Here is a 385,686-nt window from a genome sequence, read left to right as displayed (position 1 = left end):
TCCGAGTCGGGATCGACGTCGACGACCGCCAGGAAGTCCGGCGCGTCCGCGTCCGTTCCTACGTACAGCCCCATCACGTAGGCGACCTTCTCGGGTTCGGACTCCTCTATCGCCGCCTGCGGCGTCGCGTAGCCGGGCCCCTCGTGGTGGTGATCGTGGTCGTGGTGATCGTGCGCGTCGGCGTCGGGCGTCTCGGCATCGCTCATGGGTTCCCTTGGTCGGCAAAATTTGACAATACCTCACATAGCGGCCGGAATTTCCGGAAGTGTCGGCGACACTCGCGGCGAGAGCACAGCCGTCGGATCGATCAGGTCTCCCGTCCGACCACCGCGTTCGTCTCCGTCGTGTCCGGGACGCGGACCCAGTAGTCCTCGTCCGCCGCCCGAACCTCGATCGGGCCGAACTCGTAGACGCCGGTTTCCGTCGGCTCGTCCGGCGCGTCGGCGAAGTACGTCACCGCGCGGTCGGTCGCGGCGTCCCCGTCGAAGTAGACGTACCGCACGCCGCGCGCCTCGTCCGCCTCGACGCGCGCGACGTCGCCGTGCGCCTCGGAGACCCCCCACTCGATCGGAACGGTGTCCCGGAGCGCGACCGGCTCGCTCGCCGAGACTCGCAGGTCGACGCGGTCGGTCTGCCCGCCGGTGAAGGCCGAGCCGTCGTCCGTCCTGCTCCCCGCCGCGCGGAGCGCGTCGGCGTTCGAGGTCGTCGCTACGAGCGTCGTGTAGTAGTGGGCGTCGACCCCGAACCCGAGCTGGGCGTCCTGCTCGCCGCCGTCGATCCGGCGCCAGTCGAGGGTGGCGTTTTCGACGTACAGGTCCGAAGAGGCCGCGAGCGACTGGATCGCGCTGCCGTCGATCGGAACGTCGAGGCCGTTTTCGACGTACAGCTTCGTCCGCGTCTCCGTCTCCTCGACCCGCTCGGCGCGGACGAAGTACGAGGGGTAGGAGAACAGCCCGAGGTCGGCGTGGTCGGGGTTGAGACTGTCCGGGTCGAGCGCGTGCTCCCTCAGGAACTCCTCGGTCGCCGGGTACCCCATGATCGCCGGGTCGACGCCGCCGCGTTCGGTCTCGAACTCCATCAGCCGCCACCCCCAGTAGCCGCCGCGGGTGGTCGACCCGCAGGTCGTCGTCTCGACGAACAGCGTCCCGTGGCTCGGTTCGCGGATGATCTCGGCGAGTTCGTCCTGCGACCGCGACTCGTCCAGGGTGTCGTCCCGCCGGACGTAGTGGAGTTCGGCCGGCGGGAAGTCGCCGCGTCCGGGCGTTTCGGCGACGTTGCCCTCGTGGTAGCGGGCGACCCGATCGCCGTGGAAGTGGCCGGCGAAGTGAACCGCGACGCCCGCGTCCGCCAGGAGATCCCGGAGTTCGAGGCGGTTCTCCCCGGCCCAGGCCTGGTTTTGCGGCTCCTCCCCGTCCGCGAGGGCGTCCGTCACCTGCGGGGTGAAGATCCACGAGGGATCGTGGTGACCGAGGGTGACGAGCGTCGCGTCGGGGTTCCGTTCGGCCGCCCTCCGAAGGTCCGCTTCGAGCCAGCGCAGCTGGTCGTCGCGGACCTGTCCGCCCCACGTGTTCCCGGCGACGGAGGCGTACAGGCGGTCGGCGGCCGGCCAGTCGAAGGTGTCGAGGCTCGCGAGGTGCAGATCGGGGGTGACGTCCACGGCGTAGTACCGCGGGGCGAAGTAGTCCTCGTAGAGCTCCTTGCCGTCGATCCCGCTCTGGACGTAGCCGTCGTGGTTGCCGAGGGTCGCGTACGTCGGCGCGCGGACGAGGTTCAGGATCTCGTACGCCGCCTCGTACTCCGCGAGGTACTTGCCAGGCAGATCCTGCCCGTAGACGAAGTCGCCGGCGAAGAGGACGACGTCGGGGTCGACGGCGTTGATCTCCGACGCGGCCCGCCGGAACGCCGCCCAGCGCTTCTTCTCCGCGCCGACGCCGAACGTCTCGGTCGCCCGGTAGCGGAACGGCTCGGCGGAGCCGTCCTCCAGGGACTCCTCCAACCCGTCCTTCAGCGGTCGGGGGTCGCCGACCTGCGGGTCGGCGAGCACGGCGATCTTCGGGGTTTCCGGGTACGACTCGACCACGCTGACCGCGCGAGGCTGGGCGTCGCTCCCGCCGTCCCAGGCGACGTGGAGGTCGTGCACGTCGGGGACCAGATCGCCGCCGACGCCGGGGATCCGGAACTCCGCGACCACGTGCGTTTCACCGTCCCAGATCGCGCTGTCGTCGACTCCGGTTCCGACGAGTTCGAGCGCGGTCGCCGGCCTCGCCTCGCCGAACGTCGGTTCGAGCCAGGCGCGCAGTCCGGCGGGCGGCGCGTCGAGGTCGAGTTCGATCCGGACCGTCTCGCCGCCGGGAACGACGCTCGGCACGCCCGTCAGCGGGTACTTCAGCGCCGTGATCTTCGGGCTGTACGCCGGCTCCGGGTCGTTCTCATCGGCCGTCACCCGGCCGACGAGTCCGGGTCCGACGCCGGCGGCCGCGACGCCTGCGACGCCCGCACCCTTCAGGAACGTCCGCCTGCTCGACCGGCGCGTCGCCCCGCCGGTCGATTCGGTTTCCGTCTCGGTCGGCTCGACCTCCGTCTCGGCCGGTTCGGTTCCCGTCCCGGCTGTCTCGTCGCCCGTTTCGGCTTCCGTTTCGATCGTTTCGACGTCCGCTTCCGTCTTCTCGTCGGCCGGTTCGGTCTCCGTCTCGGTTGGCTCGTCGATCATGGTTCGTTTGAAGCGTCGTCTCGCGCGGCGTTCATAGCGGATCGTCCGTCTCGTCGTGGATCTCGTACTCCCCCGAAGGGACGCGAAGGACTCTCAGGAGCTCCCTCGGCGCGTCCGCCGCGTCGACCGACTTGTCCACGCTGTACGCGCGGTAGGTGCAGTCGTCGGGGGTGAACTCGACCACCGAGTAGCCCCAGCGGTGGCTGTTGAAGAACTCGACGTGGGGGTTCTGCGATCTGACGGTCGCCTCGATCGCCTCCTCCTCGGCGCGGCCGCCGGGGAGGCCGAGCACCTCCTTGAGATTGGCGCTCGTGACGGCGGGCGTCATGAACTCGACGCCCAGGCGCTCCTGGAGGGGCGCGAGCGTCTCGTAGTCGTGCTGGAGGTAGCCGGCGACGTAGCTGTGCATGTCGCCCGTGAGGACGACGAAGTTCTCGACGCCGTTGCGGTCGAGCTCGCCCATGATGTGCCGACGCTCGTGTTCGAAGCCGTCCCAGGCGTCGTGATTCAGGTAGAACGTCGCCTCCGAGGTACCGGCCTTCAGCGCCGCGTTGAGCACCTCGTTGGCCCACACGGTCCAGGTCGCCTCCGAGCCGACGCTCTCGTTCACGAACCACTGGCGCTGCTCGCTCCCGAGCATCGTCCGGTCCGCGTCGTCGCGCTCGCCGGGATCGGCGCGGCCGGTCTCTCCGAGCACGTCGCCGCCGGGGTCCGACCGGAAGAGCCGCTCGTCGGTGAGAACCAAGTCCGCGAGGTCGCCGAAGCGGAGCGTCCGCCGGAGTTCGAACGCGTCGAGCAGGTGGTCGGCGTCGGGGTCGTAGCCGACGCGGGCGGGAACGTACTCCCACCACGCCTTGATGCCCTCGGCGTGCAGCCGGCGCATGAACTCCGGTTCGTCGTTGCGCGGGTGGTCGCCCGGACCGGCGTACGGCCGGTCCTCCTCGTAGTCCCAGTAGCGGTTGTTGACGATCTCGTGGTCGTCCCAGATCGCCACGAGCGTGTGCCGTTCGAGCGCCCGTCGGAGGTGTCGGTCGCTCCGGTACCGGCGGTGGAGGTACCGGAAGTCCTCCAGCCCGTGGGCCACCGACTTCCCGCTCGGCAGCGCTACGTCGCGGCCGACGTACTCGGATTCGCCGGCGTACTCGTAGATGAGGTCGCCGAGGTGGACGAGGAAGTCGACCTCCTCGTCCGCGACGCGGGCGAACGCGCCGTAGTACCCGTTCCGGAAGTCCTGGCACGTGACGACCGCGAGCGAGAGCTTCTCGGGGCTGTCGGTCGGCTCCGGCAGGGTCCGGCAGCGGCCGACCCGGCTCCGGACGCCGTCGTAGACGAACCGGTAGTACAGCCGGGAGTCGGCCGGGAGCTCGCCGTCGAGTTCCGCCTTCACGGCGTAGTCGTCGGCCGGGTCGATCGCGCTCGGCTCGACCACGCCGCGGTACGCGACCTCGGTGAACTCCTCGTCGGCCGCGACCTCGACGCCGAGCGGGACGTCCGGATCGTACGCCTCGGGGTGGACGCGCGTCCAGAGGACGACTCCGCTCGGCGTCGGATCCCCGCTCGCCACCGAGTGCGAGAAGGTCGTCCCGTCGTCGTCGGTCCCGTCCGCCGCGAACGGTTTCGATCGGCTCGTCGGTTCGGGGGCGACCTCCTCGGCCATCGCCCCGTCGGCGAGGAGCGTCGCGACCGCCCCACAGAGCGACGCGGCCCCCGCCGCCCTGAGAACGTCGCGCCGCGTGCCGCCCGGTTCCGCGTCAGTCGATCCCTCGTGGGCCATGTGACGTTCGGCCGTTGCGAGGTGACCGGGAAATATTTTTCACCTAATAAAATAGGAAATTATGAGTGTTTGCCGCACACGACTGATCGGTTTGCCTCTACGTGTCAATGGAATCCCCGGCGGCCGGGACGACGACCGCCGCGCCGGACGGCCGCTCCAACCGACGACCGCGGATCGGCGACCGGCGTTCGCCGGCCGCGGATTCGCCGATCGGAGTTCGCCGATCGCGGCGATCGAACGGGCCTCAGCGGCGGTTCTCGAGGAGCCACCGCACGTTTCTCCGGAACAGCTCCCCGGCGTCCGAGCCTCGCGGTCGGCCGTCGTCCAGGACGACCCGCCACTCGCCGGTCGCCGTTTTCCGCACCGGCAACTCGGTGCCGACGAGTTCGGTGAGGTCGTCGTACGGGACGCGGTGCCGGTTCAGGAAGCGCTCCAGCGCCGACTGGCCGGTGAGCCGCTCGGGGATGGGAAACCAGACGTCCGTCACGGTCCGTTCGGCGGTCGGCACCGCCACGTCGACCCTGACCCCGTCGACGGCGGGACCGCGACGGGCGAACAGCTCGCCGGCGGATCTGCGCCGTTCCGGGACGACGTCGCAGACGACGCCCGCGTCGATGTACCGCTCCAGTTCGAGCGTCCGCAGCCGCGCTTCCACCTCGTCGAGGCTCCGGTGGCCGGCGGGCGGGTCGCCCGGGAAGAACCCCACGACGCCGGTCGCCCGAACGAGCGCGACCGTGACGGTCGCCACGGCGGCGACGGACGCGAACAGCGCGAGGACGACCAGGCCGACGAACAGCGCCGCGATCAGGACGAGTTCGCTCACGTCCGTACTCGCCCCCCGATCGCGCCCCCGTCTCGCCCGCGTTCGAACGAACCCGCTCCGGCTTCGGTCTTCCTGTGTGCCACTCGTATCGGTAGCCTCCGCCCTGACGGGCATAGCTGTTTTCCGCGCCGGCGTTGACTGTCGTCGAGGCGGACCGGTCGGTCGGCGGACCGATCCGCCTCGCGCCGGCCGACGGGATCGGGCGGACGGCTACCGGAGCGGAATCGCAGAAAGCGGCCGGTCGGCGACGAAAAGCCGCGCCTAGTGCTCCGACTCCTCGTAGAGCCAGACCTCGTCGACGCGCTCGTAGTCGAGGAGTTCGTCCTCGTCGAAGAACAGGTCGATTTCGCGCTCGTTCGCGCCCTCGTCCTCGTGGTCGGAGCCGTGGATGACGTTGCGACCGAGGTCGAGGCCGAAGTCGCCGCGGATGGTGCCGGGGGCGGACTCGGCCGGGTCGGTCTCGCCCATCATCTTTCGGATCTGACGGGTCGCGTCCTGCCCCTCCCAGACCATCGCGAACACCGGCCCGGACGTGATGAAGTCCACGAGACCCTCGAAGAAGGGCTTGCCCTCGTGTTCGCCGTAGTGTTCGTGGGCCAGTCCCTCGTCGATCTGCACGAACTTCGCGCCGACCAGCTTCAGGCCGCGCGCTTCGAACCTCGAGACGATCTCCCCGATGAGGCCGCGCTGGACGCCGTCCGGCTTGACCATCACGAAGGTTCGCTCGTCGTGGTGACTCATCGTTCGCTCTCCCGGCCCGCGCCGCCGCCCGCTTCGGTCCACTCCAGGTCGCGGGACTCGCGGCCGAGCGCCGCGTTCTTCTCGCACTTCGACGAGCAGTAGTGGATGACGGTGCCGTCGGTTCGGACGAACATCGTGCCCGTGCCGGGCTCGATGTCCGCGCCGCAGTAGTCACATTCTCGCGTCTGTGGCATTATTGGCCTCCGATGGAGTCGGCGTCGCGCTGGGTCTCCCGGAGCTGGAGGACGTCGCCCTCGCGCACGGGACCCAGCACGTTCCGCGTGATGATTCGGCCCTTGTTCGAGCCCTCGCGGATTCGGCACTTGACCTGCATGGCCTCGCCATGCATCCCTGTCTTGCCAACGATCTCGATGACCTCGGCGGGCGTCGAGTCGCTGGCGTTCTCCTCTGCGCTCATGGTCGCTTACTGCAGGTCCTCGAGCTTCTGCCCGATGTCCTCGACGTCGTCGGACGCCTCGCCGGCGTCGACGATGGCCGCGGCGGCGCTGCCGACCTCGAGGCCGGCGGCGTGGCCGATGTCGTCCTGCGTCTCGACGTAGATGAAGGGGATCCCCTTCTCGTCGGCCAGCTCGGGGAGGTGCATCACGATCTCCTCGGGCTGGACGTCCTCGGCGATGAAGACGAGCTCGGCGTTGCCGCGCTCGACGGCCTTCGTCGTCTCGTTGGTTCCTTTCTTTACGCTACCTGTGTCTCGGGCGACCTCGAGCGCCTCGATGGCGCGTTCCTGGAGGTCGGCTGGGACTTCGAAGTTGACGTAGACTGGCATGGTTGTTCACCTCTCCTGCTCGCGGGCTCGACTGCCCCGCCGATGGTCGTTCCCTGACGGCGAGGAGTATCATCAACCCCGGGCAGGGTGTACGATGGTGTAGTTGTGCCCTCCATAAAAGCGCTTTCAAAGCCGTCATGCCGTGTGAGGCCGACGCACGGCGGTTTCGTCCGAGCGGGCTCCCTCGAAATGAAGTGAGTCCCGCGGGGCTCTCCCGGCGACCGCACAAGCGTTTTGGTCGGCGATCCCGGAGGTAGGGGTATGAACCTCTATCGCAGCGTCCGCGCGGTAACCGAGGCGTCGGGAACCGGCGTGGTCGACTGGGACGCGGTCGCGGAGGCGGCCAAGGCGGCCACCGACCCGGGGAGCCTCGACCTCTCCCCGGAGGAGCGGGCGGGCTACGCCACCGACGTCCGCGACGCGCGAACCCGGCTCCGCGCGGTCGCCGCGGTCGAGTTCGATCTCCCGGACGCCATCGAGGTGCAGAACCGCCACCACTGGATAGACGCGAACATCCGCACCTTCGAGCGGGTGATGCGCCCCATCGAGCGCCGCGGCGCCGGGGTCCTTCCCGGCGTCGCTCGCGTCGTCAACACCGGGACGATGGCGTTCATGCTCTCGTTTCTCGGCAACAACGTGCTCGGACAGTACGACCCGCTGCTCCTCGCCGAGGGGGACGAAGACCACGGGCTCTACTTCGTCCGGCCGAACATCCGCAAGGTCGCCGACTCGCTCGACGTGGACTACCCGCGCTTCCGCCGCTGGATCGCCTTCCACGAGGTGTCGCACGCCGCGGAGTTCGGCGCGGCGCCCTGGCTCTCCGGGTACCTCGAAGCCCGCATGGAGGAGGGCGTCGACGCCCTCGCCGAGGGGAGCCTCGACCGCGAGGCGTTCCGCGAGCTGGACACGGCGATGACCGCCGTCGAGGGCTACGCGGAGCTGCTCATGGACCGCGCGTTCGACGACGACTACGCCGACCTGCGGCGGAAGCTCGACGAGCGCCGCCGCGGCGGCGGCCCGCTCGCCCAGCTCGTCCGGCGCGTGCTCGGCCTCGGGCTGAAGCGCCGCCAGTACGAGCGCGGCGCGGCGTTCTTCGAGGCGGTTGCCGACGCCCGCGGCGTCGCCGCCGCGAGCAAGGTGTGGGAGCGCCCCGAGAACCTGCCGACGAACGTCGAACTCGACCACCCCGAGCGGTGGCTCGCGCGGGTCGCCTGAGCGGCCCGGTCAGCGTTCGGCGCGCCGGAAGCTCCGCGAGAGGTACCAGACGAGCAGCCAGCCGACGAGCAGTCCACCGACGACGGCCGCGGCGAGCTGCGGGAGCGACGGTTCGACCTGGAGGGCGACCAGTCCGCTCGAAAGGCCGACGAGCGCGACGAAACCGGCTTTGAGGCGGCTGTTGGCCAGCCGGCGTTCCTCGTCGGTCAGGCTCGGTCCGACCATCAGTCGCCGTCGCCTCCGCGCGCTCCGTCGGTCGACCGGGCGACGCTCACGTGCATTCCGGCGAACGCCCACCCGTCGCCGCGCCGTTCGAGCGTTCCGCTCCACCGCGTCTCGAAGTCGCGCTCGCGGTCGGCGGCGGCGTCCGTCCACGCCATCCGAACGTCGTCGCTGAACCAGGCGTGGTCGCCGCGCTCCCCGACGCGGAGCCGCCGGCTCTCGACGACCCACCCGTCGGTGGTGCGCGTCTGTTCCCGGAGCCCCGCCCGGATCTCGTCGTAGCCGGCCAGCCGTTCGCCGATTCCGAACTTCACCACGTCCGGGCGATCGAGGAAGAACGGGTGCAGCGGCTCCCCTCGTCGGAGCGCCTCGTAGTATTTCCGAACGGTCGCCTCCGCGCTCATATCGTCACGCACGTGTCCCGCCCATTTGAACGCTCCCCGCCGGGGGACGGCCCGTCACTGGAAGCCGCGGTCGACCCCGTCGTCCGCGATGAGGTCGTCGAGTTCCGCGTTCAGCAGGCGCTCGGCCTCCTCGAACGCGTCCGACAGCTCGTCCAGCCGGTCGGGCCGATCGGTCCCGTCGTACTCCATCGGGCCGAAGGCGGGGCTCTCGACGGCCTCCATGAGGTCCGTGAAGAAGTCGTCGGGCGTCGTGGGCGCCTCCGCGTGGACCCTGACGGTCTCTTCGAGCCGCTTCGCCATCCGCTCGGCGTCGTCCTCGTCCTCGGGCGGGGTCCGAACGGCGAAGCGGCCGCCGTCGTCGTCGCGACCCGGCAGCAGGGGATCGAGGTCCTCGTCGACTCTCCGGGCGACGCGCGTGCCGACCCCCCGCACGTCGTAGGGGTTTTTCGCGTACGTCTTGAGGAGGTAGACCCCGTCTCGGGGGTGACCGAGAACGAGGTCCTCGCCGACGCCCTCCCGCCGGCGACCGGCGACCGCCCGCCAGTCCTCGGGAGCCGACGTCCCCTCGGCGACCTCGTCGAGGATGTCCCGCCAGTCTCTGACGCGCATACCCCGCCGTTGGGCGACCGCGGGAATGAGCGTATCGGTCGGGCGCGTCGATCGGGCCTATCGATCGATTACCCCCCGAAGGTGAGTTCGCGCGCCAGGAGCAGCGCGCCGACGGCGAAAAGCGCGTAGGTCACGACGTCCGTCGCCCCGCCGGCGAGGTTGACCGCCGCCCACGCGACGACGCCGGCGTACAGCGCGATCCGAAAGCGCGACGTGTCCATCGCGTCGCGGAGGACGCCGTAGGCCACGACGGCGGCCACGTAGACGCTCGCGGCGACTTCGGGGAGGGCCGCGACGCCCTCGGCCCGGAGCTGGAACGCCGATCCGATCAGCACGAACCCGAGCAGAACCGACAGGACGACCTTCGAGAGTCGCGCGACGCCGCCGCGCGTACCGGACTCGCTCATACCTCCGTTCGGCAGCGGAAGCACTTGCAGGCTGTGGTGCGGCTCCGGGCCGATGCTGGCGATTGTCACGTCGTCGTGAACGTCCGCCGAATTTGACGTTCACGTTCGCTTATTAAAATTATTAGAATATTGATATGATATATGTGCCGCGAAGGTGAGTATGCGAACGAGGTGACGGTCCGCGCGCGGCGACCGCCCGGCGGTCGAAACGGGCGTCGCCGACGGACGACACTCGATGACGGAGACGGGCGAGAATCAGACGGAGACGGACGAGAGCCGGACGGAGACGGGCGAAACCCGAACGGGGACGGTCGCCGCGGCGTCTCGACGGGCGGCGCTCCGGCTCGTCGGCGGCGGCTTCGCGGCCGCGCTGAGCGTCGGGGCGACCGGGAGCGCCTCGGGTCCGAGAGCGGCCTGGAGCGGCCCGATCGCGGACCCGGAGTACGAACTCCGCGTCGTGACGTTCCGAACGCCGAGAACCAGATTCGGGACGGGCGAAGAGGAGCGCGCGCTCCGCGCGTACGTCGACCAGTACAACCGCAGGTACGGCGGTCTGGCGCTCTCTTTCGAAGAGAGCGGCGAGACGTACCCGCGCTACGATCGATCCCGTTCGAGCGGGGAAAACCGCCGGCGGTTCCGGCGCTGGCTGTCCGAATCCTCGGCGGCGGCCGAGGAGGGGTGCGTCCACCTGCTCATGGTCTCCGACGTCACCTGCGTCCTGAACGGCCGCGTGGTTTCGAGCGCGGACGCGGGCGGGTACGCCCCCGACGGGCGGACGACGGTCGTCTGCAACGTCGCGAACAAGCTTCGCGGCGGCGTCACCGCCTGGGAGGCGACGGTGATGCACGAGGTCGGACACGCCCTCGGCTGCCGGCACGCCGACGGCGCGCAGTACGTCGACCGCCGCGGTCGCGCGAACTCGCCGATGCTCCTGTACTACGGCTCCGTCACGCAGGACCCGCCGTCCGACCGCTGTTCGCACGCGCGGAACGCCGCCGCGGTCGTCGAGAACACGGAGCGGCTCAGCCTGCGACTCACGCCCTGTACGCTCTCCGCGACGCGCGATCACCTGCGGCGGCACTTCTGACAGTCCCGGCGTCACCGACAGCGTTTTTCACCCGGCCGCACTGACACCCGACAGTGAACGTTCGGGGCACCATCGCGAACGTCGACGGCCCTCGCACGGTGAGCACGCGGTACGGCGAGCGCGACATCGCCGACGTCGCGGTCCGGCCGACGGGCGAGAACGCCGAGGAGCTGCTCGACGGGGGCGACGCGGTGACGGTGACGCTGTGGGGCAAGTGGACCCACACCGCCGAGCACGCGGAACCGGGGATGGAACTGCTCGTCACCGACGCCGAACCCGACGAGTACCGGGGGGAGATCAGCTACGCCACCTCGAAGGACTCCTACGTCGTGCTCGAACCCGGCTTCCTCGTCGACGTGACGGATATCCGCTCGTGGGTGCAGTGCCCGCGGATGTACTACCTGAACAAGCTCTCGGGCGTCCCGCTCAACTACCCCGTCGTCAAGGGGACGATCGTCCACGAGGTGTTCGGCGACCTCCTGCGCGGCCGGGACCTCGACTCGTCAATCGAGGAGCGGGTCGCCGAGGCGGGGCTGGAACTCGGGCTGCTCGGCCGCGACGCGACCGAGGTCGAGGACGAGGTTCGGCGGAACGCCGCCGCCATCGAGGGGTGGCTGTCGCAGGGGACCCTCACCGAGGAGGACGACTGGCGCTCGGAGTACACCCTCATCAGCCCCACCTTCGGCGTCAAGGGGCGCGCCGACGCGCTCCGCCGGGGGATGCCGGTCGAGCTCAAGACCGGGAAGAACACGAACCGCGAGCCGCGCTTTCAGGACAAGATCCAGGCCGCGTGCTACGCGCTGATGCTCTCGGAGCGCGGCGTCCCGGCCGACACGGGGACGCTCCTGTACACCAAGAACACCGCCCTCGATCGGAGCGAGGAGGCGGGCGACCTCTCGCCGGCGAAGGAGTTCTCGGTCGGGAAGGGCCTCCTGGAGTTCGTCGTCCGCGCGCGCAACGAGATCGCGGCGACGGAGTTCGATTCGTCCGTCCCGACGGGCTTCGAGGCCGACGCCCGCTGCGAGTACTGCTTCGAGAAGGACACCTGCATGGTCGTCTCCGGCCGCCTCGACCAGGAGTCGAAGGCGGGGCAGATCGGCCGGCCCATCCCGGAGGACGAGCGCGAGTACTTCGACCGCACGTACCGCGCGATCGAGGAGGAGCGCCGCGAAACCCACCGCGAGTACCGCAAGCTGTGGGAGCAGACGGCCGAGGAACGCGCCGACGACGACCGGGCGCTCGTCGGCCTCGAACCGGCCGGCCGGCGGGAGATCGGCGACGGCCGCTGGGAGCTGCGCGCACACAAACCGGGGGACGCCGTGTCGAAGCTCCGCGAGGGCGACGTCGCCCTCGCCAGCGACGGCGACCCGGTCAGCGGCCACGCCGAACTCGTCAGGATCGAACGGCTGGGCGCCGAAGTCGTCGTCACCGCGGACGAACCGGTCGAGCTCCGCCGGCTCGACGTGTACCCCTCCGAGATCTCGGTCGACCGGATGCTCACCGCGCTGCACGACGCCCTCCTGAAGGGCGATCCCGAGCGGAAGGACGTGCTCTTCGGGCGGCGGGAACCGGAGTTCGGCGGGGAGCGCCGCACCTACGTCGACAACAACGAGGCGCAGAACGACGCCGTCAACCTCGCGGTGAACGCCGAGGACTGCGCGCTGATCCACGGCCCGCCGGGGGCGGGAAAGACGTACACCATCGCCCGGATCGTCCGGGCGCTCGTCGACCGGGGCGACCGGGTTCTGCTGTCCGCCTTCACGAACCGCGCGGTCGACAACGCCCTCGAAGCGCTCCGCGAGCAGGGGTTCGAGGGGGCCGTCCGCGTCGGCACCGAGTCCGGCGTCCGCGAGGACATGCTCGACCTCCGACTGGAGCGGCGGGGCGACCCGGACGAGCGCGCGGCGGCGCTGTCGAACGCGCCCGTCGTGGCCGCGACCACCGCCGCCTGCGGGTCTCGCGTCCTCCGCGAGCAGTCGTTCGACGTGGCGCTCGTCGACGAGGCGTCCCAGCTGACCGAACCGGGGACGCTCGCGGCGATCAACCTCGCGGACCGGTTCGTCCTCGTCGGCGACCACCAGCAGCTTCCGCCGGTCGTCAGAGCCGAGAACGACCTCCGGCGGTCGCTGTTCGAGCGGCTCGTCGAGACGTACCCGGACGCCTCGGTCCTCTTGGACCGCCAGTACCGGATGGCCCAGCGCATCCAGGCGTTCTCGTCGGCGGAGTTCTACGACGGCGCGCTCCGACCGGCGACCGGCGAGGTCGCGGCGCAGCGGCTGGACAACCTGGCCGGCGTCGACGTCGACGCCCTGCCGGCCGAACTCCGCGATCCGGTGTGCTTCGTCGACCCCGACGGCCGACGCGAGGGCAACACCAACCCCGCCGAGGCCGAGCGGGTCGCCGAGATCGTCGCGTCGTTCCTCGACGCGGGCGTCGGTCCGGACGACGTCGGCGTCATCGCGCCGTTCCGCGCGCAGGTGGCGGAGATCGGCCGCCGGGTCGACGTGACGGTCGACACCGTCGACCGCTTCCAGGGGTCCAGCAGGGAGGTGATCGTCGTCTCGTTCGTGGCGACCGGCGACCTCGACGGGCCGATCTTCGAGGACACCCGTCGGGTGAACGTCGCGCTGACGCGCGCGAAGAAGGCGCTCGTCCTCGTCGGCGACGCCGCGGCGCTCGGCTCCGATCCCTTCTACGCGCGACTGCTCGACTGGGCGCGGCGGTAGGGGAACGACCGGCGGGGGTTCCCGAACCGTACCACTCGCCCGGTGCCAATATCCAGAAGCCGGACGATTTCGGCCGATTCGGGGGCCGTATCCGCTGATCGGCGCGAATACTTTTCCGCGTCCGGCCCCCACGTGCGCGTATGGGCAGTGACTCCATCGACGCGGTCGCGACCGAGACGGAGGACTCCGGCATCGGCGCGAGGGAGATCGTCGCGGCGATGGGCGCCGGTCTCGCCGGAACCATCGCCATGACGCCGGTTCTGGCCGTCGCCTGGGCGCTCGGCGTGCTCAGCACGGACGCGTTCGCCGGGTTCGCGTCGATCTTCGGCCTGGGGCCGAACTTCCCGATCGGCGCGCTCGTCTTCGTGCTGGGCGGGATGACGGCGCTCCCGCTGCTCTTCATCTCGCTCGCGGCGTTTCTCCCCGGCGGGTCGCTCGCGTGGCGCGGCGTCTCGTACGCCACCATCGTCTGGGTCGGGTTCGTCTTCGGCTTCTACCGCGGGGACCTCACCGACCTCTACGCGGGGCAGATCGACCCCGAACTCGCGGTCTTCGCCGCCGTGACCCTGCTCGCGCACTGGGTGTACGGGTACGTCCTCGGGGGCATCTACGGCCGCTACGCCGACGTCGTCGTGTACGAGATCTGAGCGCGACACCTCGATCGGCACGCCGCGGCCCCCACGCGCCCTGCCGGCCGACGTCTCCGTCGTCGGCGCGACCGCCGCGCGCGCTGCGAACCGAACCCGGATTTATTCCCCCGGCCGCCGTGAGAACGACATGGCCACGCGCTCGCGTCAGTACCGGCCGGGCAAGCGAACCACGGTGTGGCTGGTCATCGCGACCGGACTCGCGTCGATCGCCACCGGCATCGCCGCCATCGCCACCGGCGCGGGGGTCGGCCCCCTCGGCGCTGTCGTCCCGGAGTGGATCCGGAACACCGCGGCCTTCAGCGGCACCGTGCTCGGATTCTTCCTCCTCTTGGCCGCGTACGGCCTCCGACGCGGTTTCAGGGTCGCCGCCGTCGCGGCGGCCGCGCTCGCGCTCTTCTCGGCCGCCCACGGCCTCGCGCAGTCGAGCCCCTACTCGGCGCCGCTCGTCCTCCTCTCCGTCGCCGCGTTCGTCGCCCTCCTCTCGAACCGGGGACGGTTCGACCGCCGGCTGTCGCTCTCGCAGAGCCAGGCGGCGGTGCTGACCGCCGTCGTCGGGGTGTTGGCGTACGGAACGGTCGGCTCGTACGCGATCCGGCGGGAGTTCTCCGGCCTCGAAACCCTCTTCGACGCCTTCTACTTCACGCTCGTGACGGCGAGCACCGTCGGCTACGGCGACGTCACGCCCCAGAGCGAACCGGCGCGGCTCTTCGCGCTGTCGCTCGTCGTCCTCGGACCGGCCAGCCTCGGCGTCGCCGTCGGGACGCTGTTCGCGCCCGCCATCGAGGGGCGGCTCTCCGACACGCTCGGCAGGATGACGGACGCGCGGCTCGCGCGGCTCGAAGACCACGTCGTCGTGCTCGGGTACGACGATCCGACGAAGCCGGTCCTGGAGGAGCTGGCGGACCGGACGACGTTCGTCGTGATCACGCCCGACGAGGACCGCGCGGCGCGGCTCTCGGATCGGAACGTCGACGTGCTCACCGCCGACCCCACGGACGAGGAGACGCTCGAACGGGTGCAGATCGGCGAGGCGGCCGCCGTCGTCGCGGCGACGTGGAACGAGGCCGAGGACGCGCTCGCGGTGCTGACCGCCCGCCAGGTGAGCCCCGAGGTCCGCATCGTCGCCGTCTCCGTCGCCGGCTCCGCCGACAAGCTCAGGCGGGCCGGCGCGGACGTGGTGATCGACCCCCGAGCGATCTTCGGCCGCATGACCGTCGACGCGGCGCTCGACGGGGGTGACGGCGTGGGCGGTGCGGGGGCGGACGAAAGGGGCACGGTCGGCGGGGCGGACGGGAGCGAAGAGACGGGCGAATCGAACGAGGCCGGCGAGGGAGGCGAGGAGGACGAGGGCGCGACGGGCGAAACGGATGAGACGGCCGACGGGGTCGACGAAACGGACGGGAGACCGTAGTCCGCGGGTTCGACACCGGTTCGGTCCGCCGTCCGCCGCGCCGGCTCCGTCGGGTTCGCCGCTAGTCCGTCGTGTCGACCACCGGACGGGACTTCTCCTCGCCGATCCGGGCGACCACGCGCTCGTGGAACTCCTTGAGGACGGCGCTTTCGTCCTCCGCGAGCACCACGTCGCTCGCCGCGAGCGTCGCCAGCCCGAAGGCGCGCGGCGACGGTGACGCCACCTCGCGGTGCGTCACGGCGATCTCCCCGTCCCGGATCCCCGAGAGGACCTCCCGGATGCCGGCGAGGTTCAGCTTGTCCTCCAAGATTTCCCGGTAGGTCTCCTCCGTGACCGCGAACGAGTCGAGCCGCTGGGCGAACGACAGGAGCATCTCGCTCGAAACCTGCTGTTCCGCCGCCGTCTTCTCGTATCCCTTGTAGCGCTTCAGGATCATGAGAGAGCGCGTGGCGTTGATCCGGAAGTACCGCTTCAGCAGGTCGGTCCCGTCGAGCGCCGCGCGGAGGTCCGCCGCCGCGTCCTCGGGGTCGACGCTCCGGAGGATGCCCGCCACGTCCGCCTTGCGGTTCAGCGGCATCGAGACGGTGAAGCCGTTGTCCGCCACCGCGACCTGCACGTTCGCGTTCACCCGGCGGGCGATCCGGTAGGCGACGAGCCGCGAGAGCCCGTCGTTGAACTTCCGACCGTAGTTCGAGTGGACGTAGTAGTGTCTGCGGTACGCCTCGCGGTCCAGTTCCTCCTCGACGGCGATGCGGCCCGCGGTGCTCACGCTCTCGGCCCCGGCATAGCGGACCTGCTCGTCGAACGTCCGGGCGATCGCCCGGACGCTGTTCTCGTCCATCGGGAAGCCCCGGAGCCAGTCGCGGACGGCGGGTCGCCCGCCCCGTTCGAGGCGATCGAGGAGGTCGCGCTGGAACGCCAGGATCTCCCGGCCCAGGTCGTACGAGAGGGGCAGGCGCTCGGAGAACCACGACGGCACCGTCGGCCGCGCGCTCGTCCGGTCGACGTACACCTTCGTCCCCCGGCGGTAGCGGAACTCGAAGCGGTCGCCGCCGAGGACGAACACGTCGCCCGTCTCCAGCGTGTCGAGGTAGCTCTCGTCGAGATTTCCGACCCACTCGTCCCCCCCGCGGGTGTACACGTCGCAGGTGAACGAATCCGGGATGGTGCCGACGTTCGTCATGTAGATGACCCGCGCCATCCGGCCGCGCTTGCCGACGAGCGGTTCGCCCACGTCGTACTCCTCGTAGTGGTACTCGCCGTCCGGCGGGTCGTTCTCGTCCCGCCACACCTTCGCGTAGACGTTCTTCTCCTCCAACCCCTCGTAGTCCGCGGTGAGGTAGCGGAACAGCCGCTCGAACCGCTCGTCGGAGAAGTCGCGGTACGGGTAGGCCCGCCGGAGCGTCGCGCGTATCTCCGACTCCGGCCGAACCCCGTTGATGGCCATGCCGTAGACGTGCTGGGCGGCCACGTCGTAGGCGTTCTCCGGCACGAACACCCGGTCGACGAACCCCTCCTCCGCCTTCTTCAGCATCACCGCGCACTCGACGAGCTCGTCGCGGTCGAGCGCGAGTACCCGCCCCTCGACGGTCTCGCCGAGGCGGTGGCCGGCCCGGCCGATCCGCTGGAGCAGCGCAGCGACGGACTTCGGCGAGCCGACCTGCACGACCAGGTCGAGGTGCGGCATGTCGATGCCGAGTTCGAGGCTGGTCGAGGACGTCACCACGTCGAGGTCGCCCGCCTTCAGCCGCCGTTCGATCCCCTGGCGGCGCTCCTTCGAGAGGCTCCCGTGGTGGCACCCGGAGTTCGACTCGTCGTAGGCGTCGGGGAACCGCTCGCGGAGGTTGTGCAGGACGCGCTCGGCCCCCGACCGGGTGTTGGTGAACACGAGCGTGTTGGTGTGCGACCGGATCAGCTCGTGCAGCCGGTCGTAGAAGCGACCCTGAACGACCTCCACGGGCGTGTGGATGAGGTCGTCCGTGGGGCACTCCAGCCGGACGTCGAAGTCGCGGACGAACCGGGTGTCGACGATCTCGTACGGCCGGGGGTCGCCGCGGGCGTCACGCCCGACGAGGAACTCCGCCATCGTCGAGAGCGGTTCGACGGTCGCCGAACAGCCGATTCGGGTCGGCGGCTCCTCGGTCAGGTTCTCCAGGCGTTCGAGGCTGACCGCGAGGTGCGTCCCCCGCTTGTTCTCCGCGAGGCTGTGGATCTCGTCGACGACGACGTACTCGACGGTGCGGAGCTTCTCGCGGAATTTCGGCGAGTTGAGCAGGATGGCGAGCGTCTCCGGCGTCGTGTTGAGGATGTGTGGCGTCTCGCCGAGCATCCGCTGGCGCGCCGCGCTGTCCGTGTCGCCGTGGCGGATGGCGTGTCTGAGTTCGACCTCCTCGCCGCGCTCGCCGAGCTTCTCCGCGATCCCGTCGAGCGGCACCTCCAGGTTGCGGTGGATGTCGTTGGCGAGCGACTTCAGGGGGGAGACGTAGAGGCAGTAGACGGAGTTTTCGAGCCCCTCGGGCCGCTCGCGGTCCCGGCGGAACAGCTCGTTGATGATCGCACAGAAGCTGGCGAGCGTCTTCCCCGACCCCGTCGGCGCGCAGATGAGCGCGTTCGTCCGCTCGTGGATGAGCGGGATCGCCTCCCGCTGCGGCGGGGTGAAGAAGCCGCCGTTGCCGGGAACGTACTCGTCGAACTGCTCCACCCACCACTCCGCCACGGACGGTTCGAGGAGGTCGAGCACCCCCTCGTCCTCGATGGTCGCCGACTCGGGGTCGAAATCGACGCCTGCGGCGGCCAGCAGTTCCCGTCTCCTCATTAGTGTGGTGTCGGTCCGAGCGCGTAAGTGGGTTATGTTCGCGGACCGTCCGCGCCGGACGAACGTCTGACGCGCGGTCGTGTCGACCCGAACGCCCTTGCGCCTGCGGGCCACAGTCGCCACCATGCACGTCACCTTTCTCGGCACCGGCAGCGCGATGCCGACCCCCGACCGCGTGCAGACCGGCATCCTCCTGGAGAGCGGGACGGTCGACGGCGGCGAAGGCGTGGGACCGCTGCTCGTCGACTGCGGGAGCGGCGCACTCCACCGACTCGCCCGCACCGACGTCGGCTACGAGGGCGTCTCGACGGTGCTCCTCACCCACCACCACCTCGATCACGTCTCGGACCTCCTCCCGCTGCTCAAGGCGCGCTGGCTCGCCGGCGAGGAGCACCTCGAAGTCGTCGGCCCCGCGGGGACGAAGGCGCTCCTCGACGGCCTCCTCGACGTCCACGACTACCTCCGGGACCGGATCGACCTCCGGATCCGGGAGATCGGCGAGACGGGGCGAGACGAGGCGATAGACGTCGCCGGCTTCGACGTGGCCGCGCGGGAGACGCGCCACTCGATGCGGTGTCTCGCGTACCGGTTCGGCGATCGGTTCGCGTTCAGCGGCGACACCGAGGCGTTCGAGGGGCTCGCGAACTTCGCCGACGGATCTCGCGTACTCGCCCACGACTGCTCGTTCCCCGACGAGGTGGACGTGTCCAACCACCCGACGCCGACCCAGCTGGGCGAGGCCCTCGCCGGCCGCGACATCGATCAGGTGTACCTCACGCACCTCTACCCCCACACGGAGGGCAAGCACCGGGAGATGCTGGACGCGATCGAGCGCGCCGGTTTCGACGGCGACGTCCGGTTCGCCCGCGACGGGCTGCGCTTCGAAATACCTGAGTAGCGGGAGTCTGTACCCTCCGGGGTGAACCGTCGGAACGGACTGCTGTTCGTCGGACTCGCCGCCGTCTGGGGAACCGCGTTCGTCGCCACGAAGGCGGCGCTCGCGTCGTTCCCCCCGGTCGTCCTGGCTGCCTTCCGGTTCGACGTCGCCGCCGCGGCCCTCTTCGCCGTCGTCGCCGCGACCGGGAGGCGGTGGCGTCCGCGGGGCCGCGGCGACTGGGCGCCCGTCATCGCGGGCGGCGCGTTCAACATCGGCGCGCACCACGCGCTGCTCTTCGCCGGCCAGCAGTACGTCGCGAGCGCCGTCGCGGCGACGCTGCTCGGCCTCGTCCCGGTGTTGACCCCCGCGGTCGCGCGCGTCCTCCGACCGGACGAGCGGCTCTCGCCGACGGCCGCGGCGGGCATCGTCGCGGGCTTCGTCGGCGTGGCGCTCATCGCGAACCCGGATCCCGCCGACCTGTCGGCGAACGTCGGCGTCGGCCTCGTGCTCGCCTCGGCGGTCGCGTGGGTGCTCGGCGCGGTGCTCACCCGCGAGGACGGGGCCGCCCTCCCGCCGATCTCGCTCCAGGCGTGGACGCTTCTCGTCGGCGCGGCGCTGTTGCACCTCGCCGCGCTCGCCCTCTCGGGCGAGTCGATCGCCGCCGTCGAGGCGACGCCGGCGGCGCTGGCCTGGCTCGCGTACCTCGCGCTCGTGCCCGGCGCGGTGGGCTTTTTCGCGTACTTCCGGCTGCTCGACCGGGTCGGCCCGATCCAGGCGGGGCTGATCGAGTACGCCATCCCGCCCTTCGCGGCGCTGTTCGGCTGGCTCGTCCTCGGCGAGACGCTCACGCCCGGGGCGGTCTTCGGATTCCTCGCCATCCTCGCCGCGTTCCTGCTCGTCAAGGCGGACGCCGTTCGGAGCGTCGTGCGGGCGCGCAGCGGGGTCGACGAGCGGGGGTGACGGACCGGATCGAGCCGAGATCACGAACCGGACCGTCGAAAGGCGGAAGACCGCCGCCGACCGCCGTGGATTCATGGAGAAGGTGAATCTCGACGAGGCGTTCGCGTCGTTCGACGAGCGCTGGTCGCCGCGTCTCGCGGGCGAACTCAACGGTCAGGCGGTCAAACTCGCCAAGGTCGAAGGCGAGTTCGTCTGGCACCGCCACGACGACGCCGACGAGCTGTTTCTGGTCCGGTCGGGCGAACTGCGGATCGAGCTCCGCGACGAACCGGACGTGGTGCTGACGGCGGGCGAATTCGTCGTCGTGCCGCGCGGCGTCGAACACCGGCCGGTGGCTGAGAAGGAGGCGGAGATACTGCTCTTCGAACCCGTCGGGACGCGGAACACCGGAAACGTCGAGGACGAGCGAACGCGGACGGACGTAGAACGGATCGGGTAGCCGCCTCAGCCGCGGATCCGCGTCCCCGGCGACTCGCCCGCCAGGAACGCCTCCAGCCCCTCGGGTCCGAACACGTGCGCCGGCGCGCCCAGTTCGAGGAGCGACCGCACCTTCCCGGCCATGCCGCCGGTCACGTCGGTCGCGTCGCTCCCGCCGAGGGCGTCCGCCGCGTCCGCGAACGCGCGGATCTCGGGGATCACCTCCCCGTCGGCGTCGTAGACGCCCGGCACGGTCGAACAGAGGCCGACGCGGTCGGCGTCCAGCCCCGCCGCCAGCCGCACGACCAGCTCGTCGCCGCTCAGGACGGTCACGCCCTTCCCGGCGTGGACGACGCCGTCGCCGTGGAGCACGGGGACGAACCCCTCCGCGAGCATCGCCTCCACGCCGTCGAGGGGGAGCGTCAGGTCGCCCGCCCCGTCGCGGGCGCAGAGCGAGAACGGGTGGACGGGAAGCGCGGGGACGCCGGCGTCATGGAGCCGGGAGACGACGGCGTCGTTGAGCCGCTTCATCGCGGCGTGGACGGCCGTCGCGGCCGCGGCGTCACGCGTCCCCGCGTCGGTGCTCACGCCGTACTTCTCGGCGTGGTAGTGGCCGAAGCTCCCGCCGCCGTGGACGACCACGAGGTCGTCGACGCCCGACCCGGCTATCGCGTCGACCGCCGCCCCCAGCGCCCCCTCGTCGACCGTCTCGCGGCGGTCCTTCTCGGTGATCAGGCTGCCGCCGAGCTTGAGGACGACGACCATCCTCAGCGCTCCTCGCCCTCATCCTCGCGGCGACGGGCCGCTCGGTCGTCCTCCGCCCGCACGCCCTCGTCGGCCAGCTCGGCGCGGAAGGCGTCCTCGCAGCCAGGCGTGAAGCGCAGGGCCGTCTCCGTCTCCGCCGTCGGGTCGAGCGCGACGATGCAGCCGCCGCCGCCCGCGCCGGTCAGCTTCGCGCCGTAGGCGTCCGCCATCCGCGCGGCCCACACCATGTTGTCGAGCGAGCGCGAGGAGACGCCGAGCGCCTCCAGCAGGCCGTGGTTGAAGTTCATGAGGCGGCCGAGTTCCGACAGCAGGTCATCGCTCGCGTCCTCGTCCGGGTCGGCGTCGGTCAGGAGGCGCTCGCCCTCGCGGACGACGTCGCCGACGGTCTCGACGGTGCGCGCGGCGAAGCCGTACCGCTCCCGGAGTGCGCGGACGCCGGCGACGAGTTCGCCGGTCTCCCCCGCGCCGCCGTCGAAGCCGACGACGAACGGGAGGTTCGGCGCGTCGATGGTCCGGCAGTCGTCCCCCTCGACGCGGACCGCCCCGCCCATCGCCGAGCAGAACGTGTCCGCCCGCGAGGCCTGCCCGTCCTGCACCTCGTACTCCGCCCGGAAGGCGCGGTCCGCGATCTCCCGCGGGTCGAGCGGGTCGCCGTGCGCCCGGGTGGCGGCGTCGATGCCGGCGACGACGACCGCGGCGGAGGAGCCGAGCCCGGCTCCGAGCGGGATGTCGCTCTCCACCGTGATGTCGAACCCGGCGTCCGGCATCCCCAGCGCGTCGCGCGCCTGGTCGACCGCGGCGTCGATGTAGCCCATCGCGGCATCGACGAGCGGCGTCGGCACGTCGACGTCGGGGCGGCCGCCGGCGTCGCCGCTGTACTCGACGGTGAAGCCGTCGATGGAGAGATCCTCCGCCTCGACGCGGACGTGGTCGTCCTCGCGCGGTTCGACGGTGACGGTCGCCCGCCGCTCGATGGCGCAGGGGACGGCCGGCTCCCCGTAGACGACGGCGTGCTCCCCGAAGAGGTAGACCTTGCCGGGGGCGCTCGAAACGGTCATGTCCGAAAGGAACGGGAGCGGTCGCTTAAGGGTATGCGAAACGACCCGAGCGGCCGCGGTCGAGCCGGGACCGGTCGAACCGGACCTCCCGGCAGTCGACCGCCGGAAGCCCCGACTCGAACGCCGGGAGGTCCGTCCCGGCGGAAGGTCCGCTCGACGGCGAAAGAGCCGCCTCGACGCCCGAAGAACCGCCTCAGCGCGCCCGGTAGAACGTCGTCTCGTCCCCGTCGTCGACGCGGACGCGCTTTTCGAGCTTCCCCTCGTAGACCAGCAGTTCGAGCGCGAGGTCGAACTGCCCCGCCACGTCCTCGGCGTCGGAGCCGAAGCGGGACGTGTCCATCTCGTCGAACAGCTCCTCGGCCGAGTACGCCTCCGGCGCGCGGCTCTCGAACACCTCGTACACGAGCGTGACGAAGCTCTCGCGCGGTTCGGCCCGGTTCCAGTCGGCCTCTGTCAGGGGCATAGTGCGATTGGCGTTCCGGAGCCGGTTAGTCGTACTGGGCGATCCGCGGGAGCGGTCCGCCGGCGGGAGCGAGAGCGCGACCGCTCGCCGGGGCGGGAGCGAGAAAACGGAACGCGAACGTCGAACCGTCGAATCGGCCTCTCAGATGCCTTCCTCGAAGTCGTCGAGGGCGTACACCGTGTCCGCGCCGCGGCGGTCGAGCGTCTCGTTGGCGAGCAGCCAGTAGACGACCGACAGCGCGCGCCGACCCTTGTTGTTCGTCGGGATGACGAGGTCGACGTTGCTGGTCTGGTTGTTCGAGTCGCACATCGCGATGACCGGGATGCCGACCGTGATGGCCTCCTTGACGGCCTGCGAGTCGCCGATGGGGTCGGTGACGACCACCACGTCGGGCTCGATGTACCCCTTGTACTTCGGGTTGGTGAGCGTCCCCGGGATGAACCGGCCGGTCCGGGCGCGCGCCCCGATGGCGTCGGCGAACTTCTTCGCCGGGAAGCGCCCGTACTGCCGCGAGGACGTGACCAGGACCTGCTCGGGATCGTAGTTGGACAGGAAGTCCGCCGCGGTGCGGATGCGCGTGTCCGTCTGGCTCACGTCGAGGACGTACAGCCCGTCGTCGCGGACGCGGTGGATGAACCGCTCCATGTCCTTCGTCTTCTGCTGGGTCCCGATGTGGACCCCAGCGCCGAGGTAGTCCTCGACGGGGATGAGGAGGTCGGCCTCCTCGTCGGGCATGACGTCCTCGTCGAGCATCGGCTGGTCGTCGCCCTCGGCCGGGTCTTCGGTCTGTGTCTCTTCGTCGCCCGCGTCGGCCTCCTCGGCCCCCTCCGCGGGCAGGTCGTCTTCCGCGTCGATGTCGGGGTCGACATCCGGATCCGCGCCGGCCTCGCCGGTCGGCTCCGTGTCGAGCTCCTCCTCCGCGGTTTCGAGTGCTTCGTTGTCGTTTTCGCTCATACTGCGTCCTCCGCGATGCGGATGAGTTCGTTGAGTTTGGCGGTTCGCTCGCCGCCGACCGTGCCCGTCTTGATGAAGGGCGCGCCGGTCGCCACGGCGAGGTGTGCGATCGTCGTGTCTTCGGTCTCCCCCGATCGGTGGGAGATGACCGCGTCGTAGCCGTTCCGGGTCGCGAGCTCGACCGCGTCGAAGGCGTCCGAGAGCGTGCCGATCTGGTTCGGCTTGATCAGGATGCTGTTCGCCGCGCCCGTCTCGATGCCCTCCACCAGGCGCTCGACGTTCGTGACGAACAGGTCGTCGCCGCAGACGAGCGTCTTTTCGCCCACCCTGTCGGTCAGCTCCGCGAAGCCGTCGTAGTCGTCCTCGTCGAGGGGGTCCTCGACGTACGCGAGGTCGTACTCGTCGACCAGGCCGGCGACGTAGTCGATCTGCTCGTCGGGCGACTTCGTCTCGTCGCCGTAGCGGTAGACGCCGGCGTCGGCGTCGTACAGTTCGGCGCCGGCCATGTCGAGGCCGAACCGGATCTCGAAGCCGCGGTCGTCGCTCGCGGCCTCGACCGCCTCGTCCACGATCTCGAACGCCTCGGCGTCGTCGATCGACGGCGCCCAGGCGCCCTCGTCGCCCTTCGCCGCGGGGACGCCCCGCTCGTCGAGGATGTCGGCGACTTTCGCGTGCACGTCGGCGTTGGCGAACACCGCCTCGGCGACGCTCGGCGCGCCGACGGGGGCCGCGAGGAACTCCTGGATGTGGGTCGCCTCCTTCGCGTGCTCGCCGCCGCCGATGACGTTGCCGAGCGGGACCAGGAAGTTGCCGCCGCGGAACGCGCCGCCGAGGTGCTGGTACAGCGGCGCACCGAGCACGTCGGCGCCGGCCTTCGCGGCGGCCATCGAGATCGCGACCGCGCTGTTGGCGCCGATCTCGGAGAAGTTGGCCGTCCCGTCCGCCGCGCGGAGCGCGTTGTCGACCTCGCGCTGGTCGCCGGCGTACGCCTCGTCGACGAGGCGCGGGATGGCGTGCTTGCGGGCCGCCGCGATCGCCTCGCTCGGCGGAAGTTCGATCGCCTCGTACTCGCCGGTGCTGGCGCCGCTCGGCGCCGCCGCGCGGCCGAAACCGCCCGACTCCGTGAGCACGTCCGCCTCGACCGTGGGGTTCCCCCGCGAGTCGAGGATCCGTCGCAACGAAACTGAACTGATGAGCGTCATCTCTGTCGTTTGCTCTCCCGTTTGACCGTGAACGGCAGGACGCCGGCGTCGTACTCCTCCGCGGCGATGAGTATCGGCTCCGTCTGATCCGTCTCGATCAGCACCGGCGCGCCGTAGGACACCTGCAGGGCCCGCGCCCCGAGGATCCGTGCCTTCTCGTAGCGGTTGTAGCGTTGCCCGATCATCTCACTGGTAGGGGGACACCACGTCGACGAGGTCCTTGTGCGACACCATCATCCGGCGGCAGCAGTAGCGGTTGACGCCGAGGTCGTCGAGCACCGCCTCCGGGTCCTCGTCGCCGTCTCGGGCGCGCGCTTTGAACTCCTCCCAGTGCTCCGCGACCACGTTGCCGCAGGTGAAACACCGGACGGGAATCATCATGACTGGATCACCTCAGCGGTAGGACTTCTGGTACCGCGCGCGGGCGCCGGGGCCGCCCCACTTCTTCGGCTCGGACTGCCGCACGTCGTTGACGAGCAGCGACCGGTCGAACTCCATGTACGCGTCGCGGAGCTCCGCGTCGTTGAGGTGCTGCACCAGCCCGCGGGCGATGGCCGTCCGGGCCGCGTCGGCCTGACCGCTGAAGCCGCCGCCGTCGACGCGCACGTCGACGTCGACCTTGTCGCGCAGGTCGTCGCCGGCGATGCGGAACGGCTCCAGCATCTTCAGCCGCGACAGCTCCGGTTCGACCAGCTCGACCGGCTGGGAGTTGATTCGGATGCGGCCGGCCCCGTCGCGAACGGTGGCGCGGGCGACGGCCGTCTTTTTCTTGCCGCTCGTGTTGGTTACCATGTGACGTTAGCACCCAGTTTCTCGCTGATCTCCCCGAGGGAGAGGAACCTGATGCTCGACAGCCGATCCAGCGACGTCCCCTCGAGCACTTCGCCGTCCTCGTCGAACGGGTTGCCGACGTAGACGCGGACGTTCTCGAACGCCTCGCGCCCGCGGGGCGTCTTGTACGGGAGCATCCCGCGGACGGCGCGCTTGAAGATGCCGTCCGGACGCTTCGGGTAGTACGGCCCCCGGTCCGACCCGAGCTCCGCGCGCTTGCGGTAGACGCCCATCACGTCGTCATCGCTCCCCGTGATGACCGCCCGCTCGGCGTTGATGACCGCCACGCGCTCGCCGTCGAGCGCGCGCTGGGCGACCTCGCTCGCGACGCGACCCATGATGCAGTCGCGGGCGTCGACGACGACGTCCGCGTCGAATTCGGCCAGGCTCATCGAATCACCCGCACGTTCGATCCGTCGGGATTCTGTTCGGCTAGCTGTTCCAGCGCCACCACCTCGCCGACCTGCTCGATCTTCTTCCGAGCGGTCTCGGAGAAGTCGACGGCGGCGACGGTGACGTTCTTCTGCAGCACACCGCTCCCCAGCACCTTGCCGGGGACGATCACGGTTTCGTCCTCCCTGGCGTACCGTTCGATACGGCCGAGGTTGACTTCCGCGTGGGTGCGCCGGGGCTTTTCGAGGCGGTTCGCTACGTCCTGCCAGACGCCGGCACCGGACTCGCGCGAGGCCGCCTTCAGCTCGGCGATGAGACTGTTGAGTCTCGGATTCGTCTTACTCATGATGTGACCTCCTGAAAAAGGGAGTGCAGGGAGCAGGATTTGAACCTGCGGACTCCTATGAGACAGCGCCCTGAACGCTGCGCCGTTGGCCAAACTTGGCTATCCCTGCACGCACGTTGCTGTACCGCCCGCCCCTTCAAACCACTTTCGGTCCGACCGCGATCGACGGCCGCCGCGCCAGCTCTCGCCGGCGTTCGCGGGGCGGCCGCCCGGCCGAAGCCGGGCACCGCCGCTCGCGGCGCGGGCGAACGTCGGAGGGTCGGTGAAGGGGTCATGGGTGCGGTTCAGACGCGTACTTTCTCTTCCAGTTCCGCCGCGCGCAGATCGAGCGACTCGATCGCGCGCAGGACCAGTTCGTCGACGCTGAACGACCCGTCCGTCTCCACGTGGAAGACGAACGCGCCGGGCACGTCGTGCACTTCGACCTCCTTGCCGGGGTATCGCTGCGTGAGGTCGTTGCCGAACTCGTCCGCGTTGACGAGTTCGCCGTCCTCGGTCTCGATGACCCCGCGGAGGATGTTCGGTTCCTGCTCTTCGAACTCGCCGGCGTCGCCGACGACTTCGACCCGCTGGAGGTGGCGGTAGCCGACCGCGACCCCGCCCTGGTGTTTGGCGTGGGTCTTTCCGGAGTCGAGCACCGCGTCGGCCTCGAACTCGAGGCGCTGTCCCTGTTTTAGCTCGATGATGGGGACGTTCTCGTCGGCGGGCTGGACCTCCGGGACCGACGACTGGATGTCGCCGGAGTACGCCGTGGCCGGCCCTTCGACATCGAGCGCGAGCGTGACCGTCTCGCCCACCTCGAAGTCGTCGAGGGGCGTCGTCAGGGGGATGAGCCCCAGCCGCAGCGCGATCATCTCGTCGAACATCACCGACGTGTTCTCGATGAACCGGACGGTGTCGATCGACAGCGTCGGCACGTCGGCGATCATCGCCCGCCGGATGCCGTTGGCGAACGCCGGGGTCAGCCCCCGGACGAGAAAGCGGGCGCTCCGGTCGCCGCGTTCGATGAACTCGACGTCGAATTCTTCCGCCATGGTCTACAGTCGCTTGTTCTTGGGGGCGCGGGTCCCGTCGTGCGGGATCGGCGTCACGTCCTCGATGCGGCCGATCTCGATGCCGGCGCGGGCCAGCGCGCGGATCGTCGCCTGCGCGCCCGGCCCCGGACTCTTGTTGCCGTTGCCGCCCGGCCCGCGGACGCGGACGTGCAGCCCCGTGATGCCGGCGGCCTTCACTTCCTCCGCGATCGAGTCCGCCATCTGCATCGCCGCGTACGGCGACGCCTCGTCACGGTTCTGCTTGACGACCGACCCGCCGGAGGACTTCGCGATCGTCTCGGCGCCGGTCTGGTCCGTGACCGTGATGAGCGTGTTGTTGAACGATGCGTGGACGTGGGCGATTCCCCACTTTCCGTCTTCGGATTCGCTCATTGGTGGTTACTCCTGCGCCTCCGCGCGTTCGGGGTGCAGTTCGTCCGCGAGCGGGCTGTTCTCGTCGAAGCTCACGGTGTTCTCCTCGTCTACCTCGACCTTCTTCGACGGGACTGTCACCCGGGCGCCGTCGACGGTGACGTGCCCGTGGGTGATGAACTGGCGCGCCTGTTTGGGCGTGTTCGCCAGCCCCTTCCGGTAGGCGACGGTCTGGAGGCGGCGCTCCAGCAGGTCCGTCACGTCGAGCGACAGGATCTCGCTGATGTCGTCGTCCTCGTCGAGGATGCCGATGCGCCGCAGCTTGGCGAGGAAGTCCGCGCCGGCGGCCGCCGCGGCCTCGGTGTCCCCCTGGGCGTTCCCGAGCAGGCGTCGGGCCTCGCGGCGGAAGTTGCGCAGCTGCGACTGCGCGCGCCACAGCTCCTCCTTGTTCTTGAGGCCGTAGCGGTCGAGGAGATCCGCCTCCTGGGCGATGCGCTCGCCCTGGAAGGGGTGGTTCGGGGTCTCGTAGAACTTGGTGTTGTGCCCCGTCGTCATTCGTCCTCACCGCCCTCGGCGGCCTCCTCCTTGATCGCCTCGACGTTGACGCCGATGGTCCCCTCGCTGCGCCCGGTGGACTTCGTGCGCTGCCCGCGGACCTTCTGGCCGCGCTTGTGTCGGACGCCCTTGTAGGAGTTGATCATCTGCATCCGGTTTATGTCCTGCCGGCGCGTCTGTTCGAGGTCGCTGCCGATCTCGTGGCTCGTGTCGCCGGTGTAGAAGTCGTTCCGGCGGTTGATGAGCCACTCCGGGGCGTGGTCGTCGAGGTTCTCGACGACGTCGACGACGGCGTCGATCTCCTCGTCGGAGAGGCGACCGAACGTCGCGGTTCGGTCCACGCCCGCGGTGTCGGCAACGATGCGCGCCGTGCGCTTGCCGATACCCTTCATGTCTGTGAGACTGCGCTCGACCGACTTCGTCCCATCGAGGTCCGTCGTCCCGATGCGGACGAAGTAGCGGAGGTCCTCGTCCTCCTCCGGCGAGCCGTCCTGTGGTTCTTCTGAACTCATGGCTGAATGGTGTGAAAGCGTTGCGGCGGGGATTCGAACCCCGGAGGCTTGACGCCACTGAGTTAGCAACCCAGCGCCTTGGGCCAGGCTTGGCTACCGCAACACTGCTTGCACATCGTCGCCCTTCCGGACTCGGGACCCGTCGCCCCTACAGTGTACGCATTCGATCTAACACAGGTTGCCTACTTAAGCGTCACGAAAACGCCGCCCGCGCGGGTTTCCGACTGCGGATCCGGCTTACGAAACGGGCGGGTCGGGCCGGCTCGCCGGAATCCGTGTCAGATTTTGATGATCTCTCGCGCCTCCGCCGGCGACGCGACCGGCCGTCCGAGCGTCTCGGCGATCCGAACCGCGCGCTCGACCAGCTGCGCGTTGCTCTCGGCCAGTTCGCCCCGTCGGTAGTAGAGGTTGTCCTCCAGGCCCACGCGGACGTGCCCCCCGAGGAGCACGGACAGCGTCGTCAGCGGGAGCTGGTGCCGGCCGAACCCGAGGACGTTGAACTCCGCGCCGGCCGGGAGCGACTCGACGAGGGTCAGGAGGGATCGAGGGTGCGGAAGCGACAGCGTTCCCGGCCCGAAGATGAGGTTGAGGTACGGCGGCTCCGCCAGGTCGTCGACGATCCGGAGCGCCTCGTTCAGGTGGCCGTCGTTGAACACCTCCAGCTCGGGTTTGATACCCCGCTCGCGCATCTCGCCGCGCAGGGTCCGGACCGTCGCCCGCGTGTTCTCGCTCGTCAGCCGGTCGTACCGGTTCAGCGGCCCCATGTCGAGCGACGCCGTCTCGGGGGCCGGATCGGTCCGGAGGGGCTGGGCCCGGAGGTCGGTCGGGACGCCGGTCCCGCCGGTCGAGTGCTGGACGATCACGTCGTCCGCCCGCTCGCGGACCGCGTCGGTCACCGCCTGGAACCGTTCGGCGTCGAACGCCCGCTCGCCGTTGTCCCGACGGGCGTGGAGGTGGACGATGCTCGCCCCCGCGGCCTCGCAGGCGGCCGCGGCGTCGCCGATCTCCGCCGGCGTCTCGGGGAGGTTCGGGTGCGCCTCCTTGCCGTGAACGCCGCCGGTGAGCGCGGCGGTGACGATCACCGGCTTCCCGTCGAGGTAGTCGTCGTAGGCCATCGGGTCAGTCCCGTCCCGCGTCGGTCCCCGCTTCGGCTTCGAGGAAGATCTCGCAGTCGGTCGCGTGGCCCAGGCCGTACCGATCGTTGCAGACGTCCGCCCGCATCGGCTGGACGAACGCCTCGGCGGCGGTGCAGTACGCCCGCTCCGTCTCGAATCGCTTTCCCCCGCTCTCGCGGCGATACTCCAGGTAGGGACACCGGTCGGCCATGGTACTGCTGCGCACGCGATCCGCATGAAGCCCCGGTAACCCCCGCGTCACCGGTCGTCGCACCGATCGCGGCTCCGCCCGTCCCGCCCGGAGATCCACGTCTCGCGGTAGTCGGCGGCGAAGGCGCGCAACGAGGTCGGCGGCCGGCCGAGCGCGCGCTCCGCGTCCGCGGTCACCCGGTCGCGCCGATCACGAGTACGCGTCTCCCGGTCATCTCAGCGCGCGACCATCGGCATCTCGCCGACCCACTCGTCGCTTCGGATCTGTCCGAGCATGAAGTCGGCCGCGTCGGCGCGGGACACCGTCGCGCGCGGCCCGAGCTTCAGGTAGCCGACGCGGTAGTCGCCCGTGTGTTCGCCGTCGGTGAGCCGCGGGGCGCGGACGACGACCCACTCCAGGTCGCTGTCGGCGACCCGCCGGACGTACCGCTTCGAATCCGCCAGCAGGTCGCCGGGGACGAGCTTCATCAGCCCCGTCATCGCCCGACCGCCGAGCGACGAGGGGCCCTTGTTCGTGCGCACCGCCGCGCCCGAGAGGACGATCAGCCGCGGAACGCCGCGTTCCTCCATCGCTTCGACGACGTTGTCCGCCGCGACCGCGAGCACGTCGTTCGGCGACCCCTTCGCGTGCCCGAGCGCGCTGAGCACCGCGTCAGCCCCGTCGACCGCCCGATCGACCGCGTCGGGGTCGAGCACGTCGCCCCGGACGACGGCGAGTCGCTCGCGTTCGGCGTCGAACGCCGCGGGATCCCGGACGAACGCCGTCACGTGGTGGCCGGCGGCGAGCGCCTGTTCGACGAGCGCGCGGCCCGTCCGGCCGCTCGCGCCGAAGATCGTGAGTCTCATCGGTACCTCTACGACCCGCCGGGGGATAAGCCGTCCACCGAGAGGGTTCGAGAGGAACGGTCGATTCCGGGTGGGGCCTCGGGTCCCGGAGCGACTTCCGCCTCGCCTGGTAACTTCGAACTCGCGCAGCGAGCCGTTATTGCGTCCCAGCCCCTGGATACGGCGTGAACGCGATAGACGCGACGGGGCTCGAACTCACCTACGCGGACGGCACGGAGGCGGTCCGCGGCGTCGATCTCACGGTCCCCGAGGGGGCGTTCTTCGGCTTTCTCGGCCCCAACGGCGCGGGCAAGACAACGACGATCAAGGCCCTCGCGACGCTGCTTCGCCCGACCGGCGGCCGGGTCGCGGTGAACGGATTCGACGCCGTCGCGAACCCCCGGGCGGTCAGACGGTCGATCGGCTACATGGCCCAGGAGACGAGCGTCGACCCCGAACTCACCGCGCGGGAGAACGTGAAGTTCGCGTGCGAGGCCTACGGGGTGCCGCGGGCGGAGCGGCGCTCGCGGATCGACGACCTGCTCGACCTGGTCGACCTCGCCGACGCGGGCGGCAAGCCCGCGAAGGCGTTCTCCGGCGGGATGAAAAAGCGCCTGGACGTGGCGACCGCCCTCGTCCACCGCCCGCCGATCGTCTTCCTCGACGAGCCGACCACCGGCCTCGACCCGAAGGCGCGGAACCGCCTCTGGGAGTACTTCCGCGAGATAAACGCGCGGGGGACGACCGTCTTCCTCACGACGCAGTACCTGGCGGAGGCGGACGCGCTGTGCTCGGAGATCTCGGTCATCCTGAACGGCGAGATCGTCGCGTCGGGGTCGCCTGAGGAGCTGAAGCGGCGGGTCGGCGGCGACGTCCTGGAGATCGAACTGGATCCGGCCGCGTCCGCGGACGCCGACCGCGCGGCGGAGATCGCCCGACGGTCCGGGCTGTTCGACGGGAACGCCGCCGTCGTCGCCACCGAGTCGGGCCTGAGCGTCACCTCGGCGGAGGCGAAGCGGTTCGGCACGGACCTCCTCGTCGCGCTCCGGGACGCGGGCGTCGTCGTCACCGGATTCAACGTCCGCTCCCCGACGCTCGACGACGTGTTCCTCGCCGTCACGGGGGAGGCGGAGCCCGAGACCGCGGAGCCGGAGGCCGAGGGTGACTCGCGGGGGAGGGGCCGATGAGCCGCGGAGGCGACGGAGAGGGCGGAGAGAACGGAAAGCGCGGCGAGGGCAGAGAGAACAGACGGGACGGAGAGGCCGGAATCGGCGACGCCGGTCGTCTCCGGAGCGCCGTCGCGTCGCCGCGAGGGTCCGCACCCGGAAACGGGTTCCTCGGCGACGTGTGGACCAACTTCAAGCGGTGGAACCTGAAGGCGGTCAGGAACCCGTTCGTGCTCGTCGTCTCGCTGCTCAACCCGGTGATCTTCCTCGTGCTCTTCACCGAGGTGTTCGGCCAGGTCGCGACCGGCGCGATCGGCGGCGGGGGCGTCGACTACGTGAGCTTCCTGATGCCGGCGATCGTGATCCAGGTGGCGCTCGTCGCCGCCGCGACCTCCGGCATCGGGCTCGTCCAGGACATCGAGGACGGGATGTTCGAGAAGGTGCTCGTCTCGCCGATGAGCCGGGTCGGCGTCTTCGCCGGCAAGACGCTGTCGGAGGTGCTTCGGATCTCGGTGCAGGCGACGCTCATCCTCGGCCTCGGGACGCTGCTCGGCGCGCGCATCGCCACCGGCCTTCCCGGCGCGATCGCCATCGTCGGCATCGCCATCGTCTTCTCCGTGTGGTTCACGGCCTTCTCGAACGTCGTCGCCATCAAGACGCGGAACAGCGAGGCGACGATCATCGCCGCGAACGTCCTCCAGCTCCCGCTTTTGTTCGTCAGCTCGGCGTTCCTCCCGGTCGAGATCCTGCCGGGGTGGATCCGGGCGATAAGCGGCGTCAACCCGATCACGTACGGCGTCGACGCCGCGCGGGCGCTGGTTCTCGACGGCTGGGCCTGGGAGACGATCCTGCCCTCGCTCGCCGTCCTCCTCGCGCTCGACCTCGCGTTCGCCTCAATCGCGGTGTACTACCTCGACCGCGCGTCGAGCGCGACGGTGGACTGAGGAATCTCAGGCCTCGAGCGCCCGCGCCCGGTCGAGCAGGTCAGGGTCGTACGCCTCCGTCGCCTGCTCGGGCGCGGCGCGCTCGATGGCGAGCGCCGTCTCGACCGTGTTTCTGAAGTTCTTGTAGGTCGCCTCGTCGACCATCTGGCCGTCGACGGTCACCGCGCCCGTCCCGGCCGACCTCGCGGCCTCGAACTCCTCGATCCGCCGGACGTCGCGGGCGAGCTCGTCCGGGCTCGGCATGTGGATCCGGTTCGCCTGCGCCGTCTGCTGGGGGTGCAGCGACCAGCTTCCGTCGAGGCCGACCCGCGCCTCCCGCTCCACCTGATCGGCGTAGGCGTCGCCGTTGTAGAAGCGAACGCCCGCGCGCTCGCGGAACAGCCGGTCGAACGGCCCGCCGACGGCGACGAGGCCGTTCGCGCTCGCCTCGTTCGAGAGGGCGGCGAGGAGGGCGTCCCACCCCGGCCCGACGCCGCCCATCTCCCGGCCGCCCAGCTCGGCCGTGTAGTCGACCGGGCCGAAGATCAGCCCCTCCAGCCGAGAACCCGATTTTGCGCCGGAGGCGGCGATCTCCCGGAGGTCGGAGACCGCCCGCGCGGTCTCGACGATGACGCTCAATCCGATCGACCCCTCCGGGTGGCCGTACTCCCGCTCGGCGTCCGCGACGACGCGCTCTGTGCGCTCCACGTCCGCCAGGCGGCCGACCTTCGGGACGACCACGCCGTCTATGTGCTCGCCGACCTCGCGGACGAGCGTCTCGATCTGCTCGCGGCCGCGCTCGCGGAAGGAGTCGTCGTCGTAGCTCCACTCGACGCGGGGCCAGATCTCGCCGGCGAACTCGGCCTCCGGCAGGCGGTCGACCACGTTTTCGAGCGCCCGCGCCTTCATGTCGGGGGCGGTGCCGTCCTCGATGTCCGGCACGAGCCAGTCGGGCTTCGCGAACCCCTCGCTTCCGAGGCCCGAGTCGAGGTACTTCGCCGTGTTCTCCTTCGGAACGGCGGCCGGTGCGGTCTGGAACGTGCGGCAGAGCCGCGGCGTCTGCGTCGTCATGGTTTCTGCGTTTGGTGTCCGCGTTTCTGCGTTTCGCGGCGGTTCGCGGTCACCGCCGTCGGACGAGCGCGGTCCTCGTCCCCGAGTAGACCGGTTCGTCGCGCTGGTTGATAGCGTAGTGCTCGAAGGTGACCCGCCCGACCTCGTCGCCCACCGCGGCCGGGAGCGCCGCCGCGGGGCCGTCTTCGACGTTTCGGATTGGGTCGGCCGAGCGGACGCGGGTGAACCCGTAGATCGTGTCCCCGCTCGTCACGAAGCCGTGGAAGCGCTCGTCGTCGCACCCGACCTCGCGGTACGTCGCCTCGTCGGACCGCGCGTGGCCGAGCGCGACGGAGCGCGTCACGTCGCCGTAGGCGACGATCCCGCCGGACGGCGAGTCGGCCATCGCGTCGGCGTTGTGGTGCTGCTTCGCGGTGTTGAGCGTCCGCAGCGGCAACACCGCCGTGAGGAAGTCGTCGATCGTGCGCCCCCGCTCGTGCCGGTAGGCGACGGCGGCGTCCCGGCCCTCGGCGCGGTCGAGCGCGTCGCGGAAGTCCTCGAAGTGCGGCCCCTCGGGCGAGAGCAGTTCCGCCGGGAGGTCCGGATCGGCGCTCGCCCCCGGATCGCTCCGTGAGGACCCTTCGCTCCGTGACGATCCCTCACCTCGCGGTTCCCCGCCTCGCGACGACTCTCCGCCGTCCGTCTCGACGGGCTTCCGGCGCGGCACCATGTTCGTCCGGGTGTACGAGCACAGCGGCTCGCCGTCGGCGGCGTCGAACCCCGTCGTCTCCCACGTGACGATGCCGTAGGCGGGGCGAGACGAGGAGGGCCGCTTTTCGAGCACCGTCGACTCGACGCGGAGGTCCGTGCCGGGGTACACCGCGTCGCGGTGGAACCTGACGCCCGTCCGACCGAGGAAGTAGCCGCCCTTCTCGCTCAGGTCCTCGACGCTCGGCCCCATCGTGCAGGCGAGCAGGTAGTCGGGGTGGATCGGCGGCCGCTCGAAGCCGCGGTCCGCGGCCGCGTCGGGCCGCCAGTACGCCGGGTCGTGGTTGAGCGTCCCGCTCGTCCACAGGTCGTTCCCGTCGCGGGTGAGCCGGAGGCCGGGCGCGTGCTCGATCGTCTCCCCCTCGGCGAACTCCTCGAAGTAGGTCCCCTTTTCGAGGGTGTCGGCGCGGCCGAGCGCGCCGGCCATCCCGTCGAGCCACGGATCGTCAGTCATCGGCGGGCACCTCCCGCCGGCCGGCGGCCTCGCGGCGGGCGAGCGTCCGCCGCATCTCGTTCGTCACGATCATGAACCCCTCGTCGAACCCCATCCCGGGCTTGGCCAGCACCTGCGCCGCGTCGGTGGCGAGCGCGACGTGCGCGCAGGCCCGCGCGGAGATGTCCGTCTCGTTGCACGTGCCGCCGAGGTACGCCCGCGTGTCGGTCCCCCGGCACGCGAGCACCGCCACCGCGCTCCGGTGGATCCCGCCGAGGTCGGGCGTCTTCACCTGCACGAGGTCCGCCGCGCCGGCGTCGACGAACGCCCGCACGTCGCCGAGGGTGTTGCACCACTCGTCGGCGACGACGTCGACCGCGACGCCCGCGTCGCGCAGCCCCTCCCGGAGTTCGGCCATCGCGCGGATCTGCTTCCCGCGGCCGCCCGCGTCCATCGGCCCCTCGACCTGGAGGGGGTACGGCGCGGCCGCGTCGCGGAGGTCGGCGAAGTAGTCCGTCACCGCGGGCCGGTCGTACGGCGGGCCGAACAGCTCGCCGAGGAGGCCGTACACGTCGACGTGGAAGCGCGGTTCGTACCCGTCTCTCCGGTCGGCCCGCTCCGCGAGCCACGACAGGTAGGCGACAAGCTTTCCGCCGTCCTCGCCGACCTTCTCGACGCTGTTGAACAGCCCGTGCGGGAGCACCGGGACGCGCTTTATGAGCATCTTCTCGGCGTTCGCCCGCCGCTCGTCTCCGGACTGGCCGAACACCGGAACCGGCTCGGTCGCCGGCGTCGCGTCGCACGCTTCGGCGAGCACGTCCGTCATCGTCGTCCCCCCGGCGCGCGCCGCCGCGTCGAGGAGCGCCTGCGAGACGCCGTAGCGGATCGCGGTGTGGAGGCTGTCGCCGGCGGGTTCGAGCCCCTCGACGACGGCGGCGTTGTCGGCGAACGCGCGCGGGTCGCGGCCGACCAGCGCCTCCGCGACCGGCCCATCGATCACCGACCGGTACTCGCCGGCCCGGAACAGCGGATCCCGCCCGCCGGCCCCCGAGTACTGGACGGCCGCGCAGTCGCCGACCGCGACCGCTCCCGACGAGAGTTCCAGCTCGACGGACAGGGCCTCGCCGGCCTCGCGAACCCGTCGGAAGCCGGGCGTCCGTGGGGGGCCGCGGTAGTCGAAGCCGTCCCGCTCCGCGCCCGACTTGATGGCGCGCTGGTCGTCGAAGTAAAAGCCCGCGACGGTCGGCACCGCGCGGACCGCCTCGATCCTCACGATTCGCCCTCCCGGGGGCGGCCGATGAGCCGCCCCTCGCTGATGGCGTCCACGTCGTCCGCGACCATGCGGAACGAGCACGGGCGCTGTTCGGTGGTGGCCCGCTCGTCCAGCCGGGCCGCGTGCGTCTCCCTGATGTCGTCGGAGAGCGCGAGATCGCCGAATTCGAGGATCCGCACCCGGCCGTCGTCGTCGCGGGCGGGCAGCACCGCGCCCTTCGCGCTCTCGCTCGGGGCGAACGGCACGTCCAGCGCGCCCGCCTCGAACGCGCGGACCGTCCCGGCGGCGACATCGCCGTCGCCGCGTTCGAGCACCGCGTCCACGAGGCAGCGGGTCGATCGTTCGATGAACGCCTGTTCGTCGTCAACTCCGTCGAGGGTGATCTCCTGTTCTGCGAGCATGTCGATGAGCTGTCGCGTGGTGCGGAGGCCGGCGGCGTTGGCCTCCATCGTGGGAACGCCGCGGAACTCCTGCGGCGACTTCGTGATGACCTTGTCGGGCTCTGCGACCGCCGCCGTCGCGCCGCCGAGGCCGATGACGCCGTTCGCGCGGGCCTCGTCCGGCGGGAAGCCGCCCATCCACTCGTGAAAGACCGTCGTGACCGCCACCTCGTCGGGCAGGTACTCCTCGCCGAGCGCCCGGAGCGCGCGCAGCGCCGCCACGTCCTGGACGAGATTGCCGACCTGGCCGTAGCCGAGAGTGACGCTTCGAACGCCCTGGGTGGCGGCGAGCAGCCCCTCGATCAGCATGACCGCGATGGCGATGCAGGGCGGCACGAGCGTCCCGGTGAGCGGGCCGAACGGCTCGCGGTTGATCCGGACGCCGAACTCGGTGTACAGCCCCGCGAGGCGGTCGACGAACTGCCAGTGCTCGATCGTCTCCGCGAGGTCGCGCCGCTTCGTGTACGGGATGTTGTACGACACCGGCCCGCCCTCGAACGACTGGAACCCGCCGGCGAACGTCACCATCGCGAGCAGGCGGGCGTCGGGCGTGCCGTGGCGGACCTCGACGGGACCGTCGATCCGCTCTATCAGCTCCCGGCAGCCGTCGACGCCGTGGTTGACCGCCGGAAAGCCGTTGAGCGTGTCCTCGCCCGTCTCGCGGGCCTCCTCCAGCCCCTCCTGGGCCTTCGCGTACTCGTTGTCGCGGGTGTAGGAGTCGATTGTCGTCGGCAGCAGGTCGGCGCGGCCGTCCTCCAGGAGGTGCGTCAGGAGGCGGACCTGGTCGTCGAGCCGCGGAACGCCCGCGCGGGGCTGCAGCAGCGGTCGATCGGCGGATTCGAGCACCTCGGCGAACCGCTTCGACGGCGGAAGCGCCTCGTGGTACTCGACGGACTCCCGGAAGTCGACCGCCTCGGCGGTCGGCCAGTCGCCCCTGAGATCGTCGGCGACGCGCCGCAGCTCCGACTCGGAGAGCTTCTCGTCTCGGACCATCACGTCCTGGCCCTGACCGGGTCGCGCTCCGACTCCGTCGGCGGGATTTCGAGGTCGACCCGGAGCGCCTCGATGGCCTCCTCCGGCTCGGTCTCCGAGTCGAACACCCGCGTGAAGCCCATCGCCTCGAAGCGCTCGCGGGTCTCCTCGGGGTCGTCCTGTCCGACGGCGAGGTTGCCCCCGATGTACGTCGTCAGGTCGCCGAGACCCGCCTCGGCGAGCCGCTCGTGGAACCCGCGGCAGTCCTGCGCGGCGTGTCCGTAGAGCGAGGAGACCAGGACCGCCTCCGCGTCGCGTGCGAGCGCCGCCTCTACGAACTCCTCCTGGGAGGTCTGCACGCCGAGGTTCACCACGTCGAACCCGGCCGCGTCGAACGCCTGTTCCAGAATCGTGATCCCGACCACGTGCGCGTCGGAACCGATGACGCCGAGGATGACTGTTCGCGGCATTCATCATGAACAACCGTGATGTTAGAAATAAACCTAACGATTTTTCATGATAATATTCCTAAAACACCTTCGAGAGGCGGTGTGACACATCGACGCATTCTACATGATCAATAGGGAAGGTTTTTGGTACTCATGGCCGACGCCGATCGCATGGGCGCACTCTCAGACCTCCGCGTGCTCGATCTGACGCAGGTGCTCGCGGGACCGTACTGCACAATGCTCCTCGCCGATCTCGGCGCGGACGTGGTGAAGGTCGAGCGCCCCGGCGGCGACCTCATCCGGCCGAACCCGCCGTTCGTCGCCTCCGCGGACGAGCCGTACGGCGGCTACTTCCAGAGCGTCAACCGCGGCAAGCGGAGCGTCGAACTCGACCTCGGGAGCGAGCGCGGCCGCGAGGACTTCCTCTCGCTCGTCGAGACGGCGGACGTGGTCGTCGAGAACTACCGCGCCGGCACGATGGAGCGGTTCGGGCTGGGGTACGAAACGCTCCGCGAGCGCAACCCGGAGCTGATCTACTCGGCCATCCGCGGCTTCGGCGACCCCCTGACCGGCGCGACCGAGCGCCAGGGCCAGCCCTCGTTCGACCTCATCGCGCAGGCGCTGGGCGGGGTGATGGAGATCACCGGTCCGGAGGACGGCCCCCCGACGAAGGTCGGCCCCGGGATCGGCGACCTGTTCACCGCCGCGCTCAACGCGGTCGGCGTCCTCGCAGCGGTCCACCACCGCGAGCGGACCGGCGAGGGGCAGTTCGTCGACACCGCGATGTACGACAGCATCGTCAGCCTCTGCGAGCGGGCCGTCTACCAGTACTCGTACACCGGCGAACCCCCCACGCGGCAGGGGAACTCCCACCCGACGCTGTTTCCCTACGACGCCTTCGAGGCCGACGACGGGCACGTCGTGATCGCCGCCTTCGGCGACAACCACTGGCGGGCCCTCTGCGAGGCGATGGATCGACCGGGCCTCGCCGCCGACTACCCCGACGCGTCGGCCCGCCTCCGGAACCGCGAGGCGCTCCGCGAGGAGATCGCCGCCTGGACGCGCGACCGGACCTGCGAGGAGGTGACGGACGCGCTCGTCGGCTCCATCCCCTGCGAGCGCGTCCAGGACACGGCCGACGTGTTCGAGGATCCCCACGTCCGCGCCCGCGACATGCTCGTCGAGGTCGAACAGCCGGGGGCGGACCGGTGCGTCACGATCGCGGGCCAGCCGATCAAGATGACCGCGACTCCGCCGGAACCGGGCGGACGGGCGCCGCTGCTCGACGAACACCGCGCGGAACTGCTCGGCGAGCGGGCCGAGGAGCGGGCGGCGGACGACTGATAGGGAGTATCGGAGCCAGCCGGCGGTTCCGAAGCCGTCCCTGGGTGGTGTCTCTCGGTTCTTCGCCGGGAATCGCTGCACTCCTCCGATGCTCCCGATGAGCTACCCACTCCTCCGGTACTCCCGATGAGCTACCCGAGGATCACGCCGTCGAACGCCCCCGTCAGCACTTCCTCCCCGGCCCCGTTCCGGCAGACGACGGACGCGTCGAGGTCGGCGCGCCCCGCCGACTCCTCGACGCGCTCTATCGTCACCTCGCAGGCGATCGTCTCCCCGGCGTAGACGGGGCGGTGAAACTCGAAGGTCATCGAACGGGCGAGCACGTCGAGGTCGCCGCCGATCTTCGTCGGCAGGGTCGCGGTCAACAGGCCGTGGACCACGAGGCGGCCGTTCTCGTCCGGCTCGACGTGGTGCTCGCCGCAGTCGTTCGAGAGGTCGGCGAACTCGCGGACCTCCGCCTCGGTGAACGTCCGGGCGTAGGTCAACACGTCGCCCTCGGTCGGAATGTCGGTCGGAGCCACGGTGTGGGGTTCCTCGCGCGCCCGGGAGAAGAGTCTTTGCCGGTGACGTTCGGGATCTCCCTACGCGCCGATGTACTTCTCGTTGATCGTCCACTCGCCCCGCTCGTCGCGGACGAGGTACTCGCCGTAGTAGGGGACGCGGTTCGACACGACCTCGCGGAACGCCTCGCGGATCTCCTCTCTCGTCATCTCGCCCATGGGCCGGAGGTCGTCGTTCCGGTTGAGACAGCCCTTGAGGTAGCCCTCGTGGGTCACGCGGACGCGGTGGCAGTTCGCGCAGAAGTTCTCGTTGCCGACGGGGTCGACGATCTCGACCATCCCGCTTTCCGACGAGCTTCCGCCCGCGTCGCCGTTCACCCAGTAGCGCTTCCTGCCGTGCATGTCGCGCGTCTCGACCCGGTCGGCGATGTCCGCGAGCCAGTCGTGCACGCGCTGGATGTCGATGCTCCACTCGGGCTTGCCCGTGAGCTCGGGCATGTACTCGATCAGCTGGAGCTGGAGGCCGTCGTTCTCGGCGACGTGCTCGACCATCCCCTCGACGTAGCCCGCCGTGTGCTCGAACACGACCATGTTGAGCTTCACCGGGTCGAGCCCGGCGTCGAGCGCGGCCTCGACGCCCTCTATCACGCGATCGTACGCGCCGGACTTCGTGATCTCGGCGAACGCTTTGGGATCGAGGGCGTCCTGCGAGACGTTCACCCGTTCGAGGCCCGCCCGCTTCAGCGCCGTCGCGCGCCCCGGCAGGAACGTGCCGTTCGTCGTCAGCGAGGTCTCCATCGAGTCGGGCGTCCGCCGAACGATCTCCTCCAAGTCCTCCCGGAGCATCGGCTCCCCGCCGGTGAACTTCACCTTCCGCACCCCGAACTCCTCGACGACCTCCAGGAAGCGAACGACGTCGTCGGCGCTCATCTCGCTGTCCTGCGGCTCCATCGGTCCCCGCGTGTCCCCCAGCCCCTCGTTGTGACAGTAGACGCAGTCGAAGTTGCACCGGTCGGTGAGAGAGACCCGGACCCCGGTCACCTCGCGGCCGAAGTCGTCCGTCAGCATTATATCGGAACGTTCGCGCGGATCTTCTTAAATCAGCGGGACGAAACGGGGGGGACGTAACTGATATGAGTTACGTCGCGGGGATCGAGTCGGCTCTCCCGGTTCCGCCCGCGCGGTCGGCGGTTCGGCGACCGGCGAGGGGCCGACCGAACCCGTTCGGGGTTCGGCTCCCGCTCCAAATCACTCGCTGGAGGATCCGCCCGCGCGCCGCCGGGCGATCGAACCGCCGGATCCGCGGCCCCCCTCCCGGAAACTCTTTGCCTCGATAGACGGACTGCTCTCATATGATCGACGAGACCATCGAGGAGATCAGGGAGATGCAGACCCACAGCTCCTCGGTCGTCGCCGTGAAGGCCACGCGCTCGCTCGAGGATCTGCTCGGCCGCGAGTACGCCACCGTCGAGGAGTTCGAACGCGACCTCGAACACAACGCCGGGGCGCTGCGGCGGGCGAACCCCTCTCACGCCTCCCTGCACAACGCGATGCGGGAGGTCACGCGCAGCGTCGTCGGGCGGGCGGACACGGTCGAGTCGGCGAAGAAGGTGACCCGCTCGACCATCGAACGGGTCGTCGAGGACATCAACACCGCGAAGCGGCGGGCCGCCGAGAACGCCGCCGAGACGTTCGTCGACGGCGAGACGTTCCTCACCCACGACTACTCCTCGACGGTGCTCGAAGCGATCGAGACGGCCGCGGGCAAGGGCGCGGACCTCACCGCCTACGTGACCGAGGCCAGGCCGCGGTACCTCGGCCGGAAGACCGCCCGCACGCTCGCCGGCATCGACCGCGTCGACCCGCACCTCCTCGTCGACGGATCGTGCGGGCTGTTCCTCGAAGCGTGCGATCGGGTGATCCTCGGGATGGACTGCATCGTCGACGACACCCTCTACAACCGCGTCGGCACGTTCCCGATCGTGGCAACCGCCACGCGGGTGGGCGTCCCGGTCACCGTCGTCGGCTCCGGCGCGAAGGTCATCGAGGACGGCTTCGCCTTCGAGAACGAGTACCGTCCGGGCAGCGAGGTCCTCCTCGAACCGACCGAGGGAATCGCGATCGAGAACCCCGCTTACGACGCCACGCCCGTGGATCTCGTCGACGAGGTGATCACGGACCAGGGCGTCCACGAGTTCTGAACCGGATCGCCATCCGGTTCGTTCACCGGCGCGCTCGCGCCGTCACGCGAGCGTGACCCATTCGCCGGTTTCATCACTCCGTTCGATGGCGTCGAGCACCCGCTGGACCCGGTAACCGTCCTCGAACGACGGGGAGAAGTCCGTGCCGTCCGCGATGCTCGTCAGGAACTCGTAGTTCTCGTGGACGAACGTGTGCTCCCAGCCGATGACGTGCCCTGGCGGCCACCAGTGGGCGACGTACGGGTCCGACTCGTCGGTGACGAGGACCGTCTCGTACCCCCGCTGGTCCGGTCCCTTGTATTCGAGTTCGTTCAGCCGTTCGAGCGAGAACCGCAGGCTCCCGTCGCTGCCGTGGATCTCGATAGTGTGGTCGTTCTTGTGCCCGGTGGCGAATCTGGAGGCCTCGAACGTCGCCATCGCGCCGCTTTCGAACGCTGCCTGCGCGCTGTACGCGTCGTCGACCGTCACCGGCCGCGTCTCGTCTTCGCCCTCGACCGGCCGCTCGTCGACGAACGTCCGGAGGTGCCCGCTGATCCGCGCGATGTCGCCCACCTGATCGCCGACGAGGAACCGCGCGAGGTCGATCGTGTGCGACCCGAGGTCGCCCAGCGCGCCGCTGCCTGCCAGCTCCTCGTCGTTCCGCCAGCTCCACGGCGCGTCGGGGTCGACCAGCCAGTCCTGCAGGTACCGCCCGCGGACGTGATGGATCTCCCCGAGCGCGCCGTCGGCGATCAGTCCTTTCGCGTACCGGATGGCGGGGACGAACCGGTAGTTGAACGCGCAGCCCGCGAGCGCGTCGCTCCCGGCCGCGGCGTCGCGCATCGCCTCCGCCTCCTCCAGCGTGGGCGCGAGCGGCTTCTCGCAGAAGACGTGCGTCCCGGCGTCGAGCGCCGCGATCGACGGCTCGGCGTGGACGAAGTTCGGCCCGAGGTTGTAGAACACGTCGACCTCGTCGATCACGTCCTCCCAGTCGGTGGCGACGTGCTCGAAGCCGAAGCGCTCGGCCGCCTCGCGCAGCGGCTCCTCCTGCCGGCCGATCAGGGTGTGTCGCTCGACGGCGGGCGCGTCCGGGAAGAACATCGGCAGGCGGGCCAGCGCGTTCGAGTGGGCCTTGCCCATGAACCGGTAGCCGAGGACGCCGACGGTGAGGGGTTCTGAGGCGCTCATTCCGCCCAGTACGCCTCCCCGGGGGTGGTTTCGAAGACCGAGCGTTGCAGCACCTCGATCGCCTTTTCGAGGCCCTCGCGCGAGGAGGTGAGCGAGTCCTCGTGTTCGATCGAGAGCGCGCCGTCGTACCCGATCATCCTGAGGGCGCTCACCACGTCCTTCCAGTGCTCCTCGCCGTGGCCGTACCCCACCGACCGGAACAGCCACGAGCGGTCGAGCTCCTCGGTGTAGGCGGTCGTGTCGAGGACGCCCTTGAGCCGGGCGTTCGCGCCGTAGACCTTGGTGTCCTTGGCGTGGAAGTGGTGGACGGCGTCGTGTTCGCCGAGGAAGCGGATCGCTTCCGTCACGTCGATCCCCTGCCAGTACAGGTGCGACGGATCGAAGTTCGCGCCGACCCGCTCGTTGGTCGCCTCGCGCAACCGCAGCATCCCGGTCGGCTCGTACACGAGCATGTTCGGGTGCATCTCGATCGCCACGTCCACCTCGTGCGCCTCGGCGTGCTCGGCCAGGTCGCGCCAGTAGCCGGTGGCGACGTCCCACTGGTACTCGTGGGCGTCGGCGTGCTCGGTCGGCCACGGTGCCGTAATCCAGTTGGGCACCTCGTCGGTCGGGCCACCGCCGGGCAACCCCGAAAAACACGTCACCGCGTCGACGTCGAGCCGAGAGGCGAGCTCGATCGCCTCGCGCAGCTCGCGGTCGGCCTCCGCCGCCCGCTCGTCGTCCGGGTGCAGCGGGTTGTTGTGCGTCGCCAGCGCGCTCACGTACAGGTCGTACTCGTCGAGTAAGTCGGACAGCTCCGCGCGCGCCTCCTCGTCGTCGAGGTACCGCTCTCTGTCGATGTGGTCCTCGCCGGGGTAGCCGCCGCAGCCGATCTCGACCGCGCCGACGCCGAGTCCGGAGAGGTATTCGAACGCCGCTTCGAGTGACTGGTCCCCGAGGGGGACGGTAAGCACTCCCACGTCCATGCGCGGAGTTACAACAACTGTTTGAATAAAACTTCAGGATACCTGTCTGACTGCCGACTCGGCGAGGGGCGGTCCGACGGGATGCTCCTCGCCCCCGCGGTTACTGTTCGAGGGTCGCCTCGGGCTCGACGTCGAGCTGGATCGCCCGCCCCTCCGCGGAGGAGCGGTAGATGGCGTCGATGACGCGCTGGACCGCCAGCGCCTGATCGACCGTGTTTCGTCCGGGGCGTTCGCCCGCGGCGACGGCGGCGAGGAACAGCTGCTGTTCGGACTTGTGGGTGTCGTTGGGCTGCGTTTCGATGTCCGTGTCGCTCAGGTGATCCGTGCCGCCCTTGCTCGACTCGTAGATGGTGAGCTCGTGCGCGTCGCGGTCGAACCGCGCGCCGGCCTGGGTGCCCCGGACGATGAACTCGTCGTTCGTCGGGCGGTTCGTCGCCCAGGCGACCTCCAGGCTCACCGTCTTGCCGTCGTCGCAGCGGATGAACGCGCTCGCGGAGTCGTCGACGTTGAAGCCCTCCGCCCCGGTGTCCTCGCCCCACATCTCGACGAAGGCGTAGTCGTCGCGGTCGCCGAACTGCGAGCGGGTGACGCCCGTCACCTCGACCACCTCGGGGAAGTCGAGGAAGTACAGTGCGAGGTCGACCGCGTGGACGCCGATGTCGATGAGGGCACCGCCGCCGGCGACCTCCTTGCTCGTGAACCACGAGCCGCGGCCCGGAATGCCGCGGCGGCGGACGTAGTTCGCCTCGATGTGTTGGACGTCGCCGAACCGGCCGGAGCGCTGGTAATGTTTGATTACGTTGATCGGGTTGGCGAAGCGGTAGTTGAATCCGACCATGCAAAACCCGTCGGCTGCCCGCGCGGCGGCGGCGATGCGCTCGGCGCTTTCGAGCGTGTGGGCGAGCGGCTTCTCCAGCAGCACGTCCAGCCCGGCTTCGAGCGCGGCCACGGTGTACTCCTCGTGGAAACGGTTGGGGGTGGTGATGATGACCGCGTCCGCCTCGGCGAACATCTCGGCGGTGTCCTCGTACGTCTCGACGCCGTACTTCTCGGCGAACCGCCGACGCGCCTCCGGTTTGATGTCCATCCCCCCCACGAGATCAGCCTGCAGTTCGAGGAGCCGATCTGCGTGGTAGTGCCCGATGTTTCCCAGGCCGACAATACCGACCCGGACTGGTTCGCCCGAATTCATCGTTGTTCTCGCTTCACTACAGCGGTTGTTAAGTGTCTCGTTACGCGATTCGTCAGTACAACTGGCGCTCTCGCTCCTCGCGCTCCTCTTCTTCTTTCCGCTGCTCTTTGATGCGGCGGCGGCCTCGGATGAACTGTCTGCCCTTCGGGACGTACACGTTCTTTACATCTAACGCGAACGAGACGATGCCGTACGCCCAGAAGAAAAACAGGAGCGTCATCCCGCCGAGGTAGATCCATCCGAGTTCCGTGACCATTCTCAGTCGTCGCTTTCGGCCTCCGTCTCCGTAACACCTTCGGCCTGCGCCGGCGCGACGAGCCCGTGCAGGAGCGCCTCGCCGGACGACGTGTCGAAGAGGTGGACCCGGCTGCGGTCGAGCACGACGTCGACGTTCTCGTCCTCCTCGATGGCGCTGTCGGGGTCGACGCTCATGAGGAGTTGATCCGGCGAGTCCTGCGCGTCCATGCCGGTCTCAGCGTCCTCCGACAACAGGAGGTAGACGAAGATCTCGTCGCCCATCGGTTCGAGCACGTCGGTCACCGCGTCGATCACCATCGTCGGGTCGCCCACCGACTCGCGCTCGTCGGCCAGGTAGACGTCCTCGGGGCGGATCCCCAGCGTCACGTCGGTGCCCGCGTCGAGGCCAAGGTCGGCCGGATCGAACTCGACGCTGAAGTTCTTCGACTCGAAGCCAGCGTCGGTGAGTCGCCCGTCGACGAAGTTCATCGCGGGCGAGCCGATGAAGCCCGCGACGAACAGGTTCGCCGGCTCGTTGTAGCACGTCAGCGGCGGGTCGATCTGCTGGAGCTGGCCGCTGTCGATCACGGCGATGCGATCCGACATGGTCATCGCCTCGGCCTGGTCGTGCGTCACGTAGATGATCGTCGTGTCCAGTTCCTTGTGGAGGCGCTGGAGTTCGGTGCGCATGTGGACGCGGAGTTTCGCGTCGAGGTTCGCCAGCGGCTCGTCCATCAGGAACACCTCGGGGTTGCGGACGATCGCGCGGGCGATGGCGACGCGCTGGCGCTGGCCGCCGGACATCTCGTCGGGCATGCGCTCGAGCATGCCTTCGAGCTGGACGATCTCGGCGGCGCGTTCGACGCGGCGGTCGATCTCCTCGTCGTCGTAGTCGCGCAGGCGCAGCCCGAAGCTGATGTTCTTGTAGACGTTCATGTGCGGGAACAGCGCGATGTTCTGGAACACCATCGCGACGCCCCGGTCCTTCGGCGGGAGGTTGGTCACGTTGGTCCCGCTGATGTAGATGTCGCCCTCGGTGGGCATGGTGAGCCCTGCGACCATCTCCATGGTGGTGGACTTGCCGCAGCCCGAGGGACCGACGAGGCAGACGAATTCCCCGTCTCGGACGTGCATGTTCATGTCGTCGACAGCCGTTACGTCGTCGTACCGCTTCGTTACGTGTTCGAGTTTAACGTCACCCATTGTGGATCACTCCTTGAGCGCCCCCGCAGTGAGGCCGCTTACGATCTTTTCCTGTGCGATGATCACCAGGATGGCGACGGGGAGCACTCCAATTACGCTCGCCGCGGCCATAAGATGATAGGGCGTGTCGAACTGCCCCTGCAGTCCCAGGATACCGCCCACGATCGGCGCCCAGTTCTCCGCCTCGCCGTTGTTCATCAGGAACGAGAAGAAGAACTCGTTGTACACCGAGATGAACGTGAGGACGCCGGCGGTCGCGACGCCCGGCGCCGACAGCGGGACGATCACGCGGAACAGCGCGCCGAGCCGCGTCGTCCCCTCGACGCGGGCGGCGTCCTCCAGGCCGTCTGGGATCTGCCCGTAGAACGTCGTGAGGATGAAGATCGACAGCGGCATGAACAGCGCGCTGAACGGTAGCACCATCGGCCACGGCGTGTTGAACAGGTCCGGGCTGTGGATGTACACGCCCCCGATGACCGCGCCGACGTTCCCCGTGAACAGCTCGAAGAGCGGCAGCAGGAACGCCGCCGGCGGGAAGTAGGAGATGGCGAGAATCGCGAGCATGAGCGGGGTCTTGCCGGGGAACCGCAGCCGGCCGAAGACGTAGCCCGCGAGGCTGGCCAGCACCAGGACGATGACCGTCGTCATGATCCCGAGCACGAAGCTGTTGAACATGAACCAGTGGAACGGCACGCGCTCAAAGACGATGAGGAACGACTCGGGGTTGAATCCCGGGGGGTACAGTCCCACGCCGGACAGGAGCCGCGGCGGCGTGACCGCGAGCACCACCAGCCAGTAGAACGGGAACAGCGTCGTGAGCAGGAAGAACACCGTCACGACGTAGAACATCGACCGGTAGACGCGCTGCGGGTTCTTGATCGAGTTCTCGACCCAGCGGCTGAACGGGCCGCGCTTGAGCGGGCGGTCCTCTATCGTGGTGGTCTGTCCGCCGTCGGTCCGAGATTCGCTCGACATCAGAACGCACCTCCTTCGGCGTCCGCGAACTTGACGATGTAGATCGACACGACCACGCCGATGATGGCCGCCGTTACGAAGGCGACGGTCGCCGACGTGCCGTACAGCCGCTGGTTGAAGCTCGTTACCACGAGACACGACAGGGAGGGAACCGTCTGACAGCTGGACGTCGTCTCGATGATCCCGTAGACGCGCATCGCCGCGATGGTGCGGAACAGCATCGCCACGAGCACCGTCGGCAGGATGAGCGGCAGGGTGATCATCTTGAACTGCTGCCACGGGGAGGCGCCGGAGACCCGCGCGACGTCGTACAGCGAGCGGTCGATGCTCTGGAGCCCCGCGAGGATGAGAAGCGCCATGAACGCCGACGTCTTCCAGATGTCGGCGACCGTGATGATGAGAAGCGAGTCCGCCGTGTTCGCCAGCGGCGTGAACCCGATGACTCCGAGCTGGTTGAGCAGCGCCGGGTTCTCCGGCGTGCCCACCAGGAATCCGATCCCCGGCTGGAACAGCAGGTAGAAGATCATCCCCTGGATGACGATGGGCACCGCCCACGGGATGATGATGGCGACCCGGACCCAGCGACGGCCGCGGAAGTCCTGGTCCAGCACGAGCGCCTGCCCGAACCCGATGATCGTCTCGAAGAACACGCTGAAGAGCGTGAAGATCAGCGTGACGGTCAGGGCGCTGCTGAGGAGCGCTCCCGTCGAGAGCCCCGTGGGGACGAACGCCGACGGCAGCGCGTACGTCTTCTCGTTCGTGAGCAGTTCGACGTAGTTCTGGAGACCGACGAACTCACCGAGGTTCGCGCTCCCGGCGATCGCGTCCGCGAACAACGACATGCCGAACGTCGTCACGAGGGGATAGACGGCGATCACCAGGAGCAACAGGAGCGCCGGCGTGAGCAGGAGGTACGCGAACTGCGTCTCGCTCAGGGACTCCATCCATCGCACGGCGGCGACGTACGGTCCCGAGCGGCCGCTGTCGCGTATGGCCTGCTGGGATTCTTGTTCTGTGGCCATTGGTAACAATAGTGAAAGACTGTGTCGAGAACCTTAGGCGTTGTTCTCGATGTCCTGCAGCTGGCTCTTCAGCTCCGTCATCGCCTGCTTCGGGGCCTTCTTCTGCGCGTACGCCGCGTTGACCTGCTGGGCGATCTTGCCGGACTGCTGCGTCCAGACGGCGGTCACGGGCCGCGGGATCGCGTTCTCGCCGGCGACCCGAAGCGGTTCGAGATAGCGGCCGATGACCGGCACTTTCTTCGCCCGCTGGGAGTTGAGCAGCTTCGGCTCCGGCGGAATCCAGCCCATGATCTCGAAGATCTTGAGCTTGAAGTCCTCGGTCATCATCGCCTTGATGACGTTCGCCGCGGCGGACTTCGCGTCGTCGCTGGCGTTCGGGTTGATGGTCATGTGCCACCCGCCGAGCGCCGCGACCGGCCCGCCGGTTCCCTCGTACTTAGCCTGATCCGGTTTGACGCCCCACGGGATCGGCATCACGCCGAGATCCTCGCCGTAGTTCTCCTCCGCGCCGTTCTCGACGATGGAGTACGGCCAGTTGCGCAGCGCGACGGCGTTCCCGTTGTCGAACGGGGCCTTCGAGGAGTCCTCGACCCACTGGAGGACCGCTTCGGGCGAGATGTTGCCCGCGTAGCCGTCGAGGGCGTGCTGGTCGTCGCTGCCGTGGATGAACGTCCGGACCATCCGGATCGACTGGACGACGGGGTCCTCGTCGACCGTGATCGGGCGGTCGCCGACCGGCCCGAAGAGGTTGTCGAGGCCGCCGAAGTACGCGCCGCCGAACGAGGACATGAACTCGTTGAAGTCACAGCAGGAGAGGCCCTCGTAGACGCTGGCCTGGAAGTTGAAGCCCTGCTGGGTGTTCGTCTGCTCCATCGTGTCCTTGATCATGGCCGAGAAGTCCTTCCAGGACATGGACTCCGTCGCCCAGTTCTGACCCTCGGGGTCGTAGCCGGCCTGCGTCACGAGGTCTTTCCGGTACTGGATCGTCGGGAAGTCCGGGAACAGCGGGATGCCGAACAGGTCGCCGCTGTCCGGGTGCTTCGCCGTGTCGACGCTGGCCTGGAAGTAGTTGTTCTCGACCTGCTTGATCCAGTCGTTCGGGAGGGACTGGCTGAGGTTCTGGATCTGGTCGCGGACGATGAACGGGATCGTCCACCCGCTGTCCATCATCAGGAGCGCGGGTTCCTCGCGGCCGGAGTTGAGCCAGGTCTGATACTGCGACTGGCGGTTGTCCGTGACCTGCGAGCCGGCGAGGATCTCCAGGTTGATGTTGTCCGGGAGGCCGGCGTTCCGCAGCGCCTCCATGATGCGGTCGCTGTTCTCGGCGACCCGCGAGTCGGCCGCCCACTGGATCTTTACGTCACCGCTCGGGGCCTCGGTGTTGATCGGGGAAGTGTTCCCGCCGGAGCCGCCGTCGTTCGGGTTCCCGCCGATGCACCCTGCCAGACCGAGGGCGACACCGGACGCTCCCGCGGCCTGTACGAACCGCCGGCGCGACACTCCGTTCCGACGCGCGTCGTCATGTAAGTCACTGTCAACCATTACAGTCGTCTGCTTGGTAGAGCGATTATTTATATTTTCGGTAAACGTTACTACCACTGTTGTAGTGAATTGGTTGTCATAACCGCCGGCGTGGAAGTTGCCGTTATCTGCCTGTTTCCCCCTTTTCGACGTAACGTAATATATATTCGATTATTATTTCTTGTTATATCTATACATAAAAGAATATCATATAATAGCGGAATTAAGTTCCAGAGACGAGTTAGTCCTTCTCGGGCGCGGGCCACCGCGGCGTCTTCGGCGCTTCGATCCGTTCGAGCTCCTCGGGAGACAGCGACACGTCGAGCGCGGCGACGTTCTCTTCGAGGTGTTCGACGCTGCGCGGGCCGATGATCGGCGAGTCGACGACGGGTTTGTGCAGCAGCCACGCGAGTGACACCTGCGCCGGCGAGGCGTCCTTCTCGTCGGCGATCGACCGAATCTCGTCCAGCACTTGCCAGTTCTCTTCCCTGAACCGGCCGCGGGTGTACTCGTCGGAGTCGGCGCGGAGCCCCTCCTCGACGTCGCCGTCGCGGTCGTACTTGCCGGTGAGAAAGCCGCCGGCAAGCGGCGACCACGGGATCACGCCGATCCCCTCGCCCTCGCAGACGGGCAGGAGGTTCGCCTCCTCGTGGCGGTCGACCGCGTTGTACTCCGGCTGCATGCACGCGAACCGCTCGTACCCCTCCACGTCGCTCGTGTAGAGGGCCTTCGTGAACTGGTAGGCCGTCATCGTGCTCGCGCCCACGTACCGCATCTTCCCCGTGTCGACGAGGTAGCTCAGCGCGTCGAGCGTCTCCTCGATCGGCGTGTTCTCGTCCCACCGGTGGATCTGGTACAGGTCGATGTACTCCGTCCCGAGCCGTTCCAGGCTCCCCTCGACCTGATCCAGGATGTGCTTCCGGGACAGCCCCTGTCCGTTCGGGTAGTCGCCCATCTCGCCGTACACCTTCGTGGCGATGACGAGTTCGTCGCGGTTGCGCCCCTCGATCGCCTCGCCGACGATCTCCTCGCTCTCGCCGCGGGAGTAGACGTTCGCGGTGTCGAGGAAGTTGATTCCGAGATCGAGCGCGCGGTGGATCAGGTCGATGCTGGCCTCCCGGTCGTTCATCATCCACTCCTGGTCGGAGCCGAAGTTCATGCAGCCGAGACAGAAGCGGGAAACCTCCAGCCCGGTGTCTCCGAGTCGGGTGTATTCCATGTCGGTCATGGTACTGCCGTCTCCCGGCCGAGGCAAAAGTCTGCGGGCGGCGGTAGTACCGTCTCGTACTCGCGGCGTAGCGCGCCCGGCGATCCCGTGGCCCCCGCGCGCCGGTCGACGGAAACGCTGATGCCCCCGCGCCGGCGACGGTCACGCATGTCAGCTCTAGCCGCAGCCCGTCGGCTCCTGGATCGGATCCGCCGGCCGGAGTACACGGGGGAGAACCGCTGCTGGCCGTGCACGGCGATCAACGCCGCGATCGTCGCCGGGGCGGCGGCCCTGGCCGCGCGCCGGGACCGGAAGGCGGCGCTCGCCGCGCTCGTCGGCGGCGGGGCGGCAATCGCCCTGCGAGGCTACGTCGTCCCGTACACGCCGCGGTTCGCCCCGCGGATCGTCGCCCGCCTCCCGTTCGACTCCGGACGCGAGAGGCGGCGCTCCGACGCGCTCGTCGACGGCGAACTCGACCCGGAACGGCTGGTCGCCGAACTGTTCGACCGCGGCGTCCTCGCCGGGGACGAGGAGCTCTACCTCGCGGACGGCTTCCGGACCGACTGGGAGGCGGAGGCGGCCACGCTCCGCGGTCTCGACGCCGACGCGCTCGCGACCGCGGCGGCCGACGCCTCCCCGAGCGAGGCGACCGGCGAGGCTGACGGCGAGTGGACCGTCGTCACCGACGCCGACGGGCGGACCGTCTGGCTCTCGCGGCCGGTAGCGATCGCCGAGACCGCGGCCGTCCGGGCGCTGACCGCGCGGGGAGTTCCGCGCGACACCGCGGCGCACGCGGCGACGCCGCTCCGGATGTTCGCGGAGACCTGTCCGCTCTGCGGCGGAGACGTGGTCGAGACGACGGTGACGGACTGCTGCGGCGGGACGATGGGCGTCTACGACGCGCCCGGAACCGACGTGCTCGCGTGCGACGCGTGCGACGCGATCGTCTACGAGTTCCCCGCCGCGGTCGAAGCGGACGCGTAGCGGGGCGGCGGCTCAGATCCGCCCCGGCGGGGAGTTCCGCCCGACGCGGATCTCCTGCGCTTCGACGTCTTCGAGCGCGGCGACCAGGCCGCCGACGTCGACGTACCCCTCGTCGGTCTCGATGGTCATGCCGGCGACCTCCTCGGTGTCCTCGAAGGCGACGTCGACGACGCGCCCTTCGACCACGATGGGGTTGCCGGTCTCCACGTCGCGGCCCTCGACGGTCGCGTAGAACTCGCCGCCGAGTTCGCGGATGTCCTTCACGGCGCGGCGGATGGAGGCGTACCGGCGCGGGAAGGGCCGCCGCTTTCCGTCGGCGGCCAGCGTCTCGGCGGTCGTCCAGAGCACCGTGCCGAAGAAGCCGGAGACGAGGAAGCCGAGCGCCGAGCGGTTGAAGATGACGCCGTACCGGTCCTGGTCGTCCCGGAGGGCGTCCTGCGTGGCGTAGACGGAGTACTCGCCGTCCGCGACGGCGAGCACCGGCGTCGTGATCCCGCGGCGGGCGCGCGCGATCGTACAGACGTCGAGGTAGTCGAACTCGTCGGGGTCGGGCGCGCGGCTCGCCGGCGTGACGAGCAGGTCGATGCTGACGCCGCCGTCGATGGCCTCCGCGAGGTCGTCGTAGAACCGGCGGAGGAGGTCCGGGGTGAGAGAGAGCACGAGTTCGTACTCCGCGCTGTCGACCACCTCCTCGATGTACCGGAGGATGGTCGAGCGCGACTTCACGAGCGAGACGGCCTCGGTGTCCCGCGCCGGGGCGGTGTAGCGCGCGGCCAGCTCGTCCACGAGTTCGGTCAGCGACGACTGGATGTTGCCGAACGCGTCCTCCGGATCGACCGCGACGATCTTCATCGGGCGCGACTCGCGCAGTTCGACGAGGCCGCGGTCCGACAGGCTCCGGACGGTGTCGTACACGCGGGGCTGCGGGATGTCGGTGTTGTCGGCGATCTCGCTCGCCGTCAGTTCGCCGTGTTCGAGCACGGCGAGGTACGCGTCGATCTCGTACTCGCCGAGGTTGAAGCGCTCGCCGACGCGCTCCAGCGTGAACCGCAGGTCGTCTGCCATGTTTCATCCACGAGTCCCCCACCGTATTGAATTTACTGAAAAGCGAGTAGCACCGGGTTACGGAAGAGAGTTGTCAGGGTCGCGTGCACAATCGCGCACACATGTACATTCGATCCTCCGCGACATTACATGTACATTCGATCCTCCGCGACGTCCGTCTCGCGCGCCTCCATGCGCTCGGCCAGTTCGCCGTAGTACTGCTGCACCTCGGCGGCGAACTCCTCCAGCGGACCGGCGTCGACACCGAGCCCGTACACCGATTCGACGGTCTCGACGAGCCTGATGGCCGCCTCCACGTCGGGTACCTGCGCGTGGACGGGGGTGACGTAGACGCAGACGCCGAGCGGCGAGTCGAGCCCCCGCTCGACGAGCGCCGCGTTCGTCCCGTCGAGAAAGCCCCTGCCCATCGGCGCGATGTCGGCGTCCGCGAGGCGGCTCTCGCGGTAGTCGTCCGTGGCGATGTAGTAGGTTCGGTGCTCCTCGGGTCCGTGGGGGATCGGCACGCCGGAGAGGATGGCGACCTCCCGGACGCCGTTCGCCTCGGTCCAGTCGAGCACCGCGTCGCTGAACCGCTTTCCCACGGACGCGGGGACGAACATCTCGCCGACGAGCGCCGTCACGTCGAGGTCGGGCCGGGAGAACAGGCGGGTGTGATGCCGCGGTCGCCCCCCCTCGAAGGGCGTGATCGACGGGAGCTCCTCGACGGAGATGTGCCCCGTCTCCCGGAGGTCGAGGCGGGAGACGAGGTAGTCGACCGCGGTCAGCCCGGCCAGCCCGAACGACGAGAAGCCGGCGAGCAGCGTCCCGCTGGGAGTCGATTCGTGCGAGATGTGAAATTCGGGGGTGCGTCGACCTGTCCAGAACATACGTGAGCTACTCCCGTCGCCTCCTTAGCCGTTTACCCCGACGGCCGAATTCGGCGCCGTCGCCGCCCGGATCTGAGGAATCGTGTTGGATCGCGGACCGAAAAACAATGCTTTTTCCGGGGGCGCGTGAGCAGTAGTCTGATGGACCCGGGCGGACTTCGCGGTGCGCTTCGATCAGCGATCCTGCAAGTCACATCGCCCGGCACCCGAACGACGACCGCCCAGGCGGGCAATCAGACGAAGACACCGGATCCGAGTAGCGCCGAGAAGGCCGGCAACGCCTTCGCCGAGATCCTCCCGCAGTTCCCCGGATCGAGGCTCATCGCGGCGCTGCTCGTCGTCGCGTTCGGCGTCTACCTCTCGAAGGTCGTCGTCCGCCTGCTCGGCCGTCCGGTCGCCAGGCGGTTCGAGCGACAGAGCGTCGCGCAGATGGTGCTCCGGGGGATCAGGCTCGCGACGTTCCTCGCCGTACTCCCCTTCGCCGCGGGGGTGTACGGAGTCACGATAACCAACATCGCGCTGTCCCTGACGGTGTTCTCCGCCGTGGTGGGTATCATCCTCGCGCCGATCGTCGGAAGCATCGTCAGCGGCCTGTTCGTCCTCGCCGACCAGCCGTACGAGATCGGGGACATGATCGAACTCGACGACGGTCGGCGCGGGTTCGTCGAGGACATCACGCTGCGGTACACGAAGATCGTCACCCTCGACAACACCTTCCTCATCATCCCGAACTCGTCGATCCGCGAGCGGGACGTGATCAACCACTCCGCCGAGGACGAACGGACCCGCCTGTCGCTGCGCCTGCTCGTGACCTACGAGTGCGACATCGACGAGGCCCGCCGGATCATGGAGCGGGCCGCCAAGAACTGCCCGGAGGTGATCGAAGGCGGTCCGGCCATCCGCATCGGGAGCGCCAGGTACCCCGCGATGCCCACCTGTTACATCGAGGAGTACGCGGACCACGGCGTCCTGCTCAACCTCCGGTACTGGGCGCGCGTGCCGTACAAGATCGGAACGGTGCAGTCGAAGGTGCAGGAGGAGATCTGGAAGCTGGTCGCCGACGCCGACGTGGAGATGGCCTACCCCCACCAGCACCTCGTGTTCGACGAGACGAGCGGGCGGATGCAGGTGTCGGTCGAGCGCGCCGAAGCGACGGAGCCGCTCGCGTTCGACGGCGACGGCGGGCGCGGCGGCGGACCCGCGGAGGAGAGACGCGGCGACAGCGGACGGGACGACGGAAGACGGGGCGGCGGATCCGACGACGGGGCGGCGGACGAGGGCGACCGATCGGAGTGACGCGCCGGCCGGGGATCGGGCGGCCCGCACGGGCGGACCGTCCCGGCGCGCGGGTCAGTCCGCCCGCACCGTGATCACGGTGCAGTCGAGTTTCCCCCGGAGGAACGACTCCACGTCCGGGTCGTCGAGGAACTTCCGGAGCATCCGCCGCCACCGGCCGGCCTGCTTCGAACCGATGACGACGATGTCGGCCCCCTCGGCCGCGACCTCCTCCAGGATCGCCTCCTCGACGAGGAAGCCGCGGCGGACGACGTACCGCGTCCGCGGCAGGCGTCCGAACTCCCGCTCGACCGCCCGCTTGAGCGCCGTCCGCGTCACGCCGTGACTGTCCTGGTACAGGTCGACGTGAAACACCGTCAACTCCGCGTCCCGCTCCTCGGCGACGCGGATCGCCTCCTCGAGCGTCGCTTTCGAGTGGCTCGACAGGGGGTAGCGGACAGGAACCACGACGAGTGTCATTGTCGGGTGATCAAGGCTCTCCGGTGTCAACTTTACCATGCGTCGATGTTCGCCGGGGCGAGAAAGTGCCGAAGATCGACCGGTTCGGTCAGTTCGAGACGCGTCGGATCCGCCCCTCGATCGCCGGATCGATCCCGAACTCGCGCGCGTAGGCCGCGAGCACGTCGTGCTGGATGCCGCACTCGCCCGCGCGGTGACGCTCTTCGACGACCGGAAACTCGTGATCCGAGTGCAGGAGGTACTCGGGCGTCGCCACGGTGTAGATCCGGTCGGGATCGACGGAATCGCCGCCGACCGTCGCCTCGATCAGCTCCGCGCGCTCGTCGTTCCAGACGATCCGCGCGCCGCTCACGTGGCCGTGCCACCAGTGCGGCTCCCCGAAGCCGACGACGGCGGCGCTCGCCTGGCGGAAGGCGTCGAGCAGCTCAGCGCCGGTCACCTCCGCCACGACGACCTGCTCTTCGAACGGCGCGACGCTGATCAGGTCCGCGAGCGTCACCGTCCCGGACAGCGGCGGTCCGATCCGGATGCCGCCGCTGTTCTGCAAGCCGACGTCGGCCTCGGCCGCCCAGCGGTAGGCGTCGGCGACGAAGTTGCCGATGCGGCTCTCGCCGCCGTGGACCGTCGCCTCGGTCCGCTCGATCGGCGTTTCGACCGTCGCCACCGGTTCGTCGAGCCCGGCGGCCGCCATCCGGCTCCGCAGCGCCGCCGCGAGCCCCTCGTCCGTCGGTGCCCCGTCGAGGTCGCGGCGGACGGCCCGCGCGCCGTCCCCGTCGAGGGCGACCTCGATCACCGTCTCCCCGTTGACGCCCGGCCGCGTCAGCAGCGTCCCGTTCACCCGTTCGATTCGCTCGGTGTGGACGTGCCCGCCGAGCACGGCGTCCACGTCGACGCGCTCCGCGAGTTCGTCGTCGCCGGCTCCCAGGTGCGAGAGCGCGACGACGTAGTCGACGCCGCGCTCCCGGAGCGCGCCCACCGCCTCCTCGGCGGCCGCGTGCGGATCAGTGAACGTCAGGTCCGCCGCGTACGGGTTGAGCGAGTCGGTGGCGGGATCGGTCAGCCCGAAGACCCCGACCGTCGCGCCGTCGACCTCGCGGACGGTCCACGGGACGACCCCCTCCGCCGCGCCGAACCGCCCGCCCCGTTCGTCGCGGACGTTCGCGCTCACCCACGTCTGCGGGGACTCGTCGACGATCTCCCGCGTCGCGTCGGGTCCGTAGTCGAAGTCGTGATTGCCGAACGTCTCGAGGTCCGCGCCCACCGCGTCGAAGAGGTCGATCGCCTGCCGCCCGCGGGCGACGAGGGCGAGCACGCCCGGCGAGGTGTTGTCGCCGGTGCCGACCACGAGCGCGTCGTCGCCGTCCAGCGACGAGACGAGCCCCGCGAAGCGGCCCGCCCGATCCGGGTCGTCGTAGAGGTTCTCGACGTCGGAGTAGTGGAGAAACCGCGGCATGTACCCGGAGTGTCGTCGCGGTCGACAAGAAGCCGTCGGGTCGCGCGGCGGGTTGCCGGCGGGGCGACGGGGTCGCCCGGCGAGCCGGGCGCAGCGAACGCGCCCGCCGAACGCCGGCGCGCCGCGTCGGATTCGGTCCGGTCTGATCCGGCGCGGTCCGATCCGATCTAGGCCGATGCGACCAGATCGGATCGGTTACCGGGATTCTCGGTCACTGCGGCTCTTCGAGTTCGAAGGCGACGGTGACCTCCGCCTGGTACTCGCGGTTCTCGACGCTCTTGAGTTCGACCCCCAGCTCGTCGACCTCAACCCAGTAGACGTTGTCGAGCGTCTCCTGCGCGCGGTCGATGGCGTCGTCGACGGCGTCGTCGAAGCTCTCTTCGCTCCGCCCGATGAGGCTGATCTTCTTGTATACCATCGCGTCCTGTTCGTACGCCGCACGCTCGTAAAAAGCCAATCGCCGACCGAGCCGGTCTCCGAGGGCGCCGACGGCGGACCTACTGTCTGGCCCCGTCGAACTGCGCGGCGACGGCCCCGACGACGTCGGAGAGGTGGGCGGTCCCCCACACCGCCACGACGACGCCGCCGGCGGTGTCGAAGACGAGGTCGAGCATCGTGTCCTCCAGGCCGTACTGGGTCAGCACCGCTTGCATCCCCAGGACGGTCGCGGCGACGCCGATCAGGAACTCGATGACCTCCCAGAGGACGCCGAAGGCGAGCACGAACAGCAGGATGAACACGAACATGAACCGCGACGGCAGGTGGACCGCCTCGGTGTGGAGATCGATCGCGCGCGCCGTGGTGTAGCCGACGGCGGCGACGATGCTCGCCGACAGCAGGTGCGTCACGTGGTCCCACCACCAGACCGAGGCGTAGAAGCTGTCCCCCCCGCCCGGGACGCCGACGGTTCCGAGCGCGTGGAGGAACACCGCGGTCGTGATCCACAGGGTCAGGCCGGCGTCCATCGGAATGTGGTAGTCGCGTTCGAGCACCGCGGGCAGGTAGGTGATTCCCAGCGCGATGGCCGCGTTGACGACGATGCCGAGTTCCCCCCGGTCGACGCCGATGAAGAACAGCCCGACCAGCGACAGCTGCATCGCCCTCGTCACCTGGCGCTGCCGGTCGGCGTCGAATCCGAGCCGCTCTCTGATCCTCACAGCCGCTCACCCACCTCGTCGGGCAACCGCCGCCTGCTGTCCGTCCGGCGGCGGAAGTAGTACTCGAAGAGCACCCCCGCGCCGATCCCGGAGGCCGTCGCGGCGACGAAGTCGAGCATGAGCGCCGTCTCGATCTCCTCTTCGGGCCGGCCGTCGAGCAGGAACGACGTGCCGAGGTACAGGTCGGAGACCCACTGGACGATGGCCCAGACGCCCGCGGCGGCCATCGTCGCGACGACGACGAACAGCACGGCGAACGAGTAGTTCATCCGGACGGGCGTGAACACGTCGAGCTCGACCGCGACGATGAGCGCGACCGCGGCGACCGCGAGGTACGTCGAGACGCGCCCGGTGAGAACGACCCCGTCGACCGTCACCCCCGCGATGAGCGCCCGGCCGATGACCGGCAGCGACGCGAGCAGAAGCACCTCCCAGGGGAGCATCGCGGCGGGGGTCCGGTAGGCGAGGGCCGGGACCGCGGCGAGGACGGCGACGGCGACGGTGAACCCGGCCCAGACGAGGTCGCCGGTCACGACCTCGCCGGCGGCGGTGAGACAGAGAAACCCGATGAGCAGCCAGCCCAGGCCGGCGTTGGTCCGCCGGCTCTCCACGATATCCCGCAGCCCGGTGTTCGGCATGACCCGTCGTACGGAGCGGACAGTTCAAAACGTTTCGCCGTCCCGCTGGTCCGCCGCCACGACGGTCGTCGGCGACGCGAGCCGTCCGTCAGGGGCGGGGAAGCGGACGCCGATGGGCGGCTCCCCCGCAGGCGGCGGGCTTTCGTCGACGAGGCGGATCTCCCCTCGAACGCGCCGCCGGCTCAGGCGACGAGGTAGGCCGCGGCGTACGCGAGAGCCGCGAGCGTCACCGCCGTCAGACCGGTGAGGGCGGCCGTGACGCCGTCGGGCAGTTCGACCGTCCGCCGGAGCGGGCGCACGCGCGGCGCGGCCCCGACCGTCGCGACCGCGAGGACGGAGAACACGAACGGGTACGAGAGGTCGAGCGTCGGGGTGGGGATGAGCGGGATCGACGCCGCGTAGCCGAAGCCGAGCGCCGCGCGCGGATTCACCGTCGGGCGGATCGGTCGCCCCGTGAGCCGGAAGTAGGCGTAGACCGCGGCCCAGACGGTCGACAGTTCGACGAGGAACGCGCCGAGCAGGTGGAGCGTCGGGTCGGGGTGGAGCGCCACGCGCTCCGCGACGAGGGTCGCAGAGAGGGGGTAGAGCATGGCCGGCGGCTCGCCCGTCAGGAGGTCGCCGAAGGGGTGCGAGACGAGGCCGAAGAGCGCCGCGGCGGCGATCGCGGCCGGCGGGAGGTCTGTGTACCGGCCGACGGCGACCCCGGCGGCGACGGCTCCGAGGGCGAAAATCGTCATCACGGCCGCGCCGAGAGCGCCGCTCGCGGCGGCGGCGACGGCGCTCAGGGCGACGACGGCGGACGCGGCGCCGACCCGGGCGGCCGTCGATCCGGTGCGCTCCCCGACGGCGGCGGCGTAGACGGCGACGGCGACGCCGGGTGCGACGAGCAGCGAGTGCGTGACCGCGCGGTGGACGACGTTTCCGGTCCGCCAGAAGGCCGACGCGACCGCGAGCGCGTCCCCCGCGCCGGGGGCGGCGCCGACGACGCCGACGAGCGCGTAGCCCATATCGACGTCGGGGAGGGCGGCGAACGCCGCGGCGACCGCAGCGAGCGCCAGCGCGCGCTCACGGGACCACCCGCAGCGGTCCGCCGCGAGCGCGACCACCGCGAACGCCAACAGGGCGTGGCCGGCGAACATGCGCGGCCGTTCGGGGCGAGACGAGATAAGTCGCGCGCCCGATTCGGTAGTGGGGGGCACGGCCGGAGCCGAAGGCGCGGGCAGAGGAGGAGGCCCGGCGGGAAGCCCGACTGGAGGGGAAAGCACAGCCGGAGCGGAAGACGAGACCGGCGCGAAAGGCGCAGACCCCCGGACGCGCGCGTCACTCGCCGGTCCCCGTCGCCGCGAGGTCGCCCTCCGCCGCTGCCTCACGCCTGGTCCAGCCGCTCTCGATGGCGGCGTTCCCGAGGACGACGGTGTCGCCGTCCACGTCGAACCGCGTTTTCCGGAGCTCGATGCTCTCGACGACGCCGGTGATATCCCCGGTCGCCACGGTGTCGCCGGGCTCGAAGTCCGGATCGCGGAGGAGGTAGACGCCGGCGACGGCGTCCGCGATCATGTCGGAGGACGCGTAGGAGACGCCGAGGGCCACGAACCCGGTCGCGGTGCCGAGCGACGCGGCGATCTCGGTGAGCCCGACGACGGAGAGGAAGGACAGGGCGATCCCGAACCAGAGGAAGATCGAAACGATCGTCGCCACGAACCGGCGGTACACCGGCGACTCGCCGGGGAGCGCCCGGCGGAGCGCGACCCTGACGCCCGCCACGATCGCCTTCACGAGGATCCCGCCGAGGAGCAGGAAGACGAGGCCCGAGAGGACGGCCGGAATCGCCTCTCCCAGGCCGTTCACGAAGTCGGCGAGCGCTCGCTCGACGATACCCGTCTGCATGACGGCTGATCGCATACCGGCCCGACGCCTCGGCCGGTGTTAAAAGTTACAACGGAAGTCGCCCTCGGAGGTGCCGACTCAGGCGACGACGCCGTCCTCCTGCCGGACGACCTCGTACTCGCCGCCGTCGTCGACGCCGATGATGGCCCACTCGTACGACGGGCTCGTCCCCCGAAGTCGATCGTGAAGGTCCCCCGCGTACTCCTTCCACGTGACGAAACAGCGGAGCGACGGCTCGTCGCTCCGACCGCCGTCGGCGAGGACGCGCGTCGCGGACGCGCCGTCGCCCTCCATCGCCGTCACGTGGACGGTTCGCCACTTGCGCTCGGCTCGTAACTCCGTCCCTTCGCCGGAGACGGCGTACCCGAGCCGTCTGAAGATATCCCTGGCCTCCTCGACTGGTGGCACGGTAACAGGGGCCATGTGGCTAGAGCTACAGCGACGATTGTGATAAACCTTGTCACGGAAGAGGAAAACCCGGCCGTTCGGTCACTCGTGGGCGGCGTCCCACTCCTCCGGCTTGCGGATGTTGCCGCACTCGTTGCACTCGATGCGTCCCATCGTGTCCATCGCGTTGTCGAACGTCTCGCAGTTGCCGCAGAAGTAGCCGTAGCGCCGATCGCCGTCCTCGCCGGCGTAGACGACGAAGAACGGCCCCTTCGAGCCGCGCTCGCCGGCGGTCCGATCGACGTAGACGCTCGCGCCGTCGGCGGTCGTTCGTTCGAGTTCCATGGGCCGACTACGCGGCCGCCGAATATATGTCTGGTTCCGGGCCGGTCGCCGTCACGTCCGGAAGCTCTCGCCGCAGCCGCACTCGGAGACGACGTTCGGGTTCTCGACGTGGAATCCCGCCGCCTGCAGGCCGCTCTCGTAGTCGAGAACGCTCCCGCCGACGTAGTTCAGGCTCGCGGGGTCGACGAACACGCGGAGCCCGTGGTGTTCGCTGACGGCGTCGTCCTCCTCCGGTTCCGTGTCGAATCGCATCCCGTACGAGAGTCCGGCGCAGCCGCCCTGCTGGACGAACAGCCGGAGGCCGGCGATCGACGGGTCCATCCCTTCGCCCTCCATCAGCGAGAGGGCCTGCTCGGCCGCCGCCGGCGTCACCTCGACCTGCATCTCCGACTCGGTCCCAGCCGTTTCCGTGCTCATGAGCGTTCATCTCTCCCGAAGCGTGTTAACTGTGACGCCGGTTCGCGGGGGTAGTGTTCGAGTACGTAGATGGGCCTGGAGGGAGTGACGTGACTGCGAGAGATCCCTCGCCCTCTCACTCCGCCGGACTGCCGGCTGCCTCGCCGGCTGAAACCGGCGGTCGTCGCCTCGGTATCCGAACACTGCTCGGCCCGTATTTTCCGATTATCGTGAAGAAGTCCGAATAATTACTAGTTTGTCTCTAAAATACGTATTTTATGTATGGTTTAGTAGTTCTAAGTTGTATAAATCCTGAATTTCATAAGAAACGAATGGAAAGGAGAGACCGTCATGCAGCGACGTGACTTCATGAGCGTTCTGGCGGCGCTGGGCATCACGAGTGCCGCGAGCACGGCGGGAACCGCGGAACGGGCGAACGAGTCTGTCGAGACGGACGGAGACGCGGCAGGGAAGACCGCGTTCGAACGGACGGGCGTCGAAAACGTGATGGTGCTCATCGGCGACGGCATGGGCTACGATCACATCGAAGTTACCGAGGAAGTCCACGGCCGGTTGGCCATGCAGGAGTTCGACCACACAGGGTACGAGCAAACCGACTCCCGGAGCGGCGAGGTCACAGACTCGGCGGCGGCGGGGACCGCGTTCGCCACCGGCTTCATGGCGTACAACGGGCAGGTCTCCGTCTACGGCGACGCGGAGAGCCAGGACGTCACCGAGATCGCGACGCAGCTCGAAGTAGCGGAGAAGCTGGGCATGAACACCGGCCTCGTCTCGACGTCGCGGATCACGCACGCCACGCCGGCGGTGTACGCCTCCCACAACTGGGACCGCGGGAACGAGGGCGAGATCGCGAGCGACATGATCGCGAGCGGCGCGGAGGTCCTACTCGGCGGCGGCGCTGAGAAAATTTCCGACGACCAGCTTCGAACGGCCGAGGACGAGGGATACGAACTGCTGTACGACGCGTCCGACCTCGAAGGTGCGAGCGGCGACAAGCTCTTCGGGGTTTTCTCCGAGAGCCACGTCCCCTACGTGCTCGACCGCGACGACTCGACGCCGGGCCTGCTCGACATGACGGAGGCCGCCGTCTCGCGCCTCGAAGAGGGCGACGACGGGTTCTTCCTGATGGTCGAGGCCGCCCGCATCGATCACGCCGCTCACGGCAACGACGTGGCCGCGACGGTCGCCGAGACCAAGGAGTTCGACGACGTCGTCGCGTTCGCGCGCCAGTACGCCGCGGAGAACGAGGACACGCTCGTCGTCGTGACGTCGGACCACGAGACCGGCGGCCTGGCGACCGGCAACGACTACGGCTCGCCCATAGAGACCGAAAAGATCGCGGACGCGAAGGCCAGCATCGGGACGATGGTCGAGGCGATCGAGGACGGCGGCGACGTCGCCGAGGTCGTGAGCGAGCACGCCCACGTCGATCTCACGGACGAGGACCTCGCGTACGTCGACGAACAGCGCGACTCGGACGACCCGTACGCCTTCGCCAACGCGCTCGGCGAGGTCATCTCGGAGCACCTCGGCGTCGCGTGGGCCTCGCACAAACACACCGGCCCGGCGCAGGTCGTGATGGCGACCGGCCCCGGCGAGGACTGGTTCCTCGGCTGGAACCACCACGTCGACACCTCGAAGAAGACGCTCGCGCTCATGCTGTTCGGGGAGAACGAAGAGCGGCTTCGGACGGTCGACGGGAGCACGCTCCGGAGCCGCGCGACCGGGAGCGCGGCCGTGCGTCCCCGGGACGCCTACACCGCGCTCGTGGAGCACGTCGGACCCGTCGAGGACGACGTCGCCGAGGCGCTCGACGTCGACGGCGACGGTCTCGTCGACTACATGGACGTGCTCGCGCTGCTAACCGGCGAGAGCGTCGACTCCGGTGACGGGGCGGACGGCTCCGAAATCGACTGCGAAACCGTCAGCTCCGACGACGACACCGAGCGCCTGCACGCCCCGATCTCGGCGTAATCGAAACGCCGGGCGCCGACTCCGATCGCCGATCGGTCGTCGAGACCTCGTAACCTCGTTTTGTTCCGGTGCCCCCTTTCGTTCCGGCGCTTGTCCCCGAGCCGCCGGCCGACCACCCGTCGCTCACTCGGCGTCGAACCGCCGGCGGACGCTCTCCGCGTGCGCTTCCAGCCCCTCGGCCGCTGCGAGCGTCGTGATCGTCTCGGCCAGGTCTCCGAGGGCGTCGCGGTCGAGGCGCTGGACGGTGGACGAGCGGACGAAGTCGTCGACCGAGAGGCCGCCGTGGACCTTCGCGCCGCCGTTCGTCGGCAGGACGTGGTTCGTCCCGGAGGCGTAGTCCCCGGCGGCGACCGGCGTGTACGGCCCCAGGAACACGCTCCCCGCGCTGGCGATTCGATCGAGGAGCGCCTCGTCGTCCGCGGCCTGGATCGACAGGTGCTCGGCGGCGTACTCCTCGGCGAACAGCACCGCCTCGGACATCGACCGCGCGAGGAACACGCCGCTCGCGCCGCTCCCGAGTGCCTCGCGGACGACGCCCTCGCGCACCCTGCCGGTCGTCTGCGACTCGACCTCGGCGACGATCGCCTCCGCGGTCCCGGGGTCGTCCGTGACGGCGACGACGGAGGCGTTCGGGTCGTGCTCGGCCTGCGCGACGAGGTCGGCGGCGACGAACGCCGGTTCGGCCGTCTCGTCGGCCAGCACCAGGATCTCGCTCGGCCCCGCGAGGAAGTCGATCTCGACGTCGCCCCTGATCTCGGCCTTCGCGGCGGTGACCCACCTGTTCCCCGGCCCGACGACCTTCTGGACCGCCTTGACCGTCTCGGTCCCGTGGGCGAGCGCGGCGACGGCCTGCGCGCCGCCGACGCTGTAGACCGCGTCCGCCCCCGCCTCGTGAGCGGCGGCGAGCGTCACCGGGTTGATCTTCTCCGCCGGCGGGGTCGTCACCGCGACGTGTTCGACGCCCGCGACCTTCGCCGGGATGACCCCCATCAGGACGCTGGACGGGTAGGCGGCGGTCCCGCCCGGCGCGTACACCCCGACGCGTTCGAGCGGCCGGAACCGGCGGCCGAGCTCCCGCCCGCCGATCGTCTCGCGCCAGTCCTCGGGCACCTGCCGCTCGTGGAACTCCCTGACGTTCGCCGCCGCGTCGCGGATCGCCCCGCGGATCTCGTCGTCGACGGCCTCGGCGGCGCGCTCGGCGTCGCCCGTGACGTCCAGGTTGCCGACCTCGACGCCGTCGAACTCCCGGCAGAACTCCCTGATCGCGACGTCGCCCTCGTCGCGGACGCGTTCCACGATCGTCCGGACGTCGCCGCGGACGGCCTCGATGCCGGCGTCGCGCTCGAACAGCGCGGCGCGCTCGTCCGGCCCGAGGTCCGCGATCTTCCGCACGTTCATGGGCGGGCTTCGCCCGGCGGGCGAAAAACGGTTTCCATCCCACGACAGCGGTCGATGGGTCGGTTCGGAGGCGGACCGGTCACTCCTCGATCGGGAGCACGCCCGTCGCCGCGAGCACGGCGCGGACGAACAGGAAGACCACGAGGAGGAACGCCGCCGCGACGACCGGCGCGGCCAGGAGCTGTGCGACGCGGAACGGGAGGACGATCCGCGTCGTGCCGAGGACGAGAAAACTCAGGAGGACGAGCCCGAACGCGAGAAGCGAGAGGCGGACGAACTGCGAGCGGTCCATACGCTCCGCAAACGGCGCTGGGAAATGTGGGTTGCGCTCCGGCGCGGCCGGAGATCCGCGTCTCGCCGCCGACCGAATCAGCGGCTTCCGCGGCCGGCAGACTCGTCCGACCGGACGTCGACGTGGTGGACGGCCCCCTCGTGGAGAACCGTCTCCCCGTCGGCGTCCGCGTACACGACGGCTCGGCGGTACTCCCTCCCGAAGAGGTTCGAGAACGTGTTTCGTACGGACTGAACGGAGTGAACGGGAACATCGGTGACAGATAATCAAGCGCATGCCCCACCTTCAGGCGAGGGTCGAGCGACCACAGTACTACGCAATCCACCGACGACGCTCAGTCCGGGGTCTGTTCCAGAACCCGTCTCTCACCTTCGAGGAGCAACCCTTTCCACGTCAGTCCACGGTGCTTCTTCAGTTCCTTCAACCGCTCGTACTGTTCATCGTCGTCAAACTCGATTCGGATAGCGACCATACAGTATCACACGAACTGAACAGTTATGTGCGTCCCGGTACAACCAGTTGTTGATGAGGCGAACCAACACCTTCGTCGTCCGACCCCGCTCCGAACAGGACGCGGAGTTGCTCCACGAACTGTTGGACGCCTCAGCCAGCCTCTGGAACGAACTCACCTACGAACACCGCCAGAACTACTTCGACGGCAAATCCGTCTGGGACACCGCAGACTACCGCAAACAGTACGTTGGTGTTCTCGGAAGTGCCGCCGCTCAACAACTCATCCGCAAGAGCAAGCGCGCGTGGAAATCGTTCTTCTCGCTCAAAGAGAAGGGCGAACACTGTTCCCCACCCGGATACTGGGGCAACGAGGACGACGGTCGAACACTCCGCACGTACATCCGCAACGACCAGTACACGCTGGAGATGGGCGATCGCTCCCGCCTCGAAATCCCCGTCGGGAAAGAACTCAAAGAGAAGTACGACCTCGGCTACACCGAGCGTCTTCGCCTCGAAGTGGCGGGCGTTCCAAAGTAGGACGGCAAACAGGGTCGGTTGGAACTGTACTACGACCAGTCTTCGAACCAATTCAGGGCCTTTCAGCCAGTCACCGTGGACGATTCTCGACTGGATATACCACTGGCTTCGGAAGAAGCCGCTCTGGATATTGGTGCGAACAACCTCGTCGCCTGTACGACCACGACTGGCCAACAGTACCTGTACCACGGACGCGACCTGTTCGACCAGTTCCACGACACCACGCGAGAGATTGCCCGGCTCCAATCGAAGTTGCCCGAGAGACGAAATCTCTCGGAATCACGGAAGACTTCGTCTTCCGGACGACTCCGCGAGGGACGCTACTCCTCGAAGCGGATTCGGCAACTGTACCATGGCCGGACGCGACGGCGCGACCACGCACAGAACGCGCTGGTGCGCGACCTCCTCGAACGCCTGTACGAGGAGGGCGTTTCAACGGTGTACGTCGGCGACCTCACCGACGTACTGGAGACGCACTGGTCGGTTCGAGCCAACGAGAAAACGCACAACTTCTGGGCGTTCCGGGCGTTTCTCGACCGACTCGCGTGTACCGCCGAGGAATACGGCATCACGGTCGAAGTCCGGTCGGAGGCGTGGACGAGTCAGACGTGTCCGAACTGTGGTTCGACCACGGACACGATTCGGCATCAGGACACGCTCACGTGTTCGTGCGGGTTCGAAGGACACGCCGACCTCGTAGCCTCGGAGTCGTTCCTGAGACGTCATCAGAACTCTTCGAGGTCTGATTGGCGAACGAGACACGGAGTGTCTCGTCAACGGCACACCGACGTACCAAGGCCGATGGCACGGCCCGTGCGATTCGAGTGGGACAGCCACGAGTGGCTGGAGTCACCACGCTCTCACCGTCCCAAAGAAGTACGCACAAACCGGAGTATCCGCGGATAGGAGAAAGTCGCTCGCGTCGGGGGTGGCGCTGATACCTGACCCCGAGCGCGAGGATTCCCGCGTTGACGAGACGCGGAGCGTCTCGTCCGCACACCAGAACGCGAAGCGTTCTGGGGACGCCTTTAGGCGCGTGGAGGATGTCAATCGTATCTCCGGTTACATAGTAAAAGGACCTGTGAAATGTACACCCGGAACACTACCGTGCGAGAATCCGCCAGTAGATCGACAAGGCCTCGTGAATCCGATTCACAGAGATGCGAGGAGGAAGCCCACGGCTTTAGCCGTGGGAGGAATCCGACGAATCGAGAAATTCCTCGCATCGCTCGATCATCCGGTCGGTGAACGCGGTCGTAATCCTCCCCTGTGGGTTCGCCACTGCTCGATGTTTGATGGTCCCAACGACCCAGGGTGAACAGTAGGACGTTTTATCCGGATTTCGTCCGGTTACCCACGCATCTCCGACTTCGAAATTCGCCGGCAGGTCGCTCGTCGTGAGCGCGGCACAGACGTATTCCTCGCCCGGATACGGAAGCATCTCCGAGGCGAGAACTAACCAGAGTCGAGGATTGGAGCCCTGTCTGAACGGGTCGGGTGCCCAAAAGACATCTCCCTTCCGATACGCGTCACTCACGTTCCTCACGCGGATCGACCGCGTGTTCCTGCCACTCGTCGTACGCTAACGGTTCGTCCTCGTAGCTCGCAGCGACGGCGTTCGCGTGAGCCACCGCCGCGTCTACACTGCGAACGTGGTCGCTAATCCTCCAGTACGTCCCCCTGTGATCTACCCGACCGTCTTCCCGAAGTCGGACCAACGTCGGTCCGACGGAACCCCGGTTGACGCCGGTGGCTTCTGCGATTTCGGTCTGCGTGAACGCTTGATCGGCGTGTTCTGCGAGAAACGAGAGTATCTCGTTTGCGTTCGTTCCGGGTTTCGGACCGTCGTCCCCGTCGTCGATACGCTCGAATCGATCCGCGCTGATAGGCATGTGTACTACTTTGTATCGGATGTACTAAGCACTTCTGCCGGTGTTCGATCTTCAACTGCTACGGACGCTCGCTTGGCTCTGCGAACCGGACGGCCCGAGGAGACACAGAGAATCCCCTCCACATCGAGAGGTCGAGATCTCCTAGTAGGTTACCGAGCGCAGGCTCCGCCTGCGCGCAGCGTAAAAGGTCGATGTGCGCCCGGAACACTACCGAGCGAGAATCCGCTAGTAGCTCGTTACGCAAAGTACGGCAGTACACTCATTACCTCAGAACGTCAATTACGCAGTATGCCGGTGAGTATCGACGAGTTCGAATCGGGTAACCTCCCGGAGGGGCCGAGCGTGCCGGAGCAAGTGGCCACGTATCTCTACACGCACCGCGACCAGGCATTCACACGTTCGGAGATCGCTACCGCTATCGACGAAGACCCGAACGTGGTTGGAACCGCCCTCACACGACTAAAAGAGCGTGAACTCGTCCGACATAGGGGCCAATACTGGGCGATTACGAACGATCAGGAGCGCGTCGCCGCCGCGTACGACCTCCATCGGACGAGCGAACGGCTCGACGAGTCGGACGGCGGCATCGATACCGGCGACTGGGACGCAGCTGCGCCCGATAGCCCGCATCCAAGTGAGGACGGCTGACCGATGCAACCGGAGCGCGGTGACGTCGTTCGGAGTAGCGACCCGTTCAAACTCGGTGACGACCGCCAGCGGCCGTGGGTCATCGTGAACAACGATTCGCATCCGTTCGGCCACGAACAGTTCGTCGCGGTTGCGGTGTCTACGAAAGCGTACGACGTATCCCTACCACTCGACGATGAGGTCTGGGAAATCGGTGGCGTTCCCCGGGAGTCGTTCGTTTCTCCGTGGGCAGTCCACTCGCCGCGTATCGAGGATCTGATTGCGTGGCAGGGCCGAGTCACGGAGGAGTTCGTCGATGAAGTCGTGGACGCGATAGCGACGTATCTACGATGATCGAAAGTGTACGCCCGGAACACTAACGGCCGGCGTCACTCCTGGCGGCGCGCCGAGTCGGCCGGGAAACCCTCGTGCCGGGCGGTCCGCGGGCGGTGGCGGACGGCACCCGCGGTCCGAAGACCGCGATGTCGCGTGCCCGGGTTCGCCGCGCGGTCATCGCTCCCGTGACGGGACGACTCGGGCGGGGACTAGAGGCACGCTCGTCGAACTAGGTCGCCGGGACGTAAACTGGTTTCGAAGGGCGCGTGCGGGGGAACGAGAGCGGAACTCGGGGTGGCCGGGCGAGGGACGCCGGGCCGGTACCGCGTCGGGCGCGGCGTTCTTCCCCGCTCTTTGCTCCGGCGGACCGCCGCTCAGCCGTCGCCGCCGTTCGCGCTCGAAACCTCGCGGAAGTAGACGGAAAGTCCCGTCTCCGACGGGTAAAGGTGGCAGGCGAACCCGGTTTCGAGCGGCTCGTAGTACCCCTCGACCGTGAGCTGGTCGCCGGTCTCCACCGCCCGCCGCATCGCCGCGCCGATCCGGCTGTCGCGCAGTTCCGGGAAGGCGTCCCAGACGCGCCGCCCGAGGAGGTCGTCGCCGGTGCGGCCGAGCAGCTCCTCCGCCCGACGGTTCAGGTACGTGTACCGCCAGTCCGCGTCGAGACCGAGAAACGCGTCCGTCACGCGGTTCAGCAGGGCGTCGAGTTCCCGTTCCAGGGTGGTTCGGCGGGAGATGTCGCGGCCGACGCCGCAGACGCCGATCTCCGCCCCGTCCCCGTCCGTGAGGCGCGCACCGGTGAACTCGTAGGGGATCCGCCGCCCGCCCTTCGTCGAGAGCTCCGTCTCGATCGTCACCCGCCCCCGGTCGAAGGCGGTCTCGATCGCCTCCGCGACGCGGTCCTTCGCCTCGCCGTCGAAGAAGTCCGTCGGCGACATCGACTCGATCTCGGCGTCGCCGTAGCCGGTCGCGTCGCTCAGCGCGTCGTTCCAGAGGACGAACGAGCCGTCCCGGTCGAACAGGTAGAAGACGTCGTCGAGCGCGTCGACAGCGCCGCGCAGCAGCGCCTCGTTCCGGCGCGCGGCGCGCTCGGCCCGCCGCGCCGCGACCGCCCGTTCGACGCGGTTCGCCAGCACCCGGTACTGTTCCGTGCCCGCCTCCTTCCGGAGGTAATCCGTGACCCCCGCGCGCAGGGCGTCGCTCGCGATCTCCTCGCTTCCCTTCCCCGTGAAGAGCACGAACGGGACCTCGACGCCCGCCGAACGGACGCCGTCGAGGAGGTCGAGTCCGGTCCGCTCGCCGAGGTCGTAGTCGCTCACGACGCAGTCGATCGCGTCCGCCGATCGAACGGCGGAGAGCGCGGCGTCGACGGTGGTCGCCGTGCGCGTCTCGATCCCGTGGAGGTGGCGTTCGAGGAAGGACGCCGCGAGATCCGCCAACCCCGGCTCGTCGTCCACGAGCAGGACGGTCATCCGACAAGCCATGCCTCGGTCCACCGGGGCGAACCAGATAAAGTGTCTCATCCGCCCCCGCAAAATTTTTTCCGGAACGGCCGACCGGATGGGGGCGAACCGCGGAGCGGCGACGCGAGCGAGACGGTCGACGGGCGCCGACGAACGAGCGGCGGAGGGATCGCAGATACGTCGGGCTGCGACCGCTTCGGGCGGCCGATCGACGGCGGATCGATCCGTTTCGCGTCGATCTCTCGGCCGCGCCGCCCCGCCGTCGTCGACCCGCGAAACGCGGGGAGGGGACGGCGAAGATCGGCGCGAATCCAAACCCCCTTATGCTCGTGCCACCCAACCACACGGCAATGTCAGTACGAGTCGGCATCCTCGGCGCCACCGGTGCAGTCGGACAGCGGTTCATCCAGCTCCTCGACGATCACCCGACGTTCGAACTCGCGACCGTGACCGCGAGCGACGACAGCGCGGGCAAGCCGTACCGCGAGGCGGCGAAGTGGCGCGTCGACACGCCCATCCCGGAGGACGTGGCGGATCTCACCGTCCGGCGGACCGCCGCGGAGGACGTCCCCGACGACGTCGATCTCCTCTTTTCGTCGCTGCCGTCGAGCGTCGCGGAGGCCGTCGAACCGGAGCTGGCGGAGGCCGGCTTCGTGATCTCCTCGAACTCCTCGAACGAGCGAACGGCCGACGACGTGCCCCTCACCATCCCCGAAGTCAACGCGGACCACCTCGACCTCATCGAGGTCCAGCGCGACGAGCGGGGCTGGGACGGCGCGCTTATCAAGAACCCGAACTGCTCGACCATCACGATGGTCCCGACGCTCGCCGCGCTCGACGACTTCGGGCTAAAGCGCGCGCACGTTTCGACGCTCCAGGCCGTCTCCGGCGCGGGCTACTCCGGGGTCACCTCGATGGAGATCATCGACAACGTCCTCCCCCACATCGGCGGCGAGGAGGAGAAGATGGAGACCGAGAGCCGGAAGCTCCTCGGAACGTTCGACGGCGCAGCGGTGACGTGGCACGACGTGGAGGTTTCCGCGTCCTGCAACCGCGTCCCGTCGCTCGACGGGCACCTGGAGAACGTCTTCGCGGACCTCGCGGAGCGCCCGAGCGCCGACGAGGTGGCGGACGCGATGCGCTCGACGGAGGGGCTCGACCTCCCGAGTTCGCCCGATCGACTCATCCACGTCTTCGGCCCGGACGAACCCGACCGCCCGCAGCCGCGGCTCGACCGCATGCGCGGCCGGGGGATGCAGGTCTCCGCCGGCGGGATCCAGGAGACGGCCCGGGGCGTGAAGTACAACTGCCTGTCGCACAACACGATCCGCGGCGCGGCCGGCGCGAGCGTCCTCAACGGCGAACTGCTCGTCGAGAACGGCTGGGTGTAGATGGCGTCCGCCGCGCGGCCGATCGATCAGTAGCGGATCGGTTGCGCGCGGCCGACTGATCGGTAGCGGATCGGACCCGCGCGGTCCCGACACGCATTTAACGGACACTTCCGACCGTTCGGTATGCGAATCGCTCGCGCGTCGACCCCGGACGGAGTCGTCACAGGCGAGTACCGGGACGGAGTCGTCGTCACCGACGGGAACGAGTACGCCGTGGGGACCGACGCGGCGTTGCTCGCGCCGTGCGAGCCGTCGGCACTGTACTGCGTCGGGCGGAACTACGCGGAGACGCTGGAGCAGATGGCGTACGAGCGCCCCGAGGAACCGGACTTCTTCATCAAGCCGCCGGCGTCGGTCATCGCGCACGAAGAGCCCGTCCCGTACCCCTCGTTCACCGGGGAACTCACCTACGCCGGCGAACTGGCGGCCGTGATCGGCGAGCGCTGCCGGGACCTCGCGCCGGCGGAGGTTCCGGAGGTCGTCCGCGGGTACACGATCGTGAACGACGTCGACGCGCTCGACCAGCCCGGACGGACGGCCCGCAAGGCGTTCGACGGTTCCGGGCCGCTCGGCCCGTGGATCGAGACCGACGTCGACCCGACCGGCCTCGACATGCACACCGAGATCAACGGCGAGCGGCGACAGGAGGCGAACACGGAGCTGATGCTGTTCGACCCGTTCGAGGTCGTCGCCTTCCTCTCCGAGCGGTTCACCTTCCGCCCGGGCGACGTCGTGGCCTTCGGCAGCCCGGCGAACCCCGGACTGATACAGCCGGGCGACGTCGTCGAGATCACCTACGAGGGCGTCGGGACGCTCCGGAACCGCGTCGTCGACCCGGCGGAGCGGTGAGCCGAGCGGTCGCCCGCGCTCCGTCGGGTCGACCGCGGTTCGGAACGCTCAGACGACCCGGTTTTCGAGGTCTTCCTCGCCAGCGTCGAGGCGGCGGACGTTCTCGGCGAGGACGTCGGCCAGCCGGTTCCAGTACTCCGGGGTGTGGCCGGCGTTGTGCGGCGTGATGAACACGTTGTCGAGGTTCCAGAGCGCGTGGTCCTCCGGGAGCGGTTCGGGGTCGGTCACGTCGAGCGCCGCGCCGCGGATCGCGTTGGTCCGGAGCGCGTCGAGGAGCGCGTCGGTGTCGACGATGGGGCCCCGGCCGACGTTGACGACCACGGCGTCGGGCTTCATCGTCCGGAACGCCTCGTCGTCGAACAGCCCCTCCGTCGTCTCGGTGAGCGGCGCGGCGATCACGACGTAGTCGCTCCGGGCGAGCGCGTCGTGCAGGTCGCCGTAGCCGAGTACCTCGTCGGTCGGGCCGCCCTTCTCCGGCGAGTACCGGACCCCGATCGTCTCGACGCCGAACGGTTCCAGTCGGTCGACGATCGTCTCGCCGATCGCGCCCAGTCCGACGACGGCGACGGTGCCGCCGGCGAGTTCGCGCGCCTGGAACGACCGCCACTCGCGGCGCTCCTTCTGCCGCCACGCCCGATCGAACCCCCGGACGAAGAGCAGGATGTTCCCGACGACGTGTTCTGCGATGTTGGGGCCGTGGACGCCGGAGGCGTTCGTGACCGCGACGCCCCGCGCCTCGAACTCGTCGAGTGGGAGGTGCCCTGTGCCGGCGAAGACGCACGCGAACAGGTCGAGATCCGACGCGTCGAGCAGGTCCGGCTCGACGGCGTACCCGGTCGCGACGGGGGTTCGGGTCAGCAGATCGCGCTCCTCCTCGGGCGTTCGCGCGAGGGCGACCTCCTTGCCGGGGAGGCGCTCGCGGATCGCGTCGGCGTAGTCGGCGGCGGGCATGCCGTGGATCTTCTGCCGCAGGACGACGATGTCCGGGTCGGTCATGGGGGACGATTTCGCGAGGCGGGTTAAGAGTGCACCTGCTTCGGCATTTGCGGCCCCTTCCGCCGCCGCGGATCCGGTCCGTCTCCGGTCCGTCCCCGGTCCATCTCCAGTCCCTCTCCAGTCCGTCCCTGGCCCGTCCCTGATCCGTCCCCAGTCGCGTCGACGCCGTCGATCGCCTCCGCCCGAATTCGTCCTTCAGCGGACGACAGTCGTTCGTTTTGAGCGGCTTTCGGATCTTTAATACCGGCCCCGAACCGGGTAGAGTGTATGAAGCAGGTAGACGTGGCCATCGTGGGCGGCGGTCCCGCCGGCTCATCCGCGGCGTACGCCGCCGCGTCGGCCGGCGCGGAGGCCGTCGTCCTCGAGAAGGGGGTCCCGCGGGCGGACCGCGAGGGGCTCGGCCCGGACTCGACGGACGCGGCCGGCATCCTCGATTACTGGGTCGACATCATGGGCGTCCACCCGGACGACCTGCCCGACGGGGTCGTCCTGCACGAGCTGGACCGCGCGGAGTTCGTCGGCCCGAGCGAGTCGCTGACGCTCCGGAAGACCGGCATGGAGGCGTCCTACGACGGGTTCGGCTACACGTTCCACCGCGCCCGCTTCGACGACTGGCTCCGCGAGCGCGCCGAGGACGCCGGGGCGGAGTACCGGGTCAGAGCGTCGGTCGCGGGCGTCGACGTCGACCTCGACGCGACCGGCTCCGAGCCGCGGCACGTCGTCCGCCTCAGGGACGGCACGGCGGTCGGCGCGGACGCGCTGATCCTCGCCGACGGGCCGCAGCGGACGGTGACGAACCGGGTTCTCGACGGCTTCCTCCCGGACGGCCAGAAGGCCTCCGAGCGACTGGCGTCCACGCGCGCGAACCACATCGCGTATCAGGAGCACCGGCGGCTGCCGCCGGACGTCTACGAGGAGGTGAGCGGCGCGATCCGATTCTGGTGGGGGTACATGCCGGGTCACACCGCCTACCCGTGGATCTTCCCGAACGACGACGGCGTGGCGCGGATCGGGCTGACGATGCCGATCGGGCTCGACCTCGACGAGGTGGCGGATCGGGACGAGTACAAACTGCTCCGCCCCGACGACGAGCGGATCCCGCCGGGCCGCGAGTACGTCCGCCGCCTGCTCGAACGGGAGTACGGCGACGAGTACGACGTCGAGGCCGACTTCCCGCTCGTCGAGGACCGCGGCAAGTCGAAGGGGACGGAGACGTACCCCATCTCCTCGACCCGCCCAATCGACTCGCCGACGGCGGCCGGCGTCGCCGTCGTCGGCGGCGCGATGGGCGCCACCTCGGCGTTCCACGAGGGCGGCGATCACGTCGCGGTCCGGACGGGCACCATCGCGGGGGAACTCGCCGCCCGCGGCGACCTCTCCGGGTACAACGACGCGTGGAAGGAGGCCATCGGCGACGAGGTGCTCCGGAACGTCGCGATGGCCGACGTGGTGCGTGACTACGGCCCGTCCGACTGGGACTGGGCGTTCAGAACCGCCCGCGACCTGATGGTCGAGGGAGAGGGGATCAAGCTGTTCGAGACGAGCAAGGTCAAAGCCGGCATGAGCGCGATGCGGCTGGTCGGCGCGTACAAGCGCCGGCGGTACAAGTTCCGGAAGGGGCGGTACGTGCAGCTGCGGGAATCCGAGTACGTCTACTAGCGACCGGCCGAAGTCTACCGAGCGGCCCGCCGGAGCGGAGCCGCCGCGCGAGGAACCGTGTGACGGCGACGGTGACGCCGAGCGACTGGCGGCGACGGCGACGGTGGTAAACGGACGGTCGGCGCGACGGCGTCGGCACAAAGGCAGGATACAAATCGTCGCCCGTCCAACGCCGGTGCATGGTCACGTTTCTCGCCGGGGGGACCGGCACCCCGAAGCTCCTCGACGGGGCGACCGAGGTGTTCGACCCCGCCTCCGTCGCCGTCGTCGGCAACACCGGCGACGACGTCGAGCTCGGCGGGCTGCTGGTCTGTCCGGACCTCGACACGGTGCTCTTTCACGGCGGCGGCGTCCTCGACCGCGAGACGTGGTGGGGGATCGACGGCGACACCCGCGAGACGAATGCGGAGCTGCTCCGCCTCGCCGACGCGGCGGGACTCGAACGCGGACCCAGGTACCTCCCCGCGGAGGCACAGACGAGCGGCCGCGACATCGCCCGCTGGCGGCGGTTCTCCGGCGTCGCGGAGTTCATGACGATCGGCGACCGCGACCGCGCGGTCCACGTCACCCGGACGAGCCTCCTCGACGAGGGGCGTACGCTCACCGAGGTCACCCGGACGCTCGCCGACGCATTCGGGCTCGAAATCGACCTGCTGCCGATGAGCGACGACCCCGTGGCGACGATCGTCCGCACGGACGAGGGCGAGATGCACTTCCAGGAGTACTGGGTCGCGCGGCGGGCCGGTCCGGCAGTGGAGGGCGTGGAGTTCAGCGGGGCCGACTCGGCCGACCCGACGCCGGAGACGCTCGCCGCCCTCGACGATCCGGTCGTCGTCGGCCCGTCGAACCCCGTCACCAGCATCGGACCGATGCTCGCCGTTCCGGGCATCCGGGAGGCGCTCGACGCGACGCCCGTGATCGCCGTCTCGCCGTTCGTCGAGGACCGCGTCTTCTCCGGCCCCGCCGCGGAGCTCATGCGCGGCGTCGGCTACGAGGCGAGCACCGCGGGCGTCGCGGAGGCGTACCCCTTCGCCGACGCGTTCGTGCTCGACGAGGCGGACGGCACCGATCTCGACCGGCCCGTCGTCCGGACGGACACCCGGATGAACGACCCCGACGACGCGCGCCGCGTCGCCCGCGCGGTCGACGAGGCGCTCCGGGAGGTCGCCTAGCCGTGTTCGAGCCGCGCGTCGCGCTCGCGAGCCTGAGCGGGGAGGCCGACGCCGCCTGGGCGCTGAACGCGGCGAACTACGCGGGGATCGCCTTCCTCGGCGGGATCGCGCTTGACGGGGAGTCCCGCGCGGCCGCCGCCGCGATGGTCGCGGACCGCGACCGGACGGAGTTCCTCCCCGACGACCCGTTCGCGTTTCTGGACCGGGAGCTGTCGAAGCTGGACGGCGCGCCCCTGCGGGCCGGCTTCAACGTCCGCAGCGCGACGGTCGACCCGATCCGACGGGCGGCCCGGATCTGCGCCGACCGCGACGCCGTCCTGGAGATCAACGCCCACTGCCGCCAGGCGGAGCTGTGCGCCGCCGGCTGCGGCGAGGCGCTCCTGCGCGACGCGGATCGCCTGTGCCAGTACGTCTCGGCGGCCGCCGACGCGGGCGCGACGGTGAGCGTGAAGGTCCGCGCGGAGGTCCCCGGGGTCTCCCTCCCGGCGACGGCTCGGGCCGTCGCCGGGGCCGGCGCGGCGGCGATTCACGTCGACGCGATGGACTCGGAGGCGGTCGTCGCAGACGTGGTCGACGCCGCCTCGGAGACGGATCTGTTCGTGATCGCCAACAACGGCGTCCGCGACCGCGCGACCGTCCGCGAGTACCTCGACCACGGCGCGGACGCGGTGAGCGTCGGGCGGCCGAGCGACGACCGGGCGGTGCTCCGCCGCGTCCGGGCGGCCGCCGACGAGTGGTTCGACGGGAGACCCGAGGCCGAGACGAGGGCGGGATCGGAGGCGACGAGATGACGGACGACGACGCGATGACGGACGACGGCGCCGATCGGAACGAGGCGCCGTTTTCGCCCGCCGAACACGCCGAGCTCGCCCTCCTGCTCGAAGTCGCGGGCACGCCCAAGCCGGGGAACGTCGACCGTCGCCGCGACTTCGCCGACCTCCGGTTCGAACACTTCCTCGCGGGCGCGGTGGGCGCGCGGCGGGGACTCGACCTCGCCGCCGACGGCGCGCCCGTCGGCGAGGCGTTCGAGCGCGCCGTCGCGGGCATGGCCGAACGCCAGCGCGGCGGCAACACCCAGTTCGGTTGCCTCCTGCTCCTCGTACCGCTCGTCCGGGCGGCGGACGAGGGGAATCTCACGCCCGAGGGGGCCGCCGACGTCGCCGAGTCGACGACCGTCGAGGACGCCGTCGGCTTCTACCGGGCGTTCGAGCACGCGAACGTGACCGTCGGCGACCCGCCGGAGGGCGCGGACGACCTGGACGTGCGCCGGGGCGGGGAGGCGATCCCGGCGCTCCGGAAGCGCGAACTGACGCTGTACGGCGTGATGGAACTGAGCGCCGACCGCGACGGGAACGCCCGCGAGTGGATCGGCGGGTTCCGACGAACGTTCGGCGCCGCGGAGGCGATCCTCGCGGACGACGGGCCGGTTCTCGACCGGGCGGCCCGCGCGTTCCTCACCCTCCTCGCCGAGGAGCCGGACACGCTCGTCGCGACCCAGCACGGCGACGCCGTCGCCGAGGCGGTCAGCCGGCGGGCCGCGGAGGCGCGGGGCGACCCCGACGCGGTCGCGGCGCTCGCGGACGACCTCGTCGCCGACGGTCACAACCCCGGAACGACCGCGGACGTCACCGCCGCCGCGCTCTTCGTCGCGCTCGAACGGGGGGTCCCGGTGTGAGCGGGGACGACGGTGACGATCCCGGAGCGTCCGGCCGGGAGTGGCCGGTCGACCTCCGCGGCGTCACCGAGTCGATCGCCGCGACGCTCGGACCGAACGGGCTGTGGAACGCGGCCGCGCTCGGACTTCGCGCCCCCGATTCCGAGGGGGAACCGGTCACCGCGACGACGTGGGGCGACACGCGGACCCGGCGGAACTTCCGACGCCGGGGCGGGGGCGTCGTCCAGTTCACGTCGGACCCCCGGGAGTTCGTCGACGCGGCGCTGACGATCCGCGAGGAGGACGACCCCGTGCTGCCGGGGGCGGACGCGTGGGTCGAAGTGCGGGCGGAGCGCGTCGACTCGGGCGAGTCGGACGGCACGCGCTGGGAGCGGTGGGCGCTCGCGCCCGTCGACAGCGCGGTACTGCGCGAGCGGGTGCCGACGATCAACCGCGGCTTTTGCGCCGTCGTCGACGCCACCGTGGCCGCCTCGCGGCTCGACGTCGCGGCGTACGACACCGCGGCGCTGCTCGATCGGCTGACGTACTTCGAGGAGACGGTTCGAACGTGCGGCGGCCCCGCCGAGGTCGAGGCGTTCGAACGGCTGAGCGAGGTCACCGACTGGCGGAGCCTGCGCGGGCGGTGATCGGCGGCCGGTGAGGTGCGCGGCGAACGACGACCGCCGGATCGCGGCTCGGCCGACGGGCGGCGGGGCGGGCGTTGCGTGAACGCCGAACACCGCGGCGCGACCCGCGAAACCGCGGCGCTCGGCGCGGGACGCGGAACGAATCGTTTTAGTGGCTCTCCGGGAAACCCTTGGACATGGCGATCAAACCGAAGTACGTGAAGCAGCTGGGGAACCTGCTGCTGGAGCGGTACCCGCAGGCGTTCAACTCCGACTTCGAGACGAACAAGGAGAACGTCGCGAAGCTGACCAATGTCGAGTCGAAGGAAGTCCGCAACCGCATCGCCGGCTACGTCACGCGCAAGAAGGCCGGCGCGCAGGCCGAAGCGTAGTTCTGCGACGCGTCTCCGAGAGCAGTTCTCCCCGCCCGTGAGCCGAAGCGCCGCCGGGCCGGAAAATCGGCTCGTTCGCGCCCGACCCGTTCTCGCCGGCTGAGAACCCGCGCCCGTCCGCGGGTTCCAGTTTGCCGACTTGCGGAACCCTTTTCCGCCCGCGTCCTGCATCTGTCCCCCAATGATCGAAGGTGATCCGGCGTGACGATGGATGATCGGATCGACGAGCTCCGAGACCGGCGCGAGGAGGCTCGGAAGGGCGGCGGCGAAGAGCGGATCGAGTCGCAGCACGACAAGGGGAAGATGACCGCCCGCGAGCGGATCGACTACTTCCTCGACGACGGCACCTTCCGCGAGTTCGATCAGTTCCGCACGCACCGAACCCACAAGTTCGGCATGGAGGAGAAACAGCTGTACGGCGACGGCGTCGTCACCGGATACGGCGAGGTGAACGGCCGGACCGTGTTCGTCTTCGCCCACGACTTCACCGTCTTCGGCGGGTCGCTCGGCGAGGTGTTCGCCGAGAAGGTCTGCAAGGTGATGGACAAGGCGATGGAGGTCGGCGCGCCGGTCGTCGGGCTCAACGACTCGGCCGGGGCCCGCATCCAGGAGGGCGTCTCGTCGCTCGGCGGGTTCGGCGAGATCTTCCGCCGAAACACGGAGGCGAGCGGCGTCGTGCCGCAGATCTCGGCCATCATGGGGCCGTGCGCCGGCGGGGCGGTCTACTCGCCCGGCATCACCGACTTCGTCTTCATGGTGAAGGACACGAGCCACATGTTCATCACCGGCCCCGACGTGATCAAGACGGTCACGGGCGAGGAGGTCTCCTTCGAGGAGCTGGGCGGCGCGGTGGCCCACAGTTCGACGAGCGGCGTCGCGCACTTCGCAGTCGACTCCGAGGAGGAGGCGCTCGACAAGATCGCCCTCCTGCTGTCGTACCTGCCCCAGAACAACGTCGAGGATCCGCCGCGGGTGGACCCGTGGGACGACCCCGAGCGCGCCGACGAGGAGCTCAACACGGTCGTCCCGGACCAGCCGCGGAAACCGTACGACATGACGACCGTCGTCGGGCACATCGTCGACGAGGGCTCGTTCTTCGAGGTCCACGGCGACTTCGCGCAGAACATCGTCGTGGGCTTCGCCCGGCTCGACGGGCACTCGGTCGGCGTCGTCGCCAACCAGCCCCGGGTCAACGCCGGCACGCTCGACATCGAGGCGAGCGAGAAGGGCGCGCGGTTCGTCCGCTTCTGCGACGCGTTCAACGTTCCGATCCTGACGCTCGTCGACGTCCCCGGCTTCCTCCCCGGAACCGACCAGGAGCACGGCGGGATCATCCGCCACGGCGCGAAGCTCCTGTACGCCTACTCGGAGGCGACCGTGCCCCTGCTGACGGTCATCACGCGGAAGGCCTACGGCGGCGCGTACGACGTGATGGCTTCGAAGCATCTCGGCGCGGACGTGAACTACGCGTGGCCGACCGCCGAGATCGCCGTGATGGGCCCGCAGGGCGCGGTGAACATCCTCTACCGGAAGGAGCTGAAGGAGGCGGACGACCCCGACGCGCGCCGCCAGGAGCTCATCGACGAGTACCGCGAGGAGTTCGCCAACCCGTACACCGCGGCCGACCGCGGCTTCCTCGACGACGTGATCGAACCGCCGGAGACCCGCGCCCGGCTCATCGACGATCTCCACGTGTTCAAGAGCAAGCGCAAGTCGTACCCGGACAAGAAACATGGCAACCTTCCGATCTGAGGTGCCGGACGTCGACGCGCTGCTCGACGGGCTCGACCTCCCGACGGACGCCGACTCGGAGGAGGCCGCGGCCATCGTCGCCGCGATCGGCGCGCACCTGCGGGACCAAGAACTCGCCGCGGCCGCGGCCGCCGGCGGAGAGGACTCCTGGGACGGCGAGAAGTGGACCTTCGCCGGACGGATCCGGCAGTTACAGGCGCGGACGGTCCGCGTTCCCGACGGCGCGCCGACGGACGCGTGGGCGGCCGCGGGCCGGACGGACAGGTTCTGAGCCGTGCGCCCGCTCGTTCCCGCCTCGATCCAGCGCCGCGGCCGGAACCGCCGCCGCCCGCGGCGGGCCGGAACGGACCGACAGAGTGAGGTAGCTCGTCCGAAAATGAGACGCCACGCAACGTTCAGTAAAAACCGTACTAAATACCAGAAAGGTCTGATGACATCTCTAATTCGGAGGGAAAACGATGTTCAGTAAGGTTCTCGTCGCGAACAGAGGGGAAATCGCCGTTCGAGTGATGCGCGCCTGCGAGGAGCTCGGCGTGCGAACCGTCGCCGTCTACAGCGAGGCGGACAAGCACGCCGGGCACGTCCGCTACGCGGACGAGGCGTACAACATCGGCCCGGCGCGGGCGGCCGACTCGTACCTCGACCACGAGGCCGTCCTCGACGCCGCCCGGAAGGCCGACGCGGACGCCATCCACCCCGGCTACGGCTTCCTCGCGGAGAACGCCGAGTTCGCCCGCAAGGTCGAAGAGAGCAGCGTGAAGTGGATCGGCCCGTCGGCGGACGCGATGGAGCGCCTCGGCGAGAAGACGAAGGCGCGCGCGCTGATGCAGCGCGCGGACGTGCCGGTCGTCCCCGGCACCACGGAGCCGGTCGAGAGCGCCGAGGAGGTCAAAGAGATCGCCGACGAGTACGGCTACCCCGTCGCGATCAAAGCGGAGGGCGGCGGCGGCGGCCGCGGGCTGAAGGTCGTCCGGAGCGAGGACGAGGTCGAAGAGCAGCTCGAAACCGCCCAGCGCGAGGGCGAGGCGTACTTCGGAAACGCCTCCGTCTACGTCGAGAAGTACCTCGAAGCGCCGCGGCACATCGAGGTGCAGATCCTCGCCGACGAGCACGGCAACGTGCGCCACCTCGGCGAGCGCGACTGCTCGCTGCAGCGCCGCCACCAGAAGGTGATCGAGGAGGCGCCGAGCCCGGCGCTCGACGCGGATCTCAGAGAGGAGATCGGGGAGGCGGCCCGCCGGGGCGTCAAGGAGGCCGGCTACACGAACGCCGGCACCGTGGAGTTCCTCGTCGAAGACGGGAACTTCTACTTCATGGAGGTGAACACCCGGATCCAGGTCGAACACACCGTCACGGAGGAGGTGACGGGCCTCGACATCGTGAAGTGGCAGCTCCGGGTCGCCGCGGGCGAGGAACTCGACTTCGAGCAGGACGACGTCGAGATCGAGGGCCACGCGATGGAGTTCCGGATCAACGCCGAGAACGCCGCGAACGACTTCGCGCCCGCGACCGGAACGCTCGAAACGTACGACCCCGCGGGCGGCATCGGCGTCAGGATCGACGACGCGGTCCGCCAGGGCGACGAGATCGGCGGCGACTACGACTCGATGATCGCGAAGCTCATCGTCGCCGCGTCGGACCGCGAGGAGTGTCTCGCCCGCTCGGAGCGCGCGCTCGCCGAGTTCGAGATCGAGGGCTTCCACACGATCGTCCCGTTCCACCGGCTGATGCTCACGGACGAGACGTTCCGCGCCGGCGAGCACACGACGAAGTACCTGGACGAGGAACTCGACCCCGAGCGGATCGAGCGGGCGGTCGAAAAGTGGGGCACCGTCGGCACGGCGGCGTCCGAGGAGGACGGCGAGGTCACGGAGCGCGAGTTCACCGTCGAGGTCAACGGCAAGCGCTTCGAGGTGAGCCTCGAAGAGCGGGGCGCGCCCGCGATCCCGGCCGCTGGCGGTAGCGGAAACTCCCAGCGGGCGAGTAGGCCCCCGCAGGCGACGGCGGACGACGGCGGCGAGGAGGTCGTCGTCGAGGGCGACGGCGAGACCGTCACCGCCGAGATGCAGGGGACGATCCTCTCGGTGGAGGTCGACGAGGGCGACGAGATCGCCGCGGGCGACGTGCTCTGCGTGCTGGAGGCGATGAAGATGGAGAACGACGTCGTCTCCGAGCGCGGCGGGACGGTGACGCAGGTGCTCGTCTCCGAGGGCGAGAGCGTCGACATGGGCGACCCTCTCGTCGTGCTGGAGTAGCCGCTCGGGCGCGCGCGAACCTCGCTGTCCCAGCGGGCGAGCAGGCCCTAGACGGCGGCGGTTCGACCGACGGAGGGCCCCGCACCGACGGCTTCGAACCGCCGATCGGGGTCGGATCGTTCTTATCCCACCTTCACCTACGGACCCGCATGACCGACACGCGACGCGCGCTCCTCGACGCGCTCGCCTCCGGCCCGGTCTCGGGTCCCGAGCTCGCCGACCGCCTCGGCGTCTCGCGGGCGGCCGTCTGGAAGCAGGTCGAGGCGCTCCGCGGGGAGGGGTTCGAGATCGAGAGCGCGGACTCGGGGTACGAGGTCGTCGCCGTCCCCGAGTACGGCGGCGGCGCGATCGAGTTCGGCCTCGAAGCGCCCTTCGCCGTCGAGTACCACGACCGGATCGGAAGCACGAACGACCGCGCGCGGGAGCTGGCGGCCGACGGGGCGGAGAACGTCGCCGTCGTCGCCGACGAGCAGACGGGGAGCCGCGGGCGGCTCAACCGACCCTGGACCTCGCCGCCCGGCGGCGTCTGGCTGTCCCTCGCGCTGCGGCCGACGCGACCCCCCGCGCACGTCCCCGCGTTCACCCTCGCGGCGGCCGCGGCAACGACCCGCGCGGCGCGCGAGGCCGGCGTCGACGCGCGGATCAAGTGGCCGAACGACGTCCTCGTGAGCGAAGCGAACGAGGGCACGTCGGAGAGAAAATCCGGCGACGCGTCGACCGTCGGCGAGCGCGACCGCGGCGGGAAGAAGCTCGCGGGGATCCTCACCGAGATGGAGGGCGAGTCGGATCGCGTCTCGTGGCTCGTCGTCGGCATCGGCGTGAACGCGAACGTGGAGGCGGCCGACCTCCCGGCGGGGGCGACGAGCCTCCTCGCCGAGCGGGGCGAGCCGGTGGACCGCCGGGCGTTCGTCCAGCGGCTGCTGGAGGAGTTCCACCGCCTCCGCGGGCGGCCGGAGGAGGTGCTCCCGGCGTGGCGCGAGTACGCCGCGACGCTCGGTCGGCGGGTGCGCGTCGAGACGCCCGACGGCCCGGTCGAGGGCGAGGCCGTCGACGTGGAGTTCCCCGGCGCGCTCGTCGTGCGGACCGACGCCGGCGACGTGACGATCTACGCGGGCGACTGCGAACACCTCCGTCCGGTCTGAACCGTCGTCGGCGCGGCTCGGCGACCCGTCACTCGGACCGCGCCGCCGTCTCCGCGCCGACGTGGACGGTCATCACGGGGATCTTCGAGCCGCGGACGACCTTCTCCGCGACGCTCCCGAGGAGGAGCCGGTCGATGCCGCCCCGGCCGTGCGTCCCCATCACGACGAGGTCGCACTCCCGGCGCTCCGCGTACCGGACGATCTCCCTGCTCGGCGATCCCTCGGCGATGGCCGTCTCGACCGGCACGTTCCGCTCGGACGCGAGCGCCTCCATCCGGTCGATCGCCTTCTCGGCGTCGCGCCGCAGCATCTCGTCGATCCCCTCCCACGACGACTCCATCGGCAGCCCCGCGAAGCTCCCGGTGTTTATCACGTACAGCGCGTGGACGGTCGCTCCGTGGACGGCCGCGAGGTCGATCGCGTGCGAGACGGCGCGCTCTCCCTCCTCCGAGCCGTCGGTCGGGACGAGGATCCGATCGTACAACCCCATGCGTATCTATGGCACGGTAGCCGGCGGCGGCTAATAACTCTTCGCGCGAAATCGACCGACCCGCGATCCGGCGCGGGGCGCGGCGAGCGGCGCGGCCGTCGCTGACCCCTCAGAGGACGACCCGCTTCACGTCCGCGTGTCCGGCCCGCCGGACGACGGCGCGGACGGGGTCCCGCGCGCCGCAGAGGTTGTCCGAGTCCCCGTCGAGCACGAGCAGCTTCGCGTCGCGGCCGGGAGCCACGAGCCCGCAGTTCAGGCCGGCGATCTCCGCCCCGTTGACGGTCGCCATCCGGAGCACCTCCGCGGCGGAAACGTCCGCGAGCTTCGCCGCGAACTCCATCTCCCGGAACATCGACGGGCTGTTGAGCATGACGTTGTCCGTCCCGAGCGCGACGGTGGTCCGGTCGACCAGTTCGCGGATCGGCGGGAAGCCGACGCCGGTGACGAGGTTCGAACGCGGACAGACGACGACCGGGAGGGCGCTGTCTTCGAGGCGTTCGAGGTGCAGCTCCTCCGGGTGGACCATGTGGACGAGGAAGTCCGGGTCGAGATCGAGCGCCGGGTTGATGTCGGTCGCGTCGCGCTCGCCGGCGTGGATGCCGAACAGCTTACCGGCCCCGCGGGTGGCGTTTCGGACCTGATCGAAGTCCCCGTCGCGCGCGCCGCTCGCGCCGAAGCCGTCGGCCTCGCGCATCGCCGCCGCCGACTCCCGCCCGAGCACGACGCCCTCGACGTCGAGACCGCCCATCGCCTGCTGGATCGCGTCGACGCCCTCGACGCCGCCCTCGCGGAACTCGACGAACGCGGCGGTGCCGCCCGACTCCATGAACCGGAGCGACCGGCGCATCGCCGCCACTTTCTCGCCCGCGTCCGCCGCCCGGAGGAGGCGGTGTTTCAGCCCGTCCGGCGGCGCGACGAGTTCGTCGAGGCTCAGTCCCGCGCCGGCCTCCTTGGCGATGGAGTCGCCGATGTGCGTGTGCGCGTTCACGAACGCCGGGAGGACGACGTCGGTCGAGTCCGTCGCCGTCTCCTCGATCTCCCGGATCGTCCCGTCCCGTACGACCACCCGACCCTCCACCGGCTCGAACTCCTCGCCGACGAGGATCGTCCCCTCGATCTTCATCGTCTGGGTTCTGACGGGCCGGGTGCTTGAAGCTCTCGGACGACGGCGGAGCGGGTCGGCCGGACCGGTCCGTTCACGCCGTCGGCCCGATCGACCCGGTCGGCGTGGCCGGTCCGATCAGTCCGGTCGACCGGTCGATCGATCTGGTCGGCGTGGTCGGTCGCGCCGCGACGGTCAGTCGAACTCGTCGAGGGTGGTCCGCAGCCCCCGCCGGACGTCGCTGACGAGCGCGCCCTCGATGTCGAGCCCCATGGACTCGACCGCCTCGCGGCCGACGCGTTCTGCGACGTCTCGTGGAGCGTAGACGCCGAGCCGCCACTGGTTGCGCTGGGCGGTCCGGAGCGCGCTCACGAGCGGCGACTGGCGGTCGAGCTGACGGATGTCGCCGTTGACGACGACCCGCGAGGACGACTCCGTGATCGACGGTTTCGGGGGCACGTCGACGATCACCTCGCTCGGCTCGACCCCGACGCGCGCCGCCACCTCTTCTTCGAACTCCACGATCTCCCGGTGCGGGGCCTCCAGCACGCTCTCCGGAACGTCGGACAGCTCCGCCCACACTCCCCGCTTGTACAGGTTCCGGTTGCCGAGGCGCTCTGCGAACTCGCGCGTCGCGGGCGTCGTCCGGAGGGCGACCAGGAGGTCGTGGTCGTCCATCCGCCGGAGCTCCTCGGCGGTGACGTCCGACCCGTCGAGCAGCCCCTCGGAGGCGCGGCGGAGCATCGCCTTGCTGATCCGGGCCACGTGGTGCTGGTAGACGGTCGGGTTCATCAACGCGCGCGCGAGGAGCAGACTCTCGGCCGTCTGGACGTTCCCCTCCGCGAGAACAAGCTCGCCGTCGACGAACGTCAGCTCGCGCACGAGCCGCTCGTGGTCGATGGTTCCGTACGGAACGCCGGTGTGGTGGGCGTCGCGCACGAGGTAGTCCATCCGGTCCACGTCGAGTTCGCCCGAGACGAGCTGGCCGTACTTGCCCTCGCCAGCGACGAGGCCGGCGACGTACTTCGGGTCGAGGTCGTGTTCGCGCAGCACGGCGCCGACGGCCCCGGCCGCCAGAAGCTCCTCGACGTCGTCGTGGTACTTGCCCGTGTGGCGGTGGGTGAGCGACTCGATGTTGTGGCTGAAGGGGCCGTGACCCACGTCGTGGAGGAGGGCCGCGGCGCAGATTCGCTCCGCCTGTCTCCCCTCGACGCCGAGGTGGGAGAGCGCGCGATCCGCGAGGTGGTAGACGCCGAGGCTGTGTTCGAACCGCGTGTGGTTGGCGGAGGGGTAAACGAGCTGAACCGTGCCCAGCTGTTTGATGTGCCGGAGGCGCTGCATCTCGGGCGTGTCCAAGAGCGCCTCGGCGACGCCCTTGACCTCGATGTGGTCGTGGACGCTGTCTTTGATCGTGATCACTGGTCGGAAGTTCGACCCGATCGGATAAAAACCGTCGCCCGCGGGGGCGAGCCGCCGGGTCGGCGGCTACTGGCGGCAGACTGGCGGCAGGCTGACGGCTCCCGGCGACGGGTCGGCGGCGACCGGAAGTCGCGTCCTCGCCGCGCCGTCAGACCACCGATTTCTGCCCGCGGAGCCCGGCGAACGTCGCGACGCCGACGACGACCGCGAGGGCGACCGTCGGCCAGAAGCCGACGGCGGCTCTGAGGCCGAAGCCGGTCAGGAGCGTGAACACGAGAAACAGCGGGATGGCGACGCCGGCGGCGAACAGCCACGGGGTGGCGAACCGCCGGGCCAGCGGGCCGGCCCCCGTTTCGAACTCCGCGAGCGCGTCGCGGCCGAGCACCCAGCCGACGAACAGGAGGAACGCCGCGAGCCCCGCGGTGAGCAGCAGATCGACGAGCGTCCCAGCGACGAACCCGAACACGGCGGGCGCGAGCCCGTTGACGGCCCCGGTGACGGCGATGAGTCCGAACAGGGCCGCGGTCGCGCGGCGGCGCGTGAGGTCGTACTCGTCGACGAGCACGGCGACGGGGATCTCGAGCATGCTGATCGAGCTCGACAGCGCGGCGAGCGTGACGACGCCGAAGAAGGCGGCCGCGATGAGCGACCCGGCCGGGAGCTGTGCGAACGCGCCGGCGAGGCCGACGAAGAGCGCCCCCTCGCCCGTGCCGGTGCTGGCGGGGTCGATCCCCTGTGCGAAGAGCAGCGGGAAGACGACCAGCCCCGCGAGGACGCCGACGAACGTGTTGAGCACGGCGATGGTCGTCGCGTCCATCGGGAGCGACTGGTCCTCGCCGAGGTAGGACGCGTAGGTGATCATCGTCCCGGCGCCGACGGAGAGGGTGAAGAGCGCCTGACCGGCGGCGGGGCCGAGGATCGAAAAGAAGTTCTCGCGGACCGTGGCGAGGTCGAACCGGAGGTAGAAGGCGTAGCCCGCGGCGGCGTTCGGCCGCGTGGCCGCCCAGACGGCGAGCGCGACGAGCAGGACGACGATCGCGGGCATCATCGCCTTGGTTCCCAGTTCGATGCCGCGCCGGACCCCGGCGACGACGATGCCGGCCGTCAGCGCGAGAAACAGGAGGTGGTACGCGACCGCCTGCGCGCCGAAGGCCGCCCCGTCGAAGTACGGCCCGGGATCGGCGAAGAAGGGCGCGCCCCCGGCGGTTCCGACGGCAGCGACGCTTTCTACGAAGTACCGGAGGATCCACCCGCCGACGACGCTGTAAAACGACAGCAGCGCGACCGCGGTCACGACGCTCAGTCCGCCGACGTACCCCCACGCCCTGGAACCGGAGAGCGATTCGAGCGCCCCGACGGGATTCCGCTTCGCCCGGCGGCCGATGACGAACTCCCCGAGCAGACCGGGAACGCCGATCGCGAGGACGATGAACAGGTACACGACGAGGAACGCGCTGCCGCCGTTTTCGGCCGTTACCCACGGGAACCGCCAGATGTTCCCGAGGCCGACCGCGCTCCCCACGGCGGCGAGGATGAATCCGATCCGGGTCGCCCAGGTTTCTCGTGTCATTGCTATGCGTTGGCTCGGTCCCGCTAAAGTTACTTTCGGGTCGAAAACCTTCAACCGGCAATGATAACGGTTTTCCGACGCTGAGTCGCCGTAATTCGGAGCGGATCCATCGGCGAAAAACCCGATCCGGTTACGATTCGTAACGTATCAGCACGTCGGGGTCGAAGTCGATCGGCGGGACGATACCGCCCTCGAGAAAGAGCGTCTGCAGCCCGAGCGCCAGCGTCCCGAACACGGCGAGGAGGACGACGACGCGGACGGTCCACAGCCACGCGACGGCCGGCGTCTCGGCCCCGCCGGTCCCCTTCCGCACCTCGTCGACCGCGTCCGCGCCGAGCACCCAGCCGACGAACACCAGCACGAGGAGGACGGACAGCGGCAGGTAGAGGTTGTACGTGAGCGCGTCGAACCAGCCGAGCCAGGCGACGTCGAGGGCCGACGGGACGCCGAGCAGGAATATCGCGGCACCGAGGCCGGCCGCGGTCGGCGCGCGCCCGACGTCGTAGTTGTCGATGACGTACGAGACGACGACTTCGAGCAGGCTGATGGCGCTCGACAGCGCCGCGATCAGGACGACGAGGAAGAACGCGACCCCGAGGACCCGACCGGCCGGGAGCTCCGAAAACGCGGTGGCGAGGCTGACGAACACCGCGCCCGGACCGCTCTCGTCGGGCGCGATCCCCTGCGCGAAGAGCAGCGGGAAGACGACGAAGCCGGCCAGGACGCCGACGAACGTGTTGAAGAGGACGATCGTCGCCCCGTCGGCAGCGAGGCTGTCGTCCCCGTCGAGGTACGAGGAGTAGGTGATCATCGCGCCCATCCCGAGCGAGAGCGAGAAGAACGCCTGCCCGACCGCGAAGGGGACGATCTCGTCGATGTCGGACGCGAGTTCGCCGAAGTTCGGCGAGAGGTAGTACGTGTACCCCGCGCCCGCGCCGGGGATCGTGACCGCCCAGAGCGCGAGCGCGAGCAGGATGACGACGATGCTCGGGACCATCAGCCTGGTCGCCTTCTCGATGCCGTCTTCGACGCCGAGCGCGACGATCCCGGCGACGAGCACCATGAAAACGGCGTGGAGCGCGAGCGCGTCGAGTCCGGCCGAGATTGCGCCGAAGTAGGCGGCGGGGTCGGCGAAGTACGCCCCGGTCGCGCTGCCGGCCACGTACCGGAGGACCCATCCCCCGACGACGCTGTAGTACGACAGGATCCAGAAGCCGGTGAACAGTCCGACGACGCCGACGAAGCGCCACCGGGGGTGACCGAGTCCGCGGAACGCGCCGACGACGTTGAGGTTCGCCCGCCGGCCGACGACGAACTCCGCGAGGATGGCGGGCAACCCGATACACAGGGCGGCGAGGAGGTAGACGACGAGAAACGTCGCCCCGCCGAACTCGGCCGTCTTGAAGGGGAACTGCCAGATGTTCCCGAGCCCGACGGCGCTCCCCACGGCGGCGAGGATGAAGCCGACTCTCGTGGTCCACGTCTCTCTCGTCATCGTCGTTCACTCCCGGCGTCCGGTTAAAATCGGTTTCGAGTCCGCGCGCTCGGTCGCGAACGCTCGTCTCCGGGGGATGAGATGTCGGCTCCCGCTCGTTCCGGCGGGGGGTCGTCGCCCGTGGACGCCGCCGCTTTCTCGGGGCGATCCGCCGTCGAATTATTATATCAGACGCGTTATGGCGTGCACCAAACACGTTTCTAAATCTGAGAGTTTATAACACATGCCACAGAGAGTTGGTATCATGCCTGCACGAGAAACGTGGGCGACGCGAATCGGCTTCATCCTGGCGGCGGTAGGTAGCGCCGTCGGGCTCGGAAACATCTGGCGGTTCCCCTTCCTGACGAGCGACTCGGGCGGGGCGGCGTTCCTCGTCGTCTACCTGCTCTTCGTCGCGTTCATCGGGTTTCCGGTCCTCCTGGTCGAGTTCGTCATCGGCCGGCGGTCCGAGCGGAACCCGGTGAACGCGTTCGAGCGCCTCGGGAAGCCGGCCTGGACGTTCGCGGGGGTGATCGGCGCGCTCGCGGGGTTCGTCATCCTGTCGTACTACAGCGTCGTCGGCGGCTGGGTGCTGCGATACATCATCGCGAGCGCGACCGGGGCGTACTTCGCCGACCCCGCCGCCTACTTCGAGACGGTCGCGACCGGGACGGACGCCGTGGCGTACCACGCCGTCTTCATGGCGCTCGTCGCCGGGGTCGTCGCGGTCGGCATCCGCGACGGGCTCGAACGCGCGGCCAAGGTGATGGTTCCGAGCGTGATCGTCCTGCTCGTGATCCTGGCCGCCTACGGCGCGACGCTCTCCGGCGCGAGCGAGGCATACTCGTACTACCTCGCGCCCGATCTCGGAGAACTGAGCGGTAACCTCCTGTCCATCCTCCCCGCGGCGGCGGGACAGGCGTTCTTCACGCTATCGCTCGGGATGGGCGTGATGATCACTTACTCCTCGTACCTCGGCGAAGACCGGAACCTCGTCTCCGACGGGCTGACGGTCGTCGCCATCGACACGATGGTCGCCTTCCTCGCGGGCCTCGTCGTGTTCCCGTTCCTGTTCACGCAGGGCGTCGATCCGGGCGAAGGCGGCGTCGGCGCGGTGTTCATCAGCCTCGCCACCGCGTTCGCACAGCTTCCCGCGGGACGGATCCTCGGCGTCGTCTTCTTCTTCATGCTCGGGATCGCGGCGCTCACGAGCGCGTTCAGCATCCTCGAAGTGATCGTCTCGTTCCTCATCGACAACTTCGGCGTCGACCGCAAGGTCGGGACGATCGCGATCGCCGCGATCCTGTTCGTCATCGGCATCCCGACGGCGCTCGACCTGAACGTGCTCACCGCCTACGACGCGGTCGCGAACAACATCCTGCTCATCCTGGGCGGGCTGTTGCTCTCGATCTTCGTCGGCTGGGTGTACGCGGAGGGATCCCTCGACGAGTTCGTGCGCGGAGCGGGCAGTTCGGCGTCCCTCTCGACGCCCTGGATCTGGGTCGTTCGGACCCTCGTGATCGCCGTCCTCGCCGTGACGCTGTACCTCGGCACCCAGGACGTGATCACGACCCTGCAGGAGACGGTCCTATAGCCGGCTTACGACCGAGCCGCTTTCCGATTTTTCCGCGGAGCCCGAACGAGCAGCCGTCGATCCGCCCGTCCGCTACCGCGTCGGTCCCGAGTGCGGCCGCCCCCGCACGCCTCCGGACGCCGGACGCGTCCGGCGTCAGGCCTCGCCGTACACCGGCACGGCGGCCCCGCTCGTCACCTCGGCGGCGTCGCTACACAGAAAGAGCATCACGCGACCGATCTCCGCGGGGTCGACCCACGCGTTGTGGTCGGCGTCGGGCATCATCTCGCGGTTGGCCGGCGTGTCGATGACGCTCGGCATCACCGCGTTCGCGCGGACGGTCCCGAGGTTCTCCTCCGCGATGGTCTCGGTCAGGAGGCGCACGCCCGCCTTCGAGGCGCGGTAGGGGCCGTCGCCCTCGCCGCCCTCCAGCGAGGCGCGGGCGGAGACGCTGACGATCGCGCCCCCCGCCTCGCGGAGGTGCGGAAGCGCGTGCTTCGACGCGAGGAACATCGTCTTCAGGTTCACGTCGAAGAGGAGGTCGAAGGTGTCGGCGTCCGTCTCGTCGATCGGGGTCCCGCCGCGCCAGGTGCCCGCGATGTTCAACAGGAAGTCGAGCCGGCCGTGGTCGTCGACGACCTCCGAGACGATCCGCGCCACGTCGTCCTCGTCCGTGAAGTCCCCCCGGTAGAAGTGGATCCCGGAGTCGGGGTCGAGCAGCGCGTCCTCGTCGTCGGGGTCGACGACGTCCGACGCCGCGACGGTCGCGCCCGCGTCGCGGAAGACGGCCGCCGCGGCGCTGCCGAGCGCGCCGCTCGCGCCGGTTACGAGTGCGACCCTGTCGCCGAAGTCGAAGGTGGCAGACATGGGTGACGTATCGTCCGGCAGGCGCATAAAGCCGCCCGCGCCCCGCGGACCGATCCGCCGGCGGCGGACCGCGCGGCGGTTCCGATACGGCCGCTCGATTCGGCTCCCGATCCCGTCCGGTTCGGCTCTCGATACCGGCGTCCGATTCGACTCCCGTCTCGGCGTCCGCTCAGGGTTCGACGACGAGCTTCCCGAGGAAGCTGTCCTCCATCACCGCGCGCTGGGCTTCGCCGGCCTCGTCGAGGCCGTACGTGCGCGCGATCTCGATCTCCAACTCCCCTTCGCCCAGCAGGTAGGCGAGCCTCCGGAGCGGAGCGCTCAGGTCGGGCGTGTTGAACATGCTCATCATCGTGACCCGGAGGTCCTTCGAGCGGGCCGCGGGGGACCGCTCGAAGCCGACTTCGGGGTCGTTCTCGCCGATTCCGACGACCCGCGCGCCGACGTTGGCCACGTCGGCGTCGAACTGGAGGTAGTCGTCGAGGCGGTGGTCGAGGATCACGTCCGCGCCGCCGTCGCCCGCCTCCCGCACCGCGTCAGCGAGGTCGTCGCGGCCGTAGTCGAGCACCGCGTCCGCGCCGAGTTCGCGCAGGCGGTCGTGGTACTCGGGCGCGGCGGTCGCGACGACCCGCGCGCCCGCGGCGGCGGCGATCTGGACCGCGACGTGGCCGACGCCGCCGCTGCCGCCGTGGATAAGGGCCGTCTCGGCGGGTTCGAGGCCGGCGTGGTCGATCAGCGCGCGCCAGGCCGTCACGGCGACGACGCCCGCGCCCCCGGCGGCGACCGGGTCGACGCCCTCGGGGAGCTTCGCGAGCCGGTCCGTCGGGACCGCGGCGTACTCGGCGTACGCGCCGTAGTGCTCCTTGCTCAGGCCGGTGCCGTACACGAGGTCGCCCTCTTCGAACTCCTCGACGTACTCGCTCACCTCGACGACCTCGCCGGCCGCGTCGACGCCCGGGATCATCGGCATCGCGAAGGGTTCGTACGATCCTTCGCGGAAGTACGTGTCCACGGGGTTGACCCCCGCGCCGTCGACTTCGACGACCACGTCGTGGCCCGTCGCCCCCGGCCGGTCGACCTCGTCCACCCGCAGTACCTCCGGACCGCCGTGCTCGTGGAACCGAACTGCACGCATGGTACCGACCGTCACGGGCGCTCTGCGGATAAAACCGACAGATGCGGAAAGCGGAGGAATCGTTCCGATCGTCCGGATCGGCGAACAGCCGACCGGCGCGGACGGCGACTCCCCGACCGCCGCCGTCCGATCGCGCGGGGGCTTATCCCCGCGCGGCGCGTCGTATCGGACATGCCGACCGAAACGCAGCGGCGCTGCCCCGACTGCGGCGTCGCGATGGAGCGCGTCACGCCCGTCACCTCCGTCGACGGGGAGGTGCTCAGGCTCCGGACCGACGAGCCGAAGAAGGGGATCCTCGGGTCGCTCGGGCTGAAGGAGACGGTGCAGCCATACGGGTACGTCTGTCCCGAGTGCGGGCTGGTGCGGTTCTACGTGGACGCGGACGGGGAGTCGTAGCCCCGCGGCGCATCCCGAACGTCTTTCTTCCCGCCCGGCGAGTCCGACGACATGGGCGTAAAGCGGATCGGAATGGCGCTGTTCGGCGTCGGGTTGTTCGTCGGGAGCATCGCGGCCGTGCTGTCCGTCGCGGGGTTCAACGCGGCGAGTACCGCCGCGGCCTGTCCGGGGCCCGAACCGGAGTACTCGATCCTCGGCTTCAGCGCCGAGTTCCTCGGCGTCGTCTACAGCGACGGCTGCAACACGATGGTGACGAACGCCGGCGTCGGCGTCGGCCTCCTCCTCCTCGTCGCCGGCGTGCTGGTCGGCGGTATCGGAATCGCCAGGGACGCGCTGGCCGAGCCCTGAAAATCGGTTACTCCGGTCCGAGTTCCGATTTTCGAGAAGCGGCAAATGTGACAGTCCGTGACCCGGATGAACGGGATTTAAGCGCCCGTCCGACGCTTCCCCAAACGCATGAAGCTCCACGAGTATCAGGCGAAGGAAATCTTCGCCGACGCCGGGATCCCCGTACCCGAATCCCGGCTCGCGACGAGCGTCGACGAGGCCGTTGACGCGGCCGAGGAGGTCGGGTATCCGGTCGCCATCAAGGCACAGGTCCACGTCGGCGGCCGCGGCAAGGCCGGCGGCATCAAGATCGCCTCGGACGGGGACGAGGCCCGCCAGTACGCCGACGAGATCCTCGGGATGGACCTCAAGGGGTACACCGTCGAACAGGTGCTCGTCGAGGCCGGCGTCGACTTCACGAACGAACTCTACGTCGGCGTCACGATGGACCGCGGCGAGGGCAAGCCGGTCGCGATGGTCTCGACGCAGGGCGGCGTCGACATCGAGGCGGTCGCCGAAGAGACGCCCGAGGCGATCGCCCGCGAGCACGTCGACCCCGCGTTCGGCCTGCACCCCTACCAGGCGCGCAAGGTCGTCTTCGAGGCGGGCATCCCCCGCGAGGTGGCGATGGACGTTGCCTCGATCCTCACGACGCTGTACGACCTCTACGAGGAGCGCGACGCCAGCGACATCGAGATCAACCCCGTCATGATCACGTCCGACGACGAGGTCGTCGCCGCCGACGCGGTCATGAACATCGACGACGACGCGCTGTTCCGCCAGCCCGAACTCGCCGAGCTCGAAGACGAGACCTACGAGGACGACCTGGAGCGGAAGGCCGGCGAGTACGGCTTCGACTACGTCCGCCTCGACGGCAACGTCGGCATCATCGGCAACGGCGCGGGGCTCGTCATGACGACGCTCGACCTCGTGGACTACTACGGCGGCGCGCCCGCGAACTTCCTCGACATCGGCGGCGGCGCGAAGGCCGAGCGGGTGACGAACGCGCTCGACATGGTCTTCTCCGACTCGAACGTCGACGCGGTCGTGTTCAACATCTTCGGCGGCATCACCCGCGGCGACGAGGTGGCGAAGGGGATCAACGAGGCGCTCGAAGCGTTCGAGGAGATCCCGAAGCCGGTCGTCGTTCGCCTCGCCGGCACGAACGCCGAGGAGGGCCGCGAGATCCTGAACGACGAACTCGTCACGGTCGAAGAGACGCTCGAAGACGCGGTCCAGCGCGCGGTCGAATACGCGGACGAGGTGAGTAACGAATGAGCATTCTCGTCGACGAAAACACGCGGGTGGTCGTACAGGGCATCACCGGTGGGGAGGGCAAGTTCCACACCGAACAGATGATGGAGTACGGGACGAACGTCGTCGCCGGCGCCGTTCCGGGCAGGGGCGGCCAGGAGGTCGAGGGCGTCCCCGTCTACGACACCGTGGACGAGGCGGTCGAGGAGGAGGACGCGAACGCCTCCGTCGTCTTCGTGCCGCCGGCGTTCGCCGCCGACGCGCTGTTCGAGGCGCTCGACACGGACCTCGACCTCGTCGTCGCCATCACCGAGGGCATCCCCACGCAGGACATGGCGAAGGTGAAAAAGCGCCTCTCGGAGGTCGACACCCGGCTCATCGGCCCGAACTGCCCCGGCATCATCACGCCCGGCGAGGCGAAACTCGGCATCCTGCCCGGCAACATCTTCGCGGACGGCAACGTCGGTCTCGTCTCCCGCTCGGGGACGCTCACCTACCAGGTCGTCGACAACCTCACGGGGCGAGGCGTCGGTCAGACGACCGCCATCGGCATCGGCGGCGACCCGATCATCGGGACGAGCTTCATCGACGCGCTCGAACTGTTCGAGGGGGACGAGGAGACGGAAGCGGTCGTCATGTGCGGCGAGATCGGCGGCGAGGACGAGGAGGAGGCCGCGGCGTACATCGCCGAGTACATGGACACGCCGGTCGCGGGCTTCATCGCCGGCCGCACGGCCCCGCCGGGCAAGCGAATGGGCCACGCGGGCGCCATCGTCTCCGGATCCGGCACCGGGACGGCGGAGTCGAAGATCGACGCCCTGAACGACGCCGGCGTCCCCGTCGGGGACACGCCGGAGGAAGTCGCGGACCACATCGAAGACTTCCTCTGAGGACGGCGCGGTCGCTCGTCGACGGAGCTGCCGGAAAAAGGCGGTTCGATTTTTTCGTCCTCTCCTTCGCGTCAGCGACGGGACCGGGCGGAACCTACGGGGGAGGGGACGGGCGGTTCGGGGACCGCGCGACGGGCGTCGGAGCTTACGCGATGACCGTCGCGGCGGCGACGAACGACCAGCTGGTGCCGCTACCGGCTTCCTCTTTCTTGCGGTCGGCTTTCCTGCGGTTGCGCTTGTGCGTCCAGTTCATACTCACCCTAGGATTTACTCGCTTAAGAGTTTTATGCTCTACTGACACTTATGTCACGGATGTACACGACAGTTGCTTCCGGCGTGTGACCGAGGCTCACTGTCTCTCGACCCCGTTTCTGTCCGAATAGATGACAGTCACGGTACGAAGAACGCGGTTAGGGACACGGCGCTGACACGGTCTCGACCCGTCGGCCGATCGGAGCGGGCGGCCGAGAGGGACGGGGCGCTCGGGCCGGAACCGGAACCCGCGAGGCGGGGTCCTCGGGCGACCGCGGCTACCGGACCCGGGAGAGGCAGTCGTGACAGAACGTCACGTCGGCCGGGTTGGGCGCGCCGCAGGCCGCGCAGATCGCGAGATCGGTTCCGTTGGGCCCCCGCTCGCCGTCGGGGAGCAGGCGGGCGGGGTTCGGAACGAGGTCGGCGGGTCGGGTGCCCGTCTCGGCCGCCATCCGTTCGATCAGTCTGTCGTCCCGCAGGGCGTGAAGCCCGCGCCAGAGGCCGAGGAACAGCGCCGAGGGCGCGACGATGACGAACGCCGCCACCGCGAGGCGGAAGACGAGTTCCATGGGGTGTATCACGGCCGGAGTCGTTTAGTGTGTGACGGAGACCCGCGGTTCGGATCCGCGAGGACCCGCCGCCCGTCAGTCGTCGTCGGACTTCATCGCCGGCTTTCTGGCGACCACTTCGTCGACGCTCCCGCGGCCGATGAGCGTCGTCTCCTCCTGCAGGAGAACGCTGCCGTACTGATCGCTGAACGTCTTCACCAGTCCGAGAACCGTGACGGTGCAGACGACGGCGAACGGGCCGCCGGTGATGATCGCCGCCGACTGGAGCGCCTCCGCGCCGCCGATGACCATCAGGATGGACGCGACCGCGCCCTGGAGGACCGCCCAGAAGATGCGGTTGATCGACGAGGGGTGTTCCTCCCCGCCGGTCGTCATCATCGAGACGGCGAGCGTCGAGGAGTCGGCCGACGTGACGAAGAACGTCGTCACGAGGACGAGAAAGCCGAACAGCAGCAGCTGACCGAACGGCAGCGCCCCGAAGAGGACGTACCCGGAGACCGCCTCCCCGAGCTGCGGGTTCGTGATGGGGCCGAGGACGTTGGCGACGCCGGTGTGTTGCACCCAGATCCCGGTTCCGCCGAGGACGACGAACCAGGGGATGGTCGCCATCGCCGTCGCGCCGATGCCGGTGAAGGCGACCTCGCGGACGGATCGCCCCCGCGAGATGCGCGCGATGAACAGCCCGGCGAACGGCGACCACGCGAGGGGCCACGCCCAGTAGAACACCGTCCACGCGTTCGACCACTCGCCGCCCTGGGAGGCGTGCGTGAACAGGCTCATCTGGAAGAAGTCGTCGATGAAGCCGCCCATCGCCTGCGTCCCGAGTTCGAGGATGAACCACGTCGGGCCGAGGACGAGCGTCCCCACCATCAGGACCGCGAACATCGCCATGTTGAAGTTCGACAACCGGCGGATGCCGCGGTCGACGCCGAGCAGCAGCGAGGCGGTGAAGATGACCGTCATCCCGGTGATGACGGCGATCGTCCCGGCGTCGCCGAGCTGGATTCCCCACTGGTACTGGAGGCCGGTGAGGAACTGACTCCCGATGAAGCCGAGCGAGGTCGCGACGCCGCCGAGGGTCGCGAACACCGCGAGGGTGTCGATGAGCTTCCCCCAGAAGCCGTCGACGTTGTCGGCGCCGAGGAACGGCGTCAGGACGGCGGAGACGCGCAGCGGCGCGCCGCGGTTGTAGACGAAGTACCCGATGCCGAGACCCATCACCGTGAAACACGACCACTGGGTGACGCTCCAGTGGAACAGCGAGTACTGGATGGCGATGGGCATCGCCGCCGCCGACTCGTTGGGAACGTCGTACAGCGGGGGGACGCTCGAGTAGTGGAGCAGCGCCTCCGCGGGCCCCCAGAAGACGATCCCGGCTGCGAGCCCCGCGGAGTACATCATCGCGAAGTACGAGAGGTAGCTGAACTCCGGCGGGTCGTCGCCCAGCCGCAGGTTGCCCCACGGGCCGACGATGAGGTATCCCAGAAAGAGGACGAAGCCGAGCATGACGATGAGGAACGCCCAGTTGAAGTGCGCGAGCACGAACTCGTTCGCCCCGGCGACGATGTTCGCCGCAGCCGTCGGGTTGAGCGCGAAGACCGCCACGAAAAGCAGCGTGATGCCCGCGCCGAACGCGAAGACGGTCGGCTCGATCTCCTCCAGGAAGGTCCCGACGAGGCCGCGTTCGTCCGCTCCGCTCATCGTTCCGAAGGTCGGTCGGACGGATCCCCGTCCGCGCGATGCGTCTCTCCGAACTGTCCGAAGCGGGTGCGTTCCGAAGTGACCGCTCGCCGTCGCCGACGAGAGTCCGCCCCGCGAGCAGGTGGCCGTCCGTCGCCGCGTCCCTGTGTGCCTTTCATTGGTGGTATCCTCACATTTGTCGTGTCACTTGTTGCCGTACATCACCTCTGTCGGGAATCACCCGGTTAAACGTTACGGTTATTGTCACCCTTATCTACGAATTGCGTTGATCAGACTCGTTTTAAGACAGAATCCGTGTACGCGATAAACGAATAGTCGGGCAGTACGTCGTTCGACGGGGACAATCCGTCGTAGACCGGGTAAACGTATTCTGTGAACCTGCGGCGGAGAACGAGCGGGAGTGGACGCGCCATCCCCACCGATACCGAGTCGAACGTGAACAATACGGTTTTCACCCGACAGTAATCGAACACACCCGTAAGTCTTAACCCAAAACATACACACAATCTGTATATGACGTCAGGAGACGGAGAGGGAGAGCCCGGCGAGAACCTCGCGTACTCGCCGGACCGCGGGCGGGGGATTCTCACGCCGAGCGACCGCGAGTTCCTCCTCGGGCGGAAGACCGACTACACGGAGCACTCGAAGAAGCAGAAGCGCAATCGGATCCGCCGCCGGCTCAGGAACGCCATCCTCGATTTCACCATCCTCTTCGACCACCTCGAAGACCGGGACCGAGAGACCGTCTTCAACCCCGAGGACGAGGCGCGCGAGGCGTACACGCAGGGGATCACCGACATGCTGGGCTTCCTCCACCTCGGAACCATGGGGTACTACGTCCCGTTCAAGGACATGCTCGCGCAGGGCGTGAACAGGGCCGAGCAGGAACTCGCCGGGTCGGACTACCGCATGGTGACGGTCGACTTCAACGTCGACCCGGTCGGACAGATCGACGTCGACGAGGTCATCGACAAGCTGGAGTTCGGCGACTTCGACGAGATCACCGACGAGGAGCTCCGCGCGTTCGTCAGGCTGCTCGCCGAGTCGGAGGACTTCTCGGCGACGTCGATGCGGTCGGAGATGAAAGAGCAGATGACGGAGTTCATGGAACGAGTCACCGAGGCCGCGGAACGCCGCGATCGCCGCGTCGAAGAACTGAACGACTGAAGGGCTGAACGGCTGATCGGCCGAACGGATGGTCGATTGAACGATCGAACGGGTGGTCGACTGAACGATCGAGCCGACGACGTGGCCAGGAAGATCGCGGATCGCCGCCGACGGACGGCCGGGCCGAGTCGAATTCGGCGGAGGTGCCGGGGCGCGCCAGCGGGGTCCCCTCGCGGGTCAGCCGAGGTGGGCGACGGCATCCATCTCGACGGCGACGTCGTCCGGCAGCCGGGACACCTCGATGCAGACGCGCGCGGGCGGGTCGCCGGAGAACTTCGCCCCGTAGGCCTCGTTCACCCGCTCGTAGTCGTCGAGGTCGGTGAGGTAGACGGTCACCTTGACGACGGCGTCGAGGCCGTCGCCGCCCGCCTCCTCGACGACCGCGGCGACGTTGTCGAGCACCCGCTCGGTCTGCGTCCGGATGTCGCCGTCGACCGCCTCGCCGGTGTCGGGATCGACCGGGCCGTAGCCCGACACGTACAGGGTGTCGCCGGCCACGATGCCCTGCGAGTAGGGGTTGTCGTTGCGCGGTGCTTCGTCCGTGGTGATCGGTTTTCGGCTCATGGATTTTGGTCGATAGGTTTCGGTCGGTGGATCTCGGTCGGTGGGTTTCGGTTTGCGGATCCGATCGACGGATCTCGGTCAGTGGTTCGGTCGACCGCCCTCAGGCGGCCCGCCGCGTCTCCGCGGTCACGCGCTCGATGCCCTCGACGACGACGTCGAGCGCCGTCTCGGCGAGGTCGCGGGTGAGCACGAGCGGCGGGAGGAGGCGGAGGACGCTCCCGTGGCGACCGGCGGTCCACACGAGAACGCCGCGCTCGTAACAGTACCGCTGGAGCGCGTCGACCGCGTCGCCGTCCGGATTCCCCTCCTCGTCGACGAACTCCGCGCCGACGAAGAGCCCCTTCCCGCGAACCTCCGCGAGGCCCGGATTGTCCGCCGCCGCCTCGGAGAGCCGCGCTCGGACGTACTCGCCGAGCTCCCGGGCGTGCGCGAGCAGGTCGTGCTCCTGCACGTACTCGATCGCCCGGGTTCCGGCGCGCATGGCGACGACGTGTCCGCGGTACGTCCCCGCGTGGTCGCCCGACCCCCACGTGTCGAGCTCCTCGCGGTACACCGTCGCCGACAGCGGGAAGCCGACGCCGCCGAGGGCCTTCGCCGTGGTCATCGCGTCGGGCGTGACGCCGTACCACTCCGAGGCGAACCAGCGCCCGGAGCGACCGAAGCCGCTCTGGATCTCGTCGAATACGAGCGGGATCCCGTTGTCGTCGGCGACGTCCCGGAGCCCCTTCAGGAAGCCCTCCGGCGGGACGACGACGCCGCCCTCGCCCTGGATCGGCTCGACGAAGATGCCCGCGGGGTTGGCGAGGCCGCCGTAGGGGTCCTCGACGATGGCCTGCACCTCCTCCAGCGCGTGATCGACCGCCTCCTGCGGATCCTTGTCCTGGTCGAAGGGGTACGGGTACGGCGCGTGGACGACGTCCGAGAGGAGCGGCGTGTAGTGGCCCTTGAAGCCCCTGTTCGACGTGAGGCTCATCGCGCCGCTGGTCGCGCCGTGGTAGGCCCCGCGGAACGCGACGAGCCCGTCGCCGTCGGTGTTGTACTTCGCGAGCTTGATGGAGGCCTCGATCGCGTCGCTGCCGGTCGGGCCGCCGAAGACGACGCGGTTGTTCCCCCGGAGGTCGCCCGGCGCGATCTCGTCGAGCTTCTCGATCAGTTCGAGCCGCGCCTCGCTCGGGAAGTCGACCGTGTGGACGAGCTTGTCGGCCTGCTCGTGGACGGCCTCCAGCACGTACGGGTTGGCGTGGCCGACGTTCAACACGCCGATGCCAGCGAACATGTCGATGAAGGTGTTCCCGTCGACGTCGCGGACCGTCGCGCCCCGCCCCTCCTCGAAGGCGATCGGGATGTCCTCCGGATACGCCACGGCGCTGCTGTCGATCCGCCGCTGCTTTTCGAGCAGTTCCCGCGATCGGGGTCCAGGTACCGTCTCGACGTTCGGTGCGTCCTCGAAGTGCAGTTCTTCGATCGGTGGGCCGGCGGTCATACGCCAACCCATGCGGAACGATCATAAATAATTTGTCCACGATTACCATTGATAGCGTACACAATTTCTGATACGGCCCTGCCGGAGACCCGTAATCGACGGAGGTGCACGGGCGGTGGGCGGACCGGACGACGGAGAGGGGTCGGCGGCGAAGGCGGACGCTATCGCGCCGCGGAAGCCGCGAAGGCGACGGAAGCGCCGTCGGAAGGCGGTTCGAATCGGCGACGCGGCGGGGGCGCGACTCGCCGAAACGACATACACAGTTTTCGTTCCCACGGTACACAAAAAAGTTATACGCGACTCGCGCGAACGTCGATCTGAGTAGCGTTACCATGTCTCGGGCAGCGTTCGATCGAAGCGAGTACGAACGGCGGATAGCGCGGACGAAAGAGCGGATGCGCGAGCGGGAGTTGGACGCGCTCGTGGTGGCGGATCCGGCGAACATGAACTACCTCTCCGGGTACGACGGGTGGTCGTTCTACGTACACCAGGCGGTCGTCGTCACGCTCGACCGGGACCAGCCGGTCTGGGTCGGCCGCGGTCAGGACGCGAACGGCGCGCGGGCGACGACGTGGCTCGACGAGGAGAACGTCCGCGCGTACAGCGACGACCACGTCCACTCGCCGTACGACCTCCACCCGACGGACTTCTTCGCCGAGGTGCTCTCGGATCTGGACGTCGCCGAGGCGCGGATCGGGCTGGAGATGGACGCCTACTACTTCACGGCCAAGTCGTACACGCGCCTGCGGAAGAACCTCCCCGACGCGGAGTTCGAGGACGCGACGCTTCTCGTCAACTGGGTCCGCGTCACGAAGTCGGAGCGCGAACTGGAGTACATGCGGCAGGCCGCGCGCATCTCCGAGCGGGCGATGCGGGCCGGTCTCGACGCCGTCGAGGAGGGCGTCCCGGAGTACGAGGCGGCGGCGGAGATCTACTACGCGCTCGTCGACGGAACCGACGAGTACGGCGGCGACTACCCCTCCATCGTCCCGCTGATGCCGTCGGGGGACCACACGGGCACGCCGCACCTCACCTGGACGGACCGGCCGTTCGAGCGGGGCGACCCCGTCATCGTCGAGCTCTCCGGCTGCCGGCACCGCTACCACTCGCCGCTCGCCCGGACGACGTTCGTCGGCGACCCGCCGGCGGAGATGGAGCGCCGGGCCGAGATCGTCGTCGAGGGGCTGAACGCGGCGCTCGACGCCGCGGAACCCGGCGTCACCTGCGAGGCGGTCGAGCGGGCCTGGCGCGAGACGATCTCGAAGTACGACATCGAAAAGGAGGAGCGGATCGGCTACTCGATGGGGCTCGGTTACCCGCCGGACTGGGGCGAACACACCGCCAGTCTCCGGCCCGGCGACGAGACCGTCCTCGAACCGAACATGACGTTTCACGCGATCCCGGGCCTCTGGTTCGACGACTTCGGCGTCGAACTCAGCGAGACGTTCCGCGTGACGGAGACCGGCGCGGAGGTCCTCGCCGACTTCCCCCGGGAGCTCTTCACCGCCTGAGGCGGTGGCGGTCGGGTTCTTCACCGCTCGAGACGACGGCGGGGTCCGTCGCCGTTCGAGGCGACGGCTTAGTTCCCCGGCGCGAGCACGAGGTTCTCCAGCTCCTCGCCCGAATCGAGGCGGTCGACGTTCCGCGCCACGATGTCGGCGAGCCGCTCCCAGTGCTTCGGCGTGTGGCCGCCCGTGTGCGGCGTGACGAGGCAGTTTTCGAGGTTCCACAGCGGGTGATCGCCGGGGAGCGGCTCCGGATCGGTCACGTCGAGCGCCGCGCCCCTGATCTTCTCGAAGCGGAGGGCGTCCACGAGCGCGTCGGTGTCGACGATGGGACCGCGCGCCGTGTTGATCACGACGGCCGACGGCGGCAGCGTCGCGAACTCCGCCTCGCCGATCAGCCCGCGGGTCGTCTCGGTGAGCGGGCAGGCGACGATCAGGTAGTCGGTCCGCGCGAGCGCCTCGTGGAGGTCGTCCGGGTCGAAGCCGAGGACCTCGTCGGTCGGACCGCCCTTCTCGGGCGAGTACCGGACTCCGATCGTCTCGACGCCGAACCCCCGAAGGCGCTCGGCGACGGCCGTCCCGATCGAACCGAGGCCGACGATCGTGACGGTGCTCCCCTGCAGTTCGTACGACTGAAAGTGCCGCCACTCGGCATTTTGCTTCCGACGCCACCCCTCGTGGAGTCGCCGGGCGAACACGAGGACGTTGCCGATGGCCTGCTCGGCGATCCCCGGCGCGTGGATGCCGCCCGCGTTCGTCACGGCGACGTCCCGCGCGGAGAGCGCGTCCGTCGGAAGGTGGTCCGTTCCGGCGAACGCGCAGGCGAACAGTTCGATCGCTCCGGCCCGATCGAGCAGGCTCTCGTCGATCGAAACGCCGGTGACGACGCGCGCCCCCTCGACCAGTTCGCGCTCCTCTCGCGGCGTCCGCGCGAGGCGAACGTCCCTTCCGGGCAGGCGCTCGCGCAGCGCGTCCGCGTACGGTTCCATCGGCAGCCCTTCCGTCCCCTCGCGGAGAACGACGACGTCGGGGTGGGTTTCGTCCATGGATTTCACCTCGTGCGACCGCCCTCCGGCGTCGCGTCCGTCTCGGATCGCCCGTCCCGGTCTTCGGCTTTTCGTCTCCGTCTCGGGCGTTCGTCCCGGACCGTCCGTCGGCGCGGTATCCCCGTGATTGTCACTGGCAGACTTAGCCTTTTTGTGTACACGCTGTCAACGGTAGCTGTGTACTATTAAGTGGCAGGGGGCCGTACCGCGGCCCATGACAGCACCGATCGCCGAGCGGTTCTCCGAGATCCGGCGGGCGTTCCACCGGTGCCCGGAGCCGGCCTGGCGCGAGTTTCGCACGACGGGCCTGCTCGTCGAGGAGATCCGGTCGATCGGCGTCGACGAACTCGCCGTCGGCGCGGAGGCGTACGATCCGGACGACAGAATGGCCGTCCCCGACGACGACGAACTCGACCGGTGGCTCGACTGGGCGCGGGCCGACGGCGTCGACGGGGAACTCCTCGACGCGATGGCGGGCGGAACGACCGGCGCGGTCGCCGTGATCGAACGGGGAGACGGGCCGTCGGTGGGGCTCCGCGTCGACATAGACGGCCTGTTCGTCGAGGAGTCGACGGCCGACGACCACGCTCCCGCCGCGGAGGGGTTCCGGTCGGAGCACGACGGGACGATGCACGCCTGCGGACACGACGCCCACATGACCGTCGGCCTGGGCGTCCTCGAAGCGATCGAAAAGAGCGACTTCCCCGGCACGTTCACCGCCTTCTTCCAGCCGGCGGAGGAGGAGTCGGGCGGCGGCAAGCCCATGGCCGAGAGCCGGTTCGCCGCGGACCTCGATTACCTCCTCGCGGTCCACGTCGGCCTCGACCACCCGACGGGCGAGGTGGTGGCCGGCATCAGAAAGCCGCTGGCGATGAGCCACCTCACCGTCGAGTTCACCGGCACGTCCGCCCACGCCGGGAAGGAGCCGAACGCCGGGGACAACGCCGTGCAGGCGTTGGCAGCGGCGATACAGAACGCGTACGCCGTCCCCCGGCACGAGGCCGGGATGACGCGCGTCAACGTCGGGCGGGTCGAAGCGGGCGCGGCGAGCAACGTCATCGCGGAGCGGGCCGCGCTGGCCGGCGAGGTCCGCGGCGAGACGACCGCGCTCCGCGAGTACGCGAAGGCCGAACTCGAACGGACCGTGCGCGCGGCAGCCGAGATGCACGGCTGCGACGCCGACTTCCGGATCGTCAGCGAGTCGCCGCGGGCCGACAGCGACGAGGCGCTGGTCGCTCTCGTCTCCGACGTCGCCGCCGGGGTCGACGGCGTCGACTCGGTGGTCCCGTGGGCCGACTTCGGCGCGAGCGAGGACGCGACGTTTCTGATGCGGCGGGTCCAGGAGAACGGCGGCGAGGCGGCGTACCTCGTCGTCGGGACCGACCACCCCGGGAGTCACCACACGCCGCGGTTCGACGTGGACGAGCGGAGCATCCCCGTCGGCGTCGACGTGCTGACCGAGACCGTCCTCCGGATCGCCGATGAGCGACCCTGAGCGAGCGCCGGACGGGGGGCGGAGCGCCGACTCCGTGGTGACGCCCGCGGACGTCGAGGCCGCGGGGGACCGCATCGCGGACGTCGTCCACCGGACGCCGCTGGACCGCTCGACGACGTTCGCGGAGCTGAGCGGGGCCGCCTCGGTCGGTCTCAAGCTGGAGAACGCGCAGCGGACGGGATCGTTCAAGATCCGGGGCGCGTACAACCTCATGTCGCAGCTGCCGCCGGAGACGCTGGAGCGGGGCGTCGTCGCGTCGAGCGCGGGGAACCACGCGCAGGGGGTCGCCCTCGCCGGCCGGCTCCTCGGCGCGGACGCGACGATCGTCGTCCCGGAGGTGACACCCGCCGCCAAGATCGAGGCGACGCGCGGCTACGGCGCCGAGGTCGTCGTGGAGGGCGACATCTACGAGCGCTCCTACGAGCGCGCGCTCGAACTGGCCGAGCGGGAGGGGCGGGAGTTCGTCCACCCGTTCGACGACGAGCGCATCATCGCCGGGCAGGGCACCGTCGCCCTCGAACTGCTTGAGCAGTATCCGGAGGTCGACACGGCCCTCGTCGCCGTCGGCGGCGGCGGCCTGATATCGGGGATCGCCACCGTGCTGAAGGATCGCGACCCGGACGTGCGGGTGATCGGCGTCCAGCCGGAGGGGGCGTTCCACGCCAAGCCGTCGCTGGAAGGGGACGAGATCCACGAGCTCTCCGAGGTCGACACCGCGGCGGAGGGGATCGCGGACACCCGCCTGCTCGAAAGGACGTTCGCCGTCGTCCGCGAGCGCGTCGACGACGTCGTCGCCGTCAGCGACCGCGAGATGAGCGTCGCGGTGACGCTCCTCGCCGAGCGGGCGAAGACGGTCGCGGAGGCGGCGGGCGCGGCCCCGCTCGCGGCCCTGCTCTCGGGCGCGGTCGACGTCGAGGGCGAGCACGTCGCCGTCGTCGTCTCCGGGGGGAACGCGAACCTCACGGGACACGCCGAACTCGTCCGGACGGGCCTGCTGGAGCTCGGCCGCTACGCGGAGGTTCGCCTGTCGGTCGCCGACTGGCCGACGGCCGTCGGCCGGGTCGCGGACGCGGTGGAGAGCCGCGGGGCCGAACTCGACGCGCTGGAGCGCGCCCGGCGGACGCGCGCGGACGATCCGAACCGCACGCCGGTCCGCCTCGGGATCGAGGGGAGCGGCCCCGACCACCTCGGCGACGTCCTCGACGCGCTGGCCGACGTCGCGGGCGTCGAGGTGGTCGACCGCGCCCTCGCCGACGAACCGGCGGACGCGACGGCTCGGTCCCCCGACTGAGCGATGTCGGCCCTCCTCGCGCTCGTCGCGTCCGCCTGTTTCGGCGTCCAGACCCTCCTGGTCGAGCGCGGCTTGGATCGGGGCGATACCACCGCGCTCGGCGCGGCCGCGGTGACGCTCGTCGGCAGCGTCTCGTTCCTGTGGGCGGTGGTCTTCGTCCGGCGCGGGGTCCCGGCGGCGCCGCTCGCCCTCGTCGCTCCGTTTCTCCTCGCCGGCGTCGCGGACCCGGCGCTCACCCGCCTGTTCTACTACGAGGGGATCGACCGCGTCGGACCGACCGTCGCCTCGGCCATCACGGCGGGGAGTCCGGCCGTCGCCGCCGTCATCGCGGTTCCCGTGCTCGGGGAGGCGTTCGGGGTCGGCGAAGCCGTCGGGCTCGCGCTGGTCGTCGGGGGCATCGCCGTGCTCCAGGTCGTTCGACCGTCGAACGACGGGGTCGAGGCCGACGCGATCCGCCGGGAACTCGCGGACGCCTCGCCGCGGGACTCGCTCTACCCGGTCGTCGCGACGGCGCTGCTCGCGGCGGCGTTCGTCGTCGTGAAGATCGGCCTCGGGGAGTACCCCGACGCGCTGTCCGCGACGGCGCTTACCCAGACCGCGGCGCTTGCGACGCTCGCACCGATCGCGGCGGGGTCGACGCGGACCCGCCGGGGGCTCCGCGCCGTCCATCCGCGAACGGTCGGGCTGTTCCTGCCCGCGGGCGTCGTCGTGGCCGTCGGCTGGTACGCGATGTTCGCCGCCCTCCGGGTCGGCTCCGTCGTGACGGTGCTGCCGCTCGTCAGCACGTACCCGCTCGTGGTCGCCGCGGCCGCGTACGCGGCGGCTCGCCAACTCCCCCGGTCGCCGGTGCTTCTCGGCGCGGTCGTCGCCATCGTCGCCGGAACCGCGAGCGTGCAGGCGGCGTGAGTGCGAGTCGGCAACCCGGATCGGGGGGTACGAATCGACTCCCCCGAACCTCTCAGACCGCGTCGACGGCCTCGCGCAGGATCCCGACCCCGAGTTCGATCTCCCGCTCTGTCGCGTCCAGCGGGGGGAGCAGACGGAGCGTCTTGACCCCGCAGCCGAGGGTGAGGAGCCCCCGCTTCAGCGCCTCCTCCACGACGGCGTCGCGGCGCTCTCCGGTGTCGAACTCGACGGCGAGCATCAGCCCCTTGCCCCGCACGTCGACGACGTGGTCGGGCGCTCCCTCTCGCAGCAGCTCCTTCGCCTGCCGACCGCGGCGGGTGGCGTTGTCGAGGAGATCGTGCTCCTCGATGGCCTCCAGCGTGAAGACTCCCTGCATCGAAGAGAGGATGTCGCCGCCGCCGAACGTGGATCCCAGGCGGTTTTTCTCCTCCGGGAACACGTCGGACCGCGAGATGGTCGCCCCCACGCGGAGCGCCTTCGCGCTCGCGATCACGTCGGGCTCGATGGGGTAGTGATCGGAGGCCCACATCTCACCGGTTCGGCCCACGCCCGACTGGATCTCGTCGACGACGAGCGTGATCCCGCACTCGTCGCAGACGCGCTGGACCTCCTCCATGAACGCGGTGCTGGGGAAGCGGTAGCCGCCGACGCCCTGGATCGGCTCCAGGATGAGAAACGCCACCTCCTCGGGGTTCACGTGCCCGCGCTCGGGGTGGAGGACGTCGCGGAGTCGGGACCCCTCCCGCGTGAAGAAGCCGCAGTCGCAGGCGTCGCCCCCGCAGCGCCTGCTGTCGCAGAAGGGCAGCATCCTGACGCCGGCGATCTCCGGATACCGTCGCGTGTACACCTCGTTCGACCGGGTCACGGACAGCGTCCCGAGGGTCCGGCCGTGGAAGCTCCCCTCGAACGCGAACCCGTACTTCGCCCCCGGCGCGTCGTCGTAGGCGATCTTGAGGCCGTTCTCGACGGCCTCCGCGCCCGAGTTCGACAGGAACACCGTGTCCATGCCGTACCGCCCGGATATCTCGGTCAGTTTTTCCATCAAGTGGCCGGACCCGGGGAGCTCGGCGGAGTCGGGGACCGCTCCCGTCCCGAAGTACATGTCCTGCCCCGCGATCTTCAGCGGGTCGACCAGGACGAACTCGCGCAGTTTGTCGAGGATCTTGTCGTTGTTGTACCCGAGCGGGGCCGCCCCGATGTGACAGGTGAAATCCAGGAGGACGTTGCCGTCCACGTCCGTGACGAAGGGACCGTCCGCCTCCCGGGTGACGTCCCAGACGAACTCGTGCGAGTACTCGCTCGGGGCGGCGTGGCGCCCGTGATACTCGACCCACTTTTCGGCCCGCGGTCCGGGAATCGCGCCCGCGTCCGGTTGCGCTCTGTCCCTGTCCATACACACTCTCTGTGTATGACGTACATTAAAAGTTGTTACAGATCGCCGGTGGGCGTTCGAGAGAAATCGCCGACGCACCGAGCCGACCGCCGCGTGCGAACGAGGATCCGTCTCAGCTCTCTGCCTCCCCCTCGAACGAAAGGCGGGTTCGGACGCCGAACCGGACGATCGAGCGCCGAAGGCGGGTCCCGAAAGCCCGTTCGAGAGAACGGACGATCAGGGTGCGACCGGAGCGGACCCCGCGGACCCCGCGGATCTCGCGCCAGAGATGACGATATCGCTCGATCGCGCCGAGGACGCCCGCGGCGGCGATTCGACGACCACGGCCGCATCGACGACCGAGGCTGGCCGGTTCGCCGACTATCGCCTGGCGCTTCGCTCCCCGTCGGGTCGAAAAAAAAACAGTCCGATCCGCTAGGAGTGGCCGTTCGGCGGGTCGCCCGAGGCGGACCGCCGCGTCACTCGCCGAGTACGCTCTTCAGCACGGCGTAGCTCTGCTTGCCCGTGAGTTCCGTCTTGAACTCGCCGTCCTCGAAGAGGAACAGGGTGGGGAGGTCGCTCACCTCGGCGTTCTCGGCGGCGTCGACGTCGCTCGCCAGCGCGTCCTCGTAGGCGCCCCCTTCGACGTCCGAGACGACCGCGCCGGCGTCGACGCTCGTCTCGTCGTCGAGGAACGCCTCCGTCTCGTCGAGGACGTTCTCCTCGTTCAGGTCGCCCTGGTTCTCGTAGTAGTGTGCCTTGAGGTCCCAGTACGCCCCCTCGTCCCGGTCGTACGTCGCCTTGAGCGCCAGCACCGCCGTCTCCGCCCACTCCTCCGTGTTCGGGTACGCCCTCGCCACGAACGTGACGTACCCCGAGTCGATCAGGCGCGACTTGAGCTTCGGGAAGACGGCCTCGTGGAACTTCGCACACGAAGGGGACGAGGGGTCCTCGAAGGCGATCATCACGCCCTCGGCCTCGTCCATCGACGGGCCGACTTTCGCGTTCTTCTCCGCGCCCTCGGCGGACGGGTGGTCGAGGGACGACGAGTCGCCGTCCTCCGAACCGTCCGTCTCCGTGGACTCCCCGTCGGAAGTCGACTCGTCGGTGGTTTCGGTCCCCTCCGCCGGCGTCTCGGTCCCGGACGACGTCGTCGACTCGTCCGCCTCGGATTCGGTCGGTTCACCGGACGTCGAGGTCTCGTCGCCGGAAGAGTCCGCCGAGAGTCCCGCACAGCCGCTGAATCCGATCGTGAGAACGCCCAACGAGCCCTTCAACACTGCCCTCCGTGAGTTACGTCGACTCATTCAGGTGTACGTGACATTCGGCTACACACTAAAATCTTTTTAACGATGTAGATGTAAAACAAAGTAGTAATTTACTAATATTCGGTAAAGCAAGAATTGTGTTAAGAATCGAAGCGTCGGGATCACGTTCGGTTCGAACGGGGCGCGACCGCCGATATTCGCTCCACCTGTCGATCGACCATTTTTGTTAGATATCCGACTGGCCCGCCGAAACGTTCGCAAAAGCAACCGTCGACGCGGTTCGCCGGGAAACGCAGCGGACGCGGACCGCCGCGTCCGGAGCTCACCGCTCGGCCGGCAGTTCCCCCTCGCCGTCGCCGACCGGTGATCGCTCTACTCTCCTCCGCGTAACAGTCGTCGGATCTCCTCCTCGTCGAGGAGGTCGACTAAGCTGGCGCCGGACTCGTACTCCCGCCGCTGGGCGGGCGTCAGGACCGACTCGGCCCCCCGCTTTTCCACTCGCTCCGCGAGCACCGCGTCGAGGTCGTCGGGGTCGTATCCCGGGATCGGCATGGGCGGTAGTACGCGCCCGCGCATCAAGTATCGTGTGGTGCGTTAGCGTATCACCCCTCAGGAGTGTAACGGAGCGACCGAAACGGGTTATCTCTCCCCTTCAATACCGATCTCACTGTCGAACCGTGCGAAGAAACCCTCCATGAACCCCCACCGGGACTCCCCAAGACGGCGTCCGGGCGGAGTGTACAACCTATCCAGGCGCTCCTTTGCCCACTCTCGAAGGAGAGTGATGTCCGGAACGTCCGAGGTATCCGCTCCAAGGGCCGACGCATCGTCGATCGCGGCGTATCTTTCGCCCGTTCGGCCCGGCCTCTCGCCGACAAGGCAGGCCAGGCGAACGATACCGCGCGCTCCAGCCGCTTCCGATTTATCCGCGTCGAAGAGTAGTTTCGCTTCGAGAGTCTCTGGCTCCGGCGAACTCGACCGAATACTGTGGGTTCGGATGCAGTGTTTGATAGCGTCGATCCGGTCGGCTTCCACCCCCTCGGCCCCGAGAAGATCGTCCGCTTCTACCGCGGCCCATTCGCCGTGATTTTCGATTTCCCCCGTTCTCTCTAGCGGCCGACCGATGTCGTGTAACCAGGCCGCTGCAGAGAGGAGATCCCTATCGACGGTTTCGGCACACTCGTTCGCTAACCGAGCCGACAAATCGTAGACCCGGTTGGCGTGGAAAACGTCGTGTGCGGGGAGGGCCTCTTCGTAGTACGGTAGCGATAACTCTCGAGCGAGAGGACCTACTTCCTGCGTCATGGGGCGTGTGAGAGGGCAACTTTCCGACGATATAGTGGTTGTGAAATTATCACATGGAAGTGCGAAACGAGCGCGCCATCTCATCAAGCGCCTCTTCGGCGGGGTCGTTCCGCTCGCTTACGCTCACTTCGCCCCCTGGTTCAGATCCGGTACACCGCGCACCGCGGCACGGACTCGCCGCTTCGCTCCTCGTCGGTTGCCGCGTAGAAGTGGGTTGGGGCGGATTTGAACCGCCGACTTCCTCCGTGTGAAGGAGGTATCATAACCGGACTAGATCACCAACCCGGTACGAACTCGTACCCGCGGTCGAAACTTAAGAGTTGCTTTGTCGGGCTACGCCGCCTTTCGCTTCCGTCCGCCGCGGTAGGTGCGGATGCGCTCCTTGGCGGTCGCGACGGCCTCCTTCGCCTCGCCCTCCGCCTGCTTTTCGAAGCCCTTCAGTTCGGTCTTGACCTTCTCCAGCCGCCCCCGCTCGGGCGCGCGCTCCCGTCCGGCGAGCTTCCGGACCCGCCGCTCGACGGGGCGGAGCTCCTCCGTCAGACCCATCTTCACGTGCTCTCCGGCGCGTCGCAGGTAGTACCACGCGTCTTTGAAGTGAGTGTTCATATTTGACCTTATGCCGACGACACTTATTAACCCTTGTGGGTGAGTGGCACTCGACCGACGTTTTAGGTCGACCGAAACCGGAACGTTTTTGCGGTTGTTAGGCGAGCCTAAAACACGGTGCGCCGACGGCGGGGCGCGGCGGCGCGTCCGCCGGAGAAAAGCGCATCGCGTCTGTCCCGAAGCACGAGGACCGTGGGCATCACCGAGTGGTCCGACTGCCGGGTTTCCATCCCCAATCCTTCTCGCGTCGCACGAACCGGGAGCGACCGGCTCGCGCGGCGCGGACCTCAGTACGTCGGCGCCTCCTCTCTGACGCCGTCCCGTTTGTTCACCAGCCTGGCGAGCGTGAACAGCGCGTCGGAGAGGCGGTTGAGGTACGCCACCGCGTGTTCGTTCACCGGTTCGTCGGCCGCGAGCGCGACCGCTCGGCGCTCGGCGCGCCGACAGACCGCACGCGCGTGGTGGAGCTTCGCCCCCGACTCGCTCCCGCCGGGGAGGATGAACGACCGCAGGGGGTCGAGCTCCTCGTCGGCCTCGTCGATCCACGACTCCAGCCGCTCGACGTGCTCCTCGCGCACTTGCGGGTCGTCCTCGTCCGGCGAGGGGTTCGCCAGGTCCGCCTGTACCACGTGGAGGTGGTTCTGTATCTCGGCGAGCGTCTCGTCGACGTCGTCGTGCCCCGTCGGTCGGATCGTCCCGACGAGGGCGTTCGCCTCGTCGACGGTGCCGTACGCCTCGATCCGCGGGCTCGTCTTCGACACGCGGGACATGTCCCGGAGGTCGGTCATCCCCTCGTCGCCGCGGCGGGTATAGATCGTCATCGCGCCAGCGTCGCGTCGACGTACTCGACGATCCTCTCGCTCTCGGCCATCGTGACGCCGCGCTCGTCGTCGACGAGCACCGGCACGCCGCGCTGGCCGCTGACCCGCTTCACCTCGTCGCGTTCGGAGTGGAGCGCTTCGACCCACTCGGTCTCGTAGTCGACGTCGCGGTCCCGCAGGGCATCGTGTACCTTCTCGCAGTACGGGCACCCGTCGAGCGCGTACAGGGTGACGGACATATCCCGCGGTTGGTGCGGGCGAGGCAAGTACCTTCTCCCCCGACCGCCGGCGGTCGTTGCGAACCGGCGCACCCTCGCGTCTCCCGACGCCGCTTTCTCGCGGCCGTCGACGCCTTCTCGCGTCTTCCGACGCTGCTCACTCACCGCTCCCTGCCTCTCTCGTCGGCGAACAGCCGAACGGCGGCGGCGATCGCGTCCCCTTCCCCGCGCCGGGCCGCCGCCAGAACGCGACGCCGAGGCGGGTCGAGCAGACCGGCGACGATACCGGTCGCGAGGGCCTCGACCGCCTCCCGCTGTCCGGACGTCACGCCGCCGGCCGCCTCCAGCTTCGCGAGCGCGGCGTCGACCTCGGCGTCCGCGATTCGCCGCGCGCGCCCGTCCATCGCGGCGATTGCGGCGGCGGCGTCCGGGGCGGCTGCGCGATAGTCGGGTTCCGGGTCGTCCACCCCCGGAGCGCTCTTCCCCGGATCTCCGTTCTCTCCGGGGCGTCCCGGGCCGACTTCGGCGAATTCGGCGATCGCCTCTCGGGCGTTTCGAGCGCGGGCCTGTCGACTGTCCGGCATCCGTCGGTCCGTTCTGCGCTCTCCGCCCCGAAGCTTCCGCCGAACACGTTCGGCGACCGTCGCGGAGCCGAACCGGCGGATGCGAACCGGCGGACGCGAACCGACGGGTGTCAACGAACGGCCGAATCAGTTCGGGCGCGCTCTCACCGACTGGGAATCGCGACCGCCGTACAAGTCGAACCCGGAGGGACATCCAATCGGCATGAAAGTGAGACGGAAAACCCTCGCGAAGCTCCTCGTCGCGGTCTTCGTGTTCAACCTCGTCGTGATGGGGTTCGGCGCCTGGTACTCCTACCAGCAGTCGCCGCCGATCCCGCAGACGATCGTCGGCCCCGACGGCGAAACAGTCGTGACGGCGGAGCAGGTCCGCGACGGCAAGGAGACGTTCCAGGCGAACGGACTGATGAACCACGGTTCGATTCTCGGCAACGGCGCGTACTTCGGCGTGGACTACACGGCGGACGCCCTGGATCTCAAAGTGCAGCACATGCGCGAGTACTACGCGCAGGAGCGCTACGACCGGGCGTACGCGGACCTCGGCGACGATCGGCGGGCCGTGATCGACGCCGCGGTCAGGGCCGAACTCGAAGACAGTCGGTCGGGAGAGCGGATCGAGTACTCCGCCGCGGAGCTGTACGCCCACGAACGGGTGCGCGAGGAGTACGTCGACCGGTACCACGAGGGCGACCTCGAACGCGGCGTCCCCGCCGGGACGATCGACTCCGGGGCCGACGCCCGCCGGTTCGCCGACTTCGCGCTCTGGACCGCGTGGATCTCCCACACCGAGCGTCCCGGAACCGACCACACCTACACGAACGACTGGCCGTACCAGCCCGCCGCCGGCAACGTCCCGCCCGCCTCGTCCATGACGTGGAGCGTCATCTCGATGGTGCTGCTCGTCGCGGGCGCGGGGATCGGCGTCTGGCTCTACAAGTCGGTGGAGCTCCCCGAACCCGACACGGCGGGGATCACCGTGCCGCACCCCGACGACATCGACCTGTTCCCCGGACAGACGGCCGCGGTGCGGTTCGTCCCCGTCGCCGCCCTGCTGTTCGTCGCGCAGGTGTTCCTCGGCGCGCTGCTCGCGCACTACTACGTCGAGCGCGACGGTTTCTTCGGGCTCGGCGAGCTGTTCGGGATCGACTTCGTCGGACTGTTCCCGTTCTCCATCGCGAAGACCTGGCACCTCGACCTCGGGATCCTCTGGATCGCGACACTCTGGCTCGGGGCCGGCCTGTTCCTCCCGGCGCTTCTCACCGGCAGGGAGCCGAAGCGCCAGCGGACGTTCGTGAACCTCCTGCTCGGCGCGGTCGTCGTCGTCGCCGTCGGCGGCCTCGGCGGCATCTGGCTCGGCGCGAACGGGTACCTCGGCGGCGAACTGTGGTGGCTGCTCGGCAACGAGGGGCTCGAATACCTCGAAGTGGGCCGGGTCTGGCAGGTCGGCCTCCTCGCCGGGTTCGTCTTCTGGGCCGCGCTCGTCGCGCGGGGGTTCAAGCCGCTCCTCGACAGGGAGTCGCCGTACGGCCTCGCGCACATGATCCTCTACGCCGGCGGCTCCATCGCGCTGCTTTTCACCGCGGGGATGTTCTACACCCCGAAGACGAACATCGTGATCACCGAGTTCTGGCGCTGGTGGGTCGTCCACATGTGGGTCGAGGGCGCCTTCGAGTTCTTCATCGTCGCCATCGTCGGCCTCACGCTCGTCAGCATGAACCTCCTGTCGAAGCGCTCGGCCGAGAAGGCGGTGATGTTCCAGGCGCTCTTCGTGATGGGCTCCGGCGTCATCGGCGTCTCCCACCACTACTGGTGGATCGGCCAGCCCGACGTGTGGGTGCCGCTCGGCTCCGTGTTCTCGACGCTGGAGCTCATCCCGCTCGTGCTCATCCTCTTCGAGGCGATAAACGAGTACCGGGCGCTCGCCACCAGCGGCGAGTCGTTCCCGTACGCGCTGCCCTTCGCGTTCATCATCGCCAGCGGGTTCTGGAACTTCGTCGGCGCGGGCGTGCTCGGATTCTTCATCAACCTCCCGCTCGTCAACTACTACGAGCACGGGACGTACCTCACGGTCGGCCACGCCCACGCCGCCATGTTCGGCGCGTTCGGCTTCCTCGCGCTCGGCATGGCCACGTACATGCTCCGGATCACGACCGAGCGGGGAACGTGGAGCGAGCGCCGCCTCCGCTGGGCGTTCTGGTGCTGGAACGTCGGGCTGGCGCTCATGGTGTTCGTCTCCGTCCTCCCGGTGGGCTTCCTGCAGCTCGAAACCGCGTTCACGGAGAGCTACGCCGCCGCGCGCAGCCTCGCCTTCTACAACGGCGAACTCGTCCAGCTCCTGTTCTGGGCGCGGCTGCCCGGCGACACTCTGATCATCGTCGGAACGCTGCTCTTCGGCTACGACGTGGTTCACAAACTCCTCGGCCAGCGTGAGGTCACCGCGCCCGGACGCGCGCCCGAGGAGCAGCCGATCGCCGATCGCGTGCTCGCGGAGAGCGACGACTGATCGGTTTCTCCGGCCCCGTCCAGTTCCGCCGGTCCTGTTTCTCTGCGACGGCTCGTCGACCGTTCGATCGCTCCCGCGGTCCGGGACGAACACGTTCGGCGCACCGCTCTCGGATCGCGGCGGCGAAACGGGGGTATGGCCCGATCGACGGCGGACGGAGCGGCGCGGACTGACGACCGAGAGACGACGGTCGAGGTGGTCTGTACCGGACACGTGCGGTCGGCGGTCGGAACCCCCCGGCTCACCGTCACCTTTCGAGGGACCACGCTCCGGGAGTTTCTCGACGCGTTCTTCGAGGAGCACGACGTCGAAGACCTCCTCATGGCGGAGACGGAGGCCGACGCCACGGCGCGGGGGTGGGCGCCGGCGCCGGACGAACTCCCCGGAACGTGGCGGAAGAACCCCGAGGGCGATCAGACGCGCGCCTACGCCCGCGTCTGCGTGAACGGCCGGTTCAACGAGAACCTCGATGGCCTCGACACGGCGCTCGCCGACGGGGACCGCGTCGCGCTGATGTACCCGTTCATGTTCTGCTGTTGACGGCCGCGGTCCGCCGACCGGGCGTGTTACGCGCTGCCGACACGGCTATAACGCCCCGCCCGAACCGGTTCGCGCCCCTTCTCGTCAACTGGGAACGAGTTTCCAGTTTGAAGCCGGTTCGGCTCGAATCTACGCCTGTGAGGTGACTACGAATGCTCGAAACAACGCGGCGGCGCGTCCTTCAGGGCGTCGGCGCGGGCGGAATGGTCGCGGTCGCGGGGTGCAGCGCGTCGAACGCGGGGCCGGACTCGACCCCGACTACCGATGCGGAACCGTCGAGGAAGGCGACGAAACCCGTCGTCGACAGGGTGGCGGCGGACCCGACCGACATCCCCGGTCCGATCGACCGGAGCGAACCGGCGGCGGTCGACGTCACCCTCGAAGCGGAGGAGGTGACCGCCGAACTCGAAGACGGAACGACGTTCGACTACATGACGTACGGCGGGCAGATACCGGGGCCGTTCGTCCGCGTTCGCGTGGGCGACACGGTGAATCTCACGTTCCGGAACCCGGAGGGGAACGCGATGCCGCACAACGTCGACTTCCACGCGGTCGCCGGACCCGGCGGCGGCGCTGAGGCGACGATGGCGATGCCCGGCGAGACGAAGCGCCTTCGGTTCAAAGCGACCTACCCCGGCGCGTACATCTACCACTGCGCGGTTCCGAACCTCGACATGCACATCAGCGCGGGGATGTTCGGGATCATCCTCGTCGAGCCGGAGGAGGGGCTTCCCGAGGTCGACCACGAGTTCTACCTCGGACAGCACGAACTGTACGCGAAGGAGGGCGACGGCGGCTTCCAGTTCGACGCTGACGCGATGGCCCGCGAGGAGCCGTCGCACGTGCTGATGAACGGCGAACCGTACGCCATCACGCCCGACCGCCACGGACCGATGAAGGTGAAGACGGGCGAGACGGCGCGCGTCTACTTCGTGACCGGCGGGCCGAACCTGACGAGCAGCTTCCACCCGATCGGGAGCGTCTGGGAGGAGCTGTGGCCGCAGGGGTCGCTGACGACGGAGCCGCAGACGCACATCCAGACGACGCCCGTCCCCCCGGGGAGTACGACCATCGCGACGATGAGCTTCCCGGTGCCGGGCGACTTCAAGCTGGTCGATCACGCGCTGAGCCGCGTCGCGAGCAAAGGGTGCATGGCGGTCGTGCGGGCCGAGGGACCCGAGAACCCCGACGTCTTCGATCCGAACCCGAAGCGGTAATCGGCCGCGCTTCTTTCGCCCGGCTTTCGGATCCTCCACCTCCTGCCGGTGTGCGAGTGGTCCCCTCCTTCGGCCGGCGTTTCGACCCGCGCGTCACCGGACGGATTCGAGGTCGACGAACGACCCTTCGTCCGCCGTGATCTACGTCGTCATGAGCTCCATGCCGGTAGCGTCCGCGGGGTACAACGTACACTCCGCGGAGCCGTCGTCGGATTCGACGGTCGCCACGGCGATTCCCGTTTCGGACCCGTTCTCCCCGTCGATCGCGGGATCGCCGTTCGGTTCGCGGTCGGTGTTGTCGTCTAACATGGCTCCGGAATTCGCCTCTTCGATCCGCTGACTGTTCCGCGGCGAGCGCGCGCGTCTCCCCTGGATCGCTGTATGATTCAGGTTCGACCGCCATGGATAAAGTCTCCGTCCCGCTTCTCACGGCGTGAGAACGCGTACAGGGGGTGAGAGACGGTCCGGCGGTGTGCGGTGACGGCCGCCGCCCGCCCACGGTCGCCCCTCGTTCCACCCGTTCCGATTCGTCCGTCCCGCCTCGCCGGTTTCGATCTCTCTTCGCGGACGGGAGTTCGATCGATCTCCGCGGACTGGAGGTCGATCGAGGGGCCGAAACGACCTCCGGCGATTCCCACCGCCCGGGAATTGGCGTCCGGCTACATGTCCGGTCGACGGCTACGTTAACCCGTAGAGGAGACGAACCATGACAGGCGAACTCCCACGCAGCAGGCGGAACTTCGTACGGACGACCGCGGCGGTCGCCATCGGCGGGACGCTCCTCGCGGGCTGTTCCGGATCGGACGGCGGGCAGTCGCCGACCGACGACGCCGGGACCGACGGGGCGACCGGCGAGCCCGCGACGGACTCGACCGCCGGCGAATCGAGCGGCGGATCCGATCTCGACGCCTGGTTCGAGGGCGTCGACAACTACTCGGGCGTCGTCGACGAGACGGGGTCGGACAGCGTGACCGTGACGGTCGGCGCGCAGGGAAACGGCGGGGGGTACGCGTTCGACCCGCCCGCGGTCGAGATTTCGACGGGAACGACGGTCGTCTGGGAGTGGACCGGCGAGGGCGGCGCTCACAACGTCGCCGCCGAGGACGGGAGCTTCGAGAGCGAGATGACCGACGAGAAGGGGTACACCTTCGAACATACGTTCGACGCCGCCGGAACGTACACGTACGTCTGCGTTCCGCACGAGACGATGGGGATGAAGGGCGCGGTCGTCGTCGAGTAGCCGGACGCTTCGAGTACGCGGTCGTCGCGTAGCCGACCCTGCGCATGCGCGACGTCCGGCACCGCGGCCGCGGTCACCGGCCCGTCCGAACCTCGGACCAGAGGCGGGCGAGCCGTTCGTCCGCCGAGTCGGACGGCCGCGCGATCGTCGCCTCCAGCCCGCGGTCGTCTCCGAGCGCGAAGCGCACTCGCCCGAAGGCGAGCCGGTACCGCCTCGTGTGGTGACCGTCGGCGCGGAGGTCGAGCCGCTCGTCGACGAGCGACGCCTCGGTCAGCCGATCGAGCTTCCGGTAGACCGTCGACAGCGGGATGTCGCACGCCTCCGAGAGTTCCCGCGCCGTCATCGCCCCGTCGAGGCGACGGACGATCGCCCGGCAGTCCGCGTCGTCGAGGGCGTCGAGCACCGCCTGCACCGCGGGCGTCTCATCGTCCGAAGCGACGTCCAGCGCCGTCACGACTGGAACGAGCCGCTGATCGTCAGTCGCGGCCGCTCGCCCGCGAGCGGAACGGTCGACGAGGTCACCACGCGCCGGGGGTCCGAACGCCGGCTCTCCCTGGATCGCATCTCTCCGGAACGAGGGGGTCCGCGCGGATAACCGCGATCACGAACGGGTTCGGGATCGGCACCCGGAACGCCCGCGGCCGGCCGGCGGTGGCGAGCGGACGGCGGTCGACGCGATCGCGTCAGTCGTCGCCGGCCCGTTCCCCGACGGGCCCCGAGGCGGAAGTCGGCGAGAGCTCCTTGCGACGGGCGTCCCACTCGGAGAGGGCGTACACCGTCGCGACGAGGAGCCCGAGACCGACCGGCAGCAGCACCAGCTGCGGGAGCCCGGTCACGCCGTAGAGCAGGTAGACGACCGCAGCCACCAGGATGACCGTGACCGCGTAGTAGATCTGCGTCCGCACGTGGTCGATGTGGTCGGAGCCGGCGAACGTCGACGAGAGGATCGTGGTGTCCGAGATGGGCGAGCAGTGGTCGCCGAAGATCGCGCCGCTGAACACGGCGCCCGAGGCGACGGCGAGCATCTCGGCCGATCCCCCGGAGATCTCCCAGGCCATCTGAATCGCGACGGGCGTCACGAGCGCCATCGTCCCCCAGGAGGTGCCGATCGAAAAGGAGACCATCGCGGCGGCGAAGAGGATGACGATCGGCAGCAGCGTCGGCGTGACGATCCCCTCCGCGAGCGAGGTGACGTACGCCCCGGTTCCGAGCGCCTCCGCGACCGCGCCGATGGACCACGCGAGCACGAGGATGCTGACGGCGTTCAACATCATGCCGAAGCCGTCGACGACCGTGTCCATCGCCTCGTCCAGCGTCAGGATGTCGTACGCGCGGGCGAGCACGATCCCCGTCGCGACCATCGCGAACGAGCCCCAGACGAGCGCGCCGATGAAGTCGGCGTTCTCGGCCATCGCCAGCGCGTCCCGCCCGGGGGCGTAGCCGGTCCAGACGCCGCCGGCGACGACGACGGCCACCAGCGCCGCGACCGGGAGGACGAACAGCCGGAGCATCGGCCGGTCGACCTCGACGGTGCCGAGCTCCTCCTTCATGCTCTGAAGCGGCTTCGCGTCGTCGCGGGTGACCTTCCCCGTCCGCTGCGCCCGCGTCTCGGCGTCGAGCATCTCGCCGAAGTCCCGGCGCGTGATGACGATGATCCCGACCATGAGCACCGCGAGCAGGCAGTACACGTTGTAGGGGATGCTCCGGAGGAACGTGACGAACGCGGAGGGTGCGGTGTCGGCGATCCCCGCCGCCTTGTAGCCGGTGTTGATCATGCTGATCTGGTACGCCACCCAGCTGGAGATGCCGAACGTGGCGACCGGCGCGGCCGTCGAATCGAGGATGTACGCGAACTTCTCGCGCGACATCCGCATCTCGTCGGCGATGTTCTTCATCGAGCTTCCGACGATCGCCGTGTTGGCGTAGTCGTCGAAGAACCAGACCATGCCGAGCAACCAGGCGGCGACGCCGACCTTGCGGTGCGAATCGAGCCGCTCGGTCGCCCACTTCGCCACCGCGAGCGATCCCCCCATCCGCCAGATCAGCGCGATTCCCGCGCCGAGCAGGAAGATGAACACCATGACCTGCGCGTTGAAGCTGGAGGTGATCGACGAGATGATCCAGTCGAACGTCTGTACGATCCCGAGCCCCTGCACGGCGATGATGCCGCCGATCCAGACGCCGAGAAACAGCGACAGGAGCGCCCGTCTCGTCACGATCGCGAGGGCGATCGCGAGCAGCGGCGGTACGAGCGACAGCGCACCGAACTCTGTTGCCATGGCGCACGATTCGAGGATCACTAAGTAATGCTTTTCTCTTGATCTTCGAACCGGCCGACCGCCCCGCTTCTATTTTGGCGGCTCCAGCTCGTCTCAACGGGCGATTGAGTATATCGAAATGGGATTCATCCGCCCGAACGCGCGTCATCGAGCACCCTTTCTCGAAAACCGGGACGCGGTCGCCCCGCGTCTCTCCCGCCCGCCTCGGAGACGCGCTGAAGCGCCGCAGCGAATCCGGCGATCGCGGGGCGGTCGAGCCGCGAAGTGGCGAGCACCCGGCTCCGTCGCCCCCGCACTGTTCGAACGTGAGAGACGACTTCGACGCCGTGGCCGCACTGCTCGGGCGTCTCGCCGATGAGCGTGGAGTCTGCACCGACCCCCGGGCGATTCAAATCGCACGCGGCGCGAACCAACATCTTCAACACGCCTCCTTCCCGAGCCAAGGGTATGAGCCTCGAAATGGAACACGACTGCCCGGAGTGCGGGGGTCCGCGGGAGTTCTACCGCGCCGCGAGCACGAACCTTCACCTCGGCGAGAAGACGAAGTGGCGCTGCACCGAGTGCGATTACGGGTTCATCCTGATCGACGGCATCGACAGCTCCGCCTGATTGCCCCCTTTCTCGTCGGCGTTCGATTCCGAGGAGCGACGCCGCTCACGCGACTGAACGCGGCCTTCGCGAAGGAGAGCGACTTCCGCCGAGCCGGGCGAGACACCGCCTCGGATAAACGACATGTCGGGATAGCGAATCCGCGCGCCGGCCGAAGATCCGTCAGCGGACGCGATCCGAGGGAGAGACCACCGCCGTGAGAGTTTTCTCCCGGTGGAACCCCCGAGTAGTCGATGAGCGTCATCGCCGAGTTCACGGTCCCCGCCGAGGAGTTCGCGCTCGGCAGAGCCCTCAAGCGGGACTCCGAGATGGAGATCGAGCTCGAACGGACCGTGCCGACGCGGAAGGAGCGCATGCCGTTTTTCTTCGTCTGGAACTGCGGGGACTACGAGTCCTTCGAGCGGGAAGCCCGCGAAGAGCCCGAAATCGAGGATCTGACCGCCGTGGAACGGTTCGAAGACGGCGTCCTCTACCGCGTGAAGTGGGACAGACGCGTCGACGAGTTCGTCCGGGCGATCGCGCGGGCCGGCGCGACGATCGTGGAGGCGGTCGGAAACGACGAGGCGTGGCGATTCGAACTGCGCTTCCCCGAGTACGGAAACGTCTCGCGGTTCCAGTCGGAGCTGAGAGAGCAGGAGATCGACGTCCGCGTGGACAGGATCACGACCGAACTCGACGCGGATCCGGCGGAGAGCTACGGGCTGACCGAACCGCAGCGCGAAGCGCTCCTCGCGGCGTTCCGGCGCGGCTACTTCGACGAACCGCGGGCCGTCTCGCTGAGCGACCTCGCGGCCGAACTCGGGATATCGAGCGCCGCAGCGACCGGTCGCATGCGGAGAGCGACCCGGAGCCTCGTCGCCAACACGCTCGCGAAAGATTCCGCCGAGTGAGCTTCGAGGGTCGCTATTTAAACCGCCTAATCGACTAACCTTCCCGGTAATACGCGTCGAGCGGGTAGAAGCGAGCGGAGACGACCTCCGCAGAGAGCGGCCTCCACTTTGCGCGTGGTTCCCGCAGTAGCTTCGACGAGACACCTCAGAACGATGAACCAACGATCGGTCCCCGAACTGGACATCGAGTACAGCCCGACGACGAACTCGTACACGCTCCGTCCGAAAACGACCGACAACGTCGCGCTCAGCTCGGCCATCACCCTGGCGGTCGCCGACATCGCGGGCGAAGACGTGCGGACGGTGTGCGAGGACGACCCGCTCTCGGACTACCTGGACCTCGAATCGCTCGACGCGCTGTTCGAACCGCGCGACGGACGCGACGAGTTCGATTGCGTCCTCGCGTTCCGATACCTCGGATGCGTCGTCAGCGTGCGTCCCGACGAGACCGTCGTGATCTCACCCTCGCACGGCGACAACTTCTGAGGCGTCCGAGCCGGTTTCGCGCCGGAGCGGTACCGAGCGGTTCGGCCCGTTCCCGGGGAGAGCGAGCGAGTTGTCCGAAAGGGGGCGAATCGGCGAACGGACGGCCGCCCGAAAACTCACCGTCGGATGATACGACGATCGCCTCCGCGCGTGTCAGCGACCGGTACGGTCTCGCGTATCCGTATGACTCGAAAGCGGTACGATGCTGATAGCTATGTGTCTGGCCGCCGGACCAGTCTACGATGAATCTCTTCAACCTCAGCGGCTTCCAGCGCGACCTGCTGATCGTCATCGCCGGTCACGAACGCCCCTCGGGACAGGACGTTAAGACGGATCTCGAAGAGAACCTGAACGAAGAGATCAACCACGGCCGCCTGTACCCGAATCTCGACGTGTTAGTCAAGGAAGGGTACGTGGACAAGGGCCAGATCGACCGCCGCACGAACTACTACACGATCTCCGAGAAGGGGCGTGAGGCGTTGCGCGAGCGCCGCGAGTGGGAAGAGCAGTATCTGCAGAACGAAGTCCCCGCCTGAGCCGGGTCGGGACGCGCGGCATCGCGGACGCCGTCGCGGAGAGTCTCGACCGCCGCGTTCACGGAAGCTATCTACGCGATTCGAATCCGACAGGCGGTCCCGCGGACGCACCCCCTCCTGCGGAGTCGTCTGGGTCGACGCCGCTGACCCCTCGACGAACCCTTCCCGCGTGAACCGCCCGCGTCGTCCGAAGCGCGCCGACGGACGGCGTAACGCGACGTTTCGGGGCGAAGGTATTTGCCCTACGAACCCCCTCATTCCCTGAGGAGTGGTACCAATGGGAATGGCAGACACGTACTCTCGCGGCAAGCGGGTCTTCGTCGAACGGCCGCTCGAACTCGTCCTCCTGACGGTCGGCGTCGCGCTGGTCGCCGATCTCCTCTCGAAGCTCGCGAACGGGACGGTGACCGTCCTGACGCTCTCGATCTTCCTCAAGGACGGGATCGTCATCGGACTGGTGATCGGTCTCGCCGGCGTCGGGCTCTCGATGACGTACAGCATTTTGAACTTCGCCAACTTCGCTCACGGGGAGTATCTCACTGCGGGCGCGTTCGCCGGGTGGGTGGCGACGTACCTCGTCGCCGGAGCCGGAACGGTGAGCGCGGGCGACCTGTTTCTCCTGGGGGTCAGCGGCGGTGCCGACGCCGGAACCGTCGGCGCGAGCGTCTTTTCGACGCCGCTGGCGGTTCTCGTCGGATTCGCCGTCGCGGTCGCGTTCGGCGTCGCGCTCGCGCTCGCGCTCGACCGGCTCGTCTACCGTCCCATGCGCGGCCAGGGAGCCATCTCGCTTCTGATTGCCAGCATCGGCGTCGCGCTCGCGCTCCGATACCTGCTGGCGTTCGTCTTCGGAACGAGCCGGACGGGGATCACCGGCGGCACGCTGCCGACGTACACGGTGCCGGTGATCGACCTCATCTTCAACGCCCACGAACTGGCGCTGGTCGCCGCCGCGCTCGCGATGATGGGCGGGGTACACCTGCTGCTCCGGCGGACGAAACTCGGCAAGGCGATGCGCGCCATGGCCGACAACCCCGACCTCGCCCGCGTGACCGGCATTCCGACCGAGCGGGTCGTCCGGGCGACGTGGATCATCGGCGGGGGACTGACGGGCGCGGCCGGGTACCTCGTCGTGCTCGAGACCGGAACGATCTCGTTCGACTACGGGTGGACGCTGCTCCTTTTGATCTTCGCGGCGGTCATCCTCGGCGGGATCGGCTCGATCTACGGCGCGATGCTCGGCGGGCTCACCATCGGGATCGCCAGCACGCTGTCGCTGATCTGGATCCCCTCCGACTTCACGCACGCGGCGGCCTTCGCCGTGATGATACTCATCCTCCTCACGAGACCGTCGGGGCTGTTCAGCGGGGTGACGACGGCGTGATCCCGATCCACGCCCGGAACGCCCGCGCGAGGGGAGGTGACGGCGGATGGGCGTGAGCGCCGACCGACTCTCGGCCCGCCTGCCCGGCGGCGACGGCGCGCTGATCCTCGCCGTGTTCCTCGCGCTGTACGCCGGATTCGGGCTGCTCGGAGTGCTCCTCGGACTGGACGCCAACGGGCTGGCGAGCACCCTCCAGCGGATCACCTTCTTCGCGGCCGTCTACGCGCTCCTCGCGCTCGCGCTCAACCTCCAGTGGGGGTACGCGGGGCTCTTCAACATCGGCGTCGCCGGCTTCATGGCGGTCGGCGTCTACACGATGGCGATGCTCACCGCGCCGACGGACCCCGGAACCGGCGGGCTCCCCGGCCTCGGCCTGCCACTCCCCGTGGGAATCGTCGGCGGGATGCTCGCCGCCGCGCTCGTCGGCGCGCTCGCCGCGCTGCCCGCGCTCCGGTTGAAGGCGGACTACCTCGCGATCGTCACCCTGGCGCTGTCGGAGATCATTCGGATCGTGTACAACTCCACGAGCCTCCGGACGTTCTCGATCGCCGGCGTCGACCTCGGCACCGGCGGATCACAGGGGCTGGCGCTGCCGACGAATCCGATCAACGCGCTGTTCTACAGCGACGCCCGCAGCCCGGCGTCGCCGCCGACCGCCCTCGGCGAGGCCGCGTTCGGTCTCTTCGGCGCGGCGGGCGTCCAGCACACCACCGTCGTCGACTGGACGTACACGCTGGTGCTCGTCGTCTTCGTCTGGCTGTTCTACCGGCTCCTGTCCCGCGTCGGCAACTCGCCGTTCGGCCGGGTGTTGAAGGCGATCCGCGAGGACGAACTCGTCGCGCGCTCGCTCGGAAAGGACACCGGTCGGTTCAAGATCAAGACGTTCATGCTCGGCTGTGCGCTCATGGGCCTCGGCGGCATCCTCTGGCAGGGCAGCCAGTCGTACGTCAGCCCGAACAACTTCCTCCCGATCTTGACGTTCTACATCTTCATCGCGCTCATCATCGGCGGCTCGGGGTCCAACACTGGCAGCGTGATCGGCGGCGCGCTCTTCGTCGGACTCCTGTTCGAAGGGCCGACGTTCGTCCGGCGGCTCGTCGCACAGCAGATCCCGCTGGGCGACGCACCGGACACCTTCGTCGCCGCCGTCGAACCGCTCGCCTCGCTCGACGTCACACCGCTTCTCGCGTACGCGCTCGGGAACCTCGCGTCCCTCCGCTTCGTTCTCGCGGGGGTCGTGCTCGTCTACTTCGTACAAACCCGGCCGAAAGGGCTTCTCGGGCACCGAAAGGAGATCGCGGCGAGCGTCGACCTCTCCGAGCGGCCAAATCGACCGGCGCGCGCGGACGGGGGTGAGAGACGATGAGCCGGGCGGGAGGGACCGCGGCCGTCGAACGCGCCGCCGAGGAGACGGAGACGGGGACCGAGGCGGGACCGCCGGCGGCGCGCCCGCTCCGCGTTCGGAACCTGACGAAGCGGTTCGGCGGGCTGACGGCCGTCGACGGCGCGAGCTTCGACGTCGAGGAGGGTTCGCTGACGGGACTGATCGGGCCGAACGGCGCGGGGAAATCGACGACGTTCGACTGCATCACCGGCGTGCGCCGCCCCGACGGCGGCTCGGTTCACCTCTACGGCGAGGAGATCACGGGCCTGCCGCCGTACGCGGTCGCGGAACGCGGGCTGGTCCGGACGTTCCAGATCGCCCGCGAGCTCAAGGAGATGACGGTCATCGAGAACGTGATGCTCGCGCCGAAGGACCAGCGGGGCGAACGGCTCTGGCGGTCGGTGCTGCCCGGACCCCGCCGGGCGGTGATCGAGCAGGAGCGCGAGCTCCGCGAACGGGCGTGGGAGACCCTGGAGTTCTTCGAGATCGATCACCTCGCGGAGGAGTACGCGGGGAACCTCTCGGGCGGGCAGCGCAAGCTCCTCGAACTGGCGCGGGCGCTCTTGACCGACCCGCACGTGCTGCTGTTGGACGAGCCGCTCGCGGGCGTCAACCCCGTCCTGGAGGAGAAGCTGCTCGGTCGGATACACGACCTCCGCGCGGAGGGGTACACCTTCCTGCTCGTCGAACACGACATGGACGTGATCATGAACAACTGCGAGCGCGTGATCGTGATGCACCAGGGCCGCGTGATCGCGGACGACGCGCCCGCGGCGATCATGGAGGACGAGCGCGTGATCGACGCGTACCTGGGGGCGAACGTATGAGCGCGGACGGGACTCGCAGCGTCGGTCGCGGCCGATCCGAGCCGCGCTCCGAACGGGACGGCCTGCTCGTCATCGAGGGACTCGACGCGGGCTACGGGGACCTCCAGATCCTCGACGGCGTCGACCTCGACGTGGGCGACGGCGAGTACGTCGCCGTCATCGGTCCGAACGGGGCCGGAAAGTCGACGGTTCTGAAGTCGATCTTCGGGCTGACCACGTACATGGGGGGACGGATCACCTTCGGCGGCGAGGACATAGGCGGCCTCCCCCCCGAAGCCGTGATCCGCCGCGGGATCAGTTACGTCCCGCAGACGGAGAACGTCTTCCCGTCGCTTTCGGTCAGAGAGAACCTCGAAATGGGGACGTACATCCTCGATTCGGTCCCCGAGGACGCGCTCCGGGCGGTCTTCGACCGCTTCCCGATCCTCCAAGAGCGCCAGTCCCAGCGCGCGGGTACCCTCTCCGGCGGCCAGCAGCAGATGCTGGCGATGGGGCGGGCGCTCATGCTCGATCCCAAGCTCCTGCTGCTCGACGAGCCGAGCGCGGGACTGGCGCCGGACCTCGTCGACGAGATGTTCGACCGCGTCGACGAGATCAACCGCGCGGGGACGGCGGTGCTGATCGTCGAACAGAACGCCAAGGAGGCGCTCCGACGGTGCGACCGCGGGTACGTTCTCGTCCAGGGGCAGAACCGCTTCGCCGACGCCGGCGAGGCGCTGCTCGCCGACGACGAAGTCCGACGCGAGTTCCTCGGCGGGTGAAAAATCTCCCTCTTCGACGCCGACTCACCCCTGGTTGGCCTGGAACTCCACCACGTCTAGCTGTTCGAGCTGTCCACCCTGCGTGTACGTGAAGATCTCGTACGCGGCCGTGGTGACGTCGCCGTTGTCGTCGAACGTGACGCTGCTCGACGCGCCCTGGTAGTTGACCTGCTCGCCGGTCGCGACGCGCGACAGCGCGTCGGGGAGATTCCCGGGGGTGACCGCCTGCCCGGGCGGGTTCGCGACCGCCTGCATGTTGTCGCGGACGGCCGGACCGTCGTTCCGGGCGCCGCCGGCGACGTTCGCGAGGATCAGGAGCGCGGTCGCGTCGTACGCCTGCGCGGTGAACACGCCCGGGTCGCTGCCGTACTCTCTCCTGTACAGCCGCGTGAAGAACTGCTGGGCCGGCCCGGCGGCGGACGGGGCCGTCCCGATGACGTTCGTCAGGGGCTGGCCGACGTTGCCGGGCAGTGCGGGGTCCCGAAGCCCGTCCGTCACGAGGATCTGCGTGTCGCGGCTGTAGCTGGAGTAAAAGTCTCGGAACAGCTGGTTGCCGCTCTCGGGGTAGGAGATGATGAGCAGCGCGTCGGGCTGACTCGCCATGGCCTCCTGAAGCTGCGCGGCGTAGGACGACTGGACCTGTTCGAAGGCGACCCGGGCCGGGATCTCGCCGCCGAACGACTCCGCGAAGCTGTTCGCGAGCGCCTGTCCGTAGGAGTTGTTGACGAACATGATCGACACCGACGAGGCGTTCGCCCGGTCGGTGGCGACCTGCGCCAGCACCTGTCCCTGGACGACGTCGCTCGGGCACGTCCGCCAGACGAATCCGTCGTCCCGGAGCCCGGTGATGTCCGGCGACGTGCTCGATGGGGAGCAGCCGACGACCTGGTTCGGAATCAGGACGTTCTGGGCGACCTGGATCGTCACCTCCGACCCCGCGGCGCCGGTGATCGCCGGGAAGCCGGCGTCGACGAGCGCCTGTGCCGCGCTGATCCCGGCCTGGGGATCGGTCTGCGTGTCCTCGGCCTGGGTGACGATCTGAAAGTCGGTTCCGGCGTTGTTCAGCTGGGTCGCGGGCAGCAGCGCGGCGTCGCGGATCGGTACGCCGACCGACGCGAGGTCGCCCGTCACGGGCTGGAGCACGCCGACCCTGATCTGGCCGCCTCGCTGCTGTCCGCCGACGCTGCCGGTGAACCCGGCGAGCCCGACGACCCCCGCCGTTCCGGCACCGATCAGGAAATCACGACGCTTGGTTACACGTGTCATAGCAAAGTGCTAGTAAAGTGCTTCGCGCGCATAAACGTATCTCAGCTGACAGACAGTAATTCTCGAAGCTGAGAGAATCTCCGGTCCAAATGAGCGGTACACCCCCGATTTCGGACCTTCCGGACGAATCAAAGAAAAAGTAACTCCGGCAGCGAAACGGCGGCCGTCCGCCGGTACGTCGGTCGGCAAGTCGGTCGGCGATCGACACGAGATGCGGGGCCGCTGGCTCGATCGTTCAGTCGTCTTTCAGCACGTTCCCGTGCTCGTCGATCTCGCCCTTCACGATCCGCGTCGAGGAGATCCGCTCCCCGTCCGCCGCGAGCACGTACGGGACGACGACGGCCGAGAGCGGTTCCATCCCGCGCTCGGTTCTGCGGTCGTTGATCTCCTCGACCTCGTCGTCGGTCTCCGGTGACACGACGATCGCGTCGAGCGAGGGGTCGTCGTCCGCGAACCCGTACTCGTCGTCGATCTGGCGGATCTCGACCTCGCGGCCCCACTCGTCGAGCGCGTCGAGCGCCTCCTCGACGCGCCGGCGCCGCTCCTCGAACCGGGGGATCGGGCGCGGTTCGTGCCGCGTCTCCACCGCCAGCTCGTCGCTCGTGAGTCCGACGACGACGCCCTCGTCTCCGCGCTCCAGCGCCCGCTCGAACAGCGCGCGGTGCCCGTCGTGGAGCGGACCGAAGGTTCCGGCGACGACGACTCGCATGGCCGGGTGTTCGTTTCGGGCGCCCTTTACTCTACCCGACGGCGGTCGCTCCGGAGCGCGGCGGCTTCAGGCGAGGTGCGCTTCGAACCAGTCGGCGGCGGTGCCGGCGACTTCTTCCAGCGCGCCCGTCCCCGTTACGTGCCAGTTCCGTCCGTCTCGCCGATCGTGGGCGCGTCCGACGGGTCGGCAGCCTCGCCCTCCCGGAAGTCGTCGGCTCCGTGCCCCCGAAGTCGTCGGACACGCGCGCTCACCGGCGGTCTCCGCCGGCCGGTTGTCGGCGCTACTCGCCGTCCGACTCCAGCGCGTGCCAGGAGAGCCGCGGGTCGCGCGCGGCGCTCGCCTGGTCGATGCGGCGGGCGGTCGTCCGGTTCGGCGCGGTCGCCAGCGTCTCGTCGTCCTCCGACGCGGCCGCGTTGAACGCGGCGGCGAGATCGTCGAGCGTCTCGCGGTTTTCGATCTCCGTCGGCTCGGTGAGCATCGCCTCCGGGACGAACTCCGGCCACTTCGTCGTCGGCGGGTGGACGCCGTAGTCGAGCATCCGCTTCGCCACGTCCGCGGCGTCCTGCTCGCCCGCCGTCGCCGCGAACTCGTGGTGGAACGGGGCGTACGGGATCTCGTAGTCGATCCGCGAACCGAGGTAGTTCGCGTTCAGCACGGCCTTGGCGCTCGCGTCCGCCAGCCCCTCGTCGCCGAGGCGGGCGATGTACGCGTACGCCTTGATCAGCACGAGCCAGTTGCCCTGGAACCCGTGGACCTTGCCGATCGACCGCTCGGGCTCGAACAGCTCGTACCCGGGCTCGGTCAGCGAGTCGGTCTCCGTCTCGCGCACGCGCGGGCTCGGGAGGAACTCCGCGAGCTCTTCGACCACGCCCACCGGCCCGGCGCCCGGACCGCCCCCGCCGTGCGGCGTGGCGAACGTCTTGTGGACGTTGTAGTGCATGATGTCGAACCCCATGTCGCCCGGCCGGGCCCGCCCGAGCAGCGCGTTGAGGTTCGCCCCGTCGTAGTAGAGGAGGCCGCCGGCGTCGTGGACGATCTCCGCGATCTCGACGATGTCGCGCTCGAACAGCCCGACCGTGTTCGGGTTGGTGAGCATCAGCGCGGCGGTGTCGTCGCTCACGGCGGCGCGGAGCGCTTCGAGGTCGACCCGGCCGTCCTCGTCGGAGGGGAGTTCGACCACGTCGTAGCCCGCCATCGCCGCGCTGGCGAAGTTCGTCCCGTGCGCGCTCGACGGGATGATGACCTCGGTGCGGTCGTCGCCGCGGGTTTCGTGGTACGCTTTCGCCACGAGGATCCCCGCGAACTCCCCGGCCGCGCCCGCCGGCGGCTGGAGCGACACCGCGTCCATCCCGCCGACGCGCCCGAGGTACTCCTGCAGCCCGTGGAGCACTTCGAGCGTCCCCTGCACGCTCTGTTCCGACCGGTCCGGGTGGACCGCGGCGTTCGGATCCCCCGCCGCGTCCTCGGTGAACTTGGGGTTGTACTTCATCGTGCAGGAGCCGAGCGGGTACGGGCCGCTCTCGACGCCCCAGTTCATCTGCGAGAGGCGCGTGTAGTGGCGCGCGAGCTCCGGCTCCGACAGCTCCGGGAGCGTGAGCGAATCGCGCGTGAGGTGGTCGGGGAGCGGCGATCCGTCGCCGTCGGCGGCGTTTTCGTCTCCGCCCGCCGAGGACGCCGCGCCGCCCACTTCGACGGTCGTGCTGTCCTTCTCGGAGAGGAGCGGTTCGTACTCGCCGTTCTGTCCGTACCGGGCTTGATCGTAGTACATCTCAGGCCACCTCCTCGAACGCCGCGACGAGCGCGTCGGCGTGGGCCGCGTTCGCGTCCGTGACGCACACCTGCAGCAGGTGCTCGTCGACGACGTGGACCGCGAAGCCCTTTCCTTCGAGGTCCTCGGCGATAGCCGCCGCCGGCTGGTCGCAGCGGACGGCGAACTCCCTGAAGTGGTGGCGGTCGTGGACCGGCGCCTGGTAGCCGACGATGTCGTCGATGCGTCCGGCGAGATCGGCGGCCCGCCGGACGCAGTCCTCGGCGAGCTCGACCAGCCCGGACGGTCCGAGGTACATCGCGTGCATCGCGGTCCGGAGCGCGACCCACGCCTGGTTCGTGCAGATGTTGCTCGTCGCCCGCTCCTTACGGATGTGCTGCTCGCGGGTCTGAAGCGTCAGCGTGTACACCCGCCGGCCGCTCGCCTCCGCGGCGCTCCCGTCTCCGTTTCGCTCCGCCCCCGGCGCGACGCGCTCCTCGCTCGCGCCGACGAGCCTGCCGGGCACCTGCCGCAGGAACTCCTCGCGCGTGGCGAAGATGCCGAGACCCATGCCGTAGCTCGTCGGCAGTCCGAGCACCCCGGCCTCGCCGACGACGACGTCCGTGCCGACGCTCGCCGGCTCCCGCAGGAGCGAGAGCGCCACCACGTCAGAGCCGAGGCAGAACAGCGCGTCGTGCTCGTGGGCGAGCTCGGCCACCTCGTCGATCCGCTCCTCGATCGTCCCGCGGACGGTCGGGTTCTCGGCGTACACCATGACCGCGTCATCGTCGACCAGCTCCGACAGCGCCTCGACGTCGACGTTGCCGTCGTCCATCGGGTACGTCTCGACCGAGAGATCGGTCCCGTCGACGTAGTTGTCGAGGACGCCGCGCTTGCCCGCCCGCAGGAACGCCGGTTCGGGGACGAGCACGCGCGCGCCGGTCGTCGCCCTGACGCGCCCGGCCAGCCGGGCGGCCTCGGCGAGCGCCGTCGCGGCGTCGTACATCGAGCAGTTGGCGACCGGGAGCCCGGTGAGTTCGACCAGGAGCGACTGGTACTCGAACAGCGCCTGGAGGAACCCCTGGGTGATCTCCGGCTGGTACTGCGTGTAGCTCGTCAGGAACTCCGACCGCAGCGACAGGTGATCCACGAGCGACGGGACGTAGTGGGCGTAGTGTCCCCGCCCGAGGAACTCGGTGAGGTCGTCGTTCTTCGCAAAGGTCCGCGCGAGCTCCGCCCTGATCTCGGCCTCCCCCCGCGGCTCGATGCCGAATTCGCCGTCGAAGGCGACCTCGTCGGGGATGTCGAACAGCGCCTCCTCGTCGTCGACGCCGACCGCGTCGAGCATCGCCGCGGTCTCCGCCGCCGTGTGCGGGGCGAACGGGCTGCCCCTGCCTCTCTCCCGCGTCATTCGATCTGTTCTTCGTACTCCTCGGGCGTCAGGAGGTCGTCGAACTCGTCCGCGTCGCTCGGATCGACTTCGATCATCCAGCCGTCGCCGTACGGATCGTCGTTCACCAGCTCCGGCTGGTCGAACAGGTCCTCGTTCACGTCCGTGACCGTCCCCGAGACGGGCGCGTAGAGGTCCGAGACGGCCTTGATGCTCTCGACGACGCCGAACTCCTCGCCCTTCGCGAGTTCGTCGCCCTCGTCGGGGAGTTCGACGAACACCACGTCGCCGAGTTCGTCCTGGGCGAAGTCCGTGATGCCGATCCGGACGGGGCCGTCGCCCGTCGTCGTCCATTCGTGCGATTCCATGTACCGTCGGTCGTCGGGTGTGTCGAACATTACTTGTCCTCCAGGAAGGGTGTGGTCGTGACCTTTGCGCGCTTGTTCCGACCGCGGACGACGACGCGAACCCGGGTGCCGGGGTCGGCGTACTCGACCGGGAGGTACCCTAGCGCCACCGGCTCGCCGAGCGTCGGGCTCATCGTCCCGCTCGTGACGCGTCCGATCACGCGGTCGTCCTCGTCAGTGACGTCGTAGCCGTGGCGGGGAACCCCGCGGTCCAGCAGCTTCAGGCCGACGAACTTCTCCTCGACCCCCTCGGCCTGAACGCGTTCGAGCGCGTCGCGGCCGACGAACTCCGTGTCGAGTTTGACCGTGAAGCCGACGCCGGCCTCGTAGGGGTTCCGCGGCTCCGCCTCGGGGTCGAAGTCCTGCCCCGAGAGGAGAAAGCCCATCTCGATGCGCAGGGTGTCGCGGGCGCCGAGCCCGCACGGCTGGCAGTCGAAGGCGGACCAGACGGCCTCGGCCCCGTCCCACGGACAGAGCACCTCGAACCCGTCCTCGCCGGTGTAGCCGGTTCGGGCGACCCAGCAGCGCTCGCCTTCGATCTCCGCGTACGACGCCTCGAACTTCGAGAGGCCGCGGACGCCGCTTCCCGCCGCGTCGGCGACGAGATCCGCCGCGTCCGGACCCTGCACCGCGAACATCGCGCGCTCGTCGGTGACGTTGCGGACCTCGGCGTCGAGCCCCCACTCGTCGCGGCGGTCGACCCACCGCTCGAACATCTCCTCGTCGTGGCCGGCGTTCGGGATGAAGAGGTAGCTCTCGCCCGCCTCGTCGTCCGGCAGTCGGTAGACGACCGTGTCGTCGAGGATGGTCCCCTCGTCGTCCGTGATCATCGAGTACTGCGAGTCGCCGGGGTCGAGCACGGTCACGTCGTTGGTGGTCAGCCGCTGCATCAGCGCGGTCGCGTCGGGGCCGACGACTTCGATCTCGCCCATGTGGGAGACGTCGAAGATGCCGACCGCCTCGCGGACCGCGGCGTGCTCCTGTCGGATGGAGTCGAACTCCACCGGCATGTCCCACCCGCCGAACTCCGTGAACTTCGCCCCGCGACCGGCGTGTACCTCTCGCAACGGCGGCTTCCGAAGGGCCATACAGATTGCTTGGTTTGGGGTAAGTAATGTTTTGGTATGTCGGTCGAGGGTACCGAGATCGAGGGTCGTCTCGCGTGACACCTGACGGACGAGAACCGCCGCGCGGGCGCGGTGATCGTTCCGCGGATCGTCGCGGAGCGGACGAGAGAGGCGAACGGGAGCGGATCGGCGCGCACCGGCGATCAACGGTCGACGCGCCAACAGTTCCGGGCCGCGCTACTTGGCGAGCGATAACGGAGGTCGGGCGCGCGTCTCCGCGCTCACCGGGTTAATAAACTGGATATTGAGATATCAAATCGCGTCGCGCGGTCATCCACGAGTCCGGAGATCGGGTGATACCCCGAAAAGATAGCCGGCCTCTCTCTCTCTCGATCCGTTGTCCGCACCGGCCCGCATTCCCCTCGAAGAAGCCATCGTCTCCGCGTTTTTCGGATTTCTCATCGGATTGGGTCTTCGAGTCGTAGTTCCGGAGTACGCGGAATGACGTTCGAGTGTCACCTGCCCAAATTTCGAAGATGCGAGATACACACCCGCTCGCCGGCGAATTCGACCGGCCCACCGACCAACCCTTTCGCACACAAGCACCACCCCTATCTGGAGAGCGCGTCACGACGTACCTAGAAGACGGTCACCAAGGAGGGAAGGACAGGGGTGCAACCATTCGCGAGACGACCCGGCGCGGGGCCGCGGCTCCGCACGCGCCCTGAGCGCGGCAGCGCACCGGACAGATAATCCACAATGAAGACCTCACAGACCGGCGTAAACGACGAGATCGGAACCGACGACACCGAAGTCGTTTTCGCGATAGACGAGGGAGACGGCGAAACGGAATCGCAGGCGATCATCGCGGACCTCACGCGGGACGACGCGTGGATCGCGGTCGCCGCGAACGAAGCCCCTGATCTGTCGGCCTGGCGTTGAGCGGGAGGGCCGTCGGACGCGCGAGCGGCCACGTCCGTGAGCCGGTTCTCCGGAACGCGCGGGACGAAACTGCGCGCCTGCGGGGCTCCGCGTCGAACTCGGCCGGAGCGAACGCCTCATCGCTCGGACGATAGCGCTCGGAGCCGGAACTACCGGAAAGAGATCCTCGGTGCGTCGGCCATCAGCCGCGGAAGCGAGGCGACAGGACCTCGACGCGGCCCTCTTCGTCGGCGCGGGGTTCCCGACCGCGGCGACGCTCCACGCGATCGTGTTCGGGCTCGTCGAGATGATCACGGGCGCCGGGCTCGCAACGTGGTTCAGTCGGCCGACGTGAGCGCGTCTCGATACCGCGCGGGGTTGGCCGTCGCCGGCGCATAGCCGACGAACGATTATGTCGACGAGGCCGGAACCTCGCGGACGATGAAACGACGGACGTTTCTGTCGGCCGCGACGGCGAGCGCGCTGCCGCTCGCCGGCTGCGCCGGGAGCGCCAACCCGCTCGGCGGGGGCGAGTCGCACTCGACCGAGCCGCTCGCTTCGAACCCCGCCGCGGCGAACATCGACGACAACCCGACGCTCGGACCCGATCCGGCGGAGGCGGAGGCGGTCATCGTCGCCTTCGAGGACCCGTCGTGTCCGTCCTGTCGGCGGTTCGCGTCGAACGCGTTCCCGAAGATCGAATCGAATCTCGTCGAAGAGGGCCGGGCCGCCTTCGTCCACCGGTCGTTCCCGCACGTGCGGGAGTGGGCGACCGCGGCGGCTCACGCGCTCGCCTCGACGGCCGCGCGATCGGAAGCGGCGTTCTGGGGGCTGAACTCGCGATTTTACGAGCGGCAGGACGCGATCACGACGGACAACGTGTTCGACGAGGTCCGCTCGTTCCTGGAGTCGGAGTCGTCGATCGACGCGGAGGGAGTCGTCTCCGACGCCCGAGAGCGGGTCCACGAACGCGCGGTCCGCGAGGACCTCGACGCCGTCGAGGGGGCGAGCGTCGGCGGGACGCCCACGTTCTTCCTCTTCGAAGGCGGCGAGTTCGTGACGACGATCACGGGGAGCGAGAACTACCGAGTCTTCGAGAACGCACTCGAATGAGCCGCCGATCCCCGCCTCTCGCCGACCGCCTCAACCTGCCGACCGGGTTCCGCGACCTGCGGCTGGTCCTCCGGACCACCCGTCTGGTGCTCTCGATTCCCGCCTACGCCCTGTCGGCGCTCGGATTCGGCGTTCTCGGGCTGTCGCTGTTCGTGCTGGCGCAGAACGCGGGACTGCTCTTCAACGTCGTGCTGAACGGGAGCGTCCCCCTCGGGGCACGACTCGAACTGCTCGTCAACCTCTACCCGATAGTCGGGACGGCGTTCGGCCCGCTCGCGGAGGCGCTGCTCCTCGCGACGGCCGCGCTCCTCGGGGTCAACGTCGCGATGCTCGCCTCCCACCTCCGCCGGGAGCGGGTCGCCGTCAGGGACGGGTCCGGCAGCGCCGCGGGCGTGCTCCTGGGGACGCTCGGCGCGGGCTGTGCCGCCTGCGGATCGGCGATTCTGTCCGGCGTGCTCTCGCTCTTCGGGGCCGCGGGGATCCTCACAGCGCTCCCGCTCGAAGGTGCCGAGTTCGCCGTCGCGGCGCTCGTCGCCCTCCTCCTTTCGACCTACTGGCTCGCCGACGGGATGCGCGGCGGGGAGGTCGCCGGCTGTCCGATCGAGTTCGACGGCGGCTCCGACGGGGCGCGAGGGCGACACCGATAATAATCGCGACTGAACAATACCCACACCAGAAACGTAACCTACACCACAAACGGATGAACGAAAACGCTGATTCACCGCGCACGGTAGACGGAAGATCCGACCGACGGCGGTTCCTCGCCGCCTCGGGCGCGCTGTTCGTCGGCGGCGGCCTCGCCGGCTGCCTCGACGAGTCGGCCGGCTCGGACGGTTCGAACGGGAACGCCGGAACCGACGGCGAGCGGACGACTTCGGAGGCGACGGCCGACGGAACGACCGAGGGAGCCGACGACGCCTCGGAGCCCCGGACGGTGTCGTTCGAGGCGCCGCACGGCGCGACGATCGAGGGAACGCTGTACGGCTCCGGGGACTGCGGAGTCGTCCTAGTGCCGCAGATCAACATGGACCGCGAGAGCTGGAGGCCGCAGGCGGAGGCGCTCGCCGGGGAAGGGAACCTCGTCCTCGCGATCGACGAGGACCCCGACGACCGACCCGCGTCGGTCCGGGGGGCGATCGCGCACCTCCGGCGGGAACGCGGCGTCTCCGGACTCGTGCTGATCGGCGCGAGCTCCGGCGGCGAAGCGGTCGTCGTCGCCAACGCCGAGGCCGAGGACGGCGCGGTCGACGGGACGGTCGCGCTGTCGGCGGGAGGTGGGGCCGACCGCGCCGCCGACTTGCACGGGCGGCTGCTTTTCGTCGTCAGCGAGGGCGACAGCGACCGGTTCGTCCGCGTCGCGCGCGAGCTGCACGAGAACGCCCCCGAGCCGAAGGAACTCGTGACCTACGAGGGGAGCGCGCACGGCCAGGGGCTGTTCGACTCCGACCGCGCCGAGGATCTCCGGGGGCGGATCAGCTCGCTCGTTGCCGAGGCGTGCGGCGGGGCGTAGATCCGACGGGAGCGCTCGTCGACTCCGAGGAACGGGTCGTCTACCACGCCGGGGCGAGCTCTTCGTCGTCGCCGTCGGCGAGCGCGTAGACCGACTTCCGCGCGTCCGGCAGGTACACGGTTTCGCGGACGGCGTCGACTCCCTTGAGCCGATCGAGGGCGTAGCGCACGGTGCGGGCCGAGAGCATCGACTCGGCCGCGATCTGGCCCTGGGTGAGCCGTCCGTTCCGCTCTATCACCTTGAAAACGAGTTTGGAGCTCGGGGGGAGGTCCCGAACCCTGCTTTCGATCGACTCGGGCATCTACGCTCGTGTAGGGGTCCCCCGGATCAAAACAGTCTCCCGGGTGCGCGCCGACCGCGCACACCCGCCGCGATCGTTCGCTGCGGACCGCCGCGAGCCGAGCGCACAACACCACCGAATCACGTACCCCGACCCGCGTCGAAGGGACGGGCATGAACGAGAACGCGTTCAGAACGGCCGACGGTGTGCCGGTCGCGGCCGTGACGGCCGACGAGATGCGCGAGGTGGACCGCGCGGTCGTCGAGGACGTCGGCCTCGACATCCTCCAGATGATGGAGAACGCGGGGCGGACGCTCGCCCACCACGTCCGAGCGGTCGGCGGAGGCGGCGTCGCGGTCCTCGCCGGCAACGGCGGAAACGGGGGCGGCGGCCTCGCGTGCGCCCGCCACCTCTCGAACCGCGGCGTCTCCGTCCGGGTCGTCCTCGATCGGGAAGCGGGCGAGCTGGGCGGCGTCGCCGAGCGGCAGTACCGCGTGCTCGACGCGATGGGCGTTCCCGCGACGGCGGGCGACCCGTCGGACGCGCTCGCCGCGGCTGACGCGATCGTGGACGCGCTCGTCGGATATGGGCTCCGCGGCGCGGCGCGGGGGCGGGCGGCCGACCTGATCGACGCCTGCAACGCGTCCGACGCGCCCGTGGTGTCGCTGGACGTACCGTCCGGGAGGGACGCGACGACGGGCGCGACAGACGGTCCGGCGGTCGTTCCCGATCGGACCGTCACGCTCGCACTGCCGAAAACCGGGCTCGTCGACGCGCCCGGTTCGCTGTACCTGGCTGACATCAGCGTCCCGGCCGCCGTGTACCGCGCGCTCGGCATCGACTACGCGGATCCCTTCGGCGACGCGTACTGGGCGATGCTGAGGCGGGCGTAAACGGTCCGAGACGCTCTCGGCCGTCAGATCTCTGTCGACGCGGACGCTACGTTCGGTCGAGGCGACTCCGCACGTGCCGCCGCACCCGTTCGACGAGGAACTGGTCCGCGCCGTCGCCGACGTCAGCGACGACGCCGATCTGCTCCCCGGAAGCCGGATCGACGACCGGCAGTCCGATGTCGTCGGAAGTGATTCGCGGCGCGTCTTCGGGCACGGTTCGGGCTACGGGCTCGGCACGGAAAGCGAGTCGGGCCGATTGGCCGACGGAGGGACAATCCGCCACAATCCGCCGTCGTTCGCGGTCGCGGGTCCGGAGCGCGTCACTCCGCCTGGTCGTTCGGCGCGGCTTCGCCCTCGGCCGCCCGCGCCTCCAGCACCCGACGCGTCTGCTCCGACACCCGGACGAAGTGACAGAGCGGATTGCCGGGGTAGACGACCGGGTTCTCCAGCACTCCGAGCACGAGGCCCGTGAAGGGGGCCTCGACGCCCGTCAGCTCCTTGTTGAACGGGTTGGTGATCGTGCAGATCCGGTCGCCCTCGTGGACGAGCGCGCCGCCGGAGACGCGCATGTCGACGATGCCGCCGGCGTCCGACCGGAGCCACGTCTTCTCGCGCTCGCCGGAGACGATCGTCCGCCAGCCGGGCCAGTGAACCTTCCGTTGCGGGTGCATGCCGAACTCCGCGAGGACGCTTTTGACTCCCTCGACGGCGGCGTCGATCTGTTCGCGCTGGAAGCGGTTCGCCTCGCCCATCTCGACGGTGATCGTCGGGATACCGCCCTCCGTCGCGGCGCGCCGGAGCGACCCCTCGGGTCCCGGCCCGTCGATGACGACGTTCGACGCGAACGCGCGGGCCAGGCGGTCGACGCGCCCGACGGAGAGATCCCCGCGGACGTGGACCAGGTTGGTCCGTCCGCGGGTCGACGTGTGGAAGTCGATCCCGAAGTCGCAGGGCTCGACGAACGTCCGGTACACCCGGTCGGCGATCCGCTGTGCGCGCGTCCCCGCCGGGTGACCCGGAAACGACCGGTTGAGGTCGCTGTCGTCCACAGGCAGGTACCGCTTCTGCGAGTTGAACCCCGGCACGTTCACCACGTGGAGGCAGACGATCGTCCCCCGGAGAAGCGCGTGGTCCAGGTCGTCGGCGATCCGTCGGACCGCCTCGACGCCGTTGAGTTCGTCGCCGTGGATGGCGGCGCTGAGGAACATCCGCGGACCGGGTCGGTCGCCGTTTACGATCGTCACGGGAAGCGAGACGGGATCGCTCAGGTACGTCTCGGTGATCTCGTGCTTCAGATACTCCCGGGAGCCGGGCGGAACCGTGCGGCCGTCGCACTCGAACGCGTTCGCCATAGTGTCTCAAGGGCGGCGACGAACAAAAGCCAGATCGGCGCTCGCGGCGGCGAGCGCTCCCGTCGCCGATCGTCGCAACCGGCGTCGGTGGCCTCGGGTGGGGGTTCGGTCTCAGTCCATCTCGCTCAGGTGTATCACCTTCCGACTGAGGTCTTCCTTACAGAGGCAGTGCGTTCGGCTCTCGGTCTCGATGACGGCGTGCTTGCGTCCGTCGTCGCGCGTTTCGATGCGGACGCCCGTTCCGGTTCGATCGCCGTAAGACGCGCCGAGAATCTGCACGTCCGCGTCGAGGAGGTCCGTGATCGGCCCCCGGTTCGGCCCCTTGAACAGGTAGGCTGCCCCCGCGTTCGTACCGGCGATGTCGCTGTCGGGAACCCCGATCAGCACGTCGCGCGTGCCGTCGCCGGTCACGTCCCCGTACGCGACGTTCCAGCCGGGGCGATCCCTCAGCGGCATCTTCCCGGCCTTCTCCGGGAGCGGCTGGACGGGCTCCGGGAACTCGTCCGGCCGCTCGTGGACCCGGAAGATGCCCCAGAAGCCGGCCTCCAGCCGCCGGCGCTGTTTCAGCTCCTGGTAGATGTGGTCGCCGGTGCTGTCCGCCAGTCCGCCCGCGCCGCCGCGCGGGATGATCTGATCGCCCCGTCCGACGGTGAACTGATCGTCGACGCCGACTTCCTCCGACTGCGGCACGAGTCGCGTCCGGGGCCACTGGTGCGCCGCGAGGTGGAACGACAACCCCCTGGCCTTGTCCGCCAGCTTGTGGACGTGGAACGTCACCGGATCGTCGAGGAGCGCGTTCAAGACCGGCGTGGCGGGATCGCCGTGTATCTCCGAGGAGTACACCTGCCACTGGTCCGGGTCGTTCTCGAACCGGCGGATGAACGGCTCGGCCCGGTAGTTGATACCGACGTACCCCTGATCCTCCGGATCGTCCGGGATCTGGTTGCACGGCGCGTCGGGGTCGACCTCGTCTTCGTCGAACCCGGGCGGCACGACGCAGTCGTCCGGATCGTCGGCGTTGAGGATGAACTGCGCATCCGCGAACGCGAGCGCGAACTCCCGCCGGTCGGCGCCGTCGGGGTTCTTGATCATGCACGCCTCTTCTAACCCCTGGACGATCGGTTCGCCGGTGCTGCCGTCGACGAACTCGACGCCGTCCTCCTGGACGAGGAGTCGACCGTACGCACCGTGGTGACGGTTGTTGCGGATGTCGGCTTCGTCCCACATGGTGACCGTACCGATCGGTTCGTCGGCGAGGTACCGGTAGGTGATCGTCTCACCGGGCGGGATCGTCTGATCCCAGTTGAACCCGACCGTCGTCCCGTCCGAACCGAGGACGTTATAGCCGATGCGTGTCGCGTGCAACGAAATGCGGTTCGACCGTTCCGGCTCGATCCCCAGGTTCTCCTCTTTCGTCCGCATCTGGGGGTGGGCGTGGTCGTCGTCGAGCTCGTCCGGATCGAGGCCGTTCGTGAGATTGATCTCGATGCAGTCGCCCTCGTTCACCCAGAGCGTGAGCGGCGTGAGCTCGCGCCGTCCCGCTTTGATGTCTTCGACGTGGTCGTCCATCGCGAAGACGATCCCGAACTGATCCTGATCGCCGTACTCGTTGTACTCGATGGTCGTCTGGAACGCGGTGACGTCGAACACGCGGTCCGGCGCTTCCTGGGGACACGGTTGGCCGGGCGACGGGGCGCGCGGCGGCGGACTCCCCGGAATGTTCTCGTTCTGGCGGGCGTCCTTGTCCGGCGGGAACGCCCGGTTGTCGTCCTCGTCGTACAGCAACTTCGCCTTGTGGCCCTTCTTTTCGAGGTCGAGGAAGGCGGTCGAGACGCCCGCCTCGCGGAGCTTCTTCTTCGGGATCCTCCCGTCGGGCGCGCCGCGGTCCGGCAGGGGTTTCAGGTGGTCCACCCGCGCGCCGTAGACGCGGTATATCCCCCACATACCGTCCCAGAGGTCGTCGATGATCGTCGAGCCGTACATGTAGTCGCGGATCGGAAGCCCCGCCGGATTCTCGTTCAGCGGTTGCTCGCCTGGCGGCTGTTCGAAGGCCGCGTGCTCGGGTTGGATGTCGAAAGTGAACGCCTCGGAAGTACCGATGACCTGCGTGACCGCTTCCTCTGGGTCTAACCCCTCGGGATCGAACCGTCGACCGTGGAGGTGGAAGTTGTGCTGCTCCTCGTAGGCGCCCTGCCACACCCGGAATCGGACGGGATCGTTCTCGTACGCTTCGAGGATGGGCGTCGACGGGTCGCCGTGGACGAACGACGAGTGGACGTACGCCGGATCGGCCCCCTCGCGGATGTACATGGGTGTGTTGCGGTAGTTGATCGCCATCACCCCCGCGTTCTCGTTGTGCTCCTCGTCGGGGTTGACGAACTCGCCGTCGCGGTCGACCAACTGCGCGAAGTCGTGGTAGGCGAGCGCGAACTCGCGGAAGTCCTCGCCCTCCGGCTGGCTGATGATCGCCTGCGTCCCGCTGCGGATCGGCTCGCCCGTGTGGGGGTCGAGCCACTCGGAGTTCGGCGGTTCGACGATGAGCGAACAGAACGTCCCGTTCATCACGTTTTCCACGCCGGTGATGTGGTCGTGGAAGAAGATCGTCCCTTCCTCGTCCGGGAACCACCTGAACGTTATCGGCTGGTCGGGCAGCGACTGCTGGTTGTAGTTGAAGCCGGTCGCGAGCGAGTCCGACCCGAGCACGTCGTAGGAGACGAAGTGGATGTGGTTCGACTTCCCGCCCGACTGGTCCGGTCCGCCGACGGTCGGGACGGGAATCACGTCCTCTTCGATCTCGTTTTTGAGCGTGATCTCGACGCAGTCGCCGACGTTCGCCCGGATCACCAGCGGCTCGGGGTTCATGTCGCCGCACCTGACGGCCTCGGCGTCCTCTTCGAGGACAAACACTCGGCCCTCCGGGTCGTGGTGGCCTGCGTCGTTGTAGACGACGTCGGCGCGCAGCGCGACGATCGTGTACTCGCGCTTTTCGCCCTCGATCTCGACATCCGGCGTGTCGAACCCCGGAACGTCGATGTCGGGGTCGCACGGGTCGGTGTACGGCGCGCCGGGGAGGATCGGTCCCTTGCGGGTCAGCGCCGCTTCCTCCTCCGGGGTGGGATCGCGGAAGCCTTCGAGCCCGGCGGCCCCGTAGGGCGGGAACGGCGGGCCGAGCTCGAACTCGCCGGGGATGAACTCCGGGAAGCCCGGAATGTCCGAATCCGCGGGGATCGGCGGCTCGTTGGTCCGCAGCTTCTTCAGCCCCTTCCGCTCCTTGTCGAAGACGCGCATCATTCCCCACATCCCCTCGCCGTAGTGCGGGAAGAGGTGGCAGTGGAAGAGGTAGTCCCCCGCGCTGCCGTGTGCGCCGCCGGCACCGACCTGGAACGCCTCCTCGAACGTCATGTTCGGCCGGACCGTCTGGAAGTCCTGGATCCCGCCGCGCGGCGAGCCGAACGCGGCGACGAATGGCGCCTCGTACACGGCGCCCAGTCCGACGGTCTGCGAGTCGACCGTGTCCGAATTGCGGTTCGTCGGTTCCTTCTTCCAGCGGTGGCCGTGGAGGTGGTGGACGTGATTCTCCTCGAAGGATGCGCCGATGGCGGTGACCTTGATTGGGTCGCCGAGGTACGCCGGGTAGACGTTGTCGCCGCCGCCGGGGTCGCCGTGGATCCACGAGCTGTAGAACTCCGAGGAGTCGCAGGCCGGACACCGGTCCGGATCGATTCGGTTGCCGGTCGGATCCGCGCGGTAGTTGATCGCGTGGACCGTCTGCGGCACGTCGCTCTCCGGGAAGGTGAGCTGATCGCCTTCGGCGGTCACGATGCCCTCCGGAGTGTGGTAGTGGATGAGAACCTCCCGGTAGTCGACGCCGGGGACGAAGCCCTCCAGGGTGGCTTGCTCCGTGAGATCCTCCGGCACGTGAACGTCAGCCTGGACGCCGGAGGGATCCGGCTCACCCGTGAACGGATCCGTGGTCGTGGTTCCCTGGGGGTACACGCACGCGGAACCGAACAGGCCGCGCGAGAGGAGGTTCGCCACCTGGGGCGGCTCGTCGGCGCTGTCGACCGCCTGGTTGGCGCCGTCGAGGAAGAAGTGGGTGCCTAACTCGTCGGCGAACCACCGGTAGGTGACGGTTTCGCCCGGCGCGGCGGTGGTGTCCGGGTTGAACCCGACGTCCATCCCGTCGCTCTCTTCGACCTCGTAGGGGAGCGACGTCTGGTGGATGGAGGCGTGGCGGTCGAGGTGGTTGACGAACTCGATCTCGAAGACGTCGCCCTGGTTGGCGCGGAGAACCAGCGGCTGGAGGACGCGGGTGTCCACGTCGTCGTCGCGCTTGAGGCCGTTGTCGAGGCGACACACCTCGTCCACGGACGGGTGATCGTGGTCGTGTTTGTGATCGTGCTCGTGGTCGTCGCCGCCGTGGTCGTGACGGCCGTCGTGGTGGTGGGCCTCGTCGTTGGCGTGCTCGTGGTCGTCGCGGCGTTTCGGACGGTCGTCGCAAAACGGCCCGTCGTCGACGAGCCTGTTCCCGCACGGGACCACGCCCGACGCCGCGCGCGCCTCGTCGAGATTCTCCTCGAGGACGTACACCGCGGCGTTCGGTTGGTGGAGCCCGTAGCGGTTGAAGACGAGGTCGACTTCGATCGCGTGGACGGTGAAGTGACGGACCCGTCCGCCCTCGTCGGGTTCGTCCGGCACCTCCCCGTGCTCGGTGAACGGTTCGTTCGGGTTGATCCCGGCGTTCGCGAGAAGCGCGCCCGCGCCGAGAGCGCCGCCCCCTTTCAGGACGTCGCGCCGGCTTGGCTCTCCCGTCGGCTGGGGTTTGTCTTCGCTACTCATGTGCGTACGAACGGTGTGATGAGAAAGCGGCTCTACAACCGATCCGCGGTCGGCTTTTGCTGGTCCTTCTGTTACGCATCGACGGACTTCCGTTACCCGAGATGGTAAATTGTTATTGACAGTATGCGTCGCGGGTACAGTCGAATTAGTGCTTAATGAAATGACGGGGAAAAAACACCGGTACCGTACGATCCGAATTACTATCAGTCGAACCCGTCCTTATTCCTTACTGCCGTGTTGAGTTATTGAATTCCTTCTCGGTAGTAGCGTAACTATAATCGATCGTGACGGGCGAGCGTCAGTATCGGGAGAAAGTCACGTTTTTGTGACGAAACGCTCCCCCGCCTTCGTCCGCGGCTCGGCGTTGGCGTCGGCTATCGCGCCGCGAGAAGACGCGAAACGACTATATACGTTCGGCACGTTTTTTGACTATGATTGTAGTAACTAATTCTGGATCGGACGGGTCGACGGCGAGGGGGATCGCCGTCCAGCGGCGGACCGCGACGTTCGCGGAGATGGCGCGGGCGATGCGGGACGCCCGCTGAACGGGCGCGCGTTCCGACGGTCGGGGGCTCGACCGCTGTCCCGATCGTCGGGAATCGGGACGGCCGGACGTGTGAGTCGTCCCGACAGTTTTCCGCGCTGTCGCGAGGAACCGTTTTGTTTTCGCGGCGCCTATCACCCCCGTCAGGCGGTTCACCGCCGTGATTCACAATGGCTGATAAACCACACCAGAACCTGGCCATCATCGGCCACGTCGACCACGGCAAGAGTACGCTCGTGGGCCGACTCCTCTTCGAGACGGGGAGCGTCCCCGAGCACGTAATCGAGCAGTACCGCGAGGAAGCCGAAGAGAAGGGTAAGGGCGGCTTCGAGTTCGCCTACGTGATGGACAACCTCGCCGAGGAGCGCGAGCGCGGCGTCACCATCGACATCGCCCACCAGCGGTTCGACACGGACAAGTACTACTTCACGATCGTGGACACGCCCGGCCACCGCGACTTCGTGAAGAACATGATCACGGGCGCGAGCCAGGCGGACCACGCCGTGCTCGTCGTCGCGGCCGACGACGGCGTCGCCCCGCAGACCCGCGAGCACGTGTTCCTCGCCCGCACCCTCGGCATCGAGACGCTCATCGTCGCGGTCAACAAGATGGACGTCGTCGACTACGACCAGAGCCGGTACGAGGAGGTCCGCGACGACGTGAAGAAGCTCCTGAAGCAGGTGCGCTTCGACACGGACGACGCGCGGTTCATCCCCATCTCCGCCTTCGAGGGGGACAACGTCTCCGGTCACTCGGACAACATGTCCTGGTTCGACGGCCCGACGGTCCTCGAAGCGCTGAACAACCTGCCGGAGCCGCAGCCGCCGACGGACGCGCCGCTGCGCCTGCCGATCCAGGACGTCTACACCATCTCCGGCATCGGCACCGTCCCCGTCGGCCGCGTCGAGACGGGCGTGCTGGAGCGGGGGATGTCCGTCTCCTTCCAGCCGTCGAACGTCTCCGGCGAGGTGAAGACGATCGAGATGCACCACGAGGAGGTCGACCGCGCGGAGCCGGGCGACAACGTCGGGTTCAACGTCCGCGGCGTCGGCAAGAACGACATCCGCCGCGGCGACGTGGCGGGGCCGGCCGACGACCCGCCGAAGGTGGCGGAGACGTTCAAGGCCCAGATCGTCGTCATGCAGCACCCCTCGGTCATCACCGCCGGCTACACGCCGGTGATCCACGCCCACACCGCGCAGGTCGCCTGCACGTTCGAGTCCCTCGACCAGAAGCTCGACCCCAAGACGGGCGAGGTCGCAGAGGAGGGCCCGGACTTCATCAAGGCCGGCGACGCCGCCGTCGTCACGCTGCGCCCGCAGAAGCCGCTGAGCATCGAGCCGTCGGGCGAGATCCCCGAGCTGGGCAGCTTCGCCATCCGCGACATGGGCCAGACCATCGCGGCCGGCAAGGTGCTCGAAGTAAACGAGAAGTAGCGGCCGACGATCGATTTTCGATTGTTCCGCACCGCGGTCGCCTCCGTGCCGTTTCATCCGGCCGGTTCGTCACCGTTTCATCACCGTCCCGTCCGGCCGCCTCGTCGCCGTCTCACCACCGTTTCATCGCCGTCTCGTCAGCCGGCTTCGTCCACCTACGGCGGAGGAGGCGCGCTACCCGTCGAAGAGCCCCGAGAGAAGCGCGTCCGCCGCGGCGACGCCGACGCCGATGGCAGCCCACAGCGCCGCGACCGTGACGATCAGGAGGGCCCAGTGAGGGACGGAGAGCGCGGACGTTCCGGCGTGCGCTACGACGAAACCAGCCGCCCCGAGCGGTGCGATCGCCAGCTGCGCGGCACGGTCCGGTCGGAGCATCGACGTTCGTCACGCCTCCCCGGCGGAGTCCCCTCGCGCTCGGGCGATCCCCGTTCTGTACACGTACGCGCCGGCCGCGATGATGAGCAGACTGACGGCGGCCCAGTGCGGGTCGTAGTACCCCGGCCCGTCGGTCGCGCTGTGGAGCCCGAGGAGCGTGTGGTTGACGATCACGTCGAACAGATCGAACGCCCCCAGCCCAACGACGGCCGCCCCGGCGAGCGGTCGCACCGGCAGCGGCGCGGCCGCCCGCCGCTCCGCCCGCCACAGGAGACCGGCGCCGACCCCCGCGACGAGCACCATCCCGACGGAGAACAGCCCGTCCGCGACGAGGTTGGCGCGGAGGCCGGACAGCGTCGTCGGGTCGTACACGTCGGACAGGAGGTGGTGCAGCTGCAGCACGTGGTGGAGGACGAGCACGTCTATCAGCCCGCTGAATCCGAAGCCGAACACGCCCGAAGCGAGCAGGGCCTTCCGAAGCTCCCCCGAGGTCGAGTCGGCCGAGCGAGGAGGCGATCGATCCGTCATGGCGATACGTACGAGCGATTCGGGTCGAACGGGTTTGTATCCACAGGCCGACCGGGACGAACCGCCGGAGGCGGAGGACCGAACCGGGACGCGAGCCGGTCGCTGCCTCGCAGCGGCGCGTTCCCGCCGATCGTCCCGCGCGTCACGTGGCCTTTCGGACCTCGACCTCGGTCTGATCCAGCGTGCCGTAGCTGACCGCGTACCCCAGCGCCGAGAGCGCGTCCTGGCCGACGCCGTACGCCGCGAGGATCGGGTTTACCTCGGCGAGCGTCGGCTCCGACAGGTCGTCGATGTCGCGTCGAATGCGCTCTGCGACCGGCTCCGGAAGGAACGTCCCGTTCGAGACGACGCCCGAGCGCGTCTCCCGGAGGTGCTCCTCGACGGCGGTCGGCTCGATCCAGTACTCGGCGGCGAGCGCGTCGATGTCCGTCGGGGCCTCGCCGTCGACGCCGAGCCCCTGCCGGGCGAGCATGGCGGCGTCGCTGGCGATCGCCCGCTTTTCGACGCCGTGGAGCCACTCGACCGCGGCGTCGACGGGCGGCGTGCCCGAGTAGCGCATCACCCCTTCGCCTGCCCCTTCGGCGGGGATCGACCCCTCGGCACAGCGGCCCGCGTCGTCGACGAGCAGGAGCGCCGCCGCGTCGGCCGCGGCGGCGCGGAGACGGGCGAGCCGCTCCGCGAGGTACTCGGGCGTCCAGAACCCGGCGAAGTCGACGAAACAGCGGCGGCCGCTCGTCCGTCGCTCGACGAGCACCGCGGGCGCGGCGAGCGCGCCGTCGGGGCCGCGAAGGGGGGTCGGTCCGACCGCGACCCGCCAGCCGTCGGCCGCCGCGGCCAACCGCTCGGCGAACGCGACGTGGTCGGGCTCCGCGGCGACCGCCGGCGGTTCCCGCGGGACGAGGTCGGCGCGGTCGGAGTCGAGCGCGAACTCGTAGGGGATCGTCTCGCCTGCGACCTCGACGTCGACGTCGGCCTCGATTCGCCACTCGCCCGCGCCGACGACGGCGGCGAGCAGATCGGCGACGCGCCGCCGGTAGGCCCGCGAGCGCTTCGAAACCCCGGCGGGGCCGACGATCCGCGCGCGGACCGTCCGGCTCGACCGGTCCGCGTCGTCGAGGCGGTACATCACGCCGGTACCGGCCAGTCGCCGAAGGAGGTCGTCGCCGTCGGCCCCGATCCGGATCCGGATCTCCCGCGCGTCGTAGAGGAGCGTCTGGATCAGCGCGAGGTTGTACCGCCTGAGGAGCGCCTCGGGCGTCGGTCGCTCCGCGGCGATCAACACTTCCTCCTCCGGCCGGTCCGCCCGCATTCCCGCCTCGACGGCGGCCGGCGGGACGCCGAACGCGTCGCCGACCGCCGCCAGCGCGCGCCGCCTCTCGGCCTCGGACGTGACGTACCCCCGCTCGAAGACGGCGGCCCGCAGCGCCGCCGGGTCGGCGGGCGCGCGCCGCTCGAACTCGGCGTCGCGGTCGAGGAGCTTCGCCAGCGACCGGACGAGCTTGTAGGTCCCGTGGGTCTCAAGCGCGCGCAGGTCGGCGTCCACGTCGCCGCGGCGCCGGCCGGGCTCGTAGGCGTCGAGCACCCGCTCGGCCAGCCGGCGGTACTCGGCCGGTTCCCTGTAGATCGGTTCGATGGTCGGTTTGCGTCTCCTGGTTTCGAGGAGTTTCTTCGTGAGCATGGGACGGAAGGCGGGGAGTTCAGCTCCGGCGGCGCGCCGCCGTCTGGACCTCGCTGGTGTCGTTCGAGACGAGTTCGTAGAGCCGCGCCGGTCGCTCGGAGGGCCGGAGGATGCGCCCGAGCCGCTGGCGGTACTCGCGGCTGCTGCCGGTGCCGCTGAGGACGATCCCGACGTTCGCGTCCGGCACGTCGACGCCCTCGTCGAGCACCTGGGAGCTCACGACCGCCGAGTAGGTGCCGTCCCGGAAGCGGTCGAGGATCTCCCGCCGCTCGGCGCGGTCCGTCCTGTGGGTGATCGCCGGGATCAGGAACCGATCTGAGACCCGGTGGACCAGGTCGTTGTACCGGGTGAAGATGATCACCCGATCGGTCGCGCTCGACGCCGGCGTGCGACCGGCGAGTTCGTCCCGATCACTTTGCCCGTCCCGCTCGTTTCCGTCACCCCGCCCGTCTCGCTCGTTCCGATCGCCCCGCGCGCTCCGCTCGTCCGGTCCACCCCGTTCGCCCCGACAATCGGCGAGCAGGACGGCGAGCTCGTCGAGCTTCGATTCGGCGTTGTACGCGATCTTCCGGGCCTCGTTGCGACCGCGGACGGCCCGCCAGGCCCGCGGGTCGTTCCCGCTCCGCAGGACGATCTTCTTGAAGTCGTTCGGCCCCCGGAGCGTCACGTTGCTGAACCGGAGGTAGTTCCGGAACGCCTCGGCGTGTTCCTCGTACGCCTCCCGCTCGTCGGGGGTCAGGTCGACGGTGATCCGCTCGACCGTGTACTCGGAGAGGTACGTGCCGACGAGGTCGTCCGTGTCGATCTCGTACACGCGACCGCCGAGCAGCGGCCCGAGCCGCACGTGCCCGTCGTCCTCCCGCTCGTACGTCGCGGTCAGCCCGAGTCTGTACGGGGAGGCGAACCGCTCGGCGATGCGCCCGTACCGCTCGGCCGCGAGGTGGTGGACCTCGTCGAAGACGACGAGCTCGAACCGGTTCCCGAGCGTTCCGGCCCGCGCGTAGGCGGAGTCGTACGTGGTGACGGTCAGCGCCCGGAGGTCCTTTCGCCGGCCGGTGTACTCGCCGACAGGAACGCCGAAGACGCGCAGCTCGCGGCGCCACTGGTCGACCAGGTCGAGCGTCGGCACGACGACGAGCGTCGGCGCGTCCGTCGCGTCGATCGCGGCCATCCCGACGTACGTCTTTCCCGCTCCCGTCGGGAGTACGACGGCCCCCCGCTTCGTCGCGGTCCACCGGTCCAGGGCCTCGCGCTGGTACGGGCGGAGGTCGAGATCGCAGGACAGCCCGGGCGACGGAATCGGGTCGAGGACCGCGTCCCGGTACTCGACGCCCGCGGCCCGGAGGGCGTCCCGAACGTCCCGGTAGTACAGCCCCGGGACGGTCCCGTCCGGGGTGGAGCAGCGCTCTCCGTTCACGGGGGGTTCGGTCGGTTTCTCAGCCTCGATGGAACCCCATTCGAACCGAAGCCGCATGGCGATTTTAGGGATCCAGCGGGCATGAACGTGTCCTCGTCCGGATCGCCGGACTGTCGCGCCGGCTTACGCGCGTTCGAGGACGATGTCGTCGCCGCGTCGCTTGAACACGATCCGGTCGCCGATCTCGACGTCGTCGTCGGCCTCGGCGAGTTCTTCCCGCACCGCCTTGATGAGGCTGATCCGCCAGCGGTCCGTCACTTTCGTCGTCCCCAGGATCTCCTCGTCTCGGTTGTCGGCCATCAGCGGGGACGACGACACCGACACTGTTATGCACTTTTAGCTATTCCGACGAAATAGTCAATAGTGGTACGATGATTCGGGAAGGAACGTCGACGACCGTGCTCGTCCGCGGGGCGGCCCCGACCCGGCGGCCGGCGGACCACCTGATCCTGAGTCCCGACCTGGTCTCGTCGTTCGACGGCGACCGCTGGCGGCACTCGGTGACGCTGGCGGGCCCCGACCTGTGGTACCGGTTCGACCGAACCGGCGTCGACCGCGCGGGCCGCGTCCTGGAGCGGGAGGTGCGCCGGACCGTCCCTGCGGGCATCTGGCTCCGCGAGCGACAGTGGCTCCGCTCGTCGTGGCCCGACTCAGCCGTCCGACGGCTGGAGCGGGCGTGTCAGTCGGCCGCGACCGAGACCGGGACGGTCTTCGTCGCGTGGACCGGCGCGGGCGGCGACGACGGCCCGACCGAGGGGTACGACCGCGTCGTCGATCGGTGAGAGCGTCTTCGACGGGCGACCGAGCCGACGCCGGTGATCGGATCGTCGGCCGGTGACGGGGTCCTCGCCCGCCGATCGGACCCGCGACCGGCAGTCGCGCCCTCGACGGCGACTGCGCTCCCCCGTCGGACGCTTTCCCCGTCGTCGGCGTCGCCGCTCACGGACCGCGGCCGAGTGCCCGCCCGAGGAGGTCGCCCGCGTCGCCCGTCACGTCGGTGCTGGCGCAGGCGGGGCACTCGACCGAGAGCGACCACTCGGCGTCGGCGGGGCCGGAGGCGTCCTCGGCGACGAGCGCCGCGAGCTCGACGAGCAGTACGAACCGATCGGCGTGACCGCAGTTTCGACAGCGCATGGGGTATCGGACCGACTGGTGTGTGTCCGCGGTCGGTCGGGGCGAACTGGTCCCGGCTTCGGATATAAACGTACGGCGGCGGCCGCGGCGGCCGAACGCGCCGTGGGCTCCCGGCACCGTCGATCGGATCCGATCGGATCCGGCGCGCGGACGGGAAACCAGCAGCGCTTTGGCCGCCGGTCGGATAGCCGCGGTATGGACCTGCTGGGACGGCTCACGGACTCGCGCGGCCCCGGCGAGGGGGTGGCGCTGTTCGTCGACGGGCCGAACGTTCTCAGAGAGGAGTTCGACGTCGACCTCGACGACGTGCGCGAGGCGGCGAAGACGCGGGGGCGGCTCGTCGCGTCGCGGCTCTACCTCGACGAGCACGCGACGCCCGGACTGATCCAGGCGGCGGAGGCGCGCGGGTTCGAGGTCGTCGTCACCAGCGGCGACGTGGACGTGAAGCTCGCGGTGGACGTCGCCCGGTTCGCGGTCGAGCGGCGGGCCGGGACGGTGGCCATCGCCTCCCGCGACACGGACTTCAAGCCGGCGCTGGAACTCGCAAACGAGTACGGGCTCCGGACGTTCGCCATCGCGCCGGGGGCGCACGGGCGATCCGACGCGCTGCGGAACGCGGCGACGGAGAGCGTCACGCTGGGCGAGTGACGTCCGCTTCGCCGCAAACGGCGAGGTAGCGCCCGGGCCCGTCCCGACGCGACCGCACCCGTCCGACTTTTGACCGAGACGCACCGACACGCGTGCATGGACGAACTCGACACCCCGGTGCTGGACAACCACCTCCACCTCGACCCGCGGCACGGACGGGGGATGGAGGCGGTGAAGGACTTCGCGCGCGTCGGCGGGACGCACCTGCTCGTCGTCAACAAACCGTCGTGGCACCTCGGCGTCGAGGCGGAGGCGGGCGGGGACTTCCGCGCGGTCTTCGAGGAGACGATCGCCGCCGTCGAGGAGGCGAGCGATCTCCTGCCGGGGCGCGCCTGGGCCGTCCTCGGCGTCCACCCCGGCCTGATCTCGCGGCTGACCGGCGAGCGCGGGATGGACCCGACCGAGGCTCGCGACCTGATGCGGGCGGGGCTCGACACGGCGGCCGAGTACGTGCGCGAGGGGCGCGCGCTCGCGCTCAAGTCCGGGCGGCCGCACTACGAGGTGGACGACGCGGTGTGGGCCGCCTCGAACGACGCGCTCAAACACGCGCTCGCGCTCGGCGCCGACCTCGACTGCCCGGTCCAGCTCCACACGGAGGCGAGCGAGGACCTCACGGAGATCGCCGAGTGGGCCGAAGAGCGGGGGCTCCCCCGGGAAAAAGTCGTAAAGCACTACGCGGGCGGCCGCCTGCGCGGTCCGACGCCGAGCGTGATAAGCCGGCGGGAGGAGCTCGAACGGGCCGCGGAGCGGGGCGAGCCGTTCCTCATGGAGACGGACTTCATCGACGACCCCGACCGGCCGGGAGCCGTCCTCGGCCCGAAGACGGTTCCCCGTCGCGTCGGCTGGTTGCTGGAGGAAGGGCGCGAGGACGCCGTCCGGAACGGCCACGTGGAGACGCCGAAGCGGGTGTACGGGATCGACACCGTCGGCACGCTGACCGGTCAGCGCGCGTGAGTCGCTGAGCGATAGGAAAGGCATTTGAGTGCACGAGATGACGAACCAGATATGACCGAGCCCGATGAAACGTTCTACACGCAAGAACGCTGGCAAAACTGGCTCACGCGAGTCGAAGAGGAGGAGCTGGACCCCGAGAACGAGGATTCGGCGCGCCTGCTCTTGAACCTCCAGGACGACGCGGCCATCGCCGTCGCGAAGATCGTCTCCGCGTACGACGAGGACCGCCTCGACGAGGAGGAGGCCATCGACGAACTCGCGCGCGTGCGGGAGATCGTCCTCAGCGAGACGCAGTTCGAAGACGAGGAAAAGCGAATGCTCATCGACGGCGTCCAGACGAGCCTCGTCTGCGTGTTCTACGCCGCCGAGGAGTACATCGTCGCCGGGACCGCCGAGGACGGGACCGTCGAGGACTTCGTCCGCGCGGCCGCCAGCGCCGAGGCGGAGGACGACCTCGACGCCGCGCTCGGGTACCTCGTCCAGGCGGGGACGCGCGTCATCGACGGCGAGGAACTCGACATGTCGCTCGTCGAGGACCTCGAATACGGGCTGGTCTCGGAGTGGGTCAACGGGCTCGACAGCCTCCAGAGCGCCATGAGCGACCCCGAGGTCGTCGAGGAGGACGAGTAACGGGCGGTTCGTCGGCTGCGTTGTTCTCTCGCGGGAGACAGATCGGGACGCCAACCTTTTAACGGTCCGTCGCGCTCTCGACGGTATGCCCTTCCGGGACGACGAGCGCGCGGTCACGGTGCAGATCGGCGCCGTGCTCCTGTTCGGGATTCTCATCGTGTCGATGTCGCTCTACCAGGCGACCGCGGTCCCGGCGGAGAACAGGGAGGTCGAATTCGACCACAGCCAGCGGGTGCAAGAGGACATGCTGGAGGTTCGAAACGCCGTGCTCCGGAGCGCCTCGTCGGGGACGACGCAGCCGGCGTCGGTGTCCCTCGGGACGCGGTATCCGAACCGGTTGCTCTTCGTCAACCCCCCGCCCGCGACCGGAAGGATCTCGACGACCGGCGCCGCGACCGACGGCGTCGTCGTCGAAAACGCCCGCGCGCTCGACCCGGAGACGCGCGACTACTGGACGGGCGCGCCGCGGAGCTACGAAACGACGGGCCTCGGGTACCGACCCGGCTACAACGAGTACGACGGCGCGCCGGTCACCGCGTACGAACACTCCGTGTTGTACGACCGCTTCGGCGAGGGGACGACGATCGCGCGGACCGATCAGCGGCTCGTCGAGGGGCGGCGGATCTCCCTCGTGACGCTCGACGGCGCGCTGTCCGACGCCCGCGCGGGCGCGACGGAGATCGACTTCCGCCCGGCGAGCCCGGCCGCGAGAACCGTCGCCGTGACGGACGACGGCGACCCGGTCACGATCACCGTGGCGACTCGACTGCCCGAGGACGCCTGGCGGGAACTGCTCGACCCCGAACTCGAAACCGAGGGGGGGTACGTCCGCGGGATCGACTACGCCGCCGGCTCCCCGTACAACCGCCTGACGCTGACCCTGGTTCCGAACGAGACCTACCGGCTCCGGCTGGCGAGGGTCGGCGTCGGGCGCGGAGTCGCGCCCGCGGAGCCCCGGTACCTCGCGCTCGTCGACCGTCAAGACGGCCCCGTCGCTCCCGGGAGCACCCACCGCGTGACCGTGGAAGCGAGAGACCGGTTCAACAACCCGGTCAGCGGGGTTCGGGTCACGGCGGACGCGACGGCCGGCGACTACGCAAACGCGTCCGCCGTGACGGGCGCCGACGGGCGGGCGACGTTCGAGTACACCGCCCCGCGGGCGGGGGCTCGGCGTCGGTGAACGTGAGCGTCCTCGGCGGTTCGACCCCCGAGCGGCGGGTCGCGTTCGACCTCGCCGTCGAAGGCGGACCGGCGGAGGGCGGCTCGGTGAACCCGTCGGGTCCCGGAACGGTAACCCTGCACTCGCAGAGCGCCGTCGGCCCCGGATCCGATCTCGCGTCCGTCACGCTCAGGAACGGCACGAACGCCGAAAAGCGACTGCGAATCACGCACGCGCGCATCGGCTTTTACTTCCGCGGCTTCGACTTCTTCGGCGTCCGCGGCGAACCGCCGACGCGCGCGACGCTGTACGCCGCCGGCCAGGGCGTGTCGCCCGAGGACGGAACCCGGTTGGATGTCGGCGACGGGTTCGTCGAGCTTTCCACCGAGATCCCGCTCGATCCCGGGCCCGACGATCCGTCCGAGCTCACGCGCCTCGATCTCGCGTTCGAGCAGCGGGTGTACGCGGAGGACTTCTACGTCGTCTCGATACGGCTGAACAACGGGGACGCGCACACCTACTTCGTGTCGCACTCGTCCTGAAGCGCCGGAATCGAACGGAGGCGCCCCGATCGCGCGTGGATTCGACGTTCGTCGAATCACTCATCGACAAACCCATATATCCGCTTCGGGAACCCACAGTCATGACAGCCGTCGGCATCGACGCGATCGAAATCTGGACGGGAAAACTCAAACTCGACCTCCCGGAGACGTTCGCCCCCGCGAAGGGAGAAGAGCCCGAGAAGTACACGAAGGGGCTCGGGCTGGAGGCCTCCTCGTTCCCCGACGTGTACGAGGACATCGTCACGATGGGCGCGAACGCCGCGAAGCGGCTGATGGACCGCCGCGGCCTGACGCCCGACGACGTCGGCCGGATCGACGTCGCCACCGAGAGCGCGTTCGACAACTCCAAGCCCGTCTCGACGTACATCGCGGGCTGCCTGGAGAAGGTGTTCGACGGCGACTTCCACCACGCGAACAAGGGCGAGCGGAAGTTCGCCTGCGTCGCCGGCACCCAGAGCATCGACGACGCGTACAACTGGATCAAGGCGGGTCGAAACCGCGGCCGGTCGGCGCTCGTCGTCGCGACCGACACGGCGCTGTACGCCCGCGGCGACCCCGGCGAGGCGACCCAGGGCGCGGGCGCGGTCGCGATGCTCATCTCTGAGGACCCCGACGTCGTCGAGCTGTCGACGGAGCAGGGGTACGGCAGCGCGGACGAGACGGACTTCCTGAAGCCGAACCAGCAGTTCCCGAGCGTCGACGGCAAGCGGTCGGTGCAGGTGTACCTCGCGCGCATGCGGGAGGCGCTCGAGGACTACGAGAGCGTCGCCGGCGACACCCACCCCGACGACTTCGCGTACATCCCGTTCCACACGCCGTTCCCGGGCATGGTCCGGAAGGCGGGCCTCCTCGGCTTCCGCCACATGATCCGCGACACCGGGATCGAGGACGACCTCGCGGCGGAGATCGGTCGCCAGCCCCGCGAGGGCGAGTTCGACTCCCGGGAGGCGTACGAGGAGGCGATCCGCGAGTACATGGACGCGCTGAAGCGCACCGAGACGTACCGGGACTGGTACGCGAGCGCGATCGACCCCACCCTCACGATCTCCCGGCAGGTCGGTAACTGGTACACCGGCTCCGTTCACCTCGCCCGGACCAGCGCCCTGAAGAACGCCGCTGAGACCGGGCAGAAACTCACCGGCGAACGGCTGCTGGTCGGGTCGTACGGGTCCGGCGCGCAGGCCGAGATCCACGCCGAAACCGTCCGGGAGGGCTGGAGGGACGAGATCGGGGCGCTCAACCTCGACGAGCAGCTCGCGCGCCGCTACGACCTCGACTTCGGCGAGTACGAGAAGATCCACGACGCGCACAACCACGACAAGGAGACCGAGGTCGAGGAGTTCACGCAGCCGTCCGGGGAGTTCGTATTCACCGGCTGGGGCCGGATGAACGAGCGCAAGTACGAGTACGTCGAATAGCCGACGCGGCCGATTTTCGGATTCGAATCCCGGGGAACTCACCGAGGCTCACGGGCGTCTCACGGGAGCTCTCTGAGGTCGTCGAGCATCGCTTCGAGATCCCGGTTCGACACGGCGAGCGAGAATCCGTCGATGGTGGCGAGCGTCGTCGCGTGCTCCCAGAGGTCCGCCTCGTCGAGACCGTGGAGGACGACGGCGTTCGGCGTCGGGTCGACGACGCGCATCGCCACGAGCGGCGACTCCCCGCGCGTCACCCCGGTGAACACGAGCGCGCGGTTGGTGCTCTGGCCGTACAGGCGGTAGAACTCGTCGCTGGAGAGCCGGGTGATCGCCTGGATGCTGTTGATGACGGTGTGGCCGCTGACGCTGCCCTGGTCGCCGCGGACCAGCTCGGTCGCGTCCATCGCCTCGTAGAGCCGGTCGATCGGCAGATTCGTCGGATACTCCCGGAGGTCGTAGACGATGTCGCTTTCGAACCCCGCCGACAGCACCCGGGCGTACTGACGGATGCGGCCGCCGCCGCGGGCCTCGTCGATGTCGAGCAGCGCGGTGACCATCCGCCTGACGACGCCGATGCCCGGGCTCTCGCGCCGGCCGCTCTCGTAGTCGGAGACCACCGACGAGGAGACGCCGAGCTGATCTGCGAGCGCCGTCTGGGACACGTCGAAGTCGGTGCGCCACTTCCTGAGCGTCGCACCCGGATCGTCGCTCAGCGTGATCTCGCCCGCGATGCGCTGTGCGAGGTCGTCCCGCGGCGTCGGGCTCACCTCGGCTCACCTCGGCGGCGCGGCTCCGGCGTTCGATCCATGGGCGCACGTCCGTCGCTCCCGCGCAAAAGCGTATCGAAAACCGGGTTCGACAGGTGACGAACGAATCGCCCGGCGCGAACGAAACGACTCATGGCGCGGAGGGACGAACGGCGGCGCATGGAGATCCGACCGTACGAGCCGGCGGACGCAGACGGGCTCTGGGAGCTCAAGCGGGCGTTCGAACTCGGGCTCGGCTCCGAGACCGGCGGGGACGACAAGCTGACGGCGTACGAGGCGAAGCTCACCGACGAGTACCGGGAGCGGTACCTCGCGTGGGTCGGACGCTGCGTCGAGTCCGACGAGCGCTGCGTGACCGTCGCCGACGCGGGCGACGGGCTCGTCGGGTACGCGTTCGTCCTGCCCGAGTCGATGGCGTTCGTCTGGGACGCCGCCGTGCTGAACGAGATCTACGTCGCGCCCGAGCGCCGGGGGACGGGCGTCGCCGACGACCTCATGGCCGCCGCGCTGGATCTCGCGCGCGAGCAGGACCTCCCGCTCGACCGGATGGTCCTCGACGTGGACGCGGCGAACGAGCGCGCGAAGGCGTTCTACCGCCGCCACGGGTTCGGCCACTGGGGAGAGATGGTCGCCCGGGAACTGTAGGAGATTTCACACTCTCCGCCCGAATCGGACAGGTTCAAGCCGCCGGAGCCGGTAGTTCCGGCGAATGATTCTGCGGGACGTGACGCTCATCGACGGCGACGAGAAGTGGCGGGGGGCGATCCAGTACGACCCCGAGACGGGGTCGATCACCGACGTGGGCGACCCCTCGCGGGACGCGGAGGACGAACCGGTCGTCTCTCTGCCGGGTCGGACGGTCATGCCGGGTCTCGTCGACGCCCACGTGCACTTTTCGCTCTCCGGCGAGGCGAGCGTCGAGGACGTCGTCGGCATGAGCGACGCCGAACTCGCGCTCGTCGAGGCGCGGAACGCGCGGCGGACGCTCGAAGCCGGCGTGACCGGCGTCCGGGCCATGGGCGCGCGCGACGTCGATCCGGAGCTCAAGCGCGCGGTCGAGCGCGGGGACGTCCCCGGCCCGCGGATGGTCGCGAACTGCCGGTCCGTCACCGTCACGGGCGGGCACGGTCACCACCTCGGCCGCGAGATCGACGGCCCGTGGGACGCCCGCCGCGCGGTCCGAGAACAGCTCAAGCGGGGGGCTGACTTCGTCAAATTCATGACGACCGGCGGGGTGACGACGCCGGGAACCGAGCCGGACGCGGTGGCCGTGACCGACGAGGAACTGGAGGCGATCGTCGACGAGGCCCACCGCCGGGGCGTCCACGCGGCGACGCACGCCCACGGGGCCGAGGGGGCGAAGGCGGCCGCGCGGGCCGGCGTCGACACCGTCGAGCACGGGACGTTCCTCGACGACGAGGCCATCGACCTGCTGCTCGAACGCGACGTGACGCTCGTGCCGACGCTGTCGGCGCCGTACCACATCGTCCGCAACCTCGACGCCGCGACCGAGGAGAGCGCGCGGAAGACCCGAAGCGTGTACGAGCGCCACATTGAGTCGTTCCGCGCCGCGGTCGAGGCGGGCGTCCGCGTCGCGGGCGGGACGGACGCGGGGACGCCGTTCAACGCCCACGGGGCGAACGCCGCGGAGGTGGCGTTCATGGCGGAGTACGGCATGACCCCGCTTTCGGCGATCCGGGCGATGACCGAAACCGCCGCGGCCGCCGTCGGTCTGGAGGGGTCGGGCACGCTCGAACCGGGGACCCACGCCGACCTGCTCGTGATCGACGGCGACCCGGCCGAGGACCTCACGCGGCTCAACGATCCCGCGGCCGTGATCAAGGGCGGAGAGGTCGTCGCGGGGGCGCTTCCTGACCGCGAGTAGTCCCCGGTCGCCTTTCTGCGTCTCCTCTCTCGCCCCGTTCACCGCGTCTTCTCGCGCCACTGCTCCCGCGTGACTGTGTAGCGGTCGACGTCGGCGACCTCGCCGTCGGCGAAGGCGAGGAAGTTCCGAAACGTGCCGTCGAGCCGCCCGCCGTGCGCCTCGACGTATCGTTCGATCGCCCGCCGCGACTTCCGATTCTCGACGTGGTGAGAGACGGCGACCAGTTCGAGGTCGAGCCGGTCGAAGGCGACTTCCATCAGCGCGCCGGCGCGCTCGCCGGAGTACCCGCGACCCCAGAACTCCTTCCGGAGCCACACGCCGAGTTCGGCGCTCCGTCGGTCCCAGTCGAGGGTGAGGCCGCCGGTCCCGACGAACTCGCCCGCCGCGTCGTCCTCCTTCGACCGGATGACGTAGGCGGCGGCCTCGCCGTCGTCCCACGCCTCCTCCATCCGGACGAGGAAGTCCCGCGACTCCTTCGGCGTCCGGTGGGGGTCCCACGTGACGTACCGCGTGACCTCGTCGATCGACGGCGCGTCGGCGTTCGCGTGCTCGTACAGCTCCAGCGGCGGCAGGTTCTCGCGGCAGAGCCGTTCGAGCCGCAGGCGCTCCGTCTCGATCCGCTCGGGGAAGAGGCCGTCGTCACTCATCGACGAACCTCGCCTCGCGCTCGTCGCCGATCGCCTCGCGCCACTCCGCTCGCGAGGCGGTGTAGCGGTGGCAGTCGCGCGGGACGATCGCGTACACCGCGTCCTCGGCGTCGTCCCACCGCTCCTCGAACCGCCGGAGCGCGTCCCGCGTCTCCTTCGGCGTCCCGTGGGGACTCCACGACAGGTACCGCGTCTCCTCCTCGATCGTATCGCTCTTTCCGTCGTGTGCGTACGCGTCGAGGGGATCGACCGTCTCCCGACTCAACCGCCGCAACCGGAGGCGGTCGGTTTCGATCGTCTCGGGGAACATAGCCGTAGCTCTCGGGGCGAGTGAAAAAGGCTATCCCGGGCGTGCGACCGCGTCACGGGGACGGCGGTGCGGGTCGAATTCGATCGCGGACGCCGCCGGCCGCGAACCGGTCGAAGATTGATACTGTCCGGAAGCCAATCGGGACCATGGAAGACGCGACGCGGCTCGCCGCGGTCAAGGACGTCCCCGAAAACGGTTCGCTGCTCTTCACGGTTCGCGAGCCGGACGGCTCGAAGGAGGAGGTGATCGTCGTCAGGGCTTCCGACGGCGTCGCCGGGTGGAAGAACTTCTGCCAGCACGAGACCGACCAGCGGCTCGACAGGGGGCGCGGCGCGGCGGTGCGGAGCGGGGAGATCGTCTGTCCGAAGCACGGGTCGATGTTCGACGCCCGCACGGGGTACTGCGACAACGGGAAGGCCGCCGGATCGACGCTCGTCGCCGTCGACGTGACCGTCGAGGACGGCGTCGTCTACCTGACCGATCCGAACTGCGAGTTGCTGCACGAGGGCGGGATCGACGACGACCGAACGCCGGGATCGTCCTCGCACCTGACGTTCTGATCCCCGTGAGTCCGATCCTACGAAGCCGAAGACGCTAGCGACGGAGAGAGATTCCGAACGTCCACGAACTGTCTTTATCGTAATGTAAAACGAATTACTTTTCCGGATGGGACTCCACTCGGGAGGGCAAACGCAGCAATGAACTACAGTGTGACGGATTCGCCGGAAGCCGGCGTCTCCCGGAGAGGGTGCTTGAAGATCGCCGGGGCGGCGGCCGCGAGCGTCGCCGGATTACGCGTTGGGACGTCACCGAGCGTCGCGCAGAGTGGGGAGGCCGTCTACCGCGGGGTGGCGAACACGGTTATCTTCGCGGGAGACGGCATTTCGGTTACGGAACACGCGTACCAGCGGAACGTCGTCGTCGTGTTCGGACCGCCGAAACGGGGTGGGCTGACCGAGACGAACCCGTTCGGTCTCTTCATCGGCCCCGCCGACCCGAACGAAACCGGGCAACCGGGCCACCTCGAAGTTCACTCGGCGGTTGTGGTAGGGGGAAGCGTCTTCCAGTTCTGGGAGATACAGCCGCGGGAAAACGGCGCGTTCGCCGGAACGCTCACCGACCCGCACAATCAGGAGGCCATCGCCGCCAACCTCATCAACGTCGAAACGCCGTTGATTCCCGGGCGACCGCAGCTCGGCGTGAACACGCTCCCGAAGGCGATGGGCGAGGGGACGCAACTGGTCGGGGCGGCCACCGAGAGCGAGACCGCGATACGGCTCCAGGGGGCAACCATCGACCAGTTCACGCAGTTCGATTCGCAGATGGTGGCGACGCGCGTCGCGTGAGAGCGAGGAGCGACGCTCCGCAACCACTAAACGCGCTACGCGCCTTGCTCCGGTAATGACCGACTGGACGGAGAAGTACCGCCCTCGAACCCTCTCCGCGATCCGCGGCAACGACAAGGCCCGCGACCGGCTCAGGGAGTGGGCCGAGTCGTGGGACGACCACCGGGAGGCCGTGATCGTCCACGGGAGCCCCGGGATCGGCAAGACCTCCGCGGCCCACGCGCTCGCGAACGACATGGGCTGGGAGACCGTCGAGCTCAACGCCTCGGACCAGCGGACGGCGAGCGTCATCGAGCGGTTCGCCGGGCGGGCGGCGAAGAACGCCACGCTCGGCGGGAGCGTCGGCTCCGACGGCGCACCGGGCGAGGCCGGCGGCGGCCGACAGCTCATCATCCTCGACGAGGCGGACAACATCCACGGCAACTACGACCGCGGCGGGACGAGCGCGATCACGCGACTGGTGAAGGAGGCGGGCCAGCCGATGGTGCTCATCGCCAACGAGTTCTACGAGATGAGCCGCGGGCTGCGGAACGCCTGCGAGGACATCGAGTTCCGGGACGTCTCCGCCCGCTCCATCGTCCCCGTGCTGCGCGACATCTGCCGGCGGGAGGGGATGGAGTACGACGCCGACGCGCTCCAGCGCATCGCCGACGAGAACAGCGGCGACCTCCGCGGCGCGGTCAACGACCTCCAGGCCGCAGCGGAGGGGAAGGACCGCCTGACCGTCGAGGACGTCGTCACGGGCAGCCGGGACCGGACCATGGGGATCTTCCAGTTTCTCGACGCGGTTCTCAAAGAACAGCACCCCCGGGAGGCGCTGCGCTCCTCGTACGCCGTGGACGAGACGCCCGACGACCTGACGAAGTGGGTCGAGGAGAACGCGCCGAAGGTGTACGAGGGGGAGGAACTCGCACGCGCCTACGAGTTCCTCTCGAACGCCGACCGCTGGCTCGGCCGCGTGCGGGCGACGCAGAACTACCGCTACTGGCGTTACGCGGGCGACAACCTCGCCGCCGGCGTCGCGGCCGCCCGCGACGGCACGAAGGGCGGGTGGACGCGCTTCGGCCGTCCGCAGTTCTGGCCGAAGTCCGACAAGACCGGCGACGAGATCGCCCGAAAGGTCGGCGAGTCCGCGGGAGTGAGCGTCGCCATCGCCCGCCGGGAGGTGCTGCCGTACCTCGCGGCCATGACGCACCACTGCAAGAACCGCGAACTGACCGTGGCGATGGCCGCCGCCTACGAGATGGACGCCGCCGAGGTGTCCTACGTCACGGGCAGCGGCGAGTCGACGAAGAAGGTGCAGTCGATCGTCGAGGAGGCGACCGAACTCCGCGAGCGGGCGATGGAGGAGCACTCGGGCGGCGCGTTCGCGGGCGCGGCGAGCGCCGGCGACGAGGGAGAGCCGGACGAGTCTGCGGAAACGGGCGACCCCGGTACCGCCGACGGAACCGCGGTCGACGACGGGCGGAGCGAGACCGGCGAGACGGGCGAGGGCGACGAGCCCGCCGAGGCGAACGGCGGCGACGACGGAGACGACGGCCAGTCCGGCCTCAACGACTTCTTCTGACCGCCGCGATAGCGGCGGTACCTCAGGGCCTGTCTCGCGCTCCGCCCGTCCCGCGCTCCATCCCTCCCGTCCCGGCCCCGATCTCCTCGCCCCGCAGCGGGATGTCGAAGTACGCGGACTCGTCGATCCCGCGTACCTTCGGATCGGCGGCGATCGCCCGGAGCGACTCCAGAAACCCGATCCGGGACGCCTCGACCTTCAGCCCGTACGCCTGCGATCCGACCTCGTCGGACTGCCCGGCGACCTCGTACAGCATCCCGGCGGCGTCCGTCTTCGGACAGAGCGTGTCCAGGTACGACCCCCACAGCGACACGTAGCCGTACCGGGTCACGGTGTCGAACACGTCCCACGGGCCGACCGCCGACAGCCGCCGCGCGACGAGCGCGCTGAACCGGAGCGACCGGTCGCTCGTCGCCCGGTTCAGGAAGGGATTGACGTACTCGGCGACCGGCGCTTCCGGATCGTACTCGACCGCCCGCTCGGCGTAGGCCGGGCCGAACGGGGCCATGACGCTCATGATCGAAGGCCTGTCTCTCCCCGCGGTCGGATCCGCGGCGGTGGCCTGGTGGTGGTGCGTGATGGCGAAGTCCGGATCGGCCCGCAGGAACGACCGCGTGATCGCCTCGGTCTCCGGCGTCAGCCGCAGTCCGCTCGCGGGAAGGGTGTGCCCGCCGTGCGGCACGTCGAGTTGCCAGACCGTCTCGCCGTCGTCTTCCGTCTGCGACCACCAGTCGGGATCGTCGGCCGCGCCGGGCGTCGCGTCGAACTCGGTTCGGACGTTGAAGTCGCGGTTCAGATCGTAGCCGCCCGGCGCGCCCGCCGGATCGTCGTAGTAATCCGGCCTGTGGCGCGAGTCGCCCGGTCGCCACGGCTGGGTGTTCTCCCGGCGCGTGAGCCGCTCGGGATCCCGGTCGCCGTCCGCGTCCCGGGCGAACATCGCCCCGTCGGGGTTCGCCCGCGGCACGACGGTCAGCGTGACGTTGTCGAGCACGTCCGCGAACTCGTCCGGGTCGGCGGTGAGCTGTCGGAGCACAATCAGTGCGGCCTCGGTCCCCGCCGGCTCGTCGCCGTGGATCTGCGTGACGAGGTGGACGCTCGTCGCGCCCTCGCCGACCGTCACCTCCCAGATGGGGTCGCCCCGCCCGGCGGAGCGGCCGCTCCGCCGGCGGGAGACGAGGTCGCTCTCGCGGTCGAGCAGTTCGAGTCGCCGCGTCAGCTGGTCGTTCGTGAGGTACGCGCTCGTGTCGGGGACGCCCTCCGACTCGGCCGCCCGAATCGGGGTCGAAAAGCTCGGAACGGCCGCCGCGGTCGCCGCCGCGCCGCCGACCGTCCGAAGGAACTGTCTTCGGTCCATGTGTCGATGTGCTGTTAAAACTCCGATCGCGTGTTCTTCGGCGCACCTGCCCTCAGGCCGCCGTCGGTACTAACACTTTTCACTAGACCGAAACAAATCGCCGCTCCGGAACGTCGCCTCGGGCGACGCGTTCGAGCGGCATTCGCACGAGCGCGCTCGGCCGAAAACGGGGAGGTCGGATCGAATCGAATCGCATCCGTCGGACGGGAACCGCTTCCCCGCCGATCGCTCTACGCCTCCTGCATCATCGTGCGGCAGCTCTCCGCGCAGTCGCGGAGCACGTCCGCACAGACCTGACAGTGCTCGTCGTCGTGCTGTTCGCACTCGTCGGCGCACTCCTCGCAGGCCCCCGCGCAGGCCTCCGCGAGAACGGGGCTGTAGTTCGAGTTCCGCGCCATGAACCGGGCGTGCTTCGTCGTGAGATCCGCCACGTCGCGGCAGAGGCGCGCGCACCGGGCCATCTCTTCGCCCTGGCCGATGCACTCGTCGGCGCACCACTCGCACGCCTGGGCGGCCTCGAAGCAGTTGTCGATGCAGTTCGCCATCTCGTCGGTCAGGTGGGATATCTGTTGGAGCGCCATCGCATGCAAAACGTCGACGGGCAGCTTTTCGTCGGTTCCGGCTAAGATTCCAAGGGTCGAGCGCGCGGTTCGGACGCGGCGAAGGCGACCGAACCGCGCCGGCTCCGCGGTCGATCGTCGGATTTCGAACCGCCGCGCGTCCGATCCGTCCGTCGCGGCGGCCGACGGCCCGACGTCCGGCGCGCGAGCGGCCGCCCGCTTTTCGAAAGCCAGGCCCGGGGACGGTTTCGCTTCGGACTTTTAGCCCGGCCCGCCGGAACGAACGCTCGTCCCGTCTGTCCGGCTCTGCGGAACGATTCCGCGACCGAACCGTTTCCGCTCGATCGGCAAGTAACCTTATCGAGGATATGGCCGAACAGTGAACCGCGGTCGCACAGCGACCACCGCTGCCTACCGACAACCATGACCAACCTGGGCTACACACTATCGAGCGAGGAGCACGGTCCGAACGACCTCGTCCAGTACGCCGCCCGCGCCGAGGAGGTCGGGTTCGACTTCCTCTCCGTCTCCGACCACTACCACCCGTGGATCAGCCGGCAGGGCCATTCGCCGTTCGTCTGGGGGACGCTCGGCGGCGTCGCGCAGGCGGTCGACGACGTCGACGTCGGCGTCGGCGTCTCGGCCCCGATCGTGCGCATGCACCCGGCGATCTACGCGCAGGCGGCCGCGACGGCGGCGACGATGATGCCCCGGCGGTTCTACTTCGGCGTCGGGACGGGCGAGAACCTGAACGAGCACGTCGTCGGCGAGCACTGGCCCGAACACGCCGTCCGCCTGGAGATGCTCGAGGAGGCGGTCGAGGTGATCCGGAAGCTCTGGGAGGGCGACAACGTGAGTCACCACGGGAAGCACTACGACGTGGAGAACGCGCGCCTCTACACGCTCCCCGAGGAGACCCCGCCGATCATCGCCTCCGCCTTCGGTCCGAAGACGGCGAAGGCGGTCGGCTCGTGGGCGGACGGGCTCTGGACGCTCGGACCGCAGGACAGCCTCGTCGAGAAGTTCGAGGAGGGCGGCGGCGGGGGCGGGACGAACATCACGCAGCTGTCAGTCTGCTACGCCGAATCCGAGGAGGAGGCCGTGCAGACGGCGCTCGAACACTGGCCGAACTCGGCGCTGCCGGGCGAACTCGCGCAGCTCCTGCCGACGCCGAAGCACTTCGAGCAGGCGACGCAGATGGTGACGGAAGAGGATATCCGCGAGGGCACGATCATCACCGACCCCGATCCGCAGACGCACGTCGACACGATCCGGCAGTGCTTCGACGCGGGGTTCGACTACGCGTACGTCCACCAGATCGGCCCGAACCAGGAGGACTTCTTCGACTTTTACGAGGAGCAGGTGCTCCCCGAGTTGGAGTGAGCCCGGCGTCGCCGCGCGTCCGGTTCGCCCGCCGCCGTCGAACGATAGAATCGCACGACCGGATCGGGTTACACGATCGGATCGGACCGCCGCGACCGAGGCGAGTCGAACGTCTATCGGGCCGACCCGGGGTCGAACTCGATCGGATCGCGCCGAGCGGTCGGTTAGGGGCGAACGGAGTCCGGAAGCGCCGCCGGGGGAAGCGCCTCGCGAACGTCGGCCGCCAGCGCCGCCGGATCGCCGCCGGCCGAGGGCGGGACGGTGAACGCCGGCCGCCCCGTCATGCGTTCGAGTTCGGCGACGTTCGTCCGCTCCGCGACCGTCGCGGCCCGGTACCGGTTCAGCACGACGGCGTGGACCCGAACCCCCCGACGGGCGAGCGCGTCGACCGTCAGCGCGGTGTGGTTCAGCGTTCCAAGCCCCGAGCGGGCGACGACCACCGCCGGCAGGTCGAGGTCGGCGACGAGGTCGATAACCTCCGCGTCGCCGGCGAGGGGGACCCGCACGCCGCCGATCCCCTCGACGATTCCGACCTCCGCGCGGTCCAGAGCCCGGCGGCAGCCCGCGAGGAGGGCGTCGTAGTCGAGCGGGTCGTCGGCGCGCTCCGCGGCCACCCGCGGCGCGAGCGGCGGTTCCAGCCGTCGGAGCGCCGTCGCCGCCTCGGGCGTTCCGCAGGCGTCGGCGACGAACGCCGCGTCGTCGTCGGGCGGGTACCCCGTCTGCGCCGGCTTGATCGCCCGCGCCGCCAGGCCGGCGTCCCGCAGCCGCGCGGTCAGCCCCGCCGTCACGACGGTCTTTCCGACGCCCGTGTCGGTCCCGACGACGAAAACCCCGGTCACCGGACGCCGACCTCCCGCCCCGCCTCGCGGAACGCCTCCAGACAGCGGTCGACGTCGGCCTCGGCGTGGGCCGCCGTCGGCGCGACGCGCAGCCGGCTCGTTCCCTCGGGAACGGTTGGCGGGCGGATCGCGGGCGCGACGACGCCCCGCTCGCGGAGCGATTCGGCCAGCGCGATCGCCCGCCGACGGTCCGCGACGACGACGGGGAGGATCTGCGTCTCGCCCCACACGTCGTAGCTCGCGTCGGTCAACCCGTCCCGGAGCCGCGCGACGTTTTCCCAGAGGCGCTCCCGGCGGTCCCCTTCGCGCGCGATCCGGAGCGCCTCGCGGGCCGCCGCCGCGGCCGGCGGCGCGAGGCCGGTCGAGAAGACGAACGGGCGGGCGGCGTTGAGCAGGTGCTCGATCAGCGTCTCGCTCCCGGCGACGAACCCGCCCTGGCCGGCGAGCGCCTTCGAGAGCGTCCCGACCTGCACCTGCACTCTGTCTTCGAGTCCCTCTCGCTGGACGACGCCGCCGGCGTCCCGGTACAGGCCGGTCGCGTGCGCCTCGTCGACCATCACCCACGCGTCGTGCGCCTCGGCGACGTCGCAGAGCGCGCCGAGGGGGGCGACGTCGCCGTCCATGCTGAAGACCGAGTCCGTCACGACGAGCCGCGGGCCGTCCGTCGGATCGGCGTCGAGCCGCCGCGCGAGGTCGTCGGGATCCGCGTGGTCGTAGACGACCGTCTCCGCGTTCGAGAGACGACAGCCGTCGACGATGCTCGCGTGGTTCAGCTCGTCCGAGAAGACGGCTGCCGGGTCGAGCGCGGCGATCGTGCCGACGTTCGCCGCGTAGCCCGACGGGAACACGAGCGCGCGCTCGGTCCCCTTCGCGTCCGCGAGGTCGCGCTCCAGCGCGCGGTGGACGGCGGTGTCGCCGGTGACGAGCCGACTCGCGCCCGCACCGGTGCCGACCTCCCTGACCGCGGCGACCGCCGCCCGGCGGACCCGCTCGTCGTCCGCGAGACCGAGGTAGTTGTTCGACGCGAAGACGAGTTCCTCGTCGCCGAACGACGGCGGGTCGCCGCGCGGATCCGGCGCGAGCCGGGCCCGCTCCGCGACGCGGTCTGCCGGCGCGAGGTCGCGCCTGAGGCCCTGCGACTCGCGCGCCGCGAGCCGGCCGGCGAGGCCGAAGCCGCGCCCCGTCGCGTCGGTCGGGCGTCGCCCACCCATCTCAGAATCCGGGCATGAGCTCCGCCGGGCCGAACACGCCGTACTCGCCGGCGCGGTTGCGGCGGACCGCGGCCTTCAGGTAGCCGAGCGCCGGCCCGTTGACGTTCGCGGCCATGCTCGTGGCGTCGTCCAGTTCGAAGGTGTTCGTCCCCGTCTCGCCGTCGAACGTCCGCCCCGTCACCCTGACCGTCGTCGTCGTCGGCTTCTCGTCGCTTCGAACGTCGAGGACCCCGCCGACGGTGACGTCCGCCGCGTCGCAGATGCCCGCCCGTTCGAGCAGCACGTCGTCGGCGTGCTCCATGTCGCGGAACTCCAGGACGCCGCCGCGGGCGTCGATTATCTCCTCGATCTCCTCGTCGGTGAGATCGCGGACGGCGTCGAGGTCGTACCCATCGAGGTGGGCGACGTCCTCGCGGACGGTGCCGCGGTTGTCCTCGTACCCGGACTTCAGGCCCACCCCCCACCAGATCTCCACCGACTCGACCTCGATGAACGACTGGGCGGCGAGCGCCGCCGCGCCGGTCAGGAACCCGGGCGTCGCGCCCGCGCCGCAGACGAACGTGATCCCCGACCCCTCGAAGGCGTCCGCGCGCTCGTCGAGCATGCCGATCACGCGCGAACGCTTCAGCACGTCCACGACGACCCCCTCGTAGCCCGCGTCGACGAAGCGGTCAGCCACGCGCGGGATGAAGTCGTGTTCGAGGTTCGGCAGGGCGAGAAGCACGGCGTCGATCTCGTCCGACGCGGCGATCACGTCGTCGATCGGCGCGTCCGTCGATTCCGCCTGCGCCGACGCGGCGAGGCCGCGCCGCTCGACCGCCGTTCCCCCGTCCGCCGTCGCCGGGGCGTCGTCGCCCGCCGCGTCGCCTCCCGTCGCCGCGAGGAGCTCGTCGACGTCGAGCCCCTCGGGGTCGATCGCGACGCCGCGACGGTCGCACGCGGCGACGGGAGTGAGTCCCTCCTTGTGACGCGAGATGTCGAGCGTTCGTCGTCCGATGCCGCCGGTGCCGAGAACCGCGAAGCTGATGTCGTCCATGGATCAGTCGTCGTCCGTGATCGTCTCGTCGTTCGTCCCCGTCTCGTCCGCCGAGGTCGCCGTGCCGGCCGCCGTCTCGACCGGCGGATCCGCCGCGTCGCGGGCTTTGACCGCCGCGGGATCGAACTCGTTGACGGTCGCGTTCGGGCGCAGGCCCGCCCGCTCGATCGCCCGGATGTCGTCGCCGGGGGACTGCCCCTCGGTCGTGAGATAATCCCCGGTGAGGATGCCGTCCGCGCCCGCCTCGAAGGGGAGGTGCTGTTCGTCGGGCGCGAGGTTGACCTCGCGGCCGCCGGTCAGCCGGATCCGGGCGCGCGGGTGGAGCAGCCGGTACACCGCGACGGTTTTGACGATCTCCTCGGTCGTGATGGCGGCCGACTCCCGATCACCCATCGGGGTCCCCGCTATGGGGTTGAGGACGTTGACCGGGAGCGACGAGACGCCGATCCCCTGCAGCGCGATCGCCGCGTCCACGCGGTCCGCCGGCGTCTCGCCCATTCCGAGGATGACGCCCGCGCAGAGATCCATCCCGGCCTCCTTCGCCACCTCCAGCGTCTCCACCCGATCCTCGAAGCTGTGGGTGCCGACGACCTCCGGGAAGTAGCGGGGCGACGTTTCGATGTTGTGGTTGTAGTGGTTCACGCCCTCGTCGGCGAGGATCCGCGCCTCCTCCTCCGTCAGGATGCCGAGGCTGGCGTCCACCTCGACGGCGGTCTCGTCGCGGACGAGGCGGATCGCCTCGATGACGTCGGCCCACTCGTCGGGCCGACGCCGCTTGCTGACGCCCTTCTCGGCCACGACGACGCCGAACCGCTGTGCCCCGTCCCGCTCGGCGCGCTTCGCGGCGGCGAGGATCTCCTCCGGGTCGAGAAAGTCGTAGGTGTCGATGCCGGCGTCGAAGTGGGCCGACTGCGCGCAGAAGCCGCAGTCCTCGGCGCAGTTCCCCGCCTTCGCGTTGACGATGCTGCACGCGTCGACGGTGCCGTCGCCGAACGCCGCGCGGACGGCGTCCGCCGCGGCCGAGAGTGCCTCGACCGGCTGAGCCAGAAGCGCGAGTCCGTCGGTCCGGTCGAGCCGTCCGCCGCCGAGCACCCGCTCGACGGCGCCGTCGACGGTCCGGTTTCCGGTAGGCTCGTAAACCACACGTGGTTGCTCGGTTGACGAGAATATAATCGTTGGGGGACGTTCGTCCGAGCTGACTGTTTCGGTCGGAAGCGACGCCTTACTGCGGCGCGGAGGAGGACGGGAGCGGGACGGAGGTCCGAGCGAGCGGTAGTGGGATAACTACAGCGGTCGTTTGACCCTCCCGGAGTGATTTGACCCCGCGGGCGCACTCACGGGTATGAAACGACGCGCGGTTCTCCGCTGCGCCGCCGGAGGCGGCGCGACGCTCGCCGGGTGTGTGCGACGAGGAGCGAATCGAACGGGAGAGAGTCGAAGCGGCGAGACGAACCGGCGCACGGTTTCGCTCGCGGCGGTCGACGACTCGCCACCGAACCTGGACGTCTGCATCGAGGTAACCCTCCTCGAACCGACCGTGACGGCGGATCGCACCGCCAGAATCCGCGTCGAAACGACCAACGAGGGGCCGCGGCGCGCTCTCTCCGCCGGCGAAGGGGGGTGTAGCCTCTTCAATCGGGATCGCGGGGTCAGCGTCGGCGGCGGCCTCGTGCTCAAGGATCCGAAAGCGGCGGAGAGCATCGATCGAAAGGGCGACACGTGGACGCCGGACGTTCCCGCCGACCGACCGCGAGCGTACGCCGCCTACGGGTGTTCGCCCCGCACGTACGACGAGGGCGAGTCGGTCGCCGTCGAGTACGACGTGTGGGACGATTACCGATCGAAGGGGTACATGACGCCCGGGAGGTACCGCTTCGAAACGCGCGTGTCCGTCGCCGAGGCGGGGAGCGATTTCGGAGGTGACGCGCTCGCCCAGTTCGCGTGGGGCTTCGAACTCGCGGTCGGATTCGCAGAAGAGAGCTAACGGGCGCCGCGGATCACCGGCCCCGAGCGCCGAGCCCCGGGATCGCCACCCGGTCTTCGACGGCGTTCATGAGCCTCGACGCGGAGATGACCAGCGCGAGGTAGAGCAGCGCCGCGAGCGAGAACATCGCCGTGTAGCGGAAGTTGTCCGAGGCGATGGCGTTCGTCCGCTGGAACAGCTCGGGGACGGTGATGAACGCCGCGAGCGAGGAGTACTTGATGAGGTAGATGAGCTCGTTGGTCCAGCCGGGGATCGCAAAGCGGAGCCCCTGCGGGAGCACGACGTACCGGATGGCCTGGAGCTTCGTCAGCCCGATCGCGCGGCCGGCGGTGAGCTGTCCCGATTCGACGCTCAGGAGCGCCGACCGGATGTACTCGGCCTGGTACGCGGCGCTGTTGAGCGTGAAGCCGACGATGGCCGCCCAGACGGCGTTGTTCGCGAACACGCCGTCCAGCAACGGCGGGACGTACTGGACGAAGTTCAGCCCGTAGTAGATGACGAAAAGCTGCGCGAGAAGCGGCGTCCCGCGCAGGAGTTCGGTGTACGCGAGGGACAGGTAGCTCGTCCACCGGCCGTAGACGCGCGCGACGGAGAGCGGCACCGCGAGCACGAACCCGAGCGCGATGCTCGTCGCCGTCAGCACGATCGTGAGCCACACGCCCGCCGACAGCGCGGGGAGGTACGTGACGGCGAAGGCGGTCGAGTCGAAGAGGCCGCGGAGCGCCGGCACCGCCGCCCCGAGCGCCTCGACGGCCTCCGGCGACACGAACGGCTCCCCGCGCGGGACGAACAGCCCGCCGAGCCAGTCGTTGAGCCAGCGCAGGAGCAGCCACCCCCAGAAGAGCCCCCCGGCGAGGACGACGAGCGGACGCCCCGCGGGGATCGTTCGCGTCGCCGTTTCGCCCTCCCGGACGGCGTCCGCGACCGGCTCGCTCATGAGTGGAGCTGGGTGATGCGACGGAGGAACGTCGCGGTGCGGTCGTGCTCCGGCCGCTCGAACAGCTGCTCGGGCGGCCCGCGCTCGACGATCCGGCCGCCGTCGAGGAACATGATCTCCGAGGCGACGGAGCGCGCGAAGCTCATCTCGTGAGTGACGACGAGCATCGTCATCCCGCGCTCGACGAGGTCGCGCATCACTTCGAGCACCTCCCCGATGAGTTCGGGGTCGAGCGCGCTCGTCGGCTCGTCGAAGAGCATGAGCTTCGGTTCCATCGCCAGCGCGCGGGCGATGCCGACGCGCTGCTTTTGGCCGCCGGAGAGCTCCGCAGGGTACGAGTCCGCCTGATCGGCGAGGCCGACGAGCGCCAGCTGCTCGTCGGCGCGTCGGCGGGCCTCCTCCTTACTCAGGCCGAGCACCTGCCGCGGCCCGAGCATCACGTTCCCCCGGGCCGTGAGGTGCGCGAAGAGGTTGAAGTCCTGGAACACCATCCCGACCTGCCGGCGGAGCTCGTTCACGTCGACGTCCGGGCCGGTCACGCGCTCGCCGTCGAGGTAGATCTCGCCGCTGTCGACCTCGGTGAGCCGGTTGACGCACCTGAGCATCGTCGACTTGCCGCTGCCGCTGGGGCCGATGAGCACGGTGACGTCGCCGCGGTCCATCTCGAAGCTGATCTCGCGAAGCACCTGCTCGTCGCCGTAGCTCTTCGAGACGCGCTCGACGCGGAGCAGCGGATCGCTCACGCCGACTCACCCCCGGGGATAGCGTAGCGCGCGCTCACGAGGTCGAGCGCCCGGTTCGTCGTGAACGTCAGCACGAAGTAGATGGCGCTGGCGAAGAGCAGGATCTCCAGCACGGCGGTCGTCCGGACGACGAACAGGTCGTAGCTGCGCGTGAGCAGCTCCGCGAGCCCGATGGCGAAGACGACGCTCGTGTCCTTCAGCACGATGGTGACCTCGTTCTGGAAGCCGGGGACGCTTCGGCGCAGCGCCTGCGGGACGACGACGTGCCTGATCGACGCGAGCTTGTCCATCCCGATCGACCGGGCGGCCTCCATCTGGCCCTCGTCGACGCTCTGGAGCGCCCCGCGGAAGATCTGCGACTGGTACGCCGCGCTCCGGAGGCCGAGGCCGAGCACGCCGGCGAGGAACGCCCCCGAGAGCGACGCCGTGACGCCGAGGACCCCGATCGTGAGGTCGGGCGTCGGAAACACGAAGTACATGAAGATGAGGATCACGACGATCGGCGTCCCGCGCAGGACGACGCCGACCGTCTCGACGAGCCCCCTGCTCGCGCGGCCGCCGTACACCTCGACGACGCCCGCCGGGAAGCCGACGAAAAAGCCGAGGAGGACGCTGGCGACCGTGAGCGCGATCGTCAGCGCCGTGCCGGCGAAGAGGTACCCGCTGTTCTCCCAGACGAACGCCCAGTCGCTCGCCTGCTGGAGGGCGATCGGGGGGAGTTCGACGCCGGTCATGTCACGACTGGGTCGTGGTTTCGTTCCCCGACGCCGTCTCGTTGCCGGCGGTCTCGTTCCCCGCCGTTTCGGTGCCCGCCTCCGACTCCGATCCGAACCACTTGTTCCGGATCTCCTCGTACTTCCCGCTGTCGCGGACGGCCTGGAGGCCGCTGTTCAGCGCCGACCGGAGGTCGTCGTCGTTCTGCCGGACGCCGAACCCGTAGCGCTCGCCCGTCTCGACGACGGTCGCCACCTCGACGTTCCGCTCCTCGGCGAACGTCTGGGCCACCGGCACGTCGAGCACGACGGCGTCGATGTTGCCGTTCTCCAGGTCCTCGACCGCGAGGACGTAGTTCCCGTAGGCGTTGTAGTTGGCCTGTTCGAGCTTCCCTTCCTCGATGAGGCGGCTCTCGACGAGCCCCGCGCCCGTCGTCCCCTCCTGGGCGCCGACCTTGCGCCCGGACAGGTCGTCCAGCGACTGCGGCTGGAAGTCGCCGCCCTCGCGCACGAGGATCGCCTGGTCCGCATTGTAGTACGGGTTCGAAAAGGAGATCGTCCGCTTGCGCTCCTCGTTGATCGTCATCGCGGCCGCGATGACGTCGATCCGGTCGTTCTGCAGGGCGGGGATGAGCGAGTTGAACTCGAACGTCCGCCACTCCGAGAGCGTGTAGTCCGTCTCGGAGACCACGGCCTCCAGCAGGTCGATGTCGAAGCCGACCAGCTCGTTGTTCTGTTTCATCTCGAACGGCGGGAACCCCGGCGCGGTCCCGGCGACGATCGTCTTCTCGCCGCCGCCGTCTCCGCCGCCGTCTCCGCCGCCGCCATCGCCGCCACCGTCTCCGCCGGTGTCGACGGTGCAGCCGGCCAGGCCGGCGATTCCGACGGCGCCGCCCGCGCCGGCCATCTTCACGTACGTCCGACGGCTTACGCCGCGTTGGCGAGCCTCGTGCCTGTCGTCCATATAAATTGGACAGGTCGAGAAGACGTTTCAACCTTTCTTCTTCACGGGACTCCGCCGCCTGACGCCGTTTCGGGCGAGGGCGACGGCGGCCGGCGGTCGGTCGGGTACGACCGAGCCGCGAACCCGCTTCCGGCTCAGTCGCCGCTGGCGTACGACGCCCGACCGGGGCCGACGTCGCTCCGGCGGTAGGCCAGCCACGCAGCCCCGACGAGCAGCGCGCCCGTCGCGACGAGCAGGCCGACGTTCAGGAGACGCATCGTCGGCGTGTAGAACACGAGGTCCCGGCCGAGGAGCAGGTGGACGAACACCAGCCCGAGCGCCGGGAGCGTCGCGGCCCGGAGCGTCGCCAGGTTCGATCCCCCGACCCAGTGGGTCACCGCGACCAGCGCGGCGAACAGCACGAGCGACGACCCGATGAACGCCGCCTGCGCGGCCGGCGAGTACGGCAGGACCGCCGACGTGACGCGGCTGAAAAGCGCCGACAGCGGCAGGAGGGCGAGCGACACGAGCAGCCCGCCGCGGACGCGGCTGAGCGCGTCGGCGCGGTACCGCCCCTCGTAGGCGAACAGCACGGCGAACACGAGCAGCGTGAAGATCGCGAGCGCGACGAGCAGGTGCGCGGCCTGGGTCGGCGGCGAGTATCCCGAGGGCAGCATCCCGTTGAGCGTCACCGTCACCGCGCCGATGCTGATCTGCAGCGGGAGCAGCACGACCGCGAGGGTCGCCGCCGTCCTCGTCCGCGGGTCGGGGGTGCGCCAGGCCCACAGGGCCGTCCCGAGGATGAAAAAGCCCGCGATCATCGCGACGAGCCGGTGGAACCACTCGACGAAGCTGGGAACCGTCTGCGGGAGCAGTCCGTTGTCACAGAGGGGCCACTGGGCCGAGCAGGCGAGCCCCGATCCCGTGGCGGCGGTGTAGACGCCGAGCATGATGAGAAAGACCGTCAACCCCGCGGTGAAGGCGGCGAAGCGCCGGAAGGTGAGCCACGCGGGGCGGAAGCGTGCGGTGGCCATGCTACCTCTCTACTCGGGAGCGTGTGCACTTAGGCTTGTCCGAACGCGCGTCCGACGTACCGGTTCTCGAACGGGCTCGGTCCGTCGGTGGGTCGATCCGCGGACGCAAGTGTTCGATCAGCGTCCGCGGGTCGGTCCGCGTCGTCGATCCGGCCCGCGCCGACGACCGCCGACCCCGATTCGTAGCGCGGCCCCCTTCACCCGCATTCAAGTGCCCCGGCGTGAAGCCTCCGGTAGAACATGACGGAGGCAGCGGACGCGGCACTCGATCGGACCGACCGGCTCGACGACTACCTCGACGCGAACGGCCTGGAGGCGGTGTGGTTCGCCCGCCCGAACTCCTTCGCGTGGCTGACCGGCGGCGACAACGTCGTCGACCGCGCGGGCGACGTCGGCGTCGCGGCCGCGGGGTACGTCCGCGCCGAAGACGGGACGGCGGGGCTCCGGGTCGTGACGAACAACATCGAGGCGGGGCGGCTCGCGGACGAGGAACTGCCGGCCGACGTCGCGGTCGAGTCCGCGCCGTGGTACGAGTCGTCGCTCGCGGAGGCGGTCGCCGCGACCTCCCCGACGCCCGCGGCCGCCGACTTCGACGTCCCGGGGTTCGACCGCGTCGACGCCTCGCCGCTCCGACAGCCCCTCTCGGAGCACGACATCGACGCGTACCGAACCCTCGGCGCGGAGGTGGCCGAAGCGGTCGAGGCGGTCGCGCGCGAACTCGAACCCGACGACGCGGAGCGCGAGGTCGCGGCGGGGCTCCGCATCGCGCTCGCCGCCCGGGGGATCAACGCGCCCGTCGTGCTCGTCGGCGGGGCGGAGCGGGCACAGAAGTACCGCCACTACACGCCGACAGACGCCGAACTCGGCGGGTACGCGCTCCTGTCGGTGACGGCCGAGCGCGGCGGGCTCCACGCCAGCATGACGCGGACGGTCGCCTTCGACCCGCCGGAGTGGCTCGGCGAGCGACACACGAAAGCGATGCAGGTCGAGGCGACGGCCCTGGGTGCGACCCGGGAGGTCGCCCGCCTCGACGGCCCCGCCGCGAGCGTCTTCCACGGTATTCAGGCCGCGTACGAGCACGTCGGCTACCGGGGCGAGTGGCGCAAGCACCACCAGGGCGGCGCGGCGGGGTTCGCCGGCCGCGAGTGGATCGCCACGCCCGACCTCGACGCGCCGGTCGAGACCCCGATGGCCTACGCGTGGAACCCCACGGTGCAGGGCGCGAAGAGCGAGGACACGGTGCTCGTCACGGAGGACGGCTTCGAGGTGCTCACGAGCACCGGCGAGTGGCCGACGCGGCGCGTGGCGGCGATCGATTACCCGGCCGCGGTCGAGCGACCGACCGTGCTGCGGATCGACTGACGCCGAGGGGGCGACGGAGAAGCGGACTCGCGTTCGCCGGTCCGTCCCCAGGGCAACCTTATATGTCGTCCGAGAGAAACGACCGGTATGCCCTGGTACGCGCTCGACGCGGTCGACGACGCCCTGGAGTCGACCCGGCAGTTCCTGTTCCCGTTCCGCTTCGGCCGCTGGCTGCGGCTCGCCGTCATCGTGTTCTTCCTCGGCGGCGGGGGCAGCGGCGGCGGTCTGAACGGCGTCGTCAACGTACCGCCGTCGACGCCGGGACCGGGACCGTCGCCGGGACCCGGCGAACCGATCCCGCCGCTGTCGCCCGGGGAACCGTTGCCGCCGGGCGTTCCGCCGATCGACCTCGGCCTGGTTCTGGCCGTCGTCGGGATCGTCGTCGCCGTCGGGCTCCTCTTCGCGGTGCTCTCGTCGGTCATGCGGTTCGTCCTCCTCGACGCCCTTCGGACCGGGGAGGTCCGCGTCCGCGACCCGTTCCGCCGCCGGTTCGGGAAGGGCATCCGGCTGTTCGCCTTCCAAGCGTTCGTCGCGTTCCTGGCCGCGCTACCGTTCATCCTCGTCGGGGTGCTCGTCCTCGCGGGAGTCGTCGATCCGGCGTCGCTGGCGGCGGGGATCGGCGCGGCGGGGGCCGTCCTCTTGGCCCCGGTCGCCCTCGTCGTCGGGCTGCTCGTCGCCCTGTTCCTTCAGTTCACGGTGCAGTTCGTCGCGCCGGTGATGATCGCGACCGACGGCGGCGTCCTGGCCTCGTGGCGGCGGTTCTGGCCGACGCTCCGAGCGGAGCCGGCGCAGTTTCTCGCGTTCGTCGTCGTGCGGTTCCTGCTGGGGATCGGCGTCGGCATCGCAGTCGGCCTGCTCGTCGCCCTCCTCGGCGCGATCATCGCCGTCGCCGGGTTCGTCGCCGCCCTCGTCGTCACGGCGGCCCTCGGCGGCTTCTCGGCGGCGGTCGCCACCCCGATCGGGATCGGGCTCTACGCGCTGATCGCGGCCGTCGCGCTCCTCGCGCTGCTGGCCGTCTCCCTGCCGATTCAGATCCTGGTCCGGACGTACTTCACGACCTACGAGCTGCGGGTGCTCGGATCGGCGAACGCTCGGTTCGCGCTGCTCCCGCCGCTCGGCTCGGCGGCGACCGGCGGCGCAAAAACCGCCTGAGTCACGGCAGCTGTCGAACGGCAAACTCGACGGACAGGAATACCTTTTTGGCGTCGCCCGAAGAGGGCGCACTCATGGGACTGGACGACGACGCCAGGGAATACCACCGGCGGAATCCGCCGGGGAAGCTGGAGATCTCGACGACCAAGCCGACGAACACGCAGCGCGACCTGAGCCTCGCGTACTCGCCGGGCGTGGCCGCCCCCTGCCTCGACATCGCCGACGACCCCGATCAGGCGTACAACTACACCGCCAAGGCGAACCTCGTCGGCGTCGTCTCGAACGGCTCCGCGGTGCTCGGGCTCGGCGACATCGGCGCGCAGGCGTCCAAGCCCGTCATGGAGGGCAAGGGCGTCCTGTTCAAGCGCTTCGCGGACATCGACGTGTTCGACGTCGAACTCGACCTCGACGACCCCGCCGACATCGTCAGGTCGGTCCGCGCGATGGAGCCGACCTTCGGCGGGATCAACTTAGAGGACATCAAGGCCCCGGAGTGCTTCGAGATCGAAGAGAGCCTCCGCCGGGAGATGTCCATCCCGGTGTTCCACGACGACCAGCACGGGACCGCCATCATCAGCGGCGCGGCGCTGCTCAACGCGGTCGAACTCGTCGAGAAGGACATCGGGGACCTGAACATCGTCTTCTCCGGCGCGGGGGCGAGCGCCATCGCCACCGCGCGCTTCTACGTCTCGCTCGGCGCGGAGCGCGAGAACATCACGATGTGCGACTCCTCCGGCGTCATCACCGAGGCGCGCGCCGGCGACCTCAACGAGTACAAGCGCGAGTTCGCCCGCGACGTCCCCGATGGCGACCTCGCCGACGCGATGGAGGGCGCTGACGTGTTCGTCGGCCTGTCGGTCGGCGGCATCGTCTCGCCGGAGATGGTGCGCTCGATGGCGGAGAACCCGATCATCTTCGCGATGGCGAACCCGGACCCCGAGATCACCTACGAGGACGCGAAGGAGGCCCGCGACGACACCGTCATCATGGCGACCGGGCGGTCCGACTACCCCAACCAGGTGAACAACGTCCTCGGGTTCCCGTTCATCTTCCGCGGCGCGCTCGACGTGCGCGCGACCGAGATCAACGAGGAGATGAAGGTCGCCGCCGCGGAGGCCCTCGCGGACCTCGCCCGGCAGGACGTGCCGGACGCCGTCGTCAAGGCGTACGGCGACCAGCCGCTGCAGTTCGGCCCGGAGTACATCATCCCCAAGCCGCTGGACCCGCGGGTGCTGTTCGAGGTCGCCCCCGCCGTCGCGCAGGCGGCGATGCGAAGCGGCGCGGCGCGCAAGGAGATCGACGTGACCGACTACACGGAGCAGCTCGAAGCGCGCCTGGGCAAGTCCCGCGAGATGATGCGCGTCGTCCTCAACAAGGCGAAGTCGGACCCGAAGCGCGTCGCGCTCGCCGAGGGGACGGACGAGAAGATGATCCGGGCGGCCTACCAGATGGAAGAACAGGGGATCGCGGAGCCGATCCTCATCGGGAGCGAAGAGACCATCCGCCGCACCGCGGGGAACCTCGGCCTGGAGTTCGAGCCGACGGTGGTCGACCCGCGCGACGACGGGTACGAGGCGTACGCCGACCGGCTGTACGAACTGCGCAAGCGCAAGGGGCTCACGCGGAGCGAGGCCGGCGAGCTCATCCGCCGCGACACCAACTACTTCGGGAGCGTGATGGTCGAGCGAGGCGACGCGGACGCCCTCCTCACGGGGCTGACCCACCACTACCCCTCCGCGCTGCGCCCGCCGCTGCAGGTGATCGGGACCGCGGAGGACGCCGACTACGCCGCCGGGGTGTACCTCCTCACGTTCAAGAACCGGGTCATCTTCGCCGCCGACACGACGGTGAACCTCGCGCCCGACGAGGAGGTGCTCGCCGAGGTGACGAAACACACCGCGAAGCTCGCCCGGCGGTTCAACGTCGAGCCGCGCGCGGCGATGCTGTCGTACTCGAACTTCGGCAGCGTCACGAACGAGGGGACCCGCAAGCCGCGCGACGCGGTCCGCCTCCTCCACGACGACCCCGAAGTCGACTTCCCCGTCGACGGCGAGATGCAGGCCGACACGGCCGTCGTCGAGGAGATCCTGAACGGCACCTACGAGTTCTCCGAACTCGACGAGCCCGCGAACGTCCTCATCTTCCCGAACCTGGAGGCCGGCAACATCGGCTACAAGCTCCTGCAGCGGCTCGGCGGCGCGGAGGCCATCGGGCCGATGCTCGTCGGCATGGACAAGCCGGTCCACGTCCTCCAGCGCGGCGACGAGGTGAAGGACATCGTCAACCTCGCGGGCGTGGCGGTCGTGGACGCGCAGGAGGAGTGAGACCCACCACCTTTTGCGCTGCGGGCCATCTGCGGTGGCCCTCGGCAAAAGCTGGACCAAAAGCCTCCTCCTTCACTTCGGTGCACTTCGTGCACCTCCGTTCAGTCGGCGGCCCGCAAGCGCCAATGGCGCTTGCGGTACAACCGCTCGGCGGCGATCTGGGATTGTCACGATCGGGCAGCGGTTGTACCGGGAGCGAACGAGCGTAGCGAGTGAGCGAGCGGACCGAGGAACGAACGGAAGCACAGCGAAGCTGTGCTGAAGTGAGTGACGAGGGTTTTGGTCCAGCTTTTGCCGAGCGAACCCGCGGGGCGGGTTCGCGCAGCGCAAAAGGTGGTGGTCAATCCCCGGCCCGTCTTTCGAACCGCGACGGCGGGGGGAACCGCGGGTCGGCGGCGTTCGCGTCCGCCGAGTCGAGCGGCTCCGGGAGCACGCAGCGGGGCGATCGCCGGTTAACGTGCGCGTACTCCTCCGGCCGGTTCGCGAGCGGGTGAGCGGGGTTGATGCGGCCGTCGATCCTGGCGGCCCGAAGCTCCTCGAACCCGGCGATGCGGGCGAGGATCCCCCGCCAGTGGTGTTCGCTGTCCGCGGGTACCTTGATCGGCCGCGGCGGCTCCCGGTCGGGGTGGTCGGCGGCGAGAACCGCGGCGTTGACGTTCGTGGCGAGGGCGTCGTGGTCGACGAGAACGCCGACGCGCGCGCTCCGCGGGGCGCGCGCGGCGAGCACGTCGAGCCCGAGGTGGAGCGCCCGGTACTCGGCGACGTTGTTGTCCGGCGCGGCGTCCGGCATCGCGATCCGGGCGACGCGCTCGCCGTCGCGGGTCTCGATCACGGCCCCGAGGCCGCCGCCGTCGGGTCGGTAGGAGCCGTCGGTGGCGACGTAGAAGTGGCGGTGATGGGTGCGCGGCGGGTGCGCGATGTGGGGCGTGGGCGACTCGTCGAACAGGTCCCGAAGCGTTGACCGGCCGTGAACGGCCATACGTTCGCTTGGTCGGGCGTTCACTTAAGTATGTGCCGGCTGAGGCAAGCCGTCAATGTCCCGACGGCGCGTCGGACTTATTCGAAAGTGACTCCCAGCCGTGGTTTTCCATAGCATATATAACAGGGTCGAACAATTACGGGGCATGGCTGACGATAGGCAGTCACGGATTAGTAGGCGGAGGTATCTGTCGCTGGTGGGGAGCGCGGCTGCGGCGGCGTCCGTCGCGGGGTGCGCCGGCGGCGACGAGATTCAGACCCCCAGCGGTGACGGGAACGGAGGCGGAAACGGTTCCGGAAACGGCGGCGAGTTCGCCGTCACCATCACGCAGGGGCAGTTGGACTCCGGGCTCGACCCGCACGACCACCGCGAGACGACCACCGACATCGTCCTCATGCAGGCGTACGAGGGGACGCTCGACCGCGACGCGGAGGGGAAGGTCGTCCCGAGCCTCGCCGAAGAGTACGAGCAGGTCGACGACACCACGCTCCGGCTGTTCGTCCGCGACGGAGTCAAATTCCACAGCGGCGACGAGCTCACCCCGGAGGACGTGGCGTTCAGCATCAACCGCATCGTGAACAACGACGTCGGCGGGCTCGCGAGCCCGCAGAAGGACCAGCTCGCGGGCGTGACGGAGGCGACGGTCGTCGACGGCGAGCGCGCGGTCGACGTCGTCTCCGACGGCGTCAATCCGGTGCTGGTGAGCCTCCTCGCGAGCTACGGCGACGTCATGCAGAAGTCCTGGGTCGAAGGCAGACAGAAGAACCAGATCAACTCGGAGGTCAACGGGACCGGCCCGTTCAAGCTGGAGCGGTACACCGAGGACGAGGAGGTCGTCTACACCAAGTTCGAAGAGTACTGGCGCGACCCGGCCGCGGTCGACCGCGTCACCCTCAACGCGGCGGCGGAGTCGAGCACGCGCGTCAACCAGCTCGTGAGCGGCGAGACGGACATCGTGGTGAACGTCCCGCCGCAGGAGGTGGGCCGCATCAACAACCAGGGCAACGCCCGCGTCGAAGCGGTTCCGAGCACGCGCATCATCTACAACGCGATGCGGTACGACGTGGAGCCGTTCTCCAGCCGGGAGTTCCGGCGGGCGATGAACTACGCCATCGACCTGGAGACGATCGTCAAGGAGGTGCTGTCGGACTTCGCCGACGCGACGAGCCAGCCGACCCTCGAAGGGTTCGTGGGGTACAACCCCGACACCGACATCTACCCGTACGACCCCGACGAGGCGGAGCGGCTCGTCGAGGAGAGCGGCCACGCCGGGGCCTCGATCGAGCTGCACACGCCGGTCGGGCGCTACCTGAAGGACCTGGAGATCGCTCAGGCGGTCGTCGGCTACATCAACGAACTTCCGAACGTCGACGCGACCGTCAACCAGCGCGACTTCGGGACGCTCGCGGGCGAGCTGACGACCGGCAGCATCGAGGACAAGCCGCACTTCTACCTCATCGGGTGGGGCAACGAGACGTTCGACGCGAGCCAGACGCTCATCCCGCTGCTCACGTCCGAGGGGGTGCTGACGAGCTGGAGCAACGAGGAGTTCGACGACCTCGTCGCGCAGTCGAACGCGGAGACCGACGAGAACGCGCGCGAGCAACTGCTTCGGCAGGCCAACCAGGTCGCCCACGACGAGGCGCCGTGGATCTTCCTGAACCGCCAGTACAGCGTCTACGGCGCGAGCGGGCGCATCGAGTGGACCCCGCGGCGGGACGAGTCCATCAAGGCGTACTCGATCTCGCCGAAGTGATCCGACGCGACCGGGCCGCGTACCGCGGAACGCACCGATGACCGAACGACCTTCATCGATACACCGACACTCGAACCACGCATGTCACTAGGCCGATTTATCCTCAAGCGGGCCCTGCAGGGCGTCTTCGTCATCTGGGGCGTAGTGACGGTCGTCTTTCTCCTGAGATTCGTGACTCCGGGCGACCCGATCACCTTCATCGCGCCCCTCGACGCCAGTCCGGCGCTCCGGCAACGGATCGCGGCGGAGTTGGGGCTCAACAAACCGCTTTACGTACAGTACTTCGACTACCTCGCGGAGCTCGTTCGGGGGGACATGGGCTACTCCTACATCTCGGGAACCGAGGCCAGCGCGCGCATCTTCGCGCGGCTCCCGGCGACGGTCGAGCTGGCGGTCGTCGCCACGCTCGTCGCCGTCGCGCTCTCGATCCCGCTCGGCGTCGTCAGCGCGACCCGGCGGCACGAGCCGGCCGACTACGCCGCCACGACCTTCTCCCTGGCCGGTATCAGCACGCCGAACTTCTGGCTCGGCATCATGCTGGTGCTCGTGCTGTCGGTGCAGTTCGACCTGTTCCCGACGAGCAGGCGGGCGCTCGGATTCGTCGACGCGCTCGGCTACCTCGCGCAGGGGAACCCGAACGGGCTGATCGTCTGGGCGAAGTACATCACGCTGCCGGCGATCACCCTCGGGACGTACTTCACCGCGCTCATCACGCGGCTCACCCGGAGCGGGATGCTCGACGAACTCGGCAAGAGCTACGTCAGAGCGACCAGGGCGAAGGGGCTCCCCGAGTCGCTCGTGCGGTACAAGCACGCGCTGCGCAACACGCTCATCCCGGTCATCACGGTGCTCGGGCTCCAGCTCGGGTCGCTGATCGGCGGCGCGGTGATCACCGAGGCCGTCTTCGCGTGGCCCGGACTCGGGACGCTCGTCATCAACAGCATCAATGCGCGCGACTGGCCGCTCATCCAGGGCTGTCTGATCGTCATCGGGACGAGCTTCGTCGTGGTGAACATCGCCGTCGACGCGCTGTACGCGTACGTCAACCCGCGGGTGGTGTACGACTGATGGTCTCGCCGCGAACCGTTCGGAACCTGAAGCGCGAACTCGGCCGGAGCGCGCTCGCCAAGGTCGGCATCGCGCTCGTCGTCGCCGTCCTGCTCGTGGCGGTGCTCGCGCCGGTGCTCGCGCCGCACCACCCGCTGAAACAGAACCTCGGCGAGTCGCAGCTTCCGCCGCTGGGGTTCAGCGCGGTGACGAACGAGACGACATCCGAGATGGTCAACGGGAGCATCGAGGTCGTCCAGCGCGAGCGGCAGGTCGACGCCTCGCTGTCGCACCCGCTCGGAACCGACTCGCTCGGCCGCGACATGCTCTCGCGGATCATCTACGGCGCGCGCACCTCGCTGCTCGTCGGCCTCCTGGGAACGACGCTCGCGGTCCTCATCGGCGTCACCGTCGGGCTGACGGCCGGCTACTACGGCGGAAAGGTCGACGACGGGCTGATGCGCGTCTCGGACGTCATGCTCGCGTTCCCGTCGCTGGTGCTCGCCATCGCGCTCATCGGGCTGCTCGGCGGCGCGTCGTTGCGCATCCCCGATCCGATCGTCGCCGCCGGCGTCGAACCGGGGATGCCGCCGAACATCGTCCTTCCGGGGACGGTGATCGTCGTCGTCGCGCTCGTGAACTGGGTCTGGTTCGCCCGCGTCGCCAGGGGCGAGGCGCTGTCCGTCCGGAGCGAGGAGTACGTCAAGGCGGCCCGCGCGCTGGGCGCGAGCGACGCGTCCATCATCCTCCGGCACGTCCTGCCGAACAGCCTCACGCCGATCCTCGTGCTGGCGACGATCCAGATCGCCGCGATAATCCTGCTCGAAAGCTCCCTCGCGTACCTCGGCTTCTCGGGCGCGAACCTCTCGTGGGGCTTCGACATCGCGCAGGGGCGGCAGTACCTCTCGACCTCCTGGTGGATCGCGTCGCTGCCCGGGCTCGCCATCGTCCTCGCGGTCGTCGGCATCAACCTCGTCGGTGACTGGCTCAGGGACGCGCTCGACCCCGGCATCGAGGGGGAGGGGGGCGTATGACCGACGAGATCCTGCGGGTCCGGGGCCTTTCGACCCGCTTTTTCACGGAGGAGGGGCAGGTCAACGCCGTCGAGGACGTCAGCTTCGACGTCCGCAACGGCGAGATCTACGGCATCGTCGGCGAGAGCGGATCCGGAAAGAGCGTCACCGCCCTCTCGCTCATCGACCTCGTCGACTCGCCGGGGCGGATCACGGCCGGCGAGGTGTGGTACCGGAACGCCGACCTCGCCGGGGAGTTCCGCGAAACGCGCCCCGAGGCGGTCGACGGCGAGTTCGTCGACGTGCGTCGGCTCCCCGAGGGCGTCCGCCGATCGCTCCGCGGGCCGGCGTTCAGCACGGTGTTCCAGGATCCGATGAGCAGCCTGAACCCCTCGCTGACCGTCGGCGAACAGATCGCCGAGGCCGTCGAGGTGCAGCGGCGCGCCCGGGCGAACCCCCGGCGGACGCGGTCGCGGACGCAGGGGTACGGTCTGAGCAACCTCATCGTCGACAGCGTGCTCCCCTCGCGGTCCTACGTCTCCGAGGAGAGCAGCGAGCGGGCGGTCGAACTGCTCGAACAGGTAGGCATTCCGGACCCGGCCGAGCGGGCGGAGGAGTACCCCCACCAGTTCTCCGGTGGGATGCTCCAGCGGGCGATGATCGCCCAGGCGCTCGCGGGCGAGCCGGACGTGCTCGTCGCGGACGAGCCGACGACCGCGCTCGACGTGACGATCCAGGCGCAGATCCTGACCCTCCTGCGCGACCTCCAGGAGCGCGAGGGGATGAGCGTCGTCATGATCACCCACGACCTCGGCGTCATCGCCCGGATGTGCGACCGCGTCGGGGTGATGTACGCGGGCGAGATCGTCGAGAGCGGAACGCTCGCGGACGTGTTCGAGAACCCCGTGCACCCGTACACGCGGGGGCTCCTCGGGTCGATCCCGGACCTCGAAGACCCCGCCCCGCGCCTGCAACCCATCGAGGGGAACGTCCCGAGCCTGCTCGACTCGGAGATGGGCGACCGGTGTTACTTCGCCGACCGGTGCCCGATGGCGATGGAGGACTGCCTGACCCGGATCCCGGAGTTCGCGGTGTCGGCCGGCGAACCGCAGGGCGGCGTCGGGAGCGACCTCGACGGCGTCGACGACGCCGCGGGGGGCGGGAACGGCGGCGCTGAACGCGGGGACGACGGGACGGAGCACAGGGCGCGCTGCGTGCTCGCGGAGCGGGAGTACGATCCCGAGAGGGCGCTCCCCGACGGCTACTTCGACCCCGAGTCGGCGGGTCCGCCGCGGTCCGCGGATCCGGAGCGACGGCGGGAACCGGAGGTGAACGCGGATGACTGACGCGGGCGACCCGCTGGTCCGCGTCCGCGACCTCCGGAAGTACTACGTCGAGGGCGACTCGCTGCTCGACAGGCTCCTCGGTCGGGGGTCCCGGAGCGTCAAGGCGGTCGACGGCGTGAGCTTCGACGTCCGCCGCGGCGAGACGCTCGGCGTCGTCGGCGAGTCCGGCTGCGGGAAGTCGACGACCGGCGAGACGCTGCTCCGCCTGCGCGAGGCGACGAGCGGGCGCGTCGAGTTCGACGGCGAGAGCGTCCTCGACATGGACGGCGACGAGCTCACGCGCTTCCGCCGGCGCGCCCAGATCGTCTTCCAGGATCCCTTCTCCAGCCTCGACCCCCGGATGACGATCGGCGAGATCCTCGCCGAGCCGCTGCGGATCCACGGGCTCCCCGAGGACACCGGCGACGGCCGTTCGAAGTCCGAGTACCGCCGCGACCGCGCGAAGGAGCTGCTCGAACGGGTCGGCCTCTCGGCGAACCAGGTGGATCGGTACCCCCACGAGTTCTCCGGGGGACAGCGCCAGCGGATCGGGATCGCCCGCGCGCTCGCGCTCGAACCCGAGTTCATCGTCCTCGACGAGCCCGTCTCCGCCCTCGACGTCTCCGTCCAGGCGCAGGTGCTCAACCTGCTCGACGACCTCCAGGAGGAGTACGGCCTGACGTACCTGTTCATCGCCCACGACCTCTCTGTCGTCCGGCACATCTGCGACCGCGTCGCCGTCATGTACCTCGGCGAGATCGTCGAACTCGGCCCGACGGACGACCTGTTCGACGACCCGCGACACCCCTACACGCGGGCGCTTCTGGAGAGCGTCCCGCGGGCGAAGCTCTCCGAGCAGGGCCGGCGCGTCGAGGCGCTCTCTGGCGACGTGCCGTCGCCGCGGGACCCGCCGTCGGGCTGCCGGTTCCGGACGCGCTGCCCGCTCGTCATTCCGCCCGACGACGTCGACATCGACCAGCGGACGTACCGCGAGGTGATGGACCTCCGCGACCGCGTCGAGTCCGGCGATCTGAACCCGGACGCGGTCTGGGACGCCGTCGGGGATCCCGGCAGGGCGGACAAGCCGGCGTTCAAGCGGCACCTCCGGGAGGAGCTGTTCGACACCGACCTGGACGGCGAGAACGAGGACGTCGTCGAGAAGGCGCTCGACGCCCTCGCCGAGGGCGACGGCGACCGCGCGGCCGAAACGCTCCGCGAGCGCTTCGAGAGCGTCTGCGAGACGACGCGACCGGTTCTCCAGGAGCGCGATCACCCGGCGGCCTGCCACCTGTACGATCAGCCGGTCGAACCCGACGCCGGGAGGGACGAGGCCGAGGCGCGGGCGGACTGAGCGTCGCACGCCCCGGCCGCCCCGGGCGTCCGTCGGTGGATCCGATCGCCGGAAGCGAAACCTTGAGGCGTCGTCCGGGGCGACCGTCACTGTGACACGGTACCGAAACGCCGCGCTGTTCGTCGTTCTCGCCGCCGTCTGGGGGTCGGCGTTCATGGCGATCAAGGCCGGTCTGGAGTTCTTCCCGCCCGTGCTGTTCGCGGCCGTCCGCTACGACATCGCGGGCCTGCTCATGCTCGCGTACGCCTGGCACGTCCTCGACGACCCGCTCCCCCGCGGGCGGGGGCAGTGGGCGCTGGTCGGGATCGGCTCGGTGCTCCTCATCGCGGCGTACCACGCGATGCTGTTCGTCGGCGAGGCGGACCCCGCCGTGACCAGCGCCGCGGCGGCCGTCATCGTGAGCCTCAGCCCCGTGCTGACGACCGGCTTCGCGCGAATGTTCCTCCCCGCGGAGCGGCTGACGGCGGCGGGGATCGCGGGGCTTCTTTTGGGTCTCGTCGGCGTCGCCGTGCTCTCGCAACCCGATCCGAACAACCTCCTTTCCGGCGGGGTGATCGCGAAGCTCCTGGTGTTCGGCGCGGCGGCGGCGTTCGCGCTCGGGAGCGTGCTGACGCGGCGGATCGACGCGGAGATGCCGATCGAGTCGATGGAGGCGTGGTCGATGCTCGGCGGCGCGCTCCTGATGCACCTCGTCTCGCTCGGCCTCGGGGAGCCGATCGTCGGCGACGGCGTTCGGTGGACCGAGCCCGCGGCGCTCGCGGCCCTGCTGTACCTCGCGATCGGCGCGAGCGCGGTCGGCTTTCTCATCTACTTCACGCTGCTCGATCGGCTCGGACCGATCCAGATCAACCTCGTCTCCTACGTCGCGCCGCTGTTCGCCGCGCTCTCGGGGTGGGTCTTCCTCGCGGAGGAGCCGCGAGCCGCGACCGCGGCGGGCTTCCTCCTGATCTTCGTCGGCTTCCTCCTCATCAAGCGCGAGGCGATCCGCGCGGAGGTTCCGCGCCTCGGGGGGGAGCTCCGGGCGCTCTTCTCGCGGAACTGATCGTCCCGTCGGCGAGCGCGCCCGCCCCGTGACCGCCGACCGTCACTCGGCGCGCTCGGCCTCGACGACGGTGCCGACCATCGACCAGCCGCCCTCGTCCGGGCCCTTCCGCCCGACGATGACGCGCTCGTTGTCCTCCGTCGTCGCGAATCGGTACTCGGCGTCGTCGCCCTCGCGCGTTCCCTCGCCCTGGAACTCCCGCTGGAAGAACTCCGCGCTCTCGAGGTGGTACACGCCCGTCGAGCCGTCGTCGAGCGTGAGCCGAACCGGCTCGGGGGTGACGTTGTAGATGCGCTTCGCGAGGGGGTTGAGATCGGCCATGTGTCCGCCAACGCGGCGCGGGACATAAATCCGTCACGACCCGAGCGCGCGGCCGCCGGTCGAGGGAGTCAGGCGTCGAACAGTACGCGGAGGGCGTCACGCCTCGAACAGCGACGCGACCTCCCCGCGGGACAACCCCGCCGACAGCGCGAGGACGAGCTCGATCCGGCCCTTCGAGGCGGGCAAGTCTCCCGCGAACAGCGCGCCGCGCTCCCGGAGCGTCACGCCGCCGCCCCGCGTCCCGTACACCGGCTCCGTCGGGCCGGCGCGACACCGCGAGGCGACGACGATCGGCACCCGATCGGCGGCCGGTCGGTGCGACGGTCGGTCGGCTCAACGGTCGGACGGAGGGCCGACCGGCTGACATATTCGTGGTGTCACACGCGGAGAATAAAAGAATCAGTCGTCTCGATAAATTGTTAGGAGGCCCGAGATCGGTTCGTGAAACGTCGCCGTTCGCGGCGTTCTCGGGGTGAAACGCGCCGAAAGGGATCGAAGGCTCACGCGGCTATATGTCACCGTCCGGCGAAGACCAGTTCGTGAGGTCCCACGTCATGTCGAGCCCCTCAACCACCGTCGAAGAACAGCCGACTCGACCGGGCAGCGCCGACGACGCGCTCGCGTCCGGGATCGACCGCCAGGTTTTCGGCGCGATGGCGCACGCCGTCGTCGTTCCGCTCCGCGCCCTCTGTTTCTGGGCGGCGATCGCGCTCCCGTTCCTCTACGTTCCGCTGCTCCTGGACGGGCTGAAGGGCTCCGCGCCGCTCGTCTTCGTCGGCCTCCTCTCCGCGAACCTCGTCGCGCTGTACGTCGGACGCGCGCACAAGCGGTGACCGTCCCGGACGAGCGAATCAGGATCCTTTAGACGACACGGGGCGGAGCGACCGACATGTCTCTCGAAACGGTTCCGCTCGGACCGACCGGGACGAAGGTGAGCGAGGTCGCGTTCGGCACCTGGCGGTTCGGCCGCGAGAACGACGCCGGCGAGATCGAGGTCGACCGCGACCGGGCCCACGAGCTGCTCGACGCCTACGCCGAGCGCGGCGGGAACTTCATCGACACCGCCGACATGTACGGCGAGGGGCGCAGCGAGGAGTACATCGGCGACTGGCTCGCGGAGCGCGACCGCGAGGACTTCGTGATCGCCTCGAAGATCTACTGGCCCACCCGCGAGGACCCGAACGGCCGCGGGCTCAATCGGAAGCACCTCCGCAGGCAGATCGACCGCATCCTCGATCGCCTCGGCACCGACTACGTCGACCTGCTGTACACCCACCGCTGGGACGACGACACGCCGGCCGAGGAGTTCATGCGCACCCTCGACGGGTTCGTCCGCGACGGGAAGGTCAACTACCTCGGCACCTCGACGCTCGAACCGAACGCCTGGAAGGTGGCGAAGGCGAACGAGATCGCCGACCGGCGGGGGTACGAACCGTTCAGGCTCGCACAGCCGCGCTACAACGTCGTCAACCGGGAGATCGAGGGGAACTACCTGGAGATGTGCGCCGATTACGGCGTCGGGGTGATCCCGTGGTCGCCGCTCGCGGGCGGGTTTCTCACCGGGAAGTACAGTCGGGACGAGGAGCCGCCGGCGGACTCCCGCGCCGCGACGGACCAGCGGTTCGTCGATTCGTACCTCACCGCCGAAAACTTCGACGCGCTGGAGGCGGTCGAGGAGGTCGCGGCGGCGGTCGACGCCAGCCCGGCGCAGGTGAGCCTCGCCTGGCTCACGCGCCACAAGCAGGTCACCGCGCCGATCGTCGGGGCGCGGACGGTCGACCAGCTCCGGGAGAACCTCGCCGCGTGCGAGGTTTCGATCTCCGACGAACAGTTCGAGCGTCTCGCCGACGCGAAGCGGGCGTGAACCGGCGTAAGTCGGCGGATCGTCGGATCGTCGGCGCGCAGCGGGGGAGAGATCCCGCCGCGCTTCGTCAGACCGTTATGTCGTCGGCCGGTAGGGGCGGACGTGAGCGAAACCGATTTCGACGCCGACGCCTGGGCGGCAGAGCTACGCCGGATGCGGGACGAGAAGGACGCCTTTTTCGCCGAGCACCCCCAGTCGCCGATTCCGCCCGCCGAGCGGGACGGCTTCGAGGGGCTGTCGTACTTCGACCCCGATCCGACGTACCGGATCGGGGCGACCGCGCGGGTTCACGACCGACCCGACCCGGTCGAGATGGAGACGACGAGCGGTCCGAACGTGCGCTACCTCCGCGTCGTCACCTTCGAGTTCGAACTCCGGGGGGACGACCGGACGCTCGCGGCCTACCGCCAGGAAGAAGCGGAGGGTCGGACCCTGTTCGTCCCGTTCCGCGACAAGACGACCGGCCAGGAGACCTACCGCGGCGGCCGGTACATGGAGTTCGAACCGGAGCGCGACCTCGGGGACGGCGACGAAACCGTCCTCGATTTCAACCTCGCGTACCAGCCGTTCTGCGCCTACAGCGACACCTTCTCGTGTCCGCTCCCCCCGGAGGAGAACTGGCTCGAAGCGGCGATCCGGGCCGGCGAGCGAACGGGGTGAACCGGTCCGTCCACCCTCGACTGCCGGAGCGAGCGGGACGGCCGGAGAATATGATGATAGATTATGTCCGTTACGACGGATAAACCAAACGCCTTATGCGATGCGCGGCGTAGCTTTCGGTAGAGGCATGGACGTCACACGCAAAGGTATGATCGGGCTCGTCCTGATGATCGTCGGTACGCTCGCCTTCCTCCCGGGAGTCACGCCGGGCGCAGGCATGGGCGTGCTGGTCCTCCCCGCCGCGATCCTTCTCACGGCGGGCACGTATCTGCTCGGAACCGACGGCGACGGCCGGCCGGTTTAAGCCCCGAACTGCGGTTTTTCGCGCGAGACCGACCCGAGGAGGCGTGCGTCCGCCCGGGCGATCGGACGAAACTGCCTTCCGGCGGGCGGGCGGATGGAACCCGATGTCGGCTCTCAGAACCTGCGAGGCGCACGGTCCGTTCGACGCCGGCGTCTGCCCGGACTGCGGCGCGCGGGGACGGCTCGTTCTCGACGCCGACCGGCGCGAACGGCTGTCGCGGTTCCTGAGCGGCGCGCTCCGGCACTTTCCGTCGGATCTCGGCCTCTCGATGGACGACGCGGGCCGGGTGCGGTACGCCGCTCTCGTCCGCGCCGCGACGGACCGGTACGAGTGGGCGACCCCGGAGGCCGTCGAGGCCGTCGTCGCGACGGATCCGAAAGGTCGCTTCGAGCGCGCCGACGGACGGATCAGGGCGGCCTACGGTCACTCCGTCGACGTCGATCTCGGTTCCGGAACGGACGGCGGGGCGGTCCCCGACCGGCTCTACCACGGAACCGCTCCGAGGAACGTCGGTTCGATCCGCGAAGAGGGGCTCAAGCCGATGGGGCGGCAGGAGGTCCACCTGTCCCCGACGCGGGAGGGCGCGCGGTCGGTCGGCCGGCGTCACGCCGCCGAGCCGATCGTGTTCGTCGTCGACTCGGAGGCGATGCTCTCGGACGGGCTTCCGATTCGCCGCCGGGGCCCCGAGACGTACACGGCCGACCGGGTCCCGCCCCGGTACCTCGGCCTGTGACTCCCGCGGACGGGCGCGATCGACCGTCGGATTCGTCCCGCTCGCCGGGACCGCTACTAGGCTCTTCCGCGTCCTTTCGCGCGCGGCTCGCTCGCCGTGCGGATCGCGACATTCCGGCGGAGCGGTCGCGGATTCGCGACTACTGGACGCCCGACCGTTCCGTCCGGACGCTCTCGCTGGATCGTGCTGCTCCGGTCCGCCGCGGAGATGCCTCGAATCCGGATCCGGAACGCCGACCGACGAGACGTGACGCTGATAAGTCGCTTGCGTACGCATGGTTTCCGTTTATCCTGCTAGCCGGGGTGAAACGTACTAGGGGAGGCGGCGCACCGATCGCTTTCGTAGCGCCGAACGTTTCGGTTTCCGACCGGACGCGTGTGTACCGGATCGAGTAGGGAACGGAGGGTGCATTTGACACATGTCGGAACGACACACGATCGACAGGAGAACAGCACGAGCGCGCGAACCGACGAGCGGGGTGCGACGGCCGGCGGACGCCGATAGGCCCGGCGGGGCGGGCACTCGGCGCTCGACGAAGCGCGGTTTCGCCCGCGGCTCCCGCCGCTCTCGTCCCGTCGCGGCGGATCGTCGGAGAGCGAAGCCTCCGACGGTGCGCGACTGACATGTCCGTCTACGAGGGATCGAACGGGAGATACTACACGGAAAACGACCTCTGGGAGCGGTTCGAATCGGGCGCGTGGACCCCGCGCATGTGGGAGACGGACACCGGGCGGGAGATCGTCGAGACCGAGGCGGAGGAGGTGCTGATGCTCGCTCCGACGGACCCCGTGGATCTCCCCGAAGGAGTCGAGATCAGGCGCGACGGCGGGTTCCCGACGATCGTGGACTCGCGCGAGCTTCGGACGCGCTCGCGCGGCTTGCTCTCGCGGTGAGACCCGACCGGACTCGGCGGGCGGACGCCGAAGCCGGTCGAGAGCGTCGCGCCGACGCCGGCGAGCGGTCGCCGCTTTCGAACGAATCGACGAGGAGAAAGCTTATGCCGACGGTGTCGGGAGAAGGGTCCGCAGCACTAAGGCAGTCATGTGGTGCTGCACTTTCCTGTCAGGAGCGGCATCTCCGCGGGTGGGCCGGCAGGGGGCGTGTCCCCCGGTGGCCCGTCCGACGGTAACGAGAAGGCCGAGAGCTGTAGGAACCTCTCGTCCGACCACTCGCCCCCGCTCCTCGGAGAGCGGTAGTGCGACTCCCCCCGACATAGTGTGATCAGAATGCTATTAATGGGGAATAGTAACTTCAAGAACGTCGATCAATGGACCGAACGCCGGCGCACGCGCCGCCATCGGCACCGCTCGATCCACCCTGGCCCCGAATGTATAGAAATTTGAAAATTCTCCGCGAAAGGAGAAAACTTATGCCGGGGTGCCTGAATCTATGTTTCGCAGCACTTGGGTCAGTCACGTTGTGCTGCGTACATCCGTCAGGTCCAACAGCCATCCGTGATGGCTGGTGAGGGGAAAAGTCTGAGACCCCCTCGAACGTTTTTTGGCGTCTGAACTCGGAGGGCGGAAACTGCTGCGAGACGGTCCGACGACCGACGGAGGGCCACGAGGACAGCCCGCGCTCTGCGGGCGGTCGGATCACGGCGAGAAGTCGTCGAGTGCCCGGGGTGGGCTCCGAACCCACGATCTCCGCATGTCCCAGGTACGAGGCTCGGCGGGCCTCCGGGAGCGGAGCTTCCAAGGCGGTTACCGCACCGAAGCTCGGTGGTCGGACCGCGGAGGACCGACGCGATACCCTATGAGTGCGGCGCTATGTCCAGCTAAGCCACCCGGGCTCACTTCCACGTATTGCGATGAGACTCTTTAACCTTCTCATATCGGTTCGCCCGATCGCTCGCCGCCGCCTCGCGGCACACCCCTCGGATTTATGTCATAGTAGCGGGACACCCCGCCATGGGTCTCCCGGAACTCGTCCGGTCCGAACTCGACGGCGAGTCCGTCACCGCCCGCGTGGCGCTCGGCGGCGAGGACGAACTGCTCGTCACCCCGACGCGAACGCTCGTCTACCGGGCCGACGGGCTGCTGTCCGACGAGGCGGTCGAAACGTACCCGCACGACGCCGAGCGGATCGAGGTGTCCGAAGGCAAGCGGAAGTCGAAGGTCTCCCTCGGCTACGGTCTCGACGGCGAACGTTCGTTCGCGGTCCCGACGAAGCGACTGCGGGAGGCGCTGCACCCGGTTCTCGCGGGCGCGCTCGCCGCCGTCGGAATCGTCGAGGACGGCGAAACCGTGACGCACGTCTTCCGGTTCAGCGAACTGACGCTCGTCATCACCGACTCGCGGGTGGTGAAGCACATCGGCGCGGCCGTCTGGGACGACGACTACGAGGTGTTCCGCTACGACGACGTGACGGACCTCGCGTTCGAGGACGGCAGCGTCGCGACCTCGGTCGTCCTCACGCTCGGCGACCGACAGGAGCGGTTCAAAGCGCCGAACGAGGAGGCGCGGGCGGTGCGCGAGGGACTCGAATCCGCGCTGCTGGCGTACCACGGCGTCGGGAGCCTCTCGGAGTTCCGCGCTGCCGTCTCGGCCGACGAGCGCGGAGACGAAGACGCGAGTGCGGACGAGAGGGGCTCGGGCGGGTCCGCGCGGAGCGCGGTCGACTTCGGCGACGGTCCGGATCCGCTGAGCGCGACCCCGTCGCAACTCGCGCGGTCGTCCGAGAGCGCGCCCCGCGCGGCCGACGGGCGAGCCGATCCCCCGAACGCCGAACCCCGGCACGCCGATACGGCGGCCGACGGCGCGGGAGCTGACGGCGCGGCGGCCGACGAGTTCCGGGGTACCGGGTTCGAGCCGGCCGACGCCGGCTCGGACGAGGAGCTCGCGAGCCGCCTCGCGGCGCTCGAAGGCGCGGTCGAGCGGCAGAACGAGGCGCTCCGCGAACAGCGGGAGCTCGTCGAGCAGCTCATCGAGGAACTGCGGCGGGGTCGATAGGAGAGCTCCGCATTCTACTCTCGACCCGTGACTTTCCTGATGCACGACGACCCGAACGGCCCGAGTTCGCCGGAGTCGAAGCGGATGAAGTGACCCGTCGAGAGGCCCGCCCCGCAGCGGCGACAGGAGAAGTCGCCCTCCCTCGTGACGACCTGGCTCTCGAATCGCACGAACGTCCCGCCGCGGCGCGTCCGGATCCGCCCGTCCTCGCGCTCGATGATGCCGCGCTTTTCGGCCTCGTCGAGGATCTCGCGCGTCGCCGTCGGGTCGGTCGTCACGGTCTCGATCCGGTCGACCACCTCGGCGAGACTGAGCTCGTCGCGTTCGAGGTGCGCCAGCAGGTCGAGCGCGAGGGCGACCCGCTCGTCCCGGCTCCCGGCGTCGGTCACGGGAGCCCGTTCCGCCGCCGGACGCTTAACCGTTCCGCGGAGCCCGAGCGCGCTCCGCGAAGCGCAAAGCGTTTCCACCGCGGGTTGGCAGGGGTGGTATGAACCGCCGGGCCCGGTTCCTCCTCGGAGCCGCCGCGATCGCCGCCGTCGCGCTCGGAGCGTGGCTCTCCTCCCCGGACGGAACGCTGCGGTGGCTCGCGGGGCTCTCCTCCGACCCCGTCCGGTTCGGCGCGGTCCTGCTCGCGCTGTCGCTGGTCCGGCCGTTCCTCGCGTGGCCGACGACGCTCCTCGCCGTCGGGGCGGGGTACGGCTACGGCGCGGCGGGGATCGGCGTCGCGCTCGCGCTGATGGTTGTTACGAGCCTCGTCCCGTACTCCCTCGCCCGGCGCACCGGGGGCGGCGGCCGGCTCTCTGACGCCGGGGAGCGGTTCGTCGACGACGCCGGCACCGTCAGGAGCGTCGCCGCGAGCCGCCTCCTCCCCGCGCCGTCCGACGTGGTGTCGGTCGGGGCGGGGGCCGCAAACGTCCCCCTCCGGCCGTTCCTCGTCGGAACCGCGCTCGGGGAGCTGCCGTGGGCGGCCGGCGGCGCGCTGGCCGGCGCGTCGCTCGACGCGCTGACGGCCGACTCGCTGTCGAGCGCGATCGACGTCCGACTCGTCGCCGCCGCGGCGCTCCTCGCCGCGCTCCTCCTCGCGGGGCCGGCGTACCGGTTCCTGCGGGGCGACGACTCGCGGCTCGGCCGCGTCTTCGGGCGCGGGTGGCGGTGAGCTGGCGGCCGGGAGCGAACGGGCGGGTGGCGATGGACGGACGGTATCGAACCGCGGGAGGGCGAGGGGACCGTCGGACGACCCGAGCGCGATCTTAGGACCACGCTAAGAGGGACACGCCCGCCGTTCTACGGCGGACTCGCGGGTCGGCCCGTCACTCGGTTCACTCCAGGAGGGACTCGCCCGTCATCGCCCCGGGCTGCTCGACCCCGACGAGCCGCAGGATCGTCGGCGCGAGGTCGCAGAGCGACCCGCCCGGCCTGACGGTCCGACCGCCGTCCGAGCCGTCGGGCGCGAGATAGACGATCGGGACGGGGTTGTAGGTGTGCGCGGTGTGCGGCTCCTCGGGCGTCCCCATGTCGTCCGCGTTCCCGTGATCGGCCGTGATCAGGGCGTGCCCGCCCGCGGCCTGGACGGCGGCGACGAGCCGTCCGAGCTGTTCGTCGACGGCTTCGACGGCCCTGACGGCGGCGTCGAAATCGCCGGTGTGGCCGACCATGTCCGGGTTGGCGTAGTTCAGCACGAGCACGTCGGGGTCGTCGGACTCGATGATCGCGATCGCCGTGTCCGTCACCTCCTCGGCGCTCATCTCGGGCTTCTGGTCGTAGGTCGGCACGTCGGGGCTCTGGATGATGCGCCTGATCTCCCCGTCGAACTCGACCTCGCGCCCGCCGTTGAGGAAGTACGTGACGTGCGCGTACTTCTCCGACTCGGCGAGGCGCAGCTGCGTCATCCCCGCCTCGGAGACGACCTCTCCCAGGGTGTCCTCCGGCTGCGTCGGCGGGAACGCAACCGACAGGTCGAACGTCTTGTCGTACTGCGTCATCGTCACGACCTCCGCGTCCGGCGGCGAGGTGTCGAAGGGCCAGTCCGGACGGATGTCCGCGAGCATGCGGACGAGCTGCCGGGCGCGGTCCGACCGGAAGTTGAAGAAGATCACCGCGTCGCCGTCTTCGAGCGCCGGTCCGCCCTCGATCAGGGTCGGCTCGACGAACTCGTCCGTCTCCCCGCGCTCGTAGGATCCGCGGACGGCCGCGACGGCGCTTTCGGCCTCGAACGTCGCCTCGCGGCGCACGATGGCGTCGTACGCCCGCTTCGTCCGCTCCCAGTTCAGGTCGCGGTCCATGGCGTAGTACCGGCCGGAGACGGTGGCCACGTCGCCCGTCCCGCGGTCGGCGACGACCGACTCCAGTTCGGCGAGGTAGTCGGCCCCCGCCTTCGGGTCGGTGTCCCGACCGTCGGTGAACGCGTGGGTGACCGCCTCGACGCCCCGGTCTGCGGCCATCCGGACGAGCGCGTACAGGTGCTCCTGGTCGGAGTGGACCCCGCCGTCGCTGACGAGCCCCATGAGGTGGACGCGACCGCCTCGCTCCTCCGCGTACCGGAACGCCGAATCGAGCGCGTCGTTCTCGAAGAACGACCCGTCCCCGATCGAGTCGTTGATCCGGGTGTACGCCTGGTAGACGACCCGCCCGGCGCCGATATTGACGTGTCCGACCTCGCTGTTGCCCATCTGGCCCTCCGGCAGGCCAACGCGGCGCCCGGACACGTCGAGCGTGCCGTACGCGCCCGACTCGGCGAATCGGTCGAAGTTCGGCGTGTCGGCGGCCTTGACGGCGTCTCTGCGGTCGTGGTCGCCGAGTCCCCATCCGTCGAGAATGACGAGCGCAACCTTCATGGGCGATACCACCGCCGCCGCGGGTAACTACCCTTCGCTTCGGGCGAGGATGGCGGCCGGGCACGCCGGTCCGACGCGCGGGGGAGTCGTCGCGCGACCGCGAGACCTATTGCCCGGCCGCGCGCTCATCCCGCATGGTCGCAGAGCGCGTCGTCCCGGATCGACTCGTCGAGTACTACCTCGGCAACGGCCCGAGCCTCGTCTGGCTGCTCGTGGTCAACGCGACGGCGTTCCTCGTCGGCGTGCGGTACTACGTCGAGACGATGCCGGCGGTGGGGACGTTCCTGTGGCCGCTGTACGGCGATTCGCCGACGGCCCTCGCGCTGGCGACGCTCTCCCTCGCGACGCTTCTGCCGGCGCTCGGGCGCGTTTCGCCGCTCGACGCGCCGACGAACCGCCCGCTCGCGTACCTCCACACGCTCTCTTTCGTCTGGCTCGTCAAGTACGGCCTCTGGACCGTCGTCGCGCTGAACCTCCGCCCCGACCTGTACGTCGGGTTCACGCTCGATTCGCTGTGGAGCTACTGGGGGATCATCCTCACCCACGTCCTGTTCGTCGTCGAGGCCCTCCTCATCGCGCGGGTGGGGCGGACGACGCGGGGCGCGCTCGCGCTCGCGCTGGGGCTGATGCTCGCGAGCGACGCCTTCGACTACGCGTTCGGTTATCACCCGCCTATCCGGTACGAACCGGGCGCGACGCTCGCGGCCGCGACGGTCGCGCTGTCGGTGCTTTCCGTCGCGTTCGCGGCGCGGGAGTTCGCCCCGCTGGCCGAAAACGACTGAGGTGAACGGTGCAAACTTACGCACCGAGACAGTTCACACCCAATGAACGAAACGAACGAAGGCTCTCGTTTATACTAGGGGACGACGCTACCGGTTACCTATGCGAACGGTTTACGTTCTCGTCGCCTGCCTCTCTCTCGTCGCCGCCGCGTGCGGTCCGGCGGCCGCAGCGTCGGCGTCGTCCGGGGTCGCGGAGTCGCTGCACGCCCCGTCGGAGCCGATCGGCGAGCCGCCGGTGGCGAGCGAGGCGCAGATCCGGAACGCGACGAGCGGAAAGCGGGCCGGCGCGAGTATGGGATTCGGAACGGAGCTCTCGTCGTTCGTGCAGTCGATGAGCGCCCAGACGAGGGGGACCGTCGACCGCGAGCTGTGGGAGCGCCGACTCGAACGGACGGAGACGGCCGCGACGATGGAGCAGCGGATCGACGACCTCGGGTCGAAGTTCATCGCGCTCGAATCGGAGCGCGAGCAGCTCGAAAGCGAGTACGAGAACGGGAACGTCTCGGATCTCGAGTACCGGGCGCGGCTGAGTCGGATCGAAACGCAGCTTCTGATCCTCGACGCCGTCGTGGACTCGGCGCGCGAACCCGCGGCCGAGCTCGGCGCCAACACGACGCGGCTCGACCAGATCGACGCCGGCGTCGACCGCGTCCGGGGCCCGCCGACCGACGGCCCGGTGTGGGCCGCGAGCCGACCGGCGGGAGAGCCGGCCCGCGGCGCGAGCGCGTCGGTCGGGGGAGGAGCGCCGACGGCCGACGCGAACGGAACCGCCGCCGAACGGGCGGTCAACCGATCCGACGCCGCGGGCGAATCGGTCGACGCCGCGACGAACCGGTCCCGCTCGGCTCCGGCGAGCCGACCGAACGCGGACCGCGGCGCAACGGGCGCGCCGGGCGACGCGGCCGACGCGAAGGCAACCGCGGACGCGCCGACTGCGGATCGACCGGTCGGCGGAGAGACGACCGACCCGGGCGATCGCAACGAGAACGCGGACCCGAACGCCGCAGATCGGAGCCGAAGCGACGAGAACGCCTCCGACGGCTCGACGGCCGCCGCCGACGGTTCGACGAACCGCTCCGACGACTTGACGGCCGCCGCCGACGGGCCGGCGGACGCCTCCGGCGACCGTCCGGCGCTCGCTTCGCTCGTCGGGTCGCTGACGCCGCCCGTTTTTATCGCCGGGTTGGTTGACGCGGTGAGTCAGCCTTTTGAGTTTTCGTAGCGTACGACCACAGCATGGACTCTGCGGTGCTCCTCGATCTCCTCGGCAACGAGAACCGTCGGCGCATTCTCCGGCTGCTCTCGCACAAGCCGTGTTACGTCACCGAGATCAGCGAGTACCTCGGCGTGAGTCCGAAGGCGGTCATCGACCACCTGCGGAAGTTAGAGGAGGCCGGGCTCATAGAGAGCCGCACCGACGACCAGCGGCGGAAGTACTTCCACATCTCGCGCAACCTCCGTCTCGAAGTGAGCGTCTCGCCGTACGGCTTCGGCGCGAAGAGCGCGTACCCGGCGAACCCGAGCTTCGACATGACCGGACGCTGTCCGCACGTCTCCCTGGAGACGCGCGCGCTCGACGACGACGAGGAGGACCTCTCCGATCTCGCGGCCGAGTTCTCCCGGCTGGAGGAGCTCGAAAACGAACTGTCGCTCGCCCAGCGGTGGGTTCACGGGCGGATGACCGACGTGCTCGACCGGCTGAACGAGGCGCTCGGGGTCGACGCGGACAGCCGATTTTACGCCGAAATCCTCGGCGCGCTCGCGGACGGAAAGCGGACCGCCGGCGAGATAGCCGCGGAGGTGGACGCGCCGGCCGGCGCAGTCGAGGACGCCCTCCGCCGGCTCGCCGAGCGCGGGCTGGTGCAGAACCGGGGCGGCCGGTGGCGGATCAGCTGACCTCCCTCGTCAGCCCGGCGCGCAGATCCCGGCCGAAGTAGTGTCCGACGAGCGCGACGAGCAGGCCGGTGCCCGCGCCGACGCCCGCGATCGCGGTACCGTACTGGGAGAACGCCCGGACCGCGAAGGGGAATGCGACGGTGCCGAACGTTCCGAGCGTGGTCAGGACCAGCACGAGCCCGGACGCGAGCGCCGCGGCCAGCCCGACTTCGACGTACCGGCGGCGGCGACTCGCGAGCCCGACCACGAAGGCGACGACGAACAGCCCGGCGATCCGGCCGAGGAACCCGACGATCGGGATCGACCCGCCGAGGAGCAGCCCGACGAGCGAGGCCGCGAGCGCGGCGAGGAACACCTTGATCGAGAACAGTGAGCCGGTCCGCCGCGCCAGCCCCGAGAGCTGTCCGCCGCGCTCGTCGTCGCCCGCCCCGGCGGCCTCGTCGTCGAACGCGACGGACTCGCGTTCGCGTTGATCGCTGCGCTGCATGCGGGACGATGGGCGGGCGTCGGTCAAGGCTCTTGTGCCGGACGGCCGAACGGATGCTTTCAAGTCCGGTCCGGCGGTACCACGCTGTATGAACCCAGGGGACCGCGTCCGCGTCGAGCGCGGGGGCGTCGCGAACGAAGGGGTGCTGATGCCGTCGACGACGGCCGAACACCTGGTCGTCAAGCTCGACGGCGGGTACAACGTCGGGGTCGCGCGCGAGGGCGCCGACGTCGAGGTGCTCGAATCCGGCTCGTACGAGGTCGGCGGGGAGGGCGACGGAGAGGACGAGAGCTCGGTCGTCGAGTTCGACCCGGACCTGCCGACGGTGGCGCTCATCTCGACCGGGGGGACCATCGCCTCGACCGTCGACTACCGGACGGGCGCGGTGACGGCGCAGTTCGACGCCGAGGACGTGCTCCGAGCGGTTCCCGACCTCGCGGGGCGGGCGAACTACCGCGGCCGGGTCGTGGCGAACATCCTCTCGGAGAACATGACGCCGGCGGTCTGGCAGCGCCTCGCGCGGGCGGTCCACGAGGAGATCGAAAACGGCGCCGACGGCGTCGTCGTCATGCACGGCACCGACACGATGCAGTTTTCGGCGTCGGCGCTCGCGTTCATGCTCGACGCGCCGGTGCCGATCGTCTTCACCGGGAGCCAGCGCTCGGCCGATCGACCCTCCAGCGACAACGTGATGAACGCCGTCTGCGCCGTCGAAGCCGCCAAGAGCGACTGCGCGGAGGTGCTCGTCTGCATGCACGCCACGGAGAGCGACGACGTCTGCGCGCTCCACCGGGCCACCCGCGTCCGGAAGAACCACACCTCCCGTCGGAGCGCCTTCGAGACGGTCGGCGCGAGGCCGCTCGGCGAGGTGAACTACGAGACCGAGGAGGTCGCCTTCCGCCGGGAGTACAGGGAGCGCGGCGCGGCGACGCTCGACATCGCGCCCGACCTCGACACCGAGGTCGAGCTCGTGAAGTTCACCCCCGGGATGGATCCGGCGGCGTGGGACTACCTCGACGGCAAGTCCGGCGTCGTGATCGAGGGGACGGGCCTCGGCCACGTCCACACGGACCTCGTCCCCCGAATCGAGGAGCTCGTGGACGAGGGCGCGGTCGTCGCCATGACGAGCCAGTGCCTCGGCGGGCGCGTCTGCGACCGCGTCTACGACACCGGGCGCGACCTGCTCGACGCGGGCGTCGTCGAGGCGGGCGACACGCTCCCCGGGACGGCGAAGGTGAAGCTCATGTGGGCGCTCGCCAACCTCGGCGATCCGGCGGGCGCGATGGGCGAGTCGCTGGCGGGCGAACTGCGGGAGCGGTCACGACCGTGGACCTGACGGTCAGGCGCGCCCGCCCGGAGGACTACGACGCGGTGGCCGCGTTCACGACCGACACGTGGCCGGACCGGGGCGGAGACTACATCCCGCGAATCTACCACGAGTGGATCGAGGGCGACGACGACGGCCAGATGACGTTCGTCCTCGACGCGGGCGACGGCGCGGGCGGCACGCCCTCGACGAACGTCGCCGGTATCTGCCAGGGCGTCCTGCTCTCCGAGTACGAGGCGTGGGGGCAGGGGATGCGCGTCCACCCCGAGTACCGCGGTCGCGGCGTCGCGCTCGCGCTCACCGACGCGCTGTTCGAGTGGGCCGCGGGAGCGGGGGCGACGGTCGTCCGGAACATGGTCTTCTCGTGGAACGTCGCCGGACTCGGCCAGTCGCGCGCCGCGGGGTTCGACCCCTGTACGGAGTTCCGGTGGGCGACGCCGACGCCCGACGCGGACGCGGAGCCCGACCTCCGCGTGACCGGAGACCCCGACGGCGGGTGGGCGTTCTGGACCGCGAGCGACGCCCGCGCGCACCTGAAGGGGCTGGCGCTTGACGGCGCGGAGTCGTGGGCGCTCTCCGAGCTGACGCGCGATCGGCTGCGCGAGGCGGCCGACGAGGGGCGGCTCTTCACCGTGCAGGACGGGGGAACGCGCGCGCTCTCGCTCAGAAACCGGAGCTACGAGCGCGAGAACGAAGCGGGCGCCTCCGAGACGTGGGCCGAGTACGCGGTCGGCGCGTGGGCGGACGCGGAGGCGGCCCGGGCGCTCTACCGGGCGATCGAGCGCGACGCCGCGGACGCGGGCGCCGATCGGACGCGCGTGCTCGTCCCCGAGAGCGTCCGGTGGGTGAGCGACACGGCGGCCGCCCGCGCGGCGGTGTCGGACGAGCCGGACTTCGTCATGGCGGCCGACCTGACCGACGAGCCGGACGACTCGGCCGACGAAACCGCCCGCGGTCGGTAGGACCGTCGGCGACCGCGGGCCCGGTTCGCCGCGCGGTCGCCGGCGGGAGGCGTGCGGGGGAGCCGCCTCAGACGGCGTACCAGAGCGTCTCCGACTCGCCCTCTTCGTCCGGCTTCTCGACCTCGTGCCGTTCGAGGACGCCCTGCCGTTCCAGCGCGACGAGCGCGTCCTCGACCAGGGCGGGTTCGACGTCGACCTGCTCGACGACGTCCGCGGTCGACCGCGGCTGGTCGTCGTTGAACGCCTCGAAAACCCGCTTTTCGATGCCCGGCGCCCGGTCGGATCCGTTGGAGGGGGTCATTTTCTTCGCGTGAAACGTTACGCCCGCCGGGGGATATGGGCTCGGCCTTGGAATACAGGGATTGAAAAGCGGCGATCGCGGCGATCAGCCGAACAGCCGCTCGCGGAGCGTCCGCTCGCGAGCCGTCTCGGCGAGGAGGACGGAGCAGTCCACGTCCTCGACGACGTCGAGGACGAGCGTCCCCCGGACGAGTCGCGAGAGCAGCCCGCGCTCGGTCGCGCCGATGACGAGCAGCGACGCGGCGGCGGCGTGCCGTTCGATGGCCGCCTCCACGTCGCCCGACTCGACGACGAGGCGGGCGTCGCCGAGGTCGTGCGCCTCGGCCCACGACCGGAGGAACTCCTCTCCATCCGTCTCGTGGTCGGTCACGTGTAAAAGCGTCACCTCGGAGCCGTACTCGGCGCGGAGCGTCGCCGCGATGGCGGCGGAGAGATCCGAGTCCGGGCCGCCCGCGGTCGGCACCAGAATCCGGGACGGATCGAGCCCGCGGTCCTTCAGGACGAGGAAGTCGCAGGGGAGCGAGTGGGCGAACTCGTCGACGGCCCCTTCGGCGCGGCCCGGCGCGCCGTGGGAGTCCGGCCCCCATCCCATCACCGTCAGGTCCGCGCCGTAGGTCCGGGCGGCGTCGAACACCTCCTCGAACGAGCGGTGCGAGAGGACCGCGTGCGTCTCCACCGACACGCCGAAGGTCTCCGCGTCGTCGCGGGCGGCGGCGAGGATGGCGTGGGCGTCGTCCAGATCCCCCTGCTCGCGCGCCGCCTCCAGCGGCGTCTGGTCCGGCACCTGCACGACGTTGATGGCGACGACCGTTCCGCCGCGGTGCTTCGCGATCGCGCTGGCCAGGGTGATGAGATCCGTCTCGTGGGCCGGGTTGGCGAGCGGCACCATGACGCGGTACGTTCCGCCGTCCGGCTGCACCGACGTCGCCACCGACACCGCGGAGCGCGGCATCTCCTCGGATCGGTGGAGGATGTAGTGGCCGAGCACGCCCTGTTTGTCCGCCTTGCCGCGGGCGTAGCCGAGGTACCAGAGCCCGGCGAAGGCGACGAACGCGAGGCTCAGGAGGACGACGAAGGGTTCGATGAACGCGATCAGGGCGAACGAGACCACCGCGCCGAGCGCCGGAACGAGAGGGTACAGCGGGACGCGATAGTCCGGACGGTAGTCCTCGGGGTCGGCCTCGCGCATCACGATCAGCGCGACGTTCAACAGCCCGTAGATGAGCAGGTGGAGCACGCTGCCGGCGGTGGCGAGCGTCTCGACGTCGGCGACGAGGACGAAGAGGAGGATGAACGCGCCCGTGACGCCGATCGATCGGTACGGCGTCCCGAACCGGGGGTGGATCTCGTTCAGTTCGGCGCTGACGATCCGGTCCCGGCCCATCGCGAAGTTGATCCGCGAGGAGGCCAGGATGGACGCGTTCGCGCTCGAGGCCGTGGCGAGCAGCCCGCCGAAGAGGAGCGCCGCCGCCCCGAGCGGACCGGCGAGCGCCCGGGCGACGTCGACCACCGCCGTGTCGTTTCCGGCGACGAGGCTGTTGTCGACGGCCGCGAGCACCGTGACGAGCACGAGGGCGTAGATCGTCGTCACGATGAGGACGCTGCCGATCACCGCCCGCGGGAGGTTCCGGCCGGGGTCTTTGATCTCCTCGGCGACGGACGTGATCTGGACGAACCCGAGGTAGGAGACGAACACGAGCCCCGTCACCGGCAGCAGCGGCGCGAAGCCCCTGTCCGGGGGGACGATCGGCCGGAGGGTGGCGAGGTCGGCGTTCAGCGCGCCCACCGCGGTGAACGCGGCGAGGATGCCGACGAGCGTGACGACGATGACGTTCTGGAGCCGCCCGGTCTCCTTCGCGCCGACGTAGTTGACGAAGACGAAGAGCGCCGCGCCCGCGAGCGCGACGAGTTTGGTCGCCGCGAGCGTGACGCCGCCGACGGTGAGGTCGGGGACCGGGAGGAACAGCACCACGTACTGTCCGAAGCCGGTCATGTAGAACGCGCTGGCGAACGCGAGCCCCATCCAGTTACTCCAGCCGGCGACGCTGCCGAACAGCGGCCCGAGCGCGTGGTTGACGTAGTAGTACGCGCCGCCCGACTTCGGCATCGCCGTCCCCAGTTCGCTGGCCGAGAGCGCCGTCAGGAGCGCGATCGCGCCGCCGAGGACGAACGCGACGGCGGCGAGCGGTCCGGCCCGCTCGACGGCCGCCCCGGGGAGGACGAAGATGCCCGCGCCGATCATCGTGCCGACGCCGATTGTCAGCGCGGCGAGCGGACCGAGGTCCTTCGCGAGCTCCTCGTCGCTTATGCGCGGAATCGTCGCGGGGGTGACGGAATCGTCGTGACTCTCTCCGGACGTGTCTTCATACCAAATGGTATTCGAATCGCCCGGTTTAACTGATTCGTAATCGAGGACGCTCGACGGCTTCGATCCGCGATTCGCCGGACGTGCGACGGAGCGGTCACGTCGGCCGCGCGGTGAACGTCATCCGGATCGCCGCGCCGGACGGCCCGCGGAGCGCGGTGCCGATCGGCCGCGGATGCGGGGGAGATCGACGGGTCGACGGATCGCCGGTTACTCGTCGCCCCCGCGATCCCGCGGCAGCACGACGACCGGCCTGTCGCTCTCAGTGACGAGCGACCTCCTGACGTTCTCGGCGAAGAGCTCCCACCAGCGCTTCCCGCCGCGGGGGGAGAAGACGACGGCGCTCGCGTCTGCCTCGGCGGCCGCTTCGAGGATCGCCGTCGCCACGTCGGTCCCGTACAGCACCCGCGTCTCCGCCTCGACGCCGGCTTCCGCGGCGCGCTCGCGGACGAGGGCGAACATCTCCGAGGCGAGCTCCTCTCGCTGTTCGACGGAGGCCTTGTCCGGTGCGCCGCCGGCCTTTTCGACGACGTGGACGACGAGCATCCGCCCGCCGGCGTCGGCGACGTACGGGAGAACGGCGTCGCACGTCGCGCGCGCGTCGTCCTCGTTCGCGATCGGCACGATCGGATACGCGAGGAGCGGATCAGACACGGCGGACACCCCCGGCGGTCGAGAGGGGGGAGTCGCAGGAGGCGGTCCCGGCGCGGCGCGTCCGCGGTGACGGTCGGTCGGCGCTCATGCGCCGGGGTACGGGGGCCGACGCCTTAGGTGATTCCGCCGGAGCGACCAGTTTCGATCGAACTCGCGCCGGCGCGCGGCCGCCCGGCGTCAGATCGCGGTCACCCACGCCCGGTATCCCTCGTCGCGACCGTACACCTCCTGAAACGCGCGGTCGACGAAACCGGCCAGCCGATTCGCGTCTGAACGGGCCGTGATCCGGACGTTCGTCCCCTCGGCGTTCTCCGGGCTCTCCAGTTGGTCGATCCGGAACTCGGGGAACTCCGAGACGAGGGCCTTCAGGCGGTCGAGCTCCTCGTCGGTGGCGTCCAGGTTGAACGTCCGCTCCGTGAACTGGATCCACGGCCCCGGAAGCGGGTCGCCCTCCTCGTCGACCCCGTCGAGGTCGGGGTCGGCGGGGACCTCGATCGTCAGGTAGGGACTGGCGCGCTCGCGGTGGGCGGCGACGGCGTCGGCGAACAGCTTGCGCCGCTCCGTCGGCGTGTCGGCGTCGAATCGCGTCATGGCGGCGGGTACGTCGTCAGCGTCAAAAAGGATCGGCTTCGAGCGGCGCACGCTCGCCGGAAACAACACCTCCTTAACGAAGGCTGGTGAACCTGGGGACATGGCGGATTATCACGTGCTTCTGCTCGGAGCACCCGGTGCGGGGAAAGGAACGCAGAGCAAGCGTCTCGCCGGGGAGTTCGACCTCGAACACGTCACGACCGGCGACGCCCTCCGCGCGAACAAGGACATGGAGACCGAGTACGGGACGCCGCGCGAGTACATGGACGAGGGCGAGCTCGTGCCGGACGAGGTCGTCAACGAGATCGTCAGGGAGGCGCTGTCGCAGGCTGACGGCTACGTCCTCGACGGCTACCCGCGCAACCTCTCGCAGGCGGAGTACCTCTCGGAGATCACCGACCTCGACGCCGTCGTCTACCTCGACGTGAGCGAGGAGGAACTGGTCCGGCGGCTCACCGGCCGTCGGCTCGACCCCGAGACGGGCGACATCTACCACGTCGAGTTCGACATGCCCGAGGACGAGGCGGTCCGCGAGCGGCTCGTCCAGCGCGACGACGACACGGAGGAGACGGTGCGCGAACGGCTGCGCGTCTACCGCGAGAACACGGAGCCGGTCATCGAACACTACCGCGAGCGGGGCAAACTCGTCGAGGTCGACGGCGAGGGGACGCCCGACGAGGTGTTCGAACGGATCGCCGACGTGGTCCGCGAGCAGGCCGGGTAACCGCGAGCGGGCGGAAGATCAGAGATCGCCCGACTCGTCGGATCGGAGCCGGGAATGGCCGCGCTTTCGACCGACGGAAGACCGGACCGTCGGACCAGCGCGTCCCCGCCAGCGCAGCCGCCCGCGGCGGGGCACGGGTCCCGCGGCGGGAATCGGAGAGTAAAAGCTTCATAACCAGTCGATTACTACCGACGGGTAATGGCACGTATCGAAGCAAAGGTGAGGTCGCTCGTGGCCGAGGATCCGGAGATGCGGTCGGCCGTCGAGACCGTGCTCGATCGGGCTGACCGCGGGGAGGTCCGGTGGGTCGACGTCCGCGACGACCTGACCAGCGGACAGTGGGGGCGGCTCATCGAGAAGGGCGTCCTCGTCGACGGCGAGGGGGGCGAGGGGTTCTCGCTCGCCGACCCCGAGGCGACCCGCCGGGCGCTCTCGGAGGACGACGACTCCGGCGCGACGGCCGCCGCCGGCGGCGACGACGAAATCGAGGGGACGACGTGGTCGAAGTGGGACAAGGGCGCGGCGCTCGTGACCGTCGGGCTGTTCCTCGGTTACTCGTGGGCGCCCGTTCGGAATCTCGTCGGCAGCGCCTTCCACGTCGTGCTCGGCCCGATCGCGGAGATGCTCCCCTTTTACGCGGTCGTGATGGTGCTCGCGCTGGCGACCGGCCTGTACTCGACGCTGCTGCAGGCGAACCTGATGAACATGGAGAAGATGGGGATGTACCAGGAGCGGATGAAGGACATCCAGCGCCGCCGCAAAGAAGCCCAGGAGTCGGGCGACGATGCCGCCCTGGAGAAGATCCAGGAGGAGCAGATGGAGGCGATGGGCGACCAGATGGGCATGTTCAAAGAGCAGTTCCGCCCCATGGTGTGGATCATGTTCCTCACCATCCCCGTGTTCCTCTGGATGTACTGGGCGGTCGGGATCGGGGCGAACGCGTCGGCGCACATCGATCTAACCCCGATGACGATCCCGCTTGCGGGCGAAGTCGGGTGGCAGGATTCGCTCCTCGGCCCCATCCAGCTGTGGATCGTCTGGTACTTCCTCTGCTCGATGGCGTTCACCCAGATCATCCGCAAGGGGCTGAACATCAGCACGACGCCGTCGACGTCGTAGGATCCCGTACCGCCCCGAACCGACCTCCCGTGCGGCGGTACAACCACTGTCGCGCCCGCTCGGGAAGGTAACGCATTTTAATCCGTCCGTTCGAGAGTGAGTATGTTGATCACCGTTTCCGGCCCGCCGGGTAGCGGCAAGAGCACCAACGCGGCCGAGTTGGCCGCGCGGTTCGGACTCGACCACGTGAGCGGCGGCGACATCTTCCGCGCGCTGGCCGCCGAGCGGGGGTACTCGCCCGTCGAGTTCAACGAACTGGCGGAGGAGGACGAGGCGATCGACCGCGACCTCGACCGGCGGCTGTACGAAATCGCGAAGGAGCGCGACGACGTCGTGCTCGAATCCCGGCTCGCCGGCTGGCTCGCGGGCGACTTCGCCGACCTCCGCCTCTGGTTGGACGCCCCGCTCGAAGTCCGCGCGGCCCGGATCGCCGACCGCGAGGACAAGGCCGTCGCCGCCGCGCGCGAGGAGACCGAGCGGCGCGAGGCGAGCGAGAAGAAGCGCTACAGGGAGTACTACGACATCCCGATCGACGATCTCTCGATCTACGACCTCGCGTTCAACACCGCGCGCTGGGGCCCGGAGGCCGTGATCGACGTGCTCGCGAACGCGGTCGAGGCGTACGACCCCGACGCCGACGAAGGCAAACATCCCGTCGAGGGCGTCCGGTACGACTTCTGACGATGCGCGGCCCGCCCGACGAGCGCGACGCGGACGCCCTCCTCGAATTCGGAGTCGTGAACCTCGACAAGCCGCCCGGTCCGTCGGCCCACCAGATGACCGGGTGGGTCCGCGACCTGGCGGGCGCGGAGCGGGCGGCGCACGCCGGAACGCTCGATCCCAAGGTGACGGGCTGTCTGCCGGTGCTGCTCGGCGACGCGACCCGACTGGCGCAGGTGTTCCTCGAGGGCGCGAAGGAGTACGTCGCCGTGCTCGAACTGCACGGGCGGCCGCCGAGCGATCTGGAGGCCGTCGTCGCGGAGTTCGAAGGCGAACTGTACCAGAAACCGCCGCGCAAGAGCGCCGTCTCGCGCCGCCTGCGGACGCGCGAGGTGTACGACCTGGACCTGCTGGAGCTTCGGGACCGACAGGCGCTCCTCCGGATTCGGTGCGAGAGCGGAACGTACGTCCGGAAGCTCTGTCACGACCTCGGCCTCGCGCTCGGAACCGGCGCGCACATGGGCCACCTCCGCCGGACGGCGACGGACCCGTTCGACGACTCGGACCTCGCGACGCTGCACGACCTCGCGGACGCGCTGGCGTTCGCCGCGGAGGGGGACGAGGAGCTCCTGCGGCAGACCGTCCGACCCGCCGAACGGGCGCTCGAACACCTCCCGCGGGTCGTCATCGCCGAGAGCGCGGCCGAGCAGGTGGCGCAGGGAGCGCCGGTGTACGCCCCCGGCGTCGTCGCCGCCGACGGCGGGGTCGAACGCGGACGGCTGCTCGCGTGTTACACGCCCGACGGCGCCGCAGTGTGCCTCGGACGGTTAGTCGGCGATCCCGACGCGGAGCGCGGCGAGGTAGTGCGGTTAGAGCGCGTCCTCGTCTAACCTCCCGGCGGGATTCGCGCGCTCTCGTTTCCGAGCCGGGAGCGACGCTCCCGGCGGGTACGGGGAGGGCGGGGACGGACCGCCCGATCCCGACGGATCGAGGTCGCGCCGCGGAAATCGCGAGGCGGAGGCGCGGACGCCGACGGCGAAACGAAGCCCTTAATTAAGGGACGCCCGTTCCCCGATATGCGGGACCGTAGGGTAGCGGTATCCTCGGCGCATGGGGTGCGTCGGACCTGAGTTCGAATCTCGGCGGTCCCACTTTTCGCTCCGCGAAAATGGGAGCACGAGGGCGAGCGGAGCGAGCCGTCGGCGGTCCCACTGTTCCTGCTCGCCGAGCGACAGCGAGACGTGCGAACGTGTCGAGCGACGAGATTCGAGAGGCGAGTCGCAGCGTCCTCACTCCGTTCGGACGATCGTCTCGACGAGTTCGAATCTCTCCTGTCTGCCTGCCGTTAGTCCCGTGTCAGGTTCCACAAGTATCTTTCGCCGGCAACATTTTCCCCACAGGCGGTCAGCATTCCCCTACAACGATCCCTATGAAAGGAGAAATATCACAGAGAATCGTCCGCGGCTGCACAGGGCCACCAAGAATTAACAGCCTGTGATCACCGCCAAATTCACGCTGCAGTTCCCGTTCCTCCAAGAGTCACTTACAGCAGTCCCAGACATGGAACTTCGGATCGAGCCGGGACAGTTCCCGTTCGTTGGCGAAAAGACAATTCAACTCCTTGTTTGGGCGACGGGGGACGACTTCGACCGGTTCGAAGCACAGGCACGCGAGAACCCACTAATAAAGGATATTACTACGCTGACAACGGAGGGTTCGTCTCGACTTTACAGACTTGAGTCAGAAAACGAGGAGCTGCGATCGCTCTTTCGCATCCTCTTCTATGATCACGATACCGTTCTTAAACAAGGAGTGATCACTACCGACGGCTGGCACTTCTGGCTGCGCGCGCTCGACAAAAATGCCGTCTCAACCGTTGGGGAAAAATTGCAAGAACACGGTATCCCGGCTGATTTTAGAGCGATATACACCGAGCATGGCGCTGAAGAACTTACAGCCGACATCACTGAGGGCCAGTACGATGCACTGGTCGAAGCTTATATTCGCGGCTACTTCGATATCCCACGCGAAGTGAGTCAACAAGAGCTTGCAGCCGAGCTTGGGATCTCTGGGCAGGCGGTCTCCGAGCGGATTCGGCGAGCGGTCAAAGCCATTCTCGATGATATATTCACCACCATCCACCGTCAAGGAAAAGAGTAAAACGCAGACAACCCCCGCGTAAACTGAGTATTTTTATTTTCGTTATGATTCATTTAGAGATTGTCTATAATTATTTGATTCCTTATGAGAATTCATGCAACTGAAATTCCGATGCCGTTCGACGATCTCGAGGAAACCGAATTCGAGAAGACTACGACGGCGTAGAGCAGATCGAATGCGCAGTCAATCCCTCCGGGGGTAGCCGCCGCTTCCGCCAAGTCGAGCAACTACTCCGGCGTGAGACTATAAGTGTCGATCGTGTAGGTACCGCATGGGAGCGTGCAAACGGTGTGGTGAAAAAATCGCTGGAGATCGAGCGTGTTCTTACTGCGGTAACGCCTACTGTCCGGAACATCAACTTCCCGAGAATCACGACTGCCCGGGTGTCGAACAGTGGAACAGGGAGAGTAGCCCGTTTCACAGTGATTTCGACGATCGTGAGTGATGCGACCCCGGATGCCGCCGAAGGACGCGGCCTCGTTTCTCCGTCGACCTGCGTTCCGTTTCTCGCTTTCCTCTCCGGATCAACTGGTCGCCGAACGCGCGTATCGGCCCCCGCTATCATTCGTCTGCAACTGAGCAATCGACGGCGATGTTCGACCGGCGCGTTCAGCGGTTTACGGGCCGCCGAGACCGACGGCCTGCTGACAGCGATCGTCGGAACGTAGGACTGTACCACCTCGGACCGCCGGCCGGGATGAGCGGTGCCGTGTTCGTCGTTCTTCTCGTCGTCTCGCTGATCCCGTCGAGACCGCTCTTTGAGGGGGTAGAACCCCGGTTCGAACAGACGGACCGCAGGTGATCGGTGACGAATTCCCCCGTCGGCGCACAGAAGCGCGAGGGGAGGATCGAACGCGGTGCCGCGCCCGGCGCGGATCGGTCTGCGCCCGAAACGCTTCGCGGACCCCGCCGTTCCGTGAATCGCCTACGCTCCCGCATTACCGCGGGGCGGCTGCGTCTCCGACCCCGGCCACCGGCGTGCGTTGGGAGGGATCGGCGTAAGCTGTCGGGTCTCGATGCGTTTCGCGTCCGGAGTTAAGGAGGCTGAAATGCGAGAGTGTGGTTTGTGTCCGAGCGAAGTCTCCAGTCAAACTAGGGTGTTCCGAATTGAGTGGGGTGGTAACGGAAGCCGACTATCAAACCGGACACTCAAAGGATCGATCTATCGAACCATGACAGAAAGAGAAACCCGACCGGCGGAAGAGGAGAGTCTCCTCGGACAACTGAACAGCGACGAATCCCGCCGCTCGTTCATGAAGAAGGGAGCGGTGGCGACCGGGGCGCTGGCGCTCGGTCTCGGTGCGACTGGAAGCGTCGCGGCCCAGGAGTCGGGGTCGGTGCTCGTGCAAGCCAACGACTTCATCCCGGGTGCGCGGTTCAGAGTCACGGGAAGTCTTCCGAACTCCTTGACGATCGACCTTCTGCAGGGTGGGAGGGGCCGAAACATCAACGTAGTGCAGAACCCCGGCGACTACCAGGGATGGGTCATCCGCTACACCGAGACGCCCACCGCGCTCTACGCGCTCATGTTCAACGATCCCGGCGACGTGAACGTCTCGCAGGGAGACTCCATGAGATTCGCGACCGAGGGTGCGAACTACTTCGCCGACCAGCTCAACCTGGTCGAGGCGACGGTCAATCCGACGAGCGAGTAAGCAGGTCGCGCTCGAGCTCGACCGAGACGAACATGACCCGTTTTTTCTTCACGGCTCGACTCCGACAAACCGGGCCCCTACTCGACCGAGGTGTCCGGATCGGACAGCGACGATCGGAAGGGGGGCGACGCGACGCCTCTTCCGGTGAATCGGAGCGGTCGGTTTCCGGGGAGGGGTGTTTGCCCCCGTACCCGATCCGCGTGGGTACCGAAACGGGGGGCCTCTGAGGTGGGTTCGACGAGGAGCTACACCGTCACTGTTCGCGGGGACACCGTAGTCGTGGTCATAACGTACGACGGGAAACGACAGGTCATGCGGCTGAGCCCGGACCGGGCGGAGGACCTGGGCGAATCCCTGAACCGAGCGGCGGTGACCGCCAGAAACAACCGCCGAGATCCCGGCAACGGCTCGTAGGACCCCGTCGACCGGCCGAGCCGAGCGTCCGGACGTTCGCGGATCGTCGGTCCCCCGACGGTCCGCGGAATACCCGCCGGTCAGGGTTGGGACTGGACCTCCTTCCGCCCCGTCAGCGTGTCGGGGGCGAGGCGGAACAGGCGGAACGTCAGCTCCTCCGGGGGGCGATCGAAGATGTCGACCATCGGGATCTGGACCGCCCACAGCCCCTGAACGGCGGCCGATTCGTACGGCGCGTCCGTCAGCTCGTCGAGGCGGCCGGTCGCGACGGCGCTGCGCCATCCGGCGTCCGTCCGGGCGTGCGTGACGAAGGCGACGGGGTTGTCGACGACGTCCGCTTTCCCGCTGTTCGGGGGAAACGCCAGACGGTAGTAGAGGTTCGCCGTGTCCGCGTCGTACCCGTACGACACCGGCAGCGAGAACGGCGGGGCGTCGGCGTCCGTCGAAAACGAGAGCACGCCCGTGCCGCCCTTTCCGAGGAATTCGCTCAGTTCGTTCTCGGTCATCCGTACCCACCGGAGAGCTTGCATAGTGGAGGCACGATTTGAGGGCAGAAAAGGTCTCAGTAACGAATACGGGAGTTTCGCGCAGAGCCGAACAGTTTCGGCCTGTGCGGCAGCGGCTTTCGCTTTGCGCGCAGCGCGCGCTCGACGAGCGTGTGGCGTCCGCGCGCGTACCCGCGGCCGACTCTGCCCGCCTCGCGTCTTCGGGGGGCCGGTATCCGAGAGGTGATCTATCGGCGGCGTCGAGGATTTCGCTCGAAACACCCGCCTCCGCGTACGGACCGACTCCCACGTTCGGTAAATACGACCCCGAACGTCTCCGCGAACGGCACACGGTGTCGTCTCCGCACCGCCGGGGCGAGACGCCCGACCAGCGATCAGGAGCTGTCACTGCAATGGATTCGTTCGATCTACAGCCCGACGAAGCGGTGTCGTACTGTCAGCACTGCGGCCGCGAAACGGTCCACCGGATCGAAATCGCGCTTCGAGAGACGACGACGAGGGACGAAGTCGCCCCCGAAAACGCAAAGCACGCTCGCAAACCCGTCCGGACGGCGCTCTGCGAGGCGTGCGGGGCGAAGTCGCACCAGTCGCGGTTCCATGGCGATTGAACGCCGGATCGCCGAAACGCGCTCGAACGGGCGAGCTACTCCGTCGACTCGGCTCTCGCCAGCGTCTCCGCGATGAGCGTGTCCAGCCCGCGACGCAGCCGTTCGGAGAGCGCCTGACTCGATATCTGAAACTCGTCCGTGAGCTCGTCCAGCGTGGTCCGCCGAGGGATCTCGAAGTACCCCGCTTCGTGCGCCCGCAGGAGAAGTTCGCGCTGCTTGGACGAGAGATCGTATGTCGAATTTCGGGTACCCGCGACCTCGACGTGCAGTCGCTGGAGTTCGAAGTCGACGTTCCGCTCCTCGCAGAACGAGTAGAAGCGCGAAAACGTCCGGCGATCCGGAAACGTCGCCCGGAAGTGCCACCCGTCGGACGTCGCGGTCAGCTCCCGGATGATTCCGCCTTCTTCGACGAGAAGCGGGTAGATGCTGGTTCGAAGCCCCTCGCCGATCAGGTCCATCTGGTACAGCCGGCGATCCCCGATTTCGACGGTCCGTCGCGGCGGCGTGACGGTCGGGTCGTCCGCGAGCGCCGCCTCGAACGCCTCGAAGTCGCCGCCCTCGGCCCACACGAGAATCCGAACGCGACGCTGATCGACCACGTCTGATCGCTCCCACGCGATCTCCATGTCGGGAACGCGAGCGAGCGCTTCCCGGAGGATTGGATGTTCGAGGCGGAATTCGGTGATTATCATGGTGCGGTCCCGCGACGGTCATCCGCTCTATCCGGGAGAACCGAACGTTCTTCGGCGCGGTCATCTGATTACTCCGGATCGGGCGGTATCTATCCTCTGCTTTCTCTCGCCTGCAGCGTCAGTCGACCATCGCCGTTCGCGATCAGGATCGGGCGGTCGAATAAACGTGGAGGGCGACGAGGAGTCCGAAGAAGACGCTCGCCCAGGCTTCGATGGAGAGAACGACGAAATGGCCGATTTCGAAGTGCGAGCCGAGGACGGTCGTTATCCCCCCCAGGCTCACGAGGCTAAACGCCCACGGGGGGATCGATCTCCAACCGACCGACAGATCGTCCCCGCCGCCGTCGAAGCCGTTCCGTTCCCGTTCTATGACCTCGTCCACGAGCTCGGAGATGTGAAGCTCCCCCTCGTTCTCGACGAGGGCTTGAACGATCGCCCGCGACCGTTCGTCCGTCAAAATCTCCGAGATGTCTTCCGCCCGTCCGTCGATACCCGCTTCGCTCTCCAGTTCGGATTGCGGCGAGCTCGGCATCTCAACACCCCCACCTGCCGATTCGCCCGGCGTCCGGGGTTGGAATCGATTTCGGTTGGCGTTCGACGGATTTCGAGAGATGGCTCTCTTCAGTGTACATGGCTGGCCTGCCCGGTTGTAAGCGGTCCAGCGAAACGCTGCGCTCCGATTGCCCCCAACCAGACAATCGCAGACACCTGGGTCGGCTGTCGATACCGTGCTCTCGGTGGCTGTCCCGCTCCAAGCCATTGGACCACGAGTCCGTTGTTAAACGTGTCGATTTGTGCTGTTCGTCCCTGATCTATATTTTCACCGATTCGAAAATAATCACATTTGTACGTATGAATATTATTACCTTCGGACAGTTCCCGCGGCGTCGCCGCGAAACCGGGCGACATCGACGCGATCCCGCCGCAGGGGAAGTCGCCGAGCGGCAAACGCCCGCCGGACGCGCGTGACGGCCTTCGAAGGCGCGATCGAACGTTCGACGGAAACCCCCTCGCGTCCCGCCGGCGGCCGCGGCTACTCTCCGCGGGACGTTTCCACCGTGTTCGCCAGCGTCTGCGCGATGAGCGTCCGGACGCCGCGACGGAGGCGCTCGGAGAGCGCCTGGTTCGAGACCCCGAACTCGTCCGCGAGTTCGGACAGCGTGATTTTCCGGGGAACCTCGAAATAGCCGGCTTCGAAGGCCTGCAGGAGAAGGTCGCGTTGCTTCGGGGAGAGACCGTACGCGGAGACGCCCGTCTCGTCGGCCCGGACGTAGAGCCGCCGGAGGTCGAAGTCGATGCCGCTTTCTCGACAGAACCGGTGGAGGTGGGTGAGCGCCCGGCGGTCCGGAAGCGCTACGCGCAGGCGCCACCCGTCCGACGTCGCGGTCATCTCCCGAACGAGTCCACCCTCGTCGACCATGAGGGGGTAGATGCAGGTTTGACGCCCTTCCTCGGTCAACTCCAGCACGTAGAGGCGTCGACTCACGAAGTTCATCGTCTGTCGCGGCGGCGTGACGGTCGGGTCGTCCGCGAGCGCCGCCTCGAACGCCTCGAAGTCGCCGCCCTCGGCCCACACGAGAAACTGCGTTCGATCGCCGCCGATCCGATCGGATCGCTCCCACGTCACGGTCATCCCGGGAACGTGGTCGAGCGTCCGGCGGAGAATCGGCTGATCAACGCGAAATTCGGCGAGTATCACGGTACCACCACGTCGCGGTCACGTCTCGTAGCGCCCCGACGCTCGATCACGCACCGACAGTTCTCTCCATTCCGTGCGGAGAGACGGTCGCCAACCGCATAGAGGTTCCATTATGAATTCGGACGGACACGATCCGGTGACCGACCCCCGCGTGCGGGGACGAGAGCGCGCCGAAACGAGGGTGTCTCGGCCTTCCGAGCGGCGTCGCTCCTACGGAGAATCGAGGAGAAAGCCCGCCCTGCAGGGCGGGGAGGACGTCAATCGCCGAACTCCCTTCCGAGTTCGATCGAGCCGTCCTCGCCGCACTCGCCGACCAGTTTCGCGGGGTTGCCGACGACCGTGCAGTTCGGCGGCACCGAATCGAGGACGACCGACCCCGCTCCGACGCTCGAGTTCTCGCCGACGAGGATCGGCCCCAAAAGCGTGGCGTTCGCGCCGATCGTCACGCCGTCTTTGAGGGTCGGATGCCGCTTTTCGTCCTCCAGCGTGTCCCCGCCCAGCGTGCAGCCGTGGTACAGCATCACGTCGTCGCCGATCTCCGCCGTCTCGCCGATCACGACCCCCATCCCGTGATCGATGAAAAAGCGCCTGCCGATCTCGGCGCCGGGGTGGATCTCGACGCCGGTGAGGCCGCGCGCGGCGTGGGACACGACCCTCCCCGCGAGACGGATGTCCCGCTCCCACAGGGCGTGTGCGATCCGGTGCATCCAGATCGCGTGCAGACCCGGGTAACACAGCAACACCTCGACCGCGCTCTTGGCCGCCGGATCCTTCGAGAGCGCGGTTCTGACGTCCTCTCTCCCCCGTGCGAGCAGTGATCTAATTCGGTCGAGCATCGTTCGGTCTCCTGGCGAAGGTACTCTGCGATCGCTTACCCGTACGCCCCCTCCCCTCGTAACGCTGGCGCTCTTCGGCGCGCGGGGGCGGCGTTCGATCCGCCGAAGAGAAACAGAAAACGGAGAACCGAACGACGATCAGAGCCGGTCGCGCCCCTTCTTCTTGCCGAACACCCACCACTTGAGGCGCTTCAAGAGGTGCGCCTGCATCCGGTCGCGGTCGTCCTGCCACGCCCGTCGCTCGGGGTGGCGCTTCGATCGGGCGTCCAGCCCCGCCCCCAGATCGGGCGGCACGATGTCGTCGATAGAGAGCGCCCCCGGCGACGCGTCGCTCACCGTCCGCAGCGACTTGCCGGTGGTGGCGGGGTCGGTCTCCCCGTCGAGGTACGCGGTGTGGTTCCGCTCGACCGCCTTGTACAGCTCGGTGAGGTGCGCCAGCTCGCGCCCGATCTGATCGATCTGCCGCTGGTGTTCGGCGTACTCCCGTTCGAGTCGGTCGCACTGATCTTCGAGCCGGGCGCGCTCGCTCTTGAGCTGCGCCATCCGCTCGTCCAGCTCGCCCTGGATGCCGGCGATGACGGAGTCGGTCCCGGGCCGACCGCCGCTAGCCGTGTCCGCCGCGTCCTGGTCGTCGAGGCTCTCAGGCATGGCTTGGATGGAATTACGGCGTTCGAGGCTATTCAATCCGCGTCAGACGCGCGTCAGACGCTCGCCGCGTCCGCGCGCCGTTCGGTCCGGGGGTTTCGGCAAAGGACACGGATAAGTGCGTCCGCTCCAAGCAACGGGCATGCCCGAAGAGACCGACCTAGAGGACTTAAAGCGGGGCACTGAACTGGTCAAGCGCGGGTTCGCGCAGATGCAGAAGGGCGGCGTCATCATGGACGTCGTCACCCGCGAGCAGGCGCGGATCGCCGAGGACGCCGGCGCCGTCGCGGTCATGGCGCTCGAAGCGGTCCCGGCCGACATCCGCAAGCGCGGCGGCGTCGCGCGGATGGCGGACCCGGCGCGGGTCGCCGAGATCATCGACGAGGTGTCGATTCCGGTCATGGGGAAGGCCCGGATCGGCCACCGCACCGAAGCGCAGATCCTGGAAGCGATCGGCGTCGACATGATCGACGAGTCCGAGGTGCTCACCCCGGCGGACAACGACTACCACATCGACAAGCGCGAGTTCACCGCGCCGTTCGTCTGCGGGGCCCGGAACCTCGGCGAGGCGCTGCGCCGGATCGACGAGGGCGCGGCGATGATCCGCACGAAGGGCGAGGCCGGCACCGGCGACGTGAACCAGGCGGTCACCCACCAGCGAGCGATCAAGGGCACCATCCGCGAGCTGTGGGGGAAAACGCATGAGGAGCGCGAGCGGTGGGCCCGCGAGAACGAAGCGCCCGCCGACCTGGTCCACGAGACCGCGGAGCTCGGTCGCCTGCCGGTCGTGAACTTCGCGGCGGGCGGCATCGCCACCCCCGCCGACGCCGCGCTCATGATGCACCACGGCTGCGACGGCATCTTCGTCGGCTCGGGCATCTTCGGCGCCGAGGACCCGGTCGAGATGGGGAACGCCATCGTCGAGGCGGTGAACAACTGGGACGACCCGGAGCGCCTCGCCGACATCGCCTCCGACATCGGCAAGGGGATGAAAGGGCAGTCCAACGTCGGCATGCCCGAAGAGGAGCGGCTCCAGGGACGGGGCGTCTGAGAGCGGCCCCCGCCGCCGTTCGATTTCCGGTGCGTCCGCCCCCTTCCGCACCTCCGGTCGCTCCGGCCGACGGGGTCGCCGCGGTCGCCCCTCGCTTCCCGCGACCGTCCGCGCTCGGGTGAGTCGGCGAGTCCGTCGGCGCCTCAGGACGCCGACTGGGGCGAGGTGCCGAGTTTCCTCGCGTACCGATACGCGGTGAACAGCGCGCCCCCGACGCGGCCGCGCACGCCCGTCGGACTCGCGTACACGAGGACGGGCACGCCGACGTCGCCGGCGAGATCGACCGCACGGTCGGGCGTGCTCCCGAACACCCACCGGCGGAGGAACCGGGTCCGGGAGGCTCCGACGAGCAGTATCCCGCCGAGTTCTGCCGCCGTCGAGACGAGTCCGTCGGCGACGGTGTCCGCGTTCACCCGGTGGGTCTGCACCGCGCCCGACTCGGCGAACGACCGCAGCGTCTCCTCTACGTCCTCCGGCGTGCCGCCGCGTCCGGCCGGTTCGACGGCGACGACGTGGACGTCGGTTCCCCCGGCGGCCATCTCACGCACCCACGGTAGTAGCGCTTCGTGGTGCGGCCCGCCCCCGGCGCCGATGGTGACCGGCGAGAGGTCGGTCGACTCGGCGAAGCCGTCGGCGAAGAACACGTCGCACGGCGCGTCGTACTCGACCTTCTCCGTGACGTGGGGGTGTTCCTCCGGGTAGCCCATGACGATCGCGTCCGCGCCGTCGTTGCGCGCCGTCTGGAGGACGTCGAACGCGATGTCGCGGCAGATGTGCCCTTCGACCGTGTAGTGGACGTCCAGTTCGACGTCCGCGAGGGCGTCGGTCAACGCCTCGGCGCGCTTGTTCGCGTGGTCGACGACCGACTCGCTCGGCGTCTGGTCCGGAATCCACGTGACGTTGACGACCTGTACCACCGGATCCTCGCCCCGCGCCGTCGCGAGTTCCGACGCCAGTCGGACGTACTTGGGGGCGTTGACCGGACGGGCGACAGGGACGAGCACCCGGAACCGGTCTTCGGTCGGCGCGGCGCCGCGTCTCGATTCGACGTCGCCGCCCGCGTTCAGCGGCGATCGGGGCGAGACGGCCACTTCCGACAGCGTCTCGACGTCCGGCGCGCCGCCCCACGCCACGTACGCGAGTATCAGCGCCGCTTCGAGCGCGAAACCGGTGACGATACCTTCGAGCGGCAGGTTGTAGATGAGCGCGAGGTTGGCGACGATGCCGAGCGCCGGGACGACGGGCGAGAGCGGAACCTTCACCGGGCGCTCGACGTCGGGGAACTTCCGCCGCGAGTAGACGAGCGCCAGGTTGACGACCGACAGCGGCACGAGGAGGTTCAGCGTCGCGAACCCGGTGAGCGCTGTCAGCCCCAGATTCAGCCCGAACAACCCGCCCTCCGCCGGGAAGACGGCGATGAAGGCGACGATGAGGGCAGTGATCGCGAGCGTGCAGGCGACGACGCTCCAGAACGGCGTCCCGTACTCGGGGTGGATGCGCGAGAACCGGCGCGGGGCCTGCCCCTGCCGGCCCATGAGGTTCCCGATGCCCGTGGCCGCGAGGATGCTGGCGTTCGAGGCGCTCACCATGCTGAAGATCGCGCCGGCGACGATGAGGCTCCGCCCGATCCCGCCGAGGAAGTCGGCGGCGACCCGACCCATCGCGGTTTCCCCCTGCCGGGCGATGACGCTCGCGGGCGTCGGCGCGTTTATCATCGAGACGATGACGAAGACGTACAGCACCGTCACCGTGAGGATGCTCGCGGCGATCGCCTTCGGGACCGTCTTTCGGGGTTCGATGATCTCGCCGGCGCTCGCGGCGATGGCGGAGAAGCCGAAGAACGTGATGAACGCGAGCGACGCGATCTGGAGGATGCCGACCGGATCGAGCACGAACCGACTCGTGAACGTCCCCGCCGTCGCCGACACGGGTTTGAACGCGAAGGCGCCGCCGACGAACGCGAGCAGGACGGCGACCTTCGCGCCGGTGACGACGACCTGGAACGTCCCGCTCTCTTCGGTCCCCCTCGCGTTGAGAACGCCGAGCAGGATCGCCGTCCCCACCGCGGACGTCCCGTGGGGGAGGTGGACGGCGGAGGGGAGAACGAACTCCTGCACCCACTCGGACATCGTCGCGAGGTAGAACGCGGTGGTGCCGGTGTACCCAAGAAAGAGCGAGACGCCGATACCGAAGAGGAGGTACTCGTTTTCGAACGTCCGTGACGAAAAGAGGTAGCCGCCCCCGTTCTCCGAGTAGATGGAGGCGAACTCCGAGTACGACGCCGCCGTGATGCCCGCGACCGCCGCGGCGATGACGAACGCGATGACGGCGCTACTTCCGATTTCGGCGATAGCGGTGCCGGACAGGGAGAAGATGCCGGCGGCGATCATCGTTCCGAGGCCGAGCGCGAACGCGACTCGGAACCCCAGGGATCGGGTGTGCTCTACCATCGTGTTTCACGGACTCCCCTGAGTACAATGAACGACGTGGCCGCCTCTCCCGTCGCTTTAAACGTCGTCGCGATCCTGACGCAGTGCCGGCGTTCAGAGCACCGTCGCGCCGCCGCCGATCGCCGTCTGGTAGGCCCGCGCGTCGACCCCGGCGTCCGCGAAGGCGTCGACCATGGCGCTCGCGACCGCCCGCCGATCGGCCCCGTAGCAGGCGGCGAGGACGGCCGGGCCGGCCCCGCTCACGGTGACGCCCGTCGCGCCCGCCGCCAGCGCCGCCTCCCGGACCGCCTCGTACCCCGTGATGAGCTCCGCCCGCGCGGGCGTGACGACCGTGTCGTACATCCCCTCGCCGACGAGCCGCGGGTCGTTGCGGCACATCCCGGCCGTCAGCGTGGCCGCGCAGCCGACCGTGCGGACGAGATCGCCGATGTCGGTCTCGGTGGGAACGACGCGGCGGGCGTCGCGGGTCGAGACGGCGATCTCGGGGAGGCAGGCGACGAGCGGGATGGACGCGTCGACGGCCGTCACCCCGGCCTCGGACGCGATGGTGAACCCGCCGAGCAGCGCCGGCGCGACGTTGTCGACGTGCGCCTCGCCGGAGACGACCGCCTCGCCCTCGCCCGCGACGGGAACCAGCTCCTGCCGTGAGAGGCCGCGGTCGTACAGTTCGTTCAGCGCGAGCGCCGCGGCGGCGGCGCTGGCCGCCGACGATCCGAGTCCCGAGGCGGGTCTGACGCCCTTGTCGATCCTGATGTGCGCGGGGGCGTCGAGCGCGTCGGCGACCGCGCCGACCGTGTTCTTGTCGGGGTCCTCGGGGATGTAGTGGCTGCCGACGCCGGTCACTTCGATCGTGGTCCTGTCGGCCTCCTCGACGCGGACCACGTCGGCGGGACGGTCGAGGGCCACGCCGAACACGTCGAAACCGCTCCCGAGGTTCGCGCTCGTCGCGGGGGCCCTCACAGCGATCATGTCCTGCCTTTCCGGAGTCGGGGCAAAAAGGTAGCGGAGGCGGGTCGGTTCGCGCCGGTTCGCGCCGGTTCGCGTCGGTTTGGGCCGGTCAGGCGCGCGCCGTCACGTACAGCATCGGGCCGATGACGACGAGGACGATGCCGAGAAAGAGGTAGTGCAGCGGCGCGAGGCTCTGCGGCGTCAGGGTGAAGATGATCCCGAAGAGGATGGTGTTGAGCGCGAGTACCTTCTGCGACTTCAGCGGGAGCGTCGCGAGAGTCGTCAGTACGAACGCCAGCAGCAGCGCCTGCCCGACGTTGTACTCGAGCAGGAAACTGTCGATGACCTGTAGCGGGAGCATTCTTACGCCTATCTCGCCCGGAAACCTGCTTTAAAGTTCCGTTCTACCGTTCGGACGACGGCCCGGTGATGTCGAGGGGTCGGATCCAGCCGAACCAGACGGTCAGGATCATCGCGGTGTATCCCATGACGAACACGACGCTGCCGAGGGTGTCGTAGCCCGCCGCGTCCAGGGCCCACTTCGCCAGCCCCGATCCGACGACGCCGACGACCAGAACCGCCGCGAGGAGCAGGCTTCCCCGGCCCAGTCGGCGTCCGCTGTGGTTTTCGCCCATGTCGCGGAAATCGCGTTCCAGGGCCGTCAATGGCTCGATTCGACGGCCGATCCGCCGCGGTCCGTGGTGACGACGATCACACCTCCACGAACCATATATGCTCTCTCGCCCTGGGCCGACCATGGACACCCGTCCACTCCCCGACGAACACCGGACGGCTTTCAGGCGGACGGTCCGATACGCGTTCAGTCCGGAGCGCGGTCCCGACCCGGACGAGGACGAGGAGATCGAGCGTCCCGAGATCTACAGCCGCCGCGGTCTGTACGACGTCGCGCCGGAGACGCCGGACGCGGCGCTCGACGCGGACGACCTGCTCGCGGTCTGCGGCTACTACGCGTTCACCGCCCGCGTCCGCGGGGGCTGGCACCCGATGGGCGGAGTCTCGGCGGTCGCTTCGCCGCCCGAGACGCGCCGGCGGGGCCACGTCGCGCGGCTGCTCGACGATCTACTGCGCGAGTTCCGCGAGGAGGGGACGTACTTCTCCGCGCTCTGGCCATTCGAGTACGAGTTCTACCGCCGGTTCGGCTACGCGATGTCGAACGATCGCTGTGCGACGACCGTCCCGCCGGGGGAGCTGAGCGACGTCGTCGGCGAACCGCGGGGGCGCTTCCGACCGCTCGATCCGGACGACAGTTCGGCCCTCGACGCCGTCCACCGCGAGTGGGTGACCGAGGCGCTCGCGATCCGGCGAACCGAGGGATGGTGGCGACACCGCGTCTTTTCGGGGTGGCGGAAGGATCCCTACGTGTACGGCTGGGAGGACGACGGCGGCGACCTCCGCGGGTACGTCTCCTACACGGTCGACGAGGAGGACGACGAGAAGGTGATGGAGGTCCGAGAGCTCGCAGCGACGGACTACGCGGCGCGGCGGCAGCTCCTCCGGTTCTGCCGCGACCACGACTCGCAGGTCGATCGCGTCCGCATCCGCGGCCCGACGGAGACGACGCTCCTGGAGACGCTTTCGGACCCCCGCGCCGCCTCCGTCGAGGTCGAACCGGGACCGATGGTTCGGATCGTCGACGTCGAGGCCGCGCTCTCGGCGCTGTCGTATCCCGCCGGGACCGCCGGCAGGGTGACGATCGCCGTCGACGATGCCCGCTGTCCCTGGAACGACGGGGTCTTCGAGCTCGACGTCGAGGGCGGAGCGGGCGCGTGCCTGCCGAGCGACGCGGAGCCGGACGTTCGGACCGGCGTCGGCGCGCTCTCGCAGCTCGCCGTCGGCTCGCAGTCGGTCGACTCGCTGAAGCGGTACGACGAGCTGACCGTCGACGACGCGGCGGCGGCCGAATCGCTCGACGAACTGTTCCCCCGCGAATCGGCGTACCTCCGCGAGGGCTTCTGACGCGGTCCGCGTTCTCCGATCCGTGGTCGCAAGCGCGTCGCGGACGCGTTCGATCGGACGACGCCCGATCGAGCGGCGAAGGCGAGTCCCCTCTCCGGACCGTACCGCGAGTAGAAATTCGGTAGCACTATATATCGGACACTATATTTCCGGTGAAAACGCCCCGTCTCCGGGCGAGAGACCGCCCGCCGCGCTCAGAGGCGATCCATGCCGCCCCGGGAGGATCGCCCGCCCCGCGCCGCGAGCTCTCTGAGTTCGGCCACCAGCGCGTCCATGCGCCCCGCCTCGGCGGCGCCTCCCGCGAGTCGGCTCACGAGGATCGCCGGAGCTGCGACGAGCAGCACGTTGAACAGCGCGACGAACAGAAAATCCGCGGAGGCGAGCGAGATGAAAAGCCCGTTCCCGAGCAGCCAGCAGCCGGTGACGAAGAGGAACGGATTCAACACGTCGATCGCGCCCGGCTCTTTGCGCCGCTGCGACCGCCCCGACCCGTTCGAGGAGTGTCGCTGCGTCCGGTCGGTCGAACGACGCCGCGACCGATTCGATCCCCGACGCTGCTGCGATCGCTTCCGCGACCGGTTAGCGGACCGGCCGGATCGACCGCCTGATCGAAGCGCTGACCTGAGCCGGCCCGCGAGCGAGTCGAGCGTCCCTCTGTTCCGCCGCGACAGCGAGGTCCTTCTCCGTGGACGGCCTCTCGAAGGCATATCCCGTCCTTCTGGCCGAAACATTAAGAATACCCGTCAGACAATCGGCTGACGGCGACGCTGCCCGACGGAGGACCGACGGCCTGCGCCGCACGACCGGCACTCGCGGTCGCCGAGAGGGGGGAGCCGCCCCCGCGTACCCGGGCCGGAATGCCTCCCCGTTTCGATCACTGCGCCGCGACGGCCGGATCGGCCGCCACGTCGGCGTCGCCCTCGATCTGACGGCTGCCGCACTCGGCGCAGGCGGGCGGCCGCCCCTCGAAGACAGACCCGCAGACGCGACAGAACCACCCGAGGTCGCTCGACGCGTCGTCGGAGGAGGCGCTCCTCGAACCTCCCCCGAGGCGGAACCGTGGCGCCCGGAGGTAGCCGCGGATCCGGGCCGCCGCGCGCCCGACCCGCGCCCGCCCGGACGTCATATCGCCCCCCGCTCGACGGTAACCGCCCGGCTCGCGACGGCGAGCACGTCCGCGACCCGCGTCCGCTGGTGGGAGACGCGCCGCCGCCGCGAGTCGTAGACGATCACGCCGATGTCGGCCAGCTTCGGCAGGTGAATGTGGTGGAGGGACGTCGCGATCTGTCTCCGGTCGGGGTCCGTCCGTCCCTCGCCCGTCTCCAGCCGCGACACCCGGTCGACGAGGGTGTCGAAGTCGACCGGGTCGGCCGACAGGTCGGAAAGCGCCTCGAGGACGTTCCGCCGCCGCGGGTGCGCGAGCGCGTCGACCACGCTGTCGACCCGACTCCCGTTTCGCGGTCGTTGTTTCTGCGTTACCATCGCTCCTATGTCACGACTACAGTAATAAGAGCCATCACGACCGTTGTCCACCGTTCGCCTCCGTTTCACGCCGTTTTCGACGCCCGTCGGGAGGTGGCCGCCCGTCGCTCGCGTTTTCGGGCTTCGAACGCCGTCGGTTTCGGCGTCGGCGAACCGTCTGAACGGAGAAAACGGTCCTGAAGGCGTCGTTATCGATGCGGATATGATCCCCCTACGTAGCGTTCCGCGAACGGTAGTGACAGGGAAAATAGACTGTATCCGGATCCGACACGGAGCCGGCAGTCGCGCCGTAGACGGCGCCGGCGACCCCCTCCGCGATCGCGGTCGCCGGCGAGCGCTTCCGCCGGGCGCTCGTCGCGGCCGCGCGTGACCCGCCAATTTATCTCGCCTCCGGCCGAGGGCTGCCGCATGACCGAAAGCCCGTTCGACGTGACGATCCGGGTCGGCGAAGTTCGTCGGGCCGAGTGCTTCGAGGAGGCGAACAAGCCCGAGATGACGAAGCTCTGGATCGATCTCGGCGACGCCGAGGTCCGATCGGCCGCGCAGCTCGGCTACCACTACGAACCGGAGGAGCTCGTCGGCAGGCGGGTGCTCTGCGCGACGAACCTCGGATCCGTGCGGATCGCCGGGTTCGAGTCGGAGGCGCTGACCGTCGGCGTGCCGGGCGACGACGGGAACCCCGTGCTCGTCGTCCCGGACGAGGACGTCCCCCTCGGCGGAACGCTGTACTGAACGCCCGACCGCGGACGTATCAGTCGTCCAGACATACACAGGACTTTTGGTAACCAGGCGCATACGCGAACCCGCCGCCGGGGTGAAAACGAGATGGAACACGACACCGACGAGGCCGACGTCGCCTGGCAACTCTACCTCGACCGCGGGGTGATCCTGCCGGGCTACGCGGGCGAGATAATCGAACGGCGAACCGCACTGCACGCCTGAAACGGACGACCGATCGCGTCGATCCCACCGACCGCGCCGACCGTCGCCGGGACGGGGCTGTGGGCCGCACTTCCGGGGTGCGGGTGAGGACCTACGGCCCGCTTGACCGTCCCGCGCGATCGAACCGACTCCTCTACGCCTTCTGCCGCCGATGTCGGGAGTCGCCGCGCCCGGTGACAGTCGTTCGGTCGGCACCGTCGGGCGTTGCACGATTCACGAACAGTGATTCCCGTAGGGGGCGTACTTCCCGCAAAGGGTGTGGGAATCCGTGTCTACCGAGGACAAGTATCCGGAACCGACGAGCAGGCGGCGCTTCGTGAAGGGCGTCGTCGGCGGAGCCGCCCTCTCGGCGTTCGCCGCGGCGGGGGCGGCCGGCATCAACCTGACGACGAGTCCGACCGGAGAGGGCGGCGGGCTCATCGAGTACTACGGGGTCAACGTGGTCGGCGGCCCCGCCCCGCGGCCGATGCCGCAGATCCCGATCGAGATCGACGACGAGGGGAACGTTCTGGGCGTCTGGCCCCCTGTCCGGGAGGTGACCCGGCAGGGGGAGACGGTCGCGGTCGCTCAGATGCGGTTGGGCGACATCACCTACAGCAGCGAGTGGTTCCAGTACTGCGGCGTCGAAACCTTTCCCGGGTTGGAGCCGACGGCGGACCGGGACAACCACTTCCGGTACGCCGAGTCGTCGCAGTACGACTGGCAGAACCAGGAGGTGTCGCCGGGCGACCCCGTGAACGTCGACGACTTCGCCGACTACCGGACGTGGGGGAACGAGATCGGCCAGCCGGGCGTCGGAAAGCCCGCGTCGGTCACGTGGCGCTCCGAGGGCGCCGACGCGGCGAGCACGATCCCCGTCCTACTCATCCGGAGTGATCGGATCGGACAGGCCGCGCGGGACGACGCGTGGCTCCGAGCCAGCACGCGGGAAGGGTTCGTCGCGATCCTCAACAAGTGCACGCACTTCTGCTGCGTTCCGGGGTACAAGATCGACCCCGCGAGCGCGCGGTTCGACGCCGAAAACGAGATCTACTGCCCGTGCCACCAGTCCGTTTACAACCCGTTCACGATCATCAGGCAGTCGTTCGTCGCGTTCCCGCGGCCGGAGGAGGACGGCGAATGAGCCGGGGCGACCCCGCCGGACGGCGGTGGCCCGGCTCGTTGATCGGCGGCGTCGTCGCCGCGCTCGCCGTGATCGCCCTGGTCGCCGCGCCGTTCTCCCTGCCCGGAACGGGCGTGTGGGTGTACTACGCGCGTCCAGCGGTCGGCCCCGTCGCCGTCGGCGTGCTCGCCGCGTTCTTCGCGCTCGTCGGCGCGCTCGGACCGCTGTTCCGGATCTGGCCGGCGATCGTCGGCGGAGCCCTCCTCGCGCTCTCGCTCGCGATGGTGGGGATCACGGTGTTCTGGCTGACGCGGGTCTCGGAGGCGATCGTGTTCTCGCTGTCGACCGTCGACGCCCTCCGATACCACCGGTGGGCGCTACTGGGGTTCGCACTCGCCGCGCTGGTCTGTGCGGCGTGGTACGCGGGCGCTTCGGTCGCGCGACGGTCGACCGCGGGCCGGACGGGTCAGGCGGCGGACGGCGACTCCCGGTCGTAGCGGCGCGCGGCGACGGCTCCGCGAACCGCCCGCCTTTCGCCGAAGCGACCGTCCGGAGAAGAGCGAAATCGACCGCTCGCGGTCACGTGTACCAGGCGAGTCGAACGGAGACGTTCGACGTTATCCAGGCGTTGTCGTTCCCGCGTTCGTAGATCTTCGTCTCGCCGCCGCCCGTCCGCTTCGAGAGATAGACGCCGCGCCGGCTGTCCGTTTCAGTCATTGATACGTCCGTGTCCCGGCGGACGAACCGCGCGTATTTAAGAATTCCCGATCCCGAACTATAAAAAGTGAAGGATGTGCTTCGATCCAGAATGAAATCGCGCGTGCGCTCCCCGATCCGTCACTCGCCCCCGCCTTCGGGCTTCCGAACGGGCGCCGGGGGGTGGAGTTCGACGCCGACGTCCTCCGGCGCGATGACGTCGGGGAGTTCCCCCTCGCGTTCCCCGGTGATGTCGTCGAGTATCTCCCCCAGGTACGCGTTGAACAGCTCGGGGTTCTCGCTCATCGGGAAGTGGCCGATCTTCGCCATCTCGACGGCGACCGCCCCGTCGCCGATCCCCTTCGCCGTCTCGCGGCCGTCGTCCGGCGTCGTCAGGTAGTCGTACTCGCCGTTGACGACGTAGACGGGGCACCGCTCGGCGTCGATCTGGTCGAGTTTGTCCCGGTAGTCGTGGTCGACCGAGTAGTAGTACAGGTCGCCCTTGAAGACGCCCGTCGCGCCCTGCTCGTACAGGTACATCGTCTCCCGGCGCGCCTCCTCGGGGCTCTGCGGGGCCATGAGACCCCAGCACGAGTAGGCGTTGACCTCGGTCGTGTTCACGTGCGGGTGGTCGAGCCAGTCGATGTAGAAGCCGGGGCTGTGGGCGGCGCACTCCAGGCCGATGAGGGCGCGGAATCGGTCCGGGTACCAGTCCGCGAGTTCGAGCACGACGTTGCCGCCCATGCTCGACCCCATGTAGATCGGGTCGTCGAGTTCCAGCGCGTCGGCGATGCCGACGATCGTCTCGGCGAATCGGTCCGCCGTGAGCGTGTAGTCCTCCGTCCACCACCGCTGGGTGGTCGGCGGGACGGACTTGCCGTGGAACGGCAGGTCGTAGGCGATGACGCGGAACCGATCCGTGATCTCCTCGTCGGTCAGGAGGTTTCGCCACTCCTGGCAGTTGTTGCCCGCCGTGTGCTGACAGAGAAGCGGGATGCCGTCCTCGGGGCCGTTCTCCTCGAAGTACACGCGGTGATCGACGCCGCCGATCTCCACGTGTACGTACCTCCCCGTGATCTCCTCGATCGCGCCGCTCATCTCAGCTGCCACCTCCGTTGTGCGCGACGCGCATCAGATCCAGCGCACGCTGGAACGGCCGCAGGTTCTGGAAGATCCGCTTGTTGTCCCCGGTCAGCACGAGGTGCCCGTCCTCGCCGCGAACCGCGCTGCGGTAGTGCGACGCGATGATCTCGTGGTTGAACGGCGGCGGCGTCTCCCGGACGAACTCCTCCCAGGCCTCGCGCGACCCCTCGACGCCGAACTCCCACCGGTGGTTCAGGCCCGGATTCGGGACGACGTCCCGAACTCGCCCCCGGTCCATCTGGATCAGGAATCGCTCGTCGCCGATCTCCACGTAGAAGTTGGCGTCGAACTCGTCGTGTCCGCGGACCCGCATCTCGGGGTCGTCGTTCACCGTCTCCTTGTACCGCTCCCACCATTCGTGACTCGCCAGTTCCATGTCTGTCATCCGAGTGACCTCCGGTTAGTGGATCGACGCCCACGGTAATGAATGACGATTCACGCGAGAATGAATACCAAACCGACGGACAGCTCCGCCGGACGGTCGACCCGCTACCGTCGAACTCTCACCGGCTTTCCGGCCGAGATGAACGGCTCGTCGGACCCGCGCGCGAAAAGCGAGAGTCCCCCCTCGTCGTCGCATCGCTCCGTCCAGACCGGCAGCGCCGGAATCTCGTAGTCCTCGGGCTCCCGGTACAGAGACGCCAGCGCCCACTCGCGCGCCCGCATCACCGCCTCCACGCCGTGCCGGCCGCGAGCGCGTCACCGGGGGCGACGCCGCTCTTCGAACTCCGGACCGTGGCCGCGAATCCGTCCGCACTCGTCGGCGACGACGTTTCGATCACTGCCTGCATACACGATGGTTTAGGCTGGCCTAAAATAGAAAAGCGTGTCGATTTTAGGCCGGCCGAAATGCGGCGGTCTGCGCGCGGACGCGCTGACGGGTGGTCCCGCCCGGGTCAATCCGATCGCGCGGGAGAGAACGAGAACCGCCGGACGGGGGGTTCGTCGAAGTTGCCTCGGCGTCGGTTACGCGATGCTTTCACCCGGATCAGCCGCAGCGGAACTGACAGCTCCGTGTCTTCGAACGAGAGGACGGTCGCCGGCCGTCGCCGATCGGCACGGAGGGCGAGAGAGCGGTTCTACCGATCGTGCAGAAAGTATTTATAAGAATAGGAGACAGGAAACTCAAATGGCGAGGGTATCAAATATATGGGAGAACGGCGACGACGGCGCGCGATCGACCGTCGACGGGGGCGGAGACCGGGACGAAGACGAGCGGACGTCGAAGTTGCGGCGTCTGCTACTTCGAGAGGACTTCCGTGGCCCCTGACGGGGACGTGACGGCGATTCGGCGGCGGTTCTCGCTCCTCTGCGATCGAGTCGCGACTGCCGTTCCCCAGCCGCGGTCGGCAGGCGGCGCGGGGGCCGACCGAGCCGGAGCGGAGCAGAACGAGCGGGAGCGACCGCGCCACGTCGAACTGCTCGCGGATGACGGGATGCGGGCGAGCGCCCGGCGGCTCTACGAGCGGTCGGCCGCCGACGACCTCCGCTTTTCGGTGGCGACGGACACCGAGGGACACGGCTACGCCCGGATCGAGCTGGTCTACGACGCGGAAATCGACGACTGAGGGCGCTCCTGAGGTCGACAGGCGGTCGCGCCGACGACCCGCCACGGTTCACTCTCGGGATCCGCGCCGTCGCATTCGTCACGCGTCTGTTCCCGTTCGGGCGCCGTCAGAGCCCTTACGAGGGCGTCAGCGACGGCGCTCTCCGGTCGTCGCGGAAGGAAAGTGAGGAGTGGAGGACGGCGGGTGCCTCTGACGGGAATTCGCTCCTCCCTCGTCCTCACGTCAACGGGGCACCTTGTCCAACGAGTTCTCGGTAAAAGGAACTTCTGACCGATCCGTCAAAAGGCGGCTCTGCGCCGGTTGTACCTCGATCTTCGAAGGAGAAAGCGGGTGAAGCGCCATCGGAGCTCATTCACGGTTGTCAGAGGCACCCGCTCGACCCACTCGGGTGGGCTGGTAGCATAACTGCGTTGTACCACCATGTAGTTTTCGGTCGGACTCGTTTCGATGATCGAAAGTCTCGGTTTTAAACACGAAATCACCTCCTCGGTTGAAAATTATCCTCGCTGGGTGCAACTCGCCGATGCGCTATTCCGATGGAAAGGTGGGGTAACGGTTGACAGGCTCGGTGGTTGACGGCGGGCACGGTTCCCCACACTTTCGGTGCCCCCGACGGGCGTTTAGCGAAACGAACCGGTTATTCATATGACTTATGGCCTATGAATTGAACGGTGTCGAGTGAAGAATACTACTCCCACCGGGCCGTTGTGATAGAGAGACAGATCGATTCGGTACCCGCGTTTCGGCCGAGATCGGGGGTGACCGTCGGCTCCGCGGATCGACTGAGGCCGCGATCCGGACGGACGCCGCTGGAGAATGCGCTTTCAGTTTTCGAGGATATCGCGAAATTAGGTGGCTGGGGAGTTGTAGCCCCCGATGACGCCCGACCAGAAGTCGGGCGTTTGGAAGGTGGGCCAACGCGGATTTGAACCGCGGACCTCCCGGTTATCAGCCGAGCGCTCAACCTGACTGAGCTATTGGCCCAGGCGAGCGCACTCTGTTGTTGCGCACAATGCCGTTTAAGAGTTTCCTTTTAGCGCCCCGTTTGCGTCTTACGGTTTGGCCGCGTTGCGCCGTCGGTTCGCACGTCGTCCGAGTCGACGCGGACGCGACGGCGCTAGCCGTCGCTCCGCTCTTCGTCGTCGAACCGGTACGACTCGGGGTCGACGTTGTACGTGTCGTCCCGGGGGAAGCCGGCGGTCCAGACCCGGCCGGTGACGAACCCCTCCATCCGCTCGTCGAGGTACGGGCGGACGACGAAGCGCTTCAGCGCCTCGCGGACGGGGTACCGCGTCACCGGGACGGCGAGCAGAAACCCGATCGCGTCCGTCACGAGCCCCGGCGTGAGCAGGAACGCCCCGGCGGCGATGAGCAGCCCGCCGTCGAGGAGTTCGTTCGTCGGCGGCTCCCCGACGGAGAGCTTGCGCTGGAGCCGCCGCAGCGCGCTGCGACCCTCGGCCCGGACGAGCAGCATCCCGACGAGGCCGGTGAGCACCACCAGCGCGACGGTGGCCTGCCAGCCGAGGATCCCGGAGACCGGGATGAGCAACAGCGCGTCGGAGAGGGGGATGAGCAACAGGAGTGCGATGAGCCACCGCGTTCGCATACTACGCACTTTCCGGCCCGGCTGTATAGCCCTTTTGCCGTCGGCGCGTCGGCGATTCGTCGAACCGGACGCGGCGGACCCGTGAGGACGGTCGGACGCCCCGCGCCGTCCCCGTCGCCTCGAAGCGCTTACGCCCCTCGCTCCCCGACCACCGGGTATGAACGACGAGACGCGCGTCGAGTGGCGTGACTGGGGCCCCGACGCGTTCGACGAGGCGCGGCGGACGGGCAAGCCGGTGCTCCTCTCGCTGTCGGCGACGTGGTGTGCGGGCTGTCACGAGATGGACGCGGAGACGTACGCCGAACCGCGGATCGCCGCGAACGTCAACGACGGGTTCGTCCCCGTCCGCGTCGACGTCGACAGGCACCCCCGCGTCCGCGAGCGGTACAACATGGGCGGGTTTCCCTCGACGGTGTTCGCCACGCCCGACGGCGAGATCCTGACCGGCGCGATGTACCTCGGTCCCGAGGGGATGCGGCAGGTCCTCGAAAGCGTCCGGGGCGTGTGGAACGAGAAGGGGGCGGACGCCGGTCGCGTCCCGCGCAGCCTCTCCGGCGACCCGACGCCGGCGGGCGAGGTCACGCCGGTCATAGAAGAGCACATCGCGGGGCAGCTGGGCGAGAAGTACGACTCCGACTACGCCGGGTGGGGGACCGACGCGAAGTTCCCGCTGCCGCGGACGGTCGAGTTCGCCCTCAAGCGCGAGCGCGGCCAGGCCCTCCGGACGCTCGACGCCGTCCGGGACAACCTCCTCGACCCCGTCGCCGGGGGCTTCTTCCGGTACGCGGGGAACCGAAACTGGTCCGACGTGCACCACGAAAAGCGGCTCGACGACAACGCGGCGCTCGTCCGCGCGTTCGCGAACGCCTACCTCTACACCGGCGAGGGGGCCTACCGCCGCCCCGCCGAGCGGACGGTCGCGTACCTCGCGGACGACCTCTGGACGGGCGTCGCCTTCGGCGGCAGTCAGGGACCGGCGGCCGGCCGGGAGTACTACGCCCTCGACGAGGCGGGGCGCGAGGGGACGACCCGCCCCCGGACCGACCTGACGGCGTACGCCGGCGCGAACGCCGTCGCGGCGGAGGCGCTCTTGACTTACCACGCCTACACCGACGACGAGCGCGCCCGTCGCTACGCCCGTCGGACGCTGGAGTACCTCGACTCCGAACTCGTCGACGGGGGCGTCGTGACCCGCTACGCCGACGGCGGCGACCGCGGCGAGTCGCGGCTGCTCGTCGATCACGCCCGGGTCGCCGCCGCGTTCGTCCGGGCGGAGCAGGTGCTCGGGGAGGGGTTGGCGACCGCCCGCGCCGTCGCCGACGAGGCGATCGAGTCGCTCCACGACGACGGCTCGTTCCTCGACGGCCCCGCCGAGGGCCCCGGACTGCTCGACCGACCGCTCCGGCCCCTCGACGGAAACGTCGAGATGGCGGACGCGCTCGTCGACCTCGCGGCGGTCACGGGCGACAAGTCCTACCGCCGCGTCGCGCGCGAGTCGATCGCGGCGTTCGCCGGCGCGTGGGATCGCATCGGCGTCCACGTCGCGGAGTACGGCTCCGTCGCGGCGCGGCTCTGTCGGGAACCGCTCGTCGTCGCCGTCGCGACGGAGCCGGGTTCGGACCTCCACCGCGCCGCGCTCCGCGTCGCCGACCACGAGAAGGTCGTCGTCCCGAACGCCGACGAGCGGTTCGACCTCGACCCCGGCGCGGCGTACGTTCTCGGCGACGGCGAGGCGGTTCCGGCGCGAACGCCGGACGAACTCGTGGCGCGGGTCGCCGAGCGAGCGTAGGTTCGCGTCGCGGGGGTCGAACGCGCGGACCCGCGTCGCGTCGACGAGATCGGACGGTTCGCGTCGCCTCGACGGCCGTGGGATCCGGTCGACGCGACGTAAACACCCGGTGCGTTTATCTCATTCGAGCCGCACGTTCACCCATGGCGAGTCTGCGCGACCTCGGGCTGTCGGAATACGAGGCCCGGTCGTACCGCGCGCTCCTTCGAACGGGTCCGACAACGGCGAAGGAGTTGTCCCGCGCGAGCGACGTGCCGATGGGCCGGATCTACGACGTGCTCAACGCCCTCGAACAGTACAACCTCGTCCGGAGCCAGGCGGCGAGCCGTCCCAAGAAGTACGTCGCGGTCGAGCCGGAGGCGGCTCTGGATCGCCTCCTCGAAGACAAGCGGCGGGAGTTGGACGAGAAAGCCGCGCAGTACGAGGCCATCGTCGACGAGCTCGTCGGCGAACTCGACGCCGCGAAACCCGTCGAGGAGAAGTTCTGGACCGCCGCCGTCGGCCCGGAGGAGACCGTCGATCTCCTGCTCGAACGGCTGGCGGCCGCCGACGATCACGTCGTCGTGGTCGCGGGGTCGTCGTCGGCCGCGCAGTTCGACCTCGGTCGGGTCGGCGACCTCGTCGCCCAGGCGCTGGAGGAGGCGCTCGACCGCGGGGTGTCGGTGTCGGTGCTCCTGTCGCCGGAGCTCGTCGGGACGCTCCCGCCGAGCGTCGGCGAGCGGTACGAGGAGCGGCTGTCGGATCACCCGTCGTTCGCGGTTCGGACGGCGGAGGCCGTGACCGGGACGTTCAACCTGATCGACGACACGGAGGTCTGCATCGAGGTGCCGAATCCGCTGAACCCCGAGGAGGTGTTCGCGATGATCGACCTCAAGGACGCCGAGTTCGCCTCGAACGTGCGGGACGTGTTCGACCCCCGGTGGGAGGACGCGGAGCCGCTGTCGTTCTGAAAACTCTCGTCCGGACGGGTGTTCCGTTCGGAACACGCGCCCGTGACGAGCCGCGGCCTCCCGCCGCCTTTATCTGCCCGAGAGCGCCTGAGAGACCACATGGGGGATAGATTTTCGAGGGGGGAGGGAGCATCCGGCCGCGACCTTTTCGGCGCCGTCGCGAGCCACCGACGGAGACGCGTCCTCGCGCTCCTGACGGACCGGACGTCGCCGGTTCCGCTCGCCGACCTCGCCACGCAGCTGGTCGCCCGAGAGGAGGACAAGGAGCTGCTGGCGGTCACGAGGGAGGAGCAGCGACGGGCGCTCGTCGACCTGGCTCAGACGCAGCTTCCGAAGCTGGAAGACGCTGGTCTCGTCGCGCGCGACGCGGAGCGGAGAACGGTCGCCGCGACCGACCACCCCGCCTTCCGGGACCCCGCGTTCGCGGCGGCCGTCGACACCCACGACCCTTCGTGGGACCCCGCCCTCTCGGCCCTGGCGAACCCCCGCCGCCGAGCGGTCCTGAGCGTTCTGCGCCGACGGCGAGAGCCGGTCGACCGGAGGGAACTCGCCGCCCTCGTCGCCGCGCGGACGGGCGACCGATCCGAGGTGAGCGAGGGATCGAAAAGTGAGGAGGCGGAACGCGAGGGAGCGGGAAGCGAGGAGACGCGGTGCCCGACCGAGGACGAGCGGCACAGGATTCTCGTCTCGCTTCACCACGTCCACCTCCCCAAGTTACGTCGGGCCGGGATCGTCGAGTACGACGCCGAGCGGGAGACGGTGGCGTACCGGGGGCACCCGGCGTTGACCGAGCGGTGGCTCGACGCCGAGCCGGGCGAGTCACCCCGGACCGCCCCGTCCGCCGAGGGGCGCTCGGACGAGATCCGGACGATCGAGGGGCGGGAGGACGTCGTCGCCCACGGGCAGTCGCTCTTCGACCGCGCCGACGAGGAGCTGTTCCTCATGATAACGACGGACGGCCTGCTCGAAGAGGAGTGCATCGCGCGGCTGGAGGACGCCGTCGACCGGGGCGTCGACGTGTACCTCGGCTCGCAGACCCCCGAAGTCCGCGACCTCGTCCGCGAGCGTACCCCCGACGTGACGATCTGGGAGCCGCAGACGGACTGGCTCAACCTCCCTCCGACGCGGGAGCGGGTCGGACGGCTCGTGTTCGTCGACCGCGAGGCGCTCATGCTCGGCACGCTCGGCGAGGAGGGCGCCGCGGGCGTTCCGAGGGAGACGGCCATCGCGGGCGAGGGGGCGGACAACGCGTTCGTCGTACTCATGCGCGAGATGCTCGGCCCGCGCCTCGACCACCTGGACGCCCAGAGCGAGGACTTCCTGTCGCAGATTCCGCTGTGAACGAGATCCATGACGACCGAAGAAACTCCGCGCGAGTCCGATCCGAGTCGATACCGCCTGCGGCCGTTCGAACTGCCCAGCGAAGGCGTGTACTTCGCGGTGGCCGCGGCGAAGAACTGTTCGCCGCTGGAGCTACAACCGCTCGACGTCGCGATCGACCCCGACGCGCTGGACGCGCTCTTTCGGTCGGACCGGGGCGCGGAAGCGCTCCGACTGACGTTTCGGTACTGCGGTCGCGAAGTGGTCGTCTCCCCCGACGAGATCCGGGTGTGCGACCGGCGGGCGGCCGAGCCGGAACCGGTCGACGACTGACGCCGGGACGCGGCGACCGAGTACTCGATCGTCTCGTCCTCCCGGGGGCGGCGAAGTCGACGAAGTCGGTTCGAAAGCGTGGCTACCGCCCTCGAAAACAGCGGGTTCGAAGGGACCGAAACGGGATTTCGAGGGAAACGGGGCTGGAGCCGGAGCGGGGAGGAAGGTCGGGGGACCGCCTACCGCGACAGCACGATCTCGGAGCGCAACTGTTCCATCGCAACCTCGCGCTCGGCGTGAGCGTTGTGCTGGTGGATCGACTCGTCGTTCGACTGCTTCATGTGGATCACCGCGTCGTCCGGGAGGTGGTCGAACCGGTCGACGACCGACTCGGCCATGGAGCGCACGCAGTCCTCGACGAACTTCGCGTTCGCGTGCGCGTGGTAGGTCATGTGGTCCTCGTCCGGGCGCTTTGCGAGGTTGTAGATGCGCGCGCTCATCGCGTCGCGGGCGATGTCGATCACGTCCAGCAGGTCGACGTCCGGCGACCCGTCGCTCGTGACGGTCAGCGTGGCGTGCCCCCGCTGAGAGTGGCCGGGCTGCGGGACCGCGTCGAGGAACTCCGCGATGACCTCGTCATCGACGCCGAGGTCCTGAAGTTTGTCCTTCGCGCGGGCCGTGGACATCCCCTGCGAGCACGGGCAGACGGTCATGCCCGTCACGCGCGCGCCGATCTCCTCTCTCGTCCCCTCCTCGGTGGCGACCGCGCTGGCGATGATCGTCGCGGTGCCCTGCGTCCCGAGGTCGCTCGCGGGCGTTCGCTCGCGAGTCATGAGTTCCGCCGTCATGCGGACCTCCGCCGTGCTCGTGTACTCGTGCTTTTCGAGCAGCCGCTCGGCGGCGTCGCCGCAGACGTCCTCGACCCGGTACGTCGGCTCGCTCACGGCGGATTCGAGCGTCTCGTCGATGACCTGCATGTTCCGGCTCATGTCCGCGCCCTTGCGGTTCGCGGGCAGGTCGACGAACACCGAAAAGTCGGCCATGAGGACGATCGGCCGCTTGCCGTCGCGGGCGACCTTGACCAGCTTTTCGACGCCCGTCACGCCGACTTGGCTCAGCCCGACGGTCACGTCGGGGCGGTTTGCCTGTACGTCAGGCAACTGGTGGCTCATCGTTCGAACCGAGGGATGCTCGCCGATTAGGGCTTTCGATACCGGGAACGAACGCCGCGCGGCCCGCCTGAACCGCCGCGACGTTCGGCGGGTCAGGGCCAGTCGTCCCGCGTCCCGGCGTCGAAGGGGTCCTCGTCGCCCGTTTCCTCCGCGATCTCCCACCCGGCGGCCTCGGCGGCGTCTTCGACGGGGAGGAACTCCCAGCCGGTCTCCTCGGCCACCGCCTCGTCGTCGTCGCTCGTGCCGACGAAGACGTGCCGGTCGGTGTCGAACTGCCGCTTCACGTTCTCCAGGCTCTCTTTCACCCCTCGTGGCCCCGAGAAGAAGTCCTGCCGAATCCGCTGTTTGCGGGTGAAGTTCGTCACCACGTACGTCGGCTTTTCGCTCACGACCCCGACGTACTTCGTCCACTGACGCGCGTCGTTGAACACGGCGTTGGGGTCGGCCAGTCCCTTCAGCGCCTCCAGCTCGAACGCGAGCGTCATCGTGCCGCCGGATTCCATACGTGTGGTACCGAGGGCCCGTGGAAAACGCCTTCGGTCCGACGGAACCGAACGGCGGGCGAAAAGCGATCAGAAGGGATGCGGCGGGCGAGGAGCGGGCGAGAGGCGGCCGAAAGACGGCCGGTTCGCGGCGTTCAGCGCCCCGTCACCCGGTAGAGCCGGGTGAAGACGATGACCTCGTTCTCGCGGAGGTCGGCGGGAAGGGGGCCGGCGTCGGTCGCCTCCCCCTCCGCGGCGGCGAGGACGCGATCCTGCGCCGCGTCGCTGAGTTCGTCGAAGTGGCGCACGCGCGAGCCGGACGGGACGGACTCGACGCGGCGGACCGCGAGTTCGGGGCGCACGATAGACCGTGACATGAGGTATCAAATACCACGATGGTTGATAAACGTTCCCCCGCTCGGGGAGAAAACGAGGAGAGTCCGGGGTTATTGTTCCTGCGGCGGGGCGAGTTCGTCGGCGTCGAACTTCTTCTCCAGCAGGATTTCCTTCTGGTCTCCGACGACGCGCTCTTCGCGCATGAGCCGCTTGTAGGCGCTCTGGGGGGCCAGATCGCCGATGAGGACGCCGCCGACGATCTTGCCGTCTTTGAGGGCGAGGCGGCGGTACTCGGTGTCGGAGTACTTGCGCTCGACTTCGTCGTCGCCGATGGTCGGGTGGCCGAAGGAGAGGAAGGGGAAGTCGAAGTGCGTGATGGAGTACGACGAGACCCACCGGAACTCCGCGGATTCAGGCTCGACCATGTTCTTCGCGGCGATGGTGCCCTGTTCCTTGGCGCTACCCCACGAGCCGTTCTGCGCGTACTCGCCGAGGATCGTGTCGTAAAAGCGCGTCAGGTCGCCCGCGGCGTAGATGTCGTCGACGTTCGTCCGCATGTGCTGGTCGACGACGACGCCGTCGTTCTGCTTGACGCCGGTGCCGTGCAGGATTTCGGTGTTGAAGTTGAGACCGATGGCGACGCCGGCCCAGTCGCACTCGTAGCGGTCGCCGTTCGGATCGACGGCGGCGACGATGCGACCCCCGTCGTCGACCTCGAAGCGGTCGACGCCGCTTTCGAAGACCGGCTCGACGCCGATCTCGCGCATGGCGTCGTGCATGATCTCCGCCCCCGACTCGGAGAGCGCGTAGCGCCACCAGGCGTTGCCGCGCATCAGGTACTTCGCCTCGACGCCCTGCGCGCCGCAGATGGCCGCGAGGTCGATGCCGAGCAGGCCCGCGCCCACGATGACGGCGTCGTCGGCGCTTTCCGCGCTCTCGCGGATCTTCCGGGCGTCCTGGAACGTCCAGAAGTGGTGGATCCCCTCGGCGTCGCTGTTCTCGACCGGGAGCTGGGTCGGCGTCCCGCCGGTCGCCACGAGCAGCTTGTCGTACTCGATCGTCTCGTCCTCGTGCGTTTCGACCGCGTGCGCCTCGGGGTCGATGTCGGTGACGAGCGTGTTCAGCCGCAGGTCGATGTCGCGTTCGTCGTACCACGACTCGTCGTGGATGGAGATCGGCGCCTCGGGCAGTTTCCCCTTGGCGAACTCCTTGATCAGAATTCGATTATAGAGGGACTCGCCCTCGTCTGTGATAACGGTGACATCGGCGTCGGGGGCCTCCTCGCGGAGCGTCTCCGCGGCAGAACTCCCCGCGATCCCGTCGCCGATAATCACGAACGACTGGGTCATGTGGACGTGCTTTGCGTTCGGGGTTAATGTCGGTTGCTATCTTCGTCATTCCGTGCGTATAGGGATTTAAGGAGCTTTGGGGGGTATGCGTGGCCTTCAAGGCGCCGGGACGCCAAGCCCGGGCCGATGAAGATCCGCCAGAACGCTCGCCACTGGGCCGCGAAGAAGGCGCTCACGACGCCGGGCGTCGGCCGCGTCGTCACCGCCGGCCTCGTGCGGCTGCACACGAACATCTTCCTCGGGAAGGCGGAGGAGGGCCGGGAGGACGAGCGCGAGGACCACCTCGACGCGTTCTTCGACGCGACGATGGACGCGTACGTCGCGGCGCTGGAGGAGGGCTACTCCGAGGCAGAGGCCCGCGAGATCACGCACGTGCAGGCGAACTTCGACTTCTTCAACCACGGCTGGACGGAGATGATGGAGATCCCGAGCGACGAGCTCGAAGCCCACTACGAGCGCTACCGAGACTTCTTCGAGCGGCACGGGATCACGATCGCCGACCCGCTCGGCGACTTCCGCACCCGCGAGATCCCCGACGCCCCGTCGACGCCGGAGAAGCTCGACGCGCCGGAACACCCCCACGCAGAGGGCGGCTTCGCCGACGACGTGTACGTCGAGGGCGACGACGGCGAGGTCCGCGTCGGCGGCCGGGAGGAGCCCGCGGACGTCGACGTCCGAGCCGCGCCGGGGATGGACGACGCCGAGTCCGACGCGGACGACTCCCGGTAATCGGCCGCGCTCTCGGGGGACGCGTCCGCAGGAGTCGAACGACGACCGCGAGGGCGAGGTCGCCCGTCGCGCCCCGTCGCCGGATCTCGGTTCCGCCTGTAACTATTTGGCCCCCTGTCGCCTTCGAACGGACATGGGGGACGGAACGCCGTCGGAGGACGCCCGGGCGGAGGCCGTGGTATCGCTCACGGGCGTGTACAAGGTGTACGAGCTGGGCCAGCCCGTGCCCGTGCTCGACGACCTGTCGCTGACCCTCGCCGAGGGGTCCTACACGGCGATCATGGGGCCGAGCGGCTCGGGCAAGAGCACGCTCCTCAACCTCATCGGCTGTCTCGACGCGCCCACGGCCGGGATCGTCGAGATCGACGGGCGCGACGTGACGACGCTCTCCGAGGACGAGCGGGCGACCGTCCGCGGGGAGAAGATCGGCTTCGTGTTCCAGACGTTCAACCTGCTGCCGCGCCTGTCGTCGCTCGAAAACGTGGCGCTGCCGCTGGTGTTTCGGGGCGTCGCGCGCGAGGAGCGGCGCGACCGGGCCGCGGAGCTGCTCGAACGGGTCGGGCTCGAAGACCGGATGGACCACCGGCCGACCGAGCTCTCCGGCGGGCAGCGCCAGCGCGTCGCCGTCGCGCGGGCGCTCGTCAACCGCCCGACGATCGTCCTCGCCGACGAGCCGACCGGGAGCCTCGACAGCGAGACGAGCGGACAGATCCTGGATCTGCTCGACCGGGTCCACGCGGCCGGCAACACGGTTCTCCTCGTCACCCACGAGCGGACCGTCGCCGAGCGCGCGGAGCGGATCGTCCACGTGCTCGACGGCACGGTCGAGTCCGTCGAAGAACTGGGGGGCCGACGAACCGCCTCGGCGAACGACCGATGGACGTAATCGAGGCGCTGCGGATGAGCTGGCGGAGCATCACCGACCACAAGCTCCGCTCGGCGCTCACGACGCTGGGCGTGATCATCGGCGTCGCCGCCGTCATCGCGTTCGTCACGCTCGGGGCGAGCCTCCAGGCGGACATCGTCCAGACGCTCGCGGGCGACACCACGGACGTGATGTACGTCTCCGCCGAGTCGCAGACCGAAGGCGAGATCGGCGTCCTCCCCTCGCGGGGACAGGCGGTGTTCACCGACCGCGACGTCGACCGCATCCGCCGGATCGACGGGGTCGAGAACGCCGTTCCGGTCGGCGGGTTCGCGACCGCGGGCGTCGCACACGGGGACGACACCGTCGGCCGGCAGTTCGTGACGGTGACGACGCCGGGGTACTTCGGCGTGAACGACCAGACGATCGTCGCGGGGCGCACGTTCCGGTCGGGCCAGCGGGAGGTCGTGGTGAACCAGCAGGCCGCCCGGATGTTCCGGGGGAACGTCTCCGTGGGCGACGAGATCACGTTCACCCGGGCCGGCTCCGGGGAGGAGCTGAACGCGACCGTCGTCGGCATCGCGAAGAGCCCCGACCGGTCCGGTCGGGTCCAGTCGCTCGTCGGGGACGACAGGCCGGCGATCTACGCGCCCGCCGACCCCTACTACGAGCGGACCGTGATCGCCCCCTCGACCCGGTCCGAACAGCGCGTGTACGCGCAGGTGCTCGTCAGGGTCGACGACGTGGAGCGGATCGAGGCGGTCCAGGGGCGGGTGTACTCGTACCTCACCCAGCGGTCCGACGCGCGCGTGCTCAAAGCGCAGGGGAACCAGTTCGAGGTGCTGACCCACGAGCAGATCGTCGACCAGATCGAGCGGATCAGCGCGACGTTCACCGCCTACATCACCGGCGTCGCCGTCATCTCGCTCGTCGTCGGCGCGATCGGCATCGCGAACATCATCCTCGTCAGCGTCACGGAGCGGACCCGCGAGATCGGTGTCATGAAGGCGATCGGGGCCCGGCGGCGCGACATCATCCAGCTGTTCCTGCTAGAGGCGATCCTGCTGGGTCTCCTCGGCTCCGCGATCGGATCCGTGGTGGGGCTGGCGAGCGGCGCGCTGGCCACCGCCGTCATCGGGCTCCCGCTCGAAGTTCGGCCGATCTGGTTCGTCGTCGCGGTGGTCGTCGGCCTGCTCGTCGGGATCGCGTCCGGACTCTACCCGGCGTGGAGCGCGGCGCGGACGGATCCGATAGAAGCGCTTCGGCACGAATAGCCGGGGAATGGTCTCAGTTCCGCTTTTCGGCGATCCGGTCGGCGCACTCGTAGCCGGCGACGATGCCGCCGTTCAGGCTCCGCTCCGGATACTGCGCTCGGCTCGCCATTCCGGCGTAGTAGACCCCCTCCGCGACCTCGTCCGCGAGGTCGTACGGGACGATCATGTCGAGGTAGCCGCGCTCGTAGACCGGCGCGGCGCGGGGGTTGCGGGCGACGCGGAACGCCGAGACGGCGTCGCGGTCGAACGCCGGGAACATCTCCTCGACGTGGTCGAGCCACGCGTCCTCCAGTTCGTCGTCGTCCATCCGCCAGTTGTCCTCCTCGTAGTCCTGGATGTAGCTGGCGACGTACAGGAGGTGGTCGCCGCCGTAGCGCTCGGGCGGCACGAAGTTCGTGTGCTCGATGAGCGCGCCGAAGGGGGCGTCGTGGGCGATGTTCAGCCAGTACGTGTCCGTCAGCGGTTCGTCCATCGTCACGACCGCGCAGACGGCCCCCTGGAAGTCGATCTCGCAGTCGTACCCCGTCAGCTCCTCCAGCACGTTCGGCATCGCGGCGACGACCGCCGCGTCCGTGCTCCAGGCCGCCTCGCCGTCGTCGGTCTCGACGGTGATCGCGTCGACCGCGCCGCCGTCGAGATCGAGACCCGTCACGCGCGCGCCCGTGGAGATGTTCTCCTCGCCGACCGCGTCGACCAGCGCGTCGACGAGCGGGGCGAACCCGCCCTCGAAGTAGCCGAGGATCTCGCCCCGGAGCAGGTCGCGCTCGCCGCGGAACTTGATGCGGCCGAGCAGCCACGCGGCGCTCACGTCGTCCTTCCGTGAGCCGAACTTCGCGTCGAGCAGCGGCTCGAAGAAGTTCTCGTAGACGCCCCGCGTCGTGTGCTCGATCAGGAAGTCCCTGATGGGCACGTCCTCGAACGCGGCGAGGTCGTCGTAGGTGTCGAACTGCGGGATCCCGCCGCGGACGTCGATCTCCATCGTGAGCATCCCCAGGCGGAACTTGTCGTAGACGCTCATGTGGGGGTACGCGAGGATCTCCCAGGGCGTGTCGAGGGGGTGGACCACCCCGTCGACGTAGTAGGCGTTCTTGCCGACGAGCCATTCGAGGCGGTCGCCCACGCCGAGGTCCTCCGCGAGTTCGACGATGGTCCGCTCGGACTTCGAGAGGTGGTGGTAGAACTTCTCGATCGGGTCGCCCGCCGTCTCGTACACCGCGGCGAGCCCGCCGACCTCGTCCGACGCCTCGAACACCTGCACGTCGTATCCCCGCCGCTGAAGGCGATAGGCGGCCGCGAGTCCCGCGATGCCGCCGCCCACGACACTGATCATGACTGTCCCTCCGGCACGTCCGTTTATGTCGCTTGTGGGTCGCCGGCCGCCCGAAGACTGAAGAGCGCGGCGCGGCGGTAAGGAGTCAGAGACCGCTCCCGGAGCAGAAGCGGAGTAGTCCACTCCGACCGTCACCCGCCCGCTCGTTTTTAGGTTGCGCCGTCGTAGGTTCGTCCGCATGTCCGAGAAAGAGGAGCTTTCGGTCGACGTGGAGGTCGAAGTCGAGGTGGACGAGGACGAACTGGAGATCGAGGTCGGCGACGTCGAGACCGCCGAGGCGGAGCTCTCGGTCGACGGGCTGGAGATCGAAGTAGAGGTCGAGGTCGAACGAGCGGGCGGGACGGAGTCGGACGGGGAAGACAGCGAGCTGAGCGACTACGAGGACGCGAGCGAGGAGACCGACGAAGGCGAGGAAGCGAACGGGAGCGAGGCGGAGGAGAACGACGAGGAGAACGAGGGCGAGTCGGAGCCGACGGGCGCGGACGAATCGGAGTCGGAGGGAGACGACCGGGAGGAGTGAGTCGGAGGAACGGACGACCGCCGCACCCCGGCGTCGGAACGCCGAGCCGAACCGAGGCCGGATCGAGGCCGAATCGAGGCCGAATCGAGGTCGGTCCGGCCTCGGTTCGAAGGACGGGCCGAACGTGGCGGAAACCGGGCGCGGAGCGCGAGTTTTAACCGCCCCAAACGGCAACCACCGGTATGGCACAACCGCGCGTCCCCGGAGGACGGGGGGAGGAACTCGAACTCCCCTGCGGCGAGACGAAGCGCGTGAGGGACATCGACATGGGGATGCGGGAGTTCGACTGCGCCTGCGGTGGGACCCACGCCGTCGTCACCGACGTCCACCCGCCCGACCGCTTTCTCCCCGAGTTCCTGGTCGAGATCCTGCGGGAGGCGATCGAGACGACGAGCGAGGAGATGCCGGAGTTCGGCACGCCCCACCTCATGGGTATCGTCCTCGAGGAGTTCCCCGAGAAGGTCGTGAGCGAGGACGTGACCGACGACCAGGAGATCGGCTACGCCCTCCTGTGGGTGACCGACTTCGACTCCCGCCGCCTCCACGAGATCATCGTCGAACTCGTCGTCGAACTGATGGAACACGCCGTCAGCCACGCCGACGACGAGGCCGCGATCTCCGAGTTCGAAGCGCAGATGCTCGAGTTCGACGTGTCGGCGTTCGTCGAACAGTACCGCGCCGAGCGCGACCTGGGCGAGGAGGACGTGTTCGTCTGAGCCGACCGAACGACCGCGAATCGTCCCCGAAGGGCCCCCGAAGCGCGACGGCGGCGATCCCCGTTTTGTCGGACGCCCGTCACACTGAGGGTTAAGTCGGTCGATCGCATCGCGGTCCACATGCGCGTTCGCACGGGGGAATTCGAACCGCTTCGGGGCGTGCTCTCCGAGGCGGAGGAGCCGCTGACCGCGAGCGAGATCCTCTCGTCGCTCGAAGGGCACGAGACGCTCGACAGCCCGCACCGCGTCGCCACGATACTCGGCCGGTGGGCTGAGCGCGGCCGGGTCGTGGTGATCCCCGACCGACCGTACCGGTACGAACTCGCCCGGTGACGCTCGGCCGGGCTGATCGATCCGATCGAACCGGTCGACGTATCCGGACGACAGCGAGTCTCGAACAGGTACGCCGGCCGCGCCGTAACCGACGGACGGCTTCGGAGACTCCTCGCCCGGAGGGTTCCGGGAGCCGACCGTGGCGCGTCCGTCGCACGCCGCTTTTCGTTCCCGAGACGGAGACGCGATTCCCGTTCGGTGCGGCACGCGGCCGGCGGCGCGGTCACCCGGCAGCGACTACCGGGATCTTTCGACGAGCCGCCGGATCGGCGGTTCACCGCCCGAGGAGGCAGCGTCGCCCGTCACCGCGGAGCCTACGGCCGGTCCGTACGGCCGTCAGCTCCGCCACGGTTCGCAGTATTTACGAAATTCGAAATCGTTCTACGCCCATCGTAATTTTTCGCCGGACTTATTACGATGTGCGGACTTCGAGGGAACAATGACCGACGAGGCGACTTCGACTGACTCTCGGGCGGAGTCCGAGAACCGGACGATACTGCTCATCGGCAGCGGACCCATCCAGATCGGGCAAGCCGCGGAGTTCGACTACTCCGGCGCGCAGGCCTGCCGCGCGCTACAGGAGGAGGGGGCCCGAGTCGTCCTCGTCAACTCCAACCCCGCGACCATCATGACCGACCCGGAGATGGCAGACCGGGTGTACATCGAGCCGATCACGACCGAGGCCATCGCCGAGATCATCCGGAAGGAGCGCCCGGACGGCGTCATCGCGGGGCTAGGCGGCCAGACCGGGCTCAACGTCACGGCCGAACTCGCGGAGGAGGGCGTCCTCGACGAGTACGACGTCGAGATCATGGGAACGCCGCTGGACACCATCTACGCGACCGAGGACCGCGACCTTTTCCGCCAGCGGATGAAGGACATCGGCCAGCCGATGCCCCGGTCGACGACGATCTCGCTGGACGAGGGCGAGTCGGTGACGGACTTCGACGCGGGCGCGCTCAGGGAGCGCGTCGAGGCCGCGGTCGAGGCGGTCGGCGGCCTCCCGGTTATCGCCCGCACGACGTACACGCTGGGCGGCTCCGGCTCCGGCGTCGTCGACGACATGGACGAGCTCGTCGAGCGCGTCCGCAAGGGGCTGCGGCTCTCGCGGAACGGCGAGGTTCTCGTCACCGAGTCGATCGCCGGCTGGGTCGAACTGGAGTACGAGGTGATGCGCGACGCCGACGACTCGTGCATCATCATCTGCAACATGGAGAACATCGACCCGATGGGCATCCACACCGGCGAGTCGACGGTCGTCACGCCCTCGCAGGTCATCCCGGACGACGGCCACCAGGAGATGCGCTCGGCGGCGCTCGAAGTCATCCGCGAGCTGGGCATCCAGGGCGGCTGTAACATTCAGTTCGCCTGGCGCGACGACGGCACGCCGTCCGGCGAGTACCGCGTCGTCGAGGTGAACCCGCGCGTCTCGCGGTCGTCGGCACTCGCCTCGAAGGCGACGGGGTACCCGATCGCGCGCGTCACGGCGAAGGTCGCGCTCGGCAAGCGCCTCCACGAGATAGAAAACGAGATCACCGGCCAGACGACCGCGGCCTTCGAGCCGGCGATCGACTACGTCGTGACGAAGGTGCCGCGCTGGCCCAAGGACAAGTTCGACGACGTCGACTTCGCGCTCGGGACGGCGATGAAGTCGACCGGCGAGGCGATGGCGATCGGCCGCACCTTCGAGGAGTCGCTGCTGAAGGCGCTACGCTCCTCGGAGTACGAGCCGAGCGTCGACTGGGCGGAAGTGAGCGACGAGGCGCTCGAAGCCGAGTACCTCGAAACGCCAACGCCCGACCGCCCGTACGCGATGTTCGAGGCGTTCGAGCGCGGCTACACGGTCGAGGAGGTCGCGGAGCTGACCGGGATCGAGACGTGGTACGTCGAGCGGTACGGACGCATCGCCGAAGCCTCCGCCGCGGCCGCCGAGGGGGACTTCGAGCCCGCGGCGACCGCGGGCTTCACGAACGCAGAGGTCGCTGCGACGGCGGGGGCGTCGGTGGACGAGGTCGAGATGTCCGTCCCCGAGCGGACGTTCAAGCAGGTCGACACCTGCGCCGGGGAGTTCGAGGCGTCGACGCCGTACTACTACTCGGCCCGCCAGCCCGAGTACCTGAACGACGAGCCGCTGAACGAGGTTCGGGTCGACACCGACGTCGAGAGCGTCGTCGTGGTCGGCGGCGGCCCGATCCGCATCGGGCAGGGCGTCGAGTTCGACTACTGCGCCGTCCACGCGGTGCGCGCGCTCCGCGAGGCCGGCGTCGACGCCCACGTCGTGAACAACAACCCCGAGACGGTCTCGACGGACTACGACACCTCAGACGGGCTGTTCTTCGAGCCGATCACGGCCGAGGAGATCGCCGACGTCGTCGAGGCGACGGGCGCGGACGGCGTGATGGTCCAGTTCGGCGGGCAGACCTCCGTGAACGTCGGCGAGCCCCTCGAAGCGGAACTGGAGCGCCGCGGCCTCGACTGTCGGATCCTCGGGACGAGCGTCGAGGCGATGGACCTCGCGGAGGACCGCGACCGGTTCAACGCGCTCATGGACGGCCTCGGGATCGCCCAGCCGGAGGGCGGCACCGCGACGAGCGAGGCGGAGGCGCTCGACCTCGCGCGCGACCTCGGCTACCCCGTGCTCGTCCGCCCGAGCTACGTCCTCGGCGGGCGCGCGATGCGGGTCGTCCACGACGACGACGAGCTGGCGGAGTACATCGAGGAGGCCGTCCGCGTGAGCCCCGACAAGCCCATCCTCGTCGACCAGTTCCTCGACGGGGCCGTCGAGCTCGACGTCGACGCCGTGTCCGACGGCGAGCGCGTCCTGATCGGCGGCGTGATGGAGCACGTCGAGAGCGCGGGCGTCCACTCGGGCGACTCCGCGTGCATGATTCCGCCGCGGTCGCTCGACGACGAGACGATGGCCCGCGTCCGCGAGGTGACGGAGGACATCGCCCGGGAGCTGGAGACGGTCGGTCTGCTGAACGTCCAACTGGCGGTGAAGGAGCGCGAAGGGGAGGCGCAGAGCGCCTCGGAAGCGAGCAGCGAGGTGTACGTGCTCGAAGCCAACCCCCGCTCGTCGCGCACCGTCCCGTACGTCTCGAAGGCGACGGGCGTGCCCATCGCGAAGCTCGCGGCGAAGGTGATGGCGGGCGCGTCGCTGGACGAACTCGAAGCGGCGGAGCGGATCCCGGAGCAGGTGAGCGTGAAGGAGGTCGTCCTCCCGTTCGACCGCCTGCCGGGCTCCGACCCGCGGCTCGGCCCGGAGATGAAATCGACCGGCGAGGTGATGGGAACGGCCTCGACGTTCGGAAAGGCCTACGAGAAGGCGCAGGCCGCGACGGGCAAGCCGATCCCGACGACCGGGACCGCCGTGGTCGATCTCTCGGACGACGAGTTCCCGGACCCCGACTCGGCGGCCGGCCGCGAACTCGCGGAGGGGTTCGCCGAGCACTTCGAACTCGTCTCGTTCGACGATCCGGAGGCCTTCCGCGAGGCGATCCGCGCCGGCGAGATCGACCTCATCGTCTCCCGCGACCGCGCGGCGCTCGAAGTCGCCGTCGAGGAGGAGGTGACGTACTTCTCGACGGAGGCCAGCGCGAAGGCGGCGCTCGAGGGCATCCGCGCCGCGGACGACCCCATCGACGTGCAGGCGGTCTCGGACCGGCCGAAGCGCGTCGCCGAGTGGGGGAAGTAGCCCGCCGAGCGAGGGAGTAACGGTCGGCGGCTGCGGGGAGCGGGCGCGTCGCACCGCCCCGTTCGCGCTCTCGGCCGACGAACCGGGGGCGCGCCGCGGAACGGGGTCGCTCGACGACGGGGCGATACGATTATCTCCGTGGCAACCATACACACACTCACAGGTCGAGAATCGTCGTCGGGGGATTGGTGACCTGGTCACCCACGATATCGCAGCCTTCGACGGTTCCGCCTGGCGTTTTGACGCGCCGGTCCGAGCGACCGAGGAGACGGATCGCTCGGCCGGGCGGGTCGAACGGCGACGACGCCGGCCCGGCGCTTCGTCCTCGTCGCCGTTTTCCGCATACTCGTCGCGGGAGATCAGTCCAATTTCTCAAGCGCCTGAAAGAAGTCCGACTGCGGGCCGGCGAGCCGCATCGGCGGTCCGGAGGTCGCGATGCGGACCTCGGCGGGCGGCGCGAGCTCCCGCGAGATCCGGCCGTCGCTGACGACGACCGCCCGCTCCGCCCCCGTCACCGCCACCGTCACCTCGCTGTCGGGCGGGACGACGATCGGGGGCATCCCGTCGTCGGCGCACATCTCGTTGACGACGAGCCCCTCTATCTGCGGGTGGACGAGCGGCCCGTACTCGCTCAGGTTGTACGCGGTGCTCCCCGTCGGCGTCGCCACGAGCACGCCGTCGGCGTCCGACTCGGAGTACAGCGAGCCGTCGACCCGGACCTCGACGCGCGCGCCCCCGCCGCGCCCCCGCCGCGGGCCCTGTACGACGATCTCGTTCGCGGCGGGTTCCCCCCACCAGCCGTCGCCCCGCGCGGCGATCCGGGGGACCTCCCGGACCTCGAAGTCGCCGGCGCGGAACGCCTCGACCTCGGCGAGGACCGCCCCGATGGCGTCCTCGGGCGAGACCGCGTTCAGGAAGCCGACCTCCCCGAGGTTCACCCCGAGGATCGGCGTGTCCTGCGCGCCCCGGGCGGCGAACAGGAACGTGCCGTCGCCCCCGATGCTGACGACGAGGTCGCACTCGGCGAACCGAGACACGGGAGAACCTTCGGCGTCGAGCGCCTCCGCCGTCGCCTCGTCGAGGCTGACCGACGCGTCCGCTTCCCGGAGCCGGGATCGGAGATCGCTGGCGAGGCGCGCCGCCCGACGGTTGCCCCGCTGTGCGACGATGCCGACGTTCATGCGACGCGGTTGACCGCCGGCCGCCAAAAGCCCTCCGTACCGACCGCGGGCCGTCGAGCCGCGCGGCGCGGGCAACATTCATGACACCCGGCCGCCACTGTCCGTCCGATGATACGCCGGTGGTGGCACGGGGAGGTGAGTGCCCGATGAGCGACGACGAGGACTGGTTCGAGCGGGCCCTCCGTGAGGCGAGGGAGGCGGATCGGCGGGACGGCGAGGCGGATCGACGGGACGGCGAGGCGTCGCCCGGCGCGCCGGACGAGGCGTCGCCGGACTTGCAGGACTTCGCCGGCGGGTTCGAGAACGCGCCCGAGCGCGCCGGAGTCGGCGACCGCGGGGACGGCTTCGGCGGTTTCGACGCGGGGGACGACTTCGGCTTCGCCGCCTTCGGCGACGACGGCGCGGACTCGTTCGGCGGCGGACCGTTCGACGACGAGGAGTTCGAATCGGACATCGAGCGGATCGAGATCGGGATCGAGGGGCTCGACGAGATGATCCTCGGCGGCGTCCCGAAGCGGTCGCTGATGGTCGCCATCGGCAGCGCCGGCACCGGGAAGACGACGGTCGGCCTGCAGTTCCTCCACGAGGCGCTCCGGAACGACGGAAGGGGCGTCTACATCACCTTAGAGGAGAGCCGCGAGGCCATCCTGGCGACGGCGGAGGAGAAGGGGTGGCCCTTCCGGCGCTTCGAGGACGAAGCGCGCCTCGCGGTCGTCGCGCTCGACCCGGTCGAGATGGCGAACAGCCTGGCGAGCATTCGAAACGACCTCCCGCGGCTCATCGACGAGTTCGGGGCCGACCGCCTCGTGCTCGACTCCGTCTCCCTCCTGGAGATGATGTACGACCACCCCTCGAAGCGCCGCAGCGAGGTGTTCGACTTCGCCCGCGCGCTCAAGGAGGCCGGGGTGACGACGATGCTCACCTCCGAGGCGAGCGAGGACAACCCCTACGCCTCCAGGCACGGCATCGTCGAGTACCTCGCCGACGCCGTGTTCGTCCTCCAGTACGTCCGGCCGTCGGACTTCCGCGAGACGAGGCTGGCTGTGGAGATTCAGAAGATCCGCGACGCAAACCACTCCCGCGAGACGAAGCCCTACGAGATCACCGCGACGGGGATCAGCGTCTACCGGCAGGCCAACATCTTCTGACCCGGCCGTTTCTCGCTTCGCGCGCCTCGCGGCGCGGTGCCGACGCGTCGGGGGCGTTCGTATCACAGTCGGCGAATGTGCGGTTTCCGGACATTCTTTTCCTATCATTTTGGCCCGCAAATTTATCATGGAATCGCACCTACATTACGGTATGGCGGACAAAACCGAGACGAAACGGACGATGAGCCGCGAGGAGTTCGCCGACTACCTGCGGATGTTGGCCGACGGGTTCGACGGTGAGGGTGAGGTGACCGTCTCGGTCGACAACAAGTCGGTGACGCTGCACCCGCCGGGCGAGATCACGGCCGAGGTCGAGGTCGTCGAGCGCTCGTCGATCCTGCGCGGGGACAAGGAATCGATCGAACTGGACGCGTCCTGGAAATCCACGGAGTGATCCACCATGGCACTCGTAGACACAATCCTGATCTTCGTCATCAGCCTACTCGTCGGCGCGCTCGCCATCCACGTCGGCGCGAAGCTCGTCATCGACAGCGACGTCGGGTTCGTCCGGGCGGTGATAACCGCGCTCGTCGGCGCGATCGTGTGGGGCGTCCTGAGCTTCTTCGTGGGGTGGATCCCGCTGCTCGGGCCGCTGCTCATGCTCATCGCCTGGATCAGCGTCATCAACCTGCAGTACCCCGGCGGCTGGGGCTCCGCGGCGGCCATCGGCTTCGTGGCCTGGATCGTGGCGGTCGTCGCCCTGTACGTGCTCGCGGTGCTCAACATCGTCTCGCTCGGCGCGCTCGGCGTACCCGGGGCGTGACGCGGACGAGAAGCGACCGGCGGACCGCCGAAGCGCCGAACCGCCCGCCGTCGCGGACGGCGGGCTACTCGCCCTCGTAGATCCGCTCTCCGCGCTGGAGGCGCGCCGCGATGGTGAACGTCTGCTCCCGCTCGCGGCGCGTCGGCGAGTGCGCCGCGAGGTACCGCGCGACCGCGACCAGCAGCGTCCGTTTTTCGTCGGCGTCGTCGCGCCCGTCGTACTGCGCGAACCCGGCTTCGAGCGCCTGGTACGTGTGGAAGCCCGCGTCCTCGCGCAACAGCGCCTCCCCGAGCCGCTCTCTCAGCGCCGCCGGGTCGCCGCCGGCGTCGAGGTAGTGCGCCGCCAGCGCGCCCGCGGCGTTCACCTCGCCCTCCTCGTCGAACGTCTCCATCAGATCTGAGAGCAGCGCCTCCGGGTCGGCGTCCGCGTCGCCGCGCCCCGGGAGCGGCGCGGGCGGGGTGTTCAGGAAGCGGTCGAGGTAGACGTTGACGGCCCCGTCGAACACGCCGCGGTACAGCTCGGTCGCGTTCGTCCGCTGACTCAGCCGGTGGACCGCGTTCGCGTACGTGAACGTGTGGTGGACGGTGTTCCAGTCCGAGAACTCGTTGCTCGTCGAGAACCGCGCGACGCGGGTGGCGGCCGCGAGCGCGACCGACGACGCCAGCTCCTCTATCGTCGCCCCCTCGCGGATCGCCCCCTCCAGCGCGCCGACGATCGCCTCGGGGTCGTCGCTCAGGAGCGTCTCGGCGAACGACTCGGGTTCGGTCCACGTCCGTCCCGCGCCCGCCGCCACCAGGTCGTCGAGCCGGTCGAACGTCTCGGCGAGCATCGCCGCGAGGTCGACCGGCTGCCGCCACGAGGAGCGCTCCTCGCTGCGCGCCGCGGTGGCGAGCCCCCGGACCAGGCTCGGGAGGACGTGATCCGCGCGCTCCCAGCCGACGTGGTCGAGCGCCTCGCACGCCTTGTTGACGAAGTCCATCGCGTGACCGGCGTCGAGGTAGCGGTGGTCCGTCGCGGCGGCGACGAGGAGCTCCGCCAGTTCGGCCTGCGAGCACCCGGCGGCGACGGCGGTGCGGAGACACCGCTCCGCCCCGTCGGCGTCCCGCACCTCGATCGTGTCCCGGAACCACGCTTTGAGCCGGGAGAAGGGGAGATCGCGGGCGTCGAACGGCTCCTGGTCGAACTTCGGCGGCTGGTCGGCGCAGTCGCGCGCGACGTGGACGAGCCCCTGGTACAGCGCACGCTTTCGGTCCTCCTCGCGCAGCGTCGGCAGGACGTTCGCCATCGCGGTCAGGATGGTCAGTCCCGGACCCCAGCCGCCCTCGCGGTAGCGCGTCCCGAACAGCACGCCGGTCTCCACCTGCGTCTCGGGGGCGACGCCGGCGTCGACGAGCCCGATGGCGGACTTCGCGATCACCAGCCGGAGGTTCCCTTCGAGGCCGTCCTCCAGCCGCTCGGCCCAGTGGACCGCGGGCGGGTCGTCGCGCCGGGGGGTCGGATCGACGTACACCGTCCCGTCGCGGACTTCGACGGGGTAACTCGGCACGTCGTCGGCCCAGGGGTCGAACGTGCTCCCGCAGGAGAGTTCGAACCGCGCGTGGTGCCAGTGGCAGGTGAGGATCCCCTCCTCGACGGTCCCCTCGGTCAGCGGAAAGCCCATGTGCGGGCACCGGTTGTCGACGGCGTGGATCTCGCCCTCGTGGTGGAACAGCGCGACGGAGCGGCCGTCGATCGCGAGAAGCTTCCGTCCCTCGGCTCGCAACTCGGCCTCCGGGACCGCCTCGACGAAGTTGGTGGCGGGTTCGCTCATGACGCAGGGTAGCGCGGGACGGGGTAAAACCGTTCTCTGGAGCGAATTTCTGTAAACCGGATTATCATTCCCGACGTCGGGTCATTCCGTCGGTGAATACGCTTTTGCCCCTCGCGCCCGTACAACGGGCGACCGTGTCCGAACTCACCGTCCGAATCGATCCCCACGTCCACTCGGAGGCGTCCTACGACGCCAGCGCGCCAGTCGAACTCGTGCTGGAGCAGGCGGCCGAAATCGGGCTCGACGCCGTCGTCATCACCGATCACGACGTGATCGACGAGTCCCTCCGCGCGGCGGAACTCGCCCCGCTGTACGGGCTCGTCGGGATTCCGGGCGTCGAGGTGACGACCGCCCACGGGCACCTTCTCGCGATCGGGGTCGAGGAGATGCCGCCGCGGCGCAGACCCGTCGACGAGACCGCGGCCTGGGTGCGCGAGCGCGGCGGCGTCGCCATCGTCCCCCATCCGTTCCAGCGGAGCCGCCACGGGATCAGAAAGCGCCACCTCGTCGGCTGCGACGGCGGCTGCGTCGACGCGATCGAGGTGTACAACTCCTGGCTCTTCACGGGGTACAAGAACCGGCGCGCCCGCCGCTTCGCAGACGCGCACGGCTACCCGGGCGTGGCCGCCAGCGACGCCCACAGCGTCCCGCTGGTCGGACGGGCGTACACCGAGATCACCATCGACGGCGCGACCCGCGCGGACCTCGACGCGGAGCTGATCCTCGGCGCGATCCGCGACGGCGAAACCCTCATCCGGGGGCGGCGGACGCCGATCCCGGTCTCCGCGCGCCACTACGCCATCGGCGCGGCGCGGACGAGCGGCTACTACGCGAAAGTCGGCGCGCTCCGCAGCGGAAAGGTGGCGAAGACCGGGGCGCTCCTGGGCGGGAAGGTCGCCAAGACCGGCGCGCTTCTCGGCGGTCGCTACGCCGTGCTCGGCGCGGCGCGCGGCGCGCGAGCGCTCTACAACCTCTCGCCGCTGTCGCGGTGATCTGATCCCCTCACGACCGCGGTTGCCGCCCGCCGTCGCGGCGACTGCCCGGCGGTGCCGTCGGGGTTCGCTTCGACCGAACTGCCGCCGTCGCCCCCGAGGCGGAGCGGGCAGTACGCCGCGAGGGGTGGATACTCGCGGCGTACGTACGACTCCGGACGCGACGCGACGGGTCCCTTCGCCGACCGCGTCGGTCGCGCGCGTCCGGCCTCGAATCGACGGGCCGGACGGGATCGAGCGGCGGGGCGTGCGCCTCCGAACTCTCCGTAGCCAAGGGTTATTCCGCCGCTTCGCCAAGCTGGCGCGATGTCGGAGAACGCACGCGATTCGAAGTACGTCCGATCCCGCGGCGGTCCGCGCGTCGAGCGCCTGTCTCCCGAGCCGACGATCCACGAGGGCGTACAGATCACGGAGAGCTCCCTCGGTGACTGGACCGAGATCCGATCCGGCTCCCGGCTGCACGCCTCGGAGATCGGCGATTACACGTACCTGATGGAGCGCGTCCAGCTCGATTACGCGGCGGTAGGGAAGTTCGGAAACGTCGCGTCGGACGCCCGACTCGGGCCGACGAACCATCCGATCGACCGGCCGACGGCCCATCACTTCACCTACCGCTGCGAGATGTACGGCCTCGGCGAGGACGACGAGTCGGTCTTCGAGTGGCGGGCCGACCAGCCGGTCGAGGTGGGCCACGACGCCTGGATCGGCCACGGCGCGACCGTCCTCCCGGACGTGACCGTCGGCAACGGCGCGGTTGTCGGCGCGGGCGCCGTCGTCGTCGACGACGTGGAGCCGTACGCGATCGTCGCCGGCGTCCCGGCCGAGCCGGTGGGGCGGCGGTTCCCCGACGAGGTCGCCGCCCGGATCGAGGCCACCGAGTGGTGGGACTGGGACCGCGACGCGCTCCGGGAGCGGCTGGACGACTTCCGGGACCTCGAAGCGTTCCTCGACGCGCACGCTCCCTGAGCGGCAGTCGGTCGGAGGAGGGGGAGGGTCGGGAGCCGGTCGGCGTCGGTTTTCAGTCCGAGGCGACCGCGGGGGGCTTTTCGCTGCCCTTCCCCGCCATCGCCAGCACGTCGTCGAAGAAGTCGAGCGAGTCGTGCGGTCCGGGGTTCGCCTCGGGGTGGTACTGCCGGGTGATGACCCGGAGCTCGTCGTTCGCCAGCCCCTCGGCGGTGTCGTCGTTGACGTTCACCTGCGTCACGTCGAGCTTCGGTCCGGGGTCGGCGACCGTGTAGCCGTGGTTCTGCGTGGTCATGATCACGCGGCCGGTGTCGAGATCGCGGACGGGCTGGTTGACCCCGCGGTGGCCGAACGCCATCTTCTCCGTCTCGCCGCCGAGCGCGCGGGCGATCACCTGCTGGCCGAGGCAGATGCCCGCGAGCGGCACCTCGCCGACGAAGCGCTCGACGAGCGCCGCGGCCGCCTCGAAGTTCGCCGGGTCGCCCGGCCCGTTCGAGACGAAGAGCACGTCCGGGTCTACCGACTCGACGTCCTCGACGCTCGCGTCGTACGGGAGGACGTGGACGTCGGCGCCGCGTTCGACGAGCGACGTGACGATCGAACCCTTCGCGCCGCAGTCGACGAGCGCGACGGTGGCGTCCCCCCCGCCCGGGTGGACCTCGGGTTCGGTCACGCTCACCTGCGCCCCGATGTCCGCGTGCTCGCTCATCTCCTTGCACTGTTCCAGCTCTTCGCGTGCGGCTTCGGGAGTGGCGTCGGGGCCGACGGCGATCCCGCAGCGCATGGCGCCCTCCTCGCGGATCGCGGTCACGAGCGCGCGCGTGTCGATGTGATCGATCGCCGGCACGCCCTCGTCGGCGAGCCACTCGACGACCTCGTCGGTGAACTCGCGGGCGACGGCCGCGCGCGGGTGGATCCGGTCGGATTCGAATCGCTCGTCTCGGACGCCGTAGTTCCCGATGAGCGGGTACGAGAAGGTGAGGACCTGCTCCTCGTAGGAGGGGTCGGTCAGGCTCTCTTCGTAGCCCGTGTAGGCCGTTGTGAACACCAGTTCGCCACGCGTCCGCCCCGGAACGCGGCCACGCGCCTCGACGACGCGGCCGTCCGCCAGGGCGATGTAGGCGTCCGACATTACGAGAAACACACGAAACCCGGGCGTATAAGCCTTACTTTCGAAATCAGATTACGAATTTCGTAATCCCTAAGCTGCACGAGACGCATCCCCGTGCACATGGACGACCTCGACCGGCGGATCCTCAGCATCCTCCGACGCGACGCGCGAACGCCCTACACGGAGATCGCAGAGCGCGTCGGCACCTCGGAGGGGACGGTCAGGAATCGAGTCGAGCGGATGACGACCGAGGGCGTCATCGAGCGGTTCACCGTCGCGACCCGGACGGGCAACGTCAAGGCGATGATCGAGGTGTCCGTCGCGGTCGACGTGAACACCGCGGCGGTGTCGGATCGGATGGCAGAGTGGGAGGAGGTCGACTTCGCCTGGCAGGTGTCGGGCGAGGAGGACATCGTGCTCGTCGTCGACGCCGCCGACACGCGCGCGGTGAACGATCTCATCACGCAGGCGCGCGAGCTGGAGGAGGTGAAGAGCACCAAGACGCGGCTGATCCTCGACGAGCGGCTCGGCTGACCGACCGCGGATCCGCCCACCACCGCGGGCACCTGTCGTCCCGTCCGTCGGTTCGCCCGCCAAACCTATCTCGTCGGCGGGAGTAGCACGCGCCATGCGACGAGACCCCCGGCCGGACGGCCCTTCTTCCGGCGGTCGCACCCTCCGAGCCGCGGCTGACGGCGGCCGTCCCGCCCGCGGCGACCGGGTGCTCGTCTTGAACCCGATCAGCGGGAGCGCGGACCACGCCGCGACGGTCCGCGATCTCGCGGCCGACCACGGCTTTTCCGTCCGCGAGACGGACGAGGAGCGCGACGGCGTCCGCCTCGCGGCCGAGGCCGTCGAGGACGGTGCCGAGTTCGTGGCGGCCTGCGGGGGCGACGGGACGATCAACGAGGTCGTCCGCGGCGTCGACCGCGCGGGCGGGCTCGGAGACGTGACGCTCGGCGTCGTGCCGGCGGGGACCGGCAACAACTTCGCCGGGAACGTCGGCGTCGAGGGGATCGAACACGCCTTCGAGGTCATGGAGTCCGGCCGCCGCCGCCGGATCGACGTGGGGCGCGTCAGCGCGACGACGGACGAGGGAACGACCGAACGCCCGTTCGTCAACTCCTGCGTGGGCGGGCTGACCGCCGAAGCGAGCGGCGCGACGGAGGCGGAGTCGAAGAGCCGGTTCGGCGTCGTGGCGTACGTTCTGACCACGCTTCGGACCCTCGCCGACTTCGACGCCGTGCGCCTCGGCGTCGACCTCGAGTCGGCCTCGGTACCGCGGGAGGGCGGAGCCCCCCGCGACGACGGCGAGAGCGAGAGCGGGTACGACGACGCTCGGGGCGGGTGGGAAGGAGAGGCGTGGCACGGGGAGGCGCTGTGCGTCCTCGTCGGAAACGGCCGGCGGTTCCCGGCCGAGGGGCGGACGCAGGCGGACATGGAAGACGGGCTCTTCGACGTGACGATCATCGAGGACCGGCCCGCCGTCGATCTCGCCGGGCAGGCGGCGGTCCAGCGCCTGTTCGGCGGCGAGACGGAGCACATCACCCGGCTGAAGGCGCCCGAACTCTCGCTCGACGTGCTCGGCGACGAGCCGATCCGGTTCAGCCTCGACGGCGAGATGATCGCCGCCGACCGCCTCGCCGCGGAAACGCGGGCGGGCGGCCTCGACGTTTGCGTCGGGGAATCGTACGAGCCGCACCCGGAGTAGGACGCGGAATAGCGTCAGCGCGGCGCGGACGAGCGCAAGCCGGCGCAAGCGCGCGCCGACCTCACTCGCCGGTGTCCATCCACCCTTTGGCCGTGTGGATGCGGTTGTACGCCTTCGCGAGGACGCGGTCGGCGGGGCCGAGCTTGACGACCGGTTCGATCCGGCCGCCGCGGATCGCCTCGACCACGGAGGCGGGCGAGAGGTCGTCGGCGTCGATCCGGGTGTACGCCCGGCCGACTTCGATCGGATAGTGCGCGTCGCTGCCGCCGACGAGCGGGAGGCCGAGCCGCTCGGCGAGCCGCCGCGTCCGCGCGACGTGGTCGGGGTTCTTCCCGTTCAACTCCACGGCGTCGAACTCGGCGTCGGAGTTCCGCGCCGCGCTGTTGCGGTACGGGTGGGCGAGGATCGCCGCGCACCCCCGCTCGTGCGCGAGCGACACCGTCTCGACCGGCGTGAGGCCGCCCGCCTCCGTCCGGCTCGGCGGGTCCGGCCCGACCACGACCACGTGTCCCTCGGTCGTCGACACCTCGACGCCCGGGACCGTCGGCGTGCCGATCTCGGCGGAGTACGCGTAGTCGTGGTTCGTCACGGCGAAGCCGTCGAGGCCGCGGAGCCGGGCGACCAGCGCGTGCAGGCGCAGCCCGATCGGGTCGTACCGCGTCGGTCGGCCGCGCCATCCGTGGAAGAAACGGCTGTGGGTGTGGAGGTCGACAGCGTACACAGTCGAACAACCGGGGGGCGACCCTTTGCTCTTCCCCCTCTCGACGCCGAAGCGGGGCCGTTTCGGTCGCCGCGCCGCCAATCGACCGACGCGAAGCGAGTCAGCCGCCGTCCCGTTGGTCGACTGACGCGGCGCGGAATCGCCGCCCGCATCGAAGAACCCTTCACCCCCGTGCGCAATGACTCCGCCATGAGCGCGAACGAGGTTCCGGCGTCCGGAGAGGAGGCCGAGGTCCACAGGAACGCCCGACAGAACGTCATCGCCGTCGACGGGGACGACAACGAGCAGGGGCTCGTGAACCGACTCGAAGCCCACACCGGCGACGGCGTCCGGCACCGGGCGTTCACCTGCCTCGTCTTCGACGGCGGCGGGCGGCTGCTCCTCGCCCAGCGCAGCCCGAAAAAGCGCCTCTGGGACACCTACTGGGACGGCACCGTCGCCTCCCACCCGAGTCAGGGACAGACGCAGGAGGAGGCGACCCGAAAGCGCCTCGAAGAGGAACTCGGCGTCACGCCCGACCAGTACGACGACCTCCGGGTGACGGACCGGTTCGAGTACAAGCGCTACTACCCGAATGAGGGCGTCGAGTGGGAGGTCTGCGCCGTGCTCAAGGTGACACTGGACGACGTCTCCCTCGACCCCGACGAGGACGAGATCGGCGGGCTGCTCTGGGTGGACTACGAGCACCTCCACGACCACCCCCGGTGGTACCGGCAGCTGCGGCTCTGCCCGTGGTTCGAGATCGCCATGCGCCGTGACTTCCGAGCTGACGCTCGCTGACGGGGTCCGCGGGGCCCTGCTCCGTCACGCCCGCCAGGGGCTCCGCGACGGTCCGCGGGAGGTGTGCGGCGTTCTCGTCGGCGCGCGGGCCCGTGAGCGGGACGGCGCAGACCGCGCGACCGACTGCCGGCGCGTCCCGAACGTCGCGGCGAATCCGCGGACGGAGTACGAACTCGATCCGGCGGAGGCGCTCGCCGCGATCGAGGACGCCGAAGCGGCGGGACTGGACGTCGTCGGGTTCTACCACTCCCATCCCGAGAGCCCGCCGGTTCCGAGCGAGACGGACCGCGATCGGGCGACGTGGAACGGGTACGTCTACCTCATCGTCGCGCCCCGAACGGACGAGGTTCGGGCGTGGCGCTGGACGGGCGAGGCGTTCGATCCGCTGCCGATCGCCGTCGAGTGATCGGGTGTGGCAGGGACGGCCGGAAGCGCCCGCCCGGACGCGCTCAGACGAGTTCGGCGACGCGGAAGAACTCGTCGGGGGAGACGTGGAGGGCGGCCCCCGGGTCGGGGTCGTCGCCGTCCGTCACCTGTACCGGCAGGAAGCCGGCCGCCCGCGCCGGCTCGATGTCGTCGTCGGGGTCGTCGCCGACGTAGACGTACCGCTCGGCCGGCAGTCGCTCCTTCGCGGCCGCGAAGATCGCCGGATCCGGCTTCATCGCCCCGAACTCGTGCGAGACGAGGATCTCGTCGAACAGGGGTTCGAGGCCGTGGGCCGCCAGCTTCGCGCGCTGTACCTCCCCGACGCCGTTCGAGAGCACGCCGAGGGCGTGATCCGCGGCCAGCGCCGAGAGCGCCGCCTTCGCGCCGGAGGCGACCGTCGAGGCCGCGATTTCGCGTTCGAGGTACGCGTCGGCGAAGGTTCCGCCGTCGACGTCGAGGTCGTACGCCGAACAGAGGTCGGCGGCCGCTTCGCGGTACGGGTCGTCGGCGAACGAGAGGAAGCGCTCGAAGAAGGACTCCGTGTAGTAGTCGACGCCGTCCCCGCCGACGGCGACGCCGAGCGACTCGCAGGTCGCGGCGAAGATCTCCCCGTAGGAGCGCTCGTACCGGACGAGCGTGCCGTCGAGATCGACGTAAACAGTTGCCACGCCATCACGATCGGGCCGGCCGTAGATAAGGCCTATTGCCGCGTGCCGGTAATTCGCACGCGATGCAACCCGAACTGTACGATTCGCTCGACGGACAGGTCGCGCTCGTCACCGGCGCGAACCGGGGGATCGGGAGGGAGATCGCCGCCCGACTGGCGGACCTCGGCGCGACGGTGTACGCCGGCGTTCGGAGCGTTTCACACGAGGTGCCCGGCGACCAGCGGTCGGTCCTTCTGGACGTGACCCAGGAGGGCGACATCGAGGCCGCGGTCGACGGCATCTTCGAGGAGGCGGGCCGGCTGGACGTGCTGGTGAACAACGCGGGAGTGGGCGAGTTCGGCGACTCGCTCGTCGGCGAACCGACGGAACGCATCGACCGGACGCTCGCGGTCAACCTCCGCGGCCCGATGCTGCTCTGCAAGCACGCGCTCCCCCTCCTGCTCCAGCGGGAGGGCGGACGCGTCGTCAACGTTTCCTCCGGCATGGGCGCGATCACCGAACCACAGAGCGGCAGGTCCCCGGCCTACCGGGTTTCGAAGACCGGGCTGAACGGGCTGACCGCCTACCTCCACGGCGAGTACGGCGAGCGCGGCCTGATCGCCAACTCGGTCTGCCCGGGGTGGGTGCGGACGGACATGGGCGGCGGGGACGCGAGCCGCCCCGTCGAGAAGGGGGCGGAGACGCCGGCGTGGCTCTGCCGGTTCAGGCCCGGAAGTCCGGCGGGGCGGTTCTGGCGCGACCGGGAAGTCATCGGGTGGTGAGCCGGTCCGCGCGAGCCGTTGCAGGCCGCCGCTCCCCTTTGACCTCCGCGACGTCCTGAGATTAATATGCCAAAACGGGGCCAGTTGGTGCCATGCTCTGAGAGACAGCCGCGGAACGGCCCGCGGGAGCACGGCGACCCGTTCCGCGTTCGGCGCCGGAGCCGTCCGTTCGCACTCGCCGCACATCGCATCGGGGTGCGGACGAAGCCGATGGCCGATCGAGTTACTCCGCTCGGTGATTCCCCCGCTCCGAGAAGAAGTCGAGGAGCAGGTTCGCCACCTTCACCGGCTCCTCGTGTTGGACCCAGTGGCTCGCGTCGAGCATCGCCAGCCGACCGTCGTCGCACAGGTTCACGCTCGGCCGCGCCATCGACTTCTTGAGGAACTGATCCCTCGCCCCCCAGATGACGAGCGTCGGTACCCGGACCCGTCTGCGCCGCGGACGGGGTCGGTTGCGCACGATCGCGCGGTACCAGTTCACCATCGCGGTGAACGCTCCCGGCCTGCTCCACGCCTCGCGGTAGCGCTCGAAGTCGACCTCGGAGAAGGTTCCGGGCTCGCTCGACTCTCGCATCGTCCGCACGATCAGCTCCCAGTCGTGGAACCGCGAGGTCGCCTCCGGGAGCACCGGAAGCTGGAAGAAGGCCACGTACCAGCTTCGCAGCCGCTGACTCCAGCTCCGCCTGAGGGTCCGCCGGAACACCGACGGGTGGGGGACGTTCACGGCGCAGAACTTCTCCACGTGTCCCGGGTGGTGCAGGGCGACCCACCACCCGACGGCGGCGCCCCAGTCGTGCCCGACGACGAACGCCTTCTCGCGGCCCGTCGCGTCGATCAGGCCGACCACGTCGGCGGCGAGTTCGTCGATGCGGTACGCCGACACGCTCGACGGCTTGTCGCTCAGGTTGTACCCCCGCTGGTCGGGGACGACGACGCGGAAGCCGGCGTTCGCGAGCGGTCGGATCTGGTCGTGCCACGCGTACCAGAACTCGGGAAAGCCGTGGAGGAGCACGACGAGCGGGCCGTCGTTCGGCCCCGCCTGCACCGTGTGGAGTCTGACGCCGTTCGTCTCGACGTAGACGCTCTCCCCGGGAACGTTCGACGGGTAGCCGACGTCGGTGTCTGTGTCGACCGCCATGTCACGCGAGAGCCGACGTCCCCTGGATCGACCAGCCGAGTTGCGGCGACCCGAAGCCGCCGTACTGTGCGTTCATGGACCTCGATACGCCGCCTCGCAGTAAATACCTGCCTGCGTGCGGGACCCTACCGCCGCCGGCCGCGGGTCGCGCCGGTCATCGACCAGACGGCCGTCAGGCCGAGCAGCAGCGCCGGGACCATCGGCAGCACGAGCATCGCCACGAGGAACGGCAGACCCAGCTCCGACAACGCGCCGGGGAAGAGGTAGATGACGCCCGGGATCACGAGGAACGAGAGGACGACGACGGCGACGAGGGCCCAGCCGGCTCGGCCGAACCCCGTCGGTTCCGGTTCGCTCCGCTCGTCGGCATCGTAGCCCTCGGGCCGGTGGACGTACCCGCCGTCAGTTTGCTCCGCGCTACTCGCGGAGACGCCGTCGGGTCGCTTCGCTCCCGACGAGCCTCCGCTCGCTTCGTCTTTTCGCGGGCCTCGCCCGCTCAAACGGTCCGCGGAGCTTCGCTCCGCGCTACTCGCGGAGACGCCGTCGAACTCGCTCCGCTCGTCCGACGAGCCTCCGCTCGCTTCGCTCGCGGAGACGCCGTCACTTCGCTTCCTCCGCTCGCCCTCAGAGTTCACTGTCTGGTCTTACCACCACTTTGCCAAATCCCTCACGGTTCTCGATCATCTCGTGGGCGCGGGCGGTCTCGCTCATCGGGAGCACCTCACGGATCCGCGGCTCGAACGTGCCGTCCCACACCAGTTCGAGCACGTCGTCGACCTCCCCCGGCGTCGCCATCGTCGACCCGACGACTGACAGCTGGTTCCAGAAGATGCGGTTCAGGTCCGTCTCCGGTCGCCCGCCCGTGGTCGCCCCGCAGGTGACGATCCGGCCGCCCTTCGCCAGGCTCTTCAGCGAGTCGCGCCACGTCGCCGCGCCGACGTGGTCGACCACCATGTCGACGCCGCGCTTGCCGGTCAGCTCGCGGATCGCCCCGGCGAAGTCCTCCGCCTCGTAGTTGATGAGGTGGTCCGCGCCGCACGCCTCGGCGTACTCGAGCTTCTCGTCGCTGCTCGCGGTCGCGTACACCTCCGCGCCGACGTAGTCGGCGATCTGCACCGCGGCGTGGCCGACGCCGCCGGAGGCGCCGAGGACGAGCACTTTCTCGCCCGGCGCGAGTTCGCCGCGCGTCAGGAGCATCCGCCAGGCGGTCTGGAAGACGAGCGACGCCGACCCGGCGATCTCCCAGTCGACGTCCTTCGGCACGGCCACGAGGTTGTCCTCCGGCACCGCCGCCACCTCGGCGTGGACGCCCGGAAGGTGCTCGCCGAGGATGCGGAAGCGCACGCACATCGACTCCTCGCCGTGGCGGCAGAACTCGCACTCGCCGCAGGCGACGCCGGCGGTCACGGCGACGTGATCGCCGGGCTCGAACCGGCTCACGTCCTCCCCCACGGCCTCGACAATGCCGGCGCCGTCGCTCCCGGGGACGTGCGGCATCTCCAGGGTCACCCCGGGTAACCCCTTGCGCGTCCAGATGTCGAGGTGGTTCAGCGCGCCGGCCTTGACGTCCACCAGCACCTCGTCGCGTCCGGGCTCGGGGTCCGGAAACTCGTCGTACGTGATGACGTCGCGGTCGCCGTGATCCGTGAACTGGACGGCTTTCATGCGCGTGCATCGCACACCCGCGGACAAAACTGTATGCCCCGACCGTCGGGATTTCCGGAATCCGCCCGACGACTACGCCTTCCGAGTACCGGCGGAATCCGCGCCCGTCACCCGATCCCGACGCTTTTCGGCGTCTCTGGACGCGAGGGCGATGTACACCCCCACCGCGACCGCGGCCCCCGTCACGGCGCCCACCGGGATCCCGACGAGGAGAGACGGCCAGAGGTACGGGTCGAGGAGCGCGGTGAGGGCGGCGCCGACGCCGACGGAGGACGCGACGCCGGCCAGGAGGCTGATGACCGCCGACAGGGATTTCATATCGTACTAGCTGACGCGCGGGGAGAAATAGGGTATCGGTCGTTCTCAGCGGGTGATGACGAGGACGGGGGACCGGGGGATCGGGTGACAGTTCTGTCCGCGGGGAGGGACGTTTTAGTGCCCCGAACCGAACGGCGGATCATGAGCGACGAAGACGCGCGACCGCTCGCCGGCCGCGACGAGTTCGAACTGGAAGGCGACCACGGGAGCGACGAGGAGGCGAAAGCGGGTGAGGGCCACGACCGCGGGCAGGGAGACGAGCGGGAGCACGGACACGGCGGCGACGCCGGACACGAACACGAACACGAACACGAACACGAACATCACCGCCACGACGTCGAAGACCTCGGCGTCGCGGTCGTGACGATCTCCTCGACGCGGTCGCTGAAGGACGATCCGGCGGGCGACGCCATCGTCGCCGCCTTCGAAACCGACGGCGGGGACGTGGTGACCCGCGAACTCATCCGCGACGACTACGACGGCGTCCAGTCGGCGGTGGATAATCTCGTCGGACGGGACGACGTGGACGCGGTGGTGACGACCGGCGGAACGGGCGTGACGCCGGACGACGTGACCGTCGAGGCCGTTCGACCGCTCTTCGAAAAAGAGCTGCCGGGATTCGGGGAGCTGTTCCGCCGGCTCTCCTACGACGAGATCGGGACGAGGGTCGTCGGAACCCGCGCCGTCGCGGGCGTCGCAGACGGCGTTCTCGTCTTCTGTCTCCCGGGCAGTGAGAACGCGGCCCGGCTAGGCGCGGAAGAGATCGTCGTGAAGGAGGCGTCGCACCTGGCCGGCCTGGCGGCGCGGGACGATGACGAGGACGGGGACGGAGAAGAAAACGGAGCCGAGTGACGTCGCGGAGGAGACGGAGGGAGGTCGGACGTTCGGTTCGACAGTCGACGTTGTCCGGTCGCGACCATTTATAACCGTGTGCGGCAACGGGGGAACATGAGCAAGCAGGAGCCCCGGCCCGAGGAGGCCGAATCCGGGGGAGACGAACCGTTCGCCGGGCGGAAGGACCCGCGACTGCGGAGCACCGAAGTGACGGAGGGCGCGGAGCGCGCCCCCCACCGCTCGATGTTCCGGGCGATGGGATTCGACGACGAGGACCTCTCGTCGCCGATGGTCGGCGTCGCCAACCCCGCCGCGGACATCACTCCCTGTAACGTCCACCTCGACGACGTCGCGGCGGCCGCGATCGAAGGCGTCGACGGGGCCGGCGGCATGCCCATCGAGTTCGGCACGATCACCATCTCGGACGCCATCTCGATGGGCACCGAGGGGATGAAGGCGTCGCTCATCTCCCGGGAGGTGATAGCGGACAGCGTCGAACTCGTCGCGTTCGGCGAGCGGATGGACGCGCTCGTCACCGTCGCCGGGTGCGACAAGAACCTCCCCGGGATGATGATGGCCGCCGTCCGGACGGACCTGCCGACCGTGTTCCTCTACGGCGGGTCGATCCTCCCCGGCGAGCACGAGGGCCGCGAGGTGACCGTCCAGAACGTGTTCGAGGGCGTCGGCGCGTACGCCTCGGGCGACATGAGCGCGGAGGAGCTGGACGACCTCGAACGGCACGCCTGCCCGGGTGCGGGCTCCTGCGGCGGGATGTTCACCGCCAACACGATGGCCTCGATCAGCGAGGCGATCGGCATGGCGCCCCTCGGGAGCGCGAGCGCGCCCGCCGAGTCCGAAGAGCGCTACGAGGTCGCCCGCCGGGCCGGCGAGGCGGTTCTCGACTGCGTCGAGCGCGACCGCAAACCCTCCGACGTGCTCTCGAAGAAGTCCTTCGAGAACGCCATCGCGCTCCAGGTCGCCGTCGGCGGGTCGACCAACGCGGTCCTCCACCTGCTCGCGCTGGCGGCCGAAGCGGGGATCGACCTCGACATCGACGAGTTCGACGAGATCTCCCGCCGGACCCCGAAGATCGCGAACCTCCAGCCCGGCGGAACGCGCGTCATGTCCGACCTCCACGAGGTCGGCGGCGTCCCGGTCGTGATCCGCCGGCTGCTTGACGCCGACCTCTTCCACGGCGACGCGATGACCGTCACCGGCCGGACCATCGCCGAGGAGCTCTCGACGCTCGACCTCCCCGACGACGACGAGATCGACGTGGATTTCCTCCGGCCCGTCGACGACCCGTTCCACGAGGAGGGGGCGATCAAGATCCTCAAGGGGAATCTCGCGCCCGACGGCGCGGTGCTGAAGGTGACGGGCGAGGACGATCAGCTCCGCCACACCGGCCCCGCCCGGGTCTTCGAGAACGAGGAGACGGCGATGAAGTGGGTCCAGGAGGGCCGCGTCTCCTCCGGGGACGTGATCGCGATCCGCAACGAGGGGCCGCGCGGCGGCCCCGGCATGCGCGAGATGCTCGGCGTCACCGCGGCCGTCGTCGGCCAGGGCCACGAGGACGACGTGGCGCTCATCACGGACGGGCGCTTCTCGGGCGCGACCCGGGGACCGATGATCGGCCACGTCGCCCCGGAGGCGGCCGACGGCGGCCCCATCGCCCTGCTGGAGGACGGCGACGAGGTCACCGTCGACATCCCGAACCGGACGCTCGAAGTCGACCTGTCCGACGAGGAACTGGACGCGCGGCGGGACGCGTGGGAGCCGCGCGAGCCGAACTACACGACGGGCGTGCTGGCCAAGTACGGCGAGGCGTTCGGCTCGGCCGCCAACGGGGCGGTGACGAATCCGGGTGCGAAGCGGAGGCAAGACTAAGTTTTTGGTCCAGATTTTTTGCCGAGCGGTGCGCGAAGCGGACCCGAGGCAAAAAAGGTGGAAGGGTGTGGTGACGAACCCGGGTGCGAAGCGCGGCCGGGACTGAGCGTCTTTTTGATCCAGATTTTCCGAGGAAGCGAGCCCGCGAGCGACAGAGGAAACGTGCCTCCTACGGGCGTTGCCACTCGTAGAACAGGTACGCGAGGCCGAAGAGGACGAGCCCGGCGCCGAGCGTCGAGGTCGCCGGTTCCGGGATCGCGATCAGGATCAGCCCGACGAGGATGACGAGGCCGGGACCCACTTCGTCCATGTACTCCGCCATGGATGATGCCATGTAGATACGTTGCGTCGGCGAAGAACGTAAACGTGTTCGCCGGTTCGGATCCGGGGCCGGAGCGCGGCCGATAACCGGCTCCGGCGGCGGAGTCGGCCGCCCGCGGCCGTTGACGGACCGCCACCGCTTTGGTTCAGCGACGCATCCCGTGGCGCATGGCCGTCTCTCGCGTCAGCCTCCGCGGGCTCGTCTCCGGCGACGGACTCCCCGAGCGGGACTCGCTGCCGCGGTGGCTCGCGCCGCTGCCGCGCCGGCTGGAGAACTTCGGGCTCCGCATCGCGTGGCTGGTCGTCGCGATCAACCTCGCGGGGACGGCGTTCGGCTTCTGGTACTACCGGTTCCAGTTCGCGGACACCCCCGCGATCATGTGGCCGTTCGTCCCCGACAGCCCCGTCGCGACGCTCTTCATCGCGCTCTCGCTCGCGCTGTGGAAGCTCGGCCGGAACAACGAGTACGTGAACGCGCTGGCGTTCTTCGGCTGCTGGAAGCTCGGGCTGTGGACCCCCTACGTCCTCACCGTCTTCGCGGGCGCGTTCCTCGAGACCACGTGGGCGCCGATGTACGCCTTCCTCTACCTGAGTCACCTGGCGATGGCGGTCGAGGCGTTCCTCATCCACCGGTACAGTGACTTCCCCGTCGGCGCGGTGTTCGTCGCCGCCCTCTGGTACGGGTTCAACGACCTCGTCGACTACTTCGTCCCGATCGTCGGCGACCCCCACCACACGTACCTCCCGCTTTCGGACGGGGCCGCCGTCGGCGGCACGACGGCGCTCCAGCTCGCCGCCGCGGGGGCGGTCGCGCTGACGCTCTCGGCGACGTTCCTCGCGCTTTCGACCCGCGCGAAGAAGCTCGAAGCCGGGGCGACGGCCGGGGCTCGACGATCGTGACGGGGTCGGTGGCGGCGGCCGACACTGGACGACCCTGACGAAGTCGACGGTCGCCCGCGACGGGACGCGCCACCGGTAGACCCTTGGCTCCGCCGAGCGATACCGCGACCCGTGACACTCTACGAGCGCGTCGCCGACCTCCCGCTCCGCATCGAGGACGAAGACCGGACCCGGCACGCCCGCGACGTGTCGAGCGGATTCCGGCGCGCGACGACCGTCTTCGCGCTCTCCGGCGCCGGGGAGACGGGCCGCGGCGAGGACGTGACCTACGACGCCGAGGACCACGACGCCCTCGCGGGCGTGCCGCCGTTCGACCTGGCCGGCGAGTACACCGTCGCCTCGTTCTCCGAGCGGCTGGACGGGCTCGACCTCTTCCCGACGAAGCCCCCTGAGCGGGAGTCCTCGCGGCACTACCGGCGCTGGGCGCTCGAAAGCGCCGCGCTCGACCTCGCGCTCCGGCAGGCCGACGCGACCCTCGGCGAGGCGGTCGGCCGCGACTACGATCCGGTCCGGTTCGTCGTGAGCACGCGGCTCGGCGAACCGCCGTCGACCGACCGGGTGGACGCTCTTCTCGACGGGAATCCGGACCTCGAATTCAAGCTCGATCCGACCTCGGACTGGACCGACGGGATCGTCGCGGATCTCGCGGCGACCGGCGCGGTCAGGATTCTCGACCTGAAGGGGCAGTACCGCGGAACCGAGGTCGACCAGGACCCGGACCCGGAGCTGTACGACGTGGTGTTCGAGGGCTTCCCGGACGCCGTCGTCGAGGATCCGGCGCTGACGGACGAGACCGAGCCGATCGTCGCCGGCCGCGAGGACCACGTCTCGTGGGACGCGCCGATCACCGGCGTCGAGAGCGTCGAGGAACTCCCCTTCGAGCCGCGGTGGCTGAACGTCAAGCCCTCGCGGTTCGGGTCCGTCGAGTCGCTGTTCGAGACGCTGGAGTACTGCGAGGAGCGCGGCGTCCGGCTGTACGGCGGGGGGCAGTTCGAACTCGACGTCGGCCGCTCGCACGTCCAGGCGCTCGCGTCGCTTTTCTACCCCGACGGCCCGAACGACGTCGCGCCGGGCGCGTACAACGATCCCGAGGTGGCCGAAAACCTTCCGGGGAGCCCGCTCTCCCCGCCGGCGGAGCCGCGGGGACTGGCGTTCTGAGCCGCGGCGGGCCTCAGTCCGATCGACCGGACCGATCCGCGTGCGCTCGGACCCACAGCTCGCCGATGCGCGACAGGCGCGTCCGGTGGGACTTGCCCCGCTCCTCCCGCTCGATGTACCCCTTGCCGCCCGGACCGAGCCGGTCGACGTTGTAGATGACCTTCGAGCGGAAGCTGTCCGTGTACTCCTCGTTCAGATCGCGGGCGAGCGCCTCGGCGAGCTCGCTCACGCTCTCGAACTCGCCCGCCTCGCCGAGCTTGTAGAGGATGACCTCCTCGAAGGGTTTGACGTTCGAGAAGGAGGCGACCGGGAGCTCGACGACGTGGGTCTCCCCGATGCGCTTCGCGCCGATCGTCGTCCCGCGCTCGTCGAACTCCGCGAGGAGGTCGGCGACGCTGTCGAGCCGCTCGTCGATGCGGTCGGAGTCCACCTCGCCGCGCCGGACGTCCTCGAGGAGCTCCTTGCCGGCCCGCAGCTCCTCCGCGAGTTCGGTTTCGAGGTACTTCTCCGGCGCGGTGTAGTAGGTGTGGATGCGGTCGCGGTCGGCCTGCCGCTCGACCATGATCGAGTGGGCGGCGGTGGCGAACGCGAAGCTGACCGGCCGGGGCATCGCGCTCACGTTCACCCAGACCTCCCGATCAGCCGACGAGTCCGCTTCCGCGCCCGACCGCGACGGCTCGTCCCCGCCCGGTTCGCCGTCGAGCTCCGCGTTGATCAGCTCGTACGCCTGCTCGAACGCGGCGTCGTAGTCGTACACGTCGTCGACGACGACCCGCTCGGTCTCCGCGCCGAGGAGGTTCCTGAAGTCCTGTTCGAGCTTGCGGGAGAGCCGGCGGGAGTACTCGACGTTGGCCTCGCTGCCGACCGCGCCTTCGAGGAGGATCACCCGGTCCACGTCGCGCTGATCGCGGATGAGCGGGGCGATGAGCCGATCGTAGTCGAACCCCACCGGGACGACGTGCGTCTGCATGCGGGGGGATTGGACAGTTCACGTGTTAGGTTCTGCGATGGGCGCGGGTGAGCCGTCCGGTCGCAATCGGGTCCTACTCGATGGGATCCCACTCGACCGTTTCGACCGGCTCCCCTTCGATCCCCTCGGTCAGCTTCCCGTCGACTTTCCCGGTCAGTTCCCCTTCAGGCCCGCGACGAACTGGCTGCCGACGTAGAGCAGCGGAATTCCGATCAGGAGCGCGACGAGGAGGATGACGAGAATCTCGGGGCCGACGGGGACGGAACCGAACTGGAGCGGAAGCATAATGTCAGTATTTCTACACGTGTGATAAGCGTTCCGACGGCCGAAGTCGGAAATAGCCCACCCGGTCGCTCCTCCTCACTCGAACGCCGAGAGCGCCCCGTCGGCGTCGACCACGGCGGCGAACTCGCCGCGGAGGTGCGCGAGCGCCGTCCGGTGCGTCTCCTCGGCGGTGTAGCGCTCGCCGTCCGGGCCCTCGCGGTCGAACGTCGCCGTCGCGTCGCTCACGACGGCGGCGCGGAAGCCGAGGTTCTCCGCCATCCGCGTCGTCGTCGAGACGCAGTGGTCCGTCGTCAGGCCGGCGATCACGAGCGCGTCGTACCCGCGGTCCCGGAGCCACCCTTCGAGCCCGGTGCCGATGAAGCAGCTGTTGACCCGCTTTTCGAAGGCCCGCTCGTCCCCCTCGGGGGCCGTCTCGGGCTTGAACGCGAACCCCGGCCGATCGCTCCGGAGGGGCGAGTCGGACTCCCGGGAGTCGTGCCGGACGTGGACGACGGGACGGTCCGCCTCGCGCCAGGCCGAAAGGAGGTCCGCGGCCCGCGCCTCGGCGTCGGGGTTGTTCCGGTCGCCCCAGATCGGCTCGTCGAAGCCGCGCTGGAAGTCGACGAGCAGGAGGACGGCGTCGTCGGGGAGCGAGAGCGCGGACATCTCAGTCGGCCTCCGCCCGCGCGGTCCGGCGCGATCGGGGGGCCAGCAGCTCCGGGCCGACCTTCGGGTGGTCGCGCGAGACGCGCATCGGACACTCGTCCGGGGCCTGCTCGGGGTCGGACGATAAGAGGTACTGCGGCCACTCGCGGTCGCCCTCGACCCCCCAGTCGCCGAGGTCGGCGTGCGGGCAGACGCCGTCGTAGTCTTCGAGCCGTTCCTGGATTACCTCGCGGGCTCGCCGCCCCGCCGCCGTGTCGGCCGTGATGCCCTCAAACACCGTCCGCGGCTGGAAGGTGATCTCCAGACCGACGGGGCAGTACCGGCTCGTCCGCCGGTCGTAAAACGGGGCGCGGCAGGTCGGGAACATCGGCTCGCCGCCGAAGCAGAACTCCCAGCGGGAGTCGTCGGGGTCGGTGGGAATCGCCTCGGGCCACGGCTCGGGGTCGTGGACGTGGAGGAACTGGAGGACGTTCCAGAGCCGCTCGTGGTACTCGGCCTCCGACAGCCCCCGCGTCGGCGGCGCGAAGAAGACGACGAGCGGCGCGCGGTCGGCGTGGTCGCGGTAGACGTCCAGGTACTCCGAGAGCGCGTCCCGGAGCGCCAGGAGGGCGTCCTTGTGCGTCGTCGACCGGCAGGCGGTGTAGAGGAGGCCGCCCCGCCGTTCGGCTTCGATCCCGAAGTAACAGGGGAACGGCGCGCCGTCGCGGTCGCCGAGCATCGACGCGCGGAACGACTCGTAGTGGGCGACGACCCACTCGGGCAGCGACCCCGCGTCGACGCGTTCCCCGAGAGTCGGTTGGTCGAGCAGCGCGTCCAGGCCCGTCTCGTTCATGTCGACGGAGGAGGGCCGAGAGCCCATCTACGTTTCGAATACGACGATGATACCCGACAATCGCGCCCCGAGCCGATCGTTTCGTGGACGATCGTAGGTTGACAGTCGAACGCGGGGCGAATCGCCGCGAAGTGACGGATGAGAGCGGACCGACGGGGAGTGGCGAACGGCACCCGATCGACGAGCGAAGCGACGGGGTCCGACCGCGAGCGATCGAGGCTCAGTCGGCGCTCAGCCCCTCGGTGAACCGACTCGCCTCCTCCTCGGCGGCGGGGGCGGTGAGCGCGGAGACGCCGACGGTGAGCGCGAGGCCGAGGAGCATGCCGAAGAGGGCGACGTCCCAGCCGAGGTACGAGCGCGCGAACAGGATCGCCTCGCCGCCGAACGCCCCGACCGTCGTCGCCGGGACGAACACCGAGAGGAGGTAGAACGCCTGGCTCCCGACGAGTCCGGCGTACATCCCGCTCCGCGTCGTGCCCGACCAGTACAGCGAGACGAGCACCGGCAGCGCCAGCTGCGCGTAGCCGCCGAACGCCGTGGCGCCGACCTCGACCAGCGTGCCGGGGCGGAAGAGGCTCGCGACGAACGCGAGGACGGCGAACAGCGCGACGCCGACCCGCGCGACCCACGTCTCCCGACGCTCGCCGGCGTCGGACGCGAGAAACGGCCGGTAGAGGTCGCGCGTGAAGTACGACGAGCCGGACAGGAGCATCGAGTCCGACGAGGACATCATCGCCGCCATCGCGCCGGCGACGACGAGCGCCGCGAACCACGCGGGCGTGTACTCGTTGAGCAGGACGGGGAGGACGTTCGCGCCCTCCGGCACCGCGACGCCGAGGCCCGCGGCCCACGCGCCGAGCATGAACGCCGGCACGAACAGGAGGACCACGAGCACCGGCCAGAGGGCGAACGACCGCTTCAGGACGCGGGCGGACTTCGCGACGAAAAAGCGCTGGTTGATCTGCGGGAACATCGTCACGCCGAAGGCGATGACGACGGCCTGCGAGAGTATGAACTGCGGGGTGTACACGCCGCCGCCGAGCGCGAGGAACTCCGGCTTCGACTCGGCCAGCCCGGCGGTCGCCGCCGCGGGCCCGCCGACCGCCGCGAGCACCCAGCCGACCGCCGCCCAGGTGACGCCGAGCATGAACAGCCCCTGGAGCGTGTCGGTCCAGGCGACGCCGCGCATCCCCGAGAGCGCGACGTAGGCGATCATGAACGCGGTGATGAGCGCCGCGCCCGCCCAGTAGGGGACGAGTCCGTCGGTCAGGCCGACGAGCGCCTCGCCCGCGCCCATCTGCTGGAGCATCACGTACGGGAGCAGCCAGAAGAGGCTGACCGCCGCGACGAACCCGCGGAGCGTCGGCGACCCGAAGCGGTCGCCGAGCATCTCGCCGAGCGTCACGTAGCCGTGCGTCCGACCCACGAGCCACTGCTTGTACCCGATGACGTACCAGAGGAGCGCGAAGAGGATCCCGTCCATGACGCCCATGACCAGGATCCACTCGGGGCCCGCGCGGTACGCGAGATCCGGCCCCCCGAAGAACGTGAACGCCGACAGCAGCGTGGCGAAGGTCGTAAAGAGGAGCACGACGGTTCCGAGCGAGCGCCCCGCGAGGTAGTAGTCCTCGGCGTCGCGGCTCGTGACGCGGTAGGCGACCAGCCCGACGGCGAGCGCGACGACGAGATACGCGCCGAGGACGCCGAGCTGGACGGCCAGGTCAGCCACGGTTCACCCCCATCGCGCGGTCCCACGCCCCGCGCGTGAACGCGTAGAACGCGACCGTCGCCACTCCCATCCAGCCGACGTGCCACCACAGCCACAGCGGCAGCCCGGCGACCACGCGGGCGTCGCCCCAGAGGAACCACGGAACCGCGAGCGCCACGAGTACCGCGAAGAGCGGTGCCCAGACGGCGCCAGTTCTGTTTCGCCTCATTGCTCGACGCATACTCGACAATACACTAAAGCGTTGTCGGATGTACTTCGGAAATGAAGTTCGAAGAAAATTCTTCTTCGATTCGTTCGCCGTCGGGTATCCGGCAGCTGAAGCCGCCGAATCGGCGGTTACGGCGGTTCCGGGGTGAGATCTGCGGTACGATAGGTATTTCTCCCGTGGGAAACGTATATATAGTGAGTGGGTACCCCCACATCGCTATCACGATCACTACCTCCCCGGAGGGGAGTTCATCATGGACGATACGGCAAAATATCTCATTCACGCGGCGATCACGGCCGACGGCGTCGTCGAGCGGAGCGACGTCGTCGGTGCCATCTTCGGGCAGACCGAGGGGTTGCTCGGCGACGACCTGGACCTCCGCGACCTGCAGCAGTCTTCGAAAGTCGGGCGCATAGACGTACAGATCGCGAGCGAGAACGGACGGTCGATCGGCGAGGTCACCATCGCGAGCAGCCTCGACAAGGTGGAGACGTCGATCCTCGCCGCGTCGCTCGAAACGATAAACCGCGTCGGTCCGTGCCGCGCGACCGTCGAGGTCACGGACATCGAGGACGTGCGCGCGGCCAAGCGGCGCGAGGTCGTCGAGCGGGCGAAGGAACTCCTGACGGAGTCGTTCGACGAGAGCGTCATGACGAGCCGCGAGATCCTGGAGGAGGTCCGCGAGTCGGTCCGCGTCGAGGACATCACCGAATACGGCGGGCTCCCCGCCGGGCCGCACGTCGACACCTCCGACGCGATCATCGTCGTCGAGGGGCGGGCGGACGTGCTGACGATGCTTCGCTACGGCATCAAAAACGCCGTCGCGGTCGAGGGGACGAACGTCCCCGACGCCGTCGCGAAGCTCACCCAGGAGCGCACCGTCACGGCGTTCCTCGACGGCGACCGCGGCGGCGAACTCATCCTGCGGGAACTCGCGCAGGTCGGGGCGGTCGACTACGTCGCGTTCGCCCCCGCCGGGCGCTCCGTCGAGGATCTCGCGCGGGACGAGGTCATGTCCGCCCTGCGGGACAAGGTGCCGTACGAGACGGTCGCGGGGAAGTCGAACGCGCGGGGTGCGGTCGCCGCGACGGACGGGAGCACCCGTCCCGCGCCCGAGGGGGGAACCGCGGACCCTCGAACGGAGTCGCCGGGGACGACTGACTCCCCCGCGGCTCCGACTCCCGAAACGGAGGCAGACGACGGCGAGAGCGGCCCCGACGACGCGACCGACGGCGCCGAACCCGAAGCCGCGGCCGACGCGGCCGACGGAGGCGGGGTCGAAACCGACGGAAGCGAATCGGACGGAGCCGAGGCGAAAGCGGGCGAACCCGAGGGGGCCGAACCGGAGCCGACCACGTTCCGGGGCCACGTCCGGGAGGTGATCGGCGGCGAAGCCGGCACCGTCCGCCTCCTCGACCGGTCGTTCGACGCGTTCGGGGAGGCCGCCGCCGCCGAGGCGTTCGACGCGATCGCCGAGGCCGACGCGGTGCCGTACGCCGTGGTTCTCGACGGCCAGCTCACGCAGCGGGTGCTCGACGTGGCGTCCCAGCGGGGCGTGGAACACGTCGTCGCCCGTTCCGAGGGCGAGTTCGTGAAGAAGCCGATTGACGTCCGCGTGCGGACCGCAGATCAGCTGCGCGACGGATGACTTTTTGATCGGACCGGCCGCGCCGTCGCGACGAGCGACAGCCCCGCTCCGTCGGCGAAGGCGTCCTGCCGACGGCCGACGACGCGGAATCCGAACCCGCGGTAGAGCGCCAGCGCCGCCCCGTTGTCCGCCGAGACGGCGAGCGTGACGCGCGTTCCGGGGTCGAGCGAGGCGAAGAGCGCCGAGAGGAGCGACGACGCGCGCCCCTCGCGTCGGAAGCCGGGGGCCACGACCAGCTCGGCGACGTGCGCTCCGTCGCCGCCGACCGCGAGGAGGTACCCGACCGGCGCGCCGTCGGCGGTCGAGACGAACGCCTCGCAGGCTCCCGCGGCGAGCCCGCGGTCGAGCAACTCGGGGCTCGGCTCGGGCAGGAACGACTGGAGCGCCGACAGCGCCGGGCGGTCGGCCGGCGTCGCCCGGCGCACCCCCGCAGGGGCGCGATCGACGGGCCGGGTGGCAGCGGGAACGCGATCGTCGGTCACGTCAGAGGAGCGCGGCCGCGAGCGCGGCGCTCGCGAGGGCGCCGGCCAGCGTCGCCAGGAAGTTGACGGTCTGGTTGCCGATGCGCTCGCCCTCGACCGTCGCGCCGAGGACGCTGTCGACGGTCATCCCGAATATCCCGCCGACGACGACGACGAGCGCGCCGAGAAGCGGCGCTCCGATCGGGAGGAGCAGCGCGGAGATGCAGGCGACGACGGCCGCTCCGACGACGCCGGCGAGTTCGCCCTGCCACGTGATGCCGCCGTCGGTGCCGGGGTCGACGCGCTCGAACGACGTGATCAGCCGCGGGTTGTCGTACAGGCCGCCGACCTCGCTCGAGAGGGTGTCGCTCATCGCCGCCGCGATCGACCCCGCGAACGCGAACAGAAAGAGCGCGCCGGGCACCGGCAGGTGCGGGCTGGCGGCGAAGCCGATCACGGCGACGAGCGCGACCGCGGCGTTCCCGAGGACGTTCCCGCTGCCCCGCGCGCCGTCGTTCTCCTCGGCGACGCCGCGCCGGCGCTTCGACTCGTACTTGAACTTCGTCGACAGCCCCCCGATGGTGAAAAACGAGATGAGCACGGCGAACCACCCGAACCCGCCGAGAACGACGGTGAGCAGGCCGAGCAGCACCCCCGTCAGCATGCCGGGGACGGACGCCGTCCCGAGCGCGTAGGAGAGGTAGCCGAGCACGGCGGTGACGACGAGCGCGGCGGCGACGGTGAGGCCGCCCACGTCGATGGCGAGCAGGTCGAAGAACCACAGGAGGAGGCCGACCGAGAGCATCACGAGCGGGTCGTCGCGCTCGTAGAGCACGGAGCGGAGCAGCGCGGCGACGAGCGCGCCGGTCGCCGCGAGGAAGACCACCTCGGGGAGGGAGACGGGGTCGACCAGGAGGTAGGCGGCGGCGCTCTGGCCGACCACGCCGGCGAGGAACGCGACGAGGATGAACCCCGTCGCCGAGACGAAGGGGTCGCCGCCAGACGCGCGGACGAACTGCTCGCCGAGGTTGCCGTAGGCGAGAATGAACACGGCGGCGACGAACACCGCGAGCGGCATCGACATCCGCGGCAGCGTCGACAGCAGCGCCAGGCCGGTCGCCGCGAGCGCGAAGCCGGCCAGCCCGTTGAGCCGTCCGTCCTTCCGGTCCCCCGGGCGGGCGAACAGCTCGAACACCGGCCCGTCGTCGACCACGAAGGCCGCGAGCGCGGCGATGACGGCGAAGGGGACGGCGGCGACCGCGCCGAGAACCGGCGCCGCGAGCGCGAGCGTCCCCACGGCCGCGAATCCGCCCGCCCGCCGGAGCGTGGAAGTCACACTCCCCGGTATCGCGGACGCCCACTTAACGCTCCCGACACGACCCGCCCCGCGAGCCGACGCGAAGCCGTGCGCTTTAGGCGTCGCGGGGCGATTCGTGGGTGTGGGACTCTACGACGCCTATCTCGCCCTTCGCCACCGCCGGAACCCGGCGGATCCGCCGGCCCGCGTCGCGGTCGTCATCACGGAGCGGGATCTGCTCGAACAGGGTGCCTACGAGACGCTCGAACGGTTCCTCGGGTGGGCGTTCGAGTACGGCGCCGAGCGGGTGACGATCTACGTGAGCGTGCTCGACGCCGCCGTCGTGCCGACGCTCGAACGGGAGCTCCGGACCGTGGACGCGCCGCAACCCGTCGCCGTCCGCGCCCCCGGGGACACGGAGCGGGCCGACGCGCCCGTCCAGGTGAGCATCGGACTCGGCGGAAAACACGAGTTCGCCGAGGCGGTCCGCTCGATCGCCCGGGAGGTCGAAAGCGGCCGACTCGACCCCGAGGAGATCGACGAAGTCGACGTCGAACGCCGGCTCGTGTTCCCCGACGAGCCGGACCTCGTGATCAAGACGGGCGCGGAGCGGCTCTCGGACTTCATGATCTGGCAGTCGGTCTACTCCGAGCTGTACTTCACGGACGTGAACTGGCGCGACTTCAGGAAGCGCGACTACCTCCGGGCGGTGCTCGATTACCAGAACAGACAGCGGCGCTTTGGGCGGTGAGCGGAGCGAACCGCCCAAAGGTCGTCGGGGAGCGAGCGTCGGCGAGCGGACCGACGGGAGTTCGGTCGGTGAGCGGAGCGAACCGCCCGGAGGTCTCGGGGAACGAACGGGTCGTCGAGGGACGAACGTCGGCGCGCTCGCCGACAGAGAGCGGCCGAGCGACGGCGTTATGCGCCGACGCCGGCTAGTGAGCCGGCCGATGGCGAACGAAACCGAACGCGATTCTGACGACCGCCCGGACGCCGAGCGCGGCCGACCGGAAACCGATTCGAGGTACGGAATCCCGACCGACGCGGAGGGGATGCTCCCGTGGGAGTACGTCGAAGAGCGGATGCGGAGCGACCGCAACTACTGGGTGGCGACCGTCGGCCCGCGCGGCCGCCCGCACGCGAGACCCGTGTGGGGCGTCTGGGTCGACGGGGCGTTCCACTGCGGCGGGGGCGAGACGCGCTGGGCGCGGAACCTCGCGTCGAACCCGGAGATCGCCGTCCACCGCGAAAGCGGCGACGAGGTCGTGATCGTCGAGGGCGTCGCCGAGAAGCTCGCGCCGGGGGAGGGGACCGACCCCTCGCTGCTCGAACGGATCGACGCCGCCTACGAGGAGAAGTACGGGATCCCGCACGGGACGCCGGTCTGGGCCGTCCGCCCGCGCGCCGTCTTCGCGTGGAGCGACTACCCGCGCGACGCCACGCGCTGGCGGTTCGAACGGTAGCGCGCCGGCGCTCTGGGACCGCGCCGCTCGTCAGTCGGCCGGTTCGAGTTCGTGGCGTTCGAGCGCCTCGTTGATCTCCCTGGCCCCGCGACTCGACAGCTGATCGCGCAGGCGCGCCGCCACGCTCCGCGCCTCCGCCAGTTCGACGCCCGCCAGCGCCCGCACGAGCGCGACCGCCCGCTCGGTTCGGGTGCGCTGCCACGACGCCTCGCGGGACTCGTAGGTCCGGATCCCGCGGAGGAAATCCGCCTTCGAGAACTCCGGCCAGAAGGGGGCACAGAAGTAGACCGCGGCCTCGTTGCCGTTCGCGTGCCACGGGAGGAAGTTGCTCGTGCGCTCGTCGCCGCCGGTGCGGATGATGAGGTCCACGTCGCGGACGGGCTGGCGGTAGAGGCGGCCCTCGATCTCCGCGACGTCGATCTCGTCGGCCGCGAGGTCGCCGTCGCGGACGGCGGCCGCCACGTCCCGCGCGGCGCGGAGGAGTTCGCTCCTGCCGCCGTAGGCGAGCGCGATGTTCAGGCGGAAGCGGTGGTACTCGCGCGTCCGATCCTCCGCGTAGTCGACAGCGTCGCGGACGCGGCGCGGGAGCCGATCGATGTCGCCGATGGCGCGGATGCACACCTCGTTTTCGTGGACCCGCTCCGCGTCGGCGAACTCGCGGAGCTTCGACTCGATGAGGTCGAAGAGCGGCTCGCGCTCCTCGGGCGGCCGGTTGAAGTTCTCCGTCGAGAAGGCATAAAGCGTCAGCTCCTCGATGCCGAGTTCGTCGCACCAGTCGAGGACGTTCTCGGTCGTCTGCGCCCCGGCGCGGTGCCCGTCGGGGGCCTCAGCGCCGCGTTTTCGGGCGTACCGTCGGTTGCCGTCCTGGATGATGGCGACGTGCGTGGGGCCGTCGCCGATCTCGCGGCGGAGCAACCGCTCGTACGCCCGATCGAACTCCGTGCGCGCCCGCTGTAGCATGTGTCGTTAGATATCCATCCCGCCCTATGTGCTTTTTGACGTGACGGTCGCCCGGCCCGCAGTTCCACCGCGCGGCACAGGTCGACAGACCGTACAGAGCAGCACGCGAGACGGGCGACCGAGCGGCTGAGAAACCGCGGCACGACGGCGCGAGGCGGCGATCCTCCCCCCTCCATCGCAGCGGGCGTCGGACGATCGGGCCGGACGGGGAATCGCCACCCGTATATCCCCCGCGGCCGCACGCTCCGATCATGAGCGACGTTCTCGACGAGGACCTCTACCAGCGGACGAAGGCGTTCCTCGAACCGGGGGAGATCGAACTCGCTGGCGTCATCGTCCACACGGACCTCACGAGCGACGAGGACCTCGAGATGCACGAGCTGACGGTCGAGCTGAACGACGTGATCGCGGCGCACGCCGGCAAGGGCGAGGCGTACATCTACGCCGGCAACGACGACAGCCGGTTCGCCTCGAACCAGTTCCAGGGGCTCACCCTCGAAGACGACGAGTTCGTCTGGGAGTGCCAGCAGCTCCTCCGCGAGGGGACGTTCGACCTGGTGTTCTACTACGAGGCGGACACCGACCAGGAGGCGATCGTCGAGGAGATCGAGGGGATGGGTCACCGGGTGACGCCGGTCCCCTGAGGCGGGGAGAACCCCGCCTCCGGCGCGTTCAGCCGACCAGCAGCCGCGCGAGCCAGACCGCGCCGACGCACGAAAGGAGGTTCCCCGCGGCGTTGACGGCGGCGAGAAGCGGCGTCCGCCGCTCCCACAGGAGGACGGTCTGGACGCTGAACGACGAGTACGTCGTGAACGCCCCGCACATGCCGCCGCCCACGAACAGCGCGACGTCGCCGCCGACGCCGCCGAACGTGACCAGCCCCAGGACGAAGCTCCCGACGACGTTGACGACGAGCGTCGCGACCGGAAACTCCTCCGCGGGGACGGCCTCTCCGACGAGGTACCGGAGGACCGCGCCGAGCGCGCCCCCGGTGCCGAGGAGGTGCGCCGGATCCATCAGTGCCCGCCTCCGTCGATGCGGCCGAGGGCCGCGCGTCCCACCAGCACCGCGCCGAACCCGCAGGCGTAGCTCGCGCCGACGTACAGCAGCGCGGCGTCGGGGCGGGTGAACGCCTCGACGACGAACGTGCTGTACGTGGTGAAAGACGAGAGGAAGCCCGCGCCGAAGACGAGCCGGCTCCGGCGCGCGAACAGTTCGCCGCCCGTCGCGTCGTACAGTAACACGGCGAGCGCGAAGCTCCCGGCCACGTTCACGAGGAACGTCGCCGCGAGGGGCTGCGGGATCGCGGCGTCGAAGAAGTACCGGAGGTTCGATCCGGCGAATCCCCCGACGGCGACGAGCAGTACGGTTTCGAATCGTTCGAGCGCGCGTTTCCGTCTCATCTGTGTTCGGGCAGGAGATTCCGTCCCGCGGTGTCGTCGACAGGAGCCATCAGCCGAGTCGGCGGTCGGGTCGGGCGACCTCCCGTCGATCATGGTCGAGCCCCGTCGCCCGTTGGTCGGAAACGCCGGGTCGGAGGAATAACAGTTGCTATCCGCCGCCGAGGGTTCGTCGGTCGAGTCGGGGTCGCTCTCGGTGGCGCGCCGAATCCACTCTCGACTCCCGGGCCGTCTCCGCGCTCGGCTATCGCACCCGATCCGGGCTCGACTTCGTCGGCCTCGCCGGCTCCGATCGGGGCGGTTGCGCCGGCTTCGAGACGCTTATTCCCCCTCCTCCCCGAGTGCCGAACATGAGAACGGTGGACGCGGACCTCTCGACGCTCGACCGCGCCGTCATCAACGCCTTCCAGGGCGGCTTTCCGGTGGTCGAACGTCCGTTCGACCCGGCCGCCGCGGCGCTCCGGGAGCGCGGCGTGGACGTCACCGCGTCGGAGCTGTGCGACCGCATCCGCGAGCTGGACGAGTCGGGCGTGCTGACGCGCTTCGGCGCGCTCGTCAACGCCGAGGAGATCGGCGGGACCGCGACGCTGGTCGCGATGCACGCGCCGCCGGACCGGTTCGACGAGGTCGCCGACCTCGTGAACGCCCACCGCGAGGTGGCGCACAACTACGAGCGCGAGCACCCGCACCTCAACATGTGGTTCGTCGTCAGCGTGGCGAACGAGGACGAGGTGGCGGAGGTGCTCGCCGAGATCGAAGCGGAGACCGGCCAGCCGACGTACAACATGCCGAAAGTCCGCGAGTTCCGGGTCGAGGCGAAGTTCCTCGTCGACGGACCGATCCCCGACGGCGACGTCGACCTCTCGCACCTCGGCCCCGACGCGGAGCCGATCGGCAGGCGGACCCTCACTCCCCGCGAACTCGAGCTCGTCTCCGAGATCCAGGACGGCCTGCCGATCGCCGAGACGCCGTACCGCGACGTGGCGGAGGCGCTCGGCGTCGAGACGGAGTGGGTCCTCGAAACGATAGCGCGGTTCGACCTGGAGGGGAAGATCCGACGGGTCGGCGTCATCCCGAACCACTACGCCCTCGGCTACACCGAGAACGGCATGACCGTCTGGAACGTCCCCGACGACCTCGTCGAGGAGGTCGGCCCCGCCGTCGCCTCGCTCGATTTCGTCACCCACTGCTATCAGCGCCCGCGCCACGGGGGCGTCTGGCCGTACAACTTCTTCGCGATGACCCACGGCCGCAGCGAGGAGGAGAGCGAACGCCGGATCCGGGAGGTGCGTGCGAAGATGGCCGAGTACTGGGACGTCGACGAGGAGCCGGCGTCGGCCCGACGGATCGCCTCCGACGCCGGCGAGCGGGATCGAGAGCGGCACGTCGGCGGCGGGCGGGACGTCGGCAGCGACCCGCAGGTCGGCGACGATCGGGACGCCGGCAACTGGGACACGCTGTTTTCCGCGCGAATCCTGAAGAAAACGGGTATCAGACTGACCGAGCGAGCCGAGGCGAACACGGCAAACGCCGCGAGCGCAGCCGGCGCGGACACGGACGCTTCGGCCGAGTAGCCACATGATCCCGCTGTTCCACGACTTCTCGGACGAGTCCGTGCTCGTCTTCGGCGGCGGCGCCGTCGGCGCGCGCAAGGCCCGGCGGTTCGCGCGCGAGGCGCGCGTCGTCGTCGTGAGTCCCGCGTTCGGCGGGCGCGACTTCGGGGACGCGGAACTGGTCCGGGCCGCGCCGACGCCCGAGGCGGTGTCCGGGTGGGTCGACCGGGTCGACCCCGCGCTCGTCGTCGCCGCGACGGACGACGACGCGGTGAACGGCGCGGCCGAGGCCGCGGCGCGCGGGCGCTGCGCGCTGGTCAACCGGGCGGACCGCGCGGGCGGACGCGACGCGGGCAGCGTCGTCGTCCCGGCGACCGTCCGCGACGGGCCCGTGACGGTCGCCGTCTCGACCGGCGGGGCGAGCCCCGCGCTGTCGAAGTACCTCCGCGAGCGGCTGGAGTCGGAGCTGGCAGGCGCGGGCGCGATGGCGGAGCTGACCGGCGAACTCCGCGAGGAACTGAAGGGGGACGGCGTCCCGCCGGACGAGCGCAGGGCGGCGATTCGGGCCGTCGCGCGGAGTTCGCGCGTTTGGAAGGCTTTACGTACGGCGGAATCTAACGCCCGGAGAGAGGCGGAGCGCGTGATTCGAGAAACCAGAGGTGAGCCGCGATGATTGACGCGGGCGTGATATCCGGCGTTAGCGTCTCGCACGTGCGTGCGAGCGTGGACGAGATCGCCGCCGCCTGCCGCGAGGACGAGCGGACCGTCGTCCGGGACCTCCTCGCCCGCGACGGCGTCACGGAGGCGTTCGCCATCCAGACGTGCAACCGCGCCGAGGCGTACGTCGTCACGGACCGGGCCGCCGAGGGGGCCGCCGCCCTCTCCGACTTCGCCCCGGACGTGCGCGACGGCGCGATCGTCCACATGGACCACGAGGAGAGCATCCGCCACCTGATGCGCGTCGCCGCCGGGCTGGAGTCGCTCGTGCTCGGCGAGGATCAGATCCTGGGACAGCTCAGAACGGCGACGGAGGAGGCCCGCGCCGCGGGCGGGATCGGCGCGATGCTGGACGACGCGCTGACGAAGGCCGTCCACGTCGGCGAGCGCGCCCGGACGGAGACGCGGATCAACGAGGGGGTCGTCTCGCTCGGCAGCGCCGCGGTCGCGCTGGCGGACGCGGAGACCGACGTCGAGGGGGCGACGGCCCTGGTCGTCGGCGCCGGCGAGATGGGCGCGCTCGCGGCCCGCGCGCTCGACGCCGCGGACGTGGGCGCGCTCATCGTCGCCAACCGGACCGTCCCCCGCGCCGAGCACCTCGCGACCGAGGTGGACGCGGACGCCCGCGCCGTCGGACTCGACGACGCGCCGGCGGCCGCTCGGGAGGCGGACATCGTCATCGCGGCGACGGGGAGTTCGACGTACGTGCTCGACCGCGCCGCGCTCGAAGGCGCCGGCGAAACCGTGCTCATCGACATCGCCCAGCCGCGCGACGTCGACCCCGACGCGGTCGCGGTCGAGGGCGTCACCCTCCGCGACATCGACGCGCTCCGGTCGGTCACCGCCGAGACGCGAGAGCAGCGGGCGCGCGAGGCCGAGCAGGTGGAGGCGATGATCGACGAGGAGTTCGAGCGCCTCCTCGACGCCTACAAGCGCAAGCGGGCGGACGACGCCATCAGCGCGATGTACGAGAGCGCCGAGATCGTGAAGGAGCGGGAGCTCGACACCGCGCTCTCGAAGCTCGAAGCGCAGGGCGAGCTGACCGACGAGCAGCGGGAGACGGTCGCGGCGCTGGCGGACGCGCTCGTCGGGCAACTGCTCGCCGCGCCGACCAAGAGCCTGCGCGACGCGGCGGCCGAGGACGACTGGACCACGATCCAGACGGCCATGCAGCTTTTCGATCCCGAGTTCGGCGGATCGACGCCGCCGACCGCGGACGCGACGCCGGACGACTCGCTTCTCGACGGAATCCCGGACGGGATCGCAGAGAGCGCCGACATCCCTCCGCACGTGCTCGAACAGCTTTCCGACGACTGAGCGCTCCCTCCGGCGACCGAGTTCTCTACGCCGGGGGTCGACGCATCGTCGCGACGATCCCGCCGAAGACGCCGGCCGCGTCCGGGCGGGTCGCCGTCGGGAGGCTGCCCGGCGGAGCGGGCGGTGCGAGGCCGCGACGGAGGCGGCGTCCGCGAACAAATTTCGACCCGCCGCTGGGCAAACGTTATCCGACCGCCACCCGATGTACCGGCCATGGCAGAGCTACTGTCCGACGACGAGATCGACCAGCGGCTCCCGGACGACTGGCACCGCGAGGGCGACGAGATCGTCCGAACCTACGAGTTCGACGACTACCTCAAGGGCGTCACCTTCGCCACGAACGTGGCCGAAGTCGCCGAGGAGGAGTTCCACCACCCGGAGATACTCATCGGCTACAAGGAGGTCGAAGTGCGCCTGACGAGCCACGAGGCCGGCGGCATCACCGACCAGGACATCCGGATGGCCGAGCTGTTCGACGGCGAGTACTGACGTGAACGCCGCGTACGTCTTCCGGGTGCGGTTTCGGCTGGCCCCGGCGGAGGGGGTGCGCGTCGATCCGCGGGAGTTCGAGACGGTGCTCCGCCTGCCGGCGGCCGAGCCGGGCGAGGACGGCTGGCTCTTCTTCCGGGACTCCCTCTGGCGCGGGAACGCGAACGACGAGCGGCACCTCCGCGACCGGTTCGAGGAGGCCCTCGGCGTGCCGGTCGCGGGCGCGACGTTCCGGGAGCTCGAAACCGACGAGGCGTACCTCGACGCGTTGAAGTCGGAGATCGGTCGGGACCTCTCGCGCTTCAACGCCGACGACGTCGCCGAGGTGCTGCACAAGTACCTCGGCAGTTCGATCCGGGTCACCTCGTCGTGAGCCGGGGGCCCCGATTCGGACGGGGCTCTCCGCTCCGGATCAGTTCACGCGAGCGAAAGTAATCGAGCGGTGAGAGTCGCCTGCAGCGGCTGAAATCCGCCGGAACATCCAATACCGGGGGCGCACTATCAGATACTCCGATGGTTCTCGACGCGTACGACTTCTGGCTGTTCGACCTCGACGGGACGCTCGTCGACGCCGAGTGGTCGTACACCCGGGAGGCGTTCGACCGGGTGGGAGCTCGGCTCGGGCGCGAGTTCACCGACCGCGAGGTCGAAATCCTCTGGCACGGCCTGAGCGGCGCGCGCGACCCCCAGCTCAGGGAGTGGGGGATCCCGCCCGAGGAGTTCTGGCCGGCCTTCCACGCGGTCGAAGACCCGCAGGCCCGCGCGGCGGCGACGTACCTCCACGAGGACGCCGCGGCGTTCATCTCCTCGCTCGACGCCCCGATCGGGCTCGTGACCCACTGCCAGGAGTTCCTGGCGGGCCCCGTGCTGGACCGCCTCGACATCCGCGACTGGTTCGACGTCGTCGTCTGCTGCACCGAGGAGACGGGCTGGAAGCCGGACCCGGCGCCGGTGAAACGCGCGATGTCGAGCCTGGGCGTCAACGGCGTCCACCGGGGGGTGCTCGCGGGCGACGGCGCGAACGACATCGGCGCGGCGTGGAACGCCGACCTCGACGGCGTCCACGTCGAGCGCCACGACCCGTCGTTCCGCGGGCAGTGCGTCCTTGGCGACTACCGCGTCGAGTCGTTCGACGAACTCCCGCGGTGAGCGGTTCGCGGACGCGCCGTTCGAACGCCCGCGCTCGTTGACGGGCGGACTCGCGTCACGGCTCCGAACGGCTCTTGGGACGGTGCAGTAACGGCGCGTCCGTCTGGTGACCGCCGGAGGACCGCTCGTCGGAGCCGCTCCGGCTACCGCCCTACCTCGTACCCCGCCAGCCCCTCGACGATAGAATCGAGCCCCGAGAGCGCCGATCGCAGCTCCGCGACGCCCGGCTTCTCCGCCCGATCGGCGTTCGCGCGGACGACGACGCGCTGGTCGCCGAGGGAGACGAATCCGAGCCCCAGTTTCTCCGCCGTCGCGCGCAGGCCGAGCCCCGCGTCTGCCTTCCCGGCGGCGACCTGCCGCGCAGGGCTCTCGTGGGCTTTCACCGCGAGTTCGAACCCGTCGACGGACTCGACGATCGAGCGCCGTTCGACGCCGCGCTCCGCCGCGAGGTCGGCGACGGCGTTGCCGAGGCTCGTCCGCAGCCCGGAGTTCGCGTCGCGGTTGACGAACCGGAGGTCACGCTCGACGAGGTCGGCGAGTCCCTCGACCCCCTCGGGGTTGCCCGCCGGGACGATCAGCCCCCACTCCCGGATCCAGCCGCCGAGGTCGACCGCCTCGATCTCGCCGGCGACGGTGCCGGCATCTCCTCCGGCCTCGCCGGCACCTCGCCGACCCGTCACGTCCGCCGGTCCCGCGACGACCGCCGCGTCCGGCACCCCGTTCCGGAGCCGTCGGAGCCCCTCTCGGCTCCCCAGCGGGAGGTACCGCGGGGCGGAGAGCCGATCGAGCAGGCGGGAGAGCGCGGGGTCGTCCTCGCCGACGCCGAGTAGCGACGGGACCCGCACGTCCGGCGAGAACAGCCGTACGTCGACGGCCTCCCCCGCCGCGAGGTACTCGGTGTCGGGGTGCACCTCCACGATCCCGTCGGCCTCGACGAGGCTCGTGGTCGCGCCGCTGCCCTTGTCCACGGGGTAGACGAGCGTCTCGCCCGTTTCGTCTTCGATCAGGCCGACCGGCATGAGCCGGAGTCGGCCCTCGCCGTACCGCTCGCGGACGGCCATCCGCCCCGAGACGGTCGCCGTCCGCGGTTCGGGCAGGCCCGCGGCGCGCCGGATCGCGGGCGCGACGAACGTCCGGAAGATGGTGAGCGCCGAAACGGGGTAGCCCGGGAGGCCGACGTACGCGGACGCGCCCAGCCGACCGACGAGCATCGGTTTGCCGGGCTTGACCGCGACGCCGTGCAGCAGGAGTTCGCCGCGCGACTCGATGACGCGGTAGATCACGTCCACCGCGCTCGCGGACGTGGAGCCCGACGAGAGCACGAGGTCGCACTCCTCGGCGGCCTCGACGAGGATCCGCTCCATCTCGTCGTAGTCGTCGCCGGCGTGGGGGTACAGCCGCGCCTCGCCGCCGGCCTCCTCGACGGCCGCGGCGACGGCGTAGCTGTTCACGTCGTAGATCTGCCCGGCGTCGCTGTCGAGCGCCTCGCCGGGGCGGACGAGCTCGTCGCCGGTGGAGATGATGCCCACGAGCGGCCGCCCGCGGACGGGCACCCGATCGACTCCGAGCGCCGAGAGCAGGCCGATCTCCCGCGGCGTCAGTCGGGTTCCGGGCCCGAGCGCCCGCGCGCCGGCGGCGATGTCCGCGCCGGCGAGCATCACGCTGTCGCCCGGCGCGACCGCCGTCCTGATCTCGACCGCGTCGCCTCCGGCGGTTTCATCGGTTCGCTCGACGATGACCACCGCGTCCGCCCCCGGCGGCATCACCGCGCCGGTGGAGATCTCGGCGCAGGTGCCGGACTCGACGGTCACGTCCGGTTCCGCGCCCGCGTGGACCGCGCCGATCAGGTCGAGGACGACCGGATCGGCCTCGTCAGCGCCGAACGTGTCCCGCGCGCGGACGGCGTAGCCGTCCATCGAGGCGCGGTCGAAGCCCGGCACGTCGAGTTCGGCGTCGATCCGCTCGGCGAGAACCCGCCCGCGCGCCTCGGAGAGGGAGACGCGCTCGGGGGCGGGTTCGAGGTCGAGCGACGCGATCGCGGCGTGAGCCTCCTCCGGCTCTGCGAGGTCGCGGAACTCCTTTCTCGAACTCATCCAGACCACTCCCAGTCTTCGACCTCGACGGTCGCGCCCTCCTCGAACCCCTCGCTCCGCTCGGGGACGACGACCCAGCCGTCCGCGAGCGCGACGCTGGAGAGGACGCCGGAGCCGCTGGCCCGCGTCGGCGTCGCGACCGGGCCGTCGTCGGTCTCCTCGAGTTTCACGCGCGCGTAGGTCCGCGTCCCCGGTTCGCTCGCGATCTTCCGGGCGAGCGTCGCCTCGACGGTCGGGTGCGGGGTCTCGGGGAGGTGGCCGATCCGCTTCACGACCGGGCGGAGGAACTGCACGGCGTTGATGATGCAGGCGACGGGGTAGCCGGGGAGCATCAACACCGGCGTCCCCTCGACGACGCCGAGCGCGACGGGGTGGCCGGGTTTGAGCGCGACCCCGTGGACGAGCACCTCGCCGAGCTCGTCGACGACTTCGGGGGTGTAGTCTCGCTCGCCGACCGAGGAGCCGCCGGTCGTGACGACGACGTCCCTCGTCAGGTCGCGCTGGATCGCCGCGCGGATCGCGTCGGGGTCGTCGGGGACGACGTCGCGGTACGTCGGGACCGCGCCCCACCGCTGGACGAGCTTCGAGACGGTGAGGCCGTTGGTTTCGACGACCTCGCCCGGCGCGGGGTCGCGCTGGACGAGCTCCTCGCCGGTCGGGATCACCCCGACCGTCGGCCGCTCGTACGCGTCCACCTCCCGGACGCCCACGGACTTGAGGAGCCCGAGGTCGGAGGGTCGGAGCCGGTGGCCGGGTTCGTACAGCGGCTGCCCCTCCGCGACGTCCTCGCCGGCCGCGCCGACGTTCTCGCCCTCCGCGACGGCGTCGTACACCTCGACTTCGTCGCCGAGGACCTCGGTCCGCTCGATCATCACGACCGCGTCCGCGCCGGGCGGGAGTTCGCTCCCGGTGTGGACGCGGACGGCCTCGCCGGGGGCGACGTCACCCTCCTCCTCGGAGAGGATCTTCGGCGACCGGTCGCTCGCGCCGAAGGTGTCCTCGGCGCGGACCGCGTAGCCGTCCATCGCGGCGCGGTCGTACCCCGGCACGGGGTTCGGGGCGGCGACGGTTTCGGCGAGCGCCCGCCCGTCGGCGGGGCCGAGCGGCAGCCGTTCGGTCCGGTCGTGCGGCGTGACCGCCCCGAGGAGTCGCTCCCGGGCGGCCGCGACGCGGGTCCGCTCCTTGAACCCGGCGCGCCGCAGGTCGTCGTGGCTCATGTCCGCACCTTTCGGCCCCGAGGTAAAAGCGTCTGCCCCGTCGCGGTTCGGGTGCGGACGAGCGGCCGCTGGTCGGACGGCTGGCGCGGAGGGGACTGAAGGGAATTGCGGGCGCGCACGGGATCAGTAGCTCCTCTCACTCTCGAAGATCGAAGGGGAAAGAGCGATCGAGCCGCTACCGGGTGGGACGCGGCACCTCTTCGAGTTCCGTGATCCGCCCCGGCTTCCGGACTCGATCGTACTGCCGCCGCCACGCCGCTTCCGGGAAGAGATCGTTCCGATCGAACAGCGCCCGGGCGTCGTCGCTGAGGCGGTAGAACTTGTACGGGTACCCGCTGATATTCCGGACGCGGTGGCGGCAATTCCGTGAGAAACGGTCCCAGTGGGTCGGAATCGCGAGCGGAATCCTCCGACGGAAGTCGGAGCGTTCGACGCGGAGGACGCGGCCGTTTCCCGGCGTCACGCCGGTTCGAAGCGGATCGCGAAATCTGCGGCCGCAGGGAACGAGTCCCACACCGCGGGCTTTTTCGGCGCCCAATACGTAGGGCCGCCCATGTCAGCACTGCGCGACGCGCTGCGCGAGCTTCCGGAGGCTGTGTTCGCGGACCTGTTGGAGAGCGACGAGGCGTACCTGCTCGTCCTCGACCTGCCGGGCGTGACGGCCGAGACGGCTGACATCAGCGTCGAGAACGGCAAGCTCGTCATCGAAGCCCGTCGCGAGAAGTCCCTCCCCTTGGAGTACCGTTACGTCCGCGAGGACCGCTCTCTGTTCCTCGACGCCGAGCTCCCCCTGCCGCCGGACGTCACCGGCACGGGAGCCGAGGCGAAGATGGAGCGCGGCGTCCTCGAAATCCGGCTCCCCAAGCGCGAGGCCACCCCCGAGAAGACCATCCCCATCGAGGACGCGTAAGGTCGAGGTTCCGCGGTGAACCTTCGCGCCTACTGGCGGTTCCTGGTCGTCTTCTACCAGTTCTCGCCGCTGATCGTCGCCTACGCTCGGGACCGCCACCGGTTCCTTCTCTTCGGCCCGTCGCGGGCCGTCACGGCCGAAGAGCGCGTCGAACGCGCCGAGGTACTGCTCGACTCGCTTTTGACCCTCGGGCCGACGTTCATCAAGCTCGGACAGCTACTCTCGACCCGCCCCGACGTCCTCCCGCCGGAGTACGTCGACGTGCTGTCGAGCCTCCAGGACGAGGTTCCGCCGGCCGACTGGGACGAGGCGCGCGCCGTCCTCGAAGCGGAGCTCGGCCCCGTCGAGGAGACGTTCGACGAGTTCGACCCCGAAGCGATAAGCGGTGCGAGCCTCGGACAGGTGTATCTCGCCTCCCGGGACGGCGAGCGCGTCGCCGTGAAGGTGCGCCGGCCGAACATCGAGGAGCTCGTCGAGGCCGATCTCAGAGTCGTCCGGTGGTCGCTGCCGCTCGTGATGCGCTTCATCGGCGAGGGGCGGGCGTTCTCGCTCGAAAACCTCGCCGACGAGTTCGCGAAGACCATCCGCCAGGAGATGGACTACGACCGCGAGGGGCGGATGCTGAAGGAGATCAGGGAGAACTTCGAGGGGAACGGCTCCATTCGCATCCCCCGGGTGGTCGACGAGTGCTCCGGGCCGCGGGTCCTGACGATGGAGTACGTCCCCGGGGTGAAGATCACGCGGGTCGAGCAGCTCGACGAGATGGGGGTCGACCGGACCGACCTCGCAGAGCGCCTCCAGCGCATCTACCTCCAGATGATCATCGACGACGGGGTGTTCCACGCCGACCCGCACCCGGGGAACCTCGCGGTCGCCGACGACGGCTCGATCATCTTCTACGACTTCGGGATGAGCGGCCGGGTCGACTCGTACATCCAGGGGAAGATCGTCGACTTCTACGTCGCCGTCGCGAACCAGGACATAGACGGCATCCTCGACGCGCTGATCGAGATGGGGACGCTCTCGCCGGAGGCGGACCGGCGGGTGATGGGCGAGGTGATGGAGCTCGCCATCGCCGACGCCCGCGGCGAGGACATCGAGCAGTACCGCGTCCAGCAGATCATAGAGCAGGTCGAATCGACGATCTACGAGTTCCCGCTGCGCCTGCCGAGAAACCTCGCGCTGGTGCTCCGGGTGGCGACCGTCGTCGAGGGGGTCTGCGTCACGCTCGACCCCGACTTCGACTTCATCGCCGTCGCCACGTCGTATCTGACGGAGCAGGGGTACCGCGAGGAGAGCGTCCAGCGGATCGTCGAGGGCGCGGGCGAACAGGTCCAGCGGACGGCGCGGTCGCTGCTCACGGTCCCGCCGAAGCTCGACCGCGTCCTGGACCGCGCCGAACGGGAGAACCTCACGGTCAACGTCCGCGTCGAGGACAGAAACGGCGTCTTCGATCTCTTCGCGAAGCGCATCGTCTACGGCGTCCTCCTCGCGGTCGGCGTGCTCTCGGTGTCGATCCTCTACGCCTTCGGCGACAGCGTGGCGGCGGTCGTCGTCGGCGCCGCCCTCACCGCCCCGTTCGCGGTGCTGTTGTACCGCTCGTTCCGCTCGCGGAGCGGACTCCGGGCGACGCCGCAGTTCACCCGGCAGAACCTCAGACAGCGCCGGGAGGAGTGACCGGCCGTCGCGGCGGTCGCTCGGGCAGCGCGCCTCGGCTCCCGGCCGATCAGCGCCGGAGCACCCGGCGTTCGATCCGCTCGCCCGCCTCGACGCCGCTCCACAGCGCCTCGTGGACCCGACCCTCGCCGGCGACCCAGTCCCCGGCGAAGAACAGCCCGTCCTCCTCGCCGCGCCGGACGACCTCGCGGTCGGCTCCGTCGTCCGGGAGCGCGTACCGCCACGCCCGGTCGTCGACCCAGTCGGGGTCGCGGAGGCGGTTCTCGCCGAGGAGCTCCGCGACCGCGTCGGCCGCCGTCGCGGCCGCTTCGTCGGGCGGGTCGTCGTCGTGCGCCGCGGACCACTCGGGAGCCATCTGGACGACGAGCAGACACTCGCCGGCCGGCACGTGTCCCTCCTTGCACTCCTCGCGGGCGACCCAGCCGACCTCGTGTTCCCGGTCGGCGTTCACGAGCGCGTAGTACGGCCGATCGAGTTCGAACGGGTAGTGGAGCACGACCGTCCGGATCGGCCGGTAGGGGACCGCACCGACCGCCTCTCTGAGCGCCGGGAGGTGGGGGCTCTGCCACTTCGTCTCCGCGAGGAGCCCGGCGACCTGCGGCGCGGGCGGCGTCAGGACGAGCGCGTCGAACGGCCCGCGCTCACTCCCGTCGGCCGCGATCGTCCACCACCCGTCCGCCGCGCGTTCGAGCGCCTCGATCCGAACCTCGCGCTCGACCGTCGCGTCCGTCCGGTCGAGCAGGCGCTCCGCCAACTGGGCGATCCCCCCGGTCCAGGTCCACTTGTGGTCGTCTCGCCGGTCCGGATCCCCCTCGGAGATCGTCCCGTCCACGTCGAACGTCCAGACCGGCTCCTCGACGTCGACCAGCCCGTCCGCGCCCAGCGACCGGACGAGTTCGGCCGTCCGCCCGCCGCCCTTGACGTAGTTCGCGCCGTGATCGTACCGACAGCCGCGCTTTCGGCGGGTCGCCGCCCGTCCGCCGACGCCGCGGCTCGCCTCCAGAACCGCCACGTCGGCGTCGGCGTCACGGAGCGCGTACGCGGCCCCGACGCCGGCCGCGCCGGCTCCGACGATCCCGACGGAGCGGGTCATCGCGCCCACGCGCCCCCCGCACTCGGCCGGCGTCGGCGCTCGGGTTCGGCACTCGCGTCCATGGTTGACTGGGGGGACTGGTCGGTGCTAAACGCTTCGCTCGGCGGCGGGTGGAACGATTTTTCACGCCCGCGATCCGTTCGTCCGGTAGATGACATACGACGCGGTGCTGTTCGACAACGACGGCGTGCTCGTCACCCTCGTCGAGTACGAGGTGCTCCGCGAGGCGGCGCGCGAGACGTTCGCGTCCCTCGGCGTGGAACCCGACCCCGCGCACGTCGACGAGATGGCGCTCGGCGTGACACCGGAGGTCCTCTCGACGGTCTGTTCGGCCTACGAGCTCGACCCGGACGAGTTCTGGTCCGTCCGCGACCGGACCGCCTCGCTGGCGCAGCAGGCCGAGGTCCGCGCCGGACGGAAGGCGCTGTACGGCGACTTCGACGCGGTCCGCGCGCTCGATCCGCCGCTCGGCATCGTCAGCTCGAACCAGCAGGAGACGATCGACTTCCTCCTCAATCACTTCGGGATCGGCGACCTGTTCGAAACCGCCTACGGCCGAGAGCCGACGGTGGAGAGCCTGCGCCGGAAGAAGCCCGAGGCGCACTACCTGGAGCGCGCGCTGACCGACCTCGGTGCCGAGCGCGCGCTGTTCGTCGGCGACAGCGACGTCGACGTGCTCGCCGCCGCCAACGCCGGGATCGACTCGGCGTTCGTCCGCCGGGACCACCGCGCGGACCACTCGCTGAAGGCGGAGCCGACCTACGAGATCGACGGCCTGGCGGACCTGCTCGAAATCGACGGGGTGTCCGCCGCGCCGGCGGCGGGGGAGGAGCGCGCGTGAGCGGCGCGGACGGCGGAGGCGGGCGGAAGGACGGCGGTGTGCGCACCGACGGCTGCGAGCGGGACGGCGGTGAGACGACGCTGCCGCCCGTCGGCCTCGGAACGATGGGGATACGCGACCCCGAGACCGTGGCGACGGCGCTCGAACTGGGGTACCGCCACCTCGACACGGCGCAGATCTACGGCAACGAGGCCGTCGTCGGCGACGGGCTCGCGGCCGCCGACGCGCCGCGCGAGGAGGTCTTCCTCGCGACGAAGGTGTGGGCGGACAGCCTCGCACGCGACGACGCGATTGAGACGACGAGGGCGAGCCTCGGCCGCCTGGACGTCGACGCCGTCGACCTGCTGTACGTCCACCGCCCCGTCGGGGCCTACGACCCCGAGGAGACGCTCGCCGCCTTCGACCGCCTCCGCGGGGAGGGGACGGTCCGGCACGTCGGGGTGAGCAACTTCTCGGTCGACCAGCTCGACGAGGCGCGCTCCGTCCTCGATTCGCCGCTCTTCGCCCACCAGACCGAGTACCACCCGCTGTTCCGGCGGCCGGAGCTCGTCGAGCACGCCCGGCGGCACGGGTACTACCTCGTCGCGTACTCGCCGCTCGCGGGCGGGAAGGTGTTCGACGTGCCGGTCCTCTCCGCGATCGCCGAGAAGCACGGCGCGGACGAGGCGGCGGTGAGCCTCGCGTGGCTCCTCGGCAAGGAGAACGTGGTAGTTATTCCGAAGGCGAGCGGGGAGGCGCACCTCCGGGCGAACCTCACCGCGCGCGAGCTCGAACTCGACGACGGGGACGCGGCCGCGATCGAGTCGATCGACCGTGAGGTGGAGCTGTTCCCGGACTGAGCGGCGAAGACCGCGACGGACGCGACGGGCGCGTCCGCGAGTACGACAAACTCGTTCGGAATCGGATCCCCGAGATCGTCAGGGGGAGCGGCGAGACGCCGGAGACGCGCGTCGCGGACGCCGACGAGTACCGGCGCCGGCTCCGCGAGAAGCTCGTCGAGGAGGCCGAGGAGTTCGAGGAGAGCGGGGCCGTCGACGAGCTCGCGGACGTGCTGGAGCGGGTGCGGCCGGGGGACGACGGGTGAATCCCGGGTCAGACCTATATCCGCGGAGCACCTGTCACCTATTCGAGTGCTATCCGATCACTGCTCTCGGCGGCGAGCGCTGACGGCGGGCGTCGCGTGTCTCACGGCCGGCGCGCTCCCCGGTCGCGCGGCCTCGAAACGACGGCGACGGCCGGAGCGCGGCTGTTCGACCCGAGCGTCGACGTACGGGACCGAGGGCGTGCTCCGGCGGATCACCGTGCGCCCGTACCGCGAGTACGCCGTGCTCCGGATCCGGTTCGAGCGAGGCGCGATATCGGCGTTCGGGGTGGATCGCGTTTCGATCCGCAACGCGGACGGCGACCTGCTCTACCAGATCCCACTCGTCGACAGGCGCGAGTACGCGGTGAACCTCGGACCGCGGCCGACACACGGACGCTACTTCGTCGGCGCGGAGTCCGCGGACGGGGCGATCGTCGCGGAGGCGACAGTCGAGTTCAACTGCTTCGTCGACGCGGCGACCCCCCGTTCCCGACCGAGCAGCCCGAACGGGGACCGCGGCGAGGGCGGACGCGACGATGGGCGCGGCGAGGGCGGCAGTCGGCCCGACGGCCGACGACGTCGAGAAAAGTCATAACCCGTCTCGGCGCCAAGGGGACGGCGTGAACGAGAGCGAGAGCGAGAACGACGGAGCCCCGACGGCCGACCTCCCGCGGTCCGAGGCTGAGTGGCGCGAGCGGCTCGGCGACGAGGAGTACCGGATCCTCCGCGAGCGCGGCACCGAGGCGCGCTTCAGCGGCGAGCACGTCGACCGGACGGACGACGGCGTCTACACGTGCGCCGGCTGCGGCGCGGTCCTGTTCGACTCGGAGACGAAGTACGACTCCGGCTGCGGCTGGCCGAGCTTCTACGCCGCGAACGAGGGGAACATCGAGCGCCGGACGGACACGCGCCACGGGATGCGGCGCGTCGAGATCCTGTGTGCGAACTGCGACGGCCACCTCGGCCACGTGTTCGACGACGGACCCGAACCGACCGGCAAGCGGTTCTGCATCAACTCCGTCGCGCTCGACTTCGAGCCGTCGGCGTGAACCGAGCCGAGCTTCCGCCCCGAGTTTTCACGACTGCGCCCCGTCCTCGACGGAGACCTCGCTCCGCACGAGGTCGTTGTCGCGCACGGTGACGTTCGTCGCGCCGAGGCCCGCGTAGATCCGGCCGTCGACGATTCGGTTCCCGGTCACCGACACGTCGCTCGCCGAGCGGACGACGCTGATCGTCCCGTCTGCGACCTCGTTGTCCGCGACCGCGACGTCCGTCGAGGAGTCGCTCACCGTCACGTCGACGGCGGACAGCGCGTTGTTCTCGACGACCGCGCCGGTAGATCCGACCACCTCGACGGCGGTCACGCCGGAGACGCCCGGCCCCGCGACCGAGAAGGCGTTGTCGCGAACCGCGTTGCCGTCCGAGCCGGCGATGCGGACGGCGACGCCGCCCATCTCGGAGATTTCGAACCCGTTTCCGGCGATCTCGTTGCCGTCGCTCGCCGCCTCGACGTGGACGCCGGCGTTGTTCTCCGCGAGCGTGTTCCACCGGATCTCGTTGCCGCTGGATCCGCGGAGGACGACGCCGCGAGCGCGGCCGCCGAACGAGTCGAAGTCGTTGCCGGAGACGTCGTTCCCGACCAGCCGGTTGCGGTCGGAGGAGACGAGAAGGACCGCCTCGCCGCGCCGCGTGTCGGTGACGACGCTGTCTGCGACGACCGAGTCGGAGGTCCGGTAAAAGAGGACGCCGGTGTCGGCCGATCGGACGGTGACGTTTCGGAGGGCGCTTTCGCTCGCGTTCTCGTACTTGATCCCGGTGCCCCAGTCGACCGCCGTCAGGTTCGCGACCGTGACGTTCGTGACCGTCTCCGCCTCGGCTCCGACGACCACGCCGAAGCCGGCGCGGGACGCGCTCGGATCCGCAGCGCGGTCGTCGAACGCCGCGTCGACCGCGTGACCCCCGCCGCGGAGAACGACGTCGCTGGCGACGATCCGGATGCACGCGTCCGCCCCGGCGTCTTCGACGTCGGCCGCGAGGACGTACCGGCCGGGCGAGTCGATGACGGTGCAAGAGCGGATCTCGACCGGTTCGGCGGCGGGCGTTTCCCCCGCGGAGTTCTCTCCGTCCGTCGATTCGGCGTCCGTTTCGTCGCTGTCGTCGGTTTCGTCGCTCCGGTCCGCCTCCGGCGTCCCCGCCGGCGCGTCGGTCGCCTCCGCCGAGTGCGCCGTGAGCGCCGTCGGCTCCGTCGTCGCGTCGCCCGCGTCGGCGGCCGCCCCGCCGGGGAGCGAAAGGAGTCCCGCCTGCGCGGCCAGCGCGTCCGTGGCGATCACGGACGCGAGCGCGAGCGCCGACAGAACGATCGCAGAAGTTCGTTTCATTTCATAACCTCCCTGAACGATCCGGCGCTTCTCGGGGAACGTTCATGAGTATAGACACACTAAGGAGGTTGAAACGACGGATTAACGACTACATAAGCGCCGAGAGGGGTCGCGGCTGGAACCGACGTCGGGCGTCGACGCCCCCGCTCTCGCGGGTCGGCTCAGTCGAGCCACCAGCGAATGTCATTGATGCGGAGCTTCAGCCTGACCGGGAGCTCCCGGACCGACTGACAGAACGGGAACAGCTCCTCGTCCATCCCGTAGGCCTCGTACACCTCCCTCCGGTCGGGCCAGGCCGGCTGGAACGCCTCGACGAACGGGAGCTTCCGGCGGGCGAACCGCTCGATCTGGTTGAGCCTGGTCGACGAGTGCGGCTGGCTCGGCGGACGGTGACGGAAGATCGCCGGGTCGATCCGCTTCAGCGCCCGCCAGAACGTGTCGTCGTGACGGTGCTCCGGCGGCGTCCTAAGGTGCCAATCGAGGAGGTCGGTGTCGGCGGCGATGAAGCCCTCGAAGAAGTTGTCAGCGATGTGGGTCCGGAACGGCAGCACCGGCTGGTTCTTGATGACGAGCAGATCCATCGCGTTGTGCACCGACTCGGTCCGCTCCCAGCACGTTTCGAGCTCCGCGCGGAACCGCTCTCTGAGGAACTCGTCGGGCGAATCGAGCGCGATGTCGTCGAAGAGGTCGCCCGCGGCGTCCGCGAGGCGGACGCTCGCGTCGGGATAGTACCCGAGCGTCCCGAGCAGCGAGTCGATCGGGTCCGGGTCCGGGTGCAGACGCCGCGAGGGGAGCTTCGAGCCGAACAGCTCGACCCCGTCGCGTTCGAGGAAGTACCCCTTCAGCAGCGTGTCGAACAGCGCCCCGTGGTACAGCGTGTCAACGTCGAACGCGTCAGCGTACCCCGCGTGGTGGATGTGCAGCGATTCCTTGATCGCCTGGGTGTACGTGAGCTTCTCGGCTGTCGGTCGGAGGTACCGATCGTCCGGTTCGAGCACCGTGTGCCCGGACCCGTACTGCCGGGCGACCTTCCGCGCCGAGCGAACCTCGCGAGCGTCCGGGCTGCCGATGGTGTAACAGTGCTCGATGGCCGGAAGCTGCGAGAGCAGCACGCGCGAGTCCTTGCCGCCCGAGAGGAGCAGCCCCTTGCGGCCGGGGAGGTCGGCGCGGCGGCGGATCGCTCGGGTGAGTCGCCGGGCGAGTTCGTCGACGTAGTCGAACTCGCGCGGTTCGTAGACGAACCGGTCGAGCGTACCGGTGCCGCGCGGGGTGAGATACCCGTCGAAGGGGACCCGCCGCACCTGCTCGAACACCGTCGCGGTCCCCAGCACCGTCCCCACGTGGAGAAATTCGAGCAGGGCGGTTCGGTCGACGCGGGAGCGGTCGACGTGGGGGACGAGCGACGAGAGGTCGGTCGTGAACGCGCGGAGCCCGTCAAGGTCGGCGTAGAAACACTCCCAGGAGCGGAGCCGATCCGTCGCGACGAGCGCCTCGCCGCCGTATTCGAGCACGACGACGTGGGATCCGTTCAGCTCCGAGAGGGCGTCGCGTCCGACCGCGGCGTAGCGGTCGAGCAGCCGCCGCGCCGCGTTGCGATCGACGGGGGCGCCGGATTCGTTCGATTCGCGCGCGCCCCCGACGAAGGCCTCTCCGAAGACGAGACAGAGTCCGCGTTCGTCCGAGTGGACCGCCGTCCGCCCCGACGAGCCGAGGCCCGCGTCCCGGACGCCGACGGCGACGCGGTCGCCTTCGAGGACGGCGTCGAACGCCCGTTCCGGGCGGAGCCGCGAGAGGTCGTGGCCGTCGCCGAAGACGCCGAACACTTCCTTCTTCATACCCGCCGGCCGCGACCCGGATCGTTCGGAGCCGGCGTCGAGGGTGCTGCTCATGTACGTTCCTCCGGCGGACCGCGACCGTCGCCGGATCGGTCCTCGCGCCCGGCGGAGAATAAGCGTTGTGGCGCCGCGACGCTCGCGCCGGAGCGCGGGACGGTTTCGATCGTCGATCCGAGACGGTTCCGATCCCGCGACGCGGACGCGCGGCGGCCGCCGCGACGAGCGCCCGTCGCGGTCCGGCGGGGCGGTCGAAAGCGCCGCCCGGCGTCGAGACGCCGGGAAGGAGCCTCGGGGAGGGCGTCCTCGGCGATCGAGGCGGCGGATCGAGAGCCCGAACTCGCGTCCGGCGCGCCGGCGGGGACCGGATCGATACGCACGACCATTATCGTAGACCGATTGTTCGTGTTCACTTATCTATGGCCATCCTAACGGCAGTTGTTACTGATTATTTCAGTGATAGGTGGCGATTGATTCTCCCGTGAGACGACGGAATTTGTCCGACGAGAGCGACGTCCCGCGGCCGGCCGCCACATCCGTTTTGATCCCCCGTACCGTACCCGTCGACTACCATGGAGCCGTACGTCGTCGGCCTCGCGGTCGTCGGAGTCGCGGTGCTCGGAGTGACGCTCCTGCCCAGGATCGTGTCCGACCGCCCCGTCTCGCTCCCCATCTTCTACGTCGCCTTCGGCGCCGCGGTGTTCGCGCTTCCGCTGGGGCTCCCCGCGCCCGATCCGCTCGAACACGGGAAACTCGCGGAGCGACTGACCGAACTCGGCGTCATCTTCGCGCTCACGAGCGCCGGGTTGAAGCTCGATCGCGTCCCAGGGCTGCGTTCGTGGATCTCGACCTGGCGGCTCCTCGGGATCACGATGCCGCTTTCGATCGTCGGGGCGGCGCTCCTCGGCTGGGGCGTCGCCGGGTTCGTCCTCCCGACCGCCGCGTTGCTCGGCGCGGTCATCGCGCCGACCGATCCCGTGCTCGCCTCGGAGGTCCAGGTGGAGGAACCCGGGGAGGGCGAGGAAGAAGAGGAGATCGAGATCGAGGGCAAGGAGGGGAAGGCCGACGAGGTGCGCTTCGCGCTCACCTCCGAGGCCGGACTCAACGACAGCCTCGCCTTTCCCTTCACCTACCTCGCCATCCTGACGGCGACGCTCGGCGTCGCGCCGGGAAACTGGCTGGGAGAGTGGGTGACGGTGTACGTCCTGTTCAAGATCGGCGTCGGCCTCGCGGCCGGCGTCGTCCTCGGGTGGGCGCTCGCCCGGATCGTCTTCCGCTTCTCCGCGGAGACGAAACTGGCCCGGTCGGTGCAGGGGCTGGAGGCCGTCGGCGGGACGCTCCTCGTCTACGGGCTGACGGAGATCGCGGGGGGATACGGCTTTCTCGCGGTGTTCGTCGCGGCGCTCGTGATCCGAAACTACGAGCGGCAGCACGAGTACAACGCGACGCTACACGAGGTGGCAGAAAAGTCCGAGCACGTGCTGATGACGCTGATCATGGTCGCCTTCGGCGGCGCGCTCGCGACGGGGCTCTTCGACCCGCTGACGTCGACGGACGCCGTGGCGGCGGCCGCCATCGTCCTCGTCGTCCGGCCGGTCGCGGGGCTCGTCGGCCTGCTCGGCTTCGCCCGGGCGTGGACCGAGAGGGCGGTCATCTCCTTTTTCGGCATCCGGGGCATCGGATCCTTCTACTACCTCGCCTACGGGGTGAACGAGGCGGCGTTCGCCGATGCCGAGCGGGCCTGGGCGCTCGTCGGCGCGGTCGTGCTCGTCTCGATCGTCCTGCACGGCGTGACCGCCACCCCGGCGGTCGCGGCCATAAGGGATCAGGAACCCGACGCCTGACGGGACTGGTCGAGGTGGGATCCGTCGGAATCGGACGCGGCGAACCGCGCTGACGGGGCGACGAACGTCGACGGGAGGGTACTTGTCGTCCGGGCGTGATTGTCGTCTCATGACGAATTCGCGCCGATGGGTCGGGGTCCTCAAGGCGGTCGCGGCCGTGGCCCGCGAGCGGCAGGTGACGCTCACCGCGGCCGGCCTCGCGTACCACGCGTTCAACGCGCTCATCCCGCTCGCGTTGCTCCTCGTCGTCGGGGTGTCGGTGTTCGAGCAGGTGGATCGACTGATGCACCTGCTCGAAGTCGTGGCGGGAGTGGACCCCGCGCGGGCCGGGTCGTCGTTCCGACGCGCCACGGCGACGACCACCGGACGCGCCCGCGCCGCCGCCATCGCCGTGGTCATCCTGACGTGGAGCGCCGCGCGCATGTTCCACGCGGTCAACACCTCCTTCTCGGAGGTGTACGGCACGCGCAAACGCCGGTCGGCCGGTCGCAAGGCGGTGGACAGCGCGATCACCCTCGCCACGGTCGCGCTCGCCGTCGGGCTGCTCGGCGTCGTCGGCGTCTCGCTGTCGTTCGTCTTCGACGGCGTCGCGTGGGCGGTGCTCAGCCTCCCGCTGTTGTTCCTCGCGCTGCTTTTCGTCTTCGTCCCGATGTACTACCTGTTCCCGGGCAAGCGCGTCACCCTCCGGGAGGCGCTGCCCGGCGCGCTCCTCTCTGCGGCCGCCTGGACGGTCTCCGGCCTCGGCTTCCGCCTGTACGCGCGGACCTCGGAGAGCGTCCAACTGTACGGCGTCGCCGGCGGCGCGCTCCTGCTCCTGACGTGGCTGTACCTCGGCGGCCTCGCGCTCCTCCTGGGCGGCGTCCTGAACGCGGTTCTCGCCGACCGCGTCGAGGCCGATTACGATTGGCTCCCGTCGCCGGACGTCTCTCGGTCGGACGAAGAGTCCGCGTGAGCGCGACGACACCCGCCGCGGCTCCGCGTGTCGGGAGTCGGGCGGCCGTCGGCGATCGGCGTTCGGCGTTCGCCGCGCACTGACGGGACGTGCGGCACGGTTTCGCGCCGCGCGCAATCGGCCGGCGAACATAAATGGTCGAAGGACGTTACTGTCCGTATGCTATCGACGGGTAAGTCGGAGCGGACGTCGTCGCCCCGACGGCGCCGGCTGTCTCGGCCGTTCGGGTCCTCGCCTTTCGCGCTCTCCAGGGAGGCGTTCAGCTGATGTCGTTTCAGATCAGCTTCGGCGGCCCGAAGCGGATCGACGGGCCGACGACGATCGAGAAACCCGGCGAGTACGTGCTCGTCACGGATCTGCGGAACAGCCGCGGCACGCGGCTCTCGGAGAGCTGTATCACGATCGAGGCCAGCGACGTCGTCCTCGACGGACGGGGACACGTCGTCGACGGCAACGGGATCAGCGGAACGAAGGGCGTCACCGTCGGATCGGCGTCGTCGGTCGAGAACGTGACGATCAGGAACCTGACCGTCACCGACTGGAACTGCGGGATCCACCTCAAGAACCTCTCGAACGGGAAGGTGCGGAACGTCACGGCGAGGAAGAACGCCCACGGGATCTATCTCGAAGAAGCGATCAGCAACACCATCGCCGGCAACACCATCGTGAACAACCTCGTCGGCATCGGCCCCGCGGCCAGCGCGAACCGCCTCAGGAACAACTCGCTGGTCGGGAACTACGTCGCCGACATCGACGACCAGCCCTTCCCGTCCGACGTCATCTGATCCCCTGCGGGAGGGACCGCCGGCGAGGGGTCAGCCGCGGTAGGCCTCCTTCGCGGCCATCGCCCACTCGGGCCACTCCGGCCGCTCCTCGGCCTCGAACGAGTCGTCGCCGGACATGGCCTTCAGCGAGCGGGCGTCGTCCAGGCTCCACACCGAGCCGTCCTCGTGAAACACCCCGCTTATCACGCCGAGCTTCCGCTGGATGGGGACGTAGGCCGGCTTGACCATGAGCGACCAGAAGAAGTTGCCGACGCCGGCCTTGTGGATCACGGGCGCGAGCGACGCGTAGTTCGGCTGCCACTCGTCGCCCTCGATCTCGGAGGCGAACCCGCGGCCGCGGCGTATCCGCTGCCACTCGGTGAGATACACCGGCTGGGGCGCCGCGGCCCCGATCGTGATGGCCTGCCGCAGCAGGTCGCGGTACTGGATCCGGTTCGACGGGAAGTTGTAGTGAAACTGGATCACGTCGGTGCCCCACTCCACGTAGTCCGCGTTGTTCGCCATGCTCGTCGAGCCGACGGTGAGGGGGACCTCGCCGCGGAGCCCCACCATGACCTCGAACATCGCCTCGGCGAACTGCTTCTTTTTGGACCACCAGCCCGGTTCGTTCATCACCTCGATCGCGAGCAGTCGCTCGTCGTCGCGGTAGCGGTCCATGAACCACGTGACGAACTCCCGCGGCCCGTCCCACATCGAGGGGCTGTTCAGCACCTCGTCGCTCGGCGAGTACACGCCGGTCGCGGTCAGCGGATCCGTGTTGGTCAGGTTCTCCTCGGTCGGGTTTTCGCCGACGGCTTCGAAGAGCCCGATCATGGGGCGGATGTCGTAGTCCGCCGCCGTCTCCAGGAAGTGATCCACCGCCTCCTCGTGAGCTTCCGGATCCTCCTCCCAGAATTCGTAGCTCAGCCACGTCCGAACGGCGTTCAGCCCCAGTTGCTCGGCGTACCCCAGGTCCCGTTCGACCACGTCGGGGTCGTAGCCGCCCCACATCTGATACGTGTTGTACGCCTGCGCCGGGAAGTACATCGCGCCGCGAACGTCGACCGGATCGAGGGCCGACTGGTCTATGTCCTCCAGTTCCTCCTCGTCCGTCGGCGTCCGCTGGACCGGGGACGCGGTTTCGGTTTCGGCCCGCCTCGGCTGCCGACTGCGGCTGTTTATTGGAGCGTTGCAGCCGGCGAGCCCGATCGCGCCCGCGGCAGCCCCGCCCGCGAGGAGTTCGCGGCGCGTGAACCGTGACATGCAGGAAATTACGACGGTGTCCCTCTTAACGGATTTTCTCCTATTTACGAGATAAATTCCGATCGTATAAACGCCCCGCTCGCGGTCGATCCGCCGTCGGTAGCCGTTCCCGCCCGCGAGACGCCGTCGTCGCGGCGATGGGCGGCAACGTCGGCCACCCGCTGCTCGACCGGCTCGACGAGCCGCCGGTTCGACACGGCCCGAGACGGGGGCGAGCGGCCGAACGGTTCGTCCACTGCCGCCTCGCGCGTTCGAGTTCGTCCTCGCACCGCCGTCCGAGAGCGCCTCAGTCGGCCGCGCCGGCGACCCCCGTCGCGTCCCCGGAGCGGGTGAGCTGCCACCCCGTCGCCGCCATGGCGAAGAGCACGAGCGGCGAGAGGAACCCGAAGAAGTAGTACGGGGCGTACGACAGCGTGGCGACGCCGGTCACGGTCGCCATGTACACGCCGCCGGCGTGCCACGGGATGAGCGCCCCGGTGGGGGTGCCGGCCGCCTCGACGGCGCGAGAGAGGTCCGTGCTGTCGAGCCCGTACTCGTCGTAGAGGTTCCGGAGCGTCAGGCCGGGGACGACGATGCTCATGTACTGCTGGGCGGTCAAGGCGTTCGTCACCGCGGCCGCCGCCCCCGTGCCGGCGACGAGGCCGCCGACGCCGCTCACGGACTTCGAGAGGTGGTGGGCGAGCACGGCCAGCACGCCGGTCCGTTCGAGGAGGCCGCCGAGCGCGAGCGCCGCGACGACGACCGTGATCGTCCAGGCGGACCCGGTGAGGCCGCCGCTGGCGAGCAGTTCGTTGACGAGGTCTGTGCCCGTCTCGGGGCTCGTCCCGTACATGAACGCCCCCCAGGCGTCGACGAACGATCGACCCTGGACGGCGATGCTCGTCCCGACCCCGGCGAAGACGCCCGCGACCAGCGACGGGAGCGCCGGGTACCCCCGGAGCGCGAGCCCGAACGTCGCCAGGAGCGGGAGAAACACGAGCGGCGAGAGGTCGTACGTCCCCGCCAGGGCCGTCTGGATCTCCGCGACGCGACCCGGAGGAGCGCCGCCCGCGGCCCGGAGCCCGAGCGCGGCGTACGCGAGGACGGCGACCCCGAAGGCGGCGACCGTGCCGGCGCGCATCGCCCGGATGTGGTCGTACAGGTCGGTGTTGGTCACCCCGGCGGCGAGGTTCGTCGTGTCCGAGAGCGGCGACTGCTTGTCCCCGGCGTAGGCGCCGGAGAGGACGGCCCCCACGGTCATCGGCGCCGGGACGCCGAGCCCGGATCCGATGCCGACGAACGCGACGCCGAGCGTGCCGACCGTGGTCCACGACGAGCCGATGGAGAAGGCCACGACGGCCGCGAGCAGCGCGGCCGCCGGCAGGAACACGGCGGGGCTCAGCAGTCCGAGTCCGTAGTACATCAGGGCCGGAATCGTCCCCGCGCTCACCCAGGTGGCGATGAGCGCGTAGATGGTGAAGATGATGAGAAGCGCCTGCAGCCCCATGTTCAACCCCCGCGCGACGCCGTCGGAGAGGTCCTCCCACGGCAGGCCGATCCCGTACCGGCCGACGGCCGCGACGGCCACGATGCTCCAGAGCAGCGGCACGTGCGGATCGAGTTCCAGCACCGCCGAACCGACGCCGAGGAACCCGACGAGCGCGACGACCGGCAGGATCGCCAGGCGGAGCGACGGTCGTCGCTCCGGATCGAGCTCCTCGAACGTGAGCGGCGCGAAGTCTTTCGAAACCATCGCCGCCACGTATGCACAGAGAGCATTAAAATGGATCGGATTATTCCCGTTAGTCATGTGTCCTGGTGACACGCCGCGCAGTTCGCCGACGGCGGCGCTCTGCGAGTCGGCGCTGGCGCGAGGCCGTTCGACGACGCGCAGGCGATCAGCCGCACCGAACTCCGCCGCCGCGTCACTTTTGCGCGCCCCGCGCGTAGGCGTCGGCGACCGTGATCGTCGTCCTGTGCGGGCCGCCCGGGTCGGGGAAGACGACCGTCGCGACGCGGCTCTGGGATCGGCTCGCCGCCGCCGGGCACTCGTTCGAACTCCTCCACTCGGACGATTTCTCCCGGCGCCCCTACGATCGGATGTCGGAGCGGGTCGCCGACGCGCCGGGGTCGAACTGGCTCCTCGACGGGACCTTCTACAGGCGCGAGTGGCGGGAGCGGTTCCGCGACCTGGGCGACGCGAAGGTCGTCTACCTCGCGGCCGACCTGGAGACCTGCCTCCGGCGGAACGAAGAGCGGGCGGAGCCGATCGACGAACGGGGCGTCCGCGCCATCTACCGCCGCTTCGAGGAACCCGACGCCGACGTGACGATCGACACGGACGAGGTGTCCCCGGAGCGGGCGGTCGATCGGCTGTGCCGGGCGATCGGCCGGTGGCTCGTCGAGGAGTCGGAGTAGACGGGGCAGGACTGGACCGGGGCCGCCGTCGCCGATCGTCCGCCGGGGGCGCAGCCCCGGGTGGGTATCGGCCCCCTGGACCCGCCGCGTCCGCTCCAGGAGGTCGTCGTCCGCCGCCGGAACCGCGAGGTCCTCCGGGGACGAGACCGCCGCGGCCTCGTCGGCCACTCGCCGGCCACCGCCGCTCAGCCGAAGAGGCCGCCCGACCCCGTCGCCGGCCGGCGCGCGCGCTCGCTTGGCGAGCGTCCCGCGACCGTCGGCCACCCGTCGGCCCAGCGGAGTCGGTCGATCATGAGCACTCGCCGCGGGATCGGGCCGGCCCACGGGTCCATTCGCTCGTAGGCGTGGTAGACGATCCAGTCCGCGCCGTCGTCGTCTCGAACGATCGCGTTGTGACCGGGACCGGCGAACGTATCGTCGCCGCGCAGGATCGTCGTCCCCGGCGCGCGGCTGAGCGGCTCGCCGGCGCGGTTCCGGTACGGGCCGCGGAGCGAGGGCGCCCGACCGACGACGACGCGGTAGGTGCTCTCAGCGCCCTCACAGCAGGTGCCCCGCGAGCCGAAGAAGTAGTACCGACCGTTTCGGCGGACGAGACACGCCGCTTCGACGCCCCTACCGGCGATCTGAAACGGCTCGCCGGCGAGCGACAGCCCGCCGGGCGCGAGTCGGACGCCGTAGATGCCCCGGTGGCTCCCGAAGAACAGGTACGGGACGCCGTCGTCGACGAGGAGTTCCGGATCGATGGTGTTGGGGACGCCGATCTCGGCGCTCCGGAGGAGGGGGCCGCGGTCCTCGAACGGCCCGGCCGGCGAGTCGGAGACGGCGACGCCGATGGCCGGATTCCGCTCGCCGAACTGCGCGACGGCGTAGTAGAGCACGTACCTGCCCGCGAGACGAGCGATGTCGGGGGCCCACAGCCCGTCGTCCCCGGTCCAACCCGGTTTCTCCGCGAACGCCTCGCCCGCGCGCTCCCACTCGACGAGCGTTTCGGAGCGGGCGATCGGGACCAGCGGCCGCCGCCAGGGCTGCCCCCAGTCGTTGTACGTCGCGTACGCGTAGAACGTCCCGTCGTCCGCGCGGACGACGGTCGGATCGGCGAACACCTCCCCGAAGACGGGGTTCCGGTACGTTCGGCGGCTCGGATCGGGGTCGGGGTCGAAAAGCGCGGCGGAGCCGGCAGCGGAGCCGATCACGCCAGACAGGAACTCGCGTCGCAGCACGCGACGGCGTACGGTCACCAGCGAGTAAATCGTTCCGTCGTTCGGCGGAGAGACACGTCCGCCGCGGGCACCGTCGTTCGAACCGAACGGTCGTCCGGACTGACGATCGTCCGAACGGGCTGATCGTCCGCGTTCACTCCCCGTCCGCGGGGGTCTCGTACCGTTCGAGCGCGAGCGTCGCCGGGTCGAGCACGTAGTAGCGCTCCCAGGCCGGCGCGAGGCTGACGACGCGGATCCCGCCGATCGTCGCCTCGGCGTGCCGGTGGTAGTGTCCGACGAGACAGAGGGCCGGCTCCAGCGCCGACAGGAGTTCGTCGACCGGCTCGCAGCCAGGATCGTAGCCGAACGAGAGCAGTCCGTGCGGCGCTTCGTGAACGAGGAGGACGTCCACGTCGTCGAGCGCCTTCGCCCGTTCGACGTCCTCGCGGGTGAAGTGTCGGCGGCGGTCGCCAGACAGCTCCGATCGAGGACGGTCGTACTGGGTCGGAGCGTAGTTTCCGGAGAGGCCCGCCACGCGGACGCCCTCCAGATCGACCGCCGTGCTGGCCAACAGCCGCGGGCGGTTCGCCCCGCCGTCGAGCGCGGCGTCGCCGCGCCTCAGCGCCTCGACGGCGTCGAAGTCCTCGTTGTTCCCCGCGATGAACCACGTGGGGACGGGCACCTCGTAGTGGAGCAGATCGCCCAGCTGCAGCGCGATCGCCTCGCCGGCGTCGCGGTAGGCGGCGAGGAGCGCCCGGCGCTTCTCCGGGTCGTCGGCGTGCGCGTCTCCGAGGACGAGCATGCCCGGACGTCGGGGCGCGGCGAACGTAAAGCCGACTCTCGGCGGCCGTCGCCGATCGCCGCCGAGCGCGCCGCCCGGCCGCCGAGCAACTACACCCGCAGTCGAACCGTCTCGTCCGTCGTGTCCGTGACGAACCGCGCCTCCAGGTGGTGCACCTCCTGGTTGACGATCCGCCCCCACCCGAGGTCGTCCAGCGTCTCCCTGTCGGCGTCCGGGCCGAGCTCGACGTACAGTTCGCCGTCCCGGACCTCGCTCACGGTGCCGATCACGTTTCCGCGCCGGTCGATCACGCGCTTTCCCACCTGCTCGTCCGAGAACTCCGCGGTCATGTCACCCGCACGTTCGGCCGCGAACGACGAATGCGTTCCGCCCGCCCCGCAACTTTCATCGACTTACGGGTGAAAATCCAATATTCCTACCTGAAGAACGATTATGACCGTCCGGACCGACGACTCAGGTGGGTGAAACGCGTGGCCGAGTCCACATCCGACGCCGAACCGGAGCGGGAACAGTCACTCGGCGAGACCCGTGAGCGCCTCACGGACGCGCTCGAAGGCGCGAGAGGGGGCGCGAAGCCGGCCGACGTCCGCGCCGTGCGCGAGGCGGTCCGGGACACGGCCGAGAAGATACTGCGGCGGCCCGTCGACGGGATCGTCGAGGTCAGCCCCGGCGACGGCGGCTGGACGGTCGGCGTCGAGGTGATCGAACGCCGATCGGTGCCCGACACGCAGGACATCCTCGGTCGGTACGACCTCCGGGTCGACGAGTCGGGAAGCGTCGACGAGTTCCGCCGGGTCGAGCGGTACCGCCGGAGCGAGTTCGACAGGCGGAAGCGCGAACCGACGTAGCGCCGCCGCGGCGCGCTTGAGGGCCGTGGCGGGCGAGGACCGTTGCTGCGAGGACCGTTGCGGCGAGGACCCGCCCGCGTGACGCGTGGCTGCGGACCGGAAGTAAGGTGAACGCCATGAGCGATCAGAATCTCAAAACGCCGACCGGCGGAGGCAGCGTCGTTGAACTACTCGAACGAGCGAGGTCCGACCTCGAAGGGATCTCGGAGGAACTCGACCTGGAGGAGGGACCCGACACCGCGATCTTCTGGGAGACGTTCGGCCGCGAGTTCGGCGGCCGCCTCGGACGGACCCTCGGCGACGCGCTCGGCGCGGAGATCGGCGAGGCCGTCGGCCGCCGACTCGCGGCGTACGCGTCCTCCGCGTTCGGCCGCGACGGAACCGAGGCGGCGGGCGGATCCGACGAACGAGCGGCCGACGCGGGGGACGACGGGACGCTCGACTCCGCCGCGCGGTCGATCGGCGCCGCGCTCGGCCGGGCGCTCGGCGAGGCCGTCGGTCGGCGGCTCGGCGAGACGCTGGGCGAGGCAATCGGTTCGCTCGTCGAGTCGGACGGGGACACCGAACTGACGGAGTTCCTCGAACCGGGGAGCGACGAGGGCGAATCGGAGGCGGAGCAGCTCCGAGACACCGTCGAGACGGGCGCGCGGGAGGCGAAGCGGATCCTCATCGAAGGCGTCGGCGAGGACGGGACGGACGGCGAATCCGAAACCGAATCCGAATCCGGAACTGCGGCCGACCGATCGGCGGACGAAGATCGATCGGGGGAGGGGGAAGCGACCGACGCGGACGAGCGGGAGGACCAGGGCGCGGAAGGTGAAGGGGATGCCGAACGGAGTGGAGACGAAGAGGAATCCGAAGAGACGGAAGCGGAGGGGCAAGAGGCCGAGGAATCGGAGGAGTCGGGAGAGTCCGAGGAATCGGAAGAGTCGGGGGAGGCGAAGACGGCCGAAGAGGAGAGCGAACCGGGCGAAGAGCGGGAGGTGGCCGGGGAAAAAGCGACCGGAGAGGCGGCCGGCGAGGCGGAAGAGGGCCGGGAGTCGAGGGAGGACGAAAAGTCCGACGAGGGCGGCGAGTCGGCAGAGAGCGCCGAGGCCGACGAGCCCGCCGATGAAGAAGCGGAAGGCGCCGGGGAGGAGGCAGAGGACGGGGAGGAGGCGGAAGACGCGGAGGGGACAGACGGACCGGTGGGGGAGGACCGCGCGGACGAGTCGGCCGGGCCGGACGAGTCAGAAGAGGCGGGAAGGGCCGAGGAGGTCGAGGAGGCCGAGAAGGCCGAAGAAACCGGGGAGCCGACTGACGCCGAGCGGGCGGACGAGGCGGTGGAGGAGATCGCCGCGAACCTCGGAGAGCTACCGGACGAGTCGCTACAGTCGCTGGCCGACCGGCTGATCGAGGAACTCGACAGGCGGGGGGCGGCCTGAGATCCGCGGACGGGCCGCCGCCGACCGCGAGGGGCCGCTTTCGGCGGTCGGGTGTCGACCGGGGCGCGTTTACCTGAGCCGGCGGTAGTCGTACTGCCCCCGGACGTGTTCGTGGAAGTACGATCCGTGCGACGACGCGCTGAGGAGCTCCTGGTACACCCGCCGCGGCACGTCGCGGTACCGGTAGACCCCGCCGCTGTGGAATTCGATCTCGAGCGTCTCGTCGTCGGGGTCGTACCCGACGCTCTTGAGGCTGCTCGACTCGACCGGCGTCCGGATCTCGGCGACGTACGCGAGTCGGTCGTAGGGCACGTACCCCACACGATTCCGCTCGGCGTCGTAGAGGTCGACGCCGTGGGCGCTCTCTTCGATCTCCGCGCACTCGATCTCCCGGCCGCTCTCGGTGACTGCCTTCATCGTCCCCGGGTACGCGCTTCGTCGCCCTCAACGCTCCGGCGGATCGGCGCGAAGCGCCGTCGGATCGGCTCGAAGCGCCGACTTTCAGATTCGGCGAACCGTGATCGAGGCGGGAGGTTCCGGTCTTCCGACGGTCGGGTCCACGTTCAAGCACCCGCCGCCCGTACCTAGCGGTTCCACCGAGTACCCAGCTATGAGTCCCACGAATCCTAACCCTAGCCCGAGCTCGAATCCGTTTTCCCTGCAGCGACAGGCGTGGAAGAGGGCGGCGGCGGACGCCGAGAAGGCGACCCTCGTCCCCGATCGGCTCCGCCGGATGGCGACCGTCGAGATCGAGGAGACGCCGCACGAGGTCGTTCACGCGGAGAACAAGCTCGCGCTCCGGCGGTACGAGTCCGACGCGGCGGAGCGGCGCGACGTGCCGGTGCTGTACGCCTACGCGTTCGTCAACCGGCCGTTCATCGTCGACCTCGAACCGGATCGGAGCGTGATCCGCCGGTTCCTCGAACGGGGCTTCGACGTGTACCTGATCGACTGGGGCTACCCGTCGAGACTCGACGCGCACGTCGGGCTGGACGACTACGTCGGTCGCTACCTCGACAACTGCGTCGACGCCGCCCGCGAGGAGACGGGGGCCGACGGGGTTCACCTCGTCGGGTACTCGACCGGCGCGCCGCTGTGCGCGATGTACGCGGCGCTGTACCCCGAAAAAGTCGCGACGCTGGGGCTGCAGGGGCCGCCGCTCGACTACAACGTCGACGGCGGGGTGTTCCGGCTCAAAGGGATCGTAGAGCGGCAGGACGCCTCCCGGTTCAGGGACGCGCTCGGCAACGTGCCGGCTCCGCTGCTCGATCTGGGGTTCGGACTGCGCAAGCCGGTCGAGTACGCCGTCGCGAACCCGCTGCGGCTGTGGGACCGCTTCGACGACGAGGAGTACGTCGAACACTTCGCCCGGCGGCTCCTCTGGAGCGCCGACGGCCCGGACGTGACCGGGGAGGTGTACCGGCAGTTCGTCGACGAGCTGATCCGCGAGAACGCGCTGATGGAGAACGAGCTGACGGTGAGCGGCCGCCGGGTCGACCTCTCGAACGTCGACGCGCCGGTGCTCTTGATCGTCGGCCGGGACGACCAGTTCGTCCCCGCCGAGTCCAGCCTCCCCTTCCTCGACGCCGTCGCGAGCGAGGACACGGAGGTCATCGAGTTTCCGACCGGGCACGTCGGCCTGTCGGTCTCGCGGGAGGCGCACGAGAAGTGGTGGCCGAGAGTCTGCGAGTGGTTCGCGCGGCGGTCGTAGCCGGGTGCGGTCGCGGGTCGCGAACCCGCCGCCTCACCGCGCGTCGAGGAACGCCGCCACCCTCGCGTCGAACTCGCGTTTCCGCTCGTGGAACGCGCCGTGTTTCGCGCCGCGAATCAGGTGCAGCTCCGCGTCCGGGATCCCCTCCGCCGTCTCCCGCAGCGTGCGCTCCGGGAAGAAGACGTCGTCCGTCCCGACGACGACGAGCGTCGGAACCTCGATCTCCCCGAGTTCATCGGTCCCGTCGTACTCGAGGATGGCCCGCAGCGACACCCACACGTCCGACGCCACGGCCGGCCGCGGGAGGACGAAACGCCCGGCGGACTGGATCATCGGCGGGTACAGGAACCGCCGCCAGTCCGAGAACATGCGCCTCGCCAGCTCGGCGCGGATCGAGAACCAGTCGCGCTCGCGGGCGTCCCGCTCCATCCGGCGGACGATCGGGCGGCCCTCCTCGTCCACGCGGCCGCCCGTGACGCCCAGCACGAGCCGTTCGACCAGGTCCGGACGGCGGGCGGCGAACCGCTGTGCGATCATCCCGCCCATCGAGAGGCCGAGCACGGAGGCCGGACCGAGCGCCTCCTCGAACACGCGGGCGTGACCGTCCGCCATCTCGCCGATCGTCTGCCCCTCCGGAAGCCCGCGCGGACGGCTCAGGAGGTAGACCGCGTACTCGTCGGCGAGCCGACGGTAGTACGCACCGAGCGCCCAGGCGGCGGCCGGGGGGTAGTCGCCGTCGAACATCGCGTCGCCGAACCCGGGGAGGACGACGAGCGTCCGCGGACCGTCGCCGACGCGGACGTACGGATACTCGTCCAGGAGGCGACCCCGCTCGGTTTCCGTCGTCGGCGCGAAGACGGGCGGGACGAACGGCTGCGCTCCGATCGACCTCGAGAGTCGAGCGGAGGCCAACCGCGAGAGCCGACCTGAGGGGGGAATGTCGGGCTCGTCGGTCCGCCCCCCGGGACCGCGCGTTCGGTCGACCGCGCTCTCATCGATCGGTCTCGTGGACGTCGGGTTCATCGGTTCCCACCTGGTTGGTTCGGCCGAGCGCGGTCGCGCCGCGGCGGGCGGCCCGGTACACCCGTCGATAGTATCGGGGTGATACTCAATGAAAACTGGGGTCCAAACGTCGCACGAACCGGTTACGGGGAACGACTGTCTCGGGTTCCGGCGGTACCGGCGATTAACTGTCGCGGGTCCGAACGAGCGGTATGGCGAGAGACGCGGTCGTGATCACCGGCTGTTCGTCGGGTATCGGCCACGAGACGGCCAGAACCTTCCGGGAGCGAGGGTGGGACGTGTACGCGACGGATCCCGATCCGGGTGAGCTGTCCGACCTCGAAGCGCTCGGGTGCGAGGCGGTCGAGCTCGACGTGACGGACGACGCGAGCGTGGAAGGTGCCGTCGAGCACGTCGTCGACGACGCCGGTTGCGTCGACTGCCTTGTCAACAACGCGGGGTACGGGCAGATCGGCCCCCTGGAGGAGCTACCGATCGATCGTCTCAGAGAGCAGTTCGAGGTCAACGCCTTCGGCCCGCACCGGGTCACGAGAGCCGTCCTTCCGTCGATGCGCCGTCGCGGCGGGGGAACGATCGTCAACGTGTCGAGCGTCTACGGCCGGACGGCGATGATCGGGCAGGGCGCGTACTGCGGCTCGAAGTTCGCGCTCGAAGGGATGAGCGACGCGCTCAGGGCGGAGGTGGCGAACCACGGGATCGACGTCGTGCTGATCGAGCCCGGGCCGGTCGAGACGCGCTTCGGCGAGACGGCGCTCCGACGGAAGGACGACCGGGAGCGGACGGGGGCGTACGAGTGGTTCGACAGGCTCTACAGCAGCCGCAGGACGATCGACAGGGCCCCAGGCGCGATCCAACCGGAGGACGTCGCGTCGGTCATCGCCGACGCGGCGAGCGACCCGAATCCCGGCACCCGGTACCGGCTCGGGCCCTACGGAAAAGTGCTCCCGCTCGGGGTCGTCGTTCCGACCAGGGTCCGCGACAAGGCGTTCAGCCTGCTCCAGCGCCTGCTCTGAGGCGACGAGCGGGACGCGTCGATCAGGCCTAAATCGCGCCGAAGAACCGGTCGAGCTCCCGGTTGAACGCCTCGGGCCGGTCCATGTTCGCCAGGTGACCCGCGCTGTCTATCGTCACGCGCGAGGCGTCCGGAATCGTCCCTTCGAGCTGTTTCGACTGGGAGACGAGCGTGCTCGCCTCGTGGTCGCCGTGGACGATCAGCGTCGGCGCGGCGATGTCGGAGGCGTCGCGCGGTTCGAACTCGTACAGCGAGTCGAACACCTTGATGAACTCGTCGGTCGTGAAGCGTCCGACCTCCTCCATCGCGTACGCCCGGGCGTCGCCGTCGAGCGCGAGCCAGGGTCGCCCCTCCGCGGTCCGGATCCACTGCAGCAGCCCGGCGAAGTACGCGCTCGGGCCGAGCGTTCTGATCCCCGTCCGGAGCCAGAGCTTCGGGAAGAGGAACCGCTGCTGCAGGGACGTTATCGGCAGCGGGGGGAACGTCCGCATGGTGCCGGAGAGGACGAGCCCGCGGACGTCGTCGGGGTGGGTAATCGCGTACGACTGCGCTACCAGGCTCCCGAGCGAGAGGCCGCAGACGTGCGCCGAGTCGATCGAAAGCTCGTCGAGGAGCAGCCGAACGTCGTCGGCGAACCCGTCGACCGAGTAGGTCTCCCTCTCCGTCGCCCCGTTTCCGCCGTGCCCCAGGAGGTCCATCGTCACGACCCGGTACCGGTCGGAGAAGTGCCGGACCTGCGCGTCCCACATCTCGCCGCTCATCCACCCGCCGTGGACGAACACCACCGCCGGACCGTCGCCGCGGCTCTCGTAGTGAAGTTCTCCGGCGCCGTCCGCGGTCTGTATCGTCGGCATCTGTTGTCGACGAGTACGAACGCCGGGACCGTGAATCCCGTTACACGCGTGCTAGCAGCAACCGAACCGTCGTCGAGGGCGCACGGGGCCTCGTCGCTCGCCCCGAGCGGATCGGAGATCGCGCGTCTCGCGCTCGCCGCGGGCGAGTCCGACGGTCACTCGGCGGTTCGAAACGCCGCGTGGATCGTCCGGGCGCGTTTCGGACCGATGCCCTCGATACGCATCAACTCCTCCGGCGCGGCGGCGAGCAGGGATTCGACGGTCGGGTACGCCTCGTACAGCGTCGTGGCGATCTCGGGACCGACGCCGTCGATGCAGCCGTACATCCGCTTGGGCGTCGGTTCGCGGGGGTCGGTCACCGCGCCGCCGTTCAGCCGGCGTTCGGAGGGGTCTTCGAGGTGCTTCCGACCGAGGCGGACGGCGAAGTCGACGAGCAGCCGCCGGTCGGAACAGGGGATCACCGGCGTTCCGGTGCGGGCGGTGATCGACGCCATCGATCCCCGGATCGAGGCCGGAGAGACGCCCGATCGAATCGTCTCGGTGTCGGAGAGGTCAGCCTCGACGAGCACGTAGGAGTACCCGTACCGCGCGTTCAGCCGCTCGATCTGCTCCCGGAGGTCGGTCCCGGAGCGCGCGAACGCAGAGGAGACGTAATCGCGGAGCGTCTTCCGCTCGAACCCGACGCCGTCGACCGCGACGTCGCCCGCCGGGAGGCGCACGACGGTCACGTCCTCGACGTCCGGGTGGGCGCGGACCTCCTCGACGAGCGATGGCGGCTCCCGATCGTCGACCCTCACCGAGACGCGCATGCGCCGCGGTACGCCGCCCGCGTCCAAGAGGCTCCCGGTGTTCCGCTCCCCGCTTCGATTGGCGGTGCCGGGGCGGGCGGATCCCCGACTGCTCGCCGTCGACCGCGAGTCGAGAACCCGGTGACGCGTCGGACTCGACGAACGTGTTTCGAGGGTCGAAACGCGTGTCTCCCCTCGAAACGGCGTGAAGCGCCCGAAACCGTTCTACGGGCGGAAACCCGGTGTCGCCAGATAAAGTGAGAGGCCCCGAGAGCGACCCTCCGAGCATGCCACAGAAGCCTACTAGGATCGTACCAAAATCGCGCGATTCGAGCCCGGTTGCGGACGAGGACGGCCGGGCGACAGCGTCGAACGATCACGCACGCACCGCCCCGGGACGCGGAAGCTCGCCGGAGGTGGAACGGGCGGAATGAGTCCCGTCGAACCAGCTCTCCGGGGCGTGCTGGTGACGGCACTGATGGTCCTGATCGGCGCGACCGCCACCTTCCAGTTCGTGGTGTTTCCCGAGATGCGGAAACGCGGAATCGACGCCGGGAGGGCCGAGCGCGTCGCCGTGCGGCTCGTCGGCTGGTCGCTCGTCGCCGCGCTGTCGTCGGCGACGGGGCTCGCCCTCTTTCGGGCGGCGTCCGCCCCGCAGCCGGTCGACCCGCTCCGTTGGACGCTCGTGACCGAGCCGGGGCGCGCCTGGGTCGTTCAATCGGGCGCGATCCTCGCCCTCGGCGGGGCAACCGCGATCAGGTCCCGCCGCCCGGAGCGGCTTCGACTGCGGTACTGGCTCGGATCGGTCCTCGGCGGGTCCCTTCTCGCGCTTCTCGCGCTCTGCTGGCGGAGTCACTCGACCGCCGTCTCGGACGCGTCGACCGCGATCCTGATGAAGTTCGGCCACATGACCGGGGCGGCGCTGTGGGTCGGCGGGCTCGTCGTCGTCGCGGCGCTCCCGTCGCTGCTCCCCGAGGAGTGGCACAGAGACCTGAGCCGGGTCGCGGCGGGTCTCATCCGGCGGTTCTCGATGGTCGCGGTCGCCGGCGTCACGCTCGCGTTCGCCACCGGCACGGTGATCGTCGCCTGGCACGTGCCCGCCGTGGACGCGCTCCACTCGACCACGTACGGAATCGTCCTGTCGATCAAAATCGCGCTCGTCCTTGTCGCGGCGGGGCTCGGGGGGCTCAACCGCGTCGTCCTCCACCGCCGGATCCTCCGGGCGGCCGACGGGACCGACGACGGCGGTCTCGCCCGCCGACTGCCGGGGCTCCTCGTCTACGGGCGTCCCGCCGGCCCCGATCCGCGCCGGGCGGTGGAGTGGTTCGTGCGGTCGGTCCGGGTGGAACTGGCCGTTCTCATCGTCGTGCTGCTGGTCTCGGTCTTTCTCACCGCGGCCCTGACGCCGTCGTACGAGCTGCTGAGCGCGAAAAGCGGGGTCCCGCTCACCTTCGTCTCGCGGGTCGCAGAGCAGACGCTCGTGCAGCGACCCGCGGAGCGCGCGGTCACGACCGGCTTCACGGCGCTCCTGCGGTTCGGGGCGCTCGGTATCGCCGTCACCGGCGCGCTGGCGCTCGGATACGAGGTCGGCGAGTTCACGGCCCACGAGCGGTGAGCGCCTTCCGCGGCTCCCGACGCCCGGTCTCCCCCCGCCGGTCGGCCGGCGGCGAACGCACCGCCGCTGTACTTATCCCTTATACCGCCTAGTACGACACGGGTGAGCACGCGCCGAATCGGATGTACGACGACATACTCTTCCCGACGGACGGGAGCGCGGGCACGACGATCGCGCTCCGTCAGTGTTTGTCTCAGGCGGAGATAGCCGGCGCGACGGTCCACGCGCTCTACGTCGTCGACGTCAGGACCTACGGCGCGCTCCCCGAGGAGATGCAGGAGCAGGTCGCGCGGGCGCTCCAACGGGCGGGGGCGGACGCGGTTGACCGGATCGCCGAGCGGGCCGAGGCGCTCGGCGTCGAGGTGAAGGGGGAAGTCCGTCACGGGATACCGCACGAGGAGATCCTCTCGTACGCCGACGAGAGCGGGGTCGACCTCATCGTCATGGGGACGCACGGGCGGTCGGGAGAGGCCCACCGGATCCTCGGGAGCGTGGCGGAGGAGGTCGTTCGAAACGCTCGCGTGCCCGTTCTCACGGTGCGGATGAGCGAATCCGCGGTCGACGCCCTCGAAGAGGACGTTCCCGAGGAACAGCGGCGGTACATCACCTGATTCGAGCGGAGGGGAGCGAACGCCGTCTCGCCCGCCCCGCCGGTCGGCGAACCGAAACGCCGCGCCGGTCGCTCCGCTCGGAGGCGGTCGACGAGCCGCGTCCGACGGGACGCGAACGACGCGGCCCGACACGAACGACCAAGGGCCGCGGAATCGAACCCTCGGCACATGCAGATCGATCGTCCCCTCGCGGCCGCGGTCGCGTGCGCGCTCCTGCTCCTGGCCGGGTGCCAGTCCGTCGTTCCCCCCGACGCCGGGCAGAGCGACGCCGGGATCGACTCCTGCACCGAGATCACGGAACCCGGTCGGTACGAGCTCACAGCCGACATCGAGGACGCCGAGGCCGGCCGGTGCATCAGAATCCGGACGAGCGACGTGGTCTTGGACGGAGGGGGCCACCGCGTCGACGGCGTCGGGTCGTTCGGCACGGCGGGGATCGTCGCCGGGTCGTGGGAGCGCCCCGTCTCGAACGTGACAGTCAGGAACGTCGAGGTCACCGGCTGGGACGACGGCGTCCGCTACGTCAGCGCCGACGGCGGTCGGATCGCCGGAACGACGACGGCGGACAACCGGATCGGCGTCCTCCTCGTCAATTCGAGCGGCAACGACCTCGTCGACAACGTCGCCCGGGGGAACGCCGTCCACGGCGTCGAGGTGGCCGACGAGAGCGACGGCAACCGGCTGTCGAACAACACCGCCGCGTCGAACGCGCTGTTCGGGATCCACCTCGTCGGCGGCGCGGGCGGCAACGAGCTCTCGAACAACGCCGTCCGCGGGAACCAGATGGGCCTCGCGCTCGTCTCCGCGGACGGGAACGCGGTCCGCGGCACCGCCGCCGAGGGCAACCGGATCGCCGGGGCGTGGCTGTCCGCCGCCGACGACAACGTCCTCGCGGACAACAGGCTCTCAAACCGCTTCTACGGGGTGATGCTCGCGGACGGCTCGGAGAACAACACGCTCTCGAACAACACCGCCGCCGGGAACGCCGTCGGGATCCGGCTCCGGTTCAGCGCGAACAACACCGTCGCCGACAACGTCGTCACCGACAGCCGCGCCGAGGGGATCCTCCTGATCTCCAGCGACGGCAACGCGATCGTCGGCAACACCGTCGCCGACAACCTGCGCGGGATCGTCCTCCTCGACTCCCGCGACAACCGCCTCTCGAACAACGACGTCCGGTCCAACCGGCGCGGCGGGATCATCGAAGGGCGGGGCGGCGAGCGCGACGAGCGCGCGCCGGGGGAGGGGTGACGGGGCGGATCGGGAGAAGCCACAGTCAGGGACGACGGTAACACAGCCGCGTTCGCAAATAATAGTATATGGCGTCGGACGTAGATAGAGGTATGACCGTCGTCGTTACGTTCTGCGTTCCCGCGCAGGCGTGCGCGCTGGGACGATCGCTCGGGGGCGACCCCGACATGACGCTCGAACTGGATCGGGTGATCCCGACCGAGAACACCGTGATGCCGTTCTTCTGGGTCTGGGGCGACGATACGGGCGCGTTCGAGGCGTCGGCGCGCGAAGAGCCCGCCATCGATCGGCTCACCCCCATCCAGCGCGTCGAGGACGGCGCGCTGTACTCGGCCGAGTGGAACCGGGACGCGGCGGGGACGCTGCGCGGGATCACGCGGACCGACGGCACGATTCTGGAAGCCAGGGCGACCTGCGTGGAGTGGACGTTCGAGGTGCGCTTCGGCGACGCCGACGCGGCGAGCGCGTTCAAGGAGTTCTGCCGCGAACACGGCGTCCCGATCGACCTCCGTCGGGTGTCGACGTCGCCGGAGCCGCGGCGGGAGCGCGGGTACGGACTGACGCCCGAACAGCGCGAGGCGATGGCGGTCGCATACCGGGAGGGGTACTTCGACGAGCCCCGCGGCGCGACCCTCGACGAACTGGCCCGGGCGCTCGGCATCTCGCCCCGGGCCGTCGCGGGGCGGATCCGGCGGGCGCAGTCCGCGCTGATCGAACACACCGGCCTCGCGGAGCGACCGGTGACGCACTGACGCCGAGGAACGACGTCGAGTACATGAACCCCTTCAGGGGTGAACGGATAGGTCCAACAGGGTGGAAGCGGAACTGTACCCCGTGAGACGTCCGGCCGGGGGATCGCCCCGGTTCGGTTCTGCCAACCATGGAAACAGACGACGAACGAGCGCACGCCACACCGAATCCGAACGGCGGACGCGACGGAACGGAGCGCAGCGCAGCGAACGGAGAGTCGACCGCCCTGGTCCGGCGTGAGATCGACGAGCACGAATCCGTCAGCGAGGCGGTTGCGATGGCGGTCGCCCGCGCGGAGGGCCTCGATCCAACGGAGATGGATCCGGTGTTCGACGCGATCAACGCCGACGCGCTGGACGCGATATTCGGGGACAGGTACGACGGGACGCCCCGTTCGGGCGGACGCCTGACATTCTGGACCCGAGGGTACGAAATCCGCGTCGAGGGCACTCGCTCCGTCGCCGTCGCCGCGCCGGGGACGTTCGACGCCTGACTCGCGCGGCGCGAGTGCGCACCGGCGGCCGGTGCGGGTGACGGGAGGACACCGCCGCGGTCACGCCCCGCCGTCGGATTCCGAGAGCCGGTCGACGAGCGGGTCGACGCCGCGGAGCTCGGCGACGGTCCGGACGTCGTACCCCTCCGACGCCAGCTCCCAGAACGACGACGTTCGCTCCCGGTAGCGCCGGTCCCGGAGCAGGTGGTGATCCCAGACGAGCAGCTCGGGCTCCGCCTCCCGAACGATCCGCCGGGCGTTGTCGACGGATCGACGGAGGTTCGTTCGGTTGACCACGTAGCCGAGCAGGTACGTCGCGGGGCCGTCGAGGAAGACGAGGTCGGGGTCCTCCTCGACCAGCCAGTCCGCGTAGTCCTCGACGACGGGCCCTTCGAGGTCGGACGAGTGGACGAACTTCGCCTCCGGAGTCTCGACGACGGTCGCGAACACCCACCCGGTGCTCGCGTACTCGATCCCGTGGAACAGCGGTCCGTGGAACCGGACGCGCGTCCCGCCCCGCTCGAACGAGCGCCCGTCCGCGAACCGGGCGAAGGGGGGCTCCTCGACCCACGGCTCCGTCGCCCACCGCTCCGCGCGGCCGCGGAACCTCCCGCGCCACGTTTCGAGCAGCTCCTCCCTGCGGGCCTGATAGCCGCCGAAGTCCTTCCCCGTCGCGTGCGGGAGGTCGGAGAGCGGGTCGTCGAACGCCCGCTGTCGCGGCGGCGTCTCCGTCAGCTCGACGCCGCGATCGGCCGCGAGCGCGGCGAGGAACTCCCCGGCCCGCTCGCGCTGCGAATCGTTGATCCAGCGGTTCGGATCCTTGAGCCAGAGTTCCGCGTCCCGGTACAGCGAGGGATCCGGCAGGTAGTGATCGTAGTGGTAGTGGGAGATCGCGACGTGATCCGCCCGCGACGCCGCCCGTTCGATCTCCCGTCGAGCCTCCCGCTCGCGGCGCGCTTTCTCGGCGGCCGACAGCGGATAGGAGGGCTGCATCGCGGCGACGCCGGGGTCGACACAGATCGAGAGGTCGGGCGTCTCGACGTAGCAGCAGGTCGTCTTCGCCCCGAGCGAGTCGCTCCAGACCGGAGTGAACGATAGGTCGGCGTGCCTCACGGATGGCGGCGTTCGGGTCACGGTCCGTCCGCCGCACCTACGGACCGGCGTCGGATACGTCCCCCGGCCGCGTCGATCGGCCGCCGACAGTCCGCGTCTCCCGGGAGTTCGACCCGATTCCCCGCCGGGGGCGAAAACGCTTTTCGCGCTCTGAGACGACCGTCGGAACATGTCCCACACGGTGCCGCCCGAGGTGGAAGAACTGATAGCCGACGCGCGGGTAATGGCTCACCTGGCGACGAGCGTGGACGACCGCCCCCACGTCGCGCCCGTGTGGTACGACTACGCGGACGGGACCGTCGAGATTCTCACGTCGGGGCGGAAGCTGGCGAACGTCCGGCGGAACCCGCGGGTCGCCCTCTCGATCCAGAAGGACACCGGGGGTCGGACCGAGTGGATGGTCGCGATCCAGGGAACGGCGACGGTCGTCGAGGACGAGGGGGAGACGCGGGCGGCCGCCCGGCGGATCAACGCCAAGTACGGCGCCGGCGAGACGGCCTACGCCGAGAACGCGCTCGTCCGGATAGCGGTCGGATCCGCGACGTGCCGGCTGTACTGAGACTGCGGTACCGGCTCTCAGAGGTGTCGCCGCAGGCCGGAGGAGCCCGATCGGTGCGCCCTCCAGCGAAGATATAGCCGTGAGCGCGGTAGTGACCGTAAGGTGACGGAGATGAGGGGACCGACGGTTTCGAGGCGGTGGTTGATCGCGGCGGTACCGGCGGTGCTCCTGATCGCGCTCAGGGGGTTCCTGCTGGAGGGCGGAATCCCCGTCGATCACGAACGGGTGGACGTCGTCCTCACCGTGCTCGAACTCGTGGCGCTGCTGCTGCCCGCGCTGGCCATCGCCCTCCAGGTCGTCCTCCAGTACTCCGAGTCCGTCCCGATCCGGACGCTCGGCCGGGGACCCGAACTGCGACGGTGGGCGTTCGTCTCCGTCGGCAGCGCCTCGCTGTGTCTCTTTCTCGCCGTGTTCGTCCTCCTCGGGAGCGTCGACCTGTCGCCGACCCTGTTCGCGGGAATCGCGCTCGTGTGGATGGCGATTTACCTGTTCACGCTCGTCCCCTTCGCCGCGGCGTTCGTCGCGTACCGCTCGGATCCGGACGACGAACGGTTGCACGACACTATCGGGCTGTACGGGCCGATCGCGGACTACGCGAGGTATCCGCGGGAAGTCCAGGAGTTGGTCATGGAGCACCAGGCGCGGCTCGACGGCGGGGAGCCGTCCTCGGGACCGCTCCGGGAGGCGGCCGGGACGGTGCGCCGTCGGTGACTGCCGGGTCAGTCGCTCCCGGATTCCGGCCCGTCGACGCGTACCGTCCGCGGCTCGGAGCCGGTGAGCCAGAGCACGTATTCCTGCTCGTCGTCGCTCGGGTTCACGTCGCGGTGGACGACCCCCGCCGGAACGCGGAAGAACTCGCCCGCGCGAGCCAGCTTTCGCTCGTCCGGGCCGGGGCCCCACTCCACGTACCCCTCGCCGGCGAGGACGTGGCCGAAGACGTCGTTGTCGCCGTGGTGGTGCCAGTCGGACTCGACGCGCCCGCTCGCGTGGCCCCGAACCTGCTGGACGGGCGCGTCCGGGAACGGCGTCAGGCGGGTCAGGTTTTTGAGCCGCGCGGTCGGGACGAGGTCGTCCTCGCCCGCCGCCCGCGGAGCCGGGTGGGACGCCTCCGACGGCGGTTCCTCGGCGGCGACGTCGACCGCCCCGTCGCCGGGCCCGACGAACGCCACGAGGGCGACGCACTCGTCGTCGCTCGGGTTCGCGTCGCGGTGGACGACTCCCGCCGGAACGCGGAAGAACTCGCCGACCCCGACGTCGATCGCGTCCGCGCGGTCGGGTCCGTACTCGATCCGAGCGCGACCCTCGACGACGACGCCGTACGCCTCGCGCTCGCCGTGTGCGTGCCACTCCGATTCGCCGCCGCCGGGCAGACGAATCCGCGCCAGGAGCGCCTCGTCCGCCTCGAAGACGGTCTCCCGCGTCCTGCCCGCGACGGACGCGGCTCGCGATTCGACGTCGCCCGGGCCGACGACGCTCACGTCGGGATCGCCGGTCATGGGTTCGGACCCTCCGCGTCGTCACCGGGAACGAGAGCCGCCCGAACGCCTCGTTTCCCGCGTTTTTCTCCGTCGGCACCCCGATCCTCGTCGGCGCAGAGGGCGACGCCGGTCTCGACGGCCCCGTAGCTCGCACAGCGGACGGTCGTCCCGTCCTCCGAGAGGGCGATCATGGCGGACGCTACGGTCGCCCGCGTAGAAAAGGCGTCCGGCGGTTCGACGCCCGCCCCTCGTCCGTCCTCACCCCGCCGAGAGAACCTCGTCCAGCCAGTCGTAGATCGCGCCGTGGGCGAGCGAGAGGTTCCCGAGCTGGCAGTGCTCGCCCGCGCCCTCCTCGGCCGTGAACACCCGGACCGTCGTCGGCCCGGCCACGGCGTCGGCGAACTCGTAGACGAGGGGCAGCGGGATCAGGTGGTCGTCCTCCCCCGCGAGCGCGAGCGTCGGGCAGGCGATCCGGTCCGCGACGCCTCGAAGCGAGTACTCCCGGAGCGTCTCGCGGAGCCCGGCCGCGTCGGTCCCGAACACCCAGCGAGAGTTTTCGAGCCGCCAGCGTGCGCCGGGATCGAACCGCGCACCGAGGGAGGCGAGCGCGTTCACGAAGGCGTCCGGCGCGCGGGCGACGAGCGCCGCGGTCCGCTCTTGCCCGTAGGCGGCCGCGGACCAGAGATCGAAGCAGTGGTCGAACGCGACGCAGGCCGCGACGCGGTCGTCGAACGCGGCGATCCGCGGCGCGTAGTAGCCGCCCATGCTCGCGCCGACGAGCGCGATGCGCTCCGGATCGACCGCCGGTAGATCCGCGACGAAGTCGAGGACCGGCCCGCCGACCGCCTCCCAGTCCGGTCGAGCGTTGAGTCCCCCGAACCGGAGCGGCGCGCCCTGTCCCGGGCCGTCGAAGAGCAGACACGCGTACCCCCGCTCCAGGGCGGCCGGGACGCCGCAGAGGAGGTACAGCTCCTCCGCCACGGAGTCGAACCCGCCGACGCAGACGACCGTCGACCGCGGCCCGTCACGGCCGTCCGCTTCGGGTTCGAACAGGTAGCCCGGCAGCGCGGCGCCCTCGTAGGGAATCTCGACCCGGCGGACCGGCGCGCCGAGCAGGTCGAGCGCGCGCCGGAACGCCTCCCTGCTCCGCTCGTACGTCGGCGCGCGCCTCGCGTCGTCGCCCGTGAGGAAGAACTCCGCCGTCCGGTAGTAGTTGTGCGCCCTGAGAAACGCGCCCCGGGCCGTCTCGTCGCGCCCGTCCCCGCGGGCGTCCTCGGCGAGGGCCGCGACTCGATCTGCGGTCCGCCGCCACTCCGCGTGCCAGGCCTCGAAGTCGCCTTCGTCGATCCGCTCGACCGTCGCGAGGCACTCCCCCGGCTCGGCGCCGCCGTAGGTGCCGTAGGAGATCGCCCTGAGCGTCTGGTAGTCGAATGTCGGATCGTCGAAGTGGACGCGCATGCGATCCGTACACGCATCGGGACGATAACGCTTCGGAGCGCCACCGCCCGCGAGTTCGACCGAGGAGGGTGAGGGAGTTTACTTAACTGTACTCCCTAATGGTAACTCTCGTTCGAATAGATTTTATTCCGCGCACGTCGTTGCACGTCGGTACCCGACGAACCGGGCGACGGCCGGCGTCGTCGCATCGAACGGGCGAAAGTCGGCGTCGTCGTGCCGAACGCGGAAGGCGGCGTCGTGTCGAACGCGAAAACCGGCGTCGTCCGATCGAACGGACGGACGCGACGCCCTCGCGGCGGTACCGGCTACAGAATGCCCGTCCCGGAGGTTCCGACTGTCCGATGAAGTACTTCACCGTCACGCTACGCCCGGCGGAAGGGGGCATCCACCCGGTCGACAGGATGCTCGCGGCTCGACCGACGATCGAGCGGCAGGCGCTTCTGTACGTCAACGCCTTCTCCAACGGAACGGGGGTGATGGTTTACAGCGTTCGGGGCGACCGCGAGCGCCTCGCGGACGCCCTCGGAGCGCACGAGGACCTCATCGCCCACGACGTGCTCTACACGGAGGCAGACGCGTTTCACCTCTACGTCCACGTGCGGCCCGGCGAACCGGCCGGGTCGCTCATGATGCTCTTTCAGGAGCACGCGCTCATGATCGACACGCCGATCGTCTTCACCGGGCGCGGCGGACTGCGGACGACGCTCATCGGCTCCCACGAGACGCTCCGGCGCGCGGTCGAGGGGATACCCGACTCCGTCGACGTCTCGATCGAGCAGGTCGGTCAGTACCACTCGGACAGCAGGTACGTCCGCTCGAAGCTGACGGACCGCCAGCTGGAGGTCGTCGAGACCGCGCTGGAGATGGGTTACTACGAGATCCCCCGGCGGACCACCCACCAGGAGATCGCGCGGCGGCTGGGGTGCGCGCCGAGCACCGTCAACGAACACCTCCGGAAGGTCGAATCGCGGGTGCTGTCGCAACTTCGGCGGTGACCGCCCCGCCCCCCCCCGCTTTGACGCGTCACCGCTCCCCGTCGACATCGACGTACACCCGGAGGTGTTCGAGAAGCTCTCCCGCGGCCCGGACGTACAGCGCCTCCCCGTCGTCGGATTCGACGGCGGCGTCGACGTCGATCGCCCCCGCGCGGTCGAGCGCGGCTTCGACCCGTCGAGCGGAAATCCGCTCCCGCCCCCCGCCGCTGATATCCCGCAGGAGCGCGCTCTCCCCGGACAGTTTCGCCGACTCCTCCTCGACTATCTCGCGCGCGGAATCGCGGACCGCCTCGATCTCGGGAAGCCGGTACCGACCGGCGCGGTCGGCGAACCACCCGCCGAGCAGGACGAGAACGGCCGCCCTGCGCCGCCTGTCCGACCGCTCGACGCCGGCCTCGATCCCGGAGTCGAGCGTCCGCGCCGCGGCCGAGAACCCGGCCCAGACGTCCCGCCGGACGAACGCGAGGAGCGCGTACCGAAACCGGTGGCGCTCGTGTCGCTCCCGATCGCCGCGGTCGAGGTGAAGCGCCGCCAGCGCGCCGTGGACGCGGCGACCGCGGTCCGGGAGCTTCGTCGCCCGGTCGAGCGCCGCCCGGTACGACTCGATCGCGCCCTCGGGGTCGCCGACCGCCTCGCGGGACGCGCCGAGATTGAACCGGGGTCTCGGATCCGACGGGTCGTCCTCGGCCGCGCGGGCGAAGTCCTCGATCGCCCGCTCGTGGCTGCCCTGCTTCGCGTAGGCGTTCCCCCGTTCGAGGTACGCGTCGGCGTACGAGGGATCGAGTTCGATCGCCCGGTCGAGGTCGTCGTTCGAGCCGTCGACCCGCCCGAGGCGGGCGCGGGCGATCGCCCGGTTGTAGTAGGCGTCCGCGTTCGTCGGGTCGGCGTCGATCGCCCGCGCGTAGTCGGCGAGCGCGTCGGCCGGTCCCGAGGTTTCGCACCTGGAGACGCCCCGCGCGTTGTACGCCTGCGAGTGCGCCGGTTCGTGCTCGACCGCGCAGTCGAACGCGTCGATCGCCGCGTCGTGGTCGCCCGCGAGCGCGAGCGCGGTGCCCCGCTTGTAGTGCGCCTCGGCGTCCGCCGGGTCCAGTTCGACGGCGCGGTCGTAGTTCGCCATCACCTCCCGCGCGTCGCCGAAGGCGACGTACGCGCTGCCGCGGTTGTGGTGCGCCCGCGCGTTCGCCGGGTCGAGTTCGATCGCGCGGTCGTACGACTCGACGGCGCGGCCGTACTCGCCGCGCTCGGCGAGCGCGTTCCCGCGGTCGACGTGGGTCTCGGCGCGCTCCGGGTCGAGTTCGAGCGCTCTATCGAGGTCGTCGAGGGCGCGGTCGAGTTCCCCGGCGGCGAGGCGGGCGCGGCCGCGAACGACGAGCGCGGCGACGCGGTCCGGGTCCTCGTCGAGCAGTTCGGTGAGGCGGTCGATCGCCGTCCGGGCGTCGCCCCGGCGGAGCGCGGCGACGGCTCGGGCGTCCGCGTCGGCGTGCGAGGGGCGTGGTCGGTTCGTGTCGAGTTCGGGTATATCGTCTCGAAACATCGTCGAATGCCGATCGTCTCGGAGAGCGGTCGAAGGCGATACCGAGCGGGGAGCGCGCCGGCCGGTCAGCGGTCGGAGAAGTACAGCTCCACGATCCTGTCAGCCGTCCGCAGCGCGAGCGCCTGCCCCGTGTGCGTGGGGTTCGGCCCGCCGCCCCCGTTGGCCATCGCGCTGTGGTCGCCGACGAAGAGCCGGTCGACGTCGTACGCCTCGCAGTTCTCGTCGACGACCTTCCCCATCCGCATCGAGCTCTGCATGTGCAAGAGCAGAGGCGGCCAGTCCGACCGGTGGACGTGGTGCGCCCCCGCGCCCCGGAGGATGTCGGCCGCGACCTCGGCGAGCTCGTCGCGCTTTTCGTCGTCGTCGGGGTGCGGCTCCCACTGGACGAGCGGCACCGGCCCGTGCTCGTCCTCGAACGCCGGGTCGAGTTCGACGCCGTTGTTCTTCCGCGGGAGGTCGTCAGTGAGCACCAGGACCCCGATCGTCCGCTCGTAGTCCGCCATCTTCCGCTTCAGGTTCGCGTCGTTGAGGCGACCGCGGGTGTCCCACGGCGCGTCGTCGTCGACGACGGTGTCGAAGTTGTAGCCGGCCCGGCTGAACGCGTAGTGCGCGAACGCCGACAGCGCCGGACTCATGCCGATGCTCTCGAGGCCGCCGACGCCCGGCTTGTCGAACCGCGCCGCGGAGTTCTGCCCGACGTAGGGGCGGACGGTGTCCGAACCGATCGCCTCCCGGATGGCCTCCTCGTCGAACACGCCCACGACCCAGTCGAACCAGTGCGTGGTGAGGCCCTTTCCGACCCACTCGTTTTCGGGCAGATCGGAGTTGAGCCACAGCCGGGGCGTCTCGATGCAGCCGCCGGCCATGACGACGACCTCCGCGTCGATCGTCCCGGTCTCGCCGGTCCACGTGTCCCGGTACTCGAAGCCGGTCGCCGCGGGCGCCCCGAGGATCCCCTCCGTCACGACGTTCGTGACGAAGGTGTTCGGCCGGATTGTCACGTTCCCCGTGTCCAGCGCCCGCGGGACCCAGCTCACGTTGCTCGACTTGCGCGCCTTCTCCCTGACGGGCGCGTCGAGCGGCAGCGACCCGCCCTGGAAGTGGTGGCCCGAGAGCGTGGACCCCTCCACGTCCGGGTAGGTGAAGTCGCCCTCGTAGTTGTTCTCGACGCGGAGCTTCTCGTCGGGGTGGGCGATCGCGTTCGGCTGCGGGCGGTACCCCTCCGCGACGACGTTCTTCTCGTCGAGGAGCTCGTACCCCGCCTCCGCCGCGCCGTGGTAGAAGAGGGCCTCCTTGTCCGTCGTCGGGGCCGGCAGGACCGGGAGCTCCGCTTCGAGCAGCTGGTAGTACGGGACGAGGTCCGCGTAGTCGATCGGCCAGTGGCCCTGCTCGTCGATGGCGAGCGGATAGGACCGGGGGTGGTTCCCGAAGTAGTGGATCGTCGTCCCGCCGACGGCGGCGACCTGCCAGATGAACATGTTCTGCGGCTGGTTTCGGAACCAGGGCGCCCGGCTCCGATCGGCCGGGCCGACCCGGAGCTTCCCCGCCACGGGGTCGTTCGTCGCCTGCTCGCGGCGGTTGAGCTGCTCGTCCATCAGCCGCCCGTTCAGGTCGGCGGGGTCGGAGCTCTGCGTCGCGCCGGGCTCCTCGTGGGGGCGCTCCCACTTTTCGTTCCCGTGCCAGGGTCCGGCTTCGAGAACCAGCACGTCGAGCCCGTACTGCCCGAGTTTCCACGCCAGCGCCGGACCGTCGCCGCCCGCGCCGACGACGACGACGTCGTGTTTCGATTCGGCCATGGTCAGTACTCGTTCTCCGCGAATCCGTCCTCGTTCAGTTCGAACACGCCGTCGCCCGGGAAGTCCCGGAGGGCCGCGTACCCCGGCGACGGTCCCGGATAGCCGGTCTGGGCGTGGCTCTGGACCTCCCGCCGGAGGACTCGCTCGTTCGGCGGGTCGGTTTTCGTCTCGCCGTACCCCGACCACTCGCTGTAGTAGCCGAACTGGACGAACGCGTTCAGGCCGAACGAGACGAACTTGAGGATGCCGACGTGCGGGAGGAGGTCGTCGAGCGCGTCGTCGAGTTCGTCGACGACGCTCCCCTCGATGATCGACTCGACGACCCGAAGCCGATCGCGAGGCGCGAGTTTGGTGAACACGCCGCCCGCGGGGAATCGCTCGTTGAGGCTCGGCTCGCGCCTGTTCTTCCCCCGCGCGACGAACTCGGCGGCGACCACGTCGAGGGCGAGCGCGACGGCCTCCGCGTAGGGGTAGTTCGCCCGCGTCCGCTCGAACGTCCCGCCCTCGGTTTCGACGACGACTTCGAACTCGCCCGAGAGGACGCCCGTGTTCACCTCGAACCGGATCACGACCCCGACGTCGGCGTCGAGATCGGCGGCGCGCACCAGCGTGTCGAGCGCGCCGTCGACGAGTCCGACGTGCACCTCGTGGAAGTTGTTGAACGACCAGATGAGGTACTCTTCGAGGTCGATCGCCAGCGCGCCCGGTTCGTGCGCCTCCCCCAGTTCGGAGGCCAGCTCCGGCGTCGACGGGACGATCGCGTCCGCGACGGCGCGGTATGTGTCTTTCGTGTGCGGATCCGTCGCCGCGCCCGCCTCGGCGACGGCGCTCGCCGGTACCATCCCCAGCCCGCCGAGGGCGGCGACCCCCTGCAGCACGGAGCGCCGCGCGATCCCGGTCGGCTCGCGTTCGGTCTTGCGCATGTTGTGCCACTTGGTATCACAGATCGAGATTTATCGCTTCGGCCGAATCTATTCGGTTAATTAAAAAGTGATTTAATTCGACTCGAACGGACGGCGCGGAGAGATCTCGCCCGGCGAACGGCCGACCGCTGTCCTCTCGGAACCGTCGCACCGGTCGCGCCGGCCGCACCGGAAGGCGCGTCGCGACGATGCGGATCGGTCCGCGTCGCGGCGAGCGAGCGCCGCCGCGATGCGGACGAGAGCGGGCGGCGCGGCACTGTTCAGAGACGGACGTTACCGCCGGCGGTTTCGTGGAGTCGCTCAGCCGTCAGCCTGGTAGATTGAAAGGACGAGGGCTTTCTGGTGGTCCCCGATGGAACTCCTCGCGGCGACTGCGTATCCGAACACGACCGGGCGGCGCAACCCGACGTTTCATATGTCCGCTCGCCGCTTTGAGAAGCGAACACATGACGGGGGCGCGCGACCTGCTGACGGGCGGTGCGGAGGAGCCGGTGCGGATTCTCGACGCCGACGGAACGGTCGTCGCGCCGGACGTCGTACCGGAGCTCGACGACGAGACGCTGCGTTCGATGTACCGCGACATGCGGTTCTGTCGGCGGTTCGACGAGCGGGCGATAAGCCTCCAGCGGCAGGGCCGCATCGGCACCTACTCGTCGCTCGCCGGGCAGGAGGGGTCGCAGATCGGATCGACGTACGCCCTCGACGACGAGGACCTCATCTCCTACCAGTATCGCGAGCACGGCGCGGTCGTCGCGCGGGGGTTCCCGTGGGAGTACCTGCTCTACTGGGCGGGCCACGAGCGCGGCAACGAGGCGCTCGCGGACCTCAACGTGCTCCCGCTCAACATCACCATCGGCGACCACCTTCCGCACGTGGTCGGCGCGGCGTGGGCGGCGAAGCTCGAAGGCGACGACCGCGTGGCCGTCGCGCACTTCGGCGACGGCGCGACGAGCGAAGGGGACTTCCACGAGGCGATGAACTTCGCCGGCGTGTTCGACGTCCCGGCGGTGTTCGTCTGCAACAACAACGGGTGGGCCATCTCGACCCCCGCCGAGCGGCAGACCGCGAGCGAAACCTTCGCGCAGAAAGCCGTCGCCTACGGGTTCGAGGGCGTCCGAGTCGACGGGATGGACCCGCTCGCGACGTACGCGGTCGTCCGGGCCGCACGCGAGAAAGCGCGGAATCCGGGGGACGGACAGCGCCGACCGACGCTCGTCGAAGCCGTGCAGTACCGCTTCGGCGCGCACACGACCGCCGACGATCCGTCGGCGTACCGCGACGAGGCGGAGGTCGAACGCTGGAAGGCGAAGGATCCGATCGCGCGGTTCGAATCGTTCCTGCGCGACACGGGACGGCTCGACGACGAACGCGTCGACGAGATCGAAGACGAGATCGAGGCGACGCTCTCGCGCGCGGTCGAACGGGTCGAGAACTACGAGGCGAACCCCGACGAGATGTTCGAGCACGTCTTCGCCGAGATGACGGACGGCCTCCGCGAGCAGCGGGACTCCTTCCGACGACTCTACGGGGAGTACGGGGACGCGATCCGCCGCGGGGACGAGTAACGTCGTCGCGTCGGTCCGGTCGCCCGCGGCCGTTCGTCCGGTTGTTCGACGACCGGCGGACGGCGCTCGGCGAGCGCCCTCACGACAACTCTTATCAGTGTCGCGTTCGTGAGCGACGTATGACAGATACGGACGTCTTCGTCGGTCGCCTCATGAGTTCTCCCGTGCGGACCGTTTCCCCGGACACGCCGGTGCAACGCGCGGCGGAGACGATGCTGGAGCACGGCATCGGATCGGTCGTCGTCGCGGGCGCGCAGGACCGTCTAGAGGGGATCCTGACCGCGACCGACTTCGTTCGGATCGCCGCCGAGGGGCGGTCGCGGTCCGACGAGACGGTGGCGGCGTACATGAGCACGGACGTCGTCACGACCACGGCGAACGCACCGATCACCGACGTCGCGGACGCGATGATCGAACACGGGTTCCATCACGTGCCGGTCGTCGACGAGACGGAGGGGGTGATCGGCATGATCACGACGACGGACCTCACGTCGTACCTCTCGCACGCCGAGGCGCCGAGCTCGTCCTGACCGACGCGCGGACGCCTTTCCCGCCGACCGGCCGCACTCGCGGACGGGGGGCGGGCGTCACGGGCTGGGGACGGGCGAATCCGCGTCCCGCGCGGACTCGCGGAGGCGTTCCTGCTCGTCGGCGTCCATCTCCTCGTACGTCCGCGCGGCCTCCAGGATCGCCGGGACGAGTTGGGGGTCTCCCGCGCTCGGAACGGAGGTCATCCCCTGTGAGAGCGCGTAGCGGAGGCACGCTTCGATCTCCTCGGGCGTGTCGTAGGGCTGGTACCAGGTGCCGTAGGGTCGTTCGCCCTCGGGAACGCTCTCGGGCCACGGTCGCTCGGCGAACGCCTTGATGCAGAGCGTGCCGAGGCCGCGCTCGCGCGCGAAGTCGAGGACCGAGCGGTAGTCGTACTCCGGCCCCTCCTTGGCGTCCAGCGTGTAGTTGAACGGAAACATCACCGTCTCCAATTCCGGAATGCGCTTTATCGCCGTCCGAACGACGCTCGGGTCGCCGTGGCTCGTCAGGCCGATGTGACCGATGATCCCCTCGTCTTTCGCCTCCTTGAACGCCGCGAGCGCGCCCTCGTCGTGATCCTGCGCCATCTCCGGCCGGTACTCGCCGGTGACGGCGTCGAGTTCGTCGTACCGGGTGAGCGCGTGGAACTGGTACAGGTCGATGTGGTCGACGCCGAGGCGATCGAGCGAGCGGTGGAGCTCGCCCCACGCGCCGTAGTAGGTGCGCTCCTGGGTCTTGCAGCCCAGAAATATCTCGTCGCGGCGTTCGTTCAGCTTGGGCGCGAGTTTCAGTTCGGCGTCGCCGTACGTCGGCGCGACGTCGAAGTGGTTGACGCCGGCGGCGAGGACGTCTTCGACCATCCGATCAGCGTCCTCCTGATCGAGGAAGTCGAGCGCGATAGCGCCGAACGTGAGGATCGAGCTCTCGTGGCCCGTCTCTCCGAGCGGTCGGGTGTCCATAGCGTGTCACGGGGTGGCGAACACAAAACTCTACGCCCGCCGATTCGACCTCCCGCGTCGGCCGAATCCGTCGGCGCGTCGGTTCCCCGAAGACGCCGGTCCGACCGGCGTGACAAACGGTACCGCGAGTCTCCGATAACTTAAATGGGCGCACCGCATATGAGGGATGTGAGCGAAGAAACGGGGCGTCGGAACCTCCGAATGCCCAACAAGGACGAGCTGTTCGCGGTCGTAACCGAACACAACGGCGGGAACCACGTCCGCGTCCGCTGCGAGGACGGCGAGGAGCGGATGGGGCGGATCCCCGGCAGGATGAAGTACCGGACCTGGATCAACGAGGGCGACGTCGTCCTCGTCGAACCGTGGGACTGGCAGGACGAGAAGGCCAACATCGAGTGGCGCTACACCGGTCAGGACGCGGACCAGCTCCGCCGCGAAGGTCACATTCAGTAATTTTCCCGGGGACGAGGCTTCCTCGTCGGGTTCGTCGACTGCGGTCATCCGCCAGCGGTAGCCGGAGATCGTCGGCCGGAGCCGAAGCGAGATAGCGAGTGCGTAGAGCCGTCGAAAGCGTCGGATCGCCCCGGCGGCGGTCCGGTAGCGGGGACGCTACCCGACGTACCGTCGCCCCCTCGGACGACCCGTCGTGGGTTCGCCGGTGTCAGCCACCGCGCCGGTTTCGCGGAGTGACGCGCCGACCCGTCACCAGATGCGCGCTGTACGTGACGAGAGAGAGGTACGCTACCGTCGCCGCCCTCGCGGGGGCTCCCAGGCCGGCGTACGTCGCCCAGACCGCGACGAACGGCGACCGAACGCCCCACCGCGCCGGGTCGAAGAGCGTCGCCGGCGACGGTACCGCGGCCGCCGCGCCCTCCTCGCGATCCCAGTCGCGGTCGGTCCCCCGCCCGTCGGTCGCCTTCTCATCCCCGAACGACGGTCGCTCGGCTATCACGTGTTCGCACTCGGGACAGACGTAACGGACGGTCCCGTCCGCCGCGGAACGGAGTCGCCAGTCGCCGTCGACGAGGCTCGCGTGTCGACAGACCTGGCAGAAGAGGGTCGACTTTCGCGTCGGGGGAGGTGTCTGTGGCGGCTCGTCGCTCATAGGTGGTGGTCGTCGGGTGGACCACAAAGCGGTGGTGGTTAATGGAGCTAGATGACCTAGAGTGGTACCCGTTATCGAGACTCGCATATACGGGCGAACGCCGTCGCCGGCGGTCGATTCGGTCCCGCCCGATTCCCGTTCGACGGGAGGGACGACGCGCCCGACGAACCGAGCACGCGGAGACGGGCGCGATATCCTTCTGTCGCCTCGACGGACGGTCCGGACTCGGACGGCACTACTCACTCGACGCGGACGGGGTCGATCCGGCGACGAGGTCGGCGATGGCGCGTCGTTTGAGCGCGACGAACCCCGCGAAAACGACGAGAAACCCGACGAGCGTGAGGGCGGTCACCCGCTCGCCGAGGAAGACGACGCCGGCGACCGTGGCGACGACGGGAACGAGATACGCGACGAGGCTCGTCTCCAGCGCGCCGCGAACGTCAAGCAGCGTGTAGTAGATGTAGAACGCGACGGCCGTGGCGAAGACGCCGAGGTAGACCACCGCTGCCTGCGCGGTCAGCGTGGCCGGCAGCGAGAACGGTTCGCCCACCGAGAGGCTCGCCGCGTGGAGGATGACCCCGCCGACCGCCATCGACCAACCGGAGAGGGCGGCCCGGTCGAGCATCGGACGCGAGCGCTGAACGAGAACGCCGCCGAGCGAGACGGAGGCGACCTGGCCGAGGACGAGCAGTTTTCCGAGCGTGTCCCCGGCGAGGAGGTTGCTCGGGTCCGGGCGGACGACGAGGCCGACGCCGACGAACCCGAGCAGGATTCCGAACGCGCCCGACGCCGAAACCCGCTCTTCGGGGAGGATACCCAGCGCCCACAGCGTCGTCGCGATGGGGACCAGACTCTGCATGACCGCCGCGACGCCGGACGGGACCGTCTGCTGGCCGACGAACAGGAAGACGTTGCCCGCGACGAGAAAGACGCCGCCGGCGAGCACCGCCGCCAGGTCCCGCTCCGCGCTGGGGTACCAGTCGGTCGTGCGGGCGACTCCGTATCCGACGAGCAGTACGGCCGCGATGTCGTACCTGAACGCGGCGAACAGCACCGGCTCCAGCGACCGGAGCCCGACGCTGATCGCGGGGAATGTGAGCCCCCACAGCGTCGCGAGAAGGACGAACAGACCGGCGGCCGAGTAGCGACTTCGCACCTGTCGCGGTTCGCCGTCCATCGGGTTATGGTTCCTGATTCGTCGCGGGGATCGAGTACTCCGTCCGGGCCTTCATCGAAAGCGGACGCGTCCCGGCGATTCGGGCACTATCGCGGGGGCGGCCCGTCTCGTAACTGGCTCTTCGACCCGCCGTCCGCTCACCCGCCGCGGGATCGAACCACGACCGTGTTCGCGACGAGATCCCCGATTCGCTGTCGTCGTCCGGTGAGGGAGATGCTGAGAAACCCGACGAGGTACGCGAACGGGAGCGCGTCGACGAAGCGCAGGGCCGTCCTGCTCGCCGCCGCGGCGTAGTTGCAGCGGGACCCGTCTCCCCCGACGACGGCGATACCGGCGACCCTCTTCCCGACCGTCTGTCCGCCGCGTCCCTCCAGAACGACGTGGTACGCCGACCCGACGACCGTAGCGAGCAGCCCGAACGCGAGCGCTCGAACCGCGACCGATCGGTCGCGCCGAGCCGCGACGGCGTAGACCCCGCCGCCGACGAGAACGAGGTCCACGAGGTACGCGAACACCCGCCGCCGGACCGACGCGACTTCCATCTCACCTCCGGGCGTCGTCGATTCCATACGCGTACGGAGGTCGCCCGCCGACGTATACGTGTTCGGAATCGCGCGACTCCGAAGTCTTATCGCCGCCCGTCCCCAATCGTCGGTGTGACGTCGAGGTGCCACAGTGCGTAGGGGGATGCCGGCCCGATTGGGTCCCTATCGGCTGTTGCTCCTCTTTGCGGTTTTCGCGGTCGGAAGGCGGGTTCTTCGCGGGGGCGACTCCCGGGAGGCGCTGGCGATCCCCGGCGCGGGAGACGTTCCGCTCCTCGTAGTCGTCGCCGGCGGGATTCTCGTCCTCGCCGGTGCCTTCGCCCTCCGGTCGGGGTTTTTCACCCGTCGGGGCGCTTCGTCCCCCGGAGGGATCGCGGATTCGGCGGAGACCGAGTACGCCTGTCGCGTCTGCGGCCGGGACCTCGAACGGTATCGAAACAGGTGTCCCCACTGCGAGACGCGCGACCCGGTGGGGCCGGACGGAGAGTGGTGACGATAGCTCCCCGTCTGAGCGCCGGGAACGGCACCGCAGACCGGGATAGACGTCGTCATCGTCAAACCGACGGTCGTGGCGACCGACTTTTACGACCGCGTGCGCGACGAGCTCGTCGACGCCGATCACGAGGCGGCGTACACCGACCTCTACGACCGCCTCACCCGCGCGTCGCGACCGCCTGACGGCCGAAGTTCCGCACGGCGGCCGTGTACGCCCTCGGTCGGTGGAGGTTACAGACGTGGCCGACGCCGTCGATCACCTCGACGCGCGCGTCGCGTGCGGCCGCGGCGTGGTCCTCTTCGCCCCGTCTCATGACGAGGTCCCGCTCGCCGTTGAGCACGAGCGACGGCCCGGGGTAGGCGGCGAACGCGGACCGGAAGTCCCGCCCGGCGAGGTACGGCCCCGCGTTCCCGAACTCCCTGGGGTAGAACCCGGAGCCGATGATCTCCTCCGCGACGTCCGGCGGGAGGTCCCGCTTTCGGACCCATCGCTCGGCGTACCGCCGGACGCCCCGTTCGACGAGGTCGCTCCTCGTCGCCAGACGCGCCGTACCGCCGACGACACGCGTGACGAGCTCCATCCCGTCGACCGGGTTGGCGCTGCTCCCCGAGATCACCAGCCCGTCGACCTTGTCGGGGTGCCGACGCGCGTACTCCGTCGCCACGTATCCGCCGAGCGAGAGGCCCACCACGAGCGCGTTCCCGTCGGCCGTCGTCTCGACGGTCTCGTCGAGCAGCTCCACGGCGGGCCCGAACTCGAACGGACCGTCGGCGCGCGCGCCGTGGCCGGGCAGGTCCGGCGCGGCGATCCGAAACTCCTCCGACAGCGCTCGGCGCTGCGGCGCCCACATCTTCCGCGTGAAGACCGATCCGTGGACGAACACGATCGGCTGTGCGTCGGGCGGGCCGGCGACGTCGACGCCCCGGAGCCCCGTCTCGGCTGTCGTTTCGTTCATGGGGCCGTGATATCCGGTCGGGAGGTCCTTAGGTCATGTGTCCATAGCGGGTGAGTCTCTTTTCGCTCTACCAACCGAGCGGCCGAGCGCCGCGTCCGATCACGCCCGGAGTCGAGGCTCGGGGCGGGTGAACAGTGACCGCCCGGCGACGACGTTCGAAGATGAGGCGAACGGGGGAACCGAGCGGCGAAATCGGAACTTCCGGACCCAGTTCGCGGACGATACCGAAGCACAATCGGATTAAATCCGGGCGTCCAACGATATCACATGGCAACTACTGACACCGAGGATAACCTCCTTCGCGTCGTCCTCGTCGTTCTCGGCGTCGTCGTGCTGTTCCCGCTGTTAATGATGGTGTTCGCGATGCCCATGATGGGAATGATGGGCTGGTGGTGGGGCCCCGGCGGAACGACGGGGCTCTCGCCGCTGTGGGGGGTCGGGATGATGCTCGTCTGGCTCGTCGTCCTCGTGGGGATCGGGTACTTCCTCTACCGCGGCCTCGTCGGTCGCGCCGACGCCGGTCGCTCCGGCGACCCGGCGCTCGAAGCGCTCCGACTGGCCTACGCTCGCGGGGAGCTCTCGGACCAGGAGTACGAGGAGCGCCGTGAGCGGCTTCGGGCCGGAGAGTAGGGTTCGTCGAGGTCCGCGTCCGTTCGACGGGTTTCGTTTGCCCCGGACGACGGTAGCGAAGAACGAGAGCGCGCCGCTGTCGACCGGGACGAGTCGAACGCGACGTGACGAACCGGCGTCAGTGCAGGCCGAACATTCGAAGCATCCAGCGCCCGTCGACGGGGTGATAGAACGGTCCGTCCCCGGAAGTTATCGGGATAGCTAGCGGAGCGAATAGAGAAGATCCCACTCATTACGTCGTCTATCCGTAAAATCGATGACCTCGGCACTCGCAACTCGGGGTCTGTCCGCGTTTCAGTACGTCTCCACGTCGACGCCGAGGGCTTCGAAATCCTCGACGTTGGCAGTGAGGACAGGCTCGTCGTAGATATCCGAGACTGCCCCGACCACCGGATCGACCTTGTCGATGCCGCTCTCACCGCCGGCCTTCCGGTCGGCCCGTGCGAGCAACTGTCCGGCGCGGCGAGCGATCGTCTCGTCCTGTTCGACGACCGGATACATTCTGAGCGCGTTCTGGACGTTCCTCCGTTCTCCCTCGTCGCCGAACTCGGCACCGTAGGTGAGTTCCATGACGACCGGTGCGGGAACGCGCTGTACGGTCTGGGCCTCGGAAAGCTCGGTTCCTTTTTCGAACGCACCGCGCCGGCCGTCGAAGAGGTCGATCAGGAACGAGGTGTCGAGGATCACTCGAATCGTCCCCGGAGTTCGCGCTTCCCTTCGACATCGGATTTCCGCTTTTCCTCCAGACGGTCCCGCATGAGCGCCGCTGTCTCGGACGAGAGTATACCGGCGACGTCCTCCGGGTGCGGCCCTCCGATGAGGCGACGGAGCGTCTCTTCCATCGTCTCGTCCTCCCGTTTGTGCGCTTTCACGAACTCGTGGAACTCTTCGGAGACGCGAACCGATTTGCTCATATTGCCGTATACTCGCGTATACGAGTTTATCAACCTTCGGTCGCGGTTCGGATCGCTCGTTCCGTCGGTCGCCTGCGTCCGATTCCGCGTGACGGTTGCGTGCGACGTGACCGGTGGCCTCTGTCTACCGTGGCCAGAACCGGATACTTCCAGAGACGCCGTCTATCCGTAAAATCGGTGGCCTCGGCACTCACGACTTATCTGCTGTCCATAATTGGTCGATTAGAGACACTATCGAGCACGCACAGGCCGTAATTCAGTTTTACTCAACTGTTCATCAAAGACGACGTGTTTCGACATCTACCCCAGGAATCTGGGGTTACTGCGCTTGTGACGTGATCTGAATCCACAGTATCCCTCCAGAAAGGGCAGCCATCTTTTCGCCGACCGGTCAGCAGTAGTGGATTCCGCGATCGTCTTCCTCTCGATTGTCGAGGTGTGCATCGACCGCCTTCACGACGTCTCCGATATCTCGTCCAGCCTGCTGAACGTAGATAATCCCCGCGTGTTCGAGTCCGGAGCCTTCGACGAGCGAGAGGAAGTCGTCGTCGAACGTCACCAGAATCCAGTCGTTTTCGAATGCATACGAGAGGTGCTCTCGGTCGGGATCGCCCAACCGCTCTTCGTCACGAGCGGTGTGAACTGTCCAGCCACGACGGCGGAGACCGTCCGCGACGGGAATCCAGATACTCTCGTCACAGTATAGCGGTCTCATGCCTGAGCCGGCTCTACCGATCGGAAGTCGTCGATGTGATCGTAATAATACGCAAGCGCACGGTGAACCTCACCGAGCGAGAGATCCGGATACAGCTGGGTAATCTCGTCGGGGTCGTACCCGCTGTGTTCGTAAGCAATCGCGACGTCTTTCACTCGAATGCCGGTCCCCTCGATGGTCGGTGCACTGTCACTGTGCTCGGGGTCCCGAACGATGCTCATATCTCCGTATTCGCACGCTATCGGTATTAAAAACGCGGTCCTGGGTCCCTTCAGCGGCGGTCACGGATTCAGGCCCCAGTCGACGTCTTCCTCGACGACCGCTCGCTCCTTTCCTGCGCGCTCGACTTTCGTCCGGCCGACGCGTTCGATAGCTCCCCCGCGGTCGAGTTCCCCGTTCAGGTACTGTGCGAGTACGATATCTTCCCAGAAGTCTTCGAGTCCGCGTTCGAGAGCCTGCTCGAAGACTTCGAACTCGGGAAGGCCGTGAGCCTCCGCGATTTCTCGAACCCGGTCGGAAAGTTCGGCAGCCATACACCGTGCTTGACCGGCAACGTTCATAAATTCGTGTTCGACCGGTCAGTCGTGGTTGAGTACCACGTGACCGGGGCCTATGGATACCGTGGCCATCGACAGATGCCACGAGAGACACCGTCTATCCGTAAAATCGGTGGCCTCGGCACTCATAGGGCTCGTCACCGTCGAGCGCCACCCCGACTCGGAGCGGTACGATCGTCATCGGCCATCGACGACTACCCGCCGCCGGCAAAAATCCGTTCCGCTCGCGAACCGGGCGACGAAACCGGCCGCGCGACCGACCGCGTCCCGCACGGCCGCATCACGTCCGCCCGTCTCCGCCGGATCCGCCGTCCGTCGCCGCGTCCGGAACCGCCGCGACGTCCGTCGAATCGGCGTCGGATCCGTCTCCCTCGGCGGCCGCTCTCGCGACGGGCGTGTTCAGGAACGTCAACAGGGAGTAGAGCGCGGTCATGTTGTTCTCGCCGCCCTCGTGGTCGCGGTAGCACCGGAGCGCGCCCTCGTGATCGAGGAACGGCAGGCCGCGCTGGAGGTCCGCCGTCCGGCGGATCGTCTCCTCGGCGAACTCCCGCGCGCGGAGCAGTTCGCAGCGGTCGGGCCACGGCGCGTGATCGAGGTACGGTTCCGGGGGCTCCTCCTCCGAGACGTGCTTCCGCCAGAACCCGGTGAGGTTGTCCCCGAGGTAGTCCGCGACGAACGGGTACTTGAGCGGGACGCCGGTCCGGGCGTGAGGAATCTCCGCCAGGTCGGGGTCGAGTCGCTCCACCGCCGCGTTGATGAGATTCCGCCGGAGGAAGTACTTGACCGGGATCGTCCGGTGGAGGTCGATCATCCGGTTGTCGAGAAACGGCGTCCGGTAGGGGCACAGCTGCATCAGGCTCCGCGAGAAGATCGCGTCCGTGTCCGCGCCCATCGGGTAGTAGTCGCCGTACATGACGAGGTCGCGCACCGACGGGTACGTGACGCCGTGGCTCTCGACGCCGGCGTCGGTCCGGCGGACGTTCGCCCGGAGGACCTGCGCGAGCGATCGGTCGGCCCCGAAGTACGGAAGCGGCTCGACCGCGTCTTTCGTCTGCGCCCGGACGTACTCCTCGACGCCGTCGACGCCGCGACCCACGGGCAGCGTGACGGTCCCGATCGATCCGAGATCGAGGCGGCGAGTCGCGAGCGGCCCGCCGGCGAACAGCATGTCGGCGTAGAGCCCCGAAACGAGGACGTCCACATCGGAGGCGATCTCGTCCTCGAAGCCGGTGAAGTACGCCTGGTCGAACCAGCCGCTGAAGTTCGAGATGGCCGGAGACGTTTCGAGCAGTCGGGCGTCGTACTCCGGGTCGCGCTCCAGAAACCGGAACTCGTCGCCGTTGACGGCGGCCGCCCGGCGGGCGGTCCGGGCCTCCCTGCTTAGCCAGTCGGCGTTGTGGAACGACGTGAGCGGCTGGTCGACGGCCGCCTGCACGAGGCGGGAGTCGCTGCCGCCGCTCAACAGGAGCCCGTAATCGAGGTCGTCGGAGGTCCACTCGCTCAGCACGCGTTCGAACGTCCCGGCGAGCTCGTCGACGACGTCCGGGAACGGCCGGTCGACGGGGTCGTACGTCGGCCGCCAGTAGGTGTCCGTCGCCGTCGAGAGCGTGTCGAGATCCGCGGTGACGACCGAGGCCGGGGGAAACTCCTCGACCCCCGAGATCGGCGTTTTCACGCCGTAGACGCGGCGGAGGTGGAAGTACTCGGCGAGGTACCCGCGGTCGAACGAAACGTCGAACTCCGGGTGGTGCACCAGCGACTGCAAGTTCGACGTGAAGAGCAGCCCGCCGTCGGGGAGGCGGGCGCGAAAGATCGGGCGCGTGGCGAGGCGGTCGGTGGCGAACGACAGCGTCCCCGCGTCCCGGTCGCGGACGAGGAGCGCGAAGTCGCCGTTCAGCCCCGAGACGAACGCCGTCCCGAGCGCCTCGTACAGCTCGGCGCAGAAGTCCGCGCTCCCGTCGGGGCCGTTGTCGCGCGGGACGTGGCCCGACCCGGTCTGGTAGCCGTAGACGTCGCCCCAGACCCAGATGTCGACGTCCCCCCCGTCGGCGCGGACGGGCTGGTCGTCGACGAGCAGCGGGTGAAACGAGCCGTGGATCTCAACCCGGTCGTCGGCGTACGAGAAGGACGCCTCCCCGTCGCGCCATCGGATCGCGTCGACGAACGCCGACGGGAGGTCGTCGTCGCTCCCGACGACGCCGCACAGGCCGACCATCGGTCAGAGGTACCCGAGCTCTTTCAGCTGTTCTTCGACCGACTCGTCGAACTCCAGGTCCTGCTCGCCCGCCGCGGCGGCCTCCTTGTACTCCCGGAGCCCGATTTCGAACAGCGCGGTCACCTCCGGCGGCGGGCCGCCGTGCGTCGCGACCTCCCGCTGCCAGGAGGGCCTCTCGGGGTCGAGATCGTACTCGATACAGCGCCCGAGGGAGTCCCATTCGAGCTTCGTCTCCCCCTCGTAGGCGACCCTGATCATCCGGTTCCAAAAGTCGTACTCCTCGTCGGTGAACTCCCGGCCCCACGTCCGGTCGCCGTGGCCGAGCAGACCGATCGTCTCGGCGACGACGTGGTCCGCCGCGAGGTCGTCCGCGTACGGGTCACCGTTCGCCAGCCGGACGAGGAGCTCGCCGAGTTCGAGCTGCGAGACGTACTCCGTCACGCGCGTCGGGTAGCCCTCCGGCGCGCCGACGATCTCGCACGGCGTGTGCATCACCCCTTCGGTCATGCTTCCGGTGTGGTGGAACAGCCCGTCGTCGGCCTCGTATCCGAGGTTGTGCCCGTGGTCCGAGACGATCACGAACGACCACTCCCGGTCGGTTTTCGCCTGCAGCTCCACGACGAGCCGGGAGACGATCCGGTCGAGATAGTCGACCGCGGCGGCGTACAGCTCGCGGTAGTTCCGCGCGTACTCCTCGGTCGCCAGCCCCTCCTTGTTGAGCTCCCACTTGTCGAGCTCGTTCGAACTCCACGAGTTCGGAGCGGAGTGGAGCGACTGGTCGTACTGGATGAGGTTGCGCAGCGGCGTGTGGGCGTCCATGAAGTTGGCGAAGAGGAAGACCGGCTCGTCGACCGCCTCGGCCCGTTCGGTCGCCGTCGCGGAGATGTTCTTCGCGCCGTCGTCGACGAACTCCGGCACGGGAAGCGTCTTTACGCGGTGGTTAACCTGCGACCAGACGCCGTTCGCGAGGCTCTTCGCCGGACGCTCGTGGTCCAGGCACGCGCGGAGGAAGCCGAGATACCGCTTCGCCGGGTTCGGTTCGTCGGCCGACTCCATGTACTCTTGGACCGCGAGCCCCTCGGTGAACAGCGTCTCGTTAGTGTGCGAGCCGATCGAGAAGTCGTAGAACTCGTCGAAGAGCGCGTCGAAGTCGAACGCGCGATTGACGTAGGAGTTCGCGCTCAGCCCGATGCGGCGGTGCTCGGGCAGGTCGCCGAGGAACGTCTCGTCGGCGTCGAAGCGCGCGAAGCTGAACGAGGCGTCGAAGCTCTCCGAGTGGACGCCGTGCTCGGAGGGCAACCGGCCGGTGAAGATGCTCGTGTGGCTCGGCGTGCTCCAGGAACTCGCCGCGCGACACTGCTCGAAGGACGTGTCCGACAGCGCCCGCAGCCGCGGCGCGCGCTCGTCGAAGGTGTCCTTTCGAACCGTGTCGAGGACGATGAGCGCGACGTTCCGCATTTCACTCCCCCCGCGATCGCGTCGCACGGGAGCGGTCGAAGCCGCCGGTCGATTCGCCCGGATGACTGCGCTGACGCGCCATACGTGCGACCGGAACGGGCTCGACCTCCTTCGCTAAACGCACCATAAATCAGTCCGTGATCCGAACCGTCGGTTCATCACCCTTTCGGGCGATTCCGGTCTTCGAGTTCCGGCCGGCGATCCGGCGGACCACCTACTCGACGCGTTCGCGCGCGGCGGCGACGAGCAGCGGCAGCAAGATCGTCGCGTCGCCGACCACGGTGGCGTTCCGCGCGTCCTTCTCCAGTTTCCCCCACGAGCGCGCCTCGTCGAGGGTCGCGCCCGAGAGGCCGCCGGTCGCGTCCGGATCCATCGTGATCTGCACGGCGTAGTCGTAGGCGCCGGGCGTGACGAGCATCGTCTGCAGCGTGAAGTTCTTCGGGACGCCGCCGCCGACGAGCAGACAGCCCGCCGTTTCGGCCTCGAACGCCAGGTCCGTGAGCGGCGTCATGTCCTGCAGCGCGTCGAGCGTGAAGGCGGACGTCTGCGAGTACATCCACGCCTGCAGGCCGAGCACGGAATCCTGAACCGCCGGACAGTAGACGGGGACGTCGCACTCGTACGCCGCGGCGGCGATTCCGGGATCCTCCGCCACGCCCTCCCGCTCGTTCACCTCGGCGTTGGCCCGTCCGAGCTCGCGCGTCAGCCGAGCGATGCTCACCGCGCCGTCCCCCTCCAGCGGCGGGAACACCTCGGAGCGGAGGTGCGACTCGAACAGCGCGAAGTGCTCCTGCGGGAGGTAGACGTTGTAGATCCGGTCGACCTCCTCGTCGCGCAGCGCCTCGTCGAACTCGCGGGGGGTCATCCCCTCGCGTTCGTGCGAACCGTCGGACGAGTCGGACGAGTCGGAGCGGGGAGTACCGTGACGAGCCTCGTTCGGGCCGACGCGCCCGTGGTGGTGCTTGCCGCCGATCGCCTCGATGGCGTCGTGGGTGAGGTTCGCCCCGGTGGTGACGAGCGCGTCGACGTACCCGTCGCGAACGAGATCGGAGACGACTCGCCGCATCCCCGCCGGCACCATCGCGCCCGCGAGCGAGAGGAAACACGTCACGTCGGGGTCGAGCATCTCCGCGTAGATGTCGACCGCCTCGTGAACCTTCGCCGCGCCGATGCCCGCGTTCCCGTACTCGGCGGCGAGTTCGCCGACCGTCATTCCCCCGCGGACTTCGGCGTGGTCGATCGGGTCGTGGCTGAACTCCTCCCGCCGCGGCGGTTCGTACTCGTGGTCGTCGCTCATTGGAGGAGGTGCGTCCGGAAGCGGTTTGAAGGGCGCGATCCCGAATCGAGCGGTCCCACCCCTCGCTTCCCCACCAACCTGTCCCCCGTCCTGTCCGTGCATTTACGTACGAAGACGAGGCCAGCACCTTCCGTGAGCTGATCCGTCGCCGCGGCGCGGTCCGCGGGAGTACGGCACACCCCGTCGCGCGCTCGACGTGCCGTCTGCTAGCCCGCTAACACGCGGAGTGACGTCCGCGCAGCCACACACCGCCGTTCGGCCGAGACTCGCTACAGCCCGGTCGGGTGGTCGACGAACGTCGTCTCCAGCCCCCACTCCTCCGCGAGCGCCTGTAACGCTCGAACGCCGAACGTCTCCGTCGCGTAGTGTCCGGCGAGAAAGACGTTGAGCCCGGCCTCTCGGGCTTCGTGGTACGCCTGCTGTTTCCCCTCGCCCGTGACGAGCGCGTCGACGCCGGCCGCCGCCGCCTCGTCCAGCCAGTCGACGCCGCTTCCGGTGGCGACCGCCACGTCTTCGATCTCTTCGGGGCCGAAGTCGAGCACCTGAACGCCGCGGGCGCCGTGATCGAGTTCCCGATCCAGCAGCGTCGCGAGCGCCGGAACGGAATAGGAATCGCCAGCTCGGCCGCGCTGACCGACGTGCTCCGGACCCAGCCGGCCGAACGGCTGCCGGTCCGTCAGCTCGAGCAGGTCGGCCAGTCCGGCCGCGTTTCCGAGTTCCTGGTGACCGTCGAGGGGGAGGTGCGAGACGTAGAGCGCGAGGTCGCCCTCTATCAGCGGCGCAATCCGGCGATACGTCCCCCCCGTCACGCGCTCGAAGCCGCCCCACGACAGGCCGTGATGAGCGACGAGCAGATCGGCGTCGGCCTCGATCGCCGCCTCGATCGTGGCGACGGCGGCGTCCACCGCGAAGGCGACGCGGTCGACCTCGCCGCGATCGGGCCCGATCTGGAGGCCGTTCGCGCTGGCGTCGAGATCGGCGTAGTCCTCCGTTCGAAGCCGGTCGTCGTACCGCGCGCAGATGTCTGTGAGCTCCATACCGGTGAATCGCCACCAGGGTTAAGAAAGGCGGCGGACGAGTGGTACGTCCGGAGCCGACCCCGGTTCCGGAACCGAGCGTCAACAGGGTGATTCACGATGGGCAAGCTGCGAAAAACCTGGTTCGCGTGGCGCCGCCTCCCGCGGCGCGCGCGACGGCGCATCGTTCGCAAAGGACGGCGTCTGCTGCGGCGAATCAGGGCGTAGCGCCCCCGCCCGGTCCGCTCGTTTCTTCGGCGCGACGGTTCTCGGGCGCCCCGCCGGTCGCGTCGGCCCGAGCGCGCGGTCTACCTGTCTGCTCCCGACGCGTGCGCGAACACGAACTCCCGGAGGAGCTTTCCGGCGAGCGCCGCGGCCTGGCCGTCGTCGCGGTCGTTCACCTCGACGACGTCGAATCCCCCCGCGCGGGGTGCGACGGTCCGGACGACGTCGCGCATCTCACGCGGGGTCAGCCCGAACGGCTCCATCGTCCCCGTTCCGGGTGCGAACCCGGGGTCCGCACCGTCGATGTCGACGCTCAGGTACACGGAGCGGTCGTCGAAATCCGGCGGCTCGGCGAGCCAGTCTCGGACGCCCTCCGGGGGGACGACGGTCACGTCGCCCGCGTCGGCGCGCTCCCACTCCTCGGGGGAGCCGGTCCGCGCGCCGAGGACGATCGCCTCGTCGGCGACGCCGGTCCCGTCGGCGGGCGGATCGCCGTCGAGGATCCGCCGGGTCACCGTCGCGTGGCTCCACTCGTTGCCGTCGTACTCGCTCCTGAGATCGAGGTGCGCGTCGAGGCAGACGAACACGTCCGGCTCGACGGCCCGAACCCCCGCCGCCGAAACGGTGTGCTCGCCGCCGAGGACGAGCGGCATCCCGCCGTCCCGGACGACGTCGCGGAGCGCGCCGCTCAGGAACTCGATGTACTCGGGGGCGTCGTCCCACGCGCGGACGTCGCCCGCGTCGTGGACCCCCAGATCGGTGAAGAATCGGTCGGTCCTTCGGTCGTAGTCGTCGAACGTTTCCGCGAACAGCCGGATCCGATCGGGGCCGAAGCGAGTCCCGGGCTGGAACGTGGTCGAGACGTCCAGGGGAGCGCCGACGACCACGTAGTCGGCCGCGTCGCGGTCGGCGGTCGCTCCCGGGAACATCTAGACGATCTTCCGCTGGCCCTCGTACTCGAGGTACTCGATCTCGTCTTCCGGCGAGAGGTCGACTCCGTCGGGCATCCGCATCGTGAACGTCTCGTAGGTGTCGAGGTCCATCACCTGCGCGTCGTCGCCGGTGACGCTCACGACCTGCCCCTGTTTGCGGTCGATGATCGGGACCCAGACCTTCGCGTCGACCGGCTGCGACAGGCTCCGCTTCTTCTCGTCGAAGACGCCGCGGCCCTCGATGCGGGCCTTCGCGCTCCCGTGCTTGCCCGGCTTGGCCGTGCTGTAGGAGTTGATCTTGCAGGCAGCGTCGTCCATCATCACGTAGCTGCCCTCCTGAAGTTCGCGAACCTGTTTCTGCTCTTTCGCCATACGTCCGGATTACCGAGGCGGTCGTATAAACGGTTTGGAAAGCGAGCGAAGCGGCTCCCGTCGCCCGGCTCGTCGACCCCGGCGTCGATCGCACCCTCGAACCGCGCTCACGCTCGCTCGATCACCCGGCTCACGCGCCGAAGGCCCGCTTCGAGCTCCTCGGTCGGCAGGCCGAATCCGATCCGGAAGTAGTCGGGGAAGCCGAACAGGTCGCCCGGCGCGAGCACGACGCTCTCCGCTTCGACCACCCGCCGGCAGAACGCCTCGCCCGTCTCGAACGGGTCCGGGACCGTGACGAACCCGTTGACGCCGACGGGTTCGAGCCAGTCGAGGCCGCGTTCGTCGACGAACTCGCCGACGATGCGGCGGTGCTCCGCCGCGAGCGCCCGATTCTCCGAGAGGATCGCCTCCTCCCGCGCCCCGAGCGCCTGCGCCGCGACGTGCTGGCCGAACAGCGGCGGCGAGATGGTGGTGTAATCCTTCCACCGCCGGGCCCCGTCGACGATCTCCCGGTCCCCGGCGAGCCAGCCGAACCGGAGGCCGGCGAGCCCGTGCGCCTTCGTCACGCTCGACGTGGAGAGGCCGCGGGGGCCCACGCTCGCGACCGGCGGCAGCGGATCCTCCGCGAGGAGCCGGTACACCTCGTCGCAGAGCAGGTACGCGTCGTTGTCGGTTGCGAGGTCGTACAGCGCCCGGACGGTCTCCTCGCCGTGGTACCGCCCGGTGGGATTGTTCGGATTGTTGAGGACGACGACCCGCGTTTCGGGGCGGAGGGCGTCCGCCACCGCGTCCGCGTCGAGCGTCCACTCCGGCGGCTCCAGCGGCACGGTCGTCACGTCGCCGAAGGCGCCCGGTACCGAGTGAAGCGCCTGGTACGTCGGCGTGACGACCACGGCGTGGGCGTCCTCGCCGCGCATGAGCGAGAGGAACGCGAGGAAGTTCGCCTCCTGAGCCCCGCAGGTGCAGACGATCTCCTCGGGCTCCCGGCCGTACCGGTCCGCGATGGTCGCCCGGAGGTCCGGGTCGCCGTCGGTCGGGATGACGTAGTCCAGTTCGCCGGGATCGGTGTCGAATCGGTCGGCGGGGAGCGACCGGATGCCGCTCTCGGCGAGCATGATCTCCGCCCCGTGTTCGTACTCGGCGAACCAGCGTTCGAGGCCGAACGGATCGATCTCCATGCCGGGGAGTCGCCGACCGACGTGGATAACGGTGCGGGTGGCGGAAAGCGCGGACGGGGGGTGTCGGCGACGGAACGCGCCGCCGCGTTCACCTGACCACGGTCACCGGGACGGTCGAGTTGCGGACCACCGACTCGGCGACGCTCCCGAGGAGGATGCGCGAGACCCCCTTTCGGCCATGGCTTCCCACGACGACGAGGTCGAAGCCCTCCTCTTCGGCGACCTCGACGATCGTCTGCGAGGGCCGCCCGACCTCCGACGTCGTCTCGATCGTCGCCTCGGGGGGAAACTCCGACGCCGTCCCCGTCAGAATCGACTCCGACTCCGCTCGCGCGCCCTCGTACCATTCCTCGGCCCCGCTCGGGACGCCGGCGCTCGGACTGTACCCCGCCTCCACGGGGTTGATCACGTGCAGGAGCGTGAACTCGGCGTCCGGCCACTCGTCGACGGCGAACTCGACCGCTCGCTTCGACGGCGGCGAACCGTCCACGGGAATCAGGATCCGACGGATCATACCCGACACTACGATCTCCCTGTATTAAATAGCATGCTCATCGTTCACACGGTGAGATACGTCGACGGCGCACGAAACTACGGGAAGCGGTACGGAGTCACTCGCCGTGCCGAGTCAGACACTTCGAGAGGCCGACGAGTTCGACCGGCTCGGAGTTGTCCGGCGAGTAGACGACCATCTGGCCCTTCTCCATGTACGGCACCTTGTCCTCCAGGTTCGGCGGGATGTTGACGCTCTTTATCGCGTCCTCGTCGCCGAGGTTCAGGACGATCTTCGTGTTGATCTGCTTGAACACGGGTTCGGCGATGTCCTGGGGGTCCTGCGTGATGAGAAAGAGCCCCAGCCGCTCCTTTCGGCCCTGCTTCGCCGCCTCGGTGAACTTGCGGATCACGTTCCGGGCCTGGACGCTCTCGGCGTCGGCGAGGAAGTTGTGCGCCTCGTCCATCCCGACGACGAGGGGCGTCTCCTTGATGCGGTCGTGGGCGGGGTCGTTCGAGAGCTTCTCGTCGATGAGCAGGCTGGCGACGGCGAGGACGACGATCTCGGTCGCCCGGCTGTCGCTGATGTGGTACGTCGGCACCACCGAGAGCCCGCCGGGGCGGACGAGTTCGTGGACGAGGTCCGTGACGGGGCGCGCGTCCTGATCGAACACCAGGTTCGCCGCGCGGGTCCGCGTCTTCCGCATCACCGCGTCGTAGGTCGCCTCGTGGACGCGGCCGGACTCGTCCAGCTCCTCCCGCAGCGCCGGATCGTCGAGGAAGGTCACGAACTGCCGGTACGTCCCCTCGCGCCCGTAGCTCTCGAAGAACCGGTCGAGAAGCAGCGTCAGGGCGTTGTACTGGTTGTCGTTCAGGCTCGCGCCCGCGACGAGCCACGGCCGCCGCCGCACCATCGAAAACGGGATGGTGAAGGGCACCTGCTCCGCGCGGTGGCCCGTTCCGGGGTAGGTCGCGTCCGCGACTTCGGGGATCAGCGCGACGGTGTCGTCGTGGCCGCCGTGGGCGACGCCCTCGCGTTCGAGCCGGCGGGCGTCCTCGGCGGTCACGGCGGGGTTGTCGTCGTGCATCTGCGCGTACTCGTCCTGCGGGTCGAACTGCACGACCGCCGCCCGCGCCGCCCGCCCGTCGTCCATCTCGTAGGTCCGATCCGGGGAGAGGTACTGCCGCAGGATGTTCTTCGACGCGTGCGTCTTGCCCGACCCCGTGCCGCCGGCGACGAGCGCGTGCCGGAACACGAGCGGGTCGCCGTCGGCGTAATCGTCCTTGAGCCGGTAGTCGATGGTCGGCGGTTCGGCCGCCGTCCGGACCGTCTCGCCGCCGACGGAGAGGTGGCCGAGGAAGACCCCGTCCTCGGGGATCTTCAACCCGGTCTTGATCTGCTCCGCCTCCGTCGCCTCCGTCACGGTCGCCCCCGGCTTGGGGACGCGGTCGGTCATCCGCCGTTTCAGCTCCCCGCCCTCGCGGTAGAGGACGGCGACGGGATCGAGCGACGCCATGAACTTGTAGTCGCGCTCCTCGAAGTCGTCGCGGCGCATCATCCGGCGGGCGTGGATCTCGGTCGCGTCGTCCGCCTGGAACTCCTGGGCGTATTCGAGCGCCGTGATCCGGCAGAAGAGCGCCTCGTCGTCCGGGTACGGGACGAGCAGGTACGTGCCGAGGCGGACGGACTCGCGGTTGCCGGCGGTGACGAACGCCCGGAGCTCGGTGTCCCGGCCGTCCTCCGCGACGCGGAGCCCCTGGGACACCGAGATGGTGCCGATGCCGCGGTCCCGACCGGCGGGCTCAACCGCCAGCCGCTGGAAGCTGTCCGACGCGCCGTCGCCGGACGGCTCGACGCCGCTCTCGCCCCTCTCCTGGCCTTCGTCCTCCGCGTCGGCGTCCGCTTCCGCGTCGCCGTCGCCGGAGAAGTCCGTGAAGTCTTCGAGGGTCATACCGCGGACGACGGAGCCCCCCGACAAACGCCTTTCCCCTCGGAGGGAGCGGGCTCCGGAATCGGCAGCGGCGGCCGGACGTCGATCGAGTGTCGTTCCGGCGTCGATCGAGCCTCGAACGGATGTCGCACGGCCGTCGCTCGGCCGTCTCACATTCCTTTTTACGTTCGGTACCGTAGGCAAGGTTATGTTGCTAGTCCGCGGCCGCGGCGCCGGGACGGAACTCACCGGCACGATCTACGAACGCGGTGAGACGGCCCCGTCGTTCCGAGGCGCGCCAGACGAGGACGCCCCGTACGTCTGGGTGTGCGACGAGTTCTACCAGGTCGAATCGGGGGGCTCTCCGACGGAAGTCAACGGAAAGGAGATTCGCATCGCCTTCGAGTCGCCGATGCCCCGCGGGTTCGACACCCGAGCCCAGGCGATCGAGGCGGCGAAGGAGCACATCAGGACGCAGTTCGCCCGCGTCGGCGTCTCGGAAGCGGAGGTCGATATCGAGGTCGTGAAAGACCACCCGGGAGAACAGGCGTAGCGCGGAGAGTAGCGGCCGCCCCCGACGAATCCCCCAACCGCTCGCAGCCGAACCGCCTCGCTTTTCGCCCGTCCGCTCGCCGCGACGGCGTCCGTGGGAGCGCTCAGTACTCCGCGCCGTCGCCCCAGCGCTCGTCGTCGTACGTCCGGACGTACTCGGAGTCGAACCTGTCCTCCAGTTTCCGCCGGAGGGCCGCCTTCTCGTGGGCGCTGATGCGTGCCAGTTCGTCCGCCTTGGCGACGGCCGGCGGCGGGCCGCGCGCGGAGGCGACGTCGTGCAACACCTGCGTGGTCAGCGCGCGCCGCGTCTCGGGGTCCCGCGTGAACGCGTACGGCGCCTCGACGCGGTACAGGAGGTCGCTCCGGGGGTCGTAGAGGGCGAAGAACGTCACCTCGTAGCGCTCGGGGTCGAGCCTCCGTTCGATGCCCAACGCGTCCCCGCCGGCGGCGAGGGTGCGGTCGGACCCGCCGCGGGAGACGAACCACGAGGTGAAGGTGAGATCGTCCGTCAGCCGCTCGCCGTCCTCGCGGCGCTCGAGCAGGCGGCGGAAGAGGACGGCGTCGTTCACCCACGGCGCGTCGACCCCCTTCTCCCGCAGCGTCTGCGTGATGTGTCTCGCCGCGGGAGTCTTGATGAATCCGACGAGCGGGACGTCGTTGGAGACGAACTGCTCGACGAGGCGCACGTACCGCTCGACGATGCTGCGCGGTTTGGCCTCCGAGGCCAGGTTCCTGAGTTCGGCGTCGCGGTCCTGCCAGTTGAGCAGGCGGTTCGGGTACAGCGGGCCGTCGAGAAACAGGAGGTCCCTGACGGTGTTCGCGTGGACCAGCGCGTGCTCGCTCTCGGCGAGATACAGCGCCAGCTCGTGGACGACCTCGCCGGCGTACCGGTTGACGCGGGGGGCGTGCAGGATGCGGCGGCGGCTGTACCCCTCGTCGTACGTGGTCCAGTCGGCCGGGAACCGGATCGTCACGTCGTTCGCGTGGACGGTCGCCACGAGGCTCCGCGACCGGTGGAGGTCCAGGTCAGACGGGACGCTCGCCATCGCCGCCTGGGCCACGTCGAGCACGAGGCCGTTCTTGAACGTCGTGGGGTTGATCGTCCCCGAATCGAGCCCGTGGACGGTCGGGAACGGCGCGTCGGTGAGCGCGGCGTCCTCGACGCCGACGGCCCGGAGGCGCTTTTCGCCGAGCGGTTCGATCACCTTCCTGCCGTCCTTCCGGAGCGGGTCGAGCCACTCGTCCCAGGTCGTCCGCGCGAGGTCGGCGTGGTCGCCGCTGTCGACGTTGTCCGCGATCGCGCTCGCGAGCAGCGCGATGCCGTCGACGTGGACCGGGTCGAGAGTCATACCGGGCACACCGGACGGAGCCGGCTAAAAGAGTGGGGGTCCGCGATCGTCGAGGCGGGGCGCTCCGCGCCCGCGATCGGACGCGGGACGGCCGGAGCGCGAAGCCGACCGCGACCGGGCGAAAACGAAAGGCATCCCCGGATTCGCCCGCGAGAGATCGCATGGACTCCGACCCCGTCGTCGCCGGCGTCGACCACGTCCTCGTCAGGGTCGATCGCCACGAGCCCCTGTACTCGATTCTCACCGGGGCGTTCGACCTGCCGTCGCCGTGGCCGCTCGCGTCGCACCCCGCGTTCGCCAGCGCGGGCGTCTCGTTCGGCAACGTCGACGTCGAACTCGTCCGCTTCGGGCCGACGTTCGGGCGGACCGGCGGAGCGAACGCTCGCCTCTACGGGATCGCGTTCGCTCCCGACGGCGACCTCCGGACGAGCGAGCGCCGCCTCGCGGCTCGGAACGTCCGCCACAGCGGCGTCGTCCCGTACGTCCGGCGCGGGTGGGACGGCACTCTCGACCACCTCTGGAACGCCGTCTACCTCGGGGGACTCCTCGACGACAACCTGTGGCAGCGGGGCGTTTTCGCCCTCCTCCGGGCGCTGCCGGAGTCGTTCGCGAAATCGCGCCCCAGCGGGGCGCGGGGAGACGTCGTGGCGCTGCTCGACAGGGCGTTCCCGAACGGGATGGCGTTCCTCGTCGAGTACGAGCCCGCGTTTTCCGAGGCGTTCGAGCGCGAGGAGAGCCGGCGGGCGCTTCGCGAGCGCGGCGGCGGCCCGCTCGGCGTCGAGGGTCTCGCCGAGATCGTCGTCGGGGTCGAGAACTTCGAGCGGACGCGCCGCCGCTGGACCCGCCTGCTCGCCCCGGCCGAGGAGCGAGAGCGGGGCGTCTGGCGGCTTCCGGGGGGCGGACCCGCGATCCGACTCGTCCCGCGCCGGAAGTCGGGCGTCGAGGCGCTCGTCGTCGCGGTCGCGGATCTGGCGACCGCGGCGGCGTTCCTCGAAGAACGGGGACTCTCGGGCGGCGTCGAAGACGGCGTGGGACGGGTCGATGCCGGGAGCCTCGGAATCGATCTCCGCCTCGTCGAGCGATCCGAAGCGTAGCTCAGCCGCTCGGCTCGCCGAGTCCGAGACGGGGTTCAGCCGACCGGACCGTCGGCGTCGAGCGCCGCCGCGGCCGCCTCGAACGCCGGTAGCGCCCACTTGACCTGCGCGCCGTCCTCGACGAAGACGAGCGTCCGCGGCGGTCGGACCGCCTTGGGGCGAACGCGCAGGCCCCGATCCGCCGCGGCCTCGGCCCCCTCGGCCTGCCCCGCGAGCAGTTCGATCCGAGCCCGGTCGGGCTGGACGTACACTTCGGCGAGGCGCTCGCCGCCATCGCCGTCTCCGTCGCCCTCCGCGGCGCGCACGACCGCGTACGCGAGCGCCCCGTCGACCGTCGGTTCGACGTCGGGGCGGGCGTCCTCGACGGAGAGGTCGGCGAGCCCCCCGCCGCCGCCGTCGATTTCCGAGGCGAGCAGCTGGGCGATGCGTTTGCCGTCCGTGAGCCGATCCCGAACCATGGAGACGGTACTCGCGGCGGCCGCTTAGGTCTCCCCGTCGGCTCGCAGTTCGCGGCGGGCTCTCGCGGCCGCGTCGCCCGCGTCGACCCCTCGACTGCGCGCGTACACGACCGCGGCGGCTTCGAGCGTCACCCCGAGTTCGTGCTGCCGTCGGTTGATGTCGGCGACGGCGTCCCGCTTTTCCACGCCGGCGGCGAGCAGCGCGTTCAGTATCCGCTCGAAGGTCGACTGCTCGCGGAGGACGGACTCGTCGGGAACGAAGTCCGGCGGAACCTCGACCTCGCCCGGGTCGAACTCGGCCGCGAGCGTGTTTCCGTCCCGGGAGAGCAGGTCGCGGCCGACCGCCACGTCGACGAGGCGCTTCGCCTGGTCCGGCGAGAACCAGTCGTTGTCCAGAGAGAGCGCGACGACGAACTCCCCCTCGCCCATCCGACTCTTGCCGCGCTGTCGAAACGGCGCTGCGACGGCCCGCTCCAGACTCATCGTCGGTACGGCGCGACCGACCGACACTAAAGCGTACCGGAACGACCCGCGAGCGTGATAGTCGCGCCGGCCGACGGACCCTCGCGGGCCGACTGGGAGACGCGAAACCGGCGGATCCACGCGACGATCTGCGGGCCGGGCGGGACGCACGACGACCGGCGGTTCGACGGAACGGCGCGGGCGGCGCGCCTCGCGGTTCGAGTCGAGCGATTCAAGTACTTCGTGGCTGTCCTACCGGGTATGAAGGACCAGGGACGCTCCAAGCGGAAGCGAACCGGCGGACGGCTGAAGCCGTTCCGGAACAAGAAGCGCTACCAGCTCGGCCGCTCGCCGACCGAGACGACCGTCGGCGAGCCGCGGTTCCGCGTCATCGACTCCCGGGGCACCGACAAGAAGGTCCGCGCGCTGTCGACCAACGTCGCGCAGGTCGCGGACGGCGGCGAAGTCACGGAGGCCGAGATCGAGAACGTGATCGAGAACCCCTCCAACATCAACTACGTCCGCCGGAACATCATCACCAAGGGCGCGGTCATCGAAACCAGCGCCGGCACCGCCCGCGTCACGTCCCGCCCCGGACAGGACGGGCAGGTCAACGCCGTCCTCGTCGACGACGAGTAAGCGAACAAGTTCTCCCGTTTTCCGGATCGAACGTCGATAAGCGATCGCGGACGATCGCCGTCTCGGGCTTCGGGCTACGCGTGCTCCTGCTCCGGCGTCGTGAACGGAATGGTCGCCGCGGTGCGCTGCGTGACGGTGGCGGTTCGGAGGATGAACGCGGACAGCACCAGGAGGGGCAGAAACGCGACGACGAACGCCACCGTGGCGAAGATCTGAAGCCCGAACCACGGTAGAACCGTCCCGGCGGAGGCGGTGAAAAGCAGGAGCGCGATCGCCGCGATCGCCTCCGCCGGAAGCCCGGCGTAGATGAGCACCCGCGAGAGCGTCGAGAGCTCCTCCTGGAGGTAGATCGACTTGAAGTACTGCCGCGCGACGTCGACGTCCCGCAGCCGATCGACGAGTCGATCCGTCGACTCCGTGACCGCGTCCGAAAACTGGTGGCCGTACGCCGAGCGCAACCGGCGGATGCGGTTGATGTCCTTCGCGTAGTTCGTCGTGAGGACGGCCGACAGCACGTCGAACGTGTTCGGGTCCGTCTCGTTCAGGAGGGAGTCCGTGGCGTCGAAGTGGTCCGTGAGGTCCGTCACGAGAGCCTCGATCTCCTCGTGGGCGTCCTCGCTCATCCCGTCGAACGAGAGCCCGCCGAGGTTCTGCGCCTCCTCCCGCGTGTTCTCGACGAGGACCTCCAGAAACCCGAGCGGCTGGGCGGGCGCGATCCGGCCGGCCGCATCCTCGACCTCCCGTCGGTAGTCGGTGACGCTTTCGATCTCGGAGCGGAGCTCCCCCGGCGTCTCCAGTTCGCGCGAGAGGAGAAGCTGGTTGATCGTGACGACGACGGTGACGAGCGTGAGGTTGCCGCTGATGAGGCCGCCGAAGACGTAGTACAGCGACTGAAAACGTCGAAGGGGGGCGAGGCCGGAGGCCACGAGAGCCCCGATCAAAAGCAGGAGCGCGAGCGCCAGCGCTCCGGCGACGGTCAGCCGATCACTCTCCAGCACAACCAGTTGCGCGCGCGCTCGACCGCGTCGGGCCTTCCGCCCTCGGATCGCTCCGAAGAGGCACCGTCGCCCGGACCACTCATCGGATCACCCGTACGTCGACGCCGTCCGAAAGTTCGTCGGCCACGTGCCGCCGCGGGGGACTCTCGGCGGCGCTGACGGGAAAAGCGGGGAGATTGAAGGCGGGACGACCGAGCGGCCGGGGGGCGCGTCAGGGGGTCGGCGCGGCCTTCTGCAGCGCCGTCTCGGCGATGTTGCCGCCGTAGTCGGCGCTGCGGGAGACCGAGTCGACGATGAGGCCGAGCATCTGCGCGCGGGCCGGGTCGAGTTCCCGGAGGAGCTCGTCGATCGCGCGGGCGTGCTCGTCGATCTCCTGGACCGACTCGCGGGCGGCGTTCGCGAGCCGCGTCGCCTCGACGCTGTCGTCGGTGAAAAGCGCGTCCATGCCGCCGTCGATGACCGCCTTGGCGTCCGCGTGGAGCTCCGAAAGCGCGTCGACGACGTCCTCGGGGACCGGATCCTCGATGTTGAGCGTCAGGTGCGCGATCTTCGTCGCGTGGTCGGCGATGCGCTCCAGCTGGCGGGCGCTGGAGTGGTAGTCGAAGCAGACCTCCCGCGGGAGGCCGAGCTCCTCGGCGGCCTTGGGGGTCCGGAGCGTGGCCCGGAAGATGCGCGAGACGACCATCCAGAGGCGGTCGACGTCGTCGTCGCGCTGGATCACGTCCCGGGCCATGTCGGTGTCGAGCTCCGCGAGCGCCGCCATCGCGTCCTCGAGCATCGACAGCGAGATGAGCCGCATCCTGGTGACGGCGTTGTGGATCGAGAGCTCCGAGGAGTCGAGGAGGTCGCGGATGACGACCCGGTCGCGCGTCTCCTCGAGGACTTCGAGGCCGACGAGACTCTGGGTGGCCTGCCGGATCGTCCGGCGCTGGTCGTTCGTGATGCGGGAGTTCTCGAGCGCGATGATGTCGAATCCGCTCACGTACATCGTCATCACCGCCCGGGTCAGCTCGTCGCCCGCCAGATCGGAGATGTCGAGCGTCCCCTCCGTTCGCTCGTCCTCCGTCTGCGGCGTGAGAAAGAGCGAGTCGCCCTCGGGGTAGAACTCGACCGTGCTGCCGGCGCTGACGCCGTTCTCCGTCGCCCACTCCTTCGGAATAGACACCGTGTACGTCGATCCGCCGGTGACCTGGACCTTCCGCGTTTCGGCCATGTGTGAAGCTCCCCTCATCCCACTATAAAACTAGCTATTTCTATATACCTAGCGGTATCTCCGCGCGGAGGCGCCCGCCCGTCGCCGCGCGCGAGACGGGAAGGTGCGCGCATCGTTCGGGACAAATCGACGGCCACGGACGGGGGACGGACGGGCGTTCGTTCGGGGAAGTACCGCGCCACGCGTCCGAAGAGGTCCGTACCGGACGCCGGGAGCCCCCCGTTTATTTCGAAGGAGAGCGATCCATATATACTGAGTCTACGAAACGGGTACCGGTCTCGCCATCCACATAGATTCCCCATGTGGCACGGTACCACGAGTTACATTCAGGATTATTGCAGCGAATCCCGATTCGAAAATCGGATGACTGCGGCGGTCTTCTCGGTTGATACGTCACTGTCGACCGAACACAACGTACCAGTACAGAACACTATATAGTTGTCATAGCAGTGTATTTATGATCAAATCGGCCACACACAGGTGATGACGCGAAAGACGTCGCAGGATCACGTGTCCCGGCGGAAGTTCCTAATCGCCTCAGGTGCTGTCGGAGCCGTAGGGCTCGCCGGTTGTACGGAGAACACCGGCGGCGACAACGGCGGCGGCGACAACAGCGGTGGGGACGACAGTGGCAGCGGCAACGGCGGTGAAGACCTCTCCGGCGATGTCATCATCAAAGGGAGCAGTACCGTCTACCCGGTCTCCCAGGCGATGGCTGAGGAGTTCCAGAAGCAGCACTCCAACGTCAACGTCACGGTCGACTCGACCGGGAGCGGTGGCGGGTTCAAGAACCACTTCTGTCCCGGGAACGCCGACATCAACGGCGCCTCGCGCCCGATCAAGGACAGCGAGGTCGAACAGTGCTCCAGCAACGACGTCGAGCCCGTCGAGTTCCAGATCGCCGGCGACGCGCTGACGGTCGCGGTCAACAAGAACGCGGACTGGGTCGACTGCATGAGCTTCGACCAGCTCAAGCAGATCTGGGAGCCCAACGGCGCTCAGAAGTGGAGCGACGTCAACCCCGAGTGGCCGGACAAGGAGTTCGAGCTGTACGGCCCGGCGTCCTCCTCGGGGACGTTCGACTGGTTCACGGAGAACGTCATCGGCGAGTCGGGCGCGATGCGCGAGGACTACGAGCCGACCGAGGACGACAACACGATCATCCAGGGTATCCAGGGTTCGGAGACCGCGATGGGCTTCTTCGGGTACGCCTACTACGAGGAGAACAAGGACGCCGTCAAGGCGCTGAAGATCAAGAAGGACGACAGCGGTACCTGCACCGCACCCAGCCTCGACAATGCGAAGAGCGGCGACTATCCGATGGCGCGTCCGCTGTTCATCTACGGGGCGAAATCCTCGATCCAGGAGAAGCCGCAGGTCGAAGCGTTCCTGGAATTCTACCTGAACAAGGCCGAAACGGATCTGGTGAAGAAGGTCGGGTACGTCCCCTCGAGCGCGGAGCAGCGCGACAAGAACCTCCAGAAGCTCGAACAGGCGGCTAGCGGCAACTGACGGCGTCACAACGTCCGTGGGCCTTCGAAACGGGTGGATAAGCGTCAACCAAGGAACGGCCACAGCGGCGAAATCACGCTGCTTTTCATGAAGCACCACACACCAACCACAAGATGAGTCAGGAAACGAGAACGCCAGATTTCGTCGGCGGATCGGGGGTTCGCACGGCGCAGGAGCAGGCCATCAAATGGACCCTGTTCGCGTGCGCGGCGCTCTCCGTGTTCGTCACGGGCGCGATCATCGCGACCCTGCTGTTCGACGCACTCAGCTTCTTCACCGAGGTCACGCCGGCGGACTTCTTCCTCGGCACCGAATGGAGTCCGAAGATCGGCCAGGAGTTCGGCGTGCTCCCGCTCGTCGCCGGGACGCTGTTCGTCACCGTGATGTCGGCGCTGGTTGCAATCCCGGTCGGAGTCGCCTCCGCGGCGTACCTGAGCGAGTACGCGAGCGAGAGCACGCGCTCTGTCATCAAGCCGGCGCTCGAGATCCTCGCCGGGATCCCGACGGTCGTCTACGGGTACTTCGCGCTCGCGTACCTCACGCCGGCGCTCCGATCCGTCGGCCTGCCGCTGAGCACGTTCAACGCCCTGAGCGCCTCCCTCATGGTCGGGATCATGATCATCCCGATGGTGTCGAGTCTGAGCGAGGACGCGATGAGCGCCGTTCCCGACTCGCTCCGGCAGGCGGGGTACGGACTCGGGGCGACGAAGTTCGAAGTGTCCACCGGCATCGTCATTCCCGCCGCGATCTCCGGGATCTTCTCGTCATTCATCCTCGCGCTGTCGCGCGCCATCGGCGAGACGATGATCGTCGTCGTGGCCGCGGGGATGCGTCCGCGGCTGTTTCCGAACCCGTTCGAATCGCTGGAGGTCATGACCGCGGCGATGGTCCAGCTCATCACGACGGACATCGCCGGCGGCACGGTGGCCTACAAGTCGATGTTCGCCATCGGACTCACCCTGTTCACTATCACGTTCCTCATGAACCTTGCAAGCAGGATCATCGCAGAGCGGTATCGGGAGGAGTACCAATGAGGGCTCGGACGAATGCTCCGATCGCGAGCGCGGAGGTGTCGCGCTGATGGCGACCGAAAGCGGCACGCGAGATCAGTCGTGGTTTGGCGACACCGGGCAGATTAGCCGCCTGCCCGGTCGGGTCTTCGCGGCGACCTGCCTCGGCGCCACGCTCTTCGCGATCCTCACGGTGTTCGGACTCCTCGTGTACGTCGCGAACGACGCGTTCAGGCCCGCGACGGCCGATCCCCGGTGGCACCTCGTCTTCTTCCTGACGCTCGTTCTCCCCTCGCTGGCGCTGTTCGGCTACTACGTCGCCCGAGGTGACGGCGAAAGCTGGGTCGCCGCGACCGCCCTCGGCATCCCCTTCTTCGGGCTGCTGCTCGGATCGGGCGTGTTGCTCCTGTTCATCGACGTGCTCAGCGTCGTCGCGTGGCTGGCGTTCGTCCTGGCGGTGCTCGCCGCCGCCGTCGTCATCAAGAGCCACCGCCGGATTCGTCCGGCGCCGGGCTTCCTCGAACACCTGCTCGTCATCGTCGGTTCCCTCGGGGCGGTGGCCCCGGCGGTCTACTTCGGCGTCGTGAACCTCCCCGTCGTACCGACTCCGTGGCTCATCTACTTGCTGACTTTCGGCGCGGCGGGGGCCGCGCTCGCGGGGCTCGTGGTCGCGCGTCGACGGTCGAGCGATCGCGCCGGGCTCACCGCCGCGGCGCTCGTGTTCGCCGCGGCGGCCGGCGGCGGCCTCGCCGTCTCGGCGGTCGGTATCGAACCCGAGATCTGGGTCGTCCTGTTCACGTTCGCCGGCGTACCGACCGCGCTCTACGTCGAAAGCGTCCTTCGGGAGCGCGAGCGACCCGTCGGACTGCTGTTCCCGCTCGTGGTCGTCGTCGGCATACTTCTCGGGGCGTTCCTGGTCGACACGCTCGGGTTCGCCGGCCCCGACTCATGGCTCGACTACGGCTTTCTCACGAGCGCCGACTCGCGCTTCCCCGAAGAGGCCGGCATCTATCCGGCCCTCATCGGTTCGATTCTGATGATGGTCGTCGTGGCGGCCGCGTCGTTCCCGATTGGAGTCGGTGCGGCGCTCTATCTGGAGGAGTACGCCCCCAATGACGGTGCTCTAGGAGCGATCGTAAAGCTCGTCCAGATCAACATCGGCAACCTCGCCGGCGTTCCGTCCATCGTGTACGGGCTGCTCGGGCTCGCGCTGTTCGTCCACTGGGGGGGCCTGCGTCCGGGGATCGTGATCGTCGGCGGGTTGACCATCGGCCTGCTCATCCTGCCGATCATCATCATCGCGGCGCAGGAGGCCATCCGGGCGGTTCCGGATTCCATGCGGGAGGCCTCGTACGGGATGGGCGCCACCCAGTGGCAGACCATCCGTCGGGTCGTGCTGCCGGAGGCGCTCCCGGGGATTCTCACCGGCAGTATCCTCGGGTTTGGTCGCGCCATCGGCGAAACCGCCCCGCTTCTCATGATCGGGGCGGCGGCGACCGTGTACACCCCGCCGAACGGCTTTTTCGATCTGTTCAGCGCCATGCCGCGGCAGATCTACGCCTGGGTCGGCAAGCCGGCCCACGAGTTCCAGTACGGCGTCATGGCGGCGGGCGTCGTCACCCTCCTCGTCGTCCTGCTCTCGATGAACGCGGCCGCAATTCTCATCCGGAACAAATATCAGCGGAGGACGTAACCAATGACACAAGACAACATGACTACATCCGACTCGGACGCCGACACGGAAAACGAGCCGCTCGTTTCGCCCGCGCCCGGGTCGGAGGCGATCGACACGGATTCAAAGCGACGTCGAACGATACACGACGAAACGGTTGTCGAAGCGCGGAACCTCGACGTGTACTACGGCGACGATCAGGCCCTGCGGGACATCGACATCGAGATACCGAAAAAGCAAGTGACTGCGATGATCGGCCCGTCGGGGTGCGGGAAGTCGACGTTCCTCCGCTGCATCAACCGGATGAACGACCTCATCGACTCCTGCCGCGTTGATGGCGAGCTCTACTTCGAGGGCAAGAACGTCTACGACGAGGACGTCGATTCCGTCGCCCTCCGCCGCCGCATCGGGATGGTGTTTCAGTCTCCCAACCCGTTCCCCAAGAGCATCTACGACAACGTCGCCTACGGGCTGCGGGTTCAGGGAAAGACGCAGAACATGGACGAGAAAGTCGAGAACGCGCTCAAGGGAGCCGCGCTCTGGGACGAGGTGAAGGATCGCCTCGACGAGTCCGGCCTCGAACTCTCCGGCGGGCAGCAACAGCGGCTCTGCATCGCGCGCGCCATCGCCGTCGATCCGGACGTCATTCTCATGGACGAGCCCGCGAGCGCGCTCGACCCCGTCGCCACCTCCCAGATCGAGGACCTCATCGCCGACCTCGCCGAGGAGTACACGGTCGTCATCGTCACGCACAACATGCAGCAGGCGGCCCGGATCAGCGACAAGACGGCGGTGTTCCTCACCGGCGGCGAGCTCGTCGAGTTCGACGAGACCCAGAAGATCTTCGAGAACCCCGAGAGCCAGCGGGTCGAAGACTACATCACCGGCAAGTTCGGGTGACGCCCCGTGGCTCGCGACGAGTACCGCCGCGAGCTTTCGGCGCTCCGCGAAGACGTTCTCCACCTGGGTGAGGCCGTCGTCACCAGGCTCGAAAAGGCGCTCAAGGCGCTCGAAGACCGCGACCGCCCCCGCGCGCGGACCATCGTCGAGACCGACCACGAGATCAACGAGGCGTACCTCGACCTCGAAGGGCGGTGCGTCGACCTGATCGCCCTCCAGCAGCCGCTCGCCGGCGACCTCCGGACCGTGGTCGCGTCGTTCAAGATCATCACCGACCTCGAACGCATCGCCGACCTCGCCACCAACCTCTGTAGCTACCTGCTCTCGCGCGAGCGGGAGGTGTTCCCAACGGTCAACTTGCAGGACCTCGGCGCGCTGGCGGTCGAGATGCTCGACGAGGCGCTGTCGGCGTACGCCCGCGACGACGCCGAGGCGTGTCGGCGGGTCGCCGAGCGGGACGACGAGCTCGACGGCCTCTGCGAGCGCGTCGGCGAGATCGTCATCCGCGAGCTGGTCGAGACCGAGGCGACGGCGTTCGACGAGGCGCTTTTCGCCGACGTCAATCGATTTCTCCTGACGGTCCGCGACGTCGAGCGCGTCGGCGACCACGCGGTCAACATCGCCGCGCGCACCCTCTACATGATCGAGAACGACGACGAGCTCATCTACTAGACGACCCTTTTCCGCCTCGGGCGCGCTTCGCACGCCGCTCGGCGCAAAACGCTCGACCAAAAAAGACCGCTCGCTCCCCGCGGTCGCTCGCGGGACGACTCCTCGACGCTACTCCAGGCCGCGCTCTCTCGCGCCGTCCCGGATCTTCTTCGCGCGCTTGCGGACGCGGGAGGCGTACCGCTCGATCTTCTCCGGTTTCTCCCCGTAGAAGGAGGCGACCCAGTAGACGTCCGTGTGGGGCTGGGTGAGGAAGTACGCGGCCAGCGTGTCCCGTCCGGCCTGGATGATCGCTGGGGGGACGCCGCGCTCCCCCGTGCCGGCCTCCTCGAAGCCGTTGACGTCGAAGTAGACATCGGCGTACAGCTCGGCCAGGTCGGGGTTCTCGAACGTGAGGCCCCGGTGTTCGGGCGCCTCGAACCGATACACTGCGCCGCCGTCCGGCGACGCGGACTCGACGATTCGCACGCCGAGGATGTACTCGCGGAACGTCGATTCGCTCCGCCTGTTCGCGGTCTGCTTGTTGGATCGTGACATGTGTCGTGTGGTTCGGTGGGTGACGGTTCGTGGTAGTCGGTGGGTGGCGATTCGAGAGCGGTGCGTCGCGTGCTGCGACGGCCCTCGGACGAGCGGTGCGTCGAGCGAGCGGCGGTCGAGTTCGGCGGCGAATGGGACGATGCCCGGCGGAGAGCGCGAGCGGCGTGCCGTCCGCCGGCCCGCCTCAGTCGAGTTCCTCGTAGAGGCTGACGATGTCGTCGAAGTCGAGTCGGCCGTTCTCGTTGAAGTCGAACGCGGAGGCGTTCAGCCGGACGCTGTCCGAGTCGAACTGCTCGAACAGCGTGACGATGTCGTCGCGGTCGAGCCGACCGTTCCCGTTCACGTCCTCGTAGCGGCCGTCGCCGTCGGGGTCCGTGGGGGCGTTCTCGCCGTCCACGGCCGGCGGGCCGGTGACGAGCACGCCGCTCCGGGCTTCGGCGTCGATGGCGTCGCCGTCTTCGTCGTCCAGCCGGTCGACATCGACGACGAGGTCGGTCGTCCCCATCCCGCGGGCGCGGAGTTCGAGCGACGCGATGACGACGTCCATCGCGCCGGGCTGGACGTTCTTCTCCGCGTCGGCGAACCGGAGTTTCGCCGACGACCCGTCTTCGGAGACGGTGCTCTCGGTGGGCGTGAGTTCGTCGGAGAAGGCGACGTCCGTGATCGCCGCCACCTCGGGGTCGGAGACGGTGACGGTGACGCAGCCGCCGGAGACGCCGGCCGGCAGGGACGACGCCGTCAGGTCCGCGCTCGCGGTGCTGCCGTTCGCCACGGCCAGCGAGTCGACGTCGACCAGGACGTTCGGCTGGTAGACGTACAGCCCGTCGTTGGGGTACGACCGCGCGGGGCCGCCGAAGCCGTCCTCACAGCAGAGGACGCGGCCGTCGTCCATCACGTAGACGTTGTCGACGTTGCGGAGCGCGTCGTCCGCGTCCGCGGGCGAGTCGGTGAAGTCGGGGCCGACGATGACCGGTTCGAGCGTCGAGACGTTGTAATCGGGCTCCAGCTCGGCGCGGTAGACGACGCCGCCGTCGACGCGGTCCATCTGGATGTCGCCGGTGTCGTCGGCCATGTCGTCGTTGAACTCGGAGATGCCGAAGTAGACGAAGTCGCCGGGCCCGGCGCCGTCGATGCTGTCGACGCCCTCGGCCTTGTTGAACTCGATCGACGCGCCGATCTCCTTGGCGGCCGCGCGGGTTTCGAGGAACGGAACCTTCCGGAGCTCCTCGTCGACGCCCCGCGGACCGTTCTCTTCCCACTGCTCGGCCCACTCGAGGATCTCCTCGTTGGTGACGTAGTTCCGGTTGCCGTTCTCGATGACTTCCCTGTCGGCCTCTTCCAGCGCCGCGTCGAGGTCCTCCCGCCAGTCGGTCTCGGCGTGCGCTTCGAGGTAGTGCACCTGGGTGACGTCGTCGTACTCGGCGATCCACCGCTCGGCCTCCGCGTTGCTCGCGTGACCCAGCTCGATCCACTCGATTTCGAGATTGACGTCCGCCGGGGAGTTACGCTGGCCGGAGTCGGCGGCCGACGCCGCGTCGTTGGTGATCTTCGGAGCGTAGAGGGTCCCCTCGAGGTCCATCGGGTCGTCGTAGCTCGGGATCGGCTCGTCGGCGACGAACTTGTAGATGCCCTTGCTGTCGCCGTCCGAACAGCCGTAGACGGTCCGTTCGTCGCCCAGGAAGTCCGGGGCCTCCCAGGACGCCCGGCCCATCACGTAGTACTTGACCGGCTGCGGCGGGTCCGCGGTCGGCTCGCGGAAGTCGACGTGGTAGCCGTAGCGGTACGGGTTCGGGTAGACGTCGCCGATCGGGGTCGTGTCGTTCTTCCCGTCGTCGGTCTGGTCGACCGGCTCCGCGCCGAGGTAGTACGCGAGGAACTCGACGCCCGTCAGCGCCCAGGACCCCTGGATGTACCAGGAGCTGTCGCCGTAGTACCCGTCGATCGCCTCCTGAATCTCCGAGGGGTTCGGCCGGTTCCAGAACTGGCAGGCGGCGACGATTCCCTCGCCGGACCCGGCCTCCGCGACGTCGCCCACCGTGTGCGTGAGGGAGACGCGCGGGTGCGCGTAGTTCTCCTCGGAGGAGACCATCGTCCCCCACGGCGTGAGGTTGCCGTAGCAGTTGATGCGCGTGCCGCCCAGGGAGCGGAGCGGCTCAGTGTTCGCGAGGTTGATCGCGTTCTCCAGGTCGGCCTCCCACTCGCCGTCCTCGTCCCGGCTGATCGGAATCCGGGAGACGTTCCCGGGGCTGTTCTCCCAGTTCGTGAAGAGGTAGCCCTCGGTACCCTCGTCGTTCGTGGCGACGAACTGGTTACAGTCGGGGTTGGTCGCGGCGTCCCCGTACTGGGTGCCCGCGAAGTTGTCCTGCGTGATGTCGGTGCCGTCGGGCGTCTGAGTCACGCCGAGCCGCTCCGCGCCGCCGCGTATCGGATCCCGCCCCTGCGCGAGCAGCACGTACTCGCCGTTGCCCGAGCGGACCCTGCCCTGTTCGTCTCTGGTCTGGGGCGTCGACACCTCGGTGAAGTCGTCGTTGTTGCCGTCCAGTTCGAACCGGAAGCCGCTGAAGTAGCCGACGCCCGCCCTGTCGAACGGCTCCGGATTGTCCTCGTTCGGGTGCTGGAGGCTGTACAGGAGTCCGCCGTCCTCGAACACGAACGGCCCCGTCACCTCGGCTCCGAAAGCGGTCGTCGAGAATCGCTTGAGATTCCCCCTGACGCTCGGTGCGCCCGGCGTATCCGTCTCTTCGACCTCCTCGGCGTGCTCGGCGCTCGCCACCCCGGCCACGCTGGCGCCGAGTGCCGCCGCCAGCGACGCTTCCATCAGGTTTCGTCGGGTGAATTCCATGACTGCAGTCAACGCACTATCTCAGCGTCATATAACAGTTTATAATACTCGTACTGAGTGATATTTATTCGAGTTTTGGACAGGAAACAATCTGACAGATAAAACGCACGCCGCGGATCGACGCGAGAGCGGGACCGCGCACCCCGATTCGAAAAACACGACCACGGCGAGGCGCCACCGCGGGTTGCTCCGACTCTCGCCGCGGGTCGGTGGCACCGCCGCGCGGTCCGACAGCACGGGCAACCTGTTTGATAGATGCGCAGAACGTCCGAATCGGGAACATCTTCGGACCGGCCCGCACCGACCGATTCGAGTCGACCCCGCCGGTAGTCGACGCCCACGCGCCCGAGTGCGGGAGGGAGGCCCCGGGCGCGCCTCGCCGCATTGTCACCCCAGGAACACAATATACATACGCTTGACCGACGGAAGTCGGAAGCATGCCGCGAAACGAATATCAATCCAAACTCTCTGCGCTCCGCAGCGACGTGCTGTACATGAGCGAAGTCGTCGCCGAACGCCTCCGGATGGGGCTCGACGCGCTCGAACAGAAGGACGAGCGCCTCGCCGAGGAGGTGATTCAGGGCGACGGCGAGGTCAACCGGATGTACCTCGACCTCGAACAGGACTGCATCGACCTCATCGCGCTCCAGCAGCCCGTCGCGGGCGACCTCCGCTTCATCGCCTCCTCGTTCAAGATCATCACCGACCTCGAACGCATCGCCGACCTCGCCACCAACCTCGGCGGCTACGCCATCGACGCCGAACGGGACGTGTTCCCCGACGTCGACGTCCAGCGGCTCGGCGACTACACGCTCGACATGCTCGATCAGGCCATGGAGGCCTACGAGGCCGACGACGCCGAGGAGTGTTACGCCGTGGCCGCGCGCGACGACGACCTCGACGCGATGTGCGAGGCCGCGAGCGAGATCGTCGTCCGGGACCTGATCGAGGGGAACCAGCTCGAAGGCGAGGACGACGAGGAGATCGAGTCGCTCATGCAGGACGTCTCGCGGCTGCTCCTCACGATCCGCGACCTCGAACGCGTCGGCGACCACACGGTCAACATCGCCGCGCGCACCCTCTACATGATCGAGAACGACGACGAGCTCATCTACTAGAACCTTTTACGCTGCGCTCGGCCGCTTCGCGGCCTCGCTCGGCAAAAGGTTCATCAAAAGCGCTCCTCCCTCACTTCGTCACGGCGAAGCCGTGACTCCGTTCGGTCGTCGGCCCGCTCGCTTCGCTCGCAGTACGACTCCTCGGGCTTACCGCACCGCCGCCCTGCCGCCTGACCAACGCTTAATCGCCCGGGGGCCCCACCCGGTCTATGGACGTGGCGATCCTCACGGTCGGCGACGAACTGCTGGCCGGGGACACCGAGAACACGAACGCGACGTGGCTGGCGCGGCGGTTGACCGAGCGCGGCGCGACGGTGAGGCGGATTCTCACGGTGCCCGACGACGAGGGCGTCATCGCCGAGACGGTGCGGGAGTGGAGCGGCGCGTACAGCGCGGTCGTCGTCACCGGCGGGCTGGGCGGGACGCACGACGACCTGACGATGGACGGCGTGGCGGCCGCGTTCGGTCGCCCGCTCGTCGTGAACGAGGAGGCCAGGGCGGACGTGCTCGAAACGGTCGCCGCGTTCCGGGAGTCGAACCCCGAGCTGGCCGAGGCGTACGACCTCGAAATCGACGCGGACGCCCAGGCGTCCATTCCGCAGGGGAGCCGCCCCCTTCTCAACCCCGCCGGGCTCTCGCCGGGGTGCGTGACCGAGAACGTGTACGTCCTGCCCGGAATCCCCGAGGAGATGCGCGCGATGTTCGAACTCGTGGCCGACGAGTTCGGCGGCGACGGCGTCTCCGAGACGCTCTTCACGCCCGCCCCGGAGGGCGCGGTGACGAAGCAACTCGCCGAGGTCCGAGACCGGTTCGACGTGGCGGTCGGCAGCTATCCGACGCGCGGCGACGAGTACAACCGCATCAAGGTGACCGGGCGGGACGCCGAGTCCGTCCGCGCCGCGGTGACGTGGCTGCGCGAGCGGGTGGAAATCGTCGAGAGCGAAGACACGGGGGGGAAGTAAGGCTTCAGCGACCGTAGGCGTCGAGCAGTTCCCACTCCTCGCGCATCAGTTCACGGACGCCGCGTTCGAGGATCCCACCCCCGAGCGACGTCGCGCGGTAGTACGAGTAGAGTCCGTCCGCGCCGCGCTCCTTTCGCTTTCGGTTCTCGACGAGGCCGACGTCCACGAGTTCGTCGAGGTGGTAGTGCAGCGTGTTCGACTCGACGCCCAGCCGTTCGCGCAGTTCCTTCGCGCTCTGGGGGGCCGTGCTCTGTCAACGCGTCGAGGATCCGAAAGCGCGTCTCGTTGCCGATCGACCGCTGCATGGCGAGGTAGTCCGACAGCGAGAGGAGGCTGTGGTCGGGGAGCAGGGCGGACGACGTACGCTCGCACGATCGTCTGGGACCGGTCATGATCGCGAAATGTACTCGACGCGGATAAACGTTCACCGGCTCATCGATAGCTGAGTAGGTCTGTGTCCGCGTACTCGGCCCGCTCGCGCCGCGCGGCGCGAGCGGGCCGAGGAACCCTCGAGGGTGCGGCGTCGCCGCGCCCGAGGGGGTGACGAAGCGCTTTTGATGAACCTTTTACCGAGGGAGCGCGCCTACGGCGCGCGACCGCAGCGTAAAAGGCTCATTGGAAGCCGATCCGCCCGCCGCCGCGCTCGGCGAACTGGTCGCGCGCGCCGCCGCGGAAGCGGTCCTCCATCTGCTCGTAGTAGTCCATGATGTCCTCGTTGATCGTCGGGCGGACGTTCTCCATCGCCTTGCGGAAGTGCCGCATCTCGACCTCGTCGGCGTCGGGGTCCTCGCGGAGCGCCTCGATCGCCGCCTCGCGGGCGATGCTCTGGAGGTCGGAGCCCACGTACCCCTCGGTGATCTCCGCGATCTCGCGCAGGCTCACGTCGGGGGCGAGCGGGCTGTCCTGCGTGTGGATCTTGAGGATCTGCTCGCGGCCCTCCGCGCTCGGCTCGCCGATCATCACCAGGCGGTCGAACCGACCGGAGCGGATCAGGGCGGGGTCGATCATGTCCGGGCGGTTCGTCGCGCCGATGACCATCACGTCGCCCATCTCTTCGAGCCCGTCGAGCTCCGTGAGGAGCTGGTTGACGACGCGCTCGGAGACGTTGTTGCCGACCTCCTGACCGCGGCTCGGCGCGAGGCTGTCGAGCTCGTCGAAGAAGATCACCGTCGGCGACACCTGCCGCGCCTTGCGGAAGGTCTGCCGGATCGCCTTCTCCGACTCGCCGACCCACTTCGACAGCAGCTGCGGGCCGCGCACCGAGATGAAGTTGGCGTTCGTCTCGTTGGCGACCGCCTTCGCCATCAGCGTCTTGCCGGTGCCCGGCGGGCCGTACAGGAGCACGCCCTTCGGCGGCTCGATGCCCATGCGATCGAACTTGTCGGGGTCCGAAAGCGGCCACTCGACGCTCTCTTTGACCTGCTGTTTGGCGTCCTCGAGGCCGCCGACGTCGTCCCAGCTGATCTTCGGAAGCTCGACGAGCACCTCGCGCATCGCGCTCGGCTCCACCTCGGCGAGCGCGCCCCCGAAGTCCTCGCGCTTCACGATCATCCGATCGATGAGGCTCGGCGGGATGTCCTCCTCGTCGAGATCGATCTCGGGGAGGTACCGCCGCAGCGCCTTCATCGCCGCCTCCTTGGTCAGGCTCTCGATGTCCGCGCCGACGAAGCCGTGGGTTTCGTCGGCGAGGTGGTCGAGGCTCACGTCGTCCGACAGCGGCATGCCCCGGGTGTGGATCTGGAGGATCTCCTTGCGGCCCACCTCGTCCGGGACGCCGATCTCGATCTCGCGGTCGAACCGGCCCGGCCGGCGGAGCGCGGGGTCGACCGAGTCGACGCGGTTGGTCGCGGCGATGACGATGACCTGTCCGCGCGTCTCCAGCCCGTCCATCATGGTCAGGAGCTGGGCGACGACGCGGCGTTCGACCTCGCCGGTCACGTCCTCGCGCTTCGGGGCGATGGAGTCGAGCTCGTCGATGAAGATGATCGCGGGCGACTCCTCTTTCGCGTCCTCGAAGATCTCCCGGAGCTGCTGTTCGGACTCGCCGTAGTACTTCGAGATGATCTCCGGCCCGGCGATGGAGAAGAAGCTCGCCGAGGTCTCGTTGGCGACGGCCTTCGCGAGCAGCGTCTTGCCGGTGCCCGGCGGGCCGTGCAGGAGCACGCCCTGCGGCGGCTCGATCCCGAGCTTTTTGAAGATCTGCGGGTGCTTCATCGGGAGCTCGACCATCTCCCGGACGCGCTGGATCTCGTTCTGCAGGCCGCCGATGTCCTCGTAGGTGATGCCGCCGCCGGTCTTCTCGAACCCGGAGATGGGCTCCTCGCGGAGTTCGACCTCGGTGTCCTCGGTGATGAGGACGACGCCGCCGGGGTCGGTCTCGACGGCGATGAGGGGGATCGCCTGGCCGGGCGAGCGCATGAACGGGTGGTTCGTTGAGGACATCACGGGCACGATGTCGCGCTCGACGACCGGCCGCTTGAGGATCTGCCGCTTGACCATGCCCGCGGCGTCGGAGCCGAACTGCACGCTCGCCTCCTCCGGCGGCGCGAGCACGAGCCGGTTCGCCTTCTTGGCCTCCGCCTTCCGGATGGTCACGCGCTCGCCGATGCCGACGTCGGCGTTCTGCCTGGTGAAGCCGTCGATGCGGACCGTGTCGGTGTTCCAGTCCTGTCGGTCGGCGCGCCACACCTTCGCCGCCGTCGTCTCACCGCCTTCGATCTCGATGATGTCGCCCGGCGAGAGCTTGAGATGGAGCAGCGTGTCCGGATCAAGACGGGCGATTCCGCGACCCGAGTCGTTCGGGTACGCCTTCGCCACTTCGAGTTGGACTTCGTTCATGATTCAGTTGCGGGGATTAGTGATTTCTCGGCGACGGCACAGGATAAGTTCTTTGCTACCGCCACCGTCCGAGCGTCGATTGTCATGTAGTAGCACTGTGCCTCGCTAGCCTCTTAATCCCTACCCTCACCTGGGGAGGGCGAGGCTTTTGTCTCCCGCGATGTCTTCTCGGGTATGCGCACGCTTGCCTTCGACGGCCGCATGGGCGCGAGCGGCGACATGCTCCTCGGCTCGCTCATCGCCGTCGGCGCCGACCCCGACGCGCTCTCCGCGGTCGAGAGCGCGCTCGACGTCCGGTACGAGATCGGCGGAACCGAGAAGAACGGGATCAGCGCGACGACGGTCGACGTGCTGCTCGCCGGCGACACGGCGGCCGAGGCCGACAACGCGGGGACCGAGACCCGCACCGAACGGAACAGCCCGGATCGGGATCACGAGCACGAACACGGAAACGGCGGGCACCACGAGCACCACCATCCTCACGAACACGCTCATCCCCACCCTCGCGGCCACGACGATCACGGTCACACCCACGACCACGACGAGCACGGACGTTCTCACGACCACCCCCACGACCACGATCACTCTCGCGGGAGCGACGGACGGGGCGACGATCGGGTCCGCGCCGAGGGCCACGGTCCCCACCGGTCCTACCCGGAGGTCGTCGGGATCGTCGAGTCGATGGATCTCCCGCCGGCGGTCGAGTCGGACGCGCTCGCCGTCTTCGAACTCCTCGGCGAGGCGGAGGCCGCGGTCCACGGGACCGACCTGACCGAGACGCACTTTCACGAGGTCGGAGCCGACGACGCCATCGCGGACATCGTCGGCGCGTGCCTCCTCCTCGACGACCTCGGCGTCGACCGGGTCGTCGCGACGCCGGTCGCGGCGGGCGGCGGCGAGGTGTCCATGAGCCACGGCCGCTACCCGGTTCCGACGCCCGCGGTCGTCGAACTCGCCGAGCGGGCGGACTGGTCGCTGAAGGGCGGACCGGTCGAGGCGGAACTGCTGACGCCGACCGGCGCGGCGATCCTCGCGCACGTCGCCGAGGGCGTCGACTACCTCCCGCCGCTGCGGGTCGACGCCGCGGGGTACGGCGCCGGCGGCTACGACTTCCCCGAGCACCCGAACGTGCTCCGGGCGCTCGTCGGCGACGGCGGGGGCTCGCTCGTCCGCGACGAGATCACCGTGCTGGAGACGAACCTCGACGACGCCTCCCCGGAGGTGCTCGGCGGGCTCCAGGAGAGCCTCGCGGCGGTCGGCGCGCGGGACGTGTCGATCCTCCCGGCGACGATGAAGAAGTCCCGGCCGGGCCACCTCGTGAAGGTCGTGGCGAAACCCGAGGACGCCGAACGCGTCGCCCGCCGCCTCGCCGAGGAGACGGGGACGCTCGGGGTCCGCGAGCACGGCGGCGGTCACCGGTGGATCGCCGCGCGGTCGTTCGAGGCGGCGACGCTCTCGGTCGACGGGCGGGAGTACGAGGTGTCGGTCAAGGTCGCGAGCGACGCGGCCGGCGAGGTGTACGACGTGAGCGCCGAGTACGAGGACGCTGCCGCGGTCGCCCGCGAGACCGGGTTGCCGGCGCGCGAGGTGATGCGCCGAGCCGAGGCGCGCGTCGCGGACGAGGGGGTCGCGGACCGGAAAAGCGCGAACGGAGAGAGCGCGGAGGAGATCGCCGACGAAGACGACGCGGACGACTAGTCGAGGCCGTCGAGGAACGACCGGATCGGCGGCACCAGATCCGGTCCCAGTTCCTCCTGTACGTAGTGGCCGACGCCGTCGTAGCGGCGGACGTCGGCGTCCGGGAACAGCCCCTCGAACGTTCGGAGCTCACGCGGCCGGAACGCCGGGTCCTCCATCCCCCACGCGAGCAGCGCCGGGAGGTCGGCGATAGCCCCGCGACCCTCCCAGAGCGCCGCGAGCCAGGGCGTCGAGTCGACGATGCACCGCGGGAACACCCAGGTTCCGATCCGGCGGTCTGGATCGTCGAACGGCCGCCGGTACTGCTCGTGGACGGCGCGCGGGAGTTTCGAGCGGTCCGCGAACGCAAGCGGCATGACCACTCGCGTGAAGAAGTCGTACCGCTCGCAGAGGACGCGCCCGACCGGGCCGCCGGCCGCCCAGCTGAATGCGCGGAAGTGCCGGTCGTCGCGCACCGGCCACGCGAACGAGTTCATCGCGACGAGCGCGCGGACGTTCTCCGGTCGGTCGAGGGCGTACGAGAGGCCGATGGGTCCGCCCCAGTCCTGCACGACGAGGGTAACGTCGGCGAGGGCCAGCGTCTCGACGAACTCCCGGACGACGGCGGCGTGGTCCTCCGGTCGGTAGGAGAAGCCCGCGGGCGCCTCCGAGAGACCGAACCCGAGGTAGTCGAGCGCGACGCACCGGTGTTCGTCCGAGAGGCCGCCGACGAGGTGGCGGTAGAGGAACGACCAGGTCGGATTGCCGTGAAGCATCAGGAGCGTCTCGCCTTCGTCGGTGGGACCTTCGTCGACGTAGTGGACGGCGCCGGCGTCGAGACCGAGGCACTTCGACGCGAAGGGGTACGCGCTCCGGTCCAGCCAGCTCGCGTCTATCGGATGTGCGGACGCCTGATCGGATCGCCGTCCGGCCGTCCGACCGCCGGCGTCCCCGCCAGCCGAGAAACTCATGGCGGAATTACGACGCCCGCGGGGATCAACCCACCGCGGGGATCCCGCCGCGTCTCGACGGATGCGGCCCGGCGAGCGTCCTCAGCGTTCCCGCTCGCCGCCGGCGTCGTCGCTGCCGTCGCCGCGATCCGCCGGGTCAAGACCCTCGCCGTTACCGCGATCCGGGTCGCGATCGTCGCCGCCGTCGCGGACGCCGACCGGTCGCCCGCGGTGCTCGTCCAGCGCCTCGTCGATCGTGAGTTCGCCGGCGGCGACCCGGCGGGCGAGCGCCTCGTCGATGGTGCGGTTGTCGCCGGACGCCCGCCGCGAGCGGTCCTTGATGCGCTGGAGTTCGCCGGCCGTCGGGTCGATCTCCCGCGAGTCGACGCGCTCGCCGGGGATCCGGGCGATGTTGACGGCCGCGAGCACGTCGCCCATGCCCCGGGTGCCCGCGCCGAGGTACGGCGTCGTCCCCGTCTCGTCGACCAGTTCGACCGGCGCGCCGTCGAGGTCGTTCACGATCTGCGCGCCCTGGAGCCGAGCGCCGTCGCCGACGCGCACGACCGGATCGACCGCGTCCGCGACCTCCCGCTCGATGACGTCGACCGCGTCGGCGAGCGGGACGTGGAAGGCCGCGACGACCGCGTCGTCGACGAGCACCGCGATCCCGGGGCGGGTCCCCGGGTCGACGCCGACGACCGTCCGGCCGCCCTCCCCGCGCAGGTGCGTCAGCGCCTCCTCGACGGCGCGGCGGGCGTCGTCGGGGGTCGCGACGACGCGTTCGACTTCGATTTCGGGGTCGGGCTCGGAATCGCCCTCGGCCGCCGGGATCTCCACCTCGTCGTCCGGCGCGGTGACGAGCACGCGGGTCCCCTCGGGGAGGTCGTCGCCGGGGCGGATCGTCGTGAACGACACGCCGCGGTCGCGGAGTTCGGTGACGATCTCGTGGTACAGCTCGAAGTCCTCGGTGGCGACGACGATCACGGGGTGGGAGTTCGTCAGGGTCGAGGTAAAACCTACGGGCGGGCGGCGTCGGGGGACGGGCCGCCGCCGATGGTGTGGCCTCCGGCGGTGGCGGTCGCCGATGGTGTGACCTCAGACGGTGGCGGTCGCCGGCGTTTCGTCCCCCGTCGACGGAGGCGGAACGCGCCGCGCGACGACCGGACCGGGGGGTTTTTCCGCGGACCGCGCCAA

General features: G+C 69.4%; 403 protein-coding genes, 6 tRNA genes and 6 pseudogenes. 184 read left to right on the top strand and 231 right to left on the bottom strand.

Features of this window, described 5'->3' with window-relative positions:
• From CNO20_RS04855 to rpl7ae, 8 genes are all read right to left on the bottom strand, one after another.
• The coding region (locus CNO20_RS04855) for a selenium-binding protein SBP56-related protein (protein ID WP_233203905.1) at positions 1-206 on the bottom strand (206 nt) is incomplete at its 3' end.
• 101 nt (positions 207-307) lie between these two features.
• Positions 308-2,710: a metallophosphoesterase family protein gene (locus CNO20_RS04850; RefSeq protein WP_101294956.1), complete on the bottom strand. Its 2,403-nt coding sequence runs from the start codon at positions 2,708-2,710 to the stop codon at positions 308-310.
• A gap of 31 nt (positions 2,711-2,741) precedes the next feature.
• Entirely contained in the window at positions 2,742-4,484 is a 1,743-nt protein-coding gene (locus CNO20_RS04845; protein ID WP_101294955.1) for an alkaline phosphatase D family protein, read from the bottom strand.
• A gap of 244 nt (positions 4,485-4,728) precedes the next feature.
• Positions 4,729-5,307, bottom strand: coding sequence for a hypothetical protein (locus CNO20_RS04840; protein ID WP_101294954.1), 579 nt, complete (start codon positions 5,305-5,307; stop codon positions 4,729-4,731).
• Positions 5,308-5,568: 261 nt separating this feature from the next.
• On the bottom strand, positions 5,569-6,048 hold the full coding sequence (gene ndk, locus CNO20_RS04835) for a nucleoside-diphosphate kinase (RefSeq protein WP_101294953.1): 480 nt from the start codon (positions 6,046-6,048) through the stop codon (positions 5,569-5,571).
• Entirely contained in the window at positions 6,045-6,242 is a 198-nt protein-coding gene (locus tag CNO20_RS04830; RefSeq protein ID WP_101294952.1) for a 50S ribosomal protein L24e, read from the bottom strand. The genes ndk and CNO20_RS04830 overlap by 4 nt, the downstream gene beginning before the upstream one ends.
• A complete protein-coding gene (locus tag CNO20_RS04825; RefSeq protein ID WP_101294951.1) occupies positions 6,242-6,466 on the bottom strand; it encodes a 30S ribosomal protein S28e in 225 nt (74 codons plus the stop codon). Before CNO20_RS04825 ends, CNO20_RS04830 begins: the two co-directional genes overlap by 1 nt.
• A 6-nt stretch (positions 6,467-6,472) precedes the next feature.
• On the bottom strand, positions 6,473-6,835 hold the full coding sequence (gene rpl7ae / locus CNO20_RS04820) for a 50S ribosomal protein L7Ae (protein WP_101294950.1): 363 nt from the start codon (positions 6,833-6,835) through the stop codon (positions 6,473-6,475).
• Between the two features lie 261 nt (positions 6,836-7,096).
• Between rpl7ae and CNO20_RS04815 the strand changes: the two genes are divergently transcribed.
• Positions 7,097-8,050 (top strand): zinc-dependent metalloprotease, encoded by a 954-nt coding sequence (locus tag CNO20_RS04815; RefSeq protein ID WP_101294949.1) that lies wholly within the window; start codon positions 7,097-7,099, stop codon positions 8,048-8,050.
• Between the two features lie 9 nt (positions 8,051-8,059).
• Here the strand turns inward: CNO20_RS04815 and CNO20_RS04810 are convergent, their stop codons facing one another.
• The 4 genes from CNO20_RS04810 to CNO20_RS04795 form a co-directional block, all read right to left on the bottom strand.
• The gene (locus CNO20_RS04810) at positions 8,060-8,275 is read right to left on the bottom strand and encodes a hypothetical protein (RefSeq protein ID WP_101294948.1); all 216 of its coding nucleotides are present in this window, start codon (positions 8,273-8,275) and stop codon (positions 8,060-8,062) included.
• Entirely contained in the window at positions 8,275-8,676 is a 402-nt protein-coding gene (locus CNO20_RS04805; RefSeq protein ID WP_101294947.1) for an AtzH-like domain-containing protein, read from the bottom strand. Before CNO20_RS04805 ends, CNO20_RS04810 begins: the two co-directional genes overlap by 1 nt.
• A gap of 54 nt (positions 8,677-8,730) precedes the next feature.
• Positions 8,731-9,285, bottom strand: coding sequence for a hypothetical protein (locus tag CNO20_RS04800; RefSeq protein ID WP_101294946.1), 555 nt, complete (start codon positions 9,283-9,285; stop codon positions 8,731-8,733).
• Positions 9,286-9,353: 68 nt separating this feature from the next.
• Positions 9,354-9,692, bottom strand: a complete 339-nt coding sequence (locus CNO20_RS04795) for a hypothetical protein (RefSeq protein WP_101294945.1) — start codon at positions 9,690-9,692, stop codon at positions 9,354-9,356.
• A 235-nt stretch (positions 9,693-9,927) separates the two neighbouring features.
• Between CNO20_RS04795 and CNO20_RS04790 the strand changes: the two genes are divergently transcribed.
• From CNO20_RS04790 to CNO20_RS04775, 4 genes are all read left to right on the top strand, one after another.
• The gene (locus CNO20_RS04790; protein ID WP_101294944.1) at positions 9,928-10,779 is read left to right on the top strand and encodes a hypothetical protein; all 852 of its coding nucleotides are present in this window, start codon (positions 9,928-9,930) and stop codon (positions 10,777-10,779) included.
• Between the two features lie 53 nt (positions 10,780-10,832).
• Complete coding sequence (locus CNO20_RS04785; RefSeq protein ID WP_101294943.1) at positions 10,833-13,505, top strand: AAA domain-containing protein; 2,673 nt, start codon at positions 10,833-10,835, stop codon at positions 13,503-13,505.
• A gap of 140 nt (positions 13,506-13,645) precedes the next feature.
• On the top strand, positions 13,646-14,152 hold the full coding sequence (locus tag CNO20_RS04780) for a DUF6789 family protein (protein ID WP_101294942.1): 507 nt from the start codon (positions 13,646-13,648) through the stop codon (positions 14,150-14,152).
• A gap of 130 nt (positions 14,153-14,282) precedes the next feature.
• Complete coding sequence (locus tag CNO20_RS04775; RefSeq protein ID WP_199174718.1) at positions 14,283-15,566, top strand: NAD-binding protein; 1,284 nt, start codon at positions 14,283-14,285, stop codon at positions 15,564-15,566.
• Between the two features lie 61 nt (positions 15,567-15,627).
• On the opposite strand, the gene CNO20_RS04770 is transcribed toward CNO20_RS04775, so the two are convergent.
• Positions 15,628-18,381 (bottom strand): ATP-dependent helicase, encoded by a 2,754-nt coding sequence (locus CNO20_RS04770; protein WP_101294941.1) that lies wholly within the window; start codon positions 18,379-18,381, stop codon positions 15,628-15,630.
• A gap of 124 nt (positions 18,382-18,505) precedes the next feature.
• On the opposite strand from CNO20_RS04770, the gene CNO20_RS04765 reads away from it, so the two are divergent.
• The 3 genes from CNO20_RS04765 (at position 18,506) to CNO20_RS04755 (ending at position 20,657) form a co-directional block, all read left to right on the top strand.
• The gene (locus tag CNO20_RS04765) at positions 18,506-19,279 is read left to right on the top strand and encodes an MBL fold metallo-hydrolase (RefSeq protein WP_101294940.1); all 774 of its coding nucleotides are present in this window, start codon (positions 18,506-18,508) and stop codon (positions 19,277-19,279) included.
• A 21-nt stretch (positions 19,280-19,300) separates the two neighbouring features.
• Positions 19,301-20,218 carry a DMT family transporter gene (locus CNO20_RS04760; protein WP_101294939.1) on the top strand — a complete coding sequence of 306 codons (918 nt, stop codon included), beginning with the start codon at positions 19,301-19,303 and terminating at the stop codon, positions 20,216-20,218.
• Between the two features lie 73 nt (positions 20,219-20,291).
• Complete coding sequence (locus CNO20_RS04755) at positions 20,292-20,657, top strand: cupin domain-containing protein (protein WP_101294938.1); 366 nt, start codon at positions 20,292-20,294, stop codon at positions 20,655-20,657.
• Positions 20,658-20,662: 5 nt separating this feature from the next.
• Here CNO20_RS04755 and CNO20_RS04750 read toward each other — a convergent pair whose 3' ends face one another.
• The 20 genes from CNO20_RS04750 to CNO20_RS04660 form a co-directional block, all read right to left on the bottom strand.
• Positions 20,663-21,400, bottom strand: coding sequence for an isopentenyl phosphate kinase (locus CNO20_RS04750; RefSeq protein WP_101294937.1), 738 nt, complete (start codon positions 21,398-21,400; stop codon positions 20,663-20,665).
• A 2-nt stretch (positions 21,401-21,402) separates the two neighbouring features.
• Positions 21,403-22,458 (bottom strand): mevalonate kinase, encoded by a 1,056-nt coding sequence (gene mvk / locus CNO20_RS04745; RefSeq protein WP_101294936.1) that lies wholly within the window; start codon positions 22,456-22,458, stop codon positions 21,403-21,405.
• A gap of 193 nt (positions 22,459-22,651) precedes the next feature.
• Entirely contained in the window at positions 22,652-22,921 is a 270-nt protein-coding gene (locus tag CNO20_RS04740) for a hypothetical protein (protein WP_101294935.1), read from the bottom strand.
• 141 nt (positions 22,922-23,062) lie between these two features.
• The gene (gene rpsB, locus CNO20_RS04735) at positions 23,063-23,875 is read right to left on the bottom strand and encodes a 30S ribosomal protein S2 (RefSeq protein WP_101294934.1); all 813 of its coding nucleotides are present in this window, start codon (positions 23,873-23,875) and stop codon (positions 23,063-23,065) included.
• The gene (eno, locus tag CNO20_RS04730) at positions 23,872-25,077 is read right to left on the bottom strand and encodes a phosphopyruvate hydratase (RefSeq protein WP_101294933.1); all 1,206 of its coding nucleotides are present in this window, start codon (positions 25,075-25,077) and stop codon (positions 23,872-23,874) included. The genes rpsB and eno overlap by 4 nt, the downstream gene beginning before the upstream one ends.
• A complete protein-coding gene (locus tag CNO20_RS04725) occupies positions 25,074-25,262 on the bottom strand; it encodes a DNA-directed RNA polymerase subunit K (RefSeq protein ID WP_101294932.1) in 189 nt (62 codons plus the stop codon). Before CNO20_RS04725 ends, eno begins: the two co-directional genes overlap by 4 nt.
• A gap of 1 nt (position 25,263) precedes the next feature.
• Positions 25,264-25,458 carry a DNA-directed RNA polymerase subunit N gene (locus CNO20_RS04720; RefSeq protein WP_101294931.1) on the bottom strand — a complete coding sequence of 65 codons (195 nt, stop codon included), beginning with the start codon at positions 25,456-25,458 and terminating at the stop codon, positions 25,264-25,266.
• A gap of 12 nt (positions 25,459-25,470) precedes the next feature.
• Positions 25,471-25,869 (bottom strand): 30S ribosomal protein S9, encoded by a 399-nt coding sequence (locus CNO20_RS04715; RefSeq protein WP_101294929.1) that lies wholly within the window; start codon positions 25,867-25,869, stop codon positions 25,471-25,473.
• Positions 25,863-26,300, bottom strand: coding sequence for a 50S ribosomal protein L13 (locus tag CNO20_RS04710; RefSeq protein ID WP_101294928.1), 438 nt, complete (start codon positions 26,298-26,300; stop codon positions 25,863-25,865). Before CNO20_RS04710 ends, CNO20_RS04715 begins: the two co-directional genes overlap by 7 nt.
• Positions 26,297-26,647, bottom strand: a complete 351-nt coding sequence (locus CNO20_RS04705; RefSeq protein WP_101294925.1) for a 50S ribosomal protein L18e — start codon at positions 26,645-26,647, stop codon at positions 26,297-26,299. Before CNO20_RS04705 ends, CNO20_RS04710 begins: the two co-directional genes overlap by 4 nt.
• A gap of 24 nt (positions 26,648-26,671) precedes the next feature.
• Positions 26,672-26,756, bottom strand: a tRNA-Leu gene (locus CNO20_RS04700).
• A 175-nt stretch (positions 26,757-26,931) separates the two neighbouring features.
• A complete protein-coding gene (locus tag CNO20_RS04695) occupies positions 26,932-27,681 on the bottom strand; it encodes a DNA-directed RNA polymerase subunit D (RefSeq protein WP_101294924.1) in 750 nt (249 codons plus the stop codon).
• A gap of 3 nt (positions 27,682-27,684) precedes the next feature.
• A complete protein-coding gene (locus CNO20_RS04690) occupies positions 27,685-28,074 on the bottom strand; it encodes a 30S ribosomal protein S11 (protein ID WP_101294922.1) in 390 nt (129 codons plus the stop codon).
• A 6-nt stretch (positions 28,075-28,080) separates the two neighbouring features.
• Complete coding sequence (locus CNO20_RS04685; RefSeq protein WP_101294920.1) at positions 28,081-28,608, bottom strand: 30S ribosomal protein S4; 528 nt, start codon at positions 28,606-28,608, stop codon at positions 28,081-28,083.
• Positions 28,605-29,120 (bottom strand): 30S ribosomal protein S13, encoded by a 516-nt coding sequence (locus CNO20_RS04680; protein ID WP_101294918.1) that lies wholly within the window; start codon positions 29,118-29,120, stop codon positions 28,605-28,607. Before CNO20_RS04680 ends, CNO20_RS04685 begins: the two co-directional genes overlap by 4 nt.
• Positions 29,121-29,138: 18 nt before the next feature.
• Positions 29,139-29,223: transfer RNA gene (locus CNO20_RS04675), tRNA-Ser, on the bottom strand.
• Between the two features lie 175 nt (positions 29,224-29,398).
• Entirely contained in the window at positions 29,399-30,235 is an 837-nt protein-coding gene (locus CNO20_RS04670) for a beta-keto acid cleavage family enzyme (protein WP_101294916.1), read from the bottom strand.
• Positions 30,236-30,239: 4 nt separating this feature from the next.
• Complete coding sequence (locus CNO20_RS04665; RefSeq protein WP_101294914.1) at positions 30,240-30,446, bottom strand: hypothetical protein; 207 nt, start codon at positions 30,444-30,446, stop codon at positions 30,240-30,242.
• Between the two features lie 47 nt (positions 30,447-30,493).
• Positions 30,494-30,622: a hypothetical protein gene (locus CNO20_RS24035; protein WP_269844117.1), complete on the bottom strand. Its 129-nt coding sequence runs from the start codon at positions 30,620-30,622 to the stop codon at positions 30,494-30,496.
• Positions 30,623-30,661: 39 nt separating this feature from the next.
• On the bottom strand, positions 30,662-31,291 hold the full coding sequence (locus tag CNO20_RS04660) for an NAD(P)-dependent oxidoreductase (protein ID WP_101294912.1): 630 nt from the start codon (positions 31,289-31,291) through the stop codon (positions 30,662-30,664).
• 164 nt (positions 31,292-31,455) lie between these two features.
• On the opposite strand from CNO20_RS04660, the gene CNO20_RS04655 reads away from it, so the two are divergent.
• Together CNO20_RS04655 and CNO20_RS04650 are read left to right on the top strand one after the other, a co-directional pair.
• Positions 31,456-32,457, top strand: coding sequence for an ATP-binding cassette domain-containing protein (locus tag CNO20_RS04655; RefSeq protein WP_101294910.1), 1,002 nt, complete (start codon positions 31,456-31,458; stop codon positions 32,455-32,457).
• Entirely contained in the window at positions 32,454-33,380 is a 927-nt protein-coding gene (locus CNO20_RS04650; protein ID WP_101294908.1) for an ABC transporter permease, read from the top strand. Before CNO20_RS04655 ends, CNO20_RS04650 begins: the two co-directional genes overlap by 4 nt.
• A gap of 6 nt (positions 33,381-33,386) precedes the next feature.
• Here the strand turns inward: CNO20_RS04650 and citE are convergent, their stop codons facing one another.
• From citE to glmS, 5 genes are read right to left on the bottom strand one after another with little or no spacing between them, the layout of a single operon-like run.
• Positions 33,387-34,430, bottom strand: a complete 1,044-nt coding sequence (gene citE / locus CNO20_RS04645) for an L-malyl-CoA/beta-methylmalyl-CoA lyase (protein ID WP_101294906.1) — start codon at positions 34,428-34,430, stop codon at positions 33,387-33,389.
• Between the two features lie 49 nt (positions 34,431-34,479).
• Positions 34,480-35,631 carry a 2-methylfumaryl-CoA hydratase gene (gene mch / locus CNO20_RS04640; protein WP_101294904.1) on the bottom strand — a complete coding sequence of 384 codons (1,152 nt, stop codon included), beginning with the start codon at positions 35,629-35,631 and terminating at the stop codon, positions 34,480-34,482.
• Positions 35,624-36,883, bottom strand: a complete 1,260-nt coding sequence (locus tag CNO20_RS04635) for a methylaspartate ammonia-lyase (protein ID WP_101294902.1) — start codon at positions 36,881-36,883, stop codon at positions 35,624-35,626. The genes mch and CNO20_RS04635 overlap by 8 nt, the downstream gene beginning before the upstream one ends.
• Positions 36,880-38,316, bottom strand: a complete 1,437-nt coding sequence (locus CNO20_RS04630) for a methylaspartate mutase subunit E (RefSeq protein ID WP_101294901.1) — start codon at positions 38,314-38,316, stop codon at positions 36,880-36,882. The genes CNO20_RS04635 and CNO20_RS04630 overlap by 4 nt, the downstream gene beginning before the upstream one ends.
• Positions 38,316-38,765: a methylaspartate mutase subunit S gene (glmS, locus tag CNO20_RS04625; protein ID WP_101294899.1), complete on the bottom strand. Its 450-nt coding sequence runs from the start codon at positions 38,763-38,765 to the stop codon at positions 38,316-38,318. The genes CNO20_RS04630 and glmS overlap by 1 nt, the downstream gene beginning before the upstream one ends.
• A gap of 150 nt (positions 38,766-38,915) precedes the next feature.
• Here glmS and mct point away from each other — a divergent pair, with 150 nt between their 5' ends.
• A complete protein-coding gene (gene mct / locus CNO20_RS04620; RefSeq protein ID WP_101295033.1) occupies positions 38,916-40,088 on the top strand; it encodes a succinyl-CoA:mesaconate CoA-transferase in 1,173 nt (390 codons plus the stop codon).
• A 131-nt stretch (positions 40,089-40,219) separates the two neighbouring features.
• Here the strand turns inward: mct and CNO20_RS04615 are convergent, their stop codons facing one another.
• Both CNO20_RS04615 and moaA read right to left on the bottom strand, forming a co-directional pair.
• The gene (locus CNO20_RS04615) at positions 40,220-40,609 is read right to left on the bottom strand and encodes an FAS1-like dehydratase domain-containing protein (RefSeq protein WP_143423144.1); all 390 of its coding nucleotides are present in this window, start codon (positions 40,607-40,609) and stop codon (positions 40,220-40,222) included.
• A gap of 60 nt (positions 40,610-40,669) precedes the next feature.
• Positions 40,670-41,656, bottom strand: coding sequence for a GTP 3',8-cyclase MoaA (gene moaA / locus CNO20_RS04610; RefSeq protein WP_101294897.1), 987 nt, complete (start codon positions 41,654-41,656; stop codon positions 40,670-40,672).
• A gap of 284 nt (positions 41,657-41,940) precedes the next feature.
• Between moaA and CNO20_RS04605 the strand changes: the two genes are divergently transcribed.
• Positions 41,941-42,789 (top strand): eIF2B alpha/beta/delta subunit family protein, encoded by an 849-nt coding sequence (locus CNO20_RS04605; protein WP_101294896.1) that lies wholly within the window; start codon positions 41,941-41,943, stop codon positions 42,787-42,789.
• Positions 42,790-42,831: 42 nt separating this feature from the next.
• Here the strand turns inward: CNO20_RS04605 and CNO20_RS04600 are convergent, their stop codons facing one another.
• The 9 genes and pseudogenes from CNO20_RS04600 to CNO20_RS04560 all read right to left on the bottom strand — a co-directional run bounded on the left by CNO20_RS04600 (position 42,832) and on the right by CNO20_RS04560 (position 52,299).
• A complete protein-coding gene (locus tag CNO20_RS04600) occupies positions 42,832-43,956 on the bottom strand; it encodes a Gfo/Idh/MocA family protein (protein WP_101294894.1) in 1,125 nt (374 codons plus the stop codon).
• Positions 43,953-44,921 (bottom strand): sugar phosphate isomerase/epimerase family protein, encoded by a 969-nt coding sequence (locus tag CNO20_RS04595; RefSeq protein WP_101294892.1) that lies wholly within the window; start codon positions 44,919-44,921, stop codon positions 43,953-43,955. Before CNO20_RS04595 ends, CNO20_RS04600 begins: the two co-directional genes overlap by 4 nt.
• 100 nt (positions 44,922-45,021) lie before the next feature.
• Positions 45,022-46,128, bottom strand: a pseudogene (locus CNO20_RS04590) (Gfo/Idh/MocA family protein); the annotation flags it as partial.
• A 37-nt stretch (positions 46,129-46,165) separates the two neighbouring features.
• Positions 46,166-46,369 (bottom strand): DUF8005 family protein, encoded by a 204-nt coding sequence (locus CNO20_RS04585; protein WP_101294888.1) that lies wholly within the window; start codon positions 46,367-46,369, stop codon positions 46,166-46,168.
• A 2-nt stretch (positions 46,370-46,371) separates the two neighbouring features.
• The gene (locus CNO20_RS04580; RefSeq protein ID WP_101294887.1) at positions 46,372-47,553 is read right to left on the bottom strand and encodes an ABC transporter ATP-binding protein; all 1,182 of its coding nucleotides are present in this window, start codon (positions 47,551-47,553) and stop codon (positions 46,372-46,374) included.
• 6 nt (positions 47,554-47,559) lie between these two features.
• Positions 47,560-48,528 (bottom strand): carbohydrate ABC transporter permease, encoded by a 969-nt coding sequence (locus CNO20_RS04575; RefSeq protein ID WP_101294885.1) that lies wholly within the window; start codon positions 48,526-48,528, stop codon positions 47,560-47,562.
• Complete coding sequence (locus CNO20_RS04570; protein WP_199174735.1) at positions 48,528-49,472, bottom strand: carbohydrate ABC transporter permease; 945 nt, start codon at positions 49,470-49,472, stop codon at positions 48,528-48,530. The genes CNO20_RS04575 and CNO20_RS04570 overlap by 1 nt, the downstream gene beginning before the upstream one ends.
• 111 nt (positions 49,473-49,583) lie before the next feature.
• Positions 49,584-51,092 carry a substrate-binding domain-containing protein gene (locus CNO20_RS04565; protein ID WP_101294881.1) on the bottom strand — a complete coding sequence of 503 codons (1,509 nt, stop codon included), beginning with the start codon at positions 51,090-51,092 and terminating at the stop codon, positions 49,584-49,586.
• Positions 51,093-51,312: 220 nt separating this feature from the next.
• Positions 51,313-52,299 (bottom strand): aldo/keto reductase, encoded by a 987-nt coding sequence (locus CNO20_RS04560; RefSeq protein ID WP_101294879.1) that lies wholly within the window; start codon positions 52,297-52,299, stop codon positions 51,313-51,315.
• A 147-nt stretch (positions 52,300-52,446) separates the two neighbouring features.
• Between CNO20_RS04560 and CNO20_RS04555 the strand changes: the two genes are divergently transcribed.
• Positions 52,447-53,262 carry a DUF8054 domain-containing protein gene (locus tag CNO20_RS04555; protein WP_101294877.1) on the top strand — a complete coding sequence of 272 codons (816 nt, stop codon included), beginning with the start codon at positions 52,447-52,449 and terminating at the stop codon, positions 53,260-53,262.
• A 12-nt stretch (positions 53,263-53,274) separates the two neighbouring features.
• On the opposite strand, the gene trmB is transcribed toward CNO20_RS04555, so the two are convergent.
• On the bottom strand, positions 53,275-54,327 hold the full coding sequence (gene trmB / locus CNO20_RS04550; protein ID WP_101294875.1) for an HTH-type sugar sensing transcriptional regulator TrmB: 1,053 nt from the start codon (positions 54,325-54,327) through the stop codon (positions 53,275-53,277).
• A gap of 125 nt (positions 54,328-54,452) precedes the next feature.
• Positions 54,453-55,193, bottom strand: coding sequence for a proteasome assembly chaperone family protein (locus CNO20_RS04545; protein WP_101294874.1), 741 nt, complete (start codon positions 55,191-55,193; stop codon positions 54,453-54,455).
• A gap of 141 nt (positions 55,194-55,334) precedes the next feature.
• On the opposite strand from CNO20_RS04545, the gene CNO20_RS04540 reads away from it, so the two are divergent.
• Complete coding sequence (locus CNO20_RS04540) at positions 55,335-56,489, top strand: mechanosensitive ion channel family protein (RefSeq protein ID WP_101294872.1); 1,155 nt, start codon at positions 55,335-55,337, stop codon at positions 56,487-56,489.
• Between the two features lie 54 nt (positions 56,490-56,543).
• Here the strand turns inward: CNO20_RS04540 and CNO20_RS04535 are convergent, their stop codons facing one another.
• The 10 genes from CNO20_RS04535 to CNO20_RS04490 form a co-directional block, all read right to left on the bottom strand.
• Complete coding sequence (locus CNO20_RS04535) at positions 56,544-56,948, bottom strand: universal stress protein (RefSeq protein WP_101294870.1); 405 nt, start codon at positions 56,946-56,948, stop codon at positions 56,544-56,546.
• An 88-nt stretch (positions 56,949-57,036) separates the two neighbouring features.
• Positions 57,037-58,401 (bottom strand): bifunctional metallophosphatase/5'-nucleotidase, encoded by a 1,365-nt coding sequence (locus CNO20_RS04530; protein WP_101294868.1) that lies wholly within the window; start codon positions 58,399-58,401, stop codon positions 57,037-57,039.
• 211 nt (positions 58,402-58,612) lie between these two features.
• Positions 58,613-58,819 carry a dodecin gene (locus tag CNO20_RS04525; RefSeq protein ID WP_101294866.1) on the bottom strand — a complete coding sequence of 69 codons (207 nt, stop codon included), beginning with the start codon at positions 58,817-58,819 and terminating at the stop codon, positions 58,613-58,615.
• Positions 58,820-58,898: 79 nt separating this feature from the next.
• A complete protein-coding gene (locus CNO20_RS04520) occupies positions 58,899-59,558 on the bottom strand; it encodes a DUF2238 domain-containing protein (protein ID WP_101294864.1) in 660 nt (219 codons plus the stop codon).
• On the bottom strand, positions 59,555-60,196 hold the full coding sequence (locus CNO20_RS04515) for a hypothetical protein (protein ID WP_101294862.1): 642 nt from the start codon (positions 60,194-60,196) through the stop codon (positions 59,555-59,557). Before CNO20_RS04515 ends, CNO20_RS04520 begins: the two co-directional genes overlap by 4 nt.
• Positions 60,197-60,378: 182 nt before the next feature.
• Positions 60,379-61,335, bottom strand: a complete 957-nt coding sequence (locus tag CNO20_RS04510) for a metal-dependent hydrolase (protein ID WP_101294859.1) — start codon at positions 61,333-61,335, stop codon at positions 60,379-60,381.
• Between the two features lie 181 nt (positions 61,336-61,516).
• Positions 61,517-62,083, bottom strand: coding sequence for a mechanosensitive ion channel domain-containing protein (locus CNO20_RS04505; protein WP_101295031.1), 567 nt, complete (start codon positions 62,081-62,083; stop codon positions 61,517-61,519).
• 78 nt (positions 62,084-62,161) lie between these two features.
• Positions 62,162-62,506 (bottom strand): DUF7116 family protein, encoded by a 345-nt coding sequence (locus tag CNO20_RS04500; RefSeq protein WP_101294857.1) that lies wholly within the window; start codon positions 62,504-62,506, stop codon positions 62,162-62,164.
• 66 nt (positions 62,507-62,572) lie between these two features.
• The gene (locus CNO20_RS04495) at positions 62,573-62,815 is read right to left on the bottom strand and encodes a DUF5816 domain-containing protein (RefSeq protein ID WP_101294855.1); all 243 of its coding nucleotides are present in this window, start codon (positions 62,813-62,815) and stop codon (positions 62,573-62,575) included.
• 51 nt (positions 62,816-62,866) lie between these two features.
• Positions 62,867-63,232, bottom strand: a complete 366-nt coding sequence (locus CNO20_RS04490; RefSeq protein ID WP_101294853.1) for a HesB/IscA family protein — start codon at positions 63,230-63,232, stop codon at positions 62,867-62,869.
• A 330-nt stretch (positions 63,233-63,562) separates the two neighbouring features.
• Between CNO20_RS04490 and CNO20_RS04485 the strand changes: the two genes are divergently transcribed.
• Positions 63,563-65,206, top strand: a complete 1,644-nt coding sequence (locus tag CNO20_RS04485) for an alkaline phosphatase (protein WP_101294851.1) — start codon at positions 63,563-63,565, stop codon at positions 65,204-65,206.
• A gap of 123 nt (positions 65,207-65,329) precedes the next feature.
• Here CNO20_RS04485 and hisD read toward each other — a convergent pair whose 3' ends face one another.
• From hisD to CNO20_RS23205, 3 genes are all read right to left on the bottom strand, one after another.
• A complete protein-coding gene (gene hisD / locus CNO20_RS04480) occupies positions 65,330-66,604 on the bottom strand; it encodes a histidinol dehydrogenase (protein WP_101294849.1) in 1,275 nt (424 codons plus the stop codon).
• 79 nt (positions 66,605-66,683) lie between these two features.
• Positions 66,684-66,896 carry a hypothetical protein gene (locus tag CNO20_RS04475; protein ID WP_101294847.1) on the bottom strand — a complete coding sequence of 71 codons (213 nt, stop codon included), beginning with the start codon at positions 66,894-66,896 and terminating at the stop codon, positions 66,684-66,686.
• Positions 66,897-67,230: 334 nt separating this feature from the next.
• Positions 67,231-67,368 carry a hypothetical protein gene (locus tag CNO20_RS23205; protein WP_199174717.1) on the bottom strand — a complete coding sequence of 46 codons (138 nt, stop codon included), beginning with the start codon at positions 67,366-67,368 and terminating at the stop codon, positions 67,231-67,233.
• A 53-nt stretch (positions 67,369-67,421) separates the two neighbouring features.
• Between CNO20_RS23205 and CNO20_RS04470 the strand changes: the two are divergent.
• Positions 67,422-68,792: pseudogene (locus tag CNO20_RS04470) on the top strand (RNA-guided endonuclease InsQ/TnpB family protein).
• A gap of 277 nt (positions 68,793-69,069) precedes the next feature.
• Here CNO20_RS04470 and CNO20_RS24260 read toward each other — a convergent pair.
• A complete protein-coding gene (locus CNO20_RS24260; RefSeq protein WP_101294845.1) occupies positions 69,070-69,423 on the bottom strand; it encodes a hypothetical protein in 354 nt (117 codons plus the stop codon).
• Positions 69,416-69,778: a winged helix-turn-helix domain-containing protein gene (locus CNO20_RS04460; protein ID WP_101294843.1), complete on the bottom strand. Its 363-nt coding sequence runs from the start codon at positions 69,776-69,778 to the stop codon at positions 69,416-69,418. The genes CNO20_RS24260 and CNO20_RS04460 overlap by 8 nt, the downstream gene beginning before the upstream one ends.
• A 288-nt stretch (positions 69,779-70,066) precedes the next feature.
• Here CNO20_RS04460 and CNO20_RS04455 point away from each other — a divergent pair, with 288 nt between their 5' ends.
• A complete protein-coding gene (locus tag CNO20_RS04455) occupies positions 70,067-70,426 on the top strand; it encodes a hypothetical protein (protein WP_101294841.1) in 360 nt (119 codons plus the stop codon).
• Positions 70,427-70,429: 3 nt separating this feature from the next.
• On the top strand, positions 70,430-70,759 hold the full coding sequence (locus CNO20_RS04450) for a type II toxin-antitoxin system PemK/MazF family toxin (RefSeq protein ID WP_101294839.1): 330 nt from the start codon (positions 70,430-70,432) through the stop codon (positions 70,757-70,759).
• Positions 70,760-71,115: 356 nt separating this feature from the next.
• On the opposite strand, the gene CNO20_RS04445 is transcribed toward CNO20_RS04450, so the two are convergent.
• Entirely contained in the window at positions 71,116-72,222 is a 1,107-nt protein-coding gene (locus CNO20_RS04445) for a PAS domain-containing response regulator (protein WP_158237365.1), read from the bottom strand.
• Positions 72,223-72,551: 329 nt separating this feature from the next.
• Between CNO20_RS04445 and asd the strand changes: the two genes are divergently transcribed.
• Together asd and CNO20_RS04435 are read left to right on the top strand one after the other, a co-directional pair.
• Positions 72,552-73,592 carry an aspartate-semialdehyde dehydrogenase gene (gene asd, locus CNO20_RS04440; protein WP_101294835.1) on the top strand — a complete coding sequence of 347 codons (1,041 nt, stop codon included), beginning with the start codon at positions 72,552-72,554 and terminating at the stop codon, positions 73,590-73,592.
• 123 nt (positions 73,593-73,715) lie between these two features.
• Entirely contained in the window at positions 73,716-74,441 is a 726-nt protein-coding gene (locus CNO20_RS04435; protein WP_101294833.1) for a fumarylacetoacetate hydrolase family protein, read from the top strand.
• Positions 74,442-74,489: 48 nt separating this feature from the next.
• Here CNO20_RS04435 and CNO20_RS04430 read toward each other — a convergent pair whose 3' ends face one another.
• Positions 74,490-75,437: a D-2-hydroxyacid dehydrogenase gene (locus CNO20_RS04430; RefSeq protein WP_101294831.1), complete on the bottom strand. Its 948-nt coding sequence runs from the start codon at positions 75,435-75,437 to the stop codon at positions 74,490-74,492.
• Positions 75,438-75,704: 267 nt separating this feature from the next.
• Here CNO20_RS04430 and CNO20_RS04425 point away from each other — a divergent pair, with 267 nt between their 5' ends.
• The 10 genes from CNO20_RS04425 to CNO20_RS04380 all read left to right on the top strand — a co-directional run bounded on the left by CNO20_RS04425 (position 75,705) and on the right by CNO20_RS04380 (position 86,089).
• Positions 75,705-77,096 carry an NAD(P)/FAD-dependent oxidoreductase gene (locus tag CNO20_RS04425; RefSeq protein WP_101294829.1) on the top strand — a complete coding sequence of 464 codons (1,392 nt, stop codon included), beginning with the start codon at positions 75,705-75,707 and terminating at the stop codon, positions 77,094-77,096.
• Positions 77,097-77,275: 179 nt separating this feature from the next.
• On the top strand, positions 77,276-78,268 hold the full coding sequence (cofD, locus tag CNO20_RS04420) for a 2-phospho-L-lactate transferase (protein ID WP_101294827.1): 993 nt from the start codon (positions 77,276-77,278) through the stop codon (positions 78,266-78,268).
• 2 nt (positions 78,269-78,270) lie between these two features.
• Positions 78,271-79,059 carry a tRNA-dihydrouridine synthase gene (locus tag CNO20_RS04415; RefSeq protein WP_101294825.1) on the top strand — a complete coding sequence of 263 codons (789 nt, stop codon included), beginning with the start codon at positions 78,271-78,273 and terminating at the stop codon, positions 79,057-79,059.
• Entirely contained in the window at positions 79,056-79,943 is an 888-nt protein-coding gene (locus tag CNO20_RS04410) for a triphosphoribosyl-dephospho-CoA synthase (protein WP_233203902.1), read from the top strand. Before CNO20_RS04415 ends, CNO20_RS04410 begins: the two co-directional genes overlap by 4 nt.
• A complete protein-coding gene (locus CNO20_RS04405) occupies positions 79,940-80,569 on the top strand; it encodes a DUF447 domain-containing protein (RefSeq protein WP_101294823.1) in 630 nt (209 codons plus the stop codon). Before CNO20_RS04410 ends, CNO20_RS04405 begins: the two co-directional genes overlap by 4 nt.
• Positions 80,570-80,745: 176 nt before the next feature.
• Complete coding sequence (locus CNO20_RS04400) at positions 80,746-80,940, top strand: 30S ribosomal protein S17e (RefSeq protein WP_101294822.1); 195 nt, start codon at positions 80,746-80,748, stop codon at positions 80,938-80,940.
• A 207-nt stretch (positions 80,941-81,147) separates the two neighbouring features.
• On the top strand, positions 81,148-82,692 hold the full coding sequence (locus tag CNO20_RS04395; RefSeq protein WP_101294820.1) for an acyl-CoA carboxylase subunit beta: 1,545 nt from the start codon (positions 81,148-81,150) through the stop codon (positions 82,690-82,692).
• Positions 82,673-82,963 carry a DUF8022 family protein gene (locus CNO20_RS04390; protein WP_101294818.1) on the top strand — a complete coding sequence of 97 codons (291 nt, stop codon included), beginning with the start codon at positions 82,673-82,675 and terminating at the stop codon, positions 82,961-82,963. The genes CNO20_RS04395 and CNO20_RS04390 overlap by 20 nt, the downstream gene beginning before the upstream one ends.
• A 187-nt stretch (positions 82,964-83,150) precedes the next feature.
• A complete protein-coding gene (gene pccA / locus CNO20_RS04385) occupies positions 83,151-84,947 on the top strand; it encodes a propionyl-CoA carboxylase biotin carboxylase/biotin-carboxyl carrier subunit (protein ID WP_101294817.1) in 1,797 nt (598 codons plus the stop codon).
• A 149-nt stretch (positions 84,948-85,096) separates the two neighbouring features.
• A complete protein-coding gene (locus CNO20_RS04380; protein WP_101294815.1) occupies positions 85,097-86,089 on the top strand; it encodes a biotin--[acetyl-CoA-carboxylase] ligase in 993 nt (330 codons plus the stop codon).
• A gap of 28 nt (positions 86,090-86,117) precedes the next feature.
• Here the strand turns inward: CNO20_RS04380 and CNO20_RS04375 are convergent, their stop codons facing one another.
• From CNO20_RS04375 to CNO20_RS04350, 5 genes are all read right to left on the bottom strand, one after another.
• Positions 86,118-86,579, bottom strand: coding sequence for a universal stress protein (locus tag CNO20_RS04375; RefSeq protein ID WP_101294813.1), 462 nt, complete (start codon positions 86,577-86,579; stop codon positions 86,118-86,120).
• Between the two features lie 109 nt (positions 86,580-86,688).
• A complete protein-coding gene (locus CNO20_RS04370; RefSeq protein ID WP_101294812.1) occupies positions 86,689-87,702 on the bottom strand; it encodes an amidohydrolase family protein in 1,014 nt (337 codons plus the stop codon).
• A 174-nt stretch (positions 87,703-87,876) separates the two neighbouring features.
• A complete protein-coding gene (locus CNO20_RS04360) occupies positions 87,877-89,100 on the bottom strand; it encodes an HD domain-containing protein (RefSeq protein WP_101294808.1) in 1,224 nt (407 codons plus the stop codon).
• Between the two features lie 148 nt (positions 89,101-89,248).
• Entirely contained in the window at positions 89,249-90,670 is a 1,422-nt protein-coding gene (locus CNO20_RS04355) for a sodium-dependent transporter (RefSeq protein ID WP_101294806.1), read from the bottom strand.
• Between the two features lie 130 nt (positions 90,671-90,800).
• Positions 90,801-92,165, bottom strand: a complete 1,365-nt coding sequence (locus CNO20_RS04350) for a sodium-dependent transporter (RefSeq protein ID WP_101294804.1) — start codon at positions 92,163-92,165, stop codon at positions 90,801-90,803.
• Positions 92,166-92,409: 244 nt separating this feature from the next.
• Between CNO20_RS04350 and CNO20_RS04345 the strand changes: the two genes are divergently transcribed.
• Positions 92,410-93,738 carry a sodium-dependent transporter gene (locus tag CNO20_RS04345; RefSeq protein WP_101294801.1) on the top strand — a complete coding sequence of 443 codons (1,329 nt, stop codon included), beginning with the start codon at positions 92,410-92,412 and terminating at the stop codon, positions 93,736-93,738.
• Positions 93,739-93,873: 135 nt separating this feature from the next.
• Here the strand turns inward: CNO20_RS04345 and CNO20_RS04340 are convergent, their stop codons facing one another.
• Positions 93,874-94,584: an SDR family oxidoreductase gene (locus tag CNO20_RS04340; RefSeq protein WP_101294799.1), complete on the bottom strand. Its 711-nt coding sequence runs from the start codon at positions 94,582-94,584 to the stop codon at positions 93,874-93,876.
• Positions 94,585-94,753: 169 nt separating this feature from the next.
• On the bottom strand, positions 94,754-95,716 hold the full coding sequence (locus CNO20_RS04335; protein ID WP_101294797.1) for an alcohol dehydrogenase catalytic domain-containing protein: 963 nt from the start codon (positions 95,714-95,716) through the stop codon (positions 94,754-94,756).
• Positions 95,717-95,887: 171 nt separating this feature from the next.
• Here CNO20_RS04335 and CNO20_RS04330 point away from each other — a divergent pair, with 171 nt between their 5' ends.
• The 4 genes from CNO20_RS04330 to sucD all read left to right on the top strand — a co-directional run bounded on the left by CNO20_RS04330 (position 95,888) and on the right by sucD (position 98,583).
• A complete protein-coding gene (locus tag CNO20_RS04330) occupies positions 95,888-96,112 on the top strand; it encodes a hypothetical protein (RefSeq protein ID WP_101294795.1) in 225 nt (74 codons plus the stop codon).
• 51 nt (positions 96,113-96,163) lie between these two features.
• The gene (locus CNO20_RS04325; protein WP_101294793.1) at positions 96,164-96,460 is read left to right on the top strand and encodes a hypothetical protein; all 297 of its coding nucleotides are present in this window, start codon (positions 96,164-96,166) and stop codon (positions 96,458-96,460) included.
• 108 nt (positions 96,461-96,568) lie between these two features.
• Positions 96,569-97,717 (top strand): ADP-forming succinate--CoA ligase subunit beta, encoded by a 1,149-nt coding sequence (sucC, locus tag CNO20_RS04320; protein ID WP_101294791.1) that lies wholly within the window; start codon positions 96,569-96,571, stop codon positions 97,715-97,717.
• Complete coding sequence (sucD, locus tag CNO20_RS04315; RefSeq protein WP_101294789.1) at positions 97,714-98,583, top strand: succinate--CoA ligase subunit alpha; 870 nt, start codon at positions 97,714-97,716, stop codon at positions 98,581-98,583. Before sucC ends, sucD begins: the two co-directional genes overlap by 4 nt.
• 530 nt (positions 98,584-99,113) lie before the next feature.
• Here the strand turns inward: sucD and CNO20_RS04310 are convergent.
• Positions 99,114-99,404 (bottom strand): DUF7577 domain-containing protein, encoded by a 291-nt coding sequence (locus CNO20_RS04310; RefSeq protein ID WP_101294787.1) that lies wholly within the window; start codon positions 99,402-99,404, stop codon positions 99,114-99,116.
• A 75-nt stretch (positions 99,405-99,479) separates the two neighbouring features.
• Entirely contained in the window at positions 99,480-101,105 is a 1,626-nt protein-coding gene (locus tag CNO20_RS04305) for a BCCT family transporter (RefSeq protein WP_101294785.1), read from the bottom strand.
• 513 nt (positions 101,106-101,618) lie between these two features.
• Between CNO20_RS04305 and CNO20_RS04300 the strand changes: the two genes are divergently transcribed.
• Positions 101,619-102,272, top strand: a complete 654-nt coding sequence (locus CNO20_RS04300) for a DUF8102 family protein (RefSeq protein WP_101294783.1) — start codon at positions 101,619-101,621, stop codon at positions 102,270-102,272.
• 177 nt (positions 102,273-102,449) lie between these two features.
• Here CNO20_RS04300 and CNO20_RS04295 read toward each other — a convergent pair whose 3' ends face one another.
• Positions 102,450-102,836: a Rid family detoxifying hydrolase gene (locus tag CNO20_RS04295; RefSeq protein ID WP_101294781.1), complete on the bottom strand. Its 387-nt coding sequence runs from the start codon at positions 102,834-102,836 to the stop codon at positions 102,450-102,452.
• A 100-nt stretch (positions 102,837-102,936) separates the two neighbouring features.
• On the bottom strand, positions 102,937-104,319 hold the full coding sequence (locus CNO20_RS04290) for an aspartate aminotransferase family protein (RefSeq protein WP_101294779.1): 1,383 nt from the start codon (positions 104,317-104,319) through the stop codon (positions 102,937-102,939).
• A 332-nt stretch (positions 104,320-104,651) separates the two neighbouring features.
• On the opposite strand from CNO20_RS04290, the gene CNO20_RS04285 reads away from it, so the two are divergent.
• Positions 104,652-105,830: a M24 family metallopeptidase gene (locus CNO20_RS04285; protein WP_101294777.1), complete on the top strand. Its 1,179-nt coding sequence runs from the start codon at positions 104,652-104,654 to the stop codon at positions 105,828-105,830.
• Positions 105,831-105,898: 68 nt separating this feature from the next.
• Here CNO20_RS04285 and CNO20_RS04280 read toward each other — a convergent pair whose 3' ends face one another.
• Positions 105,899-106,870, bottom strand: a complete 972-nt coding sequence (locus CNO20_RS04280; RefSeq protein WP_101294775.1) for a D-2-hydroxyacid dehydrogenase — start codon at positions 106,868-106,870, stop codon at positions 105,899-105,901.
• A gap of 214 nt (positions 106,871-107,084) precedes the next feature.
• On the opposite strand from CNO20_RS04280, the gene CNO20_RS04275 reads away from it, so the two are divergent.
• Genes CNO20_RS04275 through CNO20_RS04265 form a run of 3 tightly spaced genes read left to right on the top strand, consistent with a single transcriptional unit; the run spans position 107,085 to position 110,562 of the window.
• Positions 107,085-108,365 (top strand): amidohydrolase, encoded by a 1,281-nt coding sequence (locus tag CNO20_RS04275; RefSeq protein ID WP_101294773.1) that lies wholly within the window; start codon positions 107,085-107,087, stop codon positions 108,363-108,365.
• The gene (gene ilvA / locus CNO20_RS04270; RefSeq protein ID WP_101294771.1) at positions 108,352-109,656 is read left to right on the top strand and encodes a threonine ammonia-lyase; all 1,305 of its coding nucleotides are present in this window, start codon (positions 108,352-108,354) and stop codon (positions 109,654-109,656) included. The genes CNO20_RS04275 and ilvA overlap by 14 nt, the downstream gene beginning before the upstream one ends.
• Before the next feature lie 3 nt (positions 109,657-109,659).
• On the top strand, positions 109,660-110,562 hold the full coding sequence (locus CNO20_RS04265; protein WP_101294769.1) for a DMT family transporter: 903 nt from the start codon (positions 109,660-109,662) through the stop codon (positions 110,560-110,562).
• A 52-nt stretch (positions 110,563-110,614) separates the two neighbouring features.
• Here the strand turns inward: CNO20_RS04265 and CNO20_RS04260 are convergent, their stop codons facing one another.
• From CNO20_RS04260 to CNO20_RS04220, 9 genes are all read right to left on the bottom strand, one after another.
• A complete protein-coding gene (locus CNO20_RS04260; RefSeq protein ID WP_101294768.1) occupies positions 110,615-111,955 on the bottom strand; it encodes an aminotransferase class III-fold pyridoxal phosphate-dependent enzyme in 1,341 nt (446 codons plus the stop codon).
• A 458-nt stretch (positions 111,956-112,413) separates the two neighbouring features.
• Complete coding sequence (locus tag CNO20_RS04255; protein WP_143423143.1) at positions 112,414-113,241, bottom strand: DsbA family protein; 828 nt, start codon at positions 113,239-113,241, stop codon at positions 112,414-112,416.
• Between the two features lie 333 nt (positions 113,242-113,574).
• Positions 113,575-113,754, bottom strand: coding sequence for a DUF8027 family protein (locus tag CNO20_RS04250; protein WP_101294764.1), 180 nt, complete (start codon positions 113,752-113,754; stop codon positions 113,575-113,577).
• An 87-nt stretch (positions 113,755-113,841) separates the two neighbouring features.
• Entirely contained in the window at positions 113,842-114,507 is a 666-nt protein-coding gene (locus CNO20_RS04245; RefSeq protein WP_101294762.1) for an HD domain-containing protein, read from the bottom strand.
• Positions 114,508-114,717: 210 nt separating this feature from the next.
• A tRNA-Val gene (locus tag CNO20_RS04240) sits at positions 114,718-114,792 on the bottom strand.
• A 48-nt stretch (positions 114,793-114,840) separates the two neighbouring features.
• Positions 114,841-115,113, bottom strand: coding sequence for a DUF7553 family protein (locus tag CNO20_RS04235; RefSeq protein ID WP_101294761.1), 273 nt, complete (start codon positions 115,111-115,113; stop codon positions 114,841-114,843).
• A 287-nt stretch (positions 115,114-115,400) separates the two neighbouring features.
• Entirely contained in the window at positions 115,401-115,934 is a 534-nt protein-coding gene (locus tag CNO20_RS04230; protein WP_101294759.1) for a cob(I)yrinic acid a,c-diamide adenosyltransferase, read from the bottom strand.
• Positions 115,931-116,173: a glutaredoxin family protein gene (locus CNO20_RS04225; RefSeq protein ID WP_101294757.1), complete on the bottom strand. Its 243-nt coding sequence runs from the start codon at positions 116,171-116,173 to the stop codon at positions 115,931-115,933. The genes CNO20_RS04230 and CNO20_RS04225 overlap by 4 nt, the downstream gene beginning before the upstream one ends.
• A 140-nt stretch (positions 116,174-116,313) precedes the next feature.
• Positions 116,314-116,736 (bottom strand): hypothetical protein, encoded by a 423-nt coding sequence (locus tag CNO20_RS04220; protein ID WP_101294755.1) that lies wholly within the window; start codon positions 116,734-116,736, stop codon positions 116,314-116,316.
• Positions 116,737-116,938: 202 nt separating this feature from the next.
• Here CNO20_RS04220 and CNO20_RS04215 point away from each other — a divergent pair, with 202 nt between their 5' ends.
• From CNO20_RS04215 to nirK, 3 genes are all read left to right on the top strand, one after another.
• On the top strand, positions 116,939-119,236 hold the full coding sequence (locus CNO20_RS04215; protein ID WP_101295029.1) for a nitric-oxide reductase large subunit: 2,298 nt from the start codon (positions 116,939-116,941) through the stop codon (positions 119,234-119,236).
• Between the two features lie 135 nt (positions 119,237-119,371).
• A complete protein-coding gene (locus tag CNO20_RS04210) occupies positions 119,372-119,776 on the top strand; it encodes a MoaD/ThiS family protein (protein WP_101294753.1) in 405 nt (134 codons plus the stop codon).
• A 152-nt stretch (positions 119,777-119,928) separates the two neighbouring features.
• Positions 119,929-120,993 carry a copper-containing nitrite reductase gene (gene nirK / locus CNO20_RS04205; protein ID WP_101294752.1) on the top strand — a complete coding sequence of 355 codons (1,065 nt, stop codon included), beginning with the start codon at positions 119,929-119,931 and terminating at the stop codon, positions 120,991-120,993.
• Between the two features lie 141 nt (positions 120,994-121,134).
• On the opposite strand, the gene CNO20_RS22905 is transcribed toward nirK, so the two are convergent.
• A complete protein-coding gene (locus tag CNO20_RS22905; RefSeq protein ID WP_158237364.1) occupies positions 121,135-121,302 on the bottom strand; it encodes a DUF7511 domain-containing protein in 168 nt (55 codons plus the stop codon).
• A 397-nt stretch (positions 121,303-121,699) separates the two neighbouring features.
• Between CNO20_RS22905 and CNO20_RS04200 the strand changes: the two genes are divergently transcribed.
• Positions 121,700-122,233 (top strand): halocyanin domain-containing protein, encoded by a 534-nt coding sequence (locus CNO20_RS04200; RefSeq protein WP_101294750.1) that lies wholly within the window; start codon positions 121,700-121,702, stop codon positions 122,231-122,233.
• 73 nt (positions 122,234-122,306) lie between these two features.
• Here the strand turns inward: CNO20_RS04200 and CNO20_RS04195 are convergent, their stop codons facing one another.
• Together CNO20_RS04195 and CNO20_RS04190 are read right to left on the bottom strand one after the other, a co-directional pair.
• Complete coding sequence (locus CNO20_RS04195; protein WP_233203900.1) at positions 122,307-122,687, bottom strand: transcriptional regulator; 381 nt, start codon at positions 122,685-122,687, stop codon at positions 122,307-122,309.
• Between the two features lie 229 nt (positions 122,688-122,916).
• Complete coding sequence (locus tag CNO20_RS04190) at positions 122,917-124,512, bottom strand: Na+/H+ antiporter NhaC family protein (protein ID WP_101294749.1); 1,596 nt, start codon at positions 124,510-124,512, stop codon at positions 122,917-122,919.
• 447 nt (positions 124,513-124,959) lie between these two features.
• On the opposite strand from CNO20_RS04190, the gene CNO20_RS23200 reads away from it, so the two are divergent.
• The 8 genes from CNO20_RS23200 to CNO20_RS04155 all read left to right on the top strand — a co-directional run bounded on the left by CNO20_RS23200 (position 124,960) and on the right by CNO20_RS04155 (position 131,386).
• The gene (locus CNO20_RS23200) at positions 124,960-125,121 is read left to right on the top strand and encodes a DUF7838 family putative zinc beta-ribbon protein (protein ID WP_199174716.1); all 162 of its coding nucleotides are present in this window, start codon (positions 124,960-124,962) and stop codon (positions 125,119-125,121) included.
• Positions 125,122-125,354: 233 nt separating this feature from the next.
• On the top strand, positions 125,355-126,011 hold the full coding sequence (locus CNO20_RS04185; protein WP_101294747.1) for a helix-turn-helix domain-containing protein: 657 nt from the start codon (positions 125,355-125,357) through the stop codon (positions 126,009-126,011).
• Positions 126,012-126,164: 153 nt separating this feature from the next.
• Positions 126,165-126,497, top strand: a complete 333-nt coding sequence (locus CNO20_RS04180; RefSeq protein WP_101294745.1) for a HalOD1 output domain-containing protein — start codon at positions 126,165-126,167, stop codon at positions 126,495-126,497.
• Positions 126,498-126,739: 242 nt separating this feature from the next.
• The gene (locus CNO20_RS04175) at positions 126,740-127,033 is read left to right on the top strand and encodes a PadR family transcriptional regulator (RefSeq protein WP_101294743.1); all 294 of its coding nucleotides are present in this window, start codon (positions 126,740-126,742) and stop codon (positions 127,031-127,033) included.
• Between the two features lie 277 nt (positions 127,034-127,310).
• Positions 127,311-128,414: a branched-chain amino acid ABC transporter permease gene (locus tag CNO20_RS04170; RefSeq protein WP_101294742.1), complete on the top strand. Its 1,104-nt coding sequence runs from the start codon at positions 127,311-127,313 to the stop codon at positions 128,412-128,414.
• A gap of 46 nt (positions 128,415-128,460) precedes the next feature.
• On the top strand, positions 128,461-129,780 hold the full coding sequence (locus tag CNO20_RS04165; protein WP_199174715.1) for a branched-chain amino acid ABC transporter permease: 1,320 nt from the start codon (positions 128,461-128,463) through the stop codon (positions 129,778-129,780).
• Positions 129,777-130,625 carry an ABC transporter ATP-binding protein gene (locus CNO20_RS04160; RefSeq protein WP_101294740.1) on the top strand — a complete coding sequence of 283 codons (849 nt, stop codon included), beginning with the start codon at positions 129,777-129,779 and terminating at the stop codon, positions 130,623-130,625. Before CNO20_RS04165 ends, CNO20_RS04160 begins: the two co-directional genes overlap by 4 nt.
• Complete coding sequence (locus CNO20_RS04155) at positions 130,622-131,386, top strand: ABC transporter ATP-binding protein (protein ID WP_101294738.1); 765 nt, start codon at positions 130,622-130,624, stop codon at positions 131,384-131,386. The genes CNO20_RS04160 and CNO20_RS04155 overlap by 4 nt, the downstream gene beginning before the upstream one ends.
• Before the next feature lie 24 nt (positions 131,387-131,410).
• Here the strand turns inward: CNO20_RS04155 and CNO20_RS04150 are convergent, their stop codons facing one another.
• The 6 genes from CNO20_RS04150 to gcvT all read right to left on the bottom strand — a co-directional run bounded on the left by CNO20_RS04150 (position 131,411) and on the right by gcvT (position 137,993).
• On the bottom strand, positions 131,411-132,652 hold the full coding sequence (locus CNO20_RS04150) for an ABC transporter substrate-binding protein (RefSeq protein ID WP_101294736.1): 1,242 nt from the start codon (positions 132,650-132,652) through the stop codon (positions 131,411-131,413).
• Between the two features lie 235 nt (positions 132,653-132,887).
• Positions 132,888-133,361 carry a phosphopantetheine adenylyltransferase gene (locus tag CNO20_RS04145; RefSeq protein WP_101294734.1) on the bottom strand — a complete coding sequence of 158 codons (474 nt, stop codon included), beginning with the start codon at positions 133,359-133,361 and terminating at the stop codon, positions 132,888-132,890.
• A 280-nt stretch (positions 133,362-133,641) separates the two neighbouring features.
• Positions 133,642-135,129 (bottom strand): aminomethyl-transferring glycine dehydrogenase subunit GcvPB, encoded by a 1,488-nt coding sequence (gcvPB, locus tag CNO20_RS04140; protein ID WP_101294732.1) that lies wholly within the window; start codon positions 135,127-135,129, stop codon positions 133,642-133,644.
• A 1-nt stretch (position 135,130) separates the two neighbouring features.
• Positions 135,131-136,519 (bottom strand): aminomethyl-transferring glycine dehydrogenase subunit GcvPA, encoded by a 1,389-nt coding sequence (gcvPA, locus tag CNO20_RS04135; protein ID WP_101294730.1) that lies wholly within the window; start codon positions 136,517-136,519, stop codon positions 135,131-135,133.
• A complete protein-coding gene (gene gcvH / locus CNO20_RS04130; RefSeq protein WP_101294728.1) occupies positions 136,516-136,896 on the bottom strand; it encodes a glycine cleavage system protein GcvH in 381 nt (126 codons plus the stop codon). The genes gcvPA and gcvH overlap by 4 nt, the downstream gene beginning before the upstream one ends.
• The gene (gene gcvT, locus CNO20_RS04125) at positions 136,896-137,993 is read right to left on the bottom strand and encodes a glycine cleavage system aminomethyltransferase GcvT (protein ID WP_101294727.1); all 1,098 of its coding nucleotides are present in this window, start codon (positions 137,991-137,993) and stop codon (positions 136,896-136,898) included. Before gcvT ends, gcvH begins: the two co-directional genes overlap by 1 nt.
• Positions 137,994-138,731: 738 nt before the next feature.
• Here gcvT and CNO20_RS04120 point away from each other — a divergent pair.
• From CNO20_RS04120 to CNO20_RS04100, 5 genes are all read left to right on the top strand, one after another.
• The gene (locus tag CNO20_RS04120) at positions 138,732-138,914 is read left to right on the top strand and encodes a DUF7556 family protein (protein ID WP_101294725.1); all 183 of its coding nucleotides are present in this window, start codon (positions 138,732-138,734) and stop codon (positions 138,912-138,914) included.
• A 169-nt stretch (positions 138,915-139,083) separates the two neighbouring features.
• Positions 139,084-139,248 (top strand): hypothetical protein, encoded by a 165-nt coding sequence (locus CNO20_RS04115; RefSeq protein WP_233203898.1) that lies wholly within the window; start codon positions 139,084-139,086, stop codon positions 139,246-139,248.
• A gap of 86 nt (positions 139,249-139,334) precedes the next feature.
• The gene (locus tag CNO20_RS04110; protein WP_101294723.1) at positions 139,335-140,006 is read left to right on the top strand and encodes a DsbA family protein; all 672 of its coding nucleotides are present in this window, start codon (positions 139,335-139,337) and stop codon (positions 140,004-140,006) included.
• A complete protein-coding gene (locus CNO20_RS04105) occupies positions 140,003-140,653 on the top strand; it encodes a hypothetical protein (protein ID WP_101294721.1) in 651 nt (216 codons plus the stop codon). Before CNO20_RS04110 ends, CNO20_RS04105 begins: the two co-directional genes overlap by 4 nt.
• Positions 140,654-140,706: 53 nt before the next feature.
• Positions 140,707-141,516 carry an alpha/beta hydrolase family protein gene (locus CNO20_RS04100; RefSeq protein WP_101294720.1) on the top strand — a complete coding sequence of 270 codons (810 nt, stop codon included), beginning with the start codon at positions 140,707-140,709 and terminating at the stop codon, positions 141,514-141,516.
• A gap of 40 nt (positions 141,517-141,556) precedes the next feature.
• Here CNO20_RS04100 and CNO20_RS04095 read toward each other — a convergent pair whose 3' ends face one another.
• Positions 141,557-141,817 (bottom strand): winged helix-turn-helix domain-containing protein, encoded by a 261-nt coding sequence (locus CNO20_RS04095; RefSeq protein WP_101294719.1) that lies wholly within the window; start codon positions 141,815-141,817, stop codon positions 141,557-141,559.
• 152 nt (positions 141,818-141,969) lie between these two features.
• Between CNO20_RS04095 and CNO20_RS04090 the strand changes: the two genes are divergently transcribed.
• Positions 141,970-142,689, top strand: coding sequence for an NAD(P)H-hydrate epimerase (locus tag CNO20_RS04090; RefSeq protein WP_101294718.1), 720 nt, complete (start codon positions 141,970-141,972; stop codon positions 142,687-142,689).
• A 46-nt stretch (positions 142,690-142,735) separates the two neighbouring features.
• Here the strand turns inward: CNO20_RS04090 and CNO20_RS22900 are convergent, their stop codons facing one another.
• The 3 genes from CNO20_RS22900 to CNO20_RS04080 all read right to left on the bottom strand — a co-directional run bounded on the left by CNO20_RS22900 (position 142,736) and on the right by CNO20_RS04080 (position 148,880).
• The gene (locus CNO20_RS22900) at positions 142,736-142,903 is read right to left on the bottom strand and encodes a hypothetical protein (protein WP_158237363.1); all 168 of its coding nucleotides are present in this window, start codon (positions 142,901-142,903) and stop codon (positions 142,736-142,738) included.
• 106 nt (positions 142,904-143,009) lie between these two features.
• On the bottom strand, positions 143,010-144,041 hold the full coding sequence (locus tag CNO20_RS04085) for a succinylglutamate desuccinylase/aspartoacylase family protein (protein WP_101294717.1): 1,032 nt from the start codon (positions 144,039-144,041) through the stop codon (positions 143,010-143,012).
• A 111-nt stretch (positions 144,042-144,152) separates the two neighbouring features.
• On the bottom strand, positions 144,153-148,880 hold the full coding sequence (locus tag CNO20_RS04080) for a multicopper oxidase domain-containing protein (RefSeq protein ID WP_101295026.1): 4,728 nt from the start codon (positions 148,878-148,880) through the stop codon (positions 144,153-144,155).
• Between the two features lie 714 nt (positions 148,881-149,594).
• On the opposite strand from CNO20_RS04080, the gene tuf reads away from it, so the two are divergent.
• On the top strand, positions 149,595-150,860 hold the full coding sequence (tuf, locus tag CNO20_RS04075) for a translation elongation factor EF-1 subunit alpha (protein WP_101294716.1): 1,266 nt from the start codon (positions 149,595-149,597) through the stop codon (positions 150,858-150,860).
• A gap of 174 nt (positions 150,861-151,034) precedes the next feature.
• Here the strand turns inward: tuf and CNO20_RS04070 are convergent, their stop codons facing one another.
• The 5 genes from CNO20_RS04070 to CNO20_RS23195 all read right to left on the bottom strand — a co-directional run bounded on the left by CNO20_RS04070 (position 151,035) and on the right by CNO20_RS23195 (position 155,158).
• Positions 151,035-151,235 (bottom strand): hypothetical protein, encoded by a 201-nt coding sequence (locus CNO20_RS04070; RefSeq protein ID WP_101294715.1) that lies wholly within the window; start codon positions 151,233-151,235, stop codon positions 151,035-151,037.
• Between the two features lie 9 nt (positions 151,236-151,244).
• Positions 151,245-151,763: a DUF2243 domain-containing protein gene (locus tag CNO20_RS04065; RefSeq protein WP_101294714.1), complete on the bottom strand. Its 519-nt coding sequence runs from the start codon at positions 151,761-151,763 to the stop codon at positions 151,245-151,247.
• 142 nt (positions 151,764-151,905) lie between these two features.
• Positions 151,906-153,441, bottom strand: coding sequence for a DUF790 family protein (locus tag CNO20_RS04060; RefSeq protein WP_101294713.1), 1,536 nt, complete (start codon positions 153,439-153,441; stop codon positions 151,906-151,908).
• A gap of 19 nt (positions 153,442-153,460) precedes the next feature.
• A complete protein-coding gene (locus tag CNO20_RS04055; RefSeq protein ID WP_233203897.1) occupies positions 153,461-154,915 on the bottom strand; it encodes a DEAD/DEAH box helicase in 1,455 nt (484 codons plus the stop codon).
• Positions 154,916-154,981: 66 nt separating this feature from the next.
• Entirely contained in the window at positions 154,982-155,158 is a 177-nt protein-coding gene (locus tag CNO20_RS23195) for a hypothetical protein (protein ID WP_199174714.1), read from the bottom strand.
• A 71-nt stretch (positions 155,159-155,229) separates the two neighbouring features.
• On the opposite strand from CNO20_RS23195, the gene CNO20_RS04045 reads away from it, so the two are divergent.
• The gene (locus tag CNO20_RS04045) at positions 155,230-155,640 is read left to right on the top strand and encodes a hypothetical protein (protein ID WP_101294711.1); all 411 of its coding nucleotides are present in this window, start codon (positions 155,230-155,232) and stop codon (positions 155,638-155,640) included.
• A 157-nt stretch (positions 155,641-155,797) separates the two neighbouring features.
• Here the strand turns inward: CNO20_RS04045 and CNO20_RS04040 are convergent, their stop codons facing one another.
• On the bottom strand, positions 155,798-155,992 hold the full coding sequence (locus CNO20_RS04040; protein ID WP_101294710.1) for a hypothetical protein: 195 nt from the start codon (positions 155,990-155,992) through the stop codon (positions 155,798-155,800).
• A 195-nt stretch (positions 155,993-156,187) separates the two neighbouring features.
• Between CNO20_RS04040 and CNO20_RS04035 the strand changes: the two genes are divergently transcribed.
• The 6 genes from CNO20_RS04035 (at position 156,188) to hmgB (ending at position 161,364) form a co-directional block, all read left to right on the top strand.
• Positions 156,188-156,640: an NYN domain-containing protein gene (locus tag CNO20_RS04035; RefSeq protein WP_101294709.1), complete on the top strand. Its 453-nt coding sequence runs from the start codon at positions 156,188-156,190 to the stop codon at positions 156,638-156,640.
• A gap of 96 nt (positions 156,641-156,736) precedes the next feature.
• Complete coding sequence (locus tag CNO20_RS04030; protein ID WP_101294708.1) at positions 156,737-157,594, top strand: TatD family hydrolase; 858 nt, start codon at positions 156,737-156,739, stop codon at positions 157,592-157,594.
• 51 nt (positions 157,595-157,645) lie between these two features.
• Complete coding sequence (locus tag CNO20_RS04025; protein ID WP_101294707.1) at positions 157,646-158,224, top strand: DUF2150 family protein; 579 nt, start codon at positions 157,646-157,648, stop codon at positions 158,222-158,224.
• A gap of 85 nt (positions 158,225-158,309) precedes the next feature.
• On the top strand, positions 158,310-159,404 hold the full coding sequence (locus tag CNO20_RS04020) for an Ig-like domain-containing protein (RefSeq protein ID WP_101294706.1): 1,095 nt from the start codon (positions 158,310-158,312) through the stop codon (positions 159,402-159,404).
• A 2-nt stretch (positions 159,405-159,406) separates the two neighbouring features.
• Positions 159,407-159,925 carry a hypothetical protein gene (locus CNO20_RS04015; RefSeq protein WP_143423142.1) on the top strand — a complete coding sequence of 173 codons (519 nt, stop codon included), beginning with the start codon at positions 159,407-159,409 and terminating at the stop codon, positions 159,923-159,925.
• Between the two features lie 101 nt (positions 159,926-160,026).
• A complete protein-coding gene (gene hmgB / locus CNO20_RS04010) occupies positions 160,027-161,364 on the top strand; it encodes a hydroxymethylglutaryl-CoA synthase (RefSeq protein WP_101295025.1) in 1,338 nt (445 codons plus the stop codon).
• Positions 161,365-161,423: 59 nt separating this feature from the next.
• Here the strand turns inward: hmgB and CNO20_RS04005 are convergent, their stop codons facing one another.
• Positions 161,424-162,131, bottom strand: a complete 708-nt coding sequence (locus tag CNO20_RS04005; protein ID WP_101294704.1) for a helix-turn-helix domain-containing protein — start codon at positions 162,129-162,131, stop codon at positions 161,424-161,426.
• 159 nt (positions 162,132-162,290) lie between these two features.
• On the opposite strand from CNO20_RS04005, the gene CNO20_RS04000 reads away from it, so the two are divergent.
• Together CNO20_RS04000 and CNO20_RS03995 are read left to right on the top strand one after the other, a co-directional pair.
• Positions 162,291-162,776 carry a GNAT family N-acetyltransferase gene (locus CNO20_RS04000; RefSeq protein WP_101295024.1) on the top strand — a complete coding sequence of 162 codons (486 nt, stop codon included), beginning with the start codon at positions 162,291-162,293 and terminating at the stop codon, positions 162,774-162,776.
• Between the two features lie 64 nt (positions 162,777-162,840).
• Positions 162,841-164,016: a metal-dependent hydrolase family protein gene (locus CNO20_RS03995; protein WP_101294703.1), complete on the top strand. Its 1,176-nt coding sequence runs from the start codon at positions 162,841-162,843 to the stop codon at positions 164,014-164,016.
• A gap of 38 nt (positions 164,017-164,054) precedes the next feature.
• On the opposite strand, the gene CNO20_RS03990 is transcribed toward CNO20_RS03995, so the two are convergent.
• Complete coding sequence (locus CNO20_RS03990; protein ID WP_101294702.1) at positions 164,055-164,663, bottom strand: GNAT family N-acetyltransferase; 609 nt, start codon at positions 164,661-164,663, stop codon at positions 164,055-164,057.
• The gene (locus CNO20_RS03985; RefSeq protein ID WP_101294701.1) at positions 164,656-164,973 is read right to left on the bottom strand and encodes a hypothetical protein; all 318 of its coding nucleotides are present in this window, start codon (positions 164,971-164,973) and stop codon (positions 164,656-164,658) included. Before CNO20_RS03985 ends, CNO20_RS03990 begins: the two co-directional genes overlap by 8 nt.
• Before the next feature lie 146 nt (positions 164,974-165,119).
• On the opposite strand from CNO20_RS03985, the gene CNO20_RS03980 reads away from it, so the two are divergent.
• From CNO20_RS03980 to CNO20_RS03970, 3 genes are all read left to right on the top strand, one after another.
• On the top strand, positions 165,120-165,533 hold the full coding sequence (locus CNO20_RS03980; RefSeq protein WP_101294700.1) for a Rieske (2Fe-2S) protein: 414 nt from the start codon (positions 165,120-165,122) through the stop codon (positions 165,531-165,533).
• A gap of 138 nt (positions 165,534-165,671) precedes the next feature.
• A complete protein-coding gene (locus tag CNO20_RS03975) occupies positions 165,672-166,319 on the top strand; it encodes a hypothetical protein (protein ID WP_143423141.1) in 648 nt (215 codons plus the stop codon).
• 55 nt (positions 166,320-166,374) lie between these two features.
• Entirely contained in the window at positions 166,375-167,886 is a 1,512-nt protein-coding gene (locus CNO20_RS03970; RefSeq protein ID WP_101294698.1) for a replication factor C large subunit, read from the top strand.
• A 22-nt stretch (positions 167,887-167,908) separates the two neighbouring features.
• Here CNO20_RS03970 and CNO20_RS03965 read toward each other — a convergent pair whose 3' ends face one another.
• Both CNO20_RS03965 and CNO20_RS03960 read right to left on the bottom strand, forming a co-directional pair.
• A complete protein-coding gene (locus CNO20_RS03965) occupies positions 167,909-169,240 on the bottom strand; it encodes a M14 family zinc carboxypeptidase (protein ID WP_101294697.1) in 1,332 nt (443 codons plus the stop codon).
• A gap of 230 nt (positions 169,241-169,470) precedes the next feature.
• A complete protein-coding gene (locus CNO20_RS03960) occupies positions 169,471-169,821 on the bottom strand; it encodes a four-helix bundle copper-binding protein (RefSeq protein ID WP_101294696.1) in 351 nt (116 codons plus the stop codon).
• Between the two features lie 402 nt (positions 169,822-170,223).
• On the opposite strand from CNO20_RS03960, the gene CNO20_RS03955 reads away from it, so the two are divergent.
• Positions 170,224-171,183 (top strand): TIGR03557 family F420-dependent LLM class oxidoreductase, encoded by a 960-nt coding sequence (locus CNO20_RS03955; RefSeq protein ID WP_101294695.1) that lies wholly within the window; start codon positions 170,224-170,226, stop codon positions 171,181-171,183.
• Positions 171,184-171,347: 164 nt separating this feature from the next.
• Here CNO20_RS03955 and bioD read toward each other — a convergent pair whose 3' ends face one another.
• The 4 genes from bioD to bioB are packed head-to-tail and all read right to left on the bottom strand — an operon-like array spanning position 171,348 to position 175,412.
• Positions 171,348-172,022 carry a dethiobiotin synthase gene (bioD, locus tag CNO20_RS03950; RefSeq protein ID WP_199174713.1) on the bottom strand — a complete coding sequence of 225 codons (675 nt, stop codon included), beginning with the start codon at positions 172,020-172,022 and terminating at the stop codon, positions 171,348-171,350.
• Complete coding sequence (locus CNO20_RS03945) at positions 172,019-173,233, bottom strand: aminotransferase class I/II-fold pyridoxal phosphate-dependent enzyme (RefSeq protein ID WP_101294694.1); 1,215 nt, start codon at positions 173,231-173,233, stop codon at positions 172,019-172,021. Before CNO20_RS03945 ends, bioD begins: the two co-directional genes overlap by 4 nt.
• A 1-nt stretch (position 173,234) precedes the next feature.
• Positions 173,235-174,269, bottom strand: a complete 1,035-nt coding sequence (locus tag CNO20_RS03940; RefSeq protein ID WP_101294693.1) for a (S)-8-amino-7-oxononanoate synthase BioU — start codon at positions 174,267-174,269, stop codon at positions 173,235-173,237.
• 3 nt (positions 174,270-174,272) lie between these two features.
• The gene (gene bioB / locus CNO20_RS03935; RefSeq protein ID WP_101294692.1) at positions 174,273-175,412 is read right to left on the bottom strand and encodes a biotin synthase BioB; all 1,140 of its coding nucleotides are present in this window, start codon (positions 175,410-175,412) and stop codon (positions 174,273-174,275) included.
• Positions 175,413-175,611: 199 nt separating this feature from the next.
• On the opposite strand from bioB, the gene CNO20_RS03930 reads away from it, so the two are divergent.
• Positions 175,612-176,253, top strand: coding sequence for a hypothetical protein (locus CNO20_RS03930; protein WP_101294691.1), 642 nt, complete (start codon positions 175,612-175,614; stop codon positions 176,251-176,253).
• 13 nt (positions 176,254-176,266) lie between these two features.
• Here the strand turns inward: CNO20_RS03930 and CNO20_RS03925 are convergent, their stop codons facing one another.
• The 5 genes from CNO20_RS03925 to CNO20_RS03905 all read right to left on the bottom strand — a co-directional run bounded on the left by CNO20_RS03925 (position 176,267) and on the right by CNO20_RS03905 (position 180,557).
• On the bottom strand, positions 176,267-177,190 hold the full coding sequence (locus CNO20_RS03925) for an amino acid ABC transporter permease (protein WP_101294690.1): 924 nt from the start codon (positions 177,188-177,190) through the stop codon (positions 176,267-176,269).
• Positions 177,187-177,933, bottom strand: coding sequence for an amino acid ABC transporter ATP-binding protein (locus CNO20_RS03920; protein ID WP_101294689.1), 747 nt, complete (start codon positions 177,931-177,933; stop codon positions 177,187-177,189). Before CNO20_RS03920 ends, CNO20_RS03925 begins: the two co-directional genes overlap by 4 nt.
• Entirely contained in the window at positions 177,930-178,667 is a 738-nt protein-coding gene (locus CNO20_RS03915; protein ID WP_101294688.1) for an amino acid ABC transporter permease, read from the bottom strand. Before CNO20_RS03915 ends, CNO20_RS03920 begins: the two co-directional genes overlap by 4 nt.
• Before the next feature lies 1 nt (position 178,668).
• Entirely contained in the window at positions 178,669-179,610 is a 942-nt protein-coding gene (locus tag CNO20_RS03910) for a basic amino acid ABC transporter substrate-binding protein (protein WP_101294687.1), read from the bottom strand.
• Positions 179,611-179,744: 134 nt separating this feature from the next.
• Positions 179,745-180,557, bottom strand: coding sequence for a COX15/CtaA family protein (locus CNO20_RS03905; protein WP_394337241.1), 813 nt, complete (start codon positions 180,555-180,557; stop codon positions 179,745-179,747).
• 306 nt (positions 180,558-180,863) lie between these two features.
• Here CNO20_RS03905 and CNO20_RS03900 point away from each other — a divergent pair, with 306 nt between their 5' ends.
• The 3 genes from CNO20_RS03900 to CNO20_RS03890 all read left to right on the top strand — a co-directional run bounded on the left by CNO20_RS03900 (position 180,864) and on the right by CNO20_RS03890 (position 185,461).
• On the top strand, positions 180,864-181,985 hold the full coding sequence (locus CNO20_RS03900; protein WP_101294685.1) for a M24 family metallopeptidase: 1,122 nt from the start codon (positions 180,864-180,866) through the stop codon (positions 181,983-181,985).
• Between the two features lie 87 nt (positions 181,986-182,072).
• Complete coding sequence (locus CNO20_RS03895) at positions 182,073-183,137, top strand: DUF7544 domain-containing protein (RefSeq protein ID WP_101294684.1); 1,065 nt, start codon at positions 182,073-182,075, stop codon at positions 183,135-183,137.
• A gap of 74 nt (positions 183,138-183,211) precedes the next feature.
• Positions 183,212-185,461, top strand: coding sequence for an NADP-dependent malic enzyme (locus CNO20_RS03890; RefSeq protein ID WP_101294683.1), 2,250 nt, complete (start codon positions 183,212-183,214; stop codon positions 185,459-185,461).
• Between the two features lie 340 nt (positions 185,462-185,801).
• On the opposite strand, the gene CNO20_RS03885 is transcribed toward CNO20_RS03890, so the two are convergent.
• Entirely contained in the window at positions 185,802-186,440 is a 639-nt protein-coding gene (locus CNO20_RS03885; RefSeq protein WP_101294682.1) for a ribonuclease H family protein, read from the bottom strand.
• Positions 186,441-186,585: 145 nt separating this feature from the next.
• On the opposite strand from CNO20_RS03885, the gene CNO20_RS03880 reads away from it, so the two are divergent.
• From CNO20_RS03880 to CNO20_RS03855, 6 genes are all read left to right on the top strand, one after another.
• Positions 186,586-188,196 (top strand): ABC transporter substrate-binding protein, encoded by a 1,611-nt coding sequence (locus CNO20_RS03880; protein WP_101294681.1) that lies wholly within the window; start codon positions 186,586-186,588, stop codon positions 188,194-188,196.
• Between the two features lie 81 nt (positions 188,197-188,277).
• Positions 188,278-189,264, top strand: coding sequence for an ABC transporter permease (locus CNO20_RS03875; protein WP_101294680.1), 987 nt, complete (start codon positions 188,278-188,280; stop codon positions 189,262-189,264).
• Entirely contained in the window at positions 189,264-190,277 is a 1,014-nt protein-coding gene (locus CNO20_RS03870) for an ABC transporter permease (protein WP_101294679.1), read from the top strand. Before CNO20_RS03875 ends, CNO20_RS03870 begins: the two co-directional genes overlap by 1 nt.
• Entirely contained in the window at positions 190,274-191,602 is a 1,329-nt protein-coding gene (locus tag CNO20_RS03865; RefSeq protein WP_101294678.1) for an ABC transporter ATP-binding protein, read from the top strand. Before CNO20_RS03870 ends, CNO20_RS03865 begins: the two co-directional genes overlap by 4 nt.
• Positions 191,595-192,932: an ABC transporter ATP-binding protein gene (locus CNO20_RS03860; protein WP_101294677.1), complete on the top strand. Its 1,338-nt coding sequence runs from the start codon at positions 191,595-191,597 to the stop codon at positions 192,930-192,932. The genes CNO20_RS03865 and CNO20_RS03860 overlap by 8 nt, the downstream gene beginning before the upstream one ends.
• A 91-nt stretch (positions 192,933-193,023) precedes the next feature.
• Positions 193,024-193,974: a DMT family transporter gene (locus CNO20_RS03855; RefSeq protein WP_101294676.1), complete on the top strand. Its 951-nt coding sequence runs from the start codon at positions 193,024-193,026 to the stop codon at positions 193,972-193,974.
• A gap of 42 nt (positions 193,975-194,016) precedes the next feature.
• Here the strand turns inward: CNO20_RS03855 and CNO20_RS03850 are convergent, their stop codons facing one another.
• The gene (locus tag CNO20_RS03850) at positions 194,017-194,295 is read right to left on the bottom strand and encodes a DUF8072 family protein (protein ID WP_101294675.1); all 279 of its coding nucleotides are present in this window, start codon (positions 194,293-194,295) and stop codon (positions 194,017-194,019) included.
• Positions 194,296-194,391: 96 nt separating this feature from the next.
• A complete protein-coding gene (locus CNO20_RS03845) occupies positions 194,392-194,592 on the bottom strand; it encodes a hypothetical protein (RefSeq protein WP_199174712.1) in 201 nt (66 codons plus the stop codon).
• A gap of 257 nt (positions 194,593-194,849) precedes the next feature.
• Between CNO20_RS03845 and CNO20_RS03840 the strand changes: the two genes are divergently transcribed.
• From CNO20_RS03840 to CNO20_RS03815, 6 genes are all read left to right on the top strand, one after another.
• Entirely contained in the window at positions 194,850-195,128 is a 279-nt protein-coding gene (locus CNO20_RS03840; RefSeq protein WP_233203896.1) for a DUF8028 family protein, read from the top strand.
• A 56-nt stretch (positions 195,129-195,184) separates the two neighbouring features.
• Entirely contained in the window at positions 195,185-196,159 is a 975-nt protein-coding gene (locus CNO20_RS03835; protein WP_101294674.1) for an aldo/keto reductase, read from the top strand.
• A 153-nt stretch (positions 196,160-196,312) separates the two neighbouring features.
• Positions 196,313-196,819 (top strand): DUF1684 domain-containing protein, encoded by a 507-nt coding sequence (locus CNO20_RS03830; RefSeq protein ID WP_101295021.1) that lies wholly within the window; start codon positions 196,313-196,315, stop codon positions 196,817-196,819.
• Positions 196,820-196,946: 127 nt separating this feature from the next.
• Positions 196,947-197,123 (top strand): DUF8178 family membrane protein, encoded by a 177-nt coding sequence (locus CNO20_RS03825; protein ID WP_199174711.1) that lies wholly within the window; start codon positions 196,947-196,949, stop codon positions 197,121-197,123.
• Positions 197,124-197,226: 103 nt separating this feature from the next.
• Entirely contained in the window at positions 197,227-197,856 is a 630-nt protein-coding gene (locus CNO20_RS03820; protein ID WP_101294672.1) for an RNA 2'-phosphotransferase, read from the top strand.
• 623 nt (positions 197,857-198,479) lie between these two features.
• The gene (locus CNO20_RS03815; RefSeq protein WP_199174710.1) at positions 198,480-198,749 is read left to right on the top strand and encodes a hypothetical protein; all 270 of its coding nucleotides are present in this window, start codon (positions 198,480-198,482) and stop codon (positions 198,747-198,749) included.
• Positions 198,750-199,472: 723 nt separating this feature from the next.
• Here CNO20_RS03815 and CNO20_RS03810 read toward each other — a convergent pair.
• Positions 199,473-199,648, bottom strand: a tRNA-Met gene (locus tag CNO20_RS03810).
• 118 nt (positions 199,649-199,766) lie between these two features.
• Here CNO20_RS03810 and CNO20_RS03805 point away from each other — a divergent pair.
• Positions 199,767-200,807 carry a DUF7115 domain-containing protein gene (locus tag CNO20_RS03805; protein WP_101294671.1) on the top strand — a complete coding sequence of 347 codons (1,041 nt, stop codon included), beginning with the start codon at positions 199,767-199,769 and terminating at the stop codon, positions 200,805-200,807.
• Positions 200,808-200,821: 14 nt separating this feature from the next.
• Here the strand turns inward: CNO20_RS03805 and CNO20_RS03800 are convergent, their stop codons facing one another.
• Positions 200,822-201,196 (bottom strand): DUF5830 family protein, encoded by a 375-nt coding sequence (locus CNO20_RS03800; protein ID WP_101294670.1) that lies wholly within the window; start codon positions 201,194-201,196, stop codon positions 200,822-200,824.
• Between the two features lie 98 nt (positions 201,197-201,294).
• Here CNO20_RS03800 and CNO20_RS03795 point away from each other — a divergent pair, with 98 nt between their 5' ends.
• Entirely contained in the window at positions 201,295-201,963 is a 669-nt protein-coding gene (locus tag CNO20_RS03795) for a VTT domain-containing protein (RefSeq protein WP_101294669.1), read from the top strand.
• Positions 201,964-202,126: 163 nt separating this feature from the next.
• On the opposite strand, the gene gpmI is transcribed toward CNO20_RS03795, so the two are convergent.
• Entirely contained in the window at positions 202,127-203,641 is a 1,515-nt protein-coding gene (gene gpmI, locus CNO20_RS03790; RefSeq protein ID WP_101294668.1) for a 2,3-bisphosphoglycerate-independent phosphoglycerate mutase, read from the bottom strand.
• 134 nt (positions 203,642-203,775) lie between these two features.
• Here gpmI and CNO20_RS03785 point away from each other — a divergent pair, with 134 nt between their 5' ends.
• From CNO20_RS03785 to CNO20_RS03775, 3 genes are all read left to right on the top strand, one after another.
• Positions 203,776-204,423 carry a DUF1405 domain-containing protein gene (locus CNO20_RS03785; RefSeq protein WP_101294667.1) on the top strand — a complete coding sequence of 216 codons (648 nt, stop codon included), beginning with the start codon at positions 203,776-203,778 and terminating at the stop codon, positions 204,421-204,423.
• A 100-nt stretch (positions 204,424-204,523) separates the two neighbouring features.
• A complete protein-coding gene (locus CNO20_RS03780) occupies positions 204,524-205,645 on the top strand; it encodes a hypothetical protein (RefSeq protein WP_101294666.1) in 1,122 nt (373 codons plus the stop codon).
• A 14-nt stretch (positions 205,646-205,659) separates the two neighbouring features.
• On the top strand, positions 205,660-206,319 hold the full coding sequence (locus CNO20_RS03775; protein ID WP_101294665.1) for an ArsR/SmtB family transcription factor: 660 nt from the start codon (positions 205,660-205,662) through the stop codon (positions 206,317-206,319).
• On the opposite strand, the gene CNO20_RS03770 is transcribed toward CNO20_RS03775, so the two are convergent.
• The gene (locus tag CNO20_RS03770) at positions 206,312-206,806 is read right to left on the bottom strand and encodes a hypothetical protein (RefSeq protein WP_101294664.1); all 495 of its coding nucleotides are present in this window, start codon (positions 206,804-206,806) and stop codon (positions 206,312-206,314) included. The genes CNO20_RS03775 and CNO20_RS03770 overlap by 8 nt on opposite strands.
• An 88-nt stretch (positions 206,807-206,894) precedes the next feature.
• Here CNO20_RS03770 and gatD point away from each other — a divergent pair, with 88 nt between their 5' ends.
• Positions 206,895-208,142 (top strand): Glu-tRNA(Gln) amidotransferase subunit GatD, encoded by a 1,248-nt coding sequence (gatD, locus tag CNO20_RS03765; protein WP_101294663.1) that lies wholly within the window; start codon positions 206,895-206,897, stop codon positions 208,140-208,142.
• On the top strand, positions 208,139-209,095 hold the full coding sequence (locus tag CNO20_RS03760; RefSeq protein WP_101295020.1) for a GNAT family N-acetyltransferase: 957 nt from the start codon (positions 208,139-208,141) through the stop codon (positions 209,093-209,095). The genes gatD and CNO20_RS03760 overlap by 4 nt, the downstream gene beginning before the upstream one ends.
• A gap of 67 nt (positions 209,096-209,162) precedes the next feature.
• On the opposite strand, the gene CNO20_RS03755 is transcribed toward CNO20_RS03760, so the two are convergent.
• From CNO20_RS03755 to CNO20_RS03740, 4 genes are all read right to left on the bottom strand, one after another.
• Positions 209,163-209,396: a hypothetical protein gene (locus tag CNO20_RS03755; protein ID WP_101294662.1), complete on the bottom strand. Its 234-nt coding sequence runs from the start codon at positions 209,394-209,396 to the stop codon at positions 209,163-209,165.
• Between the two features lie 84 nt (positions 209,397-209,480).
• Complete coding sequence (locus tag CNO20_RS03750; RefSeq protein WP_101294661.1) at positions 209,481-211,703, bottom strand: amino acid permease; 2,223 nt, start codon at positions 211,701-211,703, stop codon at positions 209,481-209,483.
• A gap of 267 nt (positions 211,704-211,970) precedes the next feature.
• Positions 211,971-212,414 (bottom strand): universal stress protein, encoded by a 444-nt coding sequence (locus tag CNO20_RS03745; RefSeq protein ID WP_394337236.1) that lies wholly within the window; start codon positions 212,412-212,414, stop codon positions 211,971-211,973.
• A gap of 177 nt (positions 212,415-212,591) precedes the next feature.
• Positions 212,592-213,005 (bottom strand): DUF7975 family protein, encoded by a 414-nt coding sequence (locus tag CNO20_RS03740; protein ID WP_101294659.1) that lies wholly within the window; start codon positions 213,003-213,005, stop codon positions 212,592-212,594.
• 100 nt (positions 213,006-213,105) lie between these two features.
• Between CNO20_RS03740 and CNO20_RS03735 the strand changes: the two genes are divergently transcribed.
• From CNO20_RS03735 to CNO20_RS22895, 7 genes are all read left to right on the top strand, one after another.
• Positions 213,106-213,729: an adenylate kinase gene (locus tag CNO20_RS03735; RefSeq protein ID WP_101294658.1), complete on the top strand. Its 624-nt coding sequence runs from the start codon at positions 213,106-213,108 to the stop codon at positions 213,727-213,729.
• Between the two features lie 198 nt (positions 213,730-213,927).
• Positions 213,928-214,848, top strand: a complete 921-nt coding sequence (locus CNO20_RS03730) for a DUF106 domain-containing protein (RefSeq protein WP_101294657.1) — start codon at positions 213,928-213,930, stop codon at positions 214,846-214,848.
• Between the two features lie 102 nt (positions 214,849-214,950).
• A complete protein-coding gene (cmk, locus tag CNO20_RS03725; protein WP_101294656.1) occupies positions 214,951-215,529 on the top strand; it encodes a (d)CMP kinase in 579 nt (192 codons plus the stop codon).
• A gap of 2 nt (positions 215,530-215,531) precedes the next feature.
• Positions 215,532-216,398, top strand: coding sequence for an RNA-guided pseudouridylation complex pseudouridine synthase subunit Cbf5 (locus CNO20_RS03720; protein ID WP_101294655.1), 867 nt, complete (start codon positions 215,532-215,534; stop codon positions 216,396-216,398).
• Positions 216,399-216,588: 190 nt separating this feature from the next.
• A tRNA-Pro gene (locus tag CNO20_RS03715) sits at positions 216,589-216,659 on the top strand.
• A 343-nt stretch (positions 216,660-217,002) separates the two neighbouring features.
• Positions 217,003-217,668 (top strand): helix-turn-helix domain-containing protein, encoded by a 666-nt coding sequence (locus tag CNO20_RS03710; protein ID WP_101294654.1) that lies wholly within the window; start codon positions 217,003-217,005, stop codon positions 217,666-217,668.
• A gap of 1,016 nt (positions 217,669-218,684) precedes the next feature.
• Complete coding sequence (locus CNO20_RS22895) at positions 218,685-219,323, top strand: twin-arginine translocation signal domain-containing protein (protein ID WP_101294651.1); 639 nt, start codon at positions 218,685-218,687, stop codon at positions 219,321-219,323.
• A 494-nt stretch (positions 219,324-219,817) separates the two neighbouring features.
• On the opposite strand, the gene CNO20_RS03690 is transcribed toward CNO20_RS22895, so the two are convergent.
• Complete coding sequence (locus CNO20_RS03690; protein ID WP_101294650.1) at positions 219,818-220,267, bottom strand: pyridoxamine 5'-phosphate oxidase family protein; 450 nt, start codon at positions 220,265-220,267, stop codon at positions 219,818-219,820.
• Between the two features lie 368 nt (positions 220,268-220,635).
• On the opposite strand from CNO20_RS03690, the gene CNO20_RS03685 reads away from it, so the two are divergent.
• Complete coding sequence (locus CNO20_RS03685) at positions 220,636-220,851, top strand: DUF7835 family putative zinc beta-ribbon protein (RefSeq protein ID WP_101294649.1); 216 nt, start codon at positions 220,636-220,638, stop codon at positions 220,849-220,851.
• Positions 220,852-220,886: 35 nt separating this feature from the next.
• Here CNO20_RS03685 and CNO20_RS03680 read toward each other — a convergent pair whose 3' ends face one another.
• The 5 genes from CNO20_RS03680 to CNO20_RS03660 all read right to left on the bottom strand — a co-directional run bounded on the left by CNO20_RS03680 (position 220,887) and on the right by CNO20_RS03660 (position 224,726).
• Complete coding sequence (locus CNO20_RS03680) at positions 220,887-221,543, bottom strand: helix-turn-helix domain-containing protein (protein ID WP_101294648.1); 657 nt, start codon at positions 221,541-221,543, stop codon at positions 220,887-220,889.
• Between the two features lie 142 nt (positions 221,544-221,685).
• A complete protein-coding gene (locus CNO20_RS03675) occupies positions 221,686-222,075 on the bottom strand; it encodes a hypothetical protein (RefSeq protein WP_101294647.1) in 390 nt (129 codons plus the stop codon).
• Between the two features lie 501 nt (positions 222,076-222,576).
• Positions 222,577-223,242, bottom strand: coding sequence for a helix-turn-helix domain-containing protein (locus CNO20_RS03670; RefSeq protein ID WP_143423140.1), 666 nt, complete (start codon positions 223,240-223,242; stop codon positions 222,577-222,579).
• Between the two features lie 257 nt (positions 223,243-223,499).
• Positions 223,500-224,078 (bottom strand): serine O-acetyltransferase, encoded by a 579-nt coding sequence (gene cysE / locus CNO20_RS03665; RefSeq protein ID WP_233203894.1) that lies wholly within the window; start codon positions 224,076-224,078, stop codon positions 223,500-223,502.
• 138 nt (positions 224,079-224,216) lie between these two features.
• Positions 224,217-224,726 carry a hypothetical protein gene (locus CNO20_RS03660; RefSeq protein WP_101294645.1) on the bottom strand — a complete coding sequence of 170 codons (510 nt, stop codon included), beginning with the start codon at positions 224,724-224,726 and terminating at the stop codon, positions 224,217-224,219.
• A 139-nt stretch (positions 224,727-224,865) separates the two neighbouring features.
• Here CNO20_RS03660 and pdxS point away from each other — a divergent pair, with 139 nt between their 5' ends.
• On the top strand, positions 224,866-225,774 hold the full coding sequence (gene pdxS, locus CNO20_RS03655) for a pyridoxal 5'-phosphate synthase lyase subunit PdxS (RefSeq protein ID WP_101294644.1): 909 nt from the start codon (positions 224,866-224,868) through the stop codon (positions 225,772-225,774).
• A 143-nt stretch (positions 225,775-225,917) separates the two neighbouring features.
• On the opposite strand, the gene CNO20_RS03650 is transcribed toward pdxS, so the two are convergent.
• The 4 genes from CNO20_RS03650 to CNO20_RS03635 all read right to left on the bottom strand — a co-directional run bounded on the left by CNO20_RS03650 (position 225,918) and on the right by CNO20_RS03635 (position 229,807).
• A complete protein-coding gene (locus tag CNO20_RS03650; protein WP_101294643.1) occupies positions 225,918-228,224 on the bottom strand; it encodes an amino acid permease in 2,307 nt (768 codons plus the stop codon).
• Between the two features lie 93 nt (positions 228,225-228,317).
• Positions 228,318-229,193, bottom strand: a complete 876-nt coding sequence (locus CNO20_RS03645; RefSeq protein WP_101294642.1) for a homoserine kinase — start codon at positions 229,191-229,193, stop codon at positions 228,318-228,320.
• An 88-nt stretch (positions 229,194-229,281) separates the two neighbouring features.
• On the bottom strand, positions 229,282-229,533 hold the full coding sequence (locus tag CNO20_RS03640; RefSeq protein WP_101294641.1) for a DUF8006 family protein: 252 nt from the start codon (positions 229,531-229,533) through the stop codon (positions 229,282-229,284).
• Between the two features lie 43 nt (positions 229,534-229,576).
• On the bottom strand, positions 229,577-229,807 hold the full coding sequence (locus CNO20_RS03635) for a DUF7996 family protein (protein WP_101294640.1): 231 nt from the start codon (positions 229,805-229,807) through the stop codon (positions 229,577-229,579).
• A gap of 121 nt (positions 229,808-229,928) precedes the next feature.
• Here CNO20_RS03635 and CNO20_RS03630 point away from each other — a divergent pair, with 121 nt between their 5' ends.
• Entirely contained in the window at positions 229,929-231,149 is a 1,221-nt protein-coding gene (locus tag CNO20_RS03630; protein ID WP_101294639.1) for a GNAT family N-acetyltransferase, read from the top strand.
• 194 nt (positions 231,150-231,343) lie between these two features.
• On the opposite strand, the gene CNO20_RS03625 is transcribed toward CNO20_RS03630, so the two are convergent.
• The 3 genes from CNO20_RS03625 to CNO20_RS03615 form a co-directional block, all read right to left on the bottom strand.
• Positions 231,344-231,595, bottom strand: coding sequence for a hypothetical protein (locus CNO20_RS03625; RefSeq protein ID WP_101294638.1), 252 nt, complete (start codon positions 231,593-231,595; stop codon positions 231,344-231,346).
• Positions 231,596-232,023: 428 nt separating this feature from the next.
• On the bottom strand, positions 232,024-232,275 hold the full coding sequence (locus CNO20_RS03620) for a hypothetical protein (protein WP_101294637.1): 252 nt from the start codon (positions 232,273-232,275) through the stop codon (positions 232,024-232,026).
• On the bottom strand, positions 232,272-232,631 hold the full coding sequence (locus CNO20_RS03615; protein WP_101294636.1) for a DUF7344 domain-containing protein: 360 nt from the start codon (positions 232,629-232,631) through the stop codon (positions 232,272-232,274). The genes CNO20_RS03620 and CNO20_RS03615 overlap by 4 nt, the downstream gene beginning before the upstream one ends.
• A 408-nt stretch (positions 232,632-233,039) precedes the next feature.
• On the opposite strand from CNO20_RS03615, the gene CNO20_RS03610 reads away from it, so the two are divergent.
• The 3 genes from CNO20_RS03610 (at position 233,040) to CNO20_RS03600 (ending at position 235,172) form a co-directional block, all read left to right on the top strand.
• Positions 233,040-233,363: a hypothetical protein gene (locus CNO20_RS03610; RefSeq protein WP_101294635.1), complete on the top strand. Its 324-nt coding sequence runs from the start codon at positions 233,040-233,042 to the stop codon at positions 233,361-233,363.
• Between the two features lie 478 nt (positions 233,364-233,841).
• Positions 233,842-234,696: a Rieske (2Fe-2S) protein gene (locus CNO20_RS03605; protein WP_101294634.1), complete on the top strand. Its 855-nt coding sequence runs from the start codon at positions 233,842-233,844 to the stop codon at positions 234,694-234,696.
• The gene (locus CNO20_RS03600) at positions 234,693-235,172 is read left to right on the top strand and encodes a DUF7548 family protein (protein ID WP_101294633.1); all 480 of its coding nucleotides are present in this window, start codon (positions 234,693-234,695) and stop codon (positions 235,170-235,172) included. The genes CNO20_RS03605 and CNO20_RS03600 overlap by 4 nt, the downstream gene beginning before the upstream one ends.
• Positions 235,173-235,254: 82 nt before the next feature.
• Here the strand turns inward: CNO20_RS03600 and CNO20_RS22890 are convergent, their stop codons facing one another.
• The 5 genes from CNO20_RS22890 to CNO20_RS24030 all read right to left on the bottom strand — a co-directional run bounded on the left by CNO20_RS22890 (position 235,255) and on the right by CNO20_RS24030 (position 237,305).
• A complete protein-coding gene (locus CNO20_RS22890; protein WP_158237361.1) occupies positions 235,255-235,392 on the bottom strand; it encodes a hypothetical protein in 138 nt (45 codons plus the stop codon).
• A 120-nt stretch (positions 235,393-235,512) separates the two neighbouring features.
• Complete coding sequence (locus CNO20_RS03595) at positions 235,513-236,469, bottom strand: alpha/beta fold hydrolase (RefSeq protein ID WP_101294632.1); 957 nt, start codon at positions 236,467-236,469, stop codon at positions 235,513-235,515.
• A gap of 1 nt (position 236,470) precedes the next feature.
• Positions 236,471-236,899 carry a hypothetical protein gene (locus CNO20_RS03590; protein ID WP_101294631.1) on the bottom strand — a complete coding sequence of 143 codons (429 nt, stop codon included), beginning with the start codon at positions 236,897-236,899 and terminating at the stop codon, positions 236,471-236,473.
• Positions 236,900-237,003: 104 nt separating this feature from the next.
• A complete protein-coding gene (locus tag CNO20_RS23190) occupies positions 237,004-237,180 on the bottom strand; it encodes a hypothetical protein (RefSeq protein ID WP_199174709.1) in 177 nt (58 codons plus the stop codon).
• Positions 237,180-237,305: a hypothetical protein gene (locus tag CNO20_RS24030; RefSeq protein WP_269844115.1), complete on the bottom strand. Its 126-nt coding sequence runs from the start codon at positions 237,303-237,305 to the stop codon at positions 237,180-237,182. The genes CNO20_RS23190 and CNO20_RS24030 overlap by 1 nt, the downstream gene beginning before the upstream one ends.
• Positions 237,306-237,773: 468 nt before the next feature.
• Here CNO20_RS24030 and CNO20_RS03585 point away from each other — a divergent pair, with 468 nt between their 5' ends.
• Entirely contained in the window at positions 237,774-238,082 is a 309-nt protein-coding gene (locus CNO20_RS03585; RefSeq protein WP_143423139.1) for a hypothetical protein, read from the top strand.
• A 910-nt stretch (positions 238,083-238,992) separates the two neighbouring features.
• Here CNO20_RS03585 and CNO20_RS03580 read toward each other — a convergent pair.
• A tRNA-Ile gene (locus CNO20_RS03580) sits at positions 238,993-239,066 on the bottom strand.
• Positions 239,067-239,199: 133 nt separating this feature from the next.
• The gene (locus tag CNO20_RS03575; protein WP_101294629.1) at positions 239,200-239,688 is read right to left on the bottom strand and encodes an FxsA family protein; all 489 of its coding nucleotides are present in this window, start codon (positions 239,686-239,688) and stop codon (positions 239,200-239,202) included.
• A gap of 157 nt (positions 239,689-239,845) precedes the next feature.
• On the opposite strand from CNO20_RS03575, the gene CNO20_RS03570 reads away from it, so the two are divergent.
• From CNO20_RS03570 to CNO20_RS03555, 4 genes are all read left to right on the top strand, one after another.
• Positions 239,846-241,477, top strand: coding sequence for a DUF255 domain-containing protein (locus tag CNO20_RS03570; RefSeq protein ID WP_101294628.1), 1,632 nt, complete (start codon positions 239,846-239,848; stop codon positions 241,475-241,477).
• Positions 241,478-241,620: 143 nt separating this feature from the next.
• Positions 241,621-242,427 (top strand): TrmB family transcriptional regulator, encoded by an 807-nt coding sequence (locus CNO20_RS03565; RefSeq protein ID WP_101294627.1) that lies wholly within the window; start codon positions 241,621-241,623, stop codon positions 242,425-242,427.
• 99 nt (positions 242,428-242,526) lie between these two features.
• Positions 242,527-243,768, top strand: a complete 1,242-nt coding sequence (locus CNO20_RS03560; RefSeq protein WP_101294626.1) for a DUF7344 domain-containing protein — start codon at positions 242,527-242,529, stop codon at positions 243,766-243,768.
• A 9-nt stretch (positions 243,769-243,777) separates the two neighbouring features.
• Positions 243,778-244,080: a HalOD1 output domain-containing protein gene (locus CNO20_RS03555; RefSeq protein ID WP_101294625.1), complete on the top strand. Its 303-nt coding sequence runs from the start codon at positions 243,778-243,780 to the stop codon at positions 244,078-244,080.
• A 179-nt stretch (positions 244,081-244,259) separates the two neighbouring features.
• On the opposite strand, the gene mptA is transcribed toward CNO20_RS03555, so the two are convergent.
• The 4 genes from mptA to CNO20_RS03535 all read right to left on the bottom strand — a co-directional run bounded on the left by mptA (position 244,260) and on the right by CNO20_RS03535 (position 247,359).
• Positions 244,260-245,192, bottom strand: a complete 933-nt coding sequence (gene mptA / locus CNO20_RS03550; RefSeq protein WP_101294624.1) for a GTP cyclohydrolase MptA — start codon at positions 245,190-245,192, stop codon at positions 244,260-244,262.
• Between the two features lie 92 nt (positions 245,193-245,284).
• Positions 245,285-245,695 (bottom strand): DUF7124 domain-containing protein, encoded by a 411-nt coding sequence (locus CNO20_RS03545; protein WP_101294623.1) that lies wholly within the window; start codon positions 245,693-245,695, stop codon positions 245,285-245,287.
• A gap of 134 nt (positions 245,696-245,829) precedes the next feature.
• The gene (locus CNO20_RS03540; RefSeq protein WP_101294622.1) at positions 245,830-246,051 is read right to left on the bottom strand and encodes a DUF7979 domain-containing protein; all 222 of its coding nucleotides are present in this window, start codon (positions 246,049-246,051) and stop codon (positions 245,830-245,832) included.
• 69 nt (positions 246,052-246,120) lie between these two features.
• A complete protein-coding gene (locus CNO20_RS03535) occupies positions 246,121-247,359 on the bottom strand; it encodes an NAD(P)/FAD-dependent oxidoreductase (protein WP_101294621.1) in 1,239 nt (412 codons plus the stop codon).
• A gap of 126 nt (positions 247,360-247,485) precedes the next feature.
• On the opposite strand from CNO20_RS03535, the gene CNO20_RS03530 reads away from it, so the two are divergent.
• The 3 genes from CNO20_RS03530 to CNO20_RS03520 all read left to right on the top strand — a co-directional run bounded on the left by CNO20_RS03530 (position 247,486) and on the right by CNO20_RS03520 (position 250,227).
• Positions 247,486-248,088 (top strand): DUF6149 family protein, encoded by a 603-nt coding sequence (locus CNO20_RS03530; protein WP_101294620.1) that lies wholly within the window; start codon positions 247,486-247,488, stop codon positions 248,086-248,088.
• Between the two features lie 133 nt (positions 248,089-248,221).
• Positions 248,222-248,974 (top strand): ABC transporter ATP-binding protein, encoded by a 753-nt coding sequence (locus tag CNO20_RS03525; RefSeq protein ID WP_101294619.1) that lies wholly within the window; start codon positions 248,222-248,224, stop codon positions 248,972-248,974.
• Positions 248,965-250,227, top strand: a complete 1,263-nt coding sequence (locus tag CNO20_RS03520; RefSeq protein ID WP_101294618.1) for an ABC transporter permease — start codon at positions 248,965-248,967, stop codon at positions 250,225-250,227. The genes CNO20_RS03525 and CNO20_RS03520 overlap by 10 nt, the downstream gene beginning before the upstream one ends.
• Positions 250,228-250,240: 13 nt before the next feature.
• Here CNO20_RS03520 and CNO20_RS03515 read toward each other — a convergent pair whose 3' ends face one another.
• The gene (locus CNO20_RS03515) at positions 250,241-251,557 is read right to left on the bottom strand and encodes an NAD(P)/FAD-dependent oxidoreductase (protein ID WP_101294617.1); all 1,317 of its coding nucleotides are present in this window, start codon (positions 251,555-251,557) and stop codon (positions 250,241-250,243) included.
• Positions 251,558-251,735: 178 nt separating this feature from the next.
• On the opposite strand from CNO20_RS03515, the gene CNO20_RS03510 reads away from it, so the two are divergent.
• The 4 genes from CNO20_RS03510 (at position 251,736) to carB (ending at position 256,820) form a co-directional block, all read left to right on the top strand.
• Positions 251,736-252,077 carry a hypothetical protein gene (locus CNO20_RS03510; RefSeq protein WP_233203892.1) on the top strand — a complete coding sequence of 114 codons (342 nt, stop codon included), beginning with the start codon at positions 251,736-251,738 and terminating at the stop codon, positions 252,075-252,077.
• A 182-nt stretch (positions 252,078-252,259) separates the two neighbouring features.
• The gene (locus CNO20_RS03505; protein WP_101294616.1) at positions 252,260-252,793 is read left to right on the top strand and encodes a DUF5815 family protein; all 534 of its coding nucleotides are present in this window, start codon (positions 252,260-252,262) and stop codon (positions 252,791-252,793) included.
• A 120-nt stretch (positions 252,794-252,913) separates the two neighbouring features.
• Entirely contained in the window at positions 252,914-253,126 is a 213-nt protein-coding gene (locus CNO20_RS03500; RefSeq protein ID WP_101294615.1) for a hypothetical protein, read from the top strand.
• A gap of 439 nt (positions 253,127-253,565) precedes the next feature.
• Positions 253,566-256,820, top strand: a complete 3,255-nt coding sequence (carB, locus tag CNO20_RS03495) for a carbamoyl-phosphate synthase large subunit (RefSeq protein ID WP_101294614.1) — start codon at positions 253,566-253,568, stop codon at positions 256,818-256,820.
• Between the two features lie 359 nt (positions 256,821-257,179).
• Here carB and CNO20_RS03490 read toward each other — a convergent pair whose 3' ends face one another.
• Complete coding sequence (locus tag CNO20_RS03490) at positions 257,180-258,001, bottom strand: NAD(+)/NADH kinase (protein ID WP_101294613.1); 822 nt, start codon at positions 257,999-258,001, stop codon at positions 257,180-257,182.
• Between the two features lie 146 nt (positions 258,002-258,147).
• On the opposite strand from CNO20_RS03490, the gene CNO20_RS03485 reads away from it, so the two are divergent.
• The 3 genes from CNO20_RS03485 to CNO20_RS03475 all read left to right on the top strand — a co-directional run bounded on the left by CNO20_RS03485 (position 258,148) and on the right by CNO20_RS03475 (position 259,912).
• Positions 258,148-259,149, top strand: a complete 1,002-nt coding sequence (locus tag CNO20_RS03485; RefSeq protein ID WP_101294612.1) for a KaiC domain-containing protein — start codon at positions 258,148-258,150, stop codon at positions 259,147-259,149.
• Between the two features lie 151 nt (positions 259,150-259,300).
• Positions 259,301-259,543, top strand: coding sequence for an amphi-Trp domain-containing protein (locus CNO20_RS03480; protein ID WP_101294611.1), 243 nt, complete (start codon positions 259,301-259,303; stop codon positions 259,541-259,543).
• Between the two features lie 6 nt (positions 259,544-259,549).
• Positions 259,550-259,912 carry a hypothetical protein gene (locus tag CNO20_RS03475; protein WP_101294610.1) on the top strand — a complete coding sequence of 121 codons (363 nt, stop codon included), beginning with the start codon at positions 259,550-259,552 and terminating at the stop codon, positions 259,910-259,912.
• A 64-nt stretch (positions 259,913-259,976) separates the two neighbouring features.
• Here CNO20_RS03475 and CNO20_RS03470 read toward each other — a convergent pair whose 3' ends face one another.
• The gene (locus CNO20_RS03470) at positions 259,977-261,722 is read right to left on the bottom strand and encodes a Rieske (2Fe-2S) protein (protein ID WP_101294609.1); all 1,746 of its coding nucleotides are present in this window, start codon (positions 261,720-261,722) and stop codon (positions 259,977-259,979) included.
• 134 nt (positions 261,723-261,856) lie between these two features.
• Between CNO20_RS03470 and CNO20_RS03465 the strand changes: the two genes are divergently transcribed.
• A complete protein-coding gene (locus CNO20_RS03465) occupies positions 261,857-262,714 on the top strand; it encodes a CehA/McbA family metallohydrolase (protein WP_101294608.1) in 858 nt (285 codons plus the stop codon).
• Between the two features lie 306 nt (positions 262,715-263,020).
• Positions 263,021-263,680 (top strand): LbetaH domain-containing protein, encoded by a 660-nt coding sequence (locus CNO20_RS03460; RefSeq protein WP_101294607.1) that lies wholly within the window; start codon positions 263,021-263,023, stop codon positions 263,678-263,680.
• A 52-nt stretch (positions 263,681-263,732) separates the two neighbouring features.
• Here CNO20_RS03460 and carA read toward each other — a convergent pair whose 3' ends face one another.
• Positions 263,733-264,809 (bottom strand): glutamine-hydrolyzing carbamoyl-phosphate synthase small subunit, encoded by a 1,077-nt coding sequence (gene carA / locus CNO20_RS03455; RefSeq protein ID WP_101294606.1) that lies wholly within the window; start codon positions 264,807-264,809, stop codon positions 263,733-263,735.
• Positions 264,810-264,908: 99 nt separating this feature from the next.
• On the opposite strand from carA, the gene CNO20_RS03450 reads away from it, so the two are divergent.
• The gene (locus CNO20_RS03450; protein ID WP_101294605.1) at positions 264,909-265,322 is read left to right on the top strand and encodes an Lrp/AsnC family transcriptional regulator; all 414 of its coding nucleotides are present in this window, start codon (positions 264,909-264,911) and stop codon (positions 265,320-265,322) included.
• Positions 265,323-265,416: 94 nt separating this feature from the next.
• Complete coding sequence (locus CNO20_RS03445; protein WP_101294604.1) at positions 265,417-266,499, top strand: diacylglycerol/lipid kinase family protein; 1,083 nt, start codon at positions 265,417-265,419, stop codon at positions 266,497-266,499.
• A 61-nt stretch (positions 266,500-266,560) separates the two neighbouring features.
• Here CNO20_RS03445 and CNO20_RS03440 read toward each other — a convergent pair whose 3' ends face one another.
• Positions 266,561-267,220: a PHP-associated domain-containing protein gene (locus CNO20_RS03440; RefSeq protein ID WP_101294603.1), complete on the bottom strand. Its 660-nt coding sequence runs from the start codon at positions 267,218-267,220 to the stop codon at positions 266,561-266,563.
• Positions 267,221-267,409: 189 nt separating this feature from the next.
• On the opposite strand from CNO20_RS03440, the gene CNO20_RS03435 reads away from it, so the two are divergent.
• Positions 267,410-268,000, top strand: a complete 591-nt coding sequence (locus CNO20_RS03435; protein WP_101294602.1) for an NUDIX hydrolase — start codon at positions 267,410-267,412, stop codon at positions 267,998-268,000.
• The gene (locus tag CNO20_RS03430) at positions 267,975-268,406 is read left to right on the top strand and encodes a desampylase (RefSeq protein WP_233203891.1); all 432 of its coding nucleotides are present in this window, start codon (positions 267,975-267,977) and stop codon (positions 268,404-268,406) included. Before CNO20_RS03435 ends, CNO20_RS03430 begins: the two co-directional genes overlap by 26 nt.
• 43 nt (positions 268,407-268,449) lie before the next feature.
• On the opposite strand, the gene CNO20_RS03425 is transcribed toward CNO20_RS03430, so the two are convergent.
• Positions 268,450-269,094 (bottom strand): HAD family hydrolase, encoded by a 645-nt coding sequence (locus CNO20_RS03425; RefSeq protein WP_158237360.1) that lies wholly within the window; start codon positions 269,092-269,094, stop codon positions 268,450-268,452.
• A 62-nt stretch (positions 269,095-269,156) separates the two neighbouring features.
• On the opposite strand from CNO20_RS03425, the gene CNO20_RS03420 reads away from it, so the two are divergent.
• Complete coding sequence (locus CNO20_RS03420) at positions 269,157-269,855, top strand: SDR family NAD(P)-dependent oxidoreductase (protein ID WP_101294600.1); 699 nt, start codon at positions 269,157-269,159, stop codon at positions 269,853-269,855.
• 223 nt (positions 269,856-270,078) lie between these two features.
• Here CNO20_RS03420 and CNO20_RS03415 read toward each other — a convergent pair whose 3' ends face one another.
• From CNO20_RS03415 to CNO20_RS03400, 4 genes are all read right to left on the bottom strand, one after another.
• Positions 270,079-270,993, bottom strand: coding sequence for an alpha/beta fold hydrolase (locus CNO20_RS03415; protein WP_101294599.1), 915 nt, complete (start codon positions 270,991-270,993; stop codon positions 270,079-270,081).
• Between the two features lie 125 nt (positions 270,994-271,118).
• Positions 271,119-271,493, bottom strand: a complete 375-nt coding sequence (locus CNO20_RS03410) for a DUF7977 family protein (protein ID WP_394337240.1) — start codon at positions 271,491-271,493, stop codon at positions 271,119-271,121.
• Positions 271,494-271,617: 124 nt separating this feature from the next.
• Positions 271,618-272,658: a zinc-binding dehydrogenase gene (locus tag CNO20_RS03405; RefSeq protein ID WP_101294598.1), complete on the bottom strand. Its 1,041-nt coding sequence runs from the start codon at positions 272,656-272,658 to the stop codon at positions 271,618-271,620.
• Between the two features lie 72 nt (positions 272,659-272,730).
• Positions 272,731-272,976 (bottom strand): DUF8147 domain-containing protein, encoded by a 246-nt coding sequence (locus CNO20_RS03400; protein ID WP_101294597.1) that lies wholly within the window; start codon positions 272,974-272,976, stop codon positions 272,731-272,733.
• 141 nt (positions 272,977-273,117) lie between these two features.
• Here CNO20_RS03400 and CNO20_RS03395 point away from each other — a divergent pair, with 141 nt between their 5' ends.
• Together CNO20_RS03395 and ilvD are read left to right on the top strand one after the other, a co-directional pair.
• The gene (locus tag CNO20_RS03395; RefSeq protein ID WP_101294596.1) at positions 273,118-273,828 is read left to right on the top strand and encodes a MogA/MoaB family molybdenum cofactor biosynthesis protein; all 711 of its coding nucleotides are present in this window, start codon (positions 273,118-273,120) and stop codon (positions 273,826-273,828) included.
• Between the two features lie 96 nt (positions 273,829-273,924).
• Positions 273,925-275,697, top strand: coding sequence for a dihydroxy-acid dehydratase (gene ilvD, locus CNO20_RS03390; RefSeq protein WP_101294595.1), 1,773 nt, complete (start codon positions 273,925-273,927; stop codon positions 275,695-275,697).
• A gap of 169 nt (positions 275,698-275,866) precedes the next feature.
• Here the strand turns inward: ilvD and CNO20_RS23185 are convergent, their stop codons facing one another.
• The gene (locus CNO20_RS23185; protein ID WP_199174708.1) at positions 275,867-276,031 is read right to left on the bottom strand and encodes a hypothetical protein; all 165 of its coding nucleotides are present in this window, start codon (positions 276,029-276,031) and stop codon (positions 275,867-275,869) included.
• A 155-nt stretch (positions 276,032-276,186) separates the two neighbouring features.
• Between CNO20_RS23185 and CNO20_RS03385 the strand changes: the two genes are divergently transcribed.
• Entirely contained in the window at positions 276,187-276,918 is a 732-nt protein-coding gene (locus CNO20_RS03385; RefSeq protein WP_101294594.1) for a DUF1405 domain-containing protein, read from the top strand.
• 111 nt (positions 276,919-277,029) lie between these two features.
• Positions 277,030-278,076: a hypothetical protein gene (locus tag CNO20_RS03380; RefSeq protein WP_101294593.1), complete on the top strand. Its 1,047-nt coding sequence runs from the start codon at positions 277,030-277,032 to the stop codon at positions 278,074-278,076.
• A 13-nt stretch (positions 278,077-278,089) separates the two neighbouring features.
• Here the strand turns inward: CNO20_RS03380 and CNO20_RS03375 are convergent, their stop codons facing one another.
• The 6 genes from CNO20_RS03375 to CNO20_RS03355 form a co-directional block, all read right to left on the bottom strand.
• Entirely contained in the window at positions 278,090-279,046 is a 957-nt protein-coding gene (locus tag CNO20_RS03375) for an HFX_2341 family transcriptional regulator (RefSeq protein WP_101294592.1), read from the bottom strand.
• 153 nt (positions 279,047-279,199) lie between these two features.
• Complete coding sequence (locus tag CNO20_RS24025) at positions 279,200-279,331, bottom strand: hypothetical protein (RefSeq protein ID WP_269844114.1); 132 nt, start codon at positions 279,329-279,331, stop codon at positions 279,200-279,202.
• Between the two features lie 75 nt (positions 279,332-279,406).
• Entirely contained in the window at positions 279,407-279,976 is a 570-nt protein-coding gene (locus CNO20_RS03370; RefSeq protein WP_101294591.1) for a cysteine hydrolase family protein, read from the bottom strand.
• A gap of 1 nt (position 279,977) precedes the next feature.
• Positions 279,978-280,808 (bottom strand): YqcI/YcgG family protein, encoded by an 831-nt coding sequence (locus tag CNO20_RS03365; protein WP_101295017.1) that lies wholly within the window; start codon positions 280,806-280,808, stop codon positions 279,978-279,980.
• A 220-nt stretch (positions 280,809-281,028) separates the two neighbouring features.
• Positions 281,029-282,537, bottom strand: coding sequence for a sodium:solute symporter family protein (locus tag CNO20_RS03360; RefSeq protein ID WP_101294590.1), 1,509 nt, complete (start codon positions 282,535-282,537; stop codon positions 281,029-281,031).
• Positions 282,530-282,745 carry a DUF3311 domain-containing protein gene (locus CNO20_RS03355; protein WP_101294589.1) on the bottom strand — a complete coding sequence of 72 codons (216 nt, stop codon included), beginning with the start codon at positions 282,743-282,745 and terminating at the stop codon, positions 282,530-282,532. The genes CNO20_RS03360 and CNO20_RS03355 overlap by 8 nt, the downstream gene beginning before the upstream one ends.
• A 253-nt stretch (positions 282,746-282,998) precedes the next feature.
• On the opposite strand from CNO20_RS03355, the gene dnaG reads away from it, so the two are divergent.
• Positions 282,999-284,393, top strand: coding sequence for a DNA primase DnaG (dnaG, locus tag CNO20_RS03350; RefSeq protein ID WP_101294588.1), 1,395 nt, complete (start codon positions 282,999-283,001; stop codon positions 284,391-284,393).
• On the opposite strand, the gene CNO20_RS03345 is transcribed toward dnaG, so the two are convergent.
• Both CNO20_RS03345 and CNO20_RS03340 read right to left on the bottom strand, forming a co-directional pair.
• The gene (locus CNO20_RS03345; protein WP_394337233.1) at positions 284,375-284,875 is read right to left on the bottom strand and encodes a GNAT family N-acetyltransferase; all 501 of its coding nucleotides are present in this window, start codon (positions 284,873-284,875) and stop codon (positions 284,375-284,377) included. The two genes, dnaG and CNO20_RS03345, sit on opposite strands and share 19 nt — an antisense overlap.
• Before the next feature lies 1 nt (position 284,876).
• Positions 284,877-286,190, bottom strand: a complete 1,314-nt coding sequence (locus tag CNO20_RS03340; RefSeq protein WP_101294586.1) for a DUF92 domain-containing protein — start codon at positions 286,188-286,190, stop codon at positions 284,877-284,879.
• A 103-nt stretch (positions 286,191-286,293) separates the two neighbouring features.
• Here CNO20_RS03340 and CNO20_RS03335 point away from each other — a divergent pair, with 103 nt between their 5' ends.
• Both CNO20_RS03335 and CNO20_RS03330 read left to right on the top strand, forming a co-directional pair.
• Positions 286,294-286,902 (top strand): undecaprenyl diphosphate synthase family protein, encoded by a 609-nt coding sequence (locus CNO20_RS03335; protein WP_101294585.1) that lies wholly within the window; start codon positions 286,294-286,296, stop codon positions 286,900-286,902.
• 199 nt (positions 286,903-287,101) lie between these two features.
• Positions 287,102-287,614, top strand: a complete 513-nt coding sequence (locus CNO20_RS03330) for a pyridoxamine 5'-phosphate oxidase family protein (protein ID WP_199174707.1) — start codon at positions 287,102-287,104, stop codon at positions 287,612-287,614.
• Between the two features lie 30 nt (positions 287,615-287,644).
• Here the strand turns inward: CNO20_RS03330 and uppS are convergent, their stop codons facing one another.
• Entirely contained in the window at positions 287,645-288,574 is a 930-nt protein-coding gene (uppS, locus tag CNO20_RS03325; RefSeq protein WP_101294584.1) for a polyprenyl diphosphate synthase, read from the bottom strand.
• Between the two features lie 251 nt (positions 288,575-288,825).
• Between uppS and CNO20_RS03320 the strand changes: the two genes are divergently transcribed.
• Positions 288,826-289,218, top strand: a complete 393-nt coding sequence (locus CNO20_RS03320; RefSeq protein ID WP_101294583.1) for a DUF5778 family protein — start codon at positions 288,826-288,828, stop codon at positions 289,216-289,218.
• Between the two features lie 28 nt (positions 289,219-289,246).
• Here the strand turns inward: CNO20_RS03320 and crcB are convergent, their stop codons facing one another.
• Both crcB and CNO20_RS03310 read right to left on the bottom strand, forming a co-directional pair.
• Positions 289,247-289,591 (bottom strand): fluoride efflux transporter CrcB, encoded by a 345-nt coding sequence (crcB, locus tag CNO20_RS03315; protein ID WP_199174706.1) that lies wholly within the window; start codon positions 289,589-289,591, stop codon positions 289,247-289,249.
• Positions 289,591-289,977, bottom strand: a complete 387-nt coding sequence (locus tag CNO20_RS03310) for a fluoride efflux transporter FluC (RefSeq protein WP_101294581.1) — start codon at positions 289,975-289,977, stop codon at positions 289,591-289,593. Before CNO20_RS03310 ends, crcB begins: the two co-directional genes overlap by 1 nt.
• Positions 289,978-290,324: 347 nt before the next feature.
• Here CNO20_RS03310 and ahbB point away from each other — a divergent pair.
• From ahbB to CNO20_RS03280, 7 genes and pseudogenes are all read left to right on the top strand, one after another.
• Positions 290,325-291,293: pseudogene (ahbB, locus tag CNO20_RS03305) on the top strand (siroheme decarboxylase subunit beta); the annotation flags it as partial.
• A gap of 126 nt (positions 291,294-291,419) precedes the next feature.
• Positions 291,420-291,548, top strand: a pseudogene (locus CNO20_RS24255) (Lrp/AsnC family transcriptional regulator); the annotation flags it as partial.
• Between the two features lie 4 nt (positions 291,549-291,552).
• Positions 291,553-292,200, top strand: coding sequence for a precorrin-2 dehydrogenase/sirohydrochlorin ferrochelatase family protein (locus CNO20_RS03300; RefSeq protein ID WP_101294579.1), 648 nt, complete (start codon positions 291,553-291,555; stop codon positions 292,198-292,200).
• Entirely contained in the window at positions 292,197-293,561 is a 1,365-nt protein-coding gene (gene hemA, locus CNO20_RS03295) for a glutamyl-tRNA reductase (RefSeq protein ID WP_101294578.1), read from the top strand. The genes CNO20_RS03300 and hemA overlap by 4 nt, the downstream gene beginning before the upstream one ends.
• Positions 293,562-293,774: 213 nt before the next feature.
• The gene (locus CNO20_RS03290) at positions 293,775-294,050 is read left to right on the top strand and encodes a 4a-hydroxytetrahydrobiopterin dehydratase (RefSeq protein WP_101294577.1); all 276 of its coding nucleotides are present in this window, start codon (positions 293,775-293,777) and stop codon (positions 294,048-294,050) included.
• 1 nt (position 294,051) lies between these two features.
• Positions 294,052-294,423, top strand: coding sequence for an LWR-salt protein (gene lwrS, locus CNO20_RS03285; protein ID WP_101294576.1), 372 nt, complete (start codon positions 294,052-294,054; stop codon positions 294,421-294,423).
• 140 nt (positions 294,424-294,563) lie between these two features.
• Positions 294,564-295,199: an HAD family hydrolase gene (locus CNO20_RS03280; RefSeq protein ID WP_101294575.1), complete on the top strand. Its 636-nt coding sequence runs from the start codon at positions 294,564-294,566 to the stop codon at positions 295,197-295,199.
• Between the two features lie 143 nt (positions 295,200-295,342).
• Here CNO20_RS03280 and CNO20_RS03275 read toward each other — a convergent pair whose 3' ends face one another.
• From CNO20_RS03275 to CNO20_RS23650, 3 genes are all read right to left on the bottom strand, one after another.
• Positions 295,343-297,292, bottom strand: coding sequence for a molybdopterin biosynthesis protein (locus CNO20_RS03275; RefSeq protein ID WP_101294574.1), 1,950 nt, complete (start codon positions 297,290-297,292; stop codon positions 295,343-295,345).
• Positions 297,289-298,509 (bottom strand): molybdopterin molybdotransferase MoeA, encoded by a 1,221-nt coding sequence (locus CNO20_RS03270; protein ID WP_101294573.1) that lies wholly within the window; start codon positions 298,507-298,509, stop codon positions 297,289-297,291. Before CNO20_RS03270 ends, CNO20_RS03275 begins: the two co-directional genes overlap by 4 nt.
• A gap of 175 nt (positions 298,510-298,684) precedes the next feature.
• Positions 298,685-299,023 carry a hypothetical protein gene (locus tag CNO20_RS23650; RefSeq protein ID WP_233203888.1) on the bottom strand — a complete coding sequence of 113 codons (339 nt, stop codon included), beginning with the start codon at positions 299,021-299,023 and terminating at the stop codon, positions 298,685-298,687.
• A gap of 39 nt (positions 299,024-299,062) precedes the next feature.
• Here CNO20_RS23650 and CNO20_RS03260 point away from each other — a divergent pair, with 39 nt between their 5' ends.
• Complete coding sequence (locus CNO20_RS03260) at positions 299,063-299,419, top strand: Hsp20/alpha crystallin family protein (protein WP_101294572.1); 357 nt, start codon at positions 299,063-299,065, stop codon at positions 299,417-299,419.
• 15 nt (positions 299,420-299,434) lie between these two features.
• Positions 299,435-301,096 carry an ABC1 kinase family protein gene (locus CNO20_RS03255; protein WP_101294571.1) on the top strand — a complete coding sequence of 554 codons (1,662 nt, stop codon included), beginning with the start codon at positions 299,435-299,437 and terminating at the stop codon, positions 301,094-301,096.
• A 49-nt stretch (positions 301,097-301,145) separates the two neighbouring features.
• Here the strand turns inward: CNO20_RS03255 and CNO20_RS03250 are convergent, their stop codons facing one another.
• Positions 301,146-302,189: an NAD(P)/FAD-dependent oxidoreductase gene (locus CNO20_RS03250; protein ID WP_101295015.1), complete on the bottom strand. Its 1,044-nt coding sequence runs from the start codon at positions 302,187-302,189 to the stop codon at positions 301,146-301,148.
• Positions 302,190-302,340: 151 nt separating this feature from the next.
• Here CNO20_RS03250 and CNO20_RS03245 point away from each other — a divergent pair, with 151 nt between their 5' ends.
• From CNO20_RS03245 to msrB, 5 genes and pseudogenes are all read left to right on the top strand, one after another.
• On the top strand, positions 302,341-303,030 hold the full coding sequence (locus CNO20_RS03245) for an HAD family hydrolase (RefSeq protein ID WP_101294570.1): 690 nt from the start codon (positions 302,341-302,343) through the stop codon (positions 303,028-303,030).
• Positions 303,031-303,134: 104 nt separating this feature from the next.
• A complete protein-coding gene (locus tag CNO20_RS03240) occupies positions 303,135-303,869 on the top strand; it encodes an aldo/keto reductase (protein WP_101295014.1) in 735 nt (244 codons plus the stop codon).
• A pseudogene (locus tag CNO20_RS23645) lies at positions 303,866-304,081 on the top strand (hypothetical protein); the annotation flags it as partial. The gene CNO20_RS03240 and the pseudogene CNO20_RS23645, both read left to right, overlap by 4 nt.
• 79 nt (positions 304,082-304,160) lie before the next feature.
• Positions 304,161-304,709 (top strand): hypothetical protein, encoded by a 549-nt coding sequence (locus CNO20_RS03230; protein WP_101294569.1) that lies wholly within the window; start codon positions 304,161-304,163, stop codon positions 304,707-304,709.
• Positions 304,710-304,734: 25 nt separating this feature from the next.
• Positions 304,735-305,163, top strand: a complete 429-nt coding sequence (gene msrB / locus CNO20_RS03225) for a peptide-methionine (R)-S-oxide reductase MsrB (RefSeq protein ID WP_233203886.1) — start codon at positions 304,735-304,737, stop codon at positions 305,161-305,163.
• Positions 305,164-305,190: 27 nt separating this feature from the next.
• Here the strand turns inward: msrB and CNO20_RS03220 are convergent, their stop codons facing one another.
• Both CNO20_RS03220 and CNO20_RS03215 read right to left on the bottom strand, forming a co-directional pair.
• A complete protein-coding gene (locus CNO20_RS03220; protein WP_101294567.1) occupies positions 305,191-306,492 on the bottom strand; it encodes a right-handed parallel beta-helix repeat-containing protein in 1,302 nt (433 codons plus the stop codon).
• 161 nt (positions 306,493-306,653) lie between these two features.
• Positions 306,654-308,381 (bottom strand): asparagine synthase-related protein, encoded by a 1,728-nt coding sequence (locus tag CNO20_RS03215; protein WP_101294566.1) that lies wholly within the window; start codon positions 308,379-308,381, stop codon positions 306,654-306,656.
• A gap of 515 nt (positions 308,382-308,896) precedes the next feature.
• Between CNO20_RS03215 and CNO20_RS03205 the strand changes: the two genes are divergently transcribed.
• The 3 genes from CNO20_RS03205 (at position 308,897) to CNO20_RS03195 (ending at position 311,905) form a co-directional block, all read left to right on the top strand.
• Positions 308,897-310,168 (top strand): cation:proton antiporter, encoded by a 1,272-nt coding sequence (locus CNO20_RS03205; RefSeq protein ID WP_101294564.1) that lies wholly within the window; start codon positions 308,897-308,899, stop codon positions 310,166-310,168.
• A gap of 109 nt (positions 310,169-310,277) precedes the next feature.
• The gene (locus tag CNO20_RS03200; protein ID WP_101294563.1) at positions 310,278-311,120 is read left to right on the top strand and encodes a YihY/virulence factor BrkB family protein; all 843 of its coding nucleotides are present in this window, start codon (positions 310,278-310,280) and stop codon (positions 311,118-311,120) included.
• Between the two features lie 266 nt (positions 311,121-311,386).
• The gene (locus CNO20_RS03195) at positions 311,387-311,905 is read left to right on the top strand and encodes a NosD domain-containing protein (protein ID WP_101294562.1); all 519 of its coding nucleotides are present in this window, start codon (positions 311,387-311,389) and stop codon (positions 311,903-311,905) included.
• A gap of 30 nt (positions 311,906-311,935) precedes the next feature.
• On the opposite strand, the gene CNO20_RS03190 is transcribed toward CNO20_RS03195, so the two are convergent.
• Positions 311,936-313,147: a glycoside hydrolase 5 family protein gene (locus CNO20_RS03190; protein ID WP_199174705.1), complete on the bottom strand. Its 1,212-nt coding sequence runs from the start codon at positions 313,145-313,147 to the stop codon at positions 311,936-311,938.
• A 286-nt stretch (positions 313,148-313,433) separates the two neighbouring features.
• Complete coding sequence (gene arcD / locus CNO20_RS03180; protein ID WP_101294560.1) at positions 313,434-314,879, bottom strand: arginine/ornithine antiporter ArcD; 1,446 nt, start codon at positions 314,877-314,879, stop codon at positions 313,434-313,436.
• A 209-nt stretch (positions 314,880-315,088) separates the two neighbouring features.
• Here arcD and CNO20_RS03175 point away from each other — a divergent pair, with 209 nt between their 5' ends.
• Positions 315,089-315,544: an AAA family ATPase gene (locus tag CNO20_RS03175; RefSeq protein ID WP_101294559.1), complete on the top strand. Its 456-nt coding sequence runs from the start codon at positions 315,089-315,091 to the stop codon at positions 315,542-315,544.
• A 185-nt stretch (positions 315,545-315,729) separates the two neighbouring features.
• Here CNO20_RS03175 and CNO20_RS03170 read toward each other — a convergent pair whose 3' ends face one another.
• The 3 genes from CNO20_RS03170 to CNO20_RS03160 all read right to left on the bottom strand — a co-directional run bounded on the left by CNO20_RS03170 (position 315,730) and on the right by CNO20_RS03160 (position 317,874).
• Positions 315,730-316,764, bottom strand: a complete 1,035-nt coding sequence (locus CNO20_RS03170; protein ID WP_158237359.1) for a family 43 glycosylhydrolase — start codon at positions 316,762-316,764, stop codon at positions 315,730-315,732.
• 133 nt (positions 316,765-316,897) lie between these two features.
• Complete coding sequence (locus tag CNO20_RS03165) at positions 316,898-317,545, bottom strand: metallophosphoesterase family protein (RefSeq protein ID WP_101294557.1); 648 nt, start codon at positions 317,543-317,545, stop codon at positions 316,898-316,900.
• A gap of 89 nt (positions 317,546-317,634) precedes the next feature.
• A complete protein-coding gene (locus CNO20_RS03160) occupies positions 317,635-317,874 on the bottom strand; it encodes a hypothetical protein (protein ID WP_101294556.1) in 240 nt (79 codons plus the stop codon).
• 141 nt (positions 317,875-318,015) lie between these two features.
• On the opposite strand from CNO20_RS03160, the gene gvpO reads away from it, so the two are divergent.
• Together gvpO and CNO20_RS03150 are read left to right on the top strand one after the other, a co-directional pair.
• Positions 318,016-318,393 (top strand): gas vesicle protein GvpO, encoded by a 378-nt coding sequence (gene gvpO / locus CNO20_RS03155; protein ID WP_158237358.1) that lies wholly within the window; start codon positions 318,016-318,018, stop codon positions 318,391-318,393.
• 116 nt (positions 318,394-318,509) lie between these two features.
• On the top strand, positions 318,510-319,817 hold the full coding sequence (locus CNO20_RS03150; RefSeq protein WP_101294554.1) for a putative sodium/potassium/calcium exchanger: 1,308 nt from the start codon (positions 318,510-318,512) through the stop codon (positions 319,815-319,817).
• A gap of 69 nt (positions 319,818-319,886) precedes the next feature.
• Here the strand turns inward: CNO20_RS03150 and CNO20_RS03145 are convergent, their stop codons facing one another.
• On the bottom strand, positions 319,887-320,234 hold the full coding sequence (locus tag CNO20_RS03145) for a KTSC domain-containing protein (protein WP_101294553.1): 348 nt from the start codon (positions 320,232-320,234) through the stop codon (positions 319,887-319,889).
• A 193-nt stretch (positions 320,235-320,427) separates the two neighbouring features.
• Between CNO20_RS03145 and CNO20_RS03140 the strand changes: the two genes are divergently transcribed.
• The gene (locus CNO20_RS03140) at positions 320,428-321,528 is read left to right on the top strand and encodes an alpha/beta fold hydrolase (RefSeq protein WP_101294552.1); all 1,101 of its coding nucleotides are present in this window, start codon (positions 320,428-320,430) and stop codon (positions 321,526-321,528) included.
• A gap of 33 nt (positions 321,529-321,561) precedes the next feature.
• Here CNO20_RS03140 and CNO20_RS03135 read toward each other — a convergent pair whose 3' ends face one another.
• Complete coding sequence (locus CNO20_RS03135) at positions 321,562-322,551, bottom strand: alpha/beta fold hydrolase (RefSeq protein ID WP_101294551.1); 990 nt, start codon at positions 322,549-322,551, stop codon at positions 321,562-321,564.
• Between the two features lie 191 nt (positions 322,552-322,742).
• On the opposite strand from CNO20_RS03135, the gene CNO20_RS03130 reads away from it, so the two are divergent.
• Positions 322,743-323,564, top strand: a complete 822-nt coding sequence (locus CNO20_RS03130) for an SDR family oxidoreductase (protein WP_101294550.1) — start codon at positions 322,743-322,745, stop codon at positions 323,562-323,564.
• A gap of 28 nt (positions 323,565-323,592) precedes the next feature.
• Here CNO20_RS03130 and CNO20_RS03125 read toward each other — a convergent pair whose 3' ends face one another.
• Positions 323,593-324,417 (bottom strand): alpha/beta fold hydrolase, encoded by an 825-nt coding sequence (locus CNO20_RS03125; protein WP_101294549.1) that lies wholly within the window; start codon positions 324,415-324,417, stop codon positions 323,593-323,595.
• Between the two features lie 155 nt (positions 324,418-324,572).
• A complete protein-coding gene (locus tag CNO20_RS03120) occupies positions 324,573-325,226 on the bottom strand; it encodes a helix-hairpin-helix domain-containing protein (RefSeq protein WP_101294548.1) in 654 nt (217 codons plus the stop codon).
• A 409-nt stretch (positions 325,227-325,635) separates the two neighbouring features.
• On the opposite strand from CNO20_RS03120, the gene CNO20_RS03115 reads away from it, so the two are divergent.
• From CNO20_RS03115 to CNO20_RS03095, 5 genes are all read left to right on the top strand, one after another.
• On the top strand, positions 325,636-326,820 hold the full coding sequence (locus tag CNO20_RS03115) for a copper resistance D family protein (protein WP_101294547.1): 1,185 nt from the start codon (positions 325,636-325,638) through the stop codon (positions 326,818-326,820).
• Positions 326,821-326,942: 122 nt separating this feature from the next.
• On the top strand, positions 326,943-327,431 hold the full coding sequence (locus tag CNO20_RS03110) for a universal stress protein (RefSeq protein WP_101294546.1): 489 nt from the start codon (positions 326,943-326,945) through the stop codon (positions 327,429-327,431).
• A 168-nt stretch (positions 327,432-327,599) separates the two neighbouring features.
• Complete coding sequence (locus tag CNO20_RS03105) at positions 327,600-328,682, top strand: right-handed parallel beta-helix repeat-containing protein (protein WP_101294545.1); 1,083 nt, start codon at positions 327,600-327,602, stop codon at positions 328,680-328,682.
• Positions 328,683-328,774: 92 nt separating this feature from the next.
• Positions 328,775-329,434: a helix-turn-helix domain-containing protein gene (locus CNO20_RS03100; RefSeq protein WP_101294544.1), complete on the top strand. Its 660-nt coding sequence runs from the start codon at positions 328,775-328,777 to the stop codon at positions 329,432-329,434.
• A gap of 128 nt (positions 329,435-329,562) precedes the next feature.
• Complete coding sequence (locus CNO20_RS03095) at positions 329,563-329,925, top strand: HalOD1 output domain-containing protein (RefSeq protein WP_101294543.1); 363 nt, start codon at positions 329,563-329,565, stop codon at positions 329,923-329,925.
• A 60-nt stretch (positions 329,926-329,985) separates the two neighbouring features.
• On the opposite strand, the gene CNO20_RS03090 is transcribed toward CNO20_RS03095, so the two are convergent.
• Positions 329,986-331,038, bottom strand: coding sequence for an MBL fold metallo-hydrolase (locus CNO20_RS03090; RefSeq protein WP_143423138.1), 1,053 nt, complete (start codon positions 331,036-331,038; stop codon positions 329,986-329,988).
• Between the two features lie 169 nt (positions 331,039-331,207).
• Between CNO20_RS03090 and CNO20_RS03085 the strand changes: the two genes are divergently transcribed.
• Positions 331,208-331,597: a pyridoxamine 5'-phosphate oxidase family protein gene (locus CNO20_RS03085; RefSeq protein WP_101294541.1), complete on the top strand. Its 390-nt coding sequence runs from the start codon at positions 331,208-331,210 to the stop codon at positions 331,595-331,597.
• A 102-nt stretch (positions 331,598-331,699) separates the two neighbouring features.
• Complete coding sequence (locus tag CNO20_RS03080; RefSeq protein WP_101294540.1) at positions 331,700-332,308, top strand: hypothetical protein; 609 nt, start codon at positions 331,700-331,702, stop codon at positions 332,306-332,308.
• An 8-nt stretch (positions 332,309-332,316) separates the two neighbouring features.
• Here the strand turns inward: CNO20_RS03080 and CNO20_RS03075 are convergent, their stop codons facing one another.
• The 3 genes from CNO20_RS03075 to CNO20_RS03070 all read right to left on the bottom strand — a co-directional run bounded on the left by CNO20_RS03075 (position 332,317) and on the right by CNO20_RS03070 (position 334,533).
• Complete coding sequence (locus CNO20_RS03075; RefSeq protein WP_101294539.1) at positions 332,317-333,093, bottom strand: cupin domain-containing protein; 777 nt, start codon at positions 333,091-333,093, stop codon at positions 332,317-332,319.
• Positions 333,090-333,266, bottom strand: a complete 177-nt coding sequence (locus CNO20_RS22885; RefSeq protein ID WP_158237357.1) for a hypothetical protein — start codon at positions 333,264-333,266, stop codon at positions 333,090-333,092. Before CNO20_RS22885 ends, CNO20_RS03075 begins: the two co-directional genes overlap by 4 nt.
• Positions 333,267-333,333: 67 nt before the next feature.
• Entirely contained in the window at positions 333,334-334,533 is a 1,200-nt protein-coding gene (locus CNO20_RS03070; protein WP_101294538.1) for an alpha/beta hydrolase family protein, read from the bottom strand.
• Between the two features lie 341 nt (positions 334,534-334,874).
• Here CNO20_RS03070 and CNO20_RS03065 point away from each other — a divergent pair, with 341 nt between their 5' ends.
• The gene (locus CNO20_RS03065) at positions 334,875-335,528 is read left to right on the top strand and encodes a helix-turn-helix domain-containing protein (RefSeq protein ID WP_101294537.1); all 654 of its coding nucleotides are present in this window, start codon (positions 334,875-334,877) and stop codon (positions 335,526-335,528) included.
• A gap of 28 nt (positions 335,529-335,556) precedes the next feature.
• Here the strand turns inward: CNO20_RS03065 and CNO20_RS03060 are convergent, their stop codons facing one another.
• From CNO20_RS03060 to CNO20_RS03050, 3 genes are all read right to left on the bottom strand, one after another.
• Positions 335,557-337,062: a tetratricopeptide repeat protein gene (locus CNO20_RS03060; RefSeq protein WP_101294536.1), complete on the bottom strand. Its 1,506-nt coding sequence runs from the start codon at positions 337,060-337,062 to the stop codon at positions 335,557-335,559.
• Between the two features lie 65 nt (positions 337,063-337,127).
• Positions 337,128-338,858: a GMC family oxidoreductase N-terminal domain-containing protein gene (locus CNO20_RS03055; protein ID WP_101294535.1), complete on the bottom strand. Its 1,731-nt coding sequence runs from the start codon at positions 338,856-338,858 to the stop codon at positions 337,128-337,130.
• 2 nt (positions 338,859-338,860) lie between these two features.
• Positions 338,861-339,781 carry a hypothetical protein gene (locus CNO20_RS03050; protein ID WP_101294534.1) on the bottom strand — a complete coding sequence of 307 codons (921 nt, stop codon included), beginning with the start codon at positions 339,779-339,781 and terminating at the stop codon, positions 338,861-338,863.
• A 446-nt stretch (positions 339,782-340,227) separates the two neighbouring features.
• Between CNO20_RS03050 and pdhA the strand changes: the two genes are divergently transcribed.
• Both pdhA and CNO20_RS03040 read left to right on the top strand, forming a co-directional pair.
• Positions 340,228-341,346 (top strand): pyruvate dehydrogenase (acetyl-transferring) E1 component subunit alpha, encoded by a 1,119-nt coding sequence (gene pdhA, locus CNO20_RS03045; RefSeq protein WP_101294533.1) that lies wholly within the window; start codon positions 340,228-340,230, stop codon positions 341,344-341,346.
• Positions 341,347-341,465: 119 nt separating this feature from the next.
• Entirely contained in the window at positions 341,466-341,876 is a 411-nt protein-coding gene (locus CNO20_RS03040) for a CBS domain-containing protein (protein WP_101294532.1), read from the top strand.
• Between the two features lie 57 nt (positions 341,877-341,933).
• On the opposite strand, the gene CNO20_RS03035 is transcribed toward CNO20_RS03040, so the two are convergent.
• Positions 341,934-342,833 carry an aldo/keto reductase gene (locus CNO20_RS03035; RefSeq protein ID WP_101294531.1) on the bottom strand — a complete coding sequence of 300 codons (900 nt, stop codon included), beginning with the start codon at positions 342,831-342,833 and terminating at the stop codon, positions 341,934-341,936.
• Between the two features lie 168 nt (positions 342,834-343,001).
• On the opposite strand from CNO20_RS03035, the gene eif1A reads away from it, so the two are divergent.
• Positions 343,002-343,286 (top strand): translation initiation factor eIF-1A, encoded by a 285-nt coding sequence (eif1A, locus tag CNO20_RS03030; RefSeq protein WP_101294530.1) that lies wholly within the window; start codon positions 343,002-343,004, stop codon positions 343,284-343,286.
• A gap of 208 nt (positions 343,287-343,494) precedes the next feature.
• Here eif1A and CNO20_RS23180 read toward each other — a convergent pair whose 3' ends face one another.
• From CNO20_RS23180 to CNO20_RS03015, 3 genes are all read right to left on the bottom strand, one after another.
• Positions 343,495-343,938, bottom strand: coding sequence for a DUF8106 domain-containing protein (locus CNO20_RS23180; RefSeq protein ID WP_199174703.1), 444 nt, complete (start codon positions 343,936-343,938; stop codon positions 343,495-343,497).
• A 235-nt stretch (positions 343,939-344,173) separates the two neighbouring features.
• Entirely contained in the window at positions 344,174-345,094 is a 921-nt protein-coding gene (locus CNO20_RS03020) for a DMT family transporter (protein WP_199174702.1), read from the bottom strand.
• 158 nt (positions 345,095-345,252) lie between these two features.
• Entirely contained in the window at positions 345,253-345,684 is a 432-nt protein-coding gene (locus CNO20_RS03015; RefSeq protein ID WP_101294528.1) for an RDD family protein, read from the bottom strand.
• Positions 345,685-345,790: 106 nt separating this feature from the next.
• Between CNO20_RS03015 and CNO20_RS03010 the strand changes: the two genes are divergently transcribed.
• Positions 345,791-346,150: a hypothetical protein gene (locus tag CNO20_RS03010; protein ID WP_199174701.1), complete on the top strand. Its 360-nt coding sequence runs from the start codon at positions 345,791-345,793 to the stop codon at positions 346,148-346,150.
• A 160-nt stretch (positions 346,151-346,310) separates the two neighbouring features.
• On the opposite strand, the gene CNO20_RS03000 is transcribed toward CNO20_RS03010, so the two are convergent.
• Complete coding sequence (locus CNO20_RS03000) at positions 346,311-347,108, bottom strand: alpha/beta fold hydrolase (protein ID WP_101294527.1); 798 nt, start codon at positions 347,106-347,108, stop codon at positions 346,311-346,313.
• A gap of 267 nt (positions 347,109-347,375) precedes the next feature.
• On the opposite strand from CNO20_RS03000, the gene CNO20_RS02995 reads away from it, so the two are divergent.
• Positions 347,376-347,738: an SHOCT domain-containing protein gene (locus CNO20_RS02995; protein WP_101294526.1), complete on the top strand. Its 363-nt coding sequence runs from the start codon at positions 347,376-347,378 to the stop codon at positions 347,736-347,738.
• 294 nt (positions 347,739-348,032) lie between these two features.
• On the opposite strand, the gene CNO20_RS02990 is transcribed toward CNO20_RS02995, so the two are convergent.
• The 14 genes from CNO20_RS02990 to CNO20_RS02930 all read right to left on the bottom strand — a co-directional run bounded on the left by CNO20_RS02990 (position 348,033) and on the right by CNO20_RS02930 (position 361,061).
• Positions 348,033-348,425 carry a PIN domain-containing protein gene (locus tag CNO20_RS02990; protein ID WP_101294525.1) on the bottom strand — a complete coding sequence of 131 codons (393 nt, stop codon included), beginning with the start codon at positions 348,423-348,425 and terminating at the stop codon, positions 348,033-348,035.
• Positions 348,422-348,652 (bottom strand): hypothetical protein, encoded by a 231-nt coding sequence (locus CNO20_RS02985; protein ID WP_101294524.1) that lies wholly within the window; start codon positions 348,650-348,652, stop codon positions 348,422-348,424. The genes CNO20_RS02990 and CNO20_RS02985 overlap by 4 nt, the downstream gene beginning before the upstream one ends.
• A gap of 391 nt (positions 348,653-349,043) precedes the next feature.
• Positions 349,044-349,367, bottom strand: a complete 324-nt coding sequence (locus CNO20_RS24250) for a DUF5615 family PIN-like protein (protein WP_158237356.1) — start codon at positions 349,365-349,367, stop codon at positions 349,044-349,046.
• Positions 349,364-349,588, bottom strand: a complete 225-nt coding sequence (locus tag CNO20_RS02980) for a DUF433 domain-containing protein (RefSeq protein WP_101294523.1) — start codon at positions 349,586-349,588, stop codon at positions 349,364-349,366. The genes CNO20_RS24250 and CNO20_RS02980 overlap by 4 nt, the downstream gene beginning before the upstream one ends.
• A 60-nt stretch (positions 349,589-349,648) precedes the next feature.
• Entirely contained in the window at positions 349,649-349,900 is a 252-nt protein-coding gene (locus CNO20_RS02975) for a hypothetical protein (RefSeq protein ID WP_101294522.1), read from the bottom strand.
• Positions 349,901-350,204: 304 nt separating this feature from the next.
• The gene (locus CNO20_RS02970; protein ID WP_101294521.1) at positions 350,205-352,139 is read right to left on the bottom strand and encodes an asparagine synthase-related protein; all 1,935 of its coding nucleotides are present in this window, start codon (positions 352,137-352,139) and stop codon (positions 350,205-350,207) included.
• Positions 352,140-352,142: 3 nt separating this feature from the next.
• Complete coding sequence (locus tag CNO20_RS02965) at positions 352,143-353,597, bottom strand: sulfatase-like hydrolase/transferase (protein WP_101294520.1); 1,455 nt, start codon at positions 353,595-353,597, stop codon at positions 352,143-352,145.
• 214 nt (positions 353,598-353,811) lie between these two features.
• A complete protein-coding gene (locus CNO20_RS02960) occupies positions 353,812-354,894 on the bottom strand; it encodes a deoxyhypusine synthase (RefSeq protein ID WP_101294519.1) in 1,083 nt (360 codons plus the stop codon).
• Between the two features lie 269 nt (positions 354,895-355,163).
• Positions 355,164-355,931: a Nif3-like dinuclear metal center hexameric protein gene (locus tag CNO20_RS02955; protein WP_101294518.1), complete on the bottom strand. Its 768-nt coding sequence runs from the start codon at positions 355,929-355,931 to the stop codon at positions 355,164-355,166.
• Between the two features lie 287 nt (positions 355,932-356,218).
• Positions 356,219-357,064, bottom strand: coding sequence for an agmatinase family protein (locus CNO20_RS02950; protein WP_101294517.1), 846 nt, complete (start codon positions 357,062-357,064; stop codon positions 356,219-356,221).
• Positions 357,065-357,439, bottom strand: coding sequence for a translation initiation factor IF-5A (locus CNO20_RS02945; protein ID WP_101294516.1), 375 nt, complete (start codon positions 357,437-357,439; stop codon positions 357,065-357,067).
• A 107-nt stretch (positions 357,440-357,546) separates the two neighbouring features.
• Positions 357,547-358,617, bottom strand: coding sequence for an aminotransferase class I/II-fold pyridoxal phosphate-dependent enzyme (locus CNO20_RS02940; RefSeq protein ID WP_101294515.1), 1,071 nt, complete (start codon positions 358,615-358,617; stop codon positions 357,547-357,549).
• Positions 358,618-358,705: 88 nt separating this feature from the next.
• Positions 358,706-359,131 carry a universal stress protein gene (locus CNO20_RS02935; RefSeq protein ID WP_101294514.1) on the bottom strand — a complete coding sequence of 142 codons (426 nt, stop codon included), beginning with the start codon at positions 359,129-359,131 and terminating at the stop codon, positions 358,706-358,708.
• 97 nt (positions 359,132-359,228) lie between these two features.
• Positions 359,229-361,061, bottom strand: a complete 1,833-nt coding sequence (locus CNO20_RS02930; RefSeq protein ID WP_101294513.1) for an ATP-binding protein — start codon at positions 361,059-361,061, stop codon at positions 359,229-359,231.
• A gap of 187 nt (positions 361,062-361,248) precedes the next feature.
• Between CNO20_RS02930 and CNO20_RS02925 the strand changes: the two genes are divergently transcribed.
• Positions 361,249-361,593, top strand: coding sequence for a DUF7113 family protein (locus tag CNO20_RS02925; RefSeq protein ID WP_101294512.1), 345 nt, complete (start codon positions 361,249-361,251; stop codon positions 361,591-361,593).
• A 103-nt stretch (positions 361,594-361,696) separates the two neighbouring features.
• Here CNO20_RS02925 and CNO20_RS02920 read toward each other — a convergent pair whose 3' ends face one another.
• Positions 361,697-362,941, bottom strand: coding sequence for a DNA double-strand break repair nuclease NurA (locus CNO20_RS02920; RefSeq protein WP_101294511.1), 1,245 nt, complete (start codon positions 362,939-362,941; stop codon positions 361,697-361,699).
• Positions 362,942-363,102: 161 nt separating this feature from the next.
• Between CNO20_RS02920 and CNO20_RS02915 the strand changes: the two genes are divergently transcribed.
• Complete coding sequence (locus tag CNO20_RS02915; RefSeq protein ID WP_101294510.1) at positions 363,103-364,035, top strand: hypothetical protein; 933 nt, start codon at positions 363,103-363,105, stop codon at positions 364,033-364,035.
• 35 nt (positions 364,036-364,070) lie between these two features.
• Here the strand turns inward: CNO20_RS02915 and CNO20_RS02910 are convergent, their stop codons facing one another.
• Together CNO20_RS02910 and CNO20_RS02905 are read right to left on the bottom strand one after the other, a co-directional pair.
• Positions 364,071-364,493, bottom strand: a complete 423-nt coding sequence (locus tag CNO20_RS02910; protein WP_101294509.1) for a DUF7993 family protein — start codon at positions 364,491-364,493, stop codon at positions 364,071-364,073.
• Positions 364,494-364,517: 24 nt separating this feature from the next.
• Complete coding sequence (locus CNO20_RS02905; protein ID WP_101294508.1) at positions 364,518-364,976, bottom strand: DUF2240 family protein; 459 nt, start codon at positions 364,974-364,976, stop codon at positions 364,518-364,520.
• A 240-nt stretch (positions 364,977-365,216) separates the two neighbouring features.
• On the opposite strand from CNO20_RS02905, the gene CNO20_RS02900 reads away from it, so the two are divergent.
• Complete coding sequence (locus tag CNO20_RS02900) at positions 365,217-365,594, top strand: 30S ribosomal protein S8e (protein ID WP_101295011.1); 378 nt, start codon at positions 365,217-365,219, stop codon at positions 365,592-365,594.
• A gap of 74 nt (positions 365,595-365,668) precedes the next feature.
• Here CNO20_RS02900 and CNO20_RS02895 read toward each other — a convergent pair whose 3' ends face one another.
• Together CNO20_RS02895 and CNO20_RS02890 are read right to left on the bottom strand one after the other, a co-directional pair.
• Complete coding sequence (locus CNO20_RS02895) at positions 365,669-366,592, bottom strand: DUF7972 family membrane protein (protein ID WP_101294507.1); 924 nt, start codon at positions 366,590-366,592, stop codon at positions 365,669-365,671.
• A gap of 211 nt (positions 366,593-366,803) precedes the next feature.
• Positions 366,804-367,805: a phosphate signaling complex PhoU family protein gene (locus tag CNO20_RS02890; RefSeq protein WP_101294506.1), complete on the bottom strand. Its 1,002-nt coding sequence runs from the start codon at positions 367,803-367,805 to the stop codon at positions 366,804-366,806.
• A 483-nt stretch (positions 367,806-368,288) separates the two neighbouring features.
• Between CNO20_RS02890 and CNO20_RS02885 the strand changes: the two genes are divergently transcribed.
• The 5 genes from CNO20_RS02885 to phoU (CNO20_RS02865) all read left to right on the top strand — a co-directional run bounded on the left by CNO20_RS02885 (position 368,289) and on the right by phoU (CNO20_RS02865) (position 373,571).
• Complete coding sequence (locus CNO20_RS02885; protein ID WP_101294505.1) at positions 368,289-369,317, top strand: PstS family phosphate ABC transporter substrate-binding protein; 1,029 nt, start codon at positions 368,289-368,291, stop codon at positions 369,315-369,317.
• Positions 369,318-369,430: 113 nt separating this feature from the next.
• Positions 369,431-370,351 carry a phosphate ABC transporter permease subunit PstC gene (gene pstC / locus CNO20_RS02880; RefSeq protein WP_101294504.1) on the top strand — a complete coding sequence of 307 codons (921 nt, stop codon included), beginning with the start codon at positions 369,431-369,433 and terminating at the stop codon, positions 370,349-370,351.
• 46 nt (positions 370,352-370,397) lie between these two features.
• Positions 370,398-372,020: a phosphate ABC transporter permease PstA gene (pstA, locus tag CNO20_RS02875; RefSeq protein ID WP_101294503.1), complete on the top strand. Its 1,623-nt coding sequence runs from the start codon at positions 370,398-370,400 to the stop codon at positions 372,018-372,020.
• A 3-nt stretch (positions 372,021-372,023) separates the two neighbouring features.
• Positions 372,024-372,899: a phosphate ABC transporter ATP-binding protein PstB gene (gene pstB / locus CNO20_RS02870; protein WP_101294502.1), complete on the top strand. Its 876-nt coding sequence runs from the start codon at positions 372,024-372,026 to the stop codon at positions 372,897-372,899.
• A 6-nt stretch (positions 372,900-372,905) separates the two neighbouring features.
• Positions 372,906-373,571 carry a phosphate signaling complex protein PhoU gene (gene phoU, locus CNO20_RS02865; RefSeq protein WP_101294501.1) on the top strand — a complete coding sequence of 222 codons (666 nt, stop codon included), beginning with the start codon at positions 372,906-372,908 and terminating at the stop codon, positions 373,569-373,571.
• Between the two features lie 108 nt (positions 373,572-373,679).
• Here phoU (CNO20_RS02865) and CNO20_RS02860 read toward each other — a convergent pair whose 3' ends face one another.
• Positions 373,680-374,105, bottom strand: a complete 426-nt coding sequence (locus CNO20_RS02860; RefSeq protein ID WP_101294500.1) for a hypothetical protein — start codon at positions 374,103-374,105, stop codon at positions 373,680-373,682.
• Between the two features lie 184 nt (positions 374,106-374,289).
• Positions 374,290-376,923 carry an alkaline phosphatase PhoX gene (locus CNO20_RS02855; RefSeq protein WP_101295010.1) on the bottom strand — a complete coding sequence of 878 codons (2,634 nt, stop codon included), beginning with the start codon at positions 376,921-376,923 and terminating at the stop codon, positions 374,290-374,292.
• 461 nt (positions 376,924-377,384) lie between these two features.
• On the opposite strand from CNO20_RS02855, the gene phoU (CNO20_RS02850) reads away from it, so the two are divergent.
• Both phoU (CNO20_RS02850) and CNO20_RS02845 read left to right on the top strand, forming a co-directional pair.
• Positions 377,385-378,065: a phosphate signaling complex protein PhoU gene (gene phoU / locus CNO20_RS02850; protein ID WP_101294499.1), complete on the top strand. Its 681-nt coding sequence runs from the start codon at positions 377,385-377,387 to the stop codon at positions 378,063-378,065.
• A 209-nt stretch (positions 378,066-378,274) separates the two neighbouring features.
• Complete coding sequence (locus tag CNO20_RS02845) at positions 378,275-379,027, top strand: competence/damage-inducible protein A (protein WP_101294498.1); 753 nt, start codon at positions 378,275-378,277, stop codon at positions 379,025-379,027.
• 4 nt (positions 379,028-379,031) lie between these two features.
• Here CNO20_RS02845 and CNO20_RS02840 read toward each other — a convergent pair.
• Both CNO20_RS02840 and CNO20_RS02835 read right to left on the bottom strand, forming a co-directional pair.
• Positions 379,032-379,419: pseudogene (locus CNO20_RS02840) on the bottom strand (ArsR/SmtB family transcription factor).
• Positions 379,420-379,639: 220 nt separating this feature from the next.
• Positions 379,640-381,865 carry a CDC48 family AAA ATPase gene (locus CNO20_RS02835; RefSeq protein ID WP_101294497.1) on the bottom strand — a complete coding sequence of 742 codons (2,226 nt, stop codon included), beginning with the start codon at positions 381,863-381,865 and terminating at the stop codon, positions 379,640-379,642.
• A gap of 174 nt (positions 381,866-382,039) precedes the next feature.
• Between CNO20_RS02835 and larC the strand changes: the two genes are divergently transcribed.
• Complete coding sequence (gene larC / locus CNO20_RS02830) at positions 382,040-383,563, top strand: nickel pincer cofactor biosynthesis protein LarC (protein WP_101294496.1); 1,524 nt, start codon at positions 382,040-382,042, stop codon at positions 383,561-383,563.
• Here larC and CNO20_RS02825 read toward each other — a convergent pair.
• Positions 383,560-384,513: an alpha/beta fold hydrolase gene (locus tag CNO20_RS02825; protein WP_101294495.1), complete on the bottom strand. Its 954-nt coding sequence runs from the start codon at positions 384,511-384,513 to the stop codon at positions 383,560-383,562. The two genes, larC and CNO20_RS02825, sit on opposite strands and share 4 nt — an antisense overlap.
• 81 nt (positions 384,514-384,594) lie before the next feature.
• On the bottom strand, positions 384,595-385,476 hold the full coding sequence (locus CNO20_RS02820; RefSeq protein ID WP_101294494.1) for a hypothetical protein: 882 nt from the start codon (positions 385,474-385,476) through the stop codon (positions 384,595-384,597).
• Positions 385,477-385,686 lie beyond the last annotated feature (210 nt).

The organism is Halegenticoccus soli (assembly GCF_002844195.1).
Lineage (GTDB): Archaea > Halobacteriota > Halobacteria > Halobacteriales > Haloferacaceae > Halegenticoccus > Halegenticoccus soli.
This window is presented reverse-complemented; position numbering and strand designations above follow the sequence as displayed.

What these genes read in the sequence shown, in the direction of transcription:
- CNO20_RS04850 (WP_101294956.1), bottom strand. Translation starts at nt 2,710, where the DNA reads ATGATCGACGAGCCAACCGAGACGGAGACCGAACCGGCCGACGAGAAG.
- CNO20_RS04845 (WP_101294955.1), bottom strand. Translation starts at nt 4,484, where the DNA reads ATGGCCCACGAGGGATCGACTGACGCGGAACCGGGCGGCACGCGGCGC.
- ndk (WP_101294953.1), bottom strand. Translation starts at nt 6,048, where the DNA reads ATGAGTCACCACGACGAGCGAACCTTCGTGATGGTCAAGCCGGACGGC.
- CNO20_RS04830 (WP_101294952.1), bottom strand. Translation starts at nt 6,242, where the DNA reads ATGCCACAGACGCGAGAATGTGACTACTGCGGCGCGGACATCGAGCCC.
- CNO20_RS04825 (WP_101294951.1), bottom strand. Translation starts at nt 6,466, where the DNA reads ATGAGCGCAGAGGAGAACGCCAGCGACTCGACGCCCGCCGAGGTCATC.
- rpl7ae (WP_101294950.1), bottom strand. Translation starts at nt 6,835, where the DNA reads ATGCCAGTCTACGTCAACTTCGAAGTCCCAGCCGACCTCCAGGAACGC.
- CNO20_RS04815 (WP_101294949.1), top strand. Translation starts at nt 7,097, where the DNA reads ATGAACCTCTATCGCAGCGTCCGCGCGGTAACCGAGGCGTCGGGAACC.
- CNO20_RS04810 (WP_101294948.1), bottom strand. Translation starts at nt 8,275, where the DNA reads ATGGTCGGACCGAGCCTGACCGACGAGGAACGCCGGCTGGCCAACAGC.
- CNO20_RS04805 (WP_101294947.1), bottom strand. Translation starts at nt 8,676, where the DNA reads ATGAGCGCGGAGGCGACCGTTCGGAAATACTACGAGGCGCTCCGACGA.
- CNO20_RS04800 (WP_101294946.1), bottom strand. Translation starts at nt 9,285, where the DNA reads ATGCGCGTCAGAGACTGGCGGGACATCCTCGACGAGGTCGCCGAGGGG.
- CNO20_RS04795 (WP_101294945.1), bottom strand. Translation starts at nt 9,692, where the DNA reads ATGAGCGAGTCCGGTACGCGCGGCGGCGTCGCGCGACTCTCGAAGGTC.
- CNO20_RS04790 (WP_101294944.1), top strand. Translation starts at nt 9,928, where the DNA reads ATGACGGAGACGGGCGAGAATCAGACGGAGACGGACGAGAGCCGGACG.
- CNO20_RS04780 (WP_101294942.1), top strand. Translation starts at nt 13,646, where the DNA reads ATGGGCAGTGACTCCATCGACGCGGTCGCGACCGAGACGGAGGACTCC.
- CNO20_RS04775 (WP_199174718.1), top strand. Translation starts at nt 14,283, where the DNA reads ATGGCCACGCGCTCGCGTCAGTACCGGCCGGGCAAGCGAACCACGGTG.
- CNO20_RS04770 (WP_101294941.1), bottom strand. Translation starts at nt 18,381, where the DNA reads ATGAGGAGACGGGAACTGCTGGCCGCCGCAGGCGTCGATTTCGACCCC.
- CNO20_RS04765 (WP_101294940.1), top strand. Translation starts at nt 18,506, where the DNA reads ATGCACGTCACCTTTCTCGGCACCGGCAGCGCGATGCCGACCCCCGAC.
- CNO20_RS04755 (WP_101294938.1), top strand. Translation starts at nt 20,292, where the DNA reads ATGGAGAAGGTGAATCTCGACGAGGCGTTCGCGTCGTTCGACGAGCGC.
- CNO20_RS04750 (WP_101294937.1), bottom strand. Translation starts at nt 21,400, where the DNA reads ATGGTCGTCGTCCTCAAGCTCGGCGGCAGCCTGATCACCGAGAAGGAC.
- mvk (WP_101294936.1), bottom strand. Translation starts at nt 22,458, where the DNA reads ATGACCGTTTCGAGCGCCCCCGGCAAGGTCTACCTCTTCGGGGAGCAC.
- CNO20_RS04740 (WP_101294935.1), bottom strand. Translation starts at nt 22,921, where the DNA reads ATGCCCCTGACAGAGGCCGACTGGAACCGGGCCGAACCGCGCGAGAGC.
- rpsB (WP_101294934.1), bottom strand. Translation starts at nt 23,875, where the DNA reads ATGAGCGAAAACGACAACGAAGCACTCGAAACCGCGGAGGAGGAGCTC.
- eno (WP_101294933.1), bottom strand. Translation starts at nt 25,077, where the DNA reads ATGACGCTCATCAGTTCAGTTTCGTTGCGACGGATCCTCGACTCGCGG.
- CNO20_RS04725 (WP_101294932.1), bottom strand. Translation starts at nt 25,262, where the DNA reads ATGATCGGGCAACGCTACAACCGCTACGAGAAGGCACGGATCCTCGGG.
- CNO20_RS04720 (WP_101294931.1), bottom strand. Translation starts at nt 25,458, where the DNA reads ATGATGATTCCCGTCCGGTGTTTCACCTGCGGCAACGTGGTCGCGGAG.
- CNO20_RS04715 (WP_101294929.1), bottom strand. Translation starts at nt 25,869, where the DNA reads ATGGTAACCAACACGAGCGGCAAGAAAAAGACGGCCGTCGCCCGCGCC.
- CNO20_RS04710 (WP_101294928.1), bottom strand. Translation starts at nt 26,300, where the DNA reads ATGAGCCTGGCCGAATTCGACGCGGACGTCGTCGTCGACGCCCGCGAC.
- CNO20_RS04705 (WP_101294925.1), bottom strand. Translation starts at nt 26,647, where the DNA reads ATGAGTAAGACGAATCCGAGACTCAACAGTCTCATCGCCGAGCTGAAG.
- CNO20_RS04695 (WP_101294924.1), bottom strand. Translation starts at nt 27,681, where the DNA reads ATGGCGGAAGAATTCGACGTCGAGTTCATCGAACGCGGCGACCGGAGC.
- CNO20_RS04690 (WP_101294922.1), bottom strand. Translation starts at nt 28,074, where the DNA reads ATGAGCGAATCCGAAGACGGAAAGTGGGGAATCGCCCACGTCCACGCA.
- CNO20_RS04685 (WP_101294920.1), bottom strand. Translation starts at nt 28,608, where the DNA reads ATGACGACGGGGCACAACACCAAGTTCTACGAGACCCCGAACCACCCC.
- CNO20_RS04680 (WP_101294918.1), bottom strand. Translation starts at nt 29,120, where the DNA reads ATGAGTTCAGAAGAACCACAGGACGGCTCGCCGGAGGAGGACGAGGAC.
- CNO20_RS04670 (WP_101294916.1), bottom strand. Translation starts at nt 30,235, where the DNA reads ATGGCCTACGACGACTACCTCGACGGGAAGCCGGTGATCGTCACCGCC.
- CNO20_RS04665 (WP_101294914.1), bottom strand. Translation starts at nt 30,446, where the DNA reads ATGGCCGACCGGTGTCCCTACCTGGAGTATCGCCGCGAGAGCGGGGGA.
- CNO20_RS04660 (WP_101294912.1), bottom strand. Translation starts at nt 31,291, where the DNA reads ATGAGACTCACGATCTTCGGCGCGAGCGGCCGGACGGGCCGCGCGCTC.
- CNO20_RS04650 (WP_101294908.1), top strand. Translation starts at nt 32,454, where the DNA reads ATGAGCCGCGGAGGCGACGGAGAGGGCGGAGAGAACGGAAAGCGCGGC.
- citE (WP_101294906.1), bottom strand. Translation starts at nt 34,430, where the DNA reads ATGACGACGCAGACGCCGCGGCTCTGCCGCACGTTCCAGACCGCACCG.
- mch (WP_101294904.1), bottom strand. Translation starts at nt 35,631, where the DNA reads ATGACTGACGATCCGTGGCTCGACGGGATGGCCGGCGCGCTCGGCCGC.
- CNO20_RS04630 (WP_101294901.1), bottom strand. Translation starts at nt 38,316, where the DNA reads ATGGTCCGAGACGAGAAGCTCTCCGAGTCGGAGCTGCGGCGCGTCGCC.
- glmS (WP_101294899.1), bottom strand. Translation starts at nt 38,765, where the DNA reads ATGCCGCGAACAGTCATCCTCGGCGTCATCGGTTCCGACGCGCACGTG.
- mct (WP_101295033.1), top strand. Translation starts at nt 38,916, where the DNA reads ATGGGCGCACTCTCAGACCTCCGCGTGCTCGATCTGACGCAGGTGCTC.
- moaA (WP_101294897.1), bottom strand. Translation starts at nt 41,656, where the DNA reads ATGCTGACGGACGACTTCGGCCGCGAGGTGACCGGGGTCCGGGTCTCT.
- CNO20_RS04605 (WP_101294896.1), top strand. Translation starts at nt 41,941, where the DNA reads ATGATCGACGAGACCATCGAGGAGATCAGGGAGATGCAGACCCACAGC.
- CNO20_RS04600 (WP_101294894.1), bottom strand. Translation starts at nt 43,956, where the DNA reads ATGAGCGCCTCAGAACCCCTCACCGTCGGCGTCCTCGGCTACCGGTTC.
- CNO20_RS04595 (WP_101294892.1), bottom strand. Translation starts at nt 44,921, where the DNA reads ATGGACGTGGGAGTGCTTACCGTCCCCCTCGGGGACCAGTCACTCGAA.
- CNO20_RS04585 (WP_101294888.1), bottom strand. Translation starts at nt 46,369, where the DNA reads ATGGTCACGGAACTCGGATGGATCTACCTCGGCGGGATGACGCTCCTG.
- CNO20_RS04580 (WP_101294887.1), bottom strand. Translation starts at nt 47,553, where the DNA reads ATGGGTGACGTTAAACTCGAACACGTAACGAAGCGGTACGACGACGTA.
- CNO20_RS04575 (WP_101294885.1), bottom strand. Translation starts at nt 48,528, where the DNA reads ATGTCGAGCGAATCTCGGACCGACGGCGGACAGACCACCACGATAGAG.
- CNO20_RS04570 (WP_199174735.1), bottom strand. Translation starts at nt 49,472, where the DNA reads ATGGAGTCCCTGAGCGAGACGCAGTTCGCGTACCTCCTGCTCACGCCG.
- CNO20_RS04565 (WP_101294881.1), bottom strand. Translation starts at nt 51,092, where the DNA reads ATGGTTGACAGTGACTTACATGACGACGCGCGTCGGAACGGAGTGTCG.
- CNO20_RS04560 (WP_101294879.1), bottom strand. Translation starts at nt 52,299, where the DNA reads ATGACCGACATGGAATACACCCGACTCGGAGACACCGGGCTGGAGGTT.
- CNO20_RS04555 (WP_101294877.1), top strand. Translation starts at nt 52,447, where the DNA reads ATGTCAGCTCTAGCCGCAGCCCGTCGGCTCCTGGATCGGATCCGCCGG.
- trmB (WP_101294875.1), bottom strand. Translation starts at nt 54,327, where the DNA reads ATGGCAGACGACCTGCGGTTCACGCTGGAGCGCGTCGGCGAGCGCTTC.
- CNO20_RS04545 (WP_101294874.1), bottom strand. Translation starts at nt 55,193, where the DNA reads ATGTTCTGGACAGGTCGACGCACCCCCGAATTTCACATCTCGCACGAA.
- CNO20_RS04540 (WP_101294872.1), top strand. Translation starts at nt 55,335, where the DNA reads ATGGACCCGGGCGGACTTCGCGGTGCGCTTCGATCAGCGATCCTGCAA.
- CNO20_RS04535 (WP_101294870.1), bottom strand. Translation starts at nt 56,948, where the DNA reads ATGACACTCGTCGTGGTTCCTGTCCGCTACCCCCTGTCGAGCCACTCG.
- CNO20_RS04530 (WP_101294868.1), bottom strand. Translation starts at nt 58,401, where the DNA reads ATGCCGCGGTTTCTCCACTACTCCGACGTCGAGAACCTCTACGACGAC.
- CNO20_RS04525 (WP_101294866.1), bottom strand. Translation starts at nt 58,819, where the DNA reads ATGGTATACAAGAAGATCAGCCTCATCGGGCGGAGCGAAGAGAGCTTC.
- CNO20_RS04515 (WP_101294862.1), bottom strand. Translation starts at nt 60,196, where the DNA reads ATGCCGAACACCGGGCTGCGGGATATCGTGGAGAGCCGGCGGACCAAC.
- CNO20_RS04510 (WP_101294859.1), bottom strand. Translation starts at nt 61,335, where the DNA reads ATGTTCGCCGGCCACGCCCTGTTGGCGTTCGCGGTGGTCGCGCTCGCG.
- CNO20_RS04505 (WP_101295031.1), bottom strand. Translation starts at nt 62,083, where the DNA reads ATGCAGACGGGTATCGTCGAGCGAGCGCTCGCCGACTTCGTGAACGGC.
- CNO20_RS04500 (WP_101294857.1), bottom strand. Translation starts at nt 62,506, where the DNA reads ATGGCCCCTGTTACCGTGCCACCAGTCGAGGAGGCCAGGGATATCTTC.
- CNO20_RS04495 (WP_101294855.1), bottom strand. Translation starts at nt 62,815, where the DNA reads ATGGAACTCGAACGAACGACCGCCGACGGCGCGAGCGTCTACGTCGAT.
- CNO20_RS04490 (WP_101294853.1), bottom strand. Translation starts at nt 63,232, where the DNA reads ATGAGCACGGAAACGGCTGGGACCGAGTCGGAGATGCAGGTCGAGGTG.
- CNO20_RS04485 (WP_101294851.1), top strand. Translation starts at nt 63,563, where the DNA reads ATGCAGCGACGTGACTTCATGAGCGTTCTGGCGGCGCTGGGCATCACG.
- hisD (WP_101294849.1), bottom strand. Translation starts at nt 66,604, where the DNA reads ATGAACGTGCGGAAGATCGCGGACCTCGGGCCGGACGAGCGCGCCGCG.
- CNO20_RS04475 (WP_101294847.1), bottom strand. Translation starts at nt 66,896, where the DNA reads ATGGACCGCTCGCAGTTCGTCCGCCTCTCGCTTCTCGCGTTCGGGCTC.
- CNO20_RS23205 (WP_199174717.1), bottom strand. Translation starts at nt 67,368, where the DNA reads ATGGTCGCTATCCGAATCGAGTTTGACGACGATGAACAGTACGAGCGG.
- CNO20_RS04460 (WP_101294843.1), bottom strand. Translation starts at nt 69,778, where the DNA reads ATGCCTATCAGCGCGGATCGATTCGAGCGTATCGACGACGGGGACGAC.
- CNO20_RS04455 (WP_101294841.1), top strand. Translation starts at nt 70,067, where the DNA reads ATGCCGGTGAGTATCGACGAGTTCGAATCGGGTAACCTCCCGGAGGGG.
- CNO20_RS04450 (WP_101294839.1), top strand. Translation starts at nt 70,430, where the DNA reads ATGCAACCGGAGCGCGGTGACGTCGTTCGGAGTAGCGACCCGTTCAAA.
- CNO20_RS04445 (WP_158237365.1), bottom strand. Translation starts at nt 72,222, where the DNA reads ATGGCTTGTCGGATGACCGTCCTGCTCGTGGACGACGAGCCGGGGTTG.
- asd (WP_101294835.1), top strand. Translation starts at nt 72,552, where the DNA reads ATGTCAGTACGAGTCGGCATCCTCGGCGCCACCGGTGCAGTCGGACAG.
- CNO20_RS04435 (WP_101294833.1), top strand. Translation starts at nt 73,716, where the DNA reads ATGCGAATCGCTCGCGCGTCGACCCCGGACGGAGTCGTCACAGGCGAG.
- CNO20_RS04430 (WP_101294831.1), bottom strand. Translation starts at nt 75,437, where the DNA reads ATGACCGACCCGGACATCGTCGTCCTGCGGCAGAAGATCCACGGCATG.
- CNO20_RS04425 (WP_101294829.1), top strand. Translation starts at nt 75,705, where the DNA reads ATGAAGCAGGTAGACGTGGCCATCGTGGGCGGCGGTCCCGCCGGCTCA.
- cofD (WP_101294827.1), top strand. Translation starts at nt 77,276, where the DNA reads ATGGTCACGTTTCTCGCCGGGGGGACCGGCACCCCGAAGCTCCTCGAC.
- CNO20_RS04410 (WP_233203902.1), top strand. Translation starts at nt 79,056, where the DNA reads ATGACGGACGACGACGCGATGACGGACGACGGCGCCGATCGGAACGAG.
- CNO20_RS04400 (WP_101294822.1), top strand. Translation starts at nt 80,746, where the DNA reads ATGGCGATCAAACCGAAGTACGTGAAGCAGCTGGGGAACCTGCTGCTG.
- CNO20_RS04395 (WP_101294820.1), top strand. Translation starts at nt 81,148, where the DNA reads ATGGATGATCGGATCGACGAGCTCCGAGACCGGCGCGAGGAGGCTCGG.
- CNO20_RS04390 (WP_101294818.1), top strand. Translation starts at nt 82,673, where the DNA reads ATGGCAACCTTCCGATCTGAGGTGCCGGACGTCGACGCGCTGCTCGAC.
- pccA (WP_101294817.1), top strand. Translation starts at nt 83,151, where the DNA reads ATGTTCAGTAAGGTTCTCGTCGCGAACAGAGGGGAAATCGCCGTTCGA.
- CNO20_RS04380 (WP_101294815.1), top strand. Translation starts at nt 85,097, where the DNA reads ATGACCGACACGCGACGCGCGCTCCTCGACGCGCTCGCCTCCGGCCCG.
- CNO20_RS04375 (WP_101294813.1), bottom strand. Translation starts at nt 86,579, where the DNA reads ATGGGGTTGTACGATCGGATCCTCGTCCCGACCGACGGCTCGGAGGAG.
- CNO20_RS04370 (WP_101294812.1), bottom strand. Translation starts at nt 87,702, where the DNA reads ATGAAGATCGAGGGGACGATCCTCGTCGGCGAGGAGTTCGAGCCGGTG.
- CNO20_RS04355 (WP_101294806.1), bottom strand. Translation starts at nt 90,670, where the DNA reads ATGACACGAGAAACCTGGGCGACCCGGATCGGATTCATCCTCGCCGCC.
- CNO20_RS04350 (WP_101294804.1), bottom strand. Translation starts at nt 92,165, where the DNA reads ATGACGAGAGAGACGTGGACCACGAGAGTCGGCTTCATCCTCGCCGCC.
- CNO20_RS04345 (WP_101294801.1), top strand. Translation starts at nt 92,410, where the DNA reads ATGCCTGCACGAGAAACGTGGGCGACGCGAATCGGCTTCATCCTGGCG.
- CNO20_RS04340 (WP_101294799.1), bottom strand. Translation starts at nt 94,584, where the DNA reads ATGTCTGCCACCTTCGACTTCGGCGACAGGGTCGCACTCGTAACCGGC.
- CNO20_RS04335 (WP_101294797.1), bottom strand. Translation starts at nt 95,716, where the DNA reads ATGCGTGCAGTTCGGTTCCACGAGCACGGCGGTCCGGAGGTACTGCGG.
- CNO20_RS04330 (WP_101294795.1), top strand. Translation starts at nt 95,888, where the DNA reads ATGCCGACCGAAACGCAGCGGCGCTGCCCCGACTGCGGCGTCGCGATG.
- CNO20_RS04325 (WP_101294793.1), top strand. Translation starts at nt 96,164, where the DNA reads ATGGGCGTAAAGCGGATCGGAATGGCGCTGTTCGGCGTCGGGTTGTTC.
- sucC (WP_101294791.1), top strand. Translation starts at nt 96,569, where the DNA reads ATGAAGCTCCACGAGTATCAGGCGAAGGAAATCTTCGCCGACGCCGGG.
- sucD (WP_101294789.1), top strand. Translation starts at nt 97,714, where the DNA reads ATGAGCATTCTCGTCGACGAAAACACGCGGGTGGTCGTACAGGGCATC.
- CNO20_RS04310 (WP_101294787.1), bottom strand. Translation starts at nt 99,404, where the DNA reads ATGGAACTCGTCTTCCGCCTCGCGGTGGCGGCGTTCGTCATCGTCGCG.
- CNO20_RS04305 (WP_101294785.1), bottom strand. Translation starts at nt 101,105, where the DNA reads ATGAGCGGAGCGGACGAACGCGGCCTCGTCGGGACCTTCCTGGAGGAG.
- CNO20_RS04300 (WP_101294783.1), top strand. Translation starts at nt 101,619, where the DNA reads ATGACGTCAGGAGACGGAGAGGGAGAGCCCGGCGAGAACCTCGCGTAC.
- CNO20_RS04295 (WP_101294781.1), bottom strand. Translation starts at nt 102,836, where the DNA reads ATGAGCCGAAAACCGATCACCACGGACGAAGCACCGCGCAACGACAAC.
- CNO20_RS04290 (WP_101294779.1), bottom strand. Translation starts at nt 104,319, where the DNA reads ATGACCGCCGGCCCACCGATCGAAGAACTGCACTTCGAGGACGCACCG.
- CNO20_RS04285 (WP_101294777.1), top strand. Translation starts at nt 104,652, where the DNA reads ATGTCTCGGGCAGCGTTCGATCGAAGCGAGTACGAACGGCGGATAGCG.
- CNO20_RS04280 (WP_101294775.1), bottom strand. Translation starts at nt 106,870, where the DNA reads ATGGACGAAACCCACCCCGACGTCGTCGTTCTCCGCGAGGGGACGGAA.
- CNO20_RS04275 (WP_101294773.1), top strand. Translation starts at nt 107,085, where the DNA reads ATGACAGCACCGATCGCCGAGCGGTTCTCCGAGATCCGGCGGGCGTTC.
- ilvA (WP_101294771.1), top strand. Translation starts at nt 108,352, where the DNA reads ATGAGCGACCCTGAGCGAGCGCCGGACGGGGGGCGGAGCGCCGACTCC.
- CNO20_RS04265 (WP_101294769.1), top strand. Translation starts at nt 109,660, where the DNA reads ATGTCGGCCCTCCTCGCGCTCGTCGCGTCCGCCTGTTTCGGCGTCCAG.
- CNO20_RS04260 (WP_101294768.1), bottom strand. Translation starts at nt 111,955, where the DNA reads ATGGACAGGGACAGAGCGCAACCGGACGCGGGCGCGATTCCCGGACCG.
- CNO20_RS04255 (WP_143423143.1), bottom strand. Translation starts at nt 113,241, where the DNA reads ATGAGTCGACGTAACTCACGGAGGGCAGTGTTGAAGGGCTCGTTGGGC.
- CNO20_RS04250 (WP_101294764.1), bottom strand. Translation starts at nt 113,754, where the DNA reads ATGCCGATCCCGGGATACGACCCCGACGACCTCGACGCGGTGCTCGCG.
- CNO20_RS04245 (WP_101294762.1), bottom strand. Translation starts at nt 114,507, where the DNA reads ATGACGCAGGAAGTAGGTCCTCTCGCTCGAGAGTTATCGCTACCGTAC.
- CNO20_RS04235 (WP_101294761.1), bottom strand. Translation starts at nt 115,113, where the DNA reads ATGAACACTCACTTCAAAGACGCGTGGTACTACCTGCGACGCGCCGGA.
- CNO20_RS04230 (WP_101294759.1), bottom strand. Translation starts at nt 115,934, where the DNA reads ATGACGATCTATACCCGCCGCGGCGACGAGGGGATGACCGACCTCCGG.
- CNO20_RS04225 (WP_101294757.1), bottom strand. Translation starts at nt 116,173, where the DNA reads ATGTCCGTCACCCTGTACGCGCTCGACGGGTGCCCGTACTGCGAGAAG.
- CNO20_RS04220 (WP_101294755.1), bottom strand. Translation starts at nt 116,736, where the DNA reads ATGCCGGACAGTCGACAGGCCCGCGCTCGAAACGCCCGAGAGGCGATC.
- CNO20_RS04215 (WP_101295029.1), top strand. Translation starts at nt 116,939, where the DNA reads ATGAAAGTGAGACGGAAAACCCTCGCGAAGCTCCTCGTCGCGGTCTTC.
- CNO20_RS04210 (WP_101294753.1), top strand. Translation starts at nt 119,372, where the DNA reads ATGGCCCGATCGACGGCGGACGGAGCGGCGCGGACTGACGACCGAGAG.
- nirK (WP_101294752.1), top strand. Translation starts at nt 119,929, where the DNA reads ATGCTCGAAACAACGCGGCGGCGCGTCCTTCAGGGCGTCGGCGCGGGC.
- CNO20_RS22905 (WP_158237364.1), bottom strand. Translation starts at nt 121,302, where the DNA reads ATGTTAGACGACAACACCGACCGCGAACCGAACGGCGATCCCGCGATC.
- CNO20_RS04200 (WP_101294750.1), top strand. Translation starts at nt 121,700, where the DNA reads ATGACAGGCGAACTCCCACGCAGCAGGCGGAACTTCGTACGGACGACC.
- CNO20_RS04190 (WP_101294749.1), bottom strand. Translation starts at nt 124,512, where the DNA reads ATGGCAACAGAGTTCGGTGCGCTGTCGCTCGTACCGCCGCTGCTCGCG.
- CNO20_RS23200 (WP_199174716.1), top strand. Translation starts at nt 124,960, where the DNA reads ATGAGCCTCGAAATGGAACACGACTGCCCGGAGTGCGGGGGTCCGCGG.
- CNO20_RS04185 (WP_101294747.1), top strand. Translation starts at nt 125,355, where the DNA reads ATGAGCGTCATCGCCGAGTTCACGGTCCCCGCCGAGGAGTTCGCGCTC.
- CNO20_RS04180 (WP_101294745.1), top strand. Translation starts at nt 126,165, where the DNA reads ATGAACCAACGATCGGTCCCCGAACTGGACATCGAGTACAGCCCGACG.
- CNO20_RS04175 (WP_101294743.1), top strand. Translation starts at nt 126,740, where the DNA reads ATGAATCTCTTCAACCTCAGCGGCTTCCAGCGCGACCTGCTGATCGTC.
- CNO20_RS04170 (WP_101294742.1), top strand. Translation starts at nt 127,311, where the DNA reads ATGGGAATGGCAGACACGTACTCTCGCGGCAAGCGGGTCTTCGTCGAA.
- CNO20_RS04165 (WP_199174715.1), top strand. Translation starts at nt 128,461, where the DNA reads ATGGGCGTGAGCGCCGACCGACTCTCGGCCCGCCTGCCCGGCGGCGAC.
- CNO20_RS04160 (WP_101294740.1), top strand. Translation starts at nt 129,777, where the DNA reads ATGAGCCGGGCGGGAGGGACCGCGGCCGTCGAACGCGCCGCCGAGGAG.
- CNO20_RS04155 (WP_101294738.1), top strand. Translation starts at nt 130,622, where the DNA reads ATGAGCGCGGACGGGACTCGCAGCGTCGGTCGCGGCCGATCCGAGCCG.
- CNO20_RS04150 (WP_101294736.1), bottom strand. Translation starts at nt 132,652, where the DNA reads ATGACACGTGTAACCAAGCGTCGTGATTTCCTGATCGGTGCCGGAACG.
- CNO20_RS04145 (WP_101294734.1), bottom strand. Translation starts at nt 133,361, where the DNA reads ATGCGAGTCGTCGTCGCCGGAACCTTCGGTCCGCTCCACGACGGGCAC.
- gcvPB (WP_101294732.1), bottom strand. Translation starts at nt 135,129, where the DNA reads ATGTACTACGATCAAGCCCGGTACGGACAGAACGGCGAGTACGAACCG.
- gcvPA (WP_101294730.1), bottom strand. Translation starts at nt 136,519, where the DNA reads ATGACGCGGGAGAGAGGCAGGGGCAGCCCGTTCGCCCCGCACACGGCG.
- gcvH (WP_101294728.1), bottom strand. Translation starts at nt 136,896, where the DNA reads ATGTTCGACACACCCGACGACCGACGGTACATGGAATCGCACGAATGG.
- gcvT (WP_101294727.1), bottom strand. Translation starts at nt 137,993, where the DNA reads ATGGCCCTTCGGAAGCCGCCGTTGCGAGAGGTACACGCCGGTCGCGGG.
- CNO20_RS04120 (WP_101294725.1), top strand. Translation starts at nt 138,732, where the DNA reads ATGAAGACCTCACAGACCGGCGTAAACGACGAGATCGGAACCGACGAC.
- CNO20_RS04110 (WP_101294723.1), top strand. Translation starts at nt 139,335, where the DNA reads ATGAAACGACGGACGTTTCTGTCGGCCGCGACGGCGAGCGCGCTGCCG.
- CNO20_RS04105 (WP_101294721.1), top strand. Translation starts at nt 140,003, where the DNA reads ATGAGCCGCCGATCCCCGCCTCTCGCCGACCGCCTCAACCTGCCGACC.
- CNO20_RS04100 (WP_101294720.1), top strand. Translation starts at nt 140,707, where the DNA reads ATGAACGAAAACGCTGATTCACCGCGCACGGTAGACGGAAGATCCGAC.
- CNO20_RS04095 (WP_101294719.1), bottom strand. Translation starts at nt 141,817, where the DNA reads ATGCCCGAGTCGATCGAAAGCAGGGTTCGGGACCTCCCCCCGAGCTCC.
- CNO20_RS04090 (WP_101294718.1), top strand. Translation starts at nt 141,970, where the DNA reads ATGAACGAGAACGCGTTCAGAACGGCCGACGGTGTGCCGGTCGCGGCC.
- CNO20_RS04085 (WP_101294717.1), bottom strand. Translation starts at nt 144,041, where the DNA reads ATGGCGAACGCGTTCGAGTGCGACGGCCGCACGGTTCCGCCCGGCTCC.
- CNO20_RS04080 (WP_101295026.1), bottom strand. Translation starts at nt 148,880, where the DNA reads ATGAGTAGCGAAGACAAACCCCAGCCGACGGGAGAGCCAAGCCGGCGC.
- tuf (WP_101294716.1), top strand. Translation starts at nt 149,595, where the DNA reads ATGGCTGATAAACCACACCAGAACCTGGCCATCATCGGCCACGTCGAC.
- CNO20_RS04070 (WP_101294715.1), bottom strand. Translation starts at nt 151,235, where the DNA reads ATGCTCCGACCGGACCGTGCCGCGCAGCTGGCGATCGCACCGCTCGGG.
- CNO20_RS04065 (WP_101294714.1), bottom strand. Translation starts at nt 151,763, where the DNA reads ATGACGGATCGATCGCCTCCTCGCTCGGCCGACTCGACCTCGGGGGAG.
- CNO20_RS04060 (WP_101294713.1), bottom strand. Translation starts at nt 153,441, where the DNA reads ATGCTCACGAAGAAACTCCTCGAAACCAGGAGACGCAAACCGACCATC.
- CNO20_RS04055 (WP_233203897.1), bottom strand. Translation starts at nt 154,915, where the DNA reads ATGCGGCTTCGGTTCGAATGGGGTTCCATCGAGGCTGAGAAACCGACC.
- CNO20_RS23195 (WP_199174714.1), bottom strand. Translation starts at nt 155,158, where the DNA reads ATGGCCGACAACCGAGACGAGGAGATCCTGGGGACGACGAAAGTGACG.
- CNO20_RS04045 (WP_101294711.1), top strand. Translation starts at nt 155,230, where the DNA reads ATGATTCGGGAAGGAACGTCGACGACCGTGCTCGTCCGCGGGGCGGCC.
- CNO20_RS04040 (WP_101294710.1), bottom strand. Translation starts at nt 155,992, where the DNA reads ATGCGCTGTCGAAACTGCGGTCACGCCGATCGGTTCGTACTGCTCGTC.
- CNO20_RS04035 (WP_101294709.1), top strand. Translation starts at nt 156,188, where the DNA reads ATGGACCTGCTGGGACGGCTCACGGACTCGCGCGGCCCCGGCGAGGGG.
- CNO20_RS04030 (WP_101294708.1), top strand. Translation starts at nt 156,737, where the DNA reads ATGGACGAACTCGACACCCCGGTGCTGGACAACCACCTCCACCTCGAC.
- CNO20_RS04025 (WP_101294707.1), top strand. Translation starts at nt 157,646, where the DNA reads ATGACCGAGCCCGATGAAACGTTCTACACGCAAGAACGCTGGCAAAAC.
- CNO20_RS04020 (WP_101294706.1), top strand. Translation starts at nt 158,310, where the DNA reads ATGCCCTTCCGGGACGACGAGCGCGCGGTCACGGTGCAGATCGGCGCC.
- hmgB (WP_101295025.1), top strand. Translation starts at nt 160,027, where the DNA reads ATGACAGCCGTCGGCATCGACGCGATCGAAATCTGGACGGGAAAACTC.
- CNO20_RS04000 (WP_101295024.1), top strand. Translation starts at nt 162,291, where the DNA reads ATGGAGATCCGACCGTACGAGCCGGCGGACGCAGACGGGCTCTGGGAG.
- CNO20_RS03995 (WP_101294703.1), top strand. Translation starts at nt 162,841, where the DNA reads ATGATTCTGCGGGACGTGACGCTCATCGACGGCGACGAGAAGTGGCGG.
- CNO20_RS03990 (WP_101294702.1), bottom strand. Translation starts at nt 164,663, where the DNA reads ATGAGTGACGACGGCCTCTTCCCCGAGCGGATCGAGACGGAGCGCCTG.
- CNO20_RS03985 (WP_101294701.1), bottom strand. Translation starts at nt 164,973, where the DNA reads ATGTTCCCCGAGACGATCGAAACCGACCGCCTCCGGTTGCGGCGGTTG.
- CNO20_RS03980 (WP_101294700.1), top strand. Translation starts at nt 165,120, where the DNA reads ATGGAAGACGCGACGCGGCTCGCCGCGGTCAAGGACGTCCCCGAAAAC.
- CNO20_RS03975 (WP_143423141.1), top strand. Translation starts at nt 165,672, where the DNA reads ATGAACTACAGTGTGACGGATTCGCCGGAAGCCGGCGTCTCCCGGAGA.
- CNO20_RS03970 (WP_101294698.1), top strand. Translation starts at nt 166,375, where the DNA reads ATGACCGACTGGACGGAGAAGTACCGCCCTCGAACCCTCTCCGCGATC.
- CNO20_RS03965 (WP_101294697.1), bottom strand. Translation starts at nt 169,240, where the DNA reads ATGGACCGAAGACAGTTCCTTCGGACGGTCGGCGGCGCGGCGGCGACC.
- CNO20_RS03960 (WP_101294696.1), bottom strand. Translation starts at nt 169,821, where the DNA reads ATGGCGCTCCAACAGATATCCCACCTGACCGACGAGATGGCGAACTGC.
- CNO20_RS03955 (WP_101294695.1), top strand. Translation starts at nt 170,224, where the DNA reads ATGACCAACCTGGGCTACACACTATCGAGCGAGGAGCACGGTCCGAAC.
- CNO20_RS03945 (WP_101294694.1), bottom strand. Translation starts at nt 173,233, where the DNA reads ATGGGTGGGCGACGCCCGACCGACGCGACGGGGCGCGGCTTCGGCCTC.
- CNO20_RS03940 (WP_101294693.1), bottom strand. Translation starts at nt 174,269, where the DNA reads ATGGACGACATCAGCTTCGCGGTTCTCGGCACCGGCGGCATCGGACGA.
- CNO20_RS03930 (WP_101294691.1), top strand. Translation starts at nt 175,612, where the DNA reads ATGAAACGACGCGCGGTTCTCCGCTGCGCCGCCGGAGGCGGCGCGACG.
- CNO20_RS03925 (WP_101294690.1), bottom strand. Translation starts at nt 177,190, where the DNA reads ATGAGCGAGCCGGTCGCGGACGCCGTCCGGGAGGGCGAAACGGCGACG.
- CNO20_RS03915 (WP_101294688.1), bottom strand. Translation starts at nt 178,667, where the DNA reads ATGACCGGCGTCGAACTCCCCCCGATCGCCCTCCAGCAGGCGAGCGAC.
- CNO20_RS03910 (WP_101294687.1), bottom strand. Translation starts at nt 179,610, where the DNA reads ATGGACGACAGGCACGAGGCTCGCCAACGCGGCGTAAGCCGTCGGACG.
- CNO20_RS03900 (WP_101294685.1), top strand. Translation starts at nt 180,864, where the DNA reads ATGACGGAGGCAGCGGACGCGGCACTCGATCGGACCGACCGGCTCGAC.
- CNO20_RS03895 (WP_101294684.1), top strand. Translation starts at nt 182,073, where the DNA reads ATGCCCTGGTACGCGCTCGACGCGGTCGACGACGCCCTGGAGTCGACC.
- CNO20_RS03890 (WP_101294683.1), top strand. Translation starts at nt 183,212, where the DNA reads ATGGGACTGGACGACGACGCCAGGGAATACCACCGGCGGAATCCGCCG.
- CNO20_RS03885 (WP_101294682.1), bottom strand. Translation starts at nt 186,440, where the DNA reads ATGGCCGTTCACGGCCGGTCAACGCTTCGGGACCTGTTCGACGAGTCG.
- CNO20_RS03880 (WP_101294681.1), top strand. Translation starts at nt 186,586, where the DNA reads ATGGCTGACGATAGGCAGTCACGGATTAGTAGGCGGAGGTATCTGTCG.
- CNO20_RS03875 (WP_101294680.1), top strand. Translation starts at nt 188,278, where the DNA reads ATGTCACTAGGCCGATTTATCCTCAAGCGGGCCCTGCAGGGCGTCTTC.
- CNO20_RS03870 (WP_101294679.1), top strand. Translation starts at nt 189,264, where the DNA reads ATGGTCTCGCCGCGAACCGTTCGGAACCTGAAGCGCGAACTCGGCCGG.
- CNO20_RS03865 (WP_101294678.1), top strand. Translation starts at nt 190,274, where the DNA reads ATGACCGACGAGATCCTGCGGGTCCGGGGCCTTTCGACCCGCTTTTTC.
- CNO20_RS03860 (WP_101294677.1), top strand. Translation starts at nt 191,595, where the DNA reads ATGACTGACGCGGGCGACCCGCTGGTCCGCGTCCGCGACCTCCGGAAG.
- CNO20_RS03850 (WP_101294675.1), bottom strand. Translation starts at nt 194,295, where the DNA reads ATGGCCGATCTCAACCCCCTCGCGAAGCGCATCTACAACGTCACCCCC.
- CNO20_RS03840 (WP_233203896.1), top strand. Translation starts at nt 194,850, where the DNA reads ATGTCGAGCCCCTCAACCACCGTCGAAGAACAGCCGACTCGACCGGGC.
- CNO20_RS03835 (WP_101294674.1), top strand. Translation starts at nt 195,185, where the DNA reads ATGTCTCTCGAAACGGTTCCGCTCGGACCGACCGGGACGAAGGTGAGC.
- CNO20_RS03830 (WP_101295021.1), top strand. Translation starts at nt 196,313, where the DNA reads ATGCGGGACGAGAAGGACGCCTTTTTCGCCGAGCACCCCCAGTCGCCG.
- CNO20_RS03825 (WP_199174711.1), top strand. Translation starts at nt 196,947, where the DNA reads ATGGACGTCACACGCAAAGGTATGATCGGGCTCGTCCTGATGATCGTC.
- CNO20_RS03820 (WP_101294672.1), top strand. Translation starts at nt 197,227, where the DNA reads ATGTCGGCTCTCAGAACCTGCGAGGCGCACGGTCCGTTCGACGCCGGC.
- CNO20_RS03815 (WP_199174710.1), top strand. Translation starts at nt 198,480, where the DNA reads ATGTCCGTCTACGAGGGATCGAACGGGAGATACTACACGGAAAACGAC.
- CNO20_RS03805 (WP_101294671.1), top strand. Translation starts at nt 199,767, where the DNA reads ATGGGTCTCCCGGAACTCGTCCGGTCCGAACTCGACGGCGAGTCCGTC.
- CNO20_RS03795 (WP_101294669.1), top strand. Translation starts at nt 201,295, where the DNA reads ATGAACCGCCGGGCCCGGTTCCTCCTCGGAGCCGCCGCGATCGCCGCC.
- gpmI (WP_101294668.1), bottom strand. Translation starts at nt 203,641, where the DNA reads ATGAAGGTTGCGCTCGTCATTCTCGACGGATGGGGACTCGGCGACCAC.
- CNO20_RS03785 (WP_101294667.1), top strand. Translation starts at nt 203,776, where the DNA reads ATGGTCGCAGAGCGCGTCGTCCCGGATCGACTCGTCGAGTACTACCTC.
- CNO20_RS03780 (WP_101294666.1), top strand. Translation starts at nt 204,524, where the DNA reads ATGCGAACGGTTTACGTTCTCGTCGCCTGCCTCTCTCTCGTCGCCGCC.
- CNO20_RS03775 (WP_101294665.1), top strand. Translation starts at nt 205,660, where the DNA reads ATGGACTCTGCGGTGCTCCTCGATCTCCTCGGCAACGAGAACCGTCGG.
- CNO20_RS03770 (WP_101294664.1), bottom strand. Translation starts at nt 206,806, where the DNA reads ATGCAGCGCAGCGATCAACGCGAACGCGAGTCCGTCGCGTTCGACGAC.
- gatD (WP_101294663.1), top strand. Translation starts at nt 206,895, where the DNA reads ATGAACCCAGGGGACCGCGTCCGCGTCGAGCGCGGGGGCGTCGCGAAC.
- CNO20_RS03755 (WP_101294662.1), bottom strand. Translation starts at nt 209,396, where the DNA reads ATGACCCCCTCCAACGGATCCGACCGGGCGCCGGGCATCGAAAAGCGG.
- CNO20_RS03740 (WP_101294659.1), bottom strand. Translation starts at nt 213,005, where the DNA reads ATGACGCGATTCGACGCCGACACGCCGACGGAGCGGCGCAAGCTGTTC.
- CNO20_RS03735 (WP_101294658.1), top strand. Translation starts at nt 213,106, where the DNA reads ATGGCGGATTATCACGTGCTTCTGCTCGGAGCACCCGGTGCGGGGAAA.
- CNO20_RS03730 (WP_101294657.1), top strand. Translation starts at nt 213,928, where the DNA reads ATGGCACGTATCGAAGCAAAGGTGAGGTCGCTCGTGGCCGAGGATCCG.
- cmk (WP_101294656.1), top strand. Translation starts at nt 214,951, where the DNA reads ATGTTGATCACCGTTTCCGGCCCGCCGGGTAGCGGCAAGAGCACCAAC.
- CNO20_RS03720 (WP_101294655.1), top strand. Translation starts at nt 215,532, where the DNA reads ATGCGCGGCCCGCCCGACGAGCGCGACGCGGACGCCCTCCTCGAATTC.
- CNO20_RS22895 (WP_101294651.1), top strand. Translation starts at nt 218,685, where the DNA reads ATGCGTTTCGCGTCCGGAGTTAAGGAGGCTGAAATGCGAGAGTGTGGT.
- CNO20_RS03690 (WP_101294650.1), bottom strand. Translation starts at nt 220,267, where the DNA reads ATGCAAGCTCTCCGGTGGGTACGGATGACCGAGAACGAACTGAGCGAA.
- CNO20_RS03685 (WP_101294649.1), top strand. Translation starts at nt 220,636, where the DNA reads ATGGATTCGTTCGATCTACAGCCCGACGAAGCGGTGTCGTACTGTCAG.
- CNO20_RS03680 (WP_101294648.1), bottom strand. Translation starts at nt 221,543, where the DNA reads ATGATAATCACCGAATTCCGCCTCGAACATCCAATCCTCCGGGAAGCG.
- CNO20_RS03675 (WP_101294647.1), bottom strand. Translation starts at nt 222,075, where the DNA reads ATGCCGAGCTCGCCGCAATCCGAACTGGAGAGCGAAGCGGGTATCGAC.
- cysE (WP_233203894.1), bottom strand. Translation starts at nt 224,078, where the DNA reads ATGCTCGACCGAATTAGATCACTGCTCGCACGGGGGAGAGAGGACGTC.
- CNO20_RS03660 (WP_101294645.1), bottom strand. Translation starts at nt 224,726, where the DNA reads ATGCCTGAGAGCCTCGACGACCAGGACGCGGCGGACACGGCTAGCGGC.
- pdxS (WP_101294644.1), top strand. Translation starts at nt 224,866, where the DNA reads ATGCCCGAAGAGACCGACCTAGAGGACTTAAAGCGGGGCACTGAACTG.
- CNO20_RS03650 (WP_101294643.1), bottom strand. Translation starts at nt 228,224, where the DNA reads ATGGTAGAGCACACCCGATCCCTGGGGTTCCGAGTCGCGTTCGCGCTC.
- CNO20_RS03645 (WP_101294642.1), bottom strand. Translation starts at nt 229,193, where the DNA reads ATGATCGCTGTGAGGGCCCCCGCGACGAGCGCGAACCTCGGGAGCGGT.
- CNO20_RS03640 (WP_101294641.1), bottom strand. Translation starts at nt 229,533, where the DNA reads ATGCTCCCGCTACAGGTCATCGACAGTTTCCTGCTCGAGTACAACGTC.
- CNO20_RS03635 (WP_101294640.1), bottom strand. Translation starts at nt 229,807, where the DNA reads ATGGGCGAAAACCACAGCGGACGCCGACTGGGCCGGGGAAGCCTGCTC.
- CNO20_RS03630 (WP_101294639.1), top strand. Translation starts at nt 229,929, where the DNA reads ATGGACACCCGTCCACTCCCCGACGAACACCGGACGGCTTTCAGGCGG.
- CNO20_RS03620 (WP_101294637.1), bottom strand. Translation starts at nt 232,275, where the DNA reads ATGACGTCCGGGCGGGCGCGGGTCGGGCGCGCGGCGGCCCGGATCCGC.
- CNO20_RS03615 (WP_101294636.1), bottom strand. Translation starts at nt 232,631, where the DNA reads ATGGTAACGCAGAAACAACGACCGCGAAACGGGAGTCGGGTCGACAGC.
- CNO20_RS03610 (WP_101294635.1), top strand. Translation starts at nt 233,040, where the DNA reads ATGACCGAAAGCCCGTTCGACGTGACGATCCGGGTCGGCGAAGTTCGT.
- CNO20_RS03600 (WP_101294633.1), top strand. Translation starts at nt 234,693, where the DNA reads ATGAGCCGGGGCGACCCCGCCGGACGGCGGTGGCCCGGCTCGTTGATC.
- CNO20_RS22890 (WP_158237361.1), bottom strand. Translation starts at nt 235,392, where the DNA reads ATGACTGAAACGGACAGCCGGCGCGGCGTCTATCTCTCGAAGCGGACG.
- CNO20_RS03595 (WP_101294632.1), bottom strand. Translation starts at nt 236,469, where the DNA reads ATGAGCGGCGCGATCGAGGAGATCACGGGGAGGTACGTACACGTGGAG.
- CNO20_RS03590 (WP_101294631.1), bottom strand. Translation starts at nt 236,899, where the DNA reads ATGACAGACATGGAACTGGCGAGTCACGAATGGTGGGAGCGGTACAAG.
- CNO20_RS23190 (WP_199174709.1), bottom strand. Translation starts at nt 237,180, where the DNA reads ATGCGGGCGCGCGAGTGGGCGCTGGCGTCTCTGTACCGGGAGCCCGAG.
- CNO20_RS24030 (WP_269844115.1), bottom strand. Translation starts at nt 237,305, where the DNA reads ATGCAGGCAGTGATCGAAACGTCGTCGCCGACGAGTGCGGACGGATTC.
- CNO20_RS03575 (WP_101294629.1), bottom strand. Translation starts at nt 239,688, where the DNA reads ATGCGAACGCGGTGGCTCATCGCACTCCTGTTGCTCATCCCCCTCTCC.
- CNO20_RS03570 (WP_101294628.1), top strand. Translation starts at nt 239,846, where the DNA reads ATGAACGACGAGACGCGCGTCGAGTGGCGTGACTGGGGCCCCGACGCG.
- CNO20_RS03565 (WP_101294627.1), top strand. Translation starts at nt 241,621, where the DNA reads ATGGCGAGTCTGCGCGACCTCGGGCTGTCGGAATACGAGGCCCGGTCG.
- CNO20_RS03560 (WP_101294626.1), top strand. Translation starts at nt 242,527, where the DNA reads ATGGGGGATAGATTTTCGAGGGGGGAGGGAGCATCCGGCCGCGACCTT.
- CNO20_RS03555 (WP_101294625.1), top strand. Translation starts at nt 243,778, where the DNA reads ATGACGACCGAAGAAACTCCGCGCGAGTCCGATCCGAGTCGATACCGC.
- mptA (WP_101294624.1), bottom strand. Translation starts at nt 245,192, where the DNA reads ATGAGCCACCAGTTGCCTGACGTACAGGCAAACCGCCCCGACGTGACC.
- CNO20_RS03545 (WP_101294623.1), bottom strand. Translation starts at nt 245,695, where the DNA reads ATGGAATCCGGCGGCACGATGACGCTCGCGTTCGAGCTGGAGGCGCTG.
- CNO20_RS03540 (WP_101294622.1), bottom strand. Translation starts at nt 246,051, where the DNA reads ATGTCACGGTCTATCGTGCGCCCCGAACTCGCGGTCCGCCGCGTCGAG.
- CNO20_RS03535 (WP_101294621.1), bottom strand. Translation starts at nt 247,359, where the DNA reads ATGACCCAGTCGTTCGTGATTATCGGCGACGGGATCGCGGGGAGTTCT.
- CNO20_RS03530 (WP_101294620.1), top strand. Translation starts at nt 247,486, where the DNA reads ATGAAGATCCGCCAGAACGCTCGCCACTGGGCCGCGAAGAAGGCGCTC.
- CNO20_RS03525 (WP_101294619.1), top strand. Translation starts at nt 248,222, where the DNA reads ATGGGGGACGGAACGCCGTCGGAGGACGCCCGGGCGGAGGCCGTGGTA.
- CNO20_RS03520 (WP_101294618.1), top strand. Translation starts at nt 248,965, where the DNA reads ATGGACGTAATCGAGGCGCTGCGGATGAGCTGGCGGAGCATCACCGAC.
- CNO20_RS03515 (WP_101294617.1), bottom strand. Translation starts at nt 251,557, where the DNA reads ATGATCAGTGTCGTGGGCGGCGGCATCGCGGGACTCGCGGCCGCCTAT.
- CNO20_RS03510 (WP_233203892.1), top strand. Translation starts at nt 251,736, where the DNA reads ATGTCCGAGAAAGAGGAGCTTTCGGTCGACGTGGAGGTCGAAGTCGAG.
- CNO20_RS03505 (WP_101294616.1), top strand. Translation starts at nt 252,260, where the DNA reads ATGGCACAACCGCGCGTCCCCGGAGGACGGGGGGAGGAACTCGAACTC.
- CNO20_RS03500 (WP_101294615.1), top strand. Translation starts at nt 252,914, where the DNA reads ATGCGCGTTCGCACGGGGGAATTCGAACCGCTTCGGGGCGTGCTCTCC.
- carB (WP_101294614.1), top strand. Translation starts at nt 253,566, where the DNA reads ATGACCGACGAGGCGACTTCGACTGACTCTCGGGCGGAGTCCGAGAAC.
- CNO20_RS03490 (WP_101294613.1), bottom strand. Translation starts at nt 258,001, where the DNA reads ATGAACGTCGGCATCGTCGCACAGCGGGGCAACCGTCGGGCGGCGCGC.
- CNO20_RS03485 (WP_101294612.1), top strand. Translation starts at nt 258,148, where the DNA reads ATGAGCGACGACGAGGACTGGTTCGAGCGGGCCCTCCGTGAGGCGAGG.
- CNO20_RS03480 (WP_101294611.1), top strand. Translation starts at nt 259,301, where the DNA reads ATGGCGGACAAAACCGAGACGAAACGGACGATGAGCCGCGAGGAGTTC.
- CNO20_RS03475 (WP_101294610.1), top strand. Translation starts at nt 259,550, where the DNA reads ATGGCACTCGTAGACACAATCCTGATCTTCGTCATCAGCCTACTCGTC.
- CNO20_RS03470 (WP_101294609.1), bottom strand. Translation starts at nt 261,722, where the DNA reads ATGAGCGAACCCGCCACCAACTTCGTCGAGGCGGTCCCGGAGGCCGAG.
- CNO20_RS03460 (WP_101294607.1), top strand. Translation starts at nt 263,021, where the DNA reads ATGTCGGAGAACGCACGCGATTCGAAGTACGTCCGATCCCGCGGCGGT.
- carA (WP_101294606.1), bottom strand. Translation starts at nt 264,809, where the DNA reads ATGTCGGACGCCTACATCGCCCTGGCGGACGGCCGCGTCGTCGAGGCG.
- CNO20_RS03450 (WP_101294605.1), top strand. Translation starts at nt 264,909, where the DNA reads ATGGACGACCTCGACCGGCGGATCCTCAGCATCCTCCGACGCGACGCG.
- CNO20_RS03445 (WP_101294604.1), top strand. Translation starts at nt 265,417, where the DNA reads ATGCGACGAGACCCCCGGCCGGACGGCCCTTCTTCCGGCGGTCGCACC.
- CNO20_RS03435 (WP_101294602.1), top strand. Translation starts at nt 267,410, where the DNA reads ATGAGCGCGAACGAGGTTCCGGCGTCCGGAGAGGAGGCCGAGGTCCAC.
- CNO20_RS03420 (WP_101294600.1), top strand. Translation starts at nt 269,157, where the DNA reads ATGCAACCCGAACTGTACGATTCGCTCGACGGACAGGTCGCGCTCGTC.
- CNO20_RS03415 (WP_101294599.1), bottom strand. Translation starts at nt 270,993, where the DNA reads ATGGCGGTCGACACAGACACCGACGTCGGCTACCCGTCGAACGTTCCC.
- CNO20_RS03405 (WP_101294598.1), bottom strand. Translation starts at nt 272,658, where the DNA reads ATGAAAGCCGTCCAGTTCACGGATCACGGCGACCGCGACGTCATCACG.
- CNO20_RS03400 (WP_101294597.1), bottom strand. Translation starts at nt 272,976, where the DNA reads ATGAAATCCCTGTCGGCGGTCATCAGCCTCCTGGCCGGCGTCGCGTCC.
- CNO20_RS03395 (WP_101294596.1), top strand. Translation starts at nt 273,118, where the DNA reads ATGAGCGACGAAGACGCGCGACCGCTCGCCGGCCGCGACGAGTTCGAA.
- ilvD (WP_101294595.1), top strand. Translation starts at nt 273,925, where the DNA reads ATGAGCAAGCAGGAGCCCCGGCCCGAGGAGGCCGAATCCGGGGGAGAC.
- CNO20_RS23185 (WP_199174708.1), bottom strand. Translation starts at nt 276,031, where the DNA reads ATGGCATCATCCATGGCGGAGTACATGGACGAAGTGGGTCCCGGCCTC.
- CNO20_RS03385 (WP_101294594.1), top strand. Translation starts at nt 276,187, where the DNA reads ATGGCCGTCTCTCGCGTCAGCCTCCGCGGGCTCGTCTCCGGCGACGGA.
- CNO20_RS03375 (WP_101294592.1), bottom strand. Translation starts at nt 279,046, where the DNA reads ATGCAGACGCACGTCGTCCCGGTGGGGTTCGACTACGATCGGCTCATC.
- CNO20_RS24025 (WP_269844114.1), bottom strand. Translation starts at nt 279,331, where the DNA reads ATGCTTCCGCTCCAGTTCGGTTCCGTCCCCGTCGGCCCCGAGATTCTC.
- CNO20_RS03370 (WP_101294591.1), bottom strand. Translation starts at nt 279,976, where the DNA reads ATGTCCGCGCTCTCGCTCCCCGACGACGCCGTCCTCCTGCTCGTCGAC.
- CNO20_RS03365 (WP_101295017.1), bottom strand. Translation starts at nt 280,808, where the DNA reads ATGAACGAGACGGGCCTGGACGCGCTGCTCGACCAACCGACTCTCGGG.
- CNO20_RS03355 (WP_101294589.1), bottom strand. Translation starts at nt 282,745, where the DNA reads ATGAGGCGAAACAGAACTGGCGCCGTCTGGGCACCGCTCTTCGCGGTA.
- dnaG (WP_101294588.1), top strand. Translation starts at nt 282,999, where the DNA reads ATGGACGATACGGCAAAATATCTCATTCACGCGGCGATCACGGCCGAC.
- CNO20_RS03330 (WP_199174707.1), top strand. Translation starts at nt 287,102, where the DNA reads ATGGCGAACGAAACCGAACGCGATTCTGACGACCGCCCGGACGCCGAG.
- uppS (WP_101294584.1), bottom strand. Translation starts at nt 288,574, where the DNA reads ATGCTACAGCGGGCGCGCACGGAGTTCGATCGGGCGTACGAGCGGTTG.
- CNO20_RS03320 (WP_101294583.1), top strand. Translation starts at nt 288,826, where the DNA reads ATGAGCGACGTTCTCGACGAGGACCTCTACCAGCGGACGAAGGCGTTC.
- crcB (WP_199174706.1), bottom strand. Translation starts at nt 289,591, where the DNA reads ATGGATCCGGCGCACCTCCTCGGCACCGGGGGCGCGCTCGGCGCGGTC.
- CNO20_RS03310 (WP_101294581.1), bottom strand. Translation starts at nt 289,977, where the DNA reads ATGAGACGGAAACGCGCGCTCGAACGATTCGAAACCGTACTGCTCGTC.
- CNO20_RS03300 (WP_101294579.1), top strand. Translation starts at nt 291,553, where the DNA reads ATGATCCCGCTGTTCCACGACTTCTCGGACGAGTCCGTGCTCGTCTTC.
- hemA (WP_101294578.1), top strand. Translation starts at nt 292,197, where the DNA reads ATGATTGACGCGGGCGTGATATCCGGCGTTAGCGTCTCGCACGTGCGT.
- CNO20_RS03290 (WP_101294577.1), top strand. Translation starts at nt 293,775, where the DNA reads ATGGCAGAGCTACTGTCCGACGACGAGATCGACCAGCGGCTCCCGGAC.
- CNO20_RS03280 (WP_101294575.1), top strand. Translation starts at nt 294,564, where the DNA reads ATGGTTCTCGACGCGTACGACTTCTGGCTGTTCGACCTCGACGGGACG.
- CNO20_RS03275 (WP_101294574.1), bottom strand. Translation starts at nt 297,292, where the DNA reads ATGAGTTCGAGAAAGGAGTTCCGCGACCTCGCAGAGCCGGAGGAGGCT.
- CNO20_RS03270 (WP_101294573.1), bottom strand. Translation starts at nt 298,509, where the DNA reads ATGAGCCACGACGACCTGCGGCGCGCCGGGTTCAAGGAGCGGACCCGC.
- CNO20_RS03260 (WP_101294572.1), top strand. Translation starts at nt 299,063, where the DNA reads ATGTCAGCACTGCGCGACGCGCTGCGCGAGCTTCCGGAGGCTGTGTTC.
- CNO20_RS03250 (WP_101295015.1), bottom strand. Translation starts at nt 302,189, where the DNA reads ATGACCCGCTCCGTCGGGATCGTCGGAGCCGGCGCGGCCGGCGTCGGG.
- CNO20_RS03245 (WP_101294570.1), top strand. Translation starts at nt 302,341, where the DNA reads ATGACATACGACGCGGTGCTGTTCGACAACGACGGCGTGCTCGTCACC.
- CNO20_RS03240 (WP_101295014.1), top strand. Translation starts at nt 303,135, where the DNA reads ATGGGGATACGCGACCCCGAGACCGTGGCGACGGCGCTCGAACTGGGG.
- CNO20_RS03220 (WP_101294567.1), bottom strand. Translation starts at nt 306,492, where the DNA reads ATGAAACGAACTTCTGCGATCGTTCTGTCGGCGCTCGCGCTCGCGTCC.
- CNO20_RS03215 (WP_101294566.1), bottom strand. Translation starts at nt 308,381, where the DNA reads ATGAGCAGCACCCTCGACGCCGGCTCCGAACGATCCGGGTCGCGGCCG.
- CNO20_RS03205 (WP_101294564.1), top strand. Translation starts at nt 308,897, where the DNA reads ATGGAGCCGTACGTCGTCGGCCTCGCGGTCGTCGGAGTCGCGGTGCTC.
- CNO20_RS03200 (WP_101294563.1), top strand. Translation starts at nt 310,278, where the DNA reads ATGACGAATTCGCGCCGATGGGTCGGGGTCCTCAAGGCGGTCGCGGCC.
- CNO20_RS03195 (WP_101294562.1), top strand. Translation starts at nt 311,387, where the DNA reads ATGTCGTTTCAGATCAGCTTCGGCGGCCCGAAGCGGATCGACGGGCCG.
- CNO20_RS03190 (WP_199174705.1), bottom strand. Translation starts at nt 313,147, where the DNA reads ATGTCACGGTTCACGCGCCGCGAACTCCTCGCGGGCGGGGCTGCCGCG.
- arcD (WP_101294560.1), bottom strand. Translation starts at nt 314,879, where the DNA reads ATGGTTTCGAAAGACTTCGCGCCGCTCACGTTCGAGGAGCTCGATCCG.
- CNO20_RS03165 (WP_101294557.1), bottom strand. Translation starts at nt 317,545, where the DNA reads ATGCTCGTCCTCGGAGACGCGCACGCCGACGACCCGGAGAAGCGCCGG.
- CNO20_RS03160 (WP_101294556.1), bottom strand. Translation starts at nt 317,874, where the DNA reads ATGACCGCGGAGTTCTCGGACGAGCAGGTGGGAAAGCGCGTGATCGAC.
- CNO20_RS03150 (WP_101294554.1), top strand. Translation starts at nt 318,510, where the DNA reads ATGAGCGATCAGAATCTCAAAACGCCGACCGGCGGAGGCAGCGTCGTT.
- CNO20_RS03145 (WP_101294553.1), bottom strand. Translation starts at nt 320,234, where the DNA reads ATGAAGGCAGTCACCGAGAGCGGCCGGGAGATCGAGTGCGCGGAGATC.
- CNO20_RS03140 (WP_101294552.1), top strand. Translation starts at nt 320,428, where the DNA reads ATGAGTCCCACGAATCCTAACCCTAGCCCGAGCTCGAATCCGTTTTCC.
- CNO20_RS03135 (WP_101294551.1), bottom strand. Translation starts at nt 322,551, where the DNA reads ATGAACCCGACGTCCACGAGACCGATCGATGAGAGCGCGGTCGACCGA.
- CNO20_RS03130 (WP_101294550.1), top strand. Translation starts at nt 322,743, where the DNA reads ATGGCGAGAGACGCGGTCGTGATCACCGGCTGTTCGTCGGGTATCGGC.
- CNO20_RS03125 (WP_101294549.1), bottom strand. Translation starts at nt 324,417, where the DNA reads ATGCCGACGATACAGACCGCGGACGGCGCCGGAGAACTTCACTACGAG.
- CNO20_RS03120 (WP_101294548.1), bottom strand. Translation starts at nt 325,226, where the DNA reads ATGCGCGTCTCGGTGAGGGTCGACGATCGGGAGCCGCCATCGCTCGTC.
- CNO20_RS03115 (WP_101294547.1), top strand. Translation starts at nt 325,636, where the DNA reads ATGAGTCCCGTCGAACCAGCTCTCCGGGGCGTGCTGGTGACGGCACTG.
- CNO20_RS03110 (WP_101294546.1), top strand. Translation starts at nt 326,943, where the DNA reads ATGTACGACGACATACTCTTCCCGACGGACGGGAGCGCGGGCACGACG.
- CNO20_RS03105 (WP_101294545.1), top strand. Translation starts at nt 327,600, where the DNA reads ATGCAGATCGATCGTCCCCTCGCGGCCGCGGTCGCGTGCGCGCTCCTG.
- CNO20_RS03100 (WP_101294544.1), top strand. Translation starts at nt 328,775, where the DNA reads ATGACCGTCGTCGTTACGTTCTGCGTTCCCGCGCAGGCGTGCGCGCTG.
- CNO20_RS03095 (WP_101294543.1), top strand. Translation starts at nt 329,563, where the DNA reads ATGGAAACAGACGACGAACGAGCGCACGCCACACCGAATCCGAACGGC.
- CNO20_RS03085 (WP_101294541.1), top strand. Translation starts at nt 331,208, where the DNA reads ATGTCCCACACGGTGCCGCCCGAGGTGGAAGAACTGATAGCCGACGCG.
- CNO20_RS03075 (WP_101294539.1), bottom strand. Translation starts at nt 333,093, where the DNA reads ATGACCGGCGATCCCGACGTGAGCGTCGTCGGCCCGGGCGACGTCGAA.
- CNO20_RS22885 (WP_158237357.1), bottom strand. Translation starts at nt 333,266, where the DNA reads ATGATCGCCCTCTCGGAGGACGGGACGACCGTCCGCTGTGCGAGCTAC.
- CNO20_RS03070 (WP_101294538.1), bottom strand. Translation starts at nt 334,533, where the DNA reads ATGCGCGTCCACTTCGACGATCCGACATTCGACTACCAGACGCTCAGG.
- CNO20_RS03065 (WP_101294537.1), top strand. Translation starts at nt 334,875, where the DNA reads ATGAAGTACTTCACCGTCACGCTACGCCCGGCGGAAGGGGGCATCCAC.
- CNO20_RS03060 (WP_101294536.1), bottom strand. Translation starts at nt 337,062, where the DNA reads ATGTTTCGAGACGATATACCCGAACTCGACACGAACCGACCACGCCCC.
- CNO20_RS03055 (WP_101294535.1), bottom strand. Translation starts at nt 338,858, where the DNA reads ATGGCCGAATCGAAACACGACGTCGTCGTCGTCGGCGCGGGCGGCGAC.
- CNO20_RS03050 (WP_101294534.1), bottom strand. Translation starts at nt 339,781, where the DNA reads ATGCGCAAGACCGAACGCGAGCCGACCGGGATCGCGCGGCGCTCCGTG.
- pdhA (WP_101294533.1), top strand. Translation starts at nt 340,228, where the DNA reads ATGACGGGGGCGCGCGACCTGCTGACGGGCGGTGCGGAGGAGCCGGTG.
- CNO20_RS03040 (WP_101294532.1), top strand. Translation starts at nt 341,466, where the DNA reads ATGACAGATACGGACGTCTTCGTCGGTCGCCTCATGAGTTCTCCCGTG.
- CNO20_RS03035 (WP_101294531.1), bottom strand. Translation starts at nt 342,833, where the DNA reads ATGGACACCCGACCGCTCGGAGAGACGGGCCACGAGAGCTCGATCCTC.
- CNO20_RS23180 (WP_199174703.1), bottom strand. Translation starts at nt 343,938, where the DNA reads ATGAGCGACGAGCCGCCACAGACACCTCCCCCGACGCGAAAGTCGACC.
- CNO20_RS03015 (WP_101294528.1), bottom strand. Translation starts at nt 345,684, where the DNA reads ATGGAATCGACGACGCCCGGAGGTGAGATGGAAGTCGCGTCGGTCCGG.
- CNO20_RS03000 (WP_101294527.1), bottom strand. Translation starts at nt 347,108, where the DNA reads ATGAACGAAACGACAGCCGAGACGGGGCTCCGGGGCGTCGACGTCGCC.
- CNO20_RS02995 (WP_101294526.1), top strand. Translation starts at nt 347,376, where the DNA reads ATGGCAACTACTGACACCGAGGATAACCTCCTTCGCGTCGTCCTCGTC.
- CNO20_RS02985 (WP_101294524.1), bottom strand. Translation starts at nt 348,652, where the DNA reads ATGAGCAAATCGGTTCGCGTCTCCGAAGAGTTCCACGAGTTCGTGAAA.
- CNO20_RS24250 (WP_158237356.1), bottom strand. Translation starts at nt 349,367, where the DNA reads ATGAGACCGCTATACTGTGACGAGAGTATCTGGATTCCCGTCGCGGAC.
- CNO20_RS02980 (WP_101294523.1), bottom strand. Translation starts at nt 349,588, where the DNA reads ATGAGCATCGTTCGGGACCCCGAGCACAGTGACAGTGCACCGACCATC.
- CNO20_RS02975 (WP_101294522.1), bottom strand. Translation starts at nt 349,900, where the DNA reads ATGGCTGCCGAACTTTCCGACCGGGTTCGAGAAATCGCGGAGGCTCAC.
- CNO20_RS02970 (WP_101294521.1), bottom strand. Translation starts at nt 352,139, where the DNA reads ATGGTCGGCCTGTGCGGCGTCGTCGGGAGCGACGACGACCTCCCGTCG.
- CNO20_RS02965 (WP_101294520.1), bottom strand. Translation starts at nt 353,597, where the DNA reads ATGCGGAACGTCGCGCTCATCGTCCTCGACACGGTTCGAAAGGACACC.
- CNO20_RS02960 (WP_101294519.1), bottom strand. Translation starts at nt 354,894, where the DNA reads ATGAGCGACGACCACGAGTACGAACCGCCGCGGCGGGAGGAGTTCAGC.
- CNO20_RS02955 (WP_101294518.1), bottom strand. Translation starts at nt 355,931, where the DNA reads ATGGAGCTCACAGACATCTGCGCGCGGTACGACGACCGGCTTCGAACG.
- CNO20_RS02950 (WP_101294517.1), bottom strand. Translation starts at nt 357,064, where the DNA reads ATGTTCCCGGGAGCGACCGCCGACCGCGACGCGGCCGACTACGTGGTC.
- CNO20_RS02945 (WP_101294516.1), bottom strand. Translation starts at nt 357,439, where the DNA reads ATGGCGAAAGAGCAGAAACAGGTTCGCGAACTTCAGGAGGGCAGCTAC.
- CNO20_RS02940 (WP_101294515.1), bottom strand. Translation starts at nt 358,617, where the DNA reads ATGGAGATCGATCCGTTCGGCCTCGAACGCTGGTTCGCCGAGTACGAA.
- CNO20_RS02935 (WP_101294514.1), bottom strand. Translation starts at nt 359,131, where the DNA reads ATGATCCGTCGGATCCTGATTCCCGTGGACGGTTCGCCGCCGTCGAAG.
- CNO20_RS02930 (WP_101294513.1), bottom strand. Translation starts at nt 361,061, where the DNA reads ATGACCCTCGAAGACTTCACGGACTTCTCCGGCGACGGCGACGCGGAA.
- CNO20_RS02925 (WP_101294512.1), top strand. Translation starts at nt 361,249, where the DNA reads ATGTTGCTAGTCCGCGGCCGCGGCGCCGGGACGGAACTCACCGGCACG.
- CNO20_RS02920 (WP_101294511.1), bottom strand. Translation starts at nt 362,941, where the DNA reads ATGACTCTCGACCCGGTCCACGTCGACGGCATCGCGCTGCTCGCGAGC.
- CNO20_RS02915 (WP_101294510.1), top strand. Translation starts at nt 363,103, where the DNA reads ATGGACTCCGACCCCGTCGTCGCCGGCGTCGACCACGTCCTCGTCAGG.
- CNO20_RS02910 (WP_101294509.1), bottom strand. Translation starts at nt 364,493, where the DNA reads ATGGTTCGGGATCGGCTCACGGACGGCAAACGCATCGCCCAGCTGCTC.
- CNO20_RS02905 (WP_101294508.1), bottom strand. Translation starts at nt 364,976, where the DNA reads ATGAGTCTGGAGCGGGCCGTCGCAGCGCCGTTTCGACAGCGCGGCAAG.
- CNO20_RS02900 (WP_101295011.1), top strand. Translation starts at nt 365,217, where the DNA reads ATGAAGGACCAGGGACGCTCCAAGCGGAAGCGAACCGGCGGACGGCTG.
- CNO20_RS02890 (WP_101294506.1), bottom strand. Translation starts at nt 367,805, where the DNA reads ATGGCCGAAACGCGGAAGGTCCAGGTCACCGGCGGATCGACGTACACG.
- CNO20_RS02885 (WP_101294505.1), top strand. Translation starts at nt 368,289, where the DNA reads ATGACGCGAAAGACGTCGCAGGATCACGTGTCCCGGCGGAAGTTCCTA.
- pstC (WP_101294504.1), top strand. Translation starts at nt 369,431, where the DNA reads ATGAGTCAGGAAACGAGAACGCCAGATTTCGTCGGCGGATCGGGGGTT.
- pstA (WP_101294503.1), top strand. Translation starts at nt 370,398, where the DNA reads ATGGCGACCGAAAGCGGCACGCGAGATCAGTCGTGGTTTGGCGACACC.
- pstB (WP_101294502.1), top strand. Translation starts at nt 372,024, where the DNA reads ATGACACAAGACAACATGACTACATCCGACTCGGACGCCGACACGGAA.
- CNO20_RS02860 (WP_101294500.1), bottom strand. Translation starts at nt 374,105, where the DNA reads ATGTCACGATCCAACAAGCAGACCGCGAACAGGCGGAGCGAATCGACG.
- CNO20_RS02855 (WP_101295010.1), bottom strand. Translation starts at nt 376,923, where the DNA reads ATGGAAGCGTCGCTGGCGGCGGCACTCGGCGCCAGCGTGGCCGGGGTG.
- phoU (WP_101294499.1), top strand. Translation starts at nt 377,385, where the DNA reads ATGCCGCGAAACGAATATCAATCCAAACTCTCTGCGCTCCGCAGCGAC.
- CNO20_RS02845 (WP_101294498.1), top strand. Translation starts at nt 378,275, where the DNA reads ATGGACGTGGCGATCCTCACGGTCGGCGACGAACTGCTGGCCGGGGAC.
- CNO20_RS02835 (WP_101294497.1), bottom strand. Translation starts at nt 381,865, where the DNA reads ATGAACGAAGTCCAACTCGAAGTGGCGAAGGCGTACCCGAACGACTCG.
- larC (WP_101294496.1), top strand. Translation starts at nt 382,040, where the DNA reads ATGCGCACGCTTGCCTTCGACGGCCGCATGGGCGCGAGCGGCGACATG.
- CNO20_RS02825 (WP_101294495.1), bottom strand. Translation starts at nt 384,513, where the DNA reads ATGAGTTTCTCGGCTGGCGGGGACGCCGGCGGTCGGACGGCCGGACGG.